Source organism: Methylobacterium durans (assembly GCF_003173715.1).
GTDB lineage: Bacteria > Pseudomonadota > Alphaproteobacteria > Rhizobiales > Beijerinckiaceae > Methylobacterium > Methylobacterium durans.
The window spans coordinates 172,063-627,695 of the sequence record NZ_CP029550.1 but is presented as its reverse complement, the minus strand read 5'-3'; the positions used below and the strand labels follow the sequence as shown (position 1 = coordinate 627,695).

At 68.8% G+C, this 455,633-nt stretch carries 391 protein-coding genes, 3 tRNA genes and 48 pseudogenes (2 of these 442 only partly in view); 255 read left to right on the top strand and 187 right to left on the bottom strand.

The features are described from left to right. A protein-coding gene (locus DK389_RS02905; protein ID WP_109887364.1) for a DEAD/DEAH box helicase crosses the window boundary here: on the top strand, nt 1-1,667 show its 3' portion. 46 nt of this gene lie to the left of the window's left edge; only the last 1,667 of its 1,713 coding nucleotides appear in the window; the start codon falls outside the window, past its left edge; the stop codon is at nt 1,665-1,667. Between the two features lie 21 nt (nt 1,668-1,688). Here DK389_RS02905 and DK389_RS02900 read toward each other — a convergent pair whose 3' ends face one another. Beyond that, nucleotides 1,689-2,198: a ferritin-like domain-containing protein gene (locus DK389_RS02900; RefSeq protein ID WP_109887363.1), complete on the bottom strand. Its 510-nt coding sequence runs from the start codon at nt 2,196-2,198 to the stop codon at nt 1,689-1,691. A gap of 430 nt (nt 2,199-2,628) precedes the next feature. Here DK389_RS02900 and DK389_RS02895 point away from each other — a divergent pair, with 430 nt between their 5' ends. Continuing rightward, a complete protein-coding gene (locus DK389_RS02895) occupies nt 2,629-3,192 on the top strand; it encodes a PepSY domain-containing protein (protein ID WP_109887362.1) in 564 nt (187 codons plus the stop codon). Nucleotides 3,193-3,314: 122 nt separating this feature from the next. Here the strand turns inward: DK389_RS02895 and DK389_RS02890 are convergent, their stop codons facing one another. After that, nucleotides 3,315-4,568: an IS701 family transposase gene (locus DK389_RS02890; protein WP_109887361.1), complete on the bottom strand. Its 1,254-nt coding sequence runs from the start codon at nt 4,566-4,568 to the stop codon at nt 3,315-3,317. 331 nt (nt 4,569-4,899) lie between these two features. Here DK389_RS02890 and DK389_RS02885 point away from each other — a divergent pair, with 331 nt between their 5' ends. Continuing rightward, the gene (locus tag DK389_RS02885; RefSeq protein WP_162560457.1) at nt 4,900-5,598 is read left to right on the top strand and encodes a Crp/Fnr family transcriptional regulator; all 699 of its coding nucleotides are present in this window, start codon (nt 4,900-4,902) and stop codon (nt 5,596-5,598) included. Nucleotides 5,599-5,633: 35 nt separating this feature from the next. On the opposite strand, the gene DK389_RS02880 is transcribed toward DK389_RS02885, so the two are convergent. Next, complete coding sequence (locus DK389_RS02880) at nt 5,634-6,968, bottom strand: MFS transporter (RefSeq protein WP_109887359.1); 1,335 nt, start codon at nt 6,966-6,968, stop codon at nt 5,634-5,636. Between the two features lie 303 nt (nt 6,969-7,271). Between DK389_RS02880 and cyoA the strand changes: the two genes are divergently transcribed. From cyoA to DK389_RS02855, 5 genes are read left to right on the top strand one after another with little or no spacing between them, the layout of a single operon-like run. Then, nucleotides 7,272-8,438, top strand: a complete 1,167-nt coding sequence (gene cyoA, locus DK389_RS02875) for a ubiquinol oxidase subunit II (RefSeq protein ID WP_109887358.1) — start codon at nt 7,272-7,274, stop codon at nt 8,436-8,438. 46 nt (nt 8,439-8,484) lie between these two features. Then, nucleotides 8,485-10,488 carry a cytochrome o ubiquinol oxidase subunit I gene (cyoB, locus tag DK389_RS02870; protein ID WP_109887357.1) on the top strand — a complete coding sequence of 668 codons (2,004 nt, stop codon included), beginning with the start codon at nt 8,485-8,487 and terminating at the stop codon, nt 10,486-10,488. Between the two features lie 3 nt (nt 10,489-10,491). Further along, on the top strand, nt 10,492-11,121 hold the full coding sequence (gene cyoC, locus DK389_RS02865) for a cytochrome o ubiquinol oxidase subunit III (protein WP_109887356.1): 630 nt from the start codon (nt 10,492-10,494) through the stop codon (nt 11,119-11,121). Beyond that, nucleotides 11,118-11,531, top strand: coding sequence for a cytochrome o ubiquinol oxidase subunit IV (cyoD, locus tag DK389_RS02860; protein ID WP_109887355.1), 414 nt, complete (start codon nt 11,118-11,120; stop codon nt 11,529-11,531). Before cyoC ends, cyoD begins: the two co-directional genes overlap by 4 nt. Then, entirely contained in the window at nt 11,531-12,316 is a 786-nt protein-coding gene (locus DK389_RS02855) for an SURF1 family protein (RefSeq protein WP_109887354.1), read from the top strand. The genes cyoD and DK389_RS02855 overlap by 1 nt, the downstream gene beginning before the upstream one ends. Nucleotides 12,317-12,333: 17 nt before the next feature. Here the strand turns inward: DK389_RS02855 and DK389_RS02850 are convergent, their stop codons facing one another. Both DK389_RS02850 and DK389_RS02845 read right to left on the bottom strand, forming a co-directional pair. After that, nucleotides 12,334-12,789 carry a hypothetical protein gene (locus DK389_RS02850; RefSeq protein ID WP_162560456.1) on the bottom strand — a complete coding sequence of 152 codons (456 nt, stop codon included), beginning with the start codon at nt 12,787-12,789 and terminating at the stop codon, nt 12,334-12,336. Between the two features lie 172 nt (nt 12,790-12,961). Continuing rightward, a tRNA-Arg gene (locus tag DK389_RS02845) sits at nt 12,962-13,038 on the bottom strand. Between the two features lie 431 nt (nt 13,039-13,469). On the opposite strand from DK389_RS02845, the gene DK389_RS02840 reads away from it, so the two are divergent. From DK389_RS02840 to DK389_RS31925, 15 genes are all read left to right on the top strand, one after another. Next, on the top strand, nt 13,470-13,934 hold the full coding sequence (locus DK389_RS02840) for a MarR family winged helix-turn-helix transcriptional regulator (RefSeq protein ID WP_109887352.1): 465 nt from the start codon (nt 13,470-13,472) through the stop codon (nt 13,932-13,934). A 329-nt stretch (nt 13,935-14,263) separates the two neighbouring features. Beyond that, nucleotides 14,264-14,722 (top strand): NUDIX hydrolase, encoded by a 459-nt coding sequence (locus DK389_RS02835; RefSeq protein WP_109887351.1) that lies wholly within the window; start codon nt 14,264-14,266, stop codon nt 14,720-14,722. 127 nt (nt 14,723-14,849) lie between these two features. Further along, nucleotides 14,850-14,924: transfer RNA gene (locus DK389_RS02830), tRNA-Thr, on the top strand. An 886-nt stretch (nt 14,925-15,810) separates the two neighbouring features. Continuing rightward, nucleotides 15,811-16,044, top strand: a complete 234-nt coding sequence (locus DK389_RS02825) for a helix-turn-helix domain-containing protein (RefSeq protein ID WP_109887350.1) — start codon at nt 15,811-15,813, stop codon at nt 16,042-16,044. Then, nucleotides 16,041-16,295 carry a DUF6074 family protein gene (locus DK389_RS02820; RefSeq protein ID WP_109887349.1) on the top strand — a complete coding sequence of 85 codons (255 nt, stop codon included), beginning with the start codon at nt 16,041-16,043 and terminating at the stop codon, nt 16,293-16,295. The genes DK389_RS02825 and DK389_RS02820 overlap by 4 nt, the downstream gene beginning before the upstream one ends. Continuing rightward, complete coding sequence (locus DK389_RS31930) at nt 16,292-16,864, top strand: hypothetical protein (RefSeq protein WP_162560455.1); 573 nt, start codon at nt 16,292-16,294, stop codon at nt 16,862-16,864. The genes DK389_RS02820 and DK389_RS31930 overlap by 4 nt, the downstream gene beginning before the upstream one ends. A gap of 366 nt (nt 16,865-17,230) precedes the next feature. Further along, nucleotides 17,231-18,565 carry an MFS transporter gene (locus tag DK389_RS02810; protein ID WP_109887347.1) on the top strand — a complete coding sequence of 445 codons (1,335 nt, stop codon included), beginning with the start codon at nt 17,231-17,233 and terminating at the stop codon, nt 18,563-18,565. A gap of 125 nt (nt 18,566-18,690) precedes the next feature. Next, a complete protein-coding gene (locus DK389_RS02805; protein ID WP_109887346.1) occupies nt 18,691-19,125 on the top strand; it encodes a DNA polymerase III subunit gamma/tau in 435 nt (144 codons plus the stop codon). A 56-nt stretch (nt 19,126-19,181) separates the two neighbouring features. Next, nucleotides 19,182-20,900: an efflux RND transporter periplasmic adaptor subunit gene (locus DK389_RS02800; RefSeq protein ID WP_109887345.1), complete on the top strand. Its 1,719-nt coding sequence runs from the start codon at nt 19,182-19,184 to the stop codon at nt 20,898-20,900. 8 nt (nt 20,901-20,908) lie between these two features. Further along, the gene (locus tag DK389_RS02795) at nt 20,909-24,022 is read left to right on the top strand and encodes an efflux RND transporter permease subunit (RefSeq protein ID WP_109887344.1); all 3,114 of its coding nucleotides are present in this window, start codon (nt 20,909-20,911) and stop codon (nt 24,020-24,022) included. A 17-nt stretch (nt 24,023-24,039) separates the two neighbouring features. Then, nucleotides 24,040-24,417, top strand: a complete 378-nt coding sequence (locus DK389_RS02790; protein ID WP_109887343.1) for a hypothetical protein — start codon at nt 24,040-24,042, stop codon at nt 24,415-24,417. A 189-nt stretch (nt 24,418-24,606) separates the two neighbouring features. Next, complete coding sequence (locus DK389_RS02785) at nt 24,607-25,437, top strand: chromate resistance protein ChrB domain-containing protein (protein WP_109887342.1); 831 nt, start codon at nt 24,607-24,609, stop codon at nt 25,435-25,437. 2 nt (nt 25,438-25,439) lie between these two features. Beyond that, a complete protein-coding gene (chrA, locus tag DK389_RS02780; RefSeq protein WP_109887341.1) occupies nt 25,440-26,849 on the top strand; it encodes a chromate efflux transporter in 1,410 nt (469 codons plus the stop codon). An 876-nt stretch (nt 26,850-27,725) separates the two neighbouring features. Beyond that, nucleotides 27,726-28,766 (top strand): DGQHR domain-containing protein, encoded by a 1,041-nt coding sequence (locus DK389_RS02770; protein ID WP_236960551.1) that lies wholly within the window; start codon nt 27,726-27,728, stop codon nt 28,764-28,766. 11 nt (nt 28,767-28,777) lie between these two features. Beyond that, the gene (locus DK389_RS31925) at nt 28,778-29,749 is read left to right on the top strand and encodes a hypothetical protein (protein ID WP_162560454.1); all 972 of its coding nucleotides are present in this window, start codon (nt 28,778-28,780) and stop codon (nt 29,747-29,749) included. Nucleotides 29,750-29,809: 60 nt separating this feature from the next. Here the strand turns inward: DK389_RS31925 and DK389_RS02765 are convergent, their stop codons facing one another. The 10 genes from DK389_RS02765 to DK389_RS02715 all read right to left on the bottom strand — a co-directional run bounded on the left by DK389_RS02765 (nt 29,810) and on the right by DK389_RS02715 (nt 39,517). Then, nucleotides 29,810-31,195, bottom strand: a complete 1,386-nt coding sequence (locus DK389_RS02765) for a tyrosine-type recombinase/integrase (protein ID WP_109887338.1) — start codon at nt 31,193-31,195, stop codon at nt 29,810-29,812. Between the two features lie 543 nt (nt 31,196-31,738). Next, a complete protein-coding gene (locus DK389_RS02755) occupies nt 31,739-31,984 on the bottom strand; it encodes a cysteine rich repeat-containing protein (RefSeq protein WP_109887337.1) in 246 nt (81 codons plus the stop codon). A 353-nt stretch (nt 31,985-32,337) separates the two neighbouring features. Beyond that, nucleotides 32,338-33,375: an NAD-dependent epimerase/dehydratase family protein gene (locus tag DK389_RS02750; protein ID WP_109887336.1), complete on the bottom strand. Its 1,038-nt coding sequence runs from the start codon at nt 33,373-33,375 to the stop codon at nt 32,338-32,340. Between the two features lie 25 nt (nt 33,376-33,400). Further along, the gene (locus DK389_RS02745; protein ID WP_109887335.1) at nt 33,401-34,618 is read right to left on the bottom strand and encodes a glycosyltransferase family 87 protein; all 1,218 of its coding nucleotides are present in this window, start codon (nt 34,616-34,618) and stop codon (nt 33,401-33,403) included. 75 nt (nt 34,619-34,693) lie between these two features. After that, nucleotides 34,694-35,518 carry a 3-methyl-2-oxobutanoate hydroxymethyltransferase gene (gene panB, locus DK389_RS02740; protein WP_109887334.1) on the bottom strand — a complete coding sequence of 275 codons (825 nt, stop codon included), beginning with the start codon at nt 35,516-35,518 and terminating at the stop codon, nt 34,694-34,696. Nucleotides 35,519-35,944: 426 nt separating this feature from the next. Next, nucleotides 35,945-36,664, bottom strand: coding sequence for a cytochrome c biogenesis CcdA family protein (locus tag DK389_RS02735; RefSeq protein WP_109887333.1), 720 nt, complete (start codon nt 36,662-36,664; stop codon nt 35,945-35,947). Nucleotides 36,665-36,691: 27 nt separating this feature from the next. Continuing rightward, nucleotides 36,692-37,081 carry a thioredoxin family protein gene (locus tag DK389_RS02730; protein ID WP_109887332.1) on the bottom strand — a complete coding sequence of 130 codons (390 nt, stop codon included), beginning with the start codon at nt 37,079-37,081 and terminating at the stop codon, nt 36,692-36,694. A gap of 26 nt (nt 37,082-37,107) precedes the next feature. Beyond that, nucleotides 37,108-37,707, bottom strand: coding sequence for a rhodanese-like domain-containing protein (locus DK389_RS02725; protein ID WP_109887331.1), 600 nt, complete (start codon nt 37,705-37,707; stop codon nt 37,108-37,110). 8 nt (nt 37,708-37,715) lie between these two features. Continuing rightward, on the bottom strand, nt 37,716-38,546 hold the full coding sequence (locus DK389_RS02720; RefSeq protein WP_109887330.1) for a quinoprotein dehydrogenase-associated SoxYZ-like carrier: 831 nt from the start codon (nt 38,544-38,546) through the stop codon (nt 37,716-37,718). A gap of 35 nt (nt 38,547-38,581) precedes the next feature. Further along, nucleotides 38,582-39,517 (bottom strand): quinoprotein relay system zinc metallohydrolase 2, encoded by a 936-nt coding sequence (locus tag DK389_RS02715; protein ID WP_109895956.1) that lies wholly within the window; start codon nt 39,515-39,517, stop codon nt 38,582-38,584. Nucleotides 39,518-39,704: 187 nt separating this feature from the next. Here DK389_RS02715 and DK389_RS02710 point away from each other — a divergent pair, with 187 nt between their 5' ends. Further along, a complete protein-coding gene (locus DK389_RS02710) occupies nt 39,705-40,265 on the top strand; it encodes a TetR/AcrR family transcriptional regulator (protein WP_109887329.1) in 561 nt (186 codons plus the stop codon). Nucleotides 40,266-40,268: 3 nt separating this feature from the next. Here DK389_RS02710 and queC read toward each other — a convergent pair whose 3' ends face one another. Genes queC through queE form a run of 3 tightly spaced genes read right to left on the bottom strand, consistent with a single transcriptional unit; the run spans nt 40,269 to nt 42,018 of the window. Beyond that, complete coding sequence (queC, locus tag DK389_RS02705; protein WP_109887328.1) at nt 40,269-40,988, bottom strand: 7-cyano-7-deazaguanine synthase QueC; 720 nt, start codon at nt 40,986-40,988, stop codon at nt 40,269-40,271. Between the two features lie 3 nt (nt 40,989-40,991). Further along, entirely contained in the window at nt 40,992-41,348 is a 357-nt protein-coding gene (gene queD, locus DK389_RS02700) for a 6-carboxytetrahydropterin synthase QueD (RefSeq protein ID WP_109887327.1), read from the bottom strand. Nucleotides 41,349-41,385: 37 nt separating this feature from the next. Beyond that, nucleotides 41,386-42,018: a 7-carboxy-7-deazaguanine synthase gene (queE, locus tag DK389_RS02695; RefSeq protein WP_109887326.1), complete on the bottom strand. Its 633-nt coding sequence runs from the start codon at nt 42,016-42,018 to the stop codon at nt 41,386-41,388. A 331-nt stretch (nt 42,019-42,349) separates the two neighbouring features. On the opposite strand from queE, the gene DK389_RS02690 reads away from it, so the two are divergent. The 3 genes from DK389_RS02690 to DK389_RS02680 all read left to right on the top strand — a co-directional run bounded on the left by DK389_RS02690 (nt 42,350) and on the right by DK389_RS02680 (nt 46,011). Beyond that, nucleotides 42,350-43,852 (top strand): D-alanyl-D-alanine carboxypeptidase family protein, encoded by a 1,503-nt coding sequence (locus DK389_RS02690; protein ID WP_109895954.1) that lies wholly within the window; start codon nt 42,350-42,352, stop codon nt 43,850-43,852. 104 nt (nt 43,853-43,956) lie between these two features. Then, the gene (locus DK389_RS02685) at nt 43,957-45,039 is read left to right on the top strand and encodes a CobW family GTP-binding protein (protein ID WP_109887325.1); all 1,083 of its coding nucleotides are present in this window, start codon (nt 43,957-43,959) and stop codon (nt 45,037-45,039) included. A gap of 114 nt (nt 45,040-45,153) precedes the next feature. After that, entirely contained in the window at nt 45,154-46,011 is an 858-nt protein-coding gene (locus DK389_RS02680) for a GNAT family N-acetyltransferase (protein WP_109887324.1), read from the top strand. Between the two features lie 6 nt (nt 46,012-46,017). On the opposite strand, the gene DK389_RS02675 is transcribed toward DK389_RS02680, so the two are convergent. From DK389_RS02675 to DK389_RS02655, 6 genes and pseudogenes are all read right to left on the bottom strand, one after another. Next, entirely contained in the window at nt 46,018-46,341 is a 324-nt protein-coding gene (locus DK389_RS02675; protein ID WP_109887323.1) for an HPr family phosphocarrier protein, read from the bottom strand. A 143-nt stretch (nt 46,342-46,484) separates the two neighbouring features. Beyond that, a complete protein-coding gene (locus DK389_RS02670) occupies nt 46,485-46,886 on the bottom strand; it encodes a PTS sugar transporter subunit IIA (RefSeq protein WP_109887322.1) in 402 nt (133 codons plus the stop codon). A 125-nt stretch (nt 46,887-47,011) separates the two neighbouring features. Further along, on the bottom strand, nt 47,012-47,185 hold the full coding sequence (locus tag DK389_RS33780; protein ID WP_236961132.1) for a hypothetical protein: 174 nt from the start codon (nt 47,183-47,185) through the stop codon (nt 47,012-47,014). 120 nt (nt 47,186-47,305) lie between these two features. Further along, nucleotides 47,306-47,467, bottom strand: a pseudogene (locus DK389_RS33775) (HPr kinase/phosphorylase); the annotation flags it as partial. Between the two features lie 56 nt (nt 47,468-47,523). Beyond that, nucleotides 47,524-49,328 (bottom strand): annotated as a pseudogene (locus tag DK389_RS02660) (stimulus-sensing domain-containing protein). 37 nt (nt 49,329-49,365) lie between these two features. Beyond that, a complete protein-coding gene (locus DK389_RS02655; RefSeq protein ID WP_109887320.1) occupies nt 49,366-50,076 on the bottom strand; it encodes a response regulator transcription factor in 711 nt (236 codons plus the stop codon). 273 nt (nt 50,077-50,349) lie between these two features. Here DK389_RS02655 and DK389_RS02650 point away from each other — a divergent pair, with 273 nt between their 5' ends. Both DK389_RS02650 and lepA read left to right on the top strand, forming a co-directional pair. Then, nucleotides 50,350-51,132, top strand: a complete 783-nt coding sequence (locus DK389_RS02650; protein WP_236960549.1) for a HugZ family pyridoxamine 5'-phosphate oxidase — start codon at nt 50,350-50,352, stop codon at nt 51,130-51,132. 132 nt (nt 51,133-51,264) lie between these two features. Continuing rightward, nucleotides 51,265-53,070 (top strand): translation elongation factor 4, encoded by a 1,806-nt coding sequence (gene lepA / locus DK389_RS02645; protein ID WP_109887318.1) that lies wholly within the window; start codon nt 51,265-51,267, stop codon nt 53,068-53,070. A gap of 455 nt (nt 53,071-53,525) precedes the next feature. On the opposite strand, the gene DK389_RS31920 is transcribed toward lepA, so the two are convergent. Continuing rightward, nucleotides 53,526-53,705 (bottom strand): hypothetical protein, encoded by a 180-nt coding sequence (locus DK389_RS31920; protein ID WP_162560453.1) that lies wholly within the window; start codon nt 53,703-53,705, stop codon nt 53,526-53,528. 69 nt (nt 53,706-53,774) lie between these two features. Here DK389_RS31920 and DK389_RS02635 point away from each other — a divergent pair, with 69 nt between their 5' ends. After that, nucleotides 53,775-54,929 (top strand): hypothetical protein, encoded by a 1,155-nt coding sequence (locus DK389_RS02635; RefSeq protein ID WP_162560452.1) that lies wholly within the window; start codon nt 53,775-53,777, stop codon nt 54,927-54,929. A gap of 119 nt (nt 54,930-55,048) precedes the next feature. Continuing rightward, nucleotides 55,049-57,211: a methylmalonyl-CoA mutase gene (scpA, locus tag DK389_RS02630; RefSeq protein WP_109887316.1), complete on the top strand. Its 2,163-nt coding sequence runs from the start codon at nt 55,049-55,051 to the stop codon at nt 57,209-57,211. 52 nt (nt 57,212-57,263) lie between these two features. Here scpA and DK389_RS02625 read toward each other — a convergent pair whose 3' ends face one another. Beyond that, nucleotides 57,264-58,718 (bottom strand): PAS domain S-box protein, encoded by a 1,455-nt coding sequence (locus DK389_RS02625; RefSeq protein WP_109887315.1) that lies wholly within the window; start codon nt 58,716-58,718, stop codon nt 57,264-57,266. Nucleotides 58,719-58,996: 278 nt separating this feature from the next. Here DK389_RS02625 and DK389_RS02620 point away from each other — a divergent pair, with 278 nt between their 5' ends. After that, entirely contained in the window at nt 58,997-59,338 is a 342-nt protein-coding gene (locus DK389_RS02620) for a GCG_CRPN prefix-to-repeats domain-containing protein (RefSeq protein WP_109887314.1), read from the top strand. Nucleotides 59,339-59,506: 168 nt separating this feature from the next. Here the strand turns inward: DK389_RS02620 and DK389_RS33330 are convergent, their stop codons facing one another. Then, nucleotides 59,507-59,656: a hypothetical protein gene (locus DK389_RS33330; RefSeq protein ID WP_194075153.1), complete on the bottom strand. Its 150-nt coding sequence runs from the start codon at nt 59,654-59,656 to the stop codon at nt 59,507-59,509. Nucleotides 59,657-59,959: 303 nt separating this feature from the next. On the opposite strand from DK389_RS33330, the gene DK389_RS02615 reads away from it, so the two are divergent. After that, entirely contained in the window at nt 59,960-60,367 is a 408-nt protein-coding gene (locus DK389_RS02615) for a hypothetical protein (RefSeq protein ID WP_109887313.1), read from the top strand. 16 nt (nt 60,368-60,383) lie between these two features. On the opposite strand, the pseudogene DK389_RS02610 reads toward DK389_RS02615, so the two are convergent. From DK389_RS02610 to DK389_RS02595, 4 genes and pseudogenes are all read right to left on the bottom strand, one after another. Continuing rightward, nucleotides 60,384-60,686 (bottom strand): annotated as a pseudogene (locus DK389_RS02610) (IS5/IS1182 family transposase); the annotation flags it as partial. Between the two features lie 74 nt (nt 60,687-60,760). Next, nucleotides 60,761-61,906 (bottom strand): glycosyltransferase family 4 protein, encoded by a 1,146-nt coding sequence (locus tag DK389_RS02605; protein ID WP_109887312.1) that lies wholly within the window; start codon nt 61,904-61,906, stop codon nt 60,761-60,763. A 604-nt stretch (nt 61,907-62,510) separates the two neighbouring features. Next, nucleotides 62,511-62,807, bottom strand: coding sequence for a hypothetical protein (locus tag DK389_RS02600; RefSeq protein WP_109887311.1), 297 nt, complete (start codon nt 62,805-62,807; stop codon nt 62,511-62,513). Nucleotides 62,808-62,852: 45 nt separating this feature from the next. After that, complete coding sequence (locus DK389_RS02595) at nt 62,853-63,101, bottom strand: helix-turn-helix domain-containing protein (RefSeq protein WP_109887310.1); 249 nt, start codon at nt 63,099-63,101, stop codon at nt 62,853-62,855. A gap of 185 nt (nt 63,102-63,286) precedes the next feature. Between DK389_RS02595 and DK389_RS02585 the strand changes: the two genes are divergently transcribed. The 5 genes from DK389_RS02585 (at nt 63,287) to DK389_RS02565 (ending at nt 68,979) form a co-directional block, all read left to right on the top strand. Continuing rightward, nucleotides 63,287-66,079 carry a GAF domain-containing protein gene (locus DK389_RS02585; RefSeq protein WP_418292002.1) on the top strand — a complete coding sequence of 931 codons (2,793 nt, stop codon included), beginning with the start codon at nt 63,287-63,289 and terminating at the stop codon, nt 66,077-66,079. A gap of 120 nt (nt 66,080-66,199) precedes the next feature. After that, complete coding sequence (locus DK389_RS02580) at nt 66,200-67,327, top strand: carboxylate-amine ligase (protein ID WP_109887309.1); 1,128 nt, start codon at nt 66,200-66,202, stop codon at nt 67,325-67,327. A gap of 113 nt (nt 67,328-67,440) precedes the next feature. Continuing rightward, nucleotides 67,441-67,842, top strand: coding sequence for a hypothetical protein (locus DK389_RS02575; protein ID WP_109887308.1), 402 nt, complete (start codon nt 67,441-67,443; stop codon nt 67,840-67,842). A 485-nt stretch (nt 67,843-68,327) separates the two neighbouring features. Next, nucleotides 68,328-68,582: a hypothetical protein gene (locus tag DK389_RS02570; RefSeq protein ID WP_109887307.1), complete on the top strand. Its 255-nt coding sequence runs from the start codon at nt 68,328-68,330 to the stop codon at nt 68,580-68,582. A gap of 181 nt (nt 68,583-68,763) precedes the next feature. Beyond that, nucleotides 68,764-68,979 (top strand): hypothetical protein, encoded by a 216-nt coding sequence (locus DK389_RS02565; protein ID WP_109887306.1) that lies wholly within the window; start codon nt 68,764-68,766, stop codon nt 68,977-68,979. Between the two features lie 543 nt (nt 68,980-69,522). On the opposite strand, the gene arsH is transcribed toward DK389_RS02565, so the two are convergent. Next, on the bottom strand, nt 69,523-70,269 hold the full coding sequence (gene arsH, locus DK389_RS02560; protein ID WP_109887305.1) for an arsenical resistance protein ArsH: 747 nt from the start codon (nt 70,267-70,269) through the stop codon (nt 69,523-69,525). A 50-nt stretch (nt 70,270-70,319) separates the two neighbouring features. Between arsH and DK389_RS02555 the strand changes: the two genes are divergently transcribed. The 4 genes from DK389_RS02555 to DK389_RS02540 all read left to right on the top strand — a co-directional run bounded on the left by DK389_RS02555 (nt 70,320) and on the right by DK389_RS02540 (nt 74,966). Then, complete coding sequence (locus tag DK389_RS02555; protein ID WP_109887304.1) at nt 70,320-70,679, top strand: ArsR/SmtB family transcription factor; 360 nt, start codon at nt 70,320-70,322, stop codon at nt 70,677-70,679. After that, complete coding sequence (arsC, locus tag DK389_RS02550) at nt 70,672-71,109, top strand: arsenate reductase (glutaredoxin) (RefSeq protein WP_109887303.1); 438 nt, start codon at nt 70,672-70,674, stop codon at nt 71,107-71,109. Before DK389_RS02555 ends, arsC begins: the two co-directional genes overlap by 8 nt. An 8-nt stretch (nt 71,110-71,117) precedes the next feature. Then, nucleotides 71,118-72,182, top strand: a complete 1,065-nt coding sequence (arsB, locus tag DK389_RS02545; protein WP_109887302.1) for an ACR3 family arsenite efflux transporter — start codon at nt 71,118-71,120, stop codon at nt 72,180-72,182. Nucleotides 72,183-72,266: 84 nt separating this feature from the next. Further along, on the top strand, nt 72,267-74,966 hold the full coding sequence (locus DK389_RS02540) for a hybrid sensor histidine kinase/response regulator (RefSeq protein ID WP_109895950.1): 2,700 nt from the start codon (nt 72,267-72,269) through the stop codon (nt 74,964-74,966). Nucleotides 74,967-74,992: 26 nt separating this feature from the next. On the opposite strand, the gene DK389_RS02535 is transcribed toward DK389_RS02540, so the two are convergent. After that, nucleotides 74,993-75,616 (bottom strand): TadE/TadG family type IV pilus assembly protein, encoded by a 624-nt coding sequence (locus tag DK389_RS02535; RefSeq protein WP_236960547.1) that lies wholly within the window; start codon nt 75,614-75,616, stop codon nt 74,993-74,995. A gap of 420 nt (nt 75,617-76,036) precedes the next feature. Between DK389_RS02535 and DK389_RS02530 the strand changes: the two genes are divergently transcribed. The 4 genes and pseudogenes from DK389_RS02530 to DK389_RS02515 all read left to right on the top strand — a co-directional run bounded on the left by DK389_RS02530 (nt 76,037) and on the right by DK389_RS02515 (nt 79,139). Next, a complete protein-coding gene (locus DK389_RS02530; RefSeq protein WP_109887301.1) occupies nt 76,037-77,083 on the top strand; it encodes an HD-GYP domain-containing protein in 1,047 nt (348 codons plus the stop codon). A gap of 299 nt (nt 77,084-77,382) precedes the next feature. After that, nucleotides 77,383-77,643 (top strand): annotated as a pseudogene (locus tag DK389_RS33765) (hypothetical protein); the annotation flags it as partial. Beyond that, nucleotides 77,640-78,227, top strand: a complete 588-nt coding sequence (locus tag DK389_RS02520; protein ID WP_109887299.1) for a TadE/TadG family type IV pilus assembly protein — start codon at nt 77,640-77,642, stop codon at nt 78,225-78,227. The pseudogene DK389_RS33765 and the gene DK389_RS02520, both read left to right, overlap by 4 nt. 150 nt (nt 78,228-78,377) lie before the next feature. Beyond that, nucleotides 78,378-79,139, top strand: a complete 762-nt coding sequence (locus DK389_RS02515) for a TerC family protein (protein ID WP_109887298.1) — start codon at nt 78,378-78,380, stop codon at nt 79,137-79,139. A 107-nt stretch (nt 79,140-79,246) separates the two neighbouring features. On the opposite strand, the gene DK389_RS02510 is transcribed toward DK389_RS02515, so the two are convergent. The 3 genes from DK389_RS02510 to DK389_RS02500 form a co-directional block, all read right to left on the bottom strand. Then, the gene (locus DK389_RS02510) at nt 79,247-80,773 is read right to left on the bottom strand and encodes a tripartite tricarboxylate transporter permease (RefSeq protein ID WP_109887297.1); all 1,527 of its coding nucleotides are present in this window, start codon (nt 80,771-80,773) and stop codon (nt 79,247-79,249) included. Between the two features lie 34 nt (nt 80,774-80,807). Then, entirely contained in the window at nt 80,808-81,305 is a 498-nt protein-coding gene (locus tag DK389_RS02505) for a tripartite tricarboxylate transporter TctB family protein (RefSeq protein WP_109887296.1), read from the bottom strand. A gap of 63 nt (nt 81,306-81,368) precedes the next feature. Further along, nucleotides 81,369-82,355: a Bug family tripartite tricarboxylate transporter substrate binding protein gene (locus DK389_RS02500; RefSeq protein WP_109887295.1), complete on the bottom strand. Its 987-nt coding sequence runs from the start codon at nt 82,353-82,355 to the stop codon at nt 81,369-81,371. 508 nt (nt 82,356-82,863) lie between these two features. Between DK389_RS02500 and DK389_RS02495 the strand changes: the two genes are divergently transcribed. Then, on the top strand, nt 82,864-83,943 hold the full coding sequence (locus tag DK389_RS02495) for a hypothetical protein (protein ID WP_162560451.1): 1,080 nt from the start codon (nt 82,864-82,866) through the stop codon (nt 83,941-83,943). A 422-nt stretch (nt 83,944-84,365) separates the two neighbouring features. Here the strand turns inward: DK389_RS02495 and DK389_RS02490 are convergent, their stop codons facing one another. Next, on the bottom strand, nt 84,366-84,551 hold the full coding sequence (locus DK389_RS02490; RefSeq protein WP_109887293.1) for a hypothetical protein: 186 nt from the start codon (nt 84,549-84,551) through the stop codon (nt 84,366-84,368). Between the two features lie 64 nt (nt 84,552-84,615). After that, nucleotides 84,616-85,116, bottom strand: a complete 501-nt coding sequence (locus DK389_RS02485) for an SRPBCC family protein (RefSeq protein WP_109887292.1) — start codon at nt 85,114-85,116, stop codon at nt 84,616-84,618. 106 nt (nt 85,117-85,222) lie between these two features. Here DK389_RS02485 and DK389_RS02480 point away from each other — a divergent pair, with 106 nt between their 5' ends. After that, complete coding sequence (locus DK389_RS02480; protein ID WP_109887291.1) at nt 85,223-85,456, top strand: hypothetical protein; 234 nt, start codon at nt 85,223-85,225, stop codon at nt 85,454-85,456. A gap of 174 nt (nt 85,457-85,630) precedes the next feature. Further along, a complete protein-coding gene (locus tag DK389_RS02475) occupies nt 85,631-86,197 on the top strand; it encodes a Ros/MucR family transcriptional regulator (RefSeq protein ID WP_109887290.1) in 567 nt (188 codons plus the stop codon). Nucleotides 86,198-86,376: 179 nt separating this feature from the next. Here DK389_RS02475 and DK389_RS02470 read toward each other — a convergent pair whose 3' ends face one another. The 4 genes from DK389_RS02470 to DK389_RS02455 form a co-directional block, all read right to left on the bottom strand. Then, on the bottom strand, nt 86,377-86,646 hold the full coding sequence (locus DK389_RS02470; protein ID WP_162560450.1) for a hypothetical protein: 270 nt from the start codon (nt 86,644-86,646) through the stop codon (nt 86,377-86,379). Nucleotides 86,647-86,734: 88 nt separating this feature from the next. Then, a complete protein-coding gene (locus DK389_RS02465) occupies nt 86,735-86,998 on the bottom strand; it encodes a hypothetical protein (RefSeq protein ID WP_109887288.1) in 264 nt (87 codons plus the stop codon). 291 nt (nt 86,999-87,289) lie between these two features. Further along, nucleotides 87,290-88,090: a hypothetical protein gene (locus DK389_RS35160; RefSeq protein ID WP_109887287.1), complete on the bottom strand. Its 801-nt coding sequence runs from the start codon at nt 88,088-88,090 to the stop codon at nt 87,290-87,292. A gap of 45 nt (nt 88,091-88,135) precedes the next feature. After that, a complete protein-coding gene (locus tag DK389_RS02455) occupies nt 88,136-88,837 on the bottom strand; it encodes a metallophosphoesterase (RefSeq protein ID WP_109887286.1) in 702 nt (233 codons plus the stop codon). A gap of 267 nt (nt 88,838-89,104) precedes the next feature. On the opposite strand from DK389_RS02455, the gene DK389_RS02450 reads away from it, so the two are divergent. Beyond that, on the top strand, nt 89,105-89,671 hold the full coding sequence (locus tag DK389_RS02450; protein ID WP_109887285.1) for a Ros/MucR family transcriptional regulator: 567 nt from the start codon (nt 89,105-89,107) through the stop codon (nt 89,669-89,671). 151 nt (nt 89,672-89,822) lie between these two features. Here DK389_RS02450 and DK389_RS02445 read toward each other — a convergent pair whose 3' ends face one another. After that, nucleotides 89,823-90,044 carry a hypothetical protein gene (locus DK389_RS02445; RefSeq protein WP_109887284.1) on the bottom strand — a complete coding sequence of 74 codons (222 nt, stop codon included), beginning with the start codon at nt 90,042-90,044 and terminating at the stop codon, nt 89,823-89,825. 115 nt (nt 90,045-90,159) lie between these two features. On the opposite strand from DK389_RS02445, the gene DK389_RS02440 reads away from it, so the two are divergent. Continuing rightward, the gene (locus DK389_RS02440; protein WP_109887283.1) at nt 90,160-90,522 is read left to right on the top strand and encodes a hypothetical protein; all 363 of its coding nucleotides are present in this window, start codon (nt 90,160-90,162) and stop codon (nt 90,520-90,522) included. A gap of 44 nt (nt 90,523-90,566) precedes the next feature. On the opposite strand, the gene DK389_RS02435 is transcribed toward DK389_RS02440, so the two are convergent. From DK389_RS02435 to adh, 3 genes are all read right to left on the bottom strand, one after another. Then, the gene (locus DK389_RS02435; RefSeq protein ID WP_162560449.1) at nt 90,567-90,770 is read right to left on the bottom strand and encodes a hypothetical protein; all 204 of its coding nucleotides are present in this window, start codon (nt 90,768-90,770) and stop codon (nt 90,567-90,569) included. 342 nt (nt 90,771-91,112) lie between these two features. After that, nucleotides 91,113-92,042: a histone deacetylase family protein gene (locus DK389_RS02430; RefSeq protein WP_109887281.1), complete on the bottom strand. Its 930-nt coding sequence runs from the start codon at nt 92,040-92,042 to the stop codon at nt 91,113-91,115. 318 nt (nt 92,043-92,360) lie between these two features. Further along, nucleotides 92,361-93,881 carry an aldehyde dehydrogenase gene (gene adh, locus DK389_RS02425; protein ID WP_109887280.1) on the bottom strand — a complete coding sequence of 507 codons (1,521 nt, stop codon included), beginning with the start codon at nt 93,879-93,881 and terminating at the stop codon, nt 92,361-92,363. Between the two features lie 493 nt (nt 93,882-94,374). Here adh and DK389_RS02420 point away from each other — a divergent pair, with 493 nt between their 5' ends. The 3 genes from DK389_RS02420 (at nt 94,375) to DK389_RS02410 (ending at nt 96,778) form a co-directional block, all read left to right on the top strand. Beyond that, the gene (locus DK389_RS02420; protein WP_109887279.1) at nt 94,375-94,647 is read left to right on the top strand and encodes a helix-turn-helix domain-containing protein; all 273 of its coding nucleotides are present in this window, start codon (nt 94,375-94,377) and stop codon (nt 94,645-94,647) included. A 73-nt stretch (nt 94,648-94,720) separates the two neighbouring features. After that, nucleotides 94,721-96,412, top strand: coding sequence for a SulP family inorganic anion transporter (locus tag DK389_RS02415; protein ID WP_109887278.1), 1,692 nt, complete (start codon nt 94,721-94,723; stop codon nt 96,410-96,412). A gap of 63 nt (nt 96,413-96,475) precedes the next feature. Further along, nucleotides 96,476-96,778, top strand: coding sequence for a c-type cytochrome (locus DK389_RS02410; protein WP_109887277.1), 303 nt, complete (start codon nt 96,476-96,478; stop codon nt 96,776-96,778). 312 nt (nt 96,779-97,090) lie between these two features. Here the strand turns inward: DK389_RS02410 and hmpA (DK389_RS02405) are convergent, their stop codons facing one another. From hmpA (DK389_RS02405) to DK389_RS02395, 3 genes are all read right to left on the bottom strand, one after another. Then, a complete protein-coding gene (hmpA, locus tag DK389_RS02405; RefSeq protein WP_109887276.1) occupies nt 97,091-98,302 on the bottom strand; it encodes an NO-inducible flavohemoprotein in 1,212 nt (403 codons plus the stop codon). A gap of 141 nt (nt 98,303-98,443) precedes the next feature. Then, the gene (locus tag DK389_RS02400; protein WP_109887275.1) at nt 98,444-98,659 is read right to left on the bottom strand and encodes a hypothetical protein; all 216 of its coding nucleotides are present in this window, start codon (nt 98,657-98,659) and stop codon (nt 98,444-98,446) included. A gap of 352 nt (nt 98,660-99,011) precedes the next feature. Next, on the bottom strand, nt 99,012-99,368 hold the full coding sequence (locus DK389_RS02395) for a hypothetical protein (RefSeq protein ID WP_109887274.1): 357 nt from the start codon (nt 99,366-99,368) through the stop codon (nt 99,012-99,014). Between the two features lie 390 nt (nt 99,369-99,758). Between DK389_RS02395 and hemA (DK389_RS02390) the strand changes: the two genes are divergently transcribed. From hemA (DK389_RS02390) to ccmE, 11 genes are all read left to right on the top strand, one after another. Further along, nucleotides 99,759-101,033 carry a 5-aminolevulinate synthase gene (hemA, locus tag DK389_RS02390; RefSeq protein ID WP_109887273.1) on the top strand — a complete coding sequence of 425 codons (1,275 nt, stop codon included), beginning with the start codon at nt 99,759-99,761 and terminating at the stop codon, nt 101,031-101,033. A gap of 2,033 nt (nt 101,034-103,066) precedes the next feature. Beyond that, a complete protein-coding gene (gene ccoN / locus DK389_RS02380) occupies nt 103,067-104,710 on the top strand; it encodes a cytochrome-c oxidase, cbb3-type subunit I (RefSeq protein ID WP_418292094.1) in 1,644 nt (547 codons plus the stop codon). Nucleotides 104,711-104,770: 60 nt separating this feature from the next. Beyond that, nucleotides 104,771-105,517, top strand: a complete 747-nt coding sequence (gene ccoO, locus DK389_RS02375) for a cytochrome-c oxidase, cbb3-type subunit II (RefSeq protein WP_109887270.1) — start codon at nt 104,771-104,773, stop codon at nt 105,515-105,517. 4 nt (nt 105,518-105,521) lie between these two features. After that, the gene (locus DK389_RS02370) at nt 105,522-105,671 is read left to right on the top strand and encodes a cbb3-type cytochrome c oxidase subunit 3 (RefSeq protein WP_109887269.1); all 150 of its coding nucleotides are present in this window, start codon (nt 105,522-105,524) and stop codon (nt 105,669-105,671) included. 3 nt (nt 105,672-105,674) lie between these two features. Next, on the top strand, nt 105,675-106,556 hold the full coding sequence (gene ccoP / locus DK389_RS02365; protein WP_109887268.1) for a cytochrome-c oxidase, cbb3-type subunit III: 882 nt from the start codon (nt 105,675-105,677) through the stop codon (nt 106,554-106,556). A gap of 107 nt (nt 106,557-106,663) precedes the next feature. Further along, on the top strand, nt 106,664-108,187 hold the full coding sequence (ccoG, locus tag DK389_RS02360) for a cytochrome c oxidase accessory protein CcoG (RefSeq protein ID WP_109887267.1): 1,524 nt from the start codon (nt 106,664-106,666) through the stop codon (nt 108,185-108,187). Between the two features lie 2 nt (nt 108,188-108,189). Continuing rightward, nucleotides 108,190-108,705: a FixH family protein gene (locus tag DK389_RS02355; RefSeq protein ID WP_109887266.1), complete on the top strand. Its 516-nt coding sequence runs from the start codon at nt 108,190-108,192 to the stop codon at nt 108,703-108,705. Between the two features lie 26 nt (nt 108,706-108,731). Beyond that, nucleotides 108,732-111,050, top strand: coding sequence for a heavy metal translocating P-type ATPase (locus DK389_RS02350; protein ID WP_109887265.1), 2,319 nt, complete (start codon nt 108,732-108,734; stop codon nt 111,048-111,050). A 9-nt stretch (nt 111,051-111,059) separates the two neighbouring features. Continuing rightward, complete coding sequence (gene ccoS / locus DK389_RS02345) at nt 111,060-111,197, top strand: cbb3-type cytochrome oxidase assembly protein CcoS (protein WP_109887264.1); 138 nt, start codon at nt 111,060-111,062, stop codon at nt 111,195-111,197. 88 nt (nt 111,198-111,285) lie between these two features. Beyond that, nucleotides 111,286-112,467 carry an MFS transporter gene (locus DK389_RS02340; protein ID WP_210206726.1) on the top strand — a complete coding sequence of 394 codons (1,182 nt, stop codon included), beginning with the start codon at nt 111,286-111,288 and terminating at the stop codon, nt 112,465-112,467. Between the two features lie 150 nt (nt 112,468-112,617). Next, on the top strand, nt 112,618-113,097 hold the full coding sequence (ccmE, locus tag DK389_RS02335) for a cytochrome c maturation protein CcmE (protein ID WP_109887262.1): 480 nt from the start codon (nt 112,618-112,620) through the stop codon (nt 113,095-113,097). A 193-nt stretch (nt 113,098-113,290) separates the two neighbouring features. Here the strand turns inward: ccmE and DK389_RS02330 are convergent. From DK389_RS02330 to DK389_RS02320, 3 genes are all read right to left on the bottom strand, one after another. Further along, nucleotides 113,291-114,252, bottom strand: a protein-coding gene (locus DK389_RS02330) for an IS630 family transposase (protein ID WP_109887261.1) whose coding sequence is annotated in 2 segments (ribosomal slippage) — nt 113,291-113,901 and nt 113,901-114,252 — 963 coding nt in all. Because the reading frame shifts where the segments join, the coding sequence is not laid out codon by codon here. Between the two features lie 12 nt (nt 114,253-114,264). Continuing rightward, on the bottom strand, nt 114,265-114,513 hold the full coding sequence (locus tag DK389_RS02325) for a hypothetical protein (RefSeq protein WP_109887260.1): 249 nt from the start codon (nt 114,511-114,513) through the stop codon (nt 114,265-114,267). 298 nt (nt 114,514-114,811) lie between these two features. Next, a complete protein-coding gene (locus DK389_RS02320) occupies nt 114,812-115,990 on the bottom strand; it encodes an NnrS family protein (protein WP_109895946.1) in 1,179 nt (392 codons plus the stop codon). Between the two features lie 194 nt (nt 115,991-116,184). Between DK389_RS02320 and DK389_RS02315 the strand changes: the two genes are divergently transcribed. From DK389_RS02315 to DK389_RS02305, 3 genes and pseudogenes are all read left to right on the top strand, one after another. After that, nucleotides 116,185-116,553, top strand: a complete 369-nt coding sequence (locus DK389_RS02315; protein WP_236960541.1) for a metal-sulfur cluster assembly factor — start codon at nt 116,185-116,187, stop codon at nt 116,551-116,553. A gap of 287 nt (nt 116,554-116,840) precedes the next feature. Then, nucleotides 116,841-117,911, top strand: a complete 1,071-nt coding sequence (locus DK389_RS02310; RefSeq protein WP_109887258.1) for a hypothetical protein — start codon at nt 116,841-116,843, stop codon at nt 117,909-117,911. Next, nucleotides 117,911-118,603 (top strand): annotated as a pseudogene (locus DK389_RS02305) (NnrU family protein). Before DK389_RS02310 ends, DK389_RS02305 begins: the two are co-directional and overlap by 1 nt. An 18-nt stretch (nt 118,604-118,621) precedes the next feature. On the opposite strand, the gene DK389_RS33755 reads toward DK389_RS02305, so the two are convergent. After that, on the bottom strand, nt 118,622-118,876 hold the full coding sequence (locus DK389_RS33755; protein ID WP_236960539.1) for a Crp/Fnr family transcriptional regulator: 255 nt from the start codon (nt 118,874-118,876) through the stop codon (nt 118,622-118,624). After that, nucleotides 118,873-119,433, bottom strand: coding sequence for a Crp/Fnr family transcriptional regulator (locus DK389_RS33750; protein ID WP_236960537.1), 561 nt, complete (start codon nt 119,431-119,433; stop codon nt 118,873-118,875). Before DK389_RS33750 ends, DK389_RS33755 begins: the two co-directional genes overlap by 4 nt. A 480-nt stretch (nt 119,434-119,913) precedes the next feature. Here DK389_RS33750 and DK389_RS02295 point away from each other — a divergent pair, with 480 nt between their 5' ends. The 9 genes and pseudogenes from DK389_RS02295 (at nt 119,914) to fixJ (ending at nt 128,463) form a co-directional block, all read left to right on the top strand. Continuing rightward, nucleotides 119,914-120,111 carry a periplasmic nitrate reductase, NapE protein gene (locus DK389_RS02295; protein ID WP_109887257.1) on the top strand — a complete coding sequence of 66 codons (198 nt, stop codon included), beginning with the start codon at nt 119,914-119,916 and terminating at the stop codon, nt 120,109-120,111. A gap of 9 nt (nt 120,112-120,120) precedes the next feature. Next, a complete protein-coding gene (locus tag DK389_RS02290) occupies nt 120,121-120,426 on the top strand; it encodes a chaperone NapD (RefSeq protein WP_109887256.1) in 306 nt (101 codons plus the stop codon). 45 nt (nt 120,427-120,471) lie between these two features. Next, a pseudogene (gene napA, locus DK389_RS02285) lies at nt 120,472-122,987 on the top strand (periplasmic nitrate reductase subunit alpha). After that, nucleotides 122,987-123,445 (top strand): nitrate reductase cytochrome c-type subunit, encoded by a 459-nt coding sequence (locus DK389_RS02280; protein ID WP_109895944.1) that lies wholly within the window; start codon nt 122,987-122,989, stop codon nt 123,443-123,445. Before napA ends, DK389_RS02280 begins: the two are co-directional and overlap by 1 nt. A gap of 1 nt (nt 123,446) precedes the next feature. Next, nucleotides 123,447-124,130: a NapC/NirT family cytochrome c gene (locus tag DK389_RS02275; RefSeq protein WP_472436459.1), complete on the top strand. Its 684-nt coding sequence runs from the start codon at nt 123,447-123,449 to the stop codon at nt 124,128-124,130. Continuing rightward, the gene (locus tag DK389_RS02270; RefSeq protein WP_109887255.1) at nt 124,051-124,557 is read left to right on the top strand and encodes a DUF4142 domain-containing protein; all 507 of its coding nucleotides are present in this window, start codon (nt 124,051-124,053) and stop codon (nt 124,555-124,557) included. The genes DK389_RS02275 and DK389_RS02270 overlap by 80 nt, the downstream gene beginning before the upstream one ends. A gap of 278 nt (nt 124,558-124,835) precedes the next feature. Further along, nucleotides 124,836-126,188, top strand: a complete 1,353-nt coding sequence (gene hemN / locus DK389_RS02265) for an oxygen-independent coproporphyrinogen III oxidase (protein WP_109887253.1) — start codon at nt 124,836-124,838, stop codon at nt 126,186-126,188. Nucleotides 126,189-126,324: 136 nt separating this feature from the next. After that, nucleotides 126,325-127,865, top strand: a pseudogene (locus DK389_RS02260) (PAS domain-containing sensor histidine kinase). Further along, nucleotides 127,855-128,463 (top strand): response regulator FixJ, encoded by a 609-nt coding sequence (gene fixJ / locus DK389_RS02255; RefSeq protein WP_109887251.1) that lies wholly within the window; start codon nt 127,855-127,857, stop codon nt 128,461-128,463. The pseudogene DK389_RS02260 and the gene fixJ overlap by 11 nt, the downstream one beginning before the upstream one ends. Nucleotides 128,464-128,490: 27 nt before the next feature. Here the strand turns inward: fixJ and pqqC are convergent. Then, nucleotides 128,491-129,270, bottom strand: a pseudogene (pqqC, locus tag DK389_RS02250) (pyrroloquinoline-quinone synthase PqqC); the annotation flags it as partial. Between the two features lie 236 nt (nt 129,271-129,506). Here pqqC and DK389_RS02245 point away from each other — a divergent pair. The 4 genes from DK389_RS02245 (at nt 129,507) to DK389_RS35435 (ending at nt 131,743) form a co-directional block, all read left to right on the top strand. Further along, a complete protein-coding gene (locus DK389_RS02245) occupies nt 129,507-129,893 on the top strand; it encodes a CBS domain-containing protein (RefSeq protein WP_236960536.1) in 387 nt (128 codons plus the stop codon). 153 nt (nt 129,894-130,046) lie between these two features. Continuing rightward, nucleotides 130,047-130,448 carry a response regulator transcription factor gene (locus DK389_RS02240; protein ID WP_109887247.1) on the top strand — a complete coding sequence of 134 codons (402 nt, stop codon included), beginning with the start codon at nt 130,047-130,049 and terminating at the stop codon, nt 130,446-130,448. 83 nt (nt 130,449-130,531) lie between these two features. Continuing rightward, on the top strand, nt 130,532-131,215 hold the full coding sequence (locus DK389_RS02235) for a helix-turn-helix domain-containing protein (protein WP_109887245.1): 684 nt from the start codon (nt 130,532-130,534) through the stop codon (nt 131,213-131,215). A gap of 228 nt (nt 131,216-131,443) precedes the next feature. Beyond that, nucleotides 131,444-131,743 (top strand): BON domain-containing protein, encoded by a 300-nt coding sequence (locus DK389_RS35435; protein WP_162560448.1) that lies wholly within the window; start codon nt 131,444-131,446, stop codon nt 131,741-131,743. A gap of 274 nt (nt 131,744-132,017) precedes the next feature. On the opposite strand, the gene DK389_RS02225 is transcribed toward DK389_RS35435, so the two are convergent. The 3 genes from DK389_RS02225 to DK389_RS02215 form a co-directional block, all read right to left on the bottom strand. Further along, nucleotides 132,018-132,758, bottom strand: coding sequence for a helix-turn-helix domain-containing protein (locus DK389_RS02225; protein WP_109887241.1), 741 nt, complete (start codon nt 132,756-132,758; stop codon nt 132,018-132,020). 318 nt (nt 132,759-133,076) lie between these two features. Continuing rightward, complete coding sequence (locus tag DK389_RS02220) at nt 133,077-133,427, bottom strand: hypothetical protein (RefSeq protein ID WP_162560447.1); 351 nt, start codon at nt 133,425-133,427, stop codon at nt 133,077-133,079. Between the two features lie 109 nt (nt 133,428-133,536). After that, on the bottom strand, nt 133,537-133,950 hold the full coding sequence (locus DK389_RS02215) for a heavy-metal resistance (RefSeq protein WP_109895942.1): 414 nt from the start codon (nt 133,948-133,950) through the stop codon (nt 133,537-133,539). An 898-nt stretch (nt 133,951-134,848) separates the two neighbouring features. On the opposite strand from DK389_RS02215, the gene DK389_RS02205 reads away from it, so the two are divergent. After that, nucleotides 134,849-135,130, top strand: coding sequence for a DUF6894 family protein (locus DK389_RS02205; RefSeq protein ID WP_109887237.1), 282 nt, complete (start codon nt 134,849-134,851; stop codon nt 135,128-135,130). 176 nt (nt 135,131-135,306) lie between these two features. Here DK389_RS02205 and DK389_RS02200 read toward each other — a convergent pair whose 3' ends face one another. Genes DK389_RS02200 through DK389_RS02190 form a run of 3 tightly spaced genes read right to left on the bottom strand, consistent with a single transcriptional unit; the run spans nt 135,307 to nt 137,883 of the window. Further along, nucleotides 135,307-135,720: a hypothetical protein gene (locus DK389_RS02200; RefSeq protein WP_162560446.1), complete on the bottom strand. Its 414-nt coding sequence runs from the start codon at nt 135,718-135,720 to the stop codon at nt 135,307-135,309. A gap of 51 nt (nt 135,721-135,771) precedes the next feature. After that, entirely contained in the window at nt 135,772-135,957 is a 186-nt protein-coding gene (locus tag DK389_RS02195) for a hypothetical protein (RefSeq protein WP_109887233.1), read from the bottom strand. Between the two features lie 51 nt (nt 135,958-136,008). Beyond that, nucleotides 136,009-137,883, bottom strand: coding sequence for a PHA/PHB synthase family protein (locus DK389_RS02190; RefSeq protein WP_109887232.1), 1,875 nt, complete (start codon nt 137,881-137,883; stop codon nt 136,009-136,011). 152 nt (nt 137,884-138,035) lie between these two features. Between DK389_RS02190 and DK389_RS02185 the strand changes: the two genes are divergently transcribed. After that, nucleotides 138,036-138,997 (top strand): IS630 family transposase gene (locus DK389_RS02185; RefSeq protein ID WP_109887230.1). Its coding sequence is split into 2 segments (ribosomal slippage): nt 138,036-138,384 and nt 138,384-138,997, totalling 963 coding nucleotides; the frame shifts between segments, so codons are not numbered across the junction. 1,214 nt (nt 138,998-140,211) lie between these two features. Further along, nucleotides 140,212-140,955, top strand: coding sequence for a 5-formyltetrahydrofolate cyclo-ligase (locus DK389_RS02170; protein ID WP_194075152.1), 744 nt, complete (start codon nt 140,212-140,214; stop codon nt 140,953-140,955). Nucleotides 140,956-141,653: 698 nt separating this feature from the next. Here DK389_RS02170 and DK389_RS02165 read toward each other — a convergent pair. Then, nucleotides 141,654-142,793 carry an HPP family protein gene (locus DK389_RS02165; protein WP_194075151.1) on the bottom strand — a complete coding sequence of 380 codons (1,140 nt, stop codon included), beginning with the start codon at nt 142,791-142,793 and terminating at the stop codon, nt 141,654-141,656. Nucleotides 142,794-142,981: 188 nt separating this feature from the next. On the opposite strand from DK389_RS02165, the gene DK389_RS02160 reads away from it, so the two are divergent. Beyond that, nucleotides 142,982-143,296, top strand: a complete 315-nt coding sequence (locus tag DK389_RS02160) for a hypothetical protein (RefSeq protein WP_109887228.1) — start codon at nt 142,982-142,984, stop codon at nt 143,294-143,296. Between the two features lie 176 nt (nt 143,297-143,472). Here the strand turns inward: DK389_RS02160 and DK389_RS02155 are convergent, their stop codons facing one another. Further along, nucleotides 143,473-146,673 carry a peroxidase family protein gene (locus DK389_RS02155; RefSeq protein WP_109887226.1) on the bottom strand — a complete coding sequence of 1,067 codons (3,201 nt, stop codon included), beginning with the start codon at nt 146,671-146,673 and terminating at the stop codon, nt 143,473-143,475. 794 nt (nt 146,674-147,467) lie between these two features. Here DK389_RS02155 and DK389_RS34890 point away from each other — a divergent pair. Beyond that, nucleotides 147,468-147,596, top strand: coding sequence for a hypothetical protein (locus tag DK389_RS34890; protein ID WP_257791943.1), 129 nt, complete (start codon nt 147,468-147,470; stop codon nt 147,594-147,596). Further along, a pseudogene (locus DK389_RS02150) lies at nt 147,590-147,775 on the top strand (integrase core domain-containing protein); the annotation flags it as partial. The gene DK389_RS34890 and the pseudogene DK389_RS02150, both read left to right, overlap by 7 nt. A 566-nt stretch (nt 147,776-148,341) precedes the next feature. On the opposite strand, the gene DK389_RS02140 reads toward DK389_RS02150, so the two are convergent. The 5 genes from DK389_RS02140 to DK389_RS02115 form a co-directional block, all read right to left on the bottom strand. Beyond that, nucleotides 148,342-149,331 carry a catalase family peroxidase gene (locus DK389_RS02140; protein WP_109887224.1) on the bottom strand — a complete coding sequence of 330 codons (990 nt, stop codon included), beginning with the start codon at nt 149,329-149,331 and terminating at the stop codon, nt 148,342-148,344. A 370-nt stretch (nt 149,332-149,701) separates the two neighbouring features. Continuing rightward, a complete protein-coding gene (locus tag DK389_RS02130) occupies nt 149,702-150,223 on the bottom strand; it encodes a DUF4142 domain-containing protein (protein WP_109887222.1) in 522 nt (173 codons plus the stop codon). Between the two features lie 80 nt (nt 150,224-150,303). Next, nucleotides 150,304-150,984 (bottom strand): RNA polymerase sigma factor, encoded by a 681-nt coding sequence (locus tag DK389_RS02125; RefSeq protein WP_109887221.1) that lies wholly within the window; start codon nt 150,982-150,984, stop codon nt 150,304-150,306. A 175-nt stretch (nt 150,985-151,159) separates the two neighbouring features. Beyond that, complete coding sequence (locus DK389_RS02120) at nt 151,160-151,429, bottom strand: hypothetical protein (RefSeq protein WP_109887219.1); 270 nt, start codon at nt 151,427-151,429, stop codon at nt 151,160-151,162. A gap of 68 nt (nt 151,430-151,497) precedes the next feature. Next, on the bottom strand, nt 151,498-152,256 hold the full coding sequence (locus tag DK389_RS02115) for a Crp/Fnr family transcriptional regulator (protein WP_109887217.1): 759 nt from the start codon (nt 152,254-152,256) through the stop codon (nt 151,498-151,500). 486 nt (nt 152,257-152,742) lie between these two features. Here DK389_RS02115 and DK389_RS02110 point away from each other — a divergent pair, with 486 nt between their 5' ends. The 10 genes and pseudogenes from DK389_RS02110 to DK389_RS33735 all read left to right on the top strand — a co-directional run. Next, nucleotides 152,743-154,533, top strand: coding sequence for a thiamine pyrophosphate-requiring protein (locus tag DK389_RS02110; RefSeq protein WP_109887215.1), 1,791 nt, complete (start codon nt 152,743-152,745; stop codon nt 154,531-154,533). Nucleotides 154,534-154,566: 33 nt separating this feature from the next. After that, a complete protein-coding gene (locus DK389_RS02105) occupies nt 154,567-155,661 on the top strand; it encodes an enolase C-terminal domain-like protein (protein WP_109887213.1) in 1,095 nt (364 codons plus the stop codon). Between the two features lie 133 nt (nt 155,662-155,794). Further along, nucleotides 155,795-156,685 carry a hypothetical protein gene (locus DK389_RS02100; RefSeq protein ID WP_236960533.1) on the top strand — a complete coding sequence of 297 codons (891 nt, stop codon included), beginning with the start codon at nt 155,795-155,797 and terminating at the stop codon, nt 156,683-156,685. Then, nucleotides 156,678-157,391 carry a gluconate 2-dehydrogenase subunit 3 family protein gene (locus DK389_RS02095; RefSeq protein ID WP_109887211.1) on the top strand — a complete coding sequence of 238 codons (714 nt, stop codon included), beginning with the start codon at nt 156,678-156,680 and terminating at the stop codon, nt 157,389-157,391. Before DK389_RS02100 ends, DK389_RS02095 begins: the two co-directional genes overlap by 8 nt. Before the next feature lie 16 nt (nt 157,392-157,407). Beyond that, complete coding sequence (locus DK389_RS02090) at nt 157,408-159,150, top strand: GMC family oxidoreductase (RefSeq protein ID WP_109887209.1); 1,743 nt, start codon at nt 157,408-157,410, stop codon at nt 159,148-159,150. Then, the gene (locus DK389_RS31915) at nt 159,138-159,281 is read left to right on the top strand and encodes a hypothetical protein (RefSeq protein WP_162560389.1); all 144 of its coding nucleotides are present in this window, start codon (nt 159,138-159,140) and stop codon (nt 159,279-159,281) included. Before DK389_RS02090 ends, DK389_RS31915 begins: the two co-directional genes overlap by 13 nt. 73 nt (nt 159,282-159,354) lie before the next feature. Beyond that, nucleotides 159,355-160,257, top strand: a complete 903-nt coding sequence (locus DK389_RS02085) for an SMP-30/gluconolactonase/LRE family protein (RefSeq protein WP_109887207.1) — start codon at nt 159,355-159,357, stop codon at nt 160,255-160,257. Nucleotides 160,258-160,353: 96 nt separating this feature from the next. After that, entirely contained in the window at nt 160,354-161,385 is a 1,032-nt protein-coding gene (locus DK389_RS02080; protein WP_418292001.1) for an SDR family oxidoreductase, read from the top strand. 88 nt (nt 161,386-161,473) lie between these two features. Then, nucleotides 161,474-163,633: an amylo-alpha-1,6-glucosidase gene (locus DK389_RS02075; protein ID WP_109887203.1), complete on the top strand. Its 2,160-nt coding sequence runs from the start codon at nt 161,474-161,476 to the stop codon at nt 163,631-163,633. A gap of 200 nt (nt 163,634-163,833) precedes the next feature. Beyond that, nucleotides 163,834-163,968: pseudogene (locus DK389_RS33735) on the top strand (IS3 family transposase); the annotation flags it as partial. A 221-nt stretch (nt 163,969-164,189) separates the two neighbouring features. Here the strand turns inward: DK389_RS33735 and DK389_RS02065 are convergent. The 4 genes and pseudogenes from DK389_RS02065 to DK389_RS02050 form a co-directional block, all read right to left on the bottom strand. Beyond that, complete coding sequence (locus tag DK389_RS02065; protein WP_418292000.1) at nt 164,190-166,379, bottom strand: acetate--CoA ligase family protein; 2,190 nt, start codon at nt 166,377-166,379, stop codon at nt 164,190-164,192. Nucleotides 166,380-166,509: 130 nt separating this feature from the next. Further along, nucleotides 166,510-167,787 carry a formyl-CoA transferase gene (gene frc, locus DK389_RS02060; protein WP_109887198.1) on the bottom strand — a complete coding sequence of 426 codons (1,278 nt, stop codon included), beginning with the start codon at nt 167,785-167,787 and terminating at the stop codon, nt 166,510-166,512. Nucleotides 167,788-167,862: 75 nt separating this feature from the next. Then, complete coding sequence (locus tag DK389_RS02055) at nt 167,863-168,186, bottom strand: hypothetical protein (RefSeq protein WP_162560445.1); 324 nt, start codon at nt 168,184-168,186, stop codon at nt 167,863-167,865. An 85-nt stretch (nt 168,187-168,271) separates the two neighbouring features. After that, nucleotides 168,272-169,410: pseudogene (locus DK389_RS02050) on the bottom strand (HPP family protein). Between the two features lie 249 nt (nt 169,411-169,659). On the opposite strand from DK389_RS02050, the gene DK389_RS02045 reads away from it, so the two are divergent. From DK389_RS02045 to DK389_RS02030, 4 genes are all read left to right on the top strand, one after another. Continuing rightward, a complete protein-coding gene (locus tag DK389_RS02045) occupies nt 169,660-170,133 on the top strand; it encodes an Rrf2 family transcriptional regulator (protein ID WP_109887194.1) in 474 nt (157 codons plus the stop codon). Nucleotides 170,134-170,210: 77 nt separating this feature from the next. Further along, nucleotides 170,211-170,405 carry a hypothetical protein gene (locus tag DK389_RS02040; protein ID WP_109887192.1) on the top strand — a complete coding sequence of 65 codons (195 nt, stop codon included), beginning with the start codon at nt 170,211-170,213 and terminating at the stop codon, nt 170,403-170,405. A 308-nt stretch (nt 170,406-170,713) separates the two neighbouring features. Next, nucleotides 170,714-171,955 carry an NO-inducible flavohemoprotein gene (hmpA, locus tag DK389_RS02035; RefSeq protein ID WP_109887190.1) on the top strand — a complete coding sequence of 414 codons (1,242 nt, stop codon included), beginning with the start codon at nt 170,714-170,716 and terminating at the stop codon, nt 171,953-171,955. Nucleotides 171,956-172,008: 53 nt separating this feature from the next. Continuing rightward, the gene (locus DK389_RS02030; RefSeq protein WP_109887188.1) at nt 172,009-172,452 is read left to right on the top strand and encodes a PAS domain-containing protein; all 444 of its coding nucleotides are present in this window, start codon (nt 172,009-172,011) and stop codon (nt 172,450-172,452) included. Nucleotides 172,453-172,503: 51 nt separating this feature from the next. Here the strand turns inward: DK389_RS02030 and DK389_RS02025 are convergent, their stop codons facing one another. The 4 genes from DK389_RS02025 to DK389_RS02010 form a co-directional block, all read right to left on the bottom strand. Then, entirely contained in the window at nt 172,504-172,743 is a 240-nt protein-coding gene (locus DK389_RS02025; RefSeq protein WP_109895930.1) for a hypothetical protein, read from the bottom strand. 156 nt (nt 172,744-172,899) lie between these two features. After that, entirely contained in the window at nt 172,900-173,163 is a 264-nt protein-coding gene (locus DK389_RS02020; protein ID WP_236960532.1) for a DUF6522 family protein, read from the bottom strand. A gap of 27 nt (nt 173,164-173,190) precedes the next feature. Further along, entirely contained in the window at nt 173,191-173,415 is a 225-nt protein-coding gene (locus tag DK389_RS02015) for a hypothetical protein (RefSeq protein WP_109887186.1), read from the bottom strand. A gap of 24 nt (nt 173,416-173,439) precedes the next feature. Further along, the gene (locus DK389_RS02010; protein WP_109887184.1) at nt 173,440-173,715 is read right to left on the bottom strand and encodes a DUF6522 family protein; all 276 of its coding nucleotides are present in this window, start codon (nt 173,713-173,715) and stop codon (nt 173,440-173,442) included. A 606-nt stretch (nt 173,716-174,321) separates the two neighbouring features. Here DK389_RS02010 and DK389_RS33325 point away from each other — a divergent pair. From DK389_RS33325 to DK389_RS02000, 3 genes are all read left to right on the top strand, one after another. Continuing rightward, a complete protein-coding gene (locus tag DK389_RS33325) occupies nt 174,322-174,495 on the top strand; it encodes a hypothetical protein (protein ID WP_194075150.1) in 174 nt (57 codons plus the stop codon). A gap of 726 nt (nt 174,496-175,221) precedes the next feature. Next, nucleotides 175,222-176,322 (top strand): L,D-transpeptidase, encoded by a 1,101-nt coding sequence (locus DK389_RS02005; RefSeq protein ID WP_236960531.1) that lies wholly within the window; start codon nt 175,222-175,224, stop codon nt 176,320-176,322. 198 nt (nt 176,323-176,520) lie between these two features. Next, a complete protein-coding gene (locus DK389_RS02000; RefSeq protein WP_109887182.1) occupies nt 176,521-176,787 on the top strand; it encodes a hypothetical protein in 267 nt (88 codons plus the stop codon). A 13-nt stretch (nt 176,788-176,800) separates the two neighbouring features. Here DK389_RS02000 and DK389_RS01995 read toward each other — a convergent pair whose 3' ends face one another. Then, a complete protein-coding gene (locus DK389_RS01995; protein ID WP_109895924.1) occupies nt 176,801-177,058 on the bottom strand; it encodes a DUF6489 family protein in 258 nt (85 codons plus the stop codon). Between the two features lie 173 nt (nt 177,059-177,231). Next, complete coding sequence (locus tag DK389_RS01990) at nt 177,232-177,684, bottom strand: response regulator (protein WP_236960530.1); 453 nt, start codon at nt 177,682-177,684, stop codon at nt 177,232-177,234. Nucleotides 177,685-177,958: 274 nt separating this feature from the next. Between DK389_RS01990 and DK389_RS01985 the strand changes: the two genes are divergently transcribed. The 3 genes from DK389_RS01985 (at nt 177,959) to DK389_RS31910 (ending at nt 180,201) form a co-directional block, all read left to right on the top strand. Further along, nucleotides 177,959-179,167 (top strand): IS256 family transposase, encoded by a 1,209-nt coding sequence (locus DK389_RS01985; protein WP_109895920.1) that lies wholly within the window; start codon nt 177,959-177,961, stop codon nt 179,165-179,167. A gap of 109 nt (nt 179,168-179,276) precedes the next feature. Then, the gene (locus tag DK389_RS01980; RefSeq protein ID WP_109887180.1) at nt 179,277-179,633 is read left to right on the top strand and encodes a hypothetical protein; all 357 of its coding nucleotides are present in this window, start codon (nt 179,277-179,279) and stop codon (nt 179,631-179,633) included. A gap of 100 nt (nt 179,634-179,733) precedes the next feature. Next, nucleotides 179,734-180,201 carry a hypothetical protein gene (locus DK389_RS31910; protein ID WP_162560444.1) on the top strand — a complete coding sequence of 156 codons (468 nt, stop codon included), beginning with the start codon at nt 179,734-179,736 and terminating at the stop codon, nt 180,199-180,201. Nucleotides 180,202-180,743: 542 nt separating this feature from the next. On the opposite strand, the gene DK389_RS31905 is transcribed toward DK389_RS31910, so the two are convergent. From DK389_RS31905 to DK389_RS01910, 13 genes and pseudogenes are all read right to left on the bottom strand, one after another. Beyond that, on the bottom strand, nt 180,744-180,941 hold the full coding sequence (locus tag DK389_RS31905) for a hypothetical protein (RefSeq protein ID WP_162560443.1): 198 nt from the start codon (nt 180,939-180,941) through the stop codon (nt 180,744-180,746). Between the two features lie 795 nt (nt 180,942-181,736). Further along, nucleotides 181,737-182,896: pseudogene (locus DK389_RS01970) on the bottom strand (AI-2E family transporter). Between the two features lie 202 nt (nt 182,897-183,098). Beyond that, complete coding sequence (locus tag DK389_RS33730; RefSeq protein ID WP_335645516.1) at nt 183,099-183,533, bottom strand: lytic transglycosylase domain-containing protein; 435 nt, start codon at nt 183,531-183,533, stop codon at nt 183,099-183,101. 590 nt (nt 183,534-184,123) lie between these two features. Further along, the gene (locus DK389_RS35430) at nt 184,124-184,576 is read right to left on the bottom strand and encodes a ComEA family DNA-binding protein (RefSeq protein WP_418291999.1); all 453 of its coding nucleotides are present in this window, start codon (nt 184,574-184,576) and stop codon (nt 184,124-184,126) included. Between the two features lie 1,047 nt (nt 184,577-185,623). Continuing rightward, nucleotides 185,624-186,382 (bottom strand): toprim domain-containing protein, encoded by a 759-nt coding sequence (locus DK389_RS35425; RefSeq protein ID WP_418292093.1) that lies wholly within the window; start codon nt 186,380-186,382, stop codon nt 185,624-185,626. Between the two features lie 419 nt (nt 186,383-186,801). Continuing rightward, nucleotides 186,802-187,590, bottom strand: coding sequence for a hypothetical protein (locus DK389_RS31900; RefSeq protein WP_162560442.1), 789 nt, complete (start codon nt 187,588-187,590; stop codon nt 186,802-186,804). A gap of 162 nt (nt 187,591-187,752) precedes the next feature. Beyond that, nucleotides 187,753-188,964, bottom strand: a complete 1,212-nt coding sequence (locus tag DK389_RS01940; RefSeq protein WP_109887166.1) for a tyrosine-type recombinase/integrase — start codon at nt 188,962-188,964, stop codon at nt 187,753-187,755. A 183-nt stretch (nt 188,965-189,147) separates the two neighbouring features. Further along, a tRNA-Ser gene (locus DK389_RS01935) sits at nt 189,148-189,239 on the bottom strand. A gap of 34 nt (nt 189,240-189,273) precedes the next feature. Then, nucleotides 189,274-190,815, bottom strand: a complete 1,542-nt coding sequence (locus DK389_RS01930; protein WP_109887164.1) for a class I adenylate-forming enzyme family protein — start codon at nt 190,813-190,815, stop codon at nt 189,274-189,276. A 75-nt stretch (nt 190,816-190,890) separates the two neighbouring features. Continuing rightward, on the bottom strand, nt 190,891-193,116 hold the full coding sequence (locus DK389_RS01925) for a xanthine dehydrogenase family protein molybdopterin-binding subunit (protein WP_109887162.1): 2,226 nt from the start codon (nt 193,114-193,116) through the stop codon (nt 190,891-190,893). 19 nt (nt 193,117-193,135) lie between these two features. Next, nucleotides 193,136-194,107, bottom strand: a complete 972-nt coding sequence (locus DK389_RS01920) for an FAD binding domain-containing protein (protein ID WP_109887160.1) — start codon at nt 194,105-194,107, stop codon at nt 193,136-193,138. Nucleotides 194,108-194,117: 10 nt separating this feature from the next. Further along, a pseudogene (gene paoA, locus DK389_RS01915) lies at nt 194,118-194,761 on the bottom strand (aldehyde dehydrogenase iron-sulfur subunit PaoA). A 110-nt stretch (nt 194,762-194,871) separates the two neighbouring features. Beyond that, the gene (locus DK389_RS01910; protein WP_109887158.1) at nt 194,872-195,609 is read right to left on the bottom strand and encodes a sigma-70 family RNA polymerase sigma factor; all 738 of its coding nucleotides are present in this window, start codon (nt 195,607-195,609) and stop codon (nt 194,872-194,874) included. Between the two features lie 375 nt (nt 195,610-195,984). On the opposite strand from DK389_RS01910, the gene DK389_RS01905 reads away from it, so the two are divergent. From DK389_RS01905 to DK389_RS01885, 5 genes and pseudogenes are all read left to right on the top strand, one after another. After that, nucleotides 195,985-196,815, top strand: coding sequence for an aldo/keto reductase (locus DK389_RS01905; protein ID WP_109895918.1), 831 nt, complete (start codon nt 195,985-195,987; stop codon nt 196,813-196,815). Nucleotides 196,816-196,963: 148 nt separating this feature from the next. Further along, nucleotides 196,964-197,983, top strand: a pseudogene (nadA, locus tag DK389_RS01900) (quinolinate synthase NadA). Beyond that, nucleotides 197,980-199,496 (top strand): annotated as a pseudogene (locus DK389_RS35420) (L-aspartate oxidase). The pseudogenes nadA and DK389_RS35420 overlap by 4 nt, the downstream one beginning before the upstream one ends. Beyond that, the gene (gene nadC / locus DK389_RS01890; protein WP_109887157.1) at nt 199,493-200,350 is read left to right on the top strand and encodes a carboxylating nicotinate-nucleotide diphosphorylase; all 858 of its coding nucleotides are present in this window, start codon (nt 199,493-199,495) and stop codon (nt 200,348-200,350) included. The pseudogene DK389_RS35420 and the gene nadC overlap by 4 nt, the downstream one beginning before the upstream one ends. Nucleotides 200,351-200,846: 496 nt before the next feature. Then, nucleotides 200,847-201,503, top strand: coding sequence for a L,D-transpeptidase (locus tag DK389_RS01885; protein ID WP_109887155.1), 657 nt, complete (start codon nt 200,847-200,849; stop codon nt 201,501-201,503). Between the two features lie 109 nt (nt 201,504-201,612). Here the strand turns inward: DK389_RS01885 and DK389_RS01880 are convergent, their stop codons facing one another. Continuing rightward, on the bottom strand, nt 201,613-202,032 hold the full coding sequence (locus DK389_RS01880) for a gamma-butyrobetaine hydroxylase family protein (protein WP_109887153.1): 420 nt from the start codon (nt 202,030-202,032) through the stop codon (nt 201,613-201,615). Nucleotides 202,033-202,185: 153 nt separating this feature from the next. Between DK389_RS01880 and moaA the strand changes: the two genes are divergently transcribed. Beyond that, a complete protein-coding gene (gene moaA, locus DK389_RS01875) occupies nt 202,186-203,214 on the top strand; it encodes a GTP 3',8-cyclase MoaA (protein ID WP_109887151.1) in 1,029 nt (342 codons plus the stop codon). A gap of 130 nt (nt 203,215-203,344) precedes the next feature. Here moaA and DK389_RS01870 read toward each other — a convergent pair whose 3' ends face one another. The 3 genes and pseudogenes from DK389_RS01870 to DK389_RS01860 form a co-directional block, all read right to left on the bottom strand. Next, nucleotides 203,345-203,875, bottom strand: coding sequence for a TPM domain-containing protein (locus DK389_RS01870; RefSeq protein ID WP_335645566.1), 531 nt, complete (start codon nt 203,873-203,875; stop codon nt 203,345-203,347). 91 nt (nt 203,876-203,966) lie between these two features. Next, nucleotides 203,967-204,748 (bottom strand): annotated as a pseudogene (locus DK389_RS01865) (TPM domain-containing protein). Between the two features lie 10 nt (nt 204,749-204,758). Next, nucleotides 204,759-205,391: a LemA family protein gene (locus DK389_RS01860; RefSeq protein WP_109895916.1), complete on the bottom strand. Its 633-nt coding sequence runs from the start codon at nt 205,389-205,391 to the stop codon at nt 204,759-204,761. A 91-nt stretch (nt 205,392-205,482) separates the two neighbouring features. Here DK389_RS01860 and DK389_RS01855 point away from each other — a divergent pair, with 91 nt between their 5' ends. The 3 genes from DK389_RS01855 (at nt 205,483) to DK389_RS01845 (ending at nt 208,950) form a co-directional block, all read left to right on the top strand. Continuing rightward, the gene (locus DK389_RS01855; RefSeq protein WP_236960526.1) at nt 205,483-206,277 is read left to right on the top strand and encodes a 3'-5' exonuclease; all 795 of its coding nucleotides are present in this window, start codon (nt 205,483-205,485) and stop codon (nt 206,275-206,277) included. Nucleotides 206,278-206,358: 81 nt separating this feature from the next. Continuing rightward, entirely contained in the window at nt 206,359-206,661 is a 303-nt protein-coding gene (locus DK389_RS01850; protein ID WP_109887145.1) for an Rdx family protein, read from the top strand. Between the two features lie 165 nt (nt 206,662-206,826). Continuing rightward, on the top strand, nt 206,827-208,950 hold the full coding sequence (locus DK389_RS01845; protein ID WP_236961120.1) for a sensor histidine kinase: 2,124 nt from the start codon (nt 206,827-206,829) through the stop codon (nt 208,948-208,950). Nucleotides 208,951-209,006: 56 nt separating this feature from the next. On the opposite strand, the gene DK389_RS01840 is transcribed toward DK389_RS01845, so the two are convergent. Further along, on the bottom strand, nt 209,007-209,996 hold the full coding sequence (locus DK389_RS01840) for an NUDIX hydrolase (protein ID WP_109887142.1): 990 nt from the start codon (nt 209,994-209,996) through the stop codon (nt 209,007-209,009). A 398-nt stretch (nt 209,997-210,394) separates the two neighbouring features. On the opposite strand from DK389_RS01840, the gene thiE reads away from it, so the two are divergent. The 3 genes from thiE to DK389_RS01825 all read left to right on the top strand — a co-directional run bounded on the left by thiE (nt 210,395) and on the right by DK389_RS01825 (nt 212,666). Then, nucleotides 210,395-211,078: a thiamine phosphate synthase gene (gene thiE / locus DK389_RS01835; RefSeq protein WP_236960524.1), complete on the top strand. Its 684-nt coding sequence runs from the start codon at nt 210,395-210,397 to the stop codon at nt 211,076-211,078. After that, nucleotides 211,075-211,884, top strand: a complete 810-nt coding sequence (thiD, locus tag DK389_RS01830; RefSeq protein WP_109887138.1) for a bifunctional hydroxymethylpyrimidine kinase/phosphomethylpyrimidine kinase — start codon at nt 211,075-211,077, stop codon at nt 211,882-211,884. The genes thiE and thiD overlap by 4 nt, the downstream gene beginning before the upstream one ends. A 152-nt stretch (nt 211,885-212,036) precedes the next feature. Next, nucleotides 212,037-212,666 carry a helix-turn-helix domain-containing protein gene (locus DK389_RS01825; protein WP_109887136.1) on the top strand — a complete coding sequence of 210 codons (630 nt, stop codon included), beginning with the start codon at nt 212,037-212,039 and terminating at the stop codon, nt 212,664-212,666. 61 nt (nt 212,667-212,727) lie between these two features. On the opposite strand, the gene DK389_RS01820 is transcribed toward DK389_RS01825, so the two are convergent. The 5 genes and pseudogenes from DK389_RS01820 to DK389_RS01800 form a co-directional block, all read right to left on the bottom strand. Beyond that, nucleotides 212,728-213,312 carry an ABC-type transport auxiliary lipoprotein family protein gene (locus DK389_RS01820; protein ID WP_109887135.1) on the bottom strand — a complete coding sequence of 195 codons (585 nt, stop codon included), beginning with the start codon at nt 213,310-213,312 and terminating at the stop codon, nt 212,728-212,730. 110 nt (nt 213,313-213,422) lie between these two features. Next, nucleotides 213,423-214,505 carry an MlaD family protein gene (locus DK389_RS01815; RefSeq protein ID WP_109887133.1) on the bottom strand — a complete coding sequence of 361 codons (1,083 nt, stop codon included), beginning with the start codon at nt 214,503-214,505 and terminating at the stop codon, nt 213,423-213,425. A gap of 83 nt (nt 214,506-214,588) precedes the next feature. Next, a complete protein-coding gene (locus tag DK389_RS01810; RefSeq protein ID WP_236960522.1) occupies nt 214,589-215,416 on the bottom strand; it encodes an ABC transporter ATP-binding protein in 828 nt (275 codons plus the stop codon). A 5-nt stretch (nt 215,417-215,421) separates the two neighbouring features. Then, nucleotides 215,422-216,548: pseudogene (locus DK389_RS01805) on the bottom strand (ABC transporter permease). A 66-nt stretch (nt 216,549-216,614) separates the two neighbouring features. Further along, on the bottom strand, nt 216,615-217,865 hold the full coding sequence (locus tag DK389_RS01800; protein ID WP_418291998.1) for an MFS transporter: 1,251 nt from the start codon (nt 217,863-217,865) through the stop codon (nt 216,615-216,617). An 85-nt stretch (nt 217,866-217,950) separates the two neighbouring features. Between DK389_RS01800 and DK389_RS01795 the strand changes: the two genes are divergently transcribed. Beyond that, nucleotides 217,951-218,991, top strand: coding sequence for a hypothetical protein (locus tag DK389_RS01795; RefSeq protein ID WP_109887131.1), 1,041 nt, complete (start codon nt 217,951-217,953; stop codon nt 218,989-218,991). Nucleotides 218,992-219,133: 142 nt separating this feature from the next. Further along, complete coding sequence (locus tag DK389_RS01790) at nt 219,134-219,574, top strand: DUF1489 family protein (protein WP_109887129.1); 441 nt, start codon at nt 219,134-219,136, stop codon at nt 219,572-219,574. Between the two features lie 138 nt (nt 219,575-219,712). Here the strand turns inward: DK389_RS01790 and DK389_RS33705 are convergent, their stop codons facing one another. Both DK389_RS33705 and DK389_RS01785 read right to left on the bottom strand, forming a co-directional pair. After that, on the bottom strand, nt 219,713-220,114 hold the full coding sequence (locus tag DK389_RS33705) for a hypothetical protein (protein ID WP_236960520.1): 402 nt from the start codon (nt 220,112-220,114) through the stop codon (nt 219,713-219,715). A gap of 26 nt (nt 220,115-220,140) precedes the next feature. Next, complete coding sequence (locus tag DK389_RS01785) at nt 220,141-226,425, bottom strand: apolipoprotein A-IV repeat region-like domain-containing protein (RefSeq protein ID WP_236960518.1); 6,285 nt, start codon at nt 226,423-226,425, stop codon at nt 220,141-220,143. Nucleotides 226,426-226,684: 259 nt separating this feature from the next. Here DK389_RS01785 and DK389_RS01780 point away from each other — a divergent pair, with 259 nt between their 5' ends. Together DK389_RS01780 and DK389_RS01775 are read left to right on the top strand one after the other, a co-directional pair. Then, on the top strand, nt 226,685-227,020 hold the full coding sequence (locus DK389_RS01780; RefSeq protein ID WP_109887127.1) for an Hpt domain-containing protein: 336 nt from the start codon (nt 226,685-226,687) through the stop codon (nt 227,018-227,020). 182 nt (nt 227,021-227,202) lie between these two features. Next, nucleotides 227,203-227,523, top strand: a complete 321-nt coding sequence (locus DK389_RS01775; RefSeq protein WP_109895910.1) for a 2Fe-2S iron-sulfur cluster-binding protein — start codon at nt 227,203-227,205, stop codon at nt 227,521-227,523. A 19-nt stretch (nt 227,524-227,542) separates the two neighbouring features. Here the strand turns inward: DK389_RS01775 and DK389_RS01770 are convergent, their stop codons facing one another. Beyond that, nucleotides 227,543-228,718, bottom strand: coding sequence for a vWA domain-containing protein (locus DK389_RS01770; protein WP_109887126.1), 1,176 nt, complete (start codon nt 228,716-228,718; stop codon nt 227,543-227,545). A gap of 300 nt (nt 228,719-229,018) precedes the next feature. Between DK389_RS01770 and DK389_RS01765 the strand changes: the two genes are divergently transcribed. Then, complete coding sequence (locus tag DK389_RS01765) at nt 229,019-229,423, top strand: hypothetical protein (RefSeq protein ID WP_109887124.1); 405 nt, start codon at nt 229,019-229,021, stop codon at nt 229,421-229,423. Nucleotides 229,424-229,432: 9 nt separating this feature from the next. On the opposite strand, the gene DK389_RS01760 is transcribed toward DK389_RS01765, so the two are convergent. After that, complete coding sequence (locus DK389_RS01760) at nt 229,433-231,274, bottom strand: cation:proton antiporter domain-containing protein (RefSeq protein WP_109887122.1); 1,842 nt, start codon at nt 231,272-231,274, stop codon at nt 229,433-229,435. A gap of 319 nt (nt 231,275-231,593) precedes the next feature. Here DK389_RS01760 and DK389_RS01755 point away from each other — a divergent pair, with 319 nt between their 5' ends. The 5 genes and pseudogenes from DK389_RS01755 to DK389_RS01735 all read left to right on the top strand — a co-directional run bounded on the left by DK389_RS01755 (nt 231,594) and on the right by DK389_RS01735 (nt 235,979). Next, entirely contained in the window at nt 231,594-232,802 is a 1,209-nt protein-coding gene (locus tag DK389_RS01755) for an ATPase (protein ID WP_109887120.1), read from the top strand. After that, entirely contained in the window at nt 232,799-233,449 is a 651-nt protein-coding gene (locus DK389_RS01750) for a hypothetical protein (protein WP_109887118.1), read from the top strand. Before DK389_RS01755 ends, DK389_RS01750 begins: the two co-directional genes overlap by 4 nt. A gap of 80 nt (nt 233,450-233,529) precedes the next feature. Then, nucleotides 233,530-234,381, top strand: coding sequence for an AAA family ATPase (locus DK389_RS01745; protein WP_109887116.1), 852 nt, complete (start codon nt 233,530-233,532; stop codon nt 234,379-234,381). Between the two features lie 82 nt (nt 234,382-234,463). Continuing rightward, a complete protein-coding gene (locus DK389_RS01740; protein ID WP_109887114.1) occupies nt 234,464-235,444 on the top strand; it encodes an aldo/keto reductase in 981 nt (326 codons plus the stop codon). Nucleotides 235,445-235,455: 11 nt separating this feature from the next. Then, a pseudogene (locus tag DK389_RS01735) lies at nt 235,456-235,979 on the top strand (SixA phosphatase family protein). A gap of 15 nt (nt 235,980-235,994) precedes the next feature. Here DK389_RS01735 and DK389_RS01730 read toward each other — a convergent pair. Further along, entirely contained in the window at nt 235,995-236,984 is a 990-nt protein-coding gene (locus tag DK389_RS01730; RefSeq protein ID WP_109887112.1) for an alpha/beta fold hydrolase, read from the bottom strand. Nucleotides 236,985-237,172: 188 nt separating this feature from the next. On the opposite strand from DK389_RS01730, the gene DK389_RS01725 reads away from it, so the two are divergent. After that, nucleotides 237,173-237,646, top strand: coding sequence for an Hsp20 family protein (locus DK389_RS01725; protein WP_109887110.1), 474 nt, complete (start codon nt 237,173-237,175; stop codon nt 237,644-237,646). A 67-nt stretch (nt 237,647-237,713) separates the two neighbouring features. On the opposite strand, the gene DK389_RS35415 is transcribed toward DK389_RS01725, so the two are convergent. Next, nucleotides 237,714-237,884, bottom strand: a complete 171-nt coding sequence (locus DK389_RS35415) for a hypothetical protein (RefSeq protein ID WP_418291997.1) — start codon at nt 237,882-237,884, stop codon at nt 237,714-237,716. Between the two features lie 192 nt (nt 237,885-238,076). Further along, nucleotides 238,077-238,520 (bottom strand): RNA polymerase subunit sigma-70, encoded by a 444-nt coding sequence (locus DK389_RS01715; protein ID WP_109887108.1) that lies wholly within the window; start codon nt 238,518-238,520, stop codon nt 238,077-238,079. Between the two features lie 180 nt (nt 238,521-238,700). On the opposite strand from DK389_RS01715, the pseudogene DK389_RS35150 reads away from it, so the two are divergent. The 3 genes and pseudogenes from DK389_RS35150 (at nt 238,701) to hemC (ending at nt 240,891) form a co-directional block, all read left to right on the top strand. Further along, a pseudogene (locus tag DK389_RS35150) lies at nt 238,701-239,564 on the top strand (Kdo hydroxylase family protein). Nucleotides 239,565-239,586: 22 nt separating this feature from the next. After that, nucleotides 239,587-239,886 (top strand): antibiotic biosynthesis monooxygenase family protein, encoded by a 300-nt coding sequence (locus DK389_RS01705; RefSeq protein WP_109887106.1) that lies wholly within the window; start codon nt 239,587-239,589, stop codon nt 239,884-239,886. An 81-nt stretch (nt 239,887-239,967) separates the two neighbouring features. Further along, nucleotides 239,968-240,891 carry a hydroxymethylbilane synthase gene (gene hemC, locus DK389_RS01700; RefSeq protein WP_109887104.1) on the top strand — a complete coding sequence of 308 codons (924 nt, stop codon included), beginning with the start codon at nt 239,968-239,970 and terminating at the stop codon, nt 240,889-240,891. Nucleotides 240,892-240,953: 62 nt separating this feature from the next. On the opposite strand, the pseudogene DK389_RS01695 reads toward hemC, so the two are convergent. After that, nucleotides 240,954-242,035: pseudogene (locus DK389_RS01695) on the bottom strand (GSCFA domain-containing protein). A gap of 109 nt (nt 242,036-242,144) precedes the next feature. Here DK389_RS01695 and DK389_RS01690 point away from each other — a divergent pair. The 6 genes from DK389_RS01690 to glmM all read left to right on the top strand — a co-directional run bounded on the left by DK389_RS01690 (nt 242,145) and on the right by glmM (nt 249,792). Beyond that, the gene (locus DK389_RS01690) at nt 242,145-243,176 is read left to right on the top strand and encodes a WcbI family polysaccharide biosynthesis putative acetyltransferase (protein WP_162560441.1); all 1,032 of its coding nucleotides are present in this window, start codon (nt 242,145-242,147) and stop codon (nt 243,174-243,176) included. Nucleotides 243,177-243,462: 286 nt separating this feature from the next. Continuing rightward, nucleotides 243,463-243,963, top strand: a complete 501-nt coding sequence (pal, locus tag DK389_RS01685) for a peptidoglycan-associated lipoprotein Pal (protein ID WP_109887102.1) — start codon at nt 243,463-243,465, stop codon at nt 243,961-243,963. A gap of 106 nt (nt 243,964-244,069) precedes the next feature. Beyond that, nucleotides 244,070-245,023 (top strand): tol-pal system protein YbgF, encoded by a 954-nt coding sequence (gene ybgF, locus DK389_RS01680; RefSeq protein ID WP_109887101.1) that lies wholly within the window; start codon nt 244,070-244,072, stop codon nt 245,021-245,023. 136 nt (nt 245,024-245,159) lie between these two features. Then, nucleotides 245,160-246,437 (top strand): tRNA lysidine(34) synthetase TilS, encoded by a 1,278-nt coding sequence (gene tilS, locus DK389_RS01675; protein WP_162560440.1) that lies wholly within the window; start codon nt 245,160-245,162, stop codon nt 246,435-246,437. Continuing rightward, complete coding sequence (gene ftsH / locus DK389_RS01670; protein WP_109887099.1) at nt 246,319-248,241, top strand: ATP-dependent zinc metalloprotease FtsH; 1,923 nt, start codon at nt 246,319-246,321, stop codon at nt 248,239-248,241. The genes tilS and ftsH overlap by 119 nt, the downstream gene beginning before the upstream one ends. A 210-nt stretch (nt 248,242-248,451) precedes the next feature. Continuing rightward, nucleotides 248,452-249,792, top strand: coding sequence for a phosphoglucosamine mutase (gene glmM, locus DK389_RS01665; protein WP_109895906.1), 1,341 nt, complete (start codon nt 248,452-248,454; stop codon nt 249,790-249,792). Between the two features lie 4 nt (nt 249,793-249,796). Here the strand turns inward: glmM and DK389_RS01660 are convergent, their stop codons facing one another. Further along, the gene (locus DK389_RS01660; RefSeq protein WP_109895904.1) at nt 249,797-250,102 is read right to left on the bottom strand and encodes an MmcQ/YjbR family DNA-binding protein; all 306 of its coding nucleotides are present in this window, start codon (nt 250,100-250,102) and stop codon (nt 249,797-249,799) included. Between the two features lie 45 nt (nt 250,103-250,147). Beyond that, a complete protein-coding gene (locus DK389_RS01655) occupies nt 250,148-250,390 on the bottom strand; it encodes a hypothetical protein (RefSeq protein ID WP_109895902.1) in 243 nt (80 codons plus the stop codon). Nucleotides 250,391-250,634: 244 nt separating this feature from the next. Here DK389_RS01655 and DK389_RS01650 point away from each other — a divergent pair, with 244 nt between their 5' ends. From DK389_RS01650 to DK389_RS01640, 3 genes are all read left to right on the top strand, one after another. Continuing rightward, nucleotides 250,635-251,606, top strand: a complete 972-nt coding sequence (locus DK389_RS01650; protein WP_109887097.1) for an outer membrane protein — start codon at nt 250,635-250,637, stop codon at nt 251,604-251,606. A 331-nt stretch (nt 251,607-251,937) separates the two neighbouring features. Then, complete coding sequence (locus DK389_RS01645) at nt 251,938-252,879, top strand: outer membrane protein (protein WP_109887095.1); 942 nt, start codon at nt 251,938-251,940, stop codon at nt 252,877-252,879. Nucleotides 252,880-252,914: 35 nt separating this feature from the next. Beyond that, the gene (locus DK389_RS01640; protein ID WP_109887093.1) at nt 252,915-253,235 is read left to right on the top strand and encodes a hypothetical protein; all 321 of its coding nucleotides are present in this window, start codon (nt 252,915-252,917) and stop codon (nt 253,233-253,235) included. Nucleotides 253,236-253,238: 3 nt separating this feature from the next. On the opposite strand, the gene DK389_RS01635 is transcribed toward DK389_RS01640, so the two are convergent. After that, nucleotides 253,239-253,787, bottom strand: a complete 549-nt coding sequence (locus DK389_RS01635) for an HNH endonuclease (protein ID WP_109887091.1) — start codon at nt 253,785-253,787, stop codon at nt 253,239-253,241. Nucleotides 253,788-254,396: 609 nt separating this feature from the next. Here DK389_RS01635 and DK389_RS01630 point away from each other — a divergent pair. Beyond that, on the top strand, nt 254,397-257,111 hold the full coding sequence (locus tag DK389_RS01630) for a DUF3772 domain-containing protein (protein WP_109895900.1): 2,715 nt from the start codon (nt 254,397-254,399) through the stop codon (nt 257,109-257,111). Between the two features lie 25 nt (nt 257,112-257,136). After that, nucleotides 257,137-257,637, top strand: a complete 501-nt coding sequence (locus tag DK389_RS01625; protein WP_109887090.1) for a CAP domain-containing protein — start codon at nt 257,137-257,139, stop codon at nt 257,635-257,637. A gap of 4 nt (nt 257,638-257,641) precedes the next feature. Here the strand turns inward: DK389_RS01625 and DK389_RS01620 are convergent. Further along, a pseudogene (locus DK389_RS01620) lies at nt 257,642-258,474 on the bottom strand (OmpA/MotB family protein). 29 nt (nt 258,475-258,503) lie between these two features. Beyond that, on the bottom strand, nt 258,504-259,277 hold the full coding sequence (locus tag DK389_RS01615) for a motility protein A (RefSeq protein ID WP_109887088.1): 774 nt from the start codon (nt 259,275-259,277) through the stop codon (nt 258,504-258,506). A 291-nt stretch (nt 259,278-259,568) separates the two neighbouring features. Here DK389_RS01615 and DK389_RS01610 point away from each other — a divergent pair, with 291 nt between their 5' ends. Continuing rightward, complete coding sequence (locus DK389_RS01610) at nt 259,569-261,347, top strand: glucan ABC transporter ATP-binding protein/ permease (protein WP_109887086.1); 1,779 nt, start codon at nt 259,569-259,571, stop codon at nt 261,345-261,347. A 257-nt stretch (nt 261,348-261,604) separates the two neighbouring features. Here DK389_RS01610 and DK389_RS01605 read toward each other — a convergent pair. Further along, a pseudogene (locus DK389_RS01605) lies at nt 261,605-262,488 on the bottom strand (YihY/virulence factor BrkB family protein). Between the two features lie 293 nt (nt 262,489-262,781). Between DK389_RS01605 and DK389_RS01600 the strand changes: the two are divergent. Further along, nucleotides 262,782-265,136 (top strand): PAS domain-containing protein, encoded by a 2,355-nt coding sequence (locus tag DK389_RS01600; protein WP_109887084.1) that lies wholly within the window; start codon nt 262,782-262,784, stop codon nt 265,134-265,136. Nucleotides 265,137-265,252: 116 nt separating this feature from the next. Here DK389_RS01600 and xoxF1 read toward each other — a convergent pair whose 3' ends face one another. Further along, complete coding sequence (gene xoxF1, locus DK389_RS01595) at nt 265,253-267,058, bottom strand: lanthanide-dependent methanol dehydrogenase XoxF1 (protein WP_109887082.1); 1,806 nt, start codon at nt 267,056-267,058, stop codon at nt 265,253-265,255. A gap of 768 nt (nt 267,059-267,826) precedes the next feature. Here xoxF1 and DK389_RS01590 point away from each other — a divergent pair. Both DK389_RS01590 and DK389_RS01585 read left to right on the top strand, forming a co-directional pair. Next, nucleotides 267,827-268,729 carry a DMT family transporter gene (locus DK389_RS01590; protein WP_236961118.1) on the top strand — a complete coding sequence of 301 codons (903 nt, stop codon included), beginning with the start codon at nt 267,827-267,829 and terminating at the stop codon, nt 268,727-268,729. Nucleotides 268,730-268,854: 125 nt separating this feature from the next. Further along, a complete protein-coding gene (locus DK389_RS01585) occupies nt 268,855-270,537 on the top strand; it encodes an acyl-CoA dehydrogenase family protein (RefSeq protein WP_109887079.1) in 1,683 nt (560 codons plus the stop codon). An 88-nt stretch (nt 270,538-270,625) separates the two neighbouring features. Here the strand turns inward: DK389_RS01585 and DK389_RS01580 are convergent, their stop codons facing one another. Both DK389_RS01580 and DK389_RS01575 read right to left on the bottom strand, forming a co-directional pair. Continuing rightward, nucleotides 270,626-270,811: a hypothetical protein gene (locus tag DK389_RS01580; RefSeq protein ID WP_109887077.1), complete on the bottom strand. Its 186-nt coding sequence runs from the start codon at nt 270,809-270,811 to the stop codon at nt 270,626-270,628. A 128-nt stretch (nt 270,812-270,939) separates the two neighbouring features. Next, nucleotides 270,940-272,213: pseudogene (locus DK389_RS01575) on the bottom strand (glycosyltransferase). 120 nt (nt 272,214-272,333) lie between these two features. Here DK389_RS01575 and DK389_RS01570 point away from each other — a divergent pair. The 4 genes from DK389_RS01570 (at nt 272,334) to DK389_RS01555 (ending at nt 276,986) form a co-directional block, all read left to right on the top strand. Next, a complete protein-coding gene (locus tag DK389_RS01570) occupies nt 272,334-273,638 on the top strand; it encodes a glycosyltransferase (RefSeq protein WP_109887075.1) in 1,305 nt (434 codons plus the stop codon). A gap of 300 nt (nt 273,639-273,938) precedes the next feature. Further along, nucleotides 273,939-274,292, top strand: a complete 354-nt coding sequence (locus DK389_RS01565) for a phasin (protein WP_109887073.1) — start codon at nt 273,939-273,941, stop codon at nt 274,290-274,292. Between the two features lie 180 nt (nt 274,293-274,472). Next, complete coding sequence (locus DK389_RS01560; RefSeq protein ID WP_109887071.1) at nt 274,473-275,312, top strand: phasin family protein; 840 nt, start codon at nt 274,473-274,475, stop codon at nt 275,310-275,312. 210 nt (nt 275,313-275,522) lie between these two features. Continuing rightward, entirely contained in the window at nt 275,523-276,986 is a 1,464-nt protein-coding gene (locus tag DK389_RS01555) for a Do family serine endopeptidase (RefSeq protein ID WP_109887069.1), read from the top strand. Here DK389_RS01555 and htpX read toward each other — a convergent pair. Beyond that, nucleotides 276,983-277,891: a zinc metalloprotease HtpX gene (htpX, locus tag DK389_RS01550; protein WP_109887067.1), complete on the bottom strand. Its 909-nt coding sequence runs from the start codon at nt 277,889-277,891 to the stop codon at nt 276,983-276,985. The genes DK389_RS01555 and htpX overlap by 4 nt on opposite strands. 166 nt (nt 277,892-278,057) lie before the next feature. Between htpX and DK389_RS01545 the strand changes: the two genes are divergently transcribed. The 10 genes from DK389_RS01545 to DK389_RS01500 all read left to right on the top strand — a co-directional run bounded on the left by DK389_RS01545 (nt 278,058) and on the right by DK389_RS01500 (nt 288,033). Then, entirely contained in the window at nt 278,058-279,386 is a 1,329-nt protein-coding gene (locus DK389_RS01545; protein WP_109887065.1) for a replication-associated recombination protein A, read from the top strand. Continuing rightward, entirely contained in the window at nt 279,383-279,715 is a 333-nt protein-coding gene (locus DK389_RS01540; RefSeq protein WP_236960515.1) for a GlpM family protein, read from the top strand. Before DK389_RS01545 ends, DK389_RS01540 begins: the two co-directional genes overlap by 4 nt. 413 nt (nt 279,716-280,128) lie before the next feature. Further along, nucleotides 280,129-280,500, top strand: coding sequence for a PAS domain-containing protein (locus DK389_RS01535; RefSeq protein WP_162560439.1), 372 nt, complete (start codon nt 280,129-280,131; stop codon nt 280,498-280,500). Beyond that, nucleotides 280,497-281,144: a helix-turn-helix domain-containing protein gene (locus DK389_RS01530; RefSeq protein ID WP_162560438.1), complete on the top strand. Its 648-nt coding sequence runs from the start codon at nt 280,497-280,499 to the stop codon at nt 281,142-281,144. Before DK389_RS01535 ends, DK389_RS01530 begins: the two co-directional genes overlap by 4 nt. Before the next feature lie 218 nt (nt 281,145-281,362). Beyond that, the gene (locus DK389_RS01525) at nt 281,363-282,610 is read left to right on the top strand and encodes an Hsp70 family protein (protein ID WP_109887059.1); all 1,248 of its coding nucleotides are present in this window, start codon (nt 281,363-281,365) and stop codon (nt 282,608-282,610) included. A 136-nt stretch (nt 282,611-282,746) separates the two neighbouring features. Continuing rightward, the gene (locus DK389_RS01520) at nt 282,747-284,255 is read left to right on the top strand and encodes an RluA family pseudouridine synthase (RefSeq protein ID WP_109887057.1); all 1,509 of its coding nucleotides are present in this window, start codon (nt 282,747-282,749) and stop codon (nt 284,253-284,255) included. A gap of 134 nt (nt 284,256-284,389) precedes the next feature. Next, entirely contained in the window at nt 284,390-284,785 is a 396-nt protein-coding gene (locus DK389_RS01515) for a hypothetical protein (RefSeq protein ID WP_418291996.1), read from the top strand. A 55-nt stretch (nt 284,786-284,840) separates the two neighbouring features. After that, nucleotides 284,841-285,542: an HAD-IA family hydrolase gene (locus DK389_RS01510; RefSeq protein ID WP_109887055.1), complete on the top strand. Its 702-nt coding sequence runs from the start codon at nt 284,841-284,843 to the stop codon at nt 285,540-285,542. 43 nt (nt 285,543-285,585) lie between these two features. After that, nucleotides 285,586-286,389: an ATP12 family chaperone protein gene (locus DK389_RS01505; protein WP_109887053.1), complete on the top strand. Its 804-nt coding sequence runs from the start codon at nt 285,586-285,588 to the stop codon at nt 286,387-286,389. Nucleotides 286,390-286,500: 111 nt separating this feature from the next. Next, nucleotides 286,501-288,033, top strand: a complete 1,533-nt coding sequence (locus tag DK389_RS01500; protein WP_109887051.1) for an acyl-CoA carboxylase subunit beta — start codon at nt 286,501-286,503, stop codon at nt 288,031-288,033. 44 nt (nt 288,034-288,077) lie between these two features. On the opposite strand, the gene DK389_RS01495 is transcribed toward DK389_RS01500, so the two are convergent. From DK389_RS01495 to DK389_RS01470, 6 genes are all read right to left on the bottom strand, one after another. Continuing rightward, nucleotides 288,078-288,347 carry a hypothetical protein gene (locus tag DK389_RS01495; RefSeq protein WP_109887049.1) on the bottom strand — a complete coding sequence of 90 codons (270 nt, stop codon included), beginning with the start codon at nt 288,345-288,347 and terminating at the stop codon, nt 288,078-288,080. 115 nt (nt 288,348-288,462) lie between these two features. Then, nucleotides 288,463-288,942, bottom strand: a complete 480-nt coding sequence (locus tag DK389_RS33685) for a hypothetical protein (RefSeq protein WP_236960513.1) — start codon at nt 288,940-288,942, stop codon at nt 288,463-288,465. Continuing rightward, the gene (locus DK389_RS01485) at nt 288,909-289,355 is read right to left on the bottom strand and encodes an ABC transporter ATPase (protein WP_109887047.1); all 447 of its coding nucleotides are present in this window, start codon (nt 289,353-289,355) and stop codon (nt 288,909-288,911) included. Before DK389_RS01485 ends, DK389_RS33685 begins: the two co-directional genes overlap by 34 nt. A gap of 77 nt (nt 289,356-289,432) precedes the next feature. After that, entirely contained in the window at nt 289,433-290,365 is a 933-nt protein-coding gene (locus DK389_RS01480; RefSeq protein ID WP_109887045.1) for a metallophosphoesterase, read from the bottom strand. 144 nt (nt 290,366-290,509) lie between these two features. Continuing rightward, a complete protein-coding gene (locus DK389_RS01475) occupies nt 290,510-290,722 on the bottom strand; it encodes a hypothetical protein (RefSeq protein WP_109887043.1) in 213 nt (70 codons plus the stop codon). 255 nt (nt 290,723-290,977) lie between these two features. Further along, nucleotides 290,978-292,366, bottom strand: a complete 1,389-nt coding sequence (locus DK389_RS01470; RefSeq protein ID WP_109887041.1) for an aminotransferase — start codon at nt 292,364-292,366, stop codon at nt 290,978-290,980. A 106-nt stretch (nt 292,367-292,472) separates the two neighbouring features. Here DK389_RS01470 and DK389_RS01465 point away from each other — a divergent pair, with 106 nt between their 5' ends. The 5 genes from DK389_RS01465 to greA all read left to right on the top strand — a co-directional run bounded on the left by DK389_RS01465 (nt 292,473) and on the right by greA (nt 296,818). Continuing rightward, entirely contained in the window at nt 292,473-293,009 is a 537-nt protein-coding gene (locus DK389_RS01465) for a hypothetical protein (protein WP_109887040.1), read from the top strand. Nucleotides 293,010-293,239: 230 nt separating this feature from the next. Continuing rightward, the gene (locus DK389_RS01460) at nt 293,240-294,406 is read left to right on the top strand and encodes a cell wall hydrolase (protein ID WP_109895892.1); all 1,167 of its coding nucleotides are present in this window, start codon (nt 293,240-293,242) and stop codon (nt 294,404-294,406) included. Nucleotides 294,407-294,631: 225 nt separating this feature from the next. Beyond that, nucleotides 294,632-295,240 carry a hypothetical protein gene (locus DK389_RS01455; protein ID WP_109887038.1) on the top strand — a complete coding sequence of 203 codons (609 nt, stop codon included), beginning with the start codon at nt 294,632-294,634 and terminating at the stop codon, nt 295,238-295,240. Nucleotides 295,241-295,303: 63 nt separating this feature from the next. Further along, on the top strand, nt 295,304-296,290 hold the full coding sequence (gene acuI / locus DK389_RS01450; RefSeq protein ID WP_109887036.1) for an acrylyl-CoA reductase (NADPH): 987 nt from the start codon (nt 295,304-295,306) through the stop codon (nt 296,288-296,290). Nucleotides 296,291-296,356: 66 nt separating this feature from the next. Beyond that, nucleotides 296,357-296,818, top strand: a complete 462-nt coding sequence (greA, locus tag DK389_RS01445) for a transcription elongation factor GreA (protein WP_109887035.1) — start codon at nt 296,357-296,359, stop codon at nt 296,816-296,818. Between the two features lie 9 nt (nt 296,819-296,827). On the opposite strand, the pseudogene DK389_RS01440 reads toward greA, so the two are convergent. Next, nucleotides 296,828-297,691 (bottom strand): annotated as a pseudogene (locus tag DK389_RS01440) (LysR family transcriptional regulator); the annotation flags it as partial. 163 nt (nt 297,692-297,854) lie between these two features. On the opposite strand from DK389_RS01440, the gene wrbA reads away from it, so the two are divergent. Further along, nucleotides 297,855-298,454, top strand: a complete 600-nt coding sequence (gene wrbA / locus DK389_RS01435; protein WP_109887033.1) for an NAD(P)H:quinone oxidoreductase — start codon at nt 297,855-297,857, stop codon at nt 298,452-298,454. 143 nt (nt 298,455-298,597) lie between these two features. Here the strand turns inward: wrbA and DK389_RS01430 are convergent, their stop codons facing one another. Then, entirely contained in the window at nt 298,598-299,590 is a 993-nt protein-coding gene (locus tag DK389_RS01430) for an L-threonylcarbamoyladenylate synthase (RefSeq protein ID WP_109895890.1), read from the bottom strand. Nucleotides 299,591-299,759: 169 nt separating this feature from the next. On the opposite strand from DK389_RS01430, the gene DK389_RS01425 reads away from it, so the two are divergent. The 8 genes and pseudogenes from DK389_RS01425 (at nt 299,760) to DK389_RS01390 (ending at nt 308,593) form a co-directional block, all read left to right on the top strand. Further along, complete coding sequence (locus tag DK389_RS01425) at nt 299,760-301,529, top strand: acyl-CoA dehydrogenase (RefSeq protein WP_109895888.1); 1,770 nt, start codon at nt 299,760-299,762, stop codon at nt 301,527-301,529. A gap of 25 nt (nt 301,530-301,554) precedes the next feature. Continuing rightward, nucleotides 301,555-302,334, top strand: coding sequence for an enoyl-CoA hydratase-related protein (locus tag DK389_RS01420; protein WP_109887032.1), 780 nt, complete (start codon nt 301,555-301,557; stop codon nt 302,332-302,334). A 32-nt stretch (nt 302,335-302,366) separates the two neighbouring features. Continuing rightward, nucleotides 302,367-303,176, top strand: coding sequence for an SDR family NAD(P)-dependent oxidoreductase (locus DK389_RS01415; protein ID WP_109895886.1), 810 nt, complete (start codon nt 302,367-302,369; stop codon nt 303,174-303,176). A gap of 22 nt (nt 303,177-303,198) precedes the next feature. Further along, nucleotides 303,199-304,058, top strand: a pseudogene (locus tag DK389_RS01410) (SDR family oxidoreductase). An 8-nt stretch (nt 304,059-304,066) separates the two neighbouring features. Further along, the gene (locus DK389_RS01405; RefSeq protein WP_109887030.1) at nt 304,067-305,071 is read left to right on the top strand and encodes a magnesium transporter CorA family protein; all 1,005 of its coding nucleotides are present in this window, start codon (nt 304,067-304,069) and stop codon (nt 305,069-305,071) included. 136 nt (nt 305,072-305,207) lie between these two features. Next, the gene (locus DK389_RS01400) at nt 305,208-306,728 is read left to right on the top strand and encodes an ATPase domain-containing protein (protein WP_109887028.1); all 1,521 of its coding nucleotides are present in this window, start codon (nt 305,208-305,210) and stop codon (nt 306,726-306,728) included. Beyond that, nucleotides 306,725-307,813: a sensor histidine kinase gene (locus tag DK389_RS01395; protein WP_109887027.1), complete on the top strand. Its 1,089-nt coding sequence runs from the start codon at nt 306,725-306,727 to the stop codon at nt 307,811-307,813. The genes DK389_RS01400 and DK389_RS01395 overlap by 4 nt, the downstream gene beginning before the upstream one ends. 24 nt (nt 307,814-307,837) lie before the next feature. Further along, nucleotides 307,838-308,593, top strand: a complete 756-nt coding sequence (locus tag DK389_RS01390) for an SOS response-associated peptidase (protein WP_109887025.1) — start codon at nt 307,838-307,840, stop codon at nt 308,591-308,593. A gap of 220 nt (nt 308,594-308,813) precedes the next feature. Here the strand turns inward: DK389_RS01390 and DK389_RS01385 are convergent, their stop codons facing one another. From DK389_RS01385 to DK389_RS01375, 3 genes and pseudogenes are all read right to left on the bottom strand, one after another. Further along, entirely contained in the window at nt 308,814-309,089 is a 276-nt protein-coding gene (locus DK389_RS01385) for a hypothetical protein (protein ID WP_109887023.1), read from the bottom strand. 65 nt (nt 309,090-309,154) lie between these two features. Further along, nucleotides 309,155-310,401, bottom strand: a pseudogene (locus DK389_RS01380) (class I SAM-dependent RNA methyltransferase). Next, nucleotides 310,398-311,144, bottom strand: a complete 747-nt coding sequence (locus tag DK389_RS01375) for a TlyA family RNA methyltransferase (protein ID WP_109887021.1) — start codon at nt 311,142-311,144, stop codon at nt 310,398-310,400. The pseudogene DK389_RS01380 and the gene DK389_RS01375 overlap by 4 nt, the downstream one beginning before the upstream one ends. 126 nt (nt 311,145-311,270) lie before the next feature. Between DK389_RS01375 and DK389_RS01370 the strand changes: the two genes are divergently transcribed. Beyond that, the gene (locus DK389_RS01370) at nt 311,271-311,819 is read left to right on the top strand and encodes a superoxide dismutase family protein (protein ID WP_109887020.1); all 549 of its coding nucleotides are present in this window, start codon (nt 311,271-311,273) and stop codon (nt 311,817-311,819) included. A gap of 76 nt (nt 311,820-311,895) precedes the next feature. Here DK389_RS01370 and DK389_RS01365 read toward each other — a convergent pair whose 3' ends face one another. Continuing rightward, complete coding sequence (locus DK389_RS01365; RefSeq protein ID WP_109887018.1) at nt 311,896-313,263, bottom strand: MFS family transporter; 1,368 nt, start codon at nt 313,261-313,263, stop codon at nt 311,896-311,898. 260 nt (nt 313,264-313,523) lie between these two features. Between DK389_RS01365 and DK389_RS01360 the strand changes: the two genes are divergently transcribed. Then, a complete protein-coding gene (locus DK389_RS01360) occupies nt 313,524-314,378 on the top strand; it encodes a DUF1236 domain-containing protein (protein ID WP_109887016.1) in 855 nt (284 codons plus the stop codon). 40 nt (nt 314,379-314,418) lie between these two features. On the opposite strand, the gene hrcA is transcribed toward DK389_RS01360, so the two are convergent. Continuing rightward, complete coding sequence (gene hrcA, locus DK389_RS01355) at nt 314,419-315,456, bottom strand: heat-inducible transcriptional repressor HrcA (RefSeq protein ID WP_236961114.1); 1,038 nt, start codon at nt 315,454-315,456, stop codon at nt 314,419-314,421. A gap of 225 nt (nt 315,457-315,681) precedes the next feature. On the opposite strand from hrcA, the gene rph reads away from it, so the two are divergent. The 4 genes and pseudogenes from rph (at nt 315,682) to DK389_RS01335 (ending at nt 319,097) form a co-directional block, all read left to right on the top strand. Beyond that, nucleotides 315,682-316,407 (top strand): ribonuclease PH, encoded by a 726-nt coding sequence (gene rph, locus DK389_RS01350; protein ID WP_109887012.1) that lies wholly within the window; start codon nt 315,682-315,684, stop codon nt 316,405-316,407. Further along, complete coding sequence (gene rdgB / locus DK389_RS01345; RefSeq protein WP_109887010.1) at nt 316,404-317,033, top strand: RdgB/HAM1 family non-canonical purine NTP pyrophosphatase; 630 nt, start codon at nt 316,404-316,406, stop codon at nt 317,031-317,033. Before rph ends, rdgB begins: the two co-directional genes overlap by 4 nt. Before the next feature lie 44 nt (nt 317,034-317,077). Next, nucleotides 317,078-318,242 (top strand): annotated as a pseudogene (hemW, locus tag DK389_RS01340) (radical SAM family heme chaperone HemW). Nucleotides 318,243-318,251: 9 nt separating this feature from the next. Beyond that, nucleotides 318,252-319,097 carry an EamA family transporter gene (locus tag DK389_RS01335; RefSeq protein WP_109887008.1) on the top strand — a complete coding sequence of 282 codons (846 nt, stop codon included), beginning with the start codon at nt 318,252-318,254 and terminating at the stop codon, nt 319,095-319,097. Nucleotides 319,098-319,107: 10 nt separating this feature from the next. On the opposite strand, the pseudogene DK389_RS01330 reads toward DK389_RS01335, so the two are convergent. Then, a pseudogene (locus tag DK389_RS01330) lies at nt 319,108-320,318 on the bottom strand (penicillin-binding protein activator). Nucleotides 320,319-320,439: 121 nt separating this feature from the next. Between DK389_RS01330 and rsmI the strand changes: the two are divergent. Then, nucleotides 320,440-321,396 (top strand): 16S rRNA (cytidine(1402)-2'-O)-methyltransferase, encoded by a 957-nt coding sequence (rsmI, locus tag DK389_RS01325; protein WP_109887006.1) that lies wholly within the window; start codon nt 320,440-320,442, stop codon nt 321,394-321,396. After that, nucleotides 321,386-321,769 carry a YraN family protein gene (locus DK389_RS01320; RefSeq protein ID WP_109887005.1) on the top strand — a complete coding sequence of 128 codons (384 nt, stop codon included), beginning with the start codon at nt 321,386-321,388 and terminating at the stop codon, nt 321,767-321,769. Before rsmI ends, DK389_RS01320 begins: the two co-directional genes overlap by 11 nt. A gap of 11 nt (nt 321,770-321,780) precedes the next feature. On the opposite strand, the gene DK389_RS01315 is transcribed toward DK389_RS01320, so the two are convergent. After that, nucleotides 321,781-322,170, bottom strand: a complete 390-nt coding sequence (locus DK389_RS01315; RefSeq protein WP_109887003.1) for a response regulator — start codon at nt 322,168-322,170, stop codon at nt 321,781-321,783. 292 nt (nt 322,171-322,462) lie between these two features. Between DK389_RS01315 and DK389_RS01310 the strand changes: the two genes are divergently transcribed. The 3 genes and pseudogenes from DK389_RS01310 (at nt 322,463) to DK389_RS01300 (ending at nt 325,320) form a co-directional block, all read left to right on the top strand. After that, nucleotides 322,463-323,374 carry a glycine betaine ABC transporter substrate-binding protein gene (locus tag DK389_RS01310; protein ID WP_418292092.1) on the top strand — a complete coding sequence of 304 codons (912 nt, stop codon included), beginning with the start codon at nt 322,463-322,465 and terminating at the stop codon, nt 323,372-323,374. Further along, nucleotides 323,371-324,582, top strand: coding sequence for an ABC transporter permease subunit (locus DK389_RS01305; RefSeq protein ID WP_109886999.1), 1,212 nt, complete (start codon nt 323,371-323,373; stop codon nt 324,580-324,582). Before DK389_RS01310 ends, DK389_RS01305 begins: the two co-directional genes overlap by 4 nt. Then, nucleotides 324,579-325,320, top strand: a pseudogene (locus DK389_RS01300) (ABC transporter permease). Before DK389_RS01305 ends, DK389_RS01300 begins: the two are co-directional and overlap by 4 nt. Here DK389_RS01300 and DK389_RS31895 read toward each other — a convergent pair. From DK389_RS31895 to DK389_RS35145, 3 genes are all read right to left on the bottom strand, one after another. Beyond that, complete coding sequence (locus DK389_RS31895; RefSeq protein ID WP_162560437.1) at nt 325,310-325,564, bottom strand: DUF6894 family protein; 255 nt, start codon at nt 325,562-325,564, stop codon at nt 325,310-325,312. The pseudogene DK389_RS01300 and the gene DK389_RS31895 overlap by 11 nt on opposite strands. Before the next feature lie 157 nt (nt 325,565-325,721). After that, the gene (locus tag DK389_RS01290; RefSeq protein WP_109886995.1) at nt 325,722-326,804 is read right to left on the bottom strand and encodes a L,D-transpeptidase; all 1,083 of its coding nucleotides are present in this window, start codon (nt 326,802-326,804) and stop codon (nt 325,722-325,724) included. Nucleotides 326,805-326,859: 55 nt separating this feature from the next. Next, nucleotides 326,860-327,330 (bottom strand): extensin family protein, encoded by a 471-nt coding sequence (locus DK389_RS35145; protein WP_335645515.1) that lies wholly within the window; start codon nt 327,328-327,330, stop codon nt 326,860-326,862. Between the two features lie 482 nt (nt 327,331-327,812). Between DK389_RS35145 and DK389_RS01280 the strand changes: the two genes are divergently transcribed. From DK389_RS01280 to DK389_RS01225, 13 genes and pseudogenes are all read left to right on the top strand, one after another. After that, nucleotides 327,813-328,436, top strand: coding sequence for an alpha/beta hydrolase family protein (locus tag DK389_RS01280; RefSeq protein WP_109886993.1), 624 nt, complete (start codon nt 327,813-327,815; stop codon nt 328,434-328,436). 119 nt (nt 328,437-328,555) lie between these two features. Next, nucleotides 328,556-330,596: pseudogene (locus DK389_RS01275) on the top strand (M3 family metallopeptidase); the annotation flags it as partial. A 582-nt stretch (nt 330,597-331,178) separates the two neighbouring features. After that, nucleotides 331,179-332,672 (top strand): chromosomal replication initiator protein DnaA, encoded by a 1,494-nt coding sequence (gene dnaA / locus DK389_RS01270; RefSeq protein ID WP_109886991.1) that lies wholly within the window; start codon nt 331,179-331,181, stop codon nt 332,670-332,672. A gap of 333 nt (nt 332,673-333,005) precedes the next feature. Further along, nucleotides 333,006-334,127: a DNA polymerase III subunit beta gene (gene dnaN / locus DK389_RS01265; RefSeq protein WP_109886990.1), complete on the top strand. Its 1,122-nt coding sequence runs from the start codon at nt 333,006-333,008 to the stop codon at nt 334,125-334,127. Nucleotides 334,128-334,147: 20 nt separating this feature from the next. After that, complete coding sequence (recF, locus tag DK389_RS01260) at nt 334,148-335,329, top strand: DNA replication/repair protein RecF (protein ID WP_109895884.1); 1,182 nt, start codon at nt 334,148-334,150, stop codon at nt 335,327-335,329. 268 nt (nt 335,330-335,597) lie between these two features. After that, a complete protein-coding gene (gene recQ, locus DK389_RS01255; RefSeq protein ID WP_109886988.1) occupies nt 335,598-337,451 on the top strand; it encodes a DNA helicase RecQ in 1,854 nt (617 codons plus the stop codon). Nucleotides 337,452-337,576: 125 nt separating this feature from the next. Then, nucleotides 337,577-338,764 (top strand): hydrolase, encoded by a 1,188-nt coding sequence (locus DK389_RS01250; RefSeq protein ID WP_109886986.1) that lies wholly within the window; start codon nt 337,577-337,579, stop codon nt 338,762-338,764. Between the two features lie 159 nt (nt 338,765-338,923). After that, a complete protein-coding gene (purL, locus tag DK389_RS01245) occupies nt 338,924-341,149 on the top strand; it encodes a phosphoribosylformylglycinamidine synthase subunit PurL (RefSeq protein ID WP_109886984.1) in 2,226 nt (741 codons plus the stop codon). A gap of 31 nt (nt 341,150-341,180) precedes the next feature. Next, the gene (locus DK389_RS01240; protein WP_109886983.1) at nt 341,181-341,417 is read left to right on the top strand and encodes a BolA family protein; all 237 of its coding nucleotides are present in this window, start codon (nt 341,181-341,183) and stop codon (nt 341,415-341,417) included. Between the two features lie 26 nt (nt 341,418-341,443). Then, nucleotides 341,444-341,554: pseudogene (locus DK389_RS33680) on the top strand (DUF29 domain-containing protein); the annotation flags it as partial. Between the two features lie 76 nt (nt 341,555-341,630). Continuing rightward, nucleotides 341,631-341,942, top strand: a complete 312-nt coding sequence (locus DK389_RS33675; RefSeq protein WP_236961131.1) for a hypothetical protein — start codon at nt 341,631-341,633, stop codon at nt 341,940-341,942. Nucleotides 341,943-341,970: 28 nt separating this feature from the next. Beyond that, a complete protein-coding gene (gene grxD, locus DK389_RS01230; RefSeq protein ID WP_109886981.1) occupies nt 341,971-342,309 on the top strand; it encodes a Grx4 family monothiol glutaredoxin in 339 nt (112 codons plus the stop codon). A 113-nt stretch (nt 342,310-342,422) separates the two neighbouring features. Continuing rightward, nucleotides 342,423-343,352 (top strand): NAD(P)/FAD-dependent oxidoreductase, encoded by a 930-nt coding sequence (locus DK389_RS01225; RefSeq protein ID WP_236960511.1) that lies wholly within the window; start codon nt 342,423-342,425, stop codon nt 343,350-343,352. Between the two features lie 3 nt (nt 343,353-343,355). Here DK389_RS01225 and DK389_RS33320 read toward each other — a convergent pair whose 3' ends face one another. Further along, nucleotides 343,356-343,745 (bottom strand): DUF2809 domain-containing protein, encoded by a 390-nt coding sequence (locus DK389_RS33320; protein ID WP_194075149.1) that lies wholly within the window; start codon nt 343,743-343,745, stop codon nt 343,356-343,358. Beyond that, entirely contained in the window at nt 343,742-344,689 is a 948-nt protein-coding gene (locus DK389_RS01220; protein WP_418291995.1) for a DUF817 domain-containing protein, read from the bottom strand. The genes DK389_RS33320 and DK389_RS01220 overlap by 4 nt, the downstream gene beginning before the upstream one ends. A gap of 186 nt (nt 344,690-344,875) precedes the next feature. Between DK389_RS01220 and DK389_RS01215 the strand changes: the two genes are divergently transcribed. Together DK389_RS01215 and DK389_RS01210 are read left to right on the top strand one after the other, a co-directional pair. Next, on the top strand, nt 344,876-345,760 hold the full coding sequence (locus DK389_RS01215; protein WP_109886979.1) for an SMP-30/gluconolactonase/LRE family protein: 885 nt from the start codon (nt 344,876-344,878) through the stop codon (nt 345,758-345,760). A gap of 250 nt (nt 345,761-346,010) precedes the next feature. Then, a complete protein-coding gene (locus DK389_RS01210) occupies nt 346,011-346,229 on the top strand; it encodes a hypothetical protein (RefSeq protein WP_109886977.1) in 219 nt (72 codons plus the stop codon). Between the two features lie 31 nt (nt 346,230-346,260). Here the strand turns inward: DK389_RS01210 and DK389_RS01205 are convergent, their stop codons facing one another. Then, entirely contained in the window at nt 346,261-347,175 is a 915-nt protein-coding gene (locus DK389_RS01205; protein ID WP_109886975.1) for a hypothetical protein, read from the bottom strand. 173 nt (nt 347,176-347,348) lie between these two features. Next, nucleotides 347,349-347,627, bottom strand: a complete 279-nt coding sequence (rpsT, locus tag DK389_RS01200; protein WP_109886974.1) for a 30S ribosomal protein S20 — start codon at nt 347,625-347,627, stop codon at nt 347,349-347,351. Between the two features lie 312 nt (nt 347,628-347,939). Here rpsT and speB point away from each other — a divergent pair, with 312 nt between their 5' ends. After that, a complete protein-coding gene (gene speB / locus DK389_RS01195; RefSeq protein ID WP_236961108.1) occupies nt 347,940-348,881 on the top strand; it encodes an agmatinase in 942 nt (313 codons plus the stop codon). Between the two features lie 12 nt (nt 348,882-348,893). Here speB and DK389_RS01190 read toward each other — a convergent pair whose 3' ends face one another. Both DK389_RS01190 and DK389_RS01185 read right to left on the bottom strand, forming a co-directional pair. Beyond that, nucleotides 348,894-349,820, bottom strand: coding sequence for a pyridoxamine 5'-phosphate oxidase family protein (locus DK389_RS01190; protein ID WP_109886970.1), 927 nt, complete (start codon nt 349,818-349,820; stop codon nt 348,894-348,896). 7 nt (nt 349,821-349,827) lie between these two features. Continuing rightward, nucleotides 349,828-350,451 (bottom strand): glutathione S-transferase family protein, encoded by a 624-nt coding sequence (locus DK389_RS01185; RefSeq protein WP_109886968.1) that lies wholly within the window; start codon nt 350,449-350,451, stop codon nt 349,828-349,830. A gap of 98 nt (nt 350,452-350,549) precedes the next feature. On the opposite strand from DK389_RS01185, the gene DK389_RS01180 reads away from it, so the two are divergent. Then, nucleotides 350,550-351,452 carry a LysR family transcriptional regulator gene (locus tag DK389_RS01180; RefSeq protein ID WP_109886966.1) on the top strand — a complete coding sequence of 301 codons (903 nt, stop codon included), beginning with the start codon at nt 350,550-350,552 and terminating at the stop codon, nt 351,450-351,452. A 28-nt stretch (nt 351,453-351,480) separates the two neighbouring features. Here DK389_RS01180 and coaBC read toward each other — a convergent pair. From coaBC to ubiE, 3 genes and pseudogenes are all read right to left on the bottom strand, one after another. Beyond that, nucleotides 351,481-352,755: pseudogene (coaBC, locus tag DK389_RS01175) on the bottom strand (bifunctional phosphopantothenoylcysteine decarboxylase/phosphopantothenate--cysteine ligase CoaBC); the annotation flags it as partial. Nucleotides 352,756-352,764: 9 nt separating this feature from the next. After that, entirely contained in the window at nt 352,765-354,321 is a 1,557-nt protein-coding gene (gene ubiB / locus DK389_RS01170) for a 2-polyprenylphenol 6-hydroxylase (protein WP_109886964.1), read from the bottom strand. Between the two features lie 52 nt (nt 354,322-354,373). Next, nucleotides 354,374-355,147, bottom strand: a complete 774-nt coding sequence (gene ubiE, locus DK389_RS01165; protein WP_418291994.1) for a bifunctional demethylmenaquinone methyltransferase/2-methoxy-6-polyprenyl-1,4-benzoquinol methylase UbiE — start codon at nt 355,145-355,147, stop codon at nt 354,374-354,376. A gap of 161 nt (nt 355,148-355,308) precedes the next feature. Between ubiE and DK389_RS01160 the strand changes: the two genes are divergently transcribed. The 5 genes and pseudogenes from DK389_RS01160 to gmk all read left to right on the top strand — a co-directional run bounded on the left by DK389_RS01160 (nt 355,309) and on the right by gmk (nt 360,002). Next, nucleotides 355,309-355,728 (top strand): hypothetical protein, encoded by a 420-nt coding sequence (locus tag DK389_RS01160; RefSeq protein ID WP_109886960.1) that lies wholly within the window; start codon nt 355,309-355,311, stop codon nt 355,726-355,728. 85 nt (nt 355,729-355,813) lie between these two features. Then, the gene (gene mutM / locus DK389_RS01155; protein WP_109886958.1) at nt 355,814-356,752 is read left to right on the top strand and encodes a bifunctional DNA-formamidopyrimidine glycosylase/DNA-(apurinic or apyrimidinic site) lyase; all 939 of its coding nucleotides are present in this window, start codon (nt 355,814-355,816) and stop codon (nt 356,750-356,752) included. Between the two features lie 168 nt (nt 356,753-356,920). Next, nucleotides 356,921-358,284, top strand: a pseudogene (gene mltG, locus DK389_RS01150) (endolytic transglycosylase MltG). 51 nt (nt 358,285-358,335) lie between these two features. Continuing rightward, a pseudogene (locus tag DK389_RS01145) lies at nt 358,336-359,213 on the top strand (YicC/YloC family endoribonuclease). 81 nt (nt 359,214-359,294) lie between these two features. Then, on the top strand, nt 359,295-360,002 hold the full coding sequence (gmk, locus tag DK389_RS01140; RefSeq protein ID WP_109886957.1) for a guanylate kinase: 708 nt from the start codon (nt 359,295-359,297) through the stop codon (nt 360,000-360,002). 105 nt (nt 360,003-360,107) lie between these two features. Here gmk and DK389_RS01135 read toward each other — a convergent pair whose 3' ends face one another. From DK389_RS01135 to DK389_RS01080, 12 genes and pseudogenes are all read right to left on the bottom strand, one after another. Beyond that, nucleotides 360,108-360,596: a biliverdin-producing heme oxygenase gene (locus DK389_RS01135; RefSeq protein ID WP_236960507.1), complete on the bottom strand. Its 489-nt coding sequence runs from the start codon at nt 360,594-360,596 to the stop codon at nt 360,108-360,110. After that, nucleotides 360,593-363,195: pseudogene (locus DK389_RS01130) on the bottom strand (histidine kinase dimerization/phosphoacceptor domain -containing protein). The gene DK389_RS01135 and the pseudogene DK389_RS01130 overlap by 4 nt, the downstream one beginning before the upstream one ends. A gap of 129 nt (nt 363,196-363,324) precedes the next feature. Continuing rightward, nucleotides 363,325-364,719 (bottom strand): dihydrolipoyl dehydrogenase, encoded by a 1,395-nt coding sequence (locus DK389_RS01125; protein WP_109886953.1) that lies wholly within the window; start codon nt 364,717-364,719, stop codon nt 363,325-363,327. A gap of 38 nt (nt 364,720-364,757) precedes the next feature. After that, complete coding sequence (locus DK389_RS01120; RefSeq protein ID WP_109886951.1) at nt 364,758-365,564, bottom strand: SDR family NAD(P)-dependent oxidoreductase; 807 nt, start codon at nt 365,562-365,564, stop codon at nt 364,758-364,760. A 186-nt stretch (nt 365,565-365,750) separates the two neighbouring features. Next, nucleotides 365,751-367,337 (bottom strand): c-type cytochrome, encoded by a 1,587-nt coding sequence (locus DK389_RS01115; protein WP_109886949.1) that lies wholly within the window; start codon nt 367,335-367,337, stop codon nt 365,751-365,753. Nucleotides 367,338-367,378: 41 nt separating this feature from the next. Further along, nucleotides 367,379-367,741 (bottom strand): hypothetical protein, encoded by a 363-nt coding sequence (locus DK389_RS01110; protein WP_194075147.1) that lies wholly within the window; start codon nt 367,739-367,741, stop codon nt 367,379-367,381. Nucleotide 367,742: 1 nt separating this feature from the next. Further along, entirely contained in the window at nt 367,743-368,237 is a 495-nt protein-coding gene (locus tag DK389_RS01105; protein ID WP_109895882.1) for a TspO/MBR family protein, read from the bottom strand. Then, nucleotides 368,234-369,421: a geranylgeranyl diphosphate reductase gene (locus DK389_RS01100; RefSeq protein ID WP_109886948.1), complete on the bottom strand. Its 1,188-nt coding sequence runs from the start codon at nt 369,419-369,421 to the stop codon at nt 368,234-368,236. Before DK389_RS01100 ends, DK389_RS01105 begins: the two co-directional genes overlap by 4 nt. A 26-nt stretch (nt 369,422-369,447) precedes the next feature. After that, a pseudogene (locus DK389_RS01095) lies at nt 369,448-370,787 on the bottom strand (BCD family MFS transporter). Beyond that, the gene (chlG, locus tag DK389_RS01090) at nt 370,787-371,671 is read right to left on the bottom strand and encodes a chlorophyll synthase ChlG (protein WP_109886946.1); all 885 of its coding nucleotides are present in this window, start codon (nt 371,669-371,671) and stop codon (nt 370,787-370,789) included. The pseudogene DK389_RS01095 and the gene chlG overlap by 1 nt, the downstream one beginning before the upstream one ends. Nucleotides 371,672-371,769: 98 nt before the next feature. Further along, on the bottom strand, nt 371,770-373,221 hold the full coding sequence (gene ppsR / locus DK389_RS01085; RefSeq protein ID WP_194075146.1) for a transcriptional regulator PpsR: 1,452 nt from the start codon (nt 373,219-373,221) through the stop codon (nt 371,770-371,772). 35 nt (nt 373,222-373,256) lie between these two features. Then, nucleotides 373,257-374,153, bottom strand: a complete 897-nt coding sequence (locus DK389_RS01080) for a cobalamin B12-binding domain-containing protein (protein WP_109886942.1) — start codon at nt 374,151-374,153, stop codon at nt 373,257-373,259. A 276-nt stretch (nt 374,154-374,429) separates the two neighbouring features. On the opposite strand from DK389_RS01080, the gene bchF reads away from it, so the two are divergent. From bchF to DK389_RS34885, 21 genes and pseudogenes are all read left to right on the top strand, one after another. Then, entirely contained in the window at nt 374,430-374,936 is a 507-nt protein-coding gene (gene bchF, locus DK389_RS01075) for a 2-vinyl bacteriochlorophyllide hydratase (RefSeq protein ID WP_194075145.1), read from the top strand. Between the two features lie 76 nt (nt 374,937-375,012). Then, a pseudogene (locus tag DK389_RS01070) lies at nt 375,013-376,216 on the top strand (ferredoxin:protochlorophyllide reductase (ATP-dependent) subunit N). A gap of 2 nt (nt 376,217-376,218) precedes the next feature. Continuing rightward, nucleotides 376,219-377,774 (top strand): annotated as a pseudogene (gene bchB, locus DK389_RS01065) (ferredoxin:protochlorophyllide reductase (ATP-dependent) subunit B). Beyond that, nucleotides 377,749-381,458 (top strand): annotated as a pseudogene (locus DK389_RS01060) (magnesium chelatase subunit H). Before bchB ends, DK389_RS01060 begins: the two co-directional pseudogenes overlap by 26 nt. After that, nucleotides 381,455-382,351, top strand: a complete 897-nt coding sequence (bchL, locus tag DK389_RS01055) for a ferredoxin:protochlorophyllide reductase (ATP-dependent) iron-sulfur ATP-binding protein (protein ID WP_109886940.1) — start codon at nt 381,455-381,457, stop codon at nt 382,349-382,351. Before DK389_RS01060 ends, bchL begins: the two are co-directional and overlap by 4 nt. A 12-nt stretch (nt 382,352-382,363) precedes the next feature. Then, nucleotides 382,364-383,071, top strand: a complete 708-nt coding sequence (bchM, locus tag DK389_RS01050; RefSeq protein ID WP_109886938.1) for a magnesium protoporphyrin IX methyltransferase — start codon at nt 382,364-382,366, stop codon at nt 383,069-383,071. After that, nucleotides 383,068-384,537 (top strand): annotated as a pseudogene (locus tag DK389_RS01045) (BCD family MFS transporter). The gene bchM and the pseudogene DK389_RS01045 overlap by 4 nt, the downstream one beginning before the upstream one ends. Next, complete coding sequence (puhA, locus tag DK389_RS01040; protein ID WP_109886936.1) at nt 384,524-385,297, top strand: photosynthetic reaction center subunit H; 774 nt, start codon at nt 384,524-384,526, stop codon at nt 385,295-385,297. Before DK389_RS01045 ends, puhA begins: the two are co-directional and overlap by 14 nt. Then, nucleotides 385,294-385,956: a photosynthetic complex putative assembly protein PuhB gene (puhB, locus tag DK389_RS01035; RefSeq protein WP_109886934.1), complete on the top strand. Its 663-nt coding sequence runs from the start codon at nt 385,294-385,296 to the stop codon at nt 385,954-385,956. Before puhA ends, puhB begins: the two co-directional genes overlap by 4 nt. 19 nt (nt 385,957-385,975) lie before the next feature. Continuing rightward, nucleotides 385,976-386,449, top strand: a complete 474-nt coding sequence (gene puhC, locus DK389_RS01030; protein ID WP_109886932.1) for a photosynthetic complex assembly protein PuhC — start codon at nt 385,976-385,978, stop codon at nt 386,447-386,449. Then, nucleotides 386,446-386,751, top strand: coding sequence for a hypothetical protein (locus DK389_RS01025; protein ID WP_109886930.1), 306 nt, complete (start codon nt 386,446-386,448; stop codon nt 386,749-386,751). Before puhC ends, DK389_RS01025 begins: the two co-directional genes overlap by 4 nt. Further along, nucleotides 386,748-387,839, top strand: a complete 1,092-nt coding sequence (gene acsF, locus DK389_RS01020; protein WP_109886929.1) for a magnesium-protoporphyrin IX monomethyl ester (oxidative) cyclase — start codon at nt 386,748-386,750, stop codon at nt 387,837-387,839. Before DK389_RS01025 ends, acsF begins: the two co-directional genes overlap by 4 nt. A gap of 10 nt (nt 387,840-387,849) precedes the next feature. Beyond that, on the top strand, nt 387,850-388,674 hold the full coding sequence (gene puhE / locus DK389_RS01015) for a putative photosynthetic complex assembly protein PuhE (protein ID WP_109886927.1): 825 nt from the start codon (nt 387,850-387,852) through the stop codon (nt 388,672-388,674). 53 nt (nt 388,675-388,727) lie between these two features. Further along, complete coding sequence (gene hemA / locus DK389_RS01010) at nt 388,728-389,945, top strand: 5-aminolevulinate synthase (protein ID WP_109886925.1); 1,218 nt, start codon at nt 388,728-388,730, stop codon at nt 389,943-389,945. Nucleotides 389,946-390,127: 182 nt separating this feature from the next. Then, nucleotides 390,128-391,096: a magnesium chelatase ATPase subunit I gene (bchI, locus tag DK389_RS01005; RefSeq protein WP_236961106.1), complete on the top strand. Its 969-nt coding sequence runs from the start codon at nt 390,128-390,130 to the stop codon at nt 391,094-391,096. Next, nucleotides 391,093-392,852 (top strand): annotated as a pseudogene (locus tag DK389_RS01000) (magnesium chelatase subunit D). The gene bchI and the pseudogene DK389_RS01000 overlap by 4 nt, the downstream one beginning before the upstream one ends. Next, on the top strand, nt 392,849-393,832 hold the full coding sequence (gene bchO / locus DK389_RS00995) for an alpha/beta fold hydrolase BchO (protein WP_236960504.1): 984 nt from the start codon (nt 392,849-392,851) through the stop codon (nt 393,830-393,832). The pseudogene DK389_RS01000 and the gene bchO overlap by 4 nt, the downstream one beginning before the upstream one ends. Before the next feature lie 36 nt (nt 393,833-393,868). Then, on the top strand, nt 393,869-395,380 hold the full coding sequence (locus DK389_RS00990; RefSeq protein ID WP_109886923.1) for a phytoene desaturase: 1,512 nt from the start codon (nt 393,869-393,871) through the stop codon (nt 395,378-395,380). Further along, entirely contained in the window at nt 395,361-396,434 is a 1,074-nt protein-coding gene (locus DK389_RS00985; RefSeq protein WP_109886922.1) for a phytoene/squalene synthase family protein, read from the top strand. Before DK389_RS00990 ends, DK389_RS00985 begins: the two co-directional genes overlap by 20 nt. Beyond that, complete coding sequence (locus tag DK389_RS33315) at nt 396,431-396,592, top strand: hypothetical protein (RefSeq protein WP_194075144.1); 162 nt, start codon at nt 396,431-396,433, stop codon at nt 396,590-396,592. Before DK389_RS00985 ends, DK389_RS33315 begins: the two co-directional genes overlap by 4 nt. Then, entirely contained in the window at nt 396,589-396,723 is a 135-nt protein-coding gene (locus DK389_RS34885) for a hypothetical protein (RefSeq protein ID WP_257791926.1), read from the top strand. Before DK389_RS33315 ends, DK389_RS34885 begins: the two co-directional genes overlap by 4 nt. 15 nt (nt 396,724-396,738) lie before the next feature. Here the strand turns inward: DK389_RS34885 and truB are convergent, their stop codons facing one another. From truB to DK389_RS00930, 11 genes and pseudogenes are all read right to left on the bottom strand, one after another. Continuing rightward, nucleotides 396,739-397,761, bottom strand: coding sequence for a tRNA pseudouridine(55) synthase TruB (gene truB, locus DK389_RS00980; RefSeq protein WP_109886920.1), 1,023 nt, complete (start codon nt 397,759-397,761; stop codon nt 396,739-396,741). A 109-nt stretch (nt 397,762-397,870) separates the two neighbouring features. After that, on the bottom strand, nt 397,871-398,308 hold the full coding sequence (rbfA, locus tag DK389_RS00975) for a 30S ribosome-binding factor RbfA (protein WP_109886919.1): 438 nt from the start codon (nt 398,306-398,308) through the stop codon (nt 397,871-397,873). Between the two features lie 209 nt (nt 398,309-398,517). After that, nucleotides 398,518-399,393, bottom strand: coding sequence for a hypothetical protein (locus DK389_RS00970; protein ID WP_109886917.1), 876 nt, complete (start codon nt 399,391-399,393; stop codon nt 398,518-398,520). A gap of 229 nt (nt 399,394-399,622) precedes the next feature. Continuing rightward, nucleotides 399,623-402,543: pseudogene (gene infB / locus DK389_RS00965) on the bottom strand (translation initiation factor IF-2). Continuing rightward, nucleotides 402,544-403,344 (bottom strand): RNA-binding protein, encoded by an 801-nt coding sequence (locus DK389_RS00960; protein WP_109886915.1) that lies wholly within the window; start codon nt 403,342-403,344, stop codon nt 402,544-402,546. A 26-nt stretch (nt 403,345-403,370) separates the two neighbouring features. Further along, complete coding sequence (gene nusA / locus DK389_RS00955; protein WP_109886913.1) at nt 403,371-404,975, bottom strand: transcription termination factor NusA; 1,605 nt, start codon at nt 404,973-404,975, stop codon at nt 403,371-403,373. A 65-nt stretch (nt 404,976-405,040) separates the two neighbouring features. Then, nucleotides 405,041-405,811, bottom strand: coding sequence for a ribosome maturation factor RimP (rimP, locus tag DK389_RS00950; RefSeq protein WP_109886912.1), 771 nt, complete (start codon nt 405,809-405,811; stop codon nt 405,041-405,043). A 464-nt stretch (nt 405,812-406,275) separates the two neighbouring features. After that, on the bottom strand, nt 406,276-407,070 hold the full coding sequence (locus DK389_RS31890; protein ID WP_162560436.1) for a hypothetical protein: 795 nt from the start codon (nt 407,068-407,070) through the stop codon (nt 406,276-406,278). Between the two features lie 46 nt (nt 407,071-407,116). Then, on the bottom strand, nt 407,117-407,521 hold the full coding sequence (locus DK389_RS00940) for a hypothetical protein (RefSeq protein WP_109886908.1): 405 nt from the start codon (nt 407,519-407,521) through the stop codon (nt 407,117-407,119). 605 nt (nt 407,522-408,126) lie between these two features. Then, a complete protein-coding gene (locus DK389_RS00935; RefSeq protein WP_162560435.1) occupies nt 408,127-408,894 on the bottom strand; it encodes a hypothetical protein in 768 nt (255 codons plus the stop codon). Nucleotides 408,895-409,054: 160 nt separating this feature from the next. Then, nucleotides 409,055-410,089: an aspartate-semialdehyde dehydrogenase gene (locus tag DK389_RS00930; RefSeq protein ID WP_109886904.1), complete on the bottom strand. Its 1,035-nt coding sequence runs from the start codon at nt 410,087-410,089 to the stop codon at nt 409,055-409,057. 479 nt (nt 410,090-410,568) lie between these two features. Here DK389_RS00930 and DK389_RS00925 point away from each other — a divergent pair, with 479 nt between their 5' ends. Continuing rightward, nucleotides 410,569-411,369, top strand: coding sequence for a hypothetical protein (locus tag DK389_RS00925; RefSeq protein ID WP_236960503.1), 801 nt, complete (start codon nt 410,569-410,571; stop codon nt 411,367-411,369). A 207-nt stretch (nt 411,370-411,576) separates the two neighbouring features. Continuing rightward, nucleotides 411,577-411,990 carry a hypothetical protein gene (locus tag DK389_RS00920; protein ID WP_109886902.1) on the top strand — a complete coding sequence of 138 codons (414 nt, stop codon included), beginning with the start codon at nt 411,577-411,579 and terminating at the stop codon, nt 411,988-411,990. Between the two features lie 126 nt (nt 411,991-412,116). Here DK389_RS00920 and leuB read toward each other — a convergent pair whose 3' ends face one another. Beyond that, the gene (gene leuB, locus DK389_RS00915) at nt 412,117-413,226 is read right to left on the bottom strand and encodes a 3-isopropylmalate dehydrogenase (protein WP_109886900.1); all 1,110 of its coding nucleotides are present in this window, start codon (nt 413,224-413,226) and stop codon (nt 412,117-412,119) included. Between the two features lie 83 nt (nt 413,227-413,309). After that, nucleotides 413,310-414,296 (bottom strand): polyprenyl synthetase family protein, encoded by a 987-nt coding sequence (locus tag DK389_RS00910; protein WP_236960502.1) that lies wholly within the window; start codon nt 414,294-414,296, stop codon nt 413,310-413,312. 100 nt (nt 414,297-414,396) lie between these two features. Between DK389_RS00910 and mtgA the strand changes: the two genes are divergently transcribed. Further along, nucleotides 414,397-415,101, top strand: a complete 705-nt coding sequence (gene mtgA, locus DK389_RS00905; RefSeq protein WP_236961102.1) for a monofunctional biosynthetic peptidoglycan transglycosylase — start codon at nt 414,397-414,399, stop codon at nt 415,099-415,101. Between the two features lie 47 nt (nt 415,102-415,148). Here the strand turns inward: mtgA and DK389_RS00900 are convergent, their stop codons facing one another. Beyond that, on the bottom strand, nt 415,149-415,388 hold the full coding sequence (locus DK389_RS00900) for a PilZ domain-containing protein (RefSeq protein ID WP_109886898.1): 240 nt from the start codon (nt 415,386-415,388) through the stop codon (nt 415,149-415,151). 431 nt (nt 415,389-415,819) lie between these two features. On the opposite strand from DK389_RS00900, the gene DK389_RS00895 reads away from it, so the two are divergent. The 3 genes from DK389_RS00895 to DK389_RS00885 all read left to right on the top strand — a co-directional run bounded on the left by DK389_RS00895 (nt 415,820) and on the right by DK389_RS00885 (nt 418,556). Next, a complete protein-coding gene (locus DK389_RS00895; protein WP_109895868.1) occupies nt 415,820-416,827 on the top strand; it encodes a cytochrome-c peroxidase in 1,008 nt (335 codons plus the stop codon). A 97-nt stretch (nt 416,828-416,924) separates the two neighbouring features. Next, on the top strand, nt 416,925-417,440 hold the full coding sequence (locus tag DK389_RS00890; protein WP_162560434.1) for a hypothetical protein: 516 nt from the start codon (nt 416,925-416,927) through the stop codon (nt 417,438-417,440). A gap of 3 nt (nt 417,441-417,443) precedes the next feature. Continuing rightward, nucleotides 417,444-418,556 carry a methyl-accepting chemotaxis protein gene (locus DK389_RS00885; protein WP_418292091.1) on the top strand — a complete coding sequence of 371 codons (1,113 nt, stop codon included), beginning with the start codon at nt 417,444-417,446 and terminating at the stop codon, nt 418,554-418,556. Nucleotides 418,557-418,560: 4 nt separating this feature from the next. Here DK389_RS00885 and DK389_RS00880 read toward each other — a convergent pair whose 3' ends face one another. After that, a complete protein-coding gene (locus DK389_RS00880) occupies nt 418,561-419,802 on the bottom strand; it encodes an argininosuccinate synthase (protein ID WP_109886892.1) in 1,242 nt (413 codons plus the stop codon). A gap of 164 nt (nt 419,803-419,966) precedes the next feature. Here DK389_RS00880 and DK389_RS00875 point away from each other — a divergent pair. Next, nucleotides 419,967-420,578, top strand: a pseudogene (locus DK389_RS00875) (DsbA family protein); the annotation flags it as partial. A gap of 45 nt (nt 420,579-420,623) precedes the next feature. Here DK389_RS00875 and DK389_RS00870 read toward each other — a convergent pair. Further along, the gene (locus DK389_RS00870) at nt 420,624-421,388 is read right to left on the bottom strand and encodes an invasion associated locus B family protein (RefSeq protein WP_109886890.1); all 765 of its coding nucleotides are present in this window, start codon (nt 421,386-421,388) and stop codon (nt 420,624-420,626) included. A gap of 305 nt (nt 421,389-421,693) precedes the next feature. On the opposite strand from DK389_RS00870, the gene DK389_RS00865 reads away from it, so the two are divergent. The 6 genes from DK389_RS00865 to atpC all read left to right on the top strand — a co-directional run bounded on the left by DK389_RS00865 (nt 421,694) and on the right by atpC (nt 427,826). Beyond that, nucleotides 421,694-422,389: a DsbA family protein gene (locus tag DK389_RS00865; protein WP_109886888.1), complete on the top strand. Its 696-nt coding sequence runs from the start codon at nt 421,694-421,696 to the stop codon at nt 422,387-422,389. A gap of 280 nt (nt 422,390-422,669) precedes the next feature. Then, a complete protein-coding gene (locus DK389_RS00860; protein ID WP_109886887.1) occupies nt 422,670-423,242 on the top strand; it encodes a F0F1 ATP synthase subunit delta in 573 nt (190 codons plus the stop codon). A gap of 62 nt (nt 423,243-423,304) precedes the next feature. Beyond that, complete coding sequence (gene atpA, locus DK389_RS00855; protein WP_109886885.1) at nt 423,305-424,834, top strand: F0F1 ATP synthase subunit alpha; 1,530 nt, start codon at nt 423,305-423,307, stop codon at nt 424,832-424,834. Between the two features lie 77 nt (nt 424,835-424,911). Continuing rightward, nucleotides 424,912-425,799, top strand: coding sequence for a F0F1 ATP synthase subunit gamma (locus DK389_RS00850; RefSeq protein WP_109886883.1), 888 nt, complete (start codon nt 424,912-424,914; stop codon nt 425,797-425,799). Between the two features lie 48 nt (nt 425,800-425,847). Continuing rightward, nucleotides 425,848-427,308 carry a F0F1 ATP synthase subunit beta gene (gene atpD, locus DK389_RS00845; protein ID WP_109886881.1) on the top strand — a complete coding sequence of 487 codons (1,461 nt, stop codon included), beginning with the start codon at nt 425,848-425,850 and terminating at the stop codon, nt 427,306-427,308. 116 nt (nt 427,309-427,424) lie between these two features. Further along, a complete protein-coding gene (gene atpC, locus DK389_RS00840) occupies nt 427,425-427,826 on the top strand; it encodes an ATP synthase F1 subunit epsilon (RefSeq protein ID WP_109886879.1) in 402 nt (133 codons plus the stop codon). Between the two features lie 191 nt (nt 427,827-428,017). Here the strand turns inward: atpC and DK389_RS00835 are convergent, their stop codons facing one another. The 5 genes and pseudogenes from DK389_RS00835 to DK389_RS00815 form a co-directional block, all read right to left on the bottom strand. Continuing rightward, the gene (locus tag DK389_RS00835) at nt 428,018-429,277 is read right to left on the bottom strand and encodes a CCA tRNA nucleotidyltransferase (RefSeq protein WP_236960501.1); all 1,260 of its coding nucleotides are present in this window, start codon (nt 429,275-429,277) and stop codon (nt 428,018-428,020) included. Next, nucleotides 429,274-429,531: a DUF6111 family protein gene (locus tag DK389_RS00830; protein WP_109886877.1), complete on the bottom strand. Its 258-nt coding sequence runs from the start codon at nt 429,529-429,531 to the stop codon at nt 429,274-429,276. The genes DK389_RS00835 and DK389_RS00830 overlap by 4 nt, the downstream gene beginning before the upstream one ends. 46 nt (nt 429,532-429,577) lie before the next feature. Further along, nucleotides 429,578-430,263 (bottom strand): annotated as a pseudogene (locus DK389_RS00825) (CoA pyrophosphatase). Continuing rightward, nucleotides 430,260-430,856 carry a DUF1285 domain-containing protein gene (locus tag DK389_RS00820; protein ID WP_109886875.1) on the bottom strand — a complete coding sequence of 199 codons (597 nt, stop codon included), beginning with the start codon at nt 430,854-430,856 and terminating at the stop codon, nt 430,260-430,262. Before DK389_RS00820 ends, DK389_RS00825 begins: the two are co-directional and overlap by 4 nt. A gap of 70 nt (nt 430,857-430,926) precedes the next feature. Further along, nucleotides 430,927-431,352: a PaaI family thioesterase gene (locus DK389_RS00815; RefSeq protein WP_109886873.1), complete on the bottom strand. Its 426-nt coding sequence runs from the start codon at nt 431,350-431,352 to the stop codon at nt 430,927-430,929. Between the two features lie 238 nt (nt 431,353-431,590). Between DK389_RS00815 and DK389_RS00810 the strand changes: the two genes are divergently transcribed. From DK389_RS00810 to DK389_RS00795, 4 genes and pseudogenes are all read left to right on the top strand, one after another. Continuing rightward, nucleotides 431,591-432,595 (top strand): AAA family ATPase, encoded by a 1,005-nt coding sequence (locus DK389_RS00810; RefSeq protein ID WP_109886871.1) that lies wholly within the window; start codon nt 431,591-431,593, stop codon nt 432,593-432,595. Nucleotides 432,596-432,598: 3 nt separating this feature from the next. Continuing rightward, entirely contained in the window at nt 432,599-433,510 is a 912-nt protein-coding gene (locus DK389_RS00805) for a DUF58 domain-containing protein (RefSeq protein WP_109886870.1), read from the top strand. A gap of 10 nt (nt 433,511-433,520) precedes the next feature. Further along, nucleotides 433,521-436,351: pseudogene (locus tag DK389_RS00800) on the top strand (DUF4159 domain-containing protein). Nucleotides 436,352-436,562: 211 nt separating this feature from the next. Further along, nucleotides 436,563-438,644 (top strand): hypothetical protein, encoded by a 2,082-nt coding sequence (locus DK389_RS00795; RefSeq protein WP_109886868.1) that lies wholly within the window; start codon nt 436,563-436,565, stop codon nt 438,642-438,644. A 106-nt stretch (nt 438,645-438,750) separates the two neighbouring features. Here DK389_RS00795 and DK389_RS00790 read toward each other — a convergent pair whose 3' ends face one another. From DK389_RS00790 to DK389_RS00770, 6 genes and pseudogenes are all read right to left on the bottom strand, one after another. Further along, entirely contained in the window at nt 438,751-439,248 is a 498-nt protein-coding gene (locus tag DK389_RS00790; protein ID WP_109886866.1) for a GNAT family N-acetyltransferase, read from the bottom strand. Nucleotides 439,249-439,323: 75 nt separating this feature from the next. After that, a complete protein-coding gene (locus DK389_RS00785) occupies nt 439,324-440,427 on the bottom strand; it encodes a microcin C ABC transporter permease YejB (RefSeq protein WP_109886864.1) in 1,104 nt (367 codons plus the stop codon). 18 nt (nt 440,428-440,445) lie between these two features. Further along, nucleotides 440,446-442,308, bottom strand: a complete 1,863-nt coding sequence (locus DK389_RS00780) for an extracellular solute-binding protein (RefSeq protein ID WP_109886862.1) — start codon at nt 442,306-442,308, stop codon at nt 440,446-440,448. After that, nucleotides 442,305-444,205, bottom strand: a pseudogene (locus DK389_RS00775) (extracellular solute-binding protein). Before DK389_RS00775 ends, DK389_RS00780 begins: the two are co-directional and overlap by 4 nt. Nucleotides 444,206-444,326: 121 nt before the next feature. Then, the gene (locus DK389_RS31885; RefSeq protein ID WP_162560433.1) at nt 444,327-444,500 is read right to left on the bottom strand and encodes a hypothetical protein; all 174 of its coding nucleotides are present in this window, start codon (nt 444,498-444,500) and stop codon (nt 444,327-444,329) included. Nucleotides 444,501-444,657: 157 nt separating this feature from the next. Then, nucleotides 444,658-445,605, bottom strand: coding sequence for a c-type cytochrome (locus tag DK389_RS00770; protein ID WP_109886860.1), 948 nt, complete (start codon nt 445,603-445,605; stop codon nt 444,658-444,660). 276 nt (nt 445,606-445,881) lie between these two features. On the opposite strand from DK389_RS00770, the pseudogene DK389_RS00765 reads away from it, so the two are divergent. Both DK389_RS00765 and DK389_RS00760 read left to right on the top strand, forming a co-directional pair. After that, nucleotides 445,882-446,623: pseudogene (locus tag DK389_RS00765) on the top strand (3-deoxy-manno-octulosonate cytidylyltransferase). Between the two features lie 6 nt (nt 446,624-446,629). Beyond that, entirely contained in the window at nt 446,630-447,487 is an 858-nt protein-coding gene (locus tag DK389_RS00760) for a prephenate dehydratase (RefSeq protein WP_109886858.1), read from the top strand. A gap of 3 nt (nt 447,488-447,490) precedes the next feature. On the opposite strand, the gene DK389_RS00755 is transcribed toward DK389_RS00760, so the two are convergent. After that, a complete protein-coding gene (locus tag DK389_RS00755; RefSeq protein ID WP_109886856.1) occupies nt 447,491-448,216 on the bottom strand; it encodes a tyrosine-protein phosphatase in 726 nt (241 codons plus the stop codon). A gap of 186 nt (nt 448,217-448,402) precedes the next feature. On the opposite strand from DK389_RS00755, the gene DK389_RS00750 reads away from it, so the two are divergent. Beyond that, complete coding sequence (locus DK389_RS00750) at nt 448,403-448,912, top strand: GNAT family N-acetyltransferase (RefSeq protein ID WP_109886854.1); 510 nt, start codon at nt 448,403-448,405, stop codon at nt 448,910-448,912. A gap of 132 nt (nt 448,913-449,044) precedes the next feature. Further along, nucleotides 449,045-449,584, top strand: a complete 540-nt coding sequence (gene ppa / locus DK389_RS00745) for an inorganic diphosphatase (protein WP_109886852.1) — start codon at nt 449,045-449,047, stop codon at nt 449,582-449,584. Between the two features lie 18 nt (nt 449,585-449,602). Here the strand turns inward: ppa and DK389_RS00740 are convergent, their stop codons facing one another. Beyond that, complete coding sequence (locus DK389_RS00740) at nt 449,603-450,859, bottom strand: FAD-dependent monooxygenase (protein WP_109886850.1); 1,257 nt, start codon at nt 450,857-450,859, stop codon at nt 449,603-449,605. 109 nt (nt 450,860-450,968) lie between these two features. On the opposite strand from DK389_RS00740, the gene tesB reads away from it, so the two are divergent. The 4 genes and pseudogenes from tesB to DK389_RS00720 all read left to right on the top strand — a co-directional run. Continuing rightward, nucleotides 450,969-451,838: an acyl-CoA thioesterase II gene (tesB, locus tag DK389_RS00735; protein ID WP_109886848.1), complete on the top strand. Its 870-nt coding sequence runs from the start codon at nt 450,969-450,971 to the stop codon at nt 451,836-451,838. A 308-nt stretch (nt 451,839-452,146) separates the two neighbouring features. Continuing rightward, nucleotides 452,147-452,485, top strand: a complete 339-nt coding sequence (locus DK389_RS00730) for a P-II family nitrogen regulator (protein WP_109886846.1) — start codon at nt 452,147-452,149, stop codon at nt 452,483-452,485. Between the two features lie 90 nt (nt 452,486-452,575). Further along, nucleotides 452,576-454,077, top strand: a pseudogene (locus tag DK389_RS00725) (ammonium transporter). 365 nt (nt 454,078-454,442) lie between these two features. Next, a protein-coding gene (locus tag DK389_RS00720) for an outer membrane beta-barrel protein (protein WP_418291993.1) crosses the window boundary here: on the top strand, nt 454,443-455,633 show its 5' portion. It continues 90 nt past the right edge of the window; 1,191 of the gene's 1,281 nt are visible here — the first part of the coding sequence; its start codon is at nt 454,443-454,445; its stop codon lies beyond the right edge, outside the window.

The window sequence follows — 455,633 nt, the reverse complement described above, 5'->3', positions numbered from 1 at the left end:
AGCGCGCCTACGACGAGCCGACGCCTGTCCAGGCCGCCGTCCTGGAGGCCGAGGCGGGCGGCCGCGATCTCCTCGTCTCCGCGCAGACCGGCTCCGGCAAGACGGTGGCCTACGGGCTCGCGATCGCCGGCACGCTGCTCGGCGAGGCGGAGAGCCTTCCGCCGCCCGCGGCCCCGCTTGCCCTCGTGATCGCCCCGACGCGCGAACTGGCGCTCCAGGTCCACCGCGAATTGTCTTGGCTCTACGCTGCGGCCGGCGCGCGCGTCGTTGCCTGCGTCGGCGGCATGGATCCGCGCCGGGAGAGCCGCTTCCTGATGGAGGGCGCGCACATCGTGGTCGGGACGCCGGGCCGCCTGCGCGATCACATCGAGCGCCGCAACCTCGTCACCGACGCCCTGCGGGCGGTCGTCCTCGACGAGGCGGACGAGATGCTCGATCTCGGCTTTCGCGACGATCTTGAGTTCATCCTCTCGGCCACGCCCGGCGAGCGCCGCACGCTCCTGTTCTCCGCGACGATGCCGAAGGCCATCGCGACCCTGGCCGAGCGCTACCAGCGGGACGCCCTGCGGATCGCCGTGAAGGGCCAGGAGCAGGGCCACGCCGATATCACCTACCGCGCCATCCGCGTGGTGCCCCGCGAGATCGAGCACGTGGTGCTGAATGTCCTGCGCGAGGCCGACGCCCCGACCGCGATCGTGTTCTGCAACACCCGCAACGCCGTGCGCCATCTCCAGGCGGTGCTGACCGAACGCGGGTTCTCGGTCGTCGCCCTCTCCGGCGAACTCGGCCAGGGCGAGCGTAACGCTGCGCTCCAGGCGCTCCGCGACGGGCGGGCGCGGGTCTGCGTGGCGACCGACGTCGCCGCGCGCGGCATCGACCTGCCGACGCTGAGCCTCGTCATCCACGCCGATCTGCCCCACGACGCGGAGGTCCTGCAGCACCGGAGCGGCCGGACCGGGCGTGCCGGGCGCAAGGGCACCAGCGTGCTCCTCGTGCCGAATTCCCGCCGGCGCCGCGCCGAGCAGATGCTCGCCATCGCCAAGATCGCCCCCGAGTGGAGCGGACCGCCCACGGCGGACGAAGTCCGGCGCCTCGACGGCGAGCGGATGCTCTCGGACCCGCTGTTCACGGACGCGCCGATGGAAGAGGATTTGGCTTTGGCCGAGCAGCTTCTGGCGCAGATCGAGCCGAAGGACCTCGCCGCCGCGCTCGCCCGGGTCTACCGCTCGCGTCTGCCGGCACCCGAGGACGTCACGGATCCGGGCGAGGTTCCGGGCCGGCGCGGCTCGTCGAACCCGCGCTTCGACCCGATGGATGCCGAGCGCATCGCCGCGATGGGACCGGCCGTCTGGTTCCGGCTGAACCTCGGACGACGGGACAATGCCGATCCGCGCCGGCTGCTTCCGCTCCTGACCCGGCGCGGCGGTGTCGACCGCCAGGAGATCGGCGCGATCCGCATCTTCGAGCGCGAGACGAAGTTCGAGGTTCGTGGGGGCGCCGCCTCCCGCTTCGCGGCGACCTTCGCCCGCAACGGCTCGCCCGAAATTCAGGTGGTGGCGCTGGCGGGCGATGCCTCGCCCGTCGACAGGCCGGGTCCGAAGGGCTTCAAGAGCCCCCGTGCCGGAAAGCACGCGCGCGTCGTGGGAAAGAAGTCGCGGACGTCCTGACCGGCCCGTGGCTGCGACGATCTACCGGTCCGCCTTCTCGCCGGCGCTGGTGAGTGCGACGTAGCGGCGGGTCGTCGGCCCGACGAGATCCCGCACCTTGCGCGCCATCGCCTCTTCCTCTTGCAGCGATTGCTGGAACCCGGTGACGCTCCCGCGCTGGCCAGCCACCTCGCAGATCGTCAGCAAGGACTCGTAGGCCGCGATCTCGAAATTCTCGAAGGCGTGATTGGCGTAGGTGTTCTTCAAGATCTCGTCCTGGGCCGGCGTGTGGCCGAGCGCCATCATGTTTCCGACGAAGCCGAGGATGCCTTCCTTGATGGTGGACGGGCTGTCGCCGACAGCCTGAAGGGCCTCCTCAAGGCGCGCGCGCTGACCGTGCGTCTCCTCGATGTGGCGGCGTAGGGCCTCCTCCATCTCGGGATAGCGCTGCAGGCGCTCGACCTGCCGCTCCATGATCTGCAGAGCCTGCATCTCCAGAGCGTGGGTGTTCTTCAGTGCCGTGACGTAGATGTCGCGCGTATCCGAAGCCATGTGAGGTGTCCTCTCTGGTGATCGTCGATTTCCAAGTCGCAAAGCCTCGACTTCATCCGAAGTTCCGCCGTGCGTGTGCTCAAAAAATCGTGCCCATAGCTTGCCGCATCGGAATTGATCCAGGTTAATACAATTCTGTCGCACGGCTTACTCGGAACATCTTCACATATTCGGTTCTCAAGACGAGCCGCTGTGGCTGATCGGCGAGCCCGGGGATCTTCCACTCCGTCGGAAGCGCGTCAAAGCGCTCGGCCCCCCACGCGCATCGGACCGAAGACGACGTAGCGAGAGAGCGCCAGAACCGGGCCCGGAGGGCGCTTCGACGGCCTGCGATCCGGCGCGGTGGCCGCGCGGCGATGCGCGGGCAACCAAGCGGAGCGGCCGAACGTTGCTGACGTCCGAAAACGAATCCTCGAAAAGGACACCCGCCATGCTCACCCGTCTTGCCACCGCCGCCGGCCTCCTGGCGCTCACGACGAGCCTCGCCGTCGCGCAGGCGCCCGCGGCCACGAATCCGCCGGCCAATCAGGCCAGCAGCGACATGAAGGAGTTCCAGATCGCCAAGCTGGCGAAGGTCAGCCTCGCCGACGCGCTGACCAAGGCCGAGAGCCAGGGCGACAAGGGCCGCGCGATCGACGCCGATTTCGAGAAGGCCGACGGCAAGAACCCCGCGCATTATAGCATCAAGGTGGTGTATCCCGACGGCAAGCTCGTCGAGTACGGGATCAATGCCGACACGGGCGACGTCTACAAGAGCGAGAACCAGCCGATCGAGCGGTATTTCACCCGCCTCAAGACAGCTGACTTCCAGAACGCCAAGACCTCTCTGAAGGACGCGATCGCGATCGCCGAGCGCAAAGCCGGCGGCGGCAAGGCCTACGAGGCTGAGGTCGAGCGCGACGGCAACGCGGTGCAGTACGAAATCTCCGTCGCACTCGCGGATCGCTCGCAGGAGGTGAAGGTTGGGCCGGACGGAAAGGTCGTCGGCGACTGAGCCTCACCTGCGCCATCCCTTCCGCCTAGCATTACAGTTGCAGTTTCGTTCTGAGGTGCGCCTGTCGGGCGGCAGCTTGGTGGGCGCGCCGCCAGGCTGACCAAGCGAGCACGAGCGCGGGCTCAATGCGCCGCTGCGCCAGCCGCATCGCCACGCGCCGGATCTCCTGGATGGACCACGGTACCTGCGAGCTTGGCGATGAGCGGCGTTTTTGGGGGCGCTCCGTTGGCCAGCCGGCGCACCCGCGCCAACATCGCAAAAGCCAGCATCACCAAGCTGACGTGCCGGTGCCAGCCGTGCCACGAACGGCTCTCGTTGTGGGCCAGCCCGAGCTCCGTCTTGGCCGTCTCGAACGCGTCCTCGATCGCCCAGCGCCGCCCCTCCACAGCCACCAGCGTCTGCACCGGCGTGCCGGCCGGGCACCAAGTGGTGAAGTAGGAGAAGCTCCCGTCCGACAGGCTGCGCCGCACGAGCAGGCCGCGCGTCCACACGCTCTGATCAAGAGCGGCGTCGAGCGCATCCGCCGGCAGCGTGGCCAGCGGCAGGTAGGCCCAGTCGAACAGGCGCGGTCCCTTCGTGCCAGATCCGGCCGAGAGCCGGATCCAGTCTGTCTCGGAGAGATCCTTGGCGATCTCCTCGGCGGTGCCCGCAACGTCGAGGTTTTGGTCCCAGGACCAGAACCGATGCTGACCCGTGACACCGAGCACGTAGCCCTTGTACGCACGGCGCAGCGCCAGCTCGATCTCGCCAACCCCGTAGATGCTGTCAGCCGCAACCCAGGCAAACGGCACCTCTGCCTTTATTGCCCGCTCGATCATGGCCAGCGCCAGCTGCGGCTTGGTGGCAAAGGTGATGGCCTCGGGCACATGCGCCGCCCGCCTTCGAGCCGGGTCTCCGGCCCAGGCTTTGGGCAGGTACAGCTGACGATCGATGAAGGCGTGGCCCTGATCCGAGACGTAGGCGGCAAACACCCCGATCTGGCAGTTGGTGATCTTGCCAGCTGAGCCCGTGTACTGCCGGCCCACACCGCACGAGGCTCTGCCCTGCTTCAGGAAGCCGGTTTCGTCGATCACCACCACCGCGTCGGGAGAGCCGAGCGTCTCGAGGACGTAGTCGCGCACCACATCCCGCAGCGCCTCCGCGTCCCAGTGCGTGCGACCGAGGACAGCCTGCTGGCGCCAGGGGCCTGGATCACCAGCAGCTTCAGCGCGCATCCAGCCGGTCTTGCGCCGCTCACCCCCGAGTAGGCCATCGAGGAAGGCGTTGGCGGAGGCGGCGACGCTCGGGGCGGCAAACAGCGGGCGGATGCGCTGCTTGGCCTGCCGCAGTGTCGTCGACCAGAGCTCCAGCGTCGATTCGAGCGAGGTTGAGGACATCGCGCTCTCCCATCCGAAACCACTCAGATAGGAGCCTCACCCTGCAACTGTAATGCTAGAGCCGGTCTGGTCGGCGAGGAGGCTCGGGCGCACGAATTTCACAACCGACGATAGCGATGCCCGCAGGCCGGCATCGCTATCGGAGATCCTCGGCCGGGGTCCATTCGTCTGCCGGCGTCGATCCCGTTCCGAAACAATTGCCCAGGCGTACCACCTACGGTGGCGGGCCCGTTGATCACATCGCCGACGCTAAGCTATGCTGTTCGCCGAGGCAGCGTGCGGTCAGGTGTTGAGCAATCCCTTCATTCGGAAGCTGGAGCATGCGGGCCCTTTGTCGGAGGACGAACGGCAGGCCCTCTCGGCATTGACGCAGGACGCGCGGACTCTGGCGGCACGTCACGACATCGTCCCCGACCAGGATGCGGAGCGCATCTATCTTCTGATGAGCGGGGTCGCCTGCCGCTACAAGACCCTGGTGGATGGGACCCGCCGCATCGTGTCCTTCGTCCTTCCCGGCGACCTCTGCCGGATCCCGCCCACGAACCGTCACGGGCTCGAGTGGCGCATCGGCATTCTCACCCGCTGCTCCGTGGTCGAGGTTTCCCGCGCCGCGCTGCACGATCTGATCAACCGGCATCCCAGCCTCAACCGCGCCCTCTGGTGGCTCGCGCTGGCCGAATTGAATCGCTCGCGCGAGTGGCTGGTAAACGATAGCCGGCCGGGGATGCAGCGGCTTGCCCACCTCCTGTGCGAGGTGCTCGCCTGCCTGCAGGCGGTGGGCCTCGCCGACGAGAACAGCTGCGAACTCGCGCTGTCGCAGGTGGATCTGGCGGACGCGCTCGGGATCTCGCACGTCCACATCAACCGCATCCTTCAGGCGTTGCGCAAGCAGGACCTCATCGTCTGGCAGCGGCACCGCCTCGTCATCCCGGACGTGCCGCGGATACACGATTTCGCCGACTTCGATCCGACCTATCTCGACCTCGACGGCCTATCGACCTGCCCGGATCCGGTGCCTGCGGGAGACTGAGCGCGCCCGCGGGCGAAGTTCCTCAGGGCGCCGCCTCAGGCGGCGCGTGCCTTCAGCTTGTTGACGCCGAGCGCGACGAGTGTCGCGACGGCGCCGGACAGCAGGTAGAGTCCAACGCAGGCGAGCCCGTACCGGCTCGACAGGCTGAGCACCACGAGCGGCGCGAAGCCGGCACCGACCACCCAGGCGAGATCGGAGCTCAGCGCCGAGCCCGTGTAGCGGTAGCGGGCGCCGAAGTTCGAGGACACGGCGCCGGCCGTCTGCCCGTAGGACAGGCCGAGGAGCCCGAAGCCGACGACCACGTAGACGGTCTGCCCGGCCATGCTGTCGCCGAACAGGAGCGGCGCGAGGATCGAGCCGACCGCGAAGAGCGCGATCAGTCCGGCGCAGATGGCGAGCATGGTACGCCGCCCGATCTGATCCGCCATCAGGCCTGAGGCCAGGATCGCGCCGGCCGCCATGGTGGCGCCGGCGAACTGCACCATCAGAAACTCGCCCGCGGAGCGCTGCGTGAACAGCGTGATCCAGCTGATCGGGAAGATCGTGACGAGGTGGAAGAGCGCGAAGCTCGCCAGAGGCACGAAGGCGGCGATGAGAACGTGGCGCCAGTGCACCCGGAGAAGTTCGAGCACCGGCACGGGCTCCAGTTCACGGGTCTGGAGGAGATTGACGAACTCGTCCGTGGCGACGAGGCGCAGGCGCGCGAAGAGCGCGACGACGTTCACCGCGAAGGCGACGTAAAACGGGTAGCGCCAGCCCCAGTCGAGGAAGTCCTCGGGCGTCAGGTTGGCGAGGAAGAACGAGAACAGGGCGCTCGCGAGCATGAATCCGAGCGGCGCGCCGAGCTGCGGCATCGCCGCGTACCAGCCGCGGCGGCCCTCCGGCGCGTTCAGGGCGAGCAGGGAGGCGAGGCCGTCCCAGGCGCCGCCGAGGGCGAGGCCCTGGCCGATGCGGAAGGCCGCCAGCAGGACGATCGCCGTCACGCCCAAGTGGTCGTAGCCCGGCAGGAAGCTGATCGCCGCGGTCGAGAAGCCGAGCAGGAACAGCGCGATCGTCAGCTTCACGCCGCGACCGTGGCGCCGGTCGATCTCCATGAAGAGCACTGAGCCGATCGGGCGGGCGACGAAGGCGAGCGCGAAGATGCCGAAGGCGTAGAGCGTCGCCGTCAGCGGATCGGCGAAGGGGAAGAACACCTTCGGGAAGACCAGCACCGAGGCGATGCCGAACACGAAAAAATCGAAGAACTCCGAGGTTCGGCCGATGATGACGCCCATGGCGATCTCGCTCGGCTCGACCTTATGGTCGGTCGAGGCGAGGTGGGCGTCGCGCTCGAGCGCGTCGGAGGTGGGCGCAGCGGAATCTGAGCTCATCGTCGGAAGGTCGCTCTCTGAAGCGACGGAAACGGGCCGCCGTTTCCGGAAACGGGAATGATGGCGCGACCGCGCGCACCGGGTACGGCGGCGCAGCGACGCGCCTAGATGCACGCGGAACGCACCGGGTCCATATCCGGGCTGTTCAACCCTGCCATGCCCGCGGCGCCCGCAGGTGAGACATCCGGGCACTTGCCTTAGCCACATGCTGCAGCGCAGTAAAGCCGCGCGATTCCCGGGGCGTCTTCGCAGGCGCCGCATCCGGGTGCCTGCGCCGCTCCGGCCCCTCATCGACTCGATCTGATGCGTCCAAGATTGCTCCGCGCCCTCGCGCTGGTCCCCCTGCTCGGCCTGCTCGCCGGCTGCAACATGGTCGTGATGCAGCCCTCGGGCGACATCGCCGCCCGCCAGCGCGACCTCGTGATCGCCTCGACCGGGCTGATGCTCCTGATCATCCTGCCGGTGATCGCCCTGACGCTGTTCTTCGCGTGGCGCTACCGGGCCTCGAACACGCAGGCCAAATACGATCCGGACTGGCACCACTCGACGCAGCTCGAGGTGGTGATCTGGGCAGCGCCGCTCGTGATCATCATTGCCCTCGGTGCGCTCACCTGGATCAGCACCCACACCCTCGATCCGTTCCGGCCGCTCTCGCGCATCGACGCCTCGCGGCCGCTGCCGGCGGACGTGAAGCCCATGCCGGTCGAGGTCGTTTCCCTCGATTGGAAGTGGCTGTTCTTCTATCCCGAGCAGGGCATCGCCACCGTCAACGAACTCGCCGCGCCCGTCGACCGGCCGATCACGTTCAAGATCACCTCGGCCTCGATCATGAACTCCTTCTACATCCCGGCGCTCGCCGGCCAGATCTACTCGATGGCCGGCATGGAGACGAAGCTGCACGCCGTGATCAACAAGGTTGGGATCTATGACGGCTTTTCCGCGAACTACAGCGGCTCCGGCTTCTCGCGGATGAACTTCAAGTTCCACGGGCTCGATCAGGCCGGCTTCGACGCCTGGGTCGCCAAGGCGAAGCAGGAGGGCACGAAGCTGACCCGCGACGCCTACCTGAAGCTCGAGAAGCCGAGCGAGCAGGAGCCCGTCCGTTACTTCGGCTCCTACGAGGATGGCCTCTACAGCGCGATCCTCAACATGTGCGCCGTGCCGGGCAAGATGTGCATGAGCGAGATGATGCACATCGACGCGACGGGAGGCGCCGGCAAGGAGAGCCACCACAATCGCGAGCGCCTGGAATACGACAACCGCCACGCCGCGCAGGGCGAGGAAGGCGAATCCGCGACGTTTCCCGCCTCCGGCCGCCCCGCCAAGGGCGACGAGCAGCCGCAGGGCATAAAGCCGGACGCCCACGGCCCTGCCGTGAAGGGCCGCGGCGAGGCGCCCGATGGCCCGCACGACCATTCCGGGCCCGGCCACCAGCACGGCACGCCGGCCCCCGCGCAACTGAACCATTGAGCCGGCGCCTCAACGGCCGCCGCACCCCGCCAACGAGCGAAGAGCCATGTTCTCGAACCTGGACCTGCAGAAGCTGATCTTCGGGCGCCTGACGCTCGAAGCGATCCCCTACCATGAGCCGATCCTGCTCGTGACCTTCATCGGCGTCGTCCTCGGCGGCGTCGCGGTGCTCGGCGCGATCACCTACTTCCGGTTCTGGGGCACCCTCTGGCGCGACTGGATCACGAGCGTCGATCACAAGAAGATCGGCATCATGTACGTCATCCTGGCGCTCGTCATGCTGCTCCGGGGCTTTGCCGACGCGCTGATGATGCGCGCCCAGCAGGCGATCTCCTTCGGCGCCAACGAGGGCTACCTGCCGCCCCACCATTATGATCAGATCTTCACCGCCCACGGCGTGATCATGATCTTCTTTTTCGCCATGCCGCTGGTGACGGGGTTGATGAACTTCGTCGTGCCGCTGCAGATCGGCGCCCGCGACGTCGCTTTCCCATTCCTCAACAATTTCAGCTTCTGGATGACGGTGAGCGGCGCCCTCACCGTGATGGCCTCGCTGTTCGTCGGCGAGTTCGCCCGCACCGGCTGGCTCGCCTACCCGCCGCTCTCCGGCCCCGCCGCGAGTCCCGGCGTCGGCGTCGACTATTACATCTGGGCCCTCCAGATCGCCGGGATCGGGACGCTTCTATCCGGCATCAACCTCATCGCCACCATCGTGAAGATGCGGGCGCCCGGCATGACGATGATGAAGATGCCGGTCTTCACCTGGACGGCGCTCTGCACCAACGTGCTCATCGTCGCCGCCTTCCCGATCCTGACCGCCGTTCTCGCGCTGCTGTCGCTCGACCGCTACGTCGGCACGCACTTCTTCTCGAACGACCTCGGCGGCAATCCGATGATGTACATCAACCTCATCTGGATCTGGGGCCACCCGGAGGTCTACATCCTCATCCTGCCGGCGTTCGGCATCTTCTCGGAGGTCGTCTCGACCTATTCGGGCAAGCGGCTCTTCGGCTACGCCTCGATGGTCTACGCCACCGTCGTCATCACGATCCTGTCCTACCTCGTCTGGCTGCACCACTTCTTCACGATGGGGTCCGGCGCATCGGTGAACTCGTTCTTCGGGATCACGACGATGATCATCTCGATCCCGACAGGTGCGAAGATCTTCAACTGGCTGTTCACGATGTACCGCGGGCGCATCCGCTTCGAGGTGCCGATGCTGTGGACGGTCGGCTTCATGGTCACCTTCGTCATCGGCGGCATGACCGGGGTGCTTCTCGCCGTGCCGCCCGCCGACTTCGTGCTCCACAACTCGCTGTTCCTGATCGCGCATTTCCACAACGTGATCATTGGCGGCGTGGTGTTCGGCCTGCTGGCGGGCATCACCTACTGGTTCCCGAAGGCCTTCGGCTACAAGCTCGATCCGTTCTGGGGGAAGGTCTCGTTCTGGTTCTGGCTGAGCGGCTTCTGGTTCGCCTTCATGCCCCTCTACATCCTGGGCCTGATGGGCGTGACGCGCCGCCTCCAGCACTTCGACGACCCGTCCCTGCAGATCTGGTTCGTGATCGCGGCCTTCGGCGCCTTCCTGATCCTGCTCGGCATCCTCTCGTTCGGCGTCCAGCTCGTCGTCAGCTACGTCCGGCGTGAGGAGCTGCGCGACCTGACCGGCGACCCGTGGAACGGCCGGACCCTCGAATGGTCGACCTCGTCGCCGCCGCCCGAGTACAACTTCGCCTTCACGCCCGTGATCCATGAGCTCGACGCGTGGTCGGACATGAAGAAGCGCGGCTACGACCGTCCGCTGAAGGGTTTCCGCCCGATCCACATGCCGAAGAACACCGGCACGGGCTTCATTCTCGGCGTGCTCAGCATCGCCTTCTCCTTCGCGATGATCTGGTACATCTGGTGGCTCGCGGGGCTGACCTTCGTGGCGATGTTCCTCGTCACCGTGATCCACACGTTCAACTACAACCGCGACTTCTACATCCCGGCCGAGGCGGTCGTCCGGGCCGAGGATGCGCGCTCCGCGCTTCTCTCCGGACGGGCCTGAACCATGGCGACGCTAGCATCGAAGACGAAGGACCTCGTCGAGGCCCCGTCCTTCCACCTCGAGGAGGACCACCATCCGGAAGGCAGCACCATGCTGGGCTTCTGGATCTACCTGATGAGCGACTGTCTCATCTTCGCGGTCCTGTTCGCCACCTACGCCGTGCTCGGCCGCAATTACGCGGCCGGCCCGGCCCCGAAGGACCTGTTCGAGCTGCCGCTGGTGGCGCTCAACACCTCGATGCTGCTCCTCTCGTCGATCACCTACGGCTTCGCCATGCTGGAGATGCAGCGGGACCGGCAGGCGGCGACGCTCGGCTGGCTCGCGGTCACCGGCCTGTTCGGCCTCGCCTTCGTCGGGATCGAGCTCTACGAGTTCGCCCACCTGATCCACGAGGGGGCCACGCCCCAGCGCAGCGGCTTCCTGTCGGCCTTCTTCACCCTCGTCGGCACCCACGGCCTGCACGTGAGCCTCGGCATCGTCTGGCTCGTCGTCCTGATGGTGCAGGTCCGCCAACGCGGGCTGATCGCCGAGAACCAGCGCCGGCTCCTCTGCCTGTCGATGTTCTGGCACTTCCTCGACGTGGTCTGGATCGGCGTCTTCACCTTCGTCTACCTGATGGGAGTGCTGCAATGAGCGCCGCCACGGACACGCACCACGCCGCGCACGAGGCCGGCCACGGGCACGCCACGGGCGGCCATCACGCCACCTTCCGCGGCTACATGACCGGCTTTGTTCTCTCGGTCATTCTCACGGCGATCCCGTTCTGGCTGGTGATGGCCGACGTCCTCGGCGACAACCGGACGACCAGCCTCGTGATCATGGTCTTCGCGGTCGTGCAGATCGTCGTTCACATGATCTACTTCCTTCACATGGACACCAAGTCGGAGGGCGGCTGGAATTTCCTGGCGCTGATCTTCACCCTCACGCTCGTCGTGATCACGCTGATCGGCTCGCTCTGGGTGATGTACCATCTCAACACGAACATGATGCCGATGTCGGGCCACGACATGCAGCAGCACATGCCGGCCACCCCCTTGCGCTGATGGGGGACGGGCCGGTCGGCGGGGACGATCGGGGGCCTCCGGACGCTCCCGAAGCCTCTCCGCGCCATTCCCGCGGCGTCCTCGCCGCGATCCTCGTCGGCGCGACCCTCGCCTTCACGCTCCTCGCCGGGCTCGGAACCTGGCAGCTGCATCGGCGCGGCTGGAAGCTCGACCTCATCGCCCATGTCGATGCGCGCCTTCGCGCGCCGCCGACGCCGCCGCCGCCGCGCTCCGACTGGCCGCAGATCGGGACGGAGGACGCCTATCGGCGCCTGCGCGTGGCCGGCACCTTCCTGCACGATCGCGAAACGCTGGTTCAGGCCGTGACGGAGGCCGGCGCCGGCGCCTGGGTGATGACGCCCCTCCGGAAGGCCGACGGCGGCGTCGTCCTGATCAATCGCGGCTTCGTTCCGGACGCGCGCCGGGATCCGGCCCGCCGCCGGGAAGGCCAGGTCCCCGGCGAGACCATCGTGACGGGCCTCCTGCGTCTCAGCGAGCCCGGCGGCGCATTCCTGCGCTCGAACGATCCGGCTGCGGGCCGATGGTTCTCGCGGGACGTCCCCGCCATCGCGGCCGCAAGTGGGCTCACGGACGCGGCTCCCTACTTCATCGATGCGGATGCTGCTCCGAATCCCGGCGGACTGCCGGTGGGTGGCTTGACTGTCGTCGCCTTCCGCAACGACCACCTTGTCTACGCGATCACGTGGTACGCCCTCGCGCTCATGGTCGCGGGCGCGACCATCCATCTCCTCCGCTATGCGTCGCGACGACCGACCGACCCCTGATCGCACGTCGCCGAGGTTCAGGCCGGCCGGATCGGGCGCGATCCGGCGCGTCCGCTGCCCTGCGCGTCCGGGCGCCGCCCCTCGATGCTGGCACGCGCGGTCAGGCACCGGGCTCGAGACGGTGTCTTTGGCCGCCGGTCGGTCGTCCGGGCGCCGTGCGACAGGGCGGCCGGCGACCTGTCGGTCCGATCGCAGGGCAATGGGTCCGCCGGCGCAGCGAGAAATGCCGATCCGGCCAACGGCTCGGAGGCCCAGAGCCCTGCGAGGACGGAAGGTGACAGGATGTGACCACTCTGCGTGGTGATCCAGGGCGCACCGGAATCCGCGTGCAGGGCCGCGAAGGCCTCCCGGAGGGCTTCCTTAAGGCTCGCGACCTCGCGCGGCTCCACGGCCTTCACGTCCAGCGCGTGCGGCCACAGCGTGAGCAGAGCCGGTCGTTCGAGATCCTCGTCGCCCAAATAAAATCCAGACACCGGCACCTCCGGCAGCCTCATCCCGCACCTTGCGATGAGATCAGCATGCCGCATGCCATATCGGCCGGATCGTCGACGGGATGCGGATTTGGGATGCCGGGCCGCGCTCTTCGGATCGATCGTCGCCGCAAGAGCCCGTGGGCGGCTCGATCGCGGATCAAATTCGAAGAGATGGCGCGCCCGAAAGGATTCGAACCTCTGACCCCCAGATTCGTAGTCTGGTGCTCTATCCAGCTGAGCTACGGGCGCGCTGTCGGCGGGGTGGCTGTTTGGCTGCCCGGCCGGTGAGCGCGGTGTTTAAGGACTCGCCGGAGGCTTGGCAACCCCTTCCGAGATGGTTCTGGACGTTGCGAGCGACCTTCGATTCTCAAGAGCACAGGCGACCGTGGATCCGGTCCCAGATCGCGCCGCGACGAACGTCGGCTGGCCCATCTTCGCCGGCGCCCGTGGCAGCACGGAAGTCCGGTAGCTGAGGCGTGAACAAAATCTAGGCTTCCGGGAGCGGCCTGGGCACTGGAAATTTGAGACAGGGCCCGCATTATCTCACAAGCCCTGTGGAAGAATTCTGCAGATCCCTAGCCGTCACGGTCCGGGTATCATGCTATGCAGGGCGGCCCGGCCGGTGCGCCCGATCGCGCGACCCGACCGTGTCGGTTTGGGCGGATGGCATGGTGTGAAACGTGAACGTTCCGAAGGAAACCGCGGGCACGCCCTGGGACCCGCTCCTGCTCGACAACCAGCTCTGCTACGCCCTCTACGCGGCCGCGCACCGCATGACCAAGTCCTACCGGCCGCTCCTGGAGCGCCTTGGCCTTACCTATCCGCAATACCTCGTCCTGCTCGTCCTCTGGGAGACGGAGGGCGTCACGGTCTCCGAGATCGGACGCCGCCTGCGCCTCGATTCCGGAACCCTCACCCCCGTCCTCAAGCGGCTGGAGAGCGCGGGTCTGCTCGTGCGCAACCGGCGCCAGAGCGATGAGCGCGAGGTCGAGATCGGGCTGACGCCGCGGGGCCGCTCCCTCCGGTCGGAGGCGGTGCACGTGCGCCAATCCGTGATGTGCCAGCTGAATCTCACCGAGCCCGAGATCCAAGCCATGCGCGCCGACCTCAATCACCTCATCGAGAACTTGGCGGCCCACGGCTGAGCCGTTGATTTCCCCTTCCTCCGCGACCGGGCCAGACCGCGGGGCGTTGCCGCGCCAAGGGGCGCTGAAGAATTCGCTTTGCCGGTTAACTTTCTCCTTGAGGACGGCGGACGTTCGCGCATATGGCGGGAAGATCGCACCGCTTGCCGCGCGATCGCCCCGCTGACTTCGCCGCGGACGCTCGGTCGATCCGCAGCCCGCGATGGTGATGCCATCTCAGCCCCTGAGGGAGATCTGATCATTTGCACATCACCGTCCGCGCTTCGCACTCGGGTCGACGCGTCGCCACGTGACGGGGACGCCGGGCCGCGCCGTCGAGCATCGGCGCCGTGACGTCGGTTCCGGTCGATAGCGAGCGGGCGACGCAGCGGCAGGTCGGTGCGCTGCCTTTCCGCAAGAACCCGGACGGTGGCTTCGCCGTGCTTCTCGTCACATCCCGCGAGAGCCGGCGCTGGGTGATCCCGAAAGGCTGGCCCATGAAGGGCCGCAAGCCATACGAGGCTGCGGCGCGCGAGGCGTACGAGGAGGCCGGCGTCATCGGCCATATCGGGAAACGCCCCCTCGGATTCTTCCTCTACGAGAAACGCCTGAAGAGCCGTGACTCCGTGCTCTGCCAGGTGAAGGTCTTCCCGCTGGAGGTTCGCAAGCAGCTTAAGCGCTGGCCCGAGCAGAGCGAGCGCGAGCAGCGCTGGTTCGCGCCCTCGGAAGCTGCCGACCTCGTGGCCGAGCCGGGACTCGCCGCGATCATCCGCGCCGCGCTCAAGCGGGACGATCCGCACGTCGCCTGACCGCGTCGTGGGCAGCGCTCAGGAAGTCGCCGCCGGCCCCCATCCACCGATTGCCAAGCCGCGCGCGATCCGCTAATGCCCCTCCCGGTCGGACGGAGACGCGCCAGCGCAGCCCGCCGCACCGCATGCTGCGGTAGCTCAGTGGTAGAGCACCTCATTGGTAATGAGGAGGTCGAGAGTTCAATCCTCTCTCGCAGCACCAGATTTCCCAAGCTATTTCAGGAAGTTAGCCTGGCGTTAGTGCTTGCCCGCGCGTCGGTGTCTCGCTTGGGGGCGCATTAGGGGCGCAGATTGTCTCGGGTACCGCTGTGACCGAGCTTGATCATGCACACAGCCTGGCGCACCAAACCCTTGCTCGCCCAGCAGGAGCAACCCGGCTCTGTAACAAGCGTCGTTGCGACCGAAAGCCACCTCAGAGATGCGTGCTGAGATCGCGGCACGGGCAAGGCTGATGACACAGCCGATCGGCTGGTGAGCGCGCCCTGTAGACACTGAGCGGTCGCATTCCACCAAGGCACAGGCCCTGCAAGCAGAGGCGTGCCGCTCGCGTCGCGACTTCGCTGCTTGGCACGGGCGGACGTGATTGCAGCGCTCGAAGGCGGCGACGAGCGGCCTGCCAACCACGCTGATACGCGAGGGCACTAGACCGCTCGTCGTCGTCGCGAGGCCAATGGTGCATTGGACCGAGCGTAAGGGCTTACCGGTCGACTCTCGGCTCGGTCAGACGGCGGCACGCGTATCGCCGCATCCCGGATCAGACACATGGCAGCCGATCAGGCGCCGCGCCCATTCAGCGATTGCGCTCGCGCTCGACGGGGCGTCCACGGGTAACAACCCACCCGTGGTTATGAGGCCTCCGCTCGGCAAGACCTCGCGCATTGGGCAACCAAAGTGATTCGTCGGCCGAGATGCCTCCGGTGAGATCTCGCGCCGGTTCTCGACAAAGTTCTGCGACGTCAGGCGAAGGGCTCTGAGCCTCCTCGACGGCCCGCGGTGATCAGAGGCGATACGCGCAGACTGCCGGGACCGCCCATGCTGCGCGAGATCGTACTCGACACCGAGACAAGCAGGATCGAAGAGAGGCCAATATGATCAACCGCAGCGATCGCTTCGTGAGCATCAAAGAAGCTCGCGCCATGCTGGGGATCGGGGAGACCACGATCTACAAGCTGCTGAACCAGCGCAGGATCATCGCTCGTAAGCTTGGGGGCCGCACGTTCATCTCTGAGGCCGAAATCGCACGCTTTCAGGCGTCTTTGCCCGCCGCACAGTTCAATGGCAACGGGCGTGAAAGTGGAGCTACCTCGGAGGAGATCCGATGAGCGCCACCGTGCTGCCGTTCCCCCGTTCACGCGACCGCGGCTTCATTCTGCGCCACGCGAACCTCATGGCGCAGGCTGCGTCGTTGCTGAGAGCAGAGGCACATCTCCTGCGTCAGCTCGCGATTCAGCAAGACACGATGGCCCGGCGAGGAATTGCGCCGGAAGTGATGGCGCGCGAGATCGCATCCATCGAGGGGCACATCCGGGCCTGTGTCTACAAGCTTCTCTCTGCGTCGGGAGGAGCCGCATGACCGAGAACTCGCGAACCCGCCGCGGTGTCGATCTAACGGGCCGGTCAACCGGAACTTACAAAGACCCGCGCTTCCGCAAGTTGAACAGGCCCCCGAAAGGCGTCCCCTTTGCCTGGATTACACTGCCTATGCTTAAGAGCCCCGCATGGCGTGCCATGTCACGGAACGCGAAGCTCGTGGTCGAGCGTGTGCTGGTAGAGCACATGAACCACGGCGGCGCTAAGAATGGCGCACTCCCAGTCACTTACAATGACTTCGTGGAGTATGGCATTCGGCGCAACTCGGTCAGGAAAGCCATCGACGAAGCTGCTGAACTCGGTTTCATAGCCGTTGCTCAGAAGGGGACGCGTGCCTGGGGCGAATATGCTGGGCACGCCACAACCTTCCGCGTCGCTTGGTTGCCGACCATTCATGGGGACACACCCCAGTCGAAGTGGGCACGCTTCGCCGATCTCGAGTCGGCCGAAGCCGCATCGGCTCGGGTCCGATCGGCGGGAACTCAAGGGCGATCTGACCGGGCAAATCACAAGGAAGCGCCAGCCACCGGGCGGTCTCGCGCAGCCAAGTGAGATTTAGAAGCCAGTACCGCTAGCGGTATCAACGCCAGTAACGCTGGCGGCACTTTCGGGCACTGTCAGTGCCGCCAGTGGGCCGAATGGCCAGTGTCGCTTGCGTTACTACTATAAATATCTTCGGGGGGTTGTGAGCCGGGGGTGAGGAGCCATGTGGCACCGCCGCGCTAACATCGACAGTTCTCTGCTGAAGTCGGCAGGGCAGCCTCAGGGCAAGTGGCCGGCCAAAGCGGGCGCCAGAGCGCCGCCGTGCTGATAGCCATCGGACCTTTCACCTGTGAACTTAGGCTGCCCAGATCACGAAGTAGCCCCCTGGGCGGCCACAGACGCTAGATCTATTCCTTCCTGTGGAATGAGCTGGGCATGCTAAGCGTCCTCGCCGACCGCACCTACCGGCACCTGTTCGCTGCGCAGGTCATCGCCCTCGTCGGAACCGGCCTCCTCACTGTGGCGCTCGGACTCCTAGCCTACCGTCTAGCCGGGATGGAGGCGGGCGCGGTGCTCGGGACGGCCTTAGCGATCAAGATGGTCGCCTACGTGCTGGTTGCACCGGTGGCCCAGGCCTTCACTGCCTCTCTGCCCCGGCGCGTCTTCCTCGTCGTCAACGACCTCGTTCGGGCCGGCGTTGCACTAGCGCTGCCCTTCATCGACCAAGTCTGGGAGGTTTACGTCCTGATTGCGATCCTGCAATCGGCCTCAGCGGCCTTCACACCGACCTTCCAAGCCACCATCCCGGACATCCTGCCGGACGAGCAGGACTACACCCGGGCCCTGTCGCTCTCGCGCCTCGCCTATGACTTGGAGAACCTCCTCAGCCCCGTCCTGGCCGCCCTGCTCCTGACGGTCATCGACTTTCACTGGCTGTTCGCCGGGACCGTCGTCGGCTTCCTCTGCTCGGCGGCGCTGGTGGTGACCACGACGCTTCCCACGTCGAGCGCGCCGGCCCGCCAAGCCGGGATCTACGAGCGCACCACACGAGGCTTGCGCATCTACCTTGCCACACCGCGCCTGCGCGGGCTCCTAGCCCTCAACCTCGCGGTTGCGGCGGCCGGCGCCATGGTCATCGTCAACACCGTCGTGATCGTCCAAGCCCTCCTCAAGCGCCCGCAGGACGATGTCGCTGTGGCACTGGGCCTGTTCGGCGGCGGCTCGATGGTCGCGGCCCTCCTGCTGCCGCGACTCCTCGACCGCCTGTCAGACCGCACCGTGATGATCCCCTCGGCCGTCCTGCTCGGCGTCGTGCTGCTCGGGTTCGCGGAGGTGTCCTGGAGCCACAGCATCGGCTGGGTCGCCCTCCTGGAGACGTGGCTCGTGCTCGGCATCGGCTACTCCGCGGCCCAGACCCCGACGGGCCGCCTGCTCCGACGCTCGGCCTCGCCTCACGACCGGCCGGCGCTGTTCGCCGCGCAGTTCGCGCTCTCGCATGCCGCCTGGCTCATGACCTACCCGCTGGCCGGCTGGCTCGGGGCGACGATCGGGATGCCCTCCACGCTGGCCGTGCTCGGCGTCCTCACGCTCGCCGCGGCCGCGGCGGCCCTTCTGCTCTGGCCATCCGACGACCCGGAGACTGTCGAGCACGCCCACCCCGAACTCGACCCGACCCACCCGCACCTGGCGACGGCCGGCGGCCACCGCCATGCCCACGCCTACGTCATCGACGACCTTCACCACCACTGGCCGTCGCGTCGGCCGGGATGAGCGCCTGCCCTACCCTCCAGGCGAACGGTTCATGCCCTGGTCAGGCGACCGGTGGCACCCATTGTCCCATGGCCCTTGGTCGCGACGCCGCGCGAATGCTACGTGTCGCCTCTGGAGACCGCTTTGTGAGAGTGCTGCTGACCCTGCTGCGCCGAATCGCGACCAGCGTGATGCTGCTGGCGGTGGCGGCGCTCGCGGTCAACGTCGCGGCGGTGCCGGCGAGCGCCCTCGGTCGGTTCGAGCACCTGGAATACGCCGGGCCCGCGCACAGCCACATGCACGGGGACGGCACCGTGCACTCGCACGTCGTCGCAAAGATCGCCCCGGACGACGCCAGCGGCTGGCCGGACTTCCCGCCGCTCGACGACCCGCAGGACCACGAGCACAAGAAGGCGGATTGCTGCGGCCTGGCCCATCCGGTCGCGCTGCCGTCGGCCGAGCCGGCCGCTTCCGCGCCACGGTCGCCAGGCGCGACTCTCGTCTCGCGGGAAGCGATGCATCCGTTCGGGGTGGATCCGAACGGCCCGAGACGACCTCCCAGGTCCCTGCCGAACGCGTGAGCGCGGCGTCCTGACGGGCGCCGCACAGGCCGTGCCCGTTCGACAGGACTTCGACCGTGACCTTCTCCAAGACTGAGCCCCACGGGCGGCCGCGAGGCCGTGCCGCCGGGCTGGCCATGCTGATCATGGCCACCTGCCTCGCCGTGCCAGCGCTCGCCGGCGGCGGCGACCACACCCATGAGCCGGCACGGGCCGCCGCGGCCGCGCAGGGTACGCCCCGCATCGCCATGCAGTCCGACCTCTACCAGGTCGTCGGCACCCTCAAGGGCGACCGGCTGACCCTCTACATCGACCGGTCCGAGGACAACGAGCCGGTGGCCGGCGCGACCGTGTCCGTGACCGTCGAAGGCGAGGCCGTGTCGGCCGCGCCGAACGCCGACGGGACCTACGCCGTCTCCTCGCCGCACCTGGGTGAGCCCGGCGCGAACGACCTCGTCATCCAGGTCGCCAGCCCGGACGGCGACGACCTGCTAATCGGGTCGCTCGTGGTGGCCGAGCCAACTCGTCCGCCAACCCACATCGGGCATACACATGCGCATGCCGGCATGCCGCTGCTGACGCAACTGAAGGAACGGCTCGGCCAGTATGAGCCGGGCCAGGCCTGGGCGCTCGCCGTCTTCGCGGTCGGCCTGATGCTCGGGCTCGCCCTGCGCAGCCGCCGGATGCGGCCGGCCGCCTTCGTCGCCGGTGCCGTCCTCGTGGTCGCCCTGACGGGCACCGCCTTCGCCCATGGCGGCGAGGACCACGACCACGACACGCCCACCGCGATGCCGGGCTCGAACAACCCGCAGCGCCTGCCAGATGGGGCGGTCTTCGTGCCCAAGCCCTCGCAACGCATTCTAGAGGTGCGCACCACGACCGCGAGGCCGACCGAGGTCGAGGGCGCGATCCGCCTCATCGGCAAGGTCATCCCGGATCCAAACCGGGGCGGCCTCGTCCAGAGCATCGGCGGCGGCCGTGTCATCGCCCCCGACGCCGGTATGCCGAGTCTCGGGCAGGCCGTGCGCAAGGGCGAGGTGCTCGCCCGCATCGAGCGGCCCATCATCCAGGCCGACCAAGCGATCGTCGTGGAGAAGCTCGGCGAGATCGAGCAGCAGATCGGCTTGGCCGAGGCCAAGCTCGCACGCGCCAAGAAACTCGTTGCCACGGGCTCGGGCACCGCGATCTCCGTCTCGGATGTGGAGATCGAGCTCGAAGGCCTGCGCCGGCGCCGCGCCACCGTAAGCGACATCCGCACCACGCCCGAGATCCTGACGGCGCCCGCCGACGGCGTCATCGCCACGACCCGCGTCGTCGCGGGCCAAGTCGTGCAGCCGCAGGACGTCCTGTTCCAAGTGGTCGACCCCGGCTGCCTCTGGATCGAGGCACTCTCGTTCGACGAGGCCCCGGTGAGAGGCAAAGCGACGGCGCTCACCGCCGACGGCACCACCCTGACGCTCCAGGGGAAGGGCGTCAGCCGCGCCCTGCAGCAACAGGCGACCGTGCTCCAGTTCGCGGTGGTCGATCCGCCCGCCAGCCTCAAGGTCGGCCAGCCGGTGACGGTGCTGGCCGCGACGGGAGCCAGCGCTGGAGGCATCGTCCTTCCCCGCAACGCGATCGTCCGCGGGGCCGGCGGCGAGGCGATGGTCTGGCGCCACGCCGCGCCCGAGCGGTTCGAGCCGCGTCAGGTCCGGATCGAGCCGGTCGACGCGAGCCGCGTCGTCGTCCGTACCGGCTTGAGGGAGGGCGAGCGCATCGTGGTACGCGGCGCCGACCTCATCAGCCAGATCCGGTGAGGGCAACCATGTTCGGGATCCTCGTCCGCGCCAGCCTGCGCAACCGGCTCTTCGTCCTCGCCGCCGCTCTCGTCCTCGTCGCCTACGGCAGCTTCGTGCTGCCGCGGCTGCCGGTCGACGTGCTGCCCGACCTCAACCGGCCCATGGTCACCCTGATGACCGAGGCCGAGGGACTTGCTCCCCAGGAGGTCGAGCAGACGGTCACCTATCCCATCGAGGCCGCGATGAACGGCATGCCGGGCGTGACCCGCGTCCGCTCCGTCTCCGGCGTCGGCCTGTCCATCGTCTACGTCGAGTTCGACTGGTCGACCGACGTCTACCGCAGCCGGCAGCTGGTGGCGGAGAAGCTCGCGATTGTGCGCGAGAGCCTGCCGCGCGGCGTGGTCCCGCACATGGGGCCCGTCACCTCGATCATGGGCGAGATCCTGCTGGTGGCGGTCACCGCCGAGACCATGCCGCCGATGGAGGTGCGCGAACTCGCCGACTTCGTGATCCGACCGCAGCTCCTCAGCCTGTCCGGCGTCGCCCAGGTCATCCCCATCGGCGGCGAGGTCCGCCAGTACCGGGTCAGCCCGAACCCGGGCGCAATGCAAGCCCTCGACGTCAGGTCCGAGCAGGTTGAGGCCGCCGTCTCGCGCTTCGGCACCAACACCGGCGGCGGCTTCGTCGACCAGCACGGACGCGAGTACCTCATTCGCAACGTCGGCCTGACCAAGCGCCTCGACGACCTGCGCGGCACGGTCGTCACCTACCGTCAAGGGCAGCCGGTGCTCCTGCGACAGGTCGCCGATGTTGCCTTCGCCCCGGCGCACAAGCGCGGCGACGCCGGCTACAACGGGCGCTCGGCCGTCATCGTCTCGATCCAGAAGCAGCCCGGGGCCGACACCGTCGAGCTGACGCGGCGCATCGAGGCGACCCTCGCCTCAATCCAGAAGACCCTGCCGGCCGGCGTGAAGGTGGACAACATCCAGTTCCGGCAGGCGACCTTCATCGAGACCTCAATCGGCAACGTGAAGCGGGTGCTGCTGGAGGCGGCCGCTGTGGTTGCGGTCGTCCTGGTCCTGTTCCTGATGAACGTCCGGGCGACCCTGATCTCGCTGACTGCGATCCCCGTCTCGGTGCTGGTCACCGTTCTCGTCTTCCAGGCGCTCGGCCTGACCATCAACACCATGACGCTCGGCGGGTTGGCCATCGCGATCGGCGAGCTCGTCGACGACGCGGTGGTCGACGTCGAGAACATCATCCGGCGCCTGCGCGAGAACCGGGAGCAGCCCGAGCCGCGGCCGGTGCTGGAGGTCGTCGCCGCCGCGAGCCAGGAGGTGCGCTCGGGCATCGTCTACGCGACGCTCATCGTCGTCCTCGTCTTCGTCCCCCTGTTCGCGCTGTCCGGCATCGAGGGGCGGCTCTTCGCCCCGCTCGGGGTCGCCTACATCGCCTCGATCCTGGCGAGCCTCGTCGTCTCCGTCACCCTCACGCCCGTACTGGCCTCGTACCTGCTCGCCGGTAACGGCGCCCGGCATCGCGGCGACACCTGGCTGGTCCGGCTCCTCAAGCGCGGGAACGCCGCCCTTCTGGAATGGGCATTCCGGAACCGCTGGCTGGTCGTCGGGACCACCGGCGCGGCGGTCGTTGCCGCGGGCATCGCGGCCACCACGCTCCCGCGCGCGTTCCTGCCGCCCTTCAACGAGGGCAGCCTCGCGCTCGGGCTCGCCTACAATCCCGGCATCTCGCTTGCCGAGAGTCACCGGCTCGGCCTCGTCGCCGAGCGCCTCATCCGCGAGGTGCCGGAGGTGGCCTCGGTCGGGCGCCGCACCGGCCGTGCCGAGATGGACGAGCACGCCGAGGGCGTCCACTCGTCCGAGATCGACGTCGACCTCAAGCCCGGCCGACCCAAGGAGGTCATTCTCGCCGACATCCGCGAACGCCTCGGCGTGCTGCCGGCGGTGCTCAACGTCGGCCAGCCGATCTCGCACCGGCTCGACCACATGCTGTCGGGCATCCGGGCCGAAGTCGCGGTCAAGATCTACGGCGACGACCTCGACACCCTGCGAAGCCTCGCCGAGGGTGTGCGCGACCGCCTCGCGAAGATCCCGGGCATGGCGGACCTCCAGGTCGAGAAGCAGGTGCGCATTCCGCAACTGCGGGTCGACGTCGACCACGAGCGGGCGGCCCTCTACGGCCTGACGCCGGCGGCCGTGACCGAGGCGCTCGATACCCTGAGCAACGGGCGCACGGTCTCGCAGATCGTCGAGGGCAACCGCCGCTTCGACGTGGTCATCCGCCTCGGGGACGAGGACCGCTCGACCACGGGCCTCGCCGACCTCTTGATCGCCACCCCCGCCGGGCGCATCCCGCTGCGGCGGGTCGCCGAGGTCTCGGAGACCGATGGCCCGAACCAGATCATGCGCGAGAACGCCCAGCGCCGGATCGCGGTCTTCGGCAACACCGACAAGCGGCGCGACCTCGCCGCGGTGGTCGCCGACGTGCGCCGCGCCACCGACGAGACCCGCTGGCCGCCGGGCTATCGGGCCGGGCTGGAGGGTTCGTTCCAGGCGCAGGAGGAGGCCTCGGCCCGCATCGGCCTGCTCTCGCTGGTCGCGCTCGCGCTGATCCTCACCGTCCTCTACGGGCGCTACCGCTCGCTGGCGCTGGCCGGCATCATCATGGCCAGCATCCCGCTCGCCCTTGTCGGCAGCGTCGCGGCCCTGTGGCTCGCCGGGCAGCCGCTCTCGGTCGCCTCGATGGTCGGATTCGTGACGCTCGCCGGCATCACCGCGCGCAACGGCATCCTCAAGATCAGCCACTACCTGAACCTCGCCCTGCACGAGGGTGAGGCGTTCGGGCCCGCGCTCGTCGTGCGCGGGTCGCTGGAGCGGCTCGCGCCGGTGCTGATGACCGCGCTCTCGGCCGGGCTCGCCCTGCTGCCGTTGGTGCTCGGCGTCGGCGAGCCGGGCCGCGAGATCCTGCACCCCGTCGCGGTGACCATCCTGGGCGGCCTCGTCAGCGCCACGCTGCTCGACGCCGTCCTGACCCCGATCCTGTTCCTCGCCTTCGGTCGGCGCGCCCTTGAGCGGCTCCGGGCGGGACAGGTAGGCGGGCTCAAGCCCGCCGAGCTCTACTGACCACCGAAGGAGACACCATGAAGCCCAGCATCCTCGCGCTCGCTCTCGTCCTGGCGCTGCCGGCCGCGGCCCAGGCCCAGCGCCACTCGCACAAAGGCCCGAACGGCGGCGAGCTCGTCGACGTCGCCGGGGGGCACGCCGAGTTCGTGGATACCCCGACCGAGATCGCGCTCCACCTCAGCGACGAGGACGGCAAGCCGGTCTCGGCCAAGGGCGCGACGGGCAAAGCCACCATCCTGTCTGGTGGCAAAACCGAGACGGTAGACCTCGCGCCAGCCGGTGGGGCGAAGCTCGCTGGCCCTCTCGCGAAGCCGCTGACCTCTGGTGACAAAGTGGTCGTCTCGGCCCGCGCCGCCGACGGGCGCAAGATCCAGGTCCGCCACGTTGAGCGGTAAGCTGCGACTTGGCTCTATCTGCACTTGGAACGACCGGTGGCGTTCCTGAGCGGGGAGATCTCACGCACCCGGCTGCAGCGCTTGACAACCGCGGGTCGACGGCGATCAATAAGGCATCGGGGAGCGATCCCCCGACGAGGCTACGGCTGAAGAATCGCGTCCAACCTGCACTTGATGCAAGGACGCGCCATGCCTACGCCGAACTCCATCTCCGTCGAGAAGCTCGCTCGCTTGGTCGGCACCGCCGGCTGCCCCGTCGTGGTCGATGTCTGGCCAGACGACGCCTCCCGGGACGACCCGCGCCTGATCCCCAGCAGCCTCCGGCGCTCTGTCGCCGACATCGAGCACTGGTCCGCCGATCTGGTGGGCCGCAGCGCGGTCGTCGTCTGCCGGCATGGGCGCGACTTGAGCCACGGAGCCGCAGCGTACCTGCGTCAAGCTGGTGCCGCTGCCGAGACCCTGGATGGTGGCTTCGGCGCCTGGGCTGAGGCCGGTCTGCCGCTGGTGCCCGAGGCGAAGCTCCCGCCCCGCGACGCGCGCGGCCGCACCGTCTGGGTGACGCGGGCTCGGCCGAAGGTCGACCGCATCGCCTGCCCCTGGCTGATCCGCCGCTTCGTCGACCCGGAGGCGGTCTTCCTGTTCGTGCCGCCGCCCGAGGTGACCGCCGTGGCCGAGCGGTTCGGCGGCGCCGCCTTCGACATTGACGACCCGGGCGCCTTCTGGAGCCACCGGGGCGAACTCTGCACCTTCGACGTCATGGTCGAGGAACTCGGCCTCGCGACGCCGCCGCTCCTGCACCTTGCGACCTTGGTGCGCGGAGCCGACACTGCCCGACCCGATCTCGCACCGGAGGCGGCCGGCCTGCTCGCCGCCTCGCTCGGGCTCTCGCGGATCTACGCGGATGACCTCGAGCAGCTCGACGCCGGCATGCTCCTCTACGACGCCTTCTATCGCTGGTGCCGGGATGCGACAGAGGAGACCCACAACTGGCCAACCAACAAGCCCAAGGAGAGAGCCTGACCATGGCCAGTGCCACACTCAGCCAAACCGCGCCCGAGCCCGGCGCGGTCGCCCCGGAAGCGCCGCAGCCCGTCACCCTCGCCGAGGCGCTGCCGGTCTGGACACGCATCGCCGCGCTCTCCTTCGGTGGTCCGGCAGGGCAGATCGCCGTGATGCACCGCGTCCTCGTCGAGGAGAAGCGCTGGATCTCGGAGAACCGGTTCCTGCACGCGCTGAACTTCTGCACCCTCCTGCCCGGGCCGGAGGCGCAGCAGCTCGCCACCTATGTGGGCTGGCTCATGCACGGCACCCGAGGCGGCCTCGTGGGCGGCGGCCTGTTCGTGCTGCCGGGCGTCGTCGCGATCATGGCGCTCAGCTGGATCTACGCGCTCTACGGCAATGTCGGCCTCGTCGCCGGCCTGTTCTTTGGGCTCAAGGCGGCCGTGCTTGCCATCGTGCTCCAGGCCGTAATCCGCATCGGCAAGCGCGCGCTCAAGGGCCCCGTCATGGTCGGCCTCGCGGCGGCAGCCTTCGTGGCCATCTTCTTCCTCGACGTGCCCTTCCCGCTGATCGTGCTGACGGCTGGCGTCGTCGGCTGGCTCGGCGGCCGGGCCGGTCTGCCGCAGTTCAAGGCCGGCGGACACGGGACCGGCGGCAAGGTCGTTGAAGGCCCCTTCCTGCTCGACGACCACGAGCTCCCGCAGGAGCGGGCCGCCGCCGGGCACACGCTGCGGATGCTGCTGACCTGGGGCGCGATTTGGCTGGTGCCGGTCGCCGCCATCCTGCTCGCTCTTGGGCCCAACGACGTGTTCAGCCACGTCGCGGTGTTCTTCTCGAAGATGGCGATGGTGACCTTCGGGGGCGCCTACGCGGTGCTGGCCTACGTCGCCCAGCGGGCGGTGGAACATTACGGCTGGCTGAAGCCCGGCGAGATGCTGGATGGCCTCGGCATGGCCGAGACGACGCCCGGCCCCCTGATCATGGTCACCCAGTTCGTCGGCTTCCTGGCCGCCTACCGGGCGCCCGGCTCGCTCCCGCCGCTGGTCGCCGGCACGCTCGGCGGGCTGCTCACCACCTGGGTCACCTTCGCGCCCTGCTTCCTCTGGATCTTCGTGGGCGCGCCCTACGTCGAGCGCCTGCGCGGCAACCGGGCGCTCGCCGGCGCGCTCTCGGCGATCACGGCGGCGGTGGTCGGCGTCATCCTGAACCTTGCGGTCTGGTTCGCCCTGCACACCGTCTTCGCTGAGACGCGACCGTTCACGGCCGGGCCGATCCGCTTCGACGTGCCGGTTCTGGCGAGTCTAAACCCGTGGGCGCTCGCTCTCGCCGCGGCAGCGGTGCTGGCGGTGTTCCGGTTCGGGACTGGCATGGTCCGGACGCTCGCGGCCTGCGCTGCGGTCGGAGTTGCCCTGCATCTCGCGGGGCTGGTGTGATGGCCGCTCCGGCAGGAATCCAGGCCTTTAAGCCAGGCGCGAACGAATCTGGCGGTGTCGCCGGAGCTGCCCAAAGCCGGCTTTCGCCGTGAGCCAGCTGACGGGCGCTCAGATCTTCGCCGCTCGCCGGTTGCTGCGGTGGAGCCCGAGAACCCTAGCGAACGTCGCGCGGCTTCGAATCAGCGTGATCATGTACGCCGAGGCCGATCCTGGCGCTCCTAAGGTGTCGGCTGAACAGAGTGAGGCCAGTCGCTGCGCACTGGAGGCCGCCGGCATCGAGTTAGGGAGCAACGGGCCTCCGCAAGCCCCAGCAACGGCGTGGCTACGTGATAGCTGAGGGCTGAATAACGCCCATCGCCCATTGGCCGCTTCAGAGGAGCTGCCGAGGTTGGCTAATCGGCTGGATTGGGCGCCAAATTGGGTGTCTGCATCCGGGCGCCAAACAGGCCATGCCTCCCGTATGAGGGCAAGGCGTCTCTGATCGAGAGCGGAGGATAGGTTCGGCCGACTTAAGATGCCTATGCAACAAGCGCTGCATTCTTAGGTGAGCGGTCAACGCCGTGATTTCAGAATTGCAACTCGCTACCCACCCCCCTTTAGGGACCGTTCTACAAGGGCAATGCCTCGTGGGGGGCGCTGCGCCCGACAGCTCAGACGTTATTCAAAAAAATAGGGGGGGTCCGCGCCGCTCGGAAGCGGGCCATGACCGAGGATAAGAGGCACCACCCTCTACTCTAGGTCGCAAGGACGATCTAAAAGGCAGCGAAAAGCTTCTCGGCCCAGGTTTGGTGTAGCGAGGCGCTGAAATCTGGCACTCGGCTATTCGAGCAGCCGACTGCAACCTGCTGTGCGGCACGCAACCAACGGGAGTTCATCTTGGTAAAGAATGTGATGACTGGCCAAGTTGATGACGCACAGGAGAACGAAGGCACCGACGAGGGAGCAGAAGAGGTAAGTTACACTGCCGTTCTGCTTACTCAGGGCAATCACCGCTTCTATACACTGGCGATGCCTACTGATGTGTTGGCAGAAACCTGTGTTGTCGACCCGCGGGTTGAGAACCCGATCGACGGTTTCCAGCGTCTTCTAGATGAGAAGCGAGCTCACGAGATTGCAGATTATATTGACAATGGTTTCGGGACAATTCCTGGCTCAATCATACTATCTGCGCAACCCCAGGCTGAGCTGGAATACACGCGAAAGTCCCGAACGATTAAATTCCGTAAGACGCCGCGCTCGTTCCTAATCCTTGATGGACAACACCGAGTGTATGGCTTTAAACTTGCCAAGACACATCTCCGTGTGCCTGTCGTCATCTATAATAAGCTGACTAGAGCTGAGGAAACCCGGCTCTTCATGGACATCAACACGAAGCAGCGTCCTGTTCCGCCCGAGCTCATTCTCGACATCAAGCGTCTCGCTGAGATCGAGACCGACTCTGAGGCACTCCTTCGCGATGTCTTCGACACTTTCAACAAGGATCCCGCATCTCCCCTGTTTGGCCTTCTGAGTCCATCTGAGAGAAAGCCCGGGAAAATATCCCGCGTAACATTCAATCAATCTGTTAAGCCTATTTGGTCTTCGCTTTCGAATAGCGATTACGATGCTATTTATGCTGCACTTTGCGCATATTTGCATGCATGGACAGCTGCCCTGAAAGCGGTGAGCGCAGACAATAATCTTACCAATCCCACCCTATTTAAGGCCATAATGTTAGCTTTCCCGACGATTGCTCAGCGAGTAAGTGACCGCTTCGACGCAGATTACTCTCAGAAGAACTTCGGTAAAATCCTCAACTCATTGTTCGAGAACATCAAGAAGAATGATGTCTTAAAGCCAGGCACCAGTCACAAAGCGCTTCACGAAACCTTCCGAAAGGCACTTAGCGCCGGATTCTCGCTCGGTAAAACCAAGTAGTTATGTCTCACATGGCGGACGCCCTTCAGCCTTTCTTGGTGCAAGGACTGAATGCCATCTCGGGCCGAGTAGAGGCTCCGAGCCTCCCTGATCTCATCGGGAGGCCAGGGAAAATTGGCTTTGATCTCGACTTCGACGATGCACGAAAGTGTATATTGACGGACTTTCGAGACCGAGGCACCGTCGCAAATTCATTGGCCGTCGACATCGCTCGATTTGCTTCGGCTTCGTTCCAAAGCGTCCTGAGCGCTTCTCAAGCTTTGGTATCGAAGGACGAGATTCCTTGGGCATTCATTAGAATATACTATGCGGCTTACTACGCTGGTCACGCATTGACCCGGATGCTTGGTATCAGCTGCTCATATCTAGATCGCAATCACATCGCCCATATTCAGAAATTGGGCATAGCTGTCGGCCGAAGCCCCAACTTTACGATGAAGGCTAGCGCGTATCACTGCGTTCTCACGTCCAATTCGGCGCTTCTAGAGAGTACAAGCTTGCGGGAGGGTGGGGGCGGAGCGCATGAAGCTTTCTGGGATGTACTCGGGGAAAAGCTCAAAGAGGTAGCAGAACAGGTACTCCTTCAATCAGCAAACCAGTCGGACGCACAAGCTGTATTTGCGAAGATTGAGGCCTGGCGGGCCAAAGTTAAATCTCACGGGAGCCCATTGCACAGTTGGCTCAGCACAATTCGCAATGAAGTTCAGTACCGCCAAGCCCATGGACTGTGGCTGCCAATTGGAGTGCGCAAGCATGAGAGAGAACAACTCGCAAGAGCCTTCGAGCAATGGAAGCGCGATCCAATGGAGATTAGCGTCGACGGCCCGAATGGTGGTAAACTGGCAGATTTCTTAATCTGCTGTGCCTTCTTAATCGCATCTTGTCGAGTATTGCTTGAGAGGATATCCGAGCGGTCAGAGATCCCCTCCAAAAGCTTCGTAAAGGTCGGGCCGCTTTCTTTGATTGTTGGCATCAAGGCCTAGGGCTTAAGTGGCGAGCGGCCGCGGGCTTCGGCTTGAGCGTGGACAGCATGTTACTCGCCGTCACGTCATCGTCACCTGCCTCGGCCGAAGAGGGATGACCTGAGCTCCGGACTCCTCAGCAAGGATGCGCACCAACTCTCCTGCCCATAGGGTGAGGGCGCGACGCTTCTCCGGCAGCGCGTCGTGCCAATCATAGTGAATGCCGAGGACATCTCGGCGGCTGTGGCCAAGCACTGCCTGAACATCCGATACAGAGACACCCAGAGAGCGCATCTTGGTTGCCGCAGTTCGACGGAGATCGTGTGGCGTCGGCGGCCTGGCTTGCCAGGAGTGGTAAGCCCGCTCCCCCTCGTACCTGCTCTTGCGCTTTGCGAACCAGGGGAGGAGACGGCTCATCGCTCGGGCAAGTGCATTAGCATCGATCGGCTTTGCGCCTGGCATGCCTCGGGGCGAAGCAAAGATAAACCAGTCTGCAGAGGATGAAGGGCCCGACTCGGGATCTTCAGAGCGACGAGAATTGATGGCTTCGGTGATGCTCCGAGCGTCGTTGATTATTTCGATGGCTATGGGGGTGAGGGGCACGACGTGTGGCCGCTTGCCCTTCATACGAGAGGCGGGAATGCGCCACACGGCTTTCGCTTGATCGTGCAGGTCTGTTAGCTCTCCCTCTTGCATGCCAGCCACCTCGCCCGGCCGAGCCCCTGTTACAAGGATCAAGCGCAGGGCAAGCGCTACGGTAGGGGAGAAGGGGGCGTCTCCTGCTGTAGCATCCCACAGCAGGCGTATCTCTGCATCGGTCAGCACCCGGTCGCGGGCAACGTCTTCGGCGGCCTTCGGCAGAGCAAGTGCTGGTGAAGCGTCAATCATGTCGCGGTCGATCGCGAACTTGAAGATCTTCGACAGGAGCGGCCGCAAGCGATTTGCGAGCGCCAGCTTCCTCGTCTCAGCCACCCCTTCGATCAGAGCGATGCAATCGGGGCGCTTGATCGTTCGGAAGTCTCGCCCAGCCCACACCGGCGTGATGTGCAGCTTCAGCATGCGCTCGTCTTCGCCTACCGACCGCTTCTTGGGCCGAGCGTGCTTGGCTAGATACAGTTCGGCGAGCGTCTCCCAAGCATGAGCTTTCGCGTCGCTTTCTCGTTCCTCCGCAACCTGCTTTGCCGCTTTGCGGTCCCGGATGGGACTTCCGCCCTCACTGACCCGCCGACGAGCTTCATCAGCTCGTGCTCGCGCTGCCGCAAGGGAGAGGTCAGGATACTGGCCCAGGGTCAAGCGCTGAGCCTTTCCCGAGAGCTTGTCACGAAACCGGAAGCTCCACGTCTTCTCGCCGCCGACGGTCACGCGCACGACCAAGCCCTTACATCGGCTGTCTGCGAACTCGGCCCGGCCGTCGCACTGGCCTGTGAGGGCCCTGAGGAAGGCATCGGTTAGCGGCTGAGCGGGCATTCCTGGCACCCCCACCTAACGTCCACGTCCCATCCGTGGGGGCGCAACAGGGGCGCAAATCAGCCCGAATGCCGGCGAAGCCCCGCGAAGGCTCGCGAAGAGGTCTACGCCGGTTCAGGGATAACTATCAATGGGTTGTCCGGCGAGAGGCAAAGAACGGCGAAGAATGCCGACGAGCTTGCTACCTCATTGGTAATGAGGAGGTCGAGAGTTCAATCCTCTCTCGCAGCACCAGCTTCTTCTCAGATCATTGCCAGGATCGAGACGGCCCGACGCGCCGCGTTTCTGTGGCATGTGAGCCCGGCTTCGCCCGTTTCCAACTCGGTAGAGCAACCCGTTGCGGCCAATGGCCGACATGGATCATCGTCTTCCGGCGGGGTGCGGCTTGTGCGCCTCGCTCCGACCACTTCAGCCCGCCCGGCCCAGCCGAGCGGGCTTTTTGTCGCCCTGCCTCCGATCGTCGGGAGCGGCGGCCGCACGGCGAACGCGGGTGGACCTCGACGTGGATGTCCGACCCGCTGCGACGAGCGACGCCCGGATCGGTTACGGCCTGTGCTCCGTCAACGCCGTGCGGCAGGTCTCCGAGAGATTGCTGCCGTGCGTCTTGAGGCATTGGAGGATGCGCCCGCCGCCCGGCTGCACACCTGCACAGAACCGCTGGTAATCGCCCTCGCAGGCCTTCCGGAGCGCGGGGGTGATCTCGCCAGCGCCTGCCGCGTCCGGCGCTTGGGCGTTCGCCGCACTCGTGGCGAGGAGGGCGAGGACGGAAGCGAGCATGACGTGGCGCATGGTGACACCCCCTCGCTGATTGAGCCATGTGCGACATGGCAAAACTCAACTGCGATGCAGATGCAGTCCCGGCAAGCAGAGTGCGCGGCAACCGAGTAACGCCGGCCCGGACCGGGTCGTGCTAAACATGATTCTACAACAGCGTCACTTGCCCGCAAGTCGTCGAGGGGACAGCGTGCGGCTGCGCGCACTTTGCGGCCGTGGGCGCTTCGGGCTGCTCCTCGTCAAATTTCGATCCGGAGATCGATCAGCGTTCGCGTCAACCGTAGACGCGCGGCCTCGGCGCGTGCGGAGGAGGGCTCGACGGGAACGCCGCGCGGACCCCGTGCGGCAGCGGAGAAGGGAGGTGGCCGTCAGGACACCCACTTGAGGAGACGGATCACCCCCATATCGGCAGCTTGGCGATGAGCCGAGACGCCGCGCCGGGCCGCGATCTCGTCGCGGTTCGCGGCGAAGTAGCGATAGGCGCGGAACAGCATCTCACGGTTCGTCAGCGTCGGCCGCCAGCCGAGCTCGGCCTTGATCCGACCCGTGTCGAAGACGAAATCGGAGCCGATCATCCGAGCATGATAGGGACCGAGGGGCGAGAGCTTCAGCCTGTGCGCCACCGTCATCGCCACGGTGGTGGGCAGGCGCGGCAGCGAGGCGACCCGCGAGGCGCTGCCGGCGCGGTCGATGACGTAGGCGTAGCTGTCCCGCATCGTGCCGACATCGTCCGAGCCGATGCCGAAGGTACCGCCCTTGCCCTGTTGCCAGGCCAGCAGCATGGCCGCGATCAGGTCGCGCGCGTAGATGAACTGGTACCGGTTCGAGCCGTCGCCGACGACCCAGACGCGCCGTCCCTCGGCGATGAACTCGAACAGGATGCCGAGCAGGCCGAGGCGACCCTCGTCCATGATCGTGGGGGAGCGGATGATGGTGGTCGTGAAATCGGCGGCGTGCTCGGCGAGGATCTTCTCCCCCTCGCACTTGCTCGCCCCGTAGATCTCGCAGGGCTCCGGCGGGTCGTCCTCGCGCACTGGGCGGTCGAAGCCGCGGCCCCACAGGCAGTTGCTGGAGATGTAGACGAGGCTGGGAATGCCGGCCGATGCGACCGCGCGCGCCAGAATCCGCGTGCCCTCCACATTGGCCGACCACAGCTCCTTGGGTGAGAGCGAGCCGTGCGCCAACAGCGCGGCGCAGTGGAACACCACGTCGTGGCCGGCCCCGCGCATCAGGGCATCGAGACGCGGCCGATCACGGATGTCGCCGACGACCGAATCCAGGTTCGGGTGGGCGATCGCGGAGGGCAGCAGGTCGAGATTCGTGACGGCGTGGCCGTCCGCGAGGAGCTGCGCGAGGAGCAGGGAGCCGAGGAAGCCGGACCCACCCGTGACAAATACCCGTGCCATCGGCCCTCCCGCGGCACCGCCGCGCTCATCTCGTGGCGGGGATCGTGACACGGACCCGGTTACCAACCGGTGCGCGAGCCCCGCGCATCCCGGGCCAGGAACGCAGGGCCTGCTCGACCAGCGCGGCGGCCGTCGTCAGGGACAGGATGGGCAGGCCGAGGAGGTAGAGGAGCTTGGCGAGCGGCGCGAGGATCCACGCGGCGGCCGCGAGCGGCGCGGCGCCGCCGCTCCGCCCGCGCTCGAACACGACGAGGGTGAGGGCGGGCGCCACGATCGCGAGCTCGTAGTGGCTGGCATAGGGCAGCGCCACGATCGCCGCGAGCAGGATGACGAGCAGGGCGCGCGGCTCCTCGCACCGGCCGCGGAGCGTCAGGACCGCCGCGGCGAGGGCGAACAGGGTGACGACCCCTTGCGCCGCCCAGGCGAGGGCGGCGGGCGCGCCGAGGAAGCGCAGCGCGAAGTAGACGGAGATGCAGGTCGAGATCACGCTCGCCTTGAAGTCGGCGATGTAGGCGCTCTGCAGCGGCAGGGTGAAGAGGACGAAGCGCTCCCAGGGACCGGTCCCGAAGGCCGTGACGGAGAGCACGGCGAGAGCGAGCGTGGCGAGGATCGCCGAAGGTAGCCAGCGCCAGCGCCCGCCGCAGAGGAGGATGAAGCCGAGCACGGAGGCGAATTGCGGCTTCACGCTGAGGCAGGCGAGGCACAGGCCCGCGAGCCAGGGGCGGCGCTCGCTCTCGAGGATCGCGAGCGTGCCGGCGAGCGCGATCAGCCCGCCGAAATGGCCGTACATCACCATCGCGGCGGCGGGCGGCGAGGCGAGCGTCACGATGAGGAGCGTGCGGGCCCGCTCCTCGTCGGGCGGGACGATCAGCCGGAAGGTGGCAGCGAGCGCCGCGAGGTTGAGCCCCGCCCAGGCGATCGCCGCCGCCCAGAAGGGCAGGAGGGCGAAGGGGACGAGAAACAGCAGCGTGTGGGGCGGATAGACGAAGAGCAGGCCCGGATCGTGGGCGAGGCGGAACGTCTCCCGGATCACGGCGCCGTAGGCCGGAAGATCGGTGATCACATCCGCCCGGCCATCGAGGGCGAGGCGCGGGCTGATCCAGAAATTCACGAAGTCGCGGCCGAACGGCACGCCGATCATGAAGCCGGCCGTGTCCCAGGGCCGGAACAGGAGCCAGCAGCCGATCGTGACGGCAAGGCCAGCGACGACGATCCCGATCTCGGCGCGCCGCAGCCCCATCATCGTCCCGCCTGTCTCCAGCCTCGGGCGAAGCGTAGCGCCGCGGCGGTTAAGGCCGCGTCAGCGCGGGCGCCGGCCTCAGCGCGGCGGGTAGGTGTGCTCTTCGGCGGGGAAGCGGCCGCTGCGGACCTCCTCCGCGTAGGCCTCGACGGCCGCCTCGATATGGTCACGCAGGGAGCCGAACGCCTTCACGAATTTCGGCGCGCGGTCGCTGAGGCCCAGCATGTCCTCGAGGACGAGGATCTGCCCGTCGCACTGCGCCGAGGCACCGATCCCGATCGTTGCGGCGGTGACCGCGCCCGAGGCGGCGATCGCGCGGGCCACGGGCTCGACGATGCCCTCCATCACGATCGCGAAGGCTCCGGCCTCGCTGATCGCGCGGGCATCCTCGAGGAGGCGCGCCTCGTCACCGGCCTTGTGGCCCTGGACGCGGAAGCCGCCCATCGTGTTCACCGATTGGGGGGTGAGACCGATATGCCCCATCACGGGGATGCCGCGGCGGGTGAGGAAGGCGACCGTGTCGGCGAATTGCGCGCCGCCCTCCAGCTTGATCGCCCCGGCACCGGTCTCCTTCAGGACCCGGGCCGCACTGAGGAAGGCCTGCTCGCGGCTCGCCTCGTAGGACCCGAACGGCATGTCGACGACGACGAGAGCCTTCGCGGTCCCGCGCATTACCGCCTGCGCCTGCAGGATCATCATCTCCAGCGTCACCGGCAGGGTCGATTCGAGGCCGTGCATCACCATGCCGAGGGAATCGCCCACGAGGATCACGTCGCAATGGCGGTCGAGGATGCTCGCGGTATGGGCGTGGTAGGCGGTCAGGGCGATGATCTTGCGGCCTTCGGCCTTGAACTTGGCAAGGTCGACGGCGCGCACGCGCCGGGACTGCACGATCTGGGACATCGACTCGTACCCTCGTTCACACGCGGCGGAGGTGCCGGTCGCACCGGCTCCGCGTCGGCGGCCCAGCTTTCAGGCCGCCCGCTCCCCGAGGCACGCTTATACCGCGCGCGCATCCGGAAATCTCCGGGGCGGCCGCAGGAACGGTGCGGAGGGTGACAGACCGGGCGCCGGCTCAAGCCGTGGCATGATGGGAGGACGTGGAGGCAGCCCGGGAGGGCCTGCGGCATGCGTTGCGGAGACGGCTATTCGCCTGTCGATCCGCGGCCCTTTCCGGGCGTTTCCTCCCTAGACGTCGGGCCGCTCCCGGGCGCTGCCTTTTTTCCGCCACAACCGAGGCAGTGTCAAACACATCGCCACCCCCGCAGCCGATTAAGATGCTGATTTTTTGAGCGAAAGCGGGACAGTTCAGAATGGTTGCGAATTGCCTCAGAAGCGGGTCGTGAGGGCATTGAGCCAGTCCGGCGACGCCTCGACCAGAACGGCCTCGGCGCGCTTGTCGAGGCCCGTCAGAACGGCCGCACCGGTCAGGATCAGCAGAAGTCCGAGCGCGATCTTCAGCCCGGTGCCTGCCCGCATGAGGCGGGCACGCCAGGCGACGAGCACGTCCCGTGAAAGCCATCCCAGCGCCAGCAGGGGGAGGGCGGCGCCAAGTCCGAAGACGGCCATCGTAGCGGCCACCTGCGGCAGGTCGCGCCCCTGCGCCGCGAGCAGCGAGGCGGCGCCGAGCGTCGGCCCGACGCAGGGGCTCCAGACCGCCCCGAGCAGCAACCCGAGCCCGAACTGGCCGCCCGGTCCCGCGGTCGAGAAGCCGCCGAAGCGGGTCTCGGCCCAATCGCTGACGGGGCCCGCCGCCACGGCGATGCGGGTCTGGAGGGCGGGCAGGGTCAGGACGAGGCCGAGGGCGAGCATCAACCCGGCGGCGAGCTTGCGAATGACGTCGCCGTCGAGCCCGATCGTGAAGCCGATCGTCGCGACGAAGAGGCCGATGCCGACGAAGGACAGAGCGAGGCCCGCCGCCAGGGCCGCCGGCCCGAGGCGATGCTCTGATGAGGCCGCGCCGAGCACGATGGGCAGCAGGGGCAGCACGCAGGGCGACAGGATCGTGAGGAGCCCCGCGAGGAAGGCGAGAGCGAGGCTGCCGAGCATGGGTTGCAGGTCCGTCCGCGCCGAGCTCTAGAGGGTCTTCTCCAAGAGGCTCTCGATCCATTCGGGCTGGGTCTCGCCCACGGAGCGGCCGACCTCCGTCGATCCCTTGAAGGCGATCAGCGTGCTCTGCTGGCGGGCGTCGAAGCGCCGGAGCAGGTCCTTCTGCGTGTCGAAATCGATCTCGAAGACCGCGAGACGCGCGAAGCGCGGATCCTGGGCGAGCTTGGCCAGGATCGGCTTCTGGGTCCGGCAGATCGGGCACCACGGCGCGGCGACGGCGATCAGGACCGGGCGGCCCTCGTCCTGCGCCGCCTTGAACGCGTCCGCCGAGAAGGGCTGCCCGGCCTCGGCCGGGGACAGAGCGCCGGAGAAGGCGGTGGCGGCCGCGAGCTTCAGAAAGGTGCGTCGGGTCTGCATGGGCGCCTCGCGGGCCGGGATGTGGATCAGCGCTGCGGCTCGGGGGCACGCCCCGCCCAGGCCGCGTCCTGCCGGACCACGATCGTCTCGTGCCGGTCCTGCCAGCCCTCGACGCCTTCGGGGAACCAGTAGACGCGCGTGAAGCCCTTCGCGACGAGCCGCTTGCCGGCGTTCCAGCTACCCCAGCACTCGGGATGGCAGAAGGTGACGACGGGCTTGCTCCGGTCGCCGCCGGTCAGTTCCTCGACGCGCCGGAAGAACAGGGCCTCGTCGTCCGCCCTGAGCGGCGCCGCGCCGGCATTCGGCAGCCACACGGCGCCCGGGATCGATCGGTGCGCCGGCAGCCAGGGGCGGTTGGCGGGAAAGCCCTCGGGCTTGCGGTCCATCAGCCCGACATCGATAAGGAGGGGCTTCTCCGCCATCAGCGCGTCGAGGGCGCCGATGTCGAGCACGGTGGCGCCCGTCAGCGTCGTCGGCGTGTAGCCGTGCGGCGGGCCGGTCCAGAGCTCGGCGGGTTCGGGCACGTTGACCGGCGAGTCGGCGGGCGTCGCCGCGATCAGGACGACGGCGGAGAACAGAGCGGCGCCGAGGCGGAGCGCGCGGGCCGGCAGGCTGGCTCGGGCCATGCCGGACCTCAATTGCTCGGCGAGGGCGCGGTGAAGCTGTGCTGCCACTGGCCGCCCTGGTTGTCGCTCGCCGCCACCTTGATCGGCCCGCTGCCCTTCGGCACGAAGGCGAAGTTGATCACCGGGTTCGACGAGATCGAGATGTCACCCTCCATGGTAAAGACGTTGGCGTCGCCGTAGCTGACGCTCAGCTTGTTGATGTAGCGGGCCGGCGTGTAGTCGCGCGTGACCTGGTTCATCTGCATGCCGGAGAAGTTCGGGTGGCGGATCATCAGGGTCGCCTCGACCGGCTTGCCGCTCTGCGCATCGCCCGAGAACTTCATCTTCATCTCGCCCATGCCGCGCATGGCCTCCTCGTCGCTCATGCCCATCGGGGCCGAGCAGCCGCCGGACGCCTTCACGAACTTCGTCGCCTCGTAGAGCTTGCCGTCATTGGTCTCGGCGACCGCGTGCACGTTCGTGTAGTTGTTGATGCGCACGCGCAGCTTCAGCTCGCCCGGATCGGCGGCCGGCCCGAACGTGAAGTGGGCGGCGTAGGGCGACGGGTTGTCGTCGATGATGAAGTGGACGCTCCGGATCTTGTCCTTCTCGGGCATCGTCAGGGTGATCGGGACGAGGGCCGCATCGAGCGCGCGGGCCGGCGCCTCGACCTTGATCAGAGCGTCGGTCGGCTCGATCTTGCGGTCGCCGAAGATCGAGGTCGCGATCTCCGTCCAGCGGGCCTGGCGCTCGGTCTCGGAATCCGAGGCACCGGCGGCGAAGCTCTGCACAGGCGCGGCGAGGCCCGCGAGGCCGGTCGAGAGGGCCAGTCCGAGGGCGAGCGAGCGAAGATTCTTCATGGCGTTTCTCCTCGTCGGGGGATGTGGCCCCGAGCCTATTCCCACTCAAGTTCCTTGAAGGCCTGCGTGACGTTGCGGCCATTGTAGAGGTCGAACAGGGCCCAGTTGTCCCGCTCGGATTGCGCGACGGTCTGGACCGCCTTCTCGATCGGCCAATCCTCGGCGATGGCCCTGCGGGTCCCGTCGCGCAGCGCGCCGAGATAGCGGGTGAGATCGGCGAGCGCGGGCGCGAGCTCGACGCTCGCCGGGCCGTGGCCGGGGACAGCGCGGGCGGCGCCCGTCCCCTTCAGCCGCTCCGCCTCCTTCAGCCAGCCGAGCAGGCTTCCGTCGAGGGAGGGGATCCGGTTCACGAAGAGCAGGTCGGCCGGGAAGAGCAGGCCGCTGCCCGTATCGAGCATCGAGAGGTCGCAATTGGTGTGCGCGGTGGCGTGCGCGGTGAAGCGGAGGATCCGGTCGCCGAGGTCGATCTCCGTCGCGTCCTTCACGGCCTCGGTCGGGAAGACCACCCGGCCGGCCTTCTCCGCACCGAGGATGTCGGTCAGGCGCTGCCGGTAGTACTCGCCGCGCGCTTCGAGCGCCGCGCGCAGCGCGTGGTGCCCGATGAAGCTCGGCTCGTCCTCGGCAAAGGCCGCGGCGCCGAAGCAATGGTCCGGGTGGACGTGGGTGAGCACCACGTGCCGGATCGGCTTGTCGGAGCGCTTCCGGATCTCGGCGCGCAGCCACTGCCCGTCCGCGAGGCTGCCGCCCGACTCGGTGACCAGCACGCCGTCGCGCCCGATGATGAAGCCGATATTCGCGATCGCGTCGTCGTTCTCCGCGCTCGCCTCCTCGTGCGGACCGCAACGGACGAAGATCCCGGGGCCCACCTCGCGCATCGTGAAGCGCTCGGCCGCGGCGCGCCCGAGACTCGGCAGGCAGCACAGGCACAGGCCGCCGAACAGGGCCGCACGCCGCGAGAGGCTGCCCCTCATCGATCCGCTGTCCCGTGGCGTCCGGCGCGCAATTCGGCCGTCGACGGCGTCATGCATTCTCCTCCCGGTTCTCGTACCAACCAATTAGTAGGTAGATTTTTCCGGGCGTCAATGAAATAACCGCCACACAGGTCACCATCTCGGGTCACCATCTCGCGAGAACAACCGGAGCCGAGGGTCGTCGGGCATGAGGGATACGCGCGCGGAGCTTCTGGCCGAGGCCGAGACGCTGGTACGGGGGCGCGGCTATGCGGGTTTCAGCTACGCCGACCTCAGCGAGGCGGTGGGCATCCGCAAGGCGAGCATCCACCATCACTTCCGCACCAAGGAGGATCTCGGGTTCGCCCTGATGGGCGCCTACGAGACGCGCTACGACGCCGCCCTCGGCACGATCGTGGCCGATCACCCGGACGCGATTGGTCGCATCGAGGCCTATGGCCGCCTCTATCTCGGCGGGGTCGAGCAGGGTCTCGGCTGCCTCTGCGCCGCGCTGGCGACCGAGGGCGACGCGCTGCCTCCGCGCCTGCGCGAGGCGGTCGTCGGCTTCTTCGACCGGCACATCGCGTGGTTGGAGGGGGTGCTGCGCCAGGGACAGGCGGACGGCAGCGTGCGGGCCGATCTCGACACCGCCGCCCATGCCCGCGTCGTCATCTCCACCCTGGAGGGTGCGCTCCTGATGGAGCGGCTGCTCGGCGGTCCGCGGGCTTTCTCGGCGACGCTCCGAGCGCTCTGCGCGAGCCTGCGCTGAGGTTCAGCCCACCGCTTCCGCGGCGAAGCGGGCATAGCCCTTGGCCCGCAGATCGCAGGCCGGGCAGGTGCCGCAGCCGTAGCCCCAGGCATGGCGGCTGCCGCGCTCGCCGAGATAGCAGGTGTGGCTGTCCTCGATGATCAGGTCGACGAGCGGCCTGCCGCCGAGTTCGGCCGCGAGTTGCCACGTCCGGGCCTTGTCGATCCACATCAGGGGCGTCTCGAGGACGAAGCGGCGCTCCATGCCGAGATTCAGCGCGACCTGCAGCGCCTTGATCGTATCGTCCCGGCAATCCGGGTAGCCCGAGTAATCGGTCTCGCACATGCCGCCGACGATGTGGCGCAGGCCCCGCCGATAGGCGAGCGTCGCCGCGAAGGTGAGGAAGACGATGTTGCGGCCGGGCACGAAGGTGTTGGGCAGCCCGCCCGCCGCGTAGCCGATCTCGGCGTCGCGGGTCAGCGCCGTCTCCGAGACGGTGCCGAGCGCGTCGAGATTGAGCGTGTGGTCCGGCCCGAGGCGCCGCCGCCAGGAGGGTTCGATGCGCACGATGCCCTCGCGCAGGCGCCCCCGGCAGGCGAGCTCGACCCGGTGACGCTGGCCGTAATCGAATCCCAGCGTCTCGACGCGGGGGAAGCGGTCGAGTGCCCAGGCGAGGCAGGTTGTCGAGTCCTGGCCGCCCGAGAACAGCACCAGCGCCCCGTCGTCGACTGCCGCCTGTCCCATCGCTCAGTCGCCCTCGTACTCGGCCCAGGACATCGGCGTCTCGCAGACCTTGACCCGCGACAGGCAAGGCAGGCCGCCCTTCGTCCGATGCCAGATCCAGGACGCGATGTTCTCGGCAGTCGGGTTTTCCAGCCCCTCGATCTCGTTGAGGGTGTGGTGGTCGAGCCGGGCGAGGATCGGCGCGAAGACCCGCTCCATGTCGTAGAAGTCGACGATCCAGCCCGTCTGCGGATCGACCTCGCCCTCGACCGTCAGCTCGACCCGGTAGGAATGGCCGTGCATCCGGTGGCAGCGGTGGGTCGCGGGCACGTTCGGCAGGCGGTGCGCCGCCTCGAAGGTGAAGGCTTGGGTGATCTTCATCGGGTGTCTTCTGGTTCTTCCCGCCGCCGACGCGCGATCACGGGATGCCGATCATCTTGTGCGTCTGGAGCGACAGCCGCCAGCGGGCGTCCGACCGGCAATAGTCGATTGCGGCCCGCGTGTTGGCTGCGGCCTCCGGCCCGTCCATAGGCTGCAGCCAGCGGCGGGGGAAGTCGAGCCGCGCGAGATCGGCCGGGTCGAGGCCGGCTTGCGGGAAGACGAGCTTCAGCTCGTGGCCGCTCGTCTGGACGAGGGCGGTGCCGGCCTTGGGGCTGACGCAGATCCAGTCGAGGCCGGGCGGGGCGGGCAGCGTCCCGTTCGTCTCGACCGCGATCTCGAAGCCGCGGGCATGCACCGCAGCGATCAAGGGGGCGTCGAGCTGGAGCAGCGGCTCGCCGCCGGTGAAGACCACGTAACGCCCGTGGCTGCCGCCTTCCCAGGTGATCGCGATCAACGCGGCGAGGTCGTCCGGATGATCGTATCGGCCGCCACCGGGACCATCCATGCCGACGAAATCCGTGTCGCAGAAGGTGCAGGCGGCCCCCGCCCGATCCGCCTCACGCCCCGACCACAGGTTGCAGCCGGCGAAGCGGCAGAACACGGCCGCGCGGCCCGCCTGCGCGCCCTCGCCCTGCAACGTGTGGAAGAGTTCCTTGACCGCGTACGCCATGGTCTCGTGCTGCGCCGCGCCGTCGATGCCGGCCGGGAAAGAAAACGCCAATCGCGCCCTGCACATAGGCCGAAGGCGGCCGCGACGCCAGCGGCGAGCCATGCGTCGGCGCCGGACCAAACCTGTGGAAGGCGGCGCCCGCCATCCTCTCGCCACGGATCACGCGTTGAAGTCGCGTACAGGACGTCGCACGCTCGCCGTGCGGGAGGAGAGGACGGGGCGTCGCCGCCGATCGTCTCCGACTCGCCAGAGCTTGGCCGCCGTCCTAGCTTCCGTGCCGAACCGGCGCCGGGCCTTCCGCCTGCTCCGGGCCCCTCTCGAGACAGGCCTGATGCCAAATCGATTGCTGAGCCGTTTCGTCCGAGGTGTCATCGTAGCGGCGAGCCTCGTCGGGGCGGGTGCCGCCCAGGCCGTCACCGCGCCGATGCTCGTCGTGGACGCCGATTCCGGCAAGGTCATCTACGCGCAGGGCGCGACCGACCCCTGGTATCCGGCCTCGATCACCAAGCTGATGACCGCCTACGTCGCCCTCGACCTTGTGCGGCAGGGCAAGGTCTCCCTCGACACGCTGCTGACGATCTCGCCCGCAGCCGCGGCCGAGCCGCCCTCCAAGATGGGCTTCAAGCCGGGCACCCAGATCACCCTCGATAACGCCCTGAAGATCATCATGGTCAAGTCGGCCAACGACGTAGCCTGGGCGATCGGCGAAAATCTTGGCGGCTCGGTCGACGGCTTCGCCGACCTGATGAACGACGCCGCGCGCCGTCTCGGCATGCGCGAGAGCCGCTGGGCCAATCCGAACGGCCTGCCCGACCCGCGCCAATGGACCTCGGCCCGCGACATGGCGATCCTCGGCCGGGCGCTGATCCGCGACTTCCCGGATTCCCGTGCCCTGTTCTCGATCAGCGCGATCCAGTTCGGCCGGTCTGTCATGGCCAACCACAACGGTCTGCTCGGCCGCTACGCCGGCGCCGACGGCATGAAGACCGGATTCATCTGCTCGGGCGGCTTCAACGTCGTGGCGAGCGCCACCCGCAACGGCCGCCGGATCATCACCGTAGTGATGGGCCAACCCTCCGCCCGCGAGCGCGACCTCAAGGCGGCCGACCTGTTCGATTACGGCTTCGGCCAGACGACAGGCTGGACAAGCCAGAGCCTCGACGCACTGCCCTCGTCCTCGTCGTCCCAGCCACCCGACATGCGGCCCTACATCTGCGACAAGCGCAAGCCGATGCCGGTGGACGAGGGCCAGAGCGCGATCACGGCGAGCGCCGCCGCGGCGGGCGCCAGCGCAGACAACGCGAACGCGCAACTCATGGGTGCGGCAGCGCCTCCGTCCTCCGCGCTGGCCTTCGCGACGCTCAACAGCGCGGCCCTGCGCGCCCGGTCCCTGCCGCCGCGCGCGCCGCTGCAACCGGTGCTTGTCTGGATCGGCCGCGATCCGGCCGAGAGCCAGATCATGCTGAACGAGCAGGAGGAGGCGGACAAGGCGCAGAAACTCGCCGCCCGCGCGGCCAAGCTCGAAGCCGCCAAGGTCAAGCGTGAGGCCGCGCTGGCGGCCAAGGCCGCCGCCCGAGCCGAGGCGAAGGCCAAGCCCGAGCCGAAATCGGAGAAGGCCGAGACGAAGCACGCGGCGAAGAAGGACGTGCCGCAGCCGAAATCGGCCGGCCGCGGCGCCTCCGTGCCGAAGGCCGCGACGGCCTATACCTCTGTCGAGACGAAGCCCGCGATCTCCCAGGCGAAGGGCGGCTCGAAGCCCCACGCGGCGAAGCCCGCTCCGATCGCTCAGAAGACGGCCGCAAAGCCCGCTCCGAAGGCCAAGCCGAAGGAGTGATCGGCCGTCTGGCCGTCCGTCGAGGGCGGCTCGGCCGTCGCCGGGCCCGTGAGGCGCGATTTGCGGCGCTTGCGGGCCTCTCGCCCGGCCGCTAGGCCCGTGCGATGACCGACGATTCCCGGCGCCCGGCCCCGATCCCGCTCACGGTCCTCACCGGCTTTCTCGGAGCCGGCAAGACCACGCTGCTGAACCGCCTCCTGCGCGACCCCGCCTTCGCGGACACGCTCGTCATCGTCAACGAGTTCGGCGAGGTCGGCCTCGACCACCTCCTGATCGAGACCGTCGACGACGACATGATCCTGCTTGGCGCGGGCTGCCTGTGCTGCACGGTGCGCGGCGACCTGATCGGCGCGCTGGAAGACCTTCTGCGCAAGCGGGACAACGGGCGCATCCGCCCCTTCCGCCGCGTCGTCATCGAGACGACCGGCCTGGCCGACCCGGCCCCGATCCTTCACGCGCTGATCTATCACCCCTACCTCGTCCTCCGGTATCGATTGCAGGGGATCGTCACCGTCGTCGACGCGGTCAACGGTGACGCGACGCTCGACGCGCATCCCGAGGCCGTCCGGCAGGCAGCCGTGGCCGACCGCATCGTGCTGACCAAGGCGGATCTCGATCCCGGTGCGGCCGATAGGCTGCGGGCACGCCTGCAGGCTCTGAATCCGGGGGCAGCCATCGACGGTACCGATGTACCGGCAGCGGATCTCCTGGGCGGCCCGTTCGGTCTCGAGGGTGCGCGGGCGGACCTGCGCGCCTGGCTCGGCGAGGCGGTGCCGGATGTGCGGGCGGCTCCTCAACCACAGGACGTGAATCGTCACGATGCGTCGATCCGCGCTTTCTCGTTGACGAACGACGCCCCGGTGTCGCGCGCCGCGCTGGAGATGTTTCTCGATCTACTGCGCTCCAGCCAGGGCTCGAAGCTCCTGCGCCTCAAGGGCCTCGTCGCTGTCGCGGACGATCCTGAGCGCCCGCTCGTGCTGCACGGAGTCCAGCACGTCCTGCACGCGCCGATCAGCCTGCCCGCCTGGCCCGACCAGGATCGGCGCTCCCGCCTCGTGCTGATCGTGCGCGATCTCGACCCAGCCTTCGTGGGCAAGCTCTGGGATGCCTTCCTTGGCCGGCCCGCCATCGACGCACCCGACGCGGCGGCCCTCACGGACAACCCCCTCGCCATCCCGAATGGCTGATCCGGAAACGGGGCAGCGGCGCGCGGCACCATCCTTGTTGCCCGAGGTCCGACGGCGCGCCCCGCGCGCCGGATCGTCCCGGAACGGGACGATGGGCGAAGGCGGGACGTAACGATGGCGCAACGTTTCACGGTGATTGCGGGTGGCCTCACGGACGCGGAGACGCGATCGGGCGCGCCGCGCTGGCGCATCGATCTGCGCACGGTCGATGCCGTCGATGCGCCGACGATCGCGGCCTGGCGCGCTCTCCTGACCCGGACCGGCATGGCCCGGACCGCCTTCCTCGATCCCGACTACATCCTGCCGGCCGCCAAGCATCAGAGCGGAGGCCGCTCCCTCGTCCTCGCCCTCGCGTGGTGCCGGCGCGGCGAGGGGCCGGAATCGTTGAGAGGTGCCCTGCCTCTCGTCTTCGGCCATCCGCTGTGGAGGCGGGGGCGCGTCTCACCCTGGTCGCCGCCCGGACTCGGTCTGCGCCCCGGAGACTTCATCGAGGCAGGCTGTGGACAGGACATTCTGACGGCGCTCGACGCGAGCCTGCGACGCGGCGGACGGCGCCTCGATCTCGTCCTCGACCCGGAGCGGGCGGTTCCGGCGCGACGGTTCGAGATCGTTCAGGGGAAGGTCGGGCTGACAATCCGGCGCGCGATCCCGCAGCAGAGCCTGATCGGCGTGCGGGCGGCCGGTTTCCCGGCCGAGGATATCGAGAGCATCTCGGAGCCTCAGCGCATCCGCGACGCGGTCGAAATGTTCCTCGACCTCGACGCGCGCTCCGCCGCCCGGCCCATCATCGCCGACCCGTCCGAGGCGGCCATGGTTCGCGTGGTGACGCGCCTCTTCGCGCGGCGCAGGGCCGTCAGCGTCGATCTCGCCCGCCGATCGGGCGAGGTCGTCGCCGGCAGCCTGAGTCTCGGTGCCGGCAAGCGGATGGCCCTCTGGCGCAGCACGCCGGTTCCGGTCCGCCCGTCCGGTTGAGAGCGCCTACTCGTCCTCGCCGAACCTGTCCGCGAGCAATCCCTCGATCGCGTCGAGGCAGGCTTCGGCATCCGCGCCCACCGCCGTCACGCCAATCGACGTGCCCTGCGCGGCACCGAGCGTCAGCAGGCCCATGATGGAACGACCGCCGACCGTCTCGCCCGCGCGTGTCACGGCGACGGTCGCGTCGAAGCGCTCCACCATCTGGACGAATTTCGCTGAGGCCCGGGCATGCAGGCCGCGTCGGTTGATGATCGGCAGGATGCGCAGGAAACCGCCTTCGGGGATCGGCGGCCGCTCCTCGTCGTCGGCGGCGAAACTGTCGCTCATCGGATCCGCGCGTGTCCTCAGGTGCTGCCGGTTCGCCGGGCGTCTCCGCCCGAACAGGGCAATCTGGTCCGACGCTCGGCCTTGTCGAGTGCGTGCCTAATCAATTGAGAGCGAGAGTGGAAGGCTACTTCCCGGGCAGAAGGCTACTTCCCGGCCAGCACGCGGGAGGCGACGTTGATGTATTTGCGGCCAGCCTCCTGCGCGTGGAGGACGGCGTCGCCGAGCGATTCCTCGTCGCGGACGCTCGCGAGCTTGATCAGCATCGGAAGATTGATGCCGGCGACGACCTCGACCGCACCGCCGTTCATGCAGGAGAGGGCAAGATTCGACGGCGTACCGCCGAACATGTCCGTGAGAACCACGACCCCGTTGCCGGAGTTGACCCGACCGACAGCCGACATGATATCGCGCCGGCGCAGCTCCATATCGTCCTCGGGCCCGATCGTGATGGTCTCGATCTGCTTCTGGGGGCCGACCACGTGCTCCAGAGCGGCCTTGAACTCGGTCGCCAGCAACCCGTGGGTGACGAGCACCATTCCAATCATCGACGCGTTTTCCGACGCCTAGCCAGCGAAGCCGCCATTTTGTGCACCGCACGACGATGCGCAAGGCGGTCGCGGCGTTTTGCTCGAAACGACATCACGATCATGCCACGCCCGGCGTCGAGGCGCTACGGGGCCTCGACAGCGGGCTGGCCGACAATGCCGGAGTGCGACCGCGAAGCCACGGAGAGCGCGTGCATCACGTGGGCCGGACCGAGCCCGGTCTCGCGCAGGGTTCGACCGAGGACGAGGCACGGCAGTGTGACGCCGGACATCGTGACGGGCTCGGCGGGCTCGGGCATCCGCGGCACGTCACCTACGCAATCAACCACCATATGGAGGATGGCTGCGCCGATCGACGGCACCGCACGCAAGCCGAGGCCGCGCACCTCGACCAGGCCGGCAATCGCGGGGTGCGCACGGGCGACGAGGCGCCCGTGATGCGGCTCGACGCGGATCCGGTCGTCGCCGACGAGCCGCCCGTGCCCGCCGTCGCGTTCGGTCCGATCGAGGAGAGCCAGCGCGAGGGTGGACTTTCCGGAACCGGATTCGCCGCGAATCAGGATGCCGGCCTCGCCGATCACCACGCAGGCGGCGTGGAGGGACAATGCCCGCCGCTCCTTGCCGCGCGCTGCCCGGCTCACGCGGCGGTCGCTTGCCGCGACGCGAGCGGGAGGCGCACGACGAAGCGGGCGCCGCGAATGGTCGGCTGACCCTCTTCGTCCGCCGCCCCGGGCGGTTCTCGGCCCGGATGGTGCCCCGGTGTGCCTGCACGATCTGACGGGAGATCGACAGGCCGAGCCCGGAATTCTGGCCGAAGCCCTGCTCCGGGCGGTCCGTGTAGAAGCGCTCGAAGATGCGCTCGATCGCGTGTTCGGGGATGCCCGGCCCCTCGTCCTCGCAGATCATCTCGACCTCGTTGCGCACCCGCCGCAGGGCCACCCGGACCTTGGCGTCGGAGGGCGAGAACGAGCGGGCATTGTCGAGGAGATTATTGACCACCTGCCCGAGCCGGCTGTCATGGCCGATGATCGTGAACGGATTTTCGTGATCGGACGGCAGCGCCTCGACGTCGAGCTGAATCAGGGCGTCCCGGGGGCGCCGACGCTCATTCGCCACCGACACGACGGTGTTCAGGAGCTTGCGCATGTCGACGCGTTTCGCCTCGGCCCGGGCCAGCTCGGCATCGAGGCGCGAGGCGTCGGCGATGTCGCTGATGAGGCGGTCGAGCCGCTTCACGTCGTGCTGGATGATCTCCATCAGGCGCCCCCGCGACTCGTCGGTCTTGGCGAGGGGCAGCGTCTCGACGGCGCTGCGCAGCGAGGTCAGAGGGTTCTTCAGTTCGTGGCTCACGTCGGCCGCGAAGCTCTCGATCGCGTCGATGCGCCGGTAGAGCGCCTGGGTCATGTCCCGGAGCGCGCCGGACAGATGTCCGATCTCGTCCGTGCGGTAGGTGAAATCCGGGATCTCCTGGCGCGACTTGATGCCCATCCGGACCTTCTCGGCCGCGTCCGCGAGGCGGCGCACCGGCCCGGCAATGGCACCGGCCAGCAGGATCGACAGCACGACCATCACAACGGCTGCCACGAGGAAGACTTGCAGCAGGCCGAAGCGCTCGGAGGCGATGACCCGGTCGATCGCATCCCCTTGCGTCGACAGCATCAGGGCGCCGCGGACGGATCCGGTCCGCAGGATCGGAACGGCCACCGACACGATGGTCTCGCCGAGCTCGTTCCGGCGCACGATGTTGCCGCGGCCACCACCGAGCGCCGCCTGGACCTCGCGCAGGGAGCGGCCGTTCTGAGGACCGACCTCCTCCTGCACCCGGCTGCGATCGCCGACGAGCCCGAAGATCTTGCCCTGCACATAGTCGAACACCTGCTCGACGAGGCTGCGCTTGTGCGGGCGAATCGGAGCCGGTTCGGGACGGTTGATGTCGCCGCGGGCGTAGAGGGAGCGGGTATCGAACAGAAGGCCGCCCTCCTGATCGTAGACGCGGGCCCGATTCCCGGTGGGCGTCACGAGGCGGCGCAGGAGCGGAGCGACGCGCTCCGGATTCAGGGGAAACGCGAGCGGGGAGGGGTTGTCGTCGGTGGCGCCCGCCTCGCCGGCCTGCTGCTGGAGAAGCTTGTCCGGATCGATCCGGATCGTGTCCGTATCGACGGAGGCCGATGCCGCGATCGCGCCGGCGATGATCTCGCTCTGGATCAGCAGGCTCTGGACCCGGGCCTGGATCAGTCCCTGCCGGAACTGGTTCAGGTAGAGGAAGCCGAGCAGCAGGACGATCAGCCCGACGAGGTTGAGCACGACGATGCGCCGCGTCAGGCTTGAGGAGGCGCGCTGGCCGACGGCGTGCCAAATCGCGCTCGGCCACGTCAGCGGTCCGCGGCGCGCGCCTTCATCGTCCTGGTTGTGCACGGTATTCCCGAAGAGGGGCGAGAGCATTGCGAGCGGCGTATCCGGACAGGCGAAGCAGCCTGTCTCAGCTTTCCTTGAAGCGGTAGCCGACTCCGTACAGGGTCTCGATCATATCGAAGTTGGTATCGACCACCTTGAACTTCTTGCGCAGCCGCTTGATGTGGCTGTCGATGGTCCGATCGTCCACGTAGACCTGATCGTCGTAGGCCGCGTCCATCAGGGCATTGCGGCTCTTCACGACGCCGGGCCGCTGGGCGAGTGCCTGCAGGATCAGGAACTCCGTGACGGTGAGCGTCACCGGCTCGCCCTTCCAGGTGCAGGTGTGGCGCTCCGGGTCCATCATCAGCAGGCCGCGCTCCAGAGAGCGGGCGGCCGCGTCCGCCTCGCGCGCCGGGGCGCCGGGGCCGTCCTTGGGTGCGAAGCGACGGAGCACCGCCTTCACGCGCTCAACCAGCAGCCGCTGCGAGAACGGCTTATGGATGAAATCGTCGGCGCCCATCTTGAGGCCGAACAATTCGTCGATCTCCTCGTCCTTCGACGTCAAAAAGATCACGGGAAGATCGGATTTCTGCCGCAGGCGCCGGAGAAGCTCCATCCCGTCCATGCGCGGCATCTTGATATCGAAGATGGCGAGGTCCGGCGGGGAGTGGCGCAGGCCGTCGAGAGCCGAGGCGCCGTCGGTGTAGGTCTGGATGCGATAGCCTTCGGTCTCCAGCGCGATCGACACGGAGGTCAGAATGTTACGGTCGTCGTCGACGAGTGCGATGGTCGGCATGCGCGTTCCCTACTGAACGAAGGCGGCGCGGGATCGTCCCCCCGGTCGCTGGCTTCGGCCCCGACGGGGCAGGCAAAGACACGAACGCGAAAACGCGCAGGGCGCGGGATCCGTTTCGCGCGGAAAGGAAGGAGCTTTAACGGCATCGCTGGAAAAAAGCGAGCGGGGTGCGTAGCTTGGCCGTATCCGTTAACAGGTCGCGGGGGCCGGGGGCTCGTGCGGCAGGCCTCGCGCGCTATGATCCCGGCCTGAATGGCGGGGAGGACACGGCAGATGGCCGCTGATGACGGAATGGATCGGGACGAGCGGCGCGGACCGGCGCAGCCGCTTCCCGCGGCCGAGGCGCCCTTCGACGCGATCGGCCTCGCGCGCACCCTCCTGCGAAGCATTCGCTCGGGGGCCCTCGCCACGATCGATGCGGGCGACGGGACGCCGTTCGCTTCTCTCGTCACGATCGCGACCGACGTCGACGGCACGCCCCTGATGCTGCTCTCGCGTCTCTCCGCCCATACCCGCAACCTGATCGCCGATCCCCGCTGCTCACTCCTGTTCTCGCAGGGGGGCAAGGGCGATCCGCTCGCCCATCCACGGCTCACGGTGACGGGCCGCGCCGCGCAGACGAGCGAGGCCCGCGCCCGTGAGCGCTTCCTCGCCCGCCATCCGAAGGCGAAGCTCTACGCCGACTTTCCCGATTTCGGGTTCTTCGCATTGGAGCCCGCGGCCGGGCACCTCAACGGCGGATTCGCCAAGGCCGCGACGCTCGATCCCCGCGAACTTCTCATCGACCTCGCCGGCGCCGAGGCGGTGGTCGCGGGCGAGCGGGGCGCCGTCGAGCATATGAACGCCGACCATGCCGACGCCGTCGCGCTCTACGCGGGCGCGGCAGGGGAGGGGGACGGGCCCTGGCGGCTCAGCGGGCTCGATCCGGAGGGCATGGACCTGATGGCGGGGGATCGGACTGCCCGGATCACCTATCCCGAACCGGTCCGCGACATGGGGGCTTTGCGCCAATCTCTCGTCGCGATGGCCGCCACAGCCCGCGCCAAAGCCGGCTGAACACCGAGAGCGACCCCGGCCGCGCTTGGCGGCCCGGGGCCGCGCTGCTATCTGCGGCTCGCACGTTCTCCGTACATGAGACGGCACGCCCGCGCGATGTTTGCCCGCGGCCGCGCCGGAGATGGTTCCTCGATGACCGCGTCCCCGATTTCGAACATCCGCAACTTCTCGATCGTCGCGCATATCGACCACGGGAAGTCGACCCTGGCCGACCGTCTCATCGAGACGACCGGCACGGTGAGCCAGCGCGAAATGGGCGAGCAGATGCTCGACTCGATGGACATCGAGCGCGAGCGTGGCATCACCATCAAGGCGCAGACGGTGCGCCTCGAATACCGCGCCCAGGATGGCAAGGACTACGTCCTGAACCTGATGGACACGCCCGGCCACGTCGACTTCGCCTATGAGGTCTCGCGCTCGCTCGCGGCCTGCGAGGGCTCGCTCCTCGTGGTCGATGCCTCGCAGGGCGTCGAGGCGCAGACGCTCGCCAACGTCTACCAGGCGCTCGACGCCAACCACGAGATCGTCCCCGTCCTCAACAAGATCGACCTGCCCGCGGCCGAGCCCGACCGCGTCAAGCAGCAGATCGAGGAGGTGATCGGCCTCGATGCGTCCGACGCGGTGCCGATCTCGGCCAAGACCGGTCTCAACATTGAGGCGGTGCTGGAGGCGATCGTCACCCGCCTGCCGCCGCCGAAGGGCGACCGCGGGGCGCCCCTCAAGGCGCTGCTCGTCGATTCCTGGTACGATGTCTATCTCGGCGTCGTCGTGCTCGTGCGCGTGGTCGACGGCGTGCTGAAGAAGGGCATGACCATCCGCATGATGGGCGCGGATGCCGTGTACGGCGTCGACCGCATCGGAGTGTTCCGGCCCAAGATGGCCGATATCGGCGAGCTCGGACCCGGCGAGGTCGGCTTCCTCACGGCCTCTATCAAGGAGGTGGCCGACACCCGCGTCGGCGACACCATCACCGAGGACAAGCGCCAGACCACCGAGATGCTGTCCGGCTTCAAGGAGGTGCAGGCGGTCGTCTTCTGCGGGCTATTCCCGGTCGATGCCGCCGAGTTCGAGAACCTGCGCTCGGCGATGGGCAAGCTTCGGCTCAACGACGCGAGCTTCTCCTACGAGATGGAGACGAGCGCCGCCCTCGGCTTCGGCTTCCGGTGCGGCTTCCTCGGTCTCCTTCACCTCGAGATCATCCAGGAGCGGCTGGAGCGCGAGTTCAACCTGGACCTGATCTCGACGGCGCCGAGCGTGGTCTATCACCTGCACATGAGCGACGGGACGACGCGGGAGCTGCACAACCCGGCCGACATGCCCGACGTCATGAAGATCGATTCGATCGAGGAGCCCTGGATTCGCGCGACGATCCTGACCCCCGACGAGTATCTCGGCGGCGTCCTCAAGCTCTGCCAGGACCGTCGCGGCATCCAGGTGGACCTGAACTACGTCGGCAAGCGCGCGATGGTGGTCTACGACCTGCCGCTGAACGAGGTCGTGTTCGATTTCTACGATCGGCTGAAGTCGATCTCGAAGGGCTACGCCTCCTTCGACTATCACGTCTCGGACTACCGCGAGGGCGACCTCGTGAAGATGTCGCTCCTCGTCAATGCCGAGCCCGTCGACGCGCTCTCGATGCTGGTCCACCGCTCCCGTGCCGAATCGCGCGGGCGCGCCATGTGCGAGAAGCTGAAGGACCTGATCCCGCGCCACCTCTTCCAGATCCCGGTCCAGGCGGCGATTGGTGGCAAGATCATCGCCCGCGAGACGATCCGAGCGTTGTCGAAGGACGTGACCGCCAAGTGCTACGGCGGCGATATCTCCCGCAAGCGCAAGCTCCTCGACAAGCAGAAGGAGGGCAAGAAGCGCATGCGCCAGTTCGGCCGCGTGGAGATCCCGCAGGAAGCGTTCATCGCCGCCCTGAAGATGGACAGCTGAGCGGAACAACGAGCGCACCACCTCTCCCCTTCAGGAGGTCCGAGTCGGCGTGAGCCGACCGTGTGAAGGATGCGCCTTTCCCGAGAATGTCGCATCCCTCACCCTGTCCCTCTCCCGAACGGGAGAGGGGACTTGCGCGCAGATCGTTCGCGTCGAGGCAGGCGGATGCACCCACCTCTCCCGTCTGGGAGAGGTCGAGTCAGCGGAGCCGACCGGGTGAGGGATCAGGTCTTTCCGCGGAGGTCGCACCCCTCACTCCGACCATCCCCGGACGGGAGAGGGCCTCCGAATTCGAGGCTCGCGAGACGCAATCAGCACCCGATCGGCTCGATCGCATTGAGAGAGGCCTGAGACTGTCGCGTCCGCCTTCTTGACGACGCCCGCGCCCCCGGCATCTTCGGCGGGGGAAAAGGCCGGCGCGGGGCGGACCCGATGGAGGATTACAAGGCCGATCTCTACCGGCAGCTTCGCCTGATCGAGATCGCCACGGGCGAGGCGGCGGGGCCTGCCTGCCGGACCTCCTGGCCCGCCTCCAGCACCACCGTTCCCGCCCCGCCCGGAACCCGCTCCTCGCAATCTATCGCCGCTGGCGGATCCGGCGGCTCGCCCGCGCCGTCGATGAGGCGCGCTGGCATGTGGAGCAGGGCAGGCTCGCCCGGCTGGCCGGCCTAGCCGGCCGGAGGCCCCGGAGCGACACTTGACCGTTGCTTGATCTCGTCGCGCCACCCTTCGGACAGGCCGCCGCGAGACAAATCGTTTTCCCTATTGAGCGCTGGCCGAGGCGGATTAATAGTTTCGTGTCGACCGGCATGCGAGTTCTGACCGGTCCAAGAACAGAACCGGCGGCGGCGCGCGGCCGCACGCTCCGGAACAGGTCGGATTTTCGGGGGCACAGCATGAAGATTCAGACGATTTCCGCAGGTCTCGCGGGCGCGGCACTCCTCCTCGGCATGATTTCGCCCGGTGAGGCGGCGAACCGGAAACTGTTCGAGAAGGTCGGCAAGTGGGAGGTCGAGCGCGATCTCTCGGTGAGTGGGGCCCATGCCTGCCTCGCGGCCAAGATCTACAAAGACAAGGCCGACGACGACGCCGAGAACGCCGTCGTGTTGAAGCGCGACGAGGGCGTGGTCGTCATCTCGCTCGGCTACGAGAACTGGGGCTGGGACAAGAAGGAGGAGGTCGAGGTCGCGTTCCTTCTCGACAAGCGCATGATCCTCAAGGACTCGAAGTGGACCGGCGACGACACGACCCTATACACGAGCTTTCCCGAGCGCATCCTGCCGGACCTGATCGGCGCCAAGAAACTCGTCCTGCGCTTCAGCGACGGCGACGCCGACTTCGACCTCGCCGGCCTGCCCGACGCCTACGACGCGCTGAAACGCTGCGACGCGGCTGCCGCCGTTGCGGCCGACATCGCCAAGCCCGCAGCACCGCAAATCGCCGCTCCCGTCCCGCAGGCAGCGGCCGCCCCGCCGCCGGCCGCGCCCGTTCCGCAGGCCGCAGTGCCCGCCGTCGCCGCGGCGCCGGCCCTCCCGAGCAAGGAGCGGATGGCGGTCTACTTCGTCGCCGGGATGGTGCAGGAAGCTCTCAAGACCTGCGATATCCGCTCGACAGGCAAGCAGCGCGCCGACCTCGACGCCAAGGTCGCGGCGATGAAGGCCGAGATGGGCGCGGCCGAGGCCGAGCTGCGCAAGGGGATGAAGGAGGCGCTCGCCGAGAAGCCGTGCCCGAAGGGCGACGACCTCGCGAAGGTCGAACGCATGCTGCAGGACCTCATCGACAAGACGCCCGACGAGTTCGCCGCGCAGATGGATAAGGAGAGCGCCGCCAAGGAGGCGAAGGCCGACGACAAGCCCTGAGAGGCGACGGTTCCGCGCGGACGGGAGGGGGGTCGTCTCAGGTCGACCAGAGTAGGAGTAGCCCTCCCCCCCGCCTTGCCTATAATGCGCCGCAATTCGAGCCCCGCACGAGCGAGCGCATGACGTCCCGCATTCCCGATTTCACGACGATTCCTTACGAGCCGGCCGCCGTCGCCGCGCTGCCCGCATCCGGCGAGCCCTGGATGACGCCCGAAGGGATCCCCGTGAAGGGGCATTACGGGCCGCAGGACCGTGAGGGCATCGAGTTCCTGAACACCTATCCCGGCATCGCGCCCTACCTGCGCGGTCCCTATCCGACGATGTACGTGACCCAGCCCTGGACGATCCGGCAATATGCCGGCTTCTCGACGGCCGAGGATTCGAACGCCTTCTACCGGCGCAACCTCGCCGCCGGGCAGAAGGGGCTCTCCGTCGCCTTCGACCTCGCCACGCACCGCGGCTACGATTCCGACCATCCCCGCGTCTCGGGCGATGTCGGGATGGCCGGCGTCGCGATCGATTCGATCTACGACATGCGCACGCTCTTCTCCGGAATTCCCCTCGACGAGATGACCGTGTCGATGACGATGAACGGGGCGGTGCTGCCGATCCTCGCCCTCTACATCGTGGCCGCCGAGGAGCAGGGCGTTCCCCCGTCGAAGCTCGCGGGGACGATCCAGAACGACATCCTCAAGGAGTTCATGGTCCGCAACACCTACATTTACCCGCCCAAGGGCTCGATGCGGATCATCTCGGACATCTTCGCCTACACCTCGGCGAACATGCCGAAGTTCAACTCGATCTCGATTTCCGGCTACCACATGCAGGAGGCCGGCGCGACGAACGACCTGGAGCTCGCCTATACGCTCGCCGACGGCGTCGAGTACATCAAGGCCGGCCTCGCGGCGGGGCTCACCATCGACCAGTTCGCACCGCGCCTGTCCTTCTTCTGGGCGATCTCGACGAACTTCTTCATGGAGGTCGCCAAGATGCGGGCGGCGCGCCTGATCTGGGCGAAGCTCGTCAAGCGGTTCGAGCCGAAATCGGACAAGTCGCTGCCGCTGCGCACGCACTCCCAGACGTCGGGCTGGTCGCTGACTGCGCAGGACGTGTTCAACAACGTCACCCGCACCTGCATCGAGGCGATGGCGGCGACGCAAGGGGGCACGCAGTCCCTGCACACCAACGCGCTGGACGAGGCGCTGGCGCTGCCAACCGACTTCTCGGCCCGCATCGCCCGCAACACGCAGCTCTTCCTGCAGCAGGAGAGCGGCACCTGCCGGATCGTGGATCCCTGGGGCGGGTCCTACTACGTGGAGCGGCTCACGGCCGACATCGTCGCCCGGGCCTGGGAGCACATCCGCGAGGTGGACGACCTCGGCGGCATGGCCAAGGCGATCGAGGCTGGCATCCCGAAGCTACGCATCGAGGAGGCCGCGGCCCGCGCGCAGGCGCGGATCGATTCCGGCCGGCAGACCATCGTCGGGGTCAACAAGTACAAGCCGGACGACGAGCGCGCGATCGAGCTACTGCGCGTCGACAATGGCAACGTGCGCACCCTCCAGATCGACAAGCTCAAGCGCCTGCGTGCCGAGCGGGACGAGGCGGATGTGCAGGCGCGCCTCGCGGCGCTCACCCAGGCGACGGAGGGCACAGAGAATCTGCTGGCGCTCGCGGTCGACGCGGCGCGGGCCAAGGCCACGGTCGGCGAGATCTCGGAGGCGCTGGAGCGGGCCTGGGGCCGTCACCGGGCGGAGATCCGCTCGATCTCGGGCGTCTACAAGCGTGAGGTGGGTGGCATGTCGCCGGTGGTGGAAGAGGTTCGCAAGCTCGTCGAGGCGTTCGAGGAGAATGACGGGCGCCGCCCGCGCATCCTCGTCGCCAAGATGGGGCAGGACGGGCACGACCGCGGCCAGAAGGTGATCGCCTCGGCCTTCGCCGACCTCGGCTTCGACGTGGATATCGGGCCGCTCTTCGCGACCCCGGCCGAGGCCGCCCGCCAAGCGGTCGAGAACGACGTCCACATCGTCGGCGTCTCCTCCCTCGCCGCGGGCCACCTCACCCTGGTGCCGGAACTGCGTGCGGCGCTTGCCGAGGCCGGGCGCGACGACGTGATGATCGTGATCGGCGGCGTCATCCCGCCGGCCGATTATCCGGCGCTCTACGAGGCGGGGGCGTCCGCGATCTTCCCGCCCGGGACCGTGATCGCCGAGGCGGCGGTCAAGCTCATCGCGGAACTGAACGAGCGTCTCGGCTACGTCGCGCGTCAAGCGGCGGAGTAACGGAGCGCGGGCCCGAGCGATCACGAATCGACCCCGCGCACGTTGTTCGCGATCATCCGGTCGGAGCCGACGGAAAGCCGTTGTTCCGGCCCCAGACGATCACCTCGGAGCGCTTGTGCAGGCCGAGCTTGCGGTAGAGCGCGGCCGTGTGATTGCGCACGGTGTTGCGCGAGAGACCGAGGCGGCGGCTGATCGCCTCGTCGCCGAAGCCCGTGCAGATCAGTTCCAGCATCTGACGCTCGCGCAGCGTCAGGTTCAGCACCGCGCCATCGCCCCGGCGGCCGGGGTGGCGCAGGCCCGCGAGCTTCTCGATGAGCCCGCGGCTGAACCACGACGTGTCCGCCATCACGGCCTCGATCGCCGAGAACAGCTCGCGCTCGTTGCGCTTCCGGTCGGTGATGTCCTGCAGGACGACGAGCAGGAAGGCGTCGTCGCCGATCGCGATCCGCTCCGCGGCCACGAGGCTGTCGAGTTCCTCCCCGTCGCGGTGACGCAGGCAGGTCTCGAAGCCGCTCGCGACCTCCGTGCGCTCCACCATGCCCTCGAACAGCTCCCGGGCCGCATCCCGGGAAAACAGGCCGAAGCGGATCGGCGTCGCTCCGATCACGGCGTCCTCCCCGTAGCCGAACACGCGCGTGAAGGCCGCGTTGATGCCCGTGACCGCACGGTCCGAGACGCGCAGGAGCAGGGTCGGCACCGGCGTGAGCCGGAACGCCTTCTCTAACCGCTCCTCGCTCTGGCGCAGGGCTGTCTCCGCCTTCCGCCGCAATTCGAGATCGGCGAAGGTGAAGAGCATGCAGGGCTCGTCGCCCATCTCGATCGGCTGCCCGGCGACGATCACGAATCGCGAGCCGCCGTCCGGCAGCTCCAGCCGGGCCTCCATCTGCGGAATCGTCCGGCCCGCATGCAGGCGCTCGATGGCGAGCTCACGCTGCCGGGCGCCGGCCAGCACGTCGACTTCGTAGACGCTGCGTCCCACGACCGCGTCGCGCAGGTGGCCGGTCATCTCCAGGAAGCCGGCATTGACCTTGACGTGGCGCAGGTCCGAGAGGCGGCAGATCACGGCCGGGGCCGGATTGGCGCTGAAGGTCCGCTCGAAGCGCTCCTCCGCCTCGTACTGGGCCGTGACGTCCCGGAGGATCAGCGCCCGGCAGGAGGGATCGCCGCCGGCATCCGTGACGACGAGGCTGCGCAGGGAGTGGACGAAGGCGAGGTCCGGCTCGGCGACCGACGCGAGGTCGACGACCTCGTCCCGGAAGGTCTCGCCGGCCACGAGCCGCTCCAGCGGCCAGGCCGCCGGCGCGGCGCCGTCGCGGTAGCGCAGCCGAAACCGGGAGCGGTAGCCGCCGACGCTGTCGCCGAGGGCGCCGAGGTCTCCGGCCCCGTGCATCGCCAGCGCCGCGTCGTTGGCCCACGCGATCCGGCCGTCGTCCTCGACGAGGATGACGCCGTCCGTCAGCCCGGCCACGATCTGCCGGAGTTCCGATCGGTCGACGCCGTCCGTCACGTGCAACCCTCGAGCCTGTCCGCGGGGAGGCGCAAACGCGACGACAACCAGGCGCGGGCCCGCAGGTTCCGCCGAGCTTCGCATCTCCGGCGGATCGCGGATCATCAATGCCGGTCCGCGATCCGGCGACCGGAAGCGACGGCAGAGCTTGCCTGCACTTCGCGCGTATTCGGAGTCACCGCACTTCGTCAGCAACGAACAGAAACATTAAATCGCGTTCATGTCGAAACGAAATGAACAGCGCGCCGTTCCAAGCAAAACGAACGGAGGAATAGCTCATGAGACTGAAGCTTGCGGGAGCCGCGGCTCTCGCGCTCGGCACGATGATGATCAGCGGCGCCGCGGAAGCGCGCGGCGGTTGCGGGCCCGGCTTCCACCGCGGATTCTATGGGTATTGCCGCCCGAACGCGTTCTACAGGCCGATCGTCTATCGCCCCGCCTTCTACGGGTACCGGCGCGTCGGCTGGTACGGTCCGCGCTGGCACCGGTGGGGGTATCGCCGGGTCGGCTGGTACGGTCCGCGCTGGCATCGCTGGGGCGGCTACCGGCCGGTCGGCTGGCATCGCCCCTACGGATGGGGCTACCGGCACGCTGGCTGGGGCTGGCATCACCGCTGGTGACCGGCCGCGCCGTCGGGGCGCGGGGCGACAGGCGCGGGGGAACGGGCTGCGTGAGGCCCGTCACCCCAAATGCGCGCCCCGCGCGCCGATGATGTCAGAGCACCTGCCTCGTGCGCGGATGATGTCGCGCGGGACGTGCCGGCACGCGGCCGGGCCGGCGAGCGTCTCTCAGATGTAGTGCCGGAAGACGACGCTCGCGGCCGCCTGCTCGGTGGCGCCATCGACGCCGAGCTTGGCGTCGCGACAGCTTGCGGCGACGGCCGGGACCACAAGGGCGACCAGGGCGAGCAACCAGCGAAACGGGCGGGCAATCGACATGCGAGCCTCCTCGGTGCGAGCCGGACCGACGGGCCGAAGCGCGGCGCCCCAAGCGTTCCCTTGCAGCCATCTTCCTCGGTGGGAACGCCGTCCGGCTGTGCTTCGCCGCACATGGCGGACCGGGGCCGCCGCGTCCGATCCATGATTTAGGGTCCGTACGAACAGAACAATCGTCTCCATAAACTGATCCAAGTTACGATTTGAGACACCGCACTAATACTTTCGATCATCAAGACAAACCCCAGTCCCCTGCGCTAAGACATTTCGGGGCCACAGACGGCGAACGCCGCGTGAGGGGACCACATGAAAGTGGTGATCGGCATCGCGCTCGTGCTCGCATTGCTCGGCACGCTTCCATCCTTGTCGCAGGCGCGCCGGGCGCTCCTCTGCGAAGAAGAGGTGGCCATCGGTCTCGCTCAGGCCGATCCGGCACATGCCGTCAAGCCGGAACCGGTGCCGTCACGAACCTTTTCGCTGATCCTCAACCGCGAGATGCTAAATTTAATCTTCGCGGGGAGAACAGAATTCTACGAATGCCAGGAAGTATACTACCGCGGTGAGGGCCGCCGGCGAACCAACACGATCAAGTGCCAGAACGCCACGAACTTTTTCACCCTCGACCTCTCCCGCTTCAAGTTCGCGAAGTCCCAGTTGAACCCCGAGGATCCGACTGACATCAAGTTCAGCTACGGAACCTGCAAGGCGCTCTGAGAGTCCGTCCAAGAAGTCAGTCCGATCGGGCGAGGCGTCGGACGAGGATCATGAGGGCTGCGGCGTAGAGGACGGCTTTGGCCGAGGCGAGCGTGGCCTCCGTGTCTTTCCAGAGGCGTCGGTTGCGACGGATCCAGGCGAAGAACCGCTCAATCACTCATCTTTGTGCACGCACGGCAAAGCCGACCTGATCGTGCGGCTTGCGCACGATCTCGACGGCGATGATCGTGGCGGTGGCTGGCCTGTCACCGGCATAGCCCGCATGAGCGAAAGGCTTCGCGATGCAAGGGAAGGTCCGGCGCGAGAGGCGTAATACCGGCCAATCAGCCCCGCCTCGCACCCTTATCGGACGGGCTCTGAACTGATGGTACCATCAAAGATGAATCCCCGCTGCTATGCGTTCGCTTGATGTGCCACATCATCATGGCAACCACTTTCATAAAGACTGATATAGCTGGAAGCAGCAGTGGCGAGACTAAATTCTCTGATAATACGCAACCGCGCACTCGCCCCCCGCGCCGTAAGTTCGTCACCCTCGCCGAGAAGGTTATCCAGGGCGGAACACAGCTTATCCGGGTCATTAACTGGCACACAAATCCCTGTCGCGCCTACAACATGCGCCGAGTCGCCAGCGTCCGTTACGACCGCGGGCACACCGCAAGCCATAGCCTCCGCAACCGCGTTGGGGAAACCCTCGTCATGAGATGAGGAGACAAAAACATCAAGACCAGGAAGCACGAGCTCGAGATCAGACCTGACACCGAGCAGACGAATACGTGAGGCAAGATCGAATTCAGCGATCCACTCCCGAATTGTCGGGTTGGACTCCTCTACGCCAGGACCAGCGAGCACGAAAATCGTCTCGGGATGACGCTTCAGCAAAGCCGCAGCCATTTCAAGAAAACCACGGTAGTTCTTCTGTGGATTGAAACGTCCTACCATGCCAACGACCGGGGTTTGGTCCGTTGCACCAATCGTAGCGCGACATACGCGCCGTGCATTCGAATCCGGACGAAACCGTTCCGTGTCGATCCCATTAGGAATGACTAGCATCTTCCGAGCATCATACCCCATCTTGACATGTGAGTCCCGTGCTGCAGTCGCGCAACAGACGATCTTATCGGGAACTACTTTCGAAAGCAGAGCGCTGGCTCGCGCCACCTGAATCGTGCTGCGCTTGTTGTGTTCTGCTGCAAGTTTTGTCAATCGCACGTTCCAGAATACCGCAGGAACCCCGGCCAAGCGAGCCGCTACCCCGCCCAAGAGATCTGCATGGTACATCCACGTGTGAACTGCATCAGGTCGGCTTTTGCGCAAATATCGAACCAGTTCAATCAGCTTGACCGGCGCCGATGCTGCAGTCATCCCGAGTGCTCGAACAGGTGTGCCACTTGCTTCGATGCGTGAAGCAAAATGACCGCGTGTCGTTAGCGAGATCACTTCACAGCTATGGCGCGCTGACAATGGCACAAGCAATCGGGAAAGGAACGACTCTGCACCGCCGACCTCAAGTCCGGTTATTATATGCGCAATTCGCATCTTGAACCCACACACAAGCTCTTGATAATTTGTAATCCTGTTTTTCTGCAGAACCTCATCCCGCCTGTGCGGAGCCCAAGGGATTGTCCGCGGTGATTGAGCGGTTCATGCAACTGAGAAGGAACGTGATACGCCGACGAACTTCGCCTAGAGTGAAACGGTTCATCCCGTCCTCCGCAGAGCAAAATCTATCATATCGGAATGTCTTCACACAGCCTAGTCGTTTCGTCTCGCTTTGTAATGGCGCGCCTGGGGGCCTTTCCTATAACTGATGAAGCGCGTCGGAGGGTCAGTCGAGGGTCATCAGTGCCACGCCGTAGAGGATGATGACGACCATCACCAGCACGAGGAGCAGGATGAGGCGGGTGCCGGGCTCGCGCTCTCCAGAGATTTTCCGATCATCGTCCATGTCAGCGCCGACAGTGCATCCGCGGACGGACGAGCCGTGTTACTTCCTGACCTTGCCTGAACAAACGAACGTCGGACATCCGCAGGAATCATGGACGCCGGACCTGCGTGCGTCTGCGTACCGTGGTCACGCGACCTTCCCATGAGCGATCCGCGCCGATGCAACGCGGCGGTCGCAGCGCGGCGACAGTCCGGATCAGCATCCGATGCAGATGTCGCGCACGACGTGATCCCGCTTCGGGCCGGTTCTCTGGTCGGGAAGCCGGCCGGGAGGGGGTATCGGCTTCGCCGAATGGACGGGAGGTGTCAGGTTGGCATTGCGGAAGCCGCCGGCAGGCGGCCGTGCGCCGTCCGCGACCAGCGCCATACCCTGCCAGGGAATCGTGAGGGCCATGCCGGCCGGGGGCGCCGGCCGGGCCCGCTCCGCCGCGGATGCGGCGATCGCGGGCGTCGCGAGGACGAGCGCGACGGCGACCAGGGATCGAGAGGTCATCCAGCACCTCCATCGGGACGATAACGCCGCGTCGCCCCGTCCGGTTCAGCTCGCGCCGGAATGCCGCCCGATCAGATCCTCCGCGTCGACGCCGAGCGCCCAGGCGAGCCGCACGAGAGCGGCGAGATCGAGTTCCGCGCCGTCGCCGCCCTCGACGGCGAGAAGCCGCTCGGGATCGAGATCGGAGAGAAAGGCGAGATCGTCGATCGACAGGCCGAGCGACAGGCGCAGGCGGCGGACGTTGCGTCCCAGACGTCTCAGAAGATCGCTCGGGTCGCGCGCTCGGGCCGGCATGTCCGAGAGATGGGGTCGGGCCTCGACGGATGGTGGAGGGTGCGTCGCTCCGTTCCGCCGAGCGACCGCGCGGCCACGCATGCCGACAAACCCGGGCTCCTGCACTGGGTCAGGATGGTTCAGGATTGACAATCAAAAGTTGAGCCATGCATCCGTTCTGCAAGTGATCATCGAGGAGCGGCAGCTTGAACGTCGCGGCACGTCCCACGCCCGCGGGTTTTCCGACCGGCAGCGGAGAGCTCGGCAGGCTGGTGCTCGCCTTCGACTGGTCCTCGACACCGCTCGGACCGATCGACAGCTGGTCCGAATGCCTGCGCACGGCTGCGAGCATCGTGCTGCTGTCGCCGGTGCCAATCGTGATGCTGTGGGGCGAGGACGGCATCATGATCTACAACGATGCCTACTCGGTCTTCGCGGGCAGGCGGCACCCCGAGCTGCTCGGCAGCAAGGTGCGGGAGGGCTGGCCCGAGGTCGCCGAGTTCAACGACAACGTCATGAAGGTGGGGCTCTCGGGCGGGACGCTCGCCTACCGCGACCACGAGCTGACGCTGCACCGGCACGGCCGTCCGGAGCAGGTCTGGATGAACCTCGACTACTCGCCGGTGCTCGACGAGACCGGAACGCCGGCCGGCGTGGTCGCGATCGTGGTCGAGACCACGGAGCGGGTGCTGGCCGAGCGGCGCGAGCGCTTCCACGCGCGGCTCGCCGACGGCCTGCGCGAGCTCGCCGATCCTCTCGCGGTGAAATCCGTCGCGGCGAGCCTGGTCGGACGCTATCTCGCCGCGGGACGCGTCGGCTACGGCGAGGTCGAAGGGCAGGGCGAGGACACGCACCTTCTGATCGCGCGGGATTGGTGCGCGGACGGGATCGACTCGATCGCCGGCCGCTTCCACATGCCGAGCTACGCGGCGACCTTCATGGCGGATCTCGCGGCCGGGCGCGCGGTCGTGTTCGAGGACATGGAGAACGACCCGCGCCTCGCCGGCCTCGCGGCGTGGCCCGCCCACGAGGCCCTGCAGATCCGCGCGCAGATCATCGTCCCGCTCGTCAAGGCGGGTCGCCTGTCCGCGGTGTTCTTCGTCCACGCGCCGGACGCGCGGGGCTGGTCGGCGGAGGACGTCGCCCTCGTCGGCGACGTCGCCGAGCGGACCTGGGCGTCGGTCGAGCGGGCGCGCGCCGAGACGGCGCTCCGCGACGAGAGCCGGACCGCCGAAACCCTGAACCGGACGGGCGCGGCGCTCGCCGCCGAGCTCGATCTGACCCGCCTCGTGCAGATGGTCACGGATGCGGGCGTCGACCTGTCGGGCGCCGAGTTCGGGGCGTTCTTCTACAATCTGACGAACGAGGCGGGCGAGAGTTACATGCTCTACACCCTCTCCGGCGTCGAGCGCGCGGCCTTCGAGAAGTTCCCGATGCCGCGCAACACCGAGGTGTTCGCCCCGACCTTCTCCGGCTCGGGCGTGGTGCGCTCCGACGACATCCGCGCCGACCCGCGCTACGGTCGCAACGACCCCCACCGCGGCATGCCGCGCGGGCACCTCCCCGTGCGCAGCTACCTCGCCGTCCCCGTCACCTCTCGCTCCGGCGCGGTGATCGGCGGCCTGTTCTTCGGCCATCCGCGCACGGGACGCTTCAAGGAGCGCCACGAGCGCCTGCTGGTCGGTCTCGCGGGCCAGGCCGCGATCGCGATCGACAATGCGCAGCTGTTCCTGGCCGCGCAGCGCGAATTGGAGGAGCGTCGGCGCGCCGAGGAGAAGCTGCGCGACCTCAACGAGACCCTGGAGCGGCGCGTCGCCGACGAGGTCGCCGAGCGCGTGCGCACCGAGGACGCGCTGCGACAGGCGCAGAAGATGGAGGCGGTGGGCCAGCTCACGGGCGGCATCGCCCACGACTTCAACAACCTGCTGACCGGCATCTCGGGAAGTCTCGAATTGCTGCAATCGCGCATCCGGCAGGGCCGCCTCGGCGAGGTCGACCGCTATGTCGGCGCGGCGCAGGGCGCCTCGAAGCGGGCCGCCGCGCTGACCCAGCGCCTCCTCGCCTTCTCGCGCCGCCAGACCCTCGACCCGAAGCCGACCGACGTGGTCCGGCTGATCCACGGCATGGAGGAGCTGATCCGGCGCACGGTGGGACCGGCCCTGGAGATCGTGGTGTCCGCCGACGCGGCGGCCTGGCCGACCCTGGTGGACCCGAACCAGCTCGAGGGCGCGCTCCTGAATCTCTGCATCAACGCCCGCGACGCGATGCCGGAGAGCGGCCGCATCACGATCGCGGCCGCCAACCGGCAGCTCGACGACCGGGAGGCGCGGGCGCACGACCTGCCGCCGGGCGAGTACCTCTCCCTCTGCGTCACCGATACCGGCACCGGCATGACGCCGGAGGTGGTGGCGCGGGCCTTCGACCCGTTCTTCACCACGAAGCCCCTCGGCCAGGGCACAGGCCTCGGCCTGTCGATGATCTACGGCTTCGTCCGCCAGACGGGTGGTCAGGTCCGCATCGAGTCCGAGCCCGGCGCCGGGACCACCGTGTGCCTCTACCTGCCCCGCCATCACGGCACGGTCGCCGAGGACGCGGCGCTCACCGAGCGCCCCGACGCGCCGCGGGCGGTCGACGGCGAGACCGTGCTCGTCGTGGACGACGAGCCCAGCGTGCGCATGCTCGTGACGGACGTGCTCGAGGATCTCGGATACACCGCGATCGAGGCGGCGGACGGGGCGAGCGGCCTGAAGATCCTGCAGACGAACGTTCGGGTGGACCTCCTCGTCACGGATGTCGGCCTGCCCGGCAGCATGAACGGCCGGCAGGTGGCCGACGCCGCCCGGGTCACGCGGCCGGACCTGAAGGTTCTCTTCATCACCGGCTACGCCGAGAACGCGATGCTCCGCGACGGATCCCTGGACCCTGGCATGCAGGTGATGACGAAACCCTTCGTGATGGAGACCCTCGCCGACCGGATCCGCGAGATGATCGAGGCCTGAGGTCCGGTTCGGCGCGCTCCGATCCGCGAAGCGGGCCGCCGCGTCTCGTTCTGGTTGGATCGAACCGATCGTTACATCCGTCAGTTACAGCCGTTGAGCTTGGCGCTGGGGGATGGGCGGATGGCTGAGGCGTACAGGTTCGGGATCGAGGAGGAGATGTTCCTGGCCAGCGCCCGGACGCGGGCCGCCCCGCAGCGCTCGGTCTCGGCCTTCCACGACGAGGCGCAGAGGCGCCTGAAATCCGTCGAGCGGGAACTCCTCAAGAATCAGGTCGAGATCTGCACGCCGCCCGCTGCGCGCTTCGCGGAGGCCCGCGCCGGCCTCGCGGCTCTGCGTGCCGGCCTCGCGGAGATCGGTCGCCGGCACGGGCTCCTCGTCTTCGCCGCCGGCACGCACCCGACTGCATCCTGGCCGGACCAGAAGCAGACCCAGAAGGCGCGCTACGAGGCGATGATGGAGGATCTGCAGATCGTCGGGCGGCGCTCCGTCGTCTGCGGCCTGCACGTCCATGTCGAGGTGCCGCGCCCCGAGAGACGGGTCGACACGATGAAGCGCCTGATGCCGTTCCTGCCGGTGCTCCTCGCGCTCTCGACCTCCTCGCCGTTCTTCGAGAAGCGCCGGACCGGGCTGGCCGGCTACCGCCTGCGGGCCTACGCCGAGTTGCCGCGGACCGGCCTTCCCGAACTCTTCGACGACGCGGCGGATTTCGACCGCTACGTCGCGGGCATGACGAAGGCCGGCGCCGTCAAGGACCCGACCTATTTCTGGTGGCAGGTCCGCCCCTCGATCCGCTACCCCACCCTCGAGCTCCGCGTCGCCGACAGCTGCACGCGGCTGGAGGACACCCTCACGATCGCCGCGCTCTACCGCTGCCTCGTCCGGCTCCTCGACCGCCGGCCCGACCTGCACGCGCGGATGACCGGCGCCTCGCGCGGCTTCGTCATGGAGAACCTGTGGCGCGTCGAGCGCGACGGCGTGCACGCGACGCTGATCGACGAGGCGAGCCTCGGCGCCGTCCCGCTCCGCAAGGCGCTCGACGCGACGCTCGCCCTGACCGAGGAGGACGCGGAGGCCCTCGGCTGCCGGGCGGAATGCGAGCACGCCCGCCAGATCGTCCGCCGCGGCTCCAGCGCCGACATCCAGGTCGCGACCTACGAGGCCGCCCTCAAGGACGGCCGGAGCGAGCGGCAGGCCCTGAGCGCGGTGATCGACTGGCTCGCGGCCGAGACGGCGAACGTGGCGGCGTGAGCGGGCAACAGCCGGTACGATACCTAACCCATTCAGGCAAAGCCACTTTCTTGCCACGTGCGACCGCCTACCCTGAGACAGGTAGTGGCGTGGGCGTAGCGTAGGAGAGGCGTATGGCGGACCACACGCAGGAGGCGCTCGCCACCATGCTGGAGACCGCCTGGGCACAGACCCAGGCCATTCGCGAGAAGACCGGCATCGTCGTCGAGCTCCGCTTCACCACGATCGGCCTGACGATCGTGTCGAACGATTTCCTGTGCGGTCGCATGGCGACGGTATCCTGGAGCGACCTGAAGCACGCGGACACGCTGCCGACACTGCTCAGCCAAGCCCTCGCCCTGGTGGCGGACCAGCCGCGGCGGCAATTCACCCCGATCTCCGTGCAGGAGCGCAGCGCCGCGCCCGCTCCGCGCGAGCCGGCGCGGGGTCAGGAGGGGTTGAGGGGAAGGCGCGGCCAGAGCAGCCGGCCGCACACGAAGTCCGGCCGCGCCGAGCGCAAGCGCTCGCAGGCCTGAGGAACGCCCGCGCCGACCGTCACGCGGCGGTTTAACCTCCGGTTAACCCGCCTCGCGGATGGTCGGCCCGCGACCTGAGGCGCCCCCGACGATCCCGCACACCGACCCTGCGTCGAGCGATGCCGGACGATCCGCGGCCCGATGGAGAGGTCGTGAAACCTTTCGCCCCGCGGTGCCACGGCTCGCGGGGCTTTTCCGTCGTGCGGTGGCAGACGAACCGTTCGGGCCCGATTGACCCGCCCGCGCCCTGCGGCAGAGTACGCAGCGCGGCTTGCCGCACTCTGTGACAGCTCTTCGACCCGCCCGGCCGAGCCCCCTCTGCCGCGGCGGGTTCTTTTCGCGCGGATCCCGGCCCCCTCGATCGCGACGCCTGCGGTTTCGGCCCGCGAAACCTCCGTGATCCGGGTCACGGTGCGGCGCATGCCCCTCGGCCATTCAGGACAGGCGAGCCGAATCCATCGGCTCATCCACGAGGAGGCACGATCATGGGACGGCTCATCACACTCACCGCCGCGCTCGCGCTCGCCGCCGCGGCGCTCGGCGCCTCCGAGGCGTCCGCCCGCGGCTTCGGGCGTGGAGGCTTCGGGCATGGCGGCTTCGGCCACCATCACGGCTTCGGACGCGGCTTCGGCTGGGGCCCGCGCTACGTCGCGATCGTGCCCGCCTATGTCAGGACGTGCCGGGTCACGCGCTTCATCGACGCGGACGGAGACCTCGTGGTGCGCAAGATCTGCGACTGAGGGTGAGCGTCGCGCCGCGGGATGCGCGGTCCGCTCCGAGCGGGCGATGCGCGTCCCGTCGCTTGAAAACACGGTGTTGCGCCCGAAGCGCAACAGCAACCGGCACGCCGTTTGCTCGTTCATGTTCCAAGAATAGCGAACCGACAGAGGAAGCGCCCAGAACGCCAGAGGATGATGGCGCATGCTCTACGGCCTATACTTCCTGACCTGCCTGTCTGCGAACCCGACCCATTGCGTGACGCGCGTGCACTTCTTCAGCGAGGAGGTCACCACGCCGCAGCAATGCCTCACGGTCGCTCAGCCGCAGATGGCCCATTGGCAGCGGATGCACGATCGCTGGCGGGTCGAGAAGTTCCGCTGCGGCAAGCCGCCGAGGGATGACGGCGCGCGCATCTGATCCGAGGATCGCGCAGATCGAGATGATCGACGCGAGGCCGAACACGATCGACGCGCAGGCGAGCGCGTCGACGCGGCGATCCACAGATCCTCGTTCCCTGTCTGTGCCGAGCGGGTGTGCGTGCCGCCCTCTGAACGGTCACGCCGGGACGCCGATCGGGCGTCGAAGGCAATTCGGCCTCCGGACATCGCCGAGAGCGACGCGGCGGAACCCGCTGGCCGGAGACGCTCGACCTCCCGAGGCATGCCAGCTCTGGGGCGCAGCAGGACGAGCCCGCACGGGCGCCGGCCCCGAATGTTGCAGACGTGTGACGCTCGGACTTTAAGCGCGCGGTCAGCACTTATCCTCACACGGTGGTCAGATTTCGGGTGCTATCTGCGATCTCACATCCACTCGGTTCGCTGTCGCCATCCGATCATGTCCACTGCTCTCGACCACCTCCTGCTCGAACACCGCGAAGTCGTCGCCGTCGCCGTGAGTTCCGGGCTCTTTCTCGCCGCAGTTCTGTTCGGAGCCTGGGTGATCGGCTGAGCAGCACGGCCGTCAGCGCTTCACGAAGCCGATATCGTCGGCGACGGCCCCGAGACGCGCAGGCGCACGCTCCTTCCGCTCGCTGTAGCGGTCGACGAGATACTCGGCCCGCTCGCGGGTCAGGAGCGTGAACTTCACCAGCTCCTCGCACACGTCCACGACCCGGTCGTAGAGCGGTCCTTCGCGCATGCGCCCCGCCTCGTCGAACTCGCGATAGGCCATCGGAACGGACGACTGGTTCGGGATGGTGATCATCCGCATCCAGCGGCCGAGCACGCGCAGGCTGTTCACGGCGTTGAAGCTCTGCGACCCGCCCGAGACCTGCATGACGGCCAGGGTACGCCCCTGCGTCGGGCGGACCGAGCCCTCGCTCAGCGGCAGCCAGTCGATCTGGCTCTTCATCACGCCGGTCAGATTGCCGTGCCGCTCCGGTGAAACCCAGACCTGCCCCTCCGACCACAGGGACAGGGCGCGCAGTTCCTGAACCTTCGGATGGTCGGCCGTGGTGTCGTCCGGAAGCGGCAGCCCATGTGCGTGGAAGATCCGAACCTCGCCGCCCATCCGCTCCAGAAGACGTGCCGCCTCCTGGGCGAGGAAGCGGCTGAAGGAACGGTCCCGCAGAGAACCGTACAGGATGAGGAAGCGCGGCGGATGCGCGAAGCGTGACACGTCGCCGAGATCCGATGCGGTCGGCACCGCGAAATGGGCGTCTACGAGATGGGGAAGGCCATCGCTGAAGGGCTCGAGGGGCTTGTCCACGCCAACGCCTTTCTCTACGTTTCAATGATTCTTGAGTTATTGAGCCAACGATGGATGAACGGCAAGCCCTCTCGGCCTTCGCGGCCCTCGGCCAGGAGCACCGCCTGAAAGTCGTGCGCGCCCTCGTCACGGCCGGGCCCGACGGGCTGGCCGCCGGACTGCTGGCCGCCGAGCTCGGCCTGTCGACGTCGAACCTGTCGTTCCATCTCAAGGAGCTCGATCACGCGGGCCTGATCGGCTCGCGGCGGGAGGGCCGCTCGATGATCTACAGCGCGTCCTATCCGACCCTGTCCGGCCTCATCGCGTTCCTGATGCGCGATTGCTGCCGGGGCCGCCCGGAGGTGTGCGCGCCGGCCGTCGAGGCCCTGTCCGCCTGCTGCCCCGCGAACGGAGATTCCCCCGGTGACTGAGCCGTTCGACGTGGTGATCTATCACAACCCCGCCTGCGGAACGTCCCGCAACGCCCTCGCGATGATCCGGAACGCCGGAATCGAGCCGCACGTCGTCGAGTACTTGAGGACGCCGCCGACGCGGACGCTCGTGCAGCGCCTCGCGGCGCGTGCAGGTCTCAGCATCCGCGACCTGTTGCGCGAGAAGGGCACGCCCTACGCCGATCTCGGGCTCGGCGACCCGTCGCTCACCGACGCGCAGCTTCTCGACGCCCTCGCGGAGCACCCGATCCTCCTGAACCGCCCCCTCGTCGTGACGCCGAAGGGCGTCGCCCTGTGCCGGCCTTCCGAGACGGTGCTCGACCTGCTCCCGCCCCAGAGGCAGGCCTTCGCGAAGGAGGACGGTGAGCCTGTCGTCGACGAGCACGGCCGGCGCATCGCCACCGCCTGAGCAGTCCGATGTCCACCTTCGAACGCAATCTCACCGTCTGGGTCGCGCTCTGCATCCTGGCCGGCATCGGGCTCGGCCACGTGCTGCCGGGCTTCTTTCACGCCATCGGCTCCGCCGAGGTCGCGCGGGTGAACCTGCCCGTGGCGATCCTGATCTGGCTCATGATCGTGCCGATGCTGCTGCGCGTCGACTTCGGGTCGCTCGCCGAGGTCGGACGCCACTGGCGCGGCATCGGGGTGACGCTTTTCGTGAACTGGGCGGTGAAGCCCTTCTCGATGGCGGTGCTCGGCTGGCTCTTCGTGGGGCACCTGTTCCGACCTCTCCTCCCGGCGGACCAGATCGACAGCTACATCGCCGGGCTGATCCTGCTCGCGGCGGCGCCCTGCACCGCCATGGTGTTCGTCTGGTCGAACCTCATTCGCGGCGAGCCGAACTTCACGCTGAGCCAAGTGGCGCTCAACGACACGATCATGGTCGTGGCCTTCGCGCCCATCGTCGGGCTGCTGCTCGGAATCTCGGCGATCACCGTGCCGTGGGACACGCTCCTCCTCTCCGTCGCGCTCTACATCGTGATTCCCGTCGTCGCGGCGCAGATCCTGCGGCGCGCGCTGCTCGCATCCGGTGGCGAGGACGGGCTTCGGCGGCTTCTCGCCAAGCTCGGTCCGCTGTCGCTCGGCGCGCTTCTCGCCACGCTCGTCCTGCTGTTCGGCTTCCAGGGCGAGCAAATCCTGGCCCAGCCTCTGGTGATCGGGCTCCTCGCGGTGCCGATTCTCGTTCAAGTTTACCTCAACGCGGGGCTGGCCTACCTGTTGAACCGCTTCGCCGGCGAGCAGCATTGCGTGGCCGGTCCCTCGGCCCTGATCGGTGCCTCGAACTTCTTCGAACTCGCGGTCGCGGCGGCGATCAGCCTGTTCGGCTTCCACTCGGGCGCGGCGCTCGCAACCGTCGTCGGGGTCCTGATCGAGGTCCCGGTGATGCTCACGGTGGTGCGCATCGTGAACCGGACGAAGGGGTGGTACGAGCGCCGGCCGACGGGAGGGATCGCGCTCAGGTCTGAAACGCGGCGCCTCTGACGGCCGGGCGCCCAGGCCGCGCCCGTAAGACGATGCAAAGATGTGATCGGCCATGCTGGCGCCGCCCTCGCGGACAGGCTGCCGATGACCCGTTCCAGACCCTATCGCTCGCTCGCCCGGCGGCTCGGGCGCGCCGTCGCCAGCGCCGTGCTGATCGCGCTCGTCGTCGGGACCGGCCTGACCGTCCTCGGCGAGGTCGGCCGCTACGCCACGGACAAGCGCGACGCCCTGCGCGCCCTCGCCACCGTCTTCGCGAGCGCCACTGCCAAGGCCGTCGCCGCCGACGACGAGGCTGGCGCCTCGGCCGCCCTGCGGGCGATCGCCGCGCAGCGCAACATCAGCTACGTGGCCGTCGCGCGCGGAGATGGGACGCCGTTCGCCGAGCAGGGGATCGGCTTGCGGCTCGCCGACGACCTCGATCTCGACCGCCAGGACGGCGTGTCGGCCCTCGACCTCGCCCTGACCCGCACCGTGCGTCTCAGCGTTCCGGTGGTCGATGCCGGCCGTGAGATCGGCTCGGTGACCGTGGTCGCCGAGACCGGCGACCTTGCCGATCGCCTGCTCGCGGTGCTGCGCAACGCCGCGCTCGCGGCGGTGGCAGCCCTCGCGATCGGCCTCCTCGTCGCCTGGCGCCTGCAGAGGGCGCTGACGCAGCCGCTCCGCTCGCTCGCCGAGACCATGAACGCGGTTCGCGAGAACCACGACTACGCCACGCTCGCCTCCGTCACCACGAACGACGAGGTCGGCGCGCTCGCCACCACCTTCAACGGGCTTCTCGGCGCCGTGCGCGACCGCGACCGGGCGCTCGCCGACCACCGCGCCTCGCTGGAGCAGGAAGTCTCGGACCGGACGCTGGACCTGCGCGTGGCGAAGGACATGGCCGAGGCGGCCAATGCCGCGAAGTCGACCTTCCTGGCCACGATGAGCCACGAGATCCGCACGCCGATGAACGGCATGCTGGTGATGGCCGAGCTCCTCGCCGCCGCCGCCGACTTGCCGGCCCGCCAGCGCCGCTACGCCGAGGTGATCGCCCGGTCCGGCCAGAGCCTACTGGCGATCATCAACGACATCCTGGATTTCGCGAAGGTCGAGGCGGGCAAGCTGGAGCTGGAGCGCATCCCGGTCTCCCCGGCCGACCTCGTCGACACGGTGGTGACGCTGTTCGGGGAACGCGCCCGCGCCAAGGGGCTCGACATCGCCGCGCACGTGGCGCCCGGCGTGCCGGCGAGCTTCGCGGGCGATCCGGTGCGGCTGGGGCAGGTGCTCGGCAACTTCGTCAACAACGCGCTCAAGTTCACAGAAGCCGGCCACGTGCTGATCCGGATCGCGGCGATCGATGCGGGGCGCATCGAGATCAGCGTCAGCGACACGGGCATCGGCATCCCGGTCGACAAGCTGCCCACGATCTTCTCCGCCTTCTCGCAGGCCGACCAGACGACGACGCGCCGTTTCGGCGGGACCGGGCTCGGTCTCTCGATCGCGCAGTCGCTCGTCGCCGCGATGGGTGGCGAGATCGGCGTGTCGAGCGCGGTCGGCGCCGGCTCGACCTTCTGGATCCGCCTGCCCGTGGAGGTCCTCTCCGAACCGAAGCTGATCGGCCGCGTGGAACAGGTGTCGCCGTTCGTTCGCGTGGAGGGCCTCGGGGCGGCGACCGGGACCGTCGTCGGGACCTCGCTCGGCGAGGCCGGCTTCCTGCCCGGCGCGAGCGGCGCGGGAGCCCACGCCATCGTCGCCGCAAGCCTGCTGATGCAGGGCGGTCGCCGACCGATTGGAAGCGGACGGGTCCTCGCGATCGCGCCGATGGGCGATGCGAGCGGCGCGCAGGTGCTCAAGCTCGGCCTCGCCGACGACGTCCTGCGCTGGCCCCTCGTCCAGGCCGAGTGGCAGGCGGCCCTCGCGGCCCTCGCCGAGGATCGACCCGTCGCGAGCGCCGAGATCGTCGCCGGCCCGTCGGAAGCCCCGCCCCGATACGAGAGCCTGCGCGTCCTCGTGGCGGACGACAACGCGGTCAATCGCGAGGTCGCGGCCGAGGCCCTGCAGCGCTGCGGCGTCACCGACATCCGCATGGCCGAGAACGGTCGGGAGGCGCTGGATCAGGCCCGCCTCGGCGGCATCGACCTCATCCTGATGGACGGGAGCATGCCCGTCCTCGACGGCTTCGATGCGGCCCGCGCCATCCGCGCCGAGGAGCGGGCGGCCGGAGCGGGAGCGGTGCCGATCTACGCCCTCACCGCCCACGTGATCGGGACCAGTGCCGATGCGTGGCGGGACGCCGGCATGGACGGGGTTCTCGTCAAGCCCTTCACGCTGGCCGATCTCGCGCGCGTCCTCGCCGACGTCGGGACGCCGGTGGCCGACCGCGCCCACCCTGCCGAAACCGGTCCGCTCCCAGCGCCGAGCCGGGCGGACGACCCGGCCCCTTCACGCCTCCTGAATCCCGACACCCTGGCGAGCCTGTCGGACATCGCCGAGCAGAGCGGGTCCTCCTTCATCCAGCGGTTGCTGCGCCTGTTCCGCGAGCACGGTCCTACCGCTCTCGACGCCCTGCACGCGGCAGCGACGGCATCCGACGCACCCGCTTCGGCGAGCGCCGCCCACAGCCTCAAGTCGATGTGCGCGAATGTCGGGGCCGAGGCCCTCGCCGGGCGCCTCGCGGAGATCGAGCGCGCCGCGCGCGTCGACGGGATCTGCGCGGACGCGGCCTGCATCCCGGCCCTGAGAGCCCTGTTCGAGCGGACCGCGACGGAGTTGGAGGCGTTCTTCGGCCACAGGCTCGCCGCCTGAGGGCCCCGCGCGCAGCGGCCGTGCCCTCAGGCGCCGTCATTCGCCGCGCAGGGCCGGCCACCGGGCAGGACCACCTCGTCGCGCCCGTTGACGCTCTTGCCCTCGCGGACGGGCCAGAGCGTCGTGGTGGTGAATTCCCAGCCGTTGAGCACCGGGACCAGCCGGAAGACCGCCCGGTACTGCATCTTGACCTCGGCCATGACGTAGCGGGCGCCGTCGATCCGCATCCCGAGGGGCGCGGGTCCGATGGTCGAGCCGGGCTGGCGCGGCACGTCCTTCTGCGCCGCGCTGGAGCAGACCTTGGCGACGAACCCCTCCGGCGTCCGGTAGATCCCGGCCGCCGTGAGCACGATCCGCGCCGTGCCGACATCGTAGGGCTCCGCCACGGCCTGGGCCGCCGCGTAGACCTCGTCCAGGCTCTGGAAATCGTTGCGGGAGATCAGGTCCGCCATCGTGCCGGCGCCGCTCGCGAGGCGTCGATTGATCGAGAACGCGCGCGGAACGTCGATCGTCGCGGTGAAAAGCAGGATCAGGATCGGGGCGATCAACGCGAACTCGACCGCGCTGACGCCGTCGCGCCGTGCGGCGAAAAGGTGGAGATGTCGGGAGAGGCCCGTCACGGCGACGTTCGGCGCGAGCCGGCCCGGCACGGGACGGCGCCCGGAACTCGGACGATGCCGCGCCACCCGGCCTGTTGCCGACGAATGGACCGACCGACCGACCGTGTCATGCGGAATGCCCGACTCTGCTCCCCTGCAGATGCTGATGACGCGACAACTGACAACACATCGTGAAAAGTGTCGGGAAGCCCCAGCTTCCGGCCCGGCTTGCTTAACGCAATCCTGCCCGGCCGAACGTGAATTTGCCCGGACCAAGAATGGTCACGAGGTTTTCTCGGCCGCGCGCATCCCGAGCGATACCGTCTGGGCACCTCTAGCGATGCGGAGCTTCGGCTTAACACACGCTTAGGTTGAAGAATCACTGCGACTAATCCATCGAACGCTTTGGCAATGTTTGCGCTGTATCCCTGCCTAGGGTGGGAGCGACGGCTGCGGTGCGGGTGATTTTCGATGCGGGTGCTCGTCCTCGACGACGCTGAATTGAACAACCTCCTGATGATGGAGGCCCTGCGCCCGATCCCGGATTGCGCACCGCAGGACTTCACGCGGCCGGCCGAGGCTCTGGCCTTCGCCGAGGCGCACGCCCACGATCTCGGTGTCGTCCTCACCGATTACGACATGCCCGGCATGAACGGGATCGCCTTCATCGAGGCGATCCGGGCGCTGCCGAAGCTCGCGCACGTGCCGATCGTCATGGTGACCAGCATCGAGGAGCGCCGCCTGCGGCGGGAGGCGCTGGAGGCCGGCGCCACCGACTTCCTCAACAAGCCCTTCGACCCGGTCGAGGTACGGGCCCGCGTCGCCAACCTGCTCGCCCTCAGCCGGGCCTACCGGCAGCAGCAGGATCACGCGTCCATCCTCGAGCGCGAGGTCGCCGCCGCTGTCGCCACGGTGGAGGCGCGGGAGCGCGAGATCATCACGCTCCTCATGCGCGCGGCCGAGCACCGGGACACGGATACGGGCAACCACATCGCCCGCGTCGCCGCCTACGTGGCGCTGACTGCCGAGGCCCTCGGCTACGCGCCGGATGAGTGCCGCCAGATCAGCCTCGCATCGACGATGCACGATGTCGGCAAGATCGCGGTGCCGGACGCCATCCTGCTGAAGCCCGGTTCCCTCACCAGCGCCGAGCGCGACGTGATGGAGCGCCATGCGGAGCGCGGCCAGCGCATCTTGGAGAGCAGCACGTCGCCGATCGTGCGGCTCGCCGCCGAGATCGCGGGGACCCACCACGAGCGCTGGGACGGCACCGGCTACCCGCACGGCATCCGCGGCGAGGCGATCCCGCTTTCGGGCCGGATCGTCGCCGTGGCGGACGTGTTCGACGCGCTCACCACCGAGCGCCCCTACAAGTCGGCCTGGGCCCCGGAGGCGGCGCGGGCCTACCTTCTCGAAAAGTGCGGCACCCATTTCGATGCGCGGGTGGTCGAGGCGTTCTTGAGCCGCTGGGACCAGATCGTCCGGCAGGTCATGCCGCCGGCGAGCGCGGCGGCGTAGCGGGGGGACGCCGCGCGGCGCGACGGATCAGAGACATGGGGTGGTGGAGGCAGACAAGGTCCGGGATCGACGGGCAGGCCGGCAGAGCCCGGACGTTCGGCGCGGATCGGGCGGGGTCGGTCGGCGTGATGTTCGGCCTCGGCGCGGCGTTGCTGATCGGCATGGCCGGCGGCGCGAGCGACTCTGCGCGCATGATCCATCGGCGCGGTCAGCTGCAGGCCGCCGTCGATCCGGGGACGCTCGCCGGCGGCAACGCCCTGAAGCTCGCGGCCTCGAGCCGGGCTAGCGTTACCGGCGTGACCAACCCTCTGCGGACCAACCGCATCATCAGCGACAACGCCCGCATGATCCTGGGCACGATCTCCCTGCCGGCCGGCCGCCTCGTGATCGATTCGACGAGGCCCGTCGCCGATCAATCCGCCTACACCGTCGTGGTGACGCAGCAGGTCAACCTTTACGAGGGGCCGAACCTCTACCTCAACGCGAATGACGAGGGCACCGGCGTGCCCGCACCGAAGGGCGTCCGCCCGCTCTCCGGCAAGCTGATGCCCACCCGATGAGCGCGCCTCCGTCACGGACTTGCACGGCGGAGCGGCCAGCGGCCCGAATCCGCGACTTCGCCGGTGACGGCCGGGGCACGTCCTCTGTCGAGTTCGCGCTCGTCGCGCTGCCCTTCATCGCGGTGCTCTGCGTGATCTTCGAGGCGGCCTTCCTGTTCCTGTCCCAGCAGACGCTCGACGTCGCCGTCGACCGGGCCTCGCGCGCCCTGCGCACGGGGGAGTTCCAGGATCGCGCCGACGGGACCGACCCGGCCGACCGGCTCCGCCGGATCATGTGCGGGCGGCGGACCGTCTTCTTCCGCTGCGACGACCTGCGCCTCGACCTGACCCGGACCGGCAGCTTCGCGTCGAACCAGATCCCGCCGGCCTACGACGGCCAGAAGAAGGACTTCGTCGTCAGCTTCGGGACCCATTTCGAGTGCCCCGAGGGCAGCGACGTCGTGGCTCTGCGCGCGGCCGTGCCGGTCACCCGTCCGTTCAGCTTCCTCGACGTGAGCGGGAGCGCGATGGCGGGCGGGCGGCAATTGCTGACGACGACGGCGATCTTCCGCACGGAGCCCTACAGCGGCAAATCGTGCACATGACCGGCGCGAGCATTCGCAGCGCCACAAACGCGGCCTTTCCTCAGATCGCGCGGTCGAACCTGATTTCATCCGTCCGTCCCGTCGGATACACACCCTGTGCAACGCCGCGTACCGCTCCCGTCGACGCGTCGAAGGGGTGCGGCTCCAAGGATGTCATTCGTGGAACAATACCTGACCTCCGCGTTCCTCCTGTCGCTGCTTCAGATCGTCTGGATCGACATCATCCTGTCCGGCGACAACGCGGTGGTGATCGCGCTGGCCTGCCGCGGGCTGCCCGAGCGGCAGAGGCGCATCGGCGTGTTCCTCGGAGCGTTCGCGGCGGCGCTGCTGCGCATCCTCTTCGCCGTGATCATCTCCTACCTGCTGGCGGTCCCGCTTCTCAAGGTCGTCGGCGGCCTCATCCTCCTGCACATCGCCGTCAAGCTGGTGCGCGGCGAGGAGGAGGACGAGAGTGAGGTCCGGGAGCATGCGAGCCTGCCGAAGGCCATCTGGACCATCGTGGTGGCCGACGCGGTGATGAGCTTCGACAATGTCGTCGCCGTCGCGGGCGCCGCGAAGGGCCACGACGAGCTCTTCATCATCGGCCTCGCGCTCTCGGTGCCGCTCCTCGTGGTCGGTGCCAGCCTGATCACCCGCCTGATCGACCGGTTCCCGATCCTGATCTGGTTCGGCGGCGCGCTCCTCGGCTGGGTGGCGGGCGAGATGATCGCGTCCGACCGCCTCGTGCAGCAATACGCGATCGAATCCCTGCCCGCCGCGCTGCAGGGCGGCGTCCATTACGCGGCGGCGGCCCTCGGCGCGGCCCTCGTCGTCGGCATCGGCCACGTGCTCAAGAGCAAGAGCACGGAGGACGTCGCGCACGAGCAGGCGCAGGCGGTCGGCAAGGCCGAGGCCGACGTGCTCGGAGGCTGAGGCGGGGAGCCGGGCCGGCCCCGAGCGCATCGTCCCGACCGGCGGGAGGCGGCCCGCAACGCGGGTCCGACCCTCTCGGTGTCACGCGCGGCTGCGGATCCCAGTCCTCAGGGCGCCAGGGGCGCCGGCGGCGCGAGGCCGATCTTGCGGGCGACCCGCTTGCGGATGTCGCTGAGCGGCCCCCAGAACAGCAGCAGCAGGGCGAGGATCATCAGCGTCGAGACGAGGCCGTTCGAGAAGAAGACCGAGAGGTCGCCGCCGGAGCCGAGGAGCGCCTGACGGAATGCGTCCTCCGCGCGGTCGCCGAGGACGAGGGCGAGGACGAGGGGCGCGAGCGGGTAGTCGAGCTTCTTGAACACGTAGCCGACGACGCCGAAGACCAGCATCAGCCAGATGTCGAAGCGCGACGACTCGACCGTGTAGGCGCCGATGGCGCAGACGACGAGGATGATCGGCGCCACGAGCGCGAACGGGATGCGCATGATCGCGGCAAAGACCGGCACGGTGGCGAGCACGATCAGCAGGCCGGCCACGTTGCCGAGATACATCGAGGCGATCAGGCCCCAGACGAATTCCTTCTTCTCGACGAAGAGCAGCGGCCCGGGCTGGAGCCCCCAGATCATCAGGCCCCCGAGCAGCACCGCCGCCGTCGCCGAGCCGGGGATGCCGAGCGCCAGCATCGGCAGGAGCGCCGAGGTGCCGGCGGCGTGGGCCGCGGTCTCGGGCGCGAGCACGCCCTCGATCTCGCCACGGCCGAAGGCGTCCGGCCGGCGGGAGAAGCGCTTGGCGAGACCGTAGCCCATGAACGAGGCGGCGATCGCGCCCCCCGGCGTCACGCCCATCCACATGCCCACGACCGAGGACCGGATCAACGTCGCCCAGTAGCGGGGCAGCGCGGCCCAGGTGCGCAGGACCACGGCGAGGTCCATCGCGGCCCGCTTGCCCTTGAAGTGCAGGCCCTCCTCGATGGTGAGCAAGATCTCCGAGACGCCGAACAGGCCGATCACCACCACGAGGAAGTCGAAGCCCTTCATGAGTTCCGGCGAGCCGAAGGTGAGGCGCAGGTCGCCCGAGATCGTGTCGAGTCCGACCGCCGCGAGGAGGAAGCCGAGCGCCAGCGAGGCGACGATCTTGGCCTTGTTCTCTCGGCCCATTCCGATGAACGAGCAGAAGGTGAGGAAGAAGACGCCGAAGAATTCGGCCGGCCCGAACCGGAGGGCGAACTTGGCGACGAGGGGCGCCACGAAGGTGATCAGCACGACGCCCGAGAGCGCGCCGATGAACGAGGCCGTGAAGGCCGCCGTCAGCGCCTCGCCGGCACGGCCCTGCTGCGCCATCGGGTAGCCGTCGAACGTCGTGGCCACCGACCACGCCTCGCCCGGGATGTTGAACAGGATCGAGGTGATGGCGCCGCCGAACAGGGCCCCCCAGTAGATCGACGACAGCAGGATGATCGCCGAAGTCGGATCCATCCCGAAGGTCAGCGGCAGCAGGATCGCGACCCCGTTCGGGCCGCCGAGGCCCGGCAGCACGCCGACCACGATGCCGAGCAGCACGCCCACCACCATGAACAGCACGTTGTGCCACGTCAGTGCGACCTGGAAGCCCAGGAGGAGCTGGTTGAGGTCGTCCATCGCTGATCCTTCGTGGATGCCGCCGACGTGGCTGTCAGTAGCCGAGCATCGTCTCGATCGGCCCCTTCGGCAGCGGGACCCGGAACTGGAGCTCGAACACCCAGAAGATGACGAGCGGCGTGAGCACGACCGCGAGGAGCGTCTGCCACCACCGGAACGAGCCCAGCATGATCATGAACAGGGCCATGAACAGGGCCGAGGCGACGTAGATGCCGACGAAGGCGATTGCCAGGACGTAGAGGAACAGCGGCAGGAAGACCTGGGCCACCATGCGCAGCTGGCCGTAGGTGACGAACACGCTCTCCTCGCGGCGGAAGGCGCTCCACAGGGTCGCGAGCGCGGCGATCACGAGGAGCCAGGCGACGCGTGCGGGAAAGAAGCCGTTCTCCGGCCCGTTGTCCCAGCCCGCGCCGCGGCCGTAGGAATCCCAGAGAGCGAGCGCCGCGACGCCCATCAGCATCAGGGACACGATGATCTCGACGAGGCGCCGCGAGATGCCGCGCTCGGGAATCGGAGTTGACACGTCCGCCATGACAGGTCTTTCGCGCGAAGAGGGGACCGGCCGGGATATATCCCGGGCCGGCCGGTCGGGCACTCAGTTCGTCGCGATGAAGCCGGCCTTGGTCATGAGGTCCTTGTGCTTGCGCTCGTCCTCGGTGAGGAAGTCGACGAAGGCTTGGCCGGAGCGGAAATCGGGAACGAGGGCGTTGCGCTCGAGGTAGGCCTTCCAATCCGGCGTCTCGGCAACCTTGCGGAAGAGCTCGACGTAGTAGGCCTGCTGCTCCGGCGTGACCTTGCCCGGCATGAACATGCCGCGCAGCATCTGGTAGGTTACGTTCAGGCCCTGGGACGCGCAGGTCGGGATGTCCGACCACGCCATGTCGGCCGTCACCTTCTGGGTGTAGGCCATCGGCTTCGGCGAGAAGACGCAGAGCGGCTTCACGGCGCCGGAGCGCCAGTTGGCTACCTCCTCGGCGGGATTGTTGACGTTCGCGTCGATATGGCCGCCGGCGAGTTGCACCGAGGCCGGCCCGCCGCCCTGGTAGGGTACGTAGGTGATCTTGACCCCGGCGGTCTGCTCCATCGTCACGGAGATCAGGTGGTCCTCGCGCTTGGAGCCGTTGCCGCCCGTCTTGAGTGGCGGGGCCGCGGACTTGGCGGCGTCGATGAAGTCCTTGGCGGTCTTGTAGGGTTTCGTCGCGTTGACCCAGAGCACGAACTCGTCCTGCGCCATCATCGCGACGGGCGTGAAGTCCTTCCAGCTCACCGGGAGCTTGGTGGCAAGCGGGGTCATGTAGATGCCGCTGGAGGTCGTGATCAGCTTGTGGGGATCCCCGGCCGACTTCTGGATGTCGAGCATCGCCTCGCCGCCGGCAGCGGCAGGCTTGTTGACGATGATGATCGGCTGCTTGACGAGATTGTTCTTCTGGATGGCGCCCTGGATCGTGCGCGCCATCTGGTCGGACGAGCCGCCGGGCGGGAAGGGCACGATGATCTCGATCGGCTTGGTGGGTTCCCAAGCATGGGCCGAGGCGATGGGCAGCATCGCAACGGCAATCGCGGCCTTCACGGCAAATCTCATGGCGTTTCCTCTCGAAGTGCTCTTCTCGGCACTGCTTCCGTCTTGACCGGACGACGATCGTTCCGCCCTCGGCCGTCCGATCGACCGGATCGTCACCGCGCGCGGCCTGCCAAACGGCTCCCCGATCGAAGGAGCCGGCCGCCGGCAACCCGCGCCGGTATCCCCGAAGACGCTCGTCGGCCTAGGTTTGAACTTTGTATTATTAGGTGTGAGGGCGCAAGCGGCCCGCCTTCGACCCGCGCCGCCAGAAGATCGGGCGAGCGCCCTTGCGCACCGGCCGGCTCAGGTATGGCGCGGCGTCGACGAGCTCGAGCGAGGCGGCGGCTGAACGATCCCGAGGCGATCCGAAGCATCAATCCGGCCGCGGCGAGGCAGTCTTAAGCAAATTGGCAAGAAACATCTCTGGGTATTTGAGTGCCATAAGAATACAGTCTTAGATTGCCATGATTTGGCCGCAAACTCTGCCTTCCCCTAGTGCCTTCAGTCTGTCGGTGCTCGGGAGTTGTGTATGAGCAGGATGCGGACGATGGGCGGCTCGCTCGCCCGGCCGCAGGACCGGTCCGCCCGGGATTCCCAGGCAGGCGCCCTGCCGAGGCGGGACGTGATCGTGCCCGGTCCGCTGAGATCCGGCAGACGGCTCCGAGCGCGCCCGAAGTACCCCCCGGTCTTCGTCCCTCTGATGGCGGCCCTCGCCCTCACGGCCGCTGGAACGGCTCTTCTGCCTCGCGGCGCGAGCGAGCCTCCGCCGATTCCTGTGGACGCCGAGGCGGCCAGGCTCCCGGACCTCGTCGCGGGATCGGCGCGAGTGGCGAGCGTGGGCGGCACCGGCGAGCCCGCCGCCGGACGAATGCCGGTCCTTGCCGCGGCCGGACCGTTGCCGGCCTTGGTTCGGGCGGCAGACATTCCGGATACGGCGCAGCCCCCAACATCCGCCGCGCACGCCGTCGGCGGCGGGGAGGGGGTCGAAACGCCACCCGAGCCGCGAGCGGATCGGATTGCGGGCGGTGGGGGAGGATCGGAGCCCGAGCCGCATTCCGGTTCGAGCGCGGCTTCGGACGAGAGGGTCCCCAAAGCGGCCGCGGCGGAGGAGGCTGGCGCGCGGAGCGGGAACAGCATCAACACCCCAGACGCGGCGCGCCCGCGCGCCGCCAAAGCTTCTCCGCTCGATCCGCCGACTGCGGCCGCCGGCCAGTCGCCGCCCGCCTTCGTCCTGCCGCCTGTCCTGCGGGATGCCGCACCCTCCGAGGGAGGCGGCGAAGCGACGGTCAGCTTCGCGCTCGGCGCCGGCTTCGTGCGCGGCACGCAGGCGACGCTCGCCCGGATCGGTCAGAAGCTGGAAGCGCGGCCGGGTCGAAACCGCGTGACGGAGGCCTGCCGCCAGGCCGTGGCGAGCGAGGCCTATCGCGACGGCGCGCGCCAGGTTGAAGTCGCCTCCGCGGGGCCCGAGCGCCGGACGCCCGGCGGCGGCCTCGCCGCGGCCGTGCGCGTGCGCATCACCTACGACCGCTTCCTGGGCTCTGCTGTCCGCGAGGCCACCCTGACCTGCGTGCTCGATCGCGCCGGCCGGATCGTCGAAGCGCGCGTCTGAGGGGGGACGAAGACGCGCCGGCGCCTAGCCGGTCGAGCGCGGCCTGCCGTGTCGGTCTCGCGGACCCGGGATGCCACCGCCGGGAGCGGGCCTAACCGACACGTCCTTGCCGGATCAGGTGGCGGAGACGGAGGACCTCACATTGAGGGAGCAACCTCTTCGTCTTGCATGTTAATTCCGCCTGCAAAAAAATTATACCCCCAAAGGTACCCCCCGAACAATCGGCCCGCTGCTGCCGGAGCGGGCGGAAAGTTTGCGCTCAAGCTTACTGGGGCGGCTTCTCTCGAACGCTAAAGCTTTCCTAAAGCTTGCGAATGGAAGCGTCCTGCACCCGCTCAAGTCACTGAGAACCGAGCACCTTTGTGCTCTTCGGCAGAGCCTCCGGCAAAAACCGATGTTGTGCAGCGGCAGCGAGCAGCTGCTCACAAGCTCCTTGAGACCACACCGAGCGCCAGCACGACGTAGGCACCGATGAAGAACCACGTGCGGTATTTCACGACGGTAGGCCCGATCGTCGGGATCTTCAGATAGAGGCTCGCAACCGCCAGCCCGATCAGGATAACGGACAGCAGGAACGTCACGAGGCGCGGCGGCGAGAGGCTCAGCATGGGAGCAGTCTCGCCACACGTGGTTGAGGAGTGGTGAAGGCGGCGATCCATACCAGCCGCCCTTCTACCGGCCTGCTTCCTTCGCGATGGCGGCCAAGCCTCGCTCATAGACGCGGGCGATGAAGGTCACAGCCTCCGCGTCGCTCACCGCGTCGGCATCGAAAGTGGCTCGCCAGGTGACCAGCGATCCCTTGCCGCTCGGCGTCACAGCGATGGTCGAGCTGTAGTTCTTCACTGGCACAGGGCCACCGAGCAGCCGCGAGCTGTAGCTCATGCTGCCCTCATCACGATCGGTCTCGACTTCGACGATGATGCTCTCGCGTTCAGTCGTGAAGAGCCCCCGCACCGGCAGGGCAGCGGCACCATCCTCTTCATCCTCCGAGAGGAAGCAGCGCTTCACCTGCGGATGCCAGCGCTCGATGGCACAGAAGTCACCTATGATCGCCCACACCGCCGCAGGTGGCGCCGGGATGTCGAGGTCTCGGATGACCTCCAGCGCAGAGCTGCCGGTGCATTGAGCGAGGAGAAAGGCAGCCGAGCCGAGGATCTGCGCAACCGTGTTCATGCCGGCACCTTAGCGGTCGTCGGAGGCGCCATGCTCATCTCGCAGCGAGCAGCAGCGGGGCATCCAGTCTCAGTGTCTCGCCAGCGGCACCGTGCCATGAGCCCGCATGATCCGCATCATCAAGCACATCATCGTCGAACCCAAGCCTGATCGCTCCGCCTGTAGCGCCCGGATCGAGGCAGCGGTTAGGGCCACCTTCCCAGAAGCGACGACCGAGATTGTTCAGGGCCTGCTCGACGACGATCTCGTGGTGGAGGTGCGGCTTCCGCTGGCGCAGCTCGATGAATGGCGAGCGGCCAGAGCACGGTGGGCGGACTTCAGCTGCCCTGAAGGTGAGTAGGGTGACGGATCTTTTATCCTAGGAGGAGGTCAAACAACTTAGATGGCCCCGCCGTGGTCAAACAGACGAAGGCGATCAACTTACCTGTGGGAAAACCTGTATCCCATATGGCGCCGATTGCGTGCAACAAACTGAATCGTAGATGTATAGGCGGGAAGCAAAGAGGGTTCCGCCGTGTCCGACACCGCTGAAAATGCCAGCAACAATCACATCGATCTGACGGTCGACATTGTCTCAGCGTACCTGTCCAACAATCACGCATCCGTGGCGGATCTGCCGGGGCTGATCGCGAGCGTGCATGCCGCCGTGTCGGGCCTGAGCCAGAGCGCTGCACCCGGTGAGCCGGAGATCAAGTTGACTCCAGCGCAGATCAAGAAGTCGATCACGGCCGACGCGCTGATCAGCTTCGAAGATAGCAAGCCCTACAAGACGCTGCGCCGCCATCTGACCATCCGTGGGCTGACGCCTGAGAGCTACCGGGAAAAGTGGGGTCTGCCGCGCGACTATCCGATGGTGTCGGCCTCCTACTCGGAGCAGCGCTCCTCGCTCGCCAAGAGCCTCGGCCTCGGCCAGCAACGCAAAAAGGCGGCGACGAAGGCCTCTACGTGGGCCGAGACGGTGAGCGCGCCGGCACCTGCCGCCGAGGCGCCGAAGGGCCGCGGCTCCCGCAAGAAGGCAGCTGATGCGCCCGCCAAGCCGCGCAGCCGGCGCAAAGCAGTCGAGCCTGTCGCCGCTGAATAGGTTCTCCCCGCGACTGAATTGACCTTCAGCATACCAACTGCGGGGCTTCCGTAGTTTCAACCCTCCGATTTCAGCCCGCCCGGTTCGCCGTGGCGGGCTCTTTCGCGTGTGCGCAGCAGACGGAAGCCCGCCAGTGAGAACGTCGAGCGCCCGGCGCACGACGTGCAGCGAGAAGCAGCTCACTTCCGCTTGCGTGCCGCAGCCGCTCGCTCCTGCTCAAGTATCATCATTGCGATGTGGCTGTCGGGTGTGCTGGCCACGCGAAGTGCGACGCGCCAGGCCTCATCCCTCGACAGGCGCCCAGTGAATGCGAGTTGCTCTGGATCGTCGGTGAACTGCAGCTGAGCGATCATCAGCCCATTCGCATCCTCGACGCGGAAGGCGTCCGGAAGCTCGACCATCCGCCAGGGTGGTTCGAAGTGGTCAGGTTCGGTCATGGCGAGTGCCATAGAAGCATCATGCCGCCGAGAGCTAGTGCGGCCGGGATTACCGCGACCGTCAGCATGAGGCGGGCGACTCGCTCGGCTCGGTCCTCGATCATAGCGTCTCCGGCCGGGCCAGCATGAGCGCCGTCCTGACGGCGATGCGCTTCAGGAACTCTGAGGCATCGGGATCATGGGCGCGGTCACGCAACTGAGGGTGCGCCTGGACTGCTGCCGCCATGTTGACCCTGTAGATATCTGCGAACACGACGAACTCGTCCAACGCTCCGGCTACGTAGTCCGTGATGGCCGTGTCGATTTCTTCCTCGCTAATCTCTTTGGCTTTGAATAGCTCGCTGATCGTAGGTGTCTCAGCCACAATGCGCCTGCTCCGGTGCGGGAGCCTGAAATGCCGTGCGTCCCATCGGGGTTCCTATTGGTGGCGCTTACCAGCGCCTCACGGCCGCAGCGATTATCACAGCCATGTCGCTACGGCCGGCGAGCAGGATCTCGCTCCCGCCGTTGGCGTTGATGTCGGCAACGCAGGCACGGCCATCAGCCACGCCACGCTCGCGGTAGTCGCCGTCCTGATCCACTAGCTGCATCTGCACTGTCCCACGTTCCTAAAGGTGGCCCAGCCGTCTCGACAGAAGGCACTGCGCCTCCCGAGCTAACGAACCTCCGCATGTTCGGCGCAGCGCGTCCGGTATCGAGACCAAGCTCGCTCTGCCGACTGCTGGCCGCAGGTCTCGCATACCTGCAGAGAGCGCGACCAGGTTCGCTCCGTCACCTCGGCTGCGAGATCGAAGTCGGCCCCCAACCAATCGGCCTTGGGACCGATGATCAGGTGCAGACCGGCGCAGTGCTCGCGGGCCACCCGCACGACGACGGCGCTGTCCCTCACCGCATCGAACGCGTCGTTGAGGATCTCGGTCCAGCCGGCGCCAACCCAGACCTGCGCATCATCGGCGAGCAGATCCGGATAGCGCTCGCGGATCTCCGCTGCATCGATGCGAGGCATCTTCTGAGGTGCAAGCTTGCTGTCTACGGCTGCGCGACCCGCCGCGATGATCTGCCTGGCTGTGGTCTCGTCGAGATCCTTGCCGAGGTCGACCAGCCTGGAGATCTCCTGCGTGAGCCGTGCGCCTTCGGGTGTGTCTCGCCCCGTGGCCCGGCGCTGTTCGATGCGCTTGCCCATCTCGTTGCGGAGGATGTCACGGGCGAGGCCGAACAGGATGGCAGGCGGGATGGTGGGATCCATCCCCTCCCTCTCGCAGCCTGCGAGCAGCACGGTCAAGCCGAACAGCAGGTGCAGTTTGGACGCGCTGCGGGCACAGCAGTCCGCGTCCTTACACGCGTCGCGTGCGACGACCTTCATCATCTCATTCGGCAGCGGCCGTTGCAGCTGCAGAGCCCCTGTGATCGGCGCCTCAAGCCAAGTGCGCCACTCGTCCTCGGTGGTCAGCAGCACCGACGTCGCCCTGGGTGCACAGCTCCAGCGCAGTGGTGGGAGTGCTCAGCCCTCAGAGGCCCCGCGGAGAGCCAGCTCGTGAGGCTCGCCGATGATCTCGATCAGCCCGACTGGGCCGCCGGGCACAGCGTCGTCGAACACCCCGATCACGAGCCGGCCGGTGTACCAGGCGAAGGTGTCAAGGTTGGTCCGGCCAGCGTAGAGCTTGGGCCCGTCGGCGAACTGATGATGACCATGGACCACGTGCAGATCGCCGTGACCGCCCGCGAACCCGTCCGGGTAGAGCATCCAGAGGCACTTCCTCTCGCTTTGCAGGTCCAGGGCGATCATGGGGTCAACGCCGGCATGAACGAACAGGCGGCGACCATCCCGGAGCACGATCGGGAGGCGATCAAGCCAGTCGAGGTGCTCGCGGGGAACGACCGATAGATCGACGCCTCCGGCCATGGGATGGCCGTAGGAGAGCAGGGTCTGCGCCCCACCATTCTCCATCCACCACCCAACGGCCGCCTGCCCGCGGCAGACACTGACCATCATGTCTTCGTGGTTGCCCTTCAGGGCGATCCATTCCTGGCCCGCTGGCGGGCCTGCTATGAGCGCGTCGATGATCTGCCGGCTTTCAGGACCGCGATCGACGTAGTCGCCCGTGAGCACAACCGTGCCGCCGCCACGCTCCGTGATGGCAGCGATCGCCTTCGTGAAGAGGTCGAAGCGGCCATGTAGGTCTGCGATGGCGTAGGTTGGCATGACGACGATCCTCGCTGCGCGACGTGAGGCTCAGACAACGCACAGCACGGCAATGCTTTGCCGATGCGACTGCAGGCGGCGATCGGCGCGCCAGCCTGCAACCTCAAGACTGTAAGTAGACGAGGTTTTTGATGGCTGCCCTGTCGTGACTTGGTCAGACTAGATCAATGTGCCTTTGGAAAAGCAGACTTTTTCTGCCGGCACTAATTGCCGGCAAGTATGATTTTTGCAGGTGTATGAGACAAGAGATCGAGGAAGGAGTTCTTCATGTCTGACACCGCCGAAGCAGCAAGCAGCAACCACCTCGATCTGACGGTCGACATTGTCTCTGCATACCTGTCCAACAATCATGCATCCGCGAGCGACCTGCCGGGGCTGGTCGCGAGCGTGCATGCTGCCTTGGCGGGCTTGAGCCAGAGTGCTGCACCCGGTGAGCCGGAGGTCAAGCTCACGCCGGCGCAGATCAAGAAGTCGATCACGCCGGAGGCGCTGATCAGCTTCGAGGATGGCAAGCCCTACAAGACGCTGCGTCGTCACCTGACGATCCGCGGCCTCACGCCCGAGAGCTACCGGGAGAAGTGGGGCCTGCCGCGCGACTACCCAATGGTGTCGGCCTCCTACTCGGAGCAGCGCTCCTCGCTCGCCAAGAGCCTCGGCCTTGGCCAGCAGCGCAACAAAGCGGCGACCAAGGCTGCCGCGACCGCTGAGACGGTGAGCGCACTGGCACCTGCCGCCGAAGCGCCGAAGGGCCGGGGCACTCGCAAGAAGGCGGCAGAGGCTCCCGCGAAGCCGCGCACACGCCGCAAAGCTGCCGAACCTGCTCTCGCAGAGTAGGACCGCGGGGGCCGGCACAGGTCAGGCTTGTGCCCGCCCCTCACGATGATCAGTGGCCATACATCCGGTAAGCGCGGAACTCGCTGGCTGTGATTGGCCGGCCGCATCGGCGCATCTGATGGCGCAAAAGGCGGAGGCAACAGCCAAGCACTTAGAAGATCTTCCGCAGCATCAGGTCGGTGCCGGCCACGCGGAATGCGCCGTCGTCGAGGCGCTCGACGCGTGAGCCGTCTACAAGTGCGTAGCGCGTGAAGCCATGAGGCCGCATGAAGCCGCCGTAGTTCCGGTTTCGCAGGACGGCCTGATACTTCACGACCGTGTAGGCCTCACCATCGGAGCCCAACGCGTCGAACTGGTCGGTCTGCTCGTCCATCGTCGCCTCGCGGATCGCCGCAGAAGGGACGGATCGTCTACGATTCGCGCTCTCCGTGGAAGTCTGCCCTCCTTGGTGACGCGTCCGCGATGGTGAGTTTCTCTCTGGGGGATGGATGAAGAAGGAGATCGCGGTTCTCAACAGCCTGCGCGAGCGCGTCGCCGACGCTGAAGCGCCAGACCGCCAGCTGTTCATCGACGTCTGGTTTGCATGCACGGGCACGCAGTCGCCGGACACGAAGGTTCGCTTCGCCGTGCTTCTGGACGCACTGGCCTGGGCCGACGCTGCTCTCCTGCTTGCCACATGCGCTCTGCCAGGCCAGCGCCTCGAACTGTTCTGGTCGGCAGGTGGCGGCAGAGCGCTGAGCGTCGTTGGTGCAAGCGCGAGCGAAGACGGTGCAGCTGCGGCAGCCTATCACTCCGGCAGGGTCGGGCTCGCCATCCTGGCAGCCGTCCTCGATTGCCTGACGGAGCGGTGAGCTTGCTCTAGGTGGCATTCGGCGCAGACCGCTCAGCTAACGGGTCAAAGCGACCTGAGCGCCGCTGAGATGGCGTGACGGGCGCGAAGCTCGTCAGCGCGATCGGCCTCGAAGGCTGTCACGGCATCGATGTACCGCTCACCGCGGTCGAGTGCCTCGGTCAGAAGCTGCAGGTCAGCGGGGCTCGTGATCGCGGCCTTCAGGAAGTCTGGCGGTGTGTAGATCACCTGCCCAGTGGCAGCGGCCACGACGCAGAACCCGCTGCCGCGCTGCTCGATAAGATGATTGGCCAGCCTAGCATCAGCCCGAGTAGCCGGGGAAAACATGAAACTCATTGCACTCACGTGTGTCTCACGGTCAGCCGACGAAGATCGGCGCCGTGCTACCATCATATGGTGCACTGCACACCATTTCGCTTGGCTTGGCTGTCCGTGGGAGACGCGACAATCGGCCTTCGGCGCGAGCTGAGTGCTCGGGCACACGCGGGCATGTCGCGTCGGTGAGGCCTTGATCTGCGCACAGCCCTCGCCTCCACCACGAAAGGTTCTGTGCCGAACGCGCTGAGGAGCGTAATCGCCGCGGACCCGCTCTCACGCTTCCATCAGCGCCGAGACGTGCGCAGCCACGGACGTGGACAAGCCGATCAGATCGTAGCCGCCCTCAAGCACGGACACGATGCGTCCGCCGCAGACGCGGCCAGCGATTTCCATCAGCTGTCGCGTTGCCCAGCCGAAATCCCGCTCGGTCAGGTTCAGGTTGGCCAGCGGGTCACGCCAATGCGCGTCAAAGCCAGCCGAGATCAAGACGAGATCGGGCCGAAATGCCTCCAGCCGCGGCAGCACGGCGGCCTTGAGCGCCTCGCGAAACACCGCTCCGTCATCTTCGGCGGCGAGCGGCACGTTCAGGATCGTGCCGTGCGCACCCTGCTCTCCTGCGGCTCCGGTCCCGGGGTAGAGCGGCATCTCGTGGGTGGAGCAGTAGAGCACGCTGGCGTCGTTCCAGAAGATGTCCTGCGTGCCGTTGCCGTGATGAGCATCCCAGTCGAGGATCGCGACCCGCTCGGCTCCGTGGACGGCCTGGGCGTGGCGCGCCGCTATGGCGACCGTGTTGAAGAAACAGAAGCCGGTGGCTCTGGCTCGCTCGGCATGATGGCCGGGCGGCCGCATGGCCGAGAAGGCGTTCTGCACCTGTCCGGTCATGACCTCGTCCACGGCCTGCAGGGCGCCTCCGATGCTGCGAAGCACTGCCTCGAGGGTTCCCATCGACAGAGGGGTGTCGACGTCTGCGCGGAGTGGTCCGCCACGGCGCAGATCCTCAATCACCATCTGGACGTAGCGTTGCTCATGGGCCCGGAGGATGGGCTCGACAGGGGCTGAGGGCGCCTGCTCGCGGACGAGAGCGGTGAAGCGCTCCTGCTCAAGGCTGCGCTCGATCACCCGGATGCGGTCCGCCCGTTCCGGATGACCGGGCTCGGCCAGGTGGTTCAAGGCTGCGGCATGGTGGAGGTACAGAGTGGTCATGCCGGGCCAGCACCCTCCGTCTTTCGGCGCACTGTGGCAGTTCGACGAACACCCAGGCCCGCTTCTGGCGGCAAAGGCAGTTTCCTTCCCATGCTGAAGGTTACCACGCCAGATCGGGGCGCGAGGATGACCGCGGCTGTTTTCGACAGCAGAGTCCGCGCGGGCGGTGATCCGCGCCTGGCATCGAAAATTCGCAGCGTATTCTGCGGGTCTGACCATGAGCGTGGCGGTGCTCCTGCCGCCAGGATCGTTCATCCCCGATCAATGCAAGATCGCCCCGGCTGTCGGCCGGGGCGCTCCTCGTGCGGGGCGAAGCTCTCAGAAGAAGCCGAGCTTCTTCGGGGAGTAGCTCACCAGCATGTTCTTCGTCTGCTGGTAGTGGTCGAGCATCATCTTGTGCGTCTCACGGCCGATGCCGGACTGCTTGTAGCCGCCGAAGGCCGCGTGGGCCGGGTAGGCGTGGTAGCAGTTCGTCCAGACGCGACCGGCCTGGATCGCCCGGCCGAAGCGGTAGGCGCGGGTCCCGTCGCGGGTCCAGACGCCGGCGCCGAGGCCGTAGAGCGTGTCGTTGGCGATGGAGAGGGCCTCCTCGTCGTCCTTGAAGGTCGCCACCGAGAGCACGGGCCCGAAGATCTCCTCCTGGAAGATCCGCATCTTGTTGTGGCCCTTGAACACGGTCGGCTTCACGTAGAAGCCCTCGGCGAGATCGCCCTCCTGACGATTGCGCTCGCCGCCCGTGAGCACCTCGGCGCCCTCCTGCCGGCCGATGTCGATGTAGCTGAGGATCTTCTCCATCTGCTCGCCGGAAGCCTGCGCGCCGATCATCGTGGCGGGGTCGAGGGGCGAGCCCTGCTTGATCGCCTCGACGCGCTTGATCGCCTTCTCGATGAAGCGGTCGTAGATCGACTCGTGCACGAGCGCGCGGCTCGGGCAGGTGCAGACCTCGCCCTGGTTGAGGGCGAACATCGTGAAGCCCTCGAGCGCCTTGTCGAGGAAGTCGTCGTCCTCGTTCGCCACGTCGGCGAAGAAGATGTTCGGCGACTTGCCGCCGAGCTCCAGCGTCACCGGGATGAGGTTCTGCGACGCGTACTGCATGATCAGCCGGCCCGTCGTCGTCTCGCCGGTGAAGGCGATCTTGGCGATGCGCGGCGAGGAGGCCAGCGGCTTGCCGGCCTCGAGGCCGAACCCGTTGACCACGTTGAGAACGCCCGGCGGCAGCAGGTCGCCGATCAGTTCCAGCACGACGAGGATCGAGGCCGGGGTTTGCTCGGCGGGCTTCAGCACGACGCAGTTGCCGGCGGCGAGCGCCGGGGCGAGCTTCCAGACCGCCATCAGGATCGGGAAGTTCCACGGGATGATCTGGCCGACGACGCCGAGCGGCTCGTGGAAGTGGTAGGCGACCGTGTCGTGGTCGATCTCGGAGATCGAGCCTTCCTGCGCCCGCACGCAGCCGGCGAAGTAGCGGAAATGGTCGATGGCGAGGGGGATGTCGGCGTGGGTCGTCTCTCGGATCGGCTTGCCGTTGTCCCAGGTTTCGGCCAGGGCGATCAGATCGAGGTTCTCCTCCATCCGGTCGGCCATCTTGTTGAGGATGCGGGCGCGCTCGGCCGGGGACGTGCGGCCCCAGGATTCCTTGGTTCCGTGGGCGGCGTCGAGGGCCTTCTCGATGTCCTGCGCGTCCGAACGGGCGACCTCGCAGACGACGCGGCCGGTGATCGGGGAGGTATTCTCGAAGTAGCGGCCGTTGACCGGCGGGACCCACTGGCCGCCGATGAAGTTCTCGTAGCGGGCCGAGAAGGGAGATTTCGTGGTCGAGCCTAGAAATTCCGGCTTGTTCATGGGTGTCTCCTCCGTCGGGCGTCTTGTGCGCTGTGTTCTTTCTCGGCCGCAGCCAATGGCATGCGTTGTCACCAGCCTGGCAGCGAAATACCGCCGCTAATGGCGTTCACCCGCGTTGCCGGGTCGATGCGCCACTGATGAGGCCCTGCTGCCAGGCATGCGGAATTAGACTGCTGTCGAGTGCGACAGCTCCTATCGCAGCTGTGACGGTGTGTATTGATTCAAATCAAGTCGCTCAAAAATAACTCGCGCGGGGTGCTGACCGTGGAAGCGCGACCCTGCTTTCGCAGTTTGAGGCTCGGTACCCGAACGCCGCTACTGCCTCTTTGATGCGGAAGGACATCCGGGCAGCATCTCAACCAGGGCATTGCCCTACCTTCGGGACGGCGTGCCGGGGCAAAAGCGAGAGCGCTCAGATACCGCTCATTAGCTTTGATGTTGTAGACATCACTCCTACCCCGTTGTACATCTAGATGGCCGTGGGTAAGCTGCCATGATCACCGCCGCTCAGATGCGTGCCGCACGAGCTCTGCTGGGCATCGATCAACGCCAGCTCGCCGAGCTGTCCGGCGTCTCGTTGCCGACCATCCAGCGCATGGAAGCCAGCGACGGCAACGTTCGGGGCGTCGTCGACACGCTCACCAAGGTCGTCGAAGCCTTCAATCGTGCCGGCATTGAGTTGATCAGCGACAACATGATCAGCCGAGAAGGTGGCCGTGGCGTCCGCCTCATGCAGCCAAAGAGCCCGACCGGCGGTCCAGCCTGACCTCCCAGTCCTCGCGACAGGCGCGCCTGGCCTTCTCGGCCCGCGTCTCCGCCGCGATCAGGAGCCAACGCAGATGATGGTTCGGAGCCGTCAGCCAACCTTCCTCGAGCTGTTCACCCCGAAGCTCGTCACAACTCTGCAGGGGCACTATCGGCTGAGCGACTTCCGGGCCGACGCCGTTGCAGGCCTGACCGTCGCGATTGTTGCGCTGCCGCTCTCCATGGCCATCGCGATTGCGTCCGGCGTTACCCCAGATCGGGGCCTCTACGCAGCCATCGTCGGCGGCTTCATCGTGTCCGCGCTCGGCGGCAGCCGGTTTCAGATCGGCGGTCCCGCTGGTGCCTTCATCGTTCTGGTGGCTGCCACGGTGGAGCATCACGGCGTCGAGGGTCTGATCCTCGCAACCTTGCTCTCCGGGCTGATCTTGCTGGCTATCGGCCTCCTAAGGCTCGGCACCTTCATCAAGTACATTCCCTATCCTGTCACCATCGGCTTCACCGCAGGCATCGCGGTGATCATCTTCGTCAGCCAAATCAAGGAGCTGCTCGGGCTCACGCTTGCAGGCAAGGAGCCAGGACAGCTTGTCCCGAAGCTTCAGGCACTGGTTGAGGCAGTGCCAACGGCCAACTGGGCGGCTGTACTGACCGCGGTGATCGCTATTGGGCTGATCGTGTCCGTGCGACGATATCGTCCGCACTGGCCCGCGTTCCTGATCGCAGTCGGCTTAGCCTCGGGTCTGGCTTGGGCCGCAAATCTGCCGGTTGAGACGATCGGCAGCCGCTTCGGTGGCATTCCGCGTGCTCTCCCAGCCCCATATCTGCCTGCGCTCTCGCTTGAGAAACTCGCAGCGGTTCTGCCAGCTGCTCTCTCCTTCGCACTTCTCGGTGGGATCGAGAGCCTGCTCTCGGCCGTCGTAGCCGACAGCATGAGCGGGCGCCGGCATCGCTCCAACTGCGAGCTCGTCGCGCAGGGAGCAGCCAATGTCGCCTCGGCCCTGTTCGGTGGCCTCTGCGTCACCGGCACCATAGCTCGGACAGCCACCAACGTGCGCTCCGGTGCGCGCAGCCCCGTCGCGGGCATGCTGCACGCGCTCTTTCTGCTGCTGTTCATGCTGGTGGCCGCGCCGCTCGCGAGCTTCATCCCGCTTGCTGCCTTGGCGGCGGTTCTGGCTGTTGTCGCCTGGAACATGGCCGAGAAGCATGAGTTCGGGACGCTCATCCGCGCCTCGCGTGGTGACGCAGTGGTGGTGCTAGCGACGTTCCTGCTCGTCGTCTTTCGTGACCTCACCGAAGGCATTCTGGTCGGCTTTGGCCTTGGGACTCTTTTGTTCCTGCATCGCATGGCACAGGCGGTCGATGTCGAGCGCCCGCAGCCGATGATTGAGGAGGACAGGCCTGATACTGCCGCCGTGGGTCTGGATGCTTCTGGCCCTTGTTCGACTGCGAGCGACCCGGATGTCGTGGTCTGCCGGATCTCAGGGGCGTTCTTCTTCGGCGCTGCAGCCGCTGTGGGAGCTGCCCTCGACCGCATCGGTGAGCACCCCAGGGCTTACATCATCGATTTCTCGGGTGTGCCGTTCCTCGATTCGACGGCAGCCGCCACGATCGAGGGCTTTGCGCGCAAAGCGCGACGGCAGGGAGCGACGGTGTACATTGCAGGTGCTCAGCCAACTGTTCGGCGGGCCCTGTTGACCCACGGCGTCAAGCCACCTGGCGTGCGGTTCCGATCAAGTGTGGCAAGCGCGCTCACAGCAGCAGAGAGATAGGCGCTCACGGAGGGGGAGGTTTGTATGAAGCAAGGTCGCGGCGCTACCCTATCGACATCGGTGATGCTGGGGACGGCACTCCTTCTGCAGCAGAATCCGGCGCGGGCGCTGGAGCCGCATGCTCAGCGTGGCGCGGCCTTCGTCCAATCCAACTGCGCCCGCTGTCACGCTGTCGGGCGCGTGGGGAGCAGCCCCCTCGCAGAGGCGCCTCCGTTTCGCACCCTCCACGAGCGCTATCCGGTCGAGAACTTGGCCGAAGCTTTGGCTGAGGGCATCACGACTGGGCATCCGTCCATGCCGGAGTTCAGCTTAGATCCAGGCCAAGTGGACGACGTGATTGCCTACCTGAAGACGCTCGAGAAGTAAGCTGCTCAGGCCGGTGTGAAATCTTTCGGAGGCGCATCAATCCCGGCTCTGAAGCTTCGCGCGCGGATTGCCTTTTAGGGGTGGGTTACCTCACGCGGCTGTCTTGCCGCTTCTCCGCCGCGGGGGCCTGCTTGGCGAAGACCTCCCGCACATGCTGCCGAGGCTGCTCAGCATAAGGCCCCTGGCCCACTCGCGGCGGCCCTCGTCCACCCAAGCGCAATATGGCGTTGCAGGAGACTGCAGCTATGTGGCGGGACAGCCGCTGACGTGAGTGCTCTGCGCATGTAACGAGCTTCCCGCTGCGAGCCTTCCTCAGGCGGCCAGCAACTCGTCGGCAGGGCCGAAGAACTCGTAGTGGATGCGGTCCGAGCGAACGCCAGCAAGGGCCAGACCGCTCACGAACGTTCTCAGGAAGGGGCGCGGGCCACACAGGTAGAAGTCCGCCTCGCCAAGCGGCGTATTCGCCTGAAGCCACTCCACGCTGATCAAGCCGGCATGGTCGTAGTCCTGCCCCCGGCGGTCCTCCGGCCGCGGCTCGACGTAGAAGGTTGTGGCCGTGATGTTCCGGTGAGCTTGTGCCAGCGACCTCACCTGCTCCTTCATCGCGTGCGTCGCGCCGTTCAATGTGCCGTGCACGTACTGGACCTGCACGTTCGGGTGCTGGCTCGCGATGGTCTCCAGCATGCTCATCATAGGCGTCAGGCCGACACCCCCACTCAGGAGGACGACCGGCCGCGGCGATTCCTCGTTCAGGAAAAACTCGCCCGCCGGCGGCGCCACCTTCAGGATCTGTCCTTCCCGCACCTGGTCGTGCAGCCAGTTCGACACGATGCCGTGGGGCTCCCGCTTGACCGAGATCCGGTAGGCTTCCTCGCTGGGCGCGCTGGAGATGCTGTAGTTGCGCTTCAGCGGGTGCTGGCCCGGGATGTCGATCCAGAAGGTCAGATACTGCCCGGGCTGGTGCCGCAGGACGCGTCCACCGTCTTCCGGACGCAGAACGAAAGACGCGATGATCTCGCTCTCACGCGTCCGGCCGTCGATCCTGAAGGCGCGCCACCCCTTCCATCCGCCTGGAGCTGCGGCATGACTCCCGTAGATTGCGGTCTCACGCCCGATCAGCACGTGCGCGAGGAACCAATAGGCCTCTCCCCAGGCGGCGAGGATCTCGTCGGTCGCGGCCGCGCCCAGCACGTCCTTGATGGCGCCCAGCAGCGCCTCGGCCACGTGCGGGTAGTGCTCGGGTAAGATGTTGAGCCCGACATGCTTCTGCGCGATGCGCTCCACGGCTGGAGCAAGCGCACCGAGGTTGTCGATGTTCTGGGCGTAGGCCAGGACGGCCGCTGCAAGTGCTTTGGGCTGCGAGCCGGTCTCACCATGGTGCGACTGATTGAAGAGATCGCGGATGTCGGGGTTCTGGAACATGCGCTCGTACATGCGCCGCGTGACGGCGAGGCCGTGTTCCTGCAGAGCAGGAACCGTCGCCTTCACGAGGTGAATGGTTGTGTCGCTGAGTGAACCTGTCATGGGATTTCTCGCAGCTGAGTTGCTGGGTGTCGAACCGCCGAGATCGTGTCGACATGTGGCGGCTTGGGGCCGCTGCTCTCCCGAGAGGCGTTCGAGCCGCCCTCGACGACAGACCCTCTTTGTCCGCCCGCCGCGGCATCTTCAGGCCGCCATGTCCACGATCTCGGCGACGTCACAGGTGTCGGCGCGCAGCCTCCAGTCGATGATGCCCATGTGCCGGCAGAAGAGGGCCTTGGCCTCGTAGAGGGCCGATACGTCCGAATGCGCGCGAACCACCGCTCGCTGCTGCACCACCCTGTGATCGTGGCCGGTGTCGTCGCTGACAACCTTGTGGAAGGTGACGAGAAATTTTCGCATCGCGCCGGCTCCTCTTGCGTCGGACCGGGCGAGCATAGCTGAGGCACCCGGTGCGGCCTTGATCCAGCTCAAGAGCCGCCCTGTGCTGCCGGGTGCGTATGCGCTTGCGCAGGGCATCGTGACGACCCGACCGAACAATGCACCGCGTATCTCCATTCCGATCTACCGCCACGGCCTGCTCGCGAATGAGCCGCCGGCTTCGCCTGTCGCGGGGCAGCCCGCACCGCCGATGTCTCATGACGGCAACGTTCGCCCATCGGGGCGGCCCTCACCGGCGGAGGAGCCCATCCTCCGCCTGCCGGGGTTGCACCAGCATCGGGCCACCCGAGTCGGCGCCAAGCTCGTCGACGCCTTAGGGCAGGGCACCCATGAGGCGCTTGGCATCCGTCAGGATGTTCTCGCAAGCGCGCTGATTGCCCTCGCGGTCCTCGGCGGCGGCCTCTTGGATCAGCGTACGGGCAGCCAAAACGTTCTCGCGGGTCGGCTTGAGCCGGGGTTCACTCGGCTGCTCCGCAAGGGGCTGTGGAAGCGCCTTGATCGAGCCTGTCGTCAAGGTGTGGCCAGGCTCAAGACCGGCAACCCGCACGGCGCCGATGCTGTCGAGGCGGCGCTCCAGGGCGCCGATCTGCTGCGCGCAGGGCGTTGCGAGGGCCGACAATGCCGTACAGCCAAGAATGGCGGAGGCAAGGATGAGGGTCGTGATGCGCATGGTTGTATCCTTTGGAGGTCGGGTAGGTAGCGACCGTACCGGACGCGGCCTTGTGCGCCGCAGCAGCCACGCTGGCCTTGATTTGCATCAAGGCGGGGCGCGCCCCAGTATTAGGTAAGAGTAGGTGCCCTCATGGATGGAGGGGCCGCGCAACTCTGCCTTGCGACGCAGGGGTGGGCCAACTTGTTGGCCATCTTGCTTCCGGGACGGATTGATTGAGATCAACGCGCATTGCCCTGCGCTTCGGACAGGATGGCAGCGGATTAGAGCGGTCAGTGCCGCCTCTCGCACGCGGGCATCCGCTCTGAACTACCGCTTCGGATTACCGACGGGCAACCGCCAATGTCAGTAGGGAAGGTCAGGGGAATGCGCTCTGGTGTGAACACGGAAATGGCCGCCCTGACCCTGGTCGGACGCTGCCGGAACGCAACCGACTACGATGCCCTATTCCGCGCCGCGCTCGACCGGCTGCACGGCGAGCGCCGCTACCGCGTCTTCGCCGACATCGAGCGCATCGCCGGCCGCTTCCCAACCGCCAACTGGCGCAAGCCCGACGGATCGGTGCGGGAGATCACGGTCTGGTGCTCGAACGATTATCTCGGCATGGGCCAGCACCCGGAGGTGGTGGGCGCCATGACCCGCACGGCGGAGCGCTGCGGCGTCGGTGCGGGCGGCACCCGCAACATCGCGGGCAACAACTCGCCGCTCGTCGATCTCGAGCGCGAGCTCGCGGATCTGCACGGCAAGGAGGCGGGCCTCGTCTTCACCTCGGGCTACGTCTCGAACCAAGCCGGCATCTCGACGATCGCCAAGCTGATCCCGAACTGCCTGATCCTGTCGGATGCCTACAACCACAACTCGATGATCGAAGGCGTGCGCCACTCGGGCTGCGAGAAGCGTGTCTTCCGCCACAACGACCTCGTGCATCTTGAGGAGCTGCTGATCGAGGCCGGCGACCGGCCGAAGCTGATCGCGTTCGAGAGCGTCTACTCGATGGACGGAGACGTGGCGCCGATCGGCAGGATCTGCGACCTCGCCGACCGCTACGGCGCCATGACCTATCTCGATGAGGTGCACGCGGTCGGCCTCTACGGCGAGCGCGGCGCCGGCATCGCCGAGCGCGACGGGGTGATGCACCGGGTCGACGTGATCGAGGGCACGCTCGCCAAGGGCTTCGGCTGCGTCGGCGGCTACATCACGGGCTCGAGCCTGGTCTGCGACGCGGTGCGCAGCCACGCGGCGGGCTTCATCTTCACCACCGCCCTGCCGCCCGCCATCGCCGCGGCCGCCCGGGCCTCGGTGCGCTACCTGAAGCGCTCGCAAGCCGAGCGCGCGGCGCATCAGCGCCAGGCCGCCCGGACCAAGGCGGCCCTGGAGGCCGCGGGCCTGCCGGTGCTGCACACCGAGACCCACATCGTCCCGGTGATGGTGGGCGATGCCGAGCTGTGCAAGGCGGCCGCCGACCACCTGCTGGAGCGGCACGCCATCTACATCCAGCCGATCAACTACCCGACCGTGCCGCGCGGCACCGAGCGGCTGCGCATCACGCCCTCGCCCTTCCACGACGAGGCGAGCATCGCCCGGCTCACCGCGGCGCTGGCCGAGACCTGGGACACCCTCGGCATTCCCCGGACCGGCACCGCTCTCGACGTCGCTGCCGAGTAGGGCGGTGTGGCGCGGCAACGAGCAAAAGAAGGATGAGCGGATCGGCACGTCCCCGACACGACCATACGGTCGCTTCGGGAATTAAACCCTCCGCGAATCCTGACTTGCGGCTGCCGACCGCCGCCAACGCGGAGATGTCTTGCCTGGGTGCGGACCCGGTCCCGAGGGAAACGCGGAGCCGGGCCACCCATAATAGTTGTTCTGTCACAAAACCGGCAGGGAGCCGCTGGAGCCACTGGATCTGCACAGCGGCTTCCGGCGGCGCTGCCCTATCTCTTCCGGCTATTTATCGTATGGGTGGGCGAAGATAATCGTAATTGCACTCTAATCATCCGAGATCGCCAGGGCGGATTGACTCCGACGGAAATGTCAGAGCTTCCCGCCCTGAACCCCCCGCTAAGCTGAGGTCGCACTCGAATTGTCAGATATCCGGTTCTATTGGGCCAGGCCGAAGCAGCAAAAGAGACACTGGCGCACGGATGCAGACGAGCGCACCACGCATTCGCCCGCGAACTGGATGCGAGCGGAAGTGGAGTCGGGCTGAACGTTGTACGTTTTGTCCACGCCAATCCACTGGCAACGTTCCTATTGGGCCCGATCCGCCCAGGCCAGACAGCCGGTAACGGCACCGCCTGCGAGAGGAACCAGTGCCAGCGCAGCGACAATCATCATGAACACGTCGATGCTGATGATGCTGGATGCCGACATGGTAAGCGTGACAAGAACCGAGTAGGTTGTTATCAGGAATGCCCCCAGGGCGGCGACCACAGAAGTAAAGAGCGCAGCGAATACCTAGATGCTGGTTGGCACTGTGGCTACTGGGGTCGGGTTCGTCAATGCCTCCTTTTGGCGAGCGCCGCTCAATTTCCATAGGGGCGGCCGGAAGGCTTTGAGCTGGATCAAAGACCCTGGCGTGGTCACCCGCGTCTGTGACGGCGCCCCAGGAAAGCGCTCGCAACAATATGAATGGACAGAATTGGGCCGATTGTGTTGAAAAACTCCGTTTGACCCTCTTCTGAGGGCATGAACCCACAACACCTGGGACAGCGGCGAGCGGCAGCCACTAGCCGTAGAGACCTCGGTCCGTGCTGAGGAGTTTTTCAACACAATCGGCCGTATGCGGTCGAACGATGCGCATAATCTGATTGCAGCTGAGAGAGGAGCAGCAACACCCCAGCGCGGGAGCGAGCCGCCGCTTGCCGTATTGCGCCGTCCAACGAGTGCAGTGCGATCGCGCCGGGAATCGGCCTCAGGATGGTCAATGCGACCGGACTGCGGGAATGCACGCCAATTCGACCGCGGCCCGGCCGACCACTGCGCCTCGCGCCAACAGGCGCCCGCGGCTCTCGTACCCGGCCGCGTGCAGGATGCCCGCCTCGCCGTCCGACAGAGCGTCATCCGAGAACTCGATGACGACCCGAGAATAGCCTAGGTCGCGTGCGAGTTGCTCCGCGCAGGCTGCAACGGCAGTGGGTAGGGCGTCACCCGGCAGGCGCCCCATATGACTACGTCCGTCACGCGCAGGAGCACTCCTCCGACGAGCGGTTCTCCAATTCGATAGGAGAAGACGGCAACGACAGCTCCGCGAGCGTTCCGCACCACCATCAGGCCACCCCTGGCCCGTGAGCCGCGTGACAGGCGCCGAACGACGGCACGCCAGTTCCGGAGCGACAGCCCAGGATGCCGCAGGTTCAGCAAAGGGTACGCTTGATCGGCTGCGGCAGGATCCAGCGGGTGTGCGGAGTAGAGGCGCGTCATCGTTCCGGTCCGAGATTGGCTCACGCTGACGCGAGACTCGCTCCTTCCATCTCCGAAGTTCCTTGATCCAGCACAAAAGCGTCGGACGCGCCAACGGTCGGACCAGACGCATGCGCCGGTGCTCGCAAGTTGGTCCCAGTTCCAGACGACGCAGTGACCGCGGCCGTTTGATTCAAATCAAGGCTTGGGAGCGAGCCCGACCGTAGGGCGGGAACATCCAATCCTGCGCGAGGCGAATCGGAAGAGCCATGGCCGCGATACCCGCAACCAAATACATGACGGAAGGAGAGGCCGGCCTAGGTCTCACCCTTCTCGCCGGCGCTATCCTCTGTGCAATCGCGTCCACCCACGCGCTCGACGCAGCCTATGGCTTCCACATGGGACTCGCGGGCCTTGCGGCCATTGCAGGAATCGCCGCGATCTTCTGGCGCTACGAGAACCGCGGGCCCGATGCGCCTCTGCAGGAGATCGCAGGTAAGCCGAACTACAATCTCGGCCCGATCAAATTCACTGCCATCGCCGCCATGATTTGGGGCATTGCGGGTTTCCTAGTCGGCTGCATCATCGCCTTCCAGCTGTGGGCGCCATCCCTGAACTTGGGGCTGGAGTACACGAGCTTCGGACGCCTGCGGCCGCTTCACACCTCGGCGGTCATCTTCGCCTTCGGCGGCAACGTTCTGATCGGCACGTCCCTGTACGTCGTGCAGCGCACCTGCCGCGCGAGGCTCGCGGGCGACCTCGCACCCTGGTTCGTGGTGCTAGGCTACAACTTCTTCATCGTGATTGCCGGCACCGGCTATCTGCTGGGCGTGACCCAGTCGAAGGAGTACGCCGAGCCCGAGTGGTACGCCGATCTGTGGCTGACCATCGTGTGGGTCGTCTATCTCCTCGTGTTCCTCGCGACGCTCTGGAAGCGCAAGGAGCCGCACATCTTTGTCGCGAACTGGTTCTATCTCGCCTTCATTGTGACGATTGCGATGCTGCACATCGTCAACAACCTCGCGATGCCAGTCTCGATCTACGGTTCTAAATCTTACCCGATCTTCGCAGGCGTGCAGGATGCGCTGATTCAGTGGTGGTACGGCCACAATGCGGTCGGCTTCTTCCTCACTGCCGGCTTCCTGGCGATCATGTACTACTTCGTCCCAAAGCGGGCCGAACGGCCGATCTACTCGTATCGGCTATCGATTATCCACTTCTGGGCCCTGATTTTTATGTACATCTGGGCGGGTCCGCACCATCTGCACTACACCGCGCTGCCCGACTGGGCGCAGACGCTGGGCATGACTTTCTCGATCATGCTCTGGATGCCGTCCTGGGGTGGCATGATCAACGGCCTCATGACGTTGTCGGGCGCCTGGGACAAGCTCCGGACCGATCCCGTCCTGCGCTTCATGGTCGTGTCGCTAGCCTTCTACGGCATGGCGACCTTCGAGGGCCCGATGATGTCCATCAAGGCGGTCAACTCGCTCTCGCACTACACCGATTGGACCATCGGCCACGTGCATTCCGGGGCGCTAGGCTGGGTCGCCTACATCTCCTTCGGCGCCCTGTACTGTCTTGTACCTTGGCTGTGGAATCGGCGCGAGCTCTACTCGCTGAAGCTGGTCGAGTGGCACTTCTGGGTCTCGACCCTCGGCATCGTACTGTACATCTCCTCGATGTGGGTCGCCGGTATTATGCAGGGTCTGATGTGGCGCGCCTACAATGCACTCGGCTTCCTCGAATACTCGTTCGTTGAGACGGTGGAGGCAATGCAGCCTTACTACCTCGTGCGTGCGCTCGGCGGAGTGCTGTTCCTGATCGGCGCGCTGATCATGGCCTACAACCTCGCCATGACCATCGCGGGCAAGACGGCCATCGAGAACGAGCCCGAGGGGCTTGCCGAGGTCGAGCCGGCTCTCGTGCCCGCCGAGTGACCGAACGGGGGCCGCACCGCGGTCCCCGCATCCAGATCCCGCACATCAGAGATCATCATCATGGCCACCGCTCAGCCCGGCCTCTGGAAGAGGCACGCGATCTTCGAGAAGAACTCCATCATCCTGCTCATCGGCGCTCTCATTGTCGTCGCCATCGGCGGGCTCGTGGAGATCACACCGCTGTTCTACCTGAAGAGCACCGTCGAGAAGGTCGAGGGGATCCGTCCCTACACACCGCTCGAGCTTGCCGGCCGCAACATCTACATTCGCGAGGGTTGCTACCTCTGCCATAGCCAAATGGTCCGGCCCATGCGCGACGAGATCGAGCGCTACGGTCACTTCTCGCTGGCTGCCGAGAGCATGTACGACCACCCGTTCCAATGGGGCTCGAAGCGCACAGGTCCCGATCTCGCGCGTGTCGGCGGCAAGTACTCCGACCAGTGGCACCGCGAGCACCTGAAGGAGCCGCGCGCCGTGGTGCCGGCCTCGATCATGCCCGCCTACGCCTTCCTGGAGCGCCCCCTCGACGCCGACGCCATCGCGGAGGATCTCAAGGCGAACCGCGCGGTCGGCGTCCCCTACACCGATGAGATGATCGCCTCGGCCAAAGCCGATCTGAAGGCGCAGCTCGATCCGGACGGCGTCGGCGCAGCTGACCTGCAGCGCCGCTATCCCGGCGCCAACGTCCGGGACTTCGGCGGGGACAAGGCCAAGGCCGCGGAGATCGACGCGCTGATCGCCTACCTGCAGGTGCTCGGCACCATGGTCGACTTCAAGATCTACGAAGACAAGAAGAACCTAAGGTGAGGCCATGAGCTACGAAACTGCAGCGAGCTTCGCGCAGACGAGCGGACTCCTCTACTTCGTCGGCATCTTCGCCGCCGTCACTCTCTACGCCTTCTGGCCGCGCAACCGGACCCGGTTCGAAGCGGCCGCCCATCTTCCCTTGAATGAGGACTGAGCCGTGGCCAACGCCGCCCATCCCGACCGACAGCCGCCCTCCGCGCCCGAGACAACAGGGCACGAATGGGACGGCATCGCAGAGTACAACAACCCGCTTCCGCGCTGGTGGCTCTATGGCCTCTACGCCACCATAGTCTGGGCCGTTGGGTACTGGGTCGCCTACCCGGCGTGGCCGCTGGTGAGCGGCTACACCGCGGGTGTCCTCGGCTACTCGCAACGCGAGAGCGTACTCGCCGAAGTCGAAGCCGTCCGGCAGGAGCGGGATGCGCGCGGTCAGGCGCAACTCGCCAGCGCGTCGGTTAGCGAGATTCGCGCGGATCCTGCCCTCCTGCGGCTGGCGCTTGCGACCGGCAAGGCTGCCTTCGGCGACAACTGCGCCGCCTGCCACGGCACCTCCGCCACGGGAAGGACCGGATATCCGAACCTGCAGGACGACGACTGGCTGTGGGGCGGCACGCCCGAGGAGATCGAGCGTTCCATCCGCTTCGGTGCGCGCTCCGGCAACGGCGAGGCCCATGTGGGCGACATGCCAGCTTTCGGGCGTGACGGCGTCCTGACGCGGGCCGAGGTCGAGGCGGTGGCCAGCTATGTCCTCTCCTTGTCCGACCGACCTGGTGTTCCCGGGGCGAACCTGGAGAAGGGAAGCGAAGTGTTCGCCGGCAACTGCGCGGGCTGCCACGGTGATAACGCCAAGGGCAATCCCGAGTTGGGTGCGCCAAACCTCGCGGACCGGATCTGGCTCTATGGATCGTCGCCACAACAGGTTGCCGCGACGGTCTCGAACGGCCGCAAGGGCGTGATGCCTGCCTGGGAGGGGCGGCTTGATCAGGCCACCATCAAGTCCCTCGCCGTCTACGTGCACGGCCTCGGCGGCGGAAAGTAGGGGGAGGGGCGGCTGCCGAGGCTCATTTGAGCGAGATCAAAGCAGCCGTCCAAGCATAGCCCTAGACGACGTCGGCGCCGGCTCGTCAGCCGGCCGGAAGGACGACGATGTCGCTGGTTCAGCCCAACCGCCAGACTCCCGCCTCCACGCTCCCTGCCGCTTCCGCGACCCGAGCAGAGCGCACGAAGAAGTTCGGTGCGAATGCCACACGAGCGGTCATTCCGGATCCGAACGGAGCGCTCTACGCGGCCCGGAAGAAGATCCAGCCGCAGGCGGTGCGAGGCACGTTCCGGACGATCAAGTGGGTGCTGCTCGCCCTCACGCTCGGCGTCTACTACCTGGTGCCCTTCCTGCGATGGAACCGAGGACCGGGGGAGCCCTCTCAGGCGGTGCTCCTCGATCTCGATAAGGGCCGCTTCCACTTCTTCTCCATCGAGCTCTGGCCTCAGGACGTCACCTACGTGATGGGCCTCCTGATCCTTGCGGCTCTCGTCTTGTTTCTGATGAACGCCGTCGCTGGTCGGGTCTGGTGCGGCTATCTCTGCCCGCAGACGGTCTGGACCGATCTGTTCCTGGCGATTGAGCGGCTGATCGAGGGCGACCGGCGCGAGCGACTCAAGCTCGACGCGGCTCCATGGACGGTCGAGAAGCTCGCTCTGCGCACGATGAAGCACACGATCTGGCTTCTGATCGCCTGGTGGACCGGCGGCGCTTGGGTTCTCTACTTCGCGGACGCGCCGACCTTGGTCGCGCAGCTCGCCACCTTCCAAGCCCCGCCGGTCGCCTACGCAGCCATATTCACGCTGACGGCCACGACGTACCTCCTCGCCGGACACATGCGCGAGCAGGTCTGCACCTACATGTGCCCCTGGCCCCGCATTCAGGGTTCGTTGACCGACGAGCACTCGCTCAACATCCTGTACCGTGGCGATCGTGGCGAGCCGCGCACTTCGGCCAAGAAGACGGCGGCGCTGCGCGCGGCCGCTCAACCGGCAGGTGACTGCGTGGACTGTTTCGCCTGCGTCACCGCATGCCCGGCCGGTATCGACATCCGCGACGGCTTGCAGATGGACTGCATCCAGTGCGGCCTGTGCGTCGACGCCTGCGATACCGTGATGGGCAGGCTCGGGCGGCCTCACGGATTGATCGCCTACGACACCGAGGCCAACGTTCGCCGCAGAGCGCAGGGATTGCCGCCGGTATTGCGCATCGTCCGGCCGCGCACGGTGCTGTACGGCGTGCTCGTAGCGGCCATCAGCGGCTTCATGCTCTACAGTCTCGCGACCCGCAGCTTTACCGGGCTGAGCGTCCTGCATGACCGCAATCCGCTGTTCGTGACCCTCTCGGATGGTTCCGTGCGCAACGGGTACACGGTTCGCGTCGTGAACAAGCGACTGGCCCAACGTAGGCTGAGCCTCGCCGTCGACGGCCTGCCCGAGGTGCGGCTCGAAGTCGTGGGCGGCACGCCGGACGATCTCGTCGTCACCTCGGACTCGACTCAGGAATTCCGCGTCCTCCTGTTCGCTCCCGCAGGCGCGAAGCTCGCCGCCTCGGTTCCTGTCACCTTCCGTCTCGCCGACCCGGAGACGGGCGAGGGCGCGTCCGCGAACGATTACTTCAAAGGTCCTTAATCATGAACATTCCGGCCGTTCCTAGCAGATCAGCTTCTGGCTTCCGTCTGACGGGCGGCAAGGTGCTGGCGATCTTCATTGCCTTCTTTGGCACCATCGCGAGCGCCGACGCGCTCCTCGTCACCTCGGCCTTCCGGACATGGTCCGGCCTCGAGGTGGCGTCCCCCTACCAAGCGAGCCAGCGCTACAACGAGGAATTGCGGCTTGCCCGCCGGCAAGGCGAGAGGGGCTGGCACCTCGAGAGCCGGACGGAGCGTGAGGGTAGTGACGGTCTGGTGGTCGCTGTGACTCTGCGGGACCGGCACGGGCAGCCGCTCGGCGACAGGCGTCTGCGGGCTCGCCTCGAACGCCCGACCGACAAGCGGGGCGACCTGACGATCGCGCTCGCAGAGACCACCCCTGGCGACTACGTCGCGCATCTCGACGCGGTGTCCGCTGGGCAATGGGATCTCGTCGTCGACGTCCTGAGCGCCGACGGCGACGACTATCGGCGCAAGAGCCGCATCGTCCTGCGCTGATCGGGGAAGTTTGGGAGACACGGGCGATGTGCTGCACGGACATGGCGCTGGCCTACGTCGAGGCCCATGCTTCCTGGAGCGAGGCGAACACGAAGCCCTCGCTCGCCAGGGACTATAAGGCCTTCGTCGCGCGGGCGCGGGATGGGTCCGCCCGTGCCGAGTTCGCCGTCGAAGGCGTCCGCTGCGCAGCGTGCATGGCCACGATCGAGCACGGCCTTGCTGGAATGCCGGGCGTGGCTCGGGCCCGCCTCAACTTTTCGGATCGGCGCCTCGCGGTCGAGTGGACGCCGGATGCGGAGCCCGACGTCGGTGGTGTCATCGGAGCGCTCAGCGATCTAGGCTACAACGCACAGCCCTTCGATCCCGGACGGCCACCCGACGCGGAAGCTGCCGAGATGCGCCGTCTCGTCCGTGCGCTGGCGGTCGCCGGTTTCGCCTCGATGAACGTGATGCTGCTGGCGATCTCCGTCTGGGCCGGCAACGTCTCCGACATGGCCCCAGAGAACAGGGACCTTTTCCACTGGATCCAGGCCGTGATTGCTCTGCCGGCGGCGGCCTATGCCGGACGGCCGTTCTACGAGGGCGCGTTTCGGGGCCTGCGTGCCGGTCGGGTGACCATGGATTTCCCCATCACCCTCGGGGTGGTGCTGACCCTGATCATGTCAGTCGTCGAGACCCTGTCGGGGGCGGCACATGCGTACTTCGACGGCGCGATCATGCTGCTGTTCTTCCTGCTGATCGGTCGGGTTCTCGATCAGACCATGCGCCGTCGCACGCGGGCGTTCGCCGAGAACCTTGCGACGCTCCGCTGCGAGACCGCGGCGCGTGTGGAGGCGGACGGAAGCGTGCGCGAGGTGCCGGTAGGCGAACTTCTCGCTGGCTGCCGCATCCTGGTTCGTCCGGGGGAGCGCGTGCCAGCCGACGGCACCGTCGAGCGTGGAGCCTCCGATCTCGATCAGAGCCTTGTCACGGGCGAGACTGCGGCGGTGACGGTCCGTTGCGGTGATAGGGTCTATGCGGGCGCTCTCAATGGCAACGGTGCCATCACGGTTCAGGTCACGGCCGCGGCGGGCGCAACGCTGCTCGACGAGGTGGAAGGTCTGATGCGGAGAGCCCTCGAGGTCCGCTCGCGCGCCCTCGTGCTCGCCGACAAGGCCACCCGGCTCTACGTGCCGGTGGTCCACGCGGCCGCTGCCCTGACACTCGTCGGCTGGCTCGCCGTGGGTGCCGGTTGGCATGCGGCGCTGCTTGCTGCAGTCTCGGTGCTAATCATCACATGCCCCTGCGCGCTCGGCCTAGCGATCCCTGCGGTTCAGGTGGCAGCGGCCGGGGCCCTGTTCCGCGAGGGCGTTCTGCTCGGCGACGGCACGGCGCTCGAGAGGTTTGCCGAGATCGATACGGTCGTGTTCGACAAGACCGGCACGCTGACTCTTCCGGAGCCCGCCCTTGCCGATGCTGACGTAGACGTGGGTGCACTGGCGCAGGCGGCCCGTCTCGCCCGGTCGAGCCGCCACCCGATGGCGGCCGCCCTTGCGCAAGCCGCAAGTCCCGCTGAGCCCTATCCTGGAGCGCAGGAGGCGGCCGGGCTCGGCGTACGGGCCTTCGTCGACGGCGTGGAACTACGCCTCGGGTCGCCGCGCTTCTGCGATGCCGAACTTTGCGCCGCGGCAGCTCTCGACGCCATTCCGGACGCCTCCGTCATCTGCTTTCGCGCAGGGGACACGGCACCTGTGGCCTTCGCCGTGCGCCAGGAAGTCCGCCCTGACGCGGTCGACGTGATTGCGGCTCTTCGGGCGGCAGGGCGCCGAGTCGTGATCCTATCCGGAGACCGTGCATCCGCCGTCGCTTCCGTCGCTGGCCGCCTGGGCGTGGCCGAGTGGGAGAGCGGTCTTGCACCGCAGGATAAGATCTCCAGGCTCGAGGCGCTCGGTCGCGCGGGCCGGCGGGTGCTGATGGTGGGCGACGGGCTCAACGATGCACCGGCTCTTGCGGCTGCACATGCCTCGCTTTCCCCCGTGACCGCGGCCCATGTCAGCCAAGCGGCCGCCGACGCATTGTTTCTCGGCAGGAACCTCGCACCTGTCTTGGCCGTGCTCTCGACCGGCCGCAAGGCCAAGCGGCTCATGCTTCAGAACCTCTGGATGGCAGCCGCCTACAACGTCATCGCCATTCCGCTTGCAGCGTCAGGCCTCCTGACGCCCCTGATTGCCGCGCTCGCGATGTCGGGTTCCTCGCTTGTGGTCACATTGAACGCTCTGCGTGCGAGGGTCGGCGATGGGGCGGAGCGTGTCGATACCGCGGTCGATGCAAAGCCTGAAGCCCGCCTCGTGACTTCTGCCGCCTGAGCCATATCCATGAACGTGCTTCTTCTCGTCATTCCCATCGCCCTAGCGCTCGGCGGCCTTGGGCTCTGCGCCTTCCTCTGGGCCCTGAATTCGGGCCAGTACGAGGACATCGAGGGTGCCGAGTACCGCGTGCTGTCAGATGACTGACCTCGTCCTGGCACATCCGGCTGGCCGACCCGTGATCAAGCGAAGTCGTGTTCGGCCCTGGGCCGTCGCAGGAGCGGCGCTCCTTACGATGCTGGCGACAGCCGCTGCGATCGGTGCACCCGGCGTCCTGATCATTCCTCTGAGCCAAGAGTTCGGCTGGTCAACCGCGTCCATCTCGTCGGCTCTGGCGGTCCGGTCGGTCTTGTTCGGTCTGATGGGGCTTGCAGCTGCGCCGCTGATGAACGCGCTCGGCCTCCGCCGCGTGATGCTCGCGGCCCTTCTGCTCGTCGGGACCGGTCTCCTGGCTTCTTTGGCCATGACGAGAATCTGGCATCTCGTCCTCCTCTGGGGCGCGCTAATCGGCATCGGCAGCGGCGCAACGGCCCTCGTGCTAGGCGCGACGGTGGCCACGCGCTGCTTTCCGCGACGAAGCGGCTTCGTCATGGGTGTGCTGGGCGCCGGCGCGGCGGCCGGTCCGTTAGTCGTGCTACCGGCCATCTCCGCCCTGGCGGAGGCTGGTGGGTGGCGTGCGGCGGTCTTCGCACTCGTCGTACTCGCCGCGCTGGCGGCGGTCGCCGTTCTTGTGCTCGTGCCGGAGGAATCCGGAGGAGCCGATGACGGTCTCGGACGGATTGGGCGAAGCGGCGGGAACGAACCAGCCGCGATTGCGCTTCACGGCGCGGCTAGGTCGGGCATCTTCTGGGTTCTGCTCGGCACGTTCGCGATCTGCGGCGCGGCGACCAGCGGTCTCGTGCAGACCCACTTCGTGCCCTTCTGCGCCGACTATGGTCTCTCCTCCTTCAGAGCCGCAAACGTGCTCGCTCTGATGGGCCCGCTTGCCGTCCTCGGTTCGCTGGGCGCGGGCTGGTTGTCCGATCGCTTCGACGGCGGCTGGCTCTTGTTCTGGTTCTACGGTCTGCGCGGCCTCTCGCTGCTGTGTCTGCCGTTCACCGACTTCTCGCTCACGGCTCTAGCAGTGTTCGGCATGTTCTACGGCCTCGACTGGATTGCGACAGTGCCGCCGACCGTGAAACTGATCGTCCTCCGATTCGGGCGGGAGCGGGCGACCCTCATTCTCGGATGGATCTTCGCAGGGCACCAATTCGGAGCTGCAGCGGCTGTATTCGCGGCAGGTCACTTGCGGGACGCTTCGGCAGGCTACCTGCCGGCGTTCCTCGTGGCAGGTGTATTGTGCCTGTTCGCAGCTGCTGCCTTACCGGTCCTATCGGTGCCTGCCGGATCCGGCCTCGGCGGCCGGGACCGCACTTGATTCAGGTCAAGGCCGAGCTGTGCCGGAGCGATAGGACGGACACGCTAGACGTCATGGACCTCGCTTCGGGATGCGCTCCAAAGGACCGCCGGGAGCAGATTGACCGCTCGTAGACGTCTTCAGCACGTATCATCGCCGCGGAGTGCTCGCTTGACCCGCCGGAAAGCTCGCCGTCTCGTCCTGATCAGTGCCTGCGGCACCGTGCTGGCGCTCGCGGTGGGGCTGATCCTGTCCGCGATGAGCGGCTCGATCGTATTCTTCCGCTCGCCCACCGAGGTCGCCCAGCAGGGCGTGGCGCCGGGCACCCGCTTCCGCCTCGGCGGCCTCGTCAAGGAGGGCTCGCTCCGGCGCGGGCCCGATCAGACGGTCGATTTCGCCGTCACCGACACGAACTCCACCGTGCAGGTCAGCTACAAGGGCCTGCTGCCGGACCTGTTCCGCGAGGGCCAGGGCGTGGTGACCGAGGGGATGCTAGAGCCCAGCGGCCTCTTCCGCGCCGACACCGTGCTCGCCAAGCACGACGAATCCTACATGCCTCGCGAGGCGGCAGACGCGCTGAAGGCGCAGGGACATTGGCAGGGCAGCAGAAACACGTCCGACAGGGCTGCAACGCCTGGAACGCGCAGTTAGGGCCCTCGTCGCCGATGCAAGGCCAACAGACGTCGCGCGCCGAATCCTGTTCTCGCAGCGAAGTTGGAAGGGCTTCCGCGACTGTGGATCGCTGAAACCGCTCCGCAACCGCTGGCAGCGCACGATCTGCGCAATTCGAGGGTGCGCCCATCTACGCGAAGCGGTTGCTCAAGGCTTCTAGAGCCGTTCCCGCTCATGTCGGGACGGCCAAGTCGGTATCGTAGCCGGCTGCGGCGAGGCAGTTGCGGCACTCGTCGGCCGTGAAGCGAGCGAAGGCTTGCCGGATGGTGTGCCACAGGTCTGGGACAGTGCGGGCCGCCGCGGTTCGGAGCAGGCCCTTCAACTTGGCGAAGATTTGCTCGATCGGATTGAAGTCCGGGCTGTAGGGCGGGAGGTAGAGCAGCCTCGCCCCGGCGGCCTCGATGGCCTCGCGCACCCCCGTCACCTTGTGAGCCTGCAGGTTGTCGAGGATGACGGTGTCGCCGAGCCTGAGCACGGGCACGAGCGTGTCAGTGACGTAGGCCCGGAAGCGTGCGCCGTTCGTGGCTCCGTCGAACAGGGTGGTGGCACACAGGCCATCGCTGCGCAGGGCGGCGGTGACGGTGGTGGTTTTGTAGTGCCCCTGCGGGACGGCGAGGCGGCAGCGCTCGCCCCGCGGGGCTCGACCGTATCGGCGCGCCATGTTGGTGGCCGCGGCGGTCTCGTCGAGGAAGACCAGTCTGTCGGGATCGAGGGCGTCCTGGTTCTCGAACCACGCCTCGCGGGCGGCCCTTACGTCCTCGCGCGCCTGCTCGGCGGCGTGGATCGCCCCTTTTTACGGGTGATGCCGTGCCGGGCGAAGAAGCGGGACAGGCTGCTCGTGCTGGTCTGCACGCCGTGCTCGGCCAAGGCGTCACGCAACTCATGCAGGAAGATCGCGGGCCGCGCCTCGTAGGTCGTCAGGATCAGTTCGGCCTGCGCCTCGATCCGGTGCGAGGCATGATCGCCACCCGACGGCTTGGGCGCGAGCTGCCCCTCCTGGCGGAACTGTTCCGACCAGCGGCTGGCACTGGACACGCTGACCCCGAACCGGGCTGCCGCCTGATGACAGGACGTCCCCTCCGAAACGGCAGAGACGACACGCTCGCGTAGATCAACGGACAGGGGTGAAGGCATCGGCATCCTCCTTCACTCCTCAACGTCCCAACTCCCGAACCGTCCCAACACGCTCGGGCGCAACTCTAGGTCCGCGATCGTGATGATGCCGCGGCTGCTGACGCTCTCTGCATTCCTACGCTCCTGCAGCCTCGATAGATCCGCCTCCCGGAAGACGGTCGCGCGCTCCGCTGCCGTGAACGTATCGTAGACGCCCGGCCACCAGACGCCATCCTCCACGACCGCAAACGCACCGGTCTCCACCTTGAGAACCTTCGGCACCGTGGACCCGTAAGCTCCTGAACACGATCTCATCGGTCCGTGGACCGGCCCGCGACGATGTTCATGGCGCCAGCGTGCCCACCAGCGCATTGCGCTGCATCAAGGGCAGTGGACCCTAACGCCACGAGGTGGTGCCGGCCGGCCGCTTGATAGGACTACCGCCTCGCGAGGCTCGACCGCCAATCGAGGCTGCCGCAAAGGAGCCGAGGAGTTCCGCGCAGATCTTAGACCTTCGCAACAGGATCCGGTGTCCGTCCACGAGTCTTCGGCTGGCGCTCCGTGAGCCTGTCCGAGTTGATCATTCGATTTTCGGCCCCGTCAGCACGCGCCAGTAGGCAGCTGCGAAGCCGACGAAGGCTGCGGCCCAAAGAACCGCCGCCAGTGGCAGCAGTCCGGCGAACCAAGCCGGATGCAGCGAGGCGCAGATCCGCGCGACAACCGACAAGCCTGCCAAGCCGTACAGCGCCTGCAGCGTCGGCGTGGCGGCGAGCGGTCGTCCCGTGTGGCCGAGGCTTGCCCGAGACATGACCGCCAGCGTCATCATTCCGAGCGCACCGCCTGTCCAGGCATGGATGCCCGCGCCTGCCGGCACGAACCCGAGCGAAGCGGCCCCGATCAGGAGGAAGCCGAGCGGCACGAACGCGTAGGCCACGTGCAGGACGAGGACGAGGCGATCCCCCCAGGTGCGGTCTCCGGCCCAACGCGCCAACTGAACCGCTTGGATCGCTCCAGATGCAAGAAGAGCCGCCCCCGTGATCGACGATTGCGGCTTGCAGACCCAAAGCGCGAGAGTGGGCAGCGCGGACGCCATCGCTATCCGGTCGAAAGAGCCGTACGGCACCGGCATCCGTCCCGGCTTCGTCTTTGCTAGCCAATTGCGGGTAAAGCTCGGGACGATGCGCCCGCCGATGAGCATCACGAGCACGAGCGTTGCCGCGATGCCGACGCGCGTGCCGTACTCCGCCGTGCCCCACAGATGAGCCTCGAGATGGAACAGTGCATTGCCACCCAACAGGGCGACGAGCACCGCAAGCACCTTCAGATTGCGCCAGTTCCGCCCGGCGAATATCTCGCGGGCAGTGGCGGCGGTCAGCAGGAAGAGGAACGACAGGTCAACGACAGCAGCGGGCAGCCATCCGGTCCATGCAGAAACGCTCACTGCGACGCGGCCAGCCGCCCAGGCCGACACGAGGACCAGAAGCGGACCTCTCTGCAGCGGTAGGCGTCCTGTCCAGTTCGGGATGGCAGTCAGCAGAAACCCGGCCACGACGGCCGCCAGGAAGCCGAAGAGCATCTCGTGGACGTGCCAATCCCGACCGACGAACAGAGTGGGCAGCGCGAGCTCCCCGACGAAGATCGAAAGCCACAGAACGATTGCCACGCCCGCATAGATCGAGGCGAACAGGAAGAATGGCCGGAAGCCGTAGGAGAGGAACGAGGGGCCTGCGTAGGCGCGCAGCCGCGGAACAGGAGCCATCTTCGTCAACTCCGGCAGACTTCGAGTGAAGGGCGACGTGCGGCGTCCAGCCTCGGCAGCCATTCCGTACCACCTGCCCAATTCGGTCTACTTGACTCAGATCAAGGATCGACGCTCTCCGCATGGCCACAAGAATGCACGCAGCCGAAGATCCGGAGGTGTGAACCATGCTCTCTTGGTTGAGACACCGCGCGATGCGGCACGAGGATTTGCCGAGTGCACCGCATGCGCATCACAAGTCGGCGGGCGGTCTCGATCCCGAGGTGCTTGATTGTCTTGAAAAGGTCCAAGATCCGGAGGTCGGCATTAGCATCGTCCATCTCGGCCTCGTCTACCGTGCCGTACGGAAGGCTGGACGAATTGAGGTCGATCTGACTCTCACCGCGCGAACCTGCCCCCTCGGCGATCTGCTCGTCGAAGAAGCTCGCACCTGCCTCTTACGGCGGTTTGGCGGAAACTGTCCGATCCTGGTCTCACTTGTCTGGGATCCAGTCTGGACACCGGATCGGATCACACAGAGCGGACTTGAACTCCTCGGACGCCGTCCACAACACGTGAGCTGACCGAGCGCGAGTGTACGGCTCCGCTCTCAGGCATGCCGAGCCTGCCTCGGCGGTGCCGCCGAACGGTCGTTCGAGTTCGGCACGCCCCGTTCATACCGGTAGATCGTCTTCTTGAACCGCTTCGGATTGAGCGAACGAAGCGGCAACGCCAAACTCCAAGTCATACTCCGGCGAAGAACAGAAACATGTCCCGAAACCCGGCGCGCTCAGGAGCTCCTAAGTCGACCTCGTGGCGGCAGACCGCCGCTCAGGAGACGCAGACTTCCGAGCGGCGCAACGGACTCGCGATGTCGAAGGCTGCACTCTTCACATGCGCAGCGGCGACGCTGGCACTCGGGATCTGGACCGGGCTGTCGCGCGTGGGCTGGGACCTGCCGCGGGCGGAAGCCTTCTCCGACCTGCATGGACCCCTCATGATCTTGGGGGTGTTCGGTACCCTGATCGGGCTCGAGCGGGCCGTCGCGTCCGGAGCCCATTGGCCCTTCGTGGCACCCGCTCTCTCAAGCGCCGCGTCGCTCCTGCTGCTGATCGCGCCTTCTCGGGCGCCCGGAGCCTGGGCCTATGTCCTGGCGGCAGCCGTGACGACGCTGGTTGCGCTCGTCGCGATGCTTCGGCAGCCGGCCGTGTTCACACTGGCGTTGGAAGTCGGCGCCGTCTCGTTGCTGACTGGCAGCACGCTCTGGGCCACAGGGCAGCCTGTCCCCGATCTCGTCGGCTGGTGGCTCGCCTTCCTGGTGCTGACCATCGCCGGGGAGCGCCTCGAACTCAGTCGGCTCCTTCCAGGGCGGAGCGGGAGCAGCCCTCTCTTCCTCCTCGCGACAGGGATCTTTCTGGCCGGTGCCGCCAGTGGCCTCATGGACGCGACGGGATCGCGTCTCATGGGTGCAGGCCTTCTGGCGCTCGCGGCGTGGCTGGCGCGCCACGACATCGCGATGCGGACCATTCGGGGACACGGTCAGCCCCGCTTTATGGCCGCCTCCATGCTCGCAGGCTACGTTTGGCTCGGAACCGCTGGCCTGCTCCTCTTGATCTTCCCACCCGGCTCCACTGCGTACGGATACGACATGGCCGTTCATGCCGTTCTGCTCGGGTTCGTGCTGTCGATGGTCTTTGGGCACGCGCTCGTCATTCTACCCGCCGTAGGAGGGGTCCGAGTGCGCTATGCTCCGGTCCTCTACGGCCCGTTGACCGTCCTGCACGCGTCCGTCGTCTTCCGGCTCGGCGCCGATTTGTTCGGCTCCGAGGCAGGTCGTCGCTGGAGCAGCATCGCCACAGTCATCGCCATCCTAAGCTTCGCCGCTTCGGTCGCCGCGCTGACCTCCGGCGCCCGTCGGCTCCTTGGCCGAAGCGAATCCTGATGACCGAATTCACTCTGGCGCTTACCGTCTTCCTCACGGCTCACTCCGTGCCGGCGGCTCCGCGCATTCGCGACCGCATGGTGTCAGCCATGGGGCTACGCCTCTACCTGTTCACGTACTCGCTTCTTTCGATCGCGCTGCTCGCATAGCTCGTCGTAGCGACACGTCGGGCCGACACGATCGTGCTCTGGCACCCTGCTGAGTGGCAATGGTACGTCGCACTCGTTCTGATGCCGTTCGCCCTATTCTTCGGAGTAAGCGGCCTTCTAACCCCAAACCCGCTATCGATCTCGCTGAGGGGAGGGGAAGAGCCCGGTCCTGCGGTCGCCGTCACCCGTCACCCGCTGCTCTGGGGTTTCCTGCTGTGGGCGGCGGTTCATATACCGGCGAACGGCGATCTTGCCACTGTCCTCCTGTTCGGCAGCATGTCCGCCTTCGCTGGACTTGGTTTCCACCTGCTGGATGCGAAGGCACGCGGCCGCCTGGGTCAGGAACGCTGGCGGGAGCTGAGCCGAACCTACTCCAACATCCCGTTCGCCGCACTCTTGGCCGGACGGGTCCGCATCGGCACCTGGAAGCCGCTCGCGCTCGCCACGGCCGCGAGCCTCGCCCTCTATGCATGGATCCTCCTGCAGGGACATGCGCTGTTGGTAGGATCCGATCCGCTGGCCTCGCTCCGGGCATTGGGATGAGATCGGTCAGGCAGATCCTCAGCCGGCGATCTGGGCAAGCCTCTGCGGCTCGACGATGACGATGCGGGTCCGTCCGAGTTGCACGAGGCCCCGCTTGCGCCAAGCTGCGAGCACCCGGCTCACCGTGAAGTAGGTGACGCCCGTCATCTCGGCGATGTCCTTGCGTGTGACTGGAAACGACACCTCCACACCGGCTGGACAGGCGCGTCCGATCTGGTCGGCCAAGCGCAGGAGGATGCCGGCGATCCGCGCTTCGACGCACTTGTCCTTCATGTCCGACACCCGGTCGACCATTTCCCGGCCCGGTCACCGACAGTGCGCAGGGCGTTGTTCGCAACGGCGGGATAGCGGCTGAGGAGGTCGAAAATCTGCCCGGCTCCCCAGCAGAGTACACTGGTCGGTTTGAGAGCGGTCGCGGTCGCAGGAAAGGGGAATTGCTGGAAGACCGCCACGCAGCCGACGAGATCGCCTGGTCCCGTGAACCTGAGCGTGGTCTGTCCTCCTTCCGGATTGACCCGAGAGAGCTTGACGAGGCCGTAGTTGACTTGAAAGAGCTGGGCCGGAGCGTCTCCTTGGTGGAAGAGCGTCGCTCCTTCCGCGAACAGTCGGTGCGAGGCCGCGTCCAGCAGTGCGTCGGCCTGTTCGCGGTCGAGGCCAGCGAATAGCGCACCCGCCCCTGGCCTCATCCAATGCGTCACCTGATCCATCGTGCTCACTTGCTCAGGACCCGAAGCAGGCACTTCGGCCGAGCCGATCAGCCGTCGAAATCTTCTGAAGGGCCCCGGTGGGATCTGTTCCGAACGAGCTGCAGGCTCATTGATCTCGCTCAAACGGGGCGGATTTCCATAATGCAGGTTCGACAAGGCCGAGGAGTGAGCCTGTTTCGCCACTGCAGGACGGTTGTTTGCGCACGCGCAAAGATCATCTCGACCCTTCAGGTATGATCTCCCAAACCCGAGCACCTGCATGCAGGCAACGACAAGGAGATCGCGACGGTGAAGACAAGCGCACGGCTGCTTCCCGCCTCCCGGTTCATCCTACGTCGTTCCGCGACCTGCATGCTTTCAAACGCGACGGTCTCGCGGCATCCTGTGGGAGCACACCCGATCGCAGCCGGATGCGCTGCGGACATGAGGCGACGCGGAGGCTCCCGACCGGGCCGGGATCGCTTGGATTGCTTCATCCGGCTCGCCTGCGGCCGATCGCGCGAGGTGCCGCATCCTTCGTGCGCTTCTTCCGATGGTCCGGACCTGCATGGCCGCGCCTGCCGATACCGAGCATCGGCGACACGCCGTACCGGGGCATGACTGATGGCAGAGCAGCCGGCCGCTCGGATCGAACCCCTGGGGCGCAGCACCCCTGCGCAGCCAAGCCGGACGCGTGAAATCCTGACCTTTCTGGTCCTCGCCGTCCTGATCTGGCCGTTCATCGCGATCGGAGTGGTGGCCGGATGGGGCTTCCTGGTCTGGATATACTACGCGTTCACCGGTCCGCCGGGACCCGTCTAGGAGGCGAGGATGCGTGAACCGAGTTCGTGGTCCCGCCGGGATCTCCTGTCCGGCCGTCCGGCCGCGAGCGCCGCGCCCGCCGACGAACACCACGTCACCGGGCTGATCGTCCATGCACGGCCCGAGCATCTTTCAGAGGTCCTGGCCGTCCTCCGGGTCATCCCCGGCTTGGACGTCCACGGCGACAGCCCCACCGGGAAGATCGTCGTAACGTTGGAGACCCGGAGTCAGGACGACGTCGTGCAGCGGCTCGGCGAGATCGGGGAACTCCCCGGCGTTCTCTCGACCGCCCTTGTCTACCACCGATTCGGATAGGCGTGGTGCCGACCGGACGCACCTCTGCCCTTTGAGGAGACGACCATGGACGTGTCCCGCCGAACCCTGCTCAAGGCGCAGGCCGCAGCCGCGGCCGCGGCGGTCGCAGGCGTCGACCTGCCGGCGCGTGCACAGAATCTTCCGGCGGGTGAAGACATAACCCTCAAGTGGTCCAAGGCACCGTGCAGGTTCTGCGGCACCGGCTGCGGCGTGATGGTCGGGGTGAAGGACGGGCGCGTCGTGGCGACCCACGGCGACATGCAGGCCGAGGTCAACCGAGGCCTCAACTGCGTGAAAGGCTACTTTCTCTCGAAGATTATGTACGGCGCCGACCGCCTCACCCGCCCGCTAATGCGGGTGCGTGACGGGAAATTCGACAAGAGCGCGGAGCTGCAGCCCGTCTCCTGGGACCAAGCTTTTGATGAGATGGCGCGGCAGTGGAAGCGCGTCCTGCGCGAGAAGGGCCCCAAAGCCGTTGGCATGTTCGGCTCAGGCCAGTGGACCATCTTCGAGGGCTACGCCGCGACAAAACTCATGCGGGCTGGCTTCCGCTCGAACAATCTTGATCCGAATGCCCGCCACTGTATGGCGTCGGCCGCGGTTGGCTTCATCCGCACCTTCGGCATGGACGAGCCGATGGGCTGCTACGACGATTTTGAGCATGCCGACGCCTTCGTGCTCTGGGGCTCGAACATGGCGGAGATGCACCCGATCCTGTGGACGCGGGTCATCGACCGGCGGCTGAGCGCACCGCATGTTCGGATCGCGACCCTTTCGACCTACGAGCACCGCACCACCGACCTGTCGGATCAATCCCTGATCTTCAAGCCGGGCACCGATCTCGCCATCCTCAACTTCGTGGCGAACCACATCATCCAAACGGGCGCGGTGAACCAGGAATTCATCGACCAGCACGTCAACTTCCGGATCGCCAACACTGACATCGGCTACGGCCTGCGTCCCGAGCACGTGCTGGAACAGCGCGCGGCCCACGCCAATGAGGCAGCGGTCTCACAGCCGTCCGACTTCGGGGCCTATGCCCGAATGGTGAGCGACTACACGCTCGAGAAGACGGCCGACCTGACCGGAGTGTCCAAGGAGCGCCTGCTGACCTTAGCGAAGCTGTACGCGGATCCGAACATCAAAGTAATGTCCCTCTGGACGATGGGTTTCAATCAACACGTGCGCGGCGTCTGGGCGAACCACCTCGTCTACAACATCCACCTGCTGACCGGGAAGATCGCCGAGCCCGGCAACAGCCCGTTCTCACTGACGGGCCAACCTTCGGCCTGTGGCACCGCCCGCGAGGTCGGAACCTTCGCGCACCGGCTGCCGGCAGACATGCAAGTCAACAATCCCGAGCATCGCAAGCACGCCGAGGAGATCTGGAAGCTGCCGCCGGGTCTGTTGAACGGCGAGATCGGTTACCACGCCGTGCAGCAGGACCGCATGCTCCGGGACGGCAAACTCAATGCCTACTGGATCATGTGCAACAACAATCTGCAGACGGCGCCCAATACCAACAACGAAACTTATCCAGGTTACCGTAACCCGGCGAACTTCGTCGTCTGCTCCGACCCCTATCCGACGGTCACGGCGATGGCCGCCGACCTCGTTCTACCCACGGCCATGTGGGTCGAGAAGGAGGGGGCCTACGGCAACGCCGAGCGCCGTACCCACATGTGGCGTCAACTCGTCAACGCGCCTGGCGAGGCCCGCTCCGACCTGTGGCAGCTGATGGAGTTCTCCAAGCGCTTCACCACCGACGAGGTCTGGGCTCCGGAGACGCTGGCCGCCCATCCCGAGTACAAGGGTAGATCCCTGTTCGACGTGCTGTGGCGCAATGGCGAGGTCGACCGTTTCGGACTCGACAGTTTGGCGGCCGGCTACGACAACGCCGAGTCGAAGCATTTCGGCTTCCACGTCCAGAAGGGTCTGTTCGAGGAGTACGCCTCGTTTGGGCGCGGACATGGCCACGATCTCGCGCCGTTCGAGCGCTACCACGAGGTCCGCGGCCTACGTTGGCCTGTCGTCGAGGGCAAGGAGACGCGCTGGCGCTACCGGGAAGGCCACGACCCCTACGTGGAGAAGGGGACGGGCTGGCAGTTCTACGGGAATCCCGACAAGCGGGCCGTCGTCATGGCTGCGCCATACGAGCCGCCGGCCGAGGTGCCAGACCAGGAGTTCGACCTGTGGCTCGTCACCGGCCGGGTCCTGGAGCATTGGCATTCCGGCTCGATGACCATGCGAGTCCCCGAGCTCTACCGTGCCTTTACCGGCGCGGTGATGTTCATGCATCCAGACGACGCGCAGCAGCGCGGCCTGCGACGGGGCCAAGAGGTGCGGATTGTGTCCCGCCGGGGCGAAATCCGCTCCCGCATCGAGACGCGCGGGCGCAACAAGATGCCCCCGGGCGCATCTTCGTGCCCTTCTTCGATGCGAGCCAACTGATCAACAAGGCCACCCTGGACGCGACGGACCCCATCTCGAAGCAGACCGACTTCAAGAAATGTGCGGTCAAGGTGATTGGTATCGCCACGGCAGAACGAGGCGTGGAATGATGCGCCCCTATCTGCTCTCAGGACTTGCCTGTGCAGCGTGCCTCGCGGCGGGCGCGTTGCTCGCTCAGGAAGCTCCGCGGCTGACCGGGCCCGAACCCTTCACGCGGGAGACCCCGGCCCCTCCGATGCAGCGGCAGGTCACGGACGACGTTCGGCGCATGCGGAACTACCCGGACCAACCGCCGCTCATTCCGCACGCAATCGAGGGATATGCCCTCGACCTCAATGCCAACAAGTGCCTGTCCTGCCATGCCCGGAAGTTCACCGAGCAATCGCAGGCACCGATGATCAGCGTCACCCACTACCAGGACCGAGACGGCAACACGCTCGGAGGGGTGTCCCCGCGCCGCTATTCCTGCCTTGCCTGCCACGTGCCGCAGACGGGCGCCAAACCGCTCGTTCCCAACACCTTCGTCGACATGGACGCGCTCGTCGAGCGCGAGCCGCGGAGACGCTGACATGGCGGCGATCGCACGAGCGTGGTCATGGTTCTGGCTGAATCCCTGGGTGCGCACGGCCGTCCGTCCGCCTGTCACGCTCTCTCTTGCATTTCTGACGCTGGGAGGCTTCGTCGCCGGCGTTCTGTTCTGGGGCGGCTTCAACACCGTCCTGGAGGCCACCAACACGGAGAAATTCTGCACCTCGTGTCATGAAATGAAGGCGAACGTCTTCGAAGAGCTCAAGGGCACGGTGCATTATGCCAACCGATCGGGCGTGCGCGCCACTTGTCCCGATTGTCATGTCCCGCATCAGTGGACAGACAAGATCGCGCGCAAGATGCAGGCCTCGAAGGAGGTGTGGGGCCACATCTTCGGCTCGATCGACACCCGCGACAAGTTTCTGGACCTGCGTCGACATCTCGCCGAGCACGAATGGGCGCGCATGAAGGCCAATGACTCGCTGGAGTGCCGCAACTGCCACAGTGCGCAATCGATGGACGTGGCGAAGCAGAATCCCGGGCGGCGGCGGCGCACGAGAAGCATCTCTTCACGGGCGAGAAGACTTGCATCGATTGCCACAAAGGCATCGCCCACAAGCTGCCCAACATGCAGGGGGTCCCGGGATGGCAGTGATCGGGCGCCGTGCGTTCCTAGCTGTCCTTGTCTCCTGGGCCGCGCAACCGGGCAGAGCCCGTGCGGATGAAGCCGGAAGACGCTTTATCGAGGCGGCCTATGCGTCGGCTGTCTTCCAGGCCCGCATCTCCGAAATCGCGGCGGCCAAGGACCCGCGTCCTAATATCAAGGCGCTGGCGGAACGCGTCCGAGACTTTCGCGCCGCGCAACTGCCGGAACTTGCCCGACTGGCAAAGACATCCGGCATCGAGTTGCACGATACGCTGGATCTTGAGTTGCGAAGCATCGTCGAAAACATCGAGCCTTTGGACTATCTCGCGCTTTCTCGGCGCTATGCCGAGGTCGAGACCCAGGCGCTCGAAAAGGAGATCGCCGCCTACGAGGATGCCGTTCGATCCGGACCGCAACCGGTGCGGGACTACGCCTCAGCAACGGCGGAGAAGCTGCGCGAGCTCGGCAAGACGGCGAAGGAGGAACTCGCCGCGGTTGGTCCCTGATAGCGCGTCCATCCACCACTGACGCCTTGATCCAGGCCGCAGCAGAACTGCGCGCGGCTCGCGAGCTTCCAGAAGGAAGGTCTCCGGACTTGTTGCGACCGCGTCTGTGAGCGACCTCCCGCCCCGTCCCTTACAATCCTTCGACGCTCCAGACCGTATGCGGGCTTCGGACTACCTGGACGCGCTTGAGCTACATCAAGGCGCCACCTTCCTCCGAACCTTAGCGACGATCCGGCGCTCGGTGCGACATGGACCTGCGCTGCCGAAGAGGAAGCCGCATGAGAGACGAACTCAGGGCTCGCTATGGGGACGAGCGACTGCCGCGCTACACGAGCTACCCTGCGAGCCCGCATTTCAGCGGGGACGTGACGTCAGCCGTCTACGCCAGCTGGTTGTCCGCGCTCCCACAAAGGGCCGACGCTTCACTCTACCTGCACGTGCCGTTCTGCCGATCGATGTGCTGGTATTGCGGCTGCCACACTACGATCACGCAACATGACGCTCCCATCGACGCCTACTTGACGGCGTTGCGACGCGAGATCGACCTCGTCGCCACGCGCCTCGTCCACCCACTCCAAGTACGGCATGTCCATTTCGGGGGAGGCACTCCCACCATCATGGCGCCGGATGCCTTTGGTGACCTCGTCGCCCTGCTACGGTCTCGCTTTGTCGTAGCGTCGGATGCCGAAGTTGCCGTCGAGATTGATCCGCGCACACTTTCACCGGAGATGTCGAAGGCGATCGGCGAAGCTGGCGTGACCCGCGTCAGCCTCGGTGTCCAAAGCTTCGATCCGTCGGTCCAGCGGGCAATCCGCAGGGAGCAGAGCTTCGATCGGACTGCTCAGGCCGTGGACCACCTTCGAACTGCAGGCGTCGACGGCATCAACCTGGATCTCATCTACGGCCTTCCGCACCAGACGGTCGCCTCCTGCGTCGAGACCATCCGGCTCTGCCTCAAATTGCTTCCCGACCGCTTCGCAGTGTTCGGGTATGCCCACGTGCCCACGTTCAAGAAGCACCAGCGCCGGATCGACGAAGGCGCATTGCCGGACGGTGGGACACGGCAGGCTCAGGCGGACGCCATCGCCACGGTCCTCCTGGCCGCTGGCTATCGCCGGATCGGGCTCGACCACTACGCCCGTCCCGAGGATGCCATGGCGCGCGCCCAGAACGATGGAACGCTGCGCCGGAACTTCCAAGGCTACACGACGGATCCGAGCGACGTGCTCCTCGGGTTCGGAGCATCCGCGATCGGCAGGTTGCCTCAGGGCTACGTGCAGAACGAGACCGCAATCCGGTCATACGCGGAGCGCGTCGCACTGGGCGAGTTGGCGGCAGTCAAGGGCTACGCTCTGACCGGCGACGATCGCCTCCGCGCCGAACTGATCGAGCGGGTGATGTGCGACTTCGCGGTAGACGTCGGGCGGGTCTGCCGGGCGCACGGCCGGAGCCCGGGAGAGATCCTCCATGCGGCGCCCCGACTGACCAACCTCGAAGCGGACGGCCTCGTGCGCATCAAGGGCAATGTCGTTAGCGTTCCAAGGGAGGCGCGGCCGTTCGTCAGGAGTGTTGCAGCTGCGTTCGATGCCTATCTCGGCACCTCGGGACGTACCCACAGCCGCGCCGTCTAGGCGCCAGGTACTCTGCCGCGCTTCGGTCTTCGGTTGCCGGTCCTGCGCACTTCGGTCACTCGATTTTACGAGTTTGCCGCTAGGGGGTGGGTCGGCCTATTTTCTCGGCGACCCGGATTGTGGGGCGGAGGGACTTTTGGATCACGCAACGGCACCGGGAGCGGGAAGGGCCTCCGCTCCAGCCACAGGCAGCCATGTGCCGGAGGGTGCCTTGGAGATGGCGCTGGCCACCCTCGATCGCGAAGGGCGCATCACTGGCTGGTATCCCGGACGGTCGCACATCAGCCGCTGGAGCGAGTCCGAGCTTCTCGGACGGCACATCTCGGTCTTCTTCTCCTCAGACGATCTTGAGGCCGGCACGCCGGAACGGATCCTCGCCGAGGCGCGCGAAAGCGGCCGCTACGAAGAGGAGGGTCTCAGCAAGAGGGCTGATGGAAGGTCGTACCGCGCCAAGGTTCTCGTCGTTCCGGTGCGTGATGGGGCAGGGGCGATCGTCGGCTATACGCAAGCGATCTGGGGTTTGTCGGACCGGAACGCAGCCGAGGAAGCGTTGCGCACCAGCGAGGCGCATCTGCGCTCCATCCTGGAGACTGTGCCGGATGCGATGATCGTCATCGATGAGGAGGCGCGCATTCAGTCATTCAGTGCGACGGCGGTGCGCCAGTTCGGATATGAGCCAGACGAAGTCGTCGGCAGAAATGTCAGCATGCTTATGCCGGAGCCCTATAGGAGTCAGCACGACGGCTACATGGCGCGTTATCTCAAGACTGGAGAGCGTCGGATCATCGGCATCGGCCGCGTCGTGGTCGGGCTGCGCCGGGATGGTTCGACCTTCCCGATGGAATTGTCGGTGGGCGAGATGCGCTCAGGCGGCGTGCGCTACTTCACAGGATTCATCCGCGATCTGACGGAGCGGCAGAAGACGGAGACCCGCTTGCAGGAACTGCAGGCCGAACTGGTGCATATGTCGCGGTTCACTGCCCTCGGAGAGATGGCTTCGACGCTCGCACACGAGATCAACCAGCCGCTGACCGCGATCGCAAGCTACCTCAAGGGATGCCGGCGGCTGCTCGGCCGCATGAAGGGTGCCGAGGTTGCGATGCTGTCGGACGCAGTCAACCAAGCCGCGGAGCAGGCTCTGCGTGCAGGACAGGTGATCCGGCACCTGCGCGAGTTCGTCTCGAGGGGGAGGGCGAGCGCCACATCGAGAATCTACCCAAGCTGATCGAAGAGGCCAGCGCGTTGGCTCTCGTCGGCGCGAAGGAGAAGGGAGTGCGGGTGGGCTTCGCCTTCGATCCCGACGCGCCGCTCGTGGTTGCTGACCGCATTCAAGTGCAGCAGGTGCTTCTGAACCTCATCCGCAACGCGATCGAGGCGATGCACGAGGCGCCTCGACGCGAACTCCACATCGCCACGCATGCCCGTCCGGCGGATGCCCTCGTAGAGGTGTGCGTCTCGGACACTGGTACCGGGATCGCGCCGGAGATCGCGGCCCAGCTCTTCCAACCCTTCGTGACGACGAAGGCCCACGGAATGGGTGTGGGTCTTTCCATTTGTCGCACCATCGTAGAAGCGCATGGCGGCAAGATCTGGGTGGAGCGCGGCCCGGGAAGCGGAACGCTCTTCCATTTCACCTTGCGGACGGTCGACCGGAGGGAGATGACCGATGTCGAGTGAGCCCGTCGTTCATGTCGTGGACGACGACCTCGCGGTCCGGCAGTCGCTGGCCTTCCTGCTCGCTTCGGACGGGTTGCCAGTGCGGCTTCACGAGTCGGCTATCGCCTACCTGGAAGCCGTTACGGATGTGCCGGGCTGCATCGTGACGGACGTGCGGATGCCAGGCCTCGACGGCATTGCCTTCCTCCGCCAGCTTCGAGAACGAGGGTGTGGGACTCCCGTAATCGTGATGACCGGGCATGCGGACGTCCCTCTGGCCGTCGAGGCGATGAAGGAAGGCGCCGTCGACTTCATTGAGAAGCCGTTCGACGACGAAATCTTCCTGACTGCCGTCCGCTCGGCCATGCGCAGCGGCGAGCTGCGCACCGGCCAGGATGCGCAACTGTCCGCGATCCAGAACCGCCTTGCCGCGCTTTCCGAACGGGAGCGCCAGGTGCTGGATGGCCTTGTTGCCGGCAAGGCCAACAAGGCCATCGGCTTCGATCTCGGCATTAGCCCGCGGACGATCGAGATCTACCGCGCGAACGTCATGGCCAAGATGCATGCCGGCAGCCTCTCGGAACTCGTGCGGATGACCCTGACGGCCGGCAAAGTCTAGGGTCGGCCGCCGCAGCCGAGGATCCTACTCCGCTTGCAGCCCCTCGCCCGGGCGCCACGCGTCCGGCGGGATCATGCCCGGCGCCACGTAGGCAAAGTAGAGCGCGTCGAGCTGCGTCCAGAGGACGTTGCACTTGAAGGTCAGCGCCGCCATCGCCTGCCTCTGCAGGGCCGGGGTGGTGGCGTGCTGCTTCACGTAGTCGAGGGCGAAGTCCGCGTCGCGCGGCGCCTGGGTGAGGCGCTTGTCGAAATAGGCGAGCGTGTCCTTGGTGATGAAGTCGTAGTTCTTCAGCATCCCGGCGACGCGCTCGGAGATGATGGTCGGCGAGAACATCTCCGTGAGCGAGGAGGCGATCGCCTCGAGGAGCGAGCGCTCGGAGACGAAGTGCACGTAGGCGTCCACCGAGAAGCGGGTCGCCGAGAGGATGCCCCGCGTCGAGAGCACGTAGTCGCGGTCGAAGCCGACGCCCTCGGTGAGCTTCAGCCAGCGCTCGATGCCGCCGTCGCCCGGATGGTCGCCGTCGTGGTCGACGATACGCTGGCGCCAGACCCGGCGCAGGGAGGCGTCCGTCATCCGGGCGAGCACGGCGGCATCCTTCACCGGGATCATCGCCTGGTAATAGTAGCGGTTCAGCGCCCAGGCCCGGACCTGATCCTTGTTCAACTTGCCATCGTGAAGCAGACGATGGAACGGGTGCAAGTTGTGGTAGCGCCGGGCACCGATGTCGCGGAGGGCCGCCTCCAGTTCCTCGGGGCTGAGCAGCCGCTGGTTCTCGTCGGCAGCGGGGGTCGGGAAGGCTGCGGTCATGGCGAATTCCGGTTCGATCGGTGGGCAGAGCCAAGTGCATCCGGATGCAAACATGCCTTGATTCAGATCAAGGTGGTTGGCCTGCCGCAGTCTAGGAGAACCATAGTCCGAGGGATGGTCTTCCGCTCGCATCCTGCGTGATCGGGCGACGTGATGTCGAGGAACCGTCCCGGCCAAGCGTCTGCTCGGCCGCCAGCTCGGCAAGATGTCCGGAGCGCATGAACCGGAGGAACAGCATGTCCAGACGTTCCGTCGCCGATCTGCTCGCGGGCCGCCCGCTCCAACGCGTCAGCGGCACTCACACGGTCGCGGCGGCCTGCCACCGGATCCGCGAAAAGGGGGTCGGCGCCCTCGCCGTGTTCGACGGCACGAGGCTCGTCGGCATCCTCAACGAGCGCGACATCGCGCTCCGCGTCATCGCCGACCATCGCGATCCGATGCTTACCCTCGTCCGCGACGTGATGACCCGGAACCCGGCAACCATTCCTGCTACCGCCGATGCGCAGGATGCCTTCGCGCGGATGCTGCAGGGCCACTGCCGCCATCTGCCTGTGCCATCTGCCTGTGAAGGACGGCGAGGAAGTAGTCGGCATGCTCTCGATCCGCGACCTTCCGCTCGGTAGACGCGAGCCAGTCGATGATGCCCTGAACGAGCGCATCACTCCGGCTTTGGGGTGATACTCCTCGGCGGACGCGCTTCAGGCCACTTGAGGCAGATCAAGGTATCCTCCCCGGGTTCCGCGTAGACGAAGGGCAACCGAGGATCCATCGTTGCCATGACCACCTTCAAGGGACCGGTCCTCGTCGTCGACGACGACGAGGCGGTGCGCGACTCGCTGAGGTTCGTGTTAGAGCTAGAGGGGCTCGATGTACGTCTCTACGAGAACGGCGCGAAGTTGCTCGACGAGCCGGTGCTGCCAGGGAGTGGCTGTCTCGTCGTCGACTATCAGATGCCAGGCATGGACGGTGTCGAGCTGATCGACAGGTTGCGCAGTCGGCACGTGGAGCTTCCCGCCATCCTCATCACTGGCAAGGGCTCGCGGGCGCTTCGCGCGCGTGCGACCGATGCCGGCTTCCGCCTTGTCGTCGAAAAGCCTTTCGAGGACGGATCGCTTCTGGAAGGCATTCGGGATGCCTTGAGGTCCGGAAGTCGAATGGGCGGTCTCACGCCTACGTAGAATCCCTTAGGGGGATCATCTGAATTTCTTGGGTCCCAAGTAGGACGTATCGAAGAGCCCACGTCACCGACGCCGAGGCTCCCATGCAGACCGTCCTTGCCACCGCCGGCCTTCTTCCCGCTCTTGGAGGCGCTCTTCCGGACGCCGCGTTCTCTCCGCGGCAGACGCCGGAGCCGAAGGCGGGATCGCGGCGCGCGTTCACAGCGGACGAAGAGATCTTCGCCGAAGGCGACCGGATCGCCTTCTTCTACAAGGTCGCGTCGGGCGCGGTCCGGACCTACAAGCTTCTGAGCGACGGACGTCGGCAGATCGACGCCTTCCACCTGCCCGGGGATATCTTCGGGGTCGAAGCGGGGGAGGAGCACCGGTTCAGTGCCGAAGCCGTGACCGACACGAAACTGATCATCTACCGTGCGAGCGACCGGAGCACGTTAGCGGGTGACGGGGGTTGCCTCGCCCGTGAGGTTGTCGGCGCACTATTGCGCGGGCTCGAGCGCGCTCAGGACCACATGATGCTTCTTGGGCGGAAGTCGGCCAGGGAGAGGATCGCAAGCTTCCTGATCGGCCTGTCCGAACGGATGACGGGAGAGGAAAGCATCAACCTGCCGATGTCGCGGGCCGACATCGCCGACCATCTCGGCCTCACCATCGAGAGCGTGTCTCGCTCGCTGACGCAACTCGAGCGCGAGGGTGTCATCGCGTTGCCAACCAACCGCCGCTCGGTCATCCTACGCAACCCGGCTGCCCTCCGTCGCCTCGACGCCTGAAGTTCCAGCTGTGGCCTTCCGACACAGGACCGTCTGACGCCGTCGCGAGACGGGGAGGGTCCCCTGCACAGTCGCCAGCCGCCTCAAGGTGTGTTGTAGGGAGGCCTCGAGAGCGAGCGACGAGGAGCTTGCCCACCGCACTGCTGAAGTTGCCGAAATGGACGAGCGGATCCCGCATGCATCAGTCGGGATCGTGGTCGAGGACGGCTGGGTGTTTCTAACGGCAGCGTGCCCAGTGAACACCAGAAGGCAGTCCTGGATCGTGCAGTTATTCGATTACCTGGCGTACGTGGGATCGTAAATCTGCTCGGCATCCGGCCCCTGGCTTGCGAGGAGGTCAGATCGGCCATCCTCGGTGCTCTGAAGCGCTCCGTTGGCAATACAGGTAACGTCCGCGTCCGTGTGAGCGGTGATACGGTGACGCTCGACGGCTGCGTCGATCTTTGGAATGAACGCGAGGTCGTCGAACGTGCTGCGGGAGGCGTTCCGGGAGTGCGCACCGTAGAGGACCATCTCACGCTCGTCTGATCCAGGATAGCTTAGACGGGGCGGAAGCCGAGACTGCGAAGATGCAGGTCGCGGCCCGACCGAAGCGCAGCATGATGCTTGGCCCAGCGGTGCGGCGTGGCGGCCGCAGGATGTTTCAAGAAATTGATTGCTGGCGTTCTCACGTCGGCACGGGCCGGCGAGAAACGCGCGATATCCGAGCTTGGCTGAGAGTCGCGCCTGCCTTCTCACGCCGGCCGCCCTCAGGCGTTGCCTTCGGCGGCACGCCTGCTTGCGGCGAAGGCCCGGAAGTCTCTCAGTTCGCGGAAAGACTCTCAAGCTTCGCCAAATCGAGGAGCCGGACGCCACCGGGGACGAGGAGAACGGCATGCTGCCTGTCGAGACGCGTCAGCATGCGGCTGACCGTCTCGATGGTGAGACCGAGATGGTCCGCCATGTCCTGCCGGCCCATCGGCAGTTCCAAGGTGACCGACGTGCGCCCCGTGCGGGCGTAGCGCTCGCGCAGGGAAAGCAAGAAGCTCGCAACCTTCTCCTCGGCCGTACGGCGCCCGAGCAGCAGCATCTGATCCTGCGCCAGCGTAAGCTCGTATCCGGCCCGATCGTGCAGACTCCTGAGAAGATGTGGCTTCGCTTGGACGAGCCCCGTAAATGCTCTGCGCTCGAAACGGCAGGTCTTCAACGAAGTCAGTGCCTCGGCGGAAACCGAGAAGCGGTCCTGGAGGGCAAGCCCAAGAAAATCGCCGGGAAGCGCGAAGCCCATCACTTGCCGGCGCCCGTCCGGCAACAGCCGAGTGAGGCGCAAGGCGCCCTCGATCACGTTGTAGACATAGCCTGCTGGTTCGTCCTGTCCGAAGAGGGCGTGCCCCTTTTCGAGAACGAGGTGCTGACTGAGCGACTCGAGTTCCTCCAGCTCGGGTAGTGTCAGGACGCTGCAGACGCTGATCGGGCGGACCTTACAATCGGCGCAGCCGCCCTCGGATTGCCGGTGGTGACAGACGTGTCGGGGACTTTCCTGCAAACCTGTGTCGACCAGCATACCAAGCCTCCCGCGACGAGCCGGCAGCGTCTCGGAACCGCAGCCGGCATTTTGCGACAGTGGCCAAGATGGAGGTTGGCGACCCACATACATTGATCCAGCGCAATCGACGTGCGTCAGGGACGAACGCCAGCTCGCCACCGACCTTGACGATCCGCGCTGGACCAAGCTGTGTCCGACCAAGCTTGCGAAAAAACGGAACAGCGAAGAGCAGGCGGAAGCCCTTCAGCTTTGCCGCCGGCCGACCCTCGATCTGCGCCGGTCCCACGCCCGGGGACGCGAAGCTGACTCCTCACCCTTGTGCGTCGGACAGAGGATTCAGAACGTCCCCACTGTCCCGCCGATGCGTTGGAAACGGGCCACGGTGCGAAGGCCAGCCCAAAGCTCGACAATTTCGTCTTCGTCTTCGTCGGCTAGTCCGCGCGCCATCATCCAAGCCTCCTCCTCGGTCGCGGCCTCAAGTGGAATCATCCCAAGTATGCGCCCGTTTCGGGCAACGAAGAACGCACGGTAGGTCTCCGTTGTGGACGGGTGGAAGTGCAGAGGATCTACAGTTCGGTAAATCGGGATTTCGGTCATCATGGCATGCGATACCGATTCTGACGTGAAAACGCTCATCCCTGATTCAGCCGGCGGGAATGCTGAGTAGCCTTCGATTGGCGTCAGCATTCCCGGGTCACGCATGAGCGGCTTTGATCTAGGTCATGGGTCCTGGACCAGCAACGCAGGCCCGACCACCCGGTGGCCGATTGCCGGACGAGCGATCGGACATGCACCGCTAGGGTCCAACTTTTTCCACAAGGTGCATGAGACGTTGCGCGTTCGGGCAGAAGCGCTGGTAGGTCACCGCAGCAGTTCCGGCTGCGAGTTCATGGTCGCACCGGGTGCGCTGAGTACAACCAACACACGTAGTCTCAAGCTCGTGCATGGTCTCGGGCAACTCACGGCAAATGGCCGCTGGGTCGAGATCAAGCTGCTTGAGCAGCTGCACGAGGCTGCGAACCTTGGTGATCTCGTACGGGGAGAGTGCGCGAGGCCCGGAGGCGTACGCCTCCAGCATCGTATCCATGAACTCGCTGTCGATGCTCCTCAGCTCCTGAGCGACGTCCAGCAAATGGCCCCAATCACCCAGGGGGATGAAGAGCCCATCGAACAAGGTGCCAGGAACTGGTTTGCCGGAACGTGACGTCATAGCCGCCTCCTCGATGGATACGGCTTGGGTCACCTCAGCCCGAGTGTCGTTGATGCAGCTCAAGGACATCCTTGTGCGGAGCATCGGCATCGCTGGGCACCTCCGACTCCTGCCCAGCTTGCCTCGGTCCTACAGCAGCGAAGTGTTGTTGATCTGCTGACTGACGCCCCGGTCATTTGGGGGCCCAGCGGATGTTCCGCTTCCGGCGTGCAGCATCACGGTACGTGCGGCTTAAGCGTTGCGGGACTGCCGCTCTGGCGCCCGCAGCCAGCTCCAGGCTGCACACACGCGCAAACCCACCCGAGACGGGCAGGGCCGCGCAGGAGTAGATCGGATCTGAGTGAACTCAAGTAGCTCGTACACTCGCGAGGAAACAGGTCATTTCGGTGCTGAGGCTCTCGGACTGGCGCGATGGCGCGGAGGCAGAGGCCTGCACCTGAGAAGCCGCTGCCCTCGTCTCTCCAGCCGCTCCCGCCACCCCGCGATGTTGTGCGTCACCTCACCCGTACCCGCCGCAGCTTGGTTGACGTCGCGCACCGTCCCTCTCCACTGCCGCGCCCTTCGCCTTGGTGACCAGTGGTGACACGGCTGCAGCTCCCGGTCGGTACGGTAGACTGCGCACTCGCTGAATTTGTTGCAGCGCAAAAACTGGCGGCGTAATTTACTGCGATGCAACGGACCGAGTGCCTGCGGCTGCGTAGCAGTGCTGACCTCTGCGACTCTGCTGCGACGGAGCTGGCCGCCGCGGCGGCCCACCTCGAACTCCGAAGTGATGTCGCCGCCGTGCAAACCCTTCGTGAGCATGCCCGCTGGCATCGGGTCGAAGCCATTTGCCTGCGGGCGTGTGCTGCTGGGCTCGCACGCCCCGTCCGCGGACGAGCAGAACGGAGATAGATCAGTGCCCCGCTACTACCTGGACCTTCACGACGAGCAGTCCACCACGCGCGACACGGTTGGCATCGAGTGCGCTGATGGGGATGCGGTCGGCGTCATGGCCAACAGGCTGCTGGCAGAGGTCGCAGCCCACGAGCCGATCATCGCCGGCCAGAAGACGCTTCTTGCAAGCGTGCGGGACGAAGCTGGACACGTAGTCTACGCGTCCACGCTGAACCTGACCGGCACCCGAGTTCAGATTCCCGCCAAGGTCCCACCCACTCAGGTCATCCTGCAAGTCGCCTGATACTCAGCAAGCGGGCCGAGGAGAGCTCCCTGACCCGCTGCGCACCGTGTGGCGTGCGAAACTGCGCATCGAGGCGGAGGCACGCTGCTCTGCGGTGCCGCGGGCCGCAGTGAGGGTGATTCTGAGCGTCAGCGGAGCGGCATCGACGAGCCGCTCGAGGAGCCCGGTCACCTTCGTTAGCAGCCTTTGCAGATGCCGCCCATGCCCCGCCTCATCTGCGCGTCCCAGGCCCTGTCGCGCTCCGCAGCCTTCTTCTCGGTCTCGGCGATTCTCGCTCTGGCGGCCGCTTCTTCCTGAGCCTTCCGCTCAGCCTCGGCTTTGGCCTTCTTCTTCGCCGCAGCCTCGTCCTTCGCCTTCGCGATCTCGGCCTTGGTGATGTCGATTGGCTTCACGTCGTTGGCCTTGATCCGCTCGTTGAAGCGCCTCTCGGCTTCTACCGCGCGGGCTCTCGCCTCCGTCTTGGCATCCGCTTTCGCCTTGGCTTCGGTTGCTGGGTCAGGTTTCGGAGGCTGGAGATCATGGGGCACAACACCTTGAACGGGTGGGACGGCAATAGGCTTCTCGGGCTGCGCTGAGGCGGACAGACCCATCAGGCTGAGGCTGGCTGCAAGACTGAGTGAGACAGTACGAACCATGGGGTCCTATCCCTGGCCGGCCCGCTGCTCGAGCGCGTGAAGCCGCTCCTCAAGGTTCTTGATGGTCGCGACGTACAGGTCGAGCACGTTGCCGAGGGCCGTTGCCTCGGCGCTTGGCAGGCGGCCACCGATCGCCCGTTTGACCTCGTCGGCCAGCTTCTCGGCATCGGTGTGGGCGGTGCGCTCTGCCATGTTGGCCTCCCAACATCCCCAAGGAAATTGTCGAGGGTCTGTAGCTTGATCCTAATTCTCGAGAACGTAGGTTCCCGGTGCATCCACCAGCGGTGGGTGCTGCGCGCTGCCTAGAGGTGGCGGTTTGCCCTTCCTGCCGGAACGGGCGGACAGCCACGACACCCAATCCGGCCACCAGCTGCCCGCGTGGCGCGCGGCGCCCTGCAGCCACTCCTCGGGGCTGCTTGCGGCAGCACCGTCCTCACGCGTGCGGTAGGCGCCCTTGCCGCCCGGCGGGTTGATGATCCCGGCAACGTGCCCGCTGGAGGCGAGCACGTATCGGACCGACCCGCCGAACAACTGCGTGATGCGCCAAGCCGAGTCCCACGGCACGATGTGGTCCTTCTCGCACCCCACCGCGTAAGCATCCTGGTGGATGCGGCCGAGATCGATCGCTTCGCCCTTCAGCCGGATCTTGCCGGGCTTGATCAGGTTGTTCTCGACATAGGTGTTGCGCAGGTACCAGCTGTGCGCAGCTCGCGTCATGCGCGTGCCGTCGCTGTTCCAGTACAGAAGATCAAAGGCGGGCGGCTTGTTGCCGAGCAGGTAGTTGTTGACCACATTCGCCCAGATCAGGTCGTTCGACCGCAACAGGCTGAACATGTTGCTCATCTCGCGGCTGTCGAGGTAGCCCCGCTCCATCATCTGCTGCTCGATGAGATCGAGCGTCGGCTCGCCCATGAACACAGCCGTATCGCCGATGTGCGAGAAATCCTGCGGCGAGACCATGAAGCTTGCCGCGTTGAAGCGCTTGTCTCCCTTGGCCGCAAGAACGGCCAGGGTCAGCGTCAGGAGAACGCCACCGATGCAATAGCCCATGGCGTTGACACTCGGGCTGCCGGTGATCGCGCAGGCCACATCGCTGGCTTCCAGCGGCCCCAGGTCGATGTAGTCCTCGATGCCGATGGCATCCATCGACGCGTCAGGGTTCTTCCAAGAGACCACGAAGACTGTGAAGCCCTGCTCGACCAGGTAGCGGATCATGCTGTTCTTCGGCCGCATGTCGAGAATGTAGTACTTGTTGATCCATGGCGGCAGGATCAGCAGCGGCGTGCGGTGAACCTGCTCCGTCGTCGGCGTGTACTGGATTAGCTCCATCAGCTTGTTGCGGTGGACCACTTTGCCCGGCGTGAGAGCCAGGTTGCGTCCGGGTGCAAACGCGCTCGCGTCGACCATGCTGAGGCGACCCGCTGCAAGGTCGGCGAGGAGGTTTCGAGTGCCGTCCGCCAGGCTGGCGCCGCCCGTCTCGACCGCTTTGCGCAGAGCAACCGGATTGGACATCAGCATCAGGCTGGGGCTCATCGCGTCCACGAACTGACGCAGATGGAAGTTGACGCGCTGCCGCTCCCCTTCCTCCATGTCGGCTGCCTCGCTCTGCTCCAGCAGCCAATCGGAGGCGAGCAGATACAGCTCCTTCAGCGCCAGGTAGGCCGGGTTCGTGCGCCACTCGGGTGCGGCGAACCGCTTGTCGCCCGAGGACGCCCCCGGTTCCTCATCCTTCGCCAAGCCGAACAGGCCGAGCCAACTCTGTCCCGCCTCCTGCCAGACACTGAGGAGCGAGCCCCAGAGCGCTTGGTTGAAGTCGATGAGCGACAGGGTAGCGTTCGGCTTTCCGGCGGAGCGCAGCCAGACGATGCGCAAGGCTCGGGCGATCTCGGCCCAGTCCACGGGCACGACCTCGCGCAGCGGATTCGCGTTCCAGATCTGATCGATGGAGCGAAGCAGCGGACCGTCCGAAAGGCTCTTGCTCAGCTGTTCGGGGCTGCTTGGAAGGACCGGAAGGCCGAGCGTGGTGGGCGCGTCCTGCCATTGTGGCCAGGCGATACTCGGCGCGGCCTGAGGCGAAGCGGAGAGTTGCTCCATCCAAGCAGCCCAGAAGCCCAGCATTTGGTCTGGGCTCTGTAAGCCTTTGCTGGTGCCATCATCACCAGCTGCAGTCGTCTGCGTGTTTTTGCTCTGACCCGCCTGAGCTAGAGCAGATCCCGCGCCGCTTGAGACGGGTTGGCGGCTGGCACGTTGACGGGTGAAGGAGCTTGCCCATGCCTTCACCGTTGTCTGTGGACCTGCGCGAGCGTGTCGTGGCTGCCGTGGCGGCGGGTGCCTCCTGCCGTCGCGTCGCCGCTCGCTTCGGGGTCAGCGTGTCGAGCGCCAGCCGCTGGTCGGAGCGCTTCCGCAATGAGGGCCAACTCGCCTCCAAGCCGATGGGCGGCGATCACACCTCGAAGCGGATTGAGGCGCATGCCGCGCTCATCCTGGCGACCTCGAAGCAGGAGCCGCGCCTCTTCCTGCGTGAGCTGCGCGACCGACTGGCCGAGCAGGGCGTGCAGACCAGCACGAGCGGGTTGTCACGCTTCTTCCAGCGGCACGGGATCAGCTGGAAAAAGGGGCGACGCACGCAGCTGAGCAGGAGCGCGCGGACGTAAGAGCGGCCCGCGAGGCGTGGTTCGAGGCCCAGCCCGAGCTCGACCCGGACCGGCTGGTGTTCTTGGACGAGACCGCGGCTGCCACCAACATGGCGCGACGCTACGGTTGGGCCCCGCGCGGCGAGCGCTGCCGGCTCGCAGCGCCGTGGGGGCATTACAAAACCACCACCATCACCGCCGCCCTGCGCACGAGTGGGCTGTGCGCCACCGCGCTTCTTGACGGTCCCACCAACGGCAGGCGCTTTCGCAGCTACGTCACCGAGACCCTAATCCCGGTGCTGCAGCCGGGCGACATCGTCGTCATGGACAACCTGCCAGCCCACAAGGTCGCCGGCGTGCAGGCCGCGATCGAGGCCACAGGGGCCAGGCTCATGTACCTGCCGTCCTACAGCCCCGATCTCAACCCGATCGAGCAGGCCTTCGCCAAGCTCAAGGCCCTGTTGCGCAGCGCAGCAGCCCGCACCATCCCGGATCTCTGGGCAGCGATCCGGCAGGCCCTCTCGTGCTTCACCCCGCAGGAGTGCCGCAACTACCTCGCCGCAGCCGGCTACGAAGACGACTTGGCCGTCGCTACCTGACCGGGAACAGCTCTAGATTGGTCCGTCCTGCCGACCTGGCCGTATCCTGTGGCGGCCTCACGCCGACCACGAACAGAAGAGCGGCCCCCGCGATGTGGCATCAATGCCGGTCATTGACCGACCCGATTACAGAAGCTTGTTATCGTCCGTAGCTCGTCCGTTGCAACACGAGTCGGCCGCGACCCAGACACATGCTCGATCCAGCTGCCGGGCTGTCATCTTATCGGTGCACGAGCCTCGATGGGGCGGGATCCAGTTCGGCATGCCCGGCGTTAAAACGCGCCACGGGCTCAGGGGAGGACGTATCTACTCAGATCTGGAGCTCGCGCGGCAAGCCTGGGACCGCGCCAAGGACATGGTGCAGCAACTCGAGAGTCGACCTCCAGACAACCCTGAGGAGGAATCCCGCCACCAAGCCGAGCTGCATCTCGCTCGCCTACGTGCCTACATGGCTCAAGGCCGCGTCATTGCCCTGCAGAGGGGCTGCCCAGCGCACCGGGCGTGCGAGGAAGCTCCGCGGGAGCGGCTGAGGGCCTCGGAAGTTTTCGCGGCCGCCCTGGCCGAGCCCTAGGTGCATGGTCCCGAGGATGAGATCGATCGCCGCCCTGCCGCTGGCTGTGACGGTAGATCCCGCGCCACCCTCCAGTTGCGCGATCGTATCGGCGAGCAGCGCGCGGCTGGGATGCCGGCCCGCGTGTAGTCATAGGCACGGGCCTGCTCGTAGCCTGCGAAGGTGAAAGTGGTGGTCAGGTAGAGAGGCGGCGTGACAGCGCCGAAGTTCGTGTCCGTTCCGATGCCGTTCGCTGCGGCGATGGTTTGCAAGCTTCTGTCCAACGACATGGCCGCTCCTTCCTCGATGCTGGGCGGTCGTGGGGCAGGCTCTCAGAGTTGCCCGCAGCCTGAAAGCCGCGCCCGCCTACATTGCCCGCAGAAACTCATCAGCAGGTAGGTGACCGCCTCAGCCCTGCTATGCGGAACCTTCCTCTGCTTGGCGAAATCTACCTCGACGTGACGAGCAGGCCGTCCTTGAGCAGGTGGCGCAGGTGACGGACCTTGGAGCGGTGACGCGGGATGTTGCGGCATGCTCTGCTGGGACGAGCGTGCTTCTCCGGTAGTGGTCGAACTCAGAGGCGTGGAGTGGCCCGGCAGCCCAACCTGGGCGATGCCTGGGTTGTTGCTGCCGCTAGAGGACCTTGTTCGAGGGGAGTGGGGTCATGGGCACTCAGACGAGGAAACCTGAGAACGATCCTCACCAGCCTGTCGAGGATCCGGCGGCGTTCGGCACCTACAGCTCGACGCCCTGTTTCATGCACGAACTCGATCCGAGCTTCGTCGGCCTGACCAGCGGATCGGAGCGGGCAGGGAGCCCTCCGCTACCTGCCGGCAGCCTGGATTGGCCAGCGATCCGGCAGTGGCGGAAGGAGATGCGCACTCAGTTGATCGAGCGTCGGCTTCAGATCGGGTCCGCAGAGCGCGCGGACTGGAGCGGGCGGATCGACACGGCGCTGGCGGAGGCGCTCTCCTCGGCCTCGGGAAACCTCGTCGGCTTCTACTGGCCCTTCAGAGGGGAGTACGATGCACGCACGCTCCTCACCGGTCTGCGCACGCGCGGGGTGCGCCTCGCGCTTCCCGTGGTGGTGGCAAAGGCGCAGCCACTCCAGTTTCGTGAATGGTGGCCGGGTGTGGCGATGTCCCGGGGCGTCTGGAACATCCCGATCCCAGCCGAGGGCGAGCCGCTACTCCCTGATATCCTGCTCGCGCCACTCGTCGGCTTTGACGTCTCCGGCTTCCGGCTAGGCTACGGCGGGGGCTTCTATGACCGGACCATCGCGGCGATGCCATCGAAGCCACAGACGATCGGCGTCGGCTTTGAACTGTCGCGCCTGGACACCATTCATCCGCAGCCGCACGATATGCGGATGGACCTCATCATCACTGAACGAGCCTCAGCTCCGTAACGCTCCATCTGCGAACCTCCACTTCGGAGACGCGATCAGGATCGGCTGAACTCCGGCATTGCCCGCAATGACGAACGGCTAACCTCGCCCGGGTGCAGTCCGTCTGCTCGTGGGGTTCGAACTGTGGGTGAGCGGACATCTGGCGCGGTTTTGCTGAATGCCTCCGATTGACCCTGAGCGGACTCAAGGTGCGCGTGCCGAATATGTCCGCTTCAACGCGGGAAGCGGACGGCGTGCGGAGGCCACCACATCCGCACCAAGCGCACAGACGGGCTGAAGTCCGGCGGCCTTAACCGGCTTGGCCTGCTGCGGTTGATGCCAGCATCAACACATGCAGCCATCGGCAGTCGAAGGTCTTTCAGATTTGTATGGACTGGCCCTCTCCCGAAAGGCGGCCAGCAGCGACGGGTACTCCAGCGGGAGCCGGCCTACTCCGACTTCGGCTTGCGGAGAAGGTAGACCTGCCACGTCAGCATCATGCTCGACGCCATCAAGGCTGCGTGCAGCAGGTGAAGTAGAAATGGTCCATCTTGCATCGGCTTGATCCTGCGGGCGTGGCGGCGCCAGGAAAGCCAGAGCTCTGGCAACAACCGGGCCAACACCCACGGTGACGTGCCGCGCGAACCTCCCACATCCAGCGGTAACGCCGAGCGTCCGAGCCTTCGGGTCGGCTGACAAGATCGGGCCGTGGCGGTTGCCTACGCCGGGCCAGGCTCGGAAAGCGCGAAAGCCTTCGCCGAGAGCAGGCGCGTGACGGTCGCGAGGAGGTCGGTCTGGGTGATGATCCCCAAGATGCGCCGCTCCTCGTCCACGACGACCACCGCATGGGTGTGGCCGTCGGTCAGCGAGGACGCCAACGCGACCACCGGCTCATGAGGTCCGGCCGTTTGCGCCTCCGACATCACCTGCGCGATGCCCACCTCGCCATGCAGTGTCAGCTCTCGCAGGCCGAGCGTGCCCGCTAGCTGACCGGCCCCGTCCACCACGGGCAACGTCCGGATGTTATGCGCGATCAGGAGCTCTCGCGCCCGCTCAGCGCTGCCGTCCAGCCCGATGGTGACCACATCGCGCGACATGATCTCGCCGCAGGTGAGGTCGCCCTGCGAGCGCACGAGCGCGTGGTGTTCGACCTGCTGCAGGAGCCGGTCAAGGTCGGCCCGATCGATGTCCAGCGTCTCGTGCAACGCGACAAGGGCAGCATCGACGTCCTCCGGCTTGAAGCCGACGCGGAGCGGCGCGGGCAGGTCAGCGGTGCCATGGGTGTTGACCGGCACCGCAACTGGGACGTGCGGGTAGTTGCGCCGCGCGATTTTGTGGAAGGTGATACCAAGAGCGACCAGGATGACCGAGTTCACGCAGACCGGAAACAGCGGGAACAGGAAGCCGGCGGACGTGACGGCTGGGCCGCCGATCAATGCCGTCAAGGCGGCCGCACCACCGGGCGGGTGAAGGCACCGGGTGAACGACATCGCGGCGATTGCTAGCGAGACGCCGACGCCGATCGCCACCACCGGATCCGGGATGAAGCGGGCAGCCAGCACGCCCACGAAGGCCGAGATCGTGTTGCCGCCGATGATGGGCCAGGGCTGGGCGAGGGGACTTGCCGGCACGGCAAACAGCAGAACGGCCGAGGCGCCCATCGGGGCGACGATCAGCGGGATGTCGGGTCCCTGGCCGAAGACCAAGCCGCAGATCAGGCCGGTGAGCGTGATGCCCGCGAGCGCACCCAGGCAGGCGATGAGGCGCTCGCGCAGGGTTGCGCCTGCCAAGATCGGCCTGAACAGGCGAAACCCGGCTGACTTGCCGCTCTGCTGCTTTGGGCTGACGGAGTTGGACATCTTCGCGCGTCCCTCGCTTGCCCGAACCGCCGTCCGAGGTGCCCGATCAACAGGCAGATGCTCCGACGGCCGGCGCGGGACACTGGTATACCAAGCCTCCGTTTACGAGCCGCGGCCGAAATTGCAACGTGGCGAGGCACGCTGCCTGTCGGCGAGGCAACCTAGGCTCGGGCACTCAGCCGAAGACCATGAGGGACATCGTCGCCACCGCGCTGCTCACTGTCGCTGCGGTGCTCGGCTGCGTTCGCTTCGTGGAGATGTTCGCGGACAGGCGGAACGTGACCACCTGGGATCAGGTCAGCACCACCGTCGGGGTGACGGCATTCCTGACCGCGAGCGGGCTGACACTCGAACGCGGCGGGATCGCGGCCGCCGCGCTGCTGCTGCTGCTCGCATGGCTGGTTCATGACATGGTGCGACGTCACAGCCCATCCAAGCGGACCTTCGCGGCCTGCACATGGCTCAGCATGGCGTCGCTGCTCGTCTACATCGCCCTGGACTGAAACTGACAGCCCTGTCCCAGATGTCGCCAGTCGAGCAGCATCAGACCAGACATGAGGAGCATCCCAACGGTCTGGGGCAAGCGCCGGTTCAGGTCTTAGATAGCTTGCCGTCCGGACCCGCGGCGGCGTACCGGCACGGTCGGGCACCATCGCCGATTGGAGCCCTCGATGTTCACCTACACGACAAACGTGCTGCATGCCGCCTGAAGTTGCGCCTCGCTGACGCCTTCAAGCGCGATCGAGATACCCTTGACGGCGATCACGGCGTCTCCGCACCGATCCTCGCTCGTGACGGAAAGAACATCCGCAACGTCGAACAGTCCGAGCTCGCGTAGATCGAGGTGGTCCGCTTCCGGATCGAAGTCGGTGATCGTGTCTTGGCCTATGTCCTCGGGGTGGAACACAAACGTGTCCGCGCCTTTGCCGCCCCGGAGCGTGTCATCTCCCGAGCCACCACGCAGGACGTCTGCTCCGGTGCCACCGATCACCAGGTCGTCGCCGGCTGCACCATCGAGGTGATCGTCCCCACGACCGCCTGAGATCCGATTGTCGGCTTGGTCCCCGGTCAAGGTATCGGCCGCGCGTGAGCCGATGATGTTCTCGATCCCGCTGATCACGTCACCCTGCGCGTAGCCGCCGAGACCCACGATGGGCTGCAGCGCGATGCCGAGATCGACGGTCACGCCCTCCGAGGCGGCACTGAACACGATGGTGTCGTTGCCCTCTCCGCCATCGATCATGGTCGGATCGGCGCCCGGCATGATCCGATCGTCGCCGGAGCCGCCGGAAAGGAAGTCCTTGCCGGCGCCACCCTCGATGACATCGTCGCCCGCGCCGCCGATCAGGTTGTCGTCGCCGCTGTTGCCGCGGAGCTCGTCGTCGCCATCCTCGCCGTAGGCGAAGGCGCCGAGCGGGCCCGCTCCGGCCATCAGGACGTCGTCGCCGGTGCCGCCGTGCAGGGCATCAAGCCCCGAGCCGCCCTGCAGGGTGTCGTCTCCCGCCTCGCCGTAGAGCGTGTGGTCGCCAGCCGTTACCACGATCGTGTTGTCATGCGCGTTGCCGACGAGCACCAAGGCCGCACCGGGCGTGGTCGGAAGGCCATCTTGCTCGTAGGTTCGATCCTCTGGGCCAAGCTCGATCGTCTCCGCAACCTTGAAGGCCGCGAAGTGGAGATGCTCGAGCCCGGTGTTCCGCATGACGATGTCGGAGAAATGCTGGGAGCCGATATCGGCGAGAAGCAGCGGCGCATCCTTGAGCTGGTTGAAGTAGTAGAAGCGGTCCCCCTCCTGCAGCCGGTCGAGTTGCTCCTGGAAGATCCAGGTGAAGGTCGAGCCCATCTGGCTCGCACCGAACGGCTTCTCCGCGAGGCCGCCGACGAACAGGTCGACATCGCCGACATGGATATCCGCCTCGCCGTAGGCGGCCTTGAACAGCGCTAGGAGCTCGGCCTGCTCCTCCGGTGTGCCGCGCAGGTTGGCCCCGAACTCGGCCCAGGTCTCGTAGGGCATGAGGCCGGGGACCTTCTCGGGCTGGGTCGCCGTGTAGTTCGATGCCTGACCAGCCTGATCGATGAGGCTGGTGTTCTCGCTCACGTAGCGCCGGAAGGTATCGAGGGTCGGCACCCCGGCCTCGCGGCCCCGCTCGATATTGGCTGCGTAGAGGTCGAGCGGCAGCCCGAGCAGCTTGCTGCGGATCACCTCGACGATCTGCTCGTCGATCCGCTGGTGCGCGACCTGAACCTCGCCTGCAATGATGGAAGCCGCACCACCGACCCCGTCCGTGAGCGGATCCCGGCCATCGAACATGGCCGGGTTCAGGAAGGCCGAGAACAGCGGCACCTCCCGCATCGCGCCGTCGCTATCCACGTACGGAATGGTCTCGTTGATCATGGAGTGGCCGACGCGATACATGGCGCCCGCGAACTCCTCCGAGATGCCGGGATTGACGTTTGGGTTGTACCCGCCGAAGCCGTGCGATGGGCCGGGGATGCCGCCGGACATCCCGTCGGCGAATTCGGTGAAGACGGTGCGCTGGTACTCGGCCGAGGTGACGATCTTGGCGGCCTGGAACACCTGTTCGGCACTCCAGTCCGGATGCAGCGCCCGGATCTGCTCAGCTTCGAAATTGTGCTCGCGGTACCAGACCGTGTGGACCGCGGTCAGCGCGACGTTCTCGTCGGCACGGTGATCCCCGGCAATGTGGTAGGATAGAAGGCTCTGCAAATCGAATGTCGGGTTCGGCGTGACACCGTCCGGCCCGAACGGCGATGCGAGCGCATCATTCTTGTCGCCCAGCATGATCGTGTGCTTGGCGTCGCCGATGTCACTGAAGTTCACGAAGCCCGGAGCTGTCGTGAGGCGGGCCCAAGCGTCGATGTTCGTGATCGTCTTGTCCGCGACGTCGGCCAACAGCCGATCGATGACGTCTCGGGGCACGCCATTGTTGACCAAGACATCGGCATAGCTCGGCAGATTGCCCCGGGTGATCCCGTCCGGGCCCACTTCCTGGGCTCCGTCGAGCAGGCGATGGGTCTTCACCCAGCCGCCGTTGCCGTCCGGGATCAGGTCGCCGGCTGCGGTGCGCGCACTCTCGCGCAACAGGTCCGCCATCTTCGGCTCGGAGCCGTAGGTTTGGCTCTGGTCGACGAACGGTGCCGTCTTGTTGAGATGCGCCGTCCCGGTGCTGTTGTTCATCACGGGCGCGCCATCGGCACCAAGCACGACACGCCCGTTCACAAGGTCGAAGCGTCCGGCGCGGCTGCCGGTCAGGAATTCGAACCCTGGCGGAGGGTGATCCCCCAATTGCTTGAGGAGGTTGTCGGTCGCGTCGATCTGGACGGAGGGAAGTCCCTGCGCCGCGCGAATTGCGTCGAGGCGGAGCTGGGCGGTCGCCAGCCGATCGTCCACGTCGCTGATGGGGACGAGATCGGGGCCGCCGCCGCGGGCGTAGAAATCGAGGCCGTGATCGAAGAACTGCCCGAAGGACATCAGGAGAAGGTTGCCGCCGAAGCTGTTCGGCAGGCTGATCGTGTTGCCGCCGGCATCGAGAGGTTGCTGGCCGATCAGGTCACTGACCAGCCGAGGGTTCGGGAGGAGAGACGTCCCGTCGACGGAGGTGACGCGCGCTGCGTTCGGGCTGGTCTGAGTTTCTGTCTGCTCGAACTGAGCGGGCGACAGGCGCAGGAAGGGCTGACTGGCCGCTCCCCAGAGTTCACGACCGGGCGTGAGGTTGTTCTCGAACCCGCTGACGTTGCGGTGCAGGGCTGGGTCGCTCGCTTGGGTCAGAAGCAGATCCAGATCCTGCGGACGGAGCTCGATATGTTTCACGCCTGCCGGGGGCGGTTGCTGCGTCGAACGCCGGTCTGCTTGCGCTCCCATCCTCTCGCCTCCTTCGCAGTCCTGACCACGGACGAGCAGGAGGCAGCCCCTGGTGCTGCCACCCGGCTCTCACGAAATAGCTGGCGCCCGGTGTCTGGCCTCAAACCTCCAAGACGAGCCGGCGTCACGCCACCATGGCTTGCAGCCGCGATATTGTGACGACGTTGATCTCGGCAGCAGGGGCCCGTGCAATGCGGCGCCGAGTAGACAACAATCCTCTTGGCGCGCCTCTTCTGTTCGCCGATTTTGGCCAAGCCAAATCGACGCTGAACTCAAAGCCTAATTTAGGAAAACTATAATAGTCGATTTAGGGCCGGAGGGTATGGGCTAGTCGCCGCCACCGCGCCTGCATTTGTTAAGAAAGCTCACAATTTACTAGATTTAAACTGGGATAAGGCCGATACAGGAGGCAATAAACGTGCCGACAGCAAGTTGATAAAGCTGCATGCCTTCGCAGCGGAAAACCCATACTTGTGATTGCTGGATCCGCTGTATCATTATCTTTGTTTTAACTATCGCCTGTCCTGCTTGCTCGAGACCGCGTACAACCAATTTAGCCTCGTCTATACCAAAGCTCGCACCGCAAGGATCATCAGCGTTCGTGCCCCCTCTCGGCGCCCGCTTGATAATACAGCACCTACTACCTGGGTTCAGACGTAGAATTCACGGGAAGCAATGCAGGCGTGGGCAAGTCTAGCTCGGGCGTTAACGTGGCCGTTTGCCGCCACTGACCTGACCGGCTGGCTTTGGACCGGGCTGATTGCGAGGATCAGCCAGGACCGGAGGAGCTGGAGATGAGGCGAGGGCAGAGGCCGAGTGCCGAGCAGGTGGTGCTGACGTTGCGCCAGATCGAGGTACAGACAGCCCAGGGCAAGAGCATCGCGGTTGCCTGCAAAGAGGCGGGCATCTGCGAGCAGAGCTGAAGGACGAGTGCCTGCGCCAAGAGATCTTCTCCTCGCTGAAAGAAGCGCAGACTGTGATTGGACTCTGGCAAAACACCGACAATCGCGTCCGGCCGCACTCGTCCTTGGGGCTACCAGCCGCGCCCGTCAGCTTCCCGGATCTGGCCTTCCGCCTACCCATGGCAACGACCATGCAGTAGCCTCGCAATTGGCTCGGTCCAAAATGCCGGTCAGGTCACTCAGTAATCCTCGCCGGAATGTTCCAGCCAAGTTGCGCACGTGAGGCCGCGACCATTCACTCCTCTACTCGGTCACTGGAAGGCGCATTCCAGATCGCACTCTGAACGAAAGATCGCACCTTTTCCTCCGAGAGAGTGTTGGTTTGGCAGGGCAGCACCGGAGGCACCATGAGAGCGGACATTCGCGCGCCACTGCTCGCAACCGCGATCCTCACGAGCATCGCAGGGATCGCCCTCGCTGAAGGAGCGGCAAACAAGGGCACCGGAGCTGGGCAGGCCGGTGACCGCAGCGATGTCGGCACTCCCAGCGGAAGCATGGGGGCCGGCGGAATGACCGGCACCGGAGCCACGAAGGATGGTGCCCGCACGGGTACCGGCGTTGGCAATTCAACGACGGGTAGCGCCGGAGCCTCAGGCACATCTCATGGCAGCAGCCCGACCGCTCCTGCCCCTGGTACGACCCGCTAAGCGACGCGTGAACCTGCCGGCCTCGTCACCCAGTTCGCGGTTCGCTCAGGCGCCTCACCTCACTGCGAGCGACGGCTGAATGAGACCGCGTAGGCCTGGACGCGGGCATCGATCAGCGGATCGTCGGAGACCTCGATTCCGTCGGTCAGCGCGTTCGGCATGAACAGCAGTGCCTTCTCGGCGTTCGCGCTGTCGGCCACAGCCTTCGTCACCGTCAGGGTGCCGAGATCAACCGTGCGGCGGTCGTCCGGCCAGGGCTTGGTGGCATCGTTCGTCGGGTCGCCCGGCTCTGCAAGCTGTGCCAGCACTCGGAACCTCGCGGGCTCACGCGCGAGGCGCGGACCGATCTCGTCCATGAGATAGTTCGGTCCGCGCTTGGCCGCCTCCTCAGGCGTGAGGATCTCCTCGCCCTCTGCCGGTACAAAGCGGTAGCGGAACGGCTGACGCTTGCCATCCTTGTCCACGAAGATGAAGGCGTTGACGCCGTTGTAGGTCTGGCGGGCGAAGCTCGACGGGGTCTTGGCGGTCTTGCCGGCTGTGGCGGCAGCCGGGTGGCTGGCGGCGAAGCGCTCCAGCGCCGTCGGATGGGCAGCATCCGGACCGCTCTCAGCGGCCGCTCTCAGAAGGTCGCGGAACTCCTCGCCCGTGGCGACGGGGAAGAACTTCAGCGCGTTCACGACGACGTCCATCTCCGAGCCGTCGGCGAGCTTGCACTTCAGGGCCATGCCGTGCGGGTTCGCGTTGGCGGCCCCGTCCGCGATGGTGGGCACGCCCGTCGCATCCGAGAAGCGGATCGTCACGGGTACGGGCGGGCCCTGGAACAGAGATGCCTTGCTGATCTTGGCGGCCTCGGGCGAGGGCGTGAAGCTCCCTTCCGCCACGACGCCCTTGGCGTGGTTGGCCCGCAAGCCCGGATGCTTGCCGAACAGCTTGTTCATCGCGTCGATGGTCTGCTCGGCGGTCGAGGGCTCCTCGGCGAAGGCGGGGATGCCGGTCGTCAGAGCCAGGAGGCTCGCCACGAAGGCGAGCCCGATTTTTGTCTGCCGCATGAGGGTCCTCCCAGCGCCTTTGGTTCTCATTATGCCTAAGGTGGCGCAGTGATCGAGATGCTGCCGATCATGCCCGGATGATACCGACAATAGTACGCCACCGCGCCTGCTCGCGTGAGGGTGATGCGGCCCTTCCCTTCTGCTGGGATGGCTACATCCCACCTCCCGTCGCGTTCTGTGGCCGTATGCGCGACGAAGTCGCGGCTGACCCACTCGACAGTGTCACCCACGCGGGCAGAAACCTGCGCTGGAACAAACCCGAGATCCTTAACTCGGATCTGGATCGTCTCCGCCACCGCTGAGGAAATGGGGCAGGCCGCTAAACCGAGAAGCCAAGCCAGGCGAAGTGGCCGCCCCCTGCACAACCACCTCACCTCAGCGCCTGCACGACATGCTCGGCATGCTGCTCGTGCCCCTGGAATATCTTGAGCCCTGTGCGCAGCAGGTCCTTCAGCTCAGGATTGCTCGCCGATGGGATCAACGTGCTCTCAAGGGCTCCGTTGACGGTCTTGTGGAAGCCGACCTCGTTCTCGGCATAGGCCTTGTCGAAGGCGGCACCGTTGAGCTTTCTCAGCGACGCTTCCTTCTCGTCGGCTTGCTTCACCAGCCCCTTGCTGGTGTCATTGTCCTGCGGGGTAACGTTGAGCTTCTTGACCAACGCGAGAGCCTTGTCGTTCACAGCCTTGTGGTCGCGCACCATGTCCTCGGCGAAGGAGCGCACCTCCTTGTTCTGGGACTTCTGCAGCGCAAGTTCGGCAGCCTTGATGTCGATCTGCCCGGCCGTGTAGGCGATGTGGGCGATCTGCGCGTCGTTCGGCTTGGTGCCTTGTGCGCCAGCTGTGATGGTGCTCATCACCAACGCGGCTAAAGCGGCAGTTCCTCTCATGAGCATCGCGTCTCTCCATCACTGCGCTCAGAAGATGCCCTTCTGAGCGCACTTGGATGCGAGATGCGTAAAAAGGTTCCCGCCACTTACGCGAGGCCGAGCCGCTCCAACACCGCGTCGGTCAGGCGCCTGCAGCGAGAGCCAGCAAACGGGAAGGCGTCCGTCAGCACCGGACCGATCTGCTCCTCCAAGTCGCGCCTCAGCAGCTGCCGGGCCCGGTGGAGGCGGGTCTTGACGGTCTCCAGCCTGAGGCCGAGCAGCTCCGCGGTTTCCTCGGTGCTCAGGCCTTCGACCAGGCGCGCGATGAGCACCGAGCGGAACCCGTCTGGCAGCCGGTCGATGGCCTGCTCGAGCAGAGCGCGGATCTGGTGTTGTGCCATGAGAGCTTCCGGGTCGAGCGGAACGCTGGGGTGCGGAAACGGGATGATCTCGGCGCTGGTCCTGTGCGCCGGGCTGGAACTGAGACCTAAGCTTGAGCGCTGGTGCCGGAGGCGGCCGAGTGCTTCGTTGATGACGATGCGGGTCAGCCAGGTGCTGAAGCGCGCCTCGCCCCGGAAGGTATTCAGGCGGGTGAAGGCTCGCACGTAGGCCTCTTGCAGCACGTCCTCCGCCTCGCTGTCATTCCGGACGATGCTGCGCGCGATCCGGTACAGGCGGCGGTTATGTTGCTGGAGGATCAGCCGGATGGCCGAAGGATCGTGGCAGCGTGCTTGTTCGAGGAGTTCGATCTCGTCGGCCGGGGGCTGATGATGGGTGCGCTCGGTCATGGCGCGACTGCCTGCTGCTGCAAACAGGCGGTAGATGCAGCCGCTGCCGAAACGTTCCCGAGCCAGGAGCCGGCCCGGCGAAGTGAAGGCAGCCGACCAAAGAAGCTGATCCTGCTACTTCACTGGCTCCATAACGCCCAACCTGCGAAGCCCTCGCGGATTGGGCGCTATGGTGTCATGCAGCCAGCGACGTCATCGAGACCCGCTCGGCGATCCAATTCCGCGCAGCCTCAAGGCCGGGGAACTGAACCGACAGCACGCCAACATCGCAGGCGCCAAAGCCAGCCTCAACACACCACTGCCCGGCCAGCCCGTCTGCGGCGTGCAACTCGTCGCTGAGACGCACCAGCACAGCCACAAGCTTGCCGTCCGCATATGCGAGACGCCCCTCGGCATCCGGCGACTGCGTTCCGATCACCACCTGTTGCAGCGTGATGTTGACCATCCACTCCCCCGTGCGAGAGGCTTACCGCCAAGCTCGTACCTCGTAACCGCATTAGCCTGAAGCAAGTTTCATGACGCGCAGGCCAAAGGCCGTTGCGTGCTGGGCATGGGCATGTCCGCTCCGCAGCCCTCAAAGCAGAGGTAGCCCGGGTCGAACTCGCCGAACGCTTTCAGCCCCTGAACATCCAGGATCGTGATCCGCTGGTTGCTCCAAGTGGCGAGCCCGCTCGTACGCAGCGCCCGCAGGACGCGGTTCACGTGAACCGGCGAGATGCCGAGCGCATCGGCCACGTCGCTCTGGGACACAGGAAACTTGAAGCTGTTCTCATTGGCGAGATCGATCAGCTGTAGGCAGGTCAGCAACTCGCAGAGAAGGTGCGCCAGACGCTTCTCGGCCGGACGCGTGTCGTTGACGATCCACTCGCGAGCCCGGCTCAGCTCGCGCAGGGTGACCCACCAGAGTGCGCGGCTGATGCCCGGATAGGTGCTGATCAACTCCATCAGTCTGGAGCGGGGAATGTCAACGACCGAGCAGGACGTGAGCGCGCCAAGGCGCAGATCGCGTCCGAACGTGCCGGCGTCGTGCATCGAGCAGAGGTCCCCCGGCAGAGCGAAGGAGACGAGCCGGCGATTGCCGGCTTGGAGCACCTTGTAGCGGCAGGCAAAGCCGCTCAGGATGAGGGGGACGCGATCGACAGCGTCACCCGTGACGATATCCTGACGAGCCGACACCGGCCGGGGATTGAGCGTCAGGTTCTGCAGCTCAATCCGTTCCTCATCGGTCAGCGGACCCGCGCGTTCGAGCTTCCGCAGGAAGGCATACGCCACAACTATATTGCCTCTGATGCAACCTCATTGGGTTATATTCTCTTCGATCGCGGGCTGCTTTGTGCGTACTTTAACGCAACTCAGGGTTGCAAGATCGACATGCTTCGAAAAGCTTTTCTATTGGCGTGAAGTATTCCGGATGCCTCGCCTGCAGCTCACGAGGGGATGCTCGGCTACGCTGTGGTTTGTTGATCCGCCCCGAGGCGTTGCCGAGAAAACGCGATGGTGGCGTGTGGGTCAGATGTGAGGACGCAGCCGGCGCTCAATACCACGGCTGCGGGTCCAGCCCGGCGACTTAATCCAGCGGCCAAGCCAAGTAAATCTGCCAGCGAAGGCAGACACAACTGCCATGCGGCCTGTGCATCCCATCCTCGGAACACACGATTCAAGCATTCCGTTGACCCATGTCGGCCGCCTGAGCTTCGCTATGACGCGAATGCCTGTGCAGCTGGTTAGCCTCCTTTGATGACAAGGAAGGATCCTCCCATGGCTGACACCGTCGGTGATTTCTTCTGGAAGCGGCTGTCGGAATGGGGAGTACGGATCGTGTTCGGCTACCCGGGCGATGGCATCAACGGCCTCCTCGGAGCCCTTAATCGCACTGAAGAACCGATCGAGTTCGTCCAGGTGCGCCACGAGGAGATGGCCGCCTTCATGGCCTCCGCCTACGCCAAGTTTACAGGAGAACTCGGCGTCTGCATGGCCACCTCTGGCCCTGGAGCCAGCCACCTGATCACAGGCCTCTATGATGCGCGGCTCGATCACATGCCGGTGCTCGCAATCACGGGTCAGCAGGCACGCACTGCCGTCGGCGGGCATTACCAGCAGGAACTCGACCTGCAATCCATGTTCAAGGATGTGGCCGGCGCCTTCGTCCAGCAGGCCAGCGCACCTGCTCAGACACGCCATTTGGTGGATCGCGCCATCCGCATCGCCAAAGGCGAGCGGGCCGTGACCGCCCTCATTTTCCCAAACGACCTGCAGGACGTGCCCTACGAGGAGCCGCCGCGCAAACATGGAACCCTGCAGTCGGGTGTCGGCTACACCGATCCCAAGATGGTGCCCTTCGACGCTGACCTGCGGCGCGCCGCCGATGTACTTAATGCCGGCAGTAAGGTCGCGATCCTGGTCGGAGCCGGCGCGCTCCACGCTACGGACGAGGTCATCGCGGTCGCCAACAAGCTGCAGGCGGGTTGCGCCAAGGCGCTGCTCGGCAAGGCCGCCCTGCCGGATGATTTGCCCTGGGTCACCGGCTCGATCGGGCTACTCGGCACCAAGCCGAGCTGGGACCTCATGATGGAGTGCGACACGCTCCTGATGATCGGCTCAGGCTTCCCCTATTCCGAGTTCCTGCCAAAACCCGGCCAGGCACGGGGGGTGCAGATCGACATCAAGCCCGGGATGCTCTCGATCCGCTATCCCATGGAGGTGCCGCTCATGGGCGACGCCGCCGAGACGCTGCGGGCGCTCCTGCCGCTCTTGGAGCAGAAGTCCGACACCTCCTGGCGCAAGACCATTGAGCAGGGGGTCGCTGACTGGTGGAAGGATGCGGAGAACCGCGCCCTGGCCAAGGCCAATCCGGTGAACCCGCAGCGCGTCGCCTGGGAGCTCTCGCCGCGCCTGCCCGAGGGAGCGATCATCACCTCCGATTCCGGCTCGTGCGCCAACTGGTACGCCCGCGACCTGAAGATCCGGCGCGGCATGATGTGCTCGCTCTCGGGCGGGCTCGCCTCGATGGGGGCAGCCGTGCCCTACGCGATCGCCGCCAAGTTCGCCCATCCCGACCGGCCGGTGATCGCGCTCGTGGGCGACGGCGCCATGCAGATGAACAATATGGCCGAGCTGATTACGGTCAAGAAATACTGGCAGCGCTGGTCCAACAAGACCTGGATCTGCTGCGTGTTCAACAACGAGGATTTGAACCAAGTCACCTGGGAGCAGCGCGTACAGGAGGGCGACCCGAAGTTCGAGGCGACTCAAGTCATCCCCAACGTGCCCTACCACAAGTTCGCCGAGCTGATCGGCCTCCGGGGCATCTACGTGGACGATCCGGAGCGGATGGCGGCCGCCTGGGATGAGGCGCTGGCCAGCGACCGCCCGGTGGTGCTGGAGGTGAAGACCGATCCCGAGGTGCCGCCGCTGCCGCCGCACATCACCTTCGAGCAGGCCAAGGATTTCATGGCGATGCTCTGGAAGGGCGACCCGAAGGAGAGTCATCTCCTCGCCGACACGGCACGTCAGGTGCTCGCCTCCGTGCTGCCCGGGGGCCACAAGTGAGGGACGCCAGGTGATTGCGTGAGAGGCTTGGCGATGCCGCCAGACGCACAGATCGCGGCGATCAGGGCACGGGCCTATACGATCCCGACCGACGCCCCCGGGGCCGACGGCACCTTCTCGTGGCAGAACACCACCCTGGTGGTGGTCATAGTCGAGGCCGCGAACTGCTCAGGCCTCGGCTACACCTACTCTCACGTAAGTGACGCCAGTCTCATCAACGAGACGCTGGGGCCACTGCTCGAGGGCGGCAATGCCTTCGACATTCCAAGCCTCAACGCAAAGCTCTGGCGGCAGGTGCGCAACATCGGACGCGCCGGTCTGGCCGCGACCGCGATCTCCGCGCTCGATGTGGCGCTCTGGGATCTGAAGGCGCGGCTCCTCGATCTGCCGCTGGTGCGCCTTCTCGGCGCGACGCGGTCTGCCACTCCGATCTACGGCAGCGGGGGCTTCACGAGTTACTCTGACGCGCAGCTGCGGGAGCAACTCGGAGGCTGGGTCGACCGCGACGGCTGCACGGCCGTGAAGATGAAGGTCGGCAGCGATCCAGCCCGTGACCCAGCGCGCATGAAGGTAGCCCGCTCGGCCATTGGCGAGGCGGCCCTGTTCATCGACGCGAATGGCGCCCTGACCCCAAAACGCGCCCTGCAGTTTGCTAAGGCCGCAGCGGAGTTTGGGGTGCGCTGGTTTGAGGAGCCAGTGAGCAGCGACGACCTTGACGGCCTGCGTTTCGTGCGTCAGCGGGCGCCAGCCGGAATGGAGATCGCGGCGGGCGAGTACGCCTATAATCTCGATGACGTTCGCTGCATGCTGGCGTCCGGGGCCGTCGACGTGCAGCAGGCCGACATCACCCGCTGCGGCGGCGTCACCGGTTTCCTGGCTGTCGGCACACTCTGTGCCGCCCACCACATCGACCTTTCCGGCCACTGTGCGCCGGCGCTTCATCTTCATGCCGCCTGCTCGCTCCCACGCTTCCGGCACCTCGAGTGGTTCCACGACCATGTGCGCATCGAGCAGATGCTGTTCGAGGGCGCACCGGTCCCGTGTAACGGGCGGATAAAGCCCGACCTGAGCTGTCCTGGCCATGGCCTGACCTTCAAGCACAAGGATGCGGAGCGCTATGCTGCCTGAGGCGGGCCAGGATGAGCTGCAGGCAGGAGGCAATCGGGAGCGCGCCAAACTCCGAGTGAGAGAACGCGGGCTGACCTCGGTCAACGTCCACCCGCTTGCAACCCTCGCACTCGCTGCCGCGGGAGTCGGTTTGTTGACGTGGTTCGCTGCCGGCCGCCCTCAGCACAGCGGCTCGGGCCCGAGGCGCCACTTCCACCCGAGGTCGGACGTCGCCAACACGAACGCTGCGCAGCGGCTCAATCATGGCTCAACTCTGCTTGCCGCCTCAGTGCTGCTCGACAGCGGTCTGGAGCACTATCGGGGGCAGTACTTCAACCGAGCGATGTACACACCTGTCCTGGTGTCGAGCGCCGTGCTCGCCTCCTCGTTGCACGGGGCCGGCGATGCTGGAGCGAGGTCCTCGCGCGTACGTCATGCCGTGCAGGCGCTGGCTGGCCTGACCGGTGTCGTGGGGCTTGGCTTTCACGCCTACAACGTCGGCAAACGCGAAGGTGGCTACCGCTGGGAGAACCTGTTCTACGCAGCCCCCATCGGTGCGCCCTTCGCCCTGACGCTCGCCGGCGTGCTCGGAGGCGCGGCCGAGCGCGTGCGCGATGCCGATCCGAGGGATGCGCTTCTGCTTGGATTGCCGGCCGGACCGCTGCTCGCGGCTGGGACGGCCCTCGGCCTTGCCGGAACTGTCGGCGAGGCAGGGCTTCTGCACTTCCGAGGCGCCTACCACAATCCTGCGATGTTCCTTCCCGTGAGCGTTCCCCCTCTCGCGGGCGCGCTGCTGGCTTGGGCCGCAGTGAGAGGGAGCGGACGTCGGCCACTCACACGAGGTTGGCTCTGGGCAACGGCCGCGCTCGGTCTGGGCGGCGTCGGCTTTCACACCTACGGGATCAGCCGCAAAATGGGCGGTTGGCGCAACTGGAGCCAGAACCTGCTCAGCGGGCCTCCGCTCCCGGCGCCACCCGCCTTCACGGGCCTGGCGCTCGCCGGCCTGGCTGCCCTCGATCTTCTGGAGAGGCGCGAGCATGCCTGAGCACCGCATCCCAGCATCTGATCCGCTGAAGACAGCCCGGGAGAATGATCCGCGACGTGATCTCTACCCCGGCTACGATGTCCTCTCGAAGCGCGACGGCCCCTCCTGGAATGCGATGACCCGCGAGGTCATCGCGGAGCGGCTGAGCATCGGGCCAGAGACGCACCACTTCTTCACCGACGACGAATGGCCGACGCTGAAGGCGATCTGCGAGCGCATCGTGCCGCAACCGCCCGGCCGTCCCGGCTGGATCCCAGTGGCCGCCCTCGTCGACCACAAGCTGCACGCGGGCGAGAGGGACGGCTACCGCTATGCCGGTCTGCCCGAGCAGGGCGAAGCGTGGCGGCGCGGTCTGCAGGCCCTCGACGCGGAGGCACAGCGCGCCTTCGGCGCGCACTTCCACGAACTCGGCGATTGGGCGCAGGACAAGCTCTTGCGCGCCGCGGAGGCCGGTGCGCTGACGGATCCCGCCTGGGAGGACATGGCGAGCGACCTGTTCTTCAAGCAGCGGGTACTGCCCGACGTGGTGAAAGCCTACTACGCGCATCCCACCGCTTGGAACGAGATTGGCTGGGGCGGGCCCGCGAGCCCGCGCGGCTACGTGCGCATGGATTTCGGCCGCCGGGATCCTTGGGAGGCCGCCGAAGCCAAGCCTGGCCACGAGGAAGAGGCTCGTCGAGCCAACCTGCGGGTCAGCCGCTGGTGAGATCAGAGGCACGCGGATGAGACTACCGGGAACCGGCAACGCCGCCGACAATCCGCAGGAACGCACGCCGGGCGACGATCCGAGGCAGGTTCCGCGCGCCGGCAATGGTCGCGCTCCGAACGTGATGCGGATCGGCGCGTGGGTGCCGATGCGCCAGTACGTCGACGACGATGAGGTCGACTTCGTGATTGTCGGCACGGGTGCGGGCGGCGGCACCCTCGCGGCCAAGCTCGCCGAGCACGGTTTCACGGTGGCCGCGCTCGATGCTGGGCCGTACTGGCGCCCCCTGGAGGATTTTGCCTCCGACGAGATGCATCAGTCGAAGCTCTACTGGACGGACGAGCGCATCGTCGACGGCGAGAACCCGCTGCAGTTGGGCTCGAACAATTCCGGCAAGTCAGTGGGCGGCTCGACCGTGCATTTCGCCATGGTCTCGCTGCGCTTCAGGCCGGACTGGTTCAAGGCGCGCAGCCTCCTCGGCTACGGCGCCGACTGGCCGCTCGATTGGCGTGAGATGTGGGACTACTACGGGGAAGTCGAGCAGACCCTGAAGATTGCGGGCCCGGTGACCTACCCGTGGGGGCCAAAGCGCTCACGTTACCCTTACCGCGCTCATGAACTGAGCGCCTCCGCAAAGGTGCTGGCGCGCGGGGCTGAAGCGTTAGGGATTGCCTGGACGCCAACCCCGATTGCGACGCTCTCGGCGCCCCGGGGGGACGCGCCGCCCTGTGTCTACCGCGGCTTCTGTACGCTGGGCTGCTCCACGAATGCCAAGCAGAGCGTGCTCAACACCTGGCTGCCGCGTGCCCTGAAAGCCGGCGCGGAGATCCGCGACCTCGCTATGGTCGGGCGGATCGAGACGAAGCACGGCCGCGCCACCGGCGTGCACTACCACCGGGAGGGCCGCTGGCGCTTTCAGCGGGCGCGCAACGTCGTGGTGGCTGGCTACGCCATCGAGACGCCCCGCCTCCTGCTGATGTCGGCCAGCTCCGAATTTCCGGACGGTCTCGCCAATTCCTCGGGCCTCGTCGGCCGCTACCTCACGGTGCAGGGCAACCAGGCGGTCTGGGGCGTGTTCGACGAGGAGATCCGCTCCTACAAGGGCCCGCCTTCGCTCGCGATCACCGAGCACTGGAACTACGAGGATCGCGGCAAGGACTTCTCCGGCGGCTACTGCTACATGAGCCAGGGCCCGCTGCCGACCCTTTGGGGCAAGACGCAGGCGACTGCCCGTGGGCTGTGGGGCGAGGCGCTTGTCGCCGAGATGCAGCGCTACAATCACGTAGCAGGGCTGAAGGTCGTCTCCGAGTACATGCCGCAGGCACGCAACCGCGTCACGCTTGCCGAGGAGACGGACCAGTACCGGCTGCCGATTGCACGTGTGACGTACTCCTGGTGCGACAACGACCGAGCGATGAACCGGCACGCTTTGGCGTTCATGCGCCAAGCCCTGGAAGCGGCGGGCGGGCGCGAGATCTGGGACCAGGAGAACGACACCTGCCACCTCAACGGCACGGCGCGCATGGGCGACGACCCGCGGACCTCCGTCGTGAATGCCGATTGCCGCTCCTGGGATATCCCAAACCTCTGGATCTGCGACGGCTCGGTCTTCCCGACCGTGGGCGGGGTGAACCCGTCCCTGACGATCCAGGCGATCGCCTGCCGCACGGCTGACCGGATCAAGGCTTTGGCCGCGTGCGGAGACCTCTCCGGCGCGGCGTCGGCCTCGCCCAAGCGAGCCCTCGCATGGGCAAGCTGATCGAGGATTATGGCCTGATCGGCGACGGCGAGACCGCAGCACTGGTCGCCTATGACGGATCGGCTGCCTGGCACTCAGCAGGTCCAAACAAATCCGGGCGGACGATTGCTCATCCATCGCACAGTCGGTGAAGCTCTTGCAGAGGGTAGATGTAGTCCTGAGTTAATCGCGTGAAACTTGAGAAAACACTGCGGAGAGCGCGCCATGTTGGATCCGAATATTGAGCTTGTCGTGGATGCACAAGCTACCATTGGCGAGGCGCCGGTCTGGGCGGCGCGCGAAGGAGCTCTCTACTGGGTCGATGTAAAGGCTCCAGCCTTATATCGAACCGACACGGCTTCCGGTGAGACCGAGCACTGGAGGCTGCCCTCGGAGATCGGGGGTTTCGGACTGCAGGCAGACGGCTCGGGTGCGATCCTTGCTCTCCGCTCGGGCGTGTTCGCACTCGGCTTCGCCCGCGGGAACCTGACCCACTTGGCGGAGCCGCCATTCAATCCCAGGACGCATCGCTTCAACGAGAGTGACTGCGATCCCGCCGGTCGGCTCTGGCTTGGAACGATGTTCGAGCCGGAACCAGGCGTCGAGGCATCGCCTGAGGCTGGGCACATCTACTCGTTCACCGTCGCGGACGGTCTCGTCCGGCACGACGAGGTGGCGCTAACAGCAAACGGCTTCGCTTGGAGCCCGGACGGGCGCACCTTCTACATGGCGCATACGAAGGACGGCCGGATCGAGGCGATCGCCTTTGATGCTGAGCAGGGCCGGCTTGGCGCTCGGCGAAACCTTGTGACCATTCCTCATCAGGTCGGTGTTCCGGATGGTGGTGCGGTCGATCGGGACGGTTTCTACTGGAGTGCCATTCATCGTGGCGGCCGCCTGCACCGCTACGCCCCGGACGGCCGGTTGGACCGCGAGGTGCTGCTACCCGTTCAGAACCCAACCATGGTCGCGTTCGGCGGAGACGACCTTGAGACTCTTTATGTGACCAGCGCGACCCATGGGCAGCCCGGGCAGCCGCATGAGGGCGGTCTGTTTCGCTGCCGTCCAGGAGTGCCAGGCTTGGCGCGTCCACTGTTCGGAGAGGCTCCACTGCATTCGCCCATCTGACGAGATGCGAATGAGCGGCTCACCAGGGCGGTCTAGCGGTATGCCCCTCCAAGTTCATGTGCAGATTTTGTAAAATGCCAGTGCTCGGGAATGGCTATGCCGAACAACGCAAACCGCACAGTTGTAGTAACTGGGGGAACGGCCGGCGTTGGCCGAGCCGTGGCGGTCGAGTTTGCTCGCCACGGCTGGAGTGTTGGCGTCATCGCGCGCGGTCGCAAAGGCCTCGACAGTACGGTCACACAGATCAGGCGGATGGGAGGGCGAGCACTCGCTATTCAGGCCGATGTGGCGGATGCCGATGCGCTGATGCGGTCTGCCGACGAGATTACCGCCGCATTCGGTAGCCTCGACGTCTGGGTCAACAACGCCATGGTGACCATCTACGCGCCGGTGCAGGAAACGAGCCCCGAGGAGTTCCGGCAGGCGACCGCCGTCACCTATCTCGGCCAGGTTCACGGCACGCTGGCAGCCCTGAAGCACATGGTCCCAGCGGATCGCGGCACCATCGTGCATGTGGGATCGGCGCTGGTTTACCGGTCGATCCCGCTGCAGGCGAGCTACTGCGCGGCAAAGGCCGCGGTGCGGGGCTTCGTCGATTCTCTGAGGAGCGAGCTTCTCCACGACGGCAGTCGGGTGCGGCTCACCATGGTGCAGCTGCCCGCCGTCAACACGCCGCAGTTCGACTGGGCGCGCTCACGGCTGCCGCGCGAGCTTGAACCGGTGCCGCCGATCTACCAGCCGGAGGCAATTGCTCGACACGTTTACGCGGCAGCGCAAGACGCGCCGCGTGAGCTCTGGATCGGCGCTTCTGCCTGGAAGGCGATCCTAGGCAATGCAATAGTCCCAGGCTGGATCGACCGATACCTCGCACGGCAGGGGTACAGAGGCGAGATGACGAGTGTGCCGGCCGATCGCGATCGCCCGGACAACCTCTACGGGGCAGTCGATACCGATCCCGGCGCACATGGCCGCTTCGATGGGCGCTCACGCGACGCCGTTGCCGCCGCCAACCCGCGCTGGCTCAAGATCGGCCTCGCGCTCGTCCTCGGGGCAGTGGCGGGAGCAACTCTGCTCGCGGCAGAGGCAAGCGGAAGTGCTCATGCGCGCCGGCGGCTCAGCGACCGCTGACGGCTGAGCCTTGGGCTGTGCGTTTGGATCACGCCGGAAGCACGCAGCTGCACTCCGGTGTCACTGGGCATCGCGGAGAGGCGCGTGCATGGCCTACGAGATCGGCGTCGGTCCGGCTCAGCTCACTATCAACGTAGGCGAGAGCGTGCTCATCACTGAGGTTGATGGCCAGATCCATCAACCGAGCGAACGCGGCCTGTTTTTCCGGGACACCCGCCTCGTCAGCGCCTGGACCGTGACGGTCGATGATCGGCCTTGGCAGGTGCTCAATTCCGCCGCCACCGACCACTTCGCAGCCCAGATCGTGCTGGTGAACCCGGCCTTGCCCAAAGACGACGGCGAAGTGCCCGCCGGCAGCGTCAGCCTCGCCCTCTCGCGCCTGCTCGACCAGGGCGGCATGCGCGAGACACTCAAGCTGTGTAACCACAACCGTATCCGCGTGCGTCTCTCCCTCGCCGTGCACTTGTCCTGCGACTTCGCCGACATCTTCGACGTGAAGTCCCACCGCATCGTCGCGCGTGGCGAGACCTTCACCCATTGGTCTCCCGAGGAGCGCTGCCTCGCGTCGGTCCACACCAACGGCAGCTTTCGTCGCGGGCTCTCGGTCGGTCCGGCGGACGGCGCGCCCAGGCCGGTCCTGCGGGACGGCGCGCTACGCTTTCTGGTCGAACTCGATCCTCAGCAGTCCTGGAGCACCGACCTCGCCTATCGTTGGATCGACGGTGACGGCACGCTCGACGGGCCAAGCGTCACCTTCGCCGAGCGCGAGCAGTCCAGGCCGGCTGCTGCCCTGCGCGACTGGCGCGATGGGGCCACGCGCCTGCGCACGCCCCATGCCGGTTTACAGCAACTCTACGACCAGTCCTTCGACGACCTCTCCGCCCTGCGCCTTCCGTTCGAGAGCACGGACTTCAAGACCTTCGTGCCAGCCGCCGGCATCCCGTGGTTTGCCGCCCTGTTCGGACGCGACAGCCTGATCAGCGCGATCCAGACCGTGCCGATCTACCCGGACTTCGCTCGAGGCGCGCTGGAGATGTTAGCTCGCTACCAGGCCGGCGAGACCGACGACACACGCGACATGCAGCCGGGCAAGATCCCCCACGAGCTGCGTCACGGCGAGATGGCCACCCTGCACCTGAACCCGTACTGGCCCTACTACGGCACCGCCGACGCCACACCGCTCTACCTCATCCTGTTGCACCACGCCTGGCAGTTCACGGGCGACCGCGACTTGATCGAGCGCCACCTCACTGCGGCCGAGCGCTGCCTCGCCTGGATCGACGACTACGGCGACATGGACGGGGACGGCTTCCAGGAGTACCAGCGCCGCGCGCCGGACGGGGCCGAGAACCAGGGCTGGAAGGACGCAGGAAACGCTGTCCTTGACGAGAACGGCGACGATGTGCCCGCGCCGAAGGCGCTGTGCGAATTGCAGGGCTACGTCTACGACGCTTGGCGCCGTATGGCCGAAATCTACGACGCACTCGATCGGCCCGATCAGGCACGTGCGCTCAGGGACAAGGCGCGCGATCTCCACCGGCACTTCAACGCCGTGTTCTGGGATGAGAGCGCACAGTTCTATGCCTTGTGCCTCGACTCCAAGAAGCGGCGGGTGATGAGCGTCTGCTCGAACCCCGGTCACCTGCTGTGGTCGGGGATCGTGCCACCCGAGCGGGCCGAGGCCGTGGCGCGGCGGCTGATGGCCGAGGACATGTTCAGCGGCTGGGGCGTGCGCACGCTGTCGGCGGATCATCCAGCCTACAACCCGCACGACTACCAGCTCGGCGCAGTCTGGCCGCATGACAACGGCCTGATCGCGATTGGGCTGGCCCAGTACGGCTTCCGCACCGAGGCGGCCCGCATCGCGGCCGGCCTGATCGCGGCGGCCGATCGCTTCATGCTGCATCGTCTGCCGGAGGTGTTCGCCGGAACGAGCCGGTCCGACTCGCCTTTCCCAGTGCAGTATCTCGGAGCGAACGTCCCCCAGGCTTGGGCGGCGGGCTCGGTGTTCAGCCTACTGCATGCTCTTCTGGGCATCCGGGTCGACACTAGATGCTCGACGATCCTGGCTGACCCGCACCTGCCGGACTGGCTACCGGCGCTCACGTTGGTGGATTTCAGCGTCGGGAAGCAGATGGTTGATCTGCGGGTGTTTCGCGACGGCGGAGAGACCTGGATCGGGATCCTGCGCGGCGCGGGGGTGAATCTGGTGCGGCAGCGCTTCGGCACCGCGGTCGAGCACCTCTGAACGCGCCATCAGGCATTGTTGCGGAAGGCAGTGGGAGCGATTCCCAGCCTCGAAGCAAGCTGCTCCTGGACTTGCTTCGAGAAAGTGGAGAGCTCTTCCCGTGAAGGAGGAGGTCTCCGATGCCAGACCGCAAGCAGACGTTCACGCCGGAGTTTCGCGCCGAGGCGGTTCGCCTTGCGCAGACGAGCGGGCGCAGCCGACGCGCCGAGGCCGTCGAGGCTCTGGCCCGCTACATCGATGGGTTCTACAATCCCCGCCGGCGCCATTCAGCGCTCGGCTTCACCAGCCCCACCCGGTTTGAGAAGCGCACGGCCCACCAAACCGCTCTCCACTAAAGCGACGCAAGTCCAACCCTCCGTTGCCGCGGCGTATCGGAGGGCAGCAACGTTCTCACGGTCCAAGCGCTGCCGTCCGGCTTTCCGCGATCCTTGCCGCTTTGCCGGCGGCTCCGGCCGACAACCGGTGACGTAGCCCGATTGTCCGGCCGCCCTCATGCCCTGACAAGAGATTACGCCGGCGGGTGAGTTGGGCCTCGAGGAGACTGGAGCCGATTTGGTTAGAGGAGACCTGCGCCGCGTGCCCACCGATACTTCGCACCGAGCACCTCGACAGGCAGCTCCGTCGAGTAGGCATAGGCCGGGATGCCGTGGTCGTAGAGGTACTGTGAGGCCTCCTCGACTTCCACGTCGCCCGCGAGCGAGGCAACGATCGGCTTCTCGAAGCCCTTCGCGCGCATCTCGTCGCGAACTTCCACCACATTCCTCGCGAACACCATCGGGGGTGTGATGATGGTGTGCCAGTAGCCCAGGATGAGCGCGTGGATCCGCTCGTCCTCCAGCCCGAGCCGGATGGTGTTCTGGTAGGTGACAGGTGGCTCGCCGCCCGTGATGTCGACAGGATTGCCCGCCGCACCGAAGGGCGGGATGAACTTGCGGAAGGCCGCATCGAGATCGTCGGGCATGGCCATCAGCGAAAGGCCGTTGTCGACGACGGAATCGGAGAGCAGCACACCGGAGCCACCGGCGCCCGTGATAATGACCACGTTCTCGCCCTTCGGGGTCGGCAGGATTGGCACGCCGCGGGCGAACTCAAGAAGCTGGCGGAGCGAGCGCGCGCGGATCACCCCGCACTGCTTGAACACATCCTCGTAGATCCTGTCGTTGCCGGCGAGCGCGCCCGTGTGGGAGCTCGCCGCCTTCGCGCCCGCCGAGGTGCGGCCGGCCTTTAGCACGATGACAGGCTTCTTCTTCGAGACGCGCCGCGCGGCTTCAGCGAAGCTGCGCCCGTCCTTCAGGTCCTCGCAGTGTTGGGCGATGACCTTGGTCGAGTCGTCCTGCTCGAAGAACGCCAGCAGATCGTCCTCGTCGATATCGGACTTGTTGCCGAGGCCGACGATGGCCGAGACGCCCATCTTGGTCGAGCGCGAGAAGCCGATGATGGCCATGCCGATGCCGCCCGACTGAGAGGACAGGGCAGCCTGACCCTGCACGTCAAAGGGTGTGCAGAACGTCGCGCACAGGTTCTTGGCCATGTAGTAGAAGCCGTAGATGTTTGGCCCCATCAGGCGGATGTTGTAGCGCCGTCCGATCTCCTGCAGTTCCAGCTGACCCGCGTCGTTCCCAGTCTCGGCAAAGCCGGACGGGATCAGGACCGCTCCCGCCACACCCTTCTCGCCGCATTCCGTGAGCGCCGCTGCCACGAACTGGGCAGGGATCGCGAACACGGCGACGTCTACGGGACCCGGGACGTCTTTGACCGACCGATAGGTCTTCAGACCCAGGATGGTGTCGGCCTTCGGGTGGATCGGGTGGATCGTGCCCTTGTAGCCGCCGTTGATGAGGTTCTTCATCACGGAGTTGCCGATCTTGCCCTCTTCGGCCGAGGCGCCAATCACCGCCACCGTGTCGGGGCGCATGATGCGGTTCATGCCCGCGACGATCTCCTCCTGCGATCGCGTCTGCGAAGCAGGCTTCGCGTTGAAATCCACCACGATGCGCACGTCCGCAGCCGTTGCATCACGCGCCGTAGCGAAGACTGGGTTGAGGTCGAGCTCCGAGATCTCTGGGAAGTCGGTGACGAGCTGCGAGACCTTGGCGATGATGTCGGCCAGTGCCTCCCGATCGACCGGCTCCGATCCGCGCACGCCCTTCAGCATCTCGGCGGCCTGAATGCCGTCGAGCATTGAGAGCGCGTCCTCGCGATTGGCAGGAGCGAGCCGGAAGGTGATGTCCTTCAGCACCTCCACCAGCACGCCGCCAAGCCCGAATGCGACAAGCTTGCCGAAGGAGCCATCAGTAACCGCGCCGATGATGACCTCGGTGCCCCCCTTCAGCATCTGCTGGACCTGGACGCCGTCGATGCGGGCATCGGCCTTGTAGCTCTTGGCGTTGGCTAAGATCTGTTCGTAGCCGTCAGCTACAGCTTGGCCAGACGAGACACCTACGATGACGCCACCAGCTTCTGTCTTGTGCAGGATGTCTGGAGAGACGATCTTGAGGACGACCGGGAAGCCCATGCTCTCGGCCTTCTGCACGGCGTCTTGGGCCGATGTTGCAACGGCTTCTTTGGGCACCGGGACGCCATAGGCGTCACAGACCAGCCGCCCCTCAGGAGCGGTCAGCGAGTCGCGACCATCAGCCTTGACGCGATCGAGGACCTGCTGAACCTGCACCTTGCTATTCGCACGAGTCTGTTGAACTGAGTTCCGAGGGCCGAACGGGTCATCGTCGTTCCTCCTGATCTTCATCAGCGCCGGGTTGTCGACGCTCGGTCTGATTGCAGCTCAGATTAATACAATTTCTGCAAAGTCAGCCTGTTATGGCGTAACGTAGGGTTGCTTTCGGCACGGGAATTATTCGCGCCTCATTCTAAACGCTCTACTCGGCAGCAGCCCGAGTAGGCGCTTTGATGGCTCCGGAGCCGCCGATCTCCACGATCTCTTCGTCCGTGTACTTCAGGACGTCGCGCAGGATCTCGTCCGTGTGCTCTCCGAGCAGCGGCGCGCGGGTAACGTCGGCGGGGCTTGCCGACAGCTTGATGGGGTTGCCGACGGTCAGGTACTTGCCGCGGGTCGGGTGATCGACCTCGACGATGGTGCCCGTCTTGCGGAGCGCCTCGTCCTCGGCGATCTCCTTCATCGACAGGATGGGCCCGCAGGGGATATCGTACTTGTTGAGGATGTCCATCGCCTCGAACTTGGTCTTCGTCATCGTCCAGGCTTCGATGCGCGTGAAGATCTCGTTGAGGTGCGGCAGGCGGGCCTTCGGCGTGGCGTAGGCCGGATCCGTCTTCCAGCCGGGCTCGCCGATGATGTCGCAGATCGGCTCCCAGACCGCCGCCTGGGTGATGAAGTACAGGTAGGCGTTCGGGTCGTTCTCGTGGCCCTTGCACTTCAGGATACGGCCGGGCTGGCCACCGCCGGAATCGTTGCCCGCGCGCGGCACCGCGTCACCGAACGGGACGCCCTCGCCGAACTGGCTGTACTCCTTGAGGGGGCCGTGGCCGAGACGCTGCTGGTCGCGCAACTTCACGCGGCAAAGGTTGAGCACGCCGTCCTGCATGGCGCAGTCGACCCGCTGGCCGACGCCCGAATGCGTCCGGTGGTAGAGGGCGGTGACGATGCCGAGCGCGAGGTGCAGGCCGGTGCCCGAATCGCCGATCTGCGCGCCCGTCACCATCGGCAGCCCGTCGCGGAAGCCGGTGGTCGAGGCCGAGCCGCCGGCGCACTGGGCGACGTTCTCGTAGACCTTGCAATCCTCGTAGCGCCCGGGGCCGAACCCCTTCACCGAGGCGAGGATCATGCGCGGATTCACCTCCTGGATCTTTTCCCAGGTCAGGCCCATGCGGGCGAGCGCGCCGGGGGCGAAGTTCTCGACGAGGACGTCGCACTCCTTCACGAGGCGCCAGAGCACCTCCTTGCCCTTGGGGTTCTTCGAATCCAGGGTGATCGACCGCTTGTTGTGGTTCAGCATCGTGAAATAGAGGCTGTCCACGTCCGGGATATCCTGGAGCTGCTGGCGGGTCGCGTCGCCGGCGCCGGGCCGCTCGACCTTGATCACGTCAGCGCCGAACCATGCCAGGAGCTGCGTGCAGGTGGGGCCGGATTGCACGTGCGTGAAATCGAGGATCTTCACGCCTTCGAGAGCCTTGCTCATGGGATACTCCCTGGTTGCAATGATCAGAGAATGATACGCTCGAACACTCCACTGAAAATGCTATTCGGAATAATCTCAGAGATAAACACGCTCGCCATAGGGATGCTCGAAGAAGTTCCCCTTCTGCATGCCACCAAAGCAAGGCCCTTCATCGTGAAGGAACAGTGTGGAAAGGTCTTCGAATACGAAGAACGTTACGCCGGCACCATAGAATGACAGCCCGCCTTCGGTCCGAGCCAGGGTAATCGCCCACCGGCGCGAGCGCATTTCGGGAGCGAGCTTCTGGAACTGGGCGAGCACGCGATGTGCATGGGTCAGCGGCGGCGAACCCTCGTTGCGAATTACTCCGCCGAGCTCACCGTGAGCGCCGCCTTGTGTTGTGCGATCGATGGTGCCCATCTTTGGCTCCCTCGAAGCTTTCTACGTGCCTGAGCTCGTAGCGGTTGACCCCTTGCTCAGACCTCAGACCTGTGAGCGGCCAATCTCACGCCGCTATTTTCGTCGGAAGCCCGAAGGCCTTCGCCGAAGCAGAGCGGGCCAGCGTCGCCAAAAGATCCGTTTGCGTGATGATGCCGAGAACCGTCTGGTCCGCGGCCGTGACGACGATCGCGTGCGTGCGGCCGTCGGTCAGCGTCGGGACCAAGCCGACGGCCGGGTCCTCGAGCGCTGCCGTCCTGGCCTCTGACATTGCCTCAGCGAGGCCGCTGGCCTCTCGCAGCGCCAGTTCCCGCAAGCCCACCGTACCCACCAGCTGGCCAGCCACATCGACGACGGGCAGCGTCCGGATGTTGTGCGCTAGAAGAAGCTCGCGGGCCTGTGCAGCGCTGCTGTCCGACCCAATGGTCACCACATCGCGCGACATGACCTCGCCACAGGTGAGATCGCCCTGCGCACGGGCGAGGGCGTTCAACTCGACCTGCCGCAGGAGCCGGTCGAGGTCGGAGCGGTCGATGTCCAGCGTCTCGTCGAGCGCGACCAGAGCGGCGTCCACATCTTCCGGCTTGAATCCAACGCGGATCGATGCGGGCACGTCAGCCGTGCCATGCGTATTCGCTGGCGCCGCGACAGGAATGTGCGGGTATTTGCGGCGTGAGATCTTGTGGAACGCGATGCCGAGCGCGACCAAGATCACCGAGTTGAGGCAGACCGGGAACAGCGGGAACCAGTAGCCCGCCGAGGTCACGGCCGGTCCGCCGATGAGTGCCGTCAGTGCCGCCGCGCCCCGGGCGGATGGAGCGAGCGGGTGAACGACATCGCCGCGATCGCCAGCGAGACGCCGACACCGATGGCGATGATGGGATCCGAGATCATATGGGCGGCAAAGACGCCCATGAACGCCGAGATCGTGTTGCCGCCGATGATCGGCCAGGGCTGGGCGAGCGGACTTGCCGGTACGGCGAACAGCAGGACCGCCGAGGCACCCATGGGCGCGACAATCAGCGGGATGTGCGGGCCCTCGCCGAAGAACCAGCCGCAGATCAACCCCGTAAGCGTGATGCCGGCCAGGGCTCCCAGGCAGGCGATGAGTCGCTCTCGTAGGGTCGCACCCGCCAGGATCGGCCTAAAAAAACGGAACCCAGGAGCGGGTTCGCCGTGCCGTGAAGGGCCGGTGGACTCGGGCATACGAGAGCTCGCCTCAGTGCTGAAGAAGGACTTTATCGATTAACCGGATGGGCAATCCGGCTCGTAGCTAGGCGACCGATGCTTCGGACATGGCATGCCTGCCGCCGGGAACACTGAACTAAAGGTCGGTGTCAGGAACGCGCAAGGTTGGCATCAGCGGCCCACAAAGGTAGATTGCTGATAAACCTTGTACCGCTCAAACGCGGGTTTTGCAACTCTGGTATGCAATATGCCTAGAAGCGAGGCACCATGCGCCTGACCCTCTTCACCGACTATGCCCTGCGCACGTTGATCTACGTGGCCTCCCATGAGCCACGGCAGAGCTCGATTGCCGAGATCGCGCGTGCCTACGGCATTTCGGAGAGCCACCTCGTGAAGGTTGTGCATCAGCTCGGGCGCCTTGGGTTGATCCGAACAACGCGAGGACGGGGCGGTGGCATCCGGCTTGGACAACCGCCGTCGGAGATCACCGTGGGTGCTGTCGTTCGACAGACCGAGGAGGATCTGGCGTTGGTGGAGTGCTTCGCAGGTGGCGGCTGCGCCATCACAGCACCCTGCCGGCTCCGCCGCGTGTTCGGCGAGGCTCTCGCCGCATTCTTGGCCGTGCTCGACCGCTACACGCTGGCTGACCTGCTGGCCGACGATGCGGGCGCTGAGATCGCGGCGCTGCTCGGACTTACAGTTCCGATGCCGAGTGACCCGGCGGTGGAGCTTGGAAGGTAAACGGGGGCCGACTTCATCGTGCCTGCCTGAACATGCTCCAGGCACGCGTTAGATGAAAAACGGGTCGGAGTGCCGTTGTGGTCATACTCCTGATGGCGGCCTCCATTCTCGGTTTCTTCAGTTTCATGGCTGCGGTTGCTGGCGACCGGATAGCAGGCGTATGGGACAAGGTCAGCGTGACCGTAGGCATGACCGCGTTCTTGCCGGCTCTCACGCTTGCCTTTCAGCATAAAGGAATACTGATCAGCCTGTTGTTCCTGCTGCTGAGCTGACTCCTCTATGATCTAGCAAGGTGCATAAACAAATTACCGCTCTTCGATAGGTTCTCACCGTGGATTGGTATCCTCCTGGTGCTTACCTACCTTGGAGCAACCTCAAGCTAGCGCGTCGACGCTGACAAAACATTTATCGAGCAGCCTGTTTTCTCCCGCGTGCGCAACGTGGAGCCCTGCGCAGCGCGGAGCCGGTAGCGGGTCAGACACATGTCAACTCCGGAATAGCCCTTAAGGTACATTCCTGTTGCACCTTTTCCGGCCAAACCATAAAAGACGTGCGTTCGATGCACCTTTGAGAGCCGCCCATGCCGACCCCGTTGTCCGCCCCCACCATCGCCCTCGTCAAGGCGACCGTCCCCGCTCTGGAGGCGCACGGCCTCGACATCACCCGGCGCATGTACGAGCGCCTGTTCGAGAACGCCGAGATCCGCGACCTCTTCAACCAGTCGCATCACGGCGAGACCGGCTCGCAGCCGAAGGCGCTCGCCCAGGCCGTGCTGGCCTACGCCCGCAACATCGACAATCTCGGGGTGCTGGGCGGTGCCGTCGAGCGGATCGCGCAGAAGCACGTCGCGCTCAACATCCTGCCTGAGCACTACCCGCACGTGGCCGACGCGCTCCTCGGCGCGATCCAGGACGTGCTCGGGACGGCTGCCACGGCCGAGATCTGCGCCGCCTGGGGCGAGGCGTACTGGTTCCTGGCCGAGCTGCTGATCGGGCGCGAGGCCGCGATCTACCGCGACCTCGCCGCCAAGCCCGGCGGCTGGAACGGCTGGCGCGACTTCGTGGTGGAGAGCGTCCGGCAGGAGAGCGAGACGATCCGCTCCTTCGTCCTCATGCCCGAAGACGGCCGCCCGGTCCTGCGCCACGAGCCGGGCCAGTATCTCGGCTTCCTCTTGGACCTGCCGGGGCACGGCGTCCTCAAGCGAAACTACTCGATCTCCTGCGCGCCGAACGACCGCGCTTACCGCATCACCGTCAAGCGCGAGGGCAAGGCGGATGAGCCCGCCGGCATCGTCTCGAACTGGCTGCATGATCATGCCCAGCCCGGAACGGTGCTACGCGCGGCGCCACCGGCCGGCGACTTCTTCCTCGATCAGGAATCGCATGATCCCGTCGTGCTGGTCAGCGGCGGCGTCGGCCTGACGCCCATGATGAGCATGCTGGAGACGATTGCGGCAGCAGCGCCAGAGCGCCCGACATGGTACGTGCACGGTGCCCTGAACGGCCGTGTGCATGCAATGCGCGACCATGCCAAGGCTCTGACCGCTGGCAACGAAAACCTCCGTCTGCGCACCTTCTATGCCGAGCCGGAGGCGCAGGACCGGCCGGGTGAGCACTACGACGCAGCCGGCCTGATCAGCGCGGACTGGCTCGTGCGGCAGACGCCTCACGATGCAGCCACCTACTATCTCTGCGGGCCGAAGCCCTTCCTGCGTGCCCTGGTGAACGGGCTACAGCGCCAGGGTATTCCGGCAGTGCGCATCCGCTTCGAGTTCTTCGGTCCTGCCGACGACCTGCTAGAGGAGCAGCGGCAAGCCGCCTAGGTCCGACGGCGCCGCTCTCCTGCGGAGCGGCGCCCTTTCCGGAGGAGCCCTGGATGGAATTTGCTCACCTTGTCGCCGACGCCATTCTGGCCGCGTCCGCTGACGCGGTGATTGCTTCGGACAGCGAGGGCATTATTCGTATCTGGAACCCCGGTGCCGAGCGCATCTTCGGCTACCCAGCCAGCGAGGCCCTGGGGCAATCGCTCGACATCATCACACCCGAGCGGCTGCGCCGGCGTCACTGGGACGGCTACCGCAAGACCATGGCGACGGGCGAGAGCCGCTACGGCGAGGGCGCACTTCTGTCGGTTCCTGCCATCTGCAAGGATGGGCGACAGATCTCGGTCGAGTTCACGATCGTGCCGCTCAAGGATGAGCAGGGCTCCATGACCGGCATTGTCGCGGTCATGCGCGACGTGACGATACGTTTTGCCGAGATGAAAGTCCTGAGAGAGCGACTGGCCAAAACCTCTGAGGATCGTACGGCTGCGCAGTAGCTTGGGCGCTGCCCAGCTGCGGTCCGGCGTCAAATTCTGCGGCGAGGCGCTTCAGCAGCGCTGTCCGGTCTCTGCATCAAGGTGAACCTGCGTTTTGCGCAGGACGGTGCAGGGGTCGTGGCCGCTGGCCCGTGCCAGAAGCAGCAGGCCCATCATCAGGTCGACGATATCGCACTCGGCCACGTCACTGCCGGCAAGCGGATAGCGCCATCTTCGCTCGTCGCCGTGCTCCCGCAGGTAGAGGTCGAGAGCCCTCTGAGCGAGATCAATCCTCGCAGCTTCCGTGGGCATGGGCGTTCTCCTCGGCCACCCGGCCCTGTGGCTCGCTCGGCCCGGTTCGGCCCCGCGCGTGCTGCGCTTGAGCCAACGGTCGAGCAGGTGCTGCGGTTCGAGGATACGCCGCTGCCCTGCAGTCAGCCGCAGGATGGGCCGGGTCAGCATTTTGGATCAAGAGCAGATCCGACGCTCGCTCAGCACGTTGCCGTCGCTACCGATGATGCCCTGCCAAGCCGTCTTTCGCGTCCGAACCGCCACACGCCAACAGCCGCCGTCGATGCCCTGTCCAGCCTCGATGCGGCTGGTCACAAGGCCAAGGCGCATCTCATGCCGAAGGTGTCCGGGATTGATCCCCGGCCTGGCGGCAAGATGCTCGGGATCGACGACCCAGTCGCCCCGCGCGTCTCGCTCGAAGTGCATGCCATGGTCCTCCATGGAGCCAAGAGTCATTGCAGGCTGAGCTCACTCCCGCAGCGCAGTCTCGGCCAACACGTGCCTCTCGGCCTTGCGAACTATGGAGAGCGGATCGCGTCCTCGTTGATCAGCCAGCAGGAGCAGATCTGTAATCAGATCCACGATCGCGCAGGAGGGCACACCATCCTCCAAGCGCCGCTCTGCGCCCTCGGCAGAGAGGCAGGCATCGAGAGCGGTCTGCGCGAGCTTCGTGCGGCTGACTTCTACGATCATGGGCAAGCTCCTCGGAGGCTCAACTTACCGGATCACTTCATTGGGTGATTGGTCCGACAAAAGGCGACACTCGTTGATCAGGCGCCCTTGCGCGTCGAATACGCCCTGCCAAGCAGCTTCGCGGCATCGAACCGTCACGCGAGACCGTCCTTCGTTCCCATCATGCCCTGCCTCGACCCGCGTGTGGACGAGACCGAGATTTTTCTCGTCTTGCAGTAGCCGGAGTGTGATGCCGAGCTTGGCCGCAAGCTCGTTCGGATCAACGATCCACTCGCCGCGTGTATCGCGATCGAAGCGCATAGGGGCGCCCTCCATCAGCTCGGCAGGAGAAGCGGGCTGAGGCTGACGATAGCACGCGCAGATCGGCTGCCCCGGAAAATCGCCCTCCTAAAGTTGGATGCACCCCTGCACCGAGCGGTGTTTCGCAGCGCTTGAGGATGTGTGCCGGGCAGGCATGATGCTCCCTGTGTGTGCGCAAGGAAGCGCAGAGGCCGCGTAACCGCAGAGGCACAGAAGAAACCGCCCGCACGGGGCGCGTGCGAGTGGTTCTGTACTCGCGGGTGCTGTGAGGGGGAAAGGAGCCGCGCGTATGCCCCAGCGTGCGCCTGCAAGCCGAGCCTGTCCACGGTCGTCAGCGTACAGAAATGAGCAGACCTTAGAGATTGCAAATTTAAAATCCGCCCTTGGGCAAAGTTGCCTAGGCCAGCAAACCTAAATCAGCCTGGCAGAGGTGTGTTTACACAGCAGAAATCTAGGCTGTACTAAAATATAGGGCGCAACACGTCAATGACTAAATGCCCATGATGATCTTTTGTAAAAAACCTAAAAGCGACAAGCTTGAAATTTAGAATAATATTTCTCTCGAATCAGTATAGACTACGTACTCTTTTTCAAGAGAAGCGGCAGATGCGCGCGACGAGCTTGTTCGCGGCAGCCTTCGTGCTGGCGACCGGCGCCTTCTGGGCCACCATGCTGACCGACCCGCCGCAATCCACGGCGTCCGTTCAGCCCCGCATCGACATCCAAGAACTGACCCTCAAGGCGAACCCACAGGGCGATCACCACTACGACGCCTTCTAGCTCACGCCGCCTGTGAGCGGTCCGCCCGCACCAAGCCGGTGTTTCTGACGATCCGGAGGTAAGCCATGTCCAAGCTTGCCATGGCCGCAGCCGCGTTCGCGCTTGCGACGGTTGCGTTCTGGTCTGTCATTCTGACCAGCCCGCCAACGTCACGGGCTGCAATCGGACCGGCTCCCGCGCAGGCGGAAGCAGTGACAGACGACCAGTGCAGCGCCTTCCGCATCTGCCCGTAGTGGGCTGTTCCTCGAACTCGAGCTTCTCCGGGCGGACCAGCTCCGCGGAACGCTGAAACCGGTGCCGGGTTGATCCTGTGCGCAGCCTTTCTCCGTTGGGCTGCGCGTTTCCTCATGATCTACAAGGCCCCGTTTGCCTCGCCAGCAGACGGGGCTTTTCTCTGCCCACCGGACTTTTGGCCTGCTCGCTAGGGGATCACCGGGAAGCTCGTGACCATCCAGCCGCCGAAGCGTCGCTCTCCTGAGGTCTGACTGCCGGGAAGCGCACTTTGGGACGCTGACGTCCACGCTCCTTCGCTGGGGCAGGTGGATTGGAGCACCTCTTCGCGCATGCTGCCGAGGCTGCTGCGCATCACGCCCTTAGCCCACTCGCGCCAACACTGTGCCGCGGGGCTCTCGGCATCAGCTCGCACATCATGATCTCGGAACCTTGGCTGTTGGGTGTGATTGTCTTGATGCGGCCAAGCGGTGGTGTTGCAGCGGGAGGCGAAGGATGCATGTTGCCAAGCTCCTGATCGCATCGTGCATGCTCGCCACTGCCGGCGCCGGCATGGCCTCCGCCCAGTTCGTCGATCCCTTCAAGGTTCTCGAAGAGGCAAGACGCGATCGTCTCGCGCTCGATAAGCGCCTCGCACGCGAGGCTTTAGAGCGACGCCAGAAGGAGAAGGCGGATCAAGCGGCAAAAGCGGACGCGCAGCGGAAGCTTGACGAGCAAAGACCTGCGGCCGGGGGCGTTCTCCCTCCAGCTGCGTCAGCGGAACAGGCTGCGACCTCCCGAACTCATCAGCCCACCTCCGAAGCCCACAACTTGCCGGCGGTATCCGGCAGCGATGGAAGCAGAACATCCGAACCCAACGCGACAGAGGCACTGGCAGCTCGTGACCGTGCGGAAGCAGCTCTCCCGCCGGGCCCATCGGGCATCACTACTGATAGAACGCCCGCTTCTAACCAGATCGCCGCACTCCCGACCAAGGTTGCTCCTCCGGGGACCTCACTCCCAGCAACCCCAGCGCCCGGTGCTACGTCCGGCACCCCTGCTCCCGCTCAACCACAACCCACAGAGGCGCCAGCTCGTGACGTCATCGCGCCGGTCGTCGCGACTCCTCCGCGCGTTCTGATCACGATCGACAAGGCCGCACAGCGGATGCGGGTGACGGTCGACGGAAAGCTGCGCCACTCCTGGTCGGTCTCAACCGCACGGGCGCCTTACAAGACCCCGGCAGGGACGTTCCGCCCCTTGCGTCTCGTGAAGGAGCACTACTCCAGGGAGTGGGACGACGCTCCGATGCCCTACTCGATCTTCTTCACGGCTGCCGGCCACGCCATTCATGGCAGCACCGCGACACGCCAGCTCGGGCGACCAGCGTCGCACGGCTGCGTCCGACTTGCGCCGTCCCATGCGGCCGCGCTGTTCAAGCTGGTGCGGGCCGAGGGTGCAGACACAACCAAGGTCACCATCACGAGCGGAAGGTCGGCAGGGAGAACTGCGCGCAGCCGGGCGGCCGACGCGCGTACCCGCGATCGTGCTCTTCATGCCCGGCGTGTCTCGACCGACATGTGGCAGGTTGGGTCTGCGGATGCTTGGGCCGAGTAGGGCAGCTCCAGTCGCGCCAGCCGCGGAAACCGCACCGGTCAGGCTCCGTATCGCTAAATCGCTGGCCAGCTTGGGTCGGAGCGTCAGACCTGGATCCCTGGCAGCCAAGCGTGAGGCATGCTGACCCTGTGAGCTCGACAGGGATCTAGCGGGGCATGCTCCACGTTAATTCACTCCACTGACTTCAGGGGAGGGCGTATGCACTCGGATCTGGAGCACGCGCGGCGAGCCTGGGACCGCGCCAAGAGCGTCGTGCAGCAACTCGAAAGTCGACCTCCAGACAATGCCGGGGAGGCGTCCCGGCACCAAGCTGAGCTGCATCTCGCCCGCCTGCGCGCCTACATGGCCCAGGGGCGGGTCATCGCCCTGCAGAGGGGCTGCCTGGCGCACAAGGCCTGTGAGGATGCCCCGCGCGAGCGGCTGAGGGCACCTGAGGCCTTTGCGGCCGCCCTGGCCGAGCCTTAACAGGAAATCGAGCTTACCCAGGTGGTTTTGTCCCTCCGCCAAAGCTCTGCTGGAACAAGCGACTGAATGCATCCTGCATCTGCTCGGGGCCCTGAGGAGCAAGCGCCATCCAGCTCCTGAGCAGAGCCTCAGGCGAGAAGCGGTCCATCTCGGCCAGCATCCGCCGCTCCATCTCGGCCAGGATCTTCGCCTGCAGCGGCTGGACGTCGGGCAAACCGAAGAAGGTTCGCGCCTCCTCAGGCGTGCAGTCGATCTCAACCTTGACCTTCATCGTGCAGACCACCTGCGATCTGGGGAACCCAATCTGGACGGCATATAGGGGCCTTCAGCCATGGCATCGGGCTCAGTGCAGCCGGCGCGATGCTCCGGCTGCTCAGAAAGGCACTCTAGCCCGCGTCTTCCTGTACCGTGTACACCTATGAGGCAGGACACTCGGCTTGCCTGTCATCGACTGTCTGCGCTCGCAATCTGTTCAGTGACCCCGGAGCCGTCCGGCTCCAAGCGGCCTGATGCTCGCGCCGCGGCAAGCGCCCTCACTGCGCCCACCAACGTCTCTGCCTCGAACGGCTTGCGCAGGAAACGAGCGCCCTGCGGCATCGCCTCCTGCTCGGGCTCGATGATGCCCGACACCATCAGCATCGAGACGTCCGGCCAGCGTGCTGCGGCCGCCTTGGCAAGCGTCAGCCCGGTCAGCGGCTCGCCGACCAGATCAATGTCAGCGACCATCACGCGCAGATCAGGGTGGGCATCGAGCGCGGACGTAGCTGCCTCGACGGTTGCCGCCTCCAGCACGCGCATGCCGGCGTCCCCGCGCGCGCTCGCGGCTGCCATCCTCTGAACGGGATCGCCCTCCACGATGAGGACAACCAAACCGGCCGATCCGGCAACGCCTGCCACCGCTCACCTCCATCTCTGCCCCTGCCCACCTCACAACGTGGCACCCCCGCGCTCAGACTCACGGCTCGCGGGCTTTTCGTGCGTGTTACGGTGTAGCCAGCGCCACCCTCACCGAGGAATTGGCGAGGCTCCGGACCTGAGGCTCGGAGCACCACGAGGTAGCGTCCGCGGACGAGGTGTAATTTCTGGGCCGCTTCGGCGGGGATTGGGGTGGTCATCGGGGCCGGCGGCTAAGGTGGAGTTTGCGGACTTCAACCTGGGCCGGGAGCACCCGATGACCGACGACAGAGTGGCACTGATCGAGGCGCTGCAGAAGGCCGACGACGGCAACTTCCTGCGCTCGCTGGCCGAGACAGTCCTGCAGATCCTGATGGAGGCCGACGTGGAGGGCCTGATCGGCGCCGGTCGCTACGAGCGCACGGGTGAGCGCAGCACGTACCGCAACGGCTATCGCGAACGCAGCCTCGACACGCGGCTTGGCTCGCTCAACCTCAAGATCCCCAAGCTCAGGACCGGTAGCTACTTCCCCGGCTTCCTGGAGCCGCGTCGCACGGTCGAGAAGGCGCTGGTCGCCGTGATCCAAGAGGCGTGGATCGCCGGCGTCTCGACCCGGCGCGTCGACGACCTCGTGCAGGCCATGGGCCTGTCGGGCATCTCCAAGTCCTCGGTGTCGAAGCTGTGCAAGGAGATCGACGAGCGCGTCGGAGCCTTCCTGACGCGTCCGCTCTCGGGCGCGTGGCCCTATCTCTGGCTCGACGCCACCTACCTGAAGGTGCGCGAGGGCGGTCGCATCGTCTCTGTCGCTGCCATAGTCGCCGTAGCGGTCGACACAGAGGGCCGGCGCGAGATCGTCGGGCTGCACATCGGCCCGTCCGAGGCCGAGGTGTTCTGGACCGACTTCCTGCGGAGCTTGGTCAAGCGCGGGCTCTCGGGCGTGCAGCTCGTCATCTCGGATGCTCACGAGGGGCTCAAGGCGGCCATCCGCCGGGTGCTGAAGGCGACCTGGCAACGCTGCCGCGTTCACTGGACCCGGAACGCGCTGGCCTACGTGCCGCGCACCCAGCAGACCATGGTGGCTGCCGGCCTGCGCCACGCCTTCCAGCAGCCCGATCAGGACGCCGCCCGGGCCGCCCTGCAGCACTTGGGCGAGCAACTCCATAACCGCTGGCCGAAGCTGAAGGTCTTCATCGAGGCCACGTGCGAGGACGTGCTGGCCTACCTGACCTTCCCGCTCCAGCATCGAGCCAAGCTTCACAGCACGAACCCGCTCGAGCGTCTCAACAAGGAGATCAAGCGGCGCGCCGACGTGGTGGGCATCTTCCCCAACACGGACTCGATCCAGCGCCTGATCGGTGCGGTTCTGCTGGAGGCCAACGACGAGTGGCAGCTCCAGCACCGCTACATGCAGATCGAGGGCATGGCCGGTTTTGCTCCGGCGTTGATCGAGGAGAGCGTCACGACACTTCCACCACAGGCGGCCTGACCGATGGCCACTCCAATCCCACCCCGAAAGTCCACCCCATTGACGGACGTCACCCACCACGAGGCAAAACAGTGCCCACCGAGCACTTGAGGGTGAGGGGTTCCCTGACATGAACACAGCGGGCGCCAGCAGCACCGAACGCGTCAGCGAAGTTGTTCGCCTCACCACGGCCCTGGCCGATCAGGTGCTCATGGCGCGGCTTGAGGAGCGGGCGGTGTACACCGAGCAGGTTGGGGCCCTGGTGAAGGCCGCGAGGTTTTTAGAGCAGCAGGGCGAGCCTTGGCCGCCTCTGCTCACCCAGGCGCTGTACGAGCTCTCGGGCACGACGGCGGAAGGTGCCCTGGCGACAGGTGCATCCTCGGCAGGGCAGGAGCGGGTCGAGGGCGAAGATTCCGACGCCAAGCCGCAAGACGAGCGTGGTCTCTCGCGCTTTCTCAGGCTTCTGAGGAAGGACACGTCCGCCTAGTGAAGAGGTGACCGGACCTGTACCGCCAAGCTGCGGATGCCGCAGGTTCGGATCGCACGGCGAAGCCAGTCGTTGACGAAGGCAAACGAGAGAGGCCCACATGGCTGAACTCGCCGTACAGCCCGCCCATGGTGAGGCCTTCGCGCGCTCAGTGCGCAAGGTGATCGAGCGGAGCATCGGACGCCATGAGGCGGATGGCGCCGCATTCTGGCGCGCTATCGCTAAGATGTACCAGCACGAGCCCGGCCGCTCGCGGGCGCTGGTGAAGAGAAGTTATATTGCAGACAAGGTTGAGCTTGGTCGTCTGCAGCATCGACCCCTGACCACTCCAGGTACATTGTCAGTTGTCGCTCGCCGCGGGCAGCAGATCGAAACCATGCCTCGGACAGCACCGCTCGGCCGCTTGGGCTCAACGAGACACCCGTGGGACCGCGTCCGCTCCAGCCTGCCGACGAAGCGCGCCTATGCTCTGCATCGGCAGGCTGGCATTGCCCGCACCAACAGCACTCGAGTTCTCAAGATCTGCTCCGGCGATCCAAGCGCCGATCAGAACCATGGTTCCGACTAAGATCAGAACGTAGGGCATCATCCCCGTTCCCGCCGAGCATCATGCTGAGCAGCATAGGAGGCTCCTCAAGACCCGTACAGCAGGCCCGAGGCAATCCGCTGTGTTCATCAGAGACGCAGAAGGAGCGGTAGCGCACCAGCAACGATGATCAGCAGGAAACCCAAGGCCGTGAGCACATGGGCCGTGTAGTCACGCGGGTACCGCTCGGTGCGAGATTTGACGCGCATCGGTTGCCCAGGCTCCTCGCAGAGCAGTGTTGCATCGAAGCCCGGGCTTGGATCATTGCTGAACGTCGTTAACAAAATGCTAGGCAACTCTTCTCCACGTGACCGCCTATCCTTAGTCGCACGGATCAAGCGAGTTCAGTGCCCGCGCCACGTCGGCCGCAACGGCCCTTGTGAGCCCTACCTGCGGAACCTCGTTCAGGCGCACCGGCTGGCCCGTCCTGGCACAGTAAACCGTCCAGGCACCATCCTGCCGGCGCAGGCTGTACCGATGAGGCTCAGAGGCCGCCGGATCTCCCGTAGACGCTTGATCGCTGCTCATGAGCCGGCCAGCAGTTCAGCGTTGCCATCGCTCACGCGAGCGACTTCTGCCGCGACGAGTGACCTCTGCCTGCGCATCGGCTTGACGGCTACCGGCATCATAGCAGCCTCAGGCGAGAGCAGACGCCGGGCACGTTCGTTGAACTCTTGGACCGACACGGTGCGCGCAAAGCCTGGGCTGAAGCTGGCGGCCATTGATGCCTCCTGCGCAGGTGGAGAGGCAGAAATTTACATCGACCTCCAGCACCAAAATCAAGATCGAAACAATACTATCGCACTGCAATAACCTCGGCCGGCGACCAGGAGCAGCGCCGGCTGGGCGTCTTGAGGACGATCTTGCTCATGCCTCCGCACCAGCATCCACGGAAGGAGTGCTCAGCGGCTTGAACCAGATGCGGGTCTGGGCGACTTGCCCTTCGGCGGGCGCGCTGGACGAATCAGAGCCATCCGCCGGCAGGTTACCTGTCCGCGCGCCGTCCTTTGTAGCCCCAGAGCCGCTCAGCCCGCCGGCTCCCAAGCTCTGCCTTCCGCCTGTTTGACCCTCATCCGCCTTCGGGATCGAGATTTCGGACGACCGCTGGTCGACGCGCGTGCAGGCCTACGCGGTGTCATTCAGCCGCCGCTCACAATAGAGCTGCACACGGGCAACGAATGGAAGGTGCTGTGTGACCTCGGGCGGAGCATTCGCTCTACGGCGGCTGATCCTCACCGTGGTGGCGCAAGAAGCTCGGCTCTGACCTTCGTCGGGCGGAGATCCTGCTGTCGAGGAGTCTCGCCTAGTTTCAGGACGGAAGTTCACGCTGCAGTCCGCCACCACACAGATGTTATCGTCGGTGCTCAAGCCTCTGAGTATGAGTGATGCTGCTCGGTCGGTCCCCACGGCACGGCTGGGCACCTCCAACTCCTAACCCCGCTCGGCCCACCCCTGCGCCAGCGGGTTTTCTCTGCGCAGCCACACCTCGGAACCCCAGACGCTGCTTGTTTTGGCTGTCAGGAGCCGATGATGTGCCCGATCGGCTTGAGCGGCTCGACGCGGTCCGCCACGATCTTCAGCATGGCCAACAGCGGCACAGCCAGCAGGGCGCCAAGCACACCCCAGAGCATGTGCCAGAAAAACAGCGAGACAATCACGAGGACAGGATTGAGGGTGAAGCGTTTGGCCAGGAGCATGGGGTGATCGTCTCACCCTCGACGATGTGGATCAGCAGATACAGGCCCGCCGGCGTGAGCGCGTACCAGGGCCAGTCCAGGCTGAGCACGCCCACGACGAAGAAGATCCCGACACCGGCCAGAGGCCCGAGGATCGGGATGTAGTTCAGGAGGAACGCAGCCGCTCCCCAGAGGAGCGGCGTGCCGAGGCCGCAGGCCCACATGGCAAGAGCTGTCGCCACCCCCACCAGGGCATTCATCATCGTGATGGTGAGCAGGTAGCCCGAGATGTTGGTCCCGATTTCATGGGCGATCTCGACGGCCTGACGCTTGTTGGAGAAGCTCGGCAGCACCTCAACGAAGCCGCGCAACAAGCGATCCCCTGAGGCGAGGAAGAAGAACAACAGGATCATGGTCGTGAAGAAGCGCGACAGGATCACCGCAGTACTCGTGGCCAGATAAGCCGCCAGACCAGAGGCCGGCCGTGCCGCGATGGTCCGGCTCTGCCCCTCCTGCCCAGTAGTCGCGGTCAGGCTCTCGATGGCGTGCAGCCCCTGCTGCAGCAGGTCGAGCGGATGGTGCAGGACGGCAAGCTTCTCCTTCAGCAGCGCCAAGCTTTCGGGAGCGCGCTGGATCCACCCCGATGCCGGGATGGAGATCGTGAAGCCGATACCTGCGATCGCCCCGAACACCACCAAGATCAGCAGCGCCGCAGCGAGTGCGTGGGGCAAACGAAGCCGTTCATGCAGGATCCGCATGACAGGCCCGAGCAGAAGCTTCAGGACGAGGGCGACGACGATGGGGAGGATCAGCTCTCGACCCAGGTAGAGCGTGTAGATCGCCGCCAGCAGACTGAGCACCAGGATGCCGACTGAGCGGACCCCGTGTGGAACGGCCTCGCCGGCTGCGACGGCACCCCAGGCTTCGCGCTCGTCCCGCTCAGCGGCACGCTCGTTGGCTGACGAGGGCGTAACCGCATCTTGTTCCCGGGTGACCGCCATGCATCTTCCTGGACGCGTTGCGCAGCCATCAACGGGCTCGATTGAGGGAACGATCCCCGGCTACCCTGAGTGGAATGCCCCAATTGCCTGAGGCTGACCTGAGAGCGTGTCTTTCGACTTCAGACCTCCCGAGGGTTCATTGGCCAGGCTTGTGCTTGCTCGACCTCTGATCCCCCTCGCAGAAGGAGCTTTCAACCGACGTTCAATTCCGCAACGAGCCAAACACCGGAGCGGCTGCGGCGTAGACGTCTCCACCTTGGCGCCAATCGTCGGCCGTTCTACCAGTGATCCGCTCGACGTACTCGCGCGTCTCTTTGGGCAGAGCTGAGCGACCAGAGAGCCAATCCCTGACCCGCTGCGGGCCGGCATTGTAGGCTGCCGCCGCAAAGCCGAGATTGCCGAAGCGGCTCCGGTACTCCTTCAGGAGTTCGGCCGACTTCGGTATGGCCTCGAACGGGTTGAATGGATCCGTGAGCCCGCGCTCACTGGCCGTTCCGGGCATGAACTGGGCCACCCCTTGAGCGCCCGCGCGACTGACGGCCCGATGGTTGAGGCCGCTCTCCTGCCGCAGAAGGCGCATCAGGAACTCGACCGGGAGACCGTGGATCACGGCGGAGTGTTCGATGAACTCCGACATCCTCTGCCGGTCGCCGAAGAAGGCCGCAGACCAAGCATCCTCAATCGTCTGGAAGGCGGAACGTTCGAGGCGGACGCTGCTGCCTGCTGCGGACGGGGCGTGTTGCGCGTAGTCGTAGAGGGGCCCACCCGCCATCGTCGCGGTGAAAACCCGTGGAACGACCGCGGTCGGCGCTTCGAGAGAAGCTGAGGCAGACGCGCGTGACGAGCCAATCAGGGGCTCATCCAGCGGTGGACCTGCGGGGCAGAGCACGATCAGAGTGGCCGCTGCGGCGAGGAGGGCGACCGTCCGGTTGGCGACAGCGGCGCAGGCCGCTCTCCTCAGCACGAGTCTGCCGATGCCAGCTCGGTACTCGCTCACGCTCTTCTGCCGCAGGTGCTGCATCTTGAGGCCGCTGACGAGCCTTCTCGGCGTGGACTAACGGAGCCTGGAGCGCCACGGTGCAACACGCTTGCACGCGTTGATCAGGGTCTCAAGCGACACGACCTGCGATCCTAAAGGATCTCCGTATGGCGGCATTGAGGTGATCTCGTCCTTCACCGATCGTCCGTCGCTGCTCGCTTCCTACGGGAGGCGCATGCCAGAGCGGCCTACCGGACGGTGATCGCGGTCTTGATGACCTCGAAGTCCGACTTCTTGAGGACGCGCCTGTTCACGAGATCCTCCGGCGAGCTGTAGGGCCGGAACGCGACGATCCTGCGCCCGATCATGCCCGCGCCCAGGGCGTTCAGCTCCTCTACCGTGGCTGTGTTGAGGTCGACACCGGTTCCAGAGGCTGCTGGCTCAGCGCCTGCCGACGTCGGGGCCGTGTCCACACCTGCGCTGTCGGTCGGGCCAGTGACATCCGGCTTCTGAGATGGCGATAGGTCGGACGCAGCACGCTCAGCTGCTGTAACGGCTGAGCCTGCAGCAGCGGGTGCCGTTCCAGCCGACGGAAGCGCGGCGGCTGCCACTTCATTCTGGGCTGCGGGACTGATGTGCTGCACGGATCCGCCCAATGGGCCCGGGTACACCGTACGTACGGGATCTCTGCCCGGATCCATGGCAGATCGCTGCTGCGTGGAGAGCTGAGCGACCGTCGTCGGCGGCTTGTCCCGGTCTGGCCGAGGACGAGAACCGTGTGAGACCCAGAGGCCAGCTCCCATCGCCGAGACCGCAACGAGAGCGGCAGAGATGAACAGCGTGGATCGACGCATAGTCACGGCACTCCCCTCCGACGAGCCTGATCATCGCCGGTCATTTCCGGCGTCATCAAGGCGGAGAATGCCGCCAGCCGTACCAACCTCAAGTGTAAGACAGGCGTGACGAGGATGGCTTCGAAGCTTCTTGCGGAGAGCGAGCATCTATCGACTGCCAGCACAGCAAGGACGAGCATGATGGAATTCATTTTCGACCAAAAATCAGTTGCGTACTACAGGCGAGGCAGTCTGGACCGAGACCGAAGATCCGAGCATACGATTCACTCACATCTGGCCACGCTCCATCGTCATCAACCCAGTCTCGCTCCGCTCGACGCCTCACGACTACGTCGTTCGGCAGTTCTGTCACTCGTGCATTTACCTGGATGAACTTCATCCTGATGGATTGTTCGGGAGGCATAGTTCACCCGCCGAGGGAGAACCGTGCAACCTGGGTCCTGATGGCATTATCCCGGTCGTACACACTCGATCAGCAAACCTCCAAGAGGCAGGGCAGGCCGTTCGTGTTGCCCTCGAATTGCTCGTTCACTCAGCGGGTTAGGCTGAAACGGCGGCGGTCACCCGAGCTGATCGAGGAACTTCGGGGGACGTGCTGGTCGTCGCCAGCGTCTTGGTCCAGTGGGACCTTCCATAACGAAGGAAGCCTGACCTCCCCGGCCTCTATGGGAAGGCCGACGAAGACGGTGGACTGGGTAGAGCCGCCACCAGCCCCAGGGGTTGGACCTGGATTCTATGTTCATAACGAACGGACGGCGAGGTCCGTTACGCTATTTAGCGCACCGGGTTCGGTAAGCGGCGCTGCATCTGCACTACGACCAGCTCAGCTGAGTGTGCCGCAGACAGATGCATCGCGCATTCAAGTGGAAGCGCTCCGGCTCCGAAGCGAGATTTTCAGAAAGAAGCTACGTGACCGCTCGGATCTCCGTGGTTACGGACTGGAAGCCCGATCCGTGCGTCAACACCAGCGCGCAGAGCGCGAGCACGCAAGTTGGCTGCAGCACGGAGACCACCAGAGTCGTTGTCGGCCGCGATCCACATCCGCTGGACCGTTTGAGGCCATCGAAATGCCTGAAGGCCGGATGGACTTAGCGCCGAGACGGTCGGCAAGCTCGTGAACTGTCGAACGGACAGGGCTGCTTCAATACTCTCGGCGACTACAAGCTCCGACATTGCTTCGTAGACCGCGTGAAGCCAAACGCCACCCTCAAGAATCTGCCCGATGAAGGAGTTATGTCGCTTGATGCTAGCTTTTAGGACACGCCCTTGCGAATCCGGACCCGCTAGCGGTGTCAGATGTACTCCAAGGTGATGTAATTGCCTGCCCGCTGTGTCGGCGCATCCGCCTCCACGCTGCACCAGCGCGATCATAGCTGTATAAGTTCGCCCATCCGCCTCAGCTAAAAAATGCGGCAGGCACCGAATCGATGGCGGAATCGTCCCAGTGAAGCCCCGATAGCGGACATATTCCTCGACTAAGGTACCTTTAGCAGATACGGCTCGCTTCCACATGGCCTCGGCGAGCGTGACGTTCCAGGAATCGACTGCCCTCGGAACGATAAGGTCCGACGGCACGCCAGCAGCCTCTGCAGCAGTGACCCCATCTCCACAGGACCAACAAGAAACGGCGACCCCGTTCTCCTGCAGACGCATTGAATAGGTGTATCTGGAGTCATTGCAGGCAGTGCAACGCCCCTTCCACATGTTATACCTGACCTGTGACAACTCAAGACGAGAGGCAGCTTGCAGGGCGATAGATTGCAGATTGCTCACCTTACACTGCTCCTTTTTCCAGGAGCAAAACGATATCGCGACGCATCCACACAGTGATCTTCGGCCCAAGTTTTTTTGGCCTCGGATAACGACCAGATTTGACTCCGGCCCACCACGTAGAGCGGGAGACTGGAATAGGCCCTAAAGGCGCCAAGATAGATGCGAGCCTGACGAAGCCGGAATCTAGAAGGTCGCTTTCATTCATTTGAGAGATCCTTCGTTCAAGGAGCCCTTAATTTTGCTCAAAGCGCGTCAACTCGAAAGCAGGAGCTCGGGAAGTTCGTGGCAAGCCGGAGGCCTTAACTTTCCCGAGTCCGCAAGCGACGCGCTATCGCCTTGAGGATATCTCTTACGCAGTCGTCCATGCTCCTGTTTGGGAATCTCGGGTTTGAACGCCACGCCTCGGGATCAGCGACGCGAACGACTGCAATAATGAAATCCAGAGCGTTCCATTTTTTCTCAGAGCTATCGCATATTTTCTCAGGAGGAAGGCGCTCTGGATCAGGCCCCAGGCGTTTGTTCGAAACAGAGAGAGGAAGGCGGGTCCTACGGGTCCAAAGCAGGGCTGCCGAGCTGATCAGATCATGCAAACTCCTGTCAGCGGGACCACGACGTCCAGGATTGCATTGCCCGAAGGCTGTTCTCGCAACCTCGGCGAATCTCTCAAGCTCTTTCAGCAAAGAAAGGATCTCATCGGCGCGCTGAGCTAATTCTAGCGTAAAGAAAAGCACTGGGCGCGTGCCATTATTGAAGAATGCGCGCTCAATTCTAACATGAAGATTTTCGGCATCTCTCGCGAGCTTCTCGAGCTCCTTTCTCGCATCTGCCGGGGTCACGTTGGCCCTAATAAGCTTATTTGTTTTAGCCGACCTATATTTGATGATAGCCCTATCGATAAAATACCGGTCTACTTCTTTGAGCCTACTGAGCTGCGACAACCTCGTCCATTCAGAGTCGTTCAGAACTTTTTCAGCGCTGAGTTGAGCTAATTTATTCAATTCTCTATCAATCAACCTTTCACGCAACGTCTCCCCGTCAATAGAACCTGCCTCGCTTGTGCGATTGCCTAGAGGTCTATTGTATTTCACAAATCACCTCCGTCGGCTTTCTGATCAGTACAGCATCCAAATGTTACGGCAGCAGCGACTCAGGTATTTCTCAGACGCATCTCTCGAATAGATTTAAGACTTTCCTGTAAAAATCCTCGCCTATAGCTTTGCCCACGAGTAAGCTCAAGTATCCACACGCGTTCAGGCCGCGGCATCCCGAGCTCGCGGCGCCGCTCCGAGCCCATCGATGTAATCCGCCCATTTTTGCATCATGACACGTCGATCATCAATGTATTGAGCTCTGTGATAAGCGGCACGGACCTTGTTCCGTTCCTGGTGGGCAAGTTGCCGCTCGACCACGTCTGGGTCGAAGCCCATCTCATTGAGCAGCGTTGAGGCCGAAGAGCGGAAGCCGTGACCCGTGGCTCGGCCGTGGTAGCCGAGTCGATACAAGGCAAACAAAATGGTGTTCTCCGACATCGGCTTGGTGAACGTGCGCTCGTTCGGGAACACGAGATGCGAGTGGCCACTCAAAAGGTGCAACTCTGAAAGAACGGCCAGGACTTGCCGAGAGAGCGGCACGATGTGCTCCTCGCCCATCTTCATGCGCTCGGCCGGGATCCGCCAGACGGCCCCGTCCAGGTCGAACTCGGACCAGCAAGCCTCCCGAAGCTCGCTGGTCCGCACGAACGTGTAAGCGATCAACATCAGCGCCGATCGAGTTACGAAGCTACCGTCGTAGGTCCGCATACGGGCAATCAGTTCCCCGAACTCCTGCGCCTTCGTCACCGCCGCAAAGTTCTTGGGCTTGTGAGCCTTAAAGGTGCCTCGTAGCGGAGCGGCCGGATCATAATCGGCTCTGCCCGTAGCCACGGCGTAACGAAAAACCTGCGAGGCCCACATGCGAACCTTCCGCAGAGCCGATAGAGCCCCCCGCCGCTCCATCAGAAGTAAGCTCTCCCGCAGAATCGGCACAGTTATAGAGCGGATCGAGTAACTCCCGATTTGGGGGTACAGGTTTGCTGACAGGGCGGAATGAACCGTCTCCCGATAGCTCGGCGACCAATCACCCGCTCGAGCTGCGAGCCACTCCTGAGCAATGGCTTGGAAGGTGTCCGCCGAGGCAGTGATCTCGGTGCGCTGGCGCCTGCGTTCAGCGACCGGATCGCCGCCGTCCCGAAGTAGGCGGCGGGCCTGAGCCACTTTGTCACGTGCCTCGGCGAGGCTGACCTCCGGGTAGACCCCAACGGCGAAGAGCTTCTCCTTACCAGCCGTCCGGTACTTCAAGCGCCAGTAGCGGGCGCCGTTCGGATTGACGAGCAGGAAGAGCCCGGCGCCGTCCGACAGCTTGTACGGCTTGGGGCCAGGCTTGGCCTGGCGAACCTTTGTGTCGGTGAGTCGATCCCGTGCCATGGGGTAACTGCCAGTTCGATCCGGCTATTATACCCCCATTCGGGCGGTGAGTACCCCCGCGGCTACCCCCAGGATCGCTGGATGTCAGCGCATCATCCTGGACTGAGCTGGACGAAAATTAGAGCTATCTCACTGATTTCGCTTAGCAATCTGGACGACCTTGGACGGTGTCAGACTGCAATGTGGCGGAGACGGAGGGATTCGAACCCTCGATACCCATTTCTGGGTATGCTCATTTAGCAAACGAGTGCCTTCAGCCGCTCGGCCACGTCTCCACGGCTCTGGCTCTAGAATTTCGCGTCCGGCCGGTCAACCCGGTTCCCCCCGCGTCGCGGCCTCGGCAAGGCGCTTGCGCTGAACCTTTCCGTTGGCGGTCCGCGGCAGGGCTTCGAGGAAGCGGATCTCGCGCGGGCATTTGTAGGCGGCCAGACGCGCCCGGCACCAATCGAGCAGCGCCTCGGCGTCGGCCGCAGCCCCCGGGTTCAGGACGACGAAGGCGGCAATGACGCGGATGTCGGCGCGCACGGACAGCTCCGCGACGCCGACCTCCGCCACGTCCGGATGCTCGGCCAGCACGCCCTCGACCTCGTTCGGGGAGACGCGGTAGCCCATCGCATTCATCAGGTCGTCGTTGCGGCCCTCGAACCAGAGATAGCCGTCCGCGTCGAAGCGGGCGAGGTCGCCGCCCGCGAACCAAGCACCGCGCATGACCGCCGCTTCCTCGTCTGGCCGGTTCCAGTAGCCGAGCATGAGGCCGGGCTCCGTGCGGTGGACGGCGAGAAGGCCCGTCTCTCCGGGGGGCAGGGGCTCCGCCGCGCCGTCGACCGGGAGGATCGCGATGCGGCGGCCGGGCTGGGGCTTTCCGGGCGAGCCCGGAAGCACCGGCACGGTCGGGCCGCTCGAGACGTAGGTGGAGATCTCGCTCATCCCCAACGCCTCGTAGAGCGGCTTGCCGGTCGCCCGCGTCCAGGCTTCGAGGAGGTCGGGCGGAAGCGCCTCGCCCGCGGTGACCCCGTGGCGCAGGCTCGTCAGGTCGGTCGCCGCGAGGTCGGCGTATTTCAGGATCTGCCGGTAGAGGCTCGGCACGGCGGCGAACAGCGTCGCCCGGTGCCGCGCGATCAGGTCTGGCCAGACGGCCGGGTCGCGCGGGCCGTTGTAGAGCACGGTCGTGGCGCCCGCAGCCCAGGGGTCGGTGATGCCGACGCCGAGGGTGTAGGTCCAGTTCATGGTGCCGGCATGGAGCATGACATCGGCCTCGGTGAGGCCGAGCCAGTGTGCGTGCATCGGCCGGCGCCCGTAAATCGACCGGTGCGCGTGCAGCACGCCCTTCGGCCGGCTCGTCGTGCCCGAGGTGTAGACGAGCGTCGCGGGGTCGTCCGCCGCGGTGTCGGCGTAGTCCGCCAGCGGCGCACCGGCCTTCATCGCGGTGATCGCTTCGGCATCGAGGAGAATGCGCTCCCCGAGGCTCGCCCTGTCGACGGCACAGTCCGCGCTCGCCACGACGACGCGGGCGCCCGAATTGTCCATGAGGAACGCGGCCTCGGCCGGCGTCAGCTGCGGCGAGGAGGGCAGGGCGACGAGGCCCGCCGCGAGCGCCCCGAAATAGACCAGGACGTAATCCGCGTCGTTGCCCATGCGGATCATCACACGGTCGCCCGGCGCCAGCCCCAGCCGGAGGAGGCCCGCCGCGATCGCGCGCACCGCCCGGTCTGCCTCCCCGAAGGTGAGGCTCGCGGCCTCCGACGCCCCCGCCAGGACGAGGGCGGTCTTGTCCGGGCGCAGGCGCGCATTCTCGGCAAGGCAGTAGCGCGCCGCGTTGAAGCGGGCGGGCGGGCGGCGTTCGTCGGTCACGGGCTCACGTCCGGGCAGGTCGTCTCGGGCCCGTGATTCCCCGAGCGTCGTCCCCCGTCAATGCGGGGGGGCGTATCAGGTCCGGCGCTGCCGGTCGCCGGAATCGCGCTCCTCGAGGCCCCTCAGCACCTTGTCGAGGGTGAGGGGATAGTCGCGGATGCGGTGGCCGGTGGCGTTGTGGACGGCATTCGCCACCGCCGCGCCCGCGCCGCAGATCCCGAGCTCCCCGAGCCCCTTGCTCTTCAGCGGGTTCGCCTTGTCGTCGAGTTCGGGCAGGAAGATCGCGTCGATCGCCGGAATGTCGGCGTGGACCGGCACATGGTACTCGGCGAGGTCGTGATTGACAAAGGTGCCGAAGCGGCCGTCGATCACGACCTCCTCCGTGAGCGCTGCGCCGACGCCGAAGATCATGCCGCCGATCGCCTGCGAGCGCGCCGTCTTGGCGTTGAGGATGCGGCCGCCCGTGAACACGCCGAGCATCCGGCGCAGCCGCACCTCGCCCGTATCGACGTCGACGCCGACCTCCGCGAAATGGGCGCCGTAGGAATATTGCGAGTACTTCTTGTTGAGATCGCCCGGCTTGATCTCGCCGGTGACGTCGATGCCGTCTCCGGCGAGGTCTGCCAGCGTCAGCGAGCGCCCGCCGGCGGAGATCCGTCCCTCCGCGAAGCTGGCTGCGGCCGGGTCGAGCCCGGCCCTCTCGGCGAGCTGACGCCGCAGGGCATCGCAGGCGACGTAGAGGGCGGAGCCGGCGCTGCCCGCCCCCCAGGAGCCGCCAGAGCCTGCAGCCTTCGGGTAGAGCGTGTCGCCGAGCTCGATCCGGATGCGCTCCACCGGAAGGCCCAACATCTCGCCGGCGATCTGCGCCAGGATCGTGTAGGTGCCGGTGCCGATATCGGTCATCGCCATCCGCACGGTGAGCGTTCCGTCCCCCTCCAGGCGCAAGCTCGCGGAGGAGGGTTGCAACGGGTTGAGGCGCGCGGCCGCCGACATGCCGAGGCCGACGAGCCACGGCCCGTCCCGGGTCGCGCCCGGCGCGCCGCGCTTGTCCCAGCCGAACCGGCGGGCACCTTCCCGCATGCAGGGAACGAGTTGACGGGTGGAGAACGGCACCTTCTTCTCGGGATCCTCTTCCGGCTCATTGCGCACTCGCAGCTCGATCGGATCGAGCCCGAGCGTCTCGGCGAGCTCGTCCATTGCGCACTCGAAGGCGAGCTGGCCCACCGCCTCGCCGGGCGCGCGCATGGCCGAGGAGAGCGGCAGATTCAGGTGGGCGAGGCGGTGGCGCGTCAGGCGGTTCGGCGCCGCGTAGAGCGACCGGGTGACGTTGGCCGAAGTCTCGTAGAACTCGTCGCCCGTCGTCGTGTCAGACCAGGATTCGTGCGCGATCGCGCTCAGCCGGCCCGCGGCGTCGCTGCCGAGCCGGACGCGCTGGATCGTGTCGGTGCGGCGGGTCGAGCCGTGGAATTCCTGCTGGCGGGTCAGTGCCACCTTGACGGGCCGGCCGATGACGCGGGCGGCGAGGGCCGCGAAGACGGCATCCGCCTGCGGCTGCAATTTCGCGCCGAAGCCGCCGCCGATGTACTTGCTGACGAGGCGCACATTCTCCACCGGCAGGTCGAGCACCGAGGCGAGCGAGACCTGCCCGCGATTCAGCATCTGGTTGGCCGTGTATAGGGTGACCCGGTCGCCCTCCCAGCCGGCGATCGTCGCGTGCGGCTCCATCATCGCGTGGGTCTGCACCGGGGTCGTGTACTCGACGTCGAGCTTGACCGGCGCGGTCGCGAACGCGGCGTCGAAATCGCCGAGGCTCGAATCGGGCGGGCTGGCGACCTGCTTCGGAACGATCGCCGACGGCATCGCCGCGCGCAGGTCGAACGCGCCCTCCGCGCGCTCGTAATCGACCTTCACGAGGGCCGCTGCGGCCCGGGCCTGCTCGAATGTCTCGGCGACGACGAAGGCGATCGGCTGGCCGAAATGCAGGATCTCCGGACCTTTCAGGACCGGACCGACCTGCTCCTTCTTCTGGCCCTGGCGCGGCGCGTTCTCGTGCGTCATCACGTGGATGACGCCCGGCGCGCGCCGGGCCGCCGCGACGTCGATCGCGCGGATGCGGCCCTTGGCGATGCCGGCCTCGACGACCATGCCGTAGGCCGGGTTCCTCAGCTCGCGGGTCTCGTAGGCGTAAGGCGCAGCGCCCGTCACCTTGAGGCGGCCCTCGATCCGGTCGATCCCGCGGCCGACAAGGCCGTCCGGCTTGGCGTCGAGGGGCGTCGGCCCGATCGGCTGGCTCATATCCATGACGGCTTCCCCTGTCGGCTCAGGCGCGGATCGCTTCGGCGACGACGGCGCGCAGGGTCCGCCGCGCAAGCGGGATCTTGAAGTCGTTGCCGCCCTGGCCGCGTGCGCCCTGCAGCGCCGCGTCAGCCGCGTCGTCGGAACGGCCGGACGCGGTGAGCGCCGTCTCCGCGGCCTCGACCCGCCAGGGCTTGTGAGCGAGTCCGCCGAAGGCGAGCCGCGCGTGCCCAACCCAGTCGCCCTGCCTGTCGATGATCGCCGCCACCGAGACGACGGCGAAGGCGTAGGAGGCCCGGTCACGGACCTTCCGGTAGAGATGCACCCCCTTGACCGGCTTCGGCAGCGTCACCGCCGTGATCAGCTCGCCTGCGCGCAGGTCCGTCTCGACCTGCGGCGTCTCGCCGGGCAGGCGGTGGAAATCGGCGATCGGGATCTTTCGCGCGGCGCCGTCCGGCGCGACCGTCTCGACCACAGCGTCGAGGGCCCGCATCGCGACGTTCATGTCGGATGGGTTCGTGGCGATGCAGGCCTCGCTGGCGCCGAGCACGGCGTGGATGCGGTTGAAGCCGCCGATCGCCGCGCAGCCGGACCCCGGCTCTCGCTTGTTGCAGGGCTTCGTCGTGTCGTAAAAATAGTAGCAGCGGGTCCGCTGGAGCAGGTTGCCGGCGGTCGTCGCCTTGTTGCGCAGCTGGCCGGACGCGCCGGCGAGAAGCGCCTTTGCCAGCACCGCGTAGTCGCTGCGAACGCGCGGATGGGCGGCGAGATCGGCGTTGCGCACCAGCGCGCCGACGCGCAGGCCCCCGTCGGCCGTGTTCTCGACCCTGTCGAGGGGCAGCCGGTTCACGTCGATCAGCGTTGCCGGCGTCTCGACCTGCAGTTTCATCAGATCGAGCAGGTTCGTACCGCCGGCGATGAAACGGGCGTTCGGCCTCTCGGCTGCGAGGCGCGCGGCCTCCTCGACGCTCGCCGGGCGCTCGAAACGGAAGGCTTTCATCGCATGCCCCTCAGAGCTTGGTGCCGGCGGCGTCGCGGATCGCCGCGACGATGTTCGGGTAGGCGCTGCAGCGGCAGAGGTTGCCGCTCATCCGCTCCCGGATTTCCGCGTCCGTCAGCGAGACCGGCTCGGTCAGGTCATCCGTGACGTGGCTCGGCCAGCCCGCCTCGACCTCGGCGAGCATCCCGGCCGCCGAGCAGATCTGGCCCGGCGTGCAGTAGCCGCACTGGTAGCCGTCGTGGTGCAGGAAGGCGGCCTGAAGCGGGTGCAGCTCATCCCCGTTCGCCAGACCCTCGATCGTCGTGATGGCGTCGCCCTCGTGCATGGCGGCGAGCGTCAGGCAGGCGTTGATGCGCCGTCCGCCGACGAGCACCGTGCAGGCGCCGCACTGGCCGTGGTCGCAGCCCTTCTTCGTGCCGTTGAGATCGAGATGCTCGCGCAGGGCGTCGAGGAGCGTCGTCCGGGTGTCGAGGACGAGGTCGCGCGCCGTGCCGTTGATGGTCAGGCGCAGCGGCATCATTTCCGGCGGCGGGTCGCCCGGGCCGGGCGACGCTGCGGCCGGTCGGACAGGAAGGCCCGTCGCGCCGAGCGCGCCGCGGCGACGCAGCCTTCCATCATCGCCCGGCGGGTGAGATCAAACGTCCGGTCGGTCATGCTCGCGCCTGCGCCATCGTCGCTTCGAGGCTCGGACAACGCGGGCTCGCCGTTCATCGATCCGCCGGGTGGGGCCGGGCGGCTGCGCCGTTTGCGCGCGGGCGGGCCCCTCAGATCTCGGCGTTGGCGATCGGAGTGCCGAGGGCCGAGAGCGTGATCCGGTCGGCCCCGATCTCGTCGGCGGAATAGCCGAGGAGCAGCGCGAGCTGGTCCCGCGCCCGCCAGACCCGGCTCTTCACCGTGCCGACGCGGCAATTCATCACCACCGCCGCCTCCTCGTAGGTCAGATCCTCGATCGTCACGAGGACCAGCGCCTCGCGCATCGGGGCGGGCAGGCGGTCGAGGGCGGCGCGGGCGTCCTGCAGGTCGAGGTGACCGGTCTGGCTCGGCACCGTCGCGACCCGTGCGGCGAGGTCTCCCTCGCTGTCGGCGACCTCGCGCGCCTGCCGCCGGTGCTCGCTGTAGAAGGCGTTGCGCATGATCGTGAAGAGCCAGGCGCCGAGGTTCGTCCCCGGCTCGAACCGCTCCCGGCTGCGCCACGCCCGCATCACCGTGTCTTGGACGAGGTCGTCGGCGCGTGTCGGATTGCGGGTCAGGGAGACGGCGAAGCTCTGCAGGCTCGGCAGCGCCTCGACCAGCCCCGTCTTGAAGCTGTGCGCGTTCCGGTCGTCCGTCTCGGAGAGCGCCCGCTCCAGGCGGGCGACCAGTTCGGCGAGGCGATCGGGCGGCGCGGCGGCCGGCAGGTCCGCGTAGGTCTTCTTGAGGAGATGACCGAGATGCGAGCGGATCGCCTCGGTCAGAGAAGCCGGGAGGAGCGCGGTCGCACCCTGTTCCTTGAGGTCAGGCATCGCTCTCCGATCGGCCGTGAAAACAGGCTCGGACGACAATCCGTCGAGGTCGAAGACCGATCTTGCCGGGCCGAGAGTCGGCTGCCTCAACATAGGTTATCGCAGCAGACGGATTGGGTCGCGCATCGCGGGTTCTGGACGTTCGGAGAGCCGCGGAAATATTCGGGATCTTCTCGCGGCCCCCTCGGAACATCCTCCGAGGGGTCAACCGGTGACGCTTCGAACCGCGCAGCTCGCCAGAATGTTCTCGCGAAGGCTGAAACGCGCAGACACGCTCGGCGGTTGGCGATCCGATGCTTGCGAGCGCCGAATGCGCGCGAGCGCCGGAACGGCGTCCCGCAGCGCAGGCGCACGAATCCGCCGATGGAGCCGCCCATGTCCGTCCAAGTCCCGACACGCCGGCTGAACGACGGCCGCGCCATGCCGCAGATCGGCTTCGGCGTCTTTCAGCTCCCCGACGCTGAGGCGCCCGGCATCGTCGGGCGCGCCCTGCGCGCCGGCTACCGCTCGATCGACACCGCCGCGATCTACGGCAACGAGCGCGGGGTGGGCGAGGCGATCCGCGCCGCCGAGGTGGCGCGGGACGATCTCTTCGTGACGACGAAGCTCTGGAATGACAGCCAGGGCAGGGATGCGGCCCGGCGAGGCTTCGACGGGAGCCTCGCCCGCCTGGGACTCGACCGCGTGGATCTCTACCTCATCCACTGGCCCTGCCCGGACCGGAGCCTCTACGTCGAGACTTGGAAGGCGCTGATCGATCTGCGCGCGGAGGGCCGCGCTCGATCGATCGGCGTATCGAACTTCACGACGGCCCATCTGGAGCGGATCATCGGCGAGACCGGCGTCGTGCCGGCAGTCAACCAGATCGAGCTGCACCCGCATTTCCAGCAGGCGGCCCTCCGCACCTTCCACGACCGCCACGGGATCGTGACCGAATCCTGGAGCCCGCTCGGGCAGGGGAGAGAGCTCGCGGACCCGGCGCTGGCCCGCATCGCCGAGGCGCATGGCCGGACGCCGGCCCAGGTCGCGCTGCGCTGGCATGTCGAGAACGGCCTCGTCGCTATCCCGAAGACGGCGACGCCGTCCCGCATCGCGGAGAACATCGCCGTGTTCGACTTCGCCCTGGCGCCGGAGGAGAGCGCGGCGATCGCTCGGCTCGACCAAGCGGACGGGCGCATCGGGCCGGACCCCGAGAGCTTCTGCTGACGCTCCGGCCAGCCGGCCGGCTTTTGCGGTGCACACAAACAGTGCGTCGCAAAAGTGATATGCTCAGTCTCAGCATATCTGGACATCGGGATCTGCGCCGCCTAACTTAGGCTCCGGAATGCTCAAAGTGAGCATAAAGGAGGACGCCATGGCGGCGACCAGTCTCCCGCTCCCGCGCATCGTCGCGCCCGGAACGCTTCCCCTGCCGGACATCTACGCGCGGGTGAGCCGCACGCACGTTCCTGCCATCGAGTGGCCCGCCCGCGCCGGACGTGGAGGCGATCCTTCGCCTGAAGCGCGAGCGCAACGCCGTCATCCTCGCCCACAATTATCAGGCGCCCGAGATCTTCCACACGGTGGCGAACATCGTCGGCGACAGCCTCGCCCTGGCGCGCGAGGCGGCGAAGGTCGATGCCGACGTTATCGTGCTGGCCGGTGTCCACTTCATGGCGGAGACGGCCAAGCTCCTGAACCCGGCCAAGACCGTGCTGATCCCAGACCTGCGGGCCGGCTGCTCGCTGGCCGATTCGATCACGGCCGAGGACGTGCGGACCCTGCGCGCCCGCTATCCCGGCGTGCCGATCGTCACCTACGTGAACACCTCGGCCGCGGTTAAGGCGGAATCGGATCTCTGCTGCACCTCGGGCAACGCGGTCGACGTCATCCGGTCGCTGAACGCCCCCGCGTCCTGATGATTCCCGACGAGTTCCTGGCCCAGAACGTCCAGGCGATCCTGCCCGAGATCGAGATCCTGACCTGGGCCGGCCATTGTGAGGTGCACGAGCGCTTCACGCCTGCCGACATCCGCGAGGTGCGCGAGAGCTATCCCGGCGTGACCGTGATCGCGCATCCCGAATGCCCGCCGGAGGTGGTGGCCGAATCCGATTTCTCGGGCTCGACCGCGATGATGATGAACTTCGTCGAGCAGAAGCGGCCGCCCCAGGTGGTGCTGGTGACCGAGTGCTCGATGGCCGACAACATCGCTGCCGCCAACCCCGACATCGAGTTCATCAAGCCCTGCAACATGTGCCCGCACATGAAGCGGATGAGCCTGTCGAACATCCGGCGGTCGCTCGAGACGATGACCCACGAGGTCACCGTCGATCCGAGCCTCGCGGACCGCGCCCGGGCGGCGGTCGAGCGCATGCTGGCGGTCAAGGCGCGATGAACGCCCTCTCGCGCAATCCCGCCGACCGCGTCGTCGTGGTCGGGCGGGCGTGGCTGGCCTCGCGGTCGCCCTGCGCCTTGCCCCGCGACCGGTGACGCTCGTCACCGCCGCCCCCCTCGGCTCGGGCACCGCCACCGGCTGGGCCAGGGCGGCATCGCGGCGACCATCGGGCCGACGACGCGCCCCATCTCCACGCCGCTGACACGGAAGCGGCCGGCGCCGGCCTCACCGAGCCCGACGTCGCCCGCCGGGTCGCCGAGGCAGGCCCTGGCCTGATCGACTGGCTCGTCGAGATCGGGGTGCCGTTCGATCGGCGCGGGGACGGGTTGCTTGCTCTCGGCCTCGAAGCCGCGCACAGCCGCCGCCGCATCGTGCGGGCGGGCGGCGACGCGACCGGGCGCGCCGTCCTCGACGGGCTCGTCCGTGCGGCCTCCGTCACACCCTCGATCGAGGTGGTCGTGGCGAGCGCGCGCGATCTCCTGCGCGACGAGGCCGGCGCGGTGGCGGGCGTCGTCTGCGAGCGGGACGGCGCGCGCTTCCGCATCCCGGCCCGCGCCGTGGTGCTGGCGACGGGCGGCGTCGGGGGCCTCTACGCGTCGACCACGAACCCGCGCGGCGCCGTTGGCCGCGGCCTCGCCCTCGCGGCGCGGGCCGGCGCCACCCTACGCGACCTCGAATTCGTGCAGTTCCACCCGACCGCGATCGCGGCGGGCGGCGACCCGATGCCGCTCGCGACGGAAGCCCTGCGCGGGGAGGGGGCGAGCCTCGTCGACGGGCAGGGGAACCGGGTCATGGCCGGCATCGAGGGCAGCGATCTCGCGCCCCGCGACGTCGTCGCCCGCGGCATCTTCCAGGCCCTGTCCCGCGGGAGCGCGTGTACCTCGACGCGCGGGGCGATCTCGGCGACCGGATGGGAACCCGCTTCCCGACCGTCGCCTCCCTCTGCGCCGCGGCCGGGATCGACCCGGCGCGGGAGCCGATCCCCGTGCGGCCGGCGGCCCATTACCACATGGGCGGCGTCCTCGTGGACGCCGCTGGCCGCAGCACCGTTCCCGGTCTCTACGCGTGCGGCGAGGTCGCCTCGACGGGCCTTCACGGCGCGAACCGGCTCGCCAGCAACTCCCTCCTCGAGGCGCTGGCCTTCGCCGGCTGGATCGCGGACGGGCTCGACGCGCCACCGCCCGGTCCGGTCGTCACGGCGCGCGAGGCTGCGCCCGCGGTCAGTCGCCTGGCGGCCGTCCGCCGGATCATGGAGCGCCGCGTCGGCGTCGTGCGCGACGCGGAGGGCCTCAGCGAGGCCATCGCGCGCCTCGGGGGCCTCGCCGAGACGGGCTGCGAGGCGGCGCTGACCGGCCTCCTCATCGCCGAGAGCGCCTTGCGCCGCCAGGAGAGCCGCGGCGCCCACTGGCGCAGCGACCATCCCGGCATGATCCCGGCCCGCCACAGCGAGACCCGTCTCGCCGAGGTCGAGCGAGCCTTCGAGGGCGCGCGCCTCGCGGAGTTGCTGTCATGAACGATGCCATCCTGCCCCTGCCGCGGCTCCTCGTGGAGCCGATCGTGCGCGCCGCGCTCGTCGAGGATCTCGGCCGGGCCGGCGACATCACGACGGACGCGATCGTGCCGGCGGAGGCCCGCCTCGATGCCGTCATCGCCGCGCGGCAGGAGGGTGTCGTCGCCGGCACCGACGCGGCCGCGCTCGCCTTCGCGCTGATCGACCCGGCCGTCACGGTCCGCATCGAGCGGGGGGACGGGGCGCGCCTGCGGCCCGGCGACGTGGTAATCCGCCTCTCGGGCCCGGCCCGGGCGATCCTGACTGCCGAGCGCGTGGCGCTGAACCTCCTCTGCCGCCTCTCGGGCGTGGCGACCGCGACGGCCTCCCTGGTCGAGGCCGCCCGTCCGCACGGCAAGGCCCGCATCGTCTGCACCCGCAAGACGACGCCGGGCCTGCGGGCGCTGGAGAAGCACGCCGTTCGGGCGGGCGGCGGCTCGAACCACCGCTTCGGCCTCGACGACGCCGTGCTCATCAAGGACAACCACGTGGCGGTGGCGGGCGGCATCGTGCCCGCGATCGAGCGGGCCCGCGCCAATGCCGGTCATCTCGTGAAGATCGAGGTGGAGGTCGACACCCTCGCTCAGCTGGAGGAGGCCCTCTCGGTGGGCGCCGACGCGGTGCTCCTCGACAACATGAACCCGGACCAGCTGCGCCGGGCGGTGGCCCTCATCGACGGTCGGGCCCTGAGCGAGGCGTCGGGCCGGATCAACCGCGACACGGTCGGCCCGATCGCGGCCGCGGGCGTCGACCTGATCTCCTGCGGCTGGATCACCCACAGCGCGCCGATCATCGATCTCGGCCTCGACGCGGCCTGACGCCGGGCGCTCTCAAGGAAAAAGCGCGCCCTCGGCGATCGAGGGACGCGCTTCCAAGAGGTAGCCCGCGGTCTCGGAGACGGGCGGGCGGAAGACTGGACCAGGAAATGCGGGCGCGCGACCCCCTGCGCGCCGTGGCCGATTTCAAGTCGAGGCGGTTTGTCTCCTGCCGGCACCGGGCGATCCGCGCAAGCGGCGGGGCTTCGCGGGCGCTCGGTCACGATCGAACCACATTCGGGCCACGAAGCGCGGCACGCCCGCGATCGCGCAAAGTCGTCTGCGCTCAGCCGCTTAATCCCGGCGCGCCGCCCACTTACGGCAAAGCTGCCACAGTGTTGCCACCGAGTCACGGCGCCGGGGAAGCGATGCGCGGCGCCCGTTTTCAGCTTGGCTTTGCACCGGCAGCGTTTACCCCTTGGCGACGGATGGCACGCCATCGTGCCCCACTTCTCCCAACGCGTTCCGAAAACGATTCGCCTGCCGACGAGAGGCTTTGATGCGCCGTTTCGCCCCCGCCCTCATCGGGTTTGCCTGCGCGGCTGCCGCGTGGGCGTCGCCCGCGCTCGCCTACGAGATCGATCCGCTCACCCGCCAGCCGCTCAACGATGCGCTGACGGTGCGCGTGCGCCCGCAGGCGGTCGCGGTCCCGACCGCCAACGCCTCCCTCAACAGCGCCGACCCGCTGGCCGCCTCCGCCGTGCCGCAGATGTCGGCGATCCCGCGCGAGCAGGTCGCCTACTCGGGTCCCTACGGCGCCGGCACCATCGTCGTCTCGACGGCCGAGCGGCGCCTCTACTACGTTCTCGGCGGCGGTCAGGCTCTCCGCTACGGCGTCGGCGTCGGCCGGCCCGGCTTCACTTGGGGTGGCGTGCAGACGATCACGATGAAGCGCGAGTGGCCGGATTGGCGTCCGCCGTCCCAGATGCTCAAGCGCCGCCCCGACCTGCCGCGCTACATGAAGGGCGGGATCGAGAACCCGCTCGGCGCCCGCGCCATGTATCTCGGCGGCACGATTTACCGCATCCACGGCTCGAACGAGCCGGAATCGATCGGCACAGCGGTCTCCTCGGGCTGCATCCGCATGACGAACGACGACGTCACGGACCTATACACCCGCGCCAAGGTCGGCACGAAGGTGATCGTGCAGCGCTGAGCGCCGCCCGCTGGAACGGAGACAGGGCGATCGAGGGCCGGCTGCGACGCCGGCCCTTCATCGTTTGTGAGGCCGGGGCGCCATCACCGTCCGCCTCGCCCGGCCCGCCTCAATGGCAGCCGCAGCCGCTGCCGCAACTGCCGCCGGTCGGCGCCGCCGCCGAGCGGACAACCTCCCGGTCGAGGCCCCTGGCGCCCAGTTCGGACAGATAGGTCGCCCAGCGCGCATCCCGCTCCCGGCCGAGGGTGTAGAGGTAGTCCCAGCCGTAGATGCCGGTGTCGTGCATGTCGTCGAAGCGCAGCTTGACCGCGTAATTGCCGATCGGCTCTACCGCCAGGATCATCACGTTGCGCTTGCCGCCGATCACCTTGCGCTCGGCGGGCGAATGCCCCTGCACCTCGGCCGACGGGCTGCTCACGCGCAGATACTCGGCCGGCAGCGTGAATTGCGCGCCGTCGTCGAAGGCGATGTTCAAACCGCGCCGGTCGCCCGACAGGCGGATCTCGGTCGGCCAGCATTCCGTGCTCATCGCGAAGCTCCCTCGCCGGCGCGCATCGCCGGACCTCTGCATCCGACACCCGTGCGCTTGCCCGCAAACGCACGAGACCTCATATGCCGCGGCATGCTAGGTTCGCCACAGCACGACGCCGAAAACCAGTCCCAGCAGAGCCTTGAGTCCCGTATGTGGGGTCCCCGTACCGACGTGCCGTCGCCCGCCGTCGCACCGCTGATCGACCCGTTCCAGCGGGCCATCACCTACCTTCGCATCTCTGTCACGGATCGCTGCGACCTGCGCTGCGTCTATTGCATGGCGGAGGAGATGCAGTTCCTGCCAAAGCGGGACCTGCTGTCGCTGGAGGAGCTCGACCGGGTCTGCGGCGTCTTCATCGACCGCGGCGTGCGCAAGCTCCGCATCACGGGCGGCGAGCCGCTGGTGCGGCGGGACATCATGCACCTGTTCCGGCGCCTCTCGCGCCATCTCGGCACCGGCGCCCTCGACGAGCTGACGCTCACGACGAACGGGACGCAGCTCGGCCGCTTCGCCGGTGAGCTGGCGGATCTCGGCGTGCGCCGGGTCAACGTCTCCCTCGACACGCTCGATCCGGACAAATTCCGGGCGGTGACGCGGCGCGGCGACCTCGGCGTGGTGCTCGACGGCATCGCGGCGGCGCGCCGCGCCGGCATCAAGGTCAAGATCAACGCGGTGGCGCTGAAGGGCGTCAACGAGGACGAGATCGCCGACATGATCGCCTGGGCGCACGGCGACGGCATGGACATGACGCTGATCGAGGTCATGCCGCTCGGCGAGATCGAGGGTGACCGGACCGACCAGTTCCTGCCCCTGTCGGTGGCGCGCGCCCGTCTGGAGAGCCGCTACACCCTGACGCCGCTGCCGGACCGGACCGGCGGCCCCGCGCGCTACGTGCGCGTCGCCGAGACGGGCGGGCGGCTCGGCTTCATCACGCCCCTGACCCACAATTTCTGCGAGAGCTGCAACCGCGTGCGCCTGACCTGCACGGGCAAGCTCTACATGTGCCTCGGACAGGAGGATGCGGCGGACCTGCGGGCGGCGCTGCGCGCCTCGCCGGATGACGAACTCGTCACGCAGACCATCCTCGAAGCGATCACCCGCAAGCCCAAGGGGCATGATTTCGTGATCGAGCGGGCGAAACCCGCCGTGCCGCGCCACATGAGCGTGACGGGCGGCTGAGCGCTTCCAACTCTCCCGTCCGGGAGAGATCGAGTCGGTGGAAGTGGACCGGGTGAGGGGTTCGCCCCATCCGGAAGCCTCGCATCCTTCACCCCAGCCCTCTCCCGAACGGGAGAGGGGACGCGTCGCGTCACTCGCTCACGATGACGCGGTTCGGCAACTCGTCGACATCGTCCGAGCCGGGTGGACAGGTCGCGGCGAGGATCGCGCCGACCGCCTGCACGGCGGCGATCAGCCCGGCCTCGGGCTCGCCGCGCCGCAGGGCGGCGAGCAGGGCGGTGATGGCCGCGTTCCAGGCGTCCGGGCCGACCGCGTTGAGGATACCCTCGTCGGCGACGATCTCGGCGTGGTGCTCGGCGAGCGCGAGGTGGATCAGCACGCCGGTGCGTCCGCGCGTCCGGCTGAGGCCCCGCTCCCAGAAGGCACGCTGCGCCGCCTCGCGGGCCCGCGCTCGGGTCACCCGGCGCGGGACGAGGCGCAGGCGAACGGTTTTGTTCAGCGTCGCGACGAGGACGACGAGGACGACGAGCGCCTGGGCGAGGGCGATGCTGGCCGCGCTCCAGCCCGTGAGCAGGATCAGCGGCCAGGGCAGCACCAGCGCGGCGACGAGGGCCGCCAGCAGGATCGCGGAGCGGTAGTAGCCTGTCCGGGCGCTGACCATCACGACGATCTCGCCCGCCGTGGCGCGCTCCGCCGCACCGATCGCCTCCGCGATCCGGGCCCGCGCCGCGGGCGGGAGGCTCTGTGTCACCCTACCAGTCACCGGATGCCCCTCCGCCCCCGAGGAACCGCCGCCGCCCGAGAAACCGCCGCCGTCGCCGTAACCTCCGGAGACGCCGCCGCTCCAGCCGCCCCCGAACCCGCCGGGGCTCGGACCCGGCAGAATGACGAAGCCGCCCCGCCGCCCCCGCTGCCCGCGCCCCATGCGCCAGACCAGGAGAAGGATGACGAGCAGAATGAGCACGAAGACCACGATTTCGGTCGGATCGGTCTCGTCGGAGCGCACCTCGGCCCGGCGGTGCCACTCGTCCGCGTCCCCGGACAGGATCGACAGCACCGCGTCGATGCCGGCCTCGATCCCGCCCGCGTAGTCGCCGGCCTTGAAGCGCGGCGTGATCGCGGTGGTGATGATCACCTTGGAGAGCGCGTCGGTCAGCGCGCCTTCGAGGCCGTATCCGACCTCGATCCGGACCTTGCGCTCGGTCGGCGCGACGACGAGCAGGGTGCCGTTGTTCGCCTTCTTCTGTCCGAGCTCCCAGGCCCGGAACAGGCGGTTGGCAAAGTCCTCGATCGTGGTGCCCTGCAGGCTCGGAACGGTCGCGACCACCACCTGATCGGAGGTCTTGTCCTCGTAGGCGTTCAGCTTCGCCTCGAGTCGCGCGCGCTCCTCGGGTTTGAGGATGCCGGCCGCGTCAACCACCCGCCCCGTCAGCGGCGGAAAGCTGAGCTCGGCGGCGAGCGCGGCCCAGAGGAACCACGGCAGGCAGGCCAGCGCCAGGACCGTGAGGGCGAGCCCGCGCGCCGCCCGCGACATCGCGCTCTCCCTAGAACTTGACGTTCGGCGGGCGCTCGGAATTCGGCGTCGCCGTGAAGGTCTCCATCGGCTTCGCGTCCGGATAGAGCCAGGCCGCGATCCAGCGACCGGGGATCGTGCGGACTTCGGTGTTGTAGGCCTGCACGGCCTGGATGTAGTCGCGGCGCGCCACCGCGATCCGGTTCTCGGTGCCTTCGAGCTGCGATTGCAGGGCGAGGAAGTTCTGGTTCGACTTGAGATCCGGGTAGCGCTCGACCGTCACGAGGAGGCGGCCCAGCGCGCCCGAGAGCTGGTTCTGCGCGTCCTGGAATTCCTTGAATTTCTGCGGGTCGCTCACGGTCGAGGCGTCGACCTTGACGCTCGTCGCCTTGGCGCGCGCCTCGACCACGCCCGTCAGAACGTCCTTCTCCTGCTGGGCGTAGCCCTTCACCGTCTCGACAAGGTTCGGGATCAGGTCGGCGCGCCGCTGATACTGGTTCTGGACTTCGCTCCAGGCCGATTTCGCCTGCTCCTGCAGGGTCGGCACTTGGTTGATCGCGCCGCAGCCGGACAGGCAGGTCGCGAACAGGATCGCCGCGAGCGCGCCGAGGATGCGCGCCAGGACGGGGCTGCGGGGGATCGCCTCGCTCGGGCCTGACGACATCGTGATCCTCCTCGCGCGACGGTGGCGTCGGCCGAGCTTGGCCTTGCCCTGCGACAGATAGGCAGCGCCCGGCGGGAGGGAAGAGTCCGGCGTGTGCAGACGCCGCGACGGCGCCATATCGACCGGGATGCTGCCCGACACTCCTATCATCCGCGTCGTCGATCTGGAGACCACCGGCGCGCGCGCCGGCAGCGACGGCGTCGTCGAGATCGGCTGGCAGGACGTCGAGCGGATCGGCAGCGCGTGGCGGATCGGCGCGGAGCGCGGCGCCCGCTACGTCGATCCGGAGCGGCCGATCCCCGCCCGGACCCAGGCCGTCCACCACATCCTCGACGCGGACGTCGCCGGCGCGCCGAACTGGCTCTCGGTGGCCCCCGGCGTGCTCGACCCGCCGGGGCGTCCGCTGATGGCGCTCGCCGCCCACCGGGCCGCCTTCGAGCGGCGCTGGTGCCGGGACGCGCTGACCGGGCGGCGCCCCTGGATCTGCACCTACAAATGCGCGCTGCGCCTCTGGCCGGACGAACCGTCGCACGCGAACCAGGCGCTGCGCTACGCTCGCAATCCGGAGGGGCTCGACCGGAGAGCGGGGCTCCCCGCGCACCGCGCCGGCCCGGATGCCTACGTCACCGCGCACCTCCTGCGCGAGATGCTGCGCGAGGCGCCGGTCGAGGCGCTTCTCGCCTGGACGCGGGAGCCCGCCCTGCTGCCGCGTGTCACCTTCGGCGAGCATCGCGGCCGGCGCTGGGACACGATGAGCGACGCGTTTCTCGCCGAGGTCCTGCGGCGCGGCGGCTTCGACGCCGACATCCGCTACACCGCGCGCCACGAGCAGTCGGTCCGCGCGCTGCGGCAGGGTCCGGCCGGGCCGCCGGCGCTGCTGCTCTGACCATACCGGCCGGCGCGGACCACACGCGCGGGTTGGGTCCGGCGGTTGACAACGCCGCGGCGGCGGTGCGCCATGCGGCCCATGGACGGAACGCTCGAAGCCGTGCCCGCAAAGCCGCGGATCGCGATCACCTACTGCACGCAGTGCAACTGGCTGCTCCGGTCCGCCTGGATGGCGCAGGAGCTTCTCTCGACCTTCCGCGACGACCTCGGCGAGGTGGCCCTGATCCCCGGAACGGGCGGCGTGTTCGCGATCGCGGTCGGGCCGGACACGGTCTGGGAGCGGGCGCAGGACGGAGGGTTTCCGGACATCAAGACCCTGAAGCAGCGCGTGCGGGACCGCCTCGACCCCGCCCGCGATCTCGGCCATATCGACCGCCCATGATCGCTGTCCGACAGATTCCGGTTCCGGCATCCTGGCGGCCCCCGGGTCGCGACGACGGCGACCGGGTGCCCGCGTGAGGCCCGATCTCGATAGCGCGAGCCCGGTCCCGGGCGCAGTCGGCCCCGCCGCGCGGCGGCCTCCCGGCCTCGCCGCTTCCTCGACCGGCTGGTCGACCGCGGGTTCTCGACGCAGGTCTATCTCGTCGCCCTCGTCATCGCGCTGATCGGCCCGGGCCTGATCTTCACCGCGATCCTGCTGATGCGATACGCGGCGGCCGAGCGCGCCCGCTTCGAGCAGGACGCCCGCGAGAACGTGCGCGGGATCGCCCTCTCGATCGACCGCGACACGGCCGGCCTCGTCTCGGTGCTGCAGACGCTGGCGACCTCGCCGCGCCTCAAGGACGGGGAGTTCGAGGCCTTCGACGCGCAGGCACGCCTGGTGCGCGACGCGATCGAGCTCGACATCGTGCTCCGCAAGCCCGACGGGCAGCAGGTGGTCAATACCGGCCTGAAGCGCAGCGCGCCGCTCCCGGTCTCGACGCTGCCGTTCGACCGGGAGATCGCCTCCGGCTCGCAGAGGGCCATGGTCTCGGGCATGATTCCCGGCGCCGTCCCGGGGCAGGGAACCTACGCGGTCGCGGTCCCGGTCCTCGTCGAGGGCGAGGTGACCTACATCCTCAGCTTCTCCGCGCCGGTGAGCCGACTCCAGTCGATCCTGGCGCGCGAGATCGTCGAGGGCTGGACGACCGGCATCTCGGACCGCGATTCCACCATCCTTGCGCGGCTTCCCGACAACGAGGCGCTCGTCGGGCGTCCGCGCCTCAGCACCCTGCGCGAGACGCAGACCGACACGCCCGGCGTCTGGGAGGGCAAGGACCGCGAGCGGCGGCCGGTGATCGTCGTGGAGGCGCGCTCGCGGCTGACCGGCTGGACGGTGGCGGCCAGCATCCCGCAATCCCTGGTCGATGCGCGCCTGCGCCGCTGGATCTGGGCCTTCGGCGGGTTCGGCCTCCTCGTCCTTGCGACGTCGTCGGCGCTCGCGGTCAACCTGTGGTCGCGGGTGTCGCGCCCGCTCCGCCTGCTCGCCGCCTCCGGCCCGGCGCTCGCCCGCGGCGAGGCGATCCCGCGCGTGGCCTCGCCAGTCCACGAGATCCGGCTCCTCGCCGACGTTCTCGCGGACGCCTCCCTGCGCATCCGGACGCGGGAGGAGGAGCGCGACCGGGCGCTCGGCGAGACGCGGCGCGGCCTCTCGGACCTCCGCGAGAGCGAGGCCCGCTTCCGCCACATGGCCGATTCGGCGCCGGCCCTGATCTGGATGACGGACGATGCCGGCAACGTCACCTTCGCCAACATGCATTTCGACCACATGTTCGGGATGCCGGCGACGGAGCTGGAGCACGAGGGGTGGAAGCGGATCGTCTATCCCGACGACCTCGAGACCTTTTCGGGGATCTTCAACGCGGCGTTCGAGGCCCGCGCCCCGTTCCGGATCGAGGTGCGCGTGATCGACAGCGAGGGCGCGGTGCGCTGGCTGCGCTGCGAGGGCGTGCCCCGCCTCAACGATGCCGGCACCTTCCTGGGCTACACGGGCTGCAACGTCGACATCACCGACGCGAAGCTCGCGGAGGAGCACCTGATCCTCCTGATCCACGAGCTCAACCACCGGGTGAAGAACACGCTGGCGACGGTGCAGTCGATCGCCGGCCAGTCTCTGCGGCGGCTCGAAGGCGACGAGGCGAAGGCCGCCCGCGCCGCCTTCGAGGCCCGGCTCCTGGCGCTCGCGCGCGTGCACGACGTGTTGACCCGCGAGAGCTGGGAGGGGGCGGAACTCGGCACGGTCGTCGCGGACGCGATCCGGCCCCTCGACGTCGCAGAGGGGCAATCGCGCTTCACGGTCTCGGGTCCCGCGCTCCGCCTGCCCCCGCGGCTCGCTCTGTCGATCGCGATGGCGCTGCACGAACTCGGGACGAACGCGGTCAAATACGGGTCGCTCTCCCGGGAGGGCGGCACGGTCGGGATCACCTGGTCGGTGCAGCGGGAGAAGGGCGAGACTCGCCTGTTCCTGCGCTGGACCGAGACCGGCGGCCCGCCGGTGACGCAGCCGACGCGGACGGGATTCGGCTCGCGCCTGATCGAGCGGAGCCTCGCGCGCGAGCTCGCCGGCGAGGTGCAGCTCCTGTTCGCCCCCACCGGCGTCGTCTGCACGATCGAGGCGCCGGTGCCGCCGCCCGGCCTGCTCGAGCGCCGCGGCGGGACGTCCCAGGCGATCGACGTGGCGGCGGTGGGCTAGGAGACCGCGCATCCCGGCCGCTTCATGGCGCCTGTCTCGAACCGCGTGTGCGCGTCTCAGCCCGGCCGCCGCGACGGCGTCAGGCGCAGGCCCGGGGCCGGGCGCTCCAGCAGAACCTCGCGGCGGAATCGGACGAGGCGGGCCGGCCGTCCGGCGTTGCCGCTCGTGACCCCTTCCGTCTCCTCGACGAGACCCTGCTGGGCGACGAGACGGCGGAAATTCTGCTTGTGGAGCTGGGTCCCCGCCAATGCCTCGACGGTCCGCTGCAGCTGGAACAGCGTGAAGGTCGGCGGCATCAGCTCGAACACGACCGGGCGGTACTTGATCTTGCCGCGCATGCGCCCGATCGCCGTCGCGAGCACGCGGCGATGGTCGAAGGCCATCGGCATGCCGGTCGGATCGCCCGGGACGGCCGCCCCGGCATTGCCTCCGGCCTCCGGGATCAGCCCGGCCTCGAACAGCAATTCGTAGCGTTCCAGCACCCGCTCCTCGTTCCAGGAGCCGCCCCCGAGCCCGAAGGTGAGGCCGAGCCGGTCCTCCCGCAGGCGCCGGAGCTTCGCGTCGGGGGCCTCCGCCGCCCAGGCCAGGAGCTTCGGCTCGATGGCGTCGAGCGCCTGCGGCCGGCCGTTGCGGAAATCCTCGTAGGGCAGGTAGCGGTACCAGTTGCGCCATGAGGCTTCCGCGAGCCCGCCGGGCCGCACCTCGCGCACGAGGGCGAGGTAGGCGACCGAGAGGGAATGGACGCCCTCGGAGCCGCCGACCTGCCGGTCGCGGTCGCCGAACGTGTAGAGCTGCTCGACGTAGCCGAGCCGCTGGTGCGTCTGCCGCTCCACCCAGGCGCGAAGGCCGCGCTCCAGCGTCGCGTGCTCGGGCACGAGCGGCCCCGCCGGCAATCCGTCGCTGCGCCCCTCCGCCTGCCCCGGAACCTGCACCGTCAGCGCCCGCGGCTCGCCCTCGGTCGCCGCCACGATGACCGCGACGAGTCCGACCGAGGAGGGGCTAGCGCCCGGCCGAACGCCTGTCGGGCGCATATCCGCCGTCGTCATGGCAGCGGGTGAACTCCCCTGGAGGGTCGGATTCGAGCGAGGACCGCGCCCGCGGTGGCCCGGCCGCGCCGCCGCAAACCGTGCGGGAGGCCGCCCACCCCACGCGACGTCACGTTGCTTTAGCCGCAGATCGCACCCCGGCGTCAACGCGGTGCGGCAATCGCGCGGGGGATGATCCGTGCAGGTGCGTCCGACACCCGTGCCCGGGCGACGCCGCAAGGACTTGCCAAGGGGCGCAGGCACTTGCCAAGGGGCGCAGGCACTTGCCAACGGGCGCAGGCACTTGCCAACGGGCGCGCAGGGCGCCTAACCCGGTCCGGCGGGCCGAGCCCCGCGACAGGAGCCGAGAACCGGATGCCGGAGTGCCCGAACACGCCCGATCTCGCGGGGAGGCGCGCGTGACCGCGCCCACCGTCGATCTGCGGGTCTACGGCATCCTCGACGTCGATGTCTGCGGCAGCGACGCGGGGCGCCTCGCGGCGATGGCGGCGGAGGCGATCGCCGGCGGCTGCACCCTGCTGCAATATCGCGAGAAGACGATCGACGACGCCCGCGCGGCGCTGGCCCGCATCCGCGCCATCCGCGCAGCGGCGGGCGGCCGCGTCCCGCTCCTCGTCAACGACAGGGTCGATCTCGCCCTCGCGGCCGAGGCCGAGGGCGTCCATCTCGGTCAGTCGGACCTGCACCCGGCCGATGCGCGCCGTCTCCTCGGCTCTGAAAAGATCATCGGAATCACGCTCAAGACCGGCGCGCAGGCCGACGAGCTCTACCGGCTTCCCATCGACTACGCCTGCATCGGCGGCGTCTTCGCCACGAAGAGCAAGGATAACCCGGACCCGCCGGTCGGGCTCGACGGCTTCCAGCGCATCGCCTTCCGGGCGCGGCTGGCCCGCGGCAGCGGGCTTCCGGTCGGCGCCATCGCCGGCATCGATTCGAGCAACGCCGCCGCGGTCGTGGCGGCCGGCGCGGACGGGGTGGCGCTGATCTCGGCTCTGTTCGGCGCGGAATCCGTCGAGGCGCGGGCGCGCGACCTCCGTGACCGGGTCGATGCGGCCCTGCGCACCCGCGGAGCCGCCCCGTGAGGACGCCGCTCGCCGTGACCATCGCGGGCTCGGATTCCGGCGGCGGCGCCGGCATCCAGGCCGATCTCAAGACCTTCTCGGCGCTCGGCGTCTACGGCGCGAGCGTCGTGACGGCCCTGACTGCGCAGAACACCCGCGGGGTCCAGGCGATCCACGACGTGCCGTCGACCTTCATCGCGGCGCAGATGGAGAGCGTCTTCTGCGATCTCGCGGTGACCGCGGCCAAGATCGGCATGCTCTCGCAAGCCTCCGTCATCGAGACCGTGGCCGACGGCCTCACCCGGCTCGCGCCGTCGCTCCCGGTCGTGCTCGATCCGGTGATGGTGGCGACGAGCGGTGACCGGCTGATCTCGGACGCGGCGATCGACACGCTCCGCCGCCGGCTCCTGCCGCAGGTGGATCTCATCACGCCGAATCTGCCCGAGGCGGCGGCCCTCCTCGGCGAGGCCATCGCCGACCGGGAGAACGCGGCGGTGGCGCAGGGGCGCCGCCTCCTCGGCCTCGGCGCGCGGGCCGTGCTGATCAAGGGTGGCCACGCGGAGGGCAGCGAGAGCGTCGATCACCTCCTGATGCGGGACGGGACCCTGCGCCGCCTCGCGACCGCGCGCCTGCCGACCGCGAACACCCACGGGACAGGCTGCACCCTGTCCGCGGCCATCGCGGCGGGTCTGGCGAAGGGCCTGCCGATGCCGGAGGCGGTGGCTCAAGCGAAGACCTACGTCACGGCCGCCATCGCCGCCGCGGACACGCTGCAGGTCGGGCACGGGCACGGGCCGGTGCACCATTTCCACGCGCTCTGGTGTTGATTGCTCTGCCAGGCTCGGCGTCCGTCCCCATCGTCCGGCAAAGGATTCTCCCACGGTTCCGGCAGCGTCCTGCCTTGCATCCACCGATGGATTGCGTTTGAATTAGCGTACGATCGTTCGATGAATGGAACGATGCGGGTGGATTCGGGGCGATGCAGGATCAGGCGGAACGGCTGGAGCGGGTGCGGCAGAAGGATTTCCTGAGCGGGGCTCAGGTGCTGTCCGGCCAGCTCGGCAAGACGATCCAGCGCCTGCGCAAGGCCTACAACTTGTCTCTGTCGGAACTCGCCGAGCAATCAGGCGTCGCCAAGTCGATCATCAGCCAGATCGAGCGGAACGAGACCAACCCGACGCTCGCCACGATCTGGCGCCTGAGCCAAGCGCTCGACGTGTCGATCGAGCGGGTGCTGGCGACCGGCGACGAGGAGCCGTTCATCGAGCGCATCTCCCGCGCCGACACGCCGATTCTCGTCTCGGAGGACGGCAAGGTGCGGCTCGCGATCATCGGCTGGATCAAGACCGTCGAGTGGCTGCAATGGTACGACGTCTCGGCGGATGCCGGCGGCGTCCTCGATTCCGATCCGCACCAGCGGGGCTCCGTGGAATCGCTGTCGGTGATCGAGGGCGTGTTCGAGGTCGACGTGAGCGGCAGCGTGCAGCGGGCGCGGGCCGGCGAGACCCTGCGCTACCGCTGCGACCGGCCGCACTCGGTGCGCTGCGTCGGCGAGATGCCCGGCCGGGCGACCATGGTCGTGATCATGAAGGCCGCGGTGATGGAGTGATCCGCGAGGCGCGGCCTCTGCCGAACGAGCGGGGACCGACCCGCGGGCGGAATGCGGCCGGCTAGCGCCCCGAATTCACCCAGCGCACCATCTCGGCGAGCACCTGCGCGAGCGCGGCGTCGAGCGCCACCGCAGCGCTGCCGGCATCGACTTTCTGGACCGGCACCCGCGCCTGGAACACCCGGGCCGCAGCAACGCGCCCGCTGCCCTCCGCGATCAGCTTCGCCGAGAGATCGACCACGGCCTCGCCCGAGCCTGCCGCGATGTCGAAGGCGCGGATCTCGCTGATGAGCTGGTAATCCGCGACGATCTTGTCGCCGGGGCGGCTTACCGAGCGCAGGCGCCCGGAATTCTCCAGGCTCTGGATCAGGCGCGTTTGCACCAAGCGGGGCAGTCGGTCCGCCCACTGGCCGCCGCCGAGGAAGGAGAGGGCACCGCCCGGCTCCCGCACGATGATGCGGTCGGCCTCGAAGGGCTGGATGCCCACCGGCTCGGATACCACGATCGAGCGCGCCGACGCTGCCGTATGCCCCGACGCCGGCAGGGCCGCGAGGTCGAAGGTCAGGGGCGCGGAGCCGCCGCAGCCGCCGAGCGCGGCCGCGAGGAGCGTCGCGCCGAGCGCGAGGGCGGGGGATCGGACGGTCATCCGGTGGACCTGGGAATCTCCTGACGCCGCGCGGAGGCGGCGAGGGGAAACTACGGCAAAGCTGGAAACGTGCCGTGCGGGCGGGCACATCGGCGGGCAGGAATCAGGAATTACCGCCCACCGTTGTATTCGGGCAACGAGGGCTTACCACCGAAGATGACCTGCGAGGGGTCGCGCTCGAGGCTCTTCACGGTCCGGTTGAGCGTGTTGAGCGTGCGCTGACCGTCGGTTGAGAGAGCCTCGACCTCGCGGCGGCCGGTGCCGCTCAGGCGGTTGAAGCTCGTGGCGATGTTGGCGGTCCGCTTGTCGAGATTCTCGGAGAGCGTGCGAAAGGCGCGGCCCGCGTCGCGGACGGAGACGGCGGCCTCGCGCACCTCCGCGAAGGTGCTGGTGCCGGCCTCGCCTGAGGCCGAGCCGAGGAAGCTCTCGGCTCCCTTCAGCACGCCGTCGATCCGGTCGGCCGAGGCGTTGAGCTTGGCCGCGAGCGTACGCGCGTCGTGGAGGCCCGCCTCGATGTCGGGGCTCGCCGCGCTGAGGGCTGCGGAGAAGCGGTCGGCGTTGTCGACGACGCGGTTCACCTTCTGCCCGTCGATCGCCCGGACGAGGCCGCTGATCGAGGGGCCGGCATCGGCCAGGGTCTTCGAGAAGGCCTCGACGTTGGCGAGCGTCCGGTTGATCGCGCCCTCGTTGCCGGCGACCACCTTATCGAGGCGCTGCAGCACGTCGTCGGCCCGCTGCGCGATCTGCTTGGCGGCGGCCAGCATGTCCTGGATGTCGGAGGAATCGGCGAAGATGGTCGGCATCTGTTCGCCGGTGCCGGCCGGCAGGGGCGGCGCGTCCGCGTTGCCGCCACTCAGCGCGATCACGGAGACGCCGGTGAGCAGCGCGGAATCCAGCCGCGCGCGGGTGTCGGCGCGCAGGGGCGTCGAGGGGGCGACGTTGATCAGCGCGATCACGCGGCGCGGGTCCTGCGGAAGCAGCCGCACATCCGTCACCTCGCCGACCTTGATGCCGTTGAAGGTGACGCTGGAGCCCTTCGCGAGCCCGCCGACGCTGCCCGAGAAGACGATGCGCACGGCTTGCGACACCTGCCGTGCGGAACCGCCCTGCAGCCAGAACACGAAGCCGAAGCCGGCGACGATCACCGCCAGGGTGAAGGCGCCGATCAGCGCGAAGTTCGCACGCGTTTCCATCGGATCAGCGGTGTCCCGGATCGGCGAGGGCGGGGCGGTGCGTCAGCGCACGCCGCCCGCCGACGCGAGGGCGCGGCGTGCATTCAGACATGGGCATGCTCCCGCCGCGCGAGGGGCTCCCCGACGACGATGGAGCGGGCTCGCTTGCCGTGGAAGTAGGAGCGCAGCCACGGATGGTCGGAGGCGAGCATCGCATCGATCGGGCCCTCCGCGATGATCTGGCCGTCGCCGAGGGCGGCGATCCGGTCGCAGGCCGTGTAGAGACTGTCGAGATCGTGCGTCACCATGAAGACGGTGAGGCCCAGTGTCTGCTTCAGGGTGGCGACGAGCTCGTCGAACTCGCCCGCTCCGATCGGGTCGAGGCCGGAGGTCGGCTCGTCGAGGAACAGGATCTCGGGGTCGAGGGCGAGCGCCCGGGCGAGCGCCGCGCGCTTGATCATGCCGCCGGAGAGTTCCGAGGGCAGCTTGTCGGCGGCGTCGGGCTTCAGGCCCACCATCTCGATCTTGAGGCGCGCAAATTCGTCGAGCAGGCGCTCGGAAAGATTCAGATGCTCGCGCATCGGCATCTGGATGTTCTGCTTGACCGTGAGCGCCGAGAACAGGGCCCCCTGCTGGAACAGCACGCCCCAGCGCTGCTCGATCCGGCGGCGGCGGGCGAGGCTCATCCCGTCCACGTTCTCGCCGAAGACCTCGATGCTGCCCGAGCGCTTCGGCACGAGGCCGAGGATGGTGCGGGTCAGGACCGACTTGCCCTGGCCGGAGGGACCGACGAAGCCGAGGATCTCGCCCCGCCGGACGTCGAGGTTCAGCCCCTTCAGCACCGTGCGGTCGCGAAAACCCACGACGAGGTCGCGCACGCGGATGATCGCGTCGCCGGCGGGGCTGGTCGTGGTGCGCGCGAGGTCGGACACGTGGTTTAGAAATCGATAGCCGCGAAGAACACCGCGAAGAGTCCATCAAGCACGATGACCATGAAGATTGACTTGACGACTGAGGCGGTGACGTGGCGGCCGAGGGATTCGGCGGACCCCTCCACCTCGAAGCCCTCGATCGTCGCGATGATGCCGATGATGAGCGCCATGAAGGGCGCCTTGATGAGCCCGACCGCGACGTGGTGGAGGGAGATCGCCGCCTGAAGGCGCGAGAGGAAAGCCTCCACCGTCATGCCGCCGTAGAGCATCGCGGTGAGGCCGCCGCCCGCGAGCGCGGCCAGCGAGGCGATCAGCGCCAGCATGGGCAGGCCGACGACGAGGGCGAGGATGCGCGGCACGATCAGGATCTCGATCGGGTCGAGGCCCATCACCCGGAGCGCGTCCACCTCCTCGCGCATGCGCATCGAGCCGATTTCGGCCGTGAAGGCGGAACCCGAGCGGCCCGCCACCATGATCGAGGTCAGCAGCACGCCGAGTTCGCGCAGGATCAGGAGCCCGATCAGGTTGACGACGAAGGTCTGCGCCCCGAAGCGCTGGAGCTGGAAGATGCCCTGCTGCGCGACGATGCCGCCGACGAGGAACGAGATCAGCACGATGATCGGCACGCCGCGGAAGGCGACCTGATCGATCTGGTTGACGAAGGCGGTGCCGCGGAAGGTGCTCGGCCGCGACGCGACGCGCAGGCAGGCGAGCACGACCTCGCCGAGAAAGGCGAGGCCGGTCACGAAATCGGTCCTGGCCGCCACCACGCGGCGCCCGAGATCGTCGAGGAAGCCGTAGATCCGGCCGTGCCGCCGCTGCGGCGGGCTCTCCGGCTCGCGCAGGCCCATCTCGCCGAGGAGGATGCGGTGCTCGGGGCTCGCCCCCGCGTAGGCGAGGCGGCTGCCCGCCTCCTCGATCTCGCCCGGGTCCGTTCCAGCACCCAGGCGCCGAGGGTGTCGAGCCGCTCGATCCGGCCGAGATCGATCAGAACCGGGCCGGCGGCGGCCTGGGCGGCGATGCGGGCCGCCGCGGCCTCGACGGCGGGCGCCTGATCCGCGGTCCAGCGGCCGCCCAGCACGACGCGGCCGCTGCCCGGATCAGGGGTCGCGGAGGCCGCCTCGCTCAGCATCGTGCCGTCCTCGGTCCGCACGAACCGCGTCTCCCGTTCCCCGTCATCATGCTGAAGGAACGGTTACTATAACGTCTCCGGGCCCGCCGTGCCAAACGGCCCCGCTGGCGGCCTGCGCGCCGCGCGTGACGCGGCCAGGGTCAGCCCGAGCCCGGCGAGCGCGAGGGGCGCCATCAGCGCGAAGGCGAGCGCTCCGCCGTCGCGGTAGGCGAGCCCGCTCAGGAGCGTGGCGCTCGCCGCCGCCAGGGCGTTCACGGCGCTCAACGTCCCCTGGGCCCGCCCCCGCGCGCCCTCCGGAGCGAAGGCGGACACGGCCGCCATCGCGCCGAGCTGCGTCGCGCCGAAGGTGAGGCCGTGCAGGCACTGGAGCGCGATCACCATCGCCAGCTCGGTGCCGTAGAGCGTCATCCCGGCGGACCGCAGGAGGGCGGCGCCTCCCCCGAGGGCGAGAAGGCGGAAGGGCGTGCGCCAGCGCGCCGGCGCGAGGCCGATCAGGGCGAAGAGCACGATCTCGGCCCCGACGCCGATCGCCCAGAGCGTGCCGACCCAGGCCGTCGCGATCCCGTGCGCGGTCCAGTAGAGGCTGCCGAAGCCGTAGATCGCGGCGTGGCTCGCCTGGATGGACGCCGCCGCGAGGATGCAGAGCCAGAGACGGGCCGGCAGGCGCGGGCGTGCCTCGCCGGCAGGGGGCGTCGGAGACGCCGAGGCCACCGTGCGGCTGGCATAGGCGACGAGGCTCGCGATCAGGGCCAGCCCGGTCAGGAGGAGGGGGACGGCCAGCGCCTCGCCGAGCGCTCCGAGGAGGGCGCCGCCGAGCATGTTCGCGGCGAGGAAGGCCACTGATCCCGACAGGCGGATGCGCGCGTAGTCGAGACGCGGCTCGCGTCGCACCGCGGCCAGCGTCAGGTAGTCGATGCTCGGCACGAGCGGCGCGGCCGCGACCGCGTTCAGCACCGTCAGCGCGGCGAGGAGCAGCCAGCCGAGGCCGGCTCCGGCCGGCATCAGCCCGTAGGTGAGGGCGACGCCGAGGCTGCCGGCCATCAGCAGCGTCCGCGCCGAAACGCCCCGGTCGATCAGGCCGACGAGCGGCGCCGTGGCCACGATCCGCGTCGCGATCGGGAGGGCCAGCAGCAGGCCGATGATCGAGGCGTCGAGCCCGAGCGCGCCGAGCCAGAGCGGCATGAACGGCATCGCGATGCCGATCTCGACGAAGACGACGGCGTAGAGGAGGGACAGGCGAAGGGCGCCGGTGGGGCGGGCACGGATAGGGGCGGGGGCAAGGGCGGCGGATCGAGCCGGGATCGCATGCGTAAGCACGCGTTAAACACGGTCTGTCAAATTGAGCGGGCCTGAACGTGGGCCGGGACCGCTTGGTCTTCGAGACAACCCGAGGCTGTGTTCGATGTCAGGTTCCCAGTCGCTCAGCACGATCGAGGTGTCCGAGTACGATCGGATCGAGGCGACGATGAGCGAGAGCGCCCGCGGGCGCTGGTTCCTCGCCGAGTACGCGCGGCGCAACCGCAGCGCCGACACCGACATGCTGCTCGGCGCGATCGGCCGCCTGGAGAACGCGGTCAGCGGCGAGCGCGGCCTCGACGGAGTCGGGCGCCTGCGCGGCGACCTGATGGAGATGGCCAACGCCATCGCGCGGACCAAGGCCGAGATCGCTGCGATCAGCGCCCCGGACCAGGATCAGACCCGCCTCAGCGTCGCCTCGGAGGCCCTCGACGCGATCGTGCGGGCGACGGAGCGCGCCACCTCGGACATCCTCGGCGCGGCCGAGGAGGTGCAGGAATCCGCCTGGACGCTGCGCGAGAGCGGCGCGGACGCGGCGATCTGCGACGAGCTCGACCGGCGCGCCACTCAGATCTACACCGCCTGCTCGTTCCAGGATCTGACCGCCCAGCGCACGAGCCGGATCGTGCACACGCTGCGCTACCTGGAGGAGCGCCTGATCGCCATGATCGGCATCTGGGGCGACGACACCCTGGAGATCCCGCCCGCCCCCGGGGAGGGCGGCTCGCGCCCCGCCGTCGAATCCGCGGCGGTCGATCTCTGCCAGAGCGACGTCGACCGCTTCATCGACATGGAGGCCGCCGACGCGATGACCACGCTGCGGCCGCCGATCGCAGAGGTGATCCCCCTCCACGAAGACCTCGCCTTCGTCCCGGCCGAGCCGGAGGCCGCGACGGACGGCCTCGACGCGTCGGAGACGGATCTCGGGTTTGAGGAGACGGAGAATTTTGATGGCGAGACCGCCGCCGACGAAGCCGGGCATGCCGTCCTGACCTTCGAGATCGAGCCCCAGTTCGATCTCCGTCCGCCGACCGCCCTGGTTGCCCTCCCGGCGGAGCCGGCGGGTGTCCTCGCGCTCGACGAGGCCCTCGATTTCGCCGACATCGACGCGCTGAGCATCGAGGAGAAGCTCCGGCTGTTCTCCTGATCCGGCCGGCGCGGCCCCGGGTGCCGCGTCCCGCAATCGAGACTTGCGCGCGGGCGCCGCGCACTTAAGTCCGCCTGACCGGCGACGCGTTCGGCCCACGGGCCCGCCGACGCGGCCCTTCAGGACCCGCTTTTCTCGCTCCATGCCCCTCCACCTGATCAAGCTCTGCGTCGGTCCCGGCACGATCGAGGATCTCTCCGCCAGGCAGGAGCGCCACCGGAGCGAGGCTCTGCGGAGCGGCACGGATCCCGCGCCTTTTCACACCACGCGGATGATCCCGAAGCGTCACGCCGAGATCGTCGGCAGCGGCTCGATCTACTGGGTGATCAAGGGAACCCTGTCCTGCCGTCAGGCGATCACCGCGATCGAGCCCTTCACGGGCAGCGACGGAATCGCCCGCTGCCGGCTCGTCTTCGATGCCCGCCTCGTCCCCGTCAGCCCGCGCTCCTACCGGCCCTTCCAGGGCTGGCGGTATCTCTCTCCGAAGGACGCCCCGGGCGACCTCGACGCCGCGCGGAGCGGCGACCTCGCGGAGATGCCGGAAGCGCTGAGGCGCGAACTCGTGAGCCTCGGCCTGCTCTAAGAGGCTCGCGGCGGACCTCTCCCGGCCGTTCCGCACCGAACACGATGTGTCGGGCGCGACGAACTCCCGCTCCCGTTCGGGAGAGGGCCGGGGCGCTGGGGTGCGACCGATCCGGAGAGGGCGCCGCGCTCGTCTCGTTCAGGCTCCCTCGAAGCGCCCGCTCGCGTGGGCGAGCATCGTGTAGACCTTGCCGGTCTCCGAGGTGAGGTAGGCGTCGGCCCGCTTGGAGTCGCGATCGTTCTTGGAGACGTCTCCGAGGAGCCGCTCGAACTCGCTGACGTAGCGGTCGACGGTCCGTCGGAAGTCGGCGTCGCCACGGTAGCGCCGCTGCAGGTCCGCGAAGGTCTGGCGCCCCTGTTGGGTGTAGATCGCCAGATCGAACAGGTTCGGCTCACCGCGCCGATAGCGCTCCCAAAGATCGACGGCCGTGCGGTGATCGATCATCCGGGCGATGTCGGTCGAGATCGATTCCAGCGTCGTGCGGCTGCGCTCGCTGCCGCCCTTGGTCGCCTCGGCCTGGACGTTGCGGGCGGCCGGCAACTCCTCCTCATCGAGGGACGCGCGGGTCAGGAGGTCCGAGAGCCAGCCGCGCTTGTCGCCCGCGACCGGCGGCCGGGCCGGATTGGCCGGCCGGGGGCCGACGCCTCCGTCCGGGCGGGGGGCGTTGCCGGCCGGGACGGTGCCGGTTGTGGCGCGCTCGCCGCCGGGGCGGTCGGCTTCGGAGCGGACGCCGGGGCGGGCGCCGCCGAAGTCCGGACCGTCCCGGACGAAGCGCGGCCGGCCTCGGCGACCCGGCGCTGCTCGCCGGCCTGGGGCTGCGCCACGTCGACCGAGCGGTTCGAGCGCGAGACCAGGGCCGACAGCTCGTTGAGCGCCTTGATCTGATCGGAGACGACGCGGCGCATCTCGCCCGTCACATCCTGCGTCTCGCGCGGGATTTCCAAGACCCCGCGGCTCAGGTCAGCGCGCGTCGATTCGAGCTCCTGCCGGATGGCGGAGGCCATCTCGCGCATGCCCGCGACCGATTCGCCGAAGCGGGCTTGCGATTCCTCGAAGACCGTCCGCATCTGCCGCGAGGCGGTCTCGATCGCCGTCCGCACGGCCTCGGTCGTGCGCTCGCTCTCAGCACCTGCGCCCGTGCGCAGGCGCTCGAACTCGCCCGTGACGGCAGCGCCCGCCTGCTGGGCCGTCTTCGAGAGGTCGGCGCCGACGCTCCGCGCCCGCTCCTCGGCGGCACGCAGGGTCTCCTCGATCATCTGCCCGAAGCGGGCGGTCTGCGCCTCGAGGTCGGATGAGCGCGTCTCGATCGCGGCAAGGGCCGCGGTCACCGCGCCCTCGCGGCCGGAGAGCGTGTCTGCGAGGCGGCCTTCCACGTTCTCCAGGGTGCCCGCCGCTTCCGTCAGCGTGCGCACATGCGCGTTCGCCCGCTCGGCGAGCGTCTTCCCGTGCCGGTCGAGGGTTGCGGCGAGGGAAGAGGCCTCCTGCAGCGCACCTTCCGACACCTGCTTGAGGGTGGCGACCTGCGTCGAGACGCCCTCGCTGGCGCGGCTGGTCTCGGCGGCGATCTCGGCGAGCGCCGCCTCGATCTGCTGCACGCGGCCGGCGAGGCCGCCCTCGATCGCGCCGAGATTGTCGCCGGCAGCCGCGACGAGATCCTTGAGGGCGTCGTTGGCCTGCTCGATGCGGGCGAGGACGCCGTTGAGGTCCCGGCGCAGGCGATCGTTGGTTTCCGAGAGGCCGGCGACCGTGCGGGCGGCGCCGTCCTCGACCGCGGCGCGGAGCAGGCGGGCCGACTCGCCCGATTGCGCGACGAGTTCCTCGGTGCGCGCGCGGAGCGCCTCGACCAGCGGCGTGCCGGTCTCGGCGAGCGCCCGCTCGATCGCGTCGCTGCGCTCGGCGAGCGCGTCGGCGAGGTGGACGACGGGCCCGTCGATGACGGCGCGCAGGCGCTCGACGTTGCTGCCGAGGGTCTCGGCCACCGCTTGGCCGCGGCCGTCGACATTCGACACGAGCTCGCCGCCCCGCTCCTCGATCGCCCGGATGATCCGCTCGGCGCTCTCGGCGAGGCGACGGGACAGGGCCTCGCCGCGGGTATCGACGAGGCTGCCGAGGGCCAGAGCACGGCGCTCGAAGCCCTCCGACATCTGGCGGTTGCGCTCGTCGATGAGGGTTTCCACCGCGGCGTTGCGCTCGTCGAGGGCCGCGCCCAGCGCGTTCGTGTGGGCCTCAGCTAGCGCCGCGTGGCTGCGGGCGCGCTCGTCGAGGGCCTCCGCCATCGCGACGATCCGCTCCTCGACCAGGGCCGCGAAGGCGTCGTGACGGTCGTCGAAGGCCGTCGCGAGGGCGTCGCCGCGGGATGCGACGAGGGTCGCGAAGGTCTTCATCCGCGTGTCGATGCGGCTGGTGAAGGTCTCGCTGCGCGCGTCGACCGCCTGAGTGAGGGCGCTGCCCTGCGTCTCGATCGTGCGGGCGAGGGCCGCGGTGCGACTCTCCACCAGCCCATCGAGCTCGCGCAGCCGCTCCTCGAACAGGCCGGCCAGCGTCTGGCTGCGGGCATCGACCTGATCGGCGAAGGCGGCGGTGCGGCCCTCCACGATCCCGTCGAGCTCGCGCAGGCGCTCCTCGAACAGGCTCGCCAGCGCCTGGCTGCGGGCATCGACCTGCTCGCGGAAGGCGCCGGTGCGGCTCTCCACGACCTGGTCGAGGGCGTGCAGCACCTCGTCGAACAGGGCGCGGAGGCCCTGCGTGCGAGCGTCGACCGCCTCGGCGAGGTGCAGGCCGCGGCCCTCCACCATCGTGTCGAGGTCGCGCAGACGCGCGTCGAACAGGCCGCCGAGATGCTGGGTGCGGTCCTCCAGCGCCCCGGTCGCGTGGCCGAGCGTCGTCTCGATCGTCTCGACGAGGGCGCGGCCGCGCTCGTCGAGTGCGTCGTGCAGCGGGCCGAGGCGGCCGTCGAGGCTGTCGCTGAGGGTGCGGGCGTGGCTGTCGAGGAGAGTCCGCATCTCGCTGGTGCGCGCGTCGAGCAGGCCGTGGACCGTGCGGACACCCTCGTCGAGGAGCGCGCTGATGTCGGAGGTGCGGGTGTCGAGGGTGCGGCCGAGGCGGCCCTCGCCGTCGCCCAGCATCCGGTCGGCTTCCGCGATGGTCTCGCGCAGCTTGGCGAGGACGCTGTCGCCGCGGCTCTCGATGAGCTCGGCCAGCGAGGTGCCGCCGCGGTCGAACAGGCGGGCGAGCTCGGTGACGCGGCCGCCGATGGCGCCGAACACGATGCGGCCCTTCTCGTCGAGCTCGCTCGACATCGCGGCCGTGCGCTCATCGATGAGGCGGCCGAGGTCGTCCGCCCGCTCGGCGAAGGCGGCGCGGATCGCGACCGCCTGCGCGGCCAGAAGCGTGTCCGCCTCGCCGGCCCGGGCCTGGATCAGGTCGACGAGGTCGCGGGTCCGGCCGGCGAGGTCCTCGTCGACGGCGCGGGTGCGCGCCTCGATCAGGCGGATCGCCTCGAAGGCCTGCGAGCCGAAGGTCTCGTCGATGAGGCGGCTGCGCTCCTCCAGGGCGGCGCTGATCGCTTCGAGGCGCGCAACGACGCCCGTGTCGAAGCGGCCGGCACCCTCGTCGAGGCGTTGGGCGAGTTCGCGGGTCTGGTCGTCGAGGCGGCCGGTGATCTCGGCCGTGCGGGCGGAGAGGGCGTCGCCGAGGCTCGCCGAGCGGGCCGCGATGTCGAGCGCCATGGTGTCGGCGCGCTCGTCGAGCGTCTGCACGATGTCGCGGCCGCCCTCGGCCATGATCCGCGCCATCTCGCCGGTGCGCACGATCAGGGCCTCGTTGAGGGCGGTCGCCCGGGCGCCGAGATGCCCGTCGATGTGTGTGACGAGGTTGGCGAAGGTCTCGCCGATCTCGTGGGAGCGCTTGGCCGTGCGCTCCTCCAGGGCGCCGAGCTGGGTCTCGACGACCTCGCGCGCCTCGCGGGCGCGCTCGGCGATGCTCTCGGCCACCGCCTTGCCCTGCACGGTGATGACGCGGTCCATCTCCTCGAGGCGGCCGGTGACCACCTCGCTCAGCGAGTTCGTGTCGCGGGAGATCCGGTCGGCCAGGATGTCGCCGCGGGCGATCGTCTCCTGCAGCGCCGCGAGGCGGCTGCCGAGCACCTCGTCCATGGCGCGGGCGCGGTTCTCCGCGGTCTCGGCGAAGCTCGCGCCGGTCTGGTTGAGGGCGTCAGCCACGCGCGCGCCCTGGCTCGCCACGGCGAGCACGATGTCGCGGCCGGTCGTGGCGAGGCGGGTATGGGCCTCGTCGGCGTGCTGGGCGATGAGGTCGGTCATGCCGCGGCTGTGCGTGCCGAAGGCAGCCTCGACGTCGCCGATGCGGGTCGCGAGGTCGGTGCCGAGCGCGTCGGCGGCGCGGCTGATCGCGCCGGTCGCCTCCTCGGTGCGCGTGGCCAGCGCGGATTGCAGCTCGTCGAGCGTCCGGCGCAGGGTCTCCAGCGCGCCCTCGACGCGGCCGCCCATCTCCCCGTGCAGGCCCTCCGCCTGCGTGCGGAAATCGGCGAGCAGGGCGACGGTGCGGGCCTCCAGCTCGCTCGTGCCGGTGTCGGCGGCGGCGCGCAGGGCGTCGGTCGCCTCGGAGAAGCGGGCGACGAGGGCGGCCGCCCGCTCGGAGGCCGCCCCGGACGCCTCGTCGGAGACGCGGCGCAGGTGCGCGGCGGCCTCCTCGGTGCGGCTGGCGAGCGCCTCGGCCGTCGCGGTGAGCCGGCTCTCGAAGATCTGCACCGCCTCGACGGTGCGGGCTTCGAGCTCGCCCGTCGCGCCGGCGGCGGAGCGGCGCAGCGCCTGGGCAGCCTCGGCCGTGCTGGCGCCGAGGGCGACGGTGGTCTCCTCCGCGCTCCGCCGGATCGCGTCCGCGGCCTCGGCGGTGCGGCCGCCGAGATCGGCCGTCAGGCTGTCGACGGTGGCGCGCAGCGTCCCGAGCGCCGCGTCGGCGTTCGACTCGAAGGTCGAGCCGAGGGCGGTGAAGGCGCCCTCCAGAGCCTGCGTCGCGGCCTGGGTCCGCTCTGCGACGAGACCGCCGACGCGCTCGCCCGCGGCGTCGAGGTTCGTTTGGAGGCCGGCGCCGTGGACCGTGATGGTCTCGTGCAGGCGGTCCGCCACCGCCTCGATCCGGTCCGCGAGTTCGCCGCCGCGGCTGCCCATCGTGTCGGCGAGGCGCTCGACGGAGCCGACGAGGTCGTCGCGCAGGCTCGACGCCCGGCCGGTGAAGCTTTCCACGATGCCGCTCGCGGCCAGCGCGAGGCCGGCCTGGGTCTCCCGGCCGCGGGCCTCGATCATGTCCGAGACGTTGCCGCCGGCCGCCTCGATCTCGGCGCGCAGGCCCGCGCCGCGACTCGCGAGGTCGTCGGTGAGCGCGGTGCCGGTCGCGGCGAAATGCGCCCGCAGGCCCTCGCCGATCTCGGCGAAGCGCGCGGTGATCTCGCCGCCGGTGACCGAGAAGCGGTCCGTCAGCTCGCTGCCGCGCGACAGGAAGGCGTTCTCCAGACCCTGGGACGAGCGCTCGAAGCTCTCGCGGACCGCGCCGCCCTGGCGGTCGAGCGCCTCGATGACGCCGCTGCCGGTCTCGGCGAGGGTGCGCGCCACCTGGCCGGCATTGTCGGCGAGCGTCGACGTCAGCAGGCCGCCGGTCCGCTCGAAGGCGCGCGTCACCTCGTCGGCGCGGCTCTCCAGGGATTGCGTCAGGGCGTTGCCGACCTCGGTGAGGCTGGTGCGCACGCCCTCGCTCGTCGTGACGAGGCGCTGGATCAGGTCGTCGCCGCGGCCGGAGACCACCGCGACGACCCGGTCGCCGGCCTCGCCGAGCGCCGCGGTGATCGCGTCTCCCCGGCTGCCGAGGGCGCTGGTGATCGCCTCGCCGCGGGTGTCGAGGGCGCTTGTGACCCGCTCGCCCGCACCCGTCATCGCGGTGACGATGCGCTCGGCCGCGCCCTCCAGCTCCTGGCTCAGGCTCTGGTGCGTGCCTGTGATCGCGCCGCGCACGCGCTCGGCGTTGGCGACGATCGACTCGCGCTGGGCGACGAGTTCGTCGACCAGGGAGCGGATGCGGATCTCGTTGTCGGAATAGGCGCGCTCCAGCGTCGCGATCTCGCCGCGCACCAGGGTCTCGAGCTCGCCCGCGCGGGCAAGCGCCCGCTCCACGCCGTCGCCCACCGCGGCGACCTCGCGGCGGACGGTCTGCGACATGGTCAGCACCGCGTCCGTCGAGAAGCTCTCGGGCTCGGCCAGGCGCACCGCGACCTCGCCGACGGCGCGGGCGACGAGGCGCATCTCCTGGGCCCGCACCGCCAGCATGGCCGTGATCAGGAAGAGCAGGATCGGCCCGAGCACCGCGGCCGCGCCGACGGTCGCCTGCAGGGCGGTCAGGCCGAGCAGGAATCCCTTGAGATCGCCCCCGGACTGGCTCCAGGCCAGGAGGACGAGGCTGTTCAGCCAGAGGAAGGCGGCGGCGGCGGCGATCAGGTAGGGCTTGCGCGAGGGGCGCACCCGCAGGGTCTGCTGCAGGATGCCGATGTTGCGGCGGTCGTCGTTGGCGACGAGGGAGCGGTCCGGCGGCAGGAGGCCGCCCTCGCGGTGCGGGCGGTTGCGGTCGGGCGGCGGCACGTCGGAGGCCAGCGGCTCGTCGAGGCTGAGACGCGGAGGCGCCTGGCGGCCATGCGGCTCGTCGAGCGGGTCGTTGTCGCCGACATCGGGCAGGCGCGGCTCCGTGCGCTTCTCGGCGACCGGCGTCAGGAGGTCGAGGTTGAGGGCCTGCTCGATCGCAGACAGAGCCGCCTCGGCCGGGTCCTTCAGCTTCTTCTCGGTCGCCATGCAACGCCTCGTCACGCGCAGTCCCACACCGCCGGCCGCGTCCGGAAGCAGAGACAGAAATTCCCGTTTACCAAGGAAGTTTAGACCTCGGCGGCGGCCCCGGATACCCGAGCCGGCGGAGCGCTCGAAAAAACCTTAACGAAATGGTTACCAAGCGACAGGGCGCTCCGCGCCGACCGCTTTATCCCATGTCGCCCCAAGGCTTAAACGGTTGCCGACACCACGGGTGCGCCTGTGGATAGCAGGAGGCGTCGGTACGGTGCACGACCCAGCTGCCATCGATCGCGACCATCTCGCCGCGCAGACCTTCGGCGACCGGGCGCTCGCCGACGAGTTGCTCGGCCTGTTCGCCGGCCAGTGCCGGCGCCTCGCGGCCGGCCTCAACGATGCCGCCGAACCCGCCGGCGCGCGGGCGGACCGGGCGCACACCCTCAAGGGCTCGGCCCTCGGCGTCGGGGCAGGTGCCGTCGCGGCCGCGGCCGCGCGGATCGAGGACAGCCTGCGCCGCGGGGGTCAGCCGGACCCTGCCGATTTCGCGGCCCTCGACGCCGCGGTCGCGGCCGCGCTCGCCGAGATCGCCATCTTGGGGACTTGAGAGCCGCCCCCCTGCGGCAAAAGCGGGCCGGCCGCACCGGGCGGGAACGGGCGCGAGCCTCAGGCGTAAGGGGCATGATTTTCAGATCGCGTCCCCCGCGCGCTTGCATTCCGCCTCCGGCCCCGCCAAGCAGGCGCCGCCGCACGACCGATGCCGCGCGTCGCACGAGCCTGGAGCCAATGATGCCGAAGATCACCTACGTCGACCATGCCGGCACGGCCCGAACGGTCGAGGGCAGCGTCGGCGCGACCGTGATGGAGACGGCTCTGCGCAACAACGTGCCGGGAATCGACGCCGAGTGCGGGGGCGCCTGCGCCTGCGCGACCTGCCACGTCTACGTGAACGAGCCCTGGTCCGACATCGTCGGAACGGCCGAGGACATGGAGCGGGACATGCTCGATTTCGCCACCGACGTGCGCGACAATTCCCGCCTGTGCTGCCAGATCCGGATCACGCCCGAACTCGACGGGCTCAGCGTCACCACCCCGGCGCGTCAGGGCTGAGCCGCGCGAGGCCCAGGCCTCAGCGCACCAGCGCCCGCATCGCCTCGTCGAGGCCCTCCAGCGTCAGCGGGAACATCCGCTCCGAGACGATCCGCCTGATCATCGCGATCGATTGGGTATAGGCCCACTGCTCCTTCGGCACCGGGTTGAGCCAGACCGCCTTCGGGAAATGATCGAGCACGCGTTGCAGCCAGACGGCGCCGGCCTCCTCGTTCCAGTGCTCGACGGAGCCGCCCGGCATCACGATCTCGTAGGGGCTCATCGAGGCATCGCCGACGAACACCACCCGGTAATCCGACGGATAGGTCCGGATCACGTCGAGGAGGGACGTCCGCTCGTCGTGCCGGCGCGCGTTCTCGGTCCACACCGCCTCGTAGGGGCAGTTGTGGAAGTAGAAATGCGCGAAATGCTTGAACTCGGAGCGCGCCGCCGAGAACAGCTCCTCGGCAAGTTCGACGTGCCAGTCCATCGAGCCGCCGACGTCGAGAAAGAGCAGCACCTTCACGGCGTTGTGCCGCTCCGGCCGCAGCTTCACGTCGAGATAGCCCCGGCGCGCCGTCTCCCGGATGGTACCGTCGAGGTCGAGTTCGTCCGCCGCCCCCGTCCGGGCGAAGCGGCGCAGGCGCCGCAGCGCGAGGCGTAGATTGCGGGTGCCGAGTTCCACCCCGTCGTCGAGGTCGCGGAACTCGCGCTTGTCCCAGACCTTCACGGCGCGGAAGTTGCGGTTGCCCTCCTGCCCGATCCTGATGCCCTCCGGGTTGTAGCCGTAGGCGCCAAAGGGCGAAGTGCCGCCGGTGCCGATCCATTTCGAGCCGCCCTGGTGGCGCTCCTTCTGCTCGGCGAGGCGCTGCTTCAGCGTCTCGAACAGCTTGTCCCAGCCGAGCGCCTGCAACTCGGCCTTCTCCGCCTCGGTCAGGTATTTCTCGGCGAGCTTGCGCAGCCATTCCTCCGGGATGGCGGCGGGCTCGACCGCCTCGCCGACACTCTCCAGCCCCTTGAAAACCGTGCCGAACACGCGGTCGAATCGGTCGAGGTTGCGCTCGTCCTTCACGAGTGCCGTGCGGGCGAGGACGTAGAAATCCTCGACGCGCTTGGCGGCGAGGTCGTGCTCCAGGGCGCCGAGGAGCGTCAGGTACTCGCGCAGGGTGACCGGAACCTTGGCCGCGCGGAGCGCGGTGAAGAACTGGAGCAGCATGCGCGCGAGATCGGCCCAACGCGGTCGCGAGGTCAAGCCGGGAGCGTGTTCCCGCCGATGCGACGTGAGCGAGAACGATGGTCGCAGATTCAAGCAGAGGTGGTGTTTTGCTGGATCAGGAAATGTCGGATCGCGGACAAAGGGGAAGCTGAATCCTGGGTATAAGTCGGAATTCCTGTTGATAGGTAGTCCAGAGTCGAGGGTGTGCAGGGGTTCACTGTCATCGAAATCAAGATCGGCTCAGGCACAGTTCATGCACAGGATGGAACACTAACGTTCGGCTCTAGCAGGAGAAGCGTCATGGCCGTCGTCTTGCGCTCCCTGAGCGATTTCAAGCGCTTTCTGGAAATGCCCGGCGCGACGATTCAGATCGTGCAGAACACGTTCATGGACCGGCAACCCGAGTCCGCGCGCGAGGCCTATCGCGCCAAGGGCATGTTCGAGCCGCGCACCGTGCAGGCGCTGTCCCGGAAGGCGGCGGTCTTCGCGGTCAAGGGACACCCCACGACCGTGTGGCTCTACTGGGACAAGGGAGTGCGGCGCTGGCGCTTCTCAGGCGACACCGTGACCGTGCCGCTGGAGACCGCGATGGGGCCGCCGGACGCGATCGTCTATCGCTGCAGCTTCGCCCCGGGCTTCGAGCCGACGGAGCGGCGGAGCCGCGTGCGTCCCACCCGCGAGGACGGGGCGCAGGCGCATCCCTGACGGCAGGGCTCAGGCCCTCTTGCTGACGGTGCCCGGCTCCTCCTTCGGCGGTGCCTCGCGATGCTCCACCGCCTTGCCGACCGTGCGCCGGGCCCGGAAGCTCGGGCGCGCCTCGGATTCCTTTCGCTTGAGCATGACCCGGTACTCGTCGCGCCGCTCGTGGATCGAGGCGATGACGAGCCCCATCGGTACGCCGACATCGACGAGCACGGCCTCGGAGAGTTGAAGGGATGCCTCGATGGTCTCGGGCACCGCGTCGTCCACCCCGAGATCGTAGAGCGCCGTGGCGTGGCGCGCGTCGCGGGCCCGCGCGACGATGGTGAGGTCCGCCCGCTCGGCGCGCGCGGCCTCGACCACCGCCTCGACGGCGCGGGGGTTGTCGAGGGTGACGACGAGGGCGCGGGCCGTGGCGATGTCGCAGCGCCGCAGCAGCTCGGGATTCGCCGAATCCCCGAAATAGACCGGGTTTCCGAGGCGCCGCTGCTCGGCGACGCGGGCGGCGTCCGAATCGAGGGCGAGATAGGGGATCTTGTGACGGGCGAGCATCTCGCCGACCATGCGGCCGACGCGGCCATAGCCCGCGATGATCACCCGGTTCTGCTGCTTGTCCGGGGGCGGCTCCGCCCGGGCGCGGCCGAGATTGGCCCCCGCCATGCGCTTGCCCGCCCGGCGGCCGAGGGAGGCCAGCGCCGGGATCGCCACCATCGACACCGTGGTGACGATGAGCGCGGCGCCGCCGACCCCTTCCGGGACGAGGCCCGCGGCCACGGCGCCGCCGACGAGCACGAAGGCGAACTCGCCGCCCGGCGCGAGCAGCAGGGCCGTCTCCAGGGCGACCGGCCGGGTCACCTTCATCACGGGGGCGGCGAGCAGCACCATCGCGGCCTTGATGACGATCAGCGCGAGGGCGAGGCCGAGGATCGTGCCCGGATTCGTGACGAGCTGGGCCGGGTCGAGGTTCATGCCGACCGAGACGAAGAAGACGCCGAGCAGGAGGCCCTTGAACGGGTCGATCGTCGCCTCGATGGCGCGGCGGTACTCGGTCTCGGCCAGGAGCAACCCGGCGACGAGCGCGCCGAGCGACATCGAGAGCCCGCTCGCGGCCGCCGTCAGCGCCGTCGCCACGATGGTGAGGAGGCAGGCCGCCATGAAGAGCTCGGGCGAGCGGGTGCGCGCGACGAGCTGGAACAGCGGGCGCAGCGCCAAGCGGCCCGCCACCACGATCACCACGAGGGCGATCGCGGCCTGCCCGAGGGCCAGCGCGAGGGCGCCCCCGACATTCGCCGTCTCGCCGCGCCCGAGCACCGCGATCGCGAACAGGATCGGGGCGACGGCGAGATCCTGGAACAGCAGCACCGCGAAGCTCGCGCGGCCGGCCGGCGTGTTCAGGCGCTTGTTCTCGGCGAGCACCGGCAGCACCACGGCGGTGGAGGACAGGGCGAGGGCGAGCCCGACGATGACAGCCGCCGCGAGCGGCACGCGGAGCCCGTACAGGATCGTGCCGATGACGAGGGCGGAGGAGAGGACCTGGATCGACCCGAAGCCGAAGACGAGGCGGCGCAGCGTCCGCAGGCGCTCCCAGGAGAGCTCGATCCCGATCATGAACATCAGGAAGATGACGCCGAACTCGGCGAGGTGCGAGATCTCGGTGCGGTTGCCGATGGTGAAGTGGGAGAGCCAGCGGACCTCGTCGGCGAGCCGCCCGAGGCCGAAGGGGCCGAGCAGCGCGCCCGCGCCGATGAAGCCGAGCACCGGGCTGATCCGCAGCCGGTGGAACAGGGGCACGACGACGCCCGCGGTGACGAGGAAGAGGATCGCTTCCTTGTAGGAGCCGGCGTGGACCTCGGGCATCAGCCTTCCGCGTGGGCCTCTCGTGGGGCGGTTTCGCGGGCCGCCGTGCAGGAGCGATGCCGCGATCATGGGAGGGTGAGGGAATGCCGGCAACCGCAATCGCCGAAACGCCGTCCGAGCGCCTTCCCACGCCCGGTCCGGTCACGCAACACGCGGGCCGCTCGATGGTCCGGGACGTGCGGCTTTTCGGCAACCATCGTACGCTCGGCCGTGGATAGCCCTGATGCAACGCAAAATCGGCACAATGCCCGCATACGCGAGGCGATTAACGTAGTGTTAAGCTCAACTCCTCGTGGCGTAACGCGGAACCCGAGTGCCCATGTTCAGGCTATCGAAGTCGCCCCCGAGCCGGGACGCCCAGCGCGAGAGACGCGACTGGGTCATCGAATCCGACAAGTGGACGCAGGCGCGCCACGTCGAGAAGGGCTACCGCATCAAGTGGGGCTACGTGGCGATCGCCTACCTCGTCGAGGCGATGGTGATCGGCGCCTCGCTCGCGGGCGCGTGGCTGTTCGCGGGCGTCTACAGCGACGGCGACAGCCACAGCTTCTACTTCATGCTGCTCGCGCCCCTCGTCTACGCGGCGGTGGAGCTGTGCCGGGTACCGCTCGGCATCCTGGCGCGCACGCAGCGCTCGTATTTCGTCCGCAGCCTCGCCATCGTCGGCATCATCTTCGCCGCGGGCGTGACCACGAAGTCGGTCTCTCAGCTCGGCGAGATGATGTTCCACCCGCGCCTGATGGAGGCCGCGCGCACCAAGACCGCGCTCAAGGACGCGCAGGCGGACCGGGCCAGCCTCGACACGCGCATCGCGGCGGCCGATGCCCGCGTCGCGCAGTACACGACCGAGCTGGAGCAGATCGAGAAGCGCTCGACCGATAACGCCTCCCAGCTCGCCGGCCTGCCGGCCCAGCGCTGCGAGAAGGTGTTCGGCACGAACAGCAAGGGCGTGCGCTACCAGAACCTGAAATGCGTCACCGACCCCCGCGTCGCGACGCTCTCGGCGAGCGTCGCGAAGGCGGGCGCCGACCGCAGCGCGCTCACGAAGGATTTGGAGGAGGCGCGCAAGGCCCGCGCCCAGCTCGACCGCGGCTCGGCCGACCGGCGCGTCGCCGACACCGAACAGGCCTACCGGCAGGCGGTGAACCGCTCGCAGCTCCACTCGTTCACCGCCATGGTCTACGGCGTCGACCCGATCGAGGTGACGGACGCCCAGGTCCACGCCTTCCTGCGCATCTTCGTGTTCGTGCCCGCCCTCTGCGCCGCCTTCGCCTCGACGATCCTCGCGCTCTGCGCCGTCTCGGTGCGCAAGACCTTCATGGACGAGGACGATCTCGGCGCCTCCGTGAACCCGGAGGCCACGAACTACATGCTGGCGCCCTTCGCGGAGGGCATCGTGCGGGAGGTGAACGCCTCCCTGCAGAAATCGGTGAAGGACGCCGTCGCCTCCGGCGCGGCGATTCCCCTCGAGCGGCGTCCGGGTCCGGCGGTGAGCCCGGCCGCCGGCAGCGCAGGAGCCGGCGCATGAGCTACCTCGCCCCCGGATCGCCCGAGAACGTCGCGCTCGCGCAGCACGTGAACGGCCGCCTGCGGGCGGAATCGCGCATCATCGCGGCGCGCGCCTTCCTGTTCCGCGCGGCCGGCGCCGGCATCTTCGCGGCGCTTCTTGGCATCGGGGCGGGCGCGGCGGCCTACGGCTACGCCACGATGAACCAGTTCGACGCGGCCGCCGAGCGGATCGCCGCGGCGATGCAGGCCGCGCTCTCCGACGTGACCCTGAAGACGAAGGGCGAGGTGACGCTGACCGACAACACCCTGCGCGTCGAGGGCCTGCCGAAGGGCGGCGGCGGCGTGCCGACGCCGACCCAGGCCCAGCTCGGCCAGGACGCGGTGCCCGCCTCGAAGGCGCCGGTGAACACGACGTTCACGGTGTTCAAGCAGGTGCCCTACCTCGACGGGCAGATCGTGTCGGGCTGGAACTTCCGGGCGAACGAGGACAAGCCGTTCCAGCAATATTGCTACTTCTCCCGCCGCTCGAACGAGCCGAAGGGCCAGGTCGAGATCAAGATCGACCTCGCCATGGACGGCAAGGTGCTGCCGCAGCCGCAGAAATCGGACGTGAATCTCGGCATCCTCGCCACGAACTGCGTCTGGCACGACGGTAAGTCGCTGTAGCGCGCCGCACGGCACCCGGCTTGCGAGCGAGCCTCCCGCCGCGTAACCGGGCGGCTCCCGCCCGCAGCCGCGAGACGCCGATGCGCTTCACCGGAACCGAGTCCTACGTCGCGACCCCCGACCTGACGACCGCCGTCAACGCCGCGATCGTGCTGGAGCGGCCGCTTCTCGTGAAGGGCGAGCCCGGCACCGGCAAGACGGTGCTGGCGGAGGAGATAGCCAGGGGTCTCGGCGCGCCGCTCCTGACCTGGAACATCAAGTCGACCACCAAGGCGCAGCAGGGGCTCTACGAATACGACGCGGTCTCGCGGCTGCGCGACTCGCAGCTCGGCGACCCGCGCGTCTCCGACATCGGCAACTACATCCGCCGCGGCAAGCTCTGGGAGGCCTTCACGGCGCCCGAGCGCCCGGTGCTGCTGATCGACGAGATCGACAAGGCCGACATCGAGTTCCCGAACGACCTCCTGACCGAGCTCGACCGGATGGAGTTCCACGTCTACGAGACCGGCGAGACCGTGCGGGCGGCGCGCCGCCCGATCGTGATCATCACCTCGAACAACGAGAAGGAGCTGCCGGACGCCTTCCTGCGCCGCTGCTTCTTCCACTACATCAAGTTCCCGGACGCCGAGACCCTGACCCGGATTGTCGACGTGCACTATCCGGGCATCAAGCACCGGCTGGTCGAGGAAGCGTTGCGGGTGTTCCTGGAGATCCGCGAGGCGCCGGGCCTCAAGAAGAAGCCCTCGACCTCCGAACTCCTCGACTGGCTGAAGCTCCTCGTCTCGGAGGATATCGGCCCCGAGGAGCTGCGCGAGCGCGACCCGCGCAAGTTGGTCCCGCCGCTGCACGGCGCGCTCCTCAAGAACGAGCAGGACGTGAGCCTGTTCGAGAAGCTCGCCTTCATGATGCGCCGGGAGGGCAGGGGCGGCTGAGAGACCTCGCGAGAGCCCTGGCGATCCGGCATCCGCAGCCCAGATAGGGAGCTTGCCCCTCGGTCCCGACGGACAGCCCGCCATGCGCATGAAGAAGCTCGGCCGCACCGGCCTCGACGTCTCCGCGATCTGCCTCGGCTGCATGACCTACGGCGTGCCCGAGCGGGGGCCCCACCCCTGGACGATGGGGGAGGAGGAGAGCCGGCCGCTGATCAAGCGCGCCCTCGACCTTGGCATCAACTTCTTCGACACGGCGAATTTCTACTCGGACGGCACCAGCGAGGAGATCGTCGGGCGGGCGCTGCGCGACTACGCCGACCGCGACGCCATCGTGCTGGCGACGAAATGCTTCTTTCCGCTCAAGGACCAGCCGAACGCAGGGGGACTCTCCCGCAAGGCGATCTTCTCGGCGATCGATGCCAGCCTGAAGCGGCTCGGGACCGATTACGTCGACCTCTACCAGATCCATCGCTGGGACTACGACACGCCGATCGAGGTGACGCTGGAGGCGCTCCACGACGTCGTGAAGGCGGGCAAGGCCCGATCTATCGGCGCCTCCTCGATGTTCGCCTGGCAATTCGCCAAGGCCCTCTTCACCGCCGACATCAGGGGCGCCACGCGCTTCGCGACGATGCAGGACCATTACAACCTCCTCCACCGGGAGGAGGAGCGCGAGATGCACCCGCTCTGCGCCGACCAGGGGGTGGCGCTGCTGCCCTGGAGCCCGCTCGCCCGCGGGCGCCTGACCCGCGACTGGGACGAGACCAGCCGCCGCCAAGACTCCGACACGTTCGGCAGCACCCTCTACGGCGCCGCCGAGGAGGCCGACCGGGCGATCGTCCGGACGGTCGCCGAGATCGCGAAGGCGCGCGGGGTCAGCCGGGCGCAGGTCGCGCTCGCCTGGGTGATGGGCAAGCCGGGCGTCTGCGCCCCGATCATCGGCGCCTCGAAGCCCGCCCATCTCGACGACGCCGTCGCGGCCCTCGATCTCGCCCTCACCGAGGCGGAGGTGCGGGCGCTCGAAGAGCGGTACGTGCCCCACCCCGTCGTCGGCTTCGCCTGAGGATCCCGCCCTTGCGCCGCCTCATCCTCCTGCGCCACGCGAAATCCGACCGGCGCCGGGCCTGCGCGACCTCGACCGCCCCCTGAACCCGCGCGGGCGGCAGGCGGCACCCTTCATGGGCCGCTACCTCGCCGACCAGGGGCTCAGGCCCGATCTCGCGCTGGTCTCCCCGTCCCTGCGCACGCGGGAGACCTGGGAGGCGGCCGCGGCGGCACTCGGCGCGGTGCGGACCGAGACCATCCGGACGATCTACGAGGCGCCGGCCTCCGCGCTCCTCGCGGCCGTGCGCGGCGCTCCGGACGAGGCCGGCAGCCTGATCCTCGTCGGCCACAACCCGGGGATGCAGGATCTCGCGGTGAAGCTTGTCGGCCGAGGCGATGCGGCGGCCCGCGGCCGTCTGCGGACCCAGTTTCCGACCGCCGCGGTCGCGGTGATCGATTTCGAGGCCGGCGCGTGGTCGGAGATCGGCTGGGGCGCCGGCACGCTCGAACGCTTCGTGCGGCCGAGGGAACTCGCCGCCGATCTCGACGAGTGATCGCGTCGGGCCGCTTCAGGCGCTGATCGCCGCGGGTTCTCCGTCCTTCCCATCCTCCAGGGCCGGGCTTCCGGGCATGAAGGCGTCGAAGGCCGCCCAGAAATCGGCGCGGATCGCATCGCGCTCCGAGAGGATCTCGTGGCGGGCATCCGGCAGCACCAGGATATGCCCGGCCTTGAGGCGGGCCGCGAACCGCTCCGTCTGGGCCGTTCCGCAGACCGGATCGGCGCCCGCGGCGACGATCAGCGTCGGGACGGTGATGCGGGGCGGCACCCGCGGATCGCGCAGGCGCGCCATGGCGCGGAAGGCGCCGGCCAGCCACGCGACGGTCGGATCCCCGACCGCGCCGGCGCCGACCGCCGTCGCCGCGGCCGCGTTGCGGGCATAGCGCGCCGGATCGCGCGAGAGGCGGTTGCCGGAATAGGGCTTCGTGGCGATCGAGACCGCGCTCCCGAAGGGCACGAAGCGGCTGCCGAGCCCGACCTGATGCAGGGTACGGGCGAGGGCCGACACGCCCGCCGGCCAGCTCACCATCCGGATCGACAGCATCGGCGCGACGGTGACGAGCCGCGAGAACGGCAGCCAGCCCTCGAGCGAGCCGGTGAAGGCCACGCAACCGCCCATGGAGTGGGCGAGGCAGAGATGCGGGCGCGGCATCAGCGGCAGCAGCACGCTCTCCGCGATGGCGAGCAGATCGAGCCGGTAATCGTCGAAGCGGGCGACGTGGCCCTTGTGCGGGTTGTCGACCTCGCGCGCCGACTCGCCCTGTCCGCGCCAGTCGAAGGCGACGACGCAGAACCCGCGCCGCCTCAGGTCACTGACCGTCTCGTAATACTTCTCGATGAACTCGGCGCGGCCCTGAAGCAGGCAGACGGTCCCCTTCACCGTCCGCGTCGTCGGCCGCCAGGTGGCCGCACGCAATTCGCAGCCGTCGGCGGTGCGCACGGGCACGAGGGTGCCGCCGGGCGGGACGGGATTGCCGGGCGTGGAGCGCAGGGTCAGCATCGTTTCGGGGCCGGTCTCGGGGAGTGGAAGAAGACGCAAAAATTTCGCGGTTCGGCAGCATTCAAACCCTTGCAGCGGGGCAGGAGCGCTCCGATATCCAGTCTGCGCCGGCCATCAGGCGGCGCGATACCGGTCCGGCCACGGGCGGACCTTGCAGATAGCATGTTGCTTCTTGTGGAGAATATGTGATGCGTCAGTTCGATCTTGCTCCCCTCTATCGCTCGACTGTCGGCTTCGACCGTCTCTTCTCGGCCCTCGACCAGTTCGTGAGCGCCGATTCCGTACCGAGCTACCCGCCCTACAATATCGAGCGCACCGGCGAGAACGCCTACCGGATCACGGTCGCGGTCGCCGGCTTCACCGAGGCCGATCTCTCGATCGAGGTCAAGGAGAATGCGCTGACCCTGAAGGGCGAGCGCAAGGCCGACCCGGCCAAGCGCGTCGAGGTGCTGCATCAGGGCATCGCCGCCCGCGGCTTCGAGCGCCGGTTCCAGCTCGCCGACTACGTCCAGGTGACGGGTGCGGCGCTGGAGAACGGCCTTCTCCACGTCGATCTCGTCCGTGAGATTCCGGAGGCGAAGAAGGCGCGCCAGATCCAGATCGCCACCGGCCGTCCTGTCGAGGCGCCCGCGATCGAGGGTCAGGTTCAGCAGGCCGCCTGATCCCGGTTCCACCGGACAGGGAACGCCCCGGCCAGCGGCCGGGGCGTTCTCGTCTTGCGCGCCGATCTCAGTAATCGCCGAACCAGTCGCTGCGGCCCGGCTCGAAGCAGGTGTAGCCGATGAAGCAGCGCGGGTCGGTCCGGGTCGGCGCGTAGGCCGCCTTGGTGTACTCGGTCGGCGCGCAGAAATTGCGGTCCCGGACGAAGCGGTCGTAGGTCGGGCCGCCCGTGCCGAGCACGATGCCGCCGGCCGGGCGACGATGCTCTGGCCTGCGGGCAGGTGAGGTCGGTGGTGGATTGGCGCTGGGCGAGTGCCGCCGGGGTGCTGAGCGCGGCCACGAGGGTGAGAAGGGCGAGGCGGGTCATCGGCGATCCCTCGGGATGGACCGATGGCAACGCTCGGACGCGGGCTCCGGCTCCGGTGCGGTGCCTCACAGGTCGCCGAAGGCGAGCTGTCCCTGGTTCGCGCCCTTGCGCGGCGCGGCGGCCTCCTTATCCCTGCGGGCCTTCACGGGCCGGGCGGCCTTGCGCGGGCGCGGATCGCCCCGCATCCGCGCGATGGCCTTGTCGCGGGCGACCGCCTCGGGCGCGTGCGGATCGTCGCTCAGCCACTTGCCGCGCTTGATCACCTCGTTCACGCGGCCCTGGTTGACCCCGACTTTGAACGCGATCTCCTGCTGCGTCATGCCGGTGGAGGCGTGGAGGTCGAGGATCGCGCGGGCAAGGTCCGGCGTCATCTTCTGGCCCGTGAGGCGGCGGGCGGGTTTCACCGTGCGGGTGGCGCGGTCGCGCTCGCGCAGGCGCTCCAGCAGGGCGAGCGCCATGTGCATGCCGTGCTCGCGCAGGGCCTCCTCGAATTCCTTCAGCGTGGCCATGGGCCGCTTCCTCGCGAGGCGCGCCGGATGGAACGGCGCTCTCGGAATCGTGGGGCGCGGGGTCCGGCCTGACAACCCACGCCCCGATTCATCCACCGGAAATCGCGCGGCGCTGGCCTGCCTCGCGCCCCTCGGCTACACCGCGCGATCGAGCGGAGTGGCACGAGGAATTCTCCGAGCATGATCAGCCCCATCCTGACGGTCTCCGGCGCCGGCGCGGCGCCCGGCGCGCGTTCCCTCGCGCAGGCCCTGGAGGACGGGTCGGTGCTGATGTTCCCCGATCTCGACTTCCCCTTCAGCGACTTCGAGACCCGCTTCGTCGAGCGTCCCTTCGCCGACGGCAAGGCGAAGAACGTCAACATCCGGGGCGAGGCGGCGGCCCTGAAGGGCGCGGCCGGCACCCCGGAGGAGCAGGAGGCGCTCCGTCAGGTGCTGATCCGCTACCGCGCCTTCGCGCGAGGGCTGATCGACCGGTTCCTGCCGGAATACACGGGCCGGATCAGCCTCGCCGGCACCTCCTACCGCCCGTTCGACGTCGACCGGCGCAAGCTGAGCTGGCGGCGAGACGACACGCGCCTCCACGTCGACGCCTTCCCTCGAACCCGATTGGCGAGAAGCGCATCCTGCGCGTCTTCCGCAACATCAACCCGAGCGGCCAGCCCCGCCGCTGGCGGGTCGGCGAGGATTTCGGCTCGATGGCGGAGAAGTTCCTGCCGCGGCTGCCGGGCTACTCGCCGCTCTCCGCGCGCCTGCTCGCCACCTTGCGCATCACCAAGGCGAGGCGCTCGGAATACGATCACCTGATGCTCCACCTGCACGACGCCCTGAAGCAGGACATGGCCTATCAGGAGAAGGCTCCGCAGGCCGATGTGGAATTCCCCCGGCCAGACCTGGGTCACCTTCTCGGACCTCGTGATGCACGGCGCCATGGGCGGCCAGTACATGCTGGAGCAGACCGCCTACCTGCCCGTGGCGGCGCAGGCGCATCCCGAGAAGAGCCCGCAGCGCATCCTCGCGGCCAAGCTCGGCCGGCCGCTCCGCTGACGCAACCGGGAGAGTTCACCCCATGATCCTCGAAATCGCGCAGATCGACGTCAAGCCGGGCTCCGAGGCCGCGTTCGAGGCCGGCATCCGCGAGGCGTCGGCCATCTTCCGGGCGGCCGAGGGCTGCCGCTCCTTCGCGGTGCGCCGCTCCGTCGAGAAGCCGCAGCGCTACCGGCTCCTGATCGAGTGGGAGACCCTGGAGGCTCACACCCGGGACTTCACCGGCTCGCAGGCCTGGAAGGACTACCGCGCTCTGGTCTCGCCCCATTTCGAGAGCCCGCCGAGCGTCGAGCACACGGAGTTGACGCTGCAGGCGTTCTGAGGCTGGCGCGGGCGCGGTGACAGGGCGGCGCCGAACCGCTACGCCTGTGCCGAGACACGACACCGAGGCCATCGCCGCCCCATGATCCAGCGCCCCCTCCGCATCGGCACCCGCGGCTCCCCGATGGCGCTCGCCCAGACCGGGATGGTCCGCGACCGGATCGTGGCGGCCAATCCCGGCCTCGAGACCGAACTCGTCGTCATCACGACGGTCGCCGACAAGGTGCTCGACCGGCCGCTCGCCGAGATCGGGGGCAAGGGGCTCTTCACCAAGGAGCTGGAACAGGCCCTCTACGCGGACCAGATCGACGTCGCCGTCCACTCGATGAAGGACGTGGAGACGTGGCTGCCCGAAGGTCTCGTGATCGCCTGCATCCTGGAGCGGGACGATCCGCGCGACGCCTTCCTGTCCCCGCACGCGGCGGGTCTTGCCGATCTCCCGGCGGGCGCGCGCGTCGGCACCTCCTCCCTGCGGCGGGGCGCGCAGGTCCTGATGCGCCGGCCCGACCTCAAGATCGTGCCCCTGCGCGGCAACGCCAACACCCGCATGCGCAAGCTCGAATCGGGCGAGTGCGACGCGACGCTGCTCGCGCTCGCCGGCCTGCAGCGCCTCGGCCTGGAGGGCATGGCGCGCAGTGTCCTCTCCGTGGACGAGATGCTGCCCGCCGTGGCCCAGGGCGCCCTCGGTATCGAGGCCCGGGAGGCAGATGCGGAGATCCGCGCGCTGCTGGCGCCGATCGCCTGCGCCCGCACCACGATCGCGATCGCCGCCGAGCGCGCGCTGCTCGCCGAGCTCGACGGCTCCTGCCGCACGCCGATCGCGGCGCTCGCCGAGATCGAGGGCGAGCGCCTGCGCCTCGACGGCCTGCTGTTCTTGGCCGACGGAAGCGCCCACTGGGGCGTCTCGCGCTCCGGCGCCGTCTCCGACGCCGAGGCGATCGGCCGGGAGGCCGGCGCCGACCTCAAGGCGCAGGCTGGCGCGATCTACGCGCAGCGTCTTCAGTGATGATCGCGATCTACGCGCAGCGTCTCCGGTGATGATCGCTCGCGCGTCGCGTTCGTGATCGCTCAGGCGACGCTGCGCTCGATCTGCTCCTCGTCGCAGATCACCCCCGCGGTGCCCTCGAACTCGGCCGCCGAATCCGCGGCCGGGCGGCCCGCCGCGGGTCGCGCCTCGCCCGGCGCGAAGGTCGAGAGGAAGCAGCGCATGACGTGGCGTACCCCCGCATCCGTGACGCTGCGCTGATCCTCAGCATAGTAGCGCCCGGCATTCACGTTGGCGGTGATGAGGTCGAAGGACGGGAAGTACACGACGCGCGGATCCCCGCCCGAGCAGATTTCGCCGGCCGCGGCCCGCAGCACCGCCTTCGAGTAAGTGTTTGAAATCAGAACGTTTTGGGGCACGTAGGTCGCGACGAGCGGCACCGGCGAAACCGTCAGGATGACGCGGGCGGCCGGATTGACGCTCCAGAGCCGGTCGAGCAGGCCGCGCAGGTCCGCCGTCACCTCGGCGACGCCGACATTGACGAATTCGTACAGGTCCGGATCGAAGCTGCCGCCTGAGACGCCCGGCGCCAGCGGCAGCGCGGCCCCGTCAGCCCGGTAGCGGAACCCTCGGTGAGACCGAGGGTGACGACGAACACGTCGAGGGTCTCGAACATCTGCCGCACCGCCGCCAAGTGGGTCTCGCGCGCGGCCGCCACCGCCTCGGGACTCTCGAAGCCCGCGGGCTCGATCGTCGGCCGGAAAGGGTCGACGAAGCGACCGTCCGCGCGCTGCCACGCCGTCAATTCAGGCTCGAAACGGCCGAACGCGCGGTCGAAGAGCTGCGTGAACTGGCGCGTCAGGTAGAGGTTGCCGTAGCGCGCGGTGTAGGTGCCGAACTGCCTCGCCTCCGCCGCCGCCGGCGCAAGACCGGCGGGGGCCTGCTCGGTGACGGTATAGTTGAAGCCCGCAGAGCGCAGCGCCTGCGCGACGCGCTGCGCGAAGCAGGAGCCGGCGGTCGCCACGCGGTCGGTGCGGGCGATTGCGAAGGCTCCGTGCGGACGCGGATCCACGGCGAAGGGCGCGACGCTCGCCACCGCCTTGCGCCAAAATTGCTCCGCCGGTAGATCGCTGTAGGGTTCACTGGCATTCCCCGACCTTTCCAACTCACCTCGGACGGCCTCATCCCAACCGGCGGCGGCACTTCGATCAGCCGCATTTCCGGAGGACCATCCGCAAATTCCCGCGGATCCCGCTCAGAGCCCGGCGCCTCACGTGGACCTCTCGACCCTGCACCGGCGCGCGCTCAGAGCCATCGGCTTATCGACCCCATCCTGGGCGAACCCGTGGCAGGCGCGCCGCGCCGACGCGGCCGGCCGCGACGGGGCCAAGATCGCCGTCATCGGGAATTGTCAAGCGCGCGGCGCCGCGCAGGCGATGCGCCTCCTCGCGCCCGCGAGCCCCGTTCGCTTCATCCAGATGGCGTGGCTCAAGCGTGAGCATGGCCATCTCGACAACCTCGCCCGGACGCTCTCGGAATACGACCACGTCTTCGCCCAGCACTTCCCGGAGGGGCTGATTCCGGGCGGTGACGTCTACGCCCTTCGGGCGCGCGAGCCGAGGCTCGTCCTATTCCCGACGATCGTGTTCAACGCCTTCCATCCGGACACGGTCTACGCCGGCAACCTCGCCCATCTCTCGGCCCTGAAACTCGCGCCCTCGCCGATGGGTCATTATCACTCGGCGATCGCGCTCATGGGGCACCGGCTCGGCCTGTCTGCTTCTGAGACCCTGACGCTGTTCCGCGAGGACGTGTTCGACCGCCTCGGCTACCTGCAGGCGTGGGATTCCTCGGTCCGCGACCTCCTCGCGAGCGCGGCCCAGATCGGGTTCCCGCTCGACAGGGAGATTGGCCGCTGGGCACGTGGCGGCAACTTCATGCACGTCATCAACCACCCGAAAGGCGCGGTGATCGACGACATCGCGCGTCGCCTCCTGACCGAGCGCGGGCTCCGGCCGGAGCCTGTGTCGAGCGTGGATTATCTCGGCGACGAGCTCGCCCGCGACGTGGTGTGGCCGGTCTACCCGGAGATCGCCGAGACGTTCGGCTTCACGGGCTCGTACCTGTTCAAGCGCAAGCCCCGCGGGGCCGCGTTCCCGGCGCTCTACGATCTGGCGAACTTTCTTTCCGAGAGCTTCGCCCTCTACGACGCGCAGACGCCCGAGGATCTGCATTGCGTCCGGGTGGAGGCGTGGCTCGCGACCCCCGAGATCCGCTCCGTGTTCGAGGCAGCGAAGGGCTCCTGATCGGAATCGTGCTGTTGCGGGAGCGACACAAGGCCCCTCGAAAGGGAAGCCGCCGGCGCGCGTGCCCCAGCCACGCCGCATTCCGAGGGCGACACCCTCGCATCGGGCCAACCCGGACGTGCGCGGAGACACATCCGTGTCGCTCGACTGGTGTTCGATACGCACCGTCAAGGTTGACGGAACATTCGCTTAACCCGCTCGGCCTAGAACAGAGCCCATCACGCCCGCGGAGACCGCCTCGAAGACCGCAGCCGGCCTTCGGCCCCGCCCGAGGAGAACGATCATCATGCTCAAGACCGTGCGCACCCGCGTGCTCCCGCTCGCCGCGGTGCTCGCTGCCGCGCTCAGCGTCGCAGCCTGCAGCAACGACAAGGACCTCGCCGACGCCTCGGCCTTCGGGGCCGGCGCGGCGACGCCGGGCAGCGCGCAGGACTTCGTGGTGAATGTCGGCGACCGCGTGTTCTTCGAGTCGGACTCGACCGACCTGACGCCCACCGCCACCGCCACGCTCGACAAGCAGGCTGCGTGGCTGCAGCGCTACCCGCGCTACACGTTCCTGATCGAAGGCCACGCCGACGAGCGGGGCACCCGCGAGTACAATTACTCGCTCGGCGCCCGTCGCGCGCAGGCCGTGAACGACTACCTTGCCTCCCGCGGCATCGCGAGCGGGCGCATCCGCACCGTCTCCTACGGCAAGGAGCGGCCGGTCGCGGTCTGCAACGATATCTCCTGCTGGTCGCAGAACCGCCGCGCGGTCACCGTGCTGGACCGTGGCGCTGGGACGTAAGGGGCATTTCCGCGCCGTATTTTTGCCGCGGCGCGGCACATCTGATAGTGCGGGCGCGCCGCGCGGATGACGCGGCGCACCATCGTCGAAACGATCGGCTCACGCCATGCTCCGCCGCCTCCTTTTCGCGCTCAGCCTCAGCCTGTCACTCGGCCTTCCGGCGGTCGCACAGGACGCCTCGGAGTTCGTCGTTCGGCTGAACCGGCTGGAGAACCAGTCGAGGATGATGGCGGGGCAGATCGAGACCCTCCAGTACGAGAACCGCCAGCTCAAGGAGCAGCTGCGCAAGTTCCAGGAGGACGTCGAGTTCCGCCTGCAGGAAGGCAAGGGCGGCGGCACGAAGCCCGCGGGCGGCGGTGCCGTCAACGGCGGAAACCCCGGTGCGGGCAAGCCTCAGAAGCGCGGCGACGCCTTCGATCCCGGCCAGAATCCGGGCCAGCCCGGCGCGCCGATGCAGCTCGGCACGACGACGCCCTCGGCCCCTGTCGCCGTCCAGTCGCCACCGGCGACCGCTCCGGGTCGGCTGCCGGCCGCCGCGATCGACGAAGGCGAGGAGGGCGAGGTCGACCCGCAGGCCCCTGTCGACCTGACGCCGCCGTCCCGCATCGGCACCACCGGGGCACTTCCGCCGGCCGCACGGCCCAAGGCCAGCGTCGCGGCGACGGGATCGGGCGACGCGAAGGCCGATTACGAGATGGCGTACGCCTACATCCTTCAGCGCCAGTACGAGCAGGCGGAGATGAGCCTGCGCCAGTTCATCCAGTCGCATCCGCGCGATGGACTCGTCCCGGCCGCCACCTTCTGGCTCGGCGAGAGCTACCTTCAGCGCAGCCGCAATCGCGAGGCGGCCGAGCAGTTCCTGAAGGTCTCGACGGATTATGCCCGCTCTGCTCAGGCGCCGGAGGCGATGCTGAAGCTCGGAACCTCGCTTCACGCTCTCGGCGCTCGCGAGCAGGCCTGCGCGACGCTGGCCGAACTCGAGCGCAAGTTTCCGAGCGCCTCTGCCAGCGTTCGTCAGGGCGTGACCCGCGAGCAGAAGCGGGCACGCTGCGCGGCCTGAGGCCCCGTCGCGCGGAGGAACGGCGCGCGGGTCACGGGTTCGACATTTCGCGCTTTCACCGCTCGAATGACGCTAATGGGAGCCGGGGCGTCTTCCGCCCTCTTCGGCGGGCACGATCGGGCGGCGCATCGTGACGATGAGGCACGACACAGGCGATGAGCGCGACCAACGGATCGCGGCAACCCTCGAGGCCGTGCTGTCCGAGACGCGCTCGAGGGCGGTCCTGGGAGTCTCGGGCGGCCCCGATTCCACGGCCCTGATGCACGCCGCCGCTGCCTGCGCGACCGGGCGGCTGCATGTCGCCACGGTCGACCACGGCCTGAGGCCGGAATCGCAGGCGGAGGCGGCCGCGGTAGGACGGGCCGCGGACGGGCTCGGTCTTCCCCATCGAATCCTAGCCTGGGACACCGGGGCGCGGCCCGCATCCGGCATCCAGGCCGCGGCGCGCGCCGCCCGCTACCGGCTCCTCGCGGCCTTCGCCGCGGAGGTCGGAGCCAGCCTCCTGCTCACGGCGCACACGCTCGACGACCAGGCCGAGACAGTGCTGATGCGGCTGTTCGCTGGGAGCGGGCTCGCCGGGCTCGCCGGGATGCGACCGGAACGCACTCTCGGCCGCGGCCTGCGTCTCGTGCGTCCGTTTTTGGGGATCCCGAAGGCCGAGCTCGTCGCGTGGTGCGAGGACCGGCACATCGCCTACCTGCATGATCCCTCGAATGCCGATGAGCGCTTCACCCGCGCGCGCCTGCGCCGGTTGATGCCCGAGCTCGCCCGCGAGGGCCTGAATACCGGCCGCCTCGTGCGACTGGCGGAACGGGCCGCGCGGGATGAAGCCGCCCTGCAAGGTGCCGCCCGAGAACGCCTGGCCGCGCTCCGCCTGTCCTCGCCGGAGGGCGGATTTCGCCTGTCCGGCTCGGGTCTGATCGGGCACCCGGAAGCGGTGACGCTCCGGCTGATCGAGCGCGCGATGGATGCGGCGGGCGCCGAGGGGCCGCGGCGCCTGGAGCGTCTGGAGCGGCTGACTCTCGATACGCTGCTGCCGGCTGTGAAGGCCGGGCGGCCGGCGCGGCGCACGCTTCGGGGACTAATCGTCGATGTCGCGCGCAACGGCGACATCACCCTCTCGCCGGCGCCGGAGCGGCGGCGCGGGACCGCGACGACCGGAGCGCCCGAACCGCCTTGCGAGTTACTTGGCAAGGGGACCCCGCCACCTACATTGGCCCGGAGTGCGAGGATGATCCCGCCGCGTCGGGCAAGGGGTCCGGGGCAGGGGACCCGCACTCGCCAAGGATTGATCGATGAACCCGAACTTTCGGAATTTTGCCCTTTGGGTCGTCATCTTCCTCCTCGTCCTCGCGCTCGTGACCCTGTTCCAGAACCCGGGTCATCGCGGCGGCGGGAGCGAGATCGCGTATAGCCAGCTCCTGAACGACGCCGATGCCGGCAAGATCCAGTCCGTGGTCATTTCCGGGCAGGACGTCAGCGGTACCTACGTGGGCGGCGGCAACTTCACATCCTACGCGCCGAACGATCCGAGCCTGGTCTCGAAGCTCCAGGGCAAGGGCGTGCAGATCACGGCGCGTCCGCCCTCGGACAACACGCCTTGGTTCATCCAGCTTCTCGTGAGCTGGCTGCCGATCCTCGTCTTCATCGGCGCCTGGATCTTCCTCTCGCGCCAGATGCAGTCGGGCGCGGGCCGTGCCATGGGCTTCGGCAAGTCCAAGGCCAAGCTCCTCAACGAGGCGCACGGGCGCGTCTCCTTCGACGATGTCGCCGGCGTCGAGGAGGCCAAGGAGGATCTCCAGGAGATCGTCGAGTTCCTGCGCGACCCGCAGAAATTCCAGCGGCTCGGCGGCCGCATTCCGCGAGGCGTGCTGCTCGTCGGCCCGCCCGGCACGGGTAAGACACTGATCGCCCGCGCGGTCGCCGGCGAGGCGAACGTGCCCTTCTTCACGATTTCGGGCTCCGACTTCGTCGAGATGTTCGTCGGCGTCGGTGCCTCCCGCGTGCGCGACATGTTCGAGCAGGCGAAGAAGAACGCGCCCTGCATCATCTTCATCGACGAGATCGACGCGGTCGGCCGTCATCGCGGCGCCGGCCTTGGCGGCGGCAATGACGAGCGCGAGCAGACGCTGAACCAGCTCCTCGTGGAGATGGACGGCTTCGAGGCGAACGAGGGTGTGATCATCATCGCCGCCACGAACCGACCGGACGTGCTCGACCCGGCGCTCCTGCGTCCGGGCCGCTTCGACCGGCAGATCATGGTGCCGAACCCGGACGTGACCGGTCGCGAGCGCATCCTGCGCGTCCACGTCCGCAAGGTCCCGCTGGCCCCCGACGTCGACCTGAAGACCATCGCCCGCGGCACGCCCGGTTTCTCGGGCGCGGACCTCATGAACCTCGTCAATGAATCGGCGCTTCTGGCCGCGCGCCGCGGCAAGCGCATCGTGACGATGCATGAGTTCGAGGACGCCAAGGACAAGGTCATGATGGGCGCCGAGCGGCGTACCCTCGTCATGACCGAGGACGAGAAGCGGCTCACCGCCTACCACGAGGGCGGCCACGCCATCGTCGCACTCAACGTGCCGGCAACGGATCCGGTCCACAAGGCCACGATCATCCCTCGCGGCCGGGCGCTCGGCATGGTCATGCAGCTCCCCGAGCGCGACAAGCTCTCGATGAGCTACGAGCAGATGACGTCGCGGCTCGCGATCATGATGGGCGGCCGGATCGCCGAGGAGATGATCTTCGGCCCCGAGAAGGTCACGTCCGGCGCGCAGTCGGACATCGAGCAGGCGACGCGGCTTGCCAAGATGATGGTGACGCGCTGGGGCTTCTCGCCCGAGCTCGGCACCGTCGCCTACGGGGACAACAACGACGAGGTCTTCCTCGGCATGTCGATGGGGCGGCAGCAGACCGTCTCGGAATCGACCGCCCAGAAGATCGATGCGGAGGTTCGCCGCCTCGTCGAGCAGGGCCTTGAGGAGGCCCGGCGCATCCTGGCCGAACGCAAGGACGACCTCGAGGTGCTGGCGCAGGGGCTCCTCGAATACGAGACGCTGACCGGCGAGGAGATCCGCAATCTCATCAATGGTCGGCCGCCCGTGCGCGACGGCGGCGACGTTCCGCCGACGCCCGCCCGCGGTTCGCCGGTGCCGAGTGCAGGCCGGGGTCGTCCTCGCGAGAACGACGGCGGCCTGGAGCCTCAGCCGCAGGCTTGAGGCGGATCACCTGACCTCAAAGAGGGCGTCCCGTTCGGGGCGCCCTTTCTCGTTCCCCATATGGCTCGTTCCGCCATATTGCGACCGCCTTTCAAGCAGAGCGCTCACGCCGATAGCTACGATTCACTACCACCGAATCTCGGCGCCTCCCGCCCTGCGAAAGCTGCTAGGTTGGCGGCCACGATATCTGTGGGCGACGCGGAGGCGCAGGTGCGCAAGTACTTTGGGACGGACGGCATCCGGGGACGCGCCAACGGGGTCATCACGCCCGAACTGGCCCTCAAGGTGGGTCAGGCCGCCGGCCTCGTCTTCCAGCGGGGTGATTACCGGCACCGGGTCGTCATCGGCAAGGATACGCGCCTCTCGGGCTACATGATCGAGACGGCGCTCGTCGCAGGCTTCACCTCTGTAGGCATGGACGTACTGCTGCTCGGCCCGATGCCGACGCCGGCCGTCGCGATGCTGACGCGCTCGATGCGCGCCGATCTCGGCGTCATGATCTCCGCCTCGCACAACCCCTACGAGGATAACGGCATCAAGCTGTTCGGGCCCGACGGGTTCAAGCTCAACGACGAGGTGGAGCGCGCCATCGAGGCGCTCATCGACGGCGAGTTGCACAAGCGCCTCGCGGGCTCGCACGATCTCGGCCGCGCCAAGCGCATCGAGAGCGTGCACGCCCGCTACATCGAGTTCGCCAAGCGGACGCTCCCGCGCCACGTGACCCTCGACGGGTTGCGCGTCGTGGTCGATTGCGCGAACGGGGCGGGCTACCGCGTCGCGCCGGAGACCCTGTGGGAACTCGGGGCCGAGGTGATCTCGATCGGCGTCGATCCCGACGGCTTCAACATCAACCGGGACGTCGGCTCGACCGCGCCCGCCGCCCTCGTCAGCAAGGTCCGGGAATTGCGCGCCGACATCGGCATCGCGCTCGATGGCGATGCCGACCGCGTGATCATCGTCGACGAGAAGGGGCACATCGTCGACGGCGACCAGCTCATGGCCGTCGTCGCCCGCTCCTGGAAGGAGGACGACCGCCTCACCCAACCGGGGCTCGTCGCGACCATCATGTCGAATCTCGGTCTCGAGCGGTATCTCGGCGGCATCGGGCTGAGCCTCGCCCGCACGGCGGTGGGCGACCGCTACGTGCTCGAGCACATGCGCGAGCACGGCTACAATCTCGGGGGTGAGCAGTCGGGCCACATCATCATGTCTGACTACGCCACGACCGGGGATGGTCTGGTGGCGGCTCTCCAGCTCCTCAGCGTCGTGAAGCGTCAGGAGCGTCCGGTGAGCGAGGTCTGCCACTGCTTCGAGCCGCTGCCGCAGATCCTCAAGAACGTGCGCTACCGCTCGGGTGAGCCCCTGCGCCAGGAAGCGGTGGTGACCGCGATCGAGAATGCCCGCGAGCGGCTCGGCAATTCGGGCCGCCTCGTCATCCGGCCGTCCGGCACCGAGCCCGTCATCCGCGTGATGGCCGAGGGCGACGACCGCAGCCTCGTCACCGAGGTGGTGGACGAGGTCGTCGACGCCGTGACCCGGGTGGCGGCCTGAGGAGTCAGGCAGGCTCCTGGGCGGCGACGAGGTTGGGCGGCGCCGTCGCCTGCCACGCCGCGAGGAGCGCGCCGCGCAACGTCTCCTCGTCGGCCTCCGGCAGATCGAGATTCGTCCAGCCGCGGCGTCCCCAGGCGCCCGGCACCGGCGCGAACAGATCGGGCTCCGCCTCGATCAGCAGCGCCTGCTGTTCCGGGACCAGGCGAAGCACGATCCGCTCTTCCTCGACCCAGAGCGTCGCGTAGATCCGACCTCCGACGCGGAAATCCGGGTTGCCCATATGGGCGCCCGCGATCGTGCCGGGCAGCATGAGGCAGAGCGCGCGAACGTCCTCGGGCAGCACGCGAGGGCTCCGTCAGAGGCGCGGTTCCGCGGAAGCCGGCCACCAGACCCCCACCTGCTCGCGGATGTCGCCAGGGGCGGTGCCGGTATCGGCGTCCGACACCCACTCCTCGGGCTCGACCACCGCCTCGACCGCATCGTCGGGGTAATGTGCTTCCAGGAACAGGCGGGCCTCACCCTCCGCCGCGGCCCGAACCGTGACCAGCGGGCGCTCGCCCTGCGCCGATCGGATCCGGGCGATGAACAGGCGCGTCATGATCGGGTTCCGTGGCGTGCTCGCGGGGAGCGGATCGGTCTGCGGAGCCAACGCGCGAGACCGGCTTTCGTCCCTGGTGCGGATCGCATTCCTCACCGATGCAGGATTTCTCTCCGGCAAGACAACGGTCCGGCAAGGATAAGATTTAACGTTAAGCGCGGTTTAAGACCTTTCGGCCAGAGTCGCTCCGTCATCAGAGCCGGCACGACAAGCTTCCGGCACACGACCGAGTGAAGGAAAACTTATGGCCCGCTCCAAGCTTCAAGCCTTGGCGCGCTCCCTCACGCTCGTCGCGAGCGTCGGCGCGCCTTGCCTCGCACAGGCCGCAGACTTGCTCCCGCCTCCGCCCCCTCCGCCGGTCGCGCCTCCCATCGAGGTCGGGGGCGGCTGGTATCTGCGCGGCGACGTCGGCGCCAGCCTCTATCACAGCAAGGAATTCGTCGCGTACGGCGACAAGTACACCTACGACAACGAGCGCTACTACCAGAATGCCGGATACGGCAGCGGCGCCTTCGCGGGCGTCGGCGTCGGCTACCAGTTCAACGCCTTCCTGCGCGGTGACGTGACGGGCGAGTACCGGTTCTCGAACGGGTTCAGCGCCCGCCACCATTTCGAGTACGACACCGGCGTGGCCGATCCCTGCGGATGCGGCGCGGCAAACCTGCGGGGCAACGTCAACGAGACGGCGAAGGGCAACTTCGACTCAGCGGTCGTGCTCGCCAACGGCTACTTCGATCTGGGCACGTGGTACGGCGTGACGCCGTTCGTCGGCGGCGGCGTCGGCGTCGCCTTCAACACCATCTCGGGCACGCATGTTTCCGGCAACGTCAGCGAGCCGCTCTACGTCACGCTGGTGAATCCGGTGGCGAGCTACAACAAGACGATCGGCGCCTATTACAAGTCGGATACAACGACGAGCTTCGCCTGGGCGCTCCATGCCGGTCTCGGCTTCGACGTGACGCCGAACCTGAAGATGGAAATCGCCTACCGCTACCTGAATCTCGGCAGCGCCAAGAGCGGCGTCGGGGTCGAGGATTGCGAACTCACCAAGGCTTGCGGAGGCGGCTCGCTCGGCGTGTACAAGACCAAGAGCATCGAGGCGCACGACGTGAAGGTCGGCTTCCGCTACCTGCTCGGCGGCGTCGCCGCGGCCCCGCTGCCGCCGCTGATGGCCGATTACCAGCCGGCTCCGGGACCCCTGGTGCGGAAGTACTGAAAAACATCCCGTCCGAACTGGACGAGGACGGCGCGGACAGGATCCGCGCCGTTTTCTTTTTGCAATGATGCCGAATTGCTCCCAGTTACGCCGAGAGCTGCAAGCATCACGACCCGGCAATATTTGCCGAGCGGCGATTTTGCCAGCACAGACACCGGATCGCACCGCCGACCGAGATCGCGGCCTGGATCTAGCTGCCGTTCTGCCTCCCGATAATCTTATCAGGACATCGCGCAGTGGCTTAGCGCAACGGAGCATTAAGGTTACTAGGCTATCAATGCCTTGAGGGAGCGGCACGGTGAGTCGTTTTGCTGCCCTGGGGAAGAATCCGATGCGTACCGTCACCATTCCTGTGCTGGTGGCCCTCGGCCTGTTCGGCCTCAACGCCGCGAACGCCGCCGACTTGGATTACGGCGTCCTGCGCGGGCCGGAATATGAGCCCGCGGTGCCTCTCGTCGATTGGAGCGGCCTCTATTTCGGAGCGCATGCCGGCTACACCTCGGCGAGCCACTCCTACTCCAGCGTCTTCCAGCCGACCTTGGCCAATTATTTCCGGCGACGCGACATCGAGAGTGAGTTCAGCGTCTCGTCCCTTCTGACGACCGGATCGCAGAGGGTCGAAGGGACGAGTTTCGGCGCCTTCGCGGGCTACAATTTCCAGTTCGATGAGACGGTCCTCGGCCTTGAGGTCGATTACACACGCTTTGGGAAGCAGAGCAGCAGCTTCAACGAGATCGCGCGAGCCTTCTCGACCAGCGGCGGGATGCGGGAAGAGGTGTATCTCGCGGGCACGTCGACGACGAAAATCGAGGATTATGGGACGATCCGGGGCCGCGCCGGATACGCGATCGGCAATTTCATGCCGTTCGTGACCGGCGGATTCGCGATCGGTCGGGCGAATATCACCGACGCTGTCACGGTGCAGAACTACGGCTACAATCAGGGGACCTATCAGGCCAACCAGCAACTCACGTCGGGCAGCCCCGCCTACGTGACAAACCACGGCTATCGCAGCTTCAATCAGGCCTATCCCGGCATTCGGTCGACGCCGGCCGGCCAGGGTGTGCAGACCATCCCGGATGACCCGACCGCGCTCGCGGTGGTCGCGAAGACCAAAACCGTCGGCGGCATCACCCTCGGCGCCGGTCTCGAATACGCGCTGACGCAGAATCTCCTCCTGCGTGCCGAGTACCAGTATGTACTCTTCAACGACTTCGACGGCCACAAGGCGAATCTCAACACCGTCCGCGGCGGCGCGGCCGTGAAGTTCTGACCCATTCGAGATCGCGCGAGACGGGAGAAGCCGGTATGGCGCACCATTCGGTTTCGGGCGCGGCGTTGCGCCTTGGCGGCATGGTGGCGGCAGCCGCTATTCTCGCGCAGGTGATCTGCTTGCCGGTTGCCGCTGACGATAGGCCCGGCGGATACAGGCTGCGCGAGCGCCCGCCGGCACGTCTCGTCCACCGGCGTCACGCGCGACCGATCCTGCCTCCGAATATCGCCTACCGCGATCCGCGCTACCGCCCGCCGGCCGTGGTCGCGCCGCCCGTGATCGTGCGGGCATACCTGCCGCGCAAGGCCGCACTCCCGATGTACAACGAGCCGCCGGCACGCTTCCCGCAGCCCTGAGCCTCAGCTGTCCAGCTCGCTGTCCCAGTACAGGTAATCGAGCCAGGTGTGGTGATATTGCCGGTGGTCGAACTCGGGCTGCCGGTGGTGAAGCTCGTAGCGCGTGGGCCGGCGCGGCGCGTTCAGGAGCGGCATGTCTGCCTCGGCCGGGGTCCGGTTGGCCTTGCGCAGATTGCAGGGCGAGCAGGCGGCGACGACGTTCTCCCAGCTCGACAGGCCACCGCGGGAGCGCGGCACCACATGGTCGAAGGTGAGCCCACCGGATGGCAGGCGCAGTCCGCAATACTGGCAGGAAAATCCGTCGCGCAGGTAGATGTTGTAGCGCGTGAAGGCGGGGGTGCGGGCCAGCGTCACGTAATTCTTCAGCGCCACCACACTCGGAACCCGGAGCGAGCGGCTCGGCGAGCGCGCCTCGACGTCGTAGCTCGCCACCAGGGTGACGCGATCGAGGAAGAGGGCGGTGAAGGCATCCTTCCAGGACCAGAGCGAGAGCGGATTGTAGGAGAGCGGCCGGTAATCCGCGTTCAGGACGAGGGTTTGGAGGTCCATCATCGGCGCTACTCTCGGAACGGCTGATGCAGGGGACAACGCGCGGGGATCGGCCGGCGCGCTGTCCCGGGATGATGAAAGATGGCCGCCCTCCGTCTCGCGCGGGCGCTGGACCCGGCAGAGCGGGCGGCCGGGACCAGCCGTGGGCGACAGCCGAACCGGGCGCTCAGCGCCTCGGGCGGCAGGTCTCTACCAACGGGAGACGGGGCGGGGTTCGGCCGCTCACGGCGACCGCGCTGGGCGGAGACGCCCAGGTCCTGGCGGGGCTGAACGCGGATCCGGTTCAGCGCCACCTCCTCGCTACGAGACGAAAAGGCCCTGTCCATCGGGGCTTAGTGTAATATCAGCGTGACACCGTTGTGAAGGTTTGCCGCCCGGCCGCGAGGACGCACCCACAGGCAGCCGCGGCCTCGCTCAGCGCAATGCAGGCCACGGGTGGGCAGCGCCGCGCTTTCGCATTATGGATCGGCCGCAACGATCAGATCTGCTCCGCGACGTCGCTGCTCACGCGCGCCGCGCCGCTTCCCGCCTCATTCGGCCCGGGGCCGCGAGGCCGTGCCCGTGCTGGACCGAGAGGCCCTGGCGCCAGGCGCGAATCGAGAAAGGATGCTCATGAGCCGAAGCCCGCTGACCCGCGGTAGACCGCGCCTCGCGGCTCTCGCCGCCCTGCTGGCCGCCGCACTGCTCGCGCCGGTTGCTGCGCCGGCACAACAAGCCGTCCCGCCATCCGAGCAGGCCAAGCCACAGGCGGGGCCGAGAGAAGCCGCGAAGCCGGCCGAGGCCAAGCCCGGCGACAAGCCTGCCGAGCAGAAGCCCTCGGACGCCAAACCCGCGGATACCAAGCCAGCGCCGCCGAAGCCGGAGATGTCGGAGGCTTTGAAGGCCGTGCGGGCGAAGCTCGACGCGGCCAAGGCCGACCTCACGCAGCGCGAAAAGGATCTCGGCCGCCCGAATCTGACCGCGGTCGATCTATCCCGCATCCGCGAGGGCATCACCCCGGTCGCCGACGAGATCCGCACCATCGTCGACCGGCTCGACGCGCCGCTCGAGGCCTCGCGCGAGCGCCTGACCCAGCTCGGCCCAAAGCCGAAGGACGTCGAGGAGAGCGCCGAGGTCACCCAGGAGCGCGTCGAGCGCGAGGCAGCCGTCGCGCGCATCGACGAGACCCAGCGCCTGGCCCGCTCGCTCCTCGTCCAGAGCGACCAGATCGTCGACCGGATCTCCAATCGCCGTCGCGAGGCCTTCACCAAGGGTCTGTTCGAGCGGTCGCAGGGACTTCTCACGCCAACCCTGTGGACCCGCGTCACCGCGGACATGCCGCGTGACCTGCGGGCTCTCCAGAGTGCGCTGTCCGACATCCTGCTCCTTTTCGGGCGCAACGGCACGCTGCCGAATCTTCTCCTGCTCGGCGTCGCCTTCGGCGTCTCCGTGGCCCTGTATTTCGGGCGCCGCAATATCGCGCCGCGTTTCGGTCGCCGCGACGAGACGAAGAACGACCCGACCCGACGTCAGCGGCTCCTCGGCGCGTGGCGCGTCATCCTGCTCGGCACGGTGCCGGCGGTGGTGGGCAGCTACGCCGTGTACTACGCCCTCGACGCCACCGATCTGCTGCCGTCGCGCCTTCTGCCGGTGGCGGGCTCGATCCTCGGCGGCCTAGCCTTCATTGCCTTCGTGGAGGCGCTCTGCGACGGGCTTCTGTCGCCCGACAAGCCGTCGTGGCGCCCGGCCCCCGTCAGTGACGCGGCGGCCTTCCGGGTCCGGCGCCTCGCCGTCGGCATCGCGACCGTGATCACGGTCACGAAATCGATCGAGGCGCTGAATTCCGGCATCTCGGCGGCCCTTCCGATCTCGATCGCCACCCGCGGCATCGGCGCCCTCGCGATGGTTCTGATCCTCGCGATCGGCCTCCACCGCTTCGCCGACCGGGAGGAGGAGGAGGAAGCCTGCCTCGGCCCGTACGTGCCGACCCGCACGACGACGGGAATCGGCGGCCCGGCCCGCCTCATCGGCTGGGCCGCGGTCGTCGTGATCGGGATCGCGGACCTCGTCGGGTACGTCGCCTTCTCGGCCTTCCTGATCGATCAGTTCGTCTGGACGACCAGCCTCCTCGTGCTCCTCTACCTGCTGATCCAGAGCGCCGACACCTTCATCGGCGGTTCGCTCAGCGACGACACGAAACTCGCCACGACGCTGCAGGCCAATACCGGCCTGCGCAAGCGCTCCCTGCATCAGATCGCGGTTCTGGCGACCGGGACGGCCCGGGTGGTGCTGTTCCTCGTCGTCGCCCTGCTCGCGCTCGCGCCCTGGGGGCTGGATTCCACCGACGTGCTCACCTCGGTGCGCACCGCGTTCTTCGGGTTCAAGGTCGGCGACGTCACCATCTCGTTGTCGTCGATCACGCTCGGGATCGGCATCCTGATCCTCGGCGTCGTGATCACCCGCGCCGTGCAGCGATGGCTGGAACACACCTATCTGCCCGCCACCGACCTCGACGCCGGCCTGAGGAACTCGATCTCGACCGTCAGCGGCTATTTCGGCTTCCTGCTCGCGCTCGCGCTCGCCTTCTCGTATCTCGGCCTCAGCCTGGAGAAGCTGACCATCGTCGCCGGTGCCCTCTCGGTCGGTATCGGCTTCGGTCTGCAATCGATCGTCAACAACTTCGTCTCCGGCCTGCTGCTCCTGTGGGAGCGGCCGATCCGCGTCGGCGATCAGGTGCTGATCGGCGACAGCGAGGGCATCGTGAAGCGCATCTCCGTGCGCTCCACGGAGATCCAGACCTTCGACCGCTCGGCCGTAATCGTGCCGAACTCCAACCTGATCTCGGGCGTGGTTAAGAACCGGGTGCGCGGCGACCGAACCGGCCGCGTCACGCTCACCGTCAGCGTGCTCCGCAACCAGGATCCGGTCCGGGCGGCGGAGCTCATCATCGGCTGCGCCCGGGCGCATGTGGACGTGCTGAAGGAGCCCGAGCCCCGCGTGGTGTTCCGCAAGATCGGCGACCCGTTCCTCGAGTTCGAGCTGATCGCGATGATCTCCGATGTCAGCCTCGGCCTGAAGGTGCAGACGGACTTGAACTTTGCGGTCTTCAGAACCTTATCGGAGGCCGGCTTCATACCGCCGCTCGGTCCCGGTTCCAGCGTCGTCACGGTGCAGGGTCTCGACGGAATGCAGAACGCGCTGGGCGAGATCGCCGGCCGGTTCGGGCGTCTGCCGTCCGAGCCCGAGGCGGGCGCTGGAGCGGAGCGGGTGGCAGCACCGGCCGAGGAGGCCGAGCCGGTCCGGTCCGCGACGCCGCGCGACCTGAGCCGGAGGAGCGCGGGCGGCTAGGCCCGCCGACAGGGAGACAGGGTTCGTGGCACGGTGGCGTTTCATCGGTTCGGCGGCGGCCGTCATCGGCACGCTCGGCCTTGCGGGCTGTGCGGGCGAGCCACAGGCGACGTCCGCGCTGCCGAGCCTGTACTGGCCGCTCACCACGAACACCGCGCAGCTCGACACGAACGCCGCCCGTGAGATGATCTCGGCCTATCGACGGGGTCGCGGAGAGGCGCCCCTGACGCTCGACCCCGAATTGCAGCGGCTGGCCGAGACCGAGGCCGCCGCGATGGCCGCGGCGGACCGCCCCAGCAAGGCACAGACGGTCAAGGTGGCGGTCGAGCGGCTCGGCTATCAGAAGGCCAACGCCAACCTCTCGGCCGGCTATCACACGCTGGCCGAGGCGTTCTCCGGCTGGCGCGACAGCCCCTCCCACAATGCGGTGATGCTCGATGCGAGCGCGACCCGGATGGGCATCGCGACGGCCTACGCGCCGAACTCCAAGTACAAGGTCTACTGGGCGCTGCTCGTCGCCAAGTGAAGCCTCACGGCAGGCCGCGGCCGGCGGGCGTCGGCGGCGCTTCCTTGAGGAGCGTCACCGTCACGCGGCGGTTGGCCGTCAGGTAGGGATTGTCGGGGAACAGCGGCTCCGTGTCGGCCTTGCCGCTGACCGAGGCGAAGCGGTCATCGGGAATGCCGGCGCCCGCCAGGATCTCGCGCACGCTGATCGCGCGGTTGGCCGAGAGTTCCCACGGCGGGGCAGGGGCCGGTTACCCGGCCGGTCGCTCGCCGTGAAGCCGGTGACGGCGATCCGGTTCGGCAATTGCCGGAGCGCCGGGGCGAGCTTCTCGAGGAGGCGCCGCGTCCGGTCGTTCGGACGGCTCGATCCTTCCGGGAACATCGAGCGCCCGTCCTGGTCGACGATCGTCACGTCGAGCCCCTTGGCGGACGGCGCGATGATGATGTTCTTCGAGATCTCCGCGACCTCCGGCATGTCCTGCAGCGCCTGCCGAAGCGAGGCTGCGGCAAGCCCGAAATTCTCTGCCTCGCCGCGGTCGGAGAGGCCCGCCTCCACGGTCTGGTCGATCCGCGGCGGCGTGGTGCGGTCGCTGGCGCGCTCGGGTGGCACGTCTCGGAGGTAGCGGACCCGGTCCGCGGTCGGCAGCCCGGTCTGCTCGATGATGCCGGCGAACCGCGATTCCTTGTTCACGCCGAAGGCGTCGCGCATCGAGCCCGCCACCGCCTGCATCTTCTTCTGATCCTGCGTCGAGTACGCCGCGATCATCACGAAGAAGCTCATCAGGAGCGCCATCAGGTCGGCGAAGGTCACGAACCAGCCGTGGCCGCCATGCGCGCCGCCGCGCTTCTTCTTGGCCACCGGAGAGCCCTCCCGACCTCAGGCCGCGCTCACGCCGCCGCCTCGGAGAGTTCCTCGCGGTGGTTGTGTGGAAGGTAGGCGATCAGCATCTCGCGCACGAGCGACGAACTCTTCTGGTCGCGGATCAGCAGGATCCCGTCGATGATGAGGGAGCGCGAGACATCCTCTTCCTCGAGCTTGACGTGCAACTTGTCGGCGAGCGGCAGGGTGATCATGTTGGCGATCAGCGCGCCGTACAGGGTGGCGAGCAAGGCGGTTGCCATGGCGGGCCCGAGCTTCGAGGGGTCCGACATGTTGGCGAACATCGTCACCATGCCGAGGATGGTGCCGATCATGCCCCAGGCCGGCGCGCAATCGCCGAACGCCCGGTAGATCTTCGAGCCCTCATCGAGATGCATGAGGAAGTTGTCGCGGTCCCGCTCCATCGTATCACGTATGAATTCCCGGTCGTAGCCGTCGGCGATGTAGCGGGCGCCCTGCGCCAGGAACGGGTCCGAGATCTCCATGTTCTCGAGCGCCATCGGCCCGCTCTTGCGCACCACGTCGGCGATCTTGGTGATCTCGTCGATCAGCTCGCGCGGCTTGACCGAGCGCATGGTGAAGGCGAAGCGCAGGCCCATCGGCAGGCCGTGCATGATGGTCGAGAATGGGAAGCGCATCATCGTGGCGGCGGTGGCGCCACCGAAGATCACGATCACGGCGTGCTTGTCGAAATAGGCGGCGAAGTTGCCGCCGTCGATCATGATCAGCACGAACACGACGGCGAAGCCGCCGATCAGGCCGACACCGGTTGCGAGATCCATGACGACGAAGCCTGACGGTGAGCGTGCGCCGTCCCTCGGGGACGACACCGTCCCCATGAGTAGGGAAACGGGCTGAACGAACCGTAAAAGCGGGGCGGCGGGGCTTTACCTTGAGGCCGCTCTGGGAAAAATTTCGAGCGCGCCGCGTCATGCGGCGTTCAGGCAGGATCTGCCATAAGCCACTCTGCCCGGGGCGGTTTTGCGGCCTTCCTCAAGGCTGCGGGCTCGTCGGGCACGGACGCGAAGGACCGGGGTCACACCGGCCGCGCCGGGAGGTTTTCGGAGCTGGGCATGTCGATATTTCGTCTCTATGGACGGGTGATGGGGCTTCTCGGCCCGGACAGGAAGCTAGCGGTCGGCCTGGCCGTCGCGAACATCGCCCTCGCGGTCGCGGCCTTCGCCGAGCCGCTGCTGATGGGCCGCATCATCGACCAGCTCACCCACCTGAGCCGCAACGCCGACGCGTTCGGGACGCTGGTGCCGCTGATCGGCGCCTGGGTCGCCTTCGGCTTCTTCACGATCGTGGCGGGCGTCGCCATCGCCCTGCACTCGGACCGGCTCGCCCATCGCAGCCGGCTTTCCACGATGGCGAACTACTTCGAACACGTCCTCGACCTGCCGCTCGCCTTCCACTCGGCGAACCATTCCGGCCGCGTTCTCAAGGCGATGTTGGAGGGCACGAACGGGATGGCGTGGCTCTGGCTCGGCTTCTTCCGCGACCATTTCGCGGCCCTGGTATCGCTCGGCGTGCTGCTGCCGCTGACGCTGTTCGTGAACTGGCAGCTCGGCTCGATCCTCGTCGTGCTGGTCCTCGTCTTCACGGCGCTGACCACCTTCGTGATGCGCCGGACCGAGGCGTTGCAGGGCGAGGTCGAGCATTATCATTCGGGCCTCGCGGCGCACGCCTCAGACGCTCTCGGAAACGTCGCCGTCATCCAGTCCTTCACCCGCGCCAAGGCGGAGAAGGACGCGATGCATGGCATCATCCACAACCTGCTGAAGGCCCAGATTCCGGTCCTGTCTTGGTGGGCGCTGGCGGCGGTCGCGACCAAGGCGTCGGCCACCATCACCATGACGGCGATCTTCATCACCGGCATCGCGCTCTACCAGGCCGGCTCGACCACGGTCGGCGAGGTCGTGGCCTTCATGAGCCTCGCCACGATGCTGGTGTCGCGCCTCGACCACGTCGTCTCCTTCGTGAACGGCCTGTTCCAGCAGGCGCCGAAGATGGCCGAGTTCTTCGAGATCCTCGACACGGTACCGGCCGTGCGCGACCGGCCGAACGCGAGGCCGATCGCGCGCCTCGACGGCGAGGTCAGCTTCGAGGAGGTCGGCTTCTCCTACGACGGCCGCCGGACGGCCCTCGACGGCGTCTCCTTCACGGCACGGGCGGGCGAGACGGTGGCGCTCGTCGGCACAACGGGCTCGGGCAAGTCGACGACGCTGGGCCTCCTGCACCGGACCTTCGACCCGGACGAGGGCGCGATCCGCATCGACGGCACCGACATCCGCGACATCGGGCTGGCTTCCCTGCGCCACAACATCGGCGTCGTGTTCCAGGAGCCGATGCTGTTCGCCCGCTCGATCCGCGAGAACCTGCAGGTGGGCCGGCCCGACGCGACGGATGCCGAGATGCTCGACGCCCTGGCGCGGGCGCAGGCCAGCGAGTTCATGGCCCGGCAGCCCGACGGCCTCGACACCATCATCGGCGAGCGCGGCCGCTCCCTGTCGGGGGGCGAGCGCCAGCGCCTGTCGATCGCCCGGGCGCTCCTGAAGAACCCGCCGGTCCTCATCCTCGACGAGGCGACGAGCGCCCTCGACGCCGCCACGGAGCGCAAGCTCCAGACGGCGCTGGAGGCGGTGATGGAGGGACGCACCACCTTCGTCATCGCCCACCGGCTCGCCACGATCCGCAACGCGGACCGGATCCTCGTCTTCCACGAGGGCCGGATCGTCGAGACCGGCACCTTCGACGCGCTGGTGGCGGAGGGCGGCCGCTTCGCCGAACTCGCGCGGGCCCAGTTCATGGCGGCCGAGACAGAGGCGGAGGAGATGCCCCTGGCGGCGTGATCGCTGATCGCTGCGAGCGATCATGAAAGCGACGTGCCGGCGTAGATCGCGATCATCCCCGGGCCCGACACAAAACGGCCCGCCTCCCTTCGGGGAAGCAGGCCGGGCAAGGTGGAAACATCGCATGGAGCATGGGTCAAAGTCATCGAACCGTCATTCGGTTCCGGCCCGGGCGCCCGCCACCGTACGATGATGCCGCGCAGGGCCGGTCTCGACCCGCGGCTCGCCGTTTCAGCGCGGACGCGGCGGGCGCGCACTCAGAGGATCGCGGCGCGCTCGTGCTTGGCCTGCATCCGCGCCTGGAGGCGCCGGCGCTTGGCCGCGATGACGGTGCCGTTGATCTCGCCGCCGAACAGGAACATCGCGGCGAGCCAGTAGAGGAAGACAAGGAACACCATCGCGGTGGCGAGGCCCCCGTAGGTCGAGGCGTAGGCGGAGGAGAAGCGGTCGAGGTAGAAGCCGAAGCCGAGGCCCGCCAGGAACCAGAGCGCCAGCGTCACCGCCACCCCCGGCAGCACCGACCACAGGGAGCGCCGGCCGGCCGCCACGAATTTGTGGGCGATGACGAGGACCGTCATGATCAGGAAGGCGGTCACCCCGATCCGCCCGATCGCCACCGTGAGGCTCAGGGGCTCGAGCCGGGGGCGACGTTGAGGAGGTTGCGCCAGATCAGGGGGCCCAGCACCACGAGGAGCGCGAAGGCCAGCATCGCGAAGGCGCCGCAGATCACGTAGCCGATCGATTCGAGGCGGGTCAGCCACCAGGGCCGCATCTCGCGCAACCCATAGGCCCGGTTGAGCCCGACCCGCAGGCTCTCGACGCCGGACGACGAGAAGTAGAGGGCGAGCACCGCGCCGAGGGTGAGCACGCCGCCGCGCTGCTCGGTCAGGACACGGTGCATCTCGTTGACGATGGGCTTGGCCACCTCGCGGGGCCACGCGTCGAAGATCAGCACCCCCGCCTCGTCGGCGAGCGACTTGGTGCCGAACAGGCCGGCGACCGCCGCGAGCAGGATCAGGAACGGGAACAGGGAGGTCAGCATCGAGAGCGCGATGTGGCTCGCGATGGCCCAGCCGTCATGGGCGACGAAGCGCTGCGCGGCGATCCCGGCCACTTCGAAGCTGATGCGGAGGCGTCTCACGGCAGGAAGCGGTCTCGGGGCGCGGGGACGGGCCGACAGGGAGCGCCGGGCGGATACCAAGCGCGCGGACGCGGTTCGTCAACGCGTCAGGCGGCGCCGGGCGCCGATCGCGGGGCGGGTGACGGTTTCGGGCAACGCTGCCGCCGCACGGTCCCGGGCCCGGACGCGACTGAGGCTTTCCCGCATCGCGTCCAAGGATCGTCGACGGCCGAGGTGACAGGGCAGGCCGGACGTGCGTTGTCTGCCGGATGGATGCTGAGCCCGAAGCCGAATGGCCCTGCGGAGACGGCGAGATGGCCGCGCGCATCCGCGCGCACGATTGGTCGGCGACGCCGCTCGGCCCGAGCGGCGCTTGGCCGAGCCGCCTCAAGCTGATGGTCGAGCAGGTGCTGGCGAGCCCGCTCGTGGCAAGCCTCGTCTGCCGGCCCGGTCACATCCTCCTCTACAACGATACGGCGGCCCGCCTCTACGGCGTGCACCACCCGGGCGCCCTCGGGCGGTCCCTTCCCGAGACGTGGCCGGACGGCTACGCGGCGGTCGCGCACCATTACGAGTGGGTGTTCGGGGGCGAGAGCGTCCACGTACCGGCCCAGCCGCTCGCGGTGGGCGGGCCGGGGCAGGTGTTCGACGCCTATCTCAGCCCGGTGCGCGACGACGGGGGCCGCGTCTTCGCCGTGCAGATGATCGGTTTCGAGATCAGCGGCCGCCTCCGGGCGGAGGCCGCGCTCCGCGAGAGCGAGGAGCGGCAGGTGTTCCTGCTCAGATTGAGCAACACCCTGCGGCCGCTCGACGATGCGGTCGAGGTCCAGGATGCGGCCGCGCGCATCCTGGGCGAGCATCTCGGCGCCGATCGGACCTACTACGCGGTGGTCGTCGGCGACTACGAGTTCGCGATCATCGAGCGCGACTATGTTCTGGGCGATGCGCCGAGCGTCGTCGGACAGCACGCCTTCTCCAGCTTCGGCTCGACCTTCGAGGCCTATCGCACCGGGCGCGTCCTGGTGCTCGACGATGTCGAGGCGCCGGGTGCGGTCCCCATCTCCGACCTGCCGGCGTTCCGGGCGCTGTCGATCCGGTCCCTGGTCAGCATGCCCCTGTTCAAGAACGGCCGGACCGTCGCCAGCATGACCGTGCTGAAGGGCGTGCCGCATCGATGGACGGCGCGGGAGATCTCGCTCGTCGAGGATGTCGCCGAGCGGACCTGGGCGGCGGTCGAGCGGGCCCGTGCCGAGGCGGCGCAGCGCGAGAGCGAGGAGCGGTTCCAGCAATTCGCGGCCTCCTCGTCGGACGCCCTCTGGATCCGGGACGGCACGACCCTGGCGATGGAATATGTCAGTCCGGCCATCCGGACGATCTACGGCGTGCCGCCGGACGCCATCCTCGGCGATCCGAAGCGCTGGGCCGCCCTCATCGTGCCGGAGGACCGGGACGTCGCCCTGGCGCATCTGGAACAGGCCAGAGGGGGCGAGGCGGTCACGCATGAGTTCCGCATCCTGCGCCCGAGCGACGGCGCCTTCCGCTGGATCCGCAACACCGACTTCCCGCTCCTCGACGCGGGCGGCGCGGTGCAGCGCATCGCCGGCATCGCCGAGGACGTGACCGATTCCAAGCAGGCCGCCGAGCATCAGACCGTCCTGCTGCTCGAACTCCAGCACCGGGTGCGCAACATCCTGGCCATGATCCGATCCATCGCCGAACGCTCCGGCGAGACCGCGGGGAGCGTGGACGATTATCGCGACCGTCTCGTCGGCCGGCTGCGGGCCCTCGCCCGCACGCAGACGCTGCTCACCCGCGCCGTCAACGCCGGCGTGGACCTCGAATCGCTGATCCGGGTCGAGGTCGAGGCCCAAGCCGCGCATGAGGGGCAGTTCTCCCTCGGCGGCCCGAAGCTGCTCCTGTCGCCGAAAGCCGCCGAGGTGGTGACGCTGGCGGTCCACGAACTGGCGACCAACGCGTGCAAGTACGGAGCCTTCACGCATTCCGCCGGCCGCCTCAGCGTCACGTGGTGCATCACCCGCGAGGCGGCCGAGCCGCGGCTGCACCTCGACTGGATCGAGACCGGTGCGATCGAGCCGCTCACGCCGCCTCAGCGCAGAGGTTTCGGAACGACGCTGATCGAGCAGCGTATTCCCTACGAACTGCAGGGCAGCGGCAAACTCGGCTTCGAGCCGCAGGGGCTGCAATGCCGGCTGGAATTTCCACTGCGACGGGGCGACAGCATCCTGGAGACGGGCATGGGCACGTTGCGCGCGACGATCGCGGGAGGATCGCTCGAAATGGCAGGCGAGGTGGACCTCAGCGGTTGCAAGGTCCTGGTGGTGGAGGACGATTACTTCATCGCCACCGACACGGAGCGCGCGCTGCGCAGGGCCGGGGGCTCGGTGGTGGGGCCGGTCGGCCGGCCGGAGGAAGCGCTGGCGCTGATCGCGCAGGACGCGCCGCATTGCGCCGTCGTCGACATCAATCTCGGCGAGGGCGCCCGCTTCGAGGTGGCTGAAACGCTCCAGGAGCTGGGCGTGCCGTTCATCTTCGTCACGGGCTACGACGACGTGATGATCCCGCCCCGCTTCCAAGACGTGGAGCGCCTGCGCAAGCCGGTCGAGTTTCGTGAGGTCGTGCGGGCCGCGGCGCAGATGTGCGCGACCTGAGCGTTTCGTCGGCGGCGAAGGTCCAGATGCCGCGAAGTCCGACCGGGAACCGACGAAGGAAATGCCGGCGCGGAGACCCGCGCCGGCATCGATTCATTCAGGGCTGACCGAAGGGCTCAGTTGTTCGGCAGCGCGAAGACGGTGAGCTGACCGCCGAGGTTGGTGTAGTTCGACAGGGCGGCGTAGCCGCCGACCGCGCCGAGACCGGCATTCGGGTCGGTCAGGCCGGCCGCGAGGCCGATGCCGGCCCAGCCGCCGACGCCCGACAGGACGCCGATGTACTGCTTGCCCTTGTGCTGGTAGGTCATCACGTTGCCGATGATGCCCGACGGGGTCTTGAACTTGTACAGTTCCTTGCCCGACTTCGAGTCGACCGCCTTCAGGTAGCCTTCCAGCGTGCCGTAGAAGACCACGTCACCGGCGGTGGCGAGCGCGCCCGACCACACCGAGAACTGCTCGGGGTTCGACCACTTGATCTTACCCGCCACGCCGTCCCAGGCGATGAAGTTACCCATGCCGCCGTGCGAGTTCGGGGCGGGGTACATCGACAGGGTCGCGCCGACATAGGGCTGGCCCGGGGTGTAGGACACCTTGAAGGGCTCGTAATCCATGCAGACGTGGTTGGTGGGAACGTAGAAGAGCTGCGTCTTCGGCGAGTAGGCAGCGGGCTGCTGATCCTTCGAGCCGAGGGCGGCCGGGCAGATGCCCTTCGAGTTCACGTCCTCGCCGTTCTGCTCGGTCGAGTACTTCGACACGACCAGCGGACGGCCGTAGGTCTTCGAACCCTTCTCCATGTCGACCTTGGTGGCCCAGTTCACCACCGGATCGAATTTTTCCGCCACCAGCAATTCGCCGGTCGCGCGATCGAGGGTGTAGCCGAAGCCGTTGCGGTCGAAGTGGGTCAGCAGCGGACGCTCCTTGCCGTCGACCTTCTGATCCGTCAGCAGCATCTCGTTGACGCCGTCGAAATCCCACTCGTCGTGCGGGGTCATCTGGTAGACCCACTTGGCCATGCCGGTATCGACGTCGCGGCCCCAGATGGTCATGGACCACTTGTTGTCGCCCGGACGCTGCTTCGGGTTCCAGGTCGAGGGGTTGCCCGAGCCGTAATACATCAGGTTCAGCTTCGGGTCGTAGGAGAACCAGCCCCAGGTGCAGCCGCCGCCGGTCTTCCACTGATCGCCTTCCCAGGTCTTCAGCGAGGAATCCTTGCCGATCGGCTTGCCGAGCGAGGTGGTCTTCTCGGGATCGACCAGGAGTTGATCGTCCGGGCCGACCGAGTAGCCGCGCCACACCTTCTTGCCGGACTTGAGATCGTAGGCGGTGACGTGGCACTGCACGCCGAACTCGCCGCCCGAGATGCCGACGATGACCTTGTCCTTGACCGGCAGAACGGGCGCGGTGTTGGTCTCGCCCTTCTTCGGGTCGCCGTTGACGACCGACCAGTTGACCTTGCCGGCCTTGGCGTCGAGCGACACCAGCGTCGTGTCGGCCTGGTGCAGCAGGATGGCGCCGTCGGCGTGGGCCAGACCGCGGTTGACCGTGTCGCAGCACATGACCGGGATCACGGACGGATCCTGCTTGGGCTCGTATTTCCAGACGATCTTGGCCTCTTTGTCGAGGTCGAGGGCGTAGACGATGTTCGGGAACGGGGTGTGCACGTACATCATGTTGCCGACGACGAGCGGGGAGCCCTCGTGGCCGCGCAGCACGCCGGTCGAGAAGGTCCAGGCGACCTGGAGGTTCTTGACGTTGCCGGCGTTGATCTGGTCGAGCTTCGAGTAACGGGTGTTGGCGTAGTCAACCGTCTGAAGCACCTGCTGGGCCGGGTCCTGACTGCGCTTGAGCACGTCGTCATTGGCGAGCGCGGGCGTGGCGGCTGCCAGACCTGCGCCGAGGGCGAGACAATGGACCGCTCTCATGGTTCCTCCGTGGATTTCCTTCACCGGGGCCGGCCACAGGATTGCAGCCGCCTCTCTGTTTGTTGAGGCAGGCCCGAGCACGTTCTCCCGTCGTCAGTCTTCCCGTCGTCAAGACAGGTCTAACCGCGCGGCATGAACATAAGTAATCGACCGTGAGGGAATTGCAATAAGCAAAACATAAATATTTGCGGTCAATTATTCAATCACAATAGATTGCGCAAGCCGACAGCTAGCCGCATGTCAGTCTTGAAATCAATATCATCGACCGCTCTCTGAATAAGAACCTATGTTTTTTCTTGAAATCCGGTTGACTTGGGCACGACGTTGATTAGTTTCACTTCTGTTTGCGACTGGATCCAACGGCTCTTCAGCTTGGACCGCTCTGGAGCTTCTTGATCACGGCGGGGCCTGCGGACCTCGCCGTTTCTTTTCGTGCGCCGGCAGGCAGATCGGGCCTCGAAAAGCCCGCGTTCCGACCCGCAGCAAGCCCATTGGCGGACGCTCCGAGCGAGGATGAAATCTTTCTTATTCGGAGTCAAATGGCGGGATAATCTGGCAATTACTTCGGGCGAAAACAGGAACTTGCACGCGATCAATCGGCAGTTTCGAAAGATTGTATAGGATTATTAGCCTGCTTTACCGTCTCCCAGCTCGGTGGCGCGATCCTCCCCCGGCCGGGTCGCGGCCATCCCTCACCCGGTGCCGGCATGGGAGCCCTGCACGCGCGCGGTTGCCATGCGTGGCCCGCCGTGCTGCCTGCCGCTCGCCATGCCCGAGAATCCACCCGCGTCGTCCGAGGCCGGCCGCAGGCTCGCCCCGCTCGTGCCGAGCCTCTTCGTCGTCATCTGGGCGACCGGCTTCGTCGCGGCCCGCTTCGTGGCGCCCTACGCCGAGCCCCTGACCTTCGTGGCGATCCGCGTCACGGGCGTCGCCCTGGTTCTGGCGGCGCTCGCGCTCTTGATGCGGGCCCCTTGGCCGCAGGGACGGGCGGGCTGGCGCGACGCCCTGGTGGCGGGCGTGTTGATGCAGGGCTTCTACGTGGCCGGCGTGTTCTGGTCGGTCCACCGGGGCCTGCCGGCCGGCATCGCCGCCCTCGTCGGCAGCCTGCAGCCGCTGCTCACCGCGATGCTGGCGCGTCCCGTCCTCGGCGAGTTCGTCAGCCGCCGCCGCTGGCTCGGCATCGGCGCGGGCTTCGTCGGGGCGGGGCTCGTGCTCGCCCCGAAGGTCGGCGCCGCCGACGCCTCCGGCATCCCGGTGGTCGCGCTCGCCGCCTGCCTCGGCGCGATGGCCGCGATGACGCTCGGCACCCTCTGGCAGAAGCGGACGGCGGCCGGCGCCAACCTCGTCACCAACGCCTCCGTCCAGTTCGTCGGCGCCGCCCTCCTGACGATCCCGATGGCGCTCGCCTTCGAGGCGGGCGAGGTCCGCAACGTGCCCGCCTTCTGGCTCGGCCTGTCGTGGTCGATCCTCGTCAACTCGGTGGCCGGCATCCTGCTGCTGCTCTGGCTGATCCGGCGCGGGGCGGTGGCGGGGGTCGCCTCGCTCCTCTTCCTGGTGCCGCCGGTCTCGGCCGCGATGGCCTTCGCCCTGTTCGGCGAGACCCTGAGCCCGGTCCAGTTCGCCGGCATGGCGGTCGCGGCGGCCGGCGTCGCCATCGCCAGCCGGGCCTGAAGCGGGCCGGCCGAAAGTATAATGAATTCATGGGTTCTCAGGCGGGGAGAGCGACATAAAACCTCTATTGTCATGCTCGTCCTGCCTATAATGAGCCCAATACCTTCCAGTCCGAGAGATTGCCCATGTCAGCCTCACCCGCCCTCTCGCCCGCGCCGCAGGACCTCGTCTCGCTGAGCCGCGAAGCGGCCGAGGACGCCAAGAAACTCGTCGCCGAGGCGACGCGCCGCGTCCGCGCCCGGGTCCTGTCGCCCGAGGGCAAGCTCGATGCCGCCAAGCTCGAGACCGAGCAGCACGCCGCCCACGGCCTCGCCTGGCTCGCGACCTACGGCGAGGCGGTGCGCGAGCTCGCCCATTACGCCGCGAACCTCGAGGCGGCCGGCCGCCTCGGCGAGACCGAGACGCTCCTCGTGCGGATCGGCGTCGGCGAGTATCTCGACCAGATGTTCGGCGGCATCCCGATGAGCCAGGGCGAGATGGTGCGCCCGACCTCCTCGCTCGGCCTCTCGGCCCGCGAACTCGCCCAGTTCCGTACCGGCGCCATCGAGGCGATGATCGCGGAGGGCAACACGCCCGAGCACCGCGCCGCGCTCGTGGCGCGGATCCGCGACGGCGGCGGCTCGGCGACGGTGGGCGATTCCGGCCTCGACGAGGACATGGAGGCGATCCGTACCGAGATGCGCCGCTTCGGCAAGGCCGAGGTGGTGGAGAAGGCGCAGGAGTGGCACCGGGAGAACGCCTACATCCCGATGGAGATCATCGAGAAGATGGCCGAGCTCGGCGTCTTCGGCCTGACGATCCCCGAGGAATACGGCGGCATGGGCCTGCCGAAGATCTCGATGTGCGTGGTCTCGGAGGAGCTGTCGCGCGCCTATATCGGCGTCGGCTCGCTCGGCACCCGCACCGAGATCGCCGCCGAGCTGATCCTGTGCGGCGGCACCGAGGAGCAGAAGCAGCGCTTCCTCCCGAAGCTCGCCTCCGGCGAGATCCTGCCGACCGCGGTCTTCACCGAGCCGAACACGGGCTCCGACCTCGCCTCGCTCCGCACCAAGGCGGTGAAGGACGGCGAGACCTGGAAGATCTCGGGCAATAAGACCTGGATCACCCACCCCGTGCGGGCCGACATCATGACGGTGCTGGTGCGCACGAAGCCCGAGGAGAAGGGCCATCGCGGCCTCTCGATGCTGATCGCCGAGAAGCCCCGCGGCTCGGACGCGGATCCGTTCCCGGTCCAGGGCCTGTCGGGCGGCGAGATCGAGGTGCTCGGCTACCGCGGCATGAAGGAGTACGAGCTCGCCTTCGAGAATTTCGAGGTGCCGGCCGCGAACCTCCTCGGCGAGGTCGAGGGCAAGGGCTTCGCCCAGCTGATGCAGACCTTCGAATCGGCCCGCATCCAGACGGCGGCCCGCGCCATCGGCGTGGCGCAATCGGCCCTCGACGTCGGCCTGCGCTACGCCGAGGAGCGGGTGCAGTTCGGCAAGGCGCTGGTGAACTTCCCCCGCGTCGCCGACAAGCTCGCCATGATGGCGGTCGAGATCAACATCGCCCGCCAGCTCACCTACTTCTCTGCCCGGGAGAAGGACGAGGGCAAGCGCTGCGACCTTGAGGCGGGGATGGCGAAGCTGCTCGGCGCCCGCGTCGCCTGGGCGGCCGCCGACAACGCCCTGCAGATCCACGGCGGCAACGGCTTCGCGCTGGAATACACGGTGAGCCGCATCCTCTGCGACGCGCGCATCCTCTCGATCTTCGAGGGTGCGGCCGAGATCCAGGCCCAGGTCATCGCCCGGCGCCTGCTCGAGACCGCCTGAGCCTGCGTGAGAAAAAGGAAGGAGCCGGGGCCCTCGGGTCCCGGCTCCGTCATGTCGGCTGCTCGTCGGCAGGTCGCCGCTCGGGCGGCTACTTCGTGATCTTCACCGAGACCGGATCGCTTGAGGGGAAGGTCTCCTCCAGCGCCTCGTCCAGGCGCTCGTTCATGGCCTCCTGACGGTTCTCGGGATTCTGCTTGTCGCCGGGCTTCGCGCTGTCCTGCTGGAAGCCGGGTTTCGCCTGCCCGTCGGGTGGCTTCGGGTTGGTCTCGGCCATCGTGGCACTCCTCGGACGCGGAAGGCACCGGGCCGGTGCCGATCTCCGTCAACGCGAAGCGCGGGCGGGTGTTTCCGCATCCGCGGGCCGCCCGCCGCTCCCGTCCGGGAGGTCTTCCGTTCTTCGCGTCAGCGCACCGGGTGCGGGAACGCCATGCGGGAGGCCGGCGCCTGGGCGAGGCGGGCGGCGACCGCCTCCCGCATCACCGCGTCGTAGACGAGCGCCAGCCGGTCGAGATGCGCGTCGCGGGTGAGGGGGCCGCCCAGTAGCGGTCGTGCGCGGCGCGCCCCGTCCGGTCGGCGAGGTCGTCGTCGGCGAGGCGGCGCAGATGGGCCGCCAGCGCCTCCGGGTCGCCGGAGCGGAACCAGAAGCCGGTCTCCCCGTCCTCCACCGCCTCGCGGCCCGCGCAGGCGTCGCTGACGATCACGCCCGTGCCGCAGGCCAGCGCCTCGTAGACGGTGAGCGGCTGCCCCTCGTACCAGACGCTCGGGAAGACGAGGGCGCGGGCCGAGCGCATCAGGTCCTGGATCGCCGCCGGGCCCTGCCAGCCGAGCATCACGGCCTCCGGATAGCGCGCGGCGAGTTCCGCCGCCTGCTCGCCGTCGCCCGCGAAGACGGGGCGGATCCCGGCGCGGCGCGCGGCCTCGGCGAAGACCGGCGCGCCCTTCTCGGCGGAGATCCGGCCGACGAACAGGAAGTCGGCGCCGGCCTTCGGGCGGACGGGCGCGTCCGGCACCGAGATCGGGTTGGCGACCCGGTGGAAGACGGTCGTGCGCGGCAAATGCGGCACGATCGTCCGCTCCTGCAGGTCGCTGATCGTGATGACGTGGCGGAACAGCTCGGGCAGACGCGCGACGGAGGCGAGCCCGGCGTGGCGAACCACGCGCAGGAGCTTGCGCGGGTAGGAGCGGGCGTCGCAATGCGTCGTCAGACAATCCCGCGACAACGGCGTGCGGTGGCAGATGCGGGCCGCCGGATACTCGTAGAAGCCCCCGTTCGGGCAGACGAGGAAGAACTCGTGCATCGTGTAGACGAGGGGTAGGCCGCTCTCGCGCAGCGCCAGCCCTATCGAGGGCGAGAGCGCCTTGGCGAAGGCGTGGACGTGCACGATCGTGTCCCGCGGGTCGGCGAGCCGCAGCACCTCGGCGAGGCGGCGGGCGGCCGTGCGGTTCCAGATCGCCTGGAGCGCGAAGGCGAGCTTGCTGCGGGCGGTCGAGATGTCGTCCTGGTTCAGGCAGACGACGCGGATGCCGGACGCCGCGAGGCGGGGATCGGCCGGGCCCACCGCCGCGAAATAGGTCACCCGGTGGCCGCGGGCGGAGAGGCCGAGCGCCGAATCGATCGCGACCTTGGCCTGTCCGCCGTTGACGAAGGCGTGGTCGGCGACGAGTACGACGTGCAAGGCGAGACCATCCCGGCGCCGGAAGCTGTCCCCTTATTTACCGGACGGCAGTTGATTGCGGGTAAATCGTGAGCGGACGCCCGAGACGCTCTGCGGACGTCGTCGGACGAAGGGCTCGCCGTGCACGTCGTCATCCTGGCCGAGTTCGCCGTGCCGAGCGGGGGCGCCGAGAAGGTCGCCGTGGAATCGGCGCGGGGCCTCGCCGATGCGGGCCACGACGTCACTTTCATCCAGGGCGTGAAGGGGCCGGCAGACCCGCTCCTCGACCATCCGCGCCTCAGGCGGATCGCCCTCGACCTGCCCGACATCTGGAGCCGTCCGGCGCTGGCCGCGGCCTCCGCCGGCATCTGGCACGGCGCGGCGGCGCGGCGCCTCGCCGCCGCCCTCGACGGGCTGCCGGTGCCGCCCGACTGTCTCCATCTCCACCAATGGACGCGCTCCCTCTCGCCGAGCGTCTTCCCGATCCTCCTCGGTCGGGGCGTCCCCGTCTTCGTCACGCTGCACGATTACTTCCTGGCCTGCCCGAACGGCGTCTATTACCGATTCGACCGGAACGAGCCCTGCGGCCTGAGGCCGATGTCCGCCGCCTGCCTCGCGGCGCCGTGCGACGCGCGCAGCCGCGCCCACAAGCTCGTCCGAACCGGGCGCACGGCGGCACTCCGCAGGGTCGCGGGCGGCAGCCGCCTGCACCTCGTCCATGTCTGCGACGCCTCTCTCGCTCGGATGGGCCCGATGCTTGCAGGCCTCGCCGCCAGCCATCACCGTGTCGACAATCCCGTCGCGGTGGCCCAAGCGGCGCCGGCGCGGCCGGAGCGGGGTGATGCCGTCGCCTATGTCGGGCGAATGACGGAGGAGAAGGGCGCCGACCTCGTGGCGGCGGCGGCGCGGGAGGCGGGCCTGCCGGCCCTGTTCATCGGCTCCGGCCCGCTGGCGGAGCGCCTGCGTGGACAGGAGGGGATCGAACTCCTCGGCTGGCGCGGGCCTGCGGAGGTCCAGGCGATCCTGCGGGCGCGGGCACGGGCCGTCGCAGCCCCCTCCCGCTGGCTGGAGACGGGTCCGCTCACGGTCTACGAGGCGCTCGCCGCGGGCATCCCGGCCGTGGCCTCGGAGCGCTCGGGCGCGGCCGAGAAGGTCCGGCACGGCGAAACCGGCTACGTCGTGGCGCCCGAGACGGGCGCGCTCGCGGACGCGTTCCGGGCGCTTCGCGACGACGAAACGGTAGCGCGCCTCGGCCGCGCCGCGCATGCGCGCTACTGGTCGGCGCCCCTCTCGCTCGCCGCGCATTGCGTGGCGCTGGCCGCCCTCTACGGACGGGCCGTTCGCGGAGATTTGTGTGCGCCGCAGCAGGAGGGGGCACGATTCGCGGCGAGCGGAGCCGCTGCGCCCGCTCCGGCGCGGGAGCCGGATCTCGCCGTGAGGCTATAATCCTCGATCCGGGCCCGTGACCGCGAATGATCGTCCATTCTCCGTACCATCGGTGACAATCGCGTGAAATGAATGCAAGATACTGACAGGAGACGGCCGCAGGATTTGACGGCCGGCGCCGCGCCGTCATAGGCTGAATCTCCGCGCCTCGCTCAGCTTCTAGTGAAGTTGAGAGACGTCGACCGATGTCAGGTTTCGTTCCATCGGCGTGTTGACTTCTTTGCTGCAATGCAACATAAGTCCGGTCGTTGACGTCGGCCCCATGCGCCACGTCGGACGAACCATCCGCGAGGAGACGATATGACGACCCAGACCTTCGAGATTCCGAGCGAGCTGCGCGACTTCGCCGAGAAGTCCGTCGATCAGGCGCGCACTGCGGTCGGCACTCTGATCACCAACTCGATCAAGGCCGCCGATCAGGTCCAGTCCTCGTCGCAGACCTTCCAGACCACGCTCCAGGCCGCCGTCGCGAAGGGCTTCGACCACGCCCAGACGAACGCCAACGCGACCTTCGACTTCGCGCAGAAGCTCGTGCGCACCAAGGATTTCCGCGAGGCTTTCGAGCTGCAGTCGGAGTTCGTGCGCAGCCAGTTCGCCGCGCTCCAGGCCCAGGCCAAGGATCTCGGCGCCCTCGCGCAGAACGCGGCCCGCTGAGTCCGGGCTGACAGGCCCGGCCCCTCGCGGGCCGGGCCCCGACCCCGCCAGGCACGGCGGGACCATCTTGAATCGCCTCGACGAGGCCCCGTTTTCAGGTCGGCCGGAGGCTGACGTCGGCCCGCCGCTCGCCAGACCGGGCGGATTTGGGGACCGCGGGGAGTTGAGGAGAGGAGAGACATGGTGAACCGTCGTACACAGAAGAATTCCCGCCCGGCCCGGCCGAGCGCACCGCGCGCCGTGGCGAGCGCGGCGACCGACAAGGGGTCGGTGAAGTCCGCCCTGCCGAAGAACGAGCCGGCCAAGCCCGCGGCCGCGAAGTCCGCCGAGGCGCCGCAGGCCGTTGCCAAGCCGCCGCAGGCCGCTGCCAAGCCGCCGCAGGCCGCTGCCAAGCCGCCGCAGGCCGCTGCCAAGCCGCCGCAGGCTGAATCGAAGGCGGCGCCCGCGAAGCCCGCCGCTCCCCAGCCAGCGCCGAAGCAGGCCGAGAAGCCCGTAGCGGCCGCGAAGCCGACCCCGGTCGAGACGAAGCCCGCGGGCACGCTGCTCGACAGCGTCGCAGCGGCCCCGCTCTCGGCCGCCCTCGGGGGCAAGCCCGTCGCGGCGGCGCCCGTCGAGGTCGCCAAGAAGGCCGTCGACGCCGCCGTCGAGATCGCCGCCAAGTCGCCGCCGGTCGTGGCCGTGAAGGCGGCCGAGACGGTGCGCGAGGAGGTCCGCAAGGAGGTCAAGAAGGCGGCCGCGGCGGCGCCCGGCGCCCGCAAGCTCCCCTTCGAGTTCCTCAACATCAGCCTCTCGGCCCCGTCGATCGACGTGAGCGGCATGAACGCGACGGTGCTCGCCTTCATCCGCAACGAGAGCGCCGCCGCCCTGAGCCACCTCCAGGCTCTCGGCTCGGCGAAGTCGCCGGCCGACCTGATCCGGCTGCAGGTCGCCGAGATGCAGCGCGTCGCCGACGCCTCGCTGACCTGCTGGAGCGACCTTGCCCGCAAGGCGAGCAAGGTCGTCGAGCAGCCGAAGCGCTGACCCGGAACCGGGCCGCTCCACCCGTACCGCGTCCTCCGGGCCCGCCGCGCGGCGGGCCCGGAACGATGGCGCCACCGGCACGCGGACTCTCGCGCGCCGCATTTGTCGGCGCTAAATAGCCCGGACAGACGCTCCGCATCCTGCGCCCGGAAGCCGCCTCACGGCCGCCGGTCGAGCCCGGTGCGGGCCGTTCCATTCCGGGAGCCTTGCATGAACCGTTCGCCCGTCCCGCTCGCCCTTGCCGGCGCGGTCGCGCTCGTCCTCTCCGCCGCGCCCGCGCCCGCGCCCGCGCAGATGATGAAGACGCCGGACGCCTCGCCCTCGAAGGCGGCGCCGCAGGCGCGGGGCGACGTGCAGCTCTCCTTCGCACCGGTGGTGAAGAGGGCCGCGCCCTCGGTCGTGAACGTCTACGCCTCGCATGTCGACAAACGGCCCCAGGCGCGTGCCAGCGCCATGGACGAGTTCATGCGCCGCTTCTTCGGGGAGCCCGGCCGCGGGCGCGGGCCGAGCATGCCGGGCGACCGGGCGCAGCGCTCCCTCGGCTCGGGCGTGATCGTGGACGATTCCGGCCTCGTCATCACGAACAACCACGTCATCGACAACATGAACGAGGTGCGCATCGCGCTCGCCGACCGTCGCGAGTTCGAGGCGACGATCGTGCTGCGCGATCCGCGGACCGACCTCGCCGTCGTCCGGATCAAGAACCCCGGCAGCGGCCTCGTGCCGATGCCCTTCGGCGATTCGGAGACCCTCGAGGTCGGCGATTTCGTGATGGCGATCGGAAACCCGTTCGGCGTCGGCCAGACCGTGACGCAGGGCATCGTCTCGGCGCTCGCCCGCACCCAGGTTGGCTCCTCGGACTACCAGTTCTTCATCCAGACCGACGCGGCGATCAACCCGGGCAATTCGGGCGGGGCGCTCGTCGACCTGCAGGGACGCCTCGTCGGCATCAACACCGCGATCTACTCGCAATCCGGTGGCAGCCACGGCATCGGCTTCGCCATCCCCGCCGGCATGGTCAAGGCGGTGGTCGAGACCGCCAAGGGCGGCGCCAGCACCGTGCGCCGGCCCTGGCTCGGCGCCCGCGTCCAGAGCGTGACGCCCGACATCGCCGAGAGCATGGGCCTCGACCGGCCGACCGGCGTGCTGGTGGCGAGCCTCCAGGCCAAGAGCCCCGCCGAGGAGGCCGGCCTGAAGCGCGGCGACCTCATCCTGTCCGTCGACGGCCAGAACGTCGACGACCCGGAAGCCTTCGGCTACCGCTTCGCGCTCAAGGGGATCTCGGGCGAGACCAAGTTCGGCGTGCTGCGCGGCACCGGCCGCACGGCGGTGACCGTGAAGCTCGGGCCGGCCCCCGAGACGCGCCCGCGCGACGCCCTCAAGGTGCGGACCCGCTCGCCGTTCCTCGGCGCGACGCTGGTGAACACCTCGCCGGCGGTCGCCGAGGAGATGCAGGTCGATCTGCCCGGCGAGGGCGTGGCGGTGCAGACGGTCGAGGACGGCTCGGTCGCGAGCCGGGCCGGCCTCCAGAAGGGTGACCTGATCGTCGCGATCAACGGGGTCGCGATCGCGAGCACGAAGGACCTCGAGCGCGTGACCCGCAACACGCTGAATATGTGGGAGGTCTCGATCAACCGCGGCGGCGAGGTGCTGACCTCGGTGTTCGGGGGCTAGCCCCAGGGCCCGCCGCGGCCGGTCCACGGCGCGTCCCGGAACCCGCCCGGCCGGCTCGGGCTTGCGCCGCTCTCGCCCGCGAGCCGGTGCAGGGCCGCGACCCGGTTCGCGGTCGCCGGATGGGTCGAGAACAGGTTGTCGAGGCCGTGGCCGGACAGCGGGTTGACGATGAACAGCGGCGCGGTGGCCGGGTGGCTCTCGGCCGAGGGGCTCGGCACCCGCGCGACGCCGGCCTCGATCCGCTGGAGGGCCGAGGCCAGCCAGAGCGGGTTTCCGCAGATCAGCCCGCCCTCCCGGTCGGCGGCGTATTCCCGCGAGCGGCTGATCGCGAACTGGACGATCATGGCGGCGATTGGCGCCAGCAGCGTGGTGCCGATCAGGACGATCGGGTTCGGCCGCGCGTCGCCCCGCCCCCCGAACAGGAAGCCGAACTGCGCGAGCGTCGCGATGGCGCCCGCGAGCGTCGCCGAGACCGTCATGGTGAGCGTGTCGCGGTTCCGGATGTGGGAGAGTTCGTGCGCCATCACGCCGGCCACCTCCTCGCGGCTCAGCGTCGAGAGGAGGCCGGTCGTCGCGGCGACCGCGGCGTTCTGCGGGTTGCGGCCCGTGGCGAAGGCGTTCGGCTGCGGGCTGTCGATCAGGTAGACCCGCGGCATCGGCAGGCCGGCGCGGTGGGAGAGATCCCGCACCATCGCGAACAGGTCCGGCGCGGTGCGGGCGTCGACCTCGCGGGCGTCGTGCGCGGCGAGCGCGAGGCTGTCCGAGCGCCAGTAGGCGTAGAGGTTCGTCAGCGCGGCGATGCCGAGGGCCACGGCCATGCCGCGGCCGCCGCCGATGAGCAGGCCGACCGCCCCGAACAGGGCCGTCAGGCCGGCGAGCAGCAGCGCGGTCTTGAGGACGTTCATGGGTCGGGCACCTCCGGGACGAGACTCCTCAGGTGGGTTCGCCCCGGCTCGCCGGAAAGGCCCCGCTTCGCCCGGCGGGCGGCCCGCGAAGACGCGAGGCAAGACGCAAGGGGAGAGCGGCGCCGGCGGCCTTGCGGAGGAGGGCGCCGGGGGTGTTGATGGCGCGATGTCAGACCTCTTCGCCTCGGCCGGGATCGAGACCGACAGCCCCGGCCCCGACGCCCCGCGACCGCTCGCCGACCGCCTGCGCCCGAAGACGCTCGGGGAGGTCGTCGGGCAGGAGCACCTGACCGGGCCCGACGGGGCGCTGACGCGGCTCCTGCGCTCGAACAGCCTCGGCTCCCTGGTGTTCTGGGGCCCGCCCGGCACCGGCAAGACCACGGTGGCCCGGCTGCTCGCCCGCGAGACGAGCCTGCATTTCGAGCAGATCTCGGCGATCTTCTCCGGCCTGCCCGACCTCAGGAAGGTCTTCGACGCAGCCCGCAAGCGGCGGGCGACGGGGCAGGGGACGCTGCTCTTCGTCGACGAGATCCACCGCTTCAACCGGGCGCAGCTCGACGCCTTCCTCCCCGTGATGGAGGACGGCACGGTGACGCTCGTCGGCGCCACCACGGAGAACCCGTCCTTCGAGCTCAACGCCGCGCTCCTGTCCCGCGCGCGGGTCCTGCTGTTCCGGGCGCTCGACGAGGCGGCGATCGCCAAGCTCCTCGTGCGCGCCGAGACCCTGACGGCCAAGGCGCTCCCCCTCGACGAGGAGGCGCGCGGCGTCCTCGTCCGCATGGCGGACGGCGACGGGCGCGCGTCCCTGACGCTCGCCGAGGAGGTCTGGCGCTCGGCCGCCCCCGGCGAGACCATCGACGCCGAGACCCTGCAGGCCATCATCCAGCGCCGCGCCCCGATCTACGACAAGGCGCAGGAGGGCCATTACAACCTCATCAGCGCGCTGCATAAGACCGTGCGCGGCTCGGACCCGGACGCGGCCCTCTACTACCTCTGCCGGATGCTCGACGGCGGCGAGGACCGGCTCTTCATCGCGCGCCGCCTCGTGCGGATGGCGGTGGAGGATATCGGCCTCGCGGACCCGCAGGCGCTGGTCGTCGCCAACGCCGCCAAGGACGCGTTCGACTTCCTCGGCAGCCCGGAGGGCGAGCTGGCGCTGGCGCAGGCGACGATCTACCTCGCCTGCGCGCCGAAATCGAACGCGGTCTACAACGCCTACAAGGCGGCGACCCGCGTCGCCAAGGAGAACGGGTCGCTGGCGCCGCCGCGCACCATCCTCAACGCGCCGACGAATCTGATGCGCAAGCTCGGCTACGGCGAGGGCTACCGCTACGACCACGACGAGCCGGACGCGTTCTCGGGCCAGGATTACTGGCCGGACCGGCTCGGGCGCCAGCATTTCTACGCGCCGACCGACCGCGGCATGGAGAGCCGCTACGCCGACCGCCTCGCCCATTGGGAGCGCCTGCGCCGCGAGCGCCGGGGGGATGGGTGATCGAGGTTCTCTGGAAGGGGCTCGTCGGCGGCCTCGTGACGATGGCGATCGTGCTCGCCGCGCGGCGGGGCAACGTGCTTCCCGGCATCCTGCCGCTGGCGCCGACCTTCGCGATCATCGCGCTGCTCGCGGTCGGCGCGAAGGGCGACGCCGCCGGGTTCCGCGAAGCCTGTCTGGCGGGCGCGAAGACGATACCCGCCTACCTCGTGTTCCTCGCCGCCGCCTGGTGGCTCGGCGACCGGCTCGACTACCGCCTCGCCATCCTCGGGGCGCTCGCCGCGTGGCTCGCCGTCGCCGCCCTGATCTTCTGGCTGCCGCGCTGGCTCTGACGAGGCTCTGACGTTCGGGCGACACGATTCAAGCCGGCCAAGAACCAGAGCGCCCACCTCTCACGATCGACAGCCCGAGGCGATCGCTGACAGAAAAGAGCAAAATTCTATCAAATTTACCGATCATTTCGGGGTCTGATTTCAGAAAAGATATAAATTTGCTCAAATTCAGACTTTGGCGACGCGTTCGTTGCTATAAACATTGAAATTTCAAATTTGCGATAGATTCCACTATTCATTTCTCGGCGAGCCAGGGCCGCCCGTCAACGGCACGTTGTCCGGGCATCTGTGGCCGCGCGCGGTTTCTAGACTGGACTTGGTGTCATGGACGTCGGCTTCCCTTCGCTCATCCACAGCAGAGCAGGCCGCGGCATCCGCAACCCGATGCCCTGGACGCACGGGGGGTCGGCTCGGTGAACGCTGCAGGACTCGCCTTCTCGTCGTCCGGGCTCCTCCGGTTGCTCGAAGGCTTCGGTCTCACCGGGAACTGGAGTTGGAGCTTCGCCACCGGCAGCCAGACCTGGTCCCTCGGCCTGCACGGGATCCTCGGTCTTTCAGCCGGCACGGTGCGGCCGAGCTACGAACTGTTCCGAGATCTCGTTCACCCGGAGGATCAGGCCCAGATCGAGACCCCCTCGGAGATCGTGGAGGGCGGGCTACTGCGCGACCATACGGTGCGGGTGGTCCGCCCGGACGGCTCGATCCGCGTCCTGTCGACCCGGGGGAGATCTACGTCTCGCCGGAGGGACGGCCCCTCGGCGCTGCCTGCACGGTGCTCGATGTGACGGAAGGGAATCGGCTGGCGCTCGCACAGGCTGCCGAACGGCGCCGCCGCTGGACCGTCTTCGAGCAAACCCGCTGCTTCCAGTTCACCCGCTCCGTGACGGGCGCATTCCGATACCCGCCGGAACTGCTCGCGCTGACCGGGTATTCCCAGGAGATCGTGGATGACGGGTTCATGCGCGTCCTGCCCGAGGAGCGCGAACATTGGCGCAGCTTCGGCTTCGAGCGCTGGATGGCTGGGCAACCCTACCGGGCGACACCACTGGTCCCGTTCGCCGACGGCCGGCGCGAGCGGCTCGCGGCCGTGTTCGTTCCGGTGCGGGATGCCCAGGGTCGCGTCTTCGAATGGAGCAACATCACGACGCCCGCCTCTGCCGGCAGGGTCGAGATTTCGGGCGGGGCGCTCGCCGGCCTGGAGCAGGCCGTGCGGGGGAACCACCTTCGGGCTGCCCGCGCGCTCCTCGACTGGTCGATGCAGGATCTGGCCCGGGCGAGCGGCCTCTCCTTCTCCACCATTCGGCGCCTGGAGGACAACGCCGAGGGACCGGCCGCCCGCTCGCGTCACGGCGCGATCGCGGCGCTCCGAGCCGCCGGCATCCGCTTCGTGCTGATGGATGGTAGCCGAATCGCCGTCGCGCGGCGCTAGTCGCACTGTCGAGGCAAGGGGCGTCCGGCGCGCCATGCCGGCCAATGAGAGGCCGCACGATGCCCGCCGGTTCGCCGGCTGTGTCGGCGGCATCGTCGAGGAGACCGACGCGACATGGGCGAACGTGGCATCTGGCCGGCGGTAGACGCGCGGGCGCCGAACCGCTAGGTCAGCCGCCCCGTCCCGACCCCGATTCTCAAGCCGGAGATCCTTCTCTGATGGCGGCCTGCGGCCTCGATTTCGGCACCTCGAACACCACCCTCGGCCGCTGGCAGGACGGCGCACCGCGCCTCCTGAGGCTGGAGGGCGGACACGTCACGATCCCGAGCGCGATCTTCTTCGCGCCGGGCCGCGAGGCCGTGATCGGCCGCGCCGCCATGAGCGCCTACGTCGAGGGCGTGCCGGGCCGGCTGATGCGCAGCCTCAAATCCGTGCTCGGCTCCTCGCTCCTTGAGGAGACGACGCCGGTCGGGCGCGAGCGAGTGCGCTTCCGCGACGTCATCGGCCGCTATCTCGCGGGCGTGAAGGCGCGGGCGGAAGCCGAGGCCGGCAAGAGCTTCGACACGGTGGTGCACGGCCGGCCCGTCCACTTCATCGACGACGATCCCGAGGGCGACCGCAAGGCGGAGGACGCGCTCCGGGGAATCGCCGAATCGATCGGCTTCCGGCACGTCTCCTTCCAGTACGAGCCCATCGCCGCCGCGCTCGATTACGAGCAGGGGATCGCCCGCGAAGAACTCGCCCTCATCGCGGATATCGGCGGCGGCACGTCGGATTTCTCGATCGTGCGGCTCTCGCCCGAGCGCCATAGCCGCGCGGATCGCGCCGGCGATATCCTGGCCAATGACGGCGTGCGCATCGGCGGCACCGACTTCGACCGTATGCTCAGCCTCGGGACGGTGATGCCGCTGCTCGGCCTCGGCAGCCCGATGCGCCGGGGCGACCTCGCCGTTCCGAACGCCTATTTCCACGACCTCGCCACGTGGTCGAGCATCAACCGCCTCTACAATTCGAAGACCCTGCGGGAGATCGAGGAGACCCGGCGCGACGCCTCGCGCCCCGAACTCCTCGGCCGCCTGCACGCGGTGGTGGAGGGCGAGCGCGGCCACAGCCTCGCGATGGAGGTGGAAGGCGCCAAGATCGCGACCTCCGAGCGCGGCGGGGCGCGGCTCGACCTCGGCTGGATCGAGGGCGGGCTCGCGGCCGAGATCGACCGGGACGGGCTCGTGCGGCACACCGGCGATTTGGCCCGGCGCATCGCGGAGCGGATCGGGCGTTGCCTTGGCCAAGCGGGCGTGGGGGCGGACGCGATCGACGCCCTGTTCCTCACGGGCGGCTCGACGGGGCTCCCGCACGTGCGCGCCGCGCTGACGACCTGCCTGCCGCAGGCCCGCGTCGCGGAGGGCGACACGTTCGGCTCCGTCGGAACCGGGCTGACGCTGGAGGCGGCTCGGCGCGCGGCCTGAAGGCGCCGTTTGTCGGCGCGGCGGACGGGTGCTAGATCAGCCCGCCCCGCGACGGTCAGGCCGCGCGGGGAGACTCTGCGTCAGAGCAATGAGACGGGGCGAGGCCGGCGGATGCCGTCGCCCGAGCGGCAGGACCATGACAGGAAAGCCTCCCCATCGCGGCGGCCCGAAGGGCGGAGGCCGCGGCCGCGGCCCCGGCGGGCAGGCCAGGCCGCGCTCCGGCGCCCCGAAACGCGCCGAGCGCGCCGGAACCGGGCCGCGCGCCACTGCGCTCGACGCGGCACAGCGCGCCGCTCGGCTTCGCGGTGACGACACGCTCGACCGCGCCCCCTGGAACCCGGCGGAGGGAGCGTCGGAGGCCGCCGGCCGGCCCCGCGCGGCCCGACCCGGCGGCGCGCCCGCGACGCGGCCGGGCCAAGCCTCTCGCCAGGACTCATCCCGCCAGAAGGCGCACCGCGAAGGTCACCAAGATACGCGCCAAGATACGCGCCAAGACACGCACCAAGGTTCTCGCCACGAGCTTCGGCAGGATTCCGGCCAGGAGCCCCGCCGGGAGCGGGCGCCCCGCCGCCCGCCGTCCCGCGACGCGGCGCCCACCGAGGCACCGACCCGGCGCCAGCAGCGGGAGGCCGCGAGCGCGACGCTCGCGAGCGGCGTCCAGACCCTGACCGTCGAGGCGGACGAGGCGGGCATGCGCATCGACCGGTTCCTGACCGCGCGCTTTCCGCAGCTGCCCTTCACCCGTGTCCAGAGCGTCGTCCGCAAGGGCGAGCTCCGCGTCGACGGGAAGCGGGCGAAGCCCGGCGACCGGCTGGAGCCCGGCATGAGCGTGCGCGTGCCGCCGCTCAAGCTCGACCAGCCGGGCGAGCGCCCCCGCAGCCCCGTCCGCGACCGGGATGATGCGGCCTTCCTGCGCTCGCTGATCCTCTACGAGGACGCCGAGATGATGGTGCTCAACAAGCCGTTCGGCCTCGCCGTCCAGGGCGGCTCCGGCACCGTGCGGCACGTCGACGGCCTACTCGAGGCGCTGACGGAACCGGGCGGGCAGAAGCCGCGCCTCGTCCACCGCCTCGACAAGGACACGGCGGGCTGCCTCATCGTGGCCAAGACGCGGCTCGCGGCGGCGACGCTCGCCAAGAGCTTCCGGTCGCGCGCGGCGCGCAAGGTCTACTGGGCGCTGACCGCGGGCGTGCCGCGGGTGCGCCAGGGCCGCGTCTCGACCTACCTCGCCAAGGAGGAGCCGACGGATGCCGACGCGCGCATGCGCATCGCCAAGCACGGCGACGAGGGCGCGAGCCACGCGCTCACCTATTACGCGGTGATCGATCAGGCGGCGCAGAAGGTTTCGTGGATCTCGTTCAAGCCGGTAACCGGGCGCACGCACCAATTGCGCGCCCACGCGGCCCATATCGGGCACCCGATCGTCGGCGACCCGAAATACTTTTCCGTCGAGAACTGGGCGCTGCCGGGCGGCATCCAGAACCGGCTGCATCTCCTCGCGCGCCGGATCGTGATCCCGCACCCGCGCACGGGCCGGCCGATCGACGTCACGGCGCCGCTGCCCACCCACATGGCGCAGAGCTGGAACCTCCTCGGCTTCGACGCCGGCCGCTACGACCCGATCATCGAGGCGCCCGAGGACTGAGGTCCGCGACGACGAGGCCCGGTGCTCGCGGCCTCGGGGCGCCTTGGCAATCGAAGCAGGGACCTTATTGTCTGAGGCGGCGGGGGCGTGCCACGACTCGCCGGCCCCGGGGGAATCGGCCGGTCGGAGAGGCTGTGAGAATCATCGACATCAAGCGCGCGACGCTGGGCCGCCTCGCCGGTCTCGCTCTCATCGGGATGATGCTCGGGGCGGCGCCCGCCGTCGCGGCGCAGCCGACCGTGCAGCCGGCGGCGCAGCCACCCGCCCCGGCGCCGGCCCGCAACGCCGCGCCTGCACCGGCCGCCGCTCCGCCGGGCAGCGCCGGCGCGCGGGCGAACGAGCGGCGGCGGCGCAATTCCTACGCGGCCTGCAACCGCGTCTCGAACCAGCGCGGCCTGCGCGGCGGGCCGCGGCGGCGCTTCCTGATCCGCTGCCGCCTCGGCTACGAGCGCACCCGCCCGGCCCAGACGGCTCCGGCCCCGCAGCAGCAGCCGGCGCCAGCCGCCCCGCCGCCGGCCCGCAGGCCATGATGCGCGGGTCCGCCGAACCCGCGCCGAGCCGAGGGCGGCCCCGCCGCCGGCGCCCGTGAAACTCGTCGTCTTCGACGTCGACGGCACGCTCGTCGACAGCCAGCATCTCATCGTCGCCGCGCAGGGCGTGGCCTTCGCCGAGCACGGGCTGACCCCGCCGAGCCGGGCCGAGGCCCTGTCGGTCGTCGGCCTCTCGCTGCCGCAGGCGTTCCGGCGCCTCGTCGGCGAGGACGGGCCGATCGCGACGCTCTCGGAGAGCTACAAGCGGGCCTTCAACGCCCTGCGGCTCGACCCCGCGCACGAGGAGCCTCTGTTCCCGGGCATGGCGGACCTGCTCGCGCGGCTGCGCAGCCGCGACGACATCCGGCTCGCCCTCGCCACCGGCAAGTCGCGCCGGGGCGTCGCGCACCTGATCGATTCCCACGGCTGGGAGGGGTGGTTCGTCACCACGCAGACCGCCGACGACGCACCCTCGAAGCCAGACCCGACCATGCTGCGGCAGGCGATGGCGGCGGCCGGCGTGCCGCCCGAGCGGACCGTGATGATCGGCGACACCAGCTTCGACATGGCGATGGCGGTGGCGGCGGGCGCGGCCGCGATCGGCGTCGCCTGGGGCTACCACCCGGCGGGCGCCCTCTACGGCGCCGGGGCGGTGACGGTGGTCGAGACCGCGACCGCGCTCGGCGAACTCTTCTCCGGGCCTCTCGCGGAGCCAGAGCAGGGCACGATCGCCGAGGAGATCACGCGCGGCGGCTAGGCCGGCCTCGCGCGGGCCTGCCGGATGCACTATCTCGGCTGCCATGAGCGACCCGAACAACGACGACGTCACCCGCGACTGGCTCGGCGAGCCCTCGGACGCAGCCGCGCCCGATCCGATGCGCGCGGCCCGTGGGCCCGCCAAGCCCCTGCCGAAGCGGTTCTATCGCGAGGCCGGGATCGCGCCGGGGGAGGGCGGCTTCCGCCTGACCCTCGACGGGCGCCCCGCCAACACCCCGGCCCGCAATCCGCTCGCCGTGCCCGGCCGGGACCTCGCCGAGGCCATCGCGGCCGAGTGGCAGGCGCAAGACGAGATCATCGACCCGGCCCGGATGCCGGTGACGCGGCTCGTCAACACCGCGATCGACGGGGTGGCGCCCCGCCGCGACGCGGTGATCGACGATCTCGCGGCCTATGCGGGCACCGATCTCCTCGCCTACCGGGCGGAATCTCCCGAGCGACTCGTGGCGGCGCAGGCCGAGGCCTGGGACCCCGTGCTCGACTGGGCGCGGGACGCGCTGGGTGCCCGCCTGATCCTCAGCGAGGGCGTCATGCATGTGACCCAGCCCGAGGAATCGGTCGCGGCGCTCCGCCGGGCGATCGCGGCGGCCGAGGGGCCGTTCCGGCTCGCGGCGCTCCACACCATGACGACGCTCACCGGCTCCCTCCTTCTCGCCCTCGCGGTGCTGAACGGCCACCTCTCGCCGGACGAAGCCTGGGCGGCCGCCCATGTCGACGAGACCTTTCAGGCGGGCGTCTGGGGACGCGATGCGGAAGCCGAGGCGCGGCTGGCGCTCCGGCGCGCCGAGTTCGACGCGTCGGCGAAGGTCGCGGCGCTGGCCCAATAGGGGCGTTTTCGCCGACGAAACTCTCGTGCTAAGGGGCCTGATCCCACGAACCGCCAAGCCTGCGCGGTTCAATGGAATTCTGTATTCAGTTCAGCCCGGGGCCGTGACGACATGAAGGATATTCTCGAAAAGCTCGAGGAGCGGCGCGCGCAGGCCCGCCTCGGCGGCGGCGAGAACCGCGTCGTCGCCCAGCACAAGCGCGGCAAGCTGACGGCGCGCGAGCGCATCGAGCTTCTCCTCGACCACGGGTCGTTCGAGGAGTTCGACATGTTCGTGCAGCACCGCTCGAGCGATTTCGGGATGGAGAAGCAGAAGATCCCGGGCGACGGCGTAGTGACGGGCTGGGGCACCATCAACGGGCGCACGGTCTTCCTGTTCTCGAAGGACTTCACGGTCTTCGGCGGCTCGCTCTCGGAGGCGCACGCCCAGAAGATCGTCAAGGTGCAGGACATGGCGCTGAAGATGCGCGCCCCGATCATCGGCATCTTCGATGCCGGCGGCGCGCGCATCCAGGAGGGCGTCGCCGCGCTCGGCGGCTACGGCGAGGTGTTCCGCCGCAACGTGATGGCCTCCGGCGTGATTCCGCAGATCTCGGTGATCATGGGGCCTTGCGCGGGCGGCGACGTCTACTCGCCGGCCATGACCGACTTCATCTTCATGGTGCGTGACACGAGCTACATGTTCGTGACGGGGCCGGACGTCGTGAAGACGGTGACCAACGAGGTCGTGACGGCCGAGGAGCTCGGCGGCGCCAAGGTACACACCACGAAATCCTCGATCGCCGACGGCTCGTTCGAGAACGACGTCGAGGCGATCCTGCAGATCCGCCGCCTGCTCGACTTCCTGCCCGCCAACAACATCGACGGCGTGCCGCAGATCGAGAGCTTCGACGACGTCGACCGGCTCGACAAGTCCCTCGACACGCTGATCCCGGACAACCCGAACAAGCCCTACGACATGGGCGAGCTGATCCGCCGCGTCACCGACGAGGGCGACTTCTTCGAGATCCAGGCGACCTACGCGCGCAACATCATCACGGGTTTCGGCCGCATCGAGGGCCGCACCGTCGGCTTCGTGGCGAACCAGCCGCTGGTGCTCGCGGGCGTGCTCGATTCGGACGCCTCGCGGAAGGCCGCCCGCTTCGTGCGCTACTGCGACGCCTTCTCGATCCCGATCGTCACCTTCGTGGACGTGCCGGGCTTCCTGCCGGGCACCGCGCAGGAATATGGCGGCCTGATCAAGCACGGCGCCAAGCTGCTCTTCGCCTACAGCCAGGCGACGGTGCCGCTCGTCACCATCATCACCCGCAAGGCCTTCGGCGGCGCCTACGACGTCATGGCCTCGAAGCATGTCGGCGCCGACCTGAACTACGCGTGGCCGACGGCGCAGATCGCCGTGATGGGCGCCAAGGGCGCGGTCGAGATCATCTTCCGCAGCGAACTCGGGGACCCGGACAAGATCGCGGCGCGCACGGGCGAGTACGAGGACCGCTTCCTCTCGCCCTTCGTAGCGGCGGAGCGCGGCTACATCGACGAGGTGATCATGCCGCACTCGACGCGAAAGCGCATCGCCCGAGCGCTCGGCATGCTGCGCACCAAGAAGATGGAGCAGCCCTGGAAGAAGCACGACAACATCCCGCTCTGAGACGGCGGGATGGGCGAGCCGCGGCGCGGCTCGCCCGGGACCGGTCAGTTGATCATGTCGGTGTCGGCGGTCGCCGCCGGCGCGCCGGACATCCGGTCGATGCCGACGACCGCCATCATGTGCCCGTTCTTGAGCTTCACGACGTTGAAGGACTTGCCGGTGCCGCGCTCGGTGGCGGTGGCGACCTGCATCTCGGTCGCGTGGAAGGGCGACAGGTCGAAATCGTGGCCCCAGGCCATGAAGGTCGTCTGCGCGAGCGCGCCGCCGATCCCGGCCGTGATCAGCGCCGCGGTGAGAGCGAGGGTCTTCAGCATTCCAGTTCTCCTGCCTCGATGGGCATTGACGGAAAGAGGATGCATCCGAGCCCCTGTTCGCGGCGAAGGATTGCCGGTTACTGTCAACATCGCATCTCGGCCATATCGGACGGGCTCAGCGCGGCGCGAAGATCGTGATGTTGGAGTTGATCTGGTAGGCGGCCGTCGGCTCCGTGTTGACGAAGCGCAGCCGGATCGGGCTCTCGCCGAGCGCCGCACCGAAACTCGGCGTGACGCGGATCGGGAAGCAGCGGTCGAGGGCCGCGAAGGCAGCCTTCTCGTAGGCCTCCTTCGCGTCCCGGTCGCCGACGAGGCGGCGCGCCGTCACCAGGGGCGTCCCCCGGATCGCGCCGTTCTTGTCGAGGCCGAAGCGAAAGGCGATGGCCGAGCCCTCGGTCGCGTCCGGCACCTGCCAGCATTGCGCCAGCGCCGCGCGCAGCATCGACCAGTTGTTGACGGGGTCGCGCGTCTCGCGCGCCTCGCCGGGCGTCTCGCCCGCCGGCGGCGCCTGCGCCCCGGCGCGGCCCGGGGCCGCGAAAAGGGCGAGGAGGGCCGCAGCAATCAGCTGCGATCGGTCGATTCGATCACGGCGCATAGGGTCAGCGGGCCCTTCTCCCCGGTGCTGACGGAACAGGTAACGCGCACGCCCCCCGCGTCGACGTTGCTGTGGCGCAGCCGGCTCGCGGCGTCCCGGGCGCGATGGGCCGCCGCCTCGATGATGCCGGCCTCGATGCCGGTCACCGCGTGGCCGGCGCGCCCGAACAGGGCGTAGTAGGTATCGGGCGGCGTCTCGCCCCGGAATTGTGCGCCGACGGACGACGGGTAGGAGCCGCCGCAGGCGAGGGTGAGCGTGGTGTCGGGGGCCACCGTGAAGGTCGCGTAGTCGAGGCTGCGGTTGCCGATCTCGGCCTGCGTCGCCGCCGTGACGCGGCCGATCAGGTCGCCGCAGGAATCGGCGAGGACCGGGCCGGAGGCGAGGAGGAGGATGAGTGTGAGGAGCGCGCGCATGGCCTCATGCTAGCGCATTTCGAAGGTCGGGATGCGCAAGCCCGGATGAGGCGTGTCGCCGCCTCGGGCGGCGCGCCTCAGGCGGCCCGCGACGGGGCCCCCGCCACGGCGGGCGCCGCGCCGAGTTCGAGGAGCACGATCTCGGGTGGAACGCCGAGCCGCACGGGCACTCGGCTCACGCCGAATCCGCCCGAGACGATCATCTGGCGGCCGCCGAGCGTCACGTGGCCGTAGGCGAAGTCGTTGCCGCGTACGGACGGGATCACCGGAGAGAAGCCGAACAGGCGGATCTGGCCGCCATGCGTGTGGCCGGCCAGGGTGAGGGAGACGCGCTCCGGCACGTCGAGGAAGATGTCCGGCTCGTGCACCATCAGGAGCACGGGCGCGTCGTCGGTGACCTTGGCGAGAGTTGCCGGCAGGTCGTCGCGCCCGCGCCAGTCGCCCCAGAGCACGTAGGGCTCCTGGTCGCCGAGGCCCGCGATCCAGAACGGATGCCCGTCCTTCGTCAGGCGCAGCGCCTCGTTCTCCATGACCGGGATGCCGACGGCCTCGAGCTCCCGCCACGCCTCGCAGGTGGGTCCGCGGCTCATCTGCGCCTCGTCGTCGTCCCACCAATCGTGGTTGCCGAGGATGGCGTGGACGCCGAGGGGAGCCTTGAGGCCCGCGACCACGCGGGCGAATTCCGACAGCGGCACCTTGCGGCGCGCGACGCGTCCGGCCGGATAGTCGCCGAGCATCAGGACGAGGTCGGGCGCGAGCGCGTTCGTCGTGTCGACGATCTCGGCGATGCGATCGAGCGGCATGTAGGGCTCGCCGACGTGGAAATCGGCGAGCACCGCGACGCGCAGCGAGAGGCCCGGCGTCCAGCGCGGCAGCACCGGCGCGTAGCGGGTCACGACGAGGCGATAGAGCGGTTCGATCCCGAAGGCGTAGACGCCGGTCGACCCGACCAGCGCGGTCGCGCCCCCGAGACCGGCGAGGAACTGCCGGCGGCTCGGCAGGATCAGCATGCGACATTCCTCGTGCGACGACCGGGTCCCGTGCGGCCTCCCGCGGGGCGGGCCGGGCAAGACAGCAAAGCCTGTGCCGATCGAATTCGACGGTTTGACGGCGAGGGCGCGCCTCGCCGGGCCTGTCGCGACGCCGGAAGGTCCTCAGGCGAGCGGAGCGTCCTCGTGGAGGAGCGCGAGGATGCCGCGGCGCTGCGGGCGCTGGGCGGCCTTCTCGGCGACGGGCGCCCGCATGCGGACGGCGGCGGCAAGCGCGGGCAGAGCGAGGGGGCGGAAACTCTCGGCGTCCTGACCCTGGTCCGTCTTGCGGCGGCCGGACTCGGTCGCTGCACTCGGGGTCTCGCTGAACGGGAACATGGTTGGGCGTCCTGTCTGAGCACTCGTGGTGGCGGTGGCGTCACCGTTCTGCGCGGCGATCGCGACGGCGCCTGGGCACCTTTGCGGCGGCTGCGGGACGATCCCTTGGCAGCCACCGCCTCATACAGGGCCAGTCAAACTGAACGAGACCTTAAGGAAAACCCAATCTTCGTCATCGCTCGCGCGGAGAACAACTGACTGCTACGTGAATACAAAACACAGTCTGCCACGACAGGCTGCGGCCCTCCCGAAGCCTCAGGCCGGCATCGCCTCCAGCCCCTCGGCAGCGATCCAGGCCAGCGTCCGGTCCAGCGCGCGGGTCAGGCGGTCGAACAGGGCGTCGATCTCCTCGCTCGTGATCACGAGGGGCGGGCAGATCGCGATGCGGTCGCCCGCGAGGAAGCGCACGATCAGCCCCTCGGCCTGCGCGAAGGCGACGCAGCGGGCCGCCACCCCGGCCTTCGGGTCGTACTGGCGCTTCGAGCCCTTGTCGGCGACGATCTCCAGGCCGCCGATGAGGCCGATGCCGCGCGCCTCGCCGACGAGCGGATGGTCCGCCAACCCGGACAGGCGGGCCTGGAAATGGGGCGCCTTCGCGCCCACGCCCTCGACGATGCGGTCGCGCCGGAAGATCTCGATGGTCTTGAGGGCCACCGCGCAGGCGACGGGATGGCCCGAATAGGTGGTGCCGTGGCCGAAGGTGCCGATCTTGGCGCTCTCGGCCAGCATGGCGCGGTAGAGCGGTTCGTCGATTGAGACGCCGCCGAGCGGCAGGTAACCCGATGTCACCGCCTTGGCGAAGGAGAGGGTGTGGGGCCGGATGCCCAGGCTCTCGGAGCCGAACCACGTGCCGAGCCGCCCGAAGCCGCAGATTACCTCGTCGGCGACCAGGCGGACGTCGTGCCGCTCCAGCACCGGCTGGATCGCCTCGAAATAGCCTGCCGGCGGCACGATGGCGCCGCCCGCGCCCATGACCGGCTCCACGAAGAAGGCGGCCACCGTCTCCGGCCCCTCGCGCAGGATGAGCGCGTCGAGCTCGCCCGCGAGGCGCGCGGAGAACGCCGCCTCGCTCTCGCCGGGCTCCGCGCCCCGGTAATGGTGCGGGCAGGGGGCGTGCAGGAAGCCCGGCAGCGGCAGGTCCCAGTCGGCGTGGTTGGCGGGCAGCCCCGTCATCGAGGCGGTGGCGACGGTGACGCCGTGGTAGCCCTTCACGTGCGAGATGATCTTCTTCTTGGCGGCCCGCCCGAGGGCGTTGTTCATGTACCAGAGCAGCTTGACCTGGGTGTCGTTGGCTTCCGAGCCCGACGAGGTGAAGAACACCTTCGAGGTCGGCACCGGCATCAGCTCCTTGAGCGTCTCGGCGAGCTCGATCGCCGGATCGTGGCTGCGGCCGGAGAAGAGATGCGTGAAGGGCAGGCGCGACAGTTGTTCGCTCGCGGCCTCCACCAGCTCCTCGTTCGAGTAGCCGAGCGCCGTGCACCACAGGCCCGCCATGCCCTCGATGTAGGGCCGGCCGTCCGTATCGTAGACGTAGACGCCGTGGCCGCGCTCCAGGACCAGCGGGCCGGTCTCGCGGAAGGCGGCGAGGTTCGTGTAGGGGTGGACGAGGGTTTCGACGTCGCGGGCCGCGAGGTTCGAGCGCATGGAGCCTTCCGGAAACGGTCGGGAATCTTTGCCACACTACCGGCCCGTTGCCCCATCATAAACCCGAGACCGGCGCGACGCCCCGACGCCCCACGGACCCAGCGCGATGCTCGATCCCGCCTCCTTCGTCGCTGCTCCGGCCCCCGGCCGCGCCTGCGGAACCTGCACCCTTTGCTGCAAGGTCTACGACGTGCCGGCCGTCGAGAGCCTCGCGGGCCAGTGGTGCCGCCATACGCGGCAGGGGCGGGGCTGCGCGATCCACGAGACCCGTCCCGACCATTGCCGCGCCTTCCACTGCCTCTGGATGACCGAGGGCTGGCTCGGCCCCGAATGGAAGCCGGAGCGGGCAAAGATGGTGCTGAGCCTCGACCCGGTCTCGCGCCACATGAACGTGCAGGTCGATCCCGGCCAGCCGAACGCGTGGCGCCGCGAGCCCTATTACGGGCAGCTGAAGCGCTGGGCCGCCGCGTCGCTCCCGCGCAAGCGCCACGTCCTCGTTCACCTCAACAAGGCGACGACCGTGGTGCTGCCGGACCGGGACGTGCCGCTCGGGGAGTTCGGGCCGGACGACCGCCTGGTGATCCGCGAGCGGCCGGGGCCGAACGGGGCCGCCTTCGAGGTCGAGAAGGTCCGCGCCGCCTGAGCGTAGGTGGCAGAAAGCCGCGCCAGGTCAACGAGGACGTGCCGAACCGCACCCCTTAACGCTCGGGCAATTATACCGGGCGATAAATGGGCTCCGGCCATCCTGCGCCCGAAAAGGGTCGCGACGATCGCCGGGCATGGCTTTCCGGTACGGGTCGGTTCGGCGTGGCAACGAGACGAGTTCGACGCAGATCGAGCCTGCACTGGCTCGGGACGGCGGTGACGCCCTGGCTGGCCGGTCTCGGCCTGCTGGTGTCCTTCACGGCGACGGCCGGCACCGAGAGTACGATCGGCTCCAGCATCCTGCCGGAGCGCGACGCCCGGTTCGCGCCGGCGCTGCCGGGCGGCGCGCTCCTCATCGGCGGCACCGGCCTGCACGATGCGACCGGCAACCTTCTCTCGATCGCCCGCGCCGACGCTGCGCTCGCGCCGATGCGCGTCGCCGACGAGCCGTTGCGCGCGGACATGAAGGCGCAGGCCCGCGTCTTCCCCGTCGTCCAGCGCGGGGGCAAGGGCGACGCCGCCCTCTCACCCGGCGCGAGCTTCGAGCGCAGCGCCGCCGCCTTGCGCGACACCGGGACCTCGCTCGTTTTCGCGAATCTCACGAGTTCGGTCGCCGGCGTGCTGAGCCCCGGCTCCGCCACCTGGAATCCCGATCTCGAGCCGGATCTCGGCTTCGTGCCGGTGCCCGATCTCGGCCTGACCACGGGCGCCGGCAGCGCACCCTCGACCGGAGAGGCGGTCGCCGACGCGACGCCGCCAGAGCGGCACGACGGCTCGACCCCGGCGATCCCGCGCGCCGTCGCGCTGTCCTCGACGACCCCGGCACCGGCCGACGCGACGCCGATCGAGGTCGCCGCCGCGAGCCTCGCGCTGCCCGGCTTCAGCTTCCGCGCGGACCGGGCGGAGCCCGGCAAGCCGGAGACGGCGCCCGAGACCGCGCCCGATTCCGCCCGCCACCGCTACGCCGACCTCATCGTCCCGGAGGCGATGGACAAGGAGCAGCGCTGCCTCGCCGAGGCGGTCTATTTCGAGGCGCGCAGCGAGCCGGAGGAGGGCCAGGCCGCCGTGGCACAGGTGGTGCTCAACCGCGTCAAGAGCGGCCTCTACCCGGGCAACGTCTGCGGCGTCGTCTACCAGAACCGGCACCGCTACATGGGCTGCCAGTTCTCGTTTGCCTGCGAGGGCAAGTCGCTGCGCATCACCGATGCCGCCTCCTGGCAGAACGCGACCCGCATCGCCCGCTCGGTGATCGACGGCCGGACCTACCTGAGCGAGGTTGGGAACGCCACGCATTACCACGCCGATTACGTGAAGCCGGGCTGGTCGCGCCGCCTCAAGAAGATGGACGTCATCGGCCGGCACATCTTCTACCAGCTCAAGCGCGGGCAGACATGACACGGCCCTGTTCTGCATTGGCGCCGTTAAGCATAACGAGCGCGGAATCGGAGGCGCCGTTTTACTTACGTAGATTGGCTCCTGCGTAGTCCTAAGCGAGGGTTAATTTTACCCTGTCAACCAATAGACCTTGCTTGTCCTCGAACTTGACGGCCTCCTGCACGTCGAGAGGTGCGCACGCCAGCGTACCGTCCCGCCGTACAGCGTATCTTCGAGGAAGCCGTCATGACCGCGCCGGTCACCCGTCTCACGATCCTGCTCGCTGCCCTTGCCGGCGCCGCCATCGCCGGCGCCACCCTCGCCGCGCCGGCCCAGGCCGGCGGCTGCTACGGCAGCGAATGCTACCGCCACGTCACGACCCCGCCGGTCTTCGACACGGTCTCCGAGCAGGTGCTGGTGCGGCCGCCGCGCACGATCTACCGGACCACGCCGCCCGTCTTCGACACGGTCTCCGAGCGCGTCCTCGTGGCGCCGGGCGGGCGCGTCTGGCAGACCCGGCGAGGCCCCTACGGCGAGCTGATCGGCTGCTGGGTCACGACGCCGCCGCAATTCGCGGTCCGCAGCCGGCGGGTGATGGTGCAGCCCCCGCAGACGATCCCCGAGACGATCCCGCCCGAATACGCGAGCGTCTCGCGCCGCGTCCTCGTGCAGCCCGCCCGCGCGGGCTGGGTGCCGGTCGGCGGCGGCTACGGGCCGGGCCCCGGCTACGGACCCGGGCCCGGCGGCCCCCTCGTCGGCTCGATTCCCGACGCGTTCGGCATCACCGGCGCGAGCTCGGCCGATATCGGCGTCGGCCTCGGCTTCTCCCGCGGCAGCATCTACGACGGCTACTGAGCGCCGGGCTTGAATCGGGACCGCGCCGCCACAGGTCAGGCACCGGGTGGAGGCGCGGGCGCGATGGCGACGTTCAGGGCATGGGTGGTCGAGAAGGGCGAGGGCGGGCAGAGCCTGACCTTCCGGGACTTCGACGAGGCCGACCTGATGGAGGGCGACGTCACAGTCCGCGTGACGCACTCGACCCTCAACTACAAGGACGGTCTCGCCATGACCGGCAAATCGCCGGTGGTGCGCCGCTTCCCGATGATCCCCGGCATCGACTTCTCCGGGATCGTCGAGACCTCCGAGCATCCCGCCTATAAGCCGGGCGACGCGGTGGTGCTGACGGGCTGGGGCGTCGGCGAGACCCATCTCGGCGCCTATGCCGAACGCGCGCGGGTCAAGGGCGACTGGCTGGTGCCGTTGCCCGAGGGCCTCAGCGCCGCCCAGGCGATGGCGATCGGCACGGCCGGCTACACCGCCATGCTCTGCCTGATGGCCCTCGACCATCACGGGCTGAAGCCCGAGCACGGGCCCGCCCTCGTCACGGGCGCCTCCGGCGGCGTCGGCTCGGTCGCGGTGGCGCTGCTGGCGCGCGCGGGCTGGCACGTCATCGCCTCGACCGGGCGCGACAGCGAGGCGGAATACCTGCGCGGCCTCGGCGCCGCCGAGATCCTCGACCGGGCGGAGCTTTCCGGCACGCCGAAGCCGCTCGCGAAGGAGCGCTGGGCCGCCGCGATCGACGCCGTCGGCTCGACGACGCTCGCGAACGTGCTCGCGATGACGCGGGCCGACGGCGCGGTCGCCGCCTGCGGCCTCGCGCAGGGCATGGACCTGCCGACTTCGGTGGCCCCCTTCATCCTGCGCGGCGTCTCGCTGCTCGGCATCAACAGCGTCACGACCCCGCAGCCGAAGCGGCGGGAGGCGTGGGGCCGGCTCGCACGCGAGCTCGATCTCGACAAGCTCGCCGCCATGACGACGACGGTCGGCCTGTCCGACGTGGCGGATCTCGCCGAGGAAATTCTCGCCGGCCGGACCCGCGGGCGCACGGTGGTCGAGGTCGCCTAGAGGCATGCCCTGCGAGCGGGGGCGCCGGGACGGAACCTGTACCGTTGCCGGCGCATTGCTTTTTTCATGAGCATCGCATTCGTTCGTGAGCGTGAGGGCGGCGAGGCCTTCGAGGATCTGCCCGACCGGCCGATCTCGCCCCACCCCAATTTCGTGACGCCCCAGGGCCTCGCCCAGATCGAGGCCGAGGTGAAACGCCTGCAAGCGGAGGCGGGGAAGCTCAACCCCGAGGACAAGGCCGACAGCGCCCGCGTCTCGCGCGACCTGCGGTACTGGACCGCGCGGCTGAACTCGGCCCAACTCGTCGAGAAGGTTGCGGGCGACACGGTGCATTTCGGCTCCACCGTCTCGATCGAGCGCGAGGACGGGACGAAGCAGACCTTCCACATCGTCGGCGAAGACGAGGCGGACCCGAACAAGGGCTCGCTCTCCTACGTGGCCCCGCTCGCTCGCGCGCTGACGGGCAAGAGCGTCGGCGACGTTGTCGAGGTGAACGGCCACGAGGCGGAGATCCTCGAGATCAGGTGAGTGGCCGGGCCCCGCGAAGAGCGGGCGCATCGGCGCGGTCTCCTCGGCCATGAAATCCATGAAGGCCCGCACGCGCGGGGCGTGGCGCAGGTCCGGATGCGTCAGGAGCCACAGGGTGCTGGCGAGGTCGGGCTCCGGTGGGCCGAGGCGGCGAAGCCCTGGCGACGCGTCGCCCTGCATGCAGGGCAGCGGGCCGATGCCGATCCCGGCCTCCACTGCCTCGGCGAGACCGAGCACCGTGTTCAGCCGGAGCCGGACCCGGCTCTTCTCGGCGCGTGCCTGCACGAAGCGGGCGTGGCGGCCGCCGCCCACGCCCTCGCTCGGCGAAACCCAGTCCCGCCCCGCGATCTCGCGCGGGCCGTCAGCCGGCCCGTAGATCGCCCAGGCGATGTCGGCGAGCCGCCGCCCGACGAGGGTCGGCGGCGGCCCGTCGCTCGCGCGCAGCGCCACGTCCGCGTCCCGCCGCGACAGGTTCAGCGCCTCTTCGGACACGACCAGATCGAGGCGGATCTCCGGGTAGCGGGTACAGAACTGGCCGAGCAACGGCATCATCACGGTCGCCACGAAGCTCGCCGCCGCGGTGACGCGGAGTTCCCCTGCCGGCGCCTGCGCCTTGCCCGCCATCTCGCGGGAGAACGTGACGACGTCGGTCTCCATGCGGGCGGCGGCGCGCACCATCGCCTCGCCTGCCGCGGTCGGGACGTAGCCGGAGCGGTGGCGCTCGAAGAGCCGCGCGTCGAGGCTCGCCTCGATCGCCGCGAGGCGGCGGAAGGCCGTCGAGTGATTGATCGCCAGGGCCTCGGCGGCGTGGGTCAGCCCGCCGCGCTCGGCGATCGCCTTCACGAGGCGGAAATCGTCCCAGTCGAGGCCCATGCACGTCCGATCAGTCAAGCTTGCAGAATTGCAAAGACGATCTTGCAGCGTGGGGCATTTCGGCAAGGAGCGGAAGCACGATATCGGTGGCGATCGAGGCCGGCGCCGGCCATCCTGGCCGCGCGACCGGGTCCGTTCCGAACAAACCGTGGAGAGTGCCGCGATGGCGAAGGTTCTGGTGCTGTACTACTCGTCCTGGGGCCACGTGGAGCAGCTCGCGCAGGCGGCTGCCGAGGGCGCGCGCGAGGCGGGTGCCGAAGTCAGCGTGAAGCGCGTGCCCGAGCTGGTACCCGAGGAGGTCGCCAAGCAGTTCCATTACAAGCTCGATCAGGCGGCCCCGATCGCGGATCCGAACGAACTCGGCGACTACGACGCGATCATCTTCGGCACGCCGACCCGCTACGGCAACATGGCGGCGCAGATGAAGCAGTTCATCGACCAGACCGGCGGTCTGTGGGCCGCGGGCAAGCTCGTCGGCAAGGTCGGATCGGTCTTCACCTCGACGGCGTCCCAGCATGGCGGCCAGGAGACCACCCTGACGAGCTTCCACACCGTGCTCCTGCATCACGGCATGGTGATCGTCGGCCTGCCCTACGCCTTCCCGGGTCTCAACGGCGTCGAGGCGGTGAAGGGCGGCACGCCCTACGGCGCGACGACGATCGCGGACGGCGACGGCAGCCGTCAGCCGAGCCAGGTCGAGCTCGACGGCGCCCGCTTCCAGGGCCGCCACGTGGCGCAGATCGCCGCGAAGCTCGCGGGCTGATGGGGCGCGGCGGCCAGCTCAAGAAAAAAGGCTCGGATTGCTCCGAGCCTTGGAAGGAAAAAGGCCATTGGGGGCTGAACTGGCCTTCGTGACCCATTAACGGGCGGCCCAGCGCGTTGGTTCCGCGCCTCACAGAAATATTTCTACCGAGGCGCGGCAGCCCTTCTGAGGCGATCGTTGATGGCCTCGCCGAGGTCCGCCATCGGCACCCGCGCCACCGCGATCACCGCCGCGCCCGAGGCGTCGAGATCGCGCAGGGCCGCGAACAGGCGGGCGGCTGCCTCGGCCGGATCGCCCTGCTGGCTGAGATTGATGACGGCGCGCGCGTCGACGAGGCCCGGCAGCGAGTCCGGCCCGAACAGGAGCGCGGCCTCACCCGGCTCGATTCGCTCGGCATCGAGGCGCACCCGCGCCCGCGGCGCGTAGTGGGAGGCGAGCAGCCCTGGGCCGACCGGGCGCTCGACCGAGTCGGCCTCGGCGTCGAGCAGTTCCGTGCCCAGAACCGCGCGGATCGCCTCTCGCGGCACGCCGCCCGGCCGGAGCAGGCGCGGCTTCCCGCCGAGGCAGGCGATCACCGTCGACTCGAGGCCGACCGGCGTCGCGCCGCCGTCGAGCACCGCGGCCGCCCGGCCGTCGAGATCACCCAGCACGTGCGCGGCGCTGGTCGGGCTGACGCGGCCTGAACGGTTGGCCGACGGCGCGGCGATCGGCCGCCCGACCCGGGCGAGAAGATCCTGCGCGAGCGCGCTCGCCGGCACCCGCAGCGCGAGGCTCGCCAAGCCCGCGCGGGCGAGATCGCAGACCGAAGTTTGCTCGTGCGCCGGCACGACGAGCGTCAGGGGCCCGGGCCAGAACGCCTCGGCGAGGCGCGAAGCGGCCGCGTCGAAATCCCCCTCGGCGCGGGCAGTCGCCGTGTCCGGCAGATGCGCGATCAGCGGGTTGAAGCGCGGGCGCTCCTTGGCCGCGAAGATCCGGGCCACGGCAACCGCGTCGGTCGCGTCGGCACCGAGGCCGTAGACCGTCTCGGTCGGGAAGGCGACGAGATCGCCGCGGGCGAGGAGCCGCGCGGCCTCGGCGATGCCGGCCGCGTCGCCGCGCAGGCGGCGCGTCGTCCCGGACGAGCATTCAGCGGGCATTGACCCGAGATCGTTCATATATAAACTATCTCCGACCGTGACGGGGTGCGCCGTTCGGGCGTATGTCGGCGGTGCGACGCGTGCGGGCCTATTCCCGGCCGGGCACCGACGTCAAACGCCGAGACCGTCAGGGACAGCGCCGCCGAAGACGGCGCGGGAGGGGATGACCATGAGCTACCGCGCACCCGTGGCCGAGCTGGCCTTCACCCTGCGCCACGTGGCGGGGCTCGAGGCGGCGCTCGCCGGATCCGGGCAGGGCGACCTCACGCTGGAGGATGCGCAGGCCGTGCTGGAGGAGGCGGGCCGCCTCGCCGGCGCCGTGCTCGCCCCCCTCAACCGCGTCGGCGACCGCCACGGCACTCCGCTCAACGACGGCGGCATCACCACGCCGCCGGGCTGGCGGGAGGCCTATCGCACCTTCGTCGAGGGCGGCTGGAACGGGCTCAGCGCGCCGGAGAGCCACGGCGGACAGGGGCTCCCCCACCTCCTCAACGCCGCCTGCACCGAGATGTGGAACGGCGCCAACCTCGCCTTCAGCCTCTGCCCCCTGCTGACCGCCGGCGGCATCGAGGCGGTGGAGAAGCACGGCTCGGAGGCGCTGAAGGCCGCCTATCTCGAGAAGCTCGTCTCGGGCGAGTGGACGGCGACCATGAACCTGACCGAGCCGCAGGCGGGCTCCGACCTCGCCCTGCTGCGGACCCGCGCCGAGGCGAACGGCGACGGCAGCTATCGGATCACCGGCGCCAAGATCTACATCACCTACGGCGAGCACGACCTCACCGACAACATCCTGCACCTCGTGCTGGCTCGCCTGAAGGACGCGCCGGCCGGCACGCGCGGCATCTCGCTGTTCCTCGTGCCGAAGGTGCTGCCGGACGGGAGCCGCAACGACCTGCGCTGCTCCGGCATCGAGCACAAGCTCGGCATCCACGCCTCGCCCACCTGCTCGATGGCCTTCGGAGACGGCGGCGGCGCCACGGGCTGGCTGATCGGCGAGGAGAACCGGGGCCTCGCCTGCATGTTCACGATGATGAACAGCGCCCGGCTCGGCGTCGGCCTGCAGGGCGTGGCCGTGGCCGAGGCGGCCACCCAGAAGGCGCTCGCCTACGCGCAGGAGCGCCGCCAGGGCAGGGCGCCGGGCGCGGGCGAGGGCGGCGCGAGCCCGATCATCGCGCATGCCGACGTGCAGCGCATGCTCCTGACCATGAAGGCCCAGACCGCGGCCGCGCGCGGCATCTGCTACCTGACCGCGGCGGCGCTCGACGCGGCGCGGGGGTCCGAGGGGCAGGATGCCTACGACCGGGCTTCGCTCCTGACCCCGGTCGCCAAGGCCTTCTCGACGGACATCGCCAACGAGGTGACCTCTCTCGGCGTTCAGGTTCATGGCGGCATGGGCTTCGTCGAGGAGACCGGTGCCGCCCAGCTCATGCGCGATGCCCGCATCCTCGCGATCTACGAGGGCACCAACGGCATCCAGGCGCTCGACCTCGTCGGCCGCAAGCTGCCATTGAACGGCGGCGCCACGGTGCGGGCCCAGATCGCTGCGATGCGCGAGATCGCCGAGGGCGTGCTCCGGGACAACAGCCCCGCCTTCGGCCACACGGCGGCGCGGCTGCGGGCTGCGATCGAGAGCCTCGATCGGGCGACGAGCTTCGCCCTGAGGGCGCTCGGCTCCAACCGGCCGGAGGAGGCGCTGGCGGTCGCGACCCCGTATCTGCGCCTGTTCGGGCTGGCGCAGGGCGGCGCCTGCCTCGCCAAGGCGGCGCTCGCCGCGAGCGCGGCGATCCGGGCTGGCGAGACGGATCCGGCCCATCGCGCCCGGATCGCGCTGGCGCGGTTCTTCGCGGAGAACCTCGCCACCGCGTCGGGTGGGCTGGAACAGAGCGTCGTCGACGGCGGCGGCTTCGTTCAGGACGCCAAGATTGCGCTGGCGAGCTGATATCAACGCAAGCGGGAAATCCCAGATGAGCGAGCCGATCGGAATCGAGGATCACGGACCCGTCCGAGCGATCACGATTCGGCGCCCCGAAAAGAAGAACGCGATCATCGGCACGATGTACGAGGCCATGCGCGAGGCGCTGGTCTCGGCCGACGCGGAGGGGTCGGGCATCGGCGCCGTGCTGTTCTCGGGAAGTGCGGGCGTGTTCACGGCGGGCAATGACCTCGCCGACTTCGTCGCCATGGCCGAGGGGCCCTTCGCCGAATCGCCCCCCTTGCGCTTCATCCGGCAGCTCGCCCGCACCCGGACGCCGATGGTGGCGGCCGTCGACGGGATCGCGGTCGGCATCGGCACCACGCTGACCCTCCACTGCGACCTCGTCTACGCGAGCCCGTCCGCGCGCTTCCGGATGCCGTTCGTCGAGCTCGGCCTCGTGCCGGAGGCGGCCTCCAGCTACCTGCTGCCGCGCCGGGTCGGGACCCTGCGCGCCACCGAGATGCTGATGCTGTCGGAGGCCTACGACGCCGACACCGCGGTCGGGCTCGGCCTCGCCAACGCGGTGATCCCGGCCGACATGCTGGCCGAGCACGCGATGGCCCAGGCACAGCGCCTCGCCGCCCTGCCGCGCGGGGCCGTCGCGGCGACCCGCCGGCTGATCCGCGGCGACCAGGCGGCGGTCGAGGCGGCGCTGGAGGCCGAGGCCGTGGCCTTCGACGCGCAGCTCCGCTCCGAGGAGGCGCAGAGCGCCTTCCGGGCCTTCTTCGCGCGCGGGGCCGGGAAGCCCAAAGCGGACGCCGCCGCGTGAGCGTGCCCGACCTCGGCGGCCGCGTCTGCCTCGTGGCGGGGGCCTCGCGGGGCGTCGGGCGCGGCATCGCGCGGGGGCTCGGCGAAGCGGGCGCGACCGTCATCGTGACCGCCCGGTCGAGCGAGACCGGAGCGCGCACCGAGATGCGCCCCGAGGCGATCGAGGACACCGCCCGCGAGGTCGACGCCGCCGGCGGCCGCGGCCACCATTACCTCTGCGACCACCTGAGCGAGCGCGCCGTCGACGAGCTGATCCGCTGGGTGCTGCGCCGCTTCGGCCGGATCGACGTCGCGGTGTCGAGCGTGTGGGGCGGCAACGAGGGCTTCGACGGCACCCGCTACCCGGACGGGACGGGCTGGGGCACGCCGTTCTGGCGCCGCTCCGCCGAGCCGTTCGGCCGCTTCCTCGAAGGCGGCCCCTATGCCGGGCTCCTGCTGGCGCGGGCGGTGGCGCCCGCGATGGTCTCGGCGAAGGGCGGGCTGATCGCCCTCGTCTCCGTCGATACGCAGCACGGCTATCTCGGCGACCTCTTCTACGACGTCGCCAAGGCGGCGACGAACCGGCTGGCGCTCGCCTTCGCCGAGGAGCTGCGGCCGCACGGCGTCACCGCGCTCGGCCTGTCGCCCGGTCACGTGCGCACCGAGCGGGTGCGCGACCTCGGCCAGGGTGACGAGGCCACGGAGAGCCCGCTCTACGCGGGCCGCGCGCTCGCCGCGCTCGCGGCCGACCCGAACGTCGCCGAGCGGGCCGGGCAGATCCTGCACGCCGCCGACCTCGCCGATGCCTACGGCTTCACCGACGCGGACGGAACGCGCCCGCCGCGCCTCCGGATCGACCGATAGTCACGAGCGCGGGGAGGGACCGATGCACGGATCACTGAAGGGCAAGACCCTGTTCATCACCGGCGCCTCGCGGGGCATCGGCCTCGCGATCGGCCTGCGCGCGGCCCGGGACGGCGCGAACGTGGCAATCGCGGCGAAGACCGAGACGCCGCATCCGAAGCTCGCGGGCACCATCCACACCGCCGCGGCCGAGATCGAGGCGGCGGGCGGCCGGGCGCTGCCCCTCGTCGTCGACGTGCGCGAGGAGGAGAGCGTCGCGAATGCCATCGCCCGGACGGCGGAGACTTTCGGCGGCATCGACATCGTGGTGAACAACGCGAGCGCGATCTCGCTGACGCGCACGCCGCAGACCGAGATGAAGCGCTTCGACCTGATGCATCAGATCAACACGCGCGGCACCTACATGGTCTCGAAATACGCGATCCCGCATCTGGAGAAGGCCGAGAACCCGCACATCCTGATGTTGTCGCCGCCCCTCGACATGCAGGAGAAGTGGTTTGCGCCCCATCTCGCCTACACGATGGCGAAGTTCGGCATGTCGCTCTGCGTGCTCGGCCTCTCGGGCGAGCTTCGCCGCGCCGGCATCGCCGTCAACGCGCTCTGGCCCGCACCACGATCGCGACGGCGGCCGTCAACAATCTGCTCGGCGGCGAGGCGCTGATGCAGGCGAGCCGCACGCCCGAGATCATGGCGGACGCGGCCCACACCCTGTTCCTGATGCCGTCCCGCGAGGTCACGGGCCGTTTCCTGATCGACGACAGCTTCCTCGCCGAGAGCGGCGTCACGGACTTTTCAAAATACCGCGTCACACCCGGCATTCCCCTTGCGCCGGACTTCTTCGTGCCGGATGCGAGCGTACCGCCACCGAACGCTTTCGCCTGAGAGACCTCGTGATCTTCATCCACCAGCCGGCCGCCGGCGCCGGTCAGATCCTGCTCGAACGGCGCCCCCTCGACCTTCAGGACCCGATTCCCGACGACACGGTCTGGCTCGACATGATCCGACCGACCCGGGAGGAGGACCTCAAGGTCGAGGCCTTCATGGGCATCCAGGTGCCGACCCGCGAGGAGATGAAGGACATCGAGCCCTCCGAACTCCTCTACGTCGAGGAGGGCGCCCGCTACATGACGGGCCGGGTGCTGAGCAAGGTGAGCGATTCCGAGGATCCGGGGCTTGCCGGCATCACCTTCATCCTGCGCGAGAACCGCCTCGTCACCGTCCGCTACGAGGAGCCGCAGGCGTTCCGGATGTACACGCAGCGCGCGGGCCGCACGACGGGCAACGGACCGGCCGGGATCACCTCCGGCGAGTCCATCCTCGCCGGGCTGATCGAGGCGGTGATCGACCGGGCGGCGGACGTGCTCCAGCTCCAGGGCGAGCGGATCGACCGGCTCTCGGGCAAGATCTTCGAGGTCCAGGACGACCCGAGCGTGCGCAACACCGCGCTGCAGGACACGCTCCGCGCGCTCGGTCGCCACGGCGACCTGATCTCGAAGCAGCGCGAGAGCCTCGTCTCGATGGAGCGCATCTTGCTCTCGCTCTCGGCGACCTACCGGACAAACAAGGCGCCCCGCGAATTGCGCGAGGACGTGCGCTCGACCTTGCGCGACCTGCAGTCGCTGGAGGAGCACGCGACCTTCCTCTCGACCAAGATCCAGTTCCTCCTCGACGCAACGCTCGGGCTCGTGAACCTCGAGCAGAACAACATCATCAAGTTGTTCTCCGTCATGGCGGTCGTGTTCATGCCGCCGACCCTGATCGCCTCGATCTACGGCATGAACTTCAAAGCAATGCCGGAGCTCGAATGGCCTTTCGGCTACCCGATGGCAGTGCTGATGATGGTTGTCGCGGCCGTGCTCCCCTATGTCTTCTTCCGCTGGAAGAAATGGCTCTGAGGCGGTGCGGACGCACGCGCCCGGGTTGTCAACCGGGCTCGCTTGGTACATCCCGGAGGTGCGTTTAGAGAGGAGCGGCGCCGCCGGCGCGCCCGTGTTTCGCGGGCCCCGCTTCCGTATACTGAGTCCGGGCTTCATGAGTGCGACGGCCGGTATGTCCGACAAGGCGAGGACCGGTATCGCCGGCCTCGACGACGTTCTCTCCGGCGGCCTCGTGCGGGACCGGCTCTACCTGCTGGAGGGCAGCCCCGGCACCGGCAAGACCACGATCGCGCTGCAATTCCTGCGCGACGGCGCTGCCCTAGGCGAGAAGACCCTCTACATCACCCTCTCGGAGACCGAGGAGGAGCTGCGCGAGACGGCCACCTCGCACGGCTGGGAGCTCGACCCGAGCATCACGGTCTTCGAGCTGATCCCGCCGGAGAGCCTGCTCGACGCCAACCAGCAGCAGAGCCTGCTCTATTCCTCCGATCTCGAACTCGGCGAGACGACCCGGCAGATCTTCGACGCGGTCGATCGCGTGGCACCGTCGCGGATCGTCCTCGACAGCCTGTCGGAGATCCGCCTGCTCGCGGGCTCGTCGCTCCGCTACCGCCGCCAGATCCTGGCGCTGAAGCACTATTTCGCCCGCCACGCGATCACCGTCCTGATGCTCGACGACCTGACGGCGGACAACCTCGACAAGACCGTCCACAGCGTCGCCCACGGCGTCGTCCGGCTGGAGGAGCTGGCGCCCGATTACGGGGCGCAGCGCCGCCGGATGCGGGTCATCAAGTACCGCGGCCAGAACTTCCGCGGCGGATTCCACGATTTCAACATCGCCACCGGCGGCGTGCTGGTCTTCCCGCGGCTCGTCTCACTGGAGCACAAGACGGGCTTTGCCCGCGAGCGCCTCTTCAGCGGCATCCCGCAGCTCGACGCGCTTCTCGGCGGCGGCATCGAGAAGGGTTCGAGCGCCCTGATCCTCGGCCCGGCCGGGACCGGCAAGTCGCTCTTCGCCGTGCAATACGTGCTGGCGGCGATCGCCCGCGGCGAGCGGGCGGTCATGTACGTCTTCGACGAGGAACTGGGGCTCCTGTTCGAACGCACCCGGGAGTTGGGCTACGACCTGAAAGGCCTGTGCGACGCGGGCAAGCTCCTCATCGAGCAGGTCGATGCCGCCGAATTGTCGCCCGGCGAGTTCGCCCACAAGGTGCGCGCCCTGGTCGACGAGCACGCGGTCAAGACCGTGGTGATCGACAGCCTGAACGGCTACCAGGCCGCGATGCCGCAGGAGAACGCCCTCGTCCTGCACGTCCACGAGCTGCTGCAATACCTCAACCGGCAGGGCGCCACGACCTTCCTCACGGTGGCCCAGCACGGCCTCGTCGGCGACATGAAGGCGCCGGTCGACGTCACCTATCTGGCCGACACCGTGATCCTGCTGCGCTATTTCGAGGCGTTCGGCCGGGTCCGGCGGGCGATCTCCGTCGTCAAGAAACGAGCGGGCGCGCACGAGGACACGATTCGCGAATACAGCATCGGCGCGCGCGGTCTCGCGATCGGCGACCCGCTCGACGGCTTCCAGGGCGTGCTGCGTGGGATTCCGACCTTCGTCGGAGCGGAACGCGATCTTGCTCGGTCGGGACACGGGACGGGGCACGAGGACGGAGCGTGACGCGGCCCAACAACCCGCTCTCGGAGCGCGTGCTGATCCTTGCCCCGCTCGGCCGCGACGCGCCGATCGCGGCCTCGCTGCTCGGCGAGGCCCAGATCCCGACGGTGATCTGCGCCGACCTGAGCGAGCTTCACCGCGGCCTCGAGGAGGGCGCCGGCATGGCCCTTCTCACCGAGGAGGCGGTGCGCACCGCCGATCTCGGCGCGATCAGCCGCTGGATCGAGGCGCAGCCGCCGTGGTCGGACATGCCCTTCGTGCTGCTGACCGGGCGGGGTGGGGGCCCCGAGCAGAACCCGGCGGCGGCGCGCCTCTCCGGGATCCTCGGCAACGTCACCTTCCTGGAGCGTCCGTTCCATCCGATGACGCTGGTCAGCGTCGTTCGGACGGCCCTGCGCGGGCGCCGCCGCCAGTACGAGGCGCGCACGCGCCTGGAGGAGCTGCGCGAGGGTGAGAGCCGGCTGAAGACCGCCCTGACGGCCGAGAAGCGGGGTGCGGAGCACCAGCGGCTTCTCATCGACGAGTTGAACCACCGGGTGAAGAACACGCTGGCGACCGTGCAGTCGATCGCAACGCAGACGCTGCGCAACGCCGACACCAACGACGAGGCCTACGCCTCCCTGGAGACCCGGCTTTTGGCCCTGTCGCGCGCCCACGACGTGCTGACCCGCGAGAACTGGGAGGGGGCCGATCTCGTCGAGGTCGTGACCCAGGCGATCGCGCCCTACCGGGGCCGCAACGGCGAGCGATTCCTGATATCGGGGCCCAAGGTGCGCCTGTGCCCGCGCATGTCGCTGGCCATCGCCATGGCGATCCAGGAACTGGCCACCAACGCGGTGAAGTACGGCGCGCTCTCGAAGGAGGGCGGCGCGGTGGAGATCGACTGGGCCGTGCGCAACGGGTCCGAGCCGCCGCGCCTCGCCTTCCGCTGGACCGAGGTCGGCGGCCCCTCCGTGAAGCCGCCGAAGCGCCGCGGCTTCGGCTCGCGCCTGATCGAGCGCAACCTCGCCCGCGACCTCGACGGGGCGGTCGAGATCGATTTCGCGCCGACCGGCGTGGTCTGCACCGTGGACGCGCCGATCACGTGAGGCTCCGGCAGGAGGGCTGAAGCGATGTGCGGACGGTTCTTCATCGCGCGGGCGCCGGAGATCTTCCGGGACTTCTACGGCTATCCGGAGCGGCCGAACTTCCCGGCCCGCTACAACGTGGCGCCGACGCAGCCCGTGGCGATCGTCCACGCCGAGGGCGGCGAGCGGCACTTCCGGCTGGTGCGCTGGGGCTTCTGGCCGGGCTGGCTGAAGGACCCGAAAGGTTTTCCCCTCGTCATCAACGCCCGCGTCGAGACGCTCACCGAGAAGCCGACGTTCCGCGGCGCGCTGCGCCACCGGCGCTGCGTGTTCCTGGCCGACGGGTTCTACGAGTGGCGGCGGGAGGGCACGGGCCGCAGCGCGGTGAAGACCCCGTTCATGATCCGGCGGGCGGACGGCGCGCCGATGGCGCTGGCGGGCCTGTGGGAGACCTGGGCGGGCGCCGACGGGTCGGAGATCGACACGGCGGCGATCGTCACGACGGGCGCCAACGGCACGATGGCAGCGGTGCACGACCGCATGCCGGCGATCCTGGCGCCCGAGACGATCGCGCCCTGGCTCGACACGGGCGGCGTCGAGCCGGGCCCGGCCGCTTCGCTCTGCCGGCCCTGTCCCGACGCGTGGCTGCGCCTCGACCCGGTCGGAACCCGCGTGAACGACGCGCGCAACGACGATCCGAGCCTGATCGAGCCCGTGGGCCAGCCCCGGCCGGCCCCGCCGGAACCCGACGCGCCGCCCCGACGCTCCAGCGACGAGGACGCACAGGGCGCGCTGTTCTAGGGTTCGGCGCTCCCTGAGATGGAGCACCCCACCTCGCCCGTCCGGGAGAGGCCGAGTTCGCAGAATGCGGACCGGATGAGGGGTGCGACTTCTCCGGATACGGCGAACCCCGCACCCTGTCCCTCTCCCGAACGGGAGAGGGGACCCGCATCTGGATCGTCCGACTCGAGGCTGTAGAAACGCTCAGCCCGACCTCTCCCAAACGGGACGGCGATGCGGTTCAGTTGCAGCCCTGGCAGATGCTGCGCTCGATGCGGTCGTCGGCCGAGCGCTCGCGGCGCTGCTCGGCCGCGCTCGGAACCTCGCCCGGGCCGAGGGAGCCGGGCGGCTTCGTGACGCCCTCGGAGTTCGTGTAGGGCGCCGTGATCGTGGTGTTCGGGCCGCCGCCCGTGCCGGTGCGGTCGGGCGCGGCGCGCTCCTGCGCGCAGAGCCCGACGGGCATCGCGAGGACGAGGCAGAGCCCGGCGGCTCCGCGGGCGAGGGCTGAGGCAAGCATGGCCGTCTCCTGTGCCCGCTGAACGCCGTGCCGCGCCGAAGGTTCAGTGTCTCGAAGCGTACGATTCAGCGGCGGCGCCGCTCGGGCGGGCGCCGGAAGGCGCCGACAAGCTCGATATGGGACGAGAAGGCGAACTGGTCGACCGGCGTGACCCGCTCCAGCCGGTAACCACCGGCGACCAGGGTCGCGGCGTCGCGGGCGAAGGTCCCGGGATCACAGGACACCATGATCACCTGAGGCACGCGCGAGCGGGCGAGCTGAGCCACCTGCGCCTGGGCGCCCGCCCGCGGCGGGTCGAGCACCACCGCGTCGAAGGCGTCCGCCTCGGGGGCGAGGAGCGGGCGCCGGAAGAGATCGCGCCGTTCGGTGCTCACGCGGCGCAGGCCGGAGGCCGCCCGCGCCGCCCGGTCCAGGCTCGCGAGCGCACCCGCCTCGCCCTCGACGGCGTGCACCTCGGCCCGGCGGGCCATCGCCAGGGAGAAGGGGCCGCTGCCCGAGAACAGGTCCGCGACCCGCCGCGGGCGGCCTTGCAATCCGTCGAGCACGCATTCGGAGAGGATCGCCTCGCCGGTCTCCGTCGCCTGCAGGAAGCCTCCCGGCGGCGGCACCCGCGCCAGCCCGCCGGAGGCCACCGCCGGCGGGCGGCGCTCGACCACGATGTCGCCGTGAAGCGCGAGCCGGGCGAGGTCGAGTTCCTCCGCGAGGCGGACGAGCGCGGCGCGCACGCCCTCGCTGACCGGGCCGTGCCCGCGGATGTCCACGTCGAGGCCCGCGAGCGTCGCCGTCACCGCCACGTCGAGGGGCTTGCGGCCGTGACCGAGGGGCGCGGAGAGCCTGCGTGCGATCTCCGGCGCCCCGTGCAGGGCCGGGACCGTGATCGGGCAATGCGCGATCGCCACGAGCGCGTGGCTTCGGGCCGCCATCAGGCCGGCCTCGGCCCGACCCTCGACGTTGCGCACGTGCAGCGTCAGGCGCCGCCGCCGGGCGCCGAGGCGTCGCGCAGGGGCTCGGGCTCGACGTCGAGACCGGCCTGGGCGAGCGCGCCGGCCACGAGCCCGCGCTTCCATTCGGCGTAGGGCGCCGGCGCGAGGTGCTGCACCGTGCAGCCGCCGCAGCGCTCGAAGTACGGGCAGAACGGCGCGATCCGGTCGGGCGAGGGCGATTCCACCGCGACGAGTTCGCCGCGCGGGCCCGCGCGCCGGATCGCGACGCGCTCGCCGGGCAGCGCCCCCGGTACGGGCGTGCCGTCCTCGGCGATGCCGTCGCCGCGGGCGCCGAGATGGCGGATCGTGACCGTCTCGACCTCGCTCAACGCCGATCTCCCGTACGGCCGCCGATCAGGAACTCCCGGTTGCCGTCGCCGCCCGCCACGGGGGAGGGGACGAGCCCGAGGATCGCCACGCCGAGCCCTTCGAGGCAGGCGCGGATCTCCGCGCAGACGGCCGCGTGCACCGCCGCGTCGCGCACGAGGCCGCCGCGGCCGATCCGCTCGCGGCCGGCCTCGAATTGCGGCTTGACCAGCGCGGCGAGGCCCGCGCCCGCCGAGAGCAGCGGCACCAGGGCCGGCAGGACGAGGCGGAGCGAGATGAAGCTGACGTCGATCGCCATCAGGGCGGGGGCAAGCGGAATGGCGGCCCGGTCGAGTGCGCGGGCGTCGGTCCCCTCCAGGCTCGTGACGCGCGGATCCTGGCGTAGGGAGGCGTGGAGCTGATCGCGGCCCACATCGACGGCGTAGACATGGGCCGCGCCGCGCTGGAGCAGGAGGTCGGTGAAGCCGCCGGTCGAGGCCCCGACATCGAGGCAGACGCGGCCCTCCGGATCGAGGCCGAACGCATCGAGGGCGGCCGCCAGCTTCAACCCGCCGCGGGACACGAAGGGATGCGCCGCCCGTGCCTCGATGCGCGCCTCGGGGGCGATCCGGTCGGAGGCTCGGGCGACGATGCGTCCGTCCGCGCGGACGAGGCCGGCCTCGATGGCAGCCTGCGCCCGGGCGCGGCTCTCGAAATGGCCACGCTCCACCAGAAACCGATCGGCCCTCTGCCGCTCCCGCGTCATCTCGCCCGGAAATCCCCGCCCGAATCCGTGATCAAAGCGCCACCTCAACCCTTGGTTCGGAATTGAACCCTGTCGAAGGGCAAGCTCGGCGCCTAACTAGCCCAGCGTGGAGAGGAGAGCCATCACATGAAACGCCACCTGCCCTTGCTCGCTGCCCTCGCGGGCGCGACCCTGACCGCCCCCGCTCTCGCCCAGACGGCCGAGACGCCGGCCAAGCCCGCAGCACCGCAGACCTTCCAGAGCGAGATCAAGAACAACAAGGGCGAGTCGATCGGGACCATCTCGCTCCGCGACGGGTCGAACTCCCTCGTGATGCGCCTCGCCATCAAGGCCGGCGGCCTGCCGCCCGGCTGGCACGGCATCCACTTCCACGCGGTGGGCGATTGCTCGGACACCGAGAAGTTCGAGAAGTCGAAGGCCCACGTGAACCACGACCAGAGCAAGCACGGCCTGCTCAACCCGGACGGGCCGGACGAGGGCGACCTGCCGAACGTCTACGCCAACGCCGACGGCTCGGTGAACGCCGAGGTGTCGAGCGAGACCCCGCTGACCGGCGAGGGCGGCCTCAAGGACGGCGACGGCTCGGCCCTCGTCATCCACGCGAACGAGGACGACCATTCGACCCAGCCGATCGGCGGCGCGGGCCCGCGCATCGCCTGCTCGGTCATCAAGTAGGAGCCCCGTTCCGGACCGCGCGTCCCCTCCCTCGGATCCCGGGCTCCCCGGGATCCGAGGGAGGCGGATCGTGCGCTCAAGCGTGGGCGAGCCTCGGCTTGGCACCGAGCGCCTCCTCGACGGTACCGTCGCCGTCGAGATAGCCGTGGCGCTTCGGGTTCGGCATGATGACCGAGCCCACGAAGGCGACGGCGAGCATCACCGTCACGTACCAGAAGAAGCTCGACTCGATGCTGTGCTCCTTGAACCACAGGGCCACGTACTCGGCGGTGCCGCCGAAGGTGGCGTTGGCCAGCGCGTAGGAAAGGCCAACGCCGAGCGCCCGCACGTTCGTCGGGAACAGCTCCGCTTTCACGATGCCGCTGATGCCCGTGTAGAAGCTGATGACGACGAGCCCCAGCGTGATCAGCGCGAAGGCGAGGTAGGGATCCTTGTTGCTCCCGAGTGCCGTCATCAGCGGCACCACCATGATGGTGCCCAGCCCGCTGTAGAGCAGCATGTTCGCCTTGCGGCCGATCCGGTCCGACAAGGCGCCGAAGATCGGCTGGATCAGCATGTAGACGAGAAGCACCAGCGTCATCACCTGCGAGGCGGTGGTCTTCTCCATGTGCGCCGTGTTGACGAGATATTTCTGCATGTAAGTGGTGAAGGTGTAGAAGCTGAGCGAGCCGCCGGCGGTGTAGGCCAGCACGACGCAGAAGGCGCGCCAGTGCTTCGACAGCTCCTTGAAGGTGCCGGCCTGCTCCCGGTCGCCACCCTTCTCCATCGTCTCGGCCAGCGAGCGCCGCAGGTAGAGCGCCACCACGGCCGCGAGCGCGCCGATGAAGAACGGGATGCGCCAGCCCCAGGCCTTGAGCTCGTCGGCCGTCAGGATCGCCTGCAGCGACACGAGGACGAGGGAGGCGATGAGCTGGCCGCCGATCAGCGTCACGTACTGGAACGAGGCGTAGAAGCCGCGCTTCCCCTTCACCGCCACCTCGCTCATGTAGGTGGCGCTGGTGCCGTACTCGCCGCCCACCGAGATGCCCTGAACCATCCGGGCGATGAGGAGCAGGATCGGGGCCGCCGCGCCGACCATGGCGTAGGTCGGCAGCAAGCCGATGGCGAGCGAGCCACCGCACATCATCAGCACCGAGATGATCATCGAGGTGCGCCGCCCGAGCCGGTCCGCGATGCGGCCGAACAGCCAGCCGCCGATCGGGCGCATGAAGAATCCGACCGCGAAGATGCCCGCCGTCTGCAGCAGCTGGCTCGTCGGATCGCCCTGCGGGAAGAAGGCCGGCGCGAAGTAGAGGGCGAAGAAGGCGTAGCAGTAGAAATCGTACCACTCGACCAGATTGCCCGAGGAGGAGCCGACGATCGCCATGATGCGGCGGCGGCGGTCGGCCGCGTCGTCCTGGGCGGACGGCGCGATCCCGATGGCATCGGGGCTGGACGTGTCCATGGGCGGTTCCTCTCCGGCACGCGGCGACGGTGATCGTTCTTCTGGCCGCCTACCGCACGTTTAGACCCTGCCGTACCATCCGAACAGGCGTGCGAGCATGCTAACGGACTGAGATACCTCGAACTGTCACGCCGGGGTCGCGCAGCGCGCGATGGTGCGGGCGCCCGGCAACGCATTTCTGCGGAACGATTTCCTGCACCTTCTCGTTGCGGGCCGGAGTCGACGCCAGGGCGGCGTCGAAGACGGGAACGGATAACGCCATGAGCAAGCTCTTTCGGAGCACGGTGACGGCCGCCGTGCTGGTTCTGGGCGCCGCGACGGCCCTCGCGCAGGGCGGGGGCGCCGGAGGCGGTGCGGGCGGCGGCGGCGGCGGGGCCGCGGGAGGTGCCGGAGGCGGCGCGGGCGCGGGCGCGGCAGGCGGCGCGGGCGCGGGAGGTGGTGCGGGCGTCGGCGGCGGAGCCGGTGGCGCGGGCGGCGGTGCCGGCATGCGCGGCGGCGGTGAGGCCGGTGGGGCTGGCGGCGCGGGTCCCCGTGGCGGCGAAGGCGGTGCCGGCGGCGCGGGTCCGCGCGGCGGGGCGGCCGAGCGCGGCGGCGGCGGCCGCGAACCCGGCGAGGCCGGGCAGCGCGGCGGACGCGAGGAGGGCGGTGCGGCCCAGCGCGGCACGGAGCCCGGCGGCCGCAATGCCGGCGAGCGCGGAGGTCGCGAGGGCGGTGCCGAGCGCGGCGAGCGTGACGGCCGGGGCGGCGCTGCGGATCGTGATGGACGCGGCGGGCGCGACGGCGCGGCGGATCGCGAGGGTCGGGGCGGGCGCGACGGCGCGGCCGAGCGCGGCGGTCGCACCGAGGCGCGGGGCGCGGTCAACCGCCTCGACACACGCCAGCGCACCGAGTTCCGCCAGTCGATCACGCGGGTCGGCGTGTCGCCAGTGCGCAGCGTGAATTTCAGCCTCAACGTCGGCACGGCGATCCCGCGCTCGGTGACGCTGCACACGCTGCCGCCCGCCATCCTGACGCTGGTGCCGGCCTATCGGGGCTTCCGGTTCATCCTGGTCGAGGACGACATCGTCATCATCGATCCGGACACCTACGAGATCGTGGACGTAATCCCGGCCTGATCCGGCAAAAGGGCGGCGCTCCGGCGCCGCCTGAACCCTCTCACCGCCCGCCGTCGAGAAGCTTCGAGACGACGCGGGCAGTGTAGTCGACCATCGGGACGATCCGGGCGTAGTTGAGCCGCGTCGGGCCGATCACGCCGACCACGCCAACGATCTTCTGCGAGCCGTCGCGGAAAGGCGCGGCGATCATCGACGAGCCGGAGAGCGAGAACAGCTTGTTCTCCGAGCCGATAAAGATGCGCACGCCCTCGCCGCCCTCGGCCCGGGCGAGAAGATCGATCACGTCCTTCTGCGTCTCGAGATCGTTGAAGAGCAGGCGGATCCGCTCGAGATCCTCCACCGCCCGGAGGTCGTCGAGGAGGTTCGCCTGGCCGCGCACGATGAGTTGGCGCGCGTCGGACGGCCCCACAGTGGTGGCCAGGCCCGCATCGACGAGGCGCTCGGTGATGGCGTCGAGCTCGCGCTTCATCACCTGACGCCCGGCCTCGATCTCGGCGCGCAGAGCCCCGAGGGTGCGGCCCTGCAGGCGGGCATTCAGGTAGTTCGAAGCCTCCTGGAGCGCCCCGGTCGGCAGGCCCGTCGGCAGATCGAGGAGGCGGTTCTCGACCGAGCCGTCGTCCGAGACGAGGACGACGAGGGCCCGGTCGCGGTCGAGCCGCACGAACTCAATGTGCTTCAGATGCACGTTCTGCTTCGTGGTCACGACGACACCCGCGCCACGCGAGATGCCCGAGAGCAGGGTGGAGGCCTCGGCAAGCGCGGAATCGAACGTGTGGCGCGAGGCGGCGGCGCGCATCTGCGCCTCGATCAGTTCCTGCTCCTCGCGGCCCACATCGCCCAGTTCGAGCATCGCGTCGACGAAGAAGCGCAAGCCCTGCTCCGTCGGCAGGCGGCCGGCCGAGGTGTGGGGCGCGAAGATCAGGCCCGCATGCTCCAGATCCGCCATCACGTTGCGGATCGAGGCGGGCGAGAGCGCCATCGGCAGGATGCGCGCGAGGTTGCGCGAGCCCACCGGCTCGCCCGTCGAGAGATAGCTCTCCACGATCTGCCGGAAAATCTCGCGGGCCCGCTCGTTCATCGCGGCGAGCGCCTGGAATTGCTGCGGGGAGGAGAGGGAGCGCGGAGGTTCGGTCACCGAAATTCGTCCTGACGGCCGATTGTGTCGCTCGCGGGCTGCCGGATCAACCGTTGCGTCCTGCGCCCGATCCTCGCGGCGGGGTTGCGCAGGCCGGTCGGGTTGCCGCCTCCGCCCGACGGGCCTATGAGCGCAGCCCTGACATCCGACAGGACAGGGAGAGAGGCGATGCGGCCCTCGAAGCGCGCGGCCGACGAGTTGCGCAAGGTCACGCTCGAGCGCGCGGTGGCGCGCTACGCCGAGGGGTCCTGCCTCGTGAGCTTCGGCGAGACGAAGGTTCTGTGCACTGCCTCCCTGGAGGAGCGCGGGCCGCCGTGGCTGCGCGGCTCCGGCAAGGGCTGGGTGACCGCCGAGTACGCCATGCTGCCCCGCGCCACCCACGAGCGGACCCGGCGCGAGGTGAATTCGGGCAAGCCCTCGGGACGCACGCAGGAGATCCAGCGGCTGATCGGCCGGTCGCTCCGCGCCGTGACGAACCTGCCGGCGATCGGCGAGCGCCAGATCACGATCGATTGCGACGTCATCCAAGCCGATGGCGGCACCCGCACCGCGGCCATCACCGGTGCCTGGGTGGCGCTCAACGATTGCTTCGCCTGGATGCAGAAGCGCTCGATCATCTCGGTGAACCCGCTGAGGGACCACGTGGCGGCCGTCTCCTGCGGCATCCACCAGGGCGTGCCCGTCCTCGATCTCGAATACGCCGAGGATTCGACGGCCGAGACCGACGCCAATTTCGTGATCACCGGCTCGGGCGGCCTCGTCGAGGTGCAGGGCACGGCCGAGGGCAAGCCGTTCTCGGAAGCGGAGTTCCTCGAATTGCTGCGGCTCGCCAAGACGGGCGTCGGGTCGCTCGTCGCGCTCCAGAAGCAGGTTCTGGCGGGGAGCGCCGCGTGAGCCACCGCATCCTCACGGGCCGCGTCGTCATCGCCACCCACAACGCCGGCAAGCTCGTCGAGATGCGCGAATTGCTGGCGCCGTTCGGCGTCGAGGCGGTCTCGGCGGGCGAGCTGAGCCTGCCCGAGCCCGAGGAGACCGGCACGATGTTCTCCGAGAACGCCGCCATCAAGGCGCTCGCGGCCGCGGAAGCCTCGGGCCTGCCGGCCTTCGCCGACGATTCGGGGCTCTGCGTCGACGCCCTCGACGGGGCGCCGGGCCTGTTCTCGGCCCGCTGGGCGGGCGCGTCGAAGGATTTCTCCGGGGCGATGGCGCGCATCCTGTCGGAGCTCGATCGCCGCGGCGCGACGAACCGCCGGGCGCATTTCGTCTCGGCCCTCGTCCTCGCCTGGCCGGACGGGCATACCGAGCTCTTCGAGGGCCGGGTCTTCGGCGACCTCGTGGAGCCGCGGGGCACGGCCGGCTTCGGCTACGACCCGATGTTCCGCCCGGACGGGTTCGACCGGACCTTCGGCGAGATCTCCTCAGAGGAGAAGCACGGCGTCGACTGGCAGAGCGGCCAAGCCCTCTCGCACCGGGCCCGTGCCTTCGTGACCCTTGCGGAAGCCTGTCTGCGCCGGCCGTGAGGCGGCATCGACATCCCGGCCGCAGTGGGGCCACCGGCGACACCATGCTGATCGATCACCCCACCCGCGACGTCGGATTCGGCGTCTACCTGCACTGGCCCTTCTGCGCCTCGAAGTGCCCGTATTGCGACTTCAACAGCCATGTCCGGCAGGCGCCGGTCGACGAGCCGCGCTTCCTCGCGGCCTTCCGCGCCGAGATCGCGCATGTCGCGTCCCGCACGCCGGGGCGGCGCGTGTCGAGCGTCTTCCTCGGGGCGGCACGCCCTCGCTGATGCAGCCCGCGACGGTCGCGGGCCTGCTGGAGGCGATCGAGACGGCGTGGGGCACGACGGCGGATGTCGAGATCACGCTGGAGGCCAACCCGACGAGCGTCGAGGCGGGCCGCTTCCGCGGCTACCGGGCGGCCGGGGTGAACCGCGTCTCCCTCGGCGTGCAGGCCCTCGACGACGCCTCCCTGAAGGGGCTCGGGCGCCTGCACAATGCGGAGGAGGCGCTCAACGCGGTGCGCACCGCGCAGGCGCATTTCGAGCGGACCTCGTTCGACCTGATCTACGCCCGGCCCGCCCAGACGCCGCAGGCTTGGCGGGCGGAGCTGACGGAGGCGATCGCCCGTGCAGCCGAGCACCTGTCGCTCTACCAGCTCACCATCGAGCCCGGCACGCCCTTCCACGGCCTCGCCCGGGCCGGCCGCCTCGTCCCGCCGGACGAGGAGAGCGCGCGCGCCCTCTACGACGTGACGCAGGAAGTCTGCGACCGGGCGGGCCTGCCGGCCTACGAGATCTCGAACCACGCTCGGCCCGGCGCGCAGTCGCGCCACAACCTGCTCTACTGGCGCTACGGCGAGTATGCGGGCATCGGCCCCGGCGCGCACGGACGCCTCGTCACCGGGGCCGGGCGCATCGGCACCGTGACGGAGCGCGCACCGGAGGCGTGGCTCGCCCGCGTCGAGGCGGAGGGCCACGGCATCGTCGAGACGGAAGCCCTCGCGCCTGCCGACGAGGGCGACGAGTTCCTGATGATGGGCCTGCGCCTGACCGAGGGTATCGATCCGGCCCGCTACGCGGCGCTGAAGGGCCGCCCGCTCGATGCCGGCCGCCTCGCCACCCTCGTCGCGGACGGGCTCGTCGCCCGGCTGCCGGGGGCCGCATCGCGGCGACGCCGAAGGGGGCGCCGGTGCTGAACGCCCTCGTCGCCGAACTCGCGGCCTGAGGGCCAACGATGGCAGCGGGCACCCTCGGCCTCGTGCTCTTCGCCGCCTTCCTGCATGCCGCCTGGAACACGCTGCTCCGCGGCGGCACCGACCGGCTCTGGTCGATGGCGGTGATGAACCTCGCCATGGGCCTGCTCGGCCTCGCCGGCCTCGCCCTCTACGGCCTGCCCGTCTTGGCGGCGCTGCCCTATGCGGCCGCCTCCGGCGCCATCCACCTTGCCTACAACCTCCTGCTCGTCGCGACCTATCGCACCGGCGATCTCGGCCAGACCTACCCGATCGCCCGCGGCTCCTCTCCCACCATCGTCGCGCTCGGTGCGGCGGTCGCGGCGGGCGAGCAGCCCGCTCCCGGCACCCTCGCCGGCATCGCGCTCGTCAGCGCCGGCATCCTCGCCCTGGCCTTCGCGCGCGGCAGCCTCGGGCGCAGGGGCCTCGGGCGCGGCGGCCTCGCCGCGGCGCTGGCGACCGGCACCGCGATCGCCGCCTACACCCTCGTCGACGGGCTCGGCGTCCGGGCCTCGGGCGATTGGCGCGCCTACTCGGCGGCGATGTTCACGTTCCACCTGATCCTGCCGGCCTGGCTCGTCCTGCGGCGCGGCGCCGGCGTCCTCGACGTCTCGGCCCGGGAGGCGCTTAAGGCCGTGGGCGGCGGGCTGATCTCGTTCGCGGCCTACGCGGCGGTGATCTGGGCGATGCAGCGGGGCGCGATGGGGGCCGTTTCGGCCCTGCGCGAGACGAGCGTCGTCTTCGCCGCCTTCCTCGGACGGATCGTCCTCGGCGAGCGCCTCACCGCGGAACGCCTCATCGCCTGCATCGTGATCGCGGCGGGCGCCGTGCTCATCGGGGGTGGCTGAGGCGAGGCCTTCAGGTCCCCGATTTCCCCAGCGTCCGCGGCGCCGGGCTCACCACTGTCGCGGCGTTGTTGCGGATCTCGTAGACCGCGAGCGCCCGGTCGCTCGTGCCCTCCGGCCGGAAGCGGAAGGTGCCGTCGACGCCGGAGAAGCCCGCGCCGTTCGTCAGCGTCGATTCGGCGAAGCGCTGAGATCCGTACTGGCGGCTGAGCGCCGCCGTCAGCGAGACGGAATCGTAGGCCAGCGAGGCGACGCGCGGCGGGCTCGACCCGAAGCGCGCCTGATAGCGCCCGGCAAAGCCCCCGAAACCCGCCCGGTCGGCCGAAGCGAACCATGCCCCCTGCAGCGCCGGCAGGGCGAAGACCCGGGGCTCGTTCCAGACGGCCGTGCCGAGCGGCCGCACCCGGCCGGCGAGAAGCCGGCCTTCGTGAGCGCCGGGGCCAGGGCGGCGAGGCCGTCCGGTGTCTCCGGCAGGAACAGCGCGTCGGCCTGCGCGGCCGGGCCGGTGATGACGCCGTTCAGGCGCTGAATCGCGGCCTCGGGCGCGCCCGGCGCGTAGCGCTCGATTCCCGCGAGACGCGCGCCCTTGCGCGCCACCGCCTCCCGGAACTGCGCCTCGACGGCGTTGCCGTAGCTGTTCTCGGGGATCAGGGCCGCGAAGGAGCGCTTGCCCCCCGCCACCGCCTCCTCGACCACCCGGTCGACCTCGGATTGCGGCAGGAAGCTGAGGAGGTAGACGCCCTTGGTGGCGACCGTCGCGTCGGTCGAGAAGGCGATGACGGGCTTGCCGGCCGCGCGCGCCGGACCGGCCGCCGCCTGGACGTTCGCCGCGAAGAGCGGACCGAGCACCACCTCGGCGCCCTCGCCGATCGCACCCTGGGCGGCCTCGCGGGCGCCGTCCGGCGTGCCGCGGTCGTCGCGCACCAGGATCTGCAGATCGGGCTGCTGGAACTCCTCCATGGCGAGTTCGGCCGCATTGCGCATGGCGGCGCCGAGGGCCGCGCCCTGGCCGGTCAGGGGCACGACGAGGGCGACCTTCACCGTCCCGTTGCCGATCCGCCCCGGCGTCGCTGCGGTTGGGCTGCCGGCGGTCTCGGGCGGCGGCGCGTTCCGGGCGGTGCGCGGTCCGTCGGGCCCGCCGATGCAGGCGGAGAGGGCGAGCGGCAGCAGGAATGCCGCGCCGAGTCGGGCGGTGCGCGTATGCTGCAGGCGGGATCGCGCCATCCGTGCTGTCCTCAAGCGGTGGCCGGTCTGCAAGGGATAGGACGCATGCGGGCAAAGCAATAGTGCGCGCAAGCCACGGCCCATTCCGCCGAACCTCCGCGCCGTGCCAATGTCCACAGCGATGACCCAGCGAATCGACAAGTCCGGCCGCCGCCCCGAGCCCGGGGCGCCGCGGCCGCCCGCCACCTTCACGGCCTTCGGACTCGCGGCGGAGGCCGAGCCGATCGGGCCGGGGCTGCACGTCGTCGCGACGCCGATCGGCAACCTGCGCGACGTCTCTTTCCGGGCGCTGGCGACGCTCGCCGCAGCCGACGCGGTGCTGGCCGAGGACACCCGCGTCACCCGCACGCTCCTGATGCATTACGGGATCACGACGCCCCTCGTCGCCTATCACGACCACTCGAACGAAGCGGTGCGCGAGCGGATGGTGGCGCGGATGAAGGCGGGCGAGGCCCTGGCGCTGGTCTCGGATGCGGGCACGCCACTCGTCTCCGACCCCGGCTTCAAGCTCGTACAGGCGGCGATCGAGGCCGGCTTGCCGGTGACGCCGATTCCCGGCCCCTCGGCGGTGATGACGGCGATCGTCGCGGCCGGCCTGCCCACCGACCGGTTCTTCTTCGAGGGGTTCCTGCCGCAGAAGGCGGGGGCACGGCGCAATCGCCTCGCCGCGCTCGGCTCCGTTCCCGGCACGCTGGTTCTGTTCGAGTCGCCCCACCGGTTGCCCGAGATGCTGGCCGATGCCGCCGAGACCCTGGGCGCTACGCGCCCCGCCGCCGTCGCGCGCGAGCTGACCAAGCTCTACGAGACGGTCCGCCGCGGCACCCTCGGCAGCCTCGGTGCGCTTTTCGCGGAGGAGGGCCCGCCGAAAGGCGAGGTCGTGGTGGTGATCGGCGCGGCCCCCGAGGAGGCGCCCTCCCAGGATTCCGACGCCGCTCTCGACGCGGCGATCCAGGCGGCGCTCGAGCGTCACTCGATCAAGGATGCGGCAAGCCTCGTCGCCGACGAGACCGGCCAGCCGCGCCGCCTCGTCTACGCCCGCGCCCTCGTACTCGCCCGGCGCGGTCCCGATGCGTCCTGACGACGCGGACACGCGGCGGCGCGCCACCTACCTGCGCGGGCGCCGCGGGGAGACCCTCGCCCTGATCGCCCTGGCGCTGAAGGGATACCGGCCACTCGCCCGGCGATTCTCGGCCGCGGGCGGCGAGATCGACCTCGTCATGCGGCGCGGAGGCACCATCGCCTTCGTCGAGGTCAAGGCGCGCGCGCGCCTCGCGGCGGCGCAGGAGGCGATCCATGCGGAGAAGCGTCGACGGTTCTCGCGGGCGGTGCGGGCCTGGATCGGCCGCAACCCGCATTTCGCCGGGCTGACCTTCCGGGCGGACGCGGTCTTCCTGGAGCACGGAGCGTGGCCCGTGCACCTCGTCGACGCCTTCCCGATCGAGGGGCTGTGAGGTCCGGCGGGCTAGCGCCGCGCCGCGCTCATCGCAGAGATCAGGGTGCGCTTGAGATCCGCTTGGCTGAAGGGCTTCTGCACCACCGGCCGGTCGCGGAACGGCTCGCGGATGCCGGCGCCGCCGTAGCCCGTCGAGAAGACCAGCGGCAGGTCGCGCTTCACGATCGCCTCCGCCACCGGATAGATCGGTTCGCCGGCGACGTTGACGTCGAGGATGGCGACCTCGAAGGTCTCTGCCTCTGCCATCTCCAGGGCGGTGGCGAGGCGTGCCGCAGGACCGACCACCGTGCAGCCGAAGTCGAGCAGCATGTCCTCGAGCAGCATCGAGATGGCCGCCTCATCCTCGACGACGAGCACCCGGGCGCCGTTGAGCAGATCGTCGTTAGCTTCCGCACTCACGCCGGATGGTCTTCCCTTGGATTCGTCCCGTCTGTGGGACGTTGCCTGCGAAGGTCGTGGTTGTATCGCGGAACGCAGCGCCTCCCGTCGCGTCCGCGCCAGTCGGCCTCCGGGGCGATGCCCGAAACCGTCCGAGCCGTCGCCCGGAACGCCGGGCGTGTCAAGCGCCCGGAGAGCCGCAACGGCGAGGCTTCGCGACGCGATGTTACGCGGTGATACATTTTCTCCGCTCAGTGCTGCAACCCTGCATCGGGGCAGGGGAGCACAACCATCGGTTTCCGTCGCGGCGGGCATTCGTCGACGCGGCCTCCTCGCCGCCGTCCTGTCGCTCCCGGTCCTGCGCGGCGCCGGGGCGGCGGAGGGGCGGCCGGTGGTGGTGGCCTCGAAGAGCGACACGGAGGGCGCGCTCACCGGCAGCATGATCGCCCTCTGCCTGGAGGATCTCGGCATCCCGGTCGCGCGTCGGCTCGGCCTGGGGCCGACGCTGATCGTGCGCACCGCCCTTCTCTCGGGCGAGGTCGATATCTATCCCGAGTACACGGGAAACGGCGCCTTCTTCACGGGCACGGAATCCGACCCTCTCTGGAAGGATGCCGGGAAGGCCTTCGAGGCGATCCGCGCGGCGGATGCGGGGCGCGGCCTCGTCTGGCTCTGCCGGGCGCCGGCCGACAACACCTGGCTCATCGCCGTGCGCGGGGACCTCGCGCGCCGGGAAGGACTCGTCAGCATGACGGATTTCGCGGGCGCCGTGCGCCGCGGGCTGATCACGCTCGCCGCCTCCACCGAGTTCGTGGAGAGCCCCGCGGCCCTGCCGTCCTTCGAGGCCGCCTACGGGTTCACGATGCCATTCGCGCGGATCATCAGCCTGCCGGGGGGCGACACCGCGGTGACCGCCCGCGCGGCGGCGCAGGGCATCAGCGGGGTCAATGCCGGCATGGTCTACGGCACGGACGGCGCGCTCGACGCCCTCGACCTCGCCGTGATGACCGACACGAAGGGCGCGCAGATCGTCTACGAGGTGGCGCCCGTCGCCCGGGCCGCCATCCTCGGCCGGTACCCGGAGATTCCGGGCAAGCTCGGGCCCCTGTTCGCCGCCCTCGACGCACCGACGCTGCGCCGGCTCAACGCCCGCATCACCGTCGAGGGGGAGGTGGCCGAGGCGGTGGCGGGACGCTTCCTGCGCGAGCGCGGCTTCATCGGATGAGCGTGCCCCTACCGGAGGGCGAGGGGAGACCGGAGCCCCGTGCCCGCGTCGCCGGCCCGCGTGCCCTGAGCCGGGCCGCCCGGATCGGGGCACCGATCGGCGCCGCCCTCTTCCTCGCCGCGCTCTACGGGCTGCCGCTCCTCTCGGTGGCGAAGAACCGGCTCGCCCTCGGCGATCCGGTCTACGCGGCGCGGTCCCTCGGCCCGGAGGCCCACAGCGCCGCCATCCTCGTCGTCGCGGCGGCGCTGATGATCCGGGCCCTGCCGTCCCGCCGCGTCGCGCTCGCCGCGGCGGGGCTCCTCGCGACCGCGCTTGTCGTTCTCGTGCTCGGGCTCGGCGGCGCCGCCGCGGACCTCGTCGCAGGGCGGCCGCCGGCCGCGCGGGCGAGCCTCGCGGCGGGCGCCTGGATCACGCTGGCGCTCCTCGTCGGCGGGATCGTCCTGTCGAGCCGCCGCGCGGCGCTGCCGGGCCTCGGTGCGGGGATCGCGGCCGTCGTCGCCCTCGTCCTATCCGTCGCCTGGCGGCAGGGCGTCCTCGACGGGCTCTCCCTCGCCGTCGAGTTCCGCGCGCGGCGGGGCCTCGTCGTGGCCGCGATCGGCGAGCATCTCGAAATCGCCGCCGGCGCCCTGCTGCTCGCCGGCCTCGGCGCCGTCCTGCTCGCCCTCTGGCGACGGGGGCAGAGTCTCGTCGAGGCTCTGGTCAGCGGCGTGCAGGTCGTGCCGGCGGTCGCCCTCTTCGGCGCGCTGGTTGCGCTGCTCGCGGGGCTCCTGCGGGCAGCGCCCCCCTTGCGCGACCTCGGGCTCGGAGCGCTCGGCGCGACGCCGGCGATCCTCGGCGTGGCGGCCTACCTGCTGCTGCCGCTGTGGCGCGGCCTGAACCGTGCCCTGCAGGCTCCCGATCCGGCGATGCTCGACGCGGCCGCGGGCCTCGGCCTCACCCGCACCCAGACGCTGCTGCGGGTGCGGCTGCCGATCGGGGTGCCAATCCTGATCGGCGCCGTCCGGGTCGCCTGCGTCCAGAGCATCGGGCTCGCCACGCTGGGCGCGCTGATCGGGGCGGGCGGCCTCGGCCGCATCGTGTTCGACGGCATGGCGCAGTTCGCGCCCGATCTCATCCTCCTTGGCGCCATCCCGATCGTCGCGCTAGCGCTGGCCGTGGAACGCGTCCTCGGCCGGGCCGAGGCGGCCGCGCGGAGGCGGCGGGCATGAGCGGGCCGGCCGCATTCCTCGGACGCCTGCGTCCGGCCCTCGGCCTCGCCGCGGCGGGTTTGCTCATCGGCGCGCTCAGCCACCCGACGCTCGCCTCCCTCCTCGCCGCCGCGATCGGCGAGACGCCCCGGCGCGCCCTCAGCCTCACGCACCTGTGGGCGCTGGCTCTCAACCATCTCGCGCTCGCCGCGGGCGGGCTCGCCCTCACCGCCGGCCTCGGCGTCGCCCTCGGCATCTTCGCGACGCGGGAAGCGGCGGCATCGCTCCGGGGCGGCATCGACGCCCTCGCCGCGGCGGCGCAGGCCGTGCCCCGGTCGTCGTCGTGGCCCTGGCGCTGCCGGTGCTGGGCTTCGGGGGCCTCCGACGCTGCTCGCCCTCGTCTTCTACGGCGTGATGCCGGTCCTGCGCGGGACGACCTCCGCCATCGAGGCGGTCTCCCCGGAGACGCGCGAGGCCGCGCAGGCGATCGGCCTGACGCGGGCGCAGATCCTGGCGCGCGTCGAGATCCCGCTCGCCGCCCCCGGGATCATCGAGGCGCTCCGGACAGCCCTGGTGCTCGCCGTCGCGACGGTGGCGGTCGGGGCGCTCGCGGGCGCGCCGACCCTCGGGACCCCCGTCGTCGCGGGCCTTCAGAACCAGAACATGGTGCCGATGCTGCAGGGCACCGCCGCCACCGCCGCGCTCGCCTTCCTGTGCGACGCGCTGATGCTGGCGCTCGCCGCCCTCGTCAGGCGATGAGCGCCGCGGCGCCGACGCGCTCCGTCTCCATCCGCATGGTCGTGCGGAAAAGGGCGCCGCGCTCGTACGAGCGCACGGTGGCGACGAAGGTCTGGGGCTTCCCGTCCGGCAGGGTGGCAAGCGCCACGTCGTGCAGGACGCCGGCGACCGCCATGCGGGCCGCCTCGTCGTTCTCCAGCACGACACCCTCGGCATCGACGACGGCATTGCCGCAGATGACGATGTCGAAGAAATATCGCGGCATAGCCCGACCCCGAACCCCGGCGCCCGGACCCGACCGCCAGGCCGGAGCTTCGCCGTTGGATGCGTGCGCGCAATAACCCAGATCATTCCGGAAGCGGTCGAGCCCCTCCTTTGTTCGTGCGAGGCTGGGGACGGCGCCCGACATGGGCCGCGTCGCCTCACTCCTCCTTGAAGCTCACCGTCGCGCCGCGCTCGACGTGGAGGGCGAGGTCGCGCGCGTCCCAGTTCGTCAGCCGGATGCAGCCGTGCGATTCCGTCTTGCCGACCTTCTCGGGATCCGGCGTGCCGTGGATGCCGTAGGAGGGGATCGACAGGTCGATCCAGACGACTCCGACCGGGTTGTTCGGCCCCGGATGGATCGAGAATTTCTCTTTCGATTTCACGCCTGCGAACTGATATTTCGGGTTGTAGGTGTAGGCGGGCTCGAAGGCGACGCCCTTCACCTTGGCCTCTCCGCTCGGCGCCGGCTTCTCCTCGCTCCCGATCGAGGCCGGGTAATAGGCCAGGAGCTTGCCGTCCTTGTCGAAGGCGCGCAGATCCCGGCTCGCCTTGTCGATCTCGATGCGGCTGACCTTCGGGGCTTGCGGGAGGTCCTTCGCCTTCACCTTGCCGCGCCCGAGCGGCGGCACCGCCGCCACCGCGATGACCGTCCCGGCCTTGTCGAAGGCCGCGTCCGGGTTGAGGGCGCTCAGGAGGTCGCGGCTCATGTGAAACCGCTCGGCCAGCATCTCGCGGGGATTGGTGTAGCTCATCGCGTCGAGTTCCGCCTGCTCCTCCATCTTGGCCGGGATCTTCTCGACGAAGGGGCCGCGCACGTCGTCCTCGGTGATCGTGTACTCGGTGATGACAGGGTCGCTGCCCGCCGCCTGCAGCTTCTCGAACAGCTCGGGCGTCAGGCTCTTCGTCTCGGACAGGCCCTGGGCCTTGGCGAAGGCGTCGAGCGCGCCCTGGTAATTGTCGCCGTCGCGCCCGTCGATGGCACCCGGCGAGAAGCGCGCGCGGTCAAGCAGCACCTGCGCCTTCACGGTGAGCGGATCCGGGTCGTCGTCCTTCCGGCTCTCCTTCCGGGCCACCTTCTTCTGCGGCTTCGCGTCCTTGTCCTTCGCCTCGGGCGCGGCCGCATTGACGGCGTCGCGGTTGAGGGTGGGCGGCTCGCGCTTCGGCGCGGCGAGGCCGGGCGCCGAGAGACAGAGGGTCCCGACCAGGGCGACACAGGCCCGCAACGCAAACCGACCCGACATGACCCGACATCGCTCCGGGAGCGGCAGCGCTCCGGGCGATAAATCCTCAAGCCGCTCAGAGCGTTCCGCCGCTCATTGGCACAGACGGTGGCCGAGCTGCGCTCGCGCTCGTCGAGGTGCAGGTGGTTGGCGTGCGCCGCATCGGAGCCCGCCCGAGCACGGTGCGGAAGAAGCCGCAGGCGCGGGCGCGGACGGTTGCGAGGAAGCGCGCCTCGGGCGTGCCGTCCGGCGCGGCCACGACGGAGATCGGGGCCCGGCCGTCCACCGAGAAGCTCATCACGTCGATGCCGTTCGCGTAGGCGTGCTCGCTCAGCTTCGCGTCCGGATCATGGTTCTGGCCGCGGCACTCGTAGGAGGTGCCGATGGCGATCGCCTTCAGGGGCGCGCCGAGCTCGGACTCGGACGCTGCCTGCGCCTCGGTCGCCCAGCGGGCCAGCGCCTCGGCCGCGCCGCAGACCAGGGTGGCCGATTGGGGCAGCGCCACCCCTCCAGAGCCGTGAGCTTCACGGGGCTCGCCGCGCCGCATTGACCGTTCTCGATCCGCGGCAGGGCCTCGAAGATCGCGCCGAGGCGCTTGAGGCGGATTCTGCAGGCCCCGTCATCGGCGCGGCGACCTTGAGCGCGAGGGCCGCCTCACCGGACAATTCCGGCGGCCGGGTCGGCGGCAGCGGCGGCGGGGAGGGCGCCTCCGCGGCCGGAGCGGTGCCGGGGCGGCCGGCTTCAGCTCGGGCGGGCGCTCGGGCGGCAGCGGCGTCTCCGGCGCGGCCGGGACGATCGCGGGCTTGAGTTCCTGCGGGCGCTCCGGCGGCAACGGCGCCGCACTGGCCGGGCCCGACTCGCGGGTGGGCTCCGCCCTCGCGCCGAGGGGCGAAACCGTGGCAAGGAGGAGCGCGACGGCGAGCGCCGCAGGGCCGGCAGGCTGACGCGACACCGGAATCCGGACGGGGTAACGACGCGCGCGCATGCCAGACTTGTCCCCTCCCGCCGGCACCCGCGAGACGCGGATCTGTGCCGGGCATCCCCTCACGATCGAGGTGTTCGCTCCCCCGACAAGGACGGCGATACAACGCGCACGATCATTCTGCTCCACGATGCGGCGGGCGCCGGACCGGATCGGCCCGTCCGCCGCGAGGCCGCTACGCTCGCGCGGGCCGGGTTCGCGGTGTTGCTGCCGCACTATCTCGGCCGGACCGGGCAGGAGCGGGCAGGCTTTTCCGAGATTGCCCGGCATTTCGGCGCCTGGCGGGACAGCCTTGCGGACCTGCTCCGGCAGGCCGGGCTCGGGCCGCGGGCGGGATCGGGCTTTGCGGGCGCTCGCTCGGGGGTGCCCTCGCCCTCGCGATCGCGCTGGAGGCCGGGGACGTGGCGGCGCTCGCCCTGCGCTCGGCCTTCCTCCCGCCGGAGATCGCCGGCCGCGCCCTCGTCCTGCCGCCGATCCTCGCGCAGCACGGGAGCCGCGACGTGCTGGTTCCGGCAAGCCACGCGGCGCGCATCGCCGAAGGCGTCGCCACGGCGGGCGGAAGCTGCCGGCTCGCCCTCTATCCGGATCAGGCCCACGCCTTCGATGCCCGCACCGACGCGGCGGCGACGGCGCAGGCGGTGGCGTTCCTGCGGGAGCACCTGCGGGGCTGAGGGGCCTCGCGCGCCTTTGCAGGGGCCGCCGTGGGCCCCTATCTTGCGACGGATCGCGGGCCGCGTCGCCCGCGCGCACGATCGAGGACCGGCATGAGCGCAGGACTGGATGCAGCGGGCTGCAAGGGCTCGCGCCCGCCAACCCGTTCTCGGAACCCACCTGGGACACGCCCCACGGCCTGCCGCCCTTCGAGCGGATCCGGCCCGAGCATTTCCTGCCGGCCTTTGAGGAGGCGCTGCGCGCGCACGAGGCCGAGATCGCGGACATCGCCGGGAACGCCGCGCCGCCGACCTTCGCCAACACGATCGGCGCGATGGAGCGGGCGGGCCTTCCCCTCGACCGGGTGGCCTCCGTCTTCTTCAACCTGACCGGCAGCCACACGAACCCGGAGCTGCAGGCGGCCGAGCGGACCATCGCGCCGCGCCTCGCCCGGCACGGCAGCGCCATCTACCTGAACCCGGAGCTTTGGGCGCGCATCTCCGCGATCGACCCGGCCTCCGAGACGCTGACGGAGGAGGAACACCGGGTTCTCGACCGCTACCGCACCCGTTTCCGCCGCTCGGGCGCCGATCTCGGCCCCGAGGCGAAGGCGCGGGTCGCCGAGATCGCGGCGCGCATGGCCGAACTCGGCACCCAGTTCAGCCAGAACCTGCTCGCCGACGAGAGCGGCTTCGAGCTGCCGCTCGCCGAAGAGGCGGATCTCGCCGGGCTGCCGCCCTTCCTGCGCGCGGCCGCCGCGAGCGCGGCCGCCGAGCGCGGCGGTCGGCATGCGCACGTCATCACCCTGTCGCGCTCGCTGATCGAGCCCTTTCTCGTCTTCTCGACCCGCCGCGACCTGCGCGAGCGCGCATACGAGGCCTGGATCCGCCGCGGCGAGTTGGGCGGCCGGACCGACAACCGGGCGATCATCGCCGAGATCGTGGCGCTCCGCGCCGAGCGCGCACGCCTTCTCGGCTTCGAGAGCTTCGCCCATTTCAAGCTCGACGACACCATGGCAGGCTCGCCGGACGCAGCGATGGAACTCCTGCGCGATGTGTGGGCACCGGCCCGGCAGCGGGCTGGGGCGGAGCGCGATCGGCTGCAGGGGCTGATTCAGGCGGAGAGGCGGGAATTTCGCCCTCCAGGCCCATGATTGGCGCCACTACGCCGAGAAGCTGCGCCGGGCCGAGCACGATCTCGACGAGAGCGCGGTGAAACCGTACCTGCCGCTCGAGGGCATGATCGCGGCGGCCTTCGACACGGCGAGCCGCCTGTTCGGCCTGCGCTTCGCGGAAGTGCCGAACGTTCCGCGCTACCACCCGGACCTGCGGGCCTGGCGCGTCTCGAACGCCGACGGCTCGGAGGTGGGGCTGTTCCTCGGCGATTACTTCGCCCGTCCCTCGAAGCGCAGCGGCGCCTGGATGAGCGCCTTCCGCTCGCAGGAACGCCTCAACGGCACGGTGACGCCGATCATCGTCAACGTCATGAACTTCGCCCGCGCGCCCGAGGGCGAGGCGACGCTCCTCTCGTTCGACGACGCCCGCACCCTATTCCACGAATTCGGCCACGCCCTGCACGGCCTCCTGTCGGACGTGACGTACCCGCTTCTCTCCGGCACCGCCGTCTCGGGCGATTTCGTGGAATTGCCCTCGCAGCTCTACGAGCACTGGCTGGAGCAGCCGGAGGTTCTGCGGGAGCATGCTCGCCACCACCTTACCGGCGAGCCGATGCCGGAGGCGCTGCTCGAACGTCTCCTCGCGGCCCGGACCTTCAACCAGGGCTTCGCGACGGTGGAATACGCCGCCTCGGCGATCGTCGACATGACGCTCCACCTCTCGGCCGCCGGCGAGGACGGCCTCGACGTGCCGGCCTTCGAGGCGGACGCCCTGCGCCGCATCGCCATGCCGGCCGAGATCGGCATGCGCCATCGCTCGCCGCACTTCGCGCACATCTTCTCGGGCGACGGCTACGCGGCCGGCTACTACAGCTATCTCTGGTCGGAAGTGCTGGATGCCGACGCCTTCGACGCGTTCCGCGAGGCGGGCGACATTTTCCACCCCGAAACCGCTGAGCGCCTGCGCCGCTTCGTCTACGGGGCCGGCAATCTCCGCGACGCCCGCGCGGCCTACACCGCCTTCCGCGGCCGCCTGCCGAGCATCGATCCGCTGCTGAGGAAGCGGGCCTCGCGGCCTGACCGAACCCGCGCCGCCGCGTGCCCCCTCCGCGCCCCGTCCCCTGAGCGTCAGCGAAACGCGAGCGGCGATCCGTCGAGAGAGGCGGGCGAGCGCCGCTGCGCGACGGCGTGTGCCGACGCTTGATGCGTCATGCCTCTGCCCGCGCCGATTCCTGCGAGCGCGGGGCACAAACACGCACCGCATCCACCGTTCGTTAACTCTGTCCACGAATCTGTTCTGTTGCGGCGATCCCCACGCGAGTGTAGCTTAACAAAAGCTAACGCAACTCCAGACACTTCTCAGCTTGTGCGTCGCTTGTCCGAATCATCCGCAAGATCAGGCACGTGGCTCGACTCTGCGTCCGCTCACTCCGCGAATTTCGATGCCGGTTTTGCCTTTCCCCGCAAGTCCCACTGTTAGGAGAACCGTAGCGAATTGTTGATAGGCTACCTCAGTCGGCAAAAGGCTGCCGTCTAGGGCTTGACTCTGCTGATGATCTGCGTCTCGCCGTTCAGAGCGGGACGTCAAGCGTGGTGTTGCGTACGTTCCGAACGGCGGTCCTCCGCCCTCGGCGCGAGGAGAGCGAGAATGCGTGTGGACGGCAGCTTGGCGGACGGCGGCAACGGCGATAACGGCTCGGGTGGGCAGGAAATCGCCGCCGCTTGGTCGCGCGTGAAGCGGCGCCTGCGCGCCGAACTCGGTGAGGACGTCTTCGCGAGCTGGTTCGCGCGGCTCGAACTGGAGGCTGTCTCGGCCGGCACGGCCCGCCTCACGGTGCCGACCCGCTTCCTCAAGAGCTGGATCGAATCCCACTATCTCGACCGGGTGCTGAACACCTTCCGCAGCGAGGCCGACGAGGTCGCGCGCATCGAGGTCTCGGTCCGCGGACCTGCCGCCCCCGTCCGTGCGGTCGCCCCCGGCGCGGCCAAGCCCAACCCGACGAGCGGCCCGCTCGCGCGCCTGCACGCCGCCGGAACGCCCGCTCCGGCCCCCGTCGCCGTCGCGGAGCCCGATTCCGCCCTGCGCGGCGAGCCGGGCGATCTCAACGGCGCCCCCCTCGACGGGCGCCTCACCTTCACGAGCTTCGTCGTCGGCCGCTCGAACGCGCTGGCGCACGCGGCGGCCGAGCGCGTCGCCCGCCACGAGGGCGAGGGCGCCCTCTACAACCCGCTCTACTTCCACGCAGGCGTCGGCCTCGGCAAGACGCACCTGCTGCACGGGATCGGCCACGCCGCCCGCGACGCGGGCCGCCGGGTGATCTACCTGACGGCCGACCGCTTCATGTACGGCTTCGTCAACGCCCTGAAGACCCAGAACGCGCTCGCCTTCAAGGAGCGCCTGCGGGCGATCGACCTCCTCATCCTCGACGACGTCCAGTTCATCCAGGGCAAGTCGATCCAGGCCGAGTTCGGCCACACCATCAACGCGCTGATCGATGCGGGCCGCCAGGTCGTCGTCGCCTCCGACCGGCCCCCGACCGAGCTCGAAGCTCTCGACGAGCGCGTGCGCTCGCGCCTCGCCGGCGGCCTTGTGGTCGAGATCGGCAATCTCGACGAGCAGCTGCGCACCTCGATCCTCGCCGCGCGGCTCGCCGCCGTGCGGGCGAGCCACCCGAACTTCGAGGTCTCGCCGACGGTCGCCGCCTACGTCGCCAAGGCGATCACGGCGAACGGCCGCGATCTCGAGGGCGCCGTGAACCGCCTCCTCGCCCACGCGACGCTCACCGGCACCGCCGTGACGCTGGAGACCGCGGAGACCGCGATCCGCGACCTCGTCAAGAACCGCGAGCCGAAGCGCATCAAGATCGAGGACATCCAGAAGCTCGTCGCCTCCCGCTACAACGTCTCGCGCTCCGACATCCTGTCCGAGCGGCGCACCGCGGCCGTCGTGAAGCCCCGCCAGATCGCCATGTACCTCTCGAAGGTGCTGACTCTGCGCTCGCTGCCCGAGATCGGCCGCCGCTTCGGCGGGCGCGACCACACCACCGTTCTGCACGCCGTGCGCAAGATCGAGAAGCAGATCGGCGAGGACGCAGTGCTGGGCGACGAGGTCGAGCTCCTGAAGCGGATGCTGCAGGACTGACGCCCCGCGCCGACCGGGCATCTCAACGTGCGAACGGGAGAGGGGCCTGCGCCTCCGACCTCTCCCGTCCGGGAGAGGTCGAGCGCGCGTCAGCGCACTGGCTGAGGGGTGCGACCTCTCCGGTGAAGCCCGAACTTCTCACGCCGACCTGCTCCCGAACGGGAGAGGGGGCGTGGCGGTGCTGACGGGAGGATGGCCCGGCGATAGCCCGGGACGGGGCGAATCGGCGTCTTGCCTTCGCAGCGCCCCTTCGCCAAGCTGACCGGCCAGGGTCCCGGAGCACCCGGGCTGCCGGCCGCGGCAGGGCTTCTTCGAACACCAGAGTTTTTTGCGATGAGAGTGACAGTCGAGCGCGCGGCCCTCCTTCGGTCGCTCGGCCACGTGCACCGCGTCGTCGAGCGGCGGAACACGATCCCGATCCTCTCGAACGTCCTCCTGCGCGCGGACGAGGCCGGCCTGCAGCTGAAGGCGACCGACCTCGACATCGAGGTCACCGAGACGGTGCCGGCCGATGTGGTGGATGCCGGCGCCACGACCGTGCCGGCGCACGTCATCTACGACATCGTCCGCAAGCTGCCCGACGGCGCCCAGGTTTCGCTGGAGACGGGTTCGGATGCCGGGCAGATGACGATCCGCTCTGGCCGCTCGCGCTTCTCCCTCGGCGCGCTGCCGGAGGGTGACTTCCCCGATCTCGCCGCGGGCGAGCTTCCGCACCGCTTCACCCTTCTCGCAGCCGACCTGAAGCGCCTGATCGACAAGACGCAATTCGCGATCTCGACCGAGGAGACGCGCTACTACCTCAACGGCATCTACCTGCACACGCTGGAGGTCGAGGGCGGCCTCAAGATGCGGGCGGTCGCCACCGACGGGCATCGCCTCGCCCGGGTCGAGATGGAGGCGCCCGAGGGCAGCCGCGGCATGCCCGGCATCATCGTGCCCCGCAAGGCGGTGGCCGAGATCCAGAAGCTCGTCGACGACGGCGGCGAGAGCGTCGAGATCGAGCTGTCGCCGGCCAAGATCCGCCTTCAATTCGCGAGCGGCGTGACCCTGATCTCGAAGCTCATCGACGGCACCTTCCCCGATTACCAGCGCGTGATCCCGACCGGGAACGACAAGCGCTTGACGGTGGAGCGCGAGTCCTTCGCCAAGGCGGTCGACCGCGTCTCGACGATCTCCTCCGAGCGCGGCCGCGCGGTGAAGCTCGGCCTGCAGGAGGGCCGCCTCGCGCTGTCCGTGAACAATCCCGATTCCGGCAGCGCGACGGAAGAGCTCGACGTCGACTACGACGCGGCGAGCCTCGATATCGGTTTCAACGCCCGCTATCTCCTCGACATCACGGGCCAGCTCGAAGGCGACACCGCACTGTTCAAGCTCGCCGATCCGGGCTCGCCGACGGTGATCCAGGACCGCGACGGCGCGGCGGCGCTCTACGTGCTCATGCCGATGCGGGTGTGAGCGCGCCGGCAGGATCCCCGATCGCCTCCGGAGACGACGCCTCGCGCGACGTGGCGAATGGCGGCCAGCGCCTCACCCGCCTGATCGCCCGCGACTTCCGCAACCACGCCGACCTCGATCTCCGGCTCGATCGGCGCTTCGTCGCTCTCGTCGGCGAGAACGGCGCGGGCAAGACCAACCTGCTGGAGGCGATCTCCCTGTTCTCGCCGGGCCGGGGCCTGCGCCGGGCGGATTTCGCCACGATGGCGCGGGTCTCCGGACCGGGCGGCTTCGCCGTCTCGCTGACACTCGCGCGCGACGAATCCGAGCATCGGCTGGGCACCGGCTACGAGCCGCCGGCCCACGAGGCGCGGGCGAGCCGCATCTGCCGGATCGACGGGGCGGGTGTCCACTCGCCGGTCGCCTTCGCCGAGTTCCTGCGCATCGTCTGGCTGACGCCGGACCTCGACGGCCTGTTCCGCGGGCCGGCGGGCGACCGCCGCCGCTTCCTCGACCGCCTCGTCCTCGCGGTCGATGCCGGCCACGGCGCGCGGGTGAGCGCGATGGAGCGGGCGCTGCGCTCGCGCAACCGCCTGCTGGAGGAGCGGCCCGGCGACGGCCAGTGGCTCGACGCGATCGAGCGCGAGGTCGCCGAACTCGGCGTCGCCGTGGCGCTCGCCCGCCGCGAGACCGTCGAGCGCCTCGACCGCCTGATCGCCGAGACCCGCGACGACGCGCAGCCCTTCCCCTGGGCGAGCGTGCGCCTCGAGGGCGATCTCGACGACCTCGTCGCCGTCTGGCCCGCCATCGAGGCCGAGGATCGTTTCCGCCTCGCCCTGCGACAGGGGCGCCACCGCGACCGGGCGGCCGGGCGCACCCTGACGGGGCCGCAGACCACCGACCTCACCGTGCGCCACGGGCCGAAGGACGTGCCGGCCGCGACCGCCTCGACCGGCGAGCAGAAGGCCCTGCTAATCGGCCTCGTCCTGGCGCATGCCCGCCTCGTCCAGGCGATGAGCGGGCTCGCGCCGATCATCCTCCTCGACGAGGTCGCCGCCCATCTCGACCCGCGCCGGCGGGCCGGCCTGTTCGACGCGCTCGAGGCGCTGCCCGGTCAGGTCTGGATGACGGGCGCCGACGAGGCCCTGTTCGCGGAGCTCGGCGGGCGGGCGGACATGGTGCGCGTCGCGGACGGGCACATCGTGCCGCCAGGCGCTGGTTGAGCGGCCTCACCGGGCGAGGGCGGCCGACCAAGTTCCTGACGGCGCAGCGACGCTTCGCGCCGTTGCGGTCCGTCAGCGAGCGCCGTAGGCACCGCCGCACCCTTGCCGAGGCGGGCGACCAGGGCCAGCTTCCGGGAAGCCGGGCGACGCCCGCGATCGTGCGGGACGTGGCTGCACGCCTCGATCCGCTACGATAGGGTACCCGCCGTGTCGGCGCGGCGTAGGGCGCCGCGCCGATCATTCTCCGTTTTGAGCCCCGACGATTCCCATGACCCAACGCCTCGACGAGGCCCGCGCCGCGCTTCGAGCCACCTTCGGCTACGACGATTTCCGGCCCGGGCAGGCCGAGGTGATCGGGGCCGTGCTCGACGGGTCGGACGTGTTCGCCGTGATGCCGACGGGTTCCGGCAAGTCGATGACCTACCAGCTGCCGGCACTCGTCGCGAACGATCTTACCGTGGTCGTCTCGCCGTTGATCGCGCTCATGCACGATCAGGTGCAGCAGATGCTCGCCTTCGGTGTGGAGGCCGCGACGCTCAACTCCACCGTACCGGAGGCGCAGTCCCGCGAGACTTGGCGCAAGATCCGCTCCGGCGACCTGCGCCTCCTGTTCGTCTCGCCCGAGCGGCTCCTCATGGACGGCTGCATGGAGGCGCTGCGGGGGGCGGGCGTGCGGCGGCTCGCGGTCGACGAGGCGCATTGCGTCTCGCAATGGGGGCACGATTTCCGGCCCGAGTACCGCGACATCGCCCGTGCCCGCGAGGCGCTCGGCAACGTGCAGGTGCTGGCGCTCACCGCCACGGCCGACGCGGCGACGCGCACCGACATCGCCGAGCGGCTGTTCCCCGCGGGCCGCGAGGCGAAGACCTTCGTCCATTCCTTCGACCGGCCGAACATCCGGCTCACCTTTGCGCCGAAGGACAACCCGACCCGCCAGATCGAGCGCTTCCTGCGCCACCGGCGCCAGGAGAGCGGGATCATCTACTGCTCGTCCCGCAAGCGCACGGAGCAGCTCGCGGAGTCGCTGGCCAGGGACGGCTTCACCGCGCTGCCCTACCACGCGGGCCTCGACCAAGGCACGCGCATGCGCAACCAGGACCGGTTCCTGCAGGAGGACGGCGTCGTCATGACGGCGACCGTCGCCTTCGGCATGGGCATCAACAAGCCGGACGTGCGCTTCGTCTGCCACGCCGACATGCCCTCGAACGTCGAGGGCTACTATCAGGAGATCGGCCGCGCCGGGCGCGACGGGCTGCCGGCCGACACGCTGACCATCTACGGCCTCGACGACATGGCGCTCCGCCGCCGCCAGATCGACGAGAAGGAGATCCCGGACGAGCGCCGCCGGGTCGAGCGCCGCAAGCTCGAGGCGATGATCGCGCTGTGCGAGGGCGCCACCTGCCGGCGGCAATCGCTGCTCGCCTATTTCGGCGAGACGAGCGGCGCTTGCGGCCGCTGCGACCTCTGCCGCGGCGGCGTCACCCTCGTCGACGGCACGGTCTCGGCCCAGAAGGTGCTCTCGGCCATCGTGCGCACCGGCCAGCGCTTCGGGGCCGCCTATATCTGCGACGTGGTGGGCGGCAAGGAATCCGAGCCGATCCGCCGCAACGGCCACACGCAGCTCAAGACCTTCGGGGTCGGCTCCGACAAGCCGGTCGCGGCCTGGCGCGCCATCCTGCGCCAACTCTTCGCCGCCGGCGCGGTCGCCGAGAACGGCGACGGCTTCGGCGGACTCTCGATGACCGAGAAGGGCGAGGCGATCCTGTTCGGGCGCGAGCCGATCCAGCTCCGGCCGGACCCGGAGCCGAAGGCGGCCGAGCCCCGCGAGCGCCGCCGCACGGCTGCCCGCGACGACGAGGCCCTGGCGCTCAGCGAGGCGGACGAGGCCCTGTTCCAGCACCTGCGCGGCCTGCGCGCGACGATCGCGCGCGGGGAGGGCATTGCCGCCTTCATGGTCTTTCCTGACCGGACGCTGATCGAGATGGCACGCCAGAAACCCGTGGACCTCTGGGCGCTCCGCTCGGTGCACGGCGTCGGCGAGCGCAAGCGCGAGGCGTACGGCGAGCGCTTCGTCGCCGCGATCGCGGACTTCCTCGCGCAGCCGCAGGCGGAGCGGGCCTGACGCCGCCTGTAGCCAGTGCATCCGCTTCGGCGTATCCCAGCGCCCTCGCGCCACCCCTCAGACCGGATCATCCAGCCATCTCGCGCCCCGATTCCCCCGCTCGGCCCCTCCGGCAGATCTTCTACATGCCGGGCTTCGATCCGCGGCCGCCCGAGACCTACTGGGGCCTGTTCCGGCGCGAGAGCCGCCTGACCGCCGCCCGGCGGGCGCACGCGATCGCGGTCGGGGACCCGGTGCGCGCCGCCGACGGAATGAGCCTCGACTGGACGGTCGCGTTCGACGGGCAGACCACCCGCTACAGTCTGCTGCGCTGGGACGACATCGTCGTGGCCCGCTTCCCCCGGCGGAATTGGCAGCGGCTGCGCGACGTGCCGGTCCAGTGGTGGCGGCTCTGGCGCAGCGGCTACGTGAAGCGCTTCCGGCGGGAAGCGCGCCGATTCTCGACCATCATCCTCGGCGTGCACCAGATCTACCTGGCGTTCGTGCTGCTGAGCCTCGCCCTTGCGGCCGGATTGGTCGCGATGGCGCCGGACGCGGCTCGGCCGTGGTCGCTCCTCGCCGTTCCCGTCCTCGCCTACGGCATCCTCGGGGCGCTCACCCGCCTGACCCGCGGCAAGCCGCTCTACGTCGCCCACCTCGTCGACGACACCTCGTTCACGCACGACCATGCGAGCGGCGCGGAAGGCCGCATGCACGACCGGCTCGACGCGATGGCCGAGCGCATCCGCGCCGCCGAGGGGACGGCGCCGGAGATCGTCGTCATCGGCCATTCTTCATCCAGCTTCCTCGCCATCGAGGCCCTCGACCGGATCCTCGCCCGCGATCCCGGTTTCGGCCGGCGCGGCACCCCGGTCTCCCTGGTCACGATCGGCAGCGTGATTCCCTGGATCGCCCTCGATCCGCGCGCGGTGCAGGTGCGCGGATCGCTCGCCCGGGTCGCCGCGGCCGACGCGATCGGCTGGCTCGACGTCCGGGCCGATTGGGACTGGCTCTCGGTCCACCTGCGCGATCCGCTGATCGCCTCGGGGCTCTCGTCGCCGGGCCCGGGCCGTCCGGCTGTGATTCGCGTGCGCCAGCAGGACCTTGTCGCACCGGATCTGCTCAGGCTGAAGAGCCGCCAGTACAATCTCTTCCAGACGCATTTCCAGCTGCTGATGTCGGCGCACGATCCGGCCGCGTTCGACTACATCGAGTTCGTAGCCGGACCGGAGCCGGTTCACGCCGTCGTGGCGCGGGCGCGCGAGGGAAGGGCGGATGGCGCGGGGGCCGCCGGCGATGCGGCGTCGAGGGCGCCCGAGACAACCTTGGGCTGAGCGCCCGGACCCCAGCCGAAACGCGATGCCCTGCGATCGATTGTTGCCAGCCCGGCCGCTTCCGCTCTAGAGCCGTCGCCAGAGCGGCCGCCCGCGCGGGGACGACGGAGAGACCCGTCGGCCCGGAGCGGGCCGGCCCGATATCCGCCGAGATCCGCCATGTTCCGAAACGACGTTCCCATCACGCCGGACCTCGTCCGCCAGCACGGCCTGACCCCGGACGAGTACGAGCGCTTCCGCGGGCTGATCGGCCGTGACCCGACCCTGACCGAGCTCGGCATCGTCTCGGCCATGTGGAACGAGCACTGCTCCTACAAGTCCTCGCGCAAGCACCTGCGGGGCCTTCCGACGAGCGCGCCCTGGGTGATCCAGGGTCCCGGCGAGAACGCGGGCGTGATCGACATCGGCGACGGGCTCGCCTGCGTCTTCAAGATGGAGAGCCACAACCACCCGAGCTTCATCGAGCCCTACCAGGGCGCGGCGACCGGTGTCGGCGGCATCCTGCGCGACGTCTTCACCATGGGCGCGAGGCCCATCGCGGCGCTGAACGCCCTCCGCTTCGGCTCGCCGGACCACCCGCGCACGCGCCATCTCGTCTCGGGCGTCGTGGCCGGCATCGGCGGCTACGGCAATTCCTTCGGTGTGCCCACGGTCGGCGGCGCCGTCGGCTTCCACCCGCGCTACGACGGCAACATTCTCGTCAACGCCATGGCGGTGGGCTTGGCGAAGACGGATTCGATCTTCTACGCGGCGGCGACCGGCGTCGGGAACCCGATCGTCTATCTCGGCTCGAAGACCGGCCGGGACGGCATCCACGGCGCCACCATGGCCTCGGCCGAGTTCGACGAAGAATCCGAATCGAAGCGCCCGACCGTGCAGGTCGGCGACCCCTTCGCCGAGAAGCTGCTGCTCGAAGCCTGCCTGGAGCTGATGGCCTCCGGCGCCGTCATCGCGATCCAGGACATGGGCGCGGCGGGACTCACCTGCTCGGCCGTCGAGATGGGCGCCAAGGGCGATCTCGGCGTCGAGCTCGACATCGACAAGGTGCCGGCCCGCGAAGAGGGCATGACGCCCTACGAGATGATGCTCTCCGAGAGCCAGGAGCGCATGCTCATGGTGCTCAAGCCGGGCATGGAAGCGGAGGCGGAGGCCATCTTCGTGAAATGGGGCCTCGATTTCGCGGTGATCGGGCGCACCACCGACACGCTCCGCTTCGTCATCAAGTGGCACGGCGAGACGGTGGCCGATCTGCCGATCAAGGAGCTCGGCGACGAGGCGCCGCTCTACGACCGGCCGCACCGCTCGAACGTCCACCTGCCGATCCTCAACGCGTCCGAAGTCGCCGAGCCGGCCTCCCTGACCGACGCGCTGAAGCGCCTCGTCGGCTCGCCCGACCTCGCCTCGAAGCGCTGGGTCTACGAGCAGTACGACCACTTCATCCTCGGCAACACCGTCGAGACGCCGGGCGGCGACGCGGCGATCGTGCGCGTCGAGGACGGGCCGAAGGGACTCGCGCTCACCACGGACGTGACGCCCCGCTACTGCGAGGCGGACCCGGTCGAGGGCGGCCGTCAGGCGGTGGCCGAGGCGTGGCGCAACATCACCGCGGTGGGCGGGCGCCCGCTCGCCATCACCGACAACCTGAATTTCGGCAATCCCGAGAAGCCCGAGGTGATGGGCCAGCTCGTCGGCTGCCTCCAGGGCATCGGCGAGGCCTGCCGGGCCCTCGACTTCCCCGTCGTGTCGGGCAACGTCTCGCTCTACAACGAGACGAACGGCGTCGGCATCCTGCCGACCCCGACCATCGGCGGCGTCGGCGTGATCGACGACGTCGAGCGCCGCGCCGGCATCGCCCTGAAGCGGGAGGGCGACGCCCTCATCCTCGTCGGCGCGACGGACGGCTGGCTCGGCCAATCGACCTACCTCGCGGTGATCGAGGGCCGGGAGGAGGGCGCGCCGCCGCCCGTGGATCTCGGGATCGAGCGCCGCAACGGCGACTTCGTGCGCGGCCTCATCACTTCGGGGCTCGTCGACACCGTGCACGACCTCTCGGACGGCGGACTCGCCGTGGCGCTCGCCGAGATGGCGATGGCCGGCGACATCGGCGCGGCGCTCCCCGAGGTGCCGATGGACCTGCCCGCCCACGCCTACCTGTTCGGCGAGGACCAGGGCCGCTACCTGATCGCGGTCGACCCCGAGACGGCGACCGAGATCCTCTACAGCGCCGCGGCGCAGGGGATCGACGCGGGCGTCGTCGGCGTGACGGGGACCGAGCATTTGACCCTGCCCGGCGGGCAGACCATATCGGTCGCGGAGCTGCGCGAGGCGCACCAGGGCTGGTTTCCGGCCTATATGGCGAGCCAGCCCGCGGGGGCGGCGGCCTGATCCCTCCCTCCGAGACCCGAGGAGCCAGACGATGCCGATGGACGCGCGCGAGATCGAGGCGATGATCCGCGAGGCCCTGCCCGACGCACAGATCGAGATCAAGGATCTCGCCGGCGACGGCGACCATTACGCCGCCACCGTCATCTCCTCGGCTTTCCGGGGCAAGACCCGCGTCGCCCAGCATCAGATGGTCTACGGCGCGCTCCAGGGGCGGATGGGGGGCGTGCTCCACGCCCTTGCGCTGACGACGGGCGTCCCTCAGGATTGAAGGATTGACGCGGGACCGAGGGCCCGATGGATCACCCGAGCCTCTACGACGACGACATCGTGACCCGGTCCGAGCAGCAGGGCGCGGCCCTGCGCGCGCTCGGCAACCGCGCGGACCGGTCGAACGCACTCGACCGGGAGAACGTCGCCGAGGAGATCGAGAGCGTGGGCCGGTCCCAGGCCCAGGGCGCGGAGAGCGCTCACGCTCGTCCTCGTGCTGAAGTACCTCTGGGGGCCGGCCGCGCCATCCTGCCGGTCATGGCGCGGCGAGGTGCTGGCCTACCAGACCGCGGCGCGGCGGAACTATCGGCGTGCCATGCGTCAGAGGATCGACTGGGAGGATCTCTGGATCACCGCCAGGAAGTGCGCGGACGCGGAGCTCCGCCTGTTCGGAGACAGGCTGGTGGATGGGCTACCCGACCGGTTGCCGTTCGATCCCGACGGGTTGGTGTCCCGCGATTTCGACAGGGACCGGGCCCTCGAACGCCTCGCCGCGGCAATGGAAATTCCCAGCGACCATCATTAGATCACCCGCATCGAGCAAGGACGAACCCATGACCGACGTCAACGCCACCATCGAGACCGAGATCAAGTCGCAGGACGTGGTCGTGTTCATGAAGGGCACGCCGCAATTTCCGATGTGCGGCTTCTCGGGGCAGGTGGTGCAGATCCTCAATTACCTCGGCGTGCCGTTCAAGGGCGTGAATGTCCTCGACGACATGGCGATCCGCGAGGGCATCAAGGCCTTCTCGAACTGGCCGACCATCCCGCAGATCTACGTGAAGGGCGAGTTCGTCGGCGGCTGCGACATCACCCGCGAGATGTTCCAGTCGGGCGAACTGCAGCAATTCCTGTCCGAGAAGGGCATCCCGGTGAAGACCGCCGCAGCCTGATCCGGGCCGTCACGCGATTTCCGGATCGACGGAAGGGGCGCCGCGGGCGCCCTTTTTCGTGCCGGCCCGGAAACGATCGCGGTGTCTCGGCGCTTGCCTCGTTCGGGAGCCGCATGCGCGGTCCTGATCTGGGGGAGCGATCCCATGCGCGACGTCATCATCGTGGGCGGGGCCCGGCCGGCCTCAACTCGGCCCTGATCCTCGGGCGCTGCCGGCGCAACGTGCTGCTCTGCGACAAGGGCGAGCCGCGCAACGCCGTCACGCCCCGGACCTGGGGCCTCTTCACCCGCGACGGGACGCCGCCCTTTGATCTGAGGGCGGCTGGGCAGGCCGACCTCGACCGCTACCCCACGGTCGAGCGCCGCGACATCGAGGTGGTGGGCGCGCGTCGCGACGGTGAGGGGTTCGAGGTGCGCCTCGCGGACGGGAGCCTCGAACGCGCCCGCCGCCTGATCCTGGCCACCGGCCTCCACCAGAACCTGCCCGAGATCGAGGGCTTGGCCGAGCACTGGGGCACGGGCGTCCATTCCTGCCCCTATTGCGACGGCTACGAGGCCCGCGACGAGCCGATCGTCGCCTACGCGCACGGGGCCGTCGCCAAAGGCTTCGCCCTGGAGCTGACCGCCTGGAGCCGCGACGTCACGCTCTGCACGGACGGGCGCCCGACCGAGCTGTCCGACGAGGACCGCGCCCGCCTCGCCCGCAACGGCGTGCGCCTCGTCACCGACCGGGTGCGGCGTCTTCACGGCGACGGCGACCGCCTCACCCATATCGAGCTCGCCGATGGCGGCACGCTGCCCTGCCGCGCCGTCTTCCTGATGCCCGCCGAGTGCCTGCCCTCCGACCTCGTGCGCGAGCTCGGCTGCGACCTGACCGGGAAGGGCACCGTGCCGACCCGCGACTACGAGAAGACCAACGTGCCCGGCCTGTTTGTCGCCGGCGATGCCTCGCGCCGCGTCCAGTTCGCGGTCGTGGCCGCCGCGGAGGGGGCGATGGCCGCCTTCGCAGTCAACATGGAGCTCCTGAGCGAGGACACCCGCTGAGCCTCAGCTGCTCCGGCGCCCGGCGCCGACCCGGCGCGTGGCGAGGAAGGCCAGCGCGACGCCGGCCGCGTAGGAGAGGAGGTTCCAGGCCGAGAAGATCCGGCCGAGGAGCAACTGCCCGGCAAGCGTCAGACGGAATGCGTCGAGGCCGGGCGCGCGGTAGAGGCGGAACAGCTCGATCGCGGTGGCCGCCAGGAAGGCCGCGGCGAGGGCCGCCCTTTCGCCCCACCCGCGGGGGCGCAGGGCCGCCGCCAGCAGGAACAGCATGGCGCCCCACAGGATGCCGCCGCCGACATGGTGGACCCGGAGCGGCAGGCCCCAGGGCACGAGCCGCAGGGCGAGCCCGGCGAGGATCACCAGGGCCGCCGCAGCGAGGTACGCGCCGCGGCTCACGGCCTCGGAACGCGCGCCCGGACCGCGACGGCCGTCGCGATGCCGTTCACCCAGGCCACGAGCGTGTAGGAGACGATCATCAGGAGGAACCACGAGCTCAGCTTTGAGAGCGGGACAAGGGACCAGCGCAGCCTCTGGCTGGGATAGAGCCACGTCCCGGTCGCCGTGCCGATGTTCTCCGCGAACCAGATGAACAGGGCGACGAGCGTCAGGCCCAGGAGAAGCGGCATGCGGCGGTGGACGACCCACACCTTGAAGTAGATGGTCGTCCTGGCGAAGAGCACGGCCACCGCGAGGATCAGCCCGAACCGGAGGTCGGGCAGCCGGGTGTTCGTCAAAAAGTTTACGTAGATCGCCGCCGAGAGCACGGCGAGCGCCGCGAGCGAGGGGTGGCGCGTGAAGCGGAAGTCGAAGAGGCGCCAGACCCGCGCGAGATAGCTCCCGACGGCAGCGTACATGAAACCCGTGAAGAGCGGCACGCCCCCGATGCGGAACAGGCTCGCCTCCGGGTAGGCCCAGCTTCCGATCGCCGTCTTGTGGACCTCCATGATCGTCCCGATGACGTGGAAGATCAGGATGACCTTGGCCTCGTCCAGGGTTTCGAGCCGCAGGCGGAGCATGATGATCTGGATGGAGACCGCCGCGACGAAGAGGAGGTCGTAGCGCGCCAGCGGAGCCGCGGCTGGGTAGGCCCAGTGGGTGACGATCAGCATCCCGAGGAGGAGACCGCCGAACAGGCAGGCCCAGGCTTGCTTCAGCCCGAACCGCAGGAACTCGTAGGTGGCCACGGCGAGCGGGCCGCGCGCCGCCGCGGCGGCTCCGAGGCGCCCGTCCGCCTCCACGAACCGGGCGAGCGGCGGCCACGCCGCCGCGGCGCTACCGGCCGCGCCAGGCGGGTCTCTTCTCGCAGCCGCCCCCGCGAGACGCTCGTCGGTCTCGATCACGCCCCCGATCCTCCGCCGCACGCCATTGCACAGAACCTGCGGGATCGCCAGCCACAGGTCTCCGCTCCGGCGCCATCCTGTGCAGCCCGCCCGATCCCGCGGCATCGTCCAGGGACGCCCGCGCAGGTCGCGCGTTGTACCCGCGCACCCTCCGGACGAACTCCAGCCTCAAGGACGCCCGCACGCATGGCCCCACTCGTCCACCCCCACACGCCCCGCGTCGCCGTGGCCTGCGGCTGCGAACTCGGCGAGGAGATCCTGTGGGATGCGCGGTCAGGGATTCTGGTCTGGGTCGACATCGAGAATCCCGCGATCTGGCGCCACAGGCCGGAGACCGACCAAACGCACCGCCTTCCCCTGGACGAGAAGATCAGCTTCGCCCTGCTCACCCCTGATCCCACGCGGGTGCTCGCCGGCTTCAAGTCGGGCGTGGCCTGCCTCGACCTAGAGACCGGTGCCCGCACGCCGCTGGTGCGGCCCGACCCGCATCCGCCGGGCAACCGGCTCAACAGCGGCAATGTCGGCCCGGATGGCGCCCTCTGGTTCGGCAGCATGGACGACGGCGAGACGGAACCCTCCGGCGGCTTCCACCGCTGGGACGGGGAGACCCTGCTCGATTTCGGAGGCTCGGCCGCGGTGACGAACGGGCCGGTCGTCAGCCCCGACGGGACGCGGATCTACACGATCGACACCGCCGACGGCGTCGTCCGGGTGCACGACCTCGACGGCACGCGGGTCGGCGAGCCGCGCCCGCTCATCACCTTCGAGCCGGGCTGGGGCAAGCCGGACGGGCTCACCCTCGATACGGAGGGGCACCTCTGGATCTGCCACTACGCCGGCTCGCGCATCACGCGATTCGCGCCGGACGGCACGGTGGAGCGGATCCTGCCGGTGCCGACCGCGCTCGTCACGAAATGCGCCTTCGGCGGCCCCGATCTCTCGACTCTCTTCATCACCACCTGCCGGCGCGGCCGCGACCCGGCGCTCGACCCAATGGCGGGACACGTCTTCCGGGTGGACACCGAGTTCCGCGGCTTCGCGGCCAACCTCTATCGGAGTGCGGAACGCTGAGCGCCGGGCGATTGGTGCGCCCGCGAACATTTGGCACCACTTCGGCCGAGACGCACGAAGCCTTGCGAATGCCGACCTGCCCAACACAGAGTGCGGTTTCGCACCGCGGCCGGGCCGCGGGAATGCGAGGGTTAATTATTGGTTGACGGGCGACGACTTTCGGAACTTTTACCGACTGTCCCGTTATTCACACGGCCGAGCTTACCACGGCCGCCCGCAGCCCTCTCGTCACCGCAGGTGCGAGGACGTCATGCCCGTTTTCGACGCGAAGAACCTGGACAGCAGCTTCGAGGGTCAGGCCCTTCTCACCGCTCTGCTGCATCCGACGCGGGCCGAGCAGGCGCGGGCGCGCATCAACGGCCGCCGTCGCGCGGTGCGCGCGGCGACGATGACGGACCCGATGGCGATCGAGCCGCGCTTCCCTGTGCGCTCCGACGATCTCGCGGCAACACCCGTCCCGACGACCTGATCCGTCCGCCTCGACGCGGTGAGGCTCGCTCTCACCACGATTGCGGGGTGATCAGCCCCTGACGCGTGACCACGACCCAGTCGCGGCCGCGACGCTCGACCGCCTCGACGCGGCCGATCCCGGGCACGGTGTCGCCGGGTGCGACCTCCACAAGGCGCCGCTTCTTGTCCTCCAGCATCGCCGCTCCGTCGTAGACGTCGCGAACGGCCCAGCCCTCGATCACGGCGGGCTTCGGCTTCTCGGGGATCGCACCGGTCTGGGCGGGCTCGGCTTTCGCCGAGGCGGCCGGTGCGGGCGCCGGTGCGACGACCGACGCCGCGACGGGACGCTTCTCGATCGATGTCGCGAGGGCGGCCATCCGGGTCGCGTGCTCGCGGTCCGATTGCTCGATCCGCTCGCCCAGCGCGGTCAGGCGTGCCGAGACCGTCTGCTCCATCTTGGTCAGCCGCTCGGTGACGCCGCTCGCGCGCGTCTTGGCGTCGCCACGCGAGACTTCATTCGCGTCCTTGAGGGCGGCGAGGGTGCGGCCGATCCGCTCGATCTCAGTGTTGAGGCGAGCGGCCTCCACGCGACTGGCCTCCAGGCCCGACTGCACCTCCGTGAGGGCGCCGGCTGCCCGGTCGATCCGCGGCGCCGAAAGGGTACTGGCGCCGGCGCCGACGAGGGTGCCGACGGCGAGCGCGGCGCAGGCCACGCCCGCAACGCGCCCGTCGAGCCTGAATGTCGGCCGGGCGCGAACCGCCGCAGAGGCGGCCTTCCGGCCCGGAGCCACGGGTTCGACGACGGGCTGAGACTTGGCGGCCTCAGGCTCCGAGGCATGAGGCTCGGCTTTCGCAGCCTCGGTCCTGGCCGCGCCCGAGACGATGGCCTTCAGCTGCTCCTGCGGCGACGGCGTGCTCTGAGCGGCGGGCTTCTCGGCGCCCGCCTCGATGCCGGATGTGCTCATGGCTCTCGTCCTGGCCGATGCATCTTCGGATGATCCCGAAAGCATTGGTTAAGGACGTTTGTTTACCGAAAGGTTACCGGGCGCCCGGATCGGCGCTCCCGCCCGGCACCCGAGCACGAAAAAGCCCGGCGCAAGGGCCGGGCTCGTTCATCGACGTTCCAGGACGTGGAGCGTCAGGCGGCCGGAGCGGCGCTGAGCGACTTCACCCGCGCGGCGAGGCGCGAGACCTTCCGGGACGCGTTGTTCTTGTGCACGATGCCGTGCTGAGCGGCCCGCATGATCTCGGGCTCGGCGCTGCGGAGGGCGGTCAGGGCCGTCTCAGGGTTGCCGGCGGCGATCGCCTCCTCGACCTTGCGGACGAAGGTGCGCATGCGCGAGCGGCGCGAGCGGTTGATCGCCGTGCGCTTGGCGATCTTGCGGGTCATCTTCTTGGCCGACACGGTGTTGGCCATGGGCATCCTCGTCTCGTCGGGCGATACCGACGGGCCGGACTCGGCCGTGTGTCGGTCAACGCGTGCTGTTGTCAGGCAATGGCGAAGCAGAGGGTTCGCGAAAAGCGCGAGCCCTCGGCGGAGGGGGTCCTATACGCGTACGTCCCTGAGTCGTCAACGCGAGGGCCGGCCCGGACGGCTTGATCCCGCGAGCCCCGTCATCCGATGATCGAACCCGTGCAGCCGACCGGAGGTGCCAGGGTGGGGCAGGGGTTGAGCGAGACGGGCGAGGAGCCGGCGGAGCGGATCGCCCGGTACCATCCGGCCTCCGGCATGGAAACGCCGCGCTACGCGGGTGTCGCGAGCTTCCTGCGCCTGACCCATCTCGAACCGGCCGCCGCGGCCGGCGAGATCGACATCGGCCTCGTCGGCATCCCCTTCGACGGGGCGACGACGAACCGGCCCGGCGCGCGGCTCGGCCCCCGCGCCGTGCGGGAGACCTCGACGGGCACGCGGCTCTTCAACCCGGCGACCGGCATCGCGCCCTACGCGCTGGCGGCCTGCGCCGATCTCGGCGACGTGCCCGTGAACCCCCTCGATGCCGCCGACACCTGCCGGCGCATCGAGGCTTTCCACGCGGGCCTCAGGGCGGGGGGTGTGGTGCCCCTCTCGGTCGGCGGCGACCACCTCGTCACCTATCCGATCCTGCGCGCGCTCGGCAGCGGCCGCCCCCTCGGCCTCGTGCATATCGACGCGCACAGCGACACCGACGACGGCCAGTACGGCGGCATGCCGCTCACTCACGGCACGCCCTTCCGGCGGGCGGTGGAGGACGGCGTGCTCGATCCCCGGCGCACGGTGCAGATCGGCATACGCGGCAGCCTCGACGCGGCCGACGAGCGGGACTGGGCCTGTGCCCAGGGCATCCGCATCCTCACGATGGAGGAGACGCTGGCCCGCGGGCTGCCGGAGATCGTGGCCGAGGCCCGCGCCATCGTAGGCGAGGGGCCGGCCTATCTGAGCTTCGACATCGATTCCCTCGATCCCGCCTACGCGCCGGGCACCGGCACGCCCGAGATGGGCGGTTTCACCGCCCGCGAGGCCCTGTATCTCGTGCGGGGGATGCGCGGCCTCGATCTCGTGGGCGCCGATCTCGTCGAGGTCGCGCCGTCGCTCGACCCGACGGGCGTGACGGCGCTCGCGGGCGGGACGCTCGTCTTCGAGATCCTGTGCCTGTTGGCGGACGCGGTGGCCTGTCGGCGCTTCGCGGCCTGACCGCCCCGAACCTCAATCCGGGGCGGCCCAGGCGCCGGTCCGCGCGAGGAAGGGCGAGGCGTCGAGGAGGAGCCAGCGCAGCGGCACCGCGCCGGGGCGCCGCCACCCGTGCAGGGCGCGGAACCTCCAGGATCGGCGCGCGCCCTCGAACCCGTCCGCCTCCGACCCGTCCCAGTCTATGGCAACCTCGCCCTGCAGCGTGAGGACGTCGCCGCTGTCGAAGTCGAGGAAAAGCAGCGAGGCCCGCTTCTCGCCGAGAAGGTTCCCGAGCGTATTGAAGTAACGGTTGCCGGCAAAATCCGGGATCGTGAGCACGTCTCCGGCAACGCGCACGAAACCCGGGCGGCCGCCGCGGTGAGAGATGTCTGCACCGGCCGCGGGGCCGACGCCGGAGCGGGCGCGGCTCGCCACGAAGAACGTGTCGGCGCCCGCGATCAGCGCGCGTGCCGCCTCGTCGAGCCGAGTGAGGGTCTCCGTGGGGCCGGCCACACGCGGCGCCGGCTCGACGGCACGGCGCTGGATGTATCTCGGGCAGTTCCCGAAACTCTGCTCGACCGAGACCGTGAACCCGGCAGGATCGATCGCGGCGACGCGCCCGTTCGCGCGGTTGCGCCGCCGCGTCGACAAATCGAGTCCCAGCAGCCCGATCTCGGCGGCGGGGCGGAGCACGGCCGCGGCGGGATCGTCGCCGGCCGGCAGGGCCGAAACACGGAGGGTGACCGGATCCTCCGCAGCGACGAAGCCGGGCCGACCCGTGAGAATCGTGGCGATCGGCGCGCCCGCCGCGTCGACGAGTCCGGCGAACAGGTAGGGCAGGCCCGCGAAGAAGTCGCGGTGCTGCTCGGGCATGAAGGAGCGGATGGCCGGCGTGTCGCCGATCACGCCGTCGCCGAGCGCCTGGGCGGCGATCTCGTCCGCGTGGAAGCTGGGGGCAGCCATGGCATCCTCAGGCGGCCTCCGGGACAGGAGACGCGGGCATCGGCACGAAGCCTGGCAGAGCCTCGATCCGTCGGAGCCAGGCCCGAATCGCGGGGTAGGGCTCCAGCGAGACCCCGCCCTCCGGCGCGTGGGCGACGTAGGCGTAGCAGGCGACGTCCGCGATCGTCGGATGCGCCGCGGCGAGGTAGGCGCGCTCGCCGAGATGCCCCTCCATGAAGCCCAGGATCCGCGCCGCGGTCTCCTCGACGGCGGCGCGGTCGGCCTGCGCGCCGAACAGCGCCATCAGCCGGGCGAGGGCCGGCCCGTAGCGGACCTCACCCGCGGCGACCGAGAGCCAGCGCTGCACCTGCGCAGCCAGATCCGGCGCATCCGGCAGCCACTCGCCAGCAGGGGCGTAGCGCCGGGCGAGGTAGACCAAGATGGCGTTGCTGTCGGCAACGACGACGTCGCCATCGACGAGCACGGGGATCTGCCCGAGCGGGTTCAGCTGGCGGAAGGGCGCGCTTGCGCGCACGTCGGCGCCGCTCTCGACGAAGCGGTAGGGCAGGCCGAGCAGCGACAGGAACAGCTCGGCCCGGTGCGAGTGGCCCGACAGGCGCAGGCCGTGGAGGGTGAGGGTCGGTTCGGTCATGGCGGGTCTCCGGTTGGACGGGCCCAAGTTATTCTTGCGCGTATGAAGCGAAATCCGTCAGGGTCGACCGACAGACTTTCAGTTTCCGGAAAGATCGCGTGGACCGGCTCGATGAACTGGCGATCTTCGTCGCGATCGTCGAACAGGGCAGCCTCGCCGCCGCGGCGCGCCGGCTTCGGCGCTCGGCGCCGGCCGTGACCCGCGCGCTCGCGGGGCTGGAGGAGAGGGCCGGCATCCGGCTCCTTGAGCGGACGACGCGCCGCCTCGCGCCGACCGAGGCCGGGCGGGCCTTGGCCGAGCAGGCCCGCGCGGTGCTCACCGCGTACGAGACCGCGATGGGAGGCCTGTCCGACGCACCCGTCCGGGGCCTGCTGCGGGTCACGGCGCCGATCCAGTTCGGGCGGCTGCACATGGCGCCGGTGGTCGCGAGCTTCCTCGACGCGCATCCCGAGACGCAGGTCGAGCTGGTCCTCGCCGACCGCAATCTCGACCTGATCGAGGACGGGCTCGATCTCGCTCTACGGATCGACCACCTCGCCGATTCGAGCCTTCTCGTGCGGCGGGTCGGCACTGTCCGCCGGGTGCTCGTGGCGAGCCCGGCCTATCTCGCGGCGCGCGGCATCCCGGAATCCCCCGCCGATCTCGCCGCGCACGACACGATCTTCGGCTCCCCTCGCACGGATGTCCGGGAATGGCGCTTCGGCTCGGACCGGCGGGGCACCGTGGTCCGGCTCGCGCCGCGGCTCCTCGTCAACGAGATCGAGGCGCAGCTCATCGCCGTCAGGGCCGGACGGGGCATCGCGCGGGTCCTGTCCTATCAGGTCGCCGAGGAGGTGGCGGCGGGCCGTCTCGTCCGCCTGCTGCGCTCCCACGAGCCGCCGCCGATCCCGGTCCAGCTCGTAGCGCGGGGCGGGCCCCACCGGCCGCCCAAGGTCGCGGCCTTCCTCGACCACGCGGCCGAGCGCCTGCGGCGCCTGCCCGTGATCCGCGAGGAGGAATAGGGCGCCGGCCGCCCCGCTCAGGGGCGGTGAGCATCCGGGCGAAGACCTGGACCAGGCGGCGCGCCACCTCGTCCTTGTCGAGCGTCGGCCAGCTCTCGACCGAGCCGTCGCGGGCGACGAGGTGGACGGTGTTGCGCTCTCCGCCCATCACCCCGCCGGCGGGCGAGACGTCGTTCGCCACGATCAGGTCGCAGCCCTTCCGGCCGATCTTGGCGCGGGCGTAGTCGATGACCGTGTCGGTCTCGGCCGCGAAGCCGACGACGAGCCCGGGGCGGCCCTCCTGCCGGCGCGCGATCGTCGCGAGGATGTCCGGGTTCTCGACGAGCCCGAGGGGGGCCGGCGCGGCGCCGTCCTTCTTGATCTTCGCGTTGTGGGCCTCGGCGGGCCGGAAATCGGCGACCGCCGCCGTGAAGATCGCGAGATCGGCGGGCAGCGCCGCCTCGGCCGCCGCCAGCATCTCGCGGGCCGTCTCGACCCGGACAACGCGCACGCCTTCCGGGTCGGGGATCGCGACCGGCCCCGAGACCAGGGTCACGGCGGCGCCCGCGGAGGCGGCGGCCGCCGCTATGGCGTGGCCCTGACGCCCGGAGGAGCGGTTGGCGATGTAGCGCACGGGGTCGATCGGCTCGTGGGTCGGGCCCGAGGTCACGAGGACGCGCCGGCCCGCGAGCGGCCCGGCCGGCCGGCGCCCGGCGAGGAAGCCGAGCCCACCCGTTTCCCCGGCCCTCTCCGCCAGAATGGCCTCGACCGCCTCCACGATCTCCGACGGTTCGGCCATGCGGCCGGGCCCGTGCTCGGCCTCGGCCATCGGACCCTCGTTCGGTCCGACGACCCGCACCCCGTCGCCGGTCAGCGTCGCGAGGTTGCGGCGGGTCGCCGGGTGCTGCCACATCCGCACGTTCATGGCGGGCGCGATCAGGATCGGCAGCGTCGTCGCCAGCAGCACCGTCGAGGCGAGGTCGGGCGCGAAGCCGCCGGCCATGCGGCCCATCAGGTTGGCGGTGGCGGGCGCCACCACGACGACGTCGGCGTCGCGGGCGAGCTTGATGTGGCCGATATCCGCCTCGTCCGCCCGGTCGAACAGGTCGGTATGCGCCCGGTCGCCCGCGAGCGCGGCCGCGGCGAGGGGCGTCACGAATTCCTGCGCTCCCTTGGTGAGGACCGGGCGCACCGCCGCGCCGCGCTCGCGCAGGCGCCGGATCAGGTCGAGGGACTTGTAGGCCGCGATCCCCCCGCCGATGACGAGGAGGATGCGGCGGTTCTGCAGGGGCCGGTCGGACGGCTGTTCCGAGGAGCGTTCCATGCGCTGAGCTTACCGGAAGGCCATGACCAGCGCACCGATGGCGATGCCCCAGAGCGCCAGCGTCGACCAGAACGCCCGCCGCTTCTCCTGGCGGGCAAAGGCCTCGAGGCGCTGGGCGTCGCCGGTGCCGGCCTCGTCGAGGCGGATCAGGATGCGCTTGAGGCGCTGCGACAGGTCGGGTACGTCGGCGACCACGTCGGCAATCGTGAGCGCGGCACGCCCCGCGCCCTCGAGGCGGCCGACCGGCCCGAGATTGCGGGCGATCCAAGTCCGCACGACGGGCTCGGCCCCGGTCCACATGTCGAGCTGCGGATCGAGGGAGCGGGCGACGCCCTCGACCACCACCATGGTCTTCTGCAGCATCACGAGTTCGGTGCGCGTGCTCATGTCGAAGAGGGCGGTCACGTCGAAGAGCAGCGTCAGCACCTTCGCCATCGAGATCTCGTCGGCCCGGCGCTGGTGGATCGGCTCCCCGATGGCGCGGATCGCCTGCGCGAAATCATCCACGGAGTGGTGGGACGGCACGTAGCCGGCCTCGAAATGCACCTGCGCCACGCGCTTGTAATCGCGCAGGATGAAGCCGAGCAGGATCTCGGCGAGGAAGCGCCGCTCCTTCAGCCCGAGCCGGCCCATGATGCCGAAATCGACCGCGGTGAGGCGACCCTCGGCGTCCACGAACAGGTTTCCGGGATGCATGTCGGCGTGGAAGAAGCCGTCGCGGATCGCCTGGCGCAGGAAGGACTGGATCACGGTGCGGCCGAGCGCCCGCAGATCGTGCCCGGCCGCGGCAAGGGCCGCGTGATCGTGGAGGCGTGCGCCCTCGATCCACTCGCTCGTCAGCACGTCCCGCGCGGTGAACTCCCATTCCGGCCGCGGCACCCGGAAATCCAGATCCTTCGCCGTGTTCTGGGCGAGCTCGGACATGGCGGCCGCTTCGAGCCGGAAATCCATCTCCATCATCACCGAGCGGGCGAGGATCTCGACCACCTCGCGCGGGCGCAGGCGCTCGGCCTGGGGCGAGAGGGCGTGGACCACGCGGGCCATGAAGCGCATCGCCTGGAGATCGCGCTGGAAGCGCTCGCGCACGCCCGGCCGCATCACCTTGACGGCGAGCGTCCGCTGCGTGCCGTCGGCGTCGATGACGGTGGCCTTGTGCACCTGCGCGATCGAGGCCGCCGCAATCGGCTCGCTGAACGAGGCGAAGAGCTGGCGGAGCGGCCGCCCGAACGAGGTCTCGACGACGCGGATCGCCTGTCCCTGCGGGAAGGCCGGGACGCGGTCCTGCAGCTTCTCCAGGTCGATCGCCGCGGCCATGCCGACGATGTCGGGCCGCGTCGCCAGGAACTGCCCGAACTTGACGTAGGAGGGCCCGAGCCGGGTCAGCGCGACGGAGAGCCGCGCCGCGCCGTCGCCGAGGCCCGGCCGCTCCAGCATGCGGCCGACCTTCAGGGCGAGGCGCAGGTGCGGCGGCAGTTGTGACGGGTCCATGAAGGCGAGGCCGCCTTCGCGCGCCAGGACGAAGCCCACATGCGCGCCGCGCACGAGATGGAAGATCGCGCCGATCACGGGAGGTGGTACCCCCGGACGTGTCGCCGCGCCGGTGTCTCGGCCAGCGCCATCAGGAGACTTTCCAGCCCGAATGGATCGCCACGATGCCGCCCGAGAGCGAGCGGTGCGTGACGTGGCGCAGGCCGGCCGCCTCGATCATGCCGGCGAAGGCGCCGGGGGAGGGGAATCGGCGGATCGACTCGACGAGGTAGCGATAGGATTCGGCATCCCCTGCCACGCGCGCGCCGATCCGCGGGATCACGTGGAAGGAATAGGCGTCGTAGATCCGGTCGAGGACGGGCATGTCCACCTTCGAGAATTCGAGGCAGAGGAAGCGTCCGCCCGGCTTCAGCACCCGGCGCGCCTCGGCGAGCGCCGCCTCGATTCGCGGCACGTTCCGGATGCCGAAGGCGATCGTGTAGGCGTCGAAGGCGGCGTCGGGCAGCGGCAGGCTCTCGGCATTGCCGGTGACGAAATCGATGCGCCCCGCGTAGCGCTCGCCCGCCCGCTCGGCGCCGACGCGCAGCATCGCCTCGTTGATGTCGAGGACGGTGACCTCGGTCTGCGGGCCGCCGGCCTCCAGCGACCGGAATGCGATGTCGCCAGTGCCGCCCGCCACGTCGAGATGGCGGAAGGACCGGCCCTTCGGCGGCCGCAGCATCGCGATGAGCTGCGCCTTCCAGGCCCGGTGCAGACCCGCGGACATCAGGTCGTTCATCAGGTCGTAGCGCTTCGCCACCGAGCGGAACACGTCGTCGACGCGCCCCTGCTTCTCGCCGAGCGCCACCCGCTCGAACCCGAAATCCGTCGTCCCGTCGCTGGACGGCCGCTCGTCGTCACGCATGGCACCTAACCCTTCGCCCGCCTCCATAGCGAAGCGAGGGGGAAACCGCCATGCGTCGAAACCCGCGCGGAACGCCGACCCGAGCCTAATCAAAAAGGGGTCGCCGCTCCGCCAAAATCCGCGAACACGGCAACAAATTGAACATATAAAGATCTTTCCGCATGGAACATGCGATCTTGCAAGATTTTGAGGGACGTCACACAATAGCGAGACTCAATATTCGCGATCTCGGCGCGAACGGCATCGATCATGTCCCTCGCCTTCCGGACGCGCGCGCCGACATTCCTCCTCGCGTCGATCGAGGGGCGATCTCGGACGGCCTGATCCCGGACTGGATACGGGAGGCGGACGGGTTCACGCACGGCACCCATCGCTGGCAGAACCGCGCCTTCCTGGTGCCGCGCATGCGGCCCGAGGAACTGGTCTTCCACATCGTGCGCATGGAGCGCGGGCCCGTCTCCAGCGGTGTCTACGCGTTCTACCCTGCGAGCTTCCTGGAAAGCCTCCTCGCCCATTGCGACGGCGTCTTCGCCGAGGCCTGCGCCTCCGCCCATCCGACGCCGGGCGACAGGATTTCCTGACGCGCGGGGTCGCAGCGGGATTGCCGGGCGGGAGCGCCGGGCCGATATCCGGGCTCCCTCACGCCAAAGCACGCTTCCCGAGACGATGCCCGAGCTTCCCGAGGTCGAAACCGTCCGCCGCGGACTCACACCCGCCTTGGTCGGCGCGCGCTTCGCCCGCGTCACCCTTCGGCGGCCGAACCTGCGCTTTCCCTTTCCCGAGCGCTTCGCCGCGAGGCTCGAGGGACGGCTCGTGACCGACCTCGCGCGCCGGGCGAAGTACCTGACCGCGAATCTCGATTCCGGCGAGACCCTGATCATGCATCTCGGCATGAGCGGCCGCTTCGACGTCGCTCTGCCCGATGGGCGCAACGTCTCGCCCGGCGACTTCTACCTGGAAGGGGCGCTCGGCACGCCGAAGCACGACCACGTCGTGATGGCGATGGAGACCGGCGCCACCGTGACCTACAACGACGTGCGCCGCTTCGGCTTCATGGACCTCGTACCGACCGGGACGCTCGCCGCTTGCCGGCACTTCGCCGGGATGGGCATCGAGCCCCTGAGCGAGGCGCTGACGGGCGAGGCGGTGGCCCGCCTGTTCCGCCACCGGATCACGCCCCTGAAGAGCGCGCTCCTCGACCAGCGCCTGATCGCGGGGCTCGGCAACATCTACGTCTGCGAGGCGCTCCACCGCGCCGGGCTCCATCCGGAGACGCCCGCCGGCAGCCTCTCCGGGACGGATGGCAAGCCGACGCCCAAGGCGCGGCTCCTCGCGCGGGTGATCCGGGATGTCCTCAAGGAGGCGGTCGCGGCCGGCGGCTCGACGCTGCGCGACTACGTCCACACGGACGGAAGCGCCGGCGCCTTCCAGCACGCGTTCCGGGTCTACGACCGGGTCGGCGAGCCCTGTACGGCGCCGGGCTGTCGCGGCACCGTCGCGCGGATGGTGCAGTCGGGCCGCTCGACCTTCTACTGCGCCGAGTGCCAGCAGGCCCCCGGCCCGGCCCGCGCGCCGGCGGTTCGCCGGCCGACCACGCGGATATGAACAGCGGCACGGCATTTTTGCCATAAAGCGGGCTAGGGTCACCCCTCCGCGGTCTCCTGACACGCGCGCCCAACCGTGCCATCCTGCCCGCGCCGCCTCAATGCGGCGCCGCGATCCGGCCGGAGACCGGGCGAGGGGTCAGGAAGCGCGAGCCCGAGCAGGAATTCGATGTTCTTCCGCAGACGCCAGACGCCCGCGCCGACGCCGACACTCTCCGACGAGCCGGCCCTGCCGAACCGCCTCTCGCCGCGCTCGCCCGGTGAGGCCATCAAGCCCACCGCGGCACCGCAGCCGCCCGAGGAGCCGGAGCGCGAGCGCGGCGGGTTGCTCGCCACGATCAGTGGCCTGCTGACCTTCGCGGTGGTCCTCGCCATCGGCGCGATGATCGGGCTGACGCTGGTCCAGCGGCAGATCACCGAGCCGGGCCCGCTCACCAGCGACAAGGTCGTCGTGATCCCCTCCCGCAGCGGCACCGGCGAGATTGCCGAGATCCTGCAGCGGGAAGGCGTGATCGCCCATACCGGCCTGTTCGAACTCGCCGCGCGCTTCGGCGGCCGGCCGCCGCTCAAGGCCGGCGAGTACAGCTTCAAGGCGCATGCCACGATCAGCGACACCCTCGACGTCGTAACCTCCGGCCGGCAGGTGCAGCACGCGGTCACCTTCCCCGAAGGTCTGACCAGCGAGCAGATCGTCGCGCGGCTGAACGAGAACGACATCCTCGCGGGCGAGATCGGCGAGATCCCGGCCGAGGGCTCGCTCCTGCCCGACACCTACAAGTTCGAGCGCGGCGCCACCCGCCAGCAGATCGTCAACCTGATGAAGCAGAAGCAGAAAGAGGTGCTGAACCAGATCTGGCAGCGCCGGAACACCGAGGTTCCCGTGCGCACGCCCGCCGAGATGGTGACCCTCGCCTCGATCGTCGAGAAGGAGACGGGCCGGGCGGACGAGCGCCCCCGTGTCGCCGGCGTCTTCGTCAACCGCTTGAACAAGCGCATGAAGCTGCAATCCGACCCGACCATCGTCTACGGCCTCGTCGGCGGGCGCGGCACGCTCGGGCGCGGCATCCAGCGCTCCGAGATCGACCGCGCGACCCCCTACAACACGTACGTGATCGAAGGGCTGCCGCCGGGGCCGATCGCCAATCCGGGGCGCGCCGCGCTCGAGGCGGTGGCCAACCCCTCCCGCACCAAGGATCTCTTCTTCGTGGCGGACGGAACGGGCGGCCACGCCTTCGCCGACAGCCTGGAAGGCCACCAGAAGAACGTCGCTCGCTGGCGCGCGGTGGAGAAGAGCCGCCAGACCCCGACACCCGACGCGAGCGGCGTCGACAAGGCGGAGCCGCCGGCCGATCCGGGTGCAGTGCCGGCCGCGCCTCGGCCTTCGCGCCGTCCACGAATTCGGCGCTCGCCCTCGACGGCAACCGGTCGCGCGCCTTCGACGCGTCGGAGGGCACGAAGCTCGATCCGCTGAAGAACAAGACGTTCGACCTGAATTCGGCGAAGTCCGTACCGGTGCTCAAGCAGCCGCGCTGACCGACGCGGTCCGCGACGGCGCCCTATCGAAGCCGGGGGAGTGTCAGGCCCATGATTGCGAGCATGACCGGCTTCGCCCGGGCCGCCGGCACGACGGGCCCGGTGCAATGGGCCTGGGAGGTCCGAAGCGTCAACGGACGCGGGCTCGACGTGCGGGTGCGCGTGCCGAACGGCGCCGAGGCCGCTGGCGAGGTCGCCCGCACGGCCCTGCAGAAAACCCTGACCCGCGGCCAGTGCCAGCTCTCCCTCGCGCTGACGAAACCCGAGGCGACGGCGCGGGTTCGCGTGAACGAGGCGCTCCTCGCCTCGCTCGCCGCGGCAATCGCCCGCGTGCCGGTGCCCGAGGGGATCGCCCCGCGACCCTGGACGGCCTGCTCGGGGTGCGGGGCGTCATCGAGAGCGAGGAGCCGGAGAACGCCGAGACCGAATCCATCGCCCGTGACCTCGCCGAGGGCGTGGTGCGCCTCGTGGCCGACCTCGTCGAGGCGCGCCGAGCCGAGGGGCGCGCCCTCCAAGAGATCATCAACGGACACCTCGGAACGATGATCGCGCTCACGCAGGCCGCCGAGGATTGTCCGGCGCGCACGCCCGAGGCGGTGCGCGCGAAGCTCGCGGCGAGCCTCGCGACCCTGACCGCGGGCGCCAGCGGCCTCGATCCGGACCGGCTCCACCAAGAGGCGGTGGTGCTCGCGGCCAAAGCCGACGTGCGCGAGGAGCTCGACCGGCTCCGGGCGCACCTGAACGCGGCCGGAGAGCTGATCACGGGCGGCGGCGCCATCGGCCGGCGCCTCGATTTCCTGGCGCAGGAACTCGGGCGCGAGGCGAACACCCTCTGCGCCAAGGCCAACGACATCGCTCTGTCGCGGATCGGACTCGACTTGAAGGCCGTGGTGGAGCAATTCCGGGAGCAGGTTCAGAACGTCGAGTAGGAAGCGTCGAGGCATGGTGCGGTCACGAGCCGGCGGGCAGGTCCGAGTGGAGAGCACCTGCCGAGTGGGGAGCAGCCGCCGATGACCGGGGCGACGCCAGGGCACACCTCCCCTCAGCCCGGGCAGGGCGCGGGTTCGATCGGCCGGCGCGGGCTCATCCTGATCCTGTCCTCGCCCTCGGGGGCGGGCAAGACGACGCTGACGCGCGCCATCGCGCAGGACGGCGGCTGGGGGCTCGAACTGTCGATCTCCGTGACAACCCGTCCGCGCCGCCCCTCTGAGATCGAGGGCAAGCACTACCGCTTCATCGACCGGGAGGCGTTCGACGACCTGCGCGCCCGCGACGACCTCCTGGAATGGGCGGAGGTACACGGAAATTTCTACGGAACGCCGCGGCGGCCCGTGGAGCGGGTCCTGGCCGAAGGCCGGGACATGATCTTCGACATCGACTACCAGGGCACGCGGCAGGTCCGCTCGAAGCTCTCGGACGATGTCGTCACCGTGTTCATCCTGCCGCCCAGCATGGCGGAACTCCGCCAGCGGCTGGAACGGCGGGCCGAGGACTCGCCGGCGACGATCGAGAAGCGCCTCGCCAACGCCCGCGTCGAGATCCAGCGCTGGACCGAGTACGACTACGTCATCGTCAACGACGACCTCCAGAATGCCTTCACCTCGCTCCAGGGCATCCTGACGGCCGAGCGCCTCAAGCGCACCCGCCGCACGGGGCTCGGCGCCTTCGTGGACGGGCTGCTCAGCGAGAGCGAGCGGGAGGCGGGCGCCGTCCGTTGATCGATCAGGCCGCTTCGTCGGCCGCCAGCCGGCACAGCCAAAGGCGCATCGCCTCGAAGGTGGCGTTGGCGGCGAGCGAGGCCGCCTCCGCCTCACGCTCGCCGGTCAAGCCGTCGAGGCGCGCGCGGAAGCTCGCCCACATCGCGCCTGTGCGGACCCCTCGACCCGGTAATAGGCGCAGCCGGTGCGCTCATCGAGCCCGTGCAGCGCCGCGACGCGGCGGCCGATCACCTGACCGCCGAGCGTGGACCCCTCCAGCACGTAGAGGGTGCCGAGCGCCGCGGCCGGCCCGGCGATGCGCGGCGTCGCGACCCGGGGCAGGCGGCCGATCGCCGCCGCGTCGAGCCCGAGATGGCGCAGATCCGCCGAGAGCCAGTCGATCCGCCGCCGCTCCTCGAAGAAGCCGGGCTCCCGGAGCGCCTCGGCGATGGCCGGCTCGTAGGCCGCGTGGAAGCCGTGGAAGCGGGCCAGAAGGTCACGGTAGCCCGAGAGCGTCGCGACGCGCGCGTCCCAGCCGAGATCGCGCTCCAGGGCGGCGTGCGTCGCGGCCGTCTCCGCCCGCAGGCGCGCATGCAGACCGCTCACGGGCGTCACGCGGTGATCGTGAAGCAGGCGCCCGGCGCGTTCGCCACTTCGAGGCGGGCGTTGATCTGGTCGAGCATCGCCCGGATCAACTTCATGCCGAGCCCGGTGCCCAGCGGCTTCGCCTCCGACCAGCCCTCCGGCATGCCTTCGCCGTCGTCGCAGATCCGGAGCCGCACGCCGCCGCCCCCGGAAGACGACACGCTGACCTCGATGCGGCCGCCCCCGGCGGGGTTCGCCGCGTACTTGAAGGCATTGGTGACGAGTTCGGTCGCGATCAGCGAGAGTGCCACCGCCTTGCGGTAGGGTACCATCACGCCCGGCTCTGCCACGAGGTCGACGGCGTGCCCGTCGCCCGCCATGCCGGCGAGGTCGCTGCACAGGTTCTCGATGGTCTGGCCGAGGTCGACCTCCTCGACGCTCTCCGCTTGGTAGAGGCTGTCGTGGACCCGCGCCACGCTCATCACCCGCGCGGAGGTCTCGGCGAAGGCTTGGCGCGCGTCCGGGTCGGAGATCTGCCGCCGTTGCATCTGCAGGAAGGCGGAGACAATCTGCAGCGAGTTCTTCACCCGATGGTCGATCTCCCGGGTCAGCAGATCCTTCTGCGCGAGCAGCCTCTCCTTGTCGGCGAGGAGCCCGGTCAGCTCGTCGATCTTGCGGCGCTGGCGCAGCACCACGCCCTCGACGGCCTGCGCGAGCGACTGTGCCAGCGAGACCTGCCAATCGGCGAAGGGGTTTGCGAAGCCGGTCCGCTCCTCGACCCAGCGCTCGAAGGAGCGGCGCGGCAACACCGCCACGCTGCCGCTCCCGGCGAGAACCGGCTTGCGCGGGTCGCCGCCCCAGGTCACCGTGCTCGACACCTCGGGTCGGAACCAGAGCACCAGGTGATCCCGGGACGCGTCGACGAAGGCGGCGAGGAGCCCGCTCGCGATCTCGCGATAGGCCGCGGCCGCGGGGAAGGCGGACGACAGCGCGTCGGTGGCGAAGACCGGATTCTCCGCGGGCAGGCTGTCCTTGAGCCAGGTGGCGAGGGCGCGGATCTGATCCTCGTCCGGCGTCTTGCCGATCAGCGTCACCGTCCCGCCCGAGACGACGCCGGCGCCCGTGGCCGAAAACAGGTCGAGCAGGGTGACCGAGCCCGCCGTGAGGGCCGCGACGAAATCCTCGGACCGCGTCAGCCCCCGCACGAGGCGGCCTTCCGTGTCGAGATGCGCCTGCTGCTCCGCCCAGAGGCGGCGGCCCTCGATCTCCTGCACGCGCATCGCGAACGCGTCGGTCAGCACGGTGGCCGCCGCGCGCGTCTCCGGCGCCACGTAGTGCGGCTGCCGATGATGCCCGATCATCAGGCCCCAGAGCCTGCCCTCGACCATGATCGAGATCGACATCGACCCGTTCACGCCGAGGTTGCGCTGATACTCGAGATGGATGGGCGAGAGGGTCCGATGCTGGGCGAAGGTGAGGTCGATCGGCGCGTTGCCGGCACTGGGCGCAGCGACGAGGGGCACCGGCACGCTGTCGCGGTCGATCACGAAGCGGCTCTTCGCCTTGGTGTAGAGGGCGCGCGCCTGCGCCGGGATGTCGGAAGCGGGGAAGCGCAGGCCGAGCAGGCTTCGGGCCCAGTCCTGCACCTTGTCCTCCGCGATGGCCTCGCCGTTCCACTCCGCATCGAACCGGTAGACGAGCACGCACTCGAAGCCGGTCAGGGCGCGGATCTCCAGCGCGGCGATGCTGGCCACGCCGCCGAGGGTATCGGCCGTGCGCAGGCGCGCCATCGCGAGTTCGGTGTCGGTCTGGCTCGCCGCGGAAAAATCCTCGGGGTGTTCGGGCGCGATCTCCAGCTCGATGATCACGCGCCCGAGATGGGCATGGGCCACCGCGTAGTAAGCGCCGAGGGCCTGTCCCCGGCCGGGCAGGCGGATGGTGCGGCGGATGGTGCGGCCGTCGTCGAGTGTGCCGGCCGCGAGCCGCGCCCGGATGACGTCCACGAAGGAGCGCGGCAGCACCGCGTCGAGGCGTCTGCCGGGGAGTTCGCGGCCGTCTTCGGGCAGCGCCTCGCGCACGTTCACGCTGTGGGCGATGATCTCGAGGCTGGCCGCGTCGGCCGCGATCATCACGGCATTCGGCTGGATCGAGCCCGGGATGTGGATGGGCTCGCGCTCGCACAGGCTCGGGTCGACCGGCTCGGCGCGGGCCCGGCTCCCGACCGCCGCGAGGACGGCGTCGCGGGCGCCCGACCCGTGCAGGGTCTGCAGCGGCGCGATGGTCAGCCAGTAACAGCTCCGCCCCTGCCTCATCCGGACCAGGGCGCGCAGCGGCTGCGGCACGCGGCCGAACACGAACTCGAAGCTCTCGTCGAGCTGTCCCCGGCGCGTGCCCGCGAGGAAGCGGCCGTAGAAGCCCGGCAGGTTCGTGGCGGGCGCCACGTCGCGGAAGAAATGGTGCCCCATCACGGCCGAGGCCGACAGGCCGCTGAGCGCGCTCGCCGCATCGTTGTAGGCGACGACATTCCCGGTCTGATCGAGTCCGATCACCCCGAGGTCGAGGCGATCGAGCTCGTCCGGCCCAGAGCGTCGAGGTCGATATCGCCGCTGGTTGCGTCGGTCAGCGGCATCGGGACTGCGCAGATGTCATGCACCGACCGGTATGAACGGGGATGCAGCCGAGCGCAATGTCCGGTTGGACGCGGTGCAGCTCGATTCGGTGACGGCGCGGGGAAGCCGCGTCGCGGGCCGTCCGCCGCTCAGGCGCGCAACTGCCGGACGATGTCCCCGAGCGCGGTCTCCAGCCCTTCCTCGAGGGTCGGGTGGTAGTAGGGGCGGTCGCGGAGCGCGGCGGCACTCAGCCCCTCCTGCACCGCGAGGGCGAGGAGATGCGAGAGGTGCTCCACGGCCGGGCCCAGAAACTCCCCGCCAAGGAGGCGCCCGCCGCGATCGGCCCAGATCCGCGCGCCGCCCCGGTCCTCCCCTTCGATGCGCGCGCGGCCCTGATCGCAGAAGCTCACCGCTCCGGTCACGCGGCGGCTCGCCGCGTCCGGATCGAAAGGGGCGCCGACGACGGCAACCTGCGGCTGCGTGAACACCATCGCGAGGCTCACCCACGGCTCCGGCGCGGCGAGGGACCGCCCGGCTGCGAGCTCCGCGGCGTTCTCGCCCGCGATCCGACCCTGGCGTGCGGCCTCGTGCAGGATCGGGCGCTCGGCATTGGCATCCCCCGCGATCAGGACAGGACCGCCCTCGCAGAGAAGGGTACGGGGATCGAAATGCGGCAGGCCCTTCTCGCCGAGGCGCAGATCCGCGGCGTCGAGGCCGAGATCCGCGACGTTCGGGGGACGCCCGGCCGCGGCGAGCACCCGCGCGAAACGTTGCTCGCGCCGCGTGCCGTCCTTCGCCTTCCATGTCAGCCGCACGCCGTCGCCGTCGATCTCGCTGGCCTCGACCGCGCAGCCGAGATGAAGGCCGATCTCGCTTGCGAAGATCGCGTTGCCGGCCGCGACGAGATCGGGATGCGTCAGCCCGGCAAGGCTGTCGCCGACGTCGAACAGGCAGGTCTCGACGCCGAGCCGCGCCATCGCCTGCGCGATCTCGATGCCGACGGGGCCGCCGCCGAGGATTGCGAGCGACCGCGGCAGATCCGCGATCTCGAAGAGCGTGTCGGTCGTCAGCACGCGCTCGCCGAGGCCCTGCAACGGCTTCGGCACGCTGGGGCTCGACCCCGTCGCGACGACGGCCGCCCGGAAGCGGACGCGGGCTCCGTCTCCGACGCGCAGCGTCTGCCCGTCCTCGAACCGGGCCCGGCCGGACAGGCGCTCGTCGTCGGGCAAGTCGTCGAGCCCGTCGCGGACCGAGGCGACGAAGCGGTCGCGCTCCCTCCGCAGGCGATCGAGGACGGCGCGCCCGTTCACCCGGACCTCCGGCACGTCGAGGCCGAACAGGCCCGCCGCGCGGGCGCCGTGCGCCGCCGTGGCGGCGGCGATCAGGAGCTTCGAGGGCATGCAGCCGACGCGGGCGCAGGTGGTCCCGCCCGGACCGGCCTCGATGAGCACGGCGTGGGCCCCAGCCTTGCGCGCCGCGGCATGGGCGGCGATCCCCGCAGTGCCCGCCCCGATCACCGCCACGTCGCACGCGATCTCGCGCATCTCTCCGACCATCCTCGCTGCGTTCGCCCGAGCGGCGGTCAACTGCCCATCGTGAGCACGGCGCCGCCGTCGATACGCAGGTTCTCGCCGGTGATGAAGCTCGCCTGTTCCGAGCACAGGAAGGCGACGGCAGAGGCCACCTCCTCGGGACGGCCGCGGCGCTTGGCGACGATGCCGGGACGCTTCTCGTCGAGGAAGGAGGCGATCGCCTCGTCGAAGGAGACGCCGAGTTCCTTGGCGCGCTTCTCCATCATGGCGTCCGTCATCGGCGTCGCGACGAAGGCGGGCGCCACGGAGTTCACGAGGACGCCGTCCGGCCCGTAGGCCTTCGAAAGGCCCTTGGTCAGGTTCATCAGCCCGGCCTTCGCCGCGCAATAAGGCAGCTCCTCAACGTAGGGCTGCACCGCATCCTCCGAGGTGAAGAGGACGACGCGGCCCCAGCCCGCCTCGCGCATGCCGGGAATGAAGGCCCGCGCCACGCGCACCGCCACCATCAGATCCGCCTGGATCGTCTCCAGCCAGTCGTCGTCGCTGAGTTCGAGGAAATCGCCCGTGGCGCCAGTGATGCCCGCGGCGTTGACGAGGATCGTCGGCTTCTGCCCGAATGCCCTGTCGGCGAAGGCCTTCAGCGTCTCGACGCCCGCCATGCCGCTGAGATCCGCGGCGACGGCCCGAACGTCGCCGAGGCTCGCGAGCTCCTTGGCTGCTGCCTGGACCTTCTCCTCGTCGACGTCGGTGAGGACGATCTTCACGTCCTCCCGTAGGAGGTATTCCGCGCTGGACTTGCCCATGCCCGAATCACCGCCCGTGACGACGGCGACGCGCCCGCTGATCCCGAGGTCCATCGCGATGCTCCTGATTGCCGGACATGGCCGTCGGCTCGTCTCCGGACAGACATCGCGGCCGCCATCGGCACCCCTACGCCTTGTCCCGGACACCCCGCCGATCGGACGAACGCGGGCCAACCCGGGGGGCCCACGATCGTTCCGCCCGTATCATCCGCTGCGGCATCGTTGCCCGAAGGAGCGCTCTCAGTTCCGGCCCGGCGTACTGCCTGTCGGCACCTGCGTACCCGCGTGCTTCTCGGGGCTCTTGAGCTGGCTGTAGACGACGTTGCCGAAGCTGCCGATCACAGCGTGCCAGGGCGCGTCGGCATAGAAATTCGTCTCCCTGGCGACCTTGCAGAAGGTGGCGGTGAGGCCGTTGACGATCTCGTCGTCGCTGGCGCCGCCGGCCTCGGATTTCAGCTTCGGCAGCAGGGCGGACAGCCGCGGGATGAACGCGTCCTGCTTCAGGTTCTTCAACGCGTCGGCCGTGCCCGTCGCCTCGATCGCCTTGGCCACGTCAGAATTGCCGACCGTGGAGCACGGCGCGTTGCCCGCCAGCATCGTCTGGATCTTGCCACGCGCCTCCGAGACCTGGCCCTTGTCGCTGATGACGGGCGCGTTGTTGCCCCAGGAATTGCGGATGTAGTCGGTCACGTCGGCGATCTGCTGGTCGGTCATGCCCTGGCCGACGGCGGGCATCGAAGCGTAGCCGTTCCGGGCCGCGAGGCCGCCGAGAACCACGTTGATCACCGTCTGCGGGCCGGCGGATTGCACCGAGGTGTTGCCGGCGAGCGCGGGAATCGCGCCCTCGACGCCCCTGCCGTCCGGCTTGTGGCAGGACGAGCAGTAGCTCAGGTAGACCGCAGCGCCCGGTGCGTTCGGCTGGTTGAACGCCTGCACGTCCTTGACCCTGTAGGTCTCTTTCGCCTTCTGCGTGCGCAGATACGCGACCATCGCCTTGAGGTCGGCATCGGTGAGCCTGCTCAGGGATTCCTCGATGGTCTGCCGCATGGGGCCGGCCGCCACGCCCGGCTTGTTGCCGGGGGCGGAGCCCGTCTTGAGGTAGCTGACGACCTGTTCGTCGGTCCACGAGCCGATGCCCTGGTGGTCGTCGGGCGTGATGTTCGGGGCATACCAGCCGTCGATGACGCCGCCGCCGAGCTTGCCCGCGAGACCGCTGTTGCCGACGATCTTATTCTCGTTGTGGCACATCCCGCAGTGGCCGAGCCCCTCGACGAGGTAGCCGCCACGGTTGACCTCGGCGCTGGCATTCGGGTCCGGCTTGAACTCGCCGGCCGTGAAGAAGGCCGTGCGCCACGTGATCAGCGCGGTGCGCACGTTGAACGGGAAAGGAATCTGGCTGTCCTTCCGCGGGTTGTTCACGGGCTCCAGCGACCGCAGATAGGCGTAGATCGCTTTCGCGTCGTCGCGCGTCACCTTCGTGTACCAAGCGAAGGGAAAGGCCGGGTAGAGATAGGACCCGTCCTTGCCGATCCCGTCGTGGAAGGCGCGGTAGAACTCCTCCTCCGTCCAGTTGCCGAGCCCCGTCTCCCGATCGGGCGTGAGGTTCGGGGTCATGATCGTCCCGATCGGGGTGTTCAGCGCATAATTGCCGGCGAACTTCTTGCCCTCCGGCCCCGTGTGGCAGGCGACGCAATCGCCCGCGGTGACGAGATACTCGCCGCGCTTGATCAGATCCTGATCCGCACCCTGGGCGAGACCGGTGGCCGGTGCGAGGACAGTGCCGGCAAGCAGACCGGAGGTTGCAGCAAGAGCGAGAAGGCTGCGCATGATGCCAAGTCTCCGGCCCGCGAGACGGGAACTAGAATAGTTCAGCTAGGGATTTTCGCCTTGAACGCGGGTTGATTGGTCGAAGTTCCTGGCTCACGGAATCGTGGACTGCGACCAAAGGACAGATCTTGGTGATTCGGGGAGCGGAGGCGGGTGACGAGGTCGCCGAGATGTGCGGCGAAGGAGAGGGCGAGGCAGGCCGCGATCTGCCACCAGGGCGCGCCCGTCAGCCCGGCCCGAAGGGCGAGCATCAGGCAGGCGCCTGAGCCGAGGTTGCAGAGGAGGGGGAAGGGCGCCGGGCCGCGCCCGGTCCGCGCCCGGTAGGCGAGCAGGGCCAACGCCTCCAGGGCCACCAGGGCGAGGATGAGATCGATGATCCGTCCGCTCAGGATGACGTCGGCCATCTCAGGCCCGCCCGAAGGGCCGGTTGAGGCGCACGATCGCGAGGTTGAGGCAGGCCGCGACCCCGACCCAGCCGAGATAGGGCAGGAGGAGGATCGCCGCTGTCGGCGAGTGCGGCAGGCTCGCGAGGATGAGACCGACGATCGAGAGCCACAGGAGGACGATGTCGACGAGCGCCCAGTCCGGCCGCTCGGCCCGGAAGAACAAGCCGCTCCAGGCGATGTTGAGCACGCCGTTCACCGCGTAGGCCGCGACGAGCATCGCGCGGCCCGCCGCATCGGCGACGGCGCTCCAGGCGAGGGCGGCGGAGACGGTGATCATCGCGAAGATCACGGCCCAGATCGGCCCGAACGCCCAGTCCGGCGGCCTCCAGGCGGGACGCCGCAGGGCGCGGCTGCGCGGCCCCGCAACGGTGAGAAGACCGCCCGCCAGGGCTACTAGGATGGCGGCCGCTGCCGCGACGAGGAGGGCCGGCCATTCCAGGCCCGCCCGCGTCACGGCGAGACCCACCGGAACAGGTGGGCGAGATCCTTGAAGAAGATCCGCGCGTGGGCGGCGGGCTTGGCGCGCACCAGCTCCTTGTTCATGTAGGCGTCCCAGGTGAGTTGCTGGACGTCCTTGTCGCGGCAGATCGAGACGAAGCGCTCCCGCAATCCGTCGTTGCGGTACCAGACCCATTGCATCATCCGCAGGATCAGGAAGACGCGCCCGTGCAGCTTCATGAAGCGGCGGCGCGCCTGGGCCAGCGCCCGTGCGTCCCCGGTCCGCAGAAAGGCGTCGGCCGCCTCTGCCGCGAGGCGTCCGCCGAGCATGGCGTAGTAGATGCCCTCGCCGGAGGCCGGGGCGACGATGCCGGCGGCGTCGCCTGTCAGCAGCACGTCGCGCCCATTGTCCCAGCGCTTCAGGGGTTTCAGGGGGAGCGGTGCGCCTTCCCGGCGCACGGTGACGCCCGCGTCGAGCCCGGTCGACGCGCGCAGGGCCCGAATGGCGCTGCGCAGGGAGAAGCCCTTGTGCGCCGAGCCCGTGCCGACGCTGATCGTGTCGCCGTGCGGGAAGATCCAGGCGTAGAAATCCGGCGAGAGCTTGCCCTGGTAGAATACGTCGCAGCGGCTGCCCTCGTAGTCGCCGCCGCTCTCCGGACGCCGAACGATCTCGTGATAGGCGAAGACCTGCCGCATTCCGGCATGCCCCGGGATCTCCGCGCGGCCGACCGGCGAGGAGGCGCCGTCCGCCCCCATCACGAGGCGGGCGCGCACCCGGTGCTCGGCGCCGTCCGCCCGGTAATGTACGCGCGTCGTCCCCGCTTCGCGGCTCACCCGCTCGAAGGTGCCGTTGCGCTGCTCCGCGCCCGCGAGGCTCGCGCGCCGCCGCAGCCAGGGGTCGAAATGCTCGCGGTCGACCATGCCGACGAACCCGTCGCCGACCGGCATGTCGACCCGCTTCTCGGCCGGCGAGATCATCCGGGCCGAGCGGATCCGGGCGACGATCAACTCGTCGGGGATCGCGAAGTCGCGGATCAGGCGGGGCGGCACCGCGCCGCCGCAGGGCTTGATGCGGCCATTCCGGTCAAGGAGGAGCACGCGGCGGCCCATCCGGGCGAGATCGGTCGCCGCCGTCGCCCCGGCCGGCCCACCGCCGACCACCACCACGTCGAAGGTCTCTGGCTCGGCCGGCTCGGTCATGGTGGGCGTCCTCTCGGCGGGTTTCCCTAGAAGCGGGGCTCGAATTGCAGGAACGCGGCGCCGCGCCGGGCTCGCGGGATGCGCGTCTCGGCCGCGTGCTCGACTCGGGTCGCGATGATTGTCGCCGCGACGAACAGGAGCGCCTCGGCCGTGAACACGGCGGCGTAGGCGTGGACGGGCTCCGGCATGACGAGCCGGGCGAGATCGACCGCGACGGTGCCGAGGAAGCCGCCGGTGCCGAAGGCGACGCCCTGCGCCGCACCCCAGACGCCCATGCGGGTGCCGCGCTCGGCCTCGCCGCCCGCCCGGCAAGCCCCATCATCGAGCCGATCGCCGCGACCGCGAAGATGCCGTTGAAGAGTCCGAGGGCGAAGACGAGGAAGCGCAGGGGAAAGTCCGGCCCGACGAGGCCGCCGCCCGCGATGCCGAGAAGCGCGGCGCCGGACCCCGCACAGCCGATCGCGGTCCAGAGCTTCAACGAGCCGAGGACAGGGCCGCCGATTCCCATCGTGACGCCGGCCACGAACAGCATGCCGACCAGCACGCCCCCGTGCTGGAGCCCGGCGAGCTTCGTGGTGACGCCGGGACTCATGGCGAAGACGAGGCCGGCGAAGGGCTCGAGGATCAATTCCTGCGCGCTGTAGGCGAGCATCGCAACGAAGATGAAGATCGTGAAGCGGCGCGATTGCGGCTCGGCCCAGACGCGGGCCAGGACCTGCAGGAAGGGCGGCCTCCGCCCCGGCGCCGCACCGTTCGATTCCGGCCGGCGCGGCTCGATGCCGAGCACGGCAAGGCACGCGACCGCGAAGGCGATCGCCGAGACGGTGCCCGACACCGCCACGAGGCGCGCGCCCGAGAACGGATCGAGGAAATGCCCGGCGAGCGGGGCGGTGATCGCGAAGCCCGCGATCATCATCACCCAGACGATGGTGGCCGCCGCCCCGCGCCGGCGCGCCTCGACGCCGGTCGCGAGCAGTACGAGGAGCGAGGTGCCGGCGGCCCCGGCGCCCATGCCGACGGTCAGGAAGGACAGGATTGCGAGCGCGAGACCCGCAGTGCGGTCCACCTCGCAGAGCGCGGTCGCGACGGCCGCGCCGAAGCCGCCGAGCGTCAGCGCCGCCATGCCGCCGACGATCCAGGGCGTGCGCCGTCCGCCGACATCGGACCCGTAGCCCCAGCGCGGACGCAGCACCTGCACCGCGTAGTGGAGGGCGACGAGGCCACCCGGGACGATCGCGGGAAGCGCGAGTTCGACGACCATCACGCGATTGATCGTCGATGTCATCAGAACGACCACGGCGCCGAGCGCCGTCTGGACCAGGCCGAGGCGGACGATCTGCGCCCAGGTGAAGCCGGGGACGGCCATCACACGCCTCCCTGGACGAGCGGACGCAGGGCGAAGGCGGCGACCAGCATGCCAATGACGTAGAGCGTGGTGCCGGTGCCGTTGTACCAGGCCGCGCGCTCGCGCGGCCTCTGAAGGAAGTAGGCCATCAGCGCGAGTTGCCCCGCGAGCAGGGCCGCGACGATGCCGGCATGCCAGGTACGGCCCCAGATCGCGAGCAGCGAGACGACGAGCGTCTGCGGCAGCGCCATGACGAGGCAGGCGAAGCGTGCCGCGTAGGCCGAGCCCATCTGCACGGGGATCGAGCGCAGGCCGAGCACCCGGTCGCCCTCGATCGACTTGAAGTCGTTGAGCGTCATGATGCCGTGCGCGCCGATCGCGTAGAGGAGGGCTATGACGAGGACGCGCCGGTCCGGCACGGCTGCGGCCATCACGGCGGCCCCGGTGAACCAGGGCAGGCCCTCGTAGCAGAGCCCGACCGCAGCGTTGCCCCACCAGCCGTTCTGCTTCAACCGGACCGGCGGGGCCGAGTACAGCCACGCGAGGACGAGGCCGAAGATCGCGGCGCCGAGCACCCAGGGACCGAGCGCCGCGGCGACGGCGAGGGAGAGCAGCGTCCAGGCCGCGGCCAGATAGAAGCCCCAGCGCCCCGGCATGCGGCCGGAAGGAATCGGCCGGTTTGGCTCGTTGATCGCGTCGACGTGGCGGTCGTACCAATCGTTGACCGCCTGGCTCGTGGCGCAGACGAGCGGCCCGGCGAGCAGGACGCCCGCGCCGATCATCAGCCATTGTCCGTTCGGGGATTGGCCGGACGAAACCACGCCGCAAGCGAAGGCCCACATCGGCGCGAACCACGTGATCGGCTTCAGGAGTTCGAGAACAGCGCTGGGAGCCGGCGTCGCCATGACGCGACGCTATTTTTGAGGCCGACGCGTGTCAAGTTTCATTTACAGAAGCTGATGTCCTTGAAAGTTGACAGCGCCGAAGCCGCAAACCCGAGCGATCACGATTCGGGCTCGGTCCCCTCGAGGGCGTCGAGGTCGCCGATGCCGTAGCGACGCAACTTAGCGTAGAGTCCCTGCCGGCTGAGGCCGAGCATCTCGGCCGCGGAGGCTCGGTTGTCGCGGGTGATGCGGAGCGCCGCCTCGATGCAGAGGCGCTCGATCATGTCCGTGGTCTCGCGCACCAAATTCTTCATCGAGATGCGTCCGACGAGTTCCGTCATCTGCTCGACGGAGCGCGGCAGTTCGTGGCCGCCCGCGATCGAAGTCAGCGCGCGCCGGGGCGCGCCGCGGATGCTGAAGCCGAAGCAGGGCTGCTCCCCGCCCGGCACCGAGACGGCGGCGACCTCCACGTCCTCGACCGAGCCGAGTTGCCCTCGCACGCCCGTGCCGAAATTGCGCACCGAGCCGTGCTCGGCGAGCGTGGCGAAGAGAGCGGCGGCTTCCGTCTCCTCGCGGCCCAGCCATCGGTCGAGCGGTTCGCCGCGCACCTGCTCCTCCGTGGCGAGCTGGGCGAGGTCGAGGAAGGCGTTGTTCGCCGTGAGAATGCGATGGGACGTGTCCGTGACCACAAACCCCTCGGGAAGACCCTCGATGACGTCGAAGACGGAGGTGCCGCCGCGGTGGGCGGTCGCCGCGGCCTCGCTCGGCACGCTAAGGCGAAGGAGGGCGCTCGCTGCGTTCTCCTGGCGGAAGAGCGAGGCGGCGACCCGGGTCGAGCCGCGCCCGTTGGGCAGTCGCACCACGATCTCGTCGGCCTGACCGGTGATCCGCAGGCCGGCGAACAGCGATTCGAGGCTTCGCGTCGCGCTCGCGTCGAAGAGCTCCACGACGTCCTGGCCGAGGATCCGCTTCTCCGGCCGGCCGATCAGCCGTCCCGCGGCCGGGTTCGCCTCGCTGACGCGCCGAGTGCTCGCATCGACCACCAGCACCGGCTCGCTCGCGAGCTGGAACAGCATGCGGTAGCGCGTCTCGGCGCCGCGCAGGCGCAGGTAATCGCGTTCCAGCGCCTGCTGGGTCTCGGCGAGCCGCCGCTGCAGGGCAGCCGTCGCCTGAAGATTGCGGCCGATCGCGATGATCGGTCCGTCCGGAGCGAGCCGCATCGAGGCGTAGCGTACGGGAAGGTCGATGCCGCGGCTCGACGGGTGGTTCACCTGGCGCCAGCGGGTGACGATATTCGGGGCCGCGTCGCGCAGGAGCGCGTTGATCTTCGGACGGCTCTCGACGGTGACCGTCTCGATCCAGGGCCGGCCGACCCAGCTCTCGCAGCCCTCGGCCACGAGATCGGCCTCCCCGAAGGCGGCCTCGCGGATGATTCCCTGCGCGTCGATGACGAGCGACAGGTCCATCGCGGCCGCAACGAGGAGGCCCGCAGCCCCTCCACCGAGGGCGCCGAGAGTTTCAGGTAGGGCCGCGACGGATGCGTGCGCGGCAGTGCTCGCCAGACTGGTCAATGATCACCAGGTCGTGATGTCGTTGAACGGGTCTTTCAGCAGGCTCTGGCCTGTAGATCAAGCAAGCTTTCGGCGACGAGGACGGCGGCGCGGGCATCGACCGCCGTGGCGTCGGCATCAACGAGGCTCGCCAAGCCGGGATTGTCCACAAAGATCGAACCGCCCACGAGGATGCGCACGTCGCAATTGTGGGAACGTCGGCGGATCTCGCGGACGGCTTCAGTCAGCTTGGGCAGGTGTACCTCGCAGTGAAGGGAGAGGCCGATCACGTCGAACCATTCGGTGCTCGCGCGGGCCAGGGGATTCTCGGTGGCGTCGAGCGCCGTGCCGACGACGTCCCAACCAGCGTCGCGAAAGAACCGTTCCAGCATTGAGAGGCCGAAGATGTGCGTCTCGCCCGGGCAGGGGCTGAGCAGGATGCTGCGCCCGCGCAGGGGGTCGAAGCTCTCCTCCGCGTAGCGAAGGGACAGGTCGTGCATGATGCGCTGCAGGCGGCCCATCGCGACGGTCAGATCGGCGAAATCACAGACGTCCTCCTCCCACAGGGCGCCGAGATGGCGGGCGGTGGGAGCGAGGAGGTCGAGGAGCAGGCTCTCCAAACTCAGACCGTCGGCGATCAGCGATTCGATTCGCGCCTCCACCTCGACGCCGGGTGGCGCCAAGATCAGATCCGAGAAGGTCGCGATCTCCGCTTCGCTCGGTTTGCGGCCCGGCCGGGCGTAGCCACGCCCGCTCGACAGTCGCGGCGCGTGGGCGAGCATCAGGCGGGGAATGATCTCGGCCTCGACGACGCGGGCGAGGTGGCCGTTCGCCCGCAGCACCGGCTCCCGGCGACCGCTCTGGGCGAGCCCCTCGCCCTCGCAGGCCGCAGCGATCTCGCGAGCGAGCCGCACTTCGGCGACGCGCCCGCCGAAACGCCTGACGTCATCCATTGGTCCCTCCCAATGTCGCCGACGGCTTCGTGCTGTCTTTTGTCTACTGTCGCTGAGACCGGCGATCGATTTCCCGTCGCCCTCGTGGCGGAGCGACTTGAGGTATCACGATACGCCGATCTTCCGGCTTGGCAATGCTCGTTCGCGACGAAATCGTTGAACACTGTCATCCGTTCTTGACGTAAAGCGGAGTTGACACTGGTCGGACCTGTTCCTAGGCTTCCTTCGAGCCGGTCCAATCAGAGGCCGGCCCTGGGCAGGAATGGGGGCGTTAGCATGGGTCCGATGGGCCAGCCGACACGACCGCCGCTCTACACCCCGGCCGAGCGGGCCCGCCGCGATGCCACGCCTTGGACGCTGGTGCAGGGCATCCTCGCGCCCATCCAGTTCCTCGTCTTCCTCGTGAGTCTCGGGTTGGTCCTGCGCACCCTGGCGACAGGGGAGGGGGAGGCCGCCGCCAACCTCTCGGTCGTGGCCAAGACCCTCGTCCTCTACGCGATCATGGTGACGGGCTCGATCTGGGAGAAGGCGGTGTTCGGCCGCTACCTCTTCGCACCGGCCTTCTACTGGGAGGACGTGGTCAGCATGCTCGTGCTGGCCCTGCACACGGCCTACCTCGTGGCCCTGGCCTTCGGCCTCCTCGGGACGAACGGGCTGATGTGCCTCGCGCTCGCAGCCTACGCGGCCTACGCCGTGAACGCGACGCAGTTTCTCCTGAAGCTCCGGGCGGCGCGCCTGCAATCGGCGCCGTCATTCCGGCTCGCGGCGGGGGCGGCCCGGTGAACGCGCACGCGCCGCTCCCCCCGCATCCTCCGAAGGCTGCGGCGTCTCGCTCCGCCAGGAGCGGGGGCAGCGCGCCGTGTTCTGCGGGCTGACGGGCATCGTCTGGCTGCATCGCAAGATCGAGGACGCGTTCTTTCTCGTGGTCGGCTCGCGCACCTGCGCGCACCTGATCCAGTCGGCGGCGGGCGTGATGATCTTCGCGGAGCCGCGCTTCGCGACCGCGATCATCGACGAGCGCGACCTCGCGGGCCTCGCTGACATGAACGAGGAACTCGACCGGGTCGTCTCCCGCCTGATCGAGCGGCGGCCGGACATCCGGCTCCTGTTCCTCGTCGGCTCCTGCCCGTCCGAGGTGATCAAGCTCGATCTCAGCCGCGCGGCCCTGCGGCTGTCGCAGCGCCTCGCGCCGGCCGTGCGGGTGCTGAACTACTCGGGCAGCGGCATCGAGACGACCTTCACGCAGGGAGAGGATGCCTGCCTCGCCGCCCTCGTGCCGGAGATGCCGCGCGAGGCCGCGAACGCGGCGCCCGCGCTGCTCCTCGTCGGGGCGCTCGCCGACGTGGTCGAGGATCAGTTCCTGCGCCTCTTCACGGAACTCGGCGTCGGGCCGGTCCACGTCCTGCCGGCGCGGCGCGCCGACGCGCTGCCGCCGGTCGGGCCGAGCACCTCCTACCTCTTGGCGCAGCCCTTCCTTGCGGACACGGCGCGGGCGCTCGAAGCGCGCGGCGCGACCCGGATCGCCGCGCCCTTCCCCCTCGGCGTCGAGGGCACGACGGGCTGGCTGAGAGCCGCGGCCGACGCCTTCCGAGTGCCAGAGGCGCGCTTCTCCGCGGCGACGGCCCCCGGCATCGCCCGGGGGAGCGGGCGCTCGCCCCCATCGCGAGCGGCTCGCGGGCAAGCGGGCCTTCTTCTTCCCCGATTCGCAGCTCGAAGTGCCCCTGGCGCGGTTCCTCGCCCGCGAGATGAGGATGGACTTGGCCGAGGTGGGCACGCCCTACCTGCACCGGGCACACCTCGCCGAGGAACTCGCTCTACTGCCGCCGGGCACCCGGATCGTCGAGGGTCAGAGCCTCGACGCTCAGATGGACCGGGCGCGTGCGGCGCGGCCCGACCTCACGATCTGCGGCCTCGGCCTCGCGAACCCGTTCGAGGCGGAAGGGCTCGCGACGAAGTGGTCGATCGAGCTCCTGTTCACGCCGATCCAGGGCTACGAACAGGCCGGCGACCTCGCCGAGCTGTTCGCCCGTCCCCTCCTGCGCCGCGCCCGGCTGGAGGTCTAGCGATGCAGCTCACCGTCTGGACCTACGAGGGACCGCCCCATATCGGCGCCATGCGGGTCGCCACCGCGATGCGCGGCCTGCACTACGTGCTGCACGCGCCGCAGGGCGACACCTACGCCGACCTGCTCTTCACGATGATCGAGCGGCGCGATGCCCGCCCGCCCGTCACCTACACGACCTTCCAGGCCCGCGATCTCGGCGCCGACACCGCCGAGATCTTCAAGACTGCCTGCGCCGAGGCCTACGAGCGCTACCGGCCCGAGGCGATGATCGTCGGTGCCTCGTGCACGGCGGAACTCATCCAAGACGATCCGGGCGGTCTCGCGAAGGCCCTGAACCTGCCGATCCCGGTGATCCCGCTCGAATTGCCGGCCTACCAGAAGAAGGAGAACTGGGGCGCCTCGGAGACCTTCTACCGGCTGGTGCGCGCGCTGTCTGGACCAGCGCCCGCGCCGGGTGCCCCGCGCCCGGGCGCCGAGGGCCGGCGCCCCCTTTGTAACATCCTGGGGCCGACCGCCCTCGGCTTCCGCCACCGGGACGACGTCGCCGAGATCCGCGGCCTCCTCGCCCGGCTCGGCATCGGCGTGAACGTGGTGGCGCCCCTCGGCGCGAGCCCCGCCGATCTCGGGCGCCTCGGCGAGGCCGACTTCAACGTCGTGCTCTATCCCGAGGTCGCCCGCGCGGCGGCTCAGTTCCTGCAGAAGGCCTTCGGCCAGCCGATGGTCGAGACGGTGCCGATCGGCTTTGCCGCCACGACGTGCTTCGTCGAGGAGGTGGCGGCGCTGGCGGGCATCGATCCCGCGCCGATTCTCGCCGAGCACGGCTCGCGGCTGCCCTGGTACGCCCGCTCCGTCGACTCGACCTACCTGACGGGCAAACGCGCCTTCATCTTCGGCGACGCGACACACGCCCTCGCCGCCGCCCGCGTCGCGCGCTCCGAACTCGGCTTCGCGGTGGTCGGCCTCGGCACCTACATACGGGAATTCGCCCGGGAGGTGCGGGCGGAGGCCGCGCATCACGGCATCGAGGCCCTGATCACGGACGATTACCTCGACGTCGAGGCGGCGATTCAGGCGGCGGCACCCGAGATCGTCCTCGGCACGCAGATGGAGCGCCACGTCGCCAAGCGCCTGGGTCTGCCCTGCGCGGTGATCTCGGCCCCGTCCACGTGCAGGACTTCCCGGCGCGCACCTCGCCGCAGATGGGCTTCGAGGGAGCGAACGTCCTGTTCGACACCCTCGTCCATCCCCTGATGATGGGCCTGGAGGAGCACCTCCTCGGCATGTTCCGCGAGGATCGCGAGTTTCACGACGGCGCGGCGCCCTCGCATCTCGGCGGCAAGGCCCGCGCGGCCCTCCCCGAACCCGTCACCACCGTCACCGTCGCCGTGCCCACCGCGATCACCTGGGCGGCCGAGGCCGAGAAGGAGCTCAGGAAAATCCCGTTCTTCGTGCGCGGGAAGGCCCGCACCAACACCGAGCGCTTCGCCCGCGAGCGCGCCCTCGCGCTCATCACCATCGAGACCTTGTACGATGCCAAAGCGCATTTCGGCCGCTGAGCGGCCCGACATCCGCGTCGTCATCGTGACGCTCGACAACCACCTGGCGAGCGCCGTCGAGCGCGCGCGCCAGACGCTGGCAGCGGAGATGCCCGGCCTCGTCCTCGGGTTCCACGCCGCCGCGGATTGGGAGGCCGACCCCGCCGCCATCGAGACATGCCGCCGGGACATCGCGCGGGCCGACATCGTGCTGAGCGCCATGCTGTTCATGGACGAGCACGTGCGCGCCATCCTGCCGGACCTGCTGGCGCGGCGTCCCCATTGCGACGCCATGGTCGGCTGCCTCTCGGCCGCCGAGATCGTGCGCACGACGCTGCTCAACCGCTTCAACATGGACGGGTCGCAGCGCAGCGCCCTCGACTTCCTGAAGCGCCTGCGGGGCAAGGGCGCGGCCCAGGGCAATGCGGGCCGGCAGATGGCCCTGATCCGCAACCTGCCGAAGATACTCCGCTTCATCCCGGGCTCGGCGCAGGACGTGCGGGCCTATTTCCTCACGCTTCAATATTGGCTGTCCGGCTCCGACGAGAACGTGTCGAGCCTGGTCCGCTTCCTCGTCGGCCGCTACGCGGCGGGCGAGCGGGCCGTGTGGCGGGAGATCGCGGCGGCGCCCGCGCCGCTGAGCTATCCCGAGACCGGCCTCTATCATCCCCGCATGGCGGGCCGCGTCGGCGCGGACCTCGCGGCCCTGCCGCGCCCCGCCGGGCCGGCGAAGGGCCGTGTCGGGCTCCTGCTGATGCGCTCCTACGTGCTCGCCGGAAACACCGCCCATTACGACGGCGTGATCGCGGGCCTCGAGGCGCGGGGCCTCAGCGTGGTGCCGGCCTTCGCGAGCGGGCTCGACAACCGGCCGGCGGTGGACGCCTATTTCCGGCGCAACGGGCGCCCGACCATCGACGCCCTGGTCTCGCTGACCGGCTTCTCCCTCGTCGGCGGCCCCGCCTACAACGACGCGGCGGCGGCCGAGGCGATGCTGCGCGACCTCGACGTGCCCTATCTCGCCGCCCACGCGCTCGAGTTCCAGACGGTCGAGCAATGGGCCGACTCGGACCGGGGCCTCTCGCCGGTCGAGGCGACCATGATGGTCGCGATCCCCGAGCTCGACGGGGCGACGGCGCCGACCGTCTTCGGCGGCCGCTCCCTGCGGTCCGGACCGGAGAACAGCCGCGACATGAGCCCGGATCCGGAGCGGGTCGGGTGCCTCGCCGAGCGGGTCTCGCGCCTCGTGGCCCTGCGGAAGCGGCCGGCCGAGGAGCGCCGCGTCGCGATCGTGCTGTTCAACTTTCCGCCGAATGCGGGCGCTACCGGCACCGCCGCCTTCCTCTCGGTCTACGCCTCGCTGCACAACGTCCTGAAGGGCATGGCGGCGCAGGGCTACGCGGTCGAGGTGCCCGAGACAGTCGAGGATCTGCGCGAGCGCATCCTCGCGGGCAACGCACCGCGCTTCGGCACGGCGGCGAACGTGCACACCCGCATCGCCGTGGACGACCATGTCCGGCGCGAACCGCACCTTGCGGAGATCGAGGCGCAGTGGGGACCGGCGCCAGGTCGCCAGAACAGCGACGGCGCGAGCCTTCTCGTCCTCGGCGCGCAGTTCGGGAACGTCTTCGTCGGGGTGCAGCCGGCCTTCGGCTACGAGGGCGACCCGATGCGGCTCCTGTTCGAGAAGGGTTTCGCGCCGACGCACGCCTTCTCGGCCTTCTACCGCTACCTGCGCGAGGATTTCGCCGCCGATGCGGTGCTGCATTTCGGCACGCACGGGGCACTCGAATTCATGCCGGGCAAGCAGACCGGCCTCTCGGGCGCCTGCTGGCCCGAGCGGCTGATCGGTCCACTCCCCAACGTCTATCTCTACGCCGCCAACAACCCGTCCGAGGGGACGCTCGCCAAGCGCCGCTCGGCCGCGACCCTCGTCAGCTACCTCACGCCGAGCCTCGCCCAGGCCGGGCTCTACCGCGGACTGATCGACCTGAAGGCCTCCATCGAGCGCTGGCGCGCCCTGGAGCCGCAGGTGGAAGCCGAACGTCGCGATCTCGCGGCCCTGATCCGCACGCAGGCCGCCGCCCTCGACCTGCTCGGCAGCGATCCGGCCTGGGAGAGCGGCGCCGCCGAGCAGATCGCGGCGCTTGGCCGGGCGGTGAGCGAGCTGGAGCACACGCTGATCCCGCACGGGCTGCATGTCGTCGGAGCGGGCACGCCGCCCGAGGAGCGGGTCGATCTCCTCGCCGCGCTCGCGGAAGCCTCGCACAGTCTCGTCCCGGCGCGCGCGGCGATCGAGACGCTGGTCGCGGGAGGCGATGTCGACGCCGCGCTGACCCAGGCCGGGCTCCCCCTCGACGAGACCCACCGGTCCGCCTTCGGCGCGCTCGTGGAGGCCGACAGGCTGCTGGCACAGGACCACGAGGTGCCGGCGCTGCTCCGTGCCCTCGACGGCCGCTTCATCCCGCCGGTCCCCGGCGGCGACCTCCTGCGCAATCCCGCCATCCTGCCGACGGCCGCAACCTGCACGGTTTCGATCCCTATCGCCTCCCCTCCGCCTTCGCGGTGGCCGACGGGGCGCGGCAGGTGGAGCGCCTGCTCGCCCGCTACGCCCAGGAGGGCCGCGCACTCCCCGAGAGCGTCGCCATCGTCCTGTGGGGCACCGACAACCTGAAGAGCGAGGGCGGTCCGATCGCCCAGGCGCTGGCGCTGATCGGCGCCGAGCCCCGCTTCGACGGCTACGGCCGGCTCTGCGGGGCGAGCCTGATCCCGCTCGACCGGCTCGGCCGCCCGCGGATCGACGTCGTCGCGACGCTCTCCGGCATCTTCCGGGATCTTCTGCCGCTGCAGACGAAGCTCCTCGCGGAGGCCGCCTATCTGGCGGCGACGGCCGACGAGCCGGCGGAGCGGAACTTCGTGCGCAAGCACGCCGTCGCGATCCAGGTAGCGCAGGGCGTCGACCTCGAGACGGCGGCGCTGCGCGTGTTCTCGAACGCGGAAGGGGCCTACGGCGCCAACGTCAACCACCTCGTCGAGACCGGCCGCTGGGACGACGACGCGGACCTGTGCGAGACGTTCTCCCGCCGCAAGTCCTTCGCCTATGGCCGGAGCGGCAAGCCGGCGCCGCAGCGCGCGCTGATGCAGAGCGTGCTCGCCTCCGTCGACCTCGCCTACCAGAACCTCGATTCGGTCGAGGTCGGCGTCACCTCGGTCGACCATTATTTCGACGGGCTCGGCGGCGTCGGCCGGGCGGTGGCCCGCGCCAAGGGCGCGAGCGTGCCGATCTTCATCAGCGACCAGACCCGCGGGGAGGGGCGCGTGCGCACCCTCTCCGAGCAGGTGGCGCTGGAGACTCGCACCCGCATGCTCAACCCCAAATGGGTCGAGGGCATGCTCGGCCACGGCTACGAGGGCGTCCGCCAGATCGAGGCGCATCTCACCAACACGGTCGGGTGGTCGGCGACGACCGACGCGGTCGCGCCCTGGATCTACGAGCGCATCACCGAGACCTACGTGCTCGACCCCGCCATGCGCGAGCGCATGGCCGCGCTCAACCCCACCGCCTCCGCCAAGGTCGCCCACCGCCTGATCGAGGCGCACGAGCGCGGCTTCTGGTCCCCCGACGCGGCGACGCGCGAAGCGCTCGACCGGGCCGAGGAGGAGCTGGAGGACCGTCTCGAAGGCATCACCGCGGGAGTTGCCGCATGAACATCGCCATCCGAAACCCCGTCGCCGCGCGCAAGCAGCCGGAAGGCAGCGTCCAGGTCGAGCTCGATCCGAGCGTCAAGATCGGCACCGCCAAGGTGTTCGCGATCTACGGCAAGGGCGGCATCGGGAAATCCACGACCTCCTCGAACCTCTCGGTCGCCTTCTCGAAGCTCGGCAAGCGCGTGCTGCAGATCGGCTGCGATCCGAAGCACGATTCGACCTTCACGCTGACGAAACGCCTCGCACCGACCGTGATCGATGCGCTCGAGGCGGTGCAGTTCCACTCGGAGGAGTTGCGGATCGAGGATTTCGTGGCCGAGGGCTACAACGGCGTGATGTGCGTCGAGGCGGGGGGACCGCCCGCCGGCACCGGCTGCGGCGGCTACGTCGTCGGGCAGACCGTGAAGCTCCTCAAGGAGCATCACCTTCTCGAGGACACCGACGTCGTCATCTTCGACGTGCTGGGCGACGTCGTCTGCGGCGGCTTCGCCTCGCCGCTCCAGCACGCCGAGCAGGCGCTCGTCGTCACGGCGAACGATTTCGACTCGATCTTCGCGATGAACCGGATCGTGGCCGCGATCCACGCCAAGGCGAAGAACTACAACGTGCGCCTCGGCGGCGTCATCGCCAACCGCTCGGCCAAGACCGACGAGATCGACCGCTTCAACGCGGCGGTCGGGCTGGAGCGGGTCGCCCACTTCCCCGACCTCGACGTGGTGCGCCGCTCGCGCCTCAAGAAGTCGACGCTCTTCGAGATGGAGCCGACGCCGGAACTGGAGGCCGTTCAGAACGAGTACCTGCGGCTCGCGGCCTATCTCTGGGCCGGCGGCAAGCCGCTCGACGCGATCCCGATGAAGGACCGCGACCTGTTCGAATTCCTCGGATTCGACTGAGGAGCGGCCTCGATGACGAGTTCCACCTACACCGCCCGCCGCGGCCAGCTCGAGACCTACTTCGACCGCACCGCCGTCGATGCCTGGGCGCGGCTGACTTCGGACGCGCCGGTAAGCCGCATCCGCGCCACGGTGCGGGCCGGGCGCGACGCGATGCGCGCGACGCTGCTCGGGTGGCTGCCGGAGGATCTGACCGGGCTGCGCATCCTCGACGCCGGCTGCGGCACCGGCGCGCTCAGCCTCGAAGCGGCCCGCCGCGGGGCCGAAGTCATCGCCATAGACGTCTCGCCGACGCTGATCGGGCTCGCCCGCGATCGGATCGGGCCCGTGGCTGGCGCGGGGGCGATCGAGTTCCGCGTCGGCGACATGCTCGATCCCGGCCTCGGCCGCTTCGACCACGTCGTCGCGATGGATTCGCTGATCCATTACGCGGGCCGCGACATAGCCCGAGCGCTCGCCGAACTCGGCAGCCGCACCGACGGCTCGATCGTCTTCACGGTTGCGCCGCGTACCGCCCTGCTGACCCTGATGCACGCGGCCGGGAAGCTCTTCCCGAAATCCGACCGGGCGCCGGCGATCGTGCCGATCACGACGCGGGGCCTCGCGAGGCGGATCGACCGCGAGCCGGCCCTCGCGGACTTCGCGCTCGCCCGCACGCATCGGATCAACAGCGGCTTCTACCTGTCGAACGCCGTCGAGCTGACGCGGGGGCGCGCATGACGGCCTCCCGCCGCATCACGCAGGCGCTGATGCGCCTCACGCCCGCGATCCTGCCCTTCGCGGACGCGGCCACCGCCGAGCTTCCCCTCGGCCGGCTGATGCGGCTCGCCCTGTTCCAGGTCACGGTCGGCATGGCCGCCGTCCTGCTGATCGGCACCCTCAACCGGGTCATGATCGTCGAGCTCGCGGTGCCCGCCTGGATCGTGGCCTTGATGCTGTCGCTGCCGCTGATCTTCGCGCCGCTGCGGGCGCTGGTCGGCTTCCGCTCGGACACGCACCGCTCGGTGCTGGGCTGGCGGCGCGTTCCCTACATCTGGTTCGGCACGCTGTTGCAGTTCGGTGGGCTGGCCATCATGCCCTTCGCCCTGCTGCTCCTGTCCGGCGACACGACGGGGCCGCTCTGGGCCGGGCAGATCGCCGCCGCGCTCGCCTTCGTCCTCGTCGGCGCCGGCCTCCACACCGTGCAGACGGTCGGCCTCGCGCTCGCCACCGACCTCGCACCCGCGCAGGCCCGCCCGAAGGTGGTGGCGCTCCTCTGCGTCATGCTCCTCGTCGGCATGATGGTGAGCGCACTGGCCTTCGGCTGGCTGCTCTCCGACTTCTCCGCGGTGCGGCTGATCCAGGTGATCCAGGGCGCCGCCCTCGTCACCATCGTGGTCAACGGGGTCGCCCTCTGGAAGCAGGAGCCGCGCGATCCCAGCCGCACACGCCGCGACGCGGCCCGGCCCGGCTTCGCGGAGAGCTGGGCACTCTACGCGGGCAGCGGGCTCGCCCGCCGCCGCCTCGTCGCAACCGGTCTCGGCACCGCGGCCTTCTCGATGCAGGACATCCTACTGGAGCCCTACGGCGGCCAGATCCTCCACCTCTCCGTCGCGGCGACGACCGCGCTCACCGCGATGCTCGCCGCCGGCGGCGGGCTCGGCCTCCTGATCGCCGCGCGCTGGCTCAACCGGGGCGGCGACCCGTTCCGGGTGGCGGCGGCCGGGCGGTTGTCGGCATCATGGCCTTCTCGGCAGTGGTCTTCGCGGCGCCCCTCGGGTCTCCCCAGCTCTTCGCGACCGGCGTCACGCTGATCGGTCTCGGCGGCGGCCTGTTCGCCCACGGCACGCTCACGGCCTCGATGGCCAAGGCCGGCCCGGAGGATACGGGCCTCGCCCTCGGTGCCTGGGGCGCGGTGCAGGCGAGCGCGGCGGGGCTCGCCATCGCGGCGAGCGGGATTCTGCGCGACGTCGGCTCGGACCTCGCCACCTCGGGGGCGCTGGGCGAGGCGCTCAGCGATCCTTCGATCGGCTACCTCGTCGTCTACCACATCGAGATCGCGCTCCTGTTCGCGACCCTCGTCGCCATCGGCCCCCTCGTGCGCGAGGGTCGCCGCGCCCACCCCAGACCCGAGCGCGGCCTCGCTCCGTCCGCCCTCGTCCAACCGTCCAGCTGAGCGTCGGGAGGTTCGCCATGCCAAGAGGTGAGATCACGGGCTACGTCGATGTGGCGCAGGTGGTTCTGTACGCGTTCTGGATCTTCTTCGCCGGGCTGGTCTTCTGGATCCGCCGCGAGGACCGGCGCGAGGGCTACCCCCTCGAGGCCGAGGTCACCGGCACGCTCAAGAGCCCCGACCCGATCCTGATCCCGACGCCGAAGCTGTTCCATCTCTCGGACGGCAAGGTGAAGGCCGCGCCGCAGATGGACACGAAGCCCGACCGCAACTTCGTCGGCCACAAGCGCGAGCCCTGGCCAGGCGCACCGCTGGAGCCCGGCGGCAACCCGATGCAGGACCATATCGGCCCCGGCTCCTGGGTGCACCGGGACGACGAGCACGACCACACCTTCGACGGCCAGAAGCGCATCGTGCCCCTACGGGTGGCGACCCACTTCACGGTGCACGAGGACGGCCCGAACCCGATCGGCATGACGGTGTTCGGCGCCGACCGGCAAGTGGCCGGCACGGTCACGGACCTCTGGATCGACCGCGGCGAGTGCATGGTTCGCTACTACGAGGTCGAACTCGGCGCGGGCGGGCGGCGGGTGCTGATGCCCCACACCTTCTGCCGGACGGGCCGGTTCTCGCGCACGGTGAAGAGCGAGGCGCTGCTCGCGAGCCAGTTCGCCGACATCCCCGGCACCAAGGACCCGGATTCCGTGACGCTCCTCGAGGAGGAGAAGATCATGGCCTATTTCGGCGCCGGCACCCTCTATGCCACGCCGAACCGTCAGGAGGCCCTGCTGTGAGCGCCCCCGCGAACGCGTTCGACGTGCCGAAGGGCCTGCCGGAGCCGCTGCCGCCGGGCGAGCGCATCCTCTGGCAGGGCCGCCCGACGGCCTCGGGGATCGCTCTGCGCGCCCTGCACCTGCGCCTCGTCGCCCTGTGGTTCACGGCGCTCGCCCTCTGGCAGGCCCTGCCGGCGGCGAGCCTCGCCGACGCGGCCGCCGTGACGGCGCCGACGCTCGCCGCCTTCGGCGTCAGCCTCGCCCTCGTCGCGCTCCTCGGCTGGCTGTCGGCGCGCACCACGACCTACACGATCACCAACCGGCGGATCGTGATGCGTGTCGGGATCGCGCTGCCGGTCACGCTCAACCTGCCCTTCGCGGCGATCGCGGATGCGGGCCTGCACACCTTCTCGGACGGAACGGGCGACCTGCCCGTTCGCCTGAAGCCCGGCACCCGCATCGCCTACCTGCATCTCTGGCCCCATGCCCGGCCGTGGCGCGTCGCCGAGCCCCAGCCGATGCTTCGCTCGGTACCGGAGGCGCGCGCGGTCGCCCATCGGCTCGCGCAGGCGATCGAGGCCGCGCGGATGCCCGAGGAGAGCGCCGCGCCGATCCTCGCCGAGCGGCCGCAGGGGGGAACCATCCCGTCGCGGCCGCCGCGGCTCGCCGTGGCCGGCTGACAGGAGAGAGGAGACGCCCATGTCGAACGATGTGGAGAGCGTGCCCGTCGCGGCTCCGGCCCTCATCGGCGCCGGCGCGCTCATCGGCTTCACGCTGCTCGCGGTCGCCATCGGCCGCAGCGGCGGCGTGGGCATCACCGAGAAGCCCGAGGCGAACCCGGTCGCAAGCCTCGCGCTGACCGTCGAGGATCGCAGCGACGGCGCGATCACGCTCCACGAGGCCGGTAGCGACCGGCTCGTGGCAACCGTCGCGCCGGGCCAGGACGGGTTCCTCCGCGCGACCCTGCGCGGCTTCGGTCAGGCCCGCCTTCGGGCGGGCCACGGCCGCGCCGAGCCCTTCCGCCTCACCCGCTTCGACGATGGCAGCCTGACCCTGTCCGACGAGGCGACGGGGCGGCGCGTCAACCTCGAAGCCTTCGGCCCCACCAATGCCGGCGCCTTCGCGAGACTTCTGCCCGAGACGCTTCTGCCCGAAGGGAGCACGATCCGATGATCCTCGACTGGCTCAACGGTCGCCGGACCGTCGAGGTGCCCTGCACGATCGAGATCGAGCAGACACCCGAGACCCTGCACGCCCATGTCAGCCTGCACGCGCCCTTCGACATCGAGCCCGGCGACGAGGTGCAGGTGCACGACGCACCGACCTCGGTGCCCTACGGCGAGCGCCTCGTCGTCGAGCGCACCGCCACCGTCACCCGCGCGGGCCGCGTCGAACGCCTCTGGACCAAGCTCGCCGGCCATCTCGAACTGACCGAACTCTACGAAGTCAGCTTCACCGAGAGGAGGAGACTGTGAACGCTCCGATCAAGCCCCCGCTCTCGCAGCACCCCGTCCCCAAGGTGCCGGTCAACGACTCGACCAAGGCCGCGCAGGAGACGACGTTCCTCAGCCCGCGCTTCTACACCACGGATTTCGAGGAGCTCGACCGCACCAACGTCGAGCCGGTCCGGGCCGAGTGGACCGTGCTGATCGACGAGCTGCGCGCCGATCCGAACAAGCGCCATTTCGTGCGCACGTCCGAGTTCGACGTCGACCTATCAAAGCTCGATCCGGAACTGCGCAAGGAGTTCCTCGACTTCCTCGTCTCCTCGATCACCGCGGAGTTCTCCGGCTGCGTGCTCTACGCGGAGATGCGCAAGCGCGCCAAGAACCCCGACATCAAGGAGCTGTTCGGCTTCATGAGCCGGGACGAGGCGCGGCACGCGGGCTTCATCAACGACGTGCTGAAAGATTTCGGCATCGGCGTCGATCTTGGCTTCCTGACCAAGGCTAAGAAATACACCTTCTTCCGGCCGAAGTTCATCTTCTACGCCACCTACCTCTCCGAGAAGATCGGCTACGCCCGCTACATCACGATCTTCCGGGAGCTCGAGAAGAACCCCGACCGGCGCTTCCACCCGATCTTCAAGTGGTTCGAGAAGTGGTGCAACGACGAGTTCCGCCACGGCGAGGCCTTCGCCTTGCTGATGCGCGCGAATCCGAAGCTGACGACCGGGCTCAACCGCTACTGGATCAAGTTCTTCCTGCTCGCGGTCTTCGCCACGATGTACGTGCGCGACCATTGCCGGCCGGCCTTCCACAAGGCCCTCGGCGTCGACCCGACCGACTACGACTTCAAGGTCTTCCGCATCACCTCCGACATCTCGCGCCAGACCTTCCCGCTGACGCTCGATCTCGACAACCCGCGTTTCAAGGCGCTCCTCGACACACTCCTCGACTGCTCCGACAGGATCGCCGAGGCGAAGGCGCAGGGCGGCCTCGCGGGCCGCTTGGCGCACGGGTATCAGGCTGCGCGCGCCGCGCTGACATTCGGCCGGCTGATGCTGCTGCCGGCGGTCGACAACCCGATGCCGGCGGAGATCCGCCTGCAGCCCGTCTGGTAGCGGGGGGCCGATGTCGTCCTACGCCGTGCCGGCCCTCTACGCGGTGGCGGTCTGGTGGTTCTCCACCGGGCTGATCATCCTGCTCGACCATCTGCCGCGCCGCACCTTCCCCTGGAGCATGGCGGGGGCGAGCCTCGTCCTCGCCGCCGCGCTCTGGGCGGTCCGGGCGAGCGCGGGGGATGCGAGCGAGGCCGGGGCCTACACGGCGTTCACGGCGGCCCTCCTCGTCTGGGGCTGGCAGGAGATCAGCTACTACATGGGCTTCGTCTCCGGGCCGGCGCCCCGCGCCTGCCCGCCCGGCACGCGCGGGTTCGACCGGTTCCGGGCGGCGGCCGCCGCTAGCCTCTGGCACGAACTCGCGATCGTCGCGGGTGCCGTAGCGATCCTCCTCCTCACGTGGGACGCGCCGAACCGCTTCGCCCTCTGGACCTACCTTATCCTCTGGGGGATGAACCTCTCGGCGCGGCTGAATATGTTCCTCGGCGTGCGCAACCTGAACGCCGAGTTCCTGCCGGACCATCTGAGCTATCTCGGCTGCTACCTCACCAAGAAGCCGATGAATTTGCTGTTCCCGGTTTCGGTGAGCCTCGCCACGATCGTCGTGGCGCTCGTCGGCCGCATCGCCCTCGCCGACGACCTTCCGGCCTTCGAACTCGTCGGCTTCACGATCCTCACGACGCTGACGGCGCTCGCCACGCTGGAGCACTGGTTCCTGATGCTGCCGCTGCCCTCGGCCGCCCTCTGGAACTGGAGCCTGCCGGCGCGGCCGAAGCCGACGTCCCTCGTCATCACCGCACCCGAGCCGGCCGAGATAGGCCATCGGGACGCCGCCTGAACCGAGCGCGAGTGAACGCGCGACGAAGACCACCAGGGAAGGGGAGCCCCGCGATGGATTATGACGCCTTCTTCGCCACCGAGCTGAACGGCCTCCACCGCGAGGGACGCTACCGGGTCTTCACCGACCTCGAGCGGGAGGCCGGGCGCTTTCCCCACGCTGTCCACCATCACCCGGCCGGTACGCGTCCCGTCACCGTCTGGTGCTCGAACGATTATCTGGGCATGGGCCAGCATCCGAAGGTGCTCGCCGCCATGCATGAGGCCCTCGACCGCTGCGGAGCGGGGGCGGGCGGCACCCGCAACATCTCGGGCACCAACCATTACCACGTGCTTCTGGAGCAGGAGCTCGCCGACCTCCACGACAAGGAAGCGGCACTCCTGTTCACTTCGGGCTACGTCTCGAACTGGGCGGCTTTGGGCACGCTCGCCGGCAAGTTGCCCGGCTGCGTCGTGTTCTCCGACGAGGGCAACCACGCCTCGATGATCGAGGGCATCCGCGCGAGCCGGGCCGAACGCCAGATCTTCCGCCACAACGACCCCGCCGATCTCGACCGCAAGCTCCGGCTCGTCGACCCCGGCCGGCCGAAGCTCGTCGCCTTCGAATCGGTCTACTCGATGGACGGTGACATCGCTCCGATCGCCGAGATCTGCGACGTGGCCGAGGCGCACGGCGCGCTGACCTACCTCGACGAGGTGCACGCGGTGGGCCTCTACGGCGCACGGGGCGGCGGCATCTCGGAGCGGCAGGGCCTCGCCCACCGGCTCGACGTGATCGAGGGCACGCTCGGCAAGGCCTTCGCCGTCCATGGCGGCTACATCACCGGCTCGGCCAAGCTCTGCGACTTCGTGCGCAGCTTCGCCTCGGGCTTCATCTTCACCACCTCGCTGCCGCCGGCTGTGGCGGCGGGCGCGGCGGCGAGCATCCGCCACCTTAAGCAGAGCAGCGCCGAGCGGGCGCGGCACCAGGACCGGGTCCGGCGGGTGCGCACCTGCCTCGACGAGGCCGGCATTCCCTACCTGTCGAACGGGAGCCATATCGTGCCGGTGATGGTCTGCGACCCCGTGCTCTGCAAGGCGATCAGCGACGCGCTGCTCGACGAGTTCGGCATCTACGTGCAGCCCATCAATTACCCGACCGTGCCGCGCGGCACCGAGCGTCTGCGCATCACGCCCTCGCCGCTCCACACCGACGCGGACATCGACCATCTGGTCGGCGCCCTCGCGACGATCTGGCGGCGCATCGGCCTCGAGAAGGTGGCAGCGGAGTAGGGCGCATGACCCTCGACGAGCGATCCGCGGCGATGACCTCCAACGAGCCCGAGCCAGGGGAAGGCGCCGACGCGCCCTCTCACGCCGAGCCGGCGGCCCGCAGAGCGGCATCGCGTCCTCAGGCCTCGATCCCGGAGGCGGCGCCCGTCTTTCCCTTCTCGGCGATCGTCGGGCAGGACGAGATGAAGCGCGCCCTGCTCATCGCGGCGGTGGACCCGAGCGTCGGCGGGGTGTTGGCGCTGGGCGACCGGGGTACCGGCAAATCGACCGCGATCCGGGCGCTCGCCGCGCTGCTGCCGCCGATGAAGGCTGTGGCGGGCTGCCCCTATTCCTGCGATCCGGCCTCCGCGGCCTCCGCCTGCCCCCATTGCGCCGGTGGTGGCCTCCGCCAGGCGAGGCCGGTGCCGGTACCCGTCGTCGATCTGCCGCTCGGCGCCACCGAGGACCGGGTCGTCGGCGCCCTCGATCTGGAGCGGGCGCTGGCGGCCGGCATCAAGGCGTTCGAGCCGGGACTGCTCGCCCGGGCGAATCGCGGCTTCCTCTACATCGACGAGGTGAACCTCCTTGAGGATCACCTCGTGGACCTGCTCCTCGACGTGGCGGCCTCGGGCGTCAACACGGTGGAGCGCGAGGGTTTGAGCCTGCGACACCCGGCCCGTTTCGTGCTCGTTGGCAGCGGCAACCCCGAGGAGGGCGAGTTGCGGCCCCAGCTCCTCGACCGCTTCGGCCTCGCCGTCGAGGTGACGACGCCGACCGACATCCCGACGCGGATCGAGGTGGTGCGTCGCCGCGACGCCTTCGAGCGCGACCCCGGCGGCTTCGCCGCGGCGCACGCCGGGGCCGAGAAGGCTCTGCGACGGCGGCTCAATGCGGCCCGCAACCGGCTCGCGGACGTCACGGTCCCGGACGCAATGCTTGAGACCGCGGCCCGCCTCTGCCTCGCCCTCGGCACGGATGGCCTGCGCGGCGAGCTGACCCTGATGCGCGCCGCCCGGGCCTTGGCCGCCTTCGACGGGATGGACCAAGTCGGGCTCGACCAGATCCGCAGCGTCGCGCCCTCCGCCCTGCGCCACCGGCTGCGCCGCAATCCCCTCGACGAGGCGGGCTCGACGGCCCGCGTCGCCCGCGCCGTCGCCGAGGTGTTGGCGTGAGCGCGCCGCCCGAGCCGGAGCCTGGCCGGGCGGCCTGGGAGACCGCCCTGCGGGTCGCGAGGCTGCTCGCCGCCGATCCGCATGGCTGCGGCGGCGTTCGGCTGCGGGCGCGGCCGGGCCCCGTGCGCGACGCCTGGCTCGCTGCCCTGTCCGCCGCGCTCGCGCCCGGGCGTCCGGTCCGCCGGATGCCGGCCGGCATCGCCGACGATCGCCTCCTCGGCGGGCTCGATCTGCCGGCGACGCTCGCCACGGGCCGGCCGGTGCTTCAGCGGGGGCTGCTGGCCGAGGCGGATGGCGGCCTGCTCATCGTGCCGATGGCCGAGCGCCTCGACGCGGGCATTGCCGCGCGCCTCGCATCCTGCCTCGATACCGGCATCGTCGCGGTGACGCGGGACGGTCTCGCTGCGCGGCTGCCCGCCCGCATCGCCCTCGTCCTGCTCGACGAGGGGGACGACGAGGAGACGCCGCCCGCCGCTCTTCTCGAACGCCTCGCCTTCCGGCTCGATCTCGACGGTGTCAGCCTGCGCGACGTCGCGGCGGGCCCGAGGACTCGGGATGCGGTTCCGATGTCCGAAGCCCGCCCCCACTCCCGTTCCGGCGCGGAGAAGGGCGTTCGATCCGGCGACGGCGCGAATCTGATCGAGAGCCTCTGCTTCACCGCCTGCACCTTCGGCGTTGCCTCGCTCCGGGGACCGATCCTGGCCCTGCGCGTCGCCCGCATCGCGGCCGCGCTGGACGGTGCGGGCGAGCCGGGGGAGGCTCACGCGGTCGAGGCCGCCGCACTCGTGCTGGCTCCGCGCGCGACGCGCCTGCCCGAGCCGCAGGCCGAGGCGGCCGATCGACCGGAGCCGGGTTCGACCGACGCGCCCACGGACCGCGACGGCGCCGCCGACCGGCCGCTCGACGACGTCGTCCTCGCGGCGATCCGCGCCGCGATCCCGCCCGGCCTCCTCGCGCTCCTCGCATGCGAACGCGTGCGGAGCGCCAAGGCCGGCAAGGCCGGCGCTCCCGCAGCCTCGGCGCGTTCGGGCCGGCCCGTGAGCAGCCGGCCCGGCGATCCGCGCCGCGCGCGGCTCGACCTCGTGGCGACGCTTCGCGCGGCCGCACCCTGGCAGCGGCTGCGGGCATCCTCCGCGGCAGGGCGGATCATGATCCGCACCGACGATCTGCGCATCACCCGCTACCGCCAGCGCAGCGAGACCACGACGATCTTCGCCGTCGACGCCTCGGGCTCCTCCGCCATCGAGCGCCTCGCGGAGGCGAAGGGCGCCGTCGAGGGCCTGCTCGCCGAATCCTACGCCCGGCGCGACCGGGTCGCCCTCGTCGCCTTCCGCGGCGCGGGCGCCGACATTATCCTGCCGCCGACGCGCTCCCTCGTGCGTGCGAAGCGCGGGCTCGCGGGGCTTCCCGGGGCGGGGGGACGCCGCTGGCGGCCGGGCTCGACGCTGCGCTCGCCCTGGCACTCGCCGTTCGCCGGGCGGGTGGCACGCCCCTCGTCGTCTTGCTGACCGATGGTCGCGCGAACATCGCCCGTTCGGGCGTGTCGGGTCGGGCGCAGGCGGCGGAAGATGCGCTCGCGGCCGCCCGCGCGTTCCGCGGGGAAGGCCTGCCGGCTCTTCTCATCGACACCGCGTTCCGCCCTCAGGACCCGGCCCGGCGCCTCGCGGAGGCAATGGCGGCGCGCTACCTGCCCCTGCCACAGGCCGACGCCACCCGCCTCGGGGCCGCGGTGCGGGCGGCGGCGCCCGCCCGATGAACAGCGTGAGCCTCGCCATGGTCTCCTACCGGGAGGACCGTCCGCGCTGGGAAGAGGAGGGCCGCGACTGGCCGCACCGGGGCGCGAGCCGCTTCGTGACGGCCTCCGGCCTCTCCTGGCACCTCCAGGAAATGGGGCCGGCGGGGGCGCCCCAACTTCTCCTCGTTCACGGAACCGGGGCCGCGACTCATTCCTGGCGCGGGCTGATGCCGCGCCTCGCGGAGCGCTTTCGCGTGATCGCGCCAGACCTCCCCGGCCACGGCTTCACGGATCCACTGCCGGACCGACGCCTGTCGCTGCCCGGCATGGCTGGGGCGCTCACCGACCTCGTTCGGGCGCTAGGCAGTGACCCCGCTGTGGTCGTCGGCCACTCGGCCGGAGCCGCGATCCTCGCCCGGGCCTGCCTCGACGGCGGGTTCGCGCCCCGGCTCCTGGTGGCGCTGAACGGTGCGCTCAAGCCGTTCCCGGGCATGGCGGGCCTCGTCTTTCCCGGCATGGCGCGGATGCTGTTCCTCAACCCGGTCACGTCCCGCATCTTCGCGTGGTCGGTCGATCGCGCCGCGGTCGAGCGGCTGATCCGCGGCACCGGCTCCCGCCTCGATGGACAGGGCCTCGATCTCTACCGCCGCCTGTTCCGCAAGCCCGCGCACATCGCCGGCGCCCTCGGCATGATGGCGAACTGGAACCTCGACGCCCTCGATCGCGATCTCGCCGGCCTCGGGCTCCGCACGCTGCTCGTCGTCGGCGGCGAAGATCGCGCCATCCTGCCCGAGACGGCCTTTGCCGTGCGTGATCGCCTGCCCGATGCGCGGGTGGAGCTGCTGCGCGGCCTCGGCCACCTCGCACACGAGGAGGCGCCGGAGCGCGTCGCCGACACGATCCTGCGCGAGGCCGCGGTTGTCGGCATCCTGCCGCCGGAACATCCGCGGAATCGACGTCGAACCGCGACAGGACCCGCCTTGCCAGGGAAACACGACTGACCGTACTGTCCAATGATGTTGACGATTGATCAGTCAATGGAGATCGACAGTCTCGGCGAGGGGCCGAGACCCCGCGCCGTCGTCATCGGCAGCGGATTCGGCGGGCTCGCGGCCGCCATCCGGCTCGGAGCGCGAGGCTACCGGGTGACCGTCCTGGAGCGGCTAGACCAGCTCGGCGGTCGGGCCCGCGTCCACTGGCAGGACGGCTTCACCTTCGATGCGGGGCCGACCATCGTCACCGCGCCCTTCCTGTTCGAAGAACTCTGGGCGCTCTGCGGGCGGCGGATGTCGGACGATGTCCACCTCGTGCCGATGCTGCCCTTCTACCGGATCCGGTTCGAGGATGGCGCCACTTTCGAATACAGCGGCGACGAGGCCGCGATGCGGGCCGAGGTCGCACGCTTCTCGCGAGCCGACGTGCCGGGCTACGAGCGCTTCATGGCGCGCAGCCGCGAGATCTGCCGGATTGGCTTCGAGGAACTCGGCCATGTCCCCTTCGGCAGCATCCGGGACATGCTGCGCATCGCCCCGGACCTGTTGCGCCTCGGCGGCCATCGCAGCGTCTACCGGGAGGTCTCGCGGCATATCAGCGACGAGCGGCTGCGGACGATCTTCAGCTTCCACCCGCTGCTGATCGGCGGAAGCCCGTTCCGCGCGAGCGCGATCTACTGCCTGATCGCGCATCTCGAGCGGCGCTGGGGCGTCCATTTCGCGATGGGGGGCACGGGCCGCCTCGTCGACGGCCTCGCCGGCCTGATCCGGGGGCAAGGCGGGGCCCTGCGTACCGGTGCGGACGTGGCGGATATCCGCGTCGACGAGGGGCGGGCCGTCGGCGTCACGCTCACCACAGGCGAGCGGATCCCGGCCGACATCGTGGTCTCGAACGCCGACTCGGCCTTCACCTACCGACGCCTGCTGCCGCGCAAGGCGCGCCGGCGCTGGAGCGACGCCCGCATCGACGCGACGCATTCGTCGATGGGCCTGTTCGTCTGGTATTTCGGGACAAAGCGAAAATATCCCGACCTCGCCCATCACACGATCCTGATGGGGCCGCGCTACCGCGAGCTCATCGCCGACATCTTCGGGCGGAAGCGCCTCGCCGACGATTTCAGCCTCTACCTGCATCGGCCAACCGCGACGGATCCGATGCTGGCGCCACCCGGTCACGACGCCTTCTACGTCCTCTCGCCGGTGCCGAACCTCGCCGGCGGGCAGGATTGGGGGATTTGCGCCGAAGCTTACCGGCGGCGCATCGCCGCCTATCTCGAGGCGAGCCTGATGCCCGGCCTGTCAGAGGCAATCGTGACCTCAAAGGTGACGACGCCGCAGGATTTCGCCGACGATTTCCTCAGCTTCCGCGGCTCCGGCTTCGGCCTGGAGCCGGTGCTGAAGCAATCGGCGTGGTTCCGTCCGCACAACGCGTCCGAGGACGTGCGCAACCTTTTCCTCGTCGGGGCAGGCACCCATCCGGGCGCCGGGCTTCCCGGCGTGTTGTCCTCGGCCAGAATTCTCGATCGGGTGGTGCCGGATGCGCGCGTCTTCGCCTGACTTCGCCGAGCGGCCGCCCGCGCCCTTCGCCAGTGGGCGCGATCACGCGGCCTGCCGGGCTGCGATCCGCCAGGGCTCCCGCAGCTTTCACGCCGCCTCGCTCCTGCTGCCGCCGGGCACCCGTCGGGCGGCCTACGGACTCTACGCCTTCTGCCGCCACTCGGACGATGCGGTGGACGAAGCGCGGGCCGGCACCTCGGCCGCCGCGGTCGTCCGGCTCCAGGCTCGCCTCGCGCGGGCCTACGCGGGCGATCCGGCCGACAGCCCGGCCGACCGGGCGCTCGCCGACATCCTCGCCGCCTACGCCATCCCGCGGACGCTGCCCGAGGCGCTCCTCGACGGCTTGGCCTGGGATGCGCGGGGACGCCGCTACGAGACCCTGTCGGACCTCTGCGCCTACGCGGCGCGCGTCGCGGGCTCGGTCGGCGCGATGATGACCCTGATCATGGGCGTCCGCGATCCCGAGATCCTGGCGCGGGCCTGCGACCTGGGTGTGGCGATGCAGCTCACCAACATCGCCCGCGACGTCGGCGAGGATGCGCGGGCGGGCCGGCTCTACCTGCCCCTGCGCTGGCTCGCCGAGGAGGGCATCGAGCCGGACGCCTTCCTGGCGAAGCCCGAGGCGAGCCCGGCCATCGGCCGGCTCGTCGCGCGCCTCCTCGACGCGGCGGAGCTTCTCTACGCGCGCTCGGAGTCGGGGATCCGCGGCCTGCCGCCCGGTTGCCGCCCCGCGATCCGCGCAGCGCGGCTGATCTACGCGGAGATCGGCCGGGAGATCGAGCGGGCGGGACACGATTCGGTCAGCCGCCGCGCCCGCGTTCCCGGGCGCCGCAAGGCCGCGCTCCTCGCGCGCGCCGCCCTGCCGCGTGCGACCGTCCCCGCGCCGGCGCCCTGCCTGCCCGAGACCGCCTTCCTGGTCGCCGCCGTGTCGGCGGTCCCGGCGCCCACGGCGGTGCCCGGCTGGTGGGATCTCGGTGGGAAGGTCGTGCGCGTGCTCGACATGATCGAGATCCTGCGCGAGCGGGAGGCGCTGGCGCGCGAGAGCGCTCCGTGAGCGATCCGCTCTTCGCGGTCTTCGACATCGGCCTCGTCTTCGCGCTCGCCATCGGTGCGGCGATTTGGCAGCTCGCACGCCTCAAGCGCAGCATACGCCGGGACCGCGAAGCCGCGGCGCGGCAGCGCGCCGAATCCGGGCAGGAGGGCGCGCCATGATCGCGGCGACCGCCCTGGAACTCCTGCTGATCGCCCTGGCGGTGTGGCAGCTCGTCGTCGTCCGCCGCGGCATCCGGGCCGACCGGGCGCAGGCGAAGGCGGAGAAGCCGGACGACATCGCGGCCGGCTAAGGGAGGGCGCCGCGCCTATCGCCCGCCGACGCCGCCGAGGTGAAACACCCGATGCGGCACCAGTTCGCCTCGCTCGACGTCGCCGACCGCAACGAGGATGCCGCCGCAGGTGGCGAAGATCTTGCCCTCCGTGGGTGCGTCCCGCCCGCGCAGGATCACCGGCTGACCGCGCATCAGCCGCAGAGCCATGTCGCGCGAGATCGTCACCGAGGGGATCGCGTCGAGGGCGGTCTCGACCGGGCGCAGATGCGGCGCGTTGCCTTCCGGGCCGCCCGCCTCCAGGGCGGCGACGTTGCACGATTCGCCCTCGGAGAAAGGTCCGACGCGCGTGCGGCGAAGCGCGGCGACGTGGCCGTAGCAGCCGAGCATGCGGCCGAGGTCGCGGGCGAGCGCCCGCACATAGGTGCCCTTGCCGCACTCGGCCGCGATCACCGTGTGCCCATCCGCGTGCTCGACCACCGACAGATGATCGATCTGGACTGGCCGAGCGACGAGCTCGACCACCTCGCCGTCGCGGGCGAGATCGTAGGCGCGCTCGCCCGCGATCTTGATGGCTGAGAAGCGCGGCGGAACCTGCTCGATCGCCCCGATGAAGTTGGGCAGCGCCGCCTCGACGGCCTCGCGGGTCGGACGTTCCTCGCTGGTCGCGACGGGGCGTCCCTCCGCGTCGTCCGTGTCGGTCTCCACGCCCCAGGCCACGGTGAAGCGGTAAGCTTTGCGCCCGTCCATGACGAAGGGAACCGTCTTCGTCGCCTCGCCGAGGGCGATCGGCAGGATGCCCGAGGCCAGGGGGTCGAGCGTGCCGGCATGGCCCGCCTTCTTGGCGTTGAAGGCGCGCTTCACCACCGCGACGGCGTGCGTCGAGGTCATGCCGACGCCCTTGTCGAGGATCACCCATCCGCTGACGTCGCGCTTCTTCGGGCGGTCGGGCCTCGGCCCGCTGCGGGGCGGACGGCGCCCGTCGAGGGGACGGCGCTCGCTCGGGCGCATCGTCTCGGGCGCGGGGTTCTGGCGCTCGATGGGCGGAACGTCGGTCATGAGATCCTCGGTCGATGACGGTTCGGCCGCTCGGGCTCCGGAGTTGAACCGGGCCTCGCCGCGCCGTCCAGCGTTTCGGGTCGGATAAGTTCGGTCGGGCGCGCCGGGATCAATGCCCGGGATCAGGCTCGGGTTCGCCGTCGGACCCTTCTTGTGGTCCCGTGTCGAGGTCCCGCTGCACCTTATCGCTGCGCAGAAGCGCGTCGATTCGGGCGGCCTCGTCGAAGGTTTCGTCGCGGCGGAACCGGAGTTCGGGCGCGTATTTGAGGTTCACCCGCCGGGCGACTTCCTGGCGCAGGATCTTCCGGTTGCGCTCCAGCGCCGCAATGACCGGCGCCTCGTCCTGGCCGCCGAGCGGCATGACGTAGGCGGTGGCGAGCTTGAGGTCCGGCGACATGCGGACCTCCGGCACGGTAACCACGTGCGTGCCGAGCACAGGATCCTGGATGTCGCCGCGCTGAAGCACCTCGGCAAGGGCGTGCCGCACCAGTTCCGCCACGCGCTGCTGGCGCTGAGAGGGACCGGCGCTCTGCTGTTTCTGGGCCATCGAGACGTCTAACGCAGTTCGGGCGGCAAACGCTGCAACGGGCGAAAGAACCCTCTTCCCGCCGCGCGCTCCCCTGGGGAGCCGCGCGGCCGGGACAGGCCCCACCACCTGCCGAGCATCGCCGGAGCATGGATCGCGAACGCCCGCGACGGCGGCCCGAACGATCGGGGCGCAGTCAGCGAAGCGGGTGCCGCGTGAAGGCGCTTCCTTTAGCGCAAATACTCGTTCGGGATATAGGCCTGTGTCGCCCGTTTCGCCGTCGCCGGGGTGCGGGAGGGGTGATCGTGGATATGCGCCGCGAACATGCGATCGATCCAGCCTGCATTCTTGAAGACCCGCTTCGAGCGCAGGACGTTGAACGGGGCGATCTTGCGAAGGGGGCGGGCCTCGTTGAACTCCGCGACCGCGAGAAGCTCGCCGTTCCAGGGATTCGCCCCGTCCATGCTCACGTCGTCGAGGTAGACGGGGACGAGCGGCAGATATTGCTCGGGCCGGCCGTCGAGGACAGTCAGCACCTTCACGGCCGACGAATAGTAATCGACGTCGACCGAGACGAAGCCGACCGGCGCCTCGGGCGAGACCGAGGCCAGGAAGTCGGGGATCGTGGTCTCGGCGTCGCCGATGACGAGGCGGCACCGGCCGGGAAGCGCCCGGCGCAGGGCCTCGAAATCCATCGGGAAGTCGCCCTCCTGGAAATATTCCGGCATGTCGCGATAATCGATCGCGGGCGGCATGCCGCGGCCCGTGTCGAAACCCACGACATCGATGGCGACTCCGGTCGCGGCCTCGGTGCGCCGGGCGAGCTCGCACATGTTGAGGAGGCCCGCCCCCGCCGCCACGCCGAACTCCAGCACCGTGATGCGCGGGAGGCCGCGCCTCCTCGCCTGCTCGGCGGCGAACAGGATCGGAAACGCATATTGCTGGCGCACCATCAGGTCGAATGCGACCTTGGCCCGGAACGAGCCGAACAGCGCGACGCCCAGCGAGATCGCGTTCAGGTGCAGCGGCTCGGTCAGGCGCTCCACGAATATCTTGCGGTACTTGCCGTCCGAGAGTGCACGACGGATCACGTAGGAATTCAGCATCGCCCCGCGCCCTCGCAGCCCGTCGGCCGCCTCATCTTGGGTGTATCAATCTAGACAGACGCTATTCGGTGCCCCTGCACCTGAACAGGCCGGAGCCCGGCCCTGAACGGACGAATCGAGCGTCAACCTTAAGGATCGGTCCGGCGCCGTACGCAGACGGTCTCGACATGAAAAAGGGGCGCGGCCTACGAAGGCCACGCCCCTGTCACTCCGCCGAGAAAGCGCCGCATCAGAGCGTGCGGCGGATCTCCTCGACGCGATAGCACTCGATCATGTCGCCCGCCCGCATGTTCTCGAAATTCTCGAAGGCCATGCCGCATTCCTGGCCCGACGTGACTTCCTTCGCGTCGTCCTTGAAGCGCTTCAGGGTCTTCAGCTTGCCCTCGTGGATCACGACATTGTCGCGGATCAGGCGAACATGGGCGCCGCGCTCCACGACACCATCCTGGACGCGGCAGCCGGCGACCTTGCCGACCTTCGAGACCTCGAAGACCTCTTGGATCAGCGCCTCGCCTAGGCGCTCCTCGCGGAGCGTCGGCGGGAGCATGCCGGACATCGTGGCTTTGATGTCGTCCACGAGGTCATAGATGATGTTGTAGTAGCGGATCTCAGTGCCCGCCCGCTCGGCCGCCTCGCGTGCTTCCTTGTGGGCGCGCACGTTGAAGCCGATGACGACGGCCTTCGAGGCCTGCGACAGGGTGATGTCGGACTCGGTGATGCCGCCAACACCGGCAAGCAGGATCCGCGCCGAGACCTCATCGTTGCCGAGCTTCTCCAGCGCGCCGGAGATGGCCTCGACCGAGCCCTGAACGTCGCCCTTGATGATGATCGGCAGCTCCTTGCGGCCGGCACCTTCCTTGAGGTCGCGCATCATGTCGACGAGCGAGCGGTTGGCGCCGCCGGTACGGGCCGCGAGCCGCTCACGCTTGATGCGGGCGCGGTACTCGGTGACCTCTCGGGCGCGGGCCTCGTTTGCCACGACGATGACGCGGTCGCCTGCGTCGGGCGTGCCGTTGAAGCCGAGAACCTCGACCGGCACCGAAGGGCCGGCATACTGGATGTTCTCGCCCTTGTCGTCGATGAGCGCCCGCACTCGGCCCCATTCCGCTCCGGCGACGACGATGTCGCCGGTGAACAGGGTTCCGCGCTGCACCAGCACGGTGGCGACGGGGCCGCGCCCGCGATCAAGCTGGGCCTCGATGACCGTGCCCTCGCCGTCGCGCTTCTCGTTGGCGCGCAGGTTCATGATCTCGGCCTGAAGCTGCAGACCTTCGAGGAGATCGGGCAGGCCGTCGCCGGTCTTGGCCGAAACCTCGAATTCCAGCGTCTCGCCGCCCATCGACTCGACTTGGATGTCGTGCTGCAGAAGCTCGGTGCGGACCCGCTGCGGGTTCGCGTCGGCCTTGTCGATCTTGTTGATCGCGATGATCATAGGAACAGCCGCCGCCTTGGCGTGCTGGATCGCCTCGACGGTCTGGGGCATCACGCCGTCATCGGCCGCCACCACGATCACGACGATGTCCGTCACCTTGGCGCCTCGGGCGCGCATGGAGGTGAAGGCCGCGTGGCCGGGGGTGTCGATGAAGGTGATGAGGTCGCCGGACGGCGCCGCCACCTGGTAGGCACCGATGTGCTGGGTGATGCCGCCGGCCTCGCCCGAGACGACGTTCGCCTTGCGGATCGCGTCGAGGAGCGAGGTCTTGCCGTGGTCGACGTGGCCCATGATGGTCACGACCGGGGGACGCGGATCGAGATCCTCCTCGAAATCCGGCTCGTCGGAGGTGAGACCCTCCTCGACGTCCGACTCGGCAACGCGGCGCACCGTGTGGCCGAGTTCCTCGGCGATCAGCTGGGCGGTGTCCGAATCGATCACGTCAGTGATCTTGTGGATCTGGCCCTGCTTCATCAGCAAGCGGATCACGTCCACCGCCCGCTCCGACATGCGGTTGGCGAGTTCTTGGATCGTGATCGTCTCCGGGATCGTCACCTCGCGGGCGATCTTCTCCTTCTGCTCCACGTGCCGGTGGCCGCTCATGCGCTGCTGACGGCGGCGGAACGAGGCGACGGAGCGCGTGCGCTCCTCCTCGCCAGCGGTGGCGTTGGCGATCGTCAGGCGGCCGCGGTTGCGGTCGCCACCCGGCGAGCGGGGCGTCTTCGGCGGGGTGATGATCTTGAGCGGCATGCCGGGCCGCCGGATCACGCGCTTGGTGTCTCCCTCCTCCTCGGCCGCGACAGCGGGCCGGCCGGCCGGGCGAGCGGCCGCGGCCGCACCCGCGGGACGGGCGGCGGTGGTGGGCGTTGCGGATTTCTCCGGCTCCGGCGCCGGGGCCGGCTTCGCCATGAAGCTGAGATCGCGCGGCTTGCGCACGTCGGCCGTGATCGTCCGGCGCGGCTCGCCGGCCGGCGGACGCGGGGTGATCGGCGCTCGAACGGGCGTCGCCGTGGCCGGGCGCGCCGATGGCACCGGCCGAGCCGACGGGGCGGCCGGTCGTGCGGCGGGAGCGGGCGCGGCGGGGCGCTGGGTCGCGGGGCAGCGCTCTGCGCGGCGGTCGGTGCCGGCTGAGCGGGCGCGGCCTGAACCGGAGCGACCGGAGCGGGCGTGGGAGCAGGCGCGCGCGCCGTCTCGGTGTCGGTTCGGCGCAGGGCCTCTTCCGTTGCGCGACGGCGGAGTTCCTCCTCCTGGCGGCGGCGGCTCTCCTCGTCGCGCTTGCGCTGCTCGGCGGCTTCGCGCTCGCGCTGCTCGGCCTCCTCGCGCTCGCGGCGATGGCGTGCCTCGTCCTCGGCCTGGCGGCGCACATCCTGCTCGCGGCGCTGCGCATCGGCCAGCGCGGCGGCGCGGGCGTCGCGCTCCTGCTCGCTCAGCGTCCGCAGGACCACGCCGGACGACGAGCGCTGCGCAGCGGCAGGACGCGCGGGTGCGGCCGGTGCCGGCGCGGCGGGTCGGCTGGCGGGTGCGGCCTCGCGTGGGGCTGCCGTGCCGGGTGCCGCGCCGATCACCCGGCGCTTCACCGTCTCGACCACGACCTGCTTCGAGCGGCCGTGGGAGAAGCTCTGACGGACGGTGCCCTGCTCGATCGGACGCTTCAAGGACAGCGGCTTCGAGGGTGCTTTCGTCAGAGTCTTGTCTCCCGGATTGTTCGTATCGCTCATTCAGCCCAAACCCTGAGGGTTTCCATCGTCCCGTCCACCGGCAACCGTCCCGGTACCGGCCAGATCCGTCACATCGTCGTCAGGCAGATCGGAGCCGATCTCGCCGTCGCAGGCGGGACCGGTCCCCTCAGTCGTCGTGGCAACACCCGCGAAGGAGCGGTACCGACGCCAACGCGCCAGGCAGCCGGAAGCACCGACTCCTGCGACGAGCGCAGCGTGTATCACATGATCCCGACCCAAGGCCATGTCCAATTCGACGCCGGACAGGTCATCGATGATCGGTACACGGGATATGGCATCGCCATGCCGCCGGTGCAATGCCGCGGCGATCTTTCGGCGTCCGTCGGCGCTCGCGTCGGAGGCATGGATGACCGCCGCCACACCGGCCCGGTCGCCGATCGCGGCTTCGACCTTGGCGAATCCGGCAACCACGCAGCCCGCCTTATTGGCAAGGGCAAGCCCCTGCCGCAGATCCTCGCGGAGCCCCGCCGCGACCCGGCCGGCGAGATCCTCGCCCGCATCGGCGCCCTTGGCCTTAAAGGCGCGCTGGAACAGGCGGCGGCGCGCCGCCTCGGCAACCACCTCGCTCCGCGCGCTCACCCAGGCGCCGCGGCCGGGCAGGCGCGCACGCAGATCCGGCACCACCGTGCCGTCCGGCCCTAGCACGAAGCGGATCATCTCCGCGGGCTCTTGCGTCGCGCGCGTGACGATGCACGTCCGCTCCGCCCCGCGCCGGCCCGTCAGGGGACCGGCGTCGAGATCGGTGACGGAGGGTTCATCGGCCTCGCGCGCGGTCGTCATTCGGAGCCTGCCTTTCTCGGCTCGCCTCAGGCCTCGGCCTCGGCGGGCTCCTCGCCCTCGGCAGGCTCCTCAGGCTCGGGCAACGCCTCGATCCAGCCGGCCTTGAGACGGGCCGCCATGATCATGGCCTCGGCCTCGGCGCGGGACACGTCGAACCCGTCGAGGTAGCCGGCGTGGCGAACTGCATCCGGGCCGCGCCCCTCGGTGTAGCCGACGAGGTCGTCGGTGGCGCAGCCCGCCAGATCCTCGACCGTCTTCACCTCGTTCTCGCCGAGCGCAACGAGCATCGGCGTGGTGATGCCCTCGATCTCCCGAACCTCATCCTCGACGCCGAGTTCCTGGCGGCGCGCATCGTACTCGGACTCGACCCGGGCGAGGTAATCCTGGGCGCGAGCCTGGATCTCGGTGCCCGTCTCCTCGTCGAGGCCCTGGATGTTGGCGAGTTCCTGCGGCTCGACGTAGGCGACTTCCTCGACGTTGCGGAAGCCTTCCGCCGCGAGAAGCTGGCCCACCGTCTCGTCGACGTCGAGCGCCTCCATGAAGACCTGGGTCCGCTCGGCGAACTCCTTCTGGCGGCGCTCCGATTCCTCGGCCTCGGTGAGGATGTCGATGTCCCAGCCCGTGAGCTGCGAGGCGAGGCGCACGTTCTGGCCGCGGCGGCCGATGGCGAGCGAGAGCTGGTCGTCCGGCACCACGACCTCGATGCGGTCGGCCTCCTCGTCGAGAACGACCTTGACGACTTCCGCCGGCTGCAATGCGTTGACGATGAAGGTCGCTTGGTCCTCGGACCACGGGATGATGTCGATCTTCTCGCCCTGAAGCTCGCCGACCACCGCCTGCACGCGGGAGCCCCGCATGCCGACGCAGGCGCCGACCGGGTCGATCGAGCCGTCCCGCGAGATGACGGCGATCTTGGCCCGCGAACCGGGATCGCGCGCCACCGCCTTCACCTCGACGATGCCGTCATAGATCTCGGGCACCTCCTGGCCGAACAGCTTGGCCATGAATTGCGGGTGCGAGCGCGAGAGGAAGATCTGCGGCCCGCGCACCTCGCGGCGCACGTCGAACAGGTAGGAGCGGATGCGGTCGCCGGGCCGGAACGTCTCGCGCGGGATCATCTCGTCGCGGCGCACGATGCCCTCGCCGCGGCCGAGATCGACGATCACGTTGCCGTACTCGACGCGCTTGACGAGGCCGTTCACGACCTCGCCGATGCGGTCCTTGTACTCCTCGTACTGGCGGTCGCGCTCGGCGTCGCGGACCTTCTGGACGATGACCTGCTTGGCCGACTGGGCGGCGACCCGCCCGAAATCGAAGGGCGGCAGCGTGTCGGATATCACGTCACCCACCTGAGCCGCCGGGTTGTAGCGGCGGGCTTGGTCGAGGGTGATCTCGCGGGCGTCGTTCTCGACGAGCTCCACCACGAGAAGGTGGCGGGAGAGGCGAAGCGCCCCCGTCTTCGCGTCGATCTCGGCATGGACGTCGGTCTCGGCGCCGTAGCGGGAACGGGCGGCCTTGGCGATGGCCTCCTCCATCGCCTCGATGACGATCTGGCGGTCGATCACCTTCTCGCGGGCGACCGCATCGGCGATCTGCAGGAGTTCGAGCCTGTTGGCGCTGACGACGGCCATCGGAATCGTTCCTTCTCTCACAATCTTTTCACGGCCCCACCGGCTGCGGCAGGGCAGGGGCTTCTTCAGTGGAGCTTGCCGGAATCCTTCAGACGCACGGCCTTGGTGACGGCGGATTTCGCCTTCTCCTTCTGCTCCGGCGTCTTGGGCTGCGGAGCCTTCTTCGCCTTGCCGGGCTTCGCTTCCTTCAGCTTCGGCCGTTGCGGTGCGGGCACGAGGCGCACCGCATGCGGCGCGTCCGCCTCGACCTGATCCGGCTCCAGATCCTCGTCCTCGTCGTCCTGCGGCGGAGCGGAGCCGCGGCGGAGAGACTCGCGGATCAGATCGTCGGTGAGAACGAGATGGGCCTCGGCGAGGTCACGCAGGGGCACATCGATCCGGCTCGGCAGGCCCTCCTTCACGTCCGGCAGGTCGACCGGCACGGTCCGCCCGTCCGGGCTCGGGGTGTCGATGATGCCGCGGAAGCGCTTGCGGCCGTCGAGCGGCACGGCGAGCTCGATCTTGGCCTCGTAGCCCACCCAGCGGACGAAGTCGGAGACGCGCACCAGCGGCCGGTCGATGCCGGGCGAGGAGATCTCCAGATGGTAGGGCCGTCCGACCGGATCGTCGAGATCGAGGATCGGCGAGAGGGCCCGGCTCACCGCCTCGCAATCCTCCACGGTCATCGACCCGTCCGGCCGCTCGGCCATGATCTGGACCGTGCATCCGTTCGTGCCCGAGACCTTCACCCGCACGAGCTGGTAGCCGAGCCCTTCGATCGGGCCCTCGACCACCTGGGCGACGCGCAGGGCGACGCCGTTCTCGCTGACCAGACGCTTCTCGGGGGCTTCCGCCATGCGCTCAAGGCTCCGACGTGACCGGCCGGGTCGCGCGTTGCGGCAATAAAAAAGAGCGGGCCCGGTGGGGCCCACTCCCGAACCGCAGCCTCACGACTGCAACCAGAACTGATGCGACTGAGATAGCGCCGGGAGCGCCGGGATTCAAGCCAATTTCTCGCGACCTGAACGCTCGCTTCGAACAGGGAGGGAGCGAGGCGAGCGGATCGTCACCCGATTTCGAGGTGGGAAGGGCGCCGTGTACAATTCGGCTCGATCGCGGTGCCGCGCACGGTTTCCGGCTCTCGGCTATGGAGGAGCAGCCCGATGGCCGCCCGCTGGCCGACGGGCAGGCGCGCGCTTGATCAAGTCTGTCCATGCAGGGCTAGGCCAGGTGCGAAGCGGACGACTCCGCCTCGACAGGCAGCCTCGCCGGCACCTGCCGGATCCAGCTGTGTTCGCATCACGGACGTCAGGTGTCGCAATCAGGCCTCATCAGCCCAGATCTTGCGCGGCGTGATCCTGATCATCGACTCGAGCCGCGCCACCATATCCTCGGAGACGGGCGACATGGCTTCGCCGCCCCGTTCCAAGGGAAACGGTGTCGGCTCCCAGATCTGCTCGATGCCCAAGCGCGTAATGTTCTCGGATTCCCAGGCGAAAAGCGTCTTGGCGAGACCGGTGCGATTCTCGGAAAGCAAATCATCCCGCAGCAATGCGAGCATGCTTAATTCCTTATTGAAGCCTCGGATTGCAGCTTTTCTCTCTCTGTAAATATAATTCAAGTAATTTTGACATTGACCCCACACAACATTGAATTGTCTTGTTGCCTCCGACAAATTTCCAACAGCGATATCGAGAATCAGATCGTTGATCGGCGTATGGTTTGGCCCCCACATGTGGTACCGCCTCTGAAGCGCGACATAGTTTTCAAGCGTTGCGACCTTTCGAAAGAACCGCAGAACCTCCAACTCGATCATCGCTCTCAGCGGCTTCTCCATGTCGAAATCTGACCAGCACCACCCCTTCCCAACCTGACGACGATAGAGTCTTTCCTTAACTCGTCCGAAATCGGGGAATGCGTGATGCGGTTCGATCAGATCCGTGATGTGCCAGGAGGGGACCGGCACGTCCGGATGCGAGCATCGATCGACCGTCATGCGGCAGGCCCAGTGCCGAATCGGTGTGAGCCAGATCGTGATCCGGTCGAGTTGCACGACGTCGCGGTTTCTCTTCAAGATCGGGAGAAAGAGCTGTCGGACTTGCTTCTTGGTCGTCATGCATTCTGGTCCAACCGGGACATGGCGGGCTCGCGGGACGTGCCGGTCAGAATTCACGCTCAAGGGGGAAGGGCGTCGGCGCCCAGTACGGCTCGATCGCGGTGCCCCGCACGTTCTCCGCTTCCCACCGGTGGAGGATTCGCGCCAGAGAGGCCCAGTCGTCAGCCATGAGAGGCTCGCCGATCTCGCAATAGCGATCGTACAGGACCTGATCCCGTGGGTCGTGCATGACCTCCCCTTTGCAATACAGGTGGCCGCGTTCCCGCCAGAGGTCGCGCGCGGCATCAAGCTCCCCGAGTGCCACGGCGGTAACGAGGTGCCACCGCCAGCCACGGGTCAGGTCCGTCGGCTGGTGGCCGCGCAGGAAGGCGAGCGCCTTCTCCCAACTGTCGAGCGGACGGAGCATCGGCAACACGCTCTCCTCCACAGCCTGCCGGAAGCCGCCCGGCATGGCCGGATCGTCCCAATCCCATGCAACGAAATCCTCGCCTTTCGGACCGGTTCGCCGCAAGAATCTCTGGCCGCAGCACCCGTAGGATCGGGCCGGCCTCGCTTCGGGTGCGTAAAGTTCGGTCAGTTTTCAGCTCAGATAGAACCGTCGTGCGCATGAGGATCGATCAAACCGGATGGTGCGCCCGACATGGTCGATCGGCTCCAGCCAAATCACGCGACCCTTGATCAGGATCAAATCAGAGCTTCGATCGAGCAAATCCTTCGAAAGGCACTTGATCTGTTTTATTTTCGTCATGTCCGAGGTCTCACCTGCACGATGATGATCTGCTGAACGTGGGGATAGCGTTTCTTCACAATGGCTGCGATCCAGAGGGCGCGTGAAGCGGAGAGCCCGCGCGATCCCGTCTTATGGTCATAGACGCACACCGTATTGTTCTTAGTATTTTCAAGTACATCCAAGCTTATATATCGGCGATCACCGTAATCAGCCTCTTTCCGATTATCTTCTAACGAAATTTCTGCAACGGAATCAGGATCATTTCGCAAATTTATTGCGCCAGCTATTTCGAAGTACAGGGCATTTCCAAAATTCTGCGGCGTGAGTTACGGCTTCGACTGCCTCAGTTGAGCAGCGACCTGGTCGGCAAGAGCCGAGACTTCGCCTGCTCGCGGACAGGCGACCTCAAGCTCCGATCGCGTCAACGGCCTCACCCACACCAACGGAGCGTTCTCAAGGCTTCCGTCTTGCGCGTACCTTTTGGCGGATAGACCGAGGGCCGGCCCGAAGCGGCCTCTACGCGCTGAAAGAACAGTCGCGAGGAGTGCTGCCAACTCGACCGTCGTCGTGACGACCAGCGGCAACGCAGGCAGGAAAGCGGGCTGAACGCTCGCGAGGGGCTCCACGCCCGTTCCGGTGAAGCGCGAACGGGACAGGATCTCGCCGGTCGCCCCATCCCGGATGGTTTGCGTGTCGCCGGACGTCTCGAAGACCCGGCTCTCGCCGTCCGGCGCGGTGACCGTGTGCTCCTCGTCACCCGCGCGCGGACCCGCGTAAATCCGGATCGTGAGAACCTCGGACCCGTCCTCGAGCACCGTGCGCTCGCGGCTACGGCCGTCCTCGCCTGCCTCATCCTGCAATGCGAGGGAGGTCCAGCGGCCCGGCCCCACGAGCGCGGGATCGACATCACCCTCGCCCGCGCCGCCGCCCTCCGAGACCCACCGGCCGCCATCCGGCTGACCGGGCGGCGCGCGCGGCTGATCGGGACTGTATTTGCGGGCGAGGCTCCGCGAGAGACGGATGAGCTTCGTCTCGACCAACAGTCCCGCCAACACCTGGCGGATACGGCTGAGTTCGCTGTCGCGCGGCGTCAATCCCGACATCTCGACGACCTAAGTTCGTGTTTTGTTCTTAAATCGGTACAGATTCCTAGGTCTGTTGTCACATCACGTGCATATGACAGCGCGAACGGAAAGCGCCGCCCCGCTCATGCGGGACGGCGCTTTCCGAACCGAGGACGGGCGCGTCGGCAGCTCAGGCTGCGTGCTTCGCCTTGTTCAGGAGCTTGCGGTTGATCAGCACCTCGGCGATCTGCACGGCGTTCAGCGCCGCGCCTTTCCGCAGGTTGTCCGAGACGCACCAGAAGGCGAGCCCGTTCTCCACCGTCGCGTCCTCGCGGATGCGGGAGACGTAGGTGGCATCCTCGCCGGCCGCTTCGTGGGGCGTGATGTAGCCGCCGGGCTCGCGCTTATCGACCACGAGGACGCCCGGCGCCGCGCGCAGGATCTCGGTGGCCTGCTCGGGCGACAGGGGACGCTCGAACTCGACGTTCACCGATTCCGCGTGCCCGATGAAGACCGGCACGCGCACGGCGGTGGCCGTGAGCTTGATCTTCGGGTCGAGCATCTTCTTGGTCTCGGCGACCATCTTCCACTCTTCCTTCGTGTAGCCATCCTCCATGAACACGTCGATGTGGGGGATGACGTTGAAGGCGATGCGCTTGGTGAACTTCTCGACCTTGACCTCGCCCGCCGTGAAGACCGAGCGGGTCTGGTTGAAGAGCTCGTCCATGGCGTCCTTGCCAGCGCCGGAGACCGACTGATAGGTCGAGACGACGACGCGCTTGATCGTTGCCGCGTCGTGCAGCGGCTTGAGCGCCACCACGAGTTGCGCTGTCGAGCAGTTCGGGTTGGCGATGATGTTCTTCTTGGTGAAGCCCACGACCGCGTCGGCGTTCACCTCGGGCACGATCAGCGGCACGTCGGAATCGTAGCGGAAGGCCGAGGAATTATCGATCACGACGCAGCCCTGCTGACCGATGCGGGGCGACCACTCCTTGGAGGCCTCGCCGCCGGCCGACATCAGGCAGATGTCCGTGTCCGAGAAATCGTAGGTGTCGAGGGCTTTGACCTTGAGAATCTTGTCGCCGAACGAGACGTCCTGCCCCTGGCTCCGGCGCGAGGCCAGTGCCACGACCTCGTCGGCCGGGAAGGCGCGCTCGGCCAGGATGTCGAGCATCTCGCGGCCCACGTTCCCCGTGGCACCGACGACGGCGACCTTGTAACCCATCACTCCCACTCCGCTTGAAACCCTCGACCCGCGACCGCGCGGCTCGTCCTGCCGCGGTCCGGTTGCCCCGCCCGATCCGGGGCCCTCGCGCCGCCGTCCGGCGGCCCTCAAGGCATGTCCGCGGCGCATCTTTCGTCCGCGAGCGGCCGTCCGTCCCCCGCCGCGCCTCTCGTGCGAGGTGGGGCCTCCGGCCGGCGAGAGCAAGACTCCGCGCTCGCGCACCTGTCAAGGGAGGTCGGGCCATAACGTGGCCCGGCCATGAACGAAAACGTTCGATTCACCGAGACCGCAGAAAGGCGTCCGCCGGTCCGGCGCGGAAACCCGGTGGCGAGCGGCCGCGGCGATGCTGGCGCTCGAACAAACGCCCGGAGCCCGTGCAATCCGATCCGAGACCCCTGATGACAAGAGAACGCCGCGAACCCCGATTTGATGCGCCCGCAGGGCCCGATCCGGAACCGGAGGAGGAAATTCAGCCGGCGGTGCCGCGCCGCTTCGGGCTCGCCCGGTTCACGACACGCGCGGTCGCTGCGGCAGGGGTGATCGCAGTCCTCAGCCTCTATGCCCGCCAGACGATCCGCACGAACCCACCGGTCCGCGAGCCCGAGCAGCCGGTCGCCATCGCCTTCGTGCCCGCATCCGCCTTGCCCGTGCGGCCGGCGGTGCCGGTCGCGGAGGCCGGGCCGCGGCTTCGCCTCGATGACATGGAGGGGATCGAGACCATGCGTGCCGAGCCGGCACGGATCAATGCGGCCACGGGTTCGCGGGAGGCGAGCCTCTCCCGCGGCGATTTCGCCGCGATCGAGGAGACGCATCTGCGGATCATCGTGACGCAAGGGGTGACGGCGGAGCCCGCGCCCAGCCTGTTCGTCGCGTTGGCGCGCCGCGCCGCGGACGGGCCCAATCTGTCCGTGACGCGCACCGGCGAGCGCGGCCGTGTCGATTCGAAGTTCGGCGCCGTCGAGACGATGGAGACGGGGCTCGCCGGAAGTCTGAACCGAACCTGCCTGGGCTTCGTCAGCCTGGAGGCGGCGCCCGTGCGGTTGGAGGGGTGGCTCTGCGCGCCGCTTGGACAGGCGCCGGAGGCACGAGCGCTCGTCTGCGCCCTCGATCGGCTGTCACTCGACGGCCACGCCAATCCCGCCGTCGAGGCGGTGTTCCGCGAGGCGGACACGCGGCGCGACGAGGGCTGCCGCGCCGCGAAACCCGTCACGGCGGCCGGTGAGCCGGCCGGTCAGACCGGCTCGATCGCGGTGGCGCGTCGGGGGCAATCGAAAAAATAAGGCGAAAGCTGGGCAAAAATGTGCAAGCTGAGCCATGAGCCGGGAACAACGGCTCCGCTCGCACGTCATCTCGAAAGACAAGCCGGGGATCGAGGGCACTTCGCGCAAGACCCACAGCGCACGCGGCGACAGCCGCGCGCTAGGCCAACGTGAGAGGCTCTTAACCCTTCGGTGCCAGGATCCGCCCGAATTTAAGCAAGGTGCGTCATGCGCTCATTCAAGATCGCTCTCATGGGGGCTCTCGCCGTCACCGGAATCGGCCTCAGCACGGCCGCAGATGCCCAGGGGCGCTACGCGCCGGCGGGCTACCGGGTGAGCCAACCCCTTCCGATCCGCATCCGTCCGCGCAGCTGGCTCGACGCCGGCAACGTGGTGGAGCCGGGCAGCACCGTGGCGGGCCTCGGCAATCCTGCGACCAATCCGCAGCTGATCGCCGCTTCGAACCAGCTCACTCCGGTCTACGGCCGCAACGACCGCTTCGGCGGCGGCATCCTGCCGGACCCGATCACCAACGGCCCGTTCATCGGCGCCCGCTCGAGCGCGATCCGCAACGTCGACTTCTCGGCCGTCGACGCGATCGACCCGACCTCCTACGTCTCGCGCTACGGCAACCCGTACTGAGCCCACGCGCCGGATCTCAGACGCGAAAGGGCGCCCCTCGGGGCGCCCTTTTCATGTTCGTGTCTGCAGGATCGAGAAACGCGGGAGAGCGGGACCTCGTCCGGACGTGGCGCCCGGAGATCGGCGTCAGCGTGCGCGGGCCTTCAGCGCGGTGATTACCGCCTCGCCCATGCCGGCGGTGCCGACGACCTTTGCGCCGGGCCCGACGATGTCCCTCGTGCGCGCGCCGCCTGCCAGCGCATCGGTGATGGCGCCGTCGAGGAGGTCCGCCGCCTCGCCGAGGCCGAACGAGTAGCGCAGGCACATGGCGAGCGATCCGATCATGGCGAGCGGGTTCGCGAGATCCTGGCCCGCGATGTCGGGCGCCGAGCCGTGCACCGGCTCGTAGAGCGCCTTGCGCGTCCCCCGGGCATCGACCGCGCCGAGCGAGGCCGAGGGCAGCATGCCCAGCGAGCCCGTGAGCATGGCGGCCGCGTCGGACAGAATGTCGCCGAACAGGTTGTCGGTCACCAGCACGTCGAACTGCTTCGGCCGCCGCACGAGCTGCATGGCGCAATTGTCGGCGAGCACGTGCTCTAGCTCAACGTCGGTGTAGTGCTCGGCATGAACCTTGGTGACGACCTCCTTCCAGAGGACACCGGACTTCATCACGTTGTGCTTCTCGGCGGAGGCGACGCGGCCGGAGCGCTTGCGGGCGAGGTCGAAGGCGACGTGCGCGATCCGCTCGATCTCGCCGGTCGTGTAGACCTGGGTGTCGATGGCGCGCTTCGAGCCGTCCTCCAGCACCGTGATTTCCTTCGGCTCCCCGAAATAGACCCCGCCCGTCAGCTCGCGAACGATCATGATATCGAGGCCCTCGACGAGATCGCGCTTCAGCGCCGAGGCATCGGCCAGAGCCGGATAGCAGATCGCGGGGCGCAGATTTGCGAAGAGTCCGAGATCCTTGCGCAGGCGCAGGAGGCCGGCCTCGGGGCGGATCTCGTAGGCGACGCCGTTCCATTTTGGGCCGCCCACCGCGCCGAGCAGGATGGCATCGGCCGCGTCCGCACGCGCCAGGGTCTCGTCCGCGAGGGGCTTGCCGTGCACATCGATCGCGGCGCCGCCGACGAGGTCGGTCTCGGTCTCGAAGGAGGCGATGCCGAGTTCGCGCAGCGCGCCGACTACCCGCTCCACCTGCGCCATCACCTCGGGGCCGATGCCGTCGCCGGGCAGGAGGAGGAGCTTGTAGGTCGTCATGGCGGAACTCGTCAGATGAAACGGAACGTGCCGCGCGGCTCTATCGGCGCGGCCCGTCCTTTGGCAAGCGGGCAGGGGGCCGATCAGGCCTTGCGCGCCACTGTGAACCGGGCCGCCTCGCGCAGGATGTCGGCCTTCCCGCCCCAGCGCGAGACAGCCTCCTCGCACACGCCGACGAGGCGGTCGCACTCGGCACGGGCCCCGTCGAGGCCGAGGCGGTCGACGAGGGTCGCCTTGCCGGCCTCCTTGTCCTTGCCGGTCGCCTTGCCCATCGCCTCGGGCGAGGCCTCGCGATCGAGAATGTCGTCGGCGATCTGGAAGGCTTGGCCCAGCGCGAGGCCGTAGCGCAGGAGCGCGGCCCGCTCGTCTGCATTCGCGCCGCCGACGATCGCTCCCGCCTCGACCGAGAAGGCAAGGATCGCGCCGGTTTTCATCGCCTGGAGCCTGAGGGTGTCGTCGACGTCGACCGCGATCGGCCCGAAACGCCCCTCCGCGCCGAGGTCGAGGAGTTGGCCGCCCACCATGCCGCCGAGGCCCGACGCACGGGCGAGCCCGAGGACGAGGTCCGAGCGCGCGGCCGCATCGGCCTGCCAGCGCGAATCGGCCAGGATCTCGAAGGCCAGTGTCTGCAGGGCGTCGCCGACGAGGATCGCGGTCGCCTCGTCGTAGGCGCGATGCACGGTCGGCTTGCCGCGACGCAGGTCGTCATTGTCCATCGCCGGCAGGTCGTCGTGGACGAGCGAGTAGCAGTGCACGAGCTCGATCGCCGAGCCCGCCGCCAGGGCCCCGGCCTCGGCGCCGCCCAGCATCCGCGCCGTCTCGACGGCGAGGAACGGGCGCAGCCGCTTGCCGCCGCCGAGCACGGCGTGGCGCATCGCTTCCATCAGGCGGGGCGGACGCGCGATCTCGCACGTCTGCACCTCCGGTCCGAGACGTTCTGCGAGGAACGCCTCGACGGCGTCTGCAACGGTGCCGAGCCTGTGGGTAAAGGCGTCGTCCGACGTCCCCACCTGGACCGAAGCGTGGGAAGCTTGCGTTGAGGGCTTCGAGGTGGTCATCGGGGTCGTCATCTAGACTCAGGCCTTGATCGGGAATGAAAGCGTCGCGGTGCGGAGGATCGATCGAAGCGGCGACCCGGACGGCGCCGGGACCGGCCCGGGCAGACGGGACCTGCCGCGGGTGCAAGGTGCTCGCCGCAAGGGTGGCGGGCTGGCGCGGCGCGTCGCCGGCCTGATCCTGCTCCTCACCATCGTCGGCCTCGCCCTCGTCCTTCTGCTCGCGCTCGTCTATAGCGCGCTGACGCCGCCCTCAACCCTGATGCTCGGGCGATGGTTGACAGGGCAGGCCGTGCAGCGGACGTCGGTTCCTCTTGAAGCGATCTCGCCGCACCTCGTGCAGGCCGTGATCGCTTCGGAAGACCAGCGCTTCTGCGCCCATCGCGGCGTCGACTGGGCAGCGTTGCGCAACGTCGTCGACGACGAGGAAGGCCCCAGCCGGGGCGCTTCGACGATCACTATGCAGACGGTGAAGAACGTCTTCCTCTGGCCGGGCCGCTCCTACCTCCGGAAGGGGCTGGAAATTCCGCTCGCGATGCTCGCCGACACGCTATGGGGCAAGCGCCGTGTGATGGAGGTCTACCTGAACGTCGCGGAGTGGGGGGAGGGGATCTTCGGCGCGCAGGCCGCCTCCCGCCACTGGTTCGGCAAGGATGCGCGCAACCTGACCCGGGGCGAAGCGGCGCTGCTCGCAGCCACCCTGCCAAACCCGATCGCGCGCAGCGCGGGCAAGCCCTCCCGGGGCGTGCGCGCGGCCGCGGCCCGAATCCAGGGACGTCTCGGGCAGGTCGAGGGTTTGATGGGGTGTCTGCGCGGCTGAACCATGCTGAGCTGACCGCCGGCGACACGTCGATATGCTCCGGCGGCTCAGTCGAAGCGCACACCGACCTCTCCGCCTGAGTGCCAAAGAACCTGGCATGCCATGCGGATTTGCTGCGGGTCGATCACCAACGTGAACGCGTTTGGGACCTGTATCGCGTCGCTCAAGCTGATCCGGGCGCCCACTTCGGAGAGCGCTACAATCGATACGAGAACATCTTCGCGATTTTCAATCAGAATTCGACCTTTGCGACGAATTCGATTCCCGGAGAGGGTCATGCTCAGCATCGAAGAGGCTCACGTGCGATCTATACAGATCACTATGATCCCCACGCTATTACCGAACATTTACATCGGACCTGAGGCGGCGCGGAACTAGCCTCGACCGCACAAAATTACCGATCTTTGATTGAATTAAATGAATAATACAATCTTAGATACATGTAATGGCATCTGATTTTGCTCTGACCAGACATCTCATGACCCGGATCGAGAAGACGAGACACATGCATGCCTGCATGTCCGGTCGAAGCATTGCAGATAACTGAACGAATTAAATTCATCGCTTCGTGCAGCGCTGAGCATTTTACGCTGCAATTCGGGGCTAATGACGAATGTCTGGTGGAATGCCTTAACCATACGAAGAGCTGCTTCGCGGATATTTGGCTGGCAGGTGGAGCGGTTCCGGCTTGCAGATACGCCTGCAGCCGAGCTACCCCGTGCGACTTCACCTTGCCGCAACGATTACTGCAATTGCAGCCTGTATTTCCGGCCCGGCCGCGGCCGAGGAGAGCTTCGACAAGCTCAAGGCGGCGTATCGCCGTCCGAACGCTATACCCTTCCCGACAGACGCGCCCTACTCGCCGCATATGGCTACGCTGGGCAAGATGCTGTTCTTCGATCCGCGCCTCAGCGGCGAGCAGACCATCAGCTGCGCGAGCTGCCACAACCCGTCTTTCGGCTTCGAGGTCCCGCTCCCCGGCGCGATCGGAGCGGCGAACACGCCGCTGCCGCGCAAGGCGCCGACGGTTCTCAACGCTGCTTGGACGCCGGTCTTTTTCTGGGACGGGCGGGCGCCGAGCCTCGAGATCCAAGCCCAGGGTCCGATCACCGCCGAGATCGAGATGGACGGCAAATTCCCGGAGATCGTAGCCCGGCTGGATGAGATTCCGGAGTACAAAGCCCGCTTCGCGCAGCTCTTCCCGGGCAGGGGAGTCAGCCAGGACAATCTGCTCACCGCCATCGCGACCTACGAGCGGACGATCGTCTCCGGCTGGGCGCCCTTCGACCGATGGGTCGAGGGCGATGAGCGGGCGATCTCGGAGGAAGCGAGACGCGGGTTTGCCCTTTTCAACGGCAACGCGGCCTGCGCGACCTGCCACTCGGGCTGGAACTTCACCGACAACCGGTTCCACGACATCGGCGTCCCGACGACCGATATCGGGCGAGCCAAATTCGACAACGACGATCCCAAGGCGCGCTACGCCTTCAAGACGCCAGGTCTCCGCAACCTGACCTATCGAGCTCCGTTCGGACACGGCGGTCAGTTCCCCGACCTCGACGCGATCCTCACCTTCTACGAGACCGGCGGCGTCGAGCGTCCCTCGAAATCGCCTCTGATCCGCAAGCTCAACCTGACGGCGACCGAGCGGCGAGATCTCCTCGCCTTTCTCCGCTCGTTGACGGCTGAGAAGACCGAGACGGCACTGCCGAACCTTCCGAACTGAGCCGGCGCGCCCTGAACCGGGCGCGCACCCGCAGCAGCGCCACGCCGGACCATCCACCATGTCGATCGCGAACCTCTCCATCCGAGCCAAGATCCTCGTGCCCCTGCTGATCGTCCTCCTCGTTGCGACGGCATTGAGCGGCCTCATCGACTTGCAGAGCCTCTCGGCCATCTCCGAGCTGAGGGCACTGTCGCGCAAGACCGTCGAGGCCGAAGATTCGAGTCGCGAGGCGCGCGAAGCCTTCGAGAAGGGCGAGCAGATTCTCGCCCGTGTCCTCGCGATGACGGACTTTCAAGATACCCGCGGTGTCGAAGCCGATTTCCGGAATGCCACCAGGAAGCTTGCCGCCGGCCTCGATCTCCTGCGCGTGGCGACCCTATCGGAGCGGATGAGCGGGCTGGGGGCCGAGGCTAAAGGCGCTGCCGAACGCTGGCAGACGGACGCGGAGATTCTCCTCGGCATCCGTGCGGCACAAGCGATCCCCACGCTGGAGGCGATGAGCCGCCACAGCGCCGGCCTGCGACGTCAGCTTGACGAGGCGGTTGCCCTCGCAGGCCAGGAAGCGCAGATCCGCAGCGCCGAGGCCGAATCCGGGTTGCGCAGGCAGATCTGACTCATCCTCGCGGCCGGTTTCGGGCTGGGTCTCGGCGGGAGCGCCTGCGCGATCTGGCTAGCCGGGAACATCTCGCAGCCGCTGGTGCGCCTCGTGGCCGACGCGAACCGGCTCGCCGCCGGCGACGTCTCAGTACGTGTCGCCGACCTCGAACGGCGGGACGAGATCGGCGCCGCAGCTCGGGCGGTCGCCGGCTTCCGCGACGGCGTGGTCGAGCGGGCACGGCTCGACGCCTTGTCGGGGAGCGAGCAGAGCGCACGGCTCGATCGCGGCCAACGTATCGAGTCGTCCATCCGAGCGTTCCAGGACGAGGTGCGTGCAGTCCTCGCAGTCGTCGACCGGACCACCGCGGGCATGGCGGCATCCGCTGACAATTTGGTTGTCGTCGTCGGCGCGATGCAGCGGGAGGCCGGCGCGGCGACCCAGGCTTCCGGGCAGACCCGCGCCAATGTCGAAGGCGTAGCCGACGCGGCGAGCGAGCTCACGCGCTCGGTCCGGGCCGTTGCCGAGCGGATTTCCGAGACCTCCCGCATGGTCGCAAGGGCCACGGCCGACGCGCAGGCCGCGAACGGTGCGGTGTCGGATCTCGACCAAGCCGCTCAGCGCATCGGGGATGTTGTCGCGCTGATCCATAAGATCGCCGGCCAGACGAATCTCCTCGCGCTCAATGCCACGATCGAGGCGGCACGGGCCGGCGAGGCCGGGCGCGGCTTCGCGGTGGTCGCCAACGAGGTCAAGGAACTCGCCGGCCAGACGGCGAAGGCCACCGAGGAGATCGCCCGTCGGGTCGCCGGGGCCCAATCGGCCACGGGCGGCACCGTCGCCGCGATCCGCGGGATCGCGGGCGCCATGGACGGGATCAACGTGATCGCCGCCGAGATCGCTGGCGCGGTCGCCGAGCAGCGGCGTGCAAGCGAGGAGATCGGCCGCAGTGCCGAGGTCGCGAGCGCGCTCACCGTCGAGGCGAGCACAGGCATCGGCGCGACGGAGGCCGGCATCCGGCAGACCGCGCAGGCGATCAGCGGCGTGCGCCAAGCGGCCGGAGAGGTCGATCCGGGCACCGCGCGCCTGCGCCACGCAGTCCAGAGCTTCGTGGCGCAGGTCTCGGCGGCCTGAAGTCTCAGTCGCCGAGCTTCTTCTTCCGCTGGGCCAGCGTGCGCAGCCGCAGGGCGTTGAGCTTGATGAAGCCCGCCGCGTCGCGGTGGTCGTAGGCCACCGCGCCCTCCTCGAAGGTCACGAGATCCTGGTCGTAGAGCGAGTTCGGGCTCTCGCGGCCGATGACGTGGACGCCGCCCTTGTAGAGCTTGAGCCGCACCGTGCCCGTGACCTGCTCCTGGCTCTTGTCGATCAGCGCCTGCAGCATCTCGCGCTCCGGCGAGAACCAGAATCCGTTGTAGACGAGCTCCGCGTAGCGCGGCATCAGCTCGTCCTTGAGGTGCGCAGCCCCGCGGTCGAGGGTGATCGACTCGATGGCGCGATGCGCGGGCAACAGGATCGTACCGCCGGGCGTCTCGTACATGCCGCGGCTCTTCATGCCGACGAAACGGTTCTCGACGAGGTCCAGACGGCCGATGCCGTTGGCGCGGCCAAGTTCATTGAGCCTGGCCAGCAGCGTGGCCGGCGACAGCGCCTCGCCGTCGATCGAGACCGCGTCGCCCCGCTGGAAGCCGATCGTGATCACGGTCGGCGTGTCGGGCGCCTCCTCGGGCGAGAGCGTGCGCGAATAGACGTAATCCGGCACCTCGTCGGCGGGATCCTCCAGCACCTTGCCCTCGGAGGAGGCGTGCAGGAGATTCGCGTCGACCGAGAACGGGCTCTCGCCGCGCTTGTCCTTGGCGATCGGGATCTGGTGCTGCTCGGCGAAGGCGATGAGCGCCTCGCGGGAGCGGAAATCCCACTCCCGCCAGGGCGCGATCACCGTGACGTCGGGCTTGAGCGCGTAGTAGCCGAGCTCGAACCGGACCTGATCGTTGCCCTTGCCGGTGGCGCCGTGACAGACCGCGTCGGCCCCGACCTTCTCGGCAATCTCGATCTGCTTCTTGGCGATGAGCGGCCGGGCGATCGACGTGCCGAGCAGGTAGACGCCCTCGTACTGCGCGTTGGCGCGGAACATCGGGAACACGTAGTCCCGGACGAATTCCTCGCGCAGATCCTCGATGAAGATGTTCTCGGGTCTGATGCCGAGAAGCTCGGCCTTGCGGCGGGCCGGCTCCAGCTCCTCACCCTGGCCGAGATCGGCCGTGAAGGTCACGACCTCGCATCCGTAGGTCGTCTGCAGCCACTTCAGGATGATGGATGTGTCGAGGCCGCCTGAATAGGCGAGGACCACCTTGCTGACGGGCTTCTGCGGCGATTGGGACATGGGCTCGGACTTCGGTTCGTCGGGCGTCGCGGCGGCTTATCGTGGCGCGGCCGGGCCTGCAACCGCCGGGCCGCGTCGATCGTTCGCACAAGCCCGGTCGCCTTATCGCGGACACGGCGGCGGGGGAGGACTAGCCTGCACTCACGCTCCGGAGATTCCCCGATATGGCGCGGCGGCCGACCCTCGAGTTCTGGTACGAGTTCGCCTCCACTTATTCCTACCTCGCGGCGATGCGCGTCGAGGCTCTGGCGGGGGCCGCGGGCGTGGCGGTCCGCTGGCGCCCCTTCCTGCTCGGGCCCATCTTCGCAGCCCAGGGTTGGACATCCTCGCCCTTCAACCTCTTCCCGGCCAAGGGCCGCAACATGTGGCGCGACCTCGAGCGCGAGGCCGCGCGCCTCGGGCTGCCGCCGATCACGCGACCGGATCCCTTCCCGCAGAACAGCCTCAGCGCCACCCGCGTCGCCGTTCACGGCGCGGAACAGGACTGGCTCGTCCCCTTCAGCAAGGCGGTCTACGCGTCGGAATTCGCCGAGGGCCGCTCCATTGCGGAACCCGCTGCCGTCGTCGCGATCCTCGACCGGCTCGGCCTCGACGGAACCCAGACCGTGAAGAGCGCCTCGGCGGAGGCGAACAAGACCCGCCTGCGAGTCGCCGGCGAGGAGGCGCGCTCGCGCGGCATCTACGGCGCGCCGACCTTCCTCACCGACGACGGCGAGTTGTTCTGGGGTAACGACCGGCTGGAGCAGGCCCTCGCCTGGGCGGCGGGGGAGCGTCCGGGGGCCTGCGCTGAGGGCGCCGGCGGATGGCCCGGCGCCGCTGCCTCAAGGTTTCGGCGCAGCCTCCGAGGCAGGTGCCGCGGTGTCGGCGGCCGGTGCGGCGCCCGTCTTCTCCGCCTCCTGACGCTTGCGGGCCTCCTCGGCCCGGCGCGCCACCTCGGCCTGATACTTCTTCTGCTCCTCGACGGTCATCGCCGGCCCTTCGAGGGCGGCTCCGAGCCCTTCGAGGGGCACCACGAAATTCACCTCGCGCTGCGTCTGGCTCATCACCGCGAGCTTGAGGCTCGCACCCTTCTTCATCGCGGCGAGCACGTCCGTCCCGATCGTGGCCTCCGAGAAGCAGCCGATCGACAGGCAAGCGTTGAACTTGCCCGTCGTCGCCTGCCGTCCGTCGATCGTGAAGCGGATGCCGGACTGGATCATGAAGCCGAGCGGCACGAGGAAGCGGACGACGCGGGCCTCCTCCTTCGTCTGGCCGCTCCGCATCTCATAGAGCGCGACCGCCATGAGCGGCTTGCCGCTCTCCGACACGAAGTCGCGCGTGGTGCTGCAGAGATCGTTGCCGCCCTGGTCCTTGTTGCAGATCTTGAGCCAGCCGGGCTGTCCCGGTTCGGGCTTGGTCGCCAGAACCTGCGGCGGCTGGGCCTGCGCCTGTTGCTGCGTCGGAAGGGTCATCGGCGCCGTGATCGGCGGTGCGACGTTGCCCTTGTCGCTCTGCTCGGCGAAAGCCGGCCCGGCAGCGAGCGCGCCCGCGAGCGCGAGCAACGCGGCGGCGCGCGGGTGGCGGGGCTGGATCTCGGCAAGGAACATCGGAACGGACCCCTTGGGTAGACCGGATAACGGATCGCGGATCGAGCGACACCCGGACACGTTGCGCCCGCTCGATCCGGAAGGGCGGCCTGCATTCCCGTGGAATGCGGCGAAGACATGATGCGGGCACATTCTTGATGTGAGCGCTCTCGAAGGGGCGCCCCCGGCGCGGCCCGTCCCGGCGGATGCACCGGGGCCGGAAACGCTCTATGAGCCCGCTCCGACCCGCCGGCGCAGATTCAGCGCCAGCCGTTTCCCGCCGGCCGCCCGGACCGGGCGACCGTGCCGCCAGGATGCAGCGCCCCATGCCGATCGACCGCCGCCGTTTCCTCGCCGCCGCCGCAGGCCTCGCCTCTGGGACAGGATGGGCCGGCATCGCGTCGGCGCAAGGCTATGGCCAGACCGACAGCGTGACGAACGACGAGGGACGTCCGGTGGCCAACATGCGGCTGCCGGGCGAGATCACCGGCGAGATCACGGCGCTGCGCGGGGTCACATATGTCGGTGCCCGCGAGGCCGAGACGACCCTGTACGAGTTCTTCGACTTCAACTGCCCGTATTGTCGGAAAGCCGCGAGCGACCTTGCCTCGCTCTCGGCGAGCGACGGCGCGCTGCGCGTCGGCCTCGTGCACAACCCGATCCTGTCCGTGCAATCGGCGCAGGCCGCAAGGGTCGCGCTCGCGGTCCAGCGCAAGCTCGGCTCGGCCGCGGCCTGGAGCCTGTACACGCAACTCCTCGGCAGACCCGGCCGGATCGACGGGCCAGGCGCCCTGCAGGCCGCCACCGCCTTGGGGCTGCCGTCAGCCGAGGCCGAGAGCATCGCCGACAGCGAGGAGATCCGCCTCGCCCTGAAGAGCCACATGCGGATGGCGGCAGATCTGGGACTCTACGCGACCCCCTCCTACGTGCTCGGCAATTCCGGGATTCTCGGTCACCCGGGCGTACGCGCGCTGGCCAGAATGATCGCCTCGCTGCGCCGCTGCGACCGCATCGCCTGTTGAGAACCGGACGGTTGGCGGCTCTCTCGGCGCCTCACCTTCGCCACCGTTCACCATCACGGAAAGCGGCCCGTGGGGACGCCCCAGCGCCGGTTCGCGGCGTCGGTCGCCTCGCCTTGCGCGCACCCATCTCCCATGCTAGGCGGTCGCCGCGTCGGCGGAGGGGCATCCACGCGCCCCGAGCGGCCGGCACATTCCCAATACCCAGGGGTCCAGCGCCGAGCGCCTCGTGTGGGGCGCGATCCGGCCGGACCCCGGGCAAGGACAAAAGAGAGAGCGGCGGGTGGCGCAGAACGGTACCGAAGCGGGTCCCCTGGTTGCAGGCGTGGCGGGCCGCTACGCCTCCGCCCTGTTCGAACTGGCCCGAGATGAGCGCCAGGTCGACACGGTGGCCGAGAATCTCGACCGGTTCGACGCCCTCCTGAAGGAGAGCGCGGACCTGAGCCGCCTCGTGAAGAGCCCGGTCTTCTCCGGCGAGCAGCAGGCCGCCGCGATCGGCGCCGTCCTCGACAAAGCCGGGATCAACGGGCTCGCGGGCAACTTTATCCGGCTCGCCGCCGCCAACCGACGCCTCTTCGCCCTGCCGGACATGATCCGCGCCTTCCGCGCGCTGGTGCGCGCCTCGAAGGGCATCGTCCGCGCCGAGGTGCGCGTGGCCGAGAAGCCCTCCGACGCAGTGCTGGAGGAGATCAAGTCCAGCCTGCGCGACGTCGCCAAGTCCGAGATCGACATCGAGCTGCACGTCGATCCGAGCCTGATCGGCGGCCTCGTGGTGAAGCTCGGCAGCCGCATGGTCGACGCCAGCCTGCGCACCAAGCTCAACGGAATTCGCCTTGCGATGCGGGAAGCCCGGTAGGCGCCGGACGCCGACCCCGCTCCCGTCCCTGACAACACACGATTGAAGTAAGAGGCCCGACGATGGACATCCGCGCCGCCGAGATCTCCGCGATCCTGAAAGAGCAGATCAAGAACTTCGGCGAAGAGGCCGAGGTCACCGAGGTTGGCCAGGTCCTGTCCGTCGGCGACGGCATCGCCCGCGCCTACGGCCTCGACAACGTCCAGGCCGGCGAGATGGTCGAGTTCGAGTCGGGCGTGCGCGGCATGGCGCTCAACCTCGAGCAGGACAACGTCGGCATCGTGATCTTCGGCTCCGACCGCGAGATCAAGGAAGGCCAGACCGTCAAGCGCACCGGCGCCATCGTGGACGTGCCGGTCGGCAAGGGCCTGCTCGGCCGCGTCGTGGACGGCCTCGGCAACCCGATCGACGGCAAGGGCCCGATCGTGGCCGAGGAGCGGCGCCGCGTTGACGTGAAGGCCCCGGGCATCATTCCGCGCAAGTCCGTGCACGAGCCGATGGCGACCGGCCTCAAGGCGATCGACGCGCTCATCCCGGTTGGCCGCGGCCAGCGCGAGCTGATCATCGGCGACCGCCAGACCGGCAAGACCGCAATCGCCCTCGACACGATCCTCAACCAGAAGCCCGCTCACCAGGGCACGGACGAGAAGGCCAAGCTCTACTGCGTCTACGTCGCGGTGGGCCAGAAGCGCTCCACCGTCGCCCAGTTCGTGAAGGTGCTGGAGGATCAGGGCGCGCTCGAGTACTCGATCATCATCGCGGCGACCGCCTCGGACGCTGCGCCGATGCAGTTCATCGCGCCCTTCGCCGGTTGCGCCATGGGCGAGTATTTCCGCGACAACGGCATGCACGCCGTGATCGTGTACGACGATCTCTCCAAGCAGGCCGTCGCCTACCGCCAGATGTCGCTGCTGCTGCGCCGCCCGCCGGGCCGCGAGGCCTACCCGGGCGACGTGTTCTACCTCCACAGCCGCCTGCTGGAGCGCGCCGCCAAGATGGGCGACGCCGCCGGTGCCGGCTCGCTCACCGCGCTGCCGGTCATCGAGACCCAGGCCAACGACGTGTCGGCCTACATCCCGACGAACGTCATCTCGATCACTGACGGCCAGATCTTCCTCGAGACCGACCTGTTCTACCAGGGTGTGCGCCCGGCGGTGAACGTGGGCCTCTCGGTGTCGCGCGTCGGCTCGGCCGCGCAGACCAAGGCGATGAAGAAGGTCGCCGGCAAGATCAAGGGCGAGCTGGCGCAGTACCGCGAGATGGCCGCCTTCGCGCAGTTCGGTTCGGACCTCGACGCCTCAACGCAGCAGCTCCTGAACCGCGGCTCGCGGCTGACCGAGCTCCTGAAGCAGCCGCAATTCTCGCCGCTGAAGATGGAAGAGCAGGTTGCGGTGATCTACGCCGGTGTGAACGGCTACCTTGACAAGCTTCCCGTCAGCAAGGTGCGGGCCTTCGAGGACCAGCTCCTCTCGACGCTCCGCTCGAAGCACCAGGATCTGCTCACCGGCATCCGCGACTCGAAGGACCTCTCCGACGAGAACGCCGGCAAGCTGAAGGGCGTGGTCGAGGGCATCTCCAAGTCGTTCAACTGAGACGACGGATCGCCGAAGCCGGGCGCGCCCTCCGCGCCCGGCCCTGAGCCGCCCGCGACACACCTGGAAACCTCCCGATGCCGAGTTTGAAGGATCTGCGTAACCGCATCACGTCGGTGAAGGCGACGCAGAAGATCACCAAGGCGATGCAGATGGTCGCCGCCGCGAAGCTGCGGCGCGCCCAGAACGCCGCCGAGAGCGCGCGGCCCTACGCCGAGAAGATGTCTCAGGTGCTCGGCAACCTCGCCGGGAACCTCGTCGGCGGCGTCGGCGCGCCGAGGCTCCTGTCCGGCACCGGCGAGGACCGCACCCACCTCCTCGTGGTCTGCACCGCCGATCGCGGTCTGTGCGGCGCCTTCAATTCGTCGATCGCCCGCCTCGCCCGCGACCACGCCAACCGCCTGCTGGCGGAGGGCAAGACGGTGAAGATCATCACCGTCGGCAAGAAGGGCTACGACATCCTGCGCCGCCAGTTCCGGCAGCAGATCATCGAGAACATGGATCTGCGCGGCAACAAGCCCGTCGATTACGACTTCGCCTCGGAGATCGCGGAGAAGATCCTCACGCGGTTCGACGCGGGCGAGTTTGATGTGGCGACGCTGTTCTACTCCGAGTTCCGCTCGGTGATCTCCCAGATTCCGACCGCGCAGCAGCTGATCCCGGCGGAGCTGCCGGAAGGCGGCGAGAGCACCACCGGCGCGCCGGCCGATTCCGCCATGGAATTCGAGCCGAGCGAAGAGGCGATCCTCGCGACGCTTCTGCCACGCAACCTCACCGTCCAGGTCTTCCGGGCGCTCCTTGAGAACGCGGCCTCCGAGCAGGGCTCGCGCATGAGCGCCATGGATTCCGCAACCCGCAACGCGGGCGAGATGATCAAGAAGCAGACGCTGATCTACAATCGCACGCGTCAGGCCATGATCACCAAGGAACTGATCGAGATCATCTCTGGCGCCGAGGCTCTCTAAGAGCCGCCCGGACGCCCCGCCCGCACAGATTCGAAGGACACGCACATCATGGCGAACACCGCTTCCCCCGTCGCCGGCTCCAACAAGGTCGGGCAGATCACCCAGGTCATCGGCCCCGTCGTCGACGTGCAGTTCGACGGCCACCTGCCGGAGATCCTGAACGCCCTCGAGACCAAGAACAACGGCGCCCGCCTCGTCCTCGAGGTCGCCCAGCAGCTCGGCGAGAACACCGTGCGCTGCGTCGCCATGGACACCTCCGAGGGTCTCGTCCGCGGCCAGGAGGTCACGGACACGGGCGAGCCGATCAAGGTGCCGGTCGGCGCCAACACGCTGGGCCGCATCATGAACGTGATCGGCGAGCCGATCGACGAGGCCGGCCCGATCGAGACCACCACCTTCCGGGCGATCCACCAGCCGGCCCCGGCCTACGACGAGCAGTCGACCGAGGCGCAGATCCTCGTCACCGGCATCAAGGTCGTCGACCTGCTGGCCCCCTACGCCAAGGGCGGCAAGATCGGCCTGTTCGGCGGCGCCGGCGTCGGAAAGACCGTGCTGATCATGGAGCTGATCAACAACATCGCGAAGGCCCACTCGGGCTACTCGGTGTTCGCGGGCGTCGGCGAGCGGACCCGCGAGGGCAACGACCTCTACCACGAGATGATCGAGTCCAAGGTGAACATGGACCCGAAGGAGCACAACGGCTCGGCCGAGGGCTCCAAGTGCGCGCTCGTGTACGGCCAGATGAACGAGTCGCCCGGCGCCCGTTCCCGCGTGGCGCTGACCGGCCTCACCGTCGCCGAGCAGTTCCGCGACGAAGGCCAGGACGTGCTGTTCTTCGTGGACAACATCTTCCGCTTCACGCAGGCGGGCTCCGAGGTGTCGGCGCTCCTCGGCCGCATCCCCTCGGCGGTGGGCTACCAGCCGACGCTCGCCACCGACATGGGCGCCCTGCAGGAGCGCATCACCACGACCACCAAGGGCTCGATCACCTCGGTGCAGGCCATCTACGTGCCGGCCGACGACCTGACCGACCCGGCGCCCGCCGCCTCGTTCGCCCACCTCGATGCTACGACCGTGCTCTCGCGCTCGATCGCCGAGAAGGGCATCTACCCGGCGGTGGACCCGCTCGACTCGACCTCGCGCATGCTCTCGCCGGCCATCCTCGGCGAGGAGCACTACGACATCGCCCGTCGCGTGCAGCAGACCCTGCAGCGCTACAAGGCGCTCCAGGACATCATCGCGATCCTGGGCATGGACGAGCTCTCGGAAGAGGACAAGCTGACGGTGGCCCGCGCCCGCAAGATCGAGCGCTTCCTCAGCCAGCCCTTCCACGTGGCCGAGGTCTTCACGGGCTCGCCCGGCAAGCTCGTGGCGCTCGAGGATACGATCAAGGGCTTCAAGGGCCTCGTCAGCGGCGAGTACGACGACCTGCCGGAAGCGGCCTTCTACATGGTCGGCACCATCGAGGAGGCCAAGGAGAAGGCCAAGAAGCTCGCGGCCGCCGCCTGAGGCGCCGTCTCCCTTCCCGCGAGCGGGGAGGGGCCAGGGGTGGGGCGGCAACCCGCACCACTCCGCTCCCAGCTTCTCCCCGCTCGGAGGAGAGCTTCTGAAGAGACCCTGATCCGATGGCCACATTCCAGTTCGATTTCGTCGGTCCCGAGCGGACGCTCTATTCCGGCCAGGTCGAGGCCGTGCAGCTGCCGGGCACCGAGGGCGAGATGACCGTCCTGCCCGGCCATGCGCCGGTGCTCACCTCGCTCAAGGTCGGCGTCATCGTCGTCACCGAACGCCAGAATAGCGGCAAGCGCATCCTCGTGCGCGGCGGCTTCGCCGATATCGGCCCGACCGGCGTGACCGTCATCGCCGAGCGCGCGGCCCCGATCGAGGAGGTCACCCCGGCCTCGATCGACCGCGATATCGAGGCGGTCGAGCTGCAGCGCGACGCCAGCGAGGATCTGCAGCGCCGCGAGGAGCTGAACGGGCAGATCGTGCAGCTTCAGGAGACCAAAGTCGCGCTGGGTCTCTGAACCGACCCAGATCCGATCTCAGGACGGAAACGCCCGCCGCTCCCGGCTCAGCCGGGGCCGGCGGGCTTTTTCTTTTCCGACCACGGACGCAGACGTCTTGGAGGGCGCTCCGATCCCTTGTCGAGAGCGGAGACCGGCCGTGATCGGAAGGGGTGGCGCTCGCAAGTCTCCGCGCCTGTCCGACAGCCCAATCAGCGATCTCGGCTGACAGCCAACGCTTCCTCGAGCAACGCCTCGCGCGCGGCCGCGTCGACCGGGCATCCGCGCGCGAGCCAGATCTTGCGGGCGGCCGCGAGGGCGCGCCCGATCGCCGGGCCCGGTGCGAGGCCACGGGCGACGAGGTCGGCGCCCGTCAGCGGCATCAATGGCCGCACCGCAGCGGGATCGAGGAGGGCGGGGAGGAGCGCGCGCGCGTCCGTGGAGAGGTGAGGCCGCGGTTCGCCCTCGGTTGCAGCGAGCACGCGGCGGAGGGTCGAAGCGCCGTGCTCCGCCGCGAAGGCGCGGAGCGCCGTCGCATCGACGTCCTCCGGGGTGATGAGGGCAGCGAGGGCCCGCGCGTAGGCGAGAAGGACAGCCTGCTCCGCATTCGAAAGGCGCAGCCGCACCCGCAGGCGCTCCACGTCCGTGACGCTGAGAACGAAGGCCGCGGCGAGCCGGCCGTTGACGCACAATCCGGCGCGTGCGGCGCGTTCCAGCCGGCCAAGATTGGCGATGCCCGCGATCAGGCGCGGCAGCAGGCCCGTCTCGCTTAGGGTCTGAATCGCTGCCACGCCACCCGGCGATATCAAGGCCTTCAAGAATTCGGCCCGCACCCGCTCGCGGGACAGGCCGTCGAGGCTGTCTCGGGCCCGGATGCAGGCGGCGAGGCCGGCAGTGTCCGGCTCGGCCGCTCCGAAGCGTGCGTGGAAGCGGAAGAAGCGGAGGATGCGCAGGGCATCTTCGCGAATCCGCGTCTCCGGATCGCCGATGAAGCGGACACGGCCCTCGGCGAGATCGGCTAGGCCGTCAGTGAGGTCGTGGAGCACGCCGTCCGCCCCGAGCGAGAGCGCATTCATGGTGAAGTCGCGCCGTTCCGCGTCGCGGGCGAAGTCGCGCCCGAAACGGACGACGGCGTGACGCCCGTCCGTCTCGATGTCTTCGCGCAGGGTCGTCACCTCGAACGGGTCGCCGTCCGCGATCACCGTGACCGTGCCGTGTTCGATGCCCGTCGGGACGGTCTTGAGCCCGGCGGCCTTGCCCCGCACCATCGTCTCGGCAGGCAGCAGGGTCGTGGCCAGATCGATGTCGGCGACGTCGCGGCCGAGGAGCGCGTCGCGGACGCAGCCGCCGACGAGGCGCGTCTCCTCGCCGGGCGCGGCGAGGGCGGCGAGCACGGCGGCAACGCCCGGCCGGGCGAGCAGGCGGCTGAGTCCGGGCGCGTCGAGGCTGTCGGGGATTGCCGCCCGCGTCACCGGAACTGCCCCGGAACGAGGCGGCCGTTCTCCATGTGCGCCGGAACGTAGCCGTCGGCGTGTCGCTCGGAGAACAGGCCGGTGACGAGGAGGGAGGCGATCACGACGCCGAACCCCGCGAGCACCAGCCGAAAGACCTGCGCCTCCCAGTGAACCCGGTGGAACGGGTTGCGGCCAACGAGCAGCAGGTAGCCGAAGAAGAGCAGGAACGGGATGAGGAAGAGGCCGACCTCTTCGAGGACGCGACGGAGCATGGCACCCGGACAGGCGATGGATCGGGCGGGCGACGGGGCCCACGCCTTACAAACATAAGTGCTGATGGAGATTGTGCAGGATCCCGGCCGTGAGGCCCCAGATCATGCGTTCGCCGAAAGGGATGGCGTAATAGTGCCGAAGCTGCCCCTTCCAGACGAGCGCGTTCAATTCGTAGCGCGACGGATCCATCAGGAAGGCGAGAGGCACCTCGAAGATCTCTGCGACCTCCGAAGGGTTCGGCGCCAGCGGCGCGGCGGGATCGACGAGGCCGACGACGGGCGAGACGAGGAAGCCGGTCGCCGAGAGGTAGGGATCGAGGTAGCCGAGCGGCCGAACCCGCTCGCGGGCAAGGCCGATCTCCTCCTCGGCCTCCCGGAGCGCCGCGTGAAGAGGCGTCTCATCGTGGGGGTCGATCTTGCCGCCCGGAAAGGCGATCTGGCCGGAATGATCGCGCAGGTGCGGCGAGCGCTTCGTCAGCAGAACGAACAGGCTGTCGTAGCGGGGCACGACCGGCACGAGCACGGCGGCCCGCCGATGCGGCCGGGCGGCGCAACGGCCTTGCCCTCGGGATCGAGGGAGTGGTCGCCGCGCGGGTTCGAGGTCGGGTCGCAGGGTCCCGGCGGCTCCCGCGAGAGCCGTGCCTCGGCACGGGCCAGGAACTTGGCCAGCCCCACCTCGCCGGGCGGCCTCACGGCCTCTGAGGCCGCCGCGGCGCGAGACGCCTGGCTCATGCCGCCTCGACGGGCGCAATGCGGTGGAACTCGCCCGCGGCGGCGAGCCCGAACCAACGGGCCCCGTCGATCTCGCACTCCTCTCCCATGTCCACGAGATCGTAGGTGAGGGCGCGTGTCAGCAGCGCCCAGAGGCCGCGCCGGACGTGGATGTAGGGGCGCAGGCCGCCGCCCTCGTCCTGCTCGAATCGAAGCGTGTGCTCGGCATCGAGGGGGACGAGGTCGTCGACATTGGTGCGGAAGGCGATGCGGCGAGCCTCGCCCGCGCCCTCGACGGCCATCTCCACGGCGACGAAAGGTGCGTCGTCCACCACGATCCCGACGCTCTCGACCGGCGTGACGAGGACGATGCGCCCGTCTGCCTCCTTGCGGAGGATCGAGGCGAAGAGCTTGACCAGGGCCGGACGCCGGATCGGCGAACCGTTGTGAAACCACGTCCCGTCGGAGGCGATGCGCATGTCGATCTCGCCGCAATAGGGCGGGTTCCACGATTCGACGGGCGGTGCTCCGCGCGCCGCCAGGCCACCGAGAGCCTCGCTGAGGCGGCTGAGGGTCGAGTCGGCGGGCACGTCGTTCGTGGCAATCGCTGTCATGCGCGCATCAGATAGGGCGCGGAGGGCACTGGCAATCGGCTGGCCGACCCAGGGTTCGCCGGCCTCGCCATCATGCAGCAGGCTTGCGGCGCAGGATCTTCCAGACGCCCGTCGCACTGGCGACGACATCCGCGCCGCAGGTGAGGTCCGTGCGCAGGAAGACGAGGGAACTCGTGCGTTTCACGATCTCGGGACGGGCCTCGATCCAGTCGCCGATGCGGCCGGCCCCGATGAACTGCATGTCCAGCTGGATCGTGACGCAGTTCGCCCCATCGGCCGCCGCCATCGCGGCGACGCCGAGCGCCCGGTCGGCGAACGTCATCAGCATGCCGCCCTGCACAATGCCGATGAGGTTGGCGTGCTTCTTCTCCGCGCGAAAGCCGTATGAACCGTCCGGCCGATGCCAGACCGGACCGACATGGGCGACGAAACCGGGATCGTCGAAGGCCTCCCAGCCGGCGGAAGGCTCGGGCAGGAGAGCAGGGTCGGAAGCCATGGCAGTCTTTCGAAGCGGGGCGGTAAGATCGAGGACCCAATTCGGCTCGGCGCCGGTTGATCCGGGAAGCGCCGTGAGCGAATCCGGCTGCGGCGACACTGACCTTGCCAGCCCGCCCCAAAGGACGCCACACTCCGGCCCTTCGACAGGTCTCCCAGGTATCGTGCGAGAGGCACGGTCCCTGCACACCGACCGCGACGCTCGACCGCCGGGCCGCGAGAGACGGGAAACGACGCGCATGACGCACGGCTCTTCGCCGGCCACCAGCCTCGACGACGGCATCGTCGCCACCGCCGAATCCTGCCTCGCCGCAGTCGGCAACGCCCGGGAGGCGATCCACGGGGTCATCTTCGGCCAGGAGCAGGTCGTCGACCTTGCCCTCGTGACCATCCTCGCGGGTGGGCACGGCCTCCTCGTCGGGTTGCCGGGGCTCGCGAAGACCAAGCTCGTGGAGACGCTCGGCACCGTCCTCGGCCTCGACGCTCGGCGGGTGCAGTTCACGCCCGACCTGATGCCCTCCGACATCCTCGGCACCGAGATCCTCGACGAGGACGCCGACCGGCGCCGCTCCTTCCGCTTCGTGAAGGGCCCGGTCTTCACGCAGCTCCTCATGGCCGACGAGATCAACCGCGCGAGCCCGCGCACGCAATCGGCCCTGCTGCAGGCGATGCAGGAGCATTTCGTCTCGGTCGCGGGCGAGCGGCACGACCTGCCGCGCCCCTTCCACGTGCTGGCGACCCAGAACCCGATCGAGCAGGAGGGGACCTATCCTCTGCCGGAGGCGCAGCTCGACCGCTTCCTCCTCGAGATCGATGTCGGCTATCCCGACCGGGCGGCGGAACGGCGCATCCTCATCGAGACGACTGGCGTCGAGGAGACACGGGCGCGCGCCGTCATGACGACGGACGACCTGCTCAGCGCGCAGCGCCTCGTCCGTCGGCTGCCGGTCGGCGAGGCCGTGGTCGACGCGATCCTCGATCTCGTCCGCTCGGCCCGCCCGGAGAGCGGCGAGGCGATCGTGAAGGGCAAGCTTCTGTGGGGGCCGGGCCCCCGTGCGAGCCAGGCCCTGACGCTCGCCGTCCGCGCCCGCGCACTGATCGAGGGCCGCGTCGCTCCGTCCGTCGCCGACGTGAAGGCACTGGCCGAGCCCGTGCTGAAGCACAGGATGGCGCTGAGCTTCGCGGCGCGGGCCGACGGCGAGACCGTGCCGGGGCTGATCCGGCAGCTCGCGGACAAGCTCTAGCGGATGGTCGCGACCCGGGTCTCGGGCCCCGCCGAGCGCGCCCCCGGACGGCGCGAGACCGAGAGCGCGCTCTCGCTGGCCGAGCGGATGCCGCGCCTCGTGCTGGAGGCGCGCCGCGTCTCGTCGACGCTGGCGCACGGGCTGCACGGCAGGCGGCGGGCCGGGCCCGGCGAGAGCTTCTGGCAATTCCGGCCCTTCGTGACCGGGGAGGCAGCGGCCCGCATCGACTGGCGCCGCTCGGCGCGGGACGACCGGCTCTACGTGCGCGAGCGCGAGTGGGAGGCCGCCCACAACGTCTGGCTCTGGATCGACCGCTCCGCCTCGATGGGCTTCGTCTCCGACCTCTCCGACACACCGAAGGTCGAGCGAGCCCTGGTCATCGGCATGGCGCTCGCCGAGACGCTGGTCGAGGGCGGCGAGCGGGTCGGCCTCCTCGGGCTGACGCGGCCGAACGCCTCCCGCCGCATCGTCGAGACGATGGCGCAGGCGATCGTCGGCGACGAGACCGGCCTCGCGCAGGATCTGCCGCCGCGCGCCGCCCTCGGGCGGTTCGACGAGGCGATCCTGGTCAGCGACTTCCTGACGCCGCTGCGCGAGATCGAGCCTGCCCTCCGCACCATCGCCGGGCACGGCACCCGCGGCCACCTCGTCCTGATCGCCGATCCCGTCGAGGAGACGTTCCCGTTCGCGGGGCAGGCCGTGCTGCAGGATCTGGAAGCGGGGATCAGCCTCGACGTCGGGGATGCCGCCGCCTGGGGCGAGGCCTATCGCGAGCGCATCGCCGCCCATCGCGCGGGGCTGCTCGGCCTCGCCCGGGACCTCGGCTGGACGCTGACGCTCCACCGCACCGACCGCCCGGCGAGCGAGGCGGCGCTCCGTCTCGTCACCCTGGTCGCCGCCCGCGGCGCCGGCTGAGGAGGGCGTGATGCTCGGACCGCTGACCTTCGCCGCGCCCTTCGCGCTCGCCGCCCTCGTCGCCTTGCCGGCCCTCTGGTTCCTGCTCAGGGTAACGCCGCCGCGCGCCCGCCGGATCGATTTTCCGCCGCTCCGGATCGCCGCCGACCTCGCGCCGCGGCGGGAGACCCCGGCCCGGACGCCGCCCTGGCTGCTGATCCTGCGGATGCTGGCCGCCGCTGCCCTCATCCTCGCCGTTGCGGGCCCCGTCTGGAACCCGGCCGGGATCGGCGCGGGTGGCGGGCGGGCTCCGCTCATCCTTTTGATCGACAACGGATTCTCGGCCTCCCACGATTGGCGCGAGCGCCAGCGCGTCGCCACCGACACGGTCGAGGGCGCGGCCCGCGACGGCCGCCCCGTCGCGATCCTCAGCCTCGCCGACCCGGTTGCGGGCATCGAGGCGCGAACCCCGGCCGCCGCGCTGGAGCGGCTGCGCGCCGTCGCGCCGCGGCCCCACCTCGCGGACCGGACGGCCCATCTGCCGGCGATCGGCAGCTTCCTGGAAAGGACGCCCGGATCCGGCATCATCTGGATCAGCGACGGCGTCGCGGGAGCGGGCGAGGGACGGTTCGCGCCGGATCTGGAGGCGCTCGCGACGAAGCACGGCGCTGATCTCGCGATCCTCAAAGCGGACCAGCCGCCGTTGATCGCGATCACCGGCTCGGAGGGAGGCGGACGTCTCACCGCGCGGGTCCTGCGGGCCGCGCCGAACGGGCGCGACAGCGGCCTCGTCCGAGCGCTCGACCAGAAGGGCCTGCCGCTCGCCGAGCACGATTTCGCATTTGCCCCGAACGCCACCGAGGCCGAAATCGTGTTCGACCTGCCGGTCGAGTTGCGCAACGCCATCGCGCGCCTCGAGATCGCGGGCGAGCGCTCGGCCGGCGCCGTGACCCTGATGGACGAGCGCGGCAAGCGCCGCCGCGTCGGTCTCGTCTTCGGCGGCACCGCCGATCAGGCCCAGCCGCTGCTGGCGCCGACCTACTACCTCGCCAGGGCGCTCGGCCCCTTCGCCGACGTGCAGGAACCTCGCGGCGCCAAGGGCACGGCCGAGTCGATCGGACAGATGCTCGACAGCCAGGTCTCGGTGCTGGTCCTCGCCGATGTCGGCGCGCTCGATGAGCAGACGCTCGCCCGCGTCGCCAAGTTCGTCGACGGGGCGGCCTCCTGCTCCGCTTCGCCGGGCCGCGGCTCGCCGCCGGCAACGACCCGCTGGTCCCCGTGCGCCTGCGCCGCGGCGGGCGGACCCTCGGCGGAACGTTGTCCTGGGACAGCCCGAAGACGTTGGCACCCTTCGCCCCCGAGAGCCCCTTCGCCGGGCTCGCGCCGCCGGCCGATATCGGCGTGCGCCGCCAGATCCTGGCCGAACCCGACGGCGAGTTGCCGAGCCGGACCTGGGCCTCCCTCCAGGACGGCACGCCGATCGTCACCGCCGAGAAGCGGGGGCAGGGGCTCGTCGTGCTGTTCCACGTGACCGCCGACACGACCTGGTCGAACCTGCCTCTGTCGGGTCTGTTCATCGACATGCTGCGGCGGGTGGTGGGGCTTGCCGGCAGCAGCGCCGCCCCGGTGGCCGACGGGGGCCCGCGGCCGGCGGCCGCCGTGCTGGCGCCCCGCCTCACCCTCGACGGGTTCGGGGCGCTCGGCAGCCCGCCCGCTTCCGCCAAGGCCGTCTCGGCCGATTACGGGGACCGGGCGACCGGCGAGCATCCGCCCGGCTTCTACGGACCGGTGGATGGCGGCATCGCCGTCAACGCGCTCCGGCCGGACGACCGGCTGATGCCCCTCGACCTCGCGAGCCTCTCGGGCGCCCGACTCGGCTCGCTCGCGGGCGCCGAGACCCTTGACCTGCGCGCCCACCTCTTCACCCTTGCGCTGATGCTCCTCGTCCTCGACACGCTCGCCGGCCTCTGGCTCGGCGGCTTCCTCAGCCGGTCCACCGGCGGCCTGATGGGCCGGGTCGGCCGCCGGCCGGCCGCCCTGCTGCTCGCCGGCCTCGCCGCCCTGGCGCTCGCTGCCCCGCTGCCCGCGCGCGCCGAGGAGCCGGCAGCGAATCGCCCGAACGGCTTCGAATCCGCCCTCGTGACCCGGCTCGCCTACGTGATCACCGGCGACGCGGCGGTCGACGAGGCGAGCCGGGCCGGCCTCTCGGGGCTGACCCAGATGCTCGCCTCGCGCACGGCGCTCGAACCGGGCGAGCCGGCCGGCCTCGACCCGGCCAAGGACGAACTCGCCTTCTACCCGCTGATCTACTGGCCGATCGCCCCGGGGCGCCCGCAGCCGGGCGAGACCGCGATCCGCCGGATCGACGCCTTCATGCGCAACGGCGGCACTGTCCTGTTCGACACCCGCGACGCCCTGACGAGCCGCCCGGGCGACGGGCCGACACCGGAGGCGGCCTACCTCCGCAAGATGCTGGCGACGCTGGAGGTGCCGGAACTGGAGCCCGTGCCGATCGACCACGTGCTGACGAAGGCTTTCTACCTCGTCGAGACCTTCCCCGGCCGCTACGCCACCGGCCAGACCTGGGTCGAGGCGCTGCCGCCCGCGGGCGAGGGCGCCGAGCGCCGCCCGGCGAGGGCCGGCGACGGGGTCAGCCCCATCATCATCACCGGCAACGACCTCGCCGCCGCCTGGGCGGTGGGGCGCCGGGGCGAGGCGCTCTATCCCGTGGTCGGCGGTGACCAGCGCCAGCGCGAGATGGCCTTCCGCGGCGGCGTCAACATCGTGATGTACACGCTGACCGGCAACTACAAGGCGGATCAGGTCCACGTGCCGGCCCTGCTGGAGCGGCTCGGACAGTGAGATATTCGCTCTTCACGATGAAACGTCCGAAGGTTCGCACCCTGTCTTTATCAGGCGCGCCTCACCTCTCCCGTTCGGGAGAGGTCGAGTCCGCGTCAACGGACCGGGTGAGGGTTACAGGTCTTTCCGAAACGGTCGCACCCCTCACCCCAACCCTCTCCCGAACGGGAGAGGGGGCCCGGCATAGCTTCCCTTTCCGGGGCCGCATTCCATGCTGAGCCTCAGCTTCACGCCCCTGGTGCCCTGGCCGGTCCTGATCGGCTTCGGCATGCTCGCGCTGCTGTTCTGCGTCCTCGCCCTCGTCGCGCGGGGGCGCACGGCGGCCCTGCGCGCCCTCGTCTTGCTCCTCGTCCTCGGTGCCATCGCCAACCCGTCCCTGGTGCGGGAGGACCGGGAGCCGGTGAAGGATGTCGCGGCCGTGATCGTCGACCGCTCGGGCTCGCAATCGCTGGGTGACCGGCCGGCCGTGACCGATCAGGTCCGGGCGGAGCTGCAGCGCCGCTTCGGCGCGCTCACCAACATCGAGCCGCGCTTCATCGACGTGCCGGATTCCCGCGAGGGCGACGGCGGCACGCAGCTCTTCGCGGCGCTCTCGCAATCGCTCGCCGACGTGCCGCCGGAGCGGCTGGCCGGCGTAGTGATGCTGACGGACGGCGTCATCCACGACATCCCGGCCTCCGCCGCGGCGCTCGGCCTCAAGGCGCCGCTGCACGTCCTCGTCACCGGGCATCCGGACGAGCGCGACCGCCAGATCAAGCTCCTCGAAGCGCCCCGCTTCGGCATCGTCGGCAAGGAGCTGACGATCCGGGCCGAGGTGATGGAGCGTGGCGGCACCGGCAACGCCGTGGTGACCGTGCGCCGCGACGGCGAGCAGATCGGCCGGCGCAGCGTGCCGACGGGCAAACCCTTCGCCCTGACCACGAAGATCGAGCATGGCGGCCCGAACGTGGTCGAGATCGAGGTCGAGCCGCTGCCGGGCGAGCTGACGACCGTGAACAACCGGGCGGTGCTGCCGATCGAGGGCATCCGCGAGAAGCTGCGCGTGCTCCTCGTCTCCGGCGAGCCCCACCAGGGCGAGCGGACCTGGCGCAACCTCCTCAAGTCCGACGCCAACGTCGATCTCGTCCACTTCACCATCCTGCGGCCGCCCGAGAAGCAGGACGGCACGCCGATCTCGGAACTGTCCCTGATCGCCTTCCCGACGCGCGAGCTGTTCGTCCAGAAGATCAAGGATTTCGACCTGATCATCTTCGACCGCTACGCGAACCAGAGCGTGCTGCCCGCAGCCTATTTCGACAACATCGTCCGCTACGTGCAGGAGGGGGGCGCGCTCCTCATCGCGGCGGGGCCGGAATTCGCCTCCTCGGCGAGCCTCGCCCGCACGCGGCTCTCCTCGATCCTGCCGGGCGACCCGAACGGCCGCGTGGTCGAGCAGCCCTTCAAGGCGGCTCTGACGCAGACCGGCGCGCGCCACCCGGTCACGCGGGCGCTACCCGGCTCCGAGGCGAGCCCCCCGGCCTGGGGAGAGTGGCTGCGGATCGTCGCCGCGCAGACGCGACCCGGCGTGCAGCCGATCATGGCCGGCGCCAACAATCTGCCGCTGCTCGCGCTCTCCCGCGAGGACAAGGGCCGCGTCGCGCTCCTGCTCTCGGACCATGCCTGGCTCTGGGCGCGGGGCTACCAGGAGGGCGGGCCGCATCTCGACCTGCTCCGTCGCCTCGGCCATTGGCTGATGAAGGAGCCGGCGCTGGAGGAGGAGGCTCTGCGCGCTCAGACCACGGGCCGCGGCCGCGAGGTTCGCGTCGAGCGCCAGACCATGGCGGATACGGCCGAGCCCGTCACCGTCACCGGCCCGACCGGGCAGGAGCGGACCCTGACCCTCACGGAGACGCAACCCGGCCTGTTCTCGGCGACCTTCGAGGCGAGCGAGCTCGGCCTGCACACGCTTCGCTCCGGCTCCCTCGTCGCCTTCGTCAGCGTCGGCCCGGCCAATCCCCGCGAGCTGACGGACGTGTTCAGCGACACCGAGCGGACCCGGGCGCTGGCCGAGGCGACGGGCGGCTCGATCCGCCGGGTGGCGGATGCGGGCGGCATCAGCGTGCCGCGCCTGCAGAGCGTTCGCAGCGGTCGCCTCAGCGGCGGCGACTGGATCGGCTTCCGCCCGAGCGACAGCGCCATCATCCGCGGCGTCGAGGTCTACCCGCTCGCCCTCGGCCTCTGGGCGCTCGCCGCGATCGGCGCGGCCCTGCTGGCGATGTGGCTCGTGGAAGGGCGCCGCGGCCGGGCCGCGTGAGGAAACGGGGCGTGAGCCCCGCCCCACCTCTCCCGTTCGGGAGAGGGGACCCGCGCACGGTCCTCCGGCGTCGAGGCGTCCTCAGATCGTCGTGCAAAACACGGCCTCAGCCGCCGGAAACCGCGCCTTCCGCCGCCGCGAAGGCGCCCGCAGCGAGTTCGAGCCAGAGGAAGCGGGCCGGATCGACCGGGCCGGGCAGCACGATGCGGCCCGGGGGCACGGGCACGAAGCCGAAGCGGCGGTAATAGGGCGCGTCGCCGACGAGGATGACGAGACCGTGGCCGGCCTCCCGCGCCGCGGAGAGGCTGGCCTCCATCAGGGCGGCCCCGACGCCGCGATTGCCGAAGCTCGGGTCGACCGTCAGCGGCCCCAGCACGAGGATCGGCTGCTCGCCCGCGCGGGCTGGGCCGACCCGCACGGACCCGACGAGGAAGGTGCCGACGAGGGCCGTGAAGCTCAGTTCGGCCCGATGCCCCACGCCCTCGCGCAGGCGGTAGGCGGTGCGGGCGAAGCGGCCCGGCCCGAAGGCGCGGGCATGCAGGCGCTCGATGGCCGGCCCATCGTCGGGATGCTCGGGCCGGATGACGAGGGAGAGGGGGGACACGCGCGCTTCCGGGATAGGGCGTCGCCGGATAGCAGGGCCGGTGCGGGGCTGCAATTGGGCCGGGACGCGCTCAGCTCACGTGGCCCGCGCGGCGAAGTCGATGCGCGGGTCGATCCAGACGTAGATCAGGTCGGAGAGGAGATTCACCGCGAGCCCCATCAGGGAGAAGATATAGAGCGTGGCGAAGACCACCGGATAGTCGCGCCCGACGATCGACTGGAACGAGAGCAGCCCGAGCCCGTCCAGGCTGAAGATCGTCTCGATCAGGAGCGAGCCCGTGAAGAAGGCCGAGATGAAGGCGCCCGGGAAGCCCGCCACCACGATCAGCATCGCGTTGCGGAAGACGTGTCCGTAGAGGATGCGGCGCTCGCTGAGGCCCTTCATGCGGGCGGTCAGCACGTATTGCTTGCGGATCTCGTCGAGGAACGAGTTCTTGGTGAGCAGCGTCGAGGTCGCGAAGGCGCCGATCACCAGGGCGGTCAGGGGCAGCACCATGTGCCAGGCGTAATCCGCGATCTTCTGGCCCCAGGTGAAGCTCTCCCAGCCCTCGCTGGTCAGGCCCCGCAGGGGGAAGATCTGCAGGAACGAGCCGCCCGCGAACAGGATGATCAGCATCAGCCCGAACAGGAAGCCGGGGATCGCGTAGCCGATGATGACCACGAAGGACGTCCAGAGGTCGAAGCGGGAGCCGTCCTTGACCGCCTTGCGGATGCCGAGCGGGATCGAGATCGCGTAGGACAGCAGCGTCATCCAGAGGCCCAGCGAGATCGAGACCGGAAGGCGCTCGCGGATCAGCTGCAGCACGCTGACATCGCGGAAGTAGCTTCTCCCGAAATCGAACCGGACGTAGTCCCAGAGCATCTTGGCGAAGCGCTCGGGCGCCGGACGGTCGAAGCCGAATTGCTGCTCGAGCTTGGCAATGAATTCGGGGCTCAAGCCTTGCGCCCCGCGATACTTCGAGCTCGATTCGGAGCCGCGGTTGGCGGACATCCCGCCGCCGAGATCGCCCGCCCCGCCGGTCACCCGCGAGAGCGCGCCGTCGCCCTGGCCCTGCAGCTGCGCGATGACCCGCTCCACCGGTCCGCCGGGAGCGAATTGCACGATGGCGAAGGTGATCAGCATGATCCCGAACAGGGTCGGGATCATCAGGGCGATGCGGCGCAGGATGTAGGCGAGCACGAAGGTCCCCTTCCGCGGTCAGTTGCGGCCGATCCGGCGCGCCTTCTCGGCGTCGAACCACCAGATCGCGGGCGCGCCGAGCCCGTATTTCGGGCCCGCGGCCGGGCGGCCGTAGACGTCCCAGACCGCGAGGCGGTGGCTGCCCGAATACCACATCGGCACCCAGTAGCGGCCGGCCCGCAGGACCCGGTCGAGGGCGCGGCAGGCGGTGGTCAGATCCTGGCGGGAGGCCGCGTCCGCCACCCGGTCGAGGAGGGCGTCGATCGCCGGGCTCGCGATGCCCGCGAGGTTGTTGGAGCCCGGCGTGCCGGCCGCGCGCGAGCCGTAGGCTTGGCGGAGCTCGGCCCCAGGCGTCACGCCGTTCGAGAAGCGGCGGGAGGTGACGTCGAATTCGAAGTCGTTGAGGCGCGCCTGATATTGCGAGGGATCGACCTGCCGGATCGTGCCCTTGATGCCGATCAGCCCGAGATTGCGGATGAAGGGGTGGGTGTGGGGCTCGAGCGCCGGGTCGGCGTCGAGGAACTCGATCTCGATCGGCTTGCCGTTGGGGAGCCGGATCGTGCCGCCCTCGCGGGTGCAGCCCGCCTCCCGCAGGAGCGCCACCGCGCGGCTGAGGAGCGCGCGGTCCTGGCCGGACCCGTCGGAGACCGGCGGCCTCCAGGCCTCGCCGAAGACCTCGGCCGGCAGCCCGTCGCGGAGCGGATCGAGGAGGGCGAGCTCCTCCGTGGAGGGCTTGCCCGTCGCCTTCAGGTCCGAGTTCTCGAAGAACGACGCCGTGCGGGTGTAGGCGTCGTACATCAGGTTGCGGTTCGTCCACTCGAAATCGAAGCAGAGACCGATCGCCTCGCGCACCCGCGGGTCGCGGAACTGCTCGCGGCGCCCGTTGATCCACCAGCCCTGCGTGCCGGACGGCGTGGCGTCGGCGACGGTGGTGCGCAGGACGCGCCCCTCCTTCACGGAGGGGAAGTCGTAGCCCGTCGCCCAGATGCGGGCGGTGAATTCCTCCCGGTAGGTGAAGGCGCCGCTCTTGAACGCCTCGAAGGCCACCTGCCGGTCGCGGAAATACTCGTAGCGGATCGAATCGAAATTGTTCTGGCCGACATTCACCGGCAGGTCCGCCGCCCAGTAGTCGCGAACCCGCTCCAGCTCGATGAAGCGGCCGACATCGAGGCGCCCGACCTGATACGGGCCGGAGCCCAGCGGCGGCTCCAGGCTCGACGCCTCGAAATCCTTGGTCTCGTAATAGGTCGCCGAGAAGATCGGCAATTGCGCCACGAAGAGCGGCAGGTCGCGGCTGCGCCCGGGCGCGAAGGTGACGACGACGGTGCCCTCGTCCGGGGCGACCGCGTCGGCCATGTCGCGGATCACCTGCGAGATCTCGGGGTGGCCCTTGTCCCTCAGGAGCTTCAGCGAGACGGCGACGTCCCGGGCGGTCAGCCGCGAGCCGTCGTGAAAGCGGGCCTGCGGGCGCAGGCGGAACGTGTAGGTGAGCCCGTCCTCGCTCACCTCTACGGCGCGGGCGACGAGGCCGTAGAGCGCGTCCGGCTCGTCGAGAGCGCGCACCATCAGGCTGTCGAAGGTGAGGTTCATACCCGCCGCGCCGTCGCCGCGCAGGACGTAGACGTTGAGCGTGTTGAAGGTGTTGCCGTTCTGGTTGCCGAAGGTCGAGGAGATCTGCGCCGAGAAGCGCCCGCCATGGGGGGCGGCCGGGTTCACGTAATCGAAGTTCTGGAAATCGGCCGGGTATTTCAGGTCGCCGAAGCTCGACAGTCCGTGGACGGCGCGGAGCGCCTGCGCGCGGCCCGCGCCGGGCAGGCAGGCCGCGCCGGCGAGCGCCCCGGCGCCGAGGACGAGGCAGCGTCGCGTGGGGGCGGGGCTCAACGGGGCGCCCCCGTCTTGGCGGCGAGCGTCTCGTCGTACCACCACGTCGTCGGGAAGCCCGAGCCGCCGTAGCGGGGCAGCAGCGCCGGGTGGGCGAAGCGATTCCAGCGCAGCGTCCGGGAGACGCCCGAGGCCCATTGCGGCACCACGAAATTGTGGGCGAGCAGGGTCCGGTCGAGGGCCGGGTCGCGGCGACGACACCGGGGCGGTCCTTGGCGAAGATCACCTTCTCGACCAGCGCGTCGATACCCGGATCCTTGATCCCAGCGATGTTGCGGGCCCCCGGCTTGTCGGCCGCGGCCGAGCCCCAGTACTCGCGCTGCTCGTTGCCGGGGGAGAGCGATTCCGGCCACGAGCTCGTGGTGATGTCGAACTCGAAGGCGCGCATCCGGTTCTGATACTGCGCCTGGTCGATGACGCGCAGCGTCGAATCGATGCCGATCAGCCGCAATTGCGCGGCGAAGGGCAGGATCACCCGCTCGAAGACGTTCTGGAACTCCAGGAACTCGACGGTCAGCGGCTCGCCGGTCTTGGCGTTCACCATCTTGCCGCCGCGCAGCTCGTAGCCCGCCTCGCGCAGCAGCTTGACCGCCTCGCGCAGGTTTGCCCGCACCGCGTCCGGGCCGTCATTGACTGGGTTCTTGTAAGGCGTCGTGAAGACGGAGGCCGGGACTTTGTCCTTGACGCTCTCGAGGATCGCCCGCTCCTCGCCCTCGGGCAGCCCGGAGGCGGCGAGCTCGGAACCGAAATAGTAGGAGTCGATCCGCTTGTAGAGGCCGAAGAACAGGGCCCGGTTCATCTCCTCGAAGTTCATGGCGAGGTTGAAGGCGCGCCGCACCCGCTCGTCCTTGAACTTGTCCCGGCGCAGGTTGAACACGAAGGCCTGCATGATGCCGTTGCCGCGGTCCGGGAATTCCTCCTTGATCAGGCGGCCGTCCTTCACGGCGGGGAACTCGTCGTAGGCGGTGGCCCAGTTGCGGGCGACGTTCTCGCTGCGGAAATCGTAGAGATCGCCCTTCAGCGCCTCCACCAGCACGGTCGAATCCCGGAAGTACTCGTTGCGCATCGTGCCGAGGTTGTTGCGGCCGGCATTCACGGGCAGGTCCTTGCCCCAGTAATCGGCCACCCGCTCGTAGGTCGCGCTGCGGCCGGGATCGAACTTGGCGAGCCGGTAGGGGCCGGAGCCGAGGGGGATCTCCAGCGTGGTCTCGGTCGGGTTGCGCACCTTCCCCTCGGCGGTCTTACCCGTCCACCAGTGCTTGGGCAGCACGCGGAGCTGGCCGATCACCTGCGGCAGCTCGCGGTTGCCGGTCTCGCTGAAGGTGAAGGTCACCTCGCGCTCGCCCGTCCGCTCCGCCTTCGCCACGTTCTGGTAATAGGCGGCGTAGAAGGGGCTGCTGTCCTTCAGGATCCCGAAGGACCAGACCACGTCCTCGACCGTGATCGGCTCGCCGTCGTGCCAGCGGGCGCCTTCGCGCAGGCGGTAGGAAACCGAGGAGAGATCGGGCGCGACGCGCACGGCCTCGGCGAGCAGGCCATAGGAGGTGAAGGGCTCGTCGAGCGATTCCGTCATCAACGTGTCGTAGATGAGCAGGGTCCCGCCCTCGAGGTCGCCCTTCAGGCCCGACACGATCGTGTTGAAATTGTCGAAGCCGCCGAGCGCCCCGAGGCGCACGAGGCCGCCCTTCGGCGCGTCCGGCTTGGCGTAATCGAAATGCTTGAAGTCCGGCCCGTATTTCGGCTCGCCCATCAGCGTGATCGCGTGGGCCCACTGGCCGGACGGCGCGGTGACCGAGGCGGCGGGCGCCGTCTCGGGTGCCGCTCCTGCCGGAAGCCCTGGCAGGGCGACGCAAAGCGTCGCGGCGAAGAGGCGTCCGATCAGGGCGTGCGCTGTCACGGTGGGGCGATCTCCCGGTGGGGCGCCCGGACAATGTCCGGACGCTAGGGCCGGGCGCCGTTCTAGGACGGACGGGCGCCGCGCGCCAAGCCGGCGCGACGGCGCAGGTCGCCGGCTCGCCTCATTCGTCGCGCTGGGGTTCCGTCTTCACGGGAAGCTGGGGCCGCAGCAGACGCATCGATTCCTCGATTCGGGCCCGGCCCGACGCGATGGCGAGGCGCGTGAGGGCGAGGCACCGGTCGGTGCGGCCCTGGAAGGAGAAGTCGATCCGCGCGGGGCGCTGCGGCTTGTGCATCGGGCCCTTCTGGGATGGGCCTTCCACCCGCGCAATCACCTGGATCAAGAACCTGGATCAAGCTCGGCGGTGGGGCCTCGACCGGGAACCGTCCCGCCTACAAGCACGAAAGGCCGGGCACGGGGCCCGGCCTTCGATGATCCGCGGCGAAGGCGCCTCACTGCCCGGCGGGCTTGTCCCCGCTGGCATCGACATCCTTGGCCTTCTGCTCGGCGGCAGGATCGGCCTTGGCGGGGGCCTCCGTGGCGTCCGGCGCCTTGGGGGCAGCCGGGGCGGGGGCATCCTTGGCGGTCGGTGCCGGGCCGCCTGCCTCGGGCGCCTGCTGCGGAGCGACCTCGTTGTGGCCCTCGACGCTGCCGGCAGGCTTCGGCCCGACGGGCTTGGCCTCCTGCGTGTCGGCGGGCTTGGCCGGGCTGTCCTTGCCCTCGGACGGCTTGTTGGCGGCCGGTGCCGCGGCCGACGGCTTCTCGCCGGCAGGCTTGGCCTCGGTGGGCTTGGTATCTGCGGGCTTGGCGCCCTCGGCAGCCTTGGCCTCCGCCGGCTTGGTCTCCGCCGGCTTGGCCTCGGCCTTCTCTGCGGCCGGCAGCGCCTTCGGGCTGTCGGACAGGGTGCGCAGGTAAGCGATCACGTTGGCGCGCTCCTGCGGCGACGAGATGCCCGCGAAGGCCATCTTGGTGCCCTTGGCGTAGCCCTTCGGGCTCTCCAGGAAGTGATCGAGATCCTCGTAGGTCCAGGCGCCGCCCTTCTCCTTCAGGCTGGCCGAGTAGTCGAAGCCGGGCTCATGGGCCTTCTGACGCTCGACCACGTCCCAGAGGTGGGGACCGACCTTGTTCGGGCCGCCCTTCTCGAAGCTGTGGCAGGACTGGCAGGCCTTGGTGCCGCCCTGGCCCTTCTCGACATTCGCGCTGGCGAGCCGCACGGCGACGGGCTCGGCCTTGGCGGCGGGCGCGCCGGCGGTCTCCGCCTTCGGCTCCGGCAGCTCGTAGCCGGCATTGCCCGCGGGCTTCGGATGGTAGATCAGCTCGGCGACGAACCCCGATCCCATTGCGAACAGCAAGGCACCGAGCACCGCGCCGGCAACCTTGTTCACCTCGAATGAGTCCATTCTCGACAACTCCGGCGCGCCGCCGGGATGCGCCCCCGCGGCACAAGATTGCGACCGGCAGGGGAGGCGCCGGACCTTGGAAAAGTTCGAGGGTGCCTTAGCCGCTCTGCCCCGATCTTGACAATGGCGTATTCGGCGTCGGCAAGGTCGCAGACCCGGCAGGCCGGGCCGGCCTTTCCCTCATTCCCCTTCCATGACAACACGCTTTGCGCCTGTTAAGCACCCGGCCCGCGACGGAAGCCTGCCGCAAACGCCGTTGCAAAGGTTGTTGACAGCATGTCCGACCCCCTCGTCCTGATCCCCGCGCGGCTCGCCGCGACGCGGCTGCCGAACAAGCCGCTCGCCGATATCGCCGGCGAGCCGATGATCGTGCATGTCTGGCGCCGCGCGACGGAGGCGGGCATCGGTCCGGTGGTGGTGGCGACCGACGCACCCGAGATCGCGGCGGCGGTGGAGGCGGTCGGCGGGGTCGCCGTGATGACGCGGGCCGACCATCCGTCCGGGTCCGACCGGCTCGCCGAGGCGCTTGAGATCGTCGATCCCGAGGGGCACCACGACGTCGTCGTGAACGTGCAGGGCGACCTGCCGACGATCGATCCCCGCGCCATCGGCGCAGCCGTGACGCCGCTCGCCGACCGGGCGGTCGACATCGCCACGCTCTGCGCCGTGATCACCCGGGACGAGGAGGCGACCGACCCGAACGTGGTCAAGCTCGTCGGGGTCCCGGCCGGGCCCGAGCGGCTGCGCGCCCTCTACTTCACGCGGGCCCGCGCCCCCTGGGGAGATGGGGCCCTCTACCACCATATCGGCCTCTACGCGTATCGCCGCACGGCGCTCGTCCGCTTCATGGCCCTGCCGCCCGGTCACCTGGAGACCGGGAGAAGCTGGAGCAGCTGCGGCCCTGGAGGCCGGGATGCGCATCGACGCGATCATCATCGACGACCTGCCGCTCGGCGTCGACACGCCCCACGATCTCGAACGCGCCCGCGCCCTGATGGGCGCCCGGCGCCTGAACTGACGGACGATGACGAACCGCACCATCTCCTACCAGGGCGAGCCCGGCGCCAACTCGCACATCCTCTGTGCGCAGGCCTATCCGGACTGGATCCCGCTGCCCTGCCAGACTTTCGAGGACGCCTTCGCGGCGGTGACGGAGGGGCGCGCCGCCCTCGCCATGATCCCGATCGAGAACTCGATCGCGGGTCGGGTGGCCGACATCCACCACCTGATCCCGACCTCGTCGCTCCACATCGTGGCCGAGCACTTCCTGCCCATCCACTTCCAGTTGATGGCGCTGCCCGGCGCCCCGGCGGAGGGGCTGAAGAGCGTGCACAGCCACGTCCACGCCCTCGGCCAGTGCCGGCGCATCATCCGGCGCCTCGGCCTGAAGGCTGTGGTGGCGGGCGACACCGCAGGCGCCGCCCGCGAGGTGGCGGAGGCAGGCGATCCGACGCGGGGCGCACTCGCCCCGGCGCTGGCGGCCGAGGTCTACGGCCTGGAGATCCTGGCACGCAACGTCGAGGACGAAGCCCACAACACCACCCGCTTCGTGGTGTTCTCGCCCGATCCCGAGCCGACGCAGCCGGGGGAGGGGCCGATGGTGACGAGCTTCATCTTCCGGGTCCGCAACATCCCGGCCGCGCTCTACAAGGCGCTCGGCGGCTTCGCGACGAACGGCGTGAACATGTCGAAGCTCGAGAGCTACATGATCGACGGCCAGTTCACGGCGACGCAATTCTACGCCGAGGTCGACGGGCACCCGGAGGATCCGGGCCTCGCCCGCGCCCTCGACGAGCTCCGCTACTTCTCCCGCGAGTGCAAGATCATCGGGACCTATCCGGCCCACCCGTTCCGGGAGACGACGCGGCTCGCAGCGGAGTAGCGTCTATTCCCGCCGGATCACCCCGTCGACCAGCACGTCCGACCAGAAGCCCGGCCGGAAGTCGCGCTTGAGCGCGGCCGGGTCGTACGCGGTCTCGACCCAGGTCAGGAAATCGAGCCCCTTCGGCTCGCCCTCGCGGAGGTAGAGCGCGAAGAAGGCGTCGAGGATGCCGGTCTTGGCGAAGCGGAAATGGCCGAAACGGGCCGAGAGCTGCCGGGCCGCCTCGGCGACCGGCCGGTTCTCGTGCAGAATCAGGTAGAGGGCTGCGGCGAGCCCCGCCCGGTCTGCCCCCGACTTGCAATGCATCACCGCCGGATACTCGATGCCGGCGAAGAAGTCCCGGGCGGCGAGGATGGTCTCGCGGGACGGCGCTTCGCGCGAGCGCAGCGTGAATTCGACGAGCTTGAGCCCGTGCCGCTCGCAGGCCTCGCGCTGCAGCGGCCACGATCCGTGCTCGCGCCCGCCCCGCAGCGAGATGATCGTGCGCACGCCCTGGCGGTGGAAGCGCGCGAGGTCGCGCGGGCTCGGCTGGGCCGAGCGCCAGATCTCGCCCGCCCCGACCCGGTGGTGGTTGAGATAGGCGAGGCGGAACACCCCGTGATCGACGAGGAGCATGTTCGCCCAGGCCATCAGGCGCGCCCCCGGCCCGGCGATCGGCCGCTCGAAGCGGGCGATGCGGGCGAGGCGCCGGGCGTTGCGGACCTCGGTGGTGCGAAATCGGTTGAACACGGGCGGCGCGGATCGCTGCGTTGGACGGCGGCCGGCTCTAACAGCCTGGCCGGGGCCGGCAAATCGGGGGTACGGTCGCGGCATCAGCCTTGCCTTCTCTTTGCCGGCATCCGGGCAGAACCTGAGGCAGGGCATTCGGGTTTCCCACCGGCGACGACGCGGGACGAGAGAGAAGGGATCCGGGGCATGAGCACGCGCAGCACGACGAGCATCCGCCGGGCCCGCGAGAGCGACGCGACCTCCCTCTCCGGGGTGTTCGATGCGGCCTGGCGCGAGGCCTATCGCGGCATCATCCCGGGCGTCGCCCTGGAGCGCCTGATCTCCCAGCGGGACGGACGCTGGTGGCGGGGGGCGCTCCGCCGCGGCCGCCCCATCGCCGTCGTCGAGACGCCGGAGGGCGTCGTCGGCTACGCCGCCTACGGGCGGGCCCGCAGCGGTGCCCTGAAGGCCGACGGCGAGATCGATGAGCTCTACCTCACCCCCGAGTACCAGGGCGTCGGTCTCGGGCGGCGTCTGTTCCGGGCCGTGCGCAACGATCTCGGCGATCACGGGCTGGCCCGCGTCGGCGTCTGGTCCCTGGAGGAGAACGAGCGGGCCGGCGCCTTCTACGAAGGTCTCGACGGCATCGTCGGCCCGCGCAGCCTCGAGCGGATCGCCGGACTGCGCCTCGCCAAGGTCGGATACCTGTTCCGCTGAGACCGGAACCGGGAACGTTTCGGCGGAAACGTCGCCGGGGCAGGCCGCGGCAGATTTCCTTCGTCGGGCAACGGCTCTAAGAGACCGGCAGACGGGCCCTCGCGTGCCCCGACCTCCGGGAGACGAGAGACCATGCGTATCGACGCCATCTCGATCGGCAAGCAGCCGCCGCACGACGTCAACGTGATCATCGAGGTTCCGCTCGGCGGCGAGCCGATCAAGTACGAGATGGACAAGGATGCGGGCGCCCTCGTCGTCGACCGCTTCCTCTACACCTCGATGGTGTATCCGGGGAACTACGGCTTCATCCCGCACACGCTCTCGGGCGACGGCGACCCGTGCGACGTCCTCGTCGCCAACACCCGCGCCATCGCGCCGGGCGCGATCATGAGCGTGCGGCCGGTTGGCGTCCTCGTGATGGAGGACAATGCGGGCGAGGACGAGAAGATCGTGGCCGTCCCCTCGCGCCACCTGACGATGCGCTACGACCGCATCGAGAACTACACCGATTTGCCCGACATCACCCTGAGCCAGATCCAGCACTTCTTCGAGCACTACAAGGACCTGGAGCCCGGCAAATGGGTCAAGATCGTGCGCTGGGGCGACAAGGCCGAGGCGCATCGCCTGATCCTGGAGGGCATCGAGCGCGCCAAGGGTGAGAAGAAGGGCTGAACCGTCCCGGGCGGGGCGCTACAGCGCCTCGCCCCTCAGGAGCCGCGGCTGCCCGCCCCGGAGGCCCGCGGCCTCGCCGATGAAGAAGCGCTTGAGCGCCGGCATCCGGTCGACGAGGCCGAGGCCGAGGTCGCGGACCAGGCGCACCGGCAGCACGTCGTTCGAGAACAGTCGGTTGAGCCCATCGGTCGCCGCCGCCATCGCCAGCGTGTCGAAGCGGCGGCTGCGCTCGTAGGCGCGCAGCACGTCCTCCCCGCCCGGATCCATGCCGAGGCGCAGGGCGTCGCTCACGGCCTCGGCGAGAGACGCCGCGTCAGCGAGGCCGAGATTGAGCCCTTGGCCGGCGATCGGATGGATGACGTGGGCGGCATCGCCGAGCAGCGCGAGGCGCTCGGCCCGGAAGCCGCGGGCGAGGCCGAAGGCGAGCGGGTGCGCGCTCGGGCCGTCCTCCAGGCTCAGTTCGCCGAGTTCGAGGGTGAAGCGCCGCTCGATCTCGGCCAGCACCTCGTCCGGATCGCCGCCGAGCAGGGCCGGCACGTCGGCCGTACGCTCCGTCCAGACGATCGAGGAGCGGTGGCCGAGGCGCCCGCCATCCGTGAGCGGCAGGATCGCGAAGGGGCCGCCCGGCAGGAAATGCTCGTAGGCCCGGCCCTCGTGGTCGCGGGCGTGCCCGATCGTCGCGACGATGCCGGATTGCGGGTAGGACCAGCCGACCCAGCCGATGCCGGCCGCCTCGCGCACACGCGAGCGCGCCCCGTCCGCGGCGACGACCAGGCTCGCCGTGAGAATGCGCCCGTCCGCGAGCGCGACGCGCATCGCGCCGCGCTCCGGCCGCGCGCGGGCCACGCCCGACGGGTCGAGATCGACGCCGGCCTCGCGGGCGCCCGCGAGCAGCGCCTCGACGAGGGGCTCGGCCTCGACCATGTGGGCGAAAGGATCCGCGCCCTCGCGGTCCTGCGCGAAGGTCAGGAAGACGGGACGCACGGGGTCGCTCAGCCGGCTGTCGCTGATCGCCATGTCGTGGATCGGCTGCGCCGCGCCGTCGAGGCGGGCCCAGGCTCCGAGCCGCTCCAGCATGCGCCGCGCGCCCGCCGCCACCGCGTAGGCGCGGCCGCGCTGGCGGGCGCCGCCGGCCGGCAGGCCCGGATCGCAGACGGTGACCGCGAGCGCCGGCCCGTGCGCCTGCTTGAGGGCGAGCGCCAGGGCGAGGCCCGGGATGCCGCCGCCGGCGACGAGGAGGGAGCGGGCGCCGGGCCGGGCTGTTGGATTCGTCATCGCTCCTCGCCTCCCGTGGATCGGCCCTGCGCAAGCCTGCTATGGACCTCAAGCCTGCTATGACCTGCCGCCCGAGGCCACAAGGCCCGCTTCAGCCGAACGTGATGCCATGACCGGAATCGTCGCCGAACTTCTCGAGATCCTCGACCTCGAACGCCTGGAGGTCGACCTGTTCCGGGGGATCAGCCCGCAGATCGGCTGGCCACGCGTCTTCGGCGGCCAAGTGGTGGCGCAGGCGCTCGTCGCGGCGACCCGGACGGTGCCGAGCACGCGCCCGCCGCACTCGCTCCACGCCTATTTCCTGCTCGGCGGCGACCCGAAGGTGCCGATCATCTACGAGGTCGAGCGCATCCGCGACGGGCGCAGCTTCACCACGCGGCGGGTCAAGGCGATCCAGCACGGGCGCGCGATCTTCGCGATGTCGGTCTCCTACCACGATGCGGAGGAGGGCTATGCGCATCAGGCCCGGATGCCGGAGGCACCCGATCCCGAGACGCTGCCGGACACGCGGGCGCTTTTGGCGGCCGGCGGCGCGGGCATTCCGTTCCCGGTCGCCGCCTATTTCGCCCGCGAGCGGCCGATCGAGCTGAAGCCGGTCTCGGTCAAGCGCTACCTCGTGCGCGAGCCGCGCGAGCCACGCTGCCAAGTCTGGCTGCGGGCAGCCTCGCCCCTGCCGGACGACCCCGCAATCCATCAGGCGGTGCTCGCCTACGCGACCGACATGACGCTCCTCGACGCGACCCTGATCGCGCACGGGCGCACGGTGTTCGACACCGACATGCAGTCGGCGAGCCTCGACCACGCGCTCTGGTTTCACCGGCCGTTCCGGGCGGACGACTGGCTCCTCTACGCCCAGGACAGCCCCTCCGCAGAGGGCGCCCGCGGCTTCGCCCGGGGGCAGATCTTCACCCGCGCCGGCGAACTCGTTGCCTCCGTGGCGCAGGAGGGCATGATCCGTCCGCGCAAGCCGCAAACCTAGCTGCGACAAAAGTACCGACGCGCGACTAGGTCGTGCGAATCGGGCCGGTTCTGCATAGATGGCGCGCGATCTGCACAATCGCGCGCCATTTTCGCGCGCCGAGCCGCCCAAACGGGCGCCGCGACCGGTCCATTTCCTGTGCAGTGGGCGGAGACCGCAAAAGGTTCCATCGGTCGGTGCCGCTGGCATAGTCCTTGAATGAAGGCCGGCGAGCGCAGGGTCATCCCGATCCCCGCGCAACCCGGACCGAGACGTCGCGACAAGGCGGCTCCGGCTTCCGGTCCCAGTCGGACAAGGGGGCGCCGCCCATGAAAATCGTGATGGCCATCATCAAGCCGTTCAAGCTGGAAGAGGTGCGCGACGCCTTGACCGGCATCGGCGTGCACGGCCTGACAGTGACCGAGGTCAAGGGCTACGGCCGCCAGAAGGGCCACACGGAGATCTACCGCGGCGCCGAGTACGCCGTGAGCTTCCTGCCGAAGCTCAAGATCGAGGTCGCGGTCGCGGCCGATCTCGTCTCCAGCGTGATCGACACGATCGCGGGTGCCGCCCGCACCGGCCAGATCGGCGACGGCAAGATCTTCGTGATGCCGCTCGAGAAGGCCGTCCGCATCCGGACCGGCGAGACCGACGCCGACGCCCTCTGACCCGGCCGCCCCGCGCGGCGCGGCCGCCCGGTACTGCCTCAACACATCGCTTCACAACAGAATCGCATCGCGATCGGGAGTCTCGAGTCCATGAAACTTCGCAACATCCTCGCGCTCGGCCTGGGAGGGGCGGTGCTCGCCGCCCTCCTCGTCGAGCCGTCCCTGGCGCAGTCGCCTGCGCCGGAGGCAGCTGCGGTCCCGGCCGCCTCGCCGGTTCCGGCCAAGGGTGACACCGCCTGGATGCTGATCTCCAGCGCCCTCGTCCTCCTGATGACCGTGCCGGGTCTCGCCCTGTTCTACGGCGGCCTCGTCCGCACCAAGAACATGCTCTCGGTCCTCACGCAGGTCTTCGCCATCGCCTGCATCGTCTGCCTGATCTGGGTCTTCTACGGCTACAGCCTCGCCTTCACCAACGGCGGCGGCCTCAACGACTTCATCGGCGGCTTCTCGAAGGCTTTCCTGAAGGGCGTCGACCCGACCACCACGGCCGCCACCTTCTCGAACGGCGTCGTCATCCCCGAATACGTCTACATCTGCTTCCAGATGACGTTCGCGATGATCACCCCGGCCTCATCGTCGGCGCTTTCGCCGAACGCATGAAGTTCTCGGCGCTGATCGTGTTCTGCATCCTGTGGGTCACGCTGATCTACTTCCCGATGGCCCACATGGTCTGGTACTGGGGCGGCCCCGATGCGGTCGGCAACGCCGCCAAGGCTCTCGCCGCCGCGACCGACGACGCCGCCAAGAAAGCGGCCCAGGATGCGCTCGACGCCGTGAACGCGGACGCCGGCATGCTCTTCAAGTGGGGCGCCCTCGACTTCGCCGGCGGCACCGTCGTGCACATCAACGCCGGCATCGCGGGCTTCGTCGGCTGCCTCATGCTCGGCAAGCGCATCGGCTACGGCCGCGACCTGCTCGCCCCGCACTCGCTGACCATGACCACGATCGGCGCCTCGCTCCTTTGGGTCGGCTGGTTCGGCTTCAACGCCGGCTCCAACCTCGAGGCCAACGGCACCACCGCGCTCGCCATGATCAACACCTTCGTGGCCACCGCCGCGGCGGCCGTCGCGTGGCTGTTCGTCGAGTGGGCCGTGAAGGGCAAGCCGTCGCTGCTCGGCATGCTGTCGGGCGCCATCGCCGGCCTCGTCGCCGTCACCCCGGCCGCGGGCTTCGCCGGCCCGATGGGCTCGATCGTCCTCGGCCTCGTCGCCGGCGCGGTCTGCTTCGTGATGTGCTCGACCGTGAAGAACGCCATCGGCTACGACGACTCGCTCGACGTGTTCGGCGTCCATTGCATCGGCGGCATCCTGGGCGCGCTCGCCACCGGCATCCTAGTCAGCCCGGATCTCGGCGGCGCCGGCATCCCGGACTACACCACGAAGCCCGGCGAGCTCGTCGTCGGCGCCTACGACATGACCGCCCAGCTCATCACCCAGGCGAAGGCCGTCGGCCTCACCCTGCTGTGGTCGGGCATCGGCTCGGCGATCCTCTACAAGCTCGTGGACGTCACGATCGGCCTGCGCGTCACGCAGGAGGAGGAGCGCGAGGGTCTCGACATCGCCGACCACGGCGAGCGCGCTTACAACTACTGATCGAGTCTACCCAAGCTTCGATCTGACATCCGGGGTCCCGGCTCGAGAGAGCCGGGACCCTTTTTCATGGCCGCGATCCGGATCGACGGATCTCGCTCCGATCGGGCGGGCACGATGCTCAATTCAAGGGCATCGTCGCAGCGTTCTGCTCGCGCGCGACCGGCCCAGGCGAGGAGTCCGATCGGTTTTCTTCAGAGTCCCGACGGTACCCAGCAAGCAAACGTTGCCATTCGGCAACATGGGATAGCCGACAAAGACTCCAACCATGGATTGCCTCGAAACTGAGCAGTTGCCTCATCTTTGATTTTGCACTGCATCGTCTGTTTCGGCAGCTTGGCTATAGAGATCTAACGGGGTTCTCGACCATGATGCTGAGACTGTTCCTGAAGGGCGGCACGGCCGCGACTGCGCTGCTCGTCTGCCTGGGGCAGGCTCAAGCGGCGGACATGCCGGCCGCGCCACCGCCGGTGCCGGTCGTGGAATCCTGCAAGGCGGCGATCACCTTCCCGGCCTATGGCGGGATCATCAAGCAGAACCCGAACCCGGCCTGCTTCACCACCGGCCTCGGCGACATCTACGTGGGCGGCGCGGTCACCGGCTACGCCTACACCTATTCGAGTCCGTTCGGGGCGTTCTACACGCCGCCGCTGGAGCGTGACGATCGCTACGGTCGGGTCGACTTCAGCAACGTGCAGGCCTTCATCCAGAAGGCGGACGGCCCGTTCCAGTTCTACATCCAGACCGGTCTCTACTCGATCCCGGCGCTCGGCTTCCCGACCTTCAGTGCGCTCAGCCAGACCGACCTGCTGTTCGGCCCACTGCCCGTTGTCTTCGGCAAGATCGCGATCAACGACGAATGGTCGATCCAGGGCGGCCGGATGCCGACGAATATCGGCTCGGAACTGGCCTTCACGTTCCAGAACCTCAATATCTCGCGCGGCCTGCTGTTCAACCAGGAGAACATCGTCAACCAGGGCGTGCAGGTCAATTATGCGAGCGGACCCTGGTCCGCCTCGCTCGCCGCGACGGACGGCTTCTTCTCAGGCGAGATCAACTGGATCACGGGCGCGATCACCTACAAGCTCGACGACGCCAACACGATCGGCATCAACGGCGGCACCCACTTCACGAACTTCAATTCCGGGCTGCGGAGCCTGAGGTTCCAGTACGCGACACCGCTTGCGCTGCAGAACAGCAGCATCGTCAGCGCGAACTACACCTACTCGGCGGGCCCTTGGATCGTGACGCCCTATATCCAGTACACGAACGTCGAGAGCAACGCCGGGCTCGGCCTCGCCGGCGCTGAGACCTTCGGCGGCGCGCTGCTCGCGAGCTACGCCTTCACCGACAACTTCGCGCTCGCCGGACGTTTCGAGTACATCAGCCAGAGTGGCGATCGCTTCAACCCGCTCGGCAGGACCTCGGTGCTCTACGGCGCCGGCAGCTCGGCCTATTCCTTCACGATCACGCCGACCTTCACCTTCGACCGGTTCTTCATCCGCGGCGAGTACTCGCACGTCGAACTTGTCGACTACCAGCGCGGAGACCTCTTCGCC

Bases quoted from the DNA above. Each gene is read 5' to 3' on its own strand.
- DK389_RS02900 (WP_109887363.1), bottom strand. From the start codon at position 2,198: ATGGCTTCGGATACGCGCGACATCTACGTCACGGCACTGAAGAACACC.
- DK389_RS02895 (WP_109887362.1), top strand. From the start codon at position 2,629: ATGCTCACCCGTCTTGCCACCGCCGCCGGCCTCCTGGCGCTCACGACG.
- DK389_RS02890 (WP_109887361.1), bottom strand. From the start codon at position 4,568: ATGTCCTCAACCTCGCTCGAATCGACGCTGGAGCTCTGGTCGACGACA.
- DK389_RS02880 (WP_109887359.1), bottom strand. From the start codon at position 6,968: ATGAGCTCAGATTCCGCTGCGCCCACCTCCGACGCGCTCGAGCGCGAC.
- cyoA (WP_109887358.1), top strand. From the start codon at position 7,272: ATGCGTCCAAGATTGCTCCGCGCCCTCGCGCTGGTCCCCCTGCTCGGC.
- cyoB (WP_109887357.1), top strand. From the start codon at position 8,485: ATGTTCTCGAACCTGGACCTGCAGAAGCTGATCTTCGGGCGCCTGACG.
- cyoC (WP_109887356.1), top strand. From the start codon at position 10,492: ATGGCGACGCTAGCATCGAAGACGAAGGACCTCGTCGAGGCCCCGTCC.
- cyoD (WP_109887355.1), top strand. From the start codon at position 11,118: ATGAGCGCCGCCACGGACACGCACCACGCCGCGCACGAGGCCGGCCAC.
- DK389_RS02855 (WP_109887354.1), top strand. From the start codon at position 11,531: ATGGGGGACGGGCCGGTCGGCGGGGACGATCGGGGGCCTCCGGACGCT.
- DK389_RS02825 (WP_109887350.1), top strand. From the start codon at position 15,811: ATGATCAACCGCAGCGATCGCTTCGTGAGCATCAAAGAAGCTCGCGCC.
- DK389_RS02820 (WP_109887349.1), top strand. From the start codon at position 16,041: ATGAGCGCCACCGTGCTGCCGTTCCCCCGTTCACGCGACCGCGGCTTC.
- DK389_RS31930 (WP_162560455.1), top strand. From the start codon at position 16,292: ATGACCGAGAACTCGCGAACCCGCCGCGGTGTCGATCTAACGGGCCGG.
- DK389_RS02810 (WP_109887347.1), top strand. From the start codon at position 17,231: ATGCTAAGCGTCCTCGCCGACCGCACCTACCGGCACCTGTTCGCTGCG.
- DK389_RS02795 (WP_109887344.1), top strand. From the start codon at position 20,909: ATGTTCGGGATCCTCGTCCGCGCCAGCCTGCGCAACCGGCTCTTCGTC.
- DK389_RS02790 (WP_109887343.1), top strand. From the start codon at position 24,040: ATGAAGCCCAGCATCCTCGCGCTCGCTCTCGTCCTGGCGCTGCCGGCC.
- DK389_RS02785 (WP_109887342.1), top strand. From the start codon at position 24,607: ATGCCTACGCCGAACTCCATCTCCGTCGAGAAGCTCGCTCGCTTGGTC.
- chrA (WP_109887341.1), top strand. From the start codon at position 25,440: ATGGCCAGTGCCACACTCAGCCAAACCGCGCCCGAGCCCGGCGCGGTC.
- DK389_RS31925 (WP_162560454.1), top strand. From the start codon at position 28,778: ATGGCGGACGCCCTTCAGCCTTTCTTGGTGCAAGGACTGAATGCCATC.
- DK389_RS02765 (WP_109887338.1), bottom strand. From the start codon at position 31,195: ATGCCCGCTCAGCCGCTAACCGATGCCTTCCTCAGGGCCCTCACAGGC.
- DK389_RS02755 (WP_109887337.1), bottom strand. From the start codon at position 31,984: ATGCGCCACGTCATGCTCGCTTCCGTCCTCGCCCTCCTCGCCACGAGT.
- DK389_RS02750 (WP_109887336.1), bottom strand. From the start codon at position 33,375: ATGGCACGGGTATTTGTCACGGGTGGGTCCGGCTTCCTCGGCTCCCTG.
- DK389_RS02745 (WP_109887335.1), bottom strand. From the start codon at position 34,618: ATGATGGGGCTGCGGCGCGCCGAGATCGGGATCGTCGTCGCTGGCCTT.
- panB (WP_109887334.1), bottom strand. From the start codon at position 35,518: ATGTCCCAGATCGTGCAGTCCCGGCGCGTGCGCGCCGTCGACCTTGCC.
- DK389_RS02735 (WP_109887333.1), bottom strand. From the start codon at position 36,664: ATGCTCGGCAGCCTCGCTCTCGCCTTCCTCGCGGGGCTCCTCACGATC.
- DK389_RS02730 (WP_109887332.1), bottom strand. From the start codon at position 37,081: ATGCAGACCCGACGCACCTTTCTGAAGCTCGCGGCCGCCACCGCCTTC.
- DK389_RS02725 (WP_109887331.1), bottom strand. From the start codon at position 37,707: ATGGCCCGAGCCAGCCTGCCGGCCCGCGCGCTCCGCCTCGGCGCCGCT.
- DK389_RS02720 (WP_109887330.1), bottom strand. From the start codon at position 38,546: ATGAAGAATCTTCGCTCGCTCGCCCTCGGACTGGCCCTCTCGACCGGC.
- DK389_RS02715 (WP_109895956.1), bottom strand. From the start codon at position 39,517: ATGAGGGGCAGCCTCTCGCGGCGTGCGGCCCTGTTCGGCGGCCTGTGC.
- DK389_RS02710 (WP_109887329.1), top strand. From the start codon at position 39,705: ATGAGGGATACGCGCGCGGAGCTTCTGGCCGAGGCCGAGACGCTGGTA.
- queC (WP_109887328.1), bottom strand. From the start codon at position 40,988: ATGGGACAGGCGGCAGTCGACGACGGGGCGCTGGTGCTGTTCTCGGGC.
- queD (WP_109887327.1), bottom strand. From the start codon at position 41,348: ATGAAGATCACCCAAGCCTTCACCTTCGAGGCGGCGCACCGCCTGCCG.
- queE (WP_109887326.1), bottom strand. From the start codon at position 42,018: ATGGCGTACGCGGTCAAGGAACTCTTCCACACGTTGCAGGGCGAGGGC.
- DK389_RS02690 (WP_109895954.1), top strand. From the start codon at position 42,350: ATGCCAAATCGATTGCTGAGCCGTTTCGTCCGAGGTGTCATCGTAGCG.
- DK389_RS02685 (WP_109887325.1), top strand. From the start codon at position 43,957: ATGACCGACGATTCCCGGCGCCCGGCCCCGATCCCGCTCACGGTCCTC.
- DK389_RS02680 (WP_109887324.1), top strand. From the start codon at position 45,154: ATGGCGCAACGTTTCACGGTGATTGCGGGTGGCCTCACGGACGCGGAG.
- DK389_RS02675 (WP_109887323.1), bottom strand. From the start codon at position 46,341: ATGAGCGACAGTTTCGCCGCCGACGACGAGGAGCGGCCGCCGATCCCC.
- DK389_RS02670 (WP_109887322.1), bottom strand. From the start codon at position 46,886: ATGATTGGAATGGTGCTCGTCACCCACGGGTTGCTGGCGACCGAGTTC.
- DK389_RS33780 (WP_236961132.1), bottom strand. From the start codon at position 47,185: ATGCCCGAGCCCGCCGAGCCCGTCACGATGTCCGGCGTCACACTGCCG.
- DK389_RS02655 (WP_109887320.1), bottom strand. From the start codon at position 50,076: ATGCCGACCATCGCACTCGTCGACGACGACCGTAACATTCTGACCTCC.
- DK389_RS02650 (WP_236960549.1), top strand. From the start codon at position 50,350: ATGGCCGCTGATGACGGAATGGATCGGGACGAGCGGCGCGGACCGGCG.
- lepA (WP_109887318.1), top strand. From the start codon at position 51,265: ATGACCGCGTCCCCGATTTCGAACATCCGCAACTTCTCGATCGTCGCG.
- DK389_RS31920 (WP_162560453.1), bottom strand. From the start codon at position 53,705: ATGCCAGCGCGCCTCATCGACGGCGCGGGCGAGCCGCCGGATCCGCCA.
- scpA (WP_109887316.1), top strand. From the start codon at position 55,049: ATGACGTCCCGCATTCCCGATTTCACGACGATTCCTTACGAGCCGGCC.
- DK389_RS02620 (WP_109887314.1), top strand. From the start codon at position 58,997: ATGAGACTGAAGCTTGCGGGAGCCGCGGCTCTCGCGCTCGGCACGATG.
- DK389_RS33330 (WP_194075153.1), bottom strand. From the start codon at position 59,656: ATGTCGATTGCCCGCCCGTTTCGCTGGTTGCTCGCCCTGGTCGCCCTT.
- DK389_RS02615 (WP_109887313.1), top strand. From the start codon at position 59,960: ATGAAAGTGGTGATCGGCATCGCGCTCGTGCTCGCATTGCTCGGCACG.
- DK389_RS02605 (WP_109887312.1), bottom strand. From the start codon at position 61,906: ATGCGAATTGCGCATATAATAACCGGACTTGAGGTCGGCGGTGCAGAG.
- DK389_RS02600 (WP_109887311.1), bottom strand. From the start codon at position 62,807: ATGACCTCTCGATCCCTGGTCGCCGTCGCGCTCGTCCTCGCGACGCCC.
- DK389_RS02595 (WP_109887310.1), bottom strand. From the start codon at position 63,101: ATGCCGGCCCGAGCGCGCGACCCGAGCGATCTTCTGAGACGTCTGGGA.
- DK389_RS02580 (WP_109887309.1), top strand. From the start codon at position 66,200: ATGGCTGAGGCGTACAGGTTCGGGATCGAGGAGGAGATGTTCCTGGCC.
- DK389_RS02575 (WP_109887308.1), top strand. From the start codon at position 67,441: ATGGCGGACCACACGCAGGAGGCGCTCGCCACCATGCTGGAGACCGCC.
- DK389_RS02570 (WP_109887307.1), top strand. From the start codon at position 68,328: ATGGGACGGCTCATCACACTCACCGCCGCGCTCGCGCTCGCCGCCGCG.
- DK389_RS02565 (WP_109887306.1), top strand. From the start codon at position 68,764: ATGCTCTACGGCCTATACTTCCTGACCTGCCTGTCTGCGAACCCGACC.
- DK389_RS02555 (WP_109887304.1), top strand. From the start codon at position 70,320: ATGGATGAACGGCAAGCCCTCTCGGCCTTCGCGGCCCTCGGCCAGGAG.
- arsB (WP_109887302.1), top strand. From the start codon at position 71,118: ATGTCCACCTTCGAACGCAATCTCACCGTCTGGGTCGCGCTCTGCATC.
- DK389_RS02540 (WP_109895950.1), top strand. From the start codon at position 72,267: ATGACCCGTTCCAGACCCTATCGCTCGCTCGCCCGGCGGCTCGGGCGC.
- DK389_RS02530 (WP_109887301.1), top strand. From the start codon at position 76,037: ATGCGGGTGCTCGTCCTCGACGACGCTGAATTGAACAACCTCCTGATG.
- DK389_RS02520 (WP_109887299.1), top strand. From the start codon at position 77,640: ATGAGCGCGCCTCCGTCACGGACTTGCACGGCGGAGCGGCCAGCGGCC.
- DK389_RS02515 (WP_109887298.1), top strand. From the start codon at position 78,378: ATGTCATTCGTGGAACAATACCTGACCTCCGCGTTCCTCCTGTCGCTG.
- DK389_RS02510 (WP_109887297.1), bottom strand. From the start codon at position 80,773: ATGGACGACCTCAACCAGCTCCTCCTGGGCTTCCAGGTCGCACTGACG.
- DK389_RS02505 (WP_109887296.1), bottom strand. From the start codon at position 81,305: ATGGCGGACGTGTCAACTCCGATTCCCGAGCGCGGCATCTCGCGGCGC.
- DK389_RS02500 (WP_109887295.1), bottom strand. From the start codon at position 82,355: ATGAGATTTGCCGTGAAGGCCGCGATTGCCGTTGCGATGCTGCCCATC.
- DK389_RS02495 (WP_162560451.1), top strand. From the start codon at position 82,864: ATGAGCAGGATGCGGACGATGGGCGGCTCGCTCGCCCGGCCGCAGGAC.
- DK389_RS02490 (WP_109887293.1), bottom strand. From the start codon at position 84,551: ATGCTGAGCCTCTCGCCGCCGCGCCTCGTGACGTTCCTGCTGTCCGTT.
- DK389_RS02485 (WP_109887292.1), bottom strand. From the start codon at position 85,116: ATGAACACGGTTGCGCAGATCCTCGGCTCGGCTGCCTTTCTCCTCGCT.
- DK389_RS02480 (WP_109887291.1), top strand. From the start codon at position 85,223: ATGATCCGCATCATCAAGCACATCATCGTCGAACCCAAGCCTGATCGC.
- DK389_RS02470 (WP_162560450.1), bottom strand. From the start codon at position 86,646: ATGGCACTCGCCATGACCGAACCTGACCACTTCGAACCACCCTGGCGG.
- DK389_RS02455 (WP_109887286.1), bottom strand. From the start codon at position 88,837: ATGCCAACCTACGCCATCGCAGACCTACATGGCCGCTTCGACCTCTTC.
- DK389_RS02450 (WP_109887285.1), top strand. From the start codon at position 89,105: ATGTCTGACACCGCCGAAGCAGCAAGCAGCAACCACCTCGATCTGACG.
- DK389_RS02445 (WP_109887284.1), bottom strand. From the start codon at position 90,044: ATGGACGAGCAGACCGACCAGTTCGACGCGTTGGGCTCCGATGGTGAG.
- DK389_RS02440 (WP_109887283.1), top strand. From the start codon at position 90,160: ATGAAGAAGGAGATCGCGGTTCTCAACAGCCTGCGCGAGCGCGTCGCC.
- DK389_RS02430 (WP_109887281.1), bottom strand. From the start codon at position 92,042: ATGACCACTCTGTACCTCCACCATGCCGCAGCCTTGAACCACCTGGCC.
- adh (WP_109887280.1), bottom strand. From the start codon at position 93,881: ATGAACAAGCCGGAATTTCTAGGCTCGACCACGAAATCTCCCTTCTCG.
- DK389_RS02420 (WP_109887279.1), top strand. From the start codon at position 94,375: ATGATCACCGCCGCTCAGATGCGTGCCGCACGAGCTCTGCTGGGCATC.
- DK389_RS02415 (WP_109887278.1), top strand. From the start codon at position 94,721: ATGATGGTTCGGAGCCGTCAGCCAACCTTCCTCGAGCTGTTCACCCCG.
- DK389_RS02410 (WP_109887277.1), top strand. From the start codon at position 96,476: ATGCTGGGGACGGCACTCCTTCTGCAGCAGAATCCGGCGCGGGCGCTG.
- hmpA (WP_109887276.1), bottom strand. From the start codon at position 98,302: ATGACAGGTTCACTCAGCGACACAACCATTCACCTCGTGAAGGCGACG.
- DK389_RS02400 (WP_109887275.1), bottom strand. From the start codon at position 98,659: ATGCGAAAATTTCTCGTCACCTTCCACAAGGTTGTCAGCGACGACACC.
- DK389_RS02395 (WP_109887274.1), bottom strand. From the start codon at position 99,368: ATGCGCATCACGACCCTCATCCTTGCCTCCGCCATTCTTGGCTGTACG.
- hemA (WP_109887273.1), top strand. From the start codon at position 99,759: ATGGCCGCCCTGACCCTGGTCGGACGCTGCCGGAACGCAACCGACTAC.
- ccoN (WP_418292094.1), top strand. From the start codon at position 103,067: ATGACGGAAGGAGAGGCCGGCCTAGGTCTCACCCTTCTCGCCGGCGCT.
- ccoO (WP_109887270.1), top strand. From the start codon at position 104,771: ATGGCCACCGCTCAGCCCGGCCTCTGGAAGAGGCACGCGATCTTCGAG.
- DK389_RS02370 (WP_109887269.1), top strand. From the start codon at position 105,522: ATGAGCTACGAAACTGCAGCGAGCTTCGCGCAGACGAGCGGACTCCTC.
- ccoG (WP_109887267.1), top strand. From the start codon at position 106,664: ATGTCGCTGGTTCAGCCCAACCGCCAGACTCCCGCCTCCACGCTCCCT.
- DK389_RS02355 (WP_109887266.1), top strand. From the start codon at position 108,190: ATGAACATTCCGGCCGTTCCTAGCAGATCAGCTTCTGGCTTCCGTCTG.
- DK389_RS02350 (WP_109887265.1), top strand. From the start codon at position 108,732: ATGTGCTGCACGGACATGGCGCTGGCCTACGTCGAGGCCCATGCTTCC.
- ccoS (WP_109887264.1), top strand. From the start codon at position 111,060: ATGAACGTGCTTCTTCTCGTCATTCCCATCGCCCTAGCGCTCGGCGGC.
- DK389_RS02340 (WP_210206726.1), top strand. From the start codon at position 111,286: ATGCTGGCGACAGCCGCTGCGATCGGTGCACCCGGCGTCCTGATCATT.
- DK389_RS02320 (WP_109895946.1), bottom strand. From the start codon at position 115,990: ATGGCTCCTGTTCCGCGGCTGCGCGCCTACGCAGGCCCCTCGTTCCTC.
- DK389_RS02315 (WP_236960541.1), top strand. From the start codon at position 116,185: ATGCGGCACGAGGATTTGCCGAGTGCACCGCATGCGCATCACAAGTCG.
- DK389_RS02310 (WP_109887258.1), top strand. From the start codon at position 116,841: ATGTCGAAGGCTGCACTCTTCACATGCGCAGCGGCGACGCTGGCACTC.
- DK389_RS33755 (WP_236960539.1), bottom strand. From the start codon at position 118,876: ATGAAGGACAAGTGCGTCGAAGCGCGGATCGCCGGCATCCTCCTGCGC.
- DK389_RS02295 (WP_109887257.1), top strand. From the start codon at position 119,914: ATGGCAGAGCAGCCGGCCGCTCGGATCGAACCCCTGGGGCGCAGCACC.
- DK389_RS02290 (WP_109887256.1), top strand. From the start codon at position 120,121: ATGCGTGAACCGAGTTCGTGGTCCCGCCGGGATCTCCTGTCCGGCCGT.
- DK389_RS02280 (WP_109895944.1), top strand. From the start codon at position 122,987: ATGCGCCCCTATCTGCTCTCAGGACTTGCCTGTGCAGCGTGCCTCGCG.
- DK389_RS02275 (WP_472436459.1), top strand. From the start codon at position 123,447: ATGGCGGCGATCGCACGAGCGTGGTCATGGTTCTGGCTGAATCCCTGG.
- DK389_RS02270 (WP_109887255.1), top strand. From the start codon at position 124,051: ATGGCAGTGATCGGGCGCCGTGCGTTCCTAGCTGTCCTTGTCTCCTGG.
- hemN (WP_109887253.1), top strand. From the start codon at position 124,836: ATGAGAGACGAACTCAGGGCTCGCTATGGGGACGAGCGACTGCCGCGC.
- fixJ (WP_109887251.1), top strand. From the start codon at position 127,855: ATGTCGAGTGAGCCCGTCGTTCATGTCGTGGACGACGACCTCGCGGTC.
- DK389_RS02245 (WP_236960536.1), top strand. From the start codon at position 129,507: ATGTCCAGACGTTCCGTCGCCGATCTGCTCGCGGGCCGCCCGCTCCAA.
- DK389_RS02240 (WP_109887247.1), top strand. From the start codon at position 130,047: ATGACCACCTTCAAGGGACCGGTCCTCGTCGTCGACGACGACGAGGCG.
- DK389_RS02235 (WP_109887245.1), top strand. From the start codon at position 130,532: ATGCAGACCGTCCTTGCCACCGCCGGCCTTCTTCCCGCTCTTGGAGGC.
- DK389_RS02225 (WP_109887241.1), bottom strand. From the start codon at position 132,758: ATGCTGGTCGACACAGGTTTGCAGGAAAGTCCCCGACACGTCTGTCAC.
- DK389_RS02220 (WP_162560447.1), bottom strand. From the start codon at position 133,427: ATGCTGACGCCAATCGAAGGCTACTCAGCATTCCCGCCGGCTGAATCA.
- DK389_RS02215 (WP_109895942.1), bottom strand. From the start codon at position 133,950: ATGACGTCACGTTCCGGCAAACCAGTTCCTGGCACCTTGTTCGATGGG.
- DK389_RS02200 (WP_162560446.1), bottom strand. From the start codon at position 135,720: ATGGGTCTGTCCGCCTCAGCGCAGCCCGAGAAGCCTATTGCCGTCCCA.
- DK389_RS02195 (WP_109887233.1), bottom strand. From the start codon at position 135,957: ATGGCAGAGCGCACCGCCCACACCGATGCCGAGAAGCTGGCCGACGAG.
- DK389_RS02190 (WP_109887232.1), bottom strand. From the start codon at position 137,883: ATGCTGGGCTTCTGGGCTGCTTGGATGGAGCAACTCTCCGCTTCGCCT.
- DK389_RS02170 (WP_194075152.1), top strand. From the start codon at position 140,212: ATGGGCACTCAGACGAGGAAACCTGAGAACGATCCTCACCAGCCTGTC.
- DK389_RS02165 (WP_194075151.1), bottom strand. From the start codon at position 142,793: ATGTCCAACTCCGTCAGCCCAAAGCAGCAGAGCGGCAAGTCAGCCGGG.
- DK389_RS02160 (WP_109887228.1), top strand. From the start codon at position 142,982: ATGAGGGACATCGTCGCCACCGCGCTGCTCACTGTCGCTGCGGTGCTC.
- DK389_RS02155 (WP_109887226.1), bottom strand. From the start codon at position 146,673: ATGGGAGCGCAAGCAGACCGGCGTTCGACGCAGCAACCGCCCCCGGCA.
- DK389_RS34890 (WP_257791943.1), top strand. From the start codon at position 147,468: ATGAGGCGAGGGCAGAGGCCGAGTGCCGAGCAGGTGGTGCTGACGTTG.
- DK389_RS02140 (WP_109887224.1), bottom strand. From the start codon at position 149,331: ATGCGGCAGACAAAAATCGGGCTCGCCTTCGTGGCGAGCCTCCTGGCT.
- DK389_RS02130 (WP_109887222.1), bottom strand. From the start codon at position 150,223: ATGCTCATGAGAGGAACTGCCGCTTTAGCCGCGTTGGTGATGAGCACC.
- DK389_RS02125 (WP_109887221.1), bottom strand. From the start codon at position 150,984: ATGACCGAGCGCACCCATCATCAGCCCCCGGCCGACGAGATCGAACTC.
- DK389_RS02120 (WP_109887219.1), bottom strand. From the start codon at position 151,429: ATGGTCAACATCACGCTGCAACAGGTGGTGATCGGAACGCAGTCGCCG.
- DK389_RS02110 (WP_109887215.1), top strand. From the start codon at position 152,743: ATGGCTGACACCGTCGGTGATTTCTTCTGGAAGCGGCTGTCGGAATGG.
- DK389_RS02105 (WP_109887213.1), top strand. From the start codon at position 154,567: ATGCCGCCAGACGCACAGATCGCGGCGATCAGGGCACGGGCCTATACG.
- DK389_RS02095 (WP_109887211.1), top strand. From the start codon at position 156,678: ATGCCTGAGCACCGCATCCCAGCATCTGATCCGCTGAAGACAGCCCGG.
- DK389_RS02090 (WP_109887209.1), top strand. From the start codon at position 157,408: ATGAGACTACCGGGAACCGGCAACGCCGCCGACAATCCGCAGGAACGC.
- DK389_RS31915 (WP_162560389.1), top strand. From the start codon at position 159,138: ATGGGCAAGCTGATCGAGGATTATGGCCTGATCGGCGACGGCGAGACC.
- DK389_RS02085 (WP_109887207.1), top strand. From the start codon at position 159,355: ATGTTGGATCCGAATATTGAGCTTGTCGTGGATGCACAAGCTACCATT.
- DK389_RS02080 (WP_418292001.1), top strand. From the start codon at position 160,354: ATGCCGAACAACGCAAACCGCACAGTTGTAGTAACTGGGGGAACGGCC.
- DK389_RS02075 (WP_109887203.1), top strand. From the start codon at position 161,474: ATGGCCTACGAGATCGGCGTCGGTCCGGCTCAGCTCACTATCAACGTA.
- DK389_RS02065 (WP_418292000.1), bottom strand. From the start codon at position 166,379: ATGAAGATCAGGAGGAACGACGATGACCCGTTCGGCCCTCGGAACTCA.
- frc (WP_109887198.1), bottom strand. From the start codon at position 167,787: ATGAGCAAGGCTCTCGAAGGCGTGAAGATCCTCGATTTCACGCACGTG.
- DK389_RS02055 (WP_162560445.1), bottom strand. From the start codon at position 168,186: ATGGGCACCATCGATCGCACAACACAAGGCGGCGCTCACGGTGAGCTC.
- DK389_RS02045 (WP_109887194.1), top strand. From the start codon at position 169,660: ATGCGCCTGACCCTCTTCACCGACTATGCCCTGCGCACGTTGATCTAC.
- hmpA (WP_109887190.1), top strand. From the start codon at position 170,714: ATGCCGACCCCGTTGTCCGCCCCCACCATCGCCCTCGTCAAGGCGACC.
- DK389_RS02030 (WP_109887188.1), top strand. From the start codon at position 172,009: ATGGAATTTGCTCACCTTGTCGCCGACGCCATTCTGGCCGCGTCCGCT.
- DK389_RS02025 (WP_109895930.1), bottom strand. From the start codon at position 172,743: ATGCCCACGGAAGCTGCGAGGATTGATCTCGCTCAGAGGGCTCTCGAC.
- DK389_RS02020 (WP_236960532.1), bottom strand. From the start codon at position 173,163: ATGGAGGACCATGGCATGCACTTCGAGCGAGACGCGCGGGGCGACTGG.
- DK389_RS02015 (WP_109887186.1), bottom strand. From the start codon at position 173,415: ATGATCGTAGAAGTCAGCCGCACGAAGCTCGCGCAGACCGCTCTCGAT.
- DK389_RS02010 (WP_109887184.1), bottom strand. From the start codon at position 173,715: ATGCGCTTCGATCGCGATACACGCGGCGAGTGGATCGTTGATCCGAAC.
- DK389_RS33325 (WP_194075150.1), top strand. From the start codon at position 174,322: ATGCGCGCGACGAGCTTGTTCGCGGCAGCCTTCGTGCTGGCGACCGGC.
- DK389_RS02005 (WP_236960531.1), top strand. From the start codon at position 175,222: ATGCATGTTGCCAAGCTCCTGATCGCATCGTGCATGCTCGCCACTGCC.
- DK389_RS02000 (WP_109887182.1), top strand. From the start codon at position 176,521: ATGCACTCGGATCTGGAGCACGCGCGGCGAGCCTGGGACCGCGCCAAG.
- DK389_RS01995 (WP_109895924.1), bottom strand. From the start codon at position 177,058: ATGAAGGTCAAGGTTGAGATCGACTGCACGCCTGAGGAGGCGCGAACC.
- DK389_RS01985 (WP_109895920.1), top strand. From the start codon at position 177,959: ATGACCGACGACAGAGTGGCACTGATCGAGGCGCTGCAGAAGGCCGAC.
- DK389_RS01980 (WP_109887180.1), top strand. From the start codon at position 179,277: ATGAACACAGCGGGCGCCAGCAGCACCGAACGCGTCAGCGAAGTTGTT.
- DK389_RS31910 (WP_162560444.1), top strand. From the start codon at position 179,734: ATGGCTGAACTCGCCGTACAGCCCGCCCATGGTGAGGCCTTCGCGCGC.
- DK389_RS31905 (WP_162560443.1), bottom strand. From the start codon at position 180,941: ATGGCCGCCAGCTTCAGCCCAGGCTTTGCGCGCACCGTGTCGGTCCAA.
- DK389_RS33730 (WP_335645516.1), bottom strand. From the start codon at position 183,533: ATGTCGGAGTTCATCGAACACTCCGCCGTGATCCACGGTCTCCCGGTC.
- DK389_RS35430 (WP_418291999.1), bottom strand. From the start codon at position 184,576: ATGGATCCGGGCAGAGATCCCGTACGTACGGTGTACCCGGGCCCATTG.
- DK389_RS35425 (WP_418292093.1), bottom strand. From the start codon at position 186,382: ATGCGTCTGCAGGAGAACGGGGTCGCCGTTTCTTGTTGGTCCTGTGGA.
- DK389_RS01940 (WP_109887166.1), bottom strand. From the start codon at position 188,964: ATGGCACGGGATCGACTCACCGACACAAAGGTTCGCCAGGCCAAGCCT.
- DK389_RS01925 (WP_109887162.1), bottom strand. From the start codon at position 193,116: ATGGATATGAGCCAGCCGATCGGGCCGACGCCCCTCGACGCCAAGCCG.
- DK389_RS01920 (WP_109887160.1), bottom strand. From the start codon at position 194,107: ATGAAAGCCTTCCGTTTCGAGCGCCCGGCGAGCGTCGAGGAGGCCGCG.
- DK389_RS01910 (WP_109887158.1), bottom strand. From the start codon at position 195,609: ATGCCTGACCTCAAGGAACAGGGTGCGACCGCGCTCCTCCCGGCTTCT.
- DK389_RS01905 (WP_109895918.1), top strand. From the start codon at position 195,985: ATGTCCGTCCAAGTCCCGACACGCCGGCTGAACGACGGCCGCGCCATG.
- nadC (WP_109887157.1), top strand. From the start codon at position 199,493: ATGAACGATGCCATCCTGCCCCTGCCGCGGCTCCTCGTGGAGCCGATC.
- DK389_RS01885 (WP_109887155.1), top strand. From the start codon at position 200,847: ATGCGCCGTTTCGCCCCCGCCCTCATCGGGTTTGCCTGCGCGGCTGCC.
- DK389_RS01880 (WP_109887153.1), bottom strand. From the start codon at position 202,032: ATGAGCACGGAATGCTGGCCGACCGAGATCCGCCTGTCGGGCGACCGG.
- moaA (WP_109887151.1), top strand. From the start codon at position 202,186: ATGTGGGGTCCCCGTACCGACGTGCCGTCGCCCGCCGTCGCACCGCTG.
- DK389_RS01870 (WP_335645566.1), bottom strand. From the start codon at position 203,875: ATGGTCAGCGCCCGGACAGGCTACTACCGCTCCGCGATCCTGCTGGCG.
- DK389_RS01860 (WP_109895916.1), bottom strand. From the start codon at position 205,391: ATGTCGTCAGGCCCGAGCGAGGCGATCCCCCGCAGCCCCGTCCTGGCG.
- DK389_RS01850 (WP_109887145.1), top strand. From the start codon at position 206,359: ATGGACGGAACGCTCGAAGCCGTGCCCGCAAAGCCGCGGATCGCGATC.
- DK389_RS01840 (WP_109887142.1), bottom strand. From the start codon at position 209,996: ATGACGACGGCGGATATGCGCCCGACAGGCGTTCGGCCGGGCGCTAGC.
- DK389_RS01825 (WP_109887136.1), top strand. From the start codon at position 212,037: ATGCAGGATCAGGCGGAACGGCTGGAGCGGGTGCGGCAGAAGGATTTC.
- DK389_RS01820 (WP_109887135.1), bottom strand. From the start codon at position 213,312: ATGACCGTCCGATCCCCCGCCCTCGCGCTCGGCGCGACGCTCCTCGCG.
- DK389_RS01815 (WP_109887133.1), bottom strand. From the start codon at position 214,505: ATGGAAACGCGTGCGAACTTCGCGCTGATCGGCGCCTTCACCCTGGCG.
- DK389_RS01795 (WP_109887131.1), top strand. From the start codon at position 217,951: ATGTCAGGTTCCCAGTCGCTCAGCACGATCGAGGTGTCCGAGTACGAT.
- DK389_RS01790 (WP_109887129.1), top strand. From the start codon at position 219,134: ATGCCCCTCCACCTGATCAAGCTCTGCGTCGGTCCCGGCACGATCGAG.
- DK389_RS01785 (WP_236960518.1), bottom strand. From the start codon at position 226,425: ATGGCGACCGAGAAGAAGCTGAAGGACCCGGCCGAGGCGGCTCTGTCT.
- DK389_RS01775 (WP_109895910.1), top strand. From the start codon at position 227,203: ATGCCGAAGATCACCTACGTCGACCATGCCGGCACGGCCCGAACGGTC.
- DK389_RS01770 (WP_109887126.1), bottom strand. From the start codon at position 228,718: ATGCTGCTCCAGTTCTTCACCGCGCTCCGCGCGGCCAAGGTTCCGGTC.
- DK389_RS01765 (WP_109887124.1), top strand. From the start codon at position 229,019: ATGGCCGTCGTCTTGCGCTCCCTGAGCGATTTCAAGCGCTTTCTGGAA.
- DK389_RS01760 (WP_109887122.1), bottom strand. From the start codon at position 231,274: ATGCCCGAGGTCCACGCCGGCTCCTACAAGGAAGCGATCCTCTTCCTC.
- DK389_RS01755 (WP_109887120.1), top strand. From the start codon at position 231,594: ATGTTCAGGCTATCGAAGTCGCCCCCGAGCCGGGACGCCCAGCGCGAG.
- DK389_RS01750 (WP_109887118.1), top strand. From the start codon at position 232,799: ATGAGCTACCTCGCCCCCGGATCGCCCGAGAACGTCGCGCTCGCGCAG.
- DK389_RS01745 (WP_109887116.1), top strand. From the start codon at position 233,530: ATGCGCTTCACCGGAACCGAGTCCTACGTCGCGACCCCCGACCTGACG.
- DK389_RS01740 (WP_109887114.1), top strand. From the start codon at position 234,464: ATGCGCATGAAGAAGCTCGGCCGCACCGGCCTCGACGTCTCCGCGATC.
- DK389_RS01730 (WP_109887112.1), bottom strand. From the start codon at position 236,984: ATGCTGACCCTGCGCTCCACGCCCGGCAATCCCGTCCCGCCCGGCGGC.
- DK389_RS01725 (WP_109887110.1), top strand. From the start codon at position 237,173: ATGCGTCAGTTCGATCTTGCTCCCCTCTATCGCTCGACTGTCGGCTTC.
- DK389_RS01715 (WP_109887108.1), bottom strand. From the start codon at position 238,520: ATGGCCACGCTGAAGGAATTCGAGGAGGCCCTGCGCGAGCACGGCATG.
- DK389_RS01705 (WP_109887106.1), top strand. From the start codon at position 239,587: ATGATCCTCGAAATCGCGCAGATCGACGTCAAGCCGGGCTCCGAGGCC.
- hemC (WP_109887104.1), top strand. From the start codon at position 239,968: ATGATCCAGCGCCCCCTCCGCATCGGCACCCGCGGCTCCCCGATGGCG.
- pal (WP_109887102.1), top strand. From the start codon at position 243,463: ATGCTCAAGACCGTGCGCACCCGCGTGCTCCCGCTCGCCGCGGTGCTC.
- ybgF (WP_109887101.1), top strand. From the start codon at position 244,070: ATGCTCCGCCGCCTCCTTTTCGCGCTCAGCCTCAGCCTGTCACTCGGC.
- tilS (WP_162560440.1), top strand. From the start codon at position 245,160: ATGAGGCACGACACAGGCGATGAGCGCGACCAACGGATCGCGGCAACC.
- ftsH (WP_109887099.1), top strand. From the start codon at position 246,319: ATGAACCCGAACTTTCGGAATTTTGCCCTTTGGGTCGTCATCTTCCTC.
- DK389_RS01660 (WP_109895904.1), bottom strand. From the start codon at position 250,102: ATGCTGCCCGGCACGATCGCGGGCGCCCATATGGGCAACCCGGATTTC.
- DK389_RS01655 (WP_109895902.1), bottom strand. From the start codon at position 250,390: ATGACGCGCCTGTTCATCGCCCGGATCCGATCGGCGCAGGGCGAGCGC.
- DK389_RS01650 (WP_109887097.1), top strand. From the start codon at position 250,635: ATGGCCCGCTCCAAGCTTCAAGCCTTGGCGCGCTCCCTCACGCTCGTC.
- DK389_RS01645 (WP_109887095.1), top strand. From the start codon at position 251,938: ATGCGTACCGTCACCATTCCTGTGCTGGTGGCCCTCGGCCTGTTCGGC.
- DK389_RS01640 (WP_109887093.1), top strand. From the start codon at position 252,915: ATGGCGCACCATTCGGTTTCGGGCGCGGCGTTGCGCCTTGGCGGCATG.
- DK389_RS01635 (WP_109887091.1), bottom strand. From the start codon at position 253,787: ATGATGGACCTCCAAACCCTCGTCCTGAACGCGGATTACCGGCCGCTC.
- DK389_RS01630 (WP_109895900.1), top strand. From the start codon at position 254,397: ATGAGCCGAAGCCCGCTGACCCGCGGTAGACCGCGCCTCGCGGCTCTC.
- DK389_RS01615 (WP_109887088.1), bottom strand. From the start codon at position 259,277: ATGGATCTCGCAACCGGTGTCGGCCTGATCGGCGGCTTCGCCGTCGTG.
- DK389_RS01610 (WP_109887086.1), top strand. From the start codon at position 259,569: ATGTCGATATTTCGTCTCTATGGACGGGTGATGGGGCTTCTCGGCCCG.
- DK389_RS01600 (WP_109887084.1), top strand. From the start codon at position 262,782: ATGGCCGCGCGCATCCGCGCGCACGATTGGTCGGCGACGCCGCTCGGC.
- xoxF1 (WP_109887082.1), bottom strand. From the start codon at position 267,058: ATGAGAGCGGTCCATTGTCTCGCCCTCGGCGCAGGTCTGGCAGCCGCC.
- DK389_RS01590 (WP_236961118.1), top strand. From the start codon at position 267,827: ATGCCCGAGAATCCACCCGCGTCGTCCGAGGCCGGCCGCAGGCTCGCC.
- DK389_RS01585 (WP_109887079.1), top strand. From the start codon at position 268,855: ATGTCAGCCTCACCCGCCCTCTCGCCCGCGCCGCAGGACCTCGTCTCG.
- DK389_RS01580 (WP_109887077.1), bottom strand. From the start codon at position 270,811: ATGGCCGAGACCAACCCGAAGCCACCCGACGGGCAGGCGAAACCCGGC.
- DK389_RS01565 (WP_109887073.1), top strand. From the start codon at position 273,939: ATGACGACCCAGACCTTCGAGATTCCGAGCGAGCTGCGCGACTTCGCC.
- DK389_RS01560 (WP_109887071.1), top strand. From the start codon at position 274,473: ATGGTGAACCGTCGTACACAGAAGAATTCCCGCCCGGCCCGGCCGAGC.
- DK389_RS01555 (WP_109887069.1), top strand. From the start codon at position 275,523: ATGAACCGTTCGCCCGTCCCGCTCGCCCTTGCCGGCGCGGTCGCGCTC.
- htpX (WP_109887067.1), bottom strand. From the start codon at position 277,891: ATGAACGTCCTCAAGACCGCGCTGCTGCTCGCCGGCCTGACGGCCCTG.
- DK389_RS01545 (WP_109887065.1), top strand. From the start codon at position 278,058: ATGTCAGACCTCTTCGCCTCGGCCGGGATCGAGACCGACAGCCCCGGC.
- DK389_RS01525 (WP_109887059.1), top strand. From the start codon at position 281,363: ATGGCGGCCTGCGGCCTCGATTTCGGCACCTCGAACACCACCCTCGGC.
- DK389_RS01520 (WP_109887057.1), top strand. From the start codon at position 282,747: ATGACAGGAAAGCCTCCCCATCGCGGCGGCCCGAAGGGCGGAGGCCGC.
- DK389_RS01505 (WP_109887053.1), top strand. From the start codon at position 285,586: ATGAGCGACCCGAACAACGACGACGTCACCCGCGACTGGCTCGGCGAG.
- DK389_RS01500 (WP_109887051.1), top strand. From the start codon at position 286,501: ATGAAGGATATTCTCGAAAAGCTCGAGGAGCGGCGCGCGCAGGCCCGC.
- DK389_RS01495 (WP_109887049.1), bottom strand. From the start codon at position 288,347: ATGCTGAAGACCCTCGCTCTCACCGCGGCGCTGATCACGGCCGGGATC.
- DK389_RS33685 (WP_236960513.1), bottom strand. From the start codon at position 288,942: ATGCGCCGTGATCGAATCGACCGATCGCAGCTGATTGCTGCGGCCCTC.
- DK389_RS01485 (WP_109887047.1), bottom strand. From the start codon at position 289,355: ATGCGCGCGCTCCTCACACTCATCCTCCTCCTCGCCTCCGGCCCGGTC.
- DK389_RS01480 (WP_109887045.1), bottom strand. From the start codon at position 290,365: ATGCTGATCCTGCCGAGCCGCCGGCAGTTCCTCGCCGGTCTCGGGGGC.
- DK389_RS01475 (WP_109887043.1), bottom strand. From the start codon at position 290,722: ATGTTCCCGTTCAGCGAGACCCCGAGTGCAGCGACCGAGTCCGGCCGC.
- DK389_RS01470 (WP_109887041.1), bottom strand. From the start codon at position 292,366: ATGCGCTCGAACCTCGCGGCCCGCGACGTCGAAACCCTCGTCCACCCC.
- DK389_RS01465 (WP_109887040.1), top strand. From the start codon at position 292,473: ATGCTCGATCCCGCCTCCTTCGTCGCTGCTCCGGCCCCCGGCCGCGCC.
- DK389_RS01455 (WP_109887038.1), top strand. From the start codon at position 294,632: ATGACCGCGCCGGTCACCCGTCTCACGATCCTGCTCGCTGCCCTTGCC.
- acuI (WP_109887036.1), top strand. From the start codon at position 295,304: ATGGCGACGTTCAGGGCATGGGTGGTCGAGAAGGGCGAGGGCGGGCAG.
- greA (WP_109887035.1), top strand. From the start codon at position 296,357: ATGAGCATCGCATTCGTTCGTGAGCGTGAGGGCGGCGAGGCCTTCGAG.
- wrbA (WP_109887033.1), top strand. From the start codon at position 297,855: ATGGCGAAGGTTCTGGTGCTGTACTACTCGTCCTGGGGCCACGTGGAG.
- DK389_RS01430 (WP_109895890.1), bottom strand. From the start codon at position 299,590: ATGCCCGCTGAATGCTCGTCCGGGACGACGCGCCGCCTGCGCGGCGAC.
- DK389_RS01425 (WP_109895888.1), top strand. From the start codon at position 299,760: ATGAGCTACCGCGCACCCGTGGCCGAGCTGGCCTTCACCCTGCGCCAC.
- DK389_RS01420 (WP_109887032.1), top strand. From the start codon at position 301,555: ATGAGCGAGCCGATCGGAATCGAGGATCACGGACCCGTCCGAGCGATC.
- DK389_RS01400 (WP_109887028.1), top strand. From the start codon at position 305,208: ATGAGTGCGACGGCCGGTATGTCCGACAAGGCGAGGACCGGTATCGCC.
- DK389_RS01390 (WP_109887025.1), top strand. From the start codon at position 307,838: ATGTGCGGACGGTTCTTCATCGCGCGGGCGCCGGAGATCTTCCGGGAC.
- DK389_RS01385 (WP_109887023.1), bottom strand. From the start codon at position 309,089: ATGCTTGCCTCAGCCCTCGCCCGCGGAGCCGCCGGGCTCTGCCTCGTC.
- DK389_RS01375 (WP_109887021.1), bottom strand. From the start codon at position 311,144: ATGACGCGGGAGCGGCAGAGGGCCGATCGGTTTCTGGTGGAGCGTGGC.
- DK389_RS01370 (WP_109887020.1), top strand. From the start codon at position 311,271: ATGAAACGCCACCTGCCCTTGCTCGCTGCCCTCGCGGGCGCGACCCTG.
- DK389_RS01365 (WP_109887018.1), bottom strand. From the start codon at position 313,263: ATGGACACGTCCAGCCCCGATGCCATCGGGATCGCGCCGTCCGCCCAG.
- DK389_RS01360 (WP_109887016.1), top strand. From the start codon at position 313,524: ATGAGCAAGCTCTTTCGGAGCACGGTGACGGCCGCCGTGCTGGTTCTG.
- hrcA (WP_236961114.1), bottom strand. From the start codon at position 315,456: ATGAACGAGCGGGCCCGCGAGATTTTCCGGCAGATCGTGGAGAGCTAT.
- rph (WP_109887012.1), top strand. From the start codon at position 315,682: ATGCGGCCCTCGAAGCGCGCGGCCGACGAGTTGCGCAAGGTCACGCTC.
- DK389_RS01335 (WP_109887008.1), top strand. From the start codon at position 318,252: ATGGCAGCGGGCACCCTCGGCCTCGTGCTCTTCGCCGCCTTCCTGCAT.
- rsmI (WP_109887006.1), top strand. From the start codon at position 320,440: ATGACCCAGCGAATCGACAAGTCCGGCCGCCGCCCCGAGCCCGGGGCG.
- DK389_RS01320 (WP_109887005.1), top strand. From the start codon at position 321,386: ATGCGTCCTGACGACGCGGACACGCGGCGGCGCGCCACCTACCTGCGC.
- DK389_RS01305 (WP_109886999.1), top strand. From the start codon at position 323,371: ATGAGCGTGCCCCTACCGGAGGGCGAGGGGAGACCGGAGCCCCGTGCC.
- DK389_RS31895 (WP_162560437.1), bottom strand. From the start codon at position 325,564: ATGCCGCGATATTTCTTCGACATCGTCATCTGCGGCAATGCCGTCGTC.
- DK389_RS01290 (WP_109886995.1), bottom strand. From the start codon at position 326,804: ATGTCGGGTCGGTTTGCGTTGCGGGCCTGTGTCGCCCTGGTCGGGACC.
- DK389_RS35145 (WP_335645515.1), bottom strand. From the start codon at position 327,330: ATGCGGCGCGGCGAGCCCCGTGAAGCTCACGGCTCTGGAGGGGTGGCG.
- dnaA (WP_109886991.1), top strand. From the start codon at position 331,179: ATGCGTGTGGACGGCAGCTTGGCGGACGGCGGCAACGGCGATAACGGC.
- dnaN (WP_109886990.1), top strand. From the start codon at position 333,006: ATGAGAGTGACAGTCGAGCGCGCGGCCCTCCTTCGGTCGCTCGGCCAC.
- recQ (WP_109886988.1), top strand. From the start codon at position 335,598: ATGACCCAACGCCTCGACGAGGCCCGCGCCGCGCTTCGAGCCACCTTC.
- DK389_RS01250 (WP_109886986.1), top strand. From the start codon at position 337,577: ATGCCGGGCTTCGATCCGCGGCCGCCCGAGACCTACTGGGGCCTGTTC.
- purL (WP_109886984.1), top strand. From the start codon at position 338,924: ATGTTCCGAAACGACGTTCCCATCACGCCGGACCTCGTCCGCCAGCAC.
- DK389_RS01240 (WP_109886983.1), top strand. From the start codon at position 341,181: ATGCCGATGGACGCGCGCGAGATCGAGGCGATGATCCGCGAGGCCCTG.
- grxD (WP_109886981.1), top strand. From the start codon at position 341,971: ATGACCGACGTCAACGCCACCATCGAGACCGAGATCAAGTCGCAGGAC.
- DK389_RS01225 (WP_236960511.1), top strand. From the start codon at position 342,423: ATGCGCGGTCCTGATCTGGGGGAGCGATCCCATGCGCGACGTCATCAT.
- DK389_RS01215 (WP_109886979.1), top strand. From the start codon at position 344,876: ATGGCCCCACTCGTCCACCCCCACACGCCCCGCGTCGCCGTGGCCTGC.
- DK389_RS01210 (WP_109886977.1), top strand. From the start codon at position 346,011: ATGCCCGTTTTCGACGCGAAGAACCTGGACAGCAGCTTCGAGGGTCAG.
- DK389_RS01205 (WP_109886975.1), bottom strand. From the start codon at position 347,175: ATGAGCACATCCGGCATCGAGGCGGGCGCCGAGAAGCCCGCCGCTCAG.
- rpsT (WP_109886974.1), bottom strand. From the start codon at position 347,627: ATGGCCAACACCGTGTCGGCCAAGAAGATGACCCGCAAGATCGCCAAG.
- speB (WP_236961108.1), top strand. From the start codon at position 347,940: ATGGAAACGCCGCGCTACGCGGGTGTCGCGAGCTTCCTGCGCCTGACC.
- DK389_RS01190 (WP_109886970.1), bottom strand. From the start codon at position 349,820: ATGGCTGCCCCCAGCTTCCACGCGGACGAGATCGCCGCCCAGGCGCTC.
- DK389_RS01185 (WP_109886968.1), bottom strand. From the start codon at position 350,451: ATGACCGAACCGACCCTCACCCTCCACGGCCTGCGCCTGTCGGGCCAC.
- ubiE (WP_418291994.1), bottom strand. From the start codon at position 355,147: ATGCGTGACGACGAGCGGCCGTCCAGCGACGGGACGACGGATTTCGGG.
- DK389_RS01160 (WP_109886960.1), top strand. From the start codon at position 355,309: ATGGAACATGCGATCTTGCAAGATTTTGAGGGACGTCACACAATAGCG.
- mutM (WP_109886958.1), top strand. From the start codon at position 355,814: ATGCCCGAGCTTCCCGAGGTCGAAACCGTCCGCCGCGGACTCACACCC.
- gmk (WP_109886957.1), top strand. From the start codon at position 359,295: ATGACCGGGGCGACGCCAGGGCACACCTCCCCTCAGCCCGGGCAGGGC.
- DK389_RS01125 (WP_109886953.1), bottom strand. From the start codon at position 364,719: ATGCGCGAGATCGCGTGCGACGTGGCGGTGATCGGGGCGGGCACTGCG.
- DK389_RS01120 (WP_109886951.1), bottom strand. From the start codon at position 365,564: ATGGACCTCGGGATCAGCGGGCGCGTCGCCGTCGTCACGGGCGGTGAT.
- DK389_RS01115 (WP_109886949.1), bottom strand. From the start codon at position 367,337: ATGCGCAGCCTTCTCGCTCTTGCTGCAACCTCCGGTCTGCTTGCCGGC.
- DK389_RS01110 (WP_194075147.1), bottom strand. From the start codon at position 367,741: ATGGCCGACGTCATCCTGAGCGGACGGATCATCGATCTCATCCTCGCC.
- DK389_RS01100 (WP_109886948.1), bottom strand. From the start codon at position 369,421: ATGACCGAGCCGGCCGAGCCAGAGACCTTCGACGTGGTGGTGGTCGGC.
- chlG (WP_109886946.1), bottom strand. From the start codon at position 371,671: ATGGCGACGCCGGCTCCCAGCGCTGTTCTCGAACTCCTGAAGCCGATC.
- DK389_RS01080 (WP_109886942.1), bottom strand. From the start codon at position 374,153: ATGGATGACGTCAGGCGTTTCGGCGGGCGCGTCGCCGAAGTGCGGCTC.
- bchF (WP_194075145.1), top strand. From the start codon at position 374,430: ATGGGTCCGATGGGCCAGCCGACACGACCGCCGCTCTACACCCCGGCC.
- bchL (WP_109886940.1), top strand. From the start codon at position 381,455: ATGAACATCGCCATCCGAAACCCCGTCGCCGCGCGCAAGCAGCCGGAA.
- bchM (WP_109886938.1), top strand. From the start codon at position 382,364: ATGACGAGTTCCACCTACACCGCCCGCCGCGGCCAGCTCGAGACCTAC.
- puhA (WP_109886936.1), top strand. From the start codon at position 384,524: ATGCCAAGAGGTGAGATCACGGGCTACGTCGATGTGGCGCAGGTGGTT.
- puhC (WP_109886932.1), top strand. From the start codon at position 385,976: ATGTCGAACGATGTGGAGAGCGTGCCCGTCGCGGCTCCGGCCCTCATC.
- DK389_RS01025 (WP_109886930.1), top strand. From the start codon at position 386,446: ATGATCCTCGACTGGCTCAACGGTCGCCGGACCGTCGAGGTGCCCTGC.
- puhE (WP_109886927.1), top strand. From the start codon at position 387,850: ATGTCGTCCTACGCCGTGCCGGCCCTCTACGCGGTGGCGGTCTGGTGG.
- hemA (WP_109886925.1), top strand. From the start codon at position 388,728: ATGGATTATGACGCCTTCTTCGCCACCGAGCTGAACGGCCTCCACCGC.
- bchI (WP_236961106.1), top strand. From the start codon at position 390,128: ATGAAGCGCGCCCTGCTCATCGCGGCGGTGGACCCGAGCGTCGGCGGG.
- bchO (WP_236960504.1), top strand. From the start codon at position 392,849: ATGAACAGCGTGAGCCTCGCCATGGTCTCCTACCGGGAGGACCGTCCG.
- DK389_RS00990 (WP_109886923.1), top strand. From the start codon at position 393,869: ATGGAGATCGACAGTCTCGGCGAGGGGCCGAGACCCCGCGCCGTCGTC.
- DK389_RS00985 (WP_109886922.1), top strand. From the start codon at position 395,361: ATGCGCGCGTCTTCGCCTGACTTCGCCGAGCGGCCGCCCGCGCCCTTC.
- DK389_RS34885 (WP_257791926.1), top strand. From the start codon at position 396,589: ATGATCGCGGCGACCGCCCTGGAACTCCTGCTGATCGCCCTGGCGGTG.
- truB (WP_109886920.1), bottom strand. From the start codon at position 397,761: ATGACCGACGTTCCGCCCATCGAGCGCCAGAACCCCGCGCCCGAGACG.
- rbfA (WP_109886919.1), bottom strand. From the start codon at position 398,308: ATGGCCCAGAAACAGCAGAGCGCCGGTCCCTCTCAGCGCCAGCAGCGC.
- DK389_RS00970 (WP_109886917.1), bottom strand. From the start codon at position 399,393: ATGCTGAATTCCTACGTGATCCGTCGTGCACTCTCGGACGGCAAGTAC.
- DK389_RS00960 (WP_109886915.1), bottom strand. From the start codon at position 403,344: ATGACGACCGCGCGCGAGGCCGATGAACCCTCCGTCACCGATCTCGAC.
- nusA (WP_109886913.1), bottom strand. From the start codon at position 404,975: ATGGCCGTCGTCAGCGCCAACAGGCTCGAACTCCTGCAGATCGCCGAT.
- rimP (WP_109886912.1), bottom strand. From the start codon at position 405,811: ATGGCGGAAGCCCCCGAGAAGCGTCTGGTCAGCGAGAACGGCGTCGCC.
- DK389_RS31890 (WP_162560436.1), bottom strand. From the start codon at position 407,070: ATGACGACCAAGAAGCAAGTCCGACAGCTCTTTCTCCCGATCTTGAAG.
- DK389_RS00940 (WP_109886908.1), bottom strand. From the start codon at position 407,521: ATGCCGGGCGGCTTCCGGCAGGCTGTGGAGGAGAGCGTGTTGCCGATG.
- DK389_RS00930 (WP_109886904.1), bottom strand. From the start codon at position 410,089: ATGGGTTACAAGGTCGCCGTCGTCGGTGCCACGGGGAACGTGGGCCGC.
- DK389_RS00920 (WP_109886902.1), top strand. From the start codon at position 411,577: ATGCGCTCATTCAAGATCGCTCTCATGGGGGCTCTCGCCGTCACCGGA.
- leuB (WP_109886900.1), bottom strand. From the start codon at position 413,226: ATGACGACCTACAAGCTCCTCCTCCTGCCCGGCGACGGCATCGGCCCC.
- DK389_RS00910 (WP_236960502.1), bottom strand. From the start codon at position 414,296: ATGACGACCCCGATGACCACCTCGAAGCCCTCAACGCAAGCTTCCCAC.
- DK389_RS00900 (WP_109886898.1), bottom strand. From the start codon at position 415,388: ATGCTGAGCATGACCCTCTCCGGGAATCGAATTCGTCGCAAAGGTCGA.
- DK389_RS00880 (WP_109886892.1), bottom strand. From the start codon at position 419,802: ATGTCCCAATCGCCGCAGAAGCCCGTCAGCAAGGTGGTCCTCGCCTAT.
- DK389_RS00870 (WP_109886890.1), bottom strand. From the start codon at position 421,388: ATGTTCCTTGCCGAGATCCAGCCCCGCCACCCGCGCGCCGCCGCGTTG.
- DK389_RS00865 (WP_109886888.1), top strand. From the start codon at position 421,694: ATGCCGATCGACCGCCGCCGTTTCCTCGCCGCCGCCGCAGGCCTCGCC.
- atpA (WP_109886885.1), top strand. From the start codon at position 423,305: ATGGACATCCGCGCCGCCGAGATCTCCGCGATCCTGAAAGAGCAGATC.
- DK389_RS00850 (WP_109886883.1), top strand. From the start codon at position 424,912: ATGCCGAGTTTGAAGGATCTGCGTAACCGCATCACGTCGGTGAAGGCG.
- atpD (WP_109886881.1), top strand. From the start codon at position 425,848: ATGGCGAACACCGCTTCCCCCGTCGCCGGCTCCAACAAGGTCGGGCAG.
- atpC (WP_109886879.1), top strand. From the start codon at position 427,425: ATGGCCACATTCCAGTTCGATTTCGTCGGTCCCGAGCGGACGCTCTAT.
- DK389_RS00830 (WP_109886877.1), bottom strand. From the start codon at position 429,531: ATGCTCCGTCGCGTCCTCGAAGAGGTCGGCCTCTTCCTCATCCCGTTC.
- DK389_RS00820 (WP_109886875.1), bottom strand. From the start codon at position 430,856: ATGACAGCGATTGCCACGAACGACGTGCCCGCCGACTCGACCCTCAGC.
- DK389_RS00815 (WP_109886873.1), bottom strand. From the start codon at position 431,352: ATGGCTTCCGACCCTGCTCTCCTGCCCGAGCCTTCCGCCGGCTGGGAG.
- DK389_RS00810 (WP_109886871.1), top strand. From the start codon at position 431,591: ATGACGCACGGCTCTTCGCCGGCCACCAGCCTCGACGACGGCATCGTC.
- DK389_RS00805 (WP_109886870.1), top strand. From the start codon at position 432,599: ATGGTCGCGACCCGGGTCTCGGGCCCCGCCGAGCGCGCCCCCGGACGG.
- DK389_RS00795 (WP_109886868.1), top strand. From the start codon at position 436,563: ATGCTGAGCCTCAGCTTCACGCCCCTGGTGCCCTGGCCGGTCCTGATC.
- DK389_RS31885 (WP_162560433.1), bottom strand. From the start codon at position 444,500: ATGCACAAGCCGCAGCGCCCCGCGCGGATCGACTTCTCCTTCCAGGGC.
- DK389_RS00770 (WP_109886860.1), bottom strand. From the start codon at position 445,605: ATGGACTCATTCGAGGTGAACAAGGTTGCCGGCGCGGTGCTCGGTGCC.
- DK389_RS00760 (WP_109886858.1), top strand. From the start codon at position 446,630: ATGACGAACCGCACCATCTCCTACCAGGGCGAGCCCGGCGCCAACTCG.
- DK389_RS00750 (WP_109886854.1), top strand. From the start codon at position 448,403: ATGAGCACGCGCAGCACGACGAGCATCCGCCGGGCCCGCGAGAGCGAC.
- ppa (WP_109886852.1), top strand. From the start codon at position 449,045: ATGCGTATCGACGCCATCTCGATCGGCAAGCAGCCGCCGCACGACGTC.
- DK389_RS00740 (WP_109886850.1), bottom strand. From the start codon at position 450,859: ATGACGAATCCAACAGCCCGGCCCGGCGCCCGCTCCCTCCTCGTCGCC.
- tesB (WP_109886848.1), top strand. From the start codon at position 450,969: ATGACCGGAATCGTCGCCGAACTTCTCGAGATCCTCGACCTCGAACGC.
- DK389_RS00730 (WP_109886846.1), top strand. From the start codon at position 452,147: ATGAAAATCGTGATGGCCATCATCAAGCCGTTCAAGCTGGAAGAGGTG.